This window comes from Nocardia sp. 149-1B (assembly GCF_057747975.1).
In genome coordinates this window covers 4,456,777-4,907,577 of sequence record NZ_CM173233.1, presented here as the reverse complement: position 1 = coordinate 4,907,577, position 450,801 = coordinate 4,456,777, and the positions used below count along the sequence as shown (strand labels likewise).

Sequence of the window (450,801 nt, the reverse complement as noted above, 5' to 3'; positions counted from 1 at the left end):
GCGGAGCTGGTGTTCCGCGCCGACGCGACGACGCCGAGCACGTTCGGGTTCCTGCGCACCGACTACTACGACGAGGACGACTCCGAGGCGCCGATGGTGACCAGCCCCGACGTCCAGGTGCGGCTGCAGAGCAACGAGGGCGATGACTCCGACCCGGCGACGTACGTCTGCCGGCTCGACGACCGCGCGGTCCCCTGCAACGACGGCATCACGACCCTGCGCCGGCTCGACGCCGGCCGTCATCACTTCACCGCCGCGGCGGTCGACCCGGCGGGCAACGTGGACCCCACGCCGTTCGAGCAGCGGTTCGTCGTGCCCCGCAACCTCACCCTCACCGACGCCCCCCGCTCCTCGCGGGACGACTGGCGACGAGTGCGCACCCCGGGAGCCTTCGGTGGCGACTACCTCGAGACCACGACGTACGGCGCCACCGTGGGCTTCTCGGTCCGCAACATCCGCGCCGTCCGCCTGCTGGCGCCCACCGGGCCCGGCCTGGGGAAGGTCCAGCTGCGCGTGGGCCACGGGGCCTGGCTCACCGTCAACCTCGCCTCGGCGACCGCCCAGCAGATGAAGGTCTACCAGGTCCGCGACGAGCTCTCCGGGCTGACCGCGGGGGCGCTGCAGATCCGGGTCATCTCGCGCCACAAGCCGGTGCGCATCGACGCCGTGATGGTGCGCTGAGCACGACGGCTCCCCACGTGACAGGGCACGCGACAGGGCCCGCACCTCCCGGAGGAGGTGCGGGCCCTGTCGGTGGGACGTTGCCGCTGCGCTGGAACCAGCGCTGTGCCGGTCAGGCCGGGATGACGTTGAGGGCCACCACGGCGGACACCTCGTCGTGCAGCTTGACCGAGACCTGGTGCGAACCGAGCGACTTGATCGGGTTGGTGACCACGATCGTGCGCTTGTCGACCTGCTCGCCCGAGGCGTCGGCGAGGGCGCCGGCGATCTCGGAGACCGTGACGGCGCCGAACAGGCGGCCACCCGCACCCGAGCGCACCTTGACGGCGACCGGCTGGGCCTCGAGCTTGGTCTTGATCTGCTCCGCGTGGTCGTGGTCGCGCACCGCGCGCGAGGCGCGAGCGGACTTGATCGACTCGACGGTCTTCTCTGCACCTCGGCTCCACCGCATGGCGAGGCCACGGGGGACGAGGTAGTTGCGGCCGTAGCCGTCCTTCACCTCGACGATGTCGCCGGGGGCACCGAGACCGGTGACTTCCTGGGTCAGGATGAGCTTCATGTCCTCGGCTCCTCTCAGCGACCGGTGGAGGTGTAGGGCAGCAGGGCGACCTCGCGGGCGTTCTTGACCGCGATGGCCACGTCACGCTGGTGCTGGACGCAGTTGCCGGTCACCCGACGTGCGCGGATCTTGCCACGGTCGGAGATGAACTTGCGGAGGAGCGCGGTGTCCTTGTAGTCGACACCGGTCGCCTTCTCCTTGCAGAACTGGCAAACCTTCTTCTTGGGCTTGCGAATCACTGCCTTGGCCATTGTGGTGCTTCCTTTCTAGAAGCCCGGCCCCATGACTGGGTTGAGTGCCGGAATGGTTGAGGGTGTTCGGATGGTGTTGGTGCTGGATCAGAACGCTGAGCCACTGCTCTGGTCTCGATACGCCCGTCACGGCTTCGCTTCGCTCAACCGTGGGGCTACTCGACCTTGCCGCAGCTTCGTTGCCTTCCATCGCGCGCGATGGAAGGCAACGGCGGCTAGAACGGAGGCTCGTCGGAGCCCACGCCCGGGGCGCCCCAGGGGTCGCCCGCCGGAGCGGACTGGCCGCCACCGGCAGGAGCGCCGCCACCCTGCGGAGCAGGGGTGGCCCACGGGTCGCTGCCGCCACCCGACTGCGGACGGGACTGGCCGCCGCCACCGGAGTAGCCGCCACCGCCGCCCGAGCGGGAGGCCCGGGTGACCTTCGCGGTCGCAAAGGCCAGCGCGGGGCCGACCTCGTCGACCTCGAGCTCGATGACCGTGCGCTTCTCGCCCTCACGGGTCTCGTAGGAGCGCTGCTTGAGGCGACCCTGCACGATCACGCGCATGCCACGCTGCAGCGACTCGGCGACGTTCTCCGCGGCCTGCCGCCAGACCGAGCAGGAGAGGAACAGCGCCTCTCCGTCCTTCCACTCGTTGGACTGGCGGTCGAAGGTGCGCGGCGTCGACGCGATCCGGAAGTTGGCCACGGCCGCCCCCGAGGGGGTGAAGCGCAGCTCCGGGTCGTCGACGAGGTTGCCGACCACGGTGATGACGGTCTCGCCTGCCATGCGGGTCTCCCTAAGCGTTGGTTCTGATCAGAGTCAGTCCTGGCCGGTTGTGTCCGACCACGTGTGCCCATCGTCGCGGCATGCGCCGACAGGCGGAAGTGGCCGTCCACAGGACCGGCCGCAGGAGGTCAGTGAGCGTCGGGACGCATGACCTTCGTGCGGAGGACGGACTCGTTGAGGGTGAGCTGGCGGTCGAACTCCTTGACCGTGGCCGGCTCGGCGTTGAGCGAGATGACGGCGTAGATGCCCTCGGCGTTCTTCTTGACCTCGTAGGCCAGGCGACGCCGGCCCCACACCTCGACGGACTCGACGGTGCCGCCATCGTTTCGGATGACGTTCAGGTACTTGTCGAGCGACGGCTCGATGGTTCGCTCTTCGAGGCTGGGCTCGAGGATGACCATTACTTCGTAGGCACGCACAGCGGTCTCCACCTCCTCTGGACTAGGCGGCCACGGACTTTCCGTGGCAGGAGGGCTTGCGTTGGTGTTGCATCGTCTCGGCGCCGGTCCCGTCGGTGGGCGTGCGCAGAGAACGCCCCAGGCTAGCAGCGCTCGCGCCCGGCCTCCCAAATGACGGTCGGCACCCGGGCCTCGCGCTCGGACCGCCGGGGGAATGCCTGCACTTCTCTGCCGAAGCTTCACCCGAGGAGTGCAGGTTTCCCCGGGTACTCGGGGAACCTGCACCTGGGGACGGCCGGGTCTGAGGAGGGGCGGGGAGGGGTAGGAGGAGGGCGATGTCCCGAACGCCGACCCCCGCGTCCGCCGGCCCCCTCGCCGGCCGCTACGTGCTGCTCGACCAGGTCGGCGTGGGCGGCATGGGGTCGGTGTGGCGCGCCCGCGACCTGCGCACCGACGAGGTGGTGGCGGTCAAGGTGCTCCGGGCCCACGACAGCACCACGCTGCTGCGCTTCGTGCGCGAGCAGTCGGTGCGCATCTCCCACCCGCACGTGGTCGCGCCGACCGGGTGGGCGGCCGAGGACCACCGGGTGGTGTTCGCGATGGACGTCGTCCGCGGCGGCTCGCTCGAGCAGCTGCTGGCCGAGCACGGCCCGCTGCCCGCGTCGTACGTCGCGCTGCTGCTCGACCAGGTCCTGCAGGCCCTGGTCGCGGTGCACGCCGCGGGTGTGGTGCACCGCGACGTCAAGCCGGCCAACCTGCTGCTGGAGCCGACCGGAGCGGGGCGGCCGTTCGTGCGACTCGGCGACTTCGGGGTGGCCGTGCCGGTCGAAGACGTGCGGCTGACCCGGGCACCGGGTGGGGTCGGCACCGACGGCTACATGGCACCCGAGCAGTCCGCCGGCGCCGCGCCCGACCCGCGCCAGGACGTGTACGCCGCCGGGGTGGTGGCCGCCGAGCTGCTCACCGGCCGGCTGGGTGCGGTGCCCGACGGACCCCTGGGTCCCCTGGTCTCGGCGATGGCCAGCGCCGACCAGGACCTGCGACCGCCGACGGCCGCGGCGGCGCTGGAGCGGCTGCGGCGCCTCGAGGTCCCGCACGACCCGGCCCGGGAGCGGCCGTGGCCGTTCGTGCCCGACCGGCTGCCCGCGGTCCCGACGTCCCAGCCGAGCAGGGCCCTGGACCTGGCGATCGCCTGCTTCCTGGGTTCGCTCGCGCTGTGCGCGGTGGCGCTCTACCTTCTGCTGTCCTGACGCGCCCGCCACAGCGACACCAGGCCGACGGCCAGCAGCAGCGCGGCGACGGCGAGCAGCACCAGCGGCGCGGTGGTCACGAGCTCACCCGTACGTCGACGCCGGCCGCTCGGAGGTCTGCGACGCCGCGCTCGGGGGCGCCGGCGTCGGTGAGCACCGCGGTGACTGCCGCGAGCGGCACCACCTCGAAGGCCGAGGCCGCCCCGATCTTCTCGCCGCTGCCGAGCACGTAGGTCTCGGCCGCGCGCTCGGTCCACGCACGCTTGATCGCGGCCTCCTCGGCGTCGCCGGTGGTGAGGCCAGCCACCGGGTGGATGCCGGTCACGCCGAGGAAGAACAGGTCGGCGCTGATCCGGCCGATGGCCTCGTGGGCGATCGCGCCGTACGCGACCACCGAGTGCTTGAAGAGCCGCCCCCCGATGATCACCACCTCCACCCCCGAGTGGGTCGCGAGCTCGACCGCGACGGTCGGGCTGTGGGTGACGACCGTGGCCCGCAGGTCCCCGGGAAGCCGTCGCGCGAGCTCGCGGGCCGTCGTACCCCCGTCGATCGCGATCGTCTGGCCCGGGCGGACCAGCGCGGCCGCCGCCGCGGCCACCTGGGCCTTGGCGCCGGCGCCGATCGTGGCGCGCACCGCGAAGTCGGCGACGGCCGGCGAGGACGGCAGCGCACCACCGTGCACCCGGTGCAGCAGACCGTCGGCGGCGAGCTCGCGCAGGTCGCGACGGATGGTGTCCTCGGACAGCTCCAGCTCGGCCGCGAGGTCCTTGGCGACGACCCGGCCCTCGGAGCGGAGGGTCGCGAGGATCAGGTCCTTGCGTTGGGCGGCGAGCACGGCGAACACCCTAGCCCCATGCACGTTTCTTCTTGTTTTTGCACGATTCTGCACGATACTGTCGGGTCATGACCAAGCCTCTGCTGATCCTGATCGCCGGCCCCTACCGCTCCGGCACCGGCGACGACCCCGACAAGATGGCCGCCAACCTCACCGCCCTCGAGACCGCCGCCTGGCCGATCTTCCGGGCCGGCCACGTGCCGATGATCGGCGAGTGGGTCGCCCTGCCCGTGCTCGGCAGCGCCGGGGCCACCGGTCCGCTGGACCCCCTGGCCGAGCAGGTGATGTACCCGACCGCCGACCGGCTGCTGCAGCACTGCGACGGGGTGCTGCGCCTGCCGGGCGCATCCACCGGCGCGGACCAGGACGTCGCGATCGCCCGCGAGCGGGGCCTGCACGTCTGGTACCGGGTGGAGGACGTTCCGGGGTACGCCGAGAGCGTCGGCGCCCCGGCATAGGCTCGCCCGCATGAGCAGCACGAGCCCCTCGAGCCCTGTCATCGGTGCCCACGTCGACCAGGCCGACCCCGTCACGGAGGCCCAGGCCCGCGAGATGCCGCACGTGCAGTTCTTCCTCGGCGACCCGCAGGGCTACAAAGGCCCCGAGTTCCGCTACCCCGGCGGGGCCGAGGCGCTCAAGGCCGACGCCGAGGCCGCGGGGGTCGGGCTCTACGTGCACGCGCCGTACATCGTCAACGTCGCGACGACCAACAACCGCATCCGCATCCCCAGCCGCAAGCTGCTCCAGCAGCACGTCGACGCGGCCGCGGCGATCGGCGCACGCGGGCTGATCGTGCACGGCGGGCACGTGAACAAGGACGACGACCCGGCCAAGGGCTTCGACAACTGGCGCAAGGCGGTCGAGGCCGTCGACCTCAAGCTGCCGCTGCTCATCGAGAACACCGCCGGCGGCGACAACGCGATGACCCGCTACCTCGAGCGCATCGAGCGGGTCTGGGACGCGCTGTCGTCGACCGAGCAGTTCGACCAGGTGGGCTTCTGCCTCGACACCTGCCACGCCCACGCGGGCGGCAACGCGCTCGAGACGGTCGTCGACGACGTACGCCGCATCACCGGCCGCATCGACCTCGTGCACTGCAACGACTCCCGCGACGAGTTCGACTCCGGCGCCGACCGCCACGCCAGCCTGGGCGCGGGCAAGGTCGACCCCGACCTGCTCGCGGCGGTCGCCCGCGACGCCGGTGCCCCGGTGATCCTGGAGACCCCCGGCGGGGCCGCCGAGCACCGTGCCGACGCCGACTGGCTCCGCGAGCGCATCTCATGACCTCCCGGGTGACCGAGCTCAGCTTCGACTGCGCGGACCCGCCCGTGCTGGCGCGGTTCTGGGCCGCGGCGCTCGACTACGTGGTGCTCGACGAGGAGCCCGACCTGGTCGAGATCGGGCCCGCCGGGCGGGAGGACGCCCAGCTGCTCGACGGCGTCCGCTCCGGGCCGGTCGCCCCGACGATCTTCTTCGCGCGCGTGCCTGAGCAGAAGGCGGTCAAGAACCGGGTCCACCTCGACCTCTCGCCGATCGATGCCGACCGCGACACCGAGGTCGCACGCCTCGAGGCACTCGGCGCGCAGCGCACCGACCTCGCGCCGCCGGGCAAGAACTGGATCGTGATGCTCGACCCCGAGGGCAACGAGTTCTGTGTCCTCCGCAGCCTCGCCCCCGGCCACTTCTCGCTCTAGGGTGCGGTCGGCCCTCACAGGAGGCGCACAGACAAGGCACACGGTCCGGCCAACGACGGAGCCCACCGTGGGGCCATGAGCACCGCGACCCTCGCCGACCCGACCACGACCTCACCCGGACCCGAGCCGCCGCCGCGCGATCCCGAGCGGTGGTACCGCCCGGCCCTGGCCGGCCTGTTGGCTGCCACGGCCGTCCTGTACCTGTGGGGACTGGGCTCCTCCGGGTGGGCCAACAGCTTCTACTCCGCCGCCGCCCAGGCCGGCTCGGAGTCGTGGAAGGCGTTCTTCTTCGGCTCCTCCGACGCGGCCAGCTCGATCACGGTCGACAAGACCCCGCTCGCGCTGTGGCCGATGGGGCTCTCGGTGCGGGTCTTCGGCCTGTCGTCCTGGTCGATCCTGGTGCCTCAGGCGATCGAGGGCGTGCTCGCGGTCTGGCTGCTGGTCGCCACAGTCCGGCGTACGACGTCCTCGGCCGCGGCCGGACTGCTCGCCGGAGCAGCGCTCGCGCTGACCCCCGTCGCGGTGCTGATGTTCCGGTTCAACAACCCCGACGCGATGCTGGTGCTGCTGCTGGTCGCCGCGGCGTACGCCACGCTCCGCGCGGTCGAGTCAGGTGTCCGGCACCCGGTGCGCTGGCTGGCCCTGGCCGGGGCGCTGGTCGGATTCGCGTTCCTGGCCAAGATGCTGCAGGCGTTCCTCGTGCTCCCCGCGCTGGGGCTGGTCTACCTGCTCGCCGCCAACACCGGCGTGCTCAAGCGCCTGGGTCACCTGCTGGTCGCGTTCGGCTCGATGATCGCGGCCGCCGGCTGGTGGGTCGCGATCGTGTCGCTCTGGCCGGCGGCCAGCCGCCCCTACATCGGCGGGTCGCAGAACAACTCCATCCTCGAGCTGACGCTCGGCTACAACGGCTTCGGGCGGCTCACCGGCGACGAGACCGGCTCGGTGGGCGGGGGCGGAGGGGCCGGCGGGGCCGGCGGCTCCATGTGGGGCCAGACCGGGCTGACCCGGCTCTTCGACGGCGAGATCGGCGGCCAGATCGCCTGGCTGCTCCCGAGCGCGCTGCTGCTGCTCGCTGCGAGCCTGTGGCTGACGCGACGCCGGCCGCGCACCGACCTGACCCGGGCCGCGCTCGTGCTCTGGGGTGGCTGGCTGCTGGTCACCGGCCTGACGTTCAGCCTGATGGCGGGCATCTTCCACGCCTACTACACCGTGGCCCTCGCCCCGGCGATCGCGGCGCTGGTCGGGATCGGAGCGGCCCTGGTCTGGCAGCACCGCAGCTCGCAGGTCGCCTGCGGGGCGGGCGCGGCCGCGGTGGCGCTCGCCGCCGGCACCGGGTTCGTGCTGCTGGGCCGCAGCTCCGACTTCGTCCCGTGGCTGCGGGTGCCACTGCTGGTGGCCGGTCTGTTCGCGGCGGTCGTGATCCTGGGCCTGCACCGGCTGCCGCGCCGGGTGGCGCTCGGCGCCGCCGCACTCGCGGTCGTCGCCTCGCTGGCCGGCCCGGCGTCGTACGCCGTGCAGACCGCCTCGACCGCGCACACCGGCTCGATCCCCACCGCCGGCCCGACCGTCGCCAGCACCGGCGGCCCCGGGGGCGGACCGGGCGGGGGTGGCCCGGGCGGAGGTGGCGGCTTCGGCGGACCTCCGGGTGGCACGACCGGCCAGCTGCCCCAGGGCGCCCCGCCCACCGGACAGACGGGCGGGACCATGGGCGGGACCGCGGGCGGGACCATGGGCGGCGGTGGCGCCGGCGGGCTGCTCCAGGGCAGCGACCCGAGCACCGAGCTCACCGACCTGCTCCTCGAGGACGCCGACTCCTACACCTGGGTCGCGGCCGCGGTCGGCTCCAACTCCGCGGCGGGCTACCAGCTCGCCACCGAGGAGCCGGTGATGGCGATCGGCGGCTTCAACGGATCCGACCCGAGCCCGACGCTGGCGCAGTTCGAGGAGTACGTCGCGAACGGTGAGATCCACTGGTTCATCGGCGGGTCCGGCTTCGGGCAGTCGATGGGCGGCAGCCAGTCCAGCAGCGACATCGCCGCCTGGGTCGCGGACAACTTCACCTCCACGACGGTCGACGGCGTGACGCTCTACGACCTGTCCGCCGGTGTCGACTCCGGGGCGACGTCATGACCGCGGCGCAGCCGTGGGAGCGCCCGGTGGTCGGGGTCGGCACGGAGGTCACGACGCTGGAGGTGGTGATCCCCGTCTACAACGAGGAGCGCGACCTCGAGGCGTCGGTCGAGCGGGTGCTCGAGCACCTCGCGACGCTGCCGTGGACGTTCCGGATCACCATCGCCGACAACGCGAGCACCGACGGCACCGCCGTGGTGGCCCGGCGCCTGGCCCACACGCACGCCGACGTACGCGTCGTCCACCTGGCCGAGAAGGGCCGCGGCCGGGCGCTCAAGAAGACCTGGCTGGCCTCGGACGCGGCGGTGCTGGTCTACATGGACGTCGACCTCTCGACCGACCTCAACGCCCTGCTGCCGCTGGTCGCGCCGTTGATCAGCGGGCACTCCGACCTCGCCATCGGCAGCCGGCTCGGCCACGGGTCGCGGGTGGACCGCGGCCCCAAGCGGGAGCTGATCTCGCGGTGCTACAACCTGCTGCTGCGCGGCACGCTGCGGGCCCGGTTCTCCGACGCGCAGTGCGGGTTCAAGGCGATCCGCGCCGACGTCGCGCGCGAGGTGCTGCCGCTGGTCGAGGACAACGCGTGGTTCTTCGACACCGAGCTGCTGGTCCTCGCCGAGCGAGCCGGCCTGCGCATCCACGAGGTGCCGGTCGACTGGGTCGACGACCCCGACAGCACCGTCGACATCGTCCGCACCGCCGTCGACGACCTGCGCGGCATCGCCCGCCTGGGCCGCGGCCTGGTGTCGGGGCGCCTGCCCGTCGCCGACGTCGCCGAGCGCCTGGGGCGGGTCTCGGCCGACGCCGGCGGCGGGCGGCTCGGGCTGCAGCTGGGGATGTTCGCGCTGGTCGGTGTCGCCTCCACGGTCGCGTACGCCGTCCTGTACCTGCTGCTGCGCGGACCGCTGTCGGCGTTCGGGGCCAACCTCGTCGCGCTGGTCGTGACCACGCTGGCCAACACCGCCGCCAACCGACGGCTGACGTTCGGGGTGCGCGGCCGCCACCACGCCGTACGCCACCACGTGCGCGGTCTGGTGGTGTTCGGCGTGGGGCTGGGGGTGACCAGTGGCGCGCTCTGGCTGCTGCACGCCTCCGGTCACACCCATCACGGCGCGGAGGTCGTGGTGCTGACGGTCGCGAACCTGGTCGTCACCGTGATGCGGTTCGTCGCGATGCGGACGTGGGTCTTCGTCCACCGCGCTCCTCAGCGCGAGCGCTGATAGGCCCCGAACGCGCGGGTCGCCAGCGCCGCCATCACCACCGCCAGTGCGGTGAGCGCACCGAGCCGGGGCCAGACCGCGGCCCAGTCGGGGGACGAGAGGAGCGGCTCGCGCGCCGCCACGACCGCCCAGTCCAGCGGGTTGAAGCGCGCGGCCGCCCGGATCCACCCCGGGGCGAGCTGCGGGTCCATGACCGCCGAGGAGAGGAACGTGAGTGGCAGGGCGGTGAACTGGCTGATCCCGATCAGCGCCTCCTGCTGGCGCACCAGCAACGCCACGGCGTTGGACATCGCGGCGAACACCACGGTCAGCAGCACGGCCGCGAGGAGCGTGACCGGTACGCCCACCCACGCGAACCGGGCGCCCATCAGCCAGGCGACGCCGAGCACGATCACGGTCTGGATCACCGAGGTCGCCGCCTGGTAGGCCAGGGTGCCGTTCATCATCGCGCCGCGAGAGACGGGTGCGGCGAGCATCCGGTCCATGACCCCACGGTCCATGTCCTCGATGTAGACGGTGCCGGCCCAGGCCGCGGAGAACAGCGCGGTCATGGCGACCACCCCGGGGGTGAGGAACTCCAGGTAGGTGCTCCCGGACTCGAACCCCGGGATCGCCGTGACCGACTCGAAGAGCCGGCCGAACAGGATCAACCACACCATGGGCTGGATCAGGGTGACCACCAAGAAGATCGGCTGGCGGGCGAAGCTGCGCAGCGAGCGGTGGGTGAGCAGCACGGAGTGGCTGACAAGCGTGCTCATGCCGCCACCTCCTCGTCCCGGCGGGCCTGCTCCTGGGTGCGGCCGACGTGCTGGAGGTAGACGTCGTCGAGCGAGGGCCGGGCCACCGAGGCACTCACCGGCGCGAGGCCCGCGGCGTCGAGCTCGGCCATCAGGGCCGGGATCGTCCGCGCGCCCTCCGCGGCGCGAGCCCGCACCGAGGTGCCGTCGACGACCACTCCGCTGACTCCGGGGAGCGCGGCGACCACCGGTCGGGCCCGGCGGGCCTGGTCGGCGTCGGCCAGCTCGACCTGGAGGGTGTCGCCGCGCAGCTCGCTCTTGAGCTGGTCAGGCGAGCCCTCCACGCGGATGCGACCGGCATCGACGATCGCCAGCCGCGAGGCCAGCCGGTCGGCCTCGTCGAGGTAGTGGGTGGTCAGCAGCACGGTCATCTCCTCGGCCGCGGACAGCCGGGCGATCTCCGCCCACATCTCGGCCCGGGCCTCGGGGTCGAGGCCGGTGGTCGGCTCGTCGAGGAACAGCACCTCGGGCCGGTGCACCAGCCCGATCGCGACGTCGAGCTTGCGGCTCATGCCGCCCGACCAGGTGCGGACGAGCCTGTCGGCAGCCTCAACCAGACCGAACCGGTCGAGCAGCGCGGCGGCCCGGTCCCGGGCGTCGCTGCGCGAGAGCCCCTGGAGCCGCCCCGCGAGGGCGAGGTTCTCGCGGCCGGTGGCCATCGGGTCGCTGGAGGGGCGCTGGGCGACCAGACCGATGCGACGCCGTACGCCGGCGGGGTCGGCGGCCACGTCGAGCCCGGCGACCCGGGCCGAGCCGGAGTCGGCGCGCGAGAGCGTGGTGAGGATGCGGACCGTCGTGGACTTGCCGGCGCCGTTGGGGCCGAGCAGGCCGAAGACGGTGCCGCGCTCCACGGCGAAGCCGAGGCCGTCGAGCGCGCGGACCGGCTCGTGGCCGCGGCCGGTGGGGTAGGTCTTGTGCAGGTCGTGGACCTGCACGGCGAGATCTGCTGCGGGCATGGGGACTCCTTGGTGGAGGAGCCGGCCGTAGACTCGCGGGTGCGCTGTGAGCGGTCCATCGGTCGGCTCGCGGTGACCCCGGCCGGTGTTGCCGCACCGGCTGGGGTTTCTTGATCTGTCCCGGCTCTTTTAGTCGGGGGCTCGGTTGAGGTTCGCCAGGACCTCGCCCTCCTTCCCGAGGTGGGCCACGGGATCGGCCATGATCTCCTCGAAGCTGACGCCGCGATCCTGGGCGTCGTGCAGCCGCTGCCAGGCCTCGACGCCGCCGAGGCGGCGTTCGCGGATGGCGGCGGCCAGGGCGGTGACGTGGTCGTGCTCCGCGCGGAGCATCGTCAGGCGGAACTCCCCCTCGATCAAGAAGACGTCGGGCAGCCCGAGCTCGCGGCCGGCAGCCAGGGTGTGCTCGGTGGCGCCGATCTCGCCGCGCAGGTGGACGGCGCGCTCCCCCAGCAGGCGCGCGACGTCGTCGGGGCGCAGTCCGGCGGCGAGCGAGAGCCCGGCCTCGAGCGAGTGGTACTCCCGCAGCGGGCGGCCGATCAGCTCGCTGAGCCACTCCTCGTGCTCCTCGACCCCGCGGTCGGTGATCGCGTAGACGGTGCGCTCGGGGCGCCGGCCCTGCCGCACGGTCTCGCGGGCCTCGATCAGGCCGGCCTTCGCGAGGGACTCGACGACGCCGTAGAGCGCGCCGTAGTTGAGCTTGATGCTCTGGTCCTTGCCCCGCTCGCGCAGGGTCTGGGAGATCTCGTAGGGGTGCATCGGGCGCTCGGAGAGGCAGGACAGCACCGCGAGGGCCAGCAGGTTGCTGAAGCGTCGCCGCGCCATCGGATCTCCTTCGGATCGAATACTCTGGTCAGAGTATTCGCCTCGGAGGAGAGTCCGTCAAGAGGGCCGGAGGCGTCAGCTGGTGACCAGGACCGTCACGTCCCGGACCTCGCCGGGGCCGCTCCGGTCGGCCCGCAGCCGGACCAGCCGCAGCGGGCGGGCCGACGCGTCCGGCGTACCGAACACGAGGAACTCGAAGCCGTGGTCGCCCTCCTCGAGCGAAACCAGGTGGCCGGGGCGGTCCTCGACACGCCAGCTGCTCAGCGTGCGGCGGAACCGGACCTGCAGGCGAGTGCCGGCCGGCACCCGGAGGACGTCCCCGGGGCGGGGGTCCTCGACGACCCTGCGATCGATCCTGGGAGCAGTGCGGTGCGCCATGGTGGTCTCCTCGTCGGGCTGGTGCCGATGAGGAGCGACCGGGCCCCGCGCTGATACGCGCGCACCTGACCTATCTGCTGCCGATCTGGCCGGGGGACGACCGTTGTGTCAGGTGCGTGCGTCAGCCGAAGCAGACCAGCGGAACCGGGGCGGTGTCGGCCGTGACAGCCGGCACCGCCGCGGCCAGGGCAGCCGCGGGGTCGGCGCCGGCGGCGAGCTGCTGGTGGACGGCGACCAGGACGTCGTACGCCGCGCGATCGTTGACCGCGGCCGCGGACGCGATGACGCAGCGGGCGCCGGCGTGCAGCCACGCGGTGGCCATGCCGATCAGCTCGTCGCCCCAGCGGACCGTCGAGCGGCCGACCTCGCACGCGGAGAGCAGCACCACGTCGGGCACCTGCCGGAGCTGGTCGATGTCGTAGCCGAACCACGGCCCGTCGGCGAGCTGGAGGCCGGAGAACATCGCGTTCTCCGCTGCGTGCCGGCCGTGGGCCGCGACGTGCAGCGCGTCGACGCCAGCGGCGAGCTCGGAGACCGCGGCAGCGCTGGCATCCGCGCCGGTGAGCACCCGCGCGTCCTTCCACTCCTTGGCCGCCGCGATCACCTCGTCCTCGGCCCGGGCCACGCGCGGGCCGGCCACGAACCCGGCGGAGCCGAGCCGCAGCGGGCCCGTACGCCGGGCCAGCCAGCTGGTCGCGGACTGCGCGACCGTGACCGGGCGCCCGACGAAGCCGGGCAGCAGCGTCCACGGCACACCGGCGAGCACCCCGGACGGCGTCAGCACGACAGCCCGATCGTCCACGGCCTCGAGCACCGGCGTCACGAGCACGTCCGCGATCGAGGCCAGCCGGTGTGCGAGCTCGGTGCGGACGAACCCCGCCATCGCGCCCGGCAGCTCGGAGGCGGCCACGTCGAGGTCCGGCAGCAACCCGCCGAGCAGCGCATCGATGCGCGCGCGCTCGCCGAGGTCGACCCAGGTCGCAGCGTCGGTCGTCACGACCAGCGCGACCACGCGGTCGGCCGCGACGACGTAGGCCACCAACGCGGTGTCGGCCGCCAACGCAACCTGCAGCGCGGGGAGCGTCACCGGGTCGGACACCGCGCCCGAACCGCGGTGCTGCCAGGCCCGCTCGCGGATCCGCTGTCGCAGCTCGGCCTCGCGCTCAGGATCGCGCCGGCCGCCCTCGGCGGCCATCTCGCGCAGCTCGGTCAGGTCCGCGACGATCTGCTCGTCCTCGGGCGCGCGCACCGGCTGCACCCGGCTCGCCAGCATCCGCGCCCGCTCCGACCACTCGAACAGCACCTCGGGCTTCCCGGACTCCACCGCGAGCGCGAGCCCGCGCGCGGCGAGGCGTACGCCGTGCCCCGCGACACCGGTCTGCAGGTCGAGCGACCCGAACGAGCTCTGCCAGGCGTGCAGGTCGTTCAGTCCGGCTCGCAGGTGCTGGAGTGCAGCCGCACGTCGGCCTTCGGCCGCCACCAGCTCGGCCCGGACGTCGCGGTCGAGCAGGCGCAGGCCCAGGGGTGCGTTGTCCCGCGGCCTCGAGCCGAGGAGGGCGCGCGCGGCTGGGACATCACCGCGCCGCCCGTAGAGGCGCGCCATCATCAGGCGCACGCTCTCGGCCTGCCAGAGGGATCCCTCCGATCGGAGAGTCTCGAGGAGAGGGACGCCCCTGCCCAGGACGGCTGCGCTGGTCCGGCCGAGGTCGACCTCTGCCGCGAATCGGACCGCTTCCGCCCGGTCACGCCACGACGTGGCTCCGCGTCGGGTGAAGCGCGCGGCGGCGCGTCTCGCGAAGACCGCCGCGTCCCCGGGTGCGGTCGAGGCGAGCGCGCGAGCGATCGCCAGCTCGGCCTCGCCCTGACTCTGAGTCATCCGCCTTCGGCCGTAGACGCGCGCGGCCTCCTGCAGATCGGCGACGCTACTCGTCTCCAACCCAGCCGCGGCGAGCACCTCGGCTCGATCCTGGTTCGCGATGGCGTCGCCGACGGGACTCTGTCCATAGAGGACTCCGCGCGCTCGGTCCATCTCCACCAGGGCTTGGGCCAGGTCGCCCGCCAGGAAGAGCGCGTATCCCAGGTTGTGCCGAGCGATCGCTGCCTCCTCAGGCACGCCCGCCGTGTCGAGGATGGTGACCGCGTCACGGAAGTCAGCCACGGCAAGTGAGGCCGAGCGCTGGTCGAGATGGACGGTTCCGCGGTTGATGAGGGCCCGTCCCCTCTCGATCGGGTCGGTGACCAGAGGGATCGCCTCGCCGAACGACGCCAGCGCGTCGATGGGCCTCCCCTGCTTCAGCTGGAGGAGTGCCAGCTGACACTGGATGACGCCGCGCGTGTCAGGCTCGAGGCCGACGGTCGCCAGGGCCTCGCGGCAGATCGAGACCGAGTCGTCCGTCGATCCCGTCTCGAAGGTCAGGAACGCGACGCTCGCCATGACCCGCGCCCGGAGAGCCGGCTCCGCCGCGAGCTCACTCGCGCGACCCAGGAGCCGTCTTGCCGTGTCGTACCGACGAGCATTCACAGCACGAACACCGCGCTGGTGCAGCTCTTCGGCTGTGGTCACACGGACATCATGCTCGGATCGACGTCGTTCGCTCCACGACTGTCCAACCCCGACGCACCGCATCCTTCGCGCTCTCGTCGCCCGGCCCTTCCGGCAGAACGCCGACGAGCTCCCGGGCGAGGAGGCCGGCGAACAGTGGGGCCGCGAACGACGTGCCGCTCCACACGGCGAAGCCACCGCGGAAGTCGTCAGGGTCGATGCTCGCCCGCCGGCGACCGTAGGCCTGCGTTCGGGCCACCGGCTCGTAGCCGCCCTGGAAGGGCGGATGGGTGCTCATCACCGACGCTCCCGGCACGTAGGTGCGCACCCACGGGCCCGTGTTGGTGAACAGCGCATCGGTCTCGAGGTTCGGGTTCAGCGCGCCCACGGACACGACCGGCAGACCCGTGGCCGACACGCTCACCGGGCCATCTCCATCGCTCCACGGAGCAAAAGCAGCCGGGAAGGACGGCCTGCTGGTGGCGTCGTTGCCAGCCGAGCAGACCACCAACGTGCCCAGCTCCCCCAGCTCCGCCAGAATGGCGTAGAGCGTGGGATCGAACAGCTCATCTGCCGGGGTCTCGTGGTAGTAGCCCATCGACAGGCTCAAGACGTCGATGGCGTGACCACCGGACTCGCCCGCACGGTGCCGTCGGACAAGCTCGGCGATCTGCGCCAGCGCGGCGATCCAGTCCGACTCCACCAGCGGACCGGCCGAGGGCACCACGCGCCAGGAGAGGATGTCGGCATCTGGGCACCCCTGGTGCACCAGGCCGGCGATGAAGGTCCCGTGGCCCGCAAGAGGGTCGATCTCGCCGTCCAGGGGCCCCACCTGGTCCCCGTCGAGCTCCGGGTCGGTCGCAGGGTCGCCGTAGCCGATCCGGACGCCGTCGAGCGTGACGTCCTCGCGCACCACCCCGTCCAGCCACGGGTGCGGAGCACACCCCGTGTCGAGAATGGCCACGACGGGACGCCGGCCCGCGATCTGGTCGCTGTCTCGTCGGGCCGGTCGCGGGCCGACGTACGCAATCGGTTGACGGCCACCCGAGCCGGGGACGCCGTACGTGCCCAGCGCCTGCGAGCTCGAAGCACCCTCTTCGGGGTGCGACACGTTCCACGGGTGCGACACGTTCCACGGGTGCGACACGTTCCACGGGTGCGAGACGTTCCACGGGTTCGACTCGACCCCGCGACTCGTGAGCACGTGGTCCAACCCGACACCCTTGACGGCCTCGACCCCGAACTGCGCCCGCGTCTGCTGGAGCAGGGTCCACCCATCGGGAGCGATGGTCGCCTGGTTGGAGCCGATCTCGATGCGCACCGGACGAACGCCGAACTGCAGGTTCGCGGTGCGCGGGTCCTCGCGCTCCGGCACGACGTCCCAGCCCAGCGGCTCTGCGACGGCGCGCAGCACCGCGAGGGCGCCCTCGAAGTCGACGGACTTGGAGACGACGAGCCGCGGCCCGACATACACGGTGGGCCGGGGGGTGACGCCCTTGACCGTGATCGCCGTGGCCGGGTCGAGCACCCGGCCCGCGACCGCCGCGATGAACGACGGGCGCGGAGGGGCCGGGTCGCGGTCCATCGGCTTGCGGACCGGGCGCTTCTTCTCGGGCTGCTGCACCATGTCGGGCGGGCCTCCTAGATCTCGAACGTCGGCGTCGCGAACGCCGGGCGGGTGGCGTCGTGGGGCTCGAGGCGCAGCCGGAGCAGCCCGAGCGGCAGGCCGGTGAGCTCGAAGCGACCCGAGTCGCTGACGACCGCAGCGTAGGGCGCGGGCACCTCGCCCGGCAGCGCGCGCACGGTCATCGGCTCCGGCGGCACCACCCAGCCGTCGACGCGGGAGCGATCGCCGTCGACCGCGACCCGCAGCAGCAGGTCGGTGTCGCCGTGCACGAAGCGCAGCGTGTACGCCGAGGAGCCGCGCGCGCCCGCCAGCTCGCTCGACCGCTCGACGAGCTCCATCAGCTCGGTGTCCAGGTCGCTGGCGGCCATCGCCGCCGCGGCTTGCATCGTCGCGACCAGGTGCTCGGGCACCGGGTCGTGGCGTTCCCACACGTCGCGGACCACGCCCAGCAGGTCCTCGCGGCTCAGCTCGCTCATCGGTACTCCCCCGTTTCCATGGCACCCGTCTGCATCAGCGCAACGCGCAACTTCGCCAGGCAGCGGCCCCGGGTCGGGCCGATGCTCCCCACCGGCATGTCCAGGTCGGCCGCCAGCTCGCGGTAGTCCGGCCGGTTCTCGAACGCGACGATGCGCAGCAGTCGGCGGCAGCGCTCCGGAAGCCCGTCGACGGCCGACCACAGTCGGTCACCCTCGTCGCGCTGCACGACCGCGTCCTCGGCCGAGCGCTGCCGCGGCAGCATCGGGGCCAGGTCCTCGTCGTCGGCCGGGGTCGCGGCGGCCGTTGCCTTCGCGACCCGCCAGGCCTCTCGCCGCGCGGTCGTGGTCAGCCAACCGCCGACCGCGGTCGCGTCCAGGATCGCCGCGCGCCGGCGCACGAGTGCCAGCCACGTCGTCTGGATGACGTCCTCGGCTGCCGACTCCGAGAGCCGGTAGGAGCGCACCACGTGCCACAGCACCGGCGTCATCACCGCGACGAGGTCGTCGAGACCGCTGGACTCCCCGGTGACCCAGCGGTTGAACCCGTCCGTCGCGCGCTGCCACACCAGATCGGCCTGGCCCGCCGGACCCGCCGGCCGCACGGCCCCGATGCCGCTCATGGATCGTGATGCTCCTCTGCGTCTCTCGGTCAGTCGCCCAGCCACCCGCTCGGTCATGATCACGGCTCCCAGGAGGCGGGGAGACGCGCGCAGATACCTGGTCTGTACCAGTTCTGCACCCGCTCCCGACATCGTGGCGGTCGAGGGGCGTCGAGCGCCATGGCCTGGATGGGTGCCTGGCGAGACGGCGTGCGTCGTTCGGTAGCGTGGCCAAGGTGCTGAGCGTCCGCGAGATCTCCGAGAGCGACCATCTGGCGCTCCTCCGCAGCCGACGCTCTGCGAGCTTCCTGCAGACCCCGGCCTGGGGCCGGGTCAAGGCGGAGTGGCGGCGCGAGTCGATCGGCTGGTTCCGCGGTGACGAGCTCGTCGGCGCGGCGCTGGTGCTCTACCGCCAGCTGCCCAAGGTCAAGCGGTTCCTCGCCTACCTGCCCGAGGGTCCGGTCATCGACTGGGAGGCCGACGACCTCGGTGGCTGGCTCGCGCCGATGGCCGCGCACCTGGCCGACCGCGGCGCGTTCGGGGTGCGGATGGGCCCGCCGGTCGTCACCCGGCGCTGGGACGCCTCGACGATCAAGGACGGCATCGCCGACGACGGCGTACGCCGCCTCGGGGACCTGGCGCCCACCGAGCGCAGCCGGACCGGCGCCCGGGTCACCTCCCAGCTGATCGAGCTCGGGTGGAAGCCGCAGGCGGTCGAGGGCGGCTTCGCGGCCGGGCAGCCGCAGTACGTCTTCCAGATCCCCCTGGCCGCCCGCACCGAGGACGAGGTCCTCGCCGGGATGAACCAGCTGTGGCGGCGCAACATCAAGAAGGCCGCCAAGGAGGGCGTCGAGGTCACCTCGACGAGCTCCGCCGGCCAGGAGCTCGACGCGTTCCACAAGCTCTACGTGCACACCGCGGAGCGCGACCACTTCACGCCGCGGCCACTGGCCTACTTCCGCACGATGGTGGACGCCCTCAGCGCCGAGGACCCCGACCGGATCCGGCTCTACAGCGCCCACCACGACGGCACGCTGGTCGCCGCCACGATCGGCATCCGGGTCGGCGCCCATGCGTGGTACTCCTACGGCGCCTCCTCCACCGAGAAGCGCGAGGTCCGCGGCTCCAACGCGATCCAGTGGCAGATGATCCGCGACGCGATCGCGGCCGGCGCCGACGTCTACGACCTGCGCGGCATCACCGACACCCTCGCCTCGGACGACCCGCACCTGGGCCTGATCCAGTTCAAGGTCGGCACCGGAGGCGAGGCCGTCGAGTACGTCGGGGAGTGGGACCTGCCGCTCAACCGGGCGCTCTACGCGGCGTTCGCGCTCTACATGAAGAGGCGGGGATGAGTCTCAACCTGACCGTCGACGGTGAGCGTTGGCGCGCCCACCTGCGGGCCGTCGCCGAGGCGACGCCCGGCCTGGTCCCGGTCGCCAAGGGCAACGGCTACGGCTTCACGCTCGGCCGGCTCGCCCGCAAGGCCCAGTGGCTGGCCGACCAAGGGCTCGGCGGTGACGTCCTGGCGGTCGGCACCTACGACGAGCTGCCCGAGGTCGCGAGCCGCTACGACGGCGACCTGCTCGTGCTGACCCCGTGGCGGCCGTTCGGGGCGGCGGTCGAGCTGGACGCGAGGCTCGCCGACCGGGTCGTCCACACCGTCAGCCGGCCCGAGGACCTCGACGGTCTGCTGACCCGCCAGCCGGACGCCCGGATCGTGCTCGAGCGGACCACCAGCATGCTTCGGCACGGGATGACGGCCCGCGAGCTGTGGAGCACGCCGCGGATCCTGGCCGACCATCCTCGCGCCCGGGTGCAGGGCGTCGCGATGCACCTGCCGCTGGCGCACGGCGCCCACCTCTCCGAGGTGCAGCGGCTGATGAACGACGTGGTCGCGACCGACCTGGCCCTGGACACCGTCTGGGTCAGCCACCTGGCCGAGGACGAGCTGGCCGTGCTGCGCGCGGCGTACCCCGACTTCACGTTCCGCCCCCGCGTCGGCACCGATCTGTGGCTCGGCGACCGCGGCGCGCTGCGGGTGACCGCGACCGTGCTGGACGTGCACGCGGTCGAGCGCGGCGACGCGTTCGGCTACCGGCACCGCACCGCGCCCAAGGCCGGCCACATCCTGGTGGTCAGTGGTGGCACCGCCCACGGCATCGGGCTCGAGGCGCCCACCGGCGACGCGAGCCTGCGCTCGCGGGCGGCCACGTTGGCCCGTGGCGGCCTGGACGCGGCCGGGTTCGTGCGCTCGCCGTTCTCGATCGACGGCAAGCAGCGGCTGTTCGCGGAGCCCCCGCACATGCAGGCCTCGATGCTGTTCCTGCCCCATGGCGCCCGGGTGCCGGCGGTGGGCGACGAGGTCGACGTCCGGGTGCGCTACACCGCGACGACGTTCGACCGCGTCGTCGTGAGCTGATCCGCGAGCTGCGCTTCCCGCACCGGGTCGTTGCGCGGGCTCCAGATGTCGCGGACCACCATCGCCACCAGGTAGAGCTCGGTCGCGAGCCGCAGCAAGATCGCGGCCCAGTAGAAGCCGGCGTCGCCACCGGACGCGGGCGCCAGGTAGCCCCCGAGGTACCACCACACGGACGCGAAGTAGAGCACCTCGCCCGCCTGCCAGATCAGCAGGTCCCGCCAGCGCGGCCGAGCGAGCACGGCCAGGGGCAGCAGCCAGAGGACGTACTGCGGTGAGTACACCTTGTTGACCAGCAGGAACCCCGCGACCACCAGGAACCCGAGCTGGGCCAGCCGCGGCGTCGCCGGCGACCTCAATCCGAGCAGCAGGACACCCACGCACCACAGCCCGAAGAACAGCCAGGACCCGACGTTGATCGTGTGCGGGTCGAAGGTGAACGGGTGCCCGGTGCGGTCGAGCGCCTGCTGCACGACCAGCCAGATCGAGCCCAGGTCGGCACCGCGCTCGGAGTTGAACGTCCAGAAGACCTTCCACTCCGCCGGCCCCGAGACGTACGCCGGCGCGTTGGCCACCACCCAGGCCGCGACCGCCCCGGCCGTGGCCAGCGCGAGGTCGCGGAGGCGGCGCTGTCGCAGGCAGATCACCAGGACCCCGCCCAGCAGGAACAGCGGGAACAACTTGACCGCCGTACCGAGCCCGATCAGGACGCCGGTGAGCACCGGCCGGTCCCGGGCCCACGCCCACAGCGCACCGGCCACCAGCACCACGGCGAGCAGGTCCCAGTTGACCAGGCCGGTGAGCAGCAGCGCGGGTGAGAGCGCGAACGCCGCCGCGTCCCACGGCCGCCGCGGGTGCACCCCGGCGAGCAGCCAGGCCGCGAGCAGGGTCACCACCGCGAAGCCGAGCGCGTTGACGATCACGAAGATCCGCATCTCACGGTGCACCTCGGGCAGCGCGGACATGTCTCCCACCGACCGGCCGTAGCGCGTCGACAGGTCCGGGGAGCCGTTGAGCCAGTGGGTCACGTGGGCCGCGCCCCACGCCCAGTAGGAGATGCCGACCGGATACTCCATGACCTCCGGGTAGCGCGCCCGCACCTGGGCGTCGTCGCTGTAGGGCCAGTTGAGCTCCGCGAACCCGCGACCGGTGTAGAGGTAGGGCAGGTCGGAGTAGCACATGTGGGTGTAGCGGGCCTGGCCGTCCTGCCAGGTGTCCTGGTAGCAGTTGTTCTTCTGCACCATGCCGAGCGCGAGCACGACGGCGGTCAGCGCGAGCACCACGCGCACCGGCGTCCACCACCGGTGCCGGCTCGCGCGAGTGCCGACGGGTCCGCCCACGCGCTCGCTGAGCGCGCCGACGACAGGGTCGTCATCGGTGGGGTGGACCCACCCGCGCCCCGCCGCCGGCATCAGCCGATCCGCACCCGGCGTCGGCCGCGGTGGCCGCGTCCACCCTGCGAGGCGCCACCGGCCGGCGGCGTGCTCGGGTCACCGGAGGGCGTCGGCGAGCCGGGCGGCGGGCAGCCGAGCAGCCCGCAGCTGTCGGTGGGCGACTCGGTCGGCGTCGGCGAGCTGGTCGGCGTCGGCGAGCTCGTCGGGGTCGAGGACGCGGTCGGGGTGTTGCTCGGCTTGGGGGTCTTCGTCGGCTTCGGCGGCGGGGTGTAGGGGTCGTGGCCCTGCGTGGGCGCCTCCCCGTCCAGGTTGGCCGGGTCCGGGAAGTCCTCCGGGTCGACGCCCTCCATGTCCTTGGCCATCACCGCGGTCCAGGTGCGCGTCGGGTAGTTGGCGCCGAAGTAGCCGGACTGGCCGCCGTAGTCCGGCAGCCAGCCGTCGAGCTGTCCTTGACCGGTGCCGCGCACGTACATCACGGCGGTGGACAGCTGGGGGGTGTAGCCGACGAACCACGACGACGAGACCACGTCGCTGTCGCCCTTGACGGCCGTTGCGGTGCCGGTCTTGCCCGCGGCGGGCCGGTTGAGAGCCAGCGCCGCAGAACCGGTGCCGGACTTAACGACCTGCTGCAACGCGTACGACGTGTCGGCAGCGACGTCCTCGTCGATGGCCTTGTGGGTCGACTGCTTGAACCGGTACTTCACGTTGCCGGCGCGGTCGACGACCTTGTCGATGACGTGGACCTTGGCCGCCTCGCCACCGTTCGCGATGGTGGCGTAGCCGTTGGCCATGTTGATCGGCGAGATCGTCGCGGACCCCAGCGCGATCCCAGCGATCGGCTCCAGCCCGGGGCTGTTGTGCAGGTTGTCGTAGCCCGTCTTGCCCTTGTCCCAACCCGGGATGCCCATGTCCTCGGCGGTCTTCATGATCTTCTCGGGCCCGTCCGGGATCGCCATCGTGAGGTCGGCGAAGGCGGTGTTGATCGAGTCCTCGGTGGCCTGCAGGAGGCTGACCTTGTCGCCGTAGTCCGTACCGAGACCGTCGGGTCCGTAGCCCTCGTTGCGCACCCGGTCCCCCGTGCCCTCCCCGTTGTAGTAGTAGGGCGAGTTCCCCGCGAACGCGTCCTTCAGGGAGAAGCCCTCCTTGAGAGCGGTCGCCACGGCGAAGGCCTTGAAGGTCGAGCCCGGCGACCCGCCGGTGACGGCCCAGTTGATCTGGGACTGGAGGTAGTCCTGGCCGGCGTAGAAGCCCCGGAGAGCGCCGGTGCCCGGCTCGACGCTGGCGACCGCGACGTGCAGGTCCTTGTTGCCCTTCGGTCCCATGTCGGGCCGGACCTCCGCCTGCCCCTGCTCGGCGGCGGCCATCGCCTTCTTCGTGAACGTCGTCGTGACCCGCAGGCCCTCACCGTCGATCTGCTCGTCGCTGAATCCCAGCCGGTGCAGCTCGTCGCGCACCAGCGCCAGCATGTGGCCGCGCTGGCCGCCGAGCTTGCTCTCGGCCTTGATCGTGGGGAACTTCGGCAGGGACTTCTCTGCCTTCGCCGCCTCGTCGGCGGTGATGTTCCCCGCCTCGGCCATCCCGTCGAGCACGTAGTCGTAGCGCTCCTTGAGGGCGTGCTTGTTCTCCTTGCCGTTGGCCGGGTCGAAGTGCGTGGGGTTGTTGAGCACGCTGGCCAGGACCGCGGACTCGCGCAGCGAGAGGTCCTTGGCGTCCTTGTCGAAGAACGCCTGGGAGGCCGCCTGGACGCCGTAGGCGCCGCGCCCGAAGTAGATGGTGTTGAGGTAGTCGCGCAGGATCTCGGACTTGCTCATGCTGCGCTGGACCTTCAGCGAGAGGATCGCTTCCTTGATCTTGCGCTTGTAGGAGCGCTCCTGGCTCAGGTAGAGGATCTTCACGTACTGCTGGGTGATCGTGGACGCACCCTGGGTGGAGTTGCCCGACGCGTTGCTGAACGCGGCGCGCAGGATGCCCTTGGGGTCGATGCCCTTGTCGGTCCAGAAGGACCGGTTCTCGGCCGCGACCACGGCGTCCTGGAGGTTCTGCGGCATGTCACCGAGCGGGATCGACACGCGGTTCTGCGTCGCGAAGCTACCGACCTCCGACTTGCCGTCGGCGTAGTAGACGAACGAGGTCTGGGCCTTGAAGTCCTTGTTCGGGTCCGGGATGTCGATGGCCCGGTAGAGCACCACGAAGGCACCGACGGCCAGCAGCACGCACACCAGCCCGACGGCCGAGAGCCACTTGCCGACCCGCAGCACCTTCTGCTTGCGGGTACGGGGCGGCTTGGACTTGTTCGCGCTCGTCTTGCTGACGGCGGGGCCAGCGGCCCTGCGCTTACCACTCACAGTCGTTGGCTCCGCGGGTCGGGGTCGAGATCCTCGTCAGCGTACGGGGGCCGGGCGGGACCACCCAAGATGCGGCAGGCTCGGCGTGACCCGGGTCTCATGTGCGCGCCGTACCGGTACCCGATTCGCAACGCGCGGATATATCGCTACGATAGGTCGCATGGCACGTCGTGCGGAGACCATCGAGCTGGCAGTCCTCGGACTGCTGCACGAGGGACCCATGCACGGCTACGAGCTCCGCAAGAGGCTCAACCTCATGCTCGGATGGGGTCGGGTGCTCTCCTACGGATCGCTCTATCCCACCCTGAAGAAGATGCTGCGCGGCGACCTGATCGAGGAGGCCGCGACCACGGTCGCCCCGGTCACCCGGCGCCCGCGCATCGTCTACCAGCTCACGCAGTCCGGGCAACGTGAGTTCGAGCGCCTGATGACGGAGGTCGGTCCCACCGCGTGGGAGGACGACAACTTCGACATCAGGTTCGCGTTCTTCAGCCGCACCGACATGGAGATCCGGCTGCGCGTCCTCGAGGGACGCCGTACCCGCCTCCAGGAGCGGCTCGAGCGCGTGCAAGGCCAGCTGTCGATGACCCAGAAGGAGGTCGACAGGTACGCCGTGGAGCTCCAGCGACACGGGGTCGAGTCGGTCGAGCGCGAGGTCCGGTGGCTCTCGGACCTGATCAACGCCGAGCGCAGCGGCAGCCCCGGCGCCAGCAGAACCACCAGCACCACCCCGAGCAGCATCCCTAGCAGCACCAGCGGCGGAGCTGTCGAGCCCGCCAACTCAGCCGCGGCAGAACCTGCCGCGGTGCAGCCCCCCGAGGTCAGCGGCCAGAAGTAGCGCCTCGCCTCAGACGAGCAGTCCGACCCACTGTGGCGGACAACGGAAAGGAACAACCCGATGGGTTCGGTTCGTGTAGCAATCGTGGGAGTGGGCAACTGCGCCTCCTCCCTGGTCCAGGGTGTGCACTACTACCGGGACGCCGACCCGACGGGAACGGTGCCCGGACTGATGCACGTCGCCTTCGGTGACTACCACGTCTCCGACGTGGAGTTCGTCGCGGCGTTCGACGTCGACGACAAGAAGGTCGGCAAGGACCTCTCCGAGGCGATCAACGCCTCCGAGAACAACACCATCAAGATCGCCGAGGTCCCCACGCTCGGGATCGACGTCCAGCGCGGTCACACCCTCGACGGCCTCGGCAAGTACTACCGCGAGACCATCGAGGAGTCGGCGGCCGAGCCGGTCGACGTCGTCCAGGTCCTCAAGGACACCCAGGCCGACGTGCTCGTGTCCTACCTCCCGGTGGGCTCCGAGGAGGCCGACAAGTTCTACGCCCAGTGCTGCATCGACGCCGGCGTGGCGTTCGTCAACGCGCTGCCCGTCTTCATCGCCTCCGACCCGGTCTGGGCCAAGAAGTTCGAGGACGCCGGCGTCCCGATCATCGGCGACGACATCAAGTCGCAGGTCGGCGCGACCATCACCCACCGCGTGATCGCGAAGCTCTTCGAAGACCGCGGCGTGGCGCTGGACCGCACCTACCAGCTCAACGTCGGCGGCAACATGGACTTCAAGAACATGCTCGAGCGCGAGCGCCTGGAGTCCAAGAAGGTCTCCAAGACCCAGTCCGTGACCTCCAACCTCAAGGGCGAGCTGGCGAGCGCCGGCGCGCACGACCGCAACGTGCACATCGGCCCCTCGGACTACGTCCAGTGGCTCGACGACCGCAAGTGGGCCTACGTCCGCCTCGAGGGTCGCGCGTTCGGCGACGCCCCGCTGAACATGGAGTACAAGCTCGAGGTCTGGGACTCCCCCAACTCGGCCGGCATCATCATCGACGCCATCCGCGCGGCGAAGATCGCCAAGGACCGCGGTCTCGGCGGCCCGATCATCTCCGCGTCGTCGTACCTGATGAAGTCCCCGCCGGTGCAGCTCCCCGACGACGAGGGCCGCGCCCGCGTCGAGGCGTTCATCAAGGGCGAAGAGTGAGCGTGAGGAACGAACGCGCACTCGTCTCGCCCGCAGGTTGAGCAAGCCCCGCGGCTGAGGAACGAAGCCGCGACGGGCGCGTCGAAACCAGGCGAAGAGTGAGCGTGAGGAACCAACGCTGACTCGTCTCGCCCGCAGGTTGAGCAAGACCCGCGGCTGAGGAACGAAGCAGCACCACACCGACCCGCCAGGACCAGTCCTGGCGGGTCGGTGTCATTGTGGCGGGGTCGCTCCCCGCGCTCAGCGCAGGTGGCCGCGCCCGCGGACCACGGTCTTGTTGCCGGCCAGGTCCAGGCGGTCGCCCGGTACACAACCACCCCGTGGGCACGGACCGACTGCCGGACCTCGCCTGCCGAACGTTGCGCGAGGGCGGCGCGTACGCCGGCTCCGGCTCTAGACCGGGCCTTCGCCGACGAGCCCGCACTGGTAGGCGAGCACGACCAGCTGGGCGCGGTCGCGCACGCCGAGCTTGGTCATCGCCCGGTTCACGTGCGTCTTCACGGTGGCCGGGCTGAGCACCAGACGGCGGGCGATCTCGTCGTTGGTGAGCCCGTCGGCGACGTCGCGGACGATCTCGCGCTCGCGGTGCGTCAGCGGGGCGAGGAGCGCGGGGCTGCGGACGGGTCCCGGATCGGGATGGGCGAGGAACCGCGCGACGACACTCGTCGTCGCGACCGGCGAGAGGAGCGCCTCCCCCCGGTGGACCACCCGGATGCCAGCCAGGAGCTCGCCGGGCTCCACCGTCTTGCCGAGGAACCCGCTCGCCCCGCTCCGCAGGGCCTCGAAGACGTGCTCCTCGATCTCGAACGTGGTGAGCACCAGCACCCGAGTGTGGGCGAGCCCCGGATCGGTGACGATCCGGCGAGTGGCCTCGAGGCCGTCGATCCCCGGCATCCGGATGTCCATCAAGACCACGTCCGGGCGGGTGGCGCTCGCCAGCTCGACGGCAGCGAGCCCGTCGCCGGCCTCACCGACCACCTCGAGATCGGGCTCGGCGTCGATCACCACGCGGAGCCCGCTGCGGATCAGGGGCTGGTCGTCGGCCAGCAGGATCCGGATCATGCGGCGACTCCCCGGTTCGTCAGTGGGATGACGGCGGCCAGCCGGAACGATCCGGTCCGGTCCGGTCCGGCCTCCAGCGTGCCACCAAGGGCCGTGACGCGCTCTCGCATCCCGGTGATCCCGTGCCCGTCGGTGCTCCGGGCCGCGGCACCGGACCGCAGCGGGTTCTCGACCCGGATCACGACGGACCCGGGCAGGTAGCCCAGGTGCAGCAGCACCCGTGAGCCCGACCCGTGGCGGCGGGCGTTCGTCAGCGCCTCCTGCACGACGCGGTACGCCGTGAGGTCGACGGCCGGCGGCAGCGGTCGGACGTCGCCGTCGTGGTGCTCGTCGATCTCGAGCCCGGACCGCGCGAAGCCGGCGATGAGCGCGGGCAGGCCCGCGAGCCCCACCGTCGGGGCGAGTGAGGAGGCCGGCTCGTCGCCGCGCAACAGGCCGACCGTCGCATGCAGCTCGGCGAGCGCCTCCCGCGCGGCCACCCGCACGTGTCCGAGCGCCTCGCGCGCGGCCGTGGGGCTGCTCTCCAGCACGTGGTCCGCGACACCCGCCTGCACGGCGACCAGGGCGAGCTGGTGACCGACCACGTCGTGCAGCTCTCGCGCCAGGCGCAACCGCTCCTCGGTGACGCGGGCCCGCGCCTCGGCCTCCCGGTCCCGCTCGGCTCGCTGCGCTCGGTCCTCGACCTCGGCCAGGTAGGCACGCCGAGTACGGGACGCCTCGCCCAGTGCCACCGCCAGGGCGCCGAGCGCGGTCAGCGCCAGGTTCTCCGGGCCGATCCACGAGTTCGGCTTGATCAGCACGTGGACCGCCCCGAGGACGAACACCACGACGCCACTGACCACGAGGGTGGGGCGGCGGCCGCTGCGTTCGACGAGCGTGTAGAGCGCGATGAGGGGCGCGGCCAGGATCAGGTCGCCGCTCTCACCCTGGAGCAGGGCGAGGTAGACCTCGGCCGCGACCGTCGAGACCACCAACGCCGAGACGGCGCGGCGACGACGGAGCAGGAGCGCTCCGCAGGCGACGGCGGCGGCCACCACCTCCGCCGCGCCGAGGCCCGGCCCCGAGGGAGTGACGTCGGTGGCGGTCGTGACCAGCACGACCGCGAGCAGGAGTAACGCCACGGCGGGATCGGTGTGCCGGTGGCTGTGACGCAGCGTGTGCAGCCAGGCGGCGCGCACGACACGGGGCATGACCCCCACGGTAGGGCTCCGCGCGCCGACGTACGTCAACCGTGGGGATCAGCCGCGAACTACCACGGTCGTGGCAGTTCCTGGCTGCCATCAGCGACGGACGCGCCGGGCGCCGAGCCGCGACAGGCTCGAGATCGCGCCGGAGCGGCGCGTCGAACAGAGGAGTGGACGATGGCAGAGGTCGCGCTGCACGCGCTGAGCAAACGATTCAAGGACACGGTGGCCGTGGACGGGCTGACGACGCAGTTCGCGGCTGGGGCAGTGACCGGGTTCCTCGGCCCGAACGGAGCCGGCAAGTCCACGACACTGCGGATGGCGCTGGGGCTCATCCGGCCCACCAGCGGCACCGCGCTGATCGGCGGGCATCCGTACGGCGACCTGCGCGACCCGCTGCGCACCGTCGGGGCGGTCCTGGAGTCCGGTGCCTTCCACCCCGGCCGCAGCGGCCGCAACCACCTCCGGGTGGTGGCCCGTCTCGCCGACCTGACGCCGTCGCGGGTCGACGAGGTGCTCGACGCGGTCGACCTGACGGCCGCCGCGGAGCGCCGGGTGGGTGGCTACTCGCTCGGCATGCGCCAGCGGCTGAGCCTCGCGACGGCGCTGCTCGGAGACCCGGAAGTCCTGGTGCTCGACGAGCCGGCGAACGGGCTGGACCCGGCCGGGATGGCGTGGCTTCGGGGACTGCTCCGCGGGTTGGCCGACGAGGGGCGCACGGTGGTCGTCTCGAGCCACATCCTGGCGGAGGTCGCCCAGACCGTGGACCGTCTGGTGATCCTCGGCGAGGGCCGGCTGCGGTTCGACGGGACGGCCACCGACCTCACGGCGTACGGCGAGACCCTCGAGTCCGCGTTCCTGCGGCTGACGGCCGCTCCTGCGGAAGGTGCGGTCGCATGAAGGCCCTGGTGCGCGCCGAGGTGCTCGGCCTGCGATCGATCCGGACGCCGTGGCTCGTCCTGCTCGCGGCGCAGCTGGCCCTCGTGGTCGGGGTGGCCGGCCTCGTGCTGAACACCGACACCTCGGATCCCGGCCTGCCCGCCAAGGCGGTCGCCCACGTCGGGCTGATCTCGCTGTTCTCGCTGGTGCTCGGCATCACCGCGGTGGCCGGGGAGTACCGGCACCGGACGATCACGGTCGCCTTCCTCGCGACCCCACGACGTGGTCCGGTCGTGGCGGCCAAGCTGGTCGTCTACTCCGCTCTGGGCCTGGCGTGCGGGCTGGTCGCCGCCGTGATCGCGTTCGCAGCCACCGCGGCTGCGCTCGCCGCGGACGGGGTGTCGATGCCGATGTCCGACTCCGACGTCTGGTGGACCCTGGCCGGCGGGGTCGCGTGGAACGTCGCCTTCGCCGCGATCGGGGTCGGCATCGGCGCCCTGGTCCGCAACCCGTCCACGGCGGTGGGAGCGGCGCTGGCCTGGCTGGCCCTGGTCGAGGGACTGGTCGCCCAGCTCGCGGACGGGCTGGGCCGCTGGCTGCCGTTCGCCGCCGGAAGCGCGTTGGGGCGACTCCCGGGCAGTGACGGGCTCACGCCGGGCGCCGCCGGAGCGGTCCTCGCCGGTTACGCCGTGGCGTTCGCGGTCGCGGGCGCCTGGGTCGTGCAGCGCAGCGACGTCACCTGAGACGGGAGACGGGCCCGGCGTGCCCGCCCTGGCAGCGTGCGGGGGCTACTCCTGCTCGGCGGCCCAGGCCAGCAGTGCCGCTCGGGCGTCGTCCTCGCTCATCGGACCGTTATTGATGCGGAGCTCGAGCAGGTACTTGTACGCCGCACCGACCTGGCGGCCGGGTCCGACCCCGAGGATCTCCATGATCTGGTTGCCGTCCAGGTCGGGGCGCAGGGCGTCGAGCTCCTCCTCCTCCGACAGCCGGGCGATCCGGGCCTCGAGGTCGTCGTAGGTGCGGCGCAGGCGGTCGGCCTTGCGCTGGTTGCGGGTCGTGCAGTCGGCGCGGGTCACCACGTGGAGTCGCTCGAGCTGGTCGCCGGCGTCGCGGACGTAGCGGCGTACGGCGGAGTCGGTCCACTCACCGGTGCCGTAGCCGTGGAACCGCAGGTGCAGCTCGACGAGCTTGGTGACCGCGTCGATCTCGTCGTTGGAGAAGCGCAGCGCCTTCATCCGCTTGCGGGTCATCTTGGCGCCGACGACGTCGTGGTGGTGGAACGTGACGGTCCCGTCCTCCACGAAGCGGCGGGTGCGCGGCTTGCCGACGTCGTGCATGAGCGCGGCGAAGCGCGCCACGAAGTCGGGGCCGCCGCCCGGGAGCCGCGGCTCGAGGTCGATGGCCTGCTCGAGCACGGTCAGCGTGTGCTCGTAGACGTCCTTGTGCCGGTGGTGCTCGTCGCGCTCGAGCGCGAGCGCGGGCAGCTCCGGCAGCACGAGCTCGGCCAGTCCGGTGTCGACGAGCAGCCGCAGTCCCAGGCGGGGGTACGGCGCGCACACGAGCTTGACCAGCTCGTCTCGGACCCGCTCGGCGGAGATGATCTCGATCCGGCCGGCCATCGCGGTCATCGCCTCGACCACGGCCGGGTCGACGGTGAACCCCAGCTGCGCGGCGAACCGGGCGGCGCGCATCATCCGCAGCGGGTCGTCGGAGAAGGAGTCCTCGGGTCGCCCGGGGGTGCGCAGCACCCGGTGAGCGAGATCGACGACCCCGCCGTACGGATCCTCGACGACCCGTCCCGGGACCAGGACGGCCATCGCGTTGACGGTGAAGTCGCGGCGACCCAGGTCGCCGGCCAGCGTGTCGCCGAAGTCGACGGTCGGCTTGCGCGAGCTCGGGTCGTAGGCCTCGGAGCGGTAGGTCGTGATCTCGACCTGCCAGTCGCCCTTGCGGCAGCCGATCGTGCCGAAGGCGCGGCCCATGTCCCAGATCGCGTCCGCCCACCCCTTGAGCACCGCCTCGGTCTGCTCGGGGCGGGCCGAGGTCGCGAAGTCGAGGTCGTTGTGCTGCCTCCCGAGCATCGCGTCGCGCACCGGTCCGCCCACCAGCGCCAGCTCGTGCCCGGCGGCCGCGAACCGCTCGCCGAGCGCGTCGATGACCGGAGCGATCCGGTCCAGCTCCGCCGTGACCGCGCGCTGGGCGTCGACCATGGAGAGGGACGGAGGCAGGGCTTCGGGCACGAGGGACGAGTCTAGTGGCCCCCAGGGTCCGAGCCCGCGGGCCCGGGCCCGGCCACCCGGGAAGGCACAGGTGGGAGGGCTAGAGTCGCTGCGTGCTTCGCCCGGTGTCGCTGCTTCCTGCCCTTGCGGTGGTGGCGTCGGCGCTGACCTGGCAGCTGGCCCCGTCGGCCGTTCCTGCGGCTGCGGCGGCCACACCCGCGGCGACGCGGGCGTACGTGAAGGCCCCGCTCACGCTCACGATCGACGGTCTGTCGTCCTCGACCGTCCCGGAGCACGGCCCCATCCGGGTGAGTGGCACGGTGACCAACCGCGACACCAGCGAGTGGACCACGGTCAAGATCTACGCGTTCATGTCGGCCGCCCCGATCACCACTCAGACGGAGCTCGCGGAGGCGGTGACCGCCCCCGCCGACGTCGAGGTCGGCACGCGCATCATCGACCCGGCCGACCCGCGGACCGCCGACACCATCGACGTGCTCGCGCCGGGCGAGACGGCGCGGTTCTCGATCACGGTCCCGCACTCCGACATCGACGTCACCGAGCAGGGCGTCTACTGGTTCGGCGTGCACGCGTTGGGACAGGGTCCCGACGGACGCATCGACGGCGCCGACGGCCGAGCCCGGACGTTCTTGCCCTACATCGCCGAGCCGCGCCACCAGGCCGTCGCCCGGACCGTGCAGGCGGCGCTGGTCGTGCCGGTCCGCCGCCAGATCGTCCACGACTCCGACGGCTCGATCGGCGACGTGGCGTCGTGGGTCGACTCCTTGAGCCCGGGCGGTGCGCTGCGCTCGCTGGTCGACCTCGGGGTCGCCGCGGGCTCCCGGCCGATCACCTGGCTGGTGGACCCCGCCGTACCCGACGCGGTGCGACAACTCGTCGCCGGCAACCCGCCGCGCTCCCTGGGCGCCACCGTCGACGGCTCCGACGACAACGCGGGCGACAGCGGCGACGGATCCGGTGACGGCGGGTCGGAGTCCGCCGATCCCAGCGCCACACCGAGCGAGGGGTCGGATCAGGGCGACGGTACGTCGGCCGACCTCGGCCCCGAGCTGAAGGAGGCCGCGGCCCGGGGCTCGACCTGGCTCGAGTCGCTGCACCACGGCCTGGACGGCAAGGAGATCCTGGCGCTGCCGTACGGCGACGTCGACGTGGCAGCGGCCGCGAAGTACGACCCCGCGACCTATCGCGCCGCGCGCAAGCGCGCCGGCAGCGATCTCCAGCCCTGGGGCCTGCCGACCACGCCGGCGGTCTCCTCCCCGAGCGGCTACCTCGACGCGGCGGGCATCCGGCTCGCCGAGCCGAGCGCCACCGTGCTCGTCACCGACCAGCTGCTCGGACCCCGCGCGCCGGCGGTCGTCCACACGGCGGGTCGCACGCTGGTGGTCTCCTCGTCCGGAGCGGCCTCGGGCGGGCCCGGCCCCAACCAGCGGATGGCGCCGCTGGCGCTGCGCCAGCGCATCCTCAGCGAGGCGGCGGTGCGGCTGCTGGCACCGGGCCGCAAGCCGCTGGTCGTGACCCTCCCCGCCACGTGGGCACCCGGCTCCGTCGACGGGTTCTTCGAGGGCCTGGACGTCGACTGGCTCGACCTCACCAGTCTCTCCGACATCCAGCAGCGTGCGGGCGGGACGCTCCCGATCGACCGGCTCCACTACCCCGACACCCAGAGCCGGCTCGAGCTGGACGCCAACGCCTTCGCGGCCGCGGGTGATCTCGTCCAGGCCGGCGAGACGTTGCAGAACCTGCTGACCCGCAACGACCAGATCGCCACGACCGTGCGCGACGAGGCGTTCACGGACACCTCCTACTCCAGCCGGCGCCGGCCCGCGATCTCCCAGGCGTCCGCCAACGCCTCCCGGGCCTGGATCGAGACCCGGCTGCAGGGCGTGCACATCGACGCCCCCAAGGCCGTGATCCTCTCCAGCGGCAGCGGGCGCTTCTCCGCCACCGTCACCAACTCCCTCGACCAAGCCGTCAGCGTCAAGGTCCGCGCCGACTCGGACTCCCCGCTCAAGGTCACGGTCCCCTCCGGCGCGATCGAGATCCCCGCCGGTCAACGGACGACCGTGCTGCTTGACGCCGCGTCCTCGGGGGTCGGCATCCGCAACGTCACGCTGCTGCTGACCGACGTCGACGACGTACCCCTCGGCTCGTACGACGACCTGCCGATCCGGTCCAACCAGGTCAGCAACGTGATCTGGCTGATCATGGGCACCGGCGTCGCACTGCTGTTCGGGGCGATCCTGGTCCGGCTCGTACGCCGAGTGCGCACGGCGGCCCGCCCATGACCGACACCCCTGATGGCGCCACCGAGCGGGCGTCGGAGCAGGAGCGCGTGCTCGCCAACAGCGCGGTGATGGCGGCCGGCACGGTCGTGTCCCGGCTCAGCGGGTTCGTGCGGTCCGCGCTGCTGGCGGCAACGCTCGGCGCGTCGCTGCATGCCGACTCGTTCAACATCGCCAACACGATCCCGAACATGCTCTACATCCTGCTGGCGGGCGGGATCGTCAACGCCGTGCTCGTCCCGCAGCTGGTGCGCGCGATGCGCCACGACCCCGACGGGGGCGAGGCCTACACCAACCGGATCATCACGCTGGCCGGGCTGTTCCTGGGCGGCGTCACCGTCCTGCTCGTCGTGGCCGCCCCCTGGGTGATGTCCGTCTTCCTCTCCTCGTGCTGGGATGGCGCCGGCCTCGCCGCCCAGCGGGAGTCCGTGGTGGCCTTCGCCCGCTACTGCCTCCCGCAGGTCTTCTTCTACGGCATGTTCGTGCTGGTCGGGCAGATCCTCAACGCCCGCGGCCGGTTCGGCCCGATGATGTGGGCCCCGATCGCCAACAACGTGATCTCGGTCCTGGTACTGGTCGTCTACCTGCTGGTGTTCGGCCCCGCCCGCGGAGCCGAGATCATGGGGCCGTTCACCTCGGGTCAGGAGCTGCTGCTCGGCCTCGGTTCGACCATCGGGATCGCCGCGCAGTTCCTGATCTTGGTGCCCTACCTGCGCTCGGCAGGCTTCCGCTTCCGCCCCCGCACCGACTTCCGCGGCACCGGCCTGAGCCACACGCTGCGGCTGGGCCTGTGGACCGTGCTGTTCGTGATCGTCAACCAGGTCGCCTACACCGTCGTCGTGCGGCTGGCCTCGAGCGGGACGGCCACCTGCTCGGGTGGCAGCAGTGACGGCACCGGCTACACCGTCTACTCCCAGACCTTCCTGATCATGATGGTGCCGCACTCGGTCGTGACCGTCTCGTTGGCCACGGCGATCCTCCCGCGGCTCGCGGCGCGGGCGGCCGCCGAGGACCTCGGCGGGCTGTCGCGGTCGCTGGCGGAGACCCTGCGCAGCGCTCTCTCGGTCGTGGTCCCGTTCGCGCTGCTGGTGCCACTGGTCTCGGTCGACGTCGCGCACGTCATCTGGGGGTACGGCGCTGCCGCCGACGCCTTCGAGGCCTACGCGCCCTCGCTGTCGCTGTTCGGCACCGGGCTGGTGTTCTTCACCGTCCACTACCTGATGTTGCGCGGCTTCTACGCCCTCGAGCGCAACCGCACCGTGTTCTGGATCCAGTGCGTGGTGGCCGCGACCAACGTCGTCGTCGCGGTCGTGCTCGTGCGCGCGACGGACGCCGAGCACACGTCACCGGCGCTGGTGCTCGCCTACACGGCGTCGTACGCCGTGGGCGCGGTCGCGTCGTACGCCGTGCTCCGCCGACTGCTCGGCGGCCTGCGGACCCCGACCCTGGTGCGGTTCCTCGTGCGGTTGCTGATCGCGGCGGGTCTGGCCACCGGCGTGGCCGGTGTCCTCACGCTCGGGCTCCACCAGCTCAGTGACGAGCCCGGGCGAGCTCTCGCCGCGGCCTCGCTCGTCCTGATCGGGGCCGTGGACCTGGTGGTCTTCGTCCTCGTCGCGCGGGCGCTGCACCTGCGGGAGGTCACGGCCGTCGTCGACACGATCACCCGCCGGCTGCCCATGCCCCGCCGGCCCTGACCTCGCCCTACGATGGCCCGAGGGGGCCCAGACCGAGTACAGACCGAGTCCTGACCGTGGCAGACGAGGGGAGCGCAGTGCCGAGCTCGATCCGGCCCGGCGACGTTCTCGCCGACCGCTACCGACTGGTCGACCTGCTCGCCGAGAGTGGGGGCGGCCGGTTCTGGCGTGCTCATGACCGGGTCCTGGAGCGTCACGTCGCGCTGCACGTGATCGCCGAGGACGACGAGCGCGCGGCCGCGCTGCTCGACGCCGCACGCCGCTCCGCGATGGTGCACGACCGCCGGCTGCTGCGGGTGCTGGACGCCGACCGGGTCGCCGGGCTCTGCTACGTCGTCAACGAGTGGGGCTCGGGCGACTCCCTCGACATCATGCTGGCGAACGAGGGTCCGCTGGGCCCCCGTCGGGCCGCGTGGCTGGTCTCCGAGGTCGCCGCCTCGATCGCCGAGGGTCACGCAGCCGGGGTCGCGCACGGACGGCTCGTCCCCGAGAACGTGCTGGTCGACCACGGCGGCGCGGTCCGCCTGATCGGCTTCGCCGTCGACGCGGCGATGCACGGCCTCCCACCGGGTCGCGTCTCCACCGACGTCGCCGACCTCGGCGGTCTGCTCTACAGCGCACTGACCGGCAAGTGGGCCGGGACGTCGCCCTCCGACGTGCCTCGCGCCCCGGTCGAGGCGGGCCGGGTGCTGCGGCCCCGGCAGCTGCGCGCCGGCATCCCGCGCCCGCTCGACGTGTTGTGCGACGAGGTCGTCAACCCGTACGCCGGCACGTGGGGCGCCCGCCTGCGCGAGACCCACGACCTGGCGACCGCCCGGGGGATCGGGGAGTTCCTCGCCGAGTTCGTCGGTGACCCGACCGGGCTCGCCGAGGCGGAGGCCGCGGCGGGACACCGCGACACCGAGACGATCTCGCTGCCCTCCCTCGCCGACCCGCCGGTCCGGACCCACCGCCCCTCACCCGAGCCCCAGCCGGACCCGGAGCCCGAACCCGAACCGGAGCCCCTCCCCGAGCCCGATCCCCTCCCCGAGCCCGACCCCCCGTCCGAGCCCGACCCCCCGTCCGAGCCACCCCGCTCGACCGAGCTGCCCACCCAGGCCGGACTGCCGATCTTCGACGACGACAACGACGACGTGTCGTGGATCGCCGCCCGGGCCGACCCGGCGCCGCCGCCCCCGCCGTTCGAGGAGCCGCCCGCGCGGCCGCTGTTCGCCCCGGAGCCCGCCGACGGCCCGGCGCGGCGCCCGCGGCACCCCGGCCGGCACCCGGGCCACGACTCCCTCACCCAGACCGGCACCGGAGGTCGCGCCTCGTTCTGGCCCTGGGACGACGGCCCCTCGACCGGCACCGGCACCGGTCCTCTGGTCGGTCTGCCGGACGAACCCGACCAGGAGGTGCCCGGGCGCAGCTGGCTGCGGCTCGCCGCGGTGATCGCGGCCGGCCTCCTGCTCCTCGTCGCGATCGTCGTGGCCTTCAATCTCGGCCGCGGACGCACCCCCCTCGGCGCCGTACCGGACGACGGCGAGAGCTCCACCCCGACCAGCCCGTCGACCAGCGCCGCGGCCACCCTGCTGACCGGCATCACGGCGACCGACCTCGATCCGCAGGGAAACCCGCCCGAGGAGAACCCCGAGCTCACGGGGCTGGCCGTCGACGGCGACCCGAGCACGTCGTGGCGCACGATGACCTACCTCCAGAACTTCGGGCCGGGAGGACTGAAGACCGGAGCGGGCCTGGTCCTCGACCTGGGCGCGGAGCACAGCGTCGAGTCGGTGGACCTGACGTTCGTGGGCGCCCCGACGGGCTACTCGCTCTACCTCACCGACCAGGCACCGGACGCGGTCACCGGCCTGAACCCGGTGGCGACCGGCAAGGCTGCGGAGGCCCACAGCCGGGTGACCCTCGACGGGTCGCCGTCCGGGCGTTACCTCACGGTCTGGCTCACCTCGCTCCCCACGATCTCCGACGGCTACCGCGGCGCGATCGCCGAGGTCTCGGTCCGCGGATGAGGTATCGATGATCCGCGACCTCGACGGCGCCAGTGACCGTGAGCTGCTGGCGGCCCACGTCGAGGGCCATCCGGACGCCTTCGGTGCGCTGTTCGCGCGCCACCGAGACCGGCTCTGGGCGGTGGCGGTCCGCACGATGGGCAACCGCGAGGACGCCGCCGACGGACTGCAGGACGGGCTGGTCGCGGCGTACCGCCGGGCGGGGACGTTCCGCGGCGATGCCGCCGTGACCACCTGGCTGCACCGGGTGGTCGTCAACGCCTGCCTGGACCGGATCCGGGCCGCCAAGGTCCGCAGGACAGAGGCGCTCCCGGACGACCTCGACGAGTACCGCGATCGCGGGTCGGCCGCCTCCGCGGCCCCCGCGACCGAGGACCCCGCCGACCTGGCGGTCCGCAGCGAGCACCACCGACTGGTCCTCGACGCACTGGCCGGCCTCCCCCCCGAGCAGCGGGTGGCGCTGGTGCTCGTCGACATGGAGGGCTACCCGGTCGCCGAGGCCGCCCGCATGCTCGACTGCCCCGTCGGCACCGTGAAGTCCCGCTGCTCTCGCGGCCGGGCGCGCCTGGCGGAGGTCCTCGCGCCCCTGCTCACCGACGCGGCGGGTGACCCGGACCACCCCGCTCCACGGAACCCCCCGCGGCTGCGAGCCGTCGAATCCACTGACGCACCTCGGGGGCCACCGGTCGACACCTGACCCGGCCCTCGGGCCCCACCACCCCATCCCCCACGCCACCGAGCCCCTCGAGGAGGTGAACCCCCCGTGCCGCACGACCCCGACCTGACCCCCACCGAGGAGCAGGTGCGCCGCCTGCTCGCCGACGCCCGTCACACCGAGCCGATGCCCGAGGACGTCGCGGCCCGTCTCGACGGGGTGCTCGCCGGGCTGGCCTCGGAGGATCCCTCGGCCGCACGTCTCGCGGCCGGCCAGGTCGACGATCTCGACAACTCCGCCGTCCGGGCCGCCGAGCTCGCCGTCGTACGCCGTCGGCGCACCGCCCGCAACCTGCTCGTGGCCGCGGCCGCCGTCGTCGCGGTCGGCGTCGGCCTCAACGCCGCCCACCTGACCGTGTCGGACAACGACGCCGGTGGCGCCTCGTCCGGGTCCGCCGACTCCGCCGCCGAGTCGGCACCGGACCCCACCCCGGAGCGCGGCGGCGCCGCGCTCGGGAGCACCCAGGACGACGCCCCGTCGGCCACGGCGGGCTCGATGTCCCCCGACTTCGGAGCGTACGCACCACGCGACGGCCGGCCGGTCCACCTCACCGCGACCGGCTTCGGCGCCGAGGTGCGCCGGCTGCGGGCACAGGCCAAGAACCTCGCTCTGAACGACGGGAACGACCGGAACGACCTGAGCTCGGCCTCGATCCCGACCGACGGGTTGATGATGCTGGGGCGGGTCCCGCAGCCGGGCTGCCCGACCACGGGCTGGGGAGCCGGCCTGCTGGTGCCGGTTCGCTATGCCGGCGACCTCGGCGCTCTCGTCTTCCGTGCCGCGAGCGGCGAGACCCAGGTGGTCGACCTGTTCCTGTGCGGGAGCGACGAGCCGGCCCGCTCGATCACGTTGCCCGTCCGGTAGGACGGAGTCGGCCCCGGGCGGGGAAGAATCCTCACCTACGATCGGTTCTACGCTGCGCAGGTCCACTGCGCCGAACCCACCTCCGAGGAGAGTCGTACTCCATGTCCGACGCCCGCACCGTCCGCAACGTGATCGTCATCGGCTCCGGCCCGTCCGGCTACACCGCCGCGCTGTACACGGCCCGGGCCAACCTGGCGCCCCTGGTCTTCGAGGGGTCGGTCACCGCTGGGGGTGCGTTGATGAACACCACCGAGGTCGAGAACTTCCCGGGTTTCCGCGACGGGATCATGGGCCCGGCGCTGATGGACGAGATGCGCGCCCAGGCCGAGCGCTTCGGCGCCGAGCTGGTCGCCGACGACGTGGTCGAGGTCGACCTGACCGGTGACATCAAGGTGGTCAAGACCGCCACCGACACCTACGAGGCGCGCGCGGTGATCCTCGCGATGGGCTCCGGCTACCGCAAGCTCGGGCTCCCCCGCGAGGAGGAGCTCTCCGGTCGGGGCGTGTCGTGGTGTGCGACGTGCGACGGCTTCTTCTTCCGCGACCAGCACATCGCGGTGGTGGGTGGCGGCGACTCCGCGATCGAGGAGGCGACGTTCCTGACCCGCTTCGGCTCGAAGGTCTCGCTGATCGTGCGCCGCGACGAGCTGCGTGCGTCGAAGATCATGCAGGAGCGAGCGTTCGCCGACCCGAAGCTCGAGATCGAGTGGAACTCCGTGGTCGAGGAGATCAACGGGTCCGACCGCCTCGAGTCGGTCACGCTGCGCGACACGGTCACGGGCGAGACCCGGAACCTGCCGGCCACCGGCCTGTTCATCGCGATCGGGCACGACCCGCGCTCCGAGCTGCTCCCCGGGCAGGTCGACCTCGACGAGAACGGCTACGTCATCGCCAGCCACCCCTCGACCGGCACCAACCTGCCCGGCGTGTTCGCGGCCGGAGACCTCGTCGACCACCACTACCGCCAGGCGATCACCGCCGCCGGCACCGGCTGCGCCGCCGCGCTGGACGCCGAGCGCTACCTCGCCGAGCTCGACCACGCGGCCTCCGGCCCTCGTGACGCCCAGCTGCGCGCGGACGCGGAGATGGCCGGCGCCTGAGCCGACGGTGCGCCGGGGAACATCCGTCCCCGGCCTGGTGTTCGATACCTGTAGACCTCAGTGTTCAACCAGAAGGGAAACCCCGTGGGCAACATCTCTGCCGTGACCGACGCCGAGTTCGAGGCGCAGGTGCTCAAGTCCGACAAGCCGGTCCTCGTGGACTTCTGGGCCGAGTGGTGCGGCCCGTGCCGCCAGGTCGCCCCGATCCTCGACGAGATCGCCTCGACGCACGGGGACAAGATCACGTTCCTGAAGATGAACGTCGACGAGAACCCCGTGACCCCGTCGTCCTACCGGGTCACCGGCATCCCGACGATCAACGTCTACCAGGGCGGCGAGGTCGTGAAGAGCATCGTCGGCGCGCGCCCCAAGGCCGCGATCCTCAACGAGCTGGCCGACCTCATCTGATCACTCTCCACGTCGACCCGCCCGAAACTTTCGGGCGGGTCGACGTCATTTCAGGCCCCGCGCGTGGCCTTCGGTGCCGGGCTGATCGGCTTCGGCTTGGGTGCCGGTCGCATCACGCCGACCAGCTTCTCCAGCGCGGCCTCGACCTCGTCCTTCCAGCTCAGCGCCATCCGCAGGTCCATGCGCATCCGCGGAGTGGTGACGTGCGCCCGGTGGGTCTTGAACCCCACGCCGCCCAGGAAGTCCACCGGCAGCAGGCACCGACCGGGCCGGCCGGCGGTGTCGCCGAACGCCTCCACGGCCCCCACGCCACCGCGCTGGACCAGGTCGCGAGCCATCCCCTGCACGAGCATCCGGCCCAGCCCGCCGCCGCGCAGCTCGGGCACGACGTACGCCATCGTCAGGACCACCGCGTCCGGTGACACCGGTGCGGTCGGGAACCCGGCCGCGCCGGGCACGAACGCCGCGGGCGCGTACACCAGGTAGCCGACCGGCACGTCGTCGACGAGCGCGACCCGCCCGCACGAACCCCACTCGCGGAGCACCTCCGAGACCCAGGCGTCCTTGGCCGCACTGGGGTCCTCGGCGCGTTCACGGCGGACGGGATCGAGCTCCCAGAACAGGCACGACCGGCAGGGCGTGTCGAACGTGTCGAGATGGTCCAGCGTGAGCCGGACGATCTTGCGAGACACGGGTCACCTCCCACTCCGCGGTCCCGGTGCTGCGTGCCGACGCGGCATCCTTCATGCTAGACGGGTCATGGAGACCCAGCCTGTCCGCGCGACCACCCGTCTCGACTCCTACGTCGACCGATATGCCGCGCGCACAGCCGGCATGACCGCCTCGGAGATCCGAGCGCTCTTCTCGGTCGCCTCCCGGCCCGAGGTCGTGTCGCTCGCCGGCGGGATGCCGAACATCTCCGGCCTCCCGCTCGACGTGGTCGGCGGGGTGATCTCCGAGCTGGTCGCCTCCCAGGGACCGGTCGCCATGCAGTACGGCTCCGGTCAGGGCGTCCCCGAGCTGCGCGAGCAGATCTGCGAGGTGATGCGGCTCGAGGGCATCGACGCCCACCCCGACGACGTCGTCGTCACGGTCGGCTCCCAGCAGGCCGTCGACCTGGTCACCCGGATCTTCTGCGACCCCGGTGACGTGGTGATCTGCGAGGCGCCGTCGTACGTCGGTGCGCTCGGGGTGTTCAAGGCCTACCAGTGCGACGTGGTGCATGCGGAGATGGACGCCGACGGTCTGGTGCCCGAGGCCCTGCAGCAGGCGATCACCGCCACCAAGGCCGCGGGCAAGACGATCAAGTTCCTGTACACGATCCCGAACTTCCACAACCCCGCGGGCGTGACGCTCTCGGCCGCGCGCCGCCAGGAGGTCCTCGAGATCTGCCGGCGCGAGGACATCTTGATCCTCGAGGACAACCCCTACGGCCTGCTCGGCTTCGGTCGCGACCCGATGCGCGCCCTGCGCGCGGACGAGGCGGAGGGCGTGATCTACCTCGGGTCGTTCTCCAAGACGTTCGCCCCCGGGTTCCGGGTGGGCTGGGCGCTCGCGCCGCACGCCGTGCGCGAGAAGCTGGTGCTGGCGCAGGAGTCCGCGACGCTCTGCCCGCCGCAGTTCTCGCAGATGGCGGTGTCGGCCTACCTCGCCGGTCACGACTGGCAGGGCCAGATCAAGCAGTTCCGCGAGATGTACCGAGAGCGCCGCGACGCGATGATCGAGGCGCTCGACGACCTGATGCCCGCCAGCTGCCGCTGGAACGTCCCCGACGGGGGCTTCTACGTGTGGCTCACGCTCCCGCCGGGCATCGACGCCAAGGCGATGCTGCCGCGGGCGGTCACCGCGCGGGTGGCCTACGTGCCCGGCACCGCCTTCTTCGCCGACGGGTTCGGCTCCAGCTCGATGCGGCTCTCCTTCTGCTACCCGACCCCCGAGCGCATCCGCGAGGGCGTACGCCGGCTGGCCGGGGTCCTCGAGGCGGAGATGGAGCTGCGCCAGACGTTCGGTGCTACCGCGTCCGCACCGCCCCGAGAGATCCGCAGCGGCTACGACGCGCCCAGCTCGGACCTGACCTGACCGCCCGTGACCGCCCCGTGAGTGGAGTAGAAGTGGCCCCCACAGACAGCACCCACCACCAGGTCCTCGTCCTGGCCGGTGGTCTCTCGCACGAGCGGGACGTCTCGCTGCGCTCGGGCCGACGGGTCGCCGAGGCGCTGCGCAGCACCGGCCTGGAGGTCGCCGAGCGCGATGTCGACGCGGGCCTGCTCGCGACCCTGCGCGAGGACCGGCCCGACTGCGTCGTCCCGATGCTGCACGGTGAGACCGGCGAGGACGGCGCGATCCGGGAGGTCCTCGAGCTGCTCGGCGTCCCCTACGTGGGCGCCCCGCCGGCGGCCTGCCGCGTGGCGTTCGACAAGCCGGTCGCGAAGGCCGTCGTCGCCCGGGCAGGTGTGTCGACCCCTGAGTCGGTGTGCCTCCCGCACGAGACGTTCCGCGAGCTCGGCGCGGCGGCGGTGATGGCCGCTCTGGTCGAGCGGCTCGGGCTGCCGCTGATGGTCAAGCCGACCAAGAGCGGCTCGGCCCTGGGCTGCACGGTCGTCCGCGCCGCGGAGCAGCTGCCGGCGGCGATGGTCAACGCGTTCGCGTACGGCGACGTGGCGCTGCTCGAGCGGTTCGTGCCCGGCCTGGAGATCGCCGTACCGGTCATCGACGACGGGTCGGGTGCACGGGCCCTGCCGGCGGTCGCCATCCAGCCCGACGGCGGCGTCTACGACTACACCGCCCGCTACACCGCCGGCTCGACCGAGTTCGTCACGCCGGCGCCGCTGCCCGACGACGTCGCCGCCGAGGCGGCTCGGGTTGCGCTGCTCGCCCACGAGGTGCTCGGCCTGCGCGACGTCTCCCGCTCGGACCTGATCGTCGACGACGAGGGCCGGGTGTGGTTCCTGGAGGTCAACGTGGCCCCCGGCTTCACCGAGACCTCCACCGTCCCGTTGGCCATCTCGGCGGCCGGCCTCGACCTGGGCAAGGTCTGCGCCTCGATGGTGCAGGCAGCCGTCGCGCGCGGGGGACGGTCCTGACGTGCGCGACCTGACCTATCCCTCGGTGATCCTCGCCGCCAAGACGGGCTTCCGGCTGCTCGGACAGCGCTTCGTGATGACCGGCACCGAGCACGTCCCGCGCTCGGGTGGGGTGCTGCTGGCCTGCAACCACGTCAGCTACGTCGACTTCATCTACGGCGGGTTCGCCGCCCACCCCTCGCGCCGGCTGGTCCGCTTCATGGCCAAGAAGGAGATCTTCGACCACGCGGTCGGCGGTCCGGTGATGCGCTCGATGCACCACATCGAGGTCGATCGTGGTGAGGGCATCGCGTCGTTCCACACCGCCGTGGACAACCTGCGAGCCGGTGAGGCCGTGGGGATCTTCCCGGAGGCCACGATCTCGCGGTCGATGGAGCTCAAGGAGTTCAAGACCGGAGCGGTACGGATCGCGGCCGCGGCCGGCGTCCCGGTGCTGCCGGTGATCCTCTGGGGCACCCAGCGGATGCTGACCAAGGACCACCCGCGCGACCTCTCCCGCGGCAAGACGATCGCGATCCGGGTCGGTGAGCCACTGCGACCGACCGGGGCCGATCCGGTGGCAGAGACCGCGGAGCTCAAGGCCGTGATGGCCGGACTCCTCGACGAGACGATCCGGTCCTACCCCGCCGAGGAGCAACCTCCCGGCTCGTGGTGGCTGCCGGCGTCGTACGGCGGCAGCGCGCCCACGCCCGAGGAGGCGGTTCGGATGGACGCTGAGGAGAAGCGCCGCCGAGCCGAGCGCCGGGCATTGAAGCGACAAGGCAATTAGTCGACAAACCGACTTGTCGCTAAAGCGTTAGATCGGCCTGTCGTTGCGGTTGCGCGGGTCCATGATGTCCACGATCCGGCGCAGGTCGTCCAGTGAGGCGAACTCGACGGTGATCTTGCCCTTCGCCCGGCCCAGGTCCACCTTGACCCGGGTCTCGAAACGGTCGGAGAGGCGCTCCGCGAGATCCGCCAGCCCGGGTGCGACCGGCTTGGCGCGGGCGGCGCGGGCCGGGGCCCGGTCCGCGTCACGGAGAGCGACGATCTCCTCCAGGCCGCGGACGCTGATGCCCTCGGCGACCACGCGCTGGGCGAGCCGGTCCTGCAGGTCGGCGTCGTCGACGGCGAGCAGCGATCGAGCGTGACCAGCGGAGAGCACACCGGCGGCCACCCGCCGCTGCACCGCGGGGCTCAGCTTCAGCAGCCGGATCGTGTTGCTGATCTGGGGCCGGGACCGGCCGATCCTGCTCGCGAGCTCCTCGTGCGTGCACCCGAAGTCGTCGAGCATCTGGGCGTAGGCCGCGGCCTCCTCCAGTGGGTTCAGCTGGGAACGGTGCAGGTTCTCCAGCAGGGCGTCGCGCAGCATCGCGTCGTCATCGGTCTCCCGGACGATCGCCGGCACGGTGTCGAGCCCGGCGAGCTGCGTGGCGCGCCACCGGCGCTCGCCCATCACCAGCTCGTAGTCCTCGGGCCCGTGGCGCCGCACGACGATCGGCTGCAGGACCCCGATCTCGCGGATCGAGTGGACGAGTTCGGCCATCGCCTCCTCGTCGAACACCTGGCGCGGCTGGACCCGGTTCGGGCGGATCTGCCCGACCGGGACCTCGGCGAAGTGGGCACCGGCCACCGGAGCCAGCTGGACGCCCGACCCGGGGGCGAGCCCGCCGTCGATCGACGCCGCACCCTCGGACCGGGAGTCGCCGGCGTCTCCGGAGGCCTCGTCGTGCTGAGGCGCCGTGGGGATCAGGGATCCGAGCCCGCGGCCCAGTCCGCGGCGCTGCTGGGGACGGTGCGTGCTCATGAGGCTGCTCCCTTGATCGCGATCTCGCGCGCGGCCTCGAGGTAGGACAGCGCTCCCGGCGACCCCGGGTCGTAGGTCATCACGGTCTGGCCGTACGACGGCGCCTCGGAGACCCGCACCGAGCGCGGGATCGCGGTCTTGAGGACCTGGTCGCCGAAGTGGTCACGGACCTCCTCGGCGACCCCTGCAGCGAGCCGGGTGCGCGCGTCGTACATGGTGACCAGGATCGTGGACACGTCCAGGGTGGGGTTGAGGTGGGCCTTGACCATCTCGACCGTCTCGAGGAGCTGGCCCAGGCCCTCCAGGGCGTAGTACTCCGCCTGGATCGGGATCATCATCTCGTTGCCGGCCACCAGCGCGTTGAGCGTCAGCAGGCCCAGGGACGGCGGGCAGTCGATGAGGACGTAGTCGAGCCGGTCGTCGCCGAGGTCGGCGGCCGATCCGACGAGCGGGTGGCCCAGGATCGCCTTGCGCAGTCGGCCCTCACGCGCCACGACCGAGACCAGCTCGATCTCGGCACCGGCGAGGTCGATCGTCGCGGGCACGACGGTGAGATTCTCGACCTCGGGGCTCGCGGTGGCCACCTCGGCGAGCGGCACGCCGTCGACCAGTGCGTCGTAGGTCGATGCCACGCCTCGATGGTGGTCGACCCCGAGCGCGGTGGACGCGTTGCCCTGCGGGTCGAGGTCGATGACCAGGACGCGCTGGCCGAGCTGCGCGAGGGCCGCCGCGACGTTCACTGTGGACGTGGTCTTGCCGACCCCGCCCTTCTGGTTGGCGACCACGAACACGCGGGTCGCACTCGGCCGGCCCAGCGCGGGCCGCAGGCGGGCCCCGTGGCGGGCCAGCACGACGTGCTCCGCGGCCCGGGCGAGCGGGGTGGCATGGTCGTGGTCGAAGTCGGGCGCTCCCACCGCGATGTCGGCCGCGGTGCGCACCGGGTATCCGACGACCAGCGGGGAGGACTCGGTTTCACGTGAAACATCGGCCACGGGCTCGATCACGTCTTCCTGTGGATAGTCGGCCGGCACCTGTGGAAAACCACGCTCAGCCGACGGTTCAGCACCGGTGGAAAACTCACTCACGCCCCATGCCTCCGGTTCGATCGGCCGCGCTTGCGTGCCGCGCGCTGCTGGCGTCCCGGACTGGAAGCCGGTGACGCAACTGGCCAAGATACCCGCCCCGGATCGGCCCAGGCCACCCGGACCACCAAGGTGGTCGAGGAGCCCGCGTCCTCACCGAGCACGCGGACCTCCGGCTCCGTGCAGCCCCACCGAGCCAGGTCGTCGCGGGCGCTCTCGATCTCCGCCGTCACCGACGACCCCTTCATGGCCAGGAGAGCGCCGGTCGGCTCGACCAGCGGCATCGACCAGCCGAGAAGTCGCACCAGAGGCGCCAGCGCCCGCGAGGTGACCACGTCGAATCGACGAGCGCCGTGCAGCGACTCCGCGCGCCCCCGGACCACCTCGACAGCCGGGCCGAGTCCGAGCTCGGCGACGACCTCCTCGAGGAACGTGGTGCGTCGCAACAGCGGCTCGACGAGCGTCACACGAAGGTCCGGCCTGGCGATCGCCAGCACGACACCGGGGAGGCCGGCGCCGGAGCCCAGGTCAGCGACGGAAGCCCCGTCCGGGATCTGGTCGGCGAGCAGGGCGCAGTTCACCAGGTGCCGCTCCCAGAGCCGGGGAGCCTCCCGGGGTCCGATCAAGCCGCGCACGACGCCGTCGGTGGCCAGGAGCTCGGCGTACCGCTCGGCCAAGGGCAACCGCTCAGACGCAAACACCCTCCGGGCCACGTCGGGCACGGAGGGCGTTTCACGTGAAACATCGTCGGCGGACATCAGCCCGGGAGCACCACCACGCGTCGCCGGGGCTCCACGCCCTCCGACTCCGAGGTCAGTCCGGCGGCCGCGACGGCGTCGTGGACCACCTTGCGCTCGAACGGCGACATGGGGTCCAGGCGCACGCTCTCGCCGGTCTCACGGACCTGGGCGACCGAAGCCTCGGCGAGCTTCACGAGCTCCTCACGCTTCTGCGCGCGGTAGCCGGAGATGTCCAGCATCAGCCGGGACCGCTCACCGGTCTCGCGGTAGACGGCCAGGCGGGTCAGCTCCTGCAGTGCCTCGAGGACCTCGCCACGCGCGCCCACCAGCTGGGAGAGCTCGGCACCAACAATGGACACCGCGGCCCGATCACCCTCGACGTCCATGTCCAGGTCGCCATCGAGGTCGGCGATGTCGAGGAGCTCCTCGAGGTAGTCGGCCGCGATGTCCCCCTCTTGCTCGAGCTGCTCCAGACGCGACACCTTCGGGGTGCTCTCGCCGTCGGAGTCATCGTCCTGCGCGTCCTGCTCGGCCGACTCATCGACGATCGAGTCGACCTGTTCGGCCGTCAGCTCCTCGGTGGTCTCGTCCGCGGCACCGTCGGCCGCCTGCCCGAGGGTCTCGGGGTCCTGGTCGCTCATCACGTCGTCACTCACTGCTGCTCCCCCTCGGGATTGGGCTTGGTCTTCGGCTTGGCCGTCGGCGGACGCTTCCCCTGAGTCTTCGCAGGCGGCTTGCCCGCGCCGTCGGCCGGACCCTGGTCCTCGGCGGACGGCGCACTCGCCGACGGCGCACTCGGCTTCGGGGCCGGGCGGGGCGCAGCGCCCTTCTTCCGCTGCTCGCGGGTCTGCTTCTTCGGCTGCTGCCGGGCCTGCGGCCGCGGGGCCTCCGGCTCGGCGACAGCGATCTCCGCCGCGTCGCCGCTCGTGCCGTGACCATGGCCGTGGCGCAGCGCCTTGACGCGGTCGCGCTCGGCCTTCGCCTTGGCCGCTGCGGTGCCCGGGGCGGGGTTGTTGCGGATCACGTAGAACTGCTGGCCCATGGTCCACAGGTTCGAGGTGGTCCAGTAGAAGAGCACGCCCACAGGGAACGCGATACCACCGACGGCGAACACCACGGGGAGGACGTAGAGCAGCAGCTTCTGCTGCTGGGCGTAGGGACCCGTGAGTGCGTCGGGCGGCATGTTCTTGCTCATCAGCTGACGCTGGGTGGTGAACGTGGTGGCGGTCATCGCGACCACCAGGAACGCGGCCACGATCTGCACCGCCATCGAGTCCTCGGGCTTGAGGAACGTCGCCTTGAGCGGGATCTCGCCGAACAGCTTGGCGTTGCCGAAGCTCGACGCGAGCTTGTCGCTGAGGAACGCGATGCCGGAGCCGTTCGCAGCGTGGTGATCAAGGAGCCGGAACAGTGCCAGGAAGATCGGCATCTGGATGATGATCGGCAGACACGAGGCGAACGGGTTGGTCCCGCTCTCCTTGTACAGCTTCATCGTCTCCTGGGCCAGCCGCTCCCGGTCGTGCCCGTACTTCTTCTGCAGCTCCTTGACCTTGGGCTGGATGAGCTGCATGTTCCGGCTCGACTTGATCTGCTTCACGAACAGCGGGATCAGGGCCGCGCGGACGGTCAACGTGAGACCGATGATCGAGAGCACCCACGTCCCGCCACCGTGGGGGTCCATCTGCAGGACCGAGCTGAAGAGCCAGTGCCAGGCCACGAGGACCGCTGAGATGGCGTAGTACAGCGGCGTCATGATGAAGTGGCCGATGTCGCCGAGGAATCCCACGGATCAGGCTCCTTGCTGGGGTGAGGGAGTTGAGCCCGCGCGGACGCGGGACGGGCGGAGCGGCACCGGGTCGTACCCGCCGGCCGCCCAGGGGTGGCACCGGGCCAGGCGCCGCACACTGAGCCAGGTGCCGATCACGCTGCCGCGTTCGGTCACCGCCTCCAGTGCGTACGCCGAGCACGAGGGGTGGTAACGGCAGACCTGGCCGTACAGCGGGCTGATCAGCAGCCGGTACACGCGCAGGAACCCGATGAGCAGGAGCCGAAGCGGGTCGTACCTCACCTGGTCACCTCCGCGCGGGTCCGTTGGAGGCAACGCTCGAGATCGGCGCCGAGTTCCGCGGAGGAGGCACCCGCCGCCGGCGGCAACGCCCGCACCACGAGCACAGCAGAGCCCGGGAGCGTCGAGACGTGCTCCCGGGCGAGGTGTCGAAGGCGTCGCTTCACCTGGTTGCGAACGACGGCGTTGCCCACCGCCTTGCTCACCACGAACCCGACGCGGGCCGGCGAATCCCCGCCGGCGTCGTCCGCCAGCAGGTGCACGACCAGCGTCCGGCGTCCGGCGCGGCGGCCGGACCGGATCGCGTCGCGGAACGTGGCGCCGTCACGCAATCGGTGCGGCGCGGGAAGCACGAGGTCGACCCGGGAGCGGGCGAAGAGCCCTGCCGTCAGACGGCGAGGCTCTTGCGGCCCTTGCGACGGCGCGAGGACAGGATCGAGCGGCCCGCGCGGGTCCGCATGCGCAGACGGAATCCGTGCACCTTGTGACGGCGGCGGTTGTTCGGCTGGTACGTACGCTTGCTCACGAGCTTCTCTCCATCGTGGGTCAGGGCAGTCACTCCGGGCCGGAGCGGCAGTGCGGTGCCGTTGGTCGGACACGTGATGCGCCTTTCGGCTGGCACCGCCCACCCACGAACCAGCCCCTGTGGGCAACTGCTCTTTCGTGGACATGCGGCACCGGTCGACACCGGGTGACCGAGCAACGGTACGCGCTGGCGAACCACAGGGTCAAACCAGCGCCGAGGCACCGTCACAGGGTCCGCGTCCCGGTGCCCTCCCGCCTGTGGATGACGGCTTGCCGCCACGCCGTACCGCTTGTTACGTTCACTTGGACCGAGGTTCCCCGTCATCCTCGTCGCCCCCCGGACCACCAGGTCGTGTGACGCCCGCCACATCAGCGAGATTCCGCCCCTGACCTGCACAGATGTCGATCCGAGACGGCCGCGGGATGGTCTCGGACCGAGTCTCTCCACAAGGAGGGGGTCGGGTTCACAACCTGTGGACAAAGTTGTGGACACACGGCGGTGCCCCCCGGGGTCACCGGTTCTCCTGCGGGACCGGCGAGCGTCCCCGACGATGGGGGCCCCGGCCACGGCAGGACGGCCGGGAGACGACTGTAGAAAGCGGGAGCGGTGGACCAGAGCACCTCGGACCTCGGCGTCGCCTGGCGCGGCGTGGTCGACGACCTGCAGCCGAACCAGCGGGCCTGGCTGCGCGCCAGCGAGCCGGTGACGCTGCACGAGAGCACGGCGATCGTGGCCGTGCCCAACGACTTCACGCGCAACCAGTTGGAGGGGCGCCTGCGCGCCCAGCTCGAGGACGCGCTCACCGTCCGGTTCGGGCGCGAGATCCGCATCGCGGTCACGGTCAATCCCCAGCTCGAGGAGTCCGACGCACCGGCTCCCCCAGAACACCACGAACAGCCGACAAGTCAACAGGTCGACATGTCGACAAACCTGCGGGTCGAACACCAGCCCCCGGCGGTCGCGCCGGCCCCTCCCGAGACCGCCGACCTGGGAGCACGGCCGACCTCGCTGGAGACGCGGCTCAACCCCAAGTACACCTTCGAGACGTTCGTCATCGGCTCGTCCAACCGCTTCCCGCACGCCGCAGCCGTCGCTGTCGCCGAGGCGCCCGGCAAGGCCTACAACCCGCTGCTGGTCTACGGCGACTCCGGGCTCGGCAAGACCCACCTGCTCCACGCGATCGGCCACTACGTGCGCTCCCTCTACACCGGCGCCAAGGTGCGCTACGTGTCGAGCGAGGAGTTCACCAACGAGTTCATCAACGCGATCCGCGACGACCGACAGGACCGGTTCAAGCGCCGCTACCGCGACGTGGACGTCCTGCTGATCGACGACATCCAGTTCCTGGAGGGCAAGACCCAGACCCAGGAGGAGTTCTTCCACACGTTCAACACCCTCCACAACGCCAACAAGCAGATCGTGCTGACCTCCGATCGCGCGCCCAAGCGCCTGGAGGCGCTCGAGGACCGGCTCCGCAACCGGTTCGAGTGGGGCCTGATCACCGACGTCCAGCCGCCCGACCTCGAGACCCGCATCGCCATCCTGCGCAAGAAGGCGGCGATGGACCGGCTGACCGCGCCCCCGGACGTCCTCGAGTTCATCGCCTCCAAGATCCAGACCAACATCCGCGAGCTCGAAGGCGCTCTGATCCGGGTCACCGCCTTCGCGAACCTCAACCGCCAGGAGGTCGACATGACCCTGGCCGAGATCGTGCTCAAGGACCTGATCCCCGAGGGCGGCGAGCCCGAGATCACCGCCGCCTTGATCATCGCCCAGACAGCGGCGTACTTCGGGCTCTCGATCGAGGAGCTCACCGGCCCGAGCCGCGGCCGGCACCTGGTGATGGCGCGCCAGATCGCGATGTACCTGTGCCGGGAGCTCACCGACCTGTCGCTGCCCAAGATCGGCGCTCAGTTCGGCAACCGCGACCACACGACCGTCATGTACGCCGACCGCAAGATCAACCAGCTCCTCGCCGAGCGGCGCGCGGTCTTCAACCAGGTCAGCGAGCTCACCAACCGGGTCAAGCTGCAGGCCAGGCAGGGCTGAGCCGCCCATGTCACTCACCCCCAGCCTGTGGAAAGAGTGTGGGTTCGCGTGACGTCTCGCCGCACACCCTGTGGACGAACGACGACCGGGCCGCGACGGACCGCTCCCGATCCACACGGCCCGCGAGTCATGCATTTGTCGTTCCACAGCCCCTGTGCACGACGAATCGCCGTTCTGACCTGGGACGACGCGGGTTCTCCACAGATTCCACCGACGCTATGACTCCTCCGTACCTCCAGAGTGATCAATCCTCAGTGAACATCCAACTGGGCACCTTCCTGGGGACAACTCCCACGCGTCGGCCCTGCATGGCAGGATGCGGATCCCGACAAGTTCATGTCGTCCCTCGACGACCTGTCGTTCCACACCCGCTCCACCGAGCCGACCCGAAGGAACCATCGTGAAGTTCCGCGTCGAGCGCGACGTGCTCGCCGATGCCGTCGCCTGGGCTGCTCGCAGCCTCCCCGTCCGTCCCAGCGTCCCTGTCCTCGCCGGCCTCCTCATCGAGGCGAGCGACGACGGCCTGGTGCTCTCCACGTTCGACTACGAGACCTCCGCTCGTGCGACCCTCGCGGCCGAGGTCAACGACGAGGGCAAGGCCCTGGTCAGCGGCCGCCTGCTCGCCGACATCTGCCGGAGCCTGCCGGCCAAGCCCGTGGAGATGGTGCTCGACGGAGCCCGGGTCTCGCTCACCTGTGGTTCGGCCCGGTTCAGCCTCCAGACCATGCCGGTCGAGGACTACCCCTCGCTGCCCGACATGCCCGCGGCGACCGGCACGGTCCAGAGCGAGGCCTTCGCCCACGCGGTCGCCCAGGCGGTCACCGCCGCGGGTCGCGACGACATGCTGCCGGTGCTGACCGGCGTGCGCATCGAGATCGACGGGTCGACGATCTCCCTGCTCGCCACCGACCGGTTCCGCCTCTCGCTGCGCGAGCTCGAGTGGAGCCCACGCACGCCCGACGAGTCCGCGGCCGCGTTGGTCCCCGCCCGCGTGCTCGGCGACACCGCGAAGTCGCTCACCGGCGGCGGCGAGGTCACCATCGCCCTCGCCACGACGGGCTCGGGCGAAGGCATCATCGGCTTCGAGGGCCACGGGCCCGGCGGGCTGCGTCGTACGACCACCCGCCTCCTGGACGGGGAGTTCCCGAAGGTCCGCAGCCTGTTCCCGGGTGAGCACCAGACCACCGCGCTGGTCGAGAAGGCCGCGCTGGTCGAGTCGGTCAAGCGCGTGGCGCTGGTCGCCGAGCGCAACACGGCGGTGCAGCTGGCGTTCAGCGACGGAGTGCTCACCCTCGATGCCGGATCGGGTGACGAGGCCCAGGCCTCGGAGTCCATCGAGGCGACGATCACCGGTGAGGACATCACCACGGGATTCAACCCGCAGTTCCTGCTCGACGGCCTCACCGCCATCGACCAGACCGTGGTCGAGCTCGCCTTCACCCAGGCCTCCAAGCCCGTGGTGATCAGCGGCTCCGTGGACGAGGGCGACACCGACTCGTCGTTCCGCTACCTGCTGATGCCGCGCCGCCTGCTGTCCTGACGCGGCCTCGCGGGCCGGCTCGACCTCCGGCCACACGCCGTGCACTCCTTCGTCGCGCCCGGCTAGTGTCGTGACATGGACATTGGACTCGTCGGCCTCGGCAAGATGGGTGGCAACATGCGCACCCGGCTCCGCGATGCAGGGCACACCGTGGTCGGCTTCGACCGCAACCCGGATCTCGCAGACGCCGACAGCCTCGAGGCGATGGTGGAGCGACTGCCCTCCCCCAAGGTCGTCTGGGTCATGGTTCCCTCCGGTGACCCGACCCGCGACACGATCCGTCAGCTCGCCGGCCTCCTCGCCGAGGGCGACCTCGTCGTCGACGGCGGCAACAGCAGGTGGACCGACGACCAGGTCAACGCGGAGCTCCTCGCCGAGCGTGGCATCGGCTTCGTCGACTGCGGTGTGTCCGGCGGCGTCTGGGGTCTGAAGAACGGTTACGCCCTGATGTGCGGCGGCACCGACGAGGACGTGGCGAAGGTCCAGCCCGCTCTCGACGCGCTCAAGCCCGAGGAGGGCGGCTTCGTCCACGCCGGCAAGAAGCCCGGCGCCGGGCACTTCGCGAAGATGGTCCACAACGGCATCGAGTACGCGATGATGCAGAGCTACGCCGAGGGCTGGGAGCTGCTCGAGAAGGTCGACCTGGTCGACAACGTCACCGAGGTCTTCGACTCCTGGCGCTCCGGCACCGTCATCCGCTCCTGGCTGCTCGACCTCCTCGTCGCCGCGCTCGAGGAGGACGGCCACCTCGACAAGATCGCCGGCTACGCCGACGACTCCGGCGAGGGCCGGTGGACCGTCGAGGCCGCGATCGACAACGCCGTACCCATGCACGTGATCGCCGCGTCGCTGTTTGCCCGGTTCACCTCCCGGCAGGACGACAGCCCGGCGATGAAGGCGGTCGCCGCCATGCGCAACCAGTTCGGCGGGCACGCCGTGCACACCGAGCCTCCAGCCGGAGGAGACGTGGGTGAGTGAGGCGCGCGAGCCGAGGAGCTGCGCGCGAGCGCAGCGAGCAAGCGCAGCCGTAGCCGAGTCGGCGGAAACGGAGCGCAGCGAAGCGAGCACCGTACTGCGCCGACTCGGCGGGAGCGGGCCTGTCGCACCTGCGCCGCACCGACCTCGCGAGCGGCCATGTACGTATCGCACCTGAGCCTCCACGACTTCCGGTCCTACGCCACGGCCGAGGTCGAGCTGTCCCCCGGGGTCACCGCGTTCGTCGGCCGCAACGGTCAGGGCAAGACCAACCTGATCGAGGCGATCGACTACCTCTCCCGGCTGAGCTCGCACCGGGTCGCGAGCGACGCGCCGCTCGTGCGCGCCGGGGCAGAGCAGGCGGTGGTGCGAGCCGCGGTCGTGCGCGACGGGCGTACGGCGGTCCTGGAGATCGAGCTCAACCCCGGACGGTCCAACCGGGCGCGGGTCAACCGCTCGCCGCTCCCCCGCGCCCGGGACCTGGTCGGCCTGGTGCGCACGGTGGTCTTCTCGCCCGAGGACCTCACGCTGGTCAAGGGCGACCCCGCCGACCGGCGTCGGTTCCTCGACGACCTCCTGGTGCTGCGCGCACCCCGGCTGGCCGGTGTCCGCGCGGACTACGAGCGGATCCTGCGCCAGCGCAACTCCCTGCTGAAGACCGTGCGCCAGGCCGGCCGTCGGTCGTCGCCACCAGAGACCCTCGCGGTCTGGGACGAGCACCTCGCCGAGGTCGGTGCGGAGCTGCTCGCCGAGCGGCTGGCGCTGGTGGAGGCGTTACGGCCCTACGTCGGCAAGGCCTACGAGACCGTGGCACGCGGGGCCAGCCGCGACGACGCGGACATCGACTACAAGCCGTCCTTCGACCTCGAGGGCCGGACCGGTCGCGCCGACCTGGTCGAGGCGCTGCTCGCCGAGATCGAGAGGCGCCGTGGCGACGAGCTGGACCGCGGGGTCTCACTCGTCGGCCCGCACCGTGACGAGCTGGTGCTCAGCCTCGGGCACGGTCCGGGCGAGGGCCGGCTGCCCGTGAAGGGCTACGCCTCGCACGGGGAGTCCTGGTCCTTCGCGCTGGCGCTGCGGCTGGCGTCGTACGACCTGCTGCGCGCGGACGGCGACGACCCGATCCTGATCCTCGACGACGTCTTCGCCGAGCTCGACACCGAGCGGCGCGCCCAGCTCGCGGACCTGGTCGTCGGCGCCGAGCAGGTGCTGGTCACGGCCGCGGTCGCCGCGGACGTGCCGGACGGGCTGGCCGGCACCCGTTTCAGCGTCGGCAACGGTGAGGTGGTCCGGGTCGATGACGACTGAGGGCGATGTCCCCGGCACGGAGGGTGAGCCCGAACGACGCGACGACGGACTCGACCTGGCCAAGGCGCTGACGCGCGCGACCGCGAAGTCGACCCCGGCCGCACGCCGCAAGGTCCGCCGCAAGGACGCCCCCACCCGGGGCCGGGTGAGCGGCGCCCACCCCGACGACCGCGACCCGCAGCTCCTCGACACGACGCTCTCGCGGCTCGTCGACGACCACGGGTGGGAGCTCGACCTGCGGGTGCACGGGGTGTTCGGGCGGTGGGCCGAGCTGGTCGGCGCCGAGATCGGGCTGCACTGCACGCCGGAGTCCTTCGCCGAGGGGCGGCTGGTGGTGCGCACCGACTCCACCGCCTGGGCGACCCAGCTCCGGCTGCTCGCGCCGACCGTCGTACGCCGGCTCAACGAGGAGCTCGGTCACGGCACCGTCACGCTGATCGAGGTCCTCGGACCGCACGGCCCGACCTGGAAGAAGGGCCCGCGCTCGGTCCGCGACGGCCGCGGGCCCCGCGACACCTACGGCTGAGGATCTCCGGTCGGCTGACCGGCGATATGGCGATCTGAGGCGGTCGCGCAGGTATGGGGACCCATCTCCACCCCTGCTGGGCGCTCCCGGAGGCCCTCACGAGCCGCTCAGAGGTGCATTTTCCGGCGGTTGTCCCCAGGCTCCGGGTCGCGCGCGTGGGATAGGGGCCTCAGAGCGCTATCATGGGGATCGGGTCGTCAGCCTGTCGTGCGGCGGCCCTGTGCATGTCTATCTGCCATGTCACAGGTGCGTGTGTTCAACGCCCCGGCCCCGTGCCGGCGGCCCGTCGCGAAGAGGTGTGTGTGTCGGACGAGACCCCGATCGAGAAGCCGGCCGAGACGCCGATCGACGAAGGCGCCACACCCGAGACCACCGACCGCCGGCCCAACGGAGTCGAGTACGACGCCTCCGCGATCCAGGTCCTCGAGGGTCTCGAGGCGGTCCGCAAGCGGCCCGGCATGTACATCGGCTCGACCGGTGAGCGCGGTCTCCACCACCTGATCTGGGAGATCGTCGACAACGCTGTCGACGAGGCCCTGGCCGGCTACTGCGACCGGATCGTGGTCACGCTGATGGCCGACGGCGCCGTGCGTGTCGAGGACAACGGCCGCGGCATCCCCACCGACACGGCGCCCGGGCAGGAGCTGCCCGCGCTGACGCTCGCGCTGACCGTGCTGCACGCGGGCGGCAAGTTCGGCGGCGGCGGCTACAAGGTCTCCGGCGGTCTGCACGGCGTGGGCGTCTCCGTCGTCAACGCGCTGTCCTCCCGCGTGGTCGCCGAGGTCCGCAACCGTGGCCACCTGTGGCGCCAGAGCTTCGCGATCGGCGTCCCCGAGGGGCCGCTCGAGGAGGTTCGCGCGATGCAGCCCGGCGAGCGCACCGGCACCACGATCACGTACTGGGCCTCGCCCGACATCTTCGAGACCACGACGTACTCCCTCGAGACGATCACGGCGCGGATCCGCGAGTACGCCTTCCTCAACAAGGGTCTCGAGATCGTCGTGCGCGACGAGCGGCCCGCGGCCGCCGAGATTCTCGACGCCGTCGAGGACGACACGGTCGACAACGCCATCGACGACGCCGGCCACGACGCGATCAAGCGCGGTGACGCCGGCGCGCTCGAGCAGGTCTTCAAGTACGAGCGCGGCCTGGTCGACTACGTCGAGCACCTCAACCGCCGCAAGACGCCGTCGAACCCGACGGTCATCGCCTTCGAGGCGCACACCCCCGAGTCGGTCGAGAACCACATGAGCCTCGAGGTGGCGATGCAGTGGAACACCTCGTTCTCCGAGTCGGTCCACACCTTCGCCAACACGATCAACACCCACGAGGGCGGCACCCACGAGGAGGGCTTCCGTGCGGCGCTCACCTCGCTGGTCAACAACTGGGGCTTCGAGTGGGGGCTGATGAAGAAGCCCGAGGACCGGGTCTCGGGAGACGACATCCGCGAGGGCCTGACGGCGATCATCTCGATCAAGATGGGCGAGCCGCAGTTCGAGGGCCAGACCAAGACCAAGCTCGGCAACACCGAGGCCAAGGGGTTCGTGCAGCGCGTGGTCAACGACCAGCTCGGTGCCTGGCTCGAGCAGAACCCCGCCGAGGGTCGCGACATCATCCGCAAGTCGCAGGCCGCAGCCGTGGCCCGCATCGCCGCGCGCAAGGCGCGTGACCTGGCTCGCGACCGCAAGGGCCTGCTCGGCCGAACCGGCCTGCCCGGCAAGCTGTCGGACTGCCAGTCGACCAACCCCGCCGAGTGCGAGGTCTTCATCGTCGAGGGTGACTCCGCCGGTGGCTCGGCCCGGCAGGGTCGCGACCCGCGGATCCAGGCGATCCTCCCGATCCGCGGCAAGATCCTCAACGTCGAGAAGGCCCGCATCGACAAGGTCCTGGGCAACCAGGAGGTGCAGTCGATCATCTCCGCACTGGGCACCGGCATCCAGGATGAGTTCGCGATCGACAAGCTGCGCTACCACAAGGTCGTGCTGATGGCCGACGCCGACGTCGACGGCCACCACATCAACACGCTCCTGCTGACCCTGCTGTTCCGGTTCATGAAGCCCTTGATCGAGGGTGGCTACGTCTACATGGCTCAGCCGCCGCTCTACCGGCTGCGGTGGAACAAGCCCCACGAGCACGAGTTCGTCTACTCCGACTCCGAGCGCGACGCCCTGCTGCGCGACGGGCAGGCGGCCGGCAAGAAGCTGCCCAAGGAGAACCCCGTCCAGCGCTACAAGGGTCTGGGCGAGATGAACGCCAAGGAGCTGTGGGAGACCACGATGGACCCCGAGCAGCGGCTGATGCTGCAGGTGACCCTCGACGACGCCGCCCACGCCGACGAGATCTTCTCGATCCTCATGGGTGAGGACGTCGAGCAGCGCCGATCCTTCATCCAGCGCAACGCCAAGGACGTCCGATTCCTGGATATCTAGCCGTCTAGCAATAGACCTAGATTCCGGTAGAGCCGACCAGAGAGAACAAGACCAGTGACTGAGACCCCCACTGACGGCAGCGGACCCGGCGGCCGTATCGAGCCCGTCGAGCTGCAGACCTCGATGCAGCGCGCCTACATCGACTACGCGATGGCGGTCATCGTCGGCCGGGCGCTCCCCGACGTGCGAGACGGGCTCAAGCCCGTGCACCGCCGGGTGCTCTACGCGATGTACGACGGCGGCTACCGCCCCGACCGCGGGTTCTCCAAGTGCTCGCGCGTCGTCGGCGACGTCATGGGTCAGTACCACCCCCACGGCGACACCGCGATCTACGACACCCTGGTCCGGCTCGCGCAGCCCTGGGTGATGCGCGCGCCGCTGGTCCAGGGACAGGGCAACTTCGGCTCGCCGGGCAACGACTCGGCGGCCGCGATGCGTTACACCGAGTGCCGGATGGCGCCGCTGGCCATGGAGATGGTCCGCGACATCAACGAGGACACCGTCGACTTCCAGCCCAACTACGACGGTCGCTCCGAGGAGCCGGTGGTCCTGCCCGCCCGGTTCCCCAACCTGCTGGTCAACGGTTCGGCCGGCATCGCGGTCGGCATGGCCACCAACATCCCGCCGCACAACCTGCGTGAGGTCGCCGAGGGTGCCCGGTGGGCCCTCGAGCACCCCGACGCCAGCCGGGAGGAGCTGCAGGACGCGCTGATCGAGCGCATCAAGGGCCCCGACTTCCCCAACGGCGCCTTGATCGTCGGGCGGCAGGGCATCGAGCAGGCCTACCGCACCGGCCGCGGGTCGGTCACCCAGCGTGCGGTGATCGAGGTCGACGAGGACGCCAAGGGCCGCACCTGCCTGGTGATCACCGAGCTGCCCTACATGGTCAACCCGGACAACCTCGCGCTGAAGATCGCCGAGCTCGCCGACTCCGGCAAGGTGCAGGGCATCTCCGACGTCCGCGACGACACCTCGGACCGCACCGGCCAGCGTCTGGTGATCGTGCTCAAGCGCGACGCCGTCGCGCGCGTGGTGCTCAACAACCTGCTCAAGCACACCGAGCTGCAGACCAACTTCAGCGCCAACATGCTCGCGCTGGTCGACGGCGTGCCGCGCACCCTGACGATCGACCAGTTCATCAGCAACTGGGTCACCCACCAGATCGAGGTGATCCGGCGCCGGACCGAGTTCCGCCTCGCCGAGGCCGAGAAGCGGGCCCACGTGCTGCGCGGCCTGGTCAAGGCGCTCGACATGCTCGACGAGGTGATCGCGCTCATCCGGCGCTCGCCCGAGGTCGACGACGCACGCCAGGGCCTGATCGAGCTGCTCGACATCGACGAGATCCAGGCCAACGCGATCCTGGACATGCAGCTGCGCCGTCTGGCGGCGCTCGAGCGGCAGCGGATCGTCGACCAGCTCGCCGAGATCGAGCTCGAGATCGCCGACCTGCAGGACATCCTCGCGAATGTCGCGCGGCAGCGGCAGATCGTCGCCGACGAGCTCGGCGAGATCGTCGAGCGGTACGGCAACGACCGGCGTACCCAGATCATCGCGGCCGTCGGCGACCTCTCGATGGAGGACCTGATCCCCGACGAGGAGCTCGTCGTCTCCATCACCCGGGGTGGCTACGCCAAGCGCACCCGTGCCGACCAGTACCGCACCCAGAAGCGCGGCGGCAAGGGCGTGCGCGGCGCGACCCTGCGCGGCGACGACGTCGTTGAGCACTTCATCTCGACGACCAACCACCACTGGCTGCTGTTCTTCACCACCGCCGGCCGGGTCTACCGCACCAAGGCCTACAACCTGCCCGAGGCGTCACGCGATGCCAAGGGCGGCCACGTGGCCGGGCTGCTGAGCTTCCAGCCCGACGAGAACATCGCCCAGGTGCTGGCGATCCGTGACTACGAGCAGGCGCCGTACCTCGTGCTGGCCACGCGCAGCGGCCTGGTGAAGAAGACGCGACTGGGCGACTACAACAGCCCCCGCCAGGCCGGCGTCATCGCGATCAACTTCCGCGAGGACGACGACGAGCTGATCGGCGCCGAGCTGGTCAACGCCGCGGACCACATCCTGCTGGTGTCGCGCAAGGGTCAGGCGATCCGCTTCCCTGCCGACGACAGCCAGCTGCGGCCGATGGGCCGGGCCACCTCCGGTGTCGCGGGCATGAAGTTCCGCGCGGGCGACTCGCTGCTGTCGATGTCGGTCATCCGGGCCGAGCAGGTCGCGGCCGAGGAGGCCGCCCAGGCGAAGGCCGAGGCGGCCGGCGAGTCCACCGCGGCCGGTGACCTGCCCGACGTCAAGGAGCAGTACGTCTTCACGATCACCGACGGTGGCTTCGCCAAGCGCTCGCGCATCTCGGAGTACCGCCTCCAGTCGCGCGGCGGCCTCGGCATCAAGGCGATGTCGCTCCAGAACGAGGAGCGCGGCCACCTGGTCGGTGCGTTCATCGTGGTCGAGGGCGACGAGATCCTCTCGATCACGCAGAACGGCCAGGTCGTCCGCAGCCCGATCAACGCCGACTTCCGGCCCACCGGACGCTCGACCATGGGCGTGAAGTTCGTGACGCCGAAGTCGGGTGACGCGGTCGCGGTGGTGGCCAGGTCGGTGGAGGCCCGTGACGAGGAGACCGAGGACGACCAGGTCGCCGACGGCGAGGGCACCGAGGTTGACGAGTCGTCGGATCAGGGTACGGATGCAACAATCGAGGAGTCTGGCGCGTCTGAGGTGACGAGCCAGGCCGACAGCGAGGGTGACACCGAGCCTGATACCGACGCAGGAGAGTGACGGCTGATGACCGACCGCCAGGACACCGCCGTCCGCGCACCCCTCGGCGAGCGGATCTCGGCCAAGCTGAGCAACGCCGCCGATGAGCACCGTGCCAACGCGCGACCCGAGTCCGGCAAGGCGTCCGCCAAGGCCGCTGCCGGGCGACGACCCCCACGCCGCGCCCGCCTCCGGCTGACCCGGGTCGACCCGTGGTCGGTGATGAAGACGGCGTTCCTGCTCGCGGTCGCGTTCGCGGTCGTGACCGTGGTGTCGGTCTTCATCATCTGGTCGGTGCTCTCGGCAGCTGGGGTCTGGGACTCCATCAACAGCACGGTGCGCGACGTCGTGGGCGGTCAGGACGCGGCCGACTGGGACGTGGAGAAGTACGTCGGGCTGTCCCGGGTCATGGGCTTCACGATCCTGGTCTCGGTCGTCGACGTCGTGCTGATCACCGCGATCGCCACCCTGGGGGCGTTCCTCTACAACATGTCGGCGGCCCTGGTCGGCGGCGTCGAGCTCACCCTCGCCGAGGACGACCGCTGATCGCAGGTCGCCGTACGGTAGGGCCCGTTTTGTCGCGGGGTTCCGCCGTCCGGTAGTGTCTCCCCTCGGTCCCGGGCCTATAGCTCAGACGGTTAGAGCGCTTCCCTGATAAGGAAGAGGTCACAGGTTCAAGTCCTGTTAGGCCCACCATCCGCACCACCACCCCGATCCCGTGGGAGCACCGATGAAGAAGATCCTCCTCGTCCTGCTGGCGGTCGGCGGCGCCGTCTTCGCCAAGCGCAAGATGGACGAGAGCAAGCAGGAGCAGGCCCTGTGGGCCGAGGCGACCGACCCGGTCGACCGGCCCTGAGCTCTCCCCGATCCCTGGTCGTCGAGACCGTCACGGGGCCTTGGCGCAATTGGTAGCGCACCTGCTTTGCAAGCAGGGGGTTAGGGGTTCGAGTCCCCTAGGCTCCACCACTCTGCTCGTTCCCGCCGTCGGCGCGTGTCCAGACCATGTCCGTACGGCGGCGCGACCCCGGCTAGCCTGACGCGGTCGTCTCGGGACCGCCTCCGGAAGGGTCTCCCGTGCGATCCCTGCGCTTGTGCGCCGCTGTCGTCGCCACCGCTCTCGCCCTCAGCGCCGCTGGGACACTCGGCGCCACGGCAGCGGACGCGGCTCCCGCCCCGGGCACGCTCACGGTGAACCTCGTCGACGAGCACGGCGGTCCGATGCCGGGGATGACCTACGTGGTCTCCGGCCAGGGCGTCGCCGGCGACAGCCAGCAGGGAACGGCCTCGCACGCGTTCACGCTGCCGGCCGGGGCGTACGCCGTCGTGGCGATCACGCCGTGGGGCGGGCTCCAGTGCGCCGGCATCGACGTCTGCGACTTCGCGGCCGTGAGCGGGGGGACGGCTCTGCCGAACGGCGAGCTCGCCGTCCAGGCCGGTCAGGACACGCCGGTCACGATCACCGGGGCGCAACCGGCGAGCCTCACCGGCCCTGGGCGGATCGGCGCTCCGCTGACCATGACGTTCTCACCCGGTATGTCCAGCCTGCTGGACTACCTGGGCCGGGTGGGAGCGGCCCTCGCGCCGACCGTGACCTGGCTGCGCAACGGCGTGCCGATCGGCGGGGGAACGAACCTGACGGCGTACACGCCGGTTGCTGCCGACGCCGGCAAGTCGGTCTCCGCCCGGCTGGAGTACATCGGTCTCTCCCTCACCCAGTTCCAGATGATCGCTGGCGGCACGCTCACACCGCGGACGACCAACGCGATCCGGGTCGGGAAGGTCGCCACCAGGACGTTCACGATCCTCTCCAAGCCACAGGTCGGGGCGGGCGAGCGTGGTCGGGCTCGGGTCGAGGTGACCGGCCAGAACGTCATCGTCACCGGCAAGGTCCTGATGAGCCTGGGCGACTGGTCGCAGACGCGGACCCTGCGCAACGGCACGGCGCGCTTCGTGCTGCCGCAGCTGAAGCCGGGCACATACTCCGTTGTCGCGCGATACGTCGGCAACACGACCTACCAGCCGTCGACAGGCCAGCAGCGCACGCTGATCGTCACGAGGTAGCGCCCGCGCGTGCAGTGAGTGCGCCGTCGGTCGTGATGGTCGGCCTCCAGGTGATGGGGGTGAGGGGTTCGAGGCTCCACCCACGTGTCCGGACCGCGACGAGCCGCGGCCCCGATCGAGGAGGTCAGCCCTCCCAGCGGCCGCGGTGCAGCACCCGGCGTACGGCGAGATCCTCCAGCACCACCGCGTCGGCGCGGCGTCCCGGCACCAGCGCCCCGACGTCGTCGAGGCCGAGCATCGCGGCCGGCGCGAGCGTGGCGGCGTGGAGTGCGGCCTCGAGTGGCAGCCCGATCTGGTGGACGGCGTACCGCACCGCGTCCGCCATCGTCAGTGTCGACCCGGCGATCGTGTCGCTGCCGGCCAGCCGGGCCACCCCGCCGCGCACCTCGACGACCAGGCGCCCGAGCCGGTAGTCGCCGTCCTCGGCCGCTGCGGCCGCCATGGCGTCGGTGACCAGCACCGTCCGGTGCGGCTTGGCCCGGGCCGCCACCCGCAGCGCCGCGGGGTGGACGTGGACGCCGTCGGCGACCAGCTCCACGTACGCCTCGTCGCGCTCGAGCAGCGCCGCCACCGGCCCGGGGGCTCGATGCTGCAAGCCGGGCATCGCGTTGAAGAGGTGGGTGCCCACGGTGGCGCCGGCGTCCAGCGCCGCGCACGCCTGGTCGTACGTCGCGTCCGTGTGGCCGATGGCGCTCACGACGCCCGCCCGGCCCAGCCGGCGGATCGCGTCGAGACCACCAGCGCGTTCGGGGGCAAGCGTCACCATCCGCAGGTGGCCCCGGGCGGCCTCGACCAGCGCGTCGACGTCGGCCGGTGCCGGGTCGCAGAGCAGCCGTGGGTCGTGTGCGCCGGACCGGCGGGCACTCAGCCACGGACCCTCGAGGTGGATGCCGGCGACCACACCGTCGTCGGCGAGCTCCGCGAGGCGCGACACCGAGCCGAGCAGCGTCTCCTGCGGAGCGGTGACCAGGCTGGCGACCATCGTCGTGGTGCCGTGCGCCAGATGGGTGCGGACGGCGATCCCCACCGCCTGCGGGTCGCCACCGTCAAACGACGCTCCTCCGCCACCGTGGGTGTGCACGTCCACGAACCCCGGCACCAGGGTGGCTCCGGCCAGCGTGACGTCCGCGGGCCGCGGCGGCTCGCCCTCCCCGACGTCCGAGATCCGGTCGCCGTCGACCAGCAGCCACCCCGGCGCGAGAGTCCGCGCCGGGGTGACGACCTGATCCGCAGTGATGAGCACGAGGCGATCTCAGGCGCTCGTGTCCGCCAGCACGATCGACTCCTCGCCCTCCTCCTCGCGACCGGGGGTCCGCAGGTTCCACCTGCGGATCACGAACCGGAAGCTGAAGTAGTAGATCGCGGCGTACCCGAGGCCGATCGGGACCAACCACAAGGGACGGCTGGCGATGTTGAAGTTCAGCAGGTAGTCGAACAGCCCGGCCGAGAACCCGAACCCGTCCTTGATGTCGAGCGCGTTCACCAAGGCGAGCGAGGTGCCGGTGAGCACTGCATGCATGAGGTAGAGCGGCCACGCGACGAACATGAACGCGAACTCGAGCGGCTCGGTCACGCCGGTGAGGAACGAGGTGAGCGCGGCGGAGAGCATGATGCCGCCGACCACCTTCTTCTGCTCCGGACGCGCCTCGTGCCAGATGGCGAGGGCGGCGGCAGGTAGGGCGAACATCATGATCGGGAAGAAGCCGGTCATGAAGGCACCGGCAGTCGGGTCCCCGTTCAGGAACCGGGCGATGTCGCCGTGGTAGACCTCGCCGCCGGTCTGGTAGCTGCCGAAGACGAACCACGGGGGGTTGTTGAGGATGTGGTGCAGCCCGAGCGGGATCAGCAGCCGGTTCATCGTGCCGTAGACGAACCCCCCGATGACGTCGTTCTCGGTGACCCACTCGCCGAGGTTGGTGAGGCCGGAGTTGAACGCCGAGTAGGCGTAGGCGGTCACCACCGCGATCACGATCGCCACCGCAGCGGTGATGATCGGGACGAACCGGCGCCCGCCGAAGAACGCGAGGTAGGGCGGCAGGGAGATGCGGTGGTAGCGCTGCCAGAGGAACGCCGAGACCAGCCCCATGACGATGCCGCCGAGGACGCCGTAGTTGATCAGCGGTTGCGTCCCGTCGTCCGCGAGGTCCAGCACGTACGGCGACATCGCGTCGCCGACGGCCTTGAAGACCAGGTAGCCGACCACGGCGGCGAGCGCCGTCGAGCCGTCGGCCTTCTTGGCCATGCCGATCGCCACCCCGACCGCGAAGAGCAGCGGGAGGTTGGCGAACAACGCGTTGCCTGCGGCACCCATCACCGTTGCTACGTGGTCCCAGCCCAGACCGTCGACACCCAGCATGTCCTTCTGCCCGAGCCGGAGCAGCAGCGCTGCTGCCGGCAGGGAGGCGATCGGCAGCATCAGGCTGCGGCCGAACTTCTGCAACGGGGCGAGGTTGAGTCTGGGGCGTCGGGACTCAGTGCCCGAGACCGCATCTGCTGTGCTCACTGCTACTTCCCTTCGGTGGTGGAGCTCGGGTCGCTGTCACGACCCAGAGACATGTGGACCTGGTAGCGGTCGCCGCGGTAGCGGGACACGACGTACTCGATGGGGATCGAGCCGGCGCGCGAGACGCGGCGGAACACCAGGAGGGGGGTGTGCACGGGTGCGTCGAGCCGGGCGGCGACCGACTCGCCCGCGGACTCGCCCCACAGGGTCTGCTCGGCGGTGTCGATGACCAGCCCGTACTCGTGCGCGAGCAGCTCGTAGAGCGAGCCGCCGAGGTCGTGCCGGTCCAGCCCGGGCAGCAGGGCCGCCGGGTGCCAGCCGTTCTCCAGCGCGATGGGCTCGTCGTCGGCGAGCCGGACCCGGTCCAGCCGCCAGGCCTTCACTCCCGCATCGAGCCCGAGCGCCGCGGCGACCTCCGCCGGCGGCTCCGCAAGCCTGATCCCGAGCAACCGGGTGGTCGGCGTGAAGCCACGCCGCCGCATGTCCTGGCTGAACGACGCGAGGTGCAGCTGCGTCTCCAGCCGGGGCCGGGCCACGAAGGTCCCGCGGCCGTGGACCCTGACCAGGAGCCCGTCCGTGACGAGCGCGCTGATCGCCTTGCGGACGGTGTCGCGGGAGACGGCGTACGTCGCCATCAGCTCCCGCTCGGACGGGATCGCCGCGTCCGGACCGAGCTCGGTGGTCGCCAGCTCGGCCAGCGCATCGCGCAGCTGCACGTGCTTGGGGCGTGGCCCGGCCGCGACCAGTCCCGAGTGCCTTGTCGCCACAGAGCCCCCTCGACGGCCTGTCCGATGATTGGTACGTTCTGGTACGTACCAGTGAGGATGATCACACCCGGCATCCTTGTCAAGGACGTGGCAGGCGCTCAAGCAGTCGAGGAGCACACATGAGCAGCAAGGCGGAACAGATCCTGGCCGGACTCGGGGGGGCCGCGAACATCGTCGAGATCGAGGCGTGCATCACCCGGCTGCGCACCGAGGTGCACGACGGCTCGAAGGTGGACGAGAAGGCGCTGCGCGCCGCGGGCGCGCACGGCGTCATCGCGAGCGGCAACGCCGTGCAGGTCGTGGTCGGTCCCGAGGCCGACAACCTGGCCGAGGACATCGAGGACCTGATGTGACGCTCGCCGTCCTCGCGCCGTGCCCGGGCCGCGTGCTCCCGTTGTCGGAGACGCCGGACCCGGTGTTCTCGACCGAGATGATGGGGCCCGGGGTCACCATCGATCCCGGCTCCGACTCCGGTGTGGTCACCGTGGTCGCGCCGATCGCGGGGAAGGTCATGGTCGTGCACCCGCACGCGTTCGTCGTGATGGGCGCCGAGGGTGTCGCCGTCCTGGTCCACCTCGGGATCGACACCGTCCGGCTCAAGGGCGAGGGCTTCGAGGTGCTCACCGAGAAGGGTGCGACCGTGCAGGTGGGGGACCCGATGGTGCGCTGGGACCCTGCCGCGATCGCCGCCCAGCACGGGATGTCCACGATGGTGCCCGTGATCGCGATGGAGCGCCCGAAGGGCACGGTGCCCCCGCCCGAGCCCGGCGCGAGAGCGGTCGTCGGCGACGTGCTCTTCACCGTCACCTCGTGATCCCTGCCGCCCTGCTGCTCGACCTGGACGGCACCCTGGTCGACACCGAGCCGGTGCACCGCGCGGCGTACCGCCGGTTCTTCGCGCATCGAGGGTGGGAGCTTCCGGACCTGTCGATCTTCACGGGCCGGCGCGCGGAGGACGTGTTCGCGACCGAGTCGGGGCCCTGGGCCGGCGAGGACCTACCTGCCCTCGTGCGCGAGGTCCTCGCGCACCTCGACCCCGCGGCCGTGCCCGAGCCGGTGCCCGGTGCCGACGCGATCCTCGCCGCCGCCGCCAAGCTCGGCGTGCCGGTCGCGATCGTGACGTCCGCCGGCCCCGCGTGGGTACGCCGGGTGGCGGCCGGATCGCTCTCACGCCTGGCCGACGTCGAGGTCCTGGTCACCTCCGAGGACGTCATCGACGGCAAGCCCCATCCGGCGGGCTACGAGCAGGCCTGCCGCCGGCTGGACGTCTCGCCGGGCGATGCCTGGGCGGTGGAGGACTCGCCTGCCGGCGTACGTGCCGCCGTGTCCGCCGGGGTCGGCGACGTCATCGGTGTCACCACCACCCACGACGCGGAGCTGCTCACGGCAGCGGGCGCGCGGCGCGCCGTCGGCGACCTGCGCCCGCTGGCTCGGGAGCTCGGCTAGCGGGGCGGGGTCAGAGACCCTCGCGCGCGTGCAGCGAGCGCACGGTCGGGGACGTCGGCACCGTGGCCGGGTCGGGGTTGGTGCCGAAGAGCCGGTCCGCCGTGCCGGCGGTCGTGACCGTGAACCAGTAGTGCTCGCTCTTGTAGTGGTGCAGCCGGTGGTTGCGCCAGACCGCGCGGTACCACCGCGACCGCGGCCGGTAGTCGCTGTGCAGCAGGTAGTGGGTCCACTCGTAGCCCGACATGATCGCGTAGACCGCCACCAGCAACGTGAGCATGCTCGCGGTCGTCGGCATCGCCAGCCAGGCGACCACGACGTACGCCGGGAGCAGCCACAGCTCGACCTGCCACGGGACGAAGACCAGCGGGATCGCGCGCGGGTCGGCGTGGTGCGCGCGGTGCTTGCGCGCCAGCAGGGGATCGACGGTCACCGGACCGAGCGAGCGCGGTCGCCAGTGCAGGATGCCGACGTGCACCACCCACTCGACCACGGGCAGGATCGCCACCAGCCCGACCGGTACCGCCAGCTCCCACCAGGCCCCGCCGCCCACGGCCGCACGGGCCACGACGGAGGCGAGCAGGCAGCCGCCGAGCATCCAGGGCGAGGGGTGCCGCCAGAACGATCGCCACGCCTGGCCGAGCGAGACGTTGGTGCGTCGCGGGCCGGTGATCCGATCCTCGTCGGCCGCCACCTGCTGCGCGGCCAACCGCTCGACGTCGGGGGTGGTTGCCTCGGTCATGAGTCCTCCTGGTGCTGGTCCGAGTCCAGTGCTGCCGAGTCCAGTGCTGCCAGCGCGGTGAGCAGGCTGGTGGTGGCCGGCCGGAGCACCCGGTCTGCCGCGGCCCGGGCCGTCTCCGGGTCGCCGGCGGCGATCGCGGCCGTGAGCAGCCGGTAGGCGCCGACCTGGCCGACCTCCTCGGCCATCAGTGGTGCCAGGGCCACGAGCGCGGGCTCGTAGGCCGCGCGCAGGCTGTTGAACATCAGCCGGAACACCATCGAGTCGGCGGCGTCGACCACGAGGTCCCAGAACGCCAGGGCGTGCAGCTGGCGCTCGACGCCGTCGTCCGTGCCGCCCAGGGCGTCCACGGCCTCGCCGAGCGGCGCCTCGAGCGCGGGTCCGCCCCGCTCGGCGGCCAGTGCCGCCACGCCCGGGCCGACGACGAGGCGGGCCTCGAGGATGCTGCGGGCGATGGCCGGGTCGAGCTCACCGCGGCGCACGAGCAGGCGCGGGAGCAGGTCGAGCCCGGCGTACCGGCGGAAGTCGCGCACGGTCGTCGCCCCACCGTGACGTACGTCGAGCAGCCGGGTCTGGGTCATCCGCTGGAGCGCCTCGCGGACCGCTGGGCGGGACACACCCAGCACCTCGGCCAGACGGCGCTCGCTCGGCAGCGCCTCCCCGGCCTCGAGGCCGCCCTCCACCACCTCGGAGAGGACCTGGTCGAAGACCTCGTCGGGGACCGAACGTCGGCTCACGGGCTGCAGTGGCATGCGCCGACCGTAAGCAGCGGGATGGTCGGTGGTCAAGTGGTCTGACCAGATCGGCCGAAGCGCCGCTCCGCGCACCGGCTGCGTACGCTGGCACCGTGCCCCGATCGCTCGCCCCGAGGTACTGGGGAGCGCACCTGCTCGCCCTGGTCCTCGTCGCGGCCGCCGTCGGGCTGGGTCTCTGGCAGCTCGACGCCTGGCAGCAGCACCGCGAGGCCCAGGCCTCCGACCTCACCCACGCCGACCCGATCGCGTTGGACGACGCGATCGGACCCGACGACCCCTTCCCGGGCAACCGGGTCGGCCAGCCGGTCACCGCCGCGGGCACCTGGGTCCCGGGCGGGACCGTGTACATCTCGGGGCGCGAGCGCGCGGGTCACGACGGCTACTGGGTCGTCACCCCGCTGGCGGTCGGGGGCGAAGGCGGCGCGGCGTTGCCGGTGGTCCGCGGCTGGATCCCCGACCCGGCGGACGCACCCCCACCACCCACCGGACCGGCCCAGGTCACGGCCTGGCTGCAGCCACCCCAGGGGACCGGGCAGGTCGACGACGACCCGACGGACGACGTACTGCCCCAGCTGCGCATCGCCGACCTGATCCAGCACGTCGACCAGGACCTGTACGGCGCCTACGGGGTCGCGGAGTCGCCCGCGCCGGGCCTCGAGCCCGCGTCCCTGGACCAGCTCCCCGCGGTCGACGCGCTGACCGGGCTGCGCAACCTGCTCTATGCGATCGAGTGGTGGTTCTTCGGCGGGTTCGCGGTGTTCATCTGGTGGCGCTGGACGCGCGACCTCGAGGCCGAGGGCGACCCCACCGAGGAGGCCGACGCGGGCACCGGCGCCGGCACCGGGTCCACCCCGGAGGCCACGTCCGTAGGCTGAGGGCGTGAAGCTCTTCCAGTCCTACCGGGTGCTCGCGTTCATCGTGGGCGTGCTGCTCGCCTTCTGCTCGTTCGTGGCGCTCCCGCTGCGCTACCTCCCCGCGGAGGGCAGCGACCTCCAGCGGTTCGGTGAGAACGTCAGCATCTTGTGGGTCGCCCACGGGTGGGCGTTCATGATCTACGTCGTGGTGGCGTTCCTCCTGGCGCGCCGGGCCCGCTGGACCATCGCCTTCACCGTGCTGATGCTGGTGGCCGGGCTGATCCCGCTGCTGATCTTCTGGGTCGAGCACCGAGTCAACCAAAAGGTCCGCGCCGAGACCCCCGAGCTGGTGGAGCACTCCGCCGCGTGAGCAACCCATGATCCGCGGATGACCACGGCGTTCGTGCTCGGGGGCGGCGGCGTGCTCGGCGCCGTCGAGGTCGGCATGCTGCGGGCACTCCTCGAGCGAGGGATCACTCCCGACCTGGTCCTGGGCACCAGCGTGGGGGCGCTCAACGGCGCCCTGGTAGCGCGCGAGCCCCGGCCGAGCGTGGTCGCCAAGCTCACCGAGCTGTGGCAGAGCGCGTCGCAGCCGCAGAGCCAGCAGGTGTACGGCGACAGCCCCCTGCGCACCGTACGGCGGGCCGTGTCGACAGGCACCCACCTGTGGTCGGCCAAGCCGCTCACGCAGGCGCTCCGAGACGAGTTCGGCGACCTGACCTTCGAGGACCTGCCCGTCCGGTTCCAGGTGTGCGCGGCCAGCATCGAGCGGGCCGCCGAGCACTGGTTCGACTCCGGGCCGCTGGTGGACGCGGTCGTCGCCAGTGCCGCCGTACCAGGTCTGCTGCCGCCGGCGAAGGTCGGCGACGAGCACTACCTCGACGGCGGGATCGTGAACTCCATCCCGCTGGGCCGGGCCGTGCGCCTGGGCGCCGACCGGGTCTTCGTGCTGCAGGTCGGTCGCATCGACCGGCCGCTCGCGGTGCCCCGGAGGCCCTGGGAGGTCGCCCGGGTGTCGTTCGAGATCGCCCGCCGGCACCGCTTCATCCGTGAGCTCGAGGAGCTCCCCGAGAACGTGACGGCCTATGTGCTGCCCGCGCGCGGTACGTCGGGCCGCGACGACTCGGTGCTCGGCAGCCGCGACTTCGCCGGGGTCCAGGCCCGCATCGACGCGACCTACGAGGCGTCGGTGACCTACCTCGACGAACAGCTCGGGCCGGTGTCAGCGGGCGACGCGTGATCCGCTTGCTGCGGCGGCTGGTGATCGCGCCGGCGGTCGTGGTGCTGACGGGGTTCTTGTGGGTGACCCTGCCGCTGTGGGTGATCGGGGCCGCCGCGCTGTCGCCGGTGCTGCCCGGGCGGCTCCGGCCGCTGCGCATCATGTGGGTGGCGATCGTCTACCTGACCTGCGAGGCGCTGCTGCTGGTGGTGCTGCTCGGGCTCTGGCTCGCGTCGGGCTTCGGGTGGAAGCTGCGCTCGGCGTACTTCGAGGGCATCCACTACGACCTCGTCCAGGGCACCATGTGGGTGTTCTTCCGCGAGGCCCGGCGGGTGCTGCGGCTGCGGATCGAGACCGAGGGCCCGGCGCCCTACGCGCACCCGGGTCGCCCGATCCTCGTGTGCTGCCGGCACGCCGGCCCGGGCGACTCGTTCGTGCTGATCCACACGCTGATGGCGTGGTACTCCCGCGAGCCCCGGGTGGTGCTCAAGGACACCCTCGCCTGGGACCCGGCGATCGACGTGATCCTCAACCGGATCCCGGCGCGCTTCATCACCCCCAACCCGGCGGAGGGCGAGCGCCTGGAGGAGCAGATCGCCGCGCTGGCCTCGGGCCTGGACGAGAACGACGCGTTCGTCATCTTCCCCGAGGGCGGAAACTTCACCCCCCAGCGGCGCCAGCGCGGCATCGACCGGCTCCGCAAGATCGGGATGGAGCGGATGGCCGCCCGAGCCGAGCGGATGGTCCACGTGGTGGCGCCGCGGCCCGGCGGGTTCCTCGCCGCCCTGGACGCGGCACCGGACGCCGATGTCGTGCTGGTCGCGCACACCGGTCTCGACCACCTGGTCACCGTCGGCGACATCTGGCGCGAGCTGCCGATGGACAAGCGGATCGTGATGCGCTGGTGGCAGGTGCCGCGCCCGGACATCCCCGCGGGCCGAGACGACCGCATCGACTGGCTGTTCGGCTGGTGGGAGCAGATCGACGCCTGGATACAGCAGAACCGGCCGGAGGAGCTCTCCGGCCGGCTCTGAGGTGAGACCTACTTGGTGTCGTCCACGTCGACGACCGTCGCCGGCTCGTCGGGCGTCGTCACCGGGTGCGGCGCCTCGGCCTGGTCGGCGATCGCCTCGTCCGGGGACGAGCCGCCCTCGTCGTCCGTGGTGTCCGTCGGGGCCGGCGCCGGCGTCGGTGTCGGCGCGGGGGTCGGCGTGTAGGAGGACTGCCAGTTGTCGCTCTGGCCACCACCCTGGAGCTTCTTGGCGACGAACGCCGCGACCGCGGCGAGACCGGTGAGCAGCAGCAGCTTCTTGGCCTTGCCGCCCTTCTTCTTCTTGGGCGTGGTGACCTCGGAAACCTTGTCGGCGGCGGCTTCCGCCGCCTCGGCGGCCTTCTCCGCGGCGAGGCTGGCACCGGCGGCGACCTTCTCGGCGGCCAGTGCGGCGCCGGAGACGATCGCGGGGCCGGCCTTGGTGCGGGCGTCGGCGATCACAGGTGCGGCCTTGGCACGGGCGTCGGCGATGACCGGTGCCGCCTTGGCACGGGCGTCGGCGATGACGGGGGCGGCCTTGGTGCGAGCGTCGGCGATCGCGGGGCCGGCCTTCTCACGCGCCGTGGCGACCGCGGACTCGATCTGGGGCCGCACTTGGTCGACGTACTGGTTGACGGTCTCGCTTGCCTGGTCGATCAGGGACTTCTTCTTGCGCAGACCCATCTCTGGCACTTCCTCTCGTCGTGTCCTGCCTCATTCGATCATGTCACCCGGGGCGAACCAGCGGCTGACGTGGCATGGCTGCGGGGCGGGCTGCTTGCGGGTCGTGCGAGGATCGGACGGCACGACTACACCTGTGCGGTGTACCCATCCGATGTGAGAGGCACTCATGGCTGACCTGCAGGCCGTTCTCAAGACCAACCGGGGCGACATCACGCTCAACCTGTTCCCCGACCACGCCCCCGAGACGGTCGCCAACTTCACCGGCCTCGCCGAGGGGACCAAGGCCTACGACTCGGGCAACGGCCGGACCGGCCCGTTCTACGACGGTCTCGGGTTCCACCGGGTGATCGAGGGCTTCATGATCCAGGGCGGCTGCCCCCTGGGCACCGGCACCGGCGGCCCCGGCTACACGTTCAAGGACGAGCCGCACCCTGAGCTCACCTTCGACAAGCCCTACCTGCTCGCGATGGCCAACGCCGGACCCGGCACCAACGGCTCGCAGTTCTTCATCACCACCGGGGCGACCACGTGGCTGAACTTCAAGCACACGATCTTCGGCGAGGTGGCCGACCAGACCTCCCGCGACGTCGTCGACGCGATCGGCACCACGGCCACCGGTCCCGGTGACCGCCCGGTCGAGCCGGTGGTCATCGAGACCGTCGAGATCGTCCGCGGCTGACCAGCCTTCGATCCTGAGGACGACCGCACGTGTCCGACCAGTCGACGCCTCCGGCCGGGGTGCCCAACTGCTACCGGCACCCCGGCCGTGAGACGCACATCCGCTGCCAGCGCTGTGACCGGCCCATCTGCCCGGACTGCATGCGCGACGCCGCCGTGGGCTTCCAGTGCCCCGACTGCGTGGCCGAGGGCCGCAAGGCCACCCGCAGCGCGCGTACGGCGTTCGGCGGCCTGCGCCCGGGCAACGCGGCGACCGCGTCGTTCGTCCTGATCGGGATCAACCTCGTCGTCTGGGTGGCGATCCTGGCCAGCGGTGGCAACTCCAGCCGGCTGCTCGCCTGGCTCGAGCTGCGCCCCAACGGCCTCTGCGACCTGCAGAACGGGTTCGTGAACCTCCAGGTCGGCAGCTCCGCGTGCACGGCGGGTGGGGGCGACTGGCTGCCCGGTGTCTACGACGGCGCGTACTGGCAGCTGCTCACCAGCATGTTCACCCACGTGCAGCCGCTGCACATCGCGTTCAACATGTTCGCGCTCTACGTGCTGGGGCCGCAGCTGGAGCTGGCCATCGGCCGGGTTCGCTTCCTCGCGCTCTACCTGCTCTCCGGGTTGGCCGGCTCGGCGCTGGTCTACTGGGCCGCGCCGGAGTTCCAGGCCACCGTGGGCGCCTCCGGGGCAATCTTCGGCCTGATGGGCGCGCTGCTCGTGGTTGCCCTCAAGCTGCGCGCCAACGTGCAGCAGCTCCTGATGTGGGTCGGCATCAACTTCGTGCTGACCCTGACCGTCAGCAACATCTCCTGGCAGGGCCACCTCGGCGGCTTCGTCGGTGGCCTCGTGATCGCCGGCATCCTGGTCTATGCCCCCCGCGGTCCGCGGCGCCCGCTGTTCCAGGTCTCCGGCCTGGTCGTCGTGGCGGCCCTCACCGCGCTCGCGGTCATCCTCCGCACCGCAGCCCTCGGCTGACCGGGCCCGCACGCGGGGTAGGCCGAGTCGGCGCGTCTGCACGCGTGTGAGGGGCGAGTCGGCGCGTCTGCACGCGAGTCGCCCCTGGGTGATGCCCTGAGGTCGGAGCCTTCGGCGACGTCTGCCAGCGGTCCGTGCACAGGTGTGGAATCACCTGTGGATAACTACACCGATGTAGTTCTTCCACATGGTTGTCCCCAGGTGTGGAAACAGCACTGCCGGCCCCAGGGGGACCGGCAGTGCGTGCAGATGCGCCGACTCGGCGGTGGTTGGCGTGCAGATGCGCCGACTCGGCGGTGGGTGGCGTGCAGATGCGCCGACTCGGCGGTGGTTGGCGTGCAGATGCGCCGACTCGGCGGTGGGTGGCGTGCAGATGCGCCGACTCGGCGGTGGGTGGCGTGCAGATGCGCCGACTCGGCCTACTCCCAGCGCGTGGCGTAGGTGAAACCGACGGCCATGAACGCGATGCCGACGAAGAGGTTCTTCTGACCCAGGTCGTTGAACACCCAGATGCTGGAGAGGTCGTTGCTGAACACGTAGTACGTGCAGATCCACAGCAGGCCGATCAGGAAGCAGCCGAGCATGCCGACCACGACGCCGCGCCCACGACCGAGTGGGGTGTCGGGGTGCGCGGCGATGACCAGGCCGAGCATCAGCAGCCCGAAGCCGATGAGGTAGTTCCAGCCGTTCAGGTCACCCATGAAGCCCGGGGACCCGGAGTCCTTCGCCGGGAAGGCGGCGGGATCGAACACGGCGTAGTAGTACGCGATCCAGGCGATGCCGAGCGCGATCAGCACGAGCGCGACCACGAAGCGCACGGACAGCAGCGGGCCCCGAGCGGGGGCGAGAGGGTCGAGCTTGGCCTTGGCCACGGGTGCTCCTGGGTCGATCGCGGTGCGGGACGGTCGTGGCCCGTGAAGTCACCACGGGCTGCGGGTTACCTTAGTCGGCGTGACCCCTCCGACACATGCGCGGCCCCCCGAGCCGTCCGGACCCGGGCGGCTGCGCTCCCTGCTGGTCCGCCGCTCGCCCGAGCGCCGGCGCACCGCCTGGCGGGTGGGCACGCCGGCGGTGGGCCTGCTCTGCGGGGCCCTGTTCGTGGTCAGCGCCGCCAACAGCGAGGGCACGGACCTGCGACCGGGTCGCTACACCGACCTCGCGTCACTGGTGAAGGACCAGGCCGACCAGTACGACAAGCTGCACCAGGAGTCGCTCGCACTCGACAGGCAGGTCAAGGCGCTGTCGGCCGCGCTGAGCGACCGTGAGGTCAACCGCTACCACCGCAAGGTCGAGAAGCTGCAGGACCCCGCCGGGCTGGTCCCGCGCAGCGGTCCGGGCCTGTCGATCACGCTCTCTGACGCCCCCGAGGACGTCATCAACTCCACGACCGGTGACGTCAACGAGCTCCTGGTGCACCAGCAGGACATCCAGGCGGTGGTCAACGCCCTGTGGAAGGGCGGAGCGACGGCGGTGACGATCGCCGGCCAGCGGGTGGTGTCGACCACGGGCATCAAGTGCGAGGGCAACGCCGTCCAGCTCCAGGGCGTGCCCTACCCCCAGCCGTACGTGATCCAGGCCGTCGGCGACCAGGGCGCGCTATTGACCGCGATCGAGGAAGACCCCTACCTCGCGGGCTACCGCGAGGACGCCGCCGACCCCGACATCTCCGTCGGCTGGGACCTCCAGCTCGAGGACGACGTCACCGCTCCGGCGTACGACGGCCTCCTCGACCTGAGCTACGCCGTCCCGCTCGTCCCGCCGTCCGGGAGCTGAACGAGCCCGGCAGCACCGCCTGGTCGCGCAACAGCGGCGACGGTGAGTCGGACGGGCTGCCGGTCGGCGTGTCGGTCGGCGTGTCCGTGGGTTCGGTCGGCTCGTACGTCGACACCACGATCGTCACCGTCGCGCCCTGGTTGGCCGTCGTGCCGGCCGGGGGCGACTGGCTGATCACGGTGCCGGCCGGCTCGGTGGTGTTGGGGTTCTCGACGACGTCGGGGACGAAGCCGGCTGCGCGGATCTTGCTCTTGGCGGCGCCCTGCTTGTCGTTGACGACGTCGGGCACCTCCTCCGGGCCGTCGGAGAAGTACACCGTGACCTGGCTGCCCGGATCGAGTGCGGTGTTGGGGTCGGGGTCCTGGCGCACCACCTGCCCGACCGGTTCGTCGGAGTCCTCCTCCTCCAGGCGCACGTCGAACCCGTAGGGGTCGGCCTCGAGCTCGGCTCGCGCCTGCTCCTTGTCGCTGCCGATGACCGAGGGCATCGCCACCTGGGCCTGCCCCAGGGACAGCACGATCCCGACGGCGGAGTCCGGGTCGACGTAGGTGTCGGGCTCGGGGTCCTGGCGGATCACCCGACCCTCCGGGACGGTGTCGCTGTTCTCGCGGTCGATCGGGCCGACCGTCAGGCCGGCGTCGCCGATCAGCGCGCGAGCCTGCGCCTGCGTCTTGTTGATGACCAGCGGCACCGGCACCTGCTCGGGCGGCTGGTCGAACAGCCGCGGCCAGACGAAGAACGCCAGCGCGATCAGCAGCGCGGCGAGCAGCGCACCGATCAGCACCAGGAGTCCCGTGCGGCTGCGGGGCGGCTCCTCACCGCCCGGCGGCACCGCGCCCACCACGGCGGTGGGTGCGGTGGGGTACGACGGGGGCGGCGCGACCGGCACCGGCGCGGGGATCGGAGCCTGGACGGGGCGGCCGCCGAGGTAGCGCTCGATGTCGCTGCGCATCGCGGCGGCCGACTGGTACCGGTCCTCGACCCGCTTGGCGAGCGCCTTCATCACGATCGCGTCGATCTCGCCGGGCAGCTCGGTGTCGTGGTCGGAGGGAGGTACGGCGGGCTCGCGCACGTGCTGGTAGGCCACCGCGACCGGGCTGTCGCCCACGAACGGCGGCCGCCCGGTGAGCAGCTCGTAGAGCAGGCAGCCGGCGGAGTAGACGTCCGAGCGGGAGTCGACGGTCTCGCCGCGGGCCTGCTCGGGGGAGAGGTACTGCGCGGTCCCGACCACCGCGGCGGTCTGGGTCATGGTCGAGGAGGCGTCGCTGATCGCGCGGGCGATGCCGAAGTCCATCACCTTCACGTCGCCGCTCGGGGTGAGCATGACGTTGCCGGGCTTGATGTCGCGGTGGATGATGCCGGCGCGGTGGCTGTAGTCGAGGGCCGCGAGCACGCCGCTGGTGATCTCCAGCGCGCGTTCGGGGAGGATCTTGCGGCCCTCACGCAGGATGTCGCGCAGGGTCCGGCCCGCGACGTACTCCATGACGATGTAGGGCTGCGAGATGCCGGACCCGTCGGCAGCCGGCTCCTCGCCGGTGTCGTAGACCGCGGCGATCGCGGGGTGGTTCAGCGAGGCGGCAGACTGCGCCTCGCGGCGGAAGCGCGCCTGGAACGTCGCGTCGCTGGCCAGGTCGGTGCGCAGCCGCTTGACCGCGACCACCCGGCCCAGGCGGGTGTCCATGCCCTTGCGGACCTCGGCCATGCCGCCACGGCCGAGCAGCTCGCCGAGCTCGTAGCGGCCCCCGACAGTGGGCTGGTGGTTGGTCATCGACGGTCGACCTCGCCTTGGGTGGAAGAGCTGTTGCTGGACCTGCTGGCGGTCGCGCTGGAGGACGCGACGGGCTGGGAGGCCACCCCGGACGGGCTCGCCGAGGTGGGGGGAGCCGTGGTGGGCGGCTCGGAGGTGGGGGGTGTGGTCGGCGGCTCCGAGGACGGCGGCTCGGAGGTGGGCTCCGAGGACGGCGGCTCCGAGGTGGGCTCCGAGGACGGCGGCTCCGAGGTCGGCTCCGAGGAGGGTGGCTCGGAGGTCGGCTGCGTGTGCCGCGTGTGACCCGGGGAACGGGTCGGCTGGTCCTGCGGGTCGTCGGATCCCAGGCCGTGGGCGATGAGGATGAAGGCCAGCACGGCGACCACGACCAGGGCGATCACCGCGAGGACCGGCCACAGCGCGTTGCGGCGGCTCACCCGGGGCGGGTCGGACACGTGGCCGGCCATCGGGCCCGGCACGGGCGTCGGCGCGGCCGGCACCACCCCGGGCAGCACCTGGGTGACGTCGTGCACCACCGGGGGGACGGCTCGCGTCATGGCCGTCGCCGGGTCGCGCAGGGCTGCGGCGAGCGCCGCGCCGTCGGCGAACCGGTCCTGGGGCAGCTTGGCGAGCGCACGGCGTACGACGCCGGCCAGGTCCTCGGGGACGGAGTCGGGCAGCGCGGGCACGGGCTCGCGCAGGTGGGCCAGCGCGGTGGCGACCGCCGTGTCGGCGACGAACGGGCGGCGGCCGGCCAGGCACTCGAAGGCGACGACGCCGAGGGAGTAGACGTCGGAGGCCGGCGTGGCGGTCTCGCCGCGGGCCTGCTCGGGCGAGAGGTACTGCGGGGTGCCCATCACCTCGCCGGTCTGGGTCATCCCCACGCCCTCGGCCGCCCGGGCGATGCCGAAGTCGGTGACCTTGATCCGGCGGTCGGGGGTCACCAGCAGGTTGGCGGGCTTGACGTCGCGGTGCACGATGCCGCCCGCGTGCGCCGCGGCGAGGCCGTCGGCCGCCTGGGCCAGCAGGCCGCGGACGGCCACCGGGTCCATCGGCTCCCCGGGTCGCAGCAGTGCCGAGAGCGGCTGGCCGTCGACCAGCTCCATCACCAGGTAGGGCCGCTGCACGCCCGACCCGTCCGCGGCCGGCGCCTCGCCGAAGTCGTAGACCGCGGCGATGTTGGGGTGGTGCAGCGAGGCGGCGTGCTGGGCCTCGGTCTGGAAGCGGGCACGGAACGACGCGTCGTCGGCGTACTCGTTCTTGAGCAGCTTGATCGCGACCTCGCGCCCGAGGGTCGTGTCGGTGCCGCGCCACACCTCACCCATGCCGCCGGTGGCGATCCGGGCGTCGAGCCGGTAACGGTGCTCGGCGTCGGCGAAGCCGAAGCCCTGGTCCTGCTGGTCGCTGCCGGGGCTCACTTGATCACCGCCTCCATCACGGCCTTGGCGATCGGTCCGCCGAGCATGCCACCGGCGATCTCGTCGCGCGGGATGTCGGCGTTCTGGATCATCACGGCCACCGCGACCTGCGGGTTCTCCGCAGGTGCGAACGAGATGAACCAGGCGTACGGCGAGCGGTCGGTCTGACCGGTCTGCGCGGTGCCGGTCTTGCCCGCCACGGCGATCCCGGGGATCGCGGCCGGCGACGCCGTGCCGTTCTCGACCGTGGACACCATCAGCTTGGTGACCTCGCTCGCGGTCGCCGCCGAGACCGCGCGGGAGAGCTCCTGCGGGTCGGTCTTGTCGAGCACGTCGAGGTCCGCGGACTGCTCCTCGTCGACGAGGTAGGGGCGCATCACGGTGCCGCCGTTGGCCAGGCCGGCTGCGACCATCGCCATCTGGAGCGGGGTGGCCGACACGTCGAACTGGCCGAAGCCGGTCTGACCGAGCTGTGCCTCGTCGATCTTCGTCGGGAACACCGACTCCGCCTGGGGGGACAGGTCGTCGAAGTAGTGGCTGTTGAAGCCGAATCCCTCGGCCGTCTTGGCCATGTCCTCGGCGCCCACCTGGCCGGCGAGCTGGGCGAAGGAGGTGTTGCAGGACTGCTCCATCGCCTGTGCGAACGGGATCTTGGACCCGTTGGCGCCACACGAGCGGCCCTCGTTGTCGATCTGCCCGGTCGGGCCGTGGGTCAGCGGCAGCTGGTAGGTCGACCCGCCGGGCACGTTGTCCTCGGCGGTGTAGAGGCCCTTCTCGATTGCGGCCGCCGCGGTGACGACCTTGAACGTCGAGCCGGGAGGGAGCCGGGTCTGGATGGCGCGGTTGAGCAGCGGCTGCGTGGGGTCGTCGTTGAGGGTGTTGAAGTCCTTGGTGACCTCGGACAGGTCGTGCGAGGCGAGCTTGTTGGGGTCGTACGTCGGCAGCGACACCATCGCCAGGATCTTGCCGGTGTTGGGCTGGATCGCGACCACGGACCCCTGCACGTTCGGGCCCAGGGCCTTGAGCCCCTCGAACGCCGCGTCCTGGGCCGCCGGGTCGATCGTCAGCCGGACGTTGCCGCCCTTGGTCGGGTCGTTGCTCAGCAGGTCGACGAGCTTGGTGACGAACAGCCGGGAGTCGTCACCGGACAGCACGTCGTTGCGGGTCTGCTCGATGCCGGTGGAGCTGTAGTAGCTGAACCACCCGGTGAGCGGGGCGTACTCCAGCGGCTTGGGGTAGGTGCGCTGGAACTTGTACTCGTCGTCGGACTCCACGCTCTCCGCGACCGCCTTGGCGCCGACGGTGATCGCGCCACGCTCGCGGGAGTACGACGCCACCAGCACCCGGCGGTTCTGCGGGTCGTCGTTGAGCTTGTCGGCCTTCCAGTACTGCAGGTAGGTCGCGTTGATCATCAGCGCGAGGAACAGCAGCAGGCAGAACGTCGAGATCGTGCGGATCGGCTTGTTCACGGGCGCACCGCCTTGACCACCTGGGTGGCGTCGTCACTGATCGCCGTGGTGTCGTCGGACAGCTGGGGCGTGGGCCGGCGGGCCTGGTCGGAGATCCGCAGCAGGATCGCCACGATCACCCAGTTCGCGATCAGCGAGGACCCGCCGTACGACAGGAACGGGGTGGTGAGACCGGTCAGCGGGATCAGGCTGGTGACGCCGCCGACCACCACGAACACCTGCAGCGCGAAGACGCTGCCGAGGCCGGTGGCCACCAGCTTGCCGAACCCGTCGCGGCAGATCAGGGCAGTCCGCAGGGCGCGCTCGACGATCAGGCCGTAGAGCAGGATCACAGCGATGACCGCGGTGAGACCGAGCTCCTCGCCGATCGCGGCCATGATGAAGTCTGACTCCGCGAACGGCACCCGGTTGGGGTCGCCGTCACCGAACCCGCGGCCGATCAGGCCGCCCCAGCCCATCCCGAACTGCGCCTCGACGGGTTGGAAGGCCGAGTCGCCGTTCTTGTCGTAGTAGTCGAACGGGTGCAGCCAGATGTCGAAGCGGACCTGGACGTGGCTGAAGAGGTAGTAGGCCAGGGTCGCGCCGGCGGCGAACAGCAGGCCACCGACGACGAGCCAGCCGGGTCGCTCGGTGGCGACGTACAGCATCACGAGGAAGAGCCCGAAGAACAGCAGGCTCGAGCCGAGGTCCTGCTGGCGCACCAGGATGCCGAGGCTGACGGCCCACATCGCGAGGATCGGACCGAGGTCGCGTCCGCGGGGCAGGTCGACGAAGAGCACCCGGCGGCCGGCGAGCGCCAGCGCGTCACGGTGCAGCACGAGGTAGCCGGCGAACGTGACCACCAGCAGGACCTTGGCGACCTCGCCGGGCTGGAAGCTGAACGGGCCGAGGTGGATCCAGATGCGCGCGCCGTTGATGGTGCGGCCGATCCCGGGGAGCATCGGCAGCAGCAGCAGCACGATCGCCGCCAGCCCGCTGGTGTAGGTGAACCGCTGCAGCACCCGGTGGTCGCGCAGTGCGAGCAGCGTGATCACGAACAGCACGACCCCGAGCGTCATCCAGGTGAGCTGCTGCTCGGCGAACGCGTGCGGCTTGTCGGCCGCCTCCTTGGCCAGGTCGAGCCGGTGGATGACGGCCAGCCCGAGCCCGTTGAGCGCGGCGACCACCGGCAGGAGCACCGGATCGGCGTACGGCGCGACGAAGCGGATCACCACGTGGGCGGCGATGACCAGGGCGGCCAGCCAGCCGCCGTACCCCAGCAGGTCGGCGGGGACCTTGCCCTGCACTCCGATGCCGACGGCGGCGTAGGCGCCGATGCCGACGGCCAGGGCGAGCACGAGCAGGAACAGCTCGGCGCCGCGGCGTCGCCGATGGACGAACCCCATCAGGCTGGAGGATCCGGGAGAGGCAGTGGTCTGGGACATCAGCCCGCGCTCTCGGTCACGGGTGTCTGGCGGGCGGCGAGGTCCTGGACCTTCTTCTCGGCGTCGCCGAGGTTGTCGTAGGCGATGCCCTCGCGGACCCGGTCGGCCTCGATCTCGCCGAGGCGGTCGAGCTGCACGTCGGTGGTCTCGTAGGGGTCGGAGAGCGAGAACCCGGCCAGCTCGGTGTTGATGCCGCGGAAGATGACGACCGTGCCGTCGTCCTCGCCGACGTAGTACTGGTCCTGGGTCCACGACCACGCGGCCGCGAGGCCGACCCAGGCCAGCCCGACCAGCGCGACGAGCGCGAGCAGCCGCTTGAGCCACACGAAGCGGCGCGGCGGGCGCGGTGCGTAGCGCGCCTCCTCAGGATCGATCGGGTCGGCGGTGATCGCGAACGGCAGGTCCCCGGGGATCTCGGCCTGGACGGGCTCGAGCTCGCCGGTGTCACCGGAGCGGTGTCCGCGGAACAGCCCGCCCATCCCACCGCCACGCTGTCGCGGCAGCCGGCGCTCGGCAGCGGCGCCGACCAGCACCGGCTCGCCGGCCTCGCCGGGCGCGAGCGGGGATGACGCGTCGACGGCGTCGGCGACCAGGCAGGTGACGTTGTCGGAGCTGCCGGCCTCGAGGCTGGCGCGGACCAGCTCGACCGAGGCGAACTCGGGGCTGCCGGTGGCCAGGATGTCGGCGAGGCGGTGGTCGTCGAGCACGCCACTGGCGCCGTCGCTGCACAGCAGCAGCCGGTCGCCGGGCGCGAGCTCGATCACGAAGAGGTCGGGCTCGACGTCGCCGGGCCCGCCCAGGGCATTGAGGATCAGGTTGCGGTGCGGGTGGACCCGCGCCTCCGCCTCGGTGATGCGGCCCTCGTCGATGAGGGTCTGCACGAACGTGTGGTCGGAGGTGAGGCGGGTGATCTCGCGGTCGCGGAAGAGGTAGGCCCGGCTGTCGCCGACGTGGCCGATGCCGACCCGGGCGCCGTCGAAGAGCGCCACGGTGGCGGTGGTGCTGGTGCCGTCCAGGCTCGGGTCCTCGTCGGCGAGCTCGTTGATGCGGTCGTGCGCGCGGTGGAGCGCTCCGGCGACCTTCGTGAGCAGGTCGTCGGGGGACCGGTCATCGCCGGAGGGGCCGGCCGGGGGCTCGTCGAGCCGCCGGAGCTGGGCGATCGCGGTGCTGGAGGCGATGTCGCCACGGGCCGCGCCGCCCACGCCGTCGCAGACCGCGACGAGCCAGGGGCCGACGTACCCGGAGTCCTGGTTGTCCTTGCGGACCCGGCCGACGTCGGAGATCGCGGCGAATCGCAGGCGCAGGCTCGTCGGGGGCACCGCTGCTGGCGTCTGGGTCACGGTGGCTACTTCCTGAGCTCCAGGATCGTCTTGCCGATGCGCACCTGGGTGCCGAGGGTGATCGTGGTCGGCTGGGTGATGCGGACCGTGCCGACGTAGGTGCCGTTGGTGGAGCCGAGGTCCTCGACGAACCACTGGTCGCCGGAGGCGGCGATGCGCGCGTGCCGGGTGGAGACGTAGTCGTCGTCGAGCCGGATGGCGGCGTCGGCACCGCGGCCGATCAGGATCGGCGCGCGCTCGAGGTCGACGCGCTCGCCGGCGTTCGAGCCCTCGGTGACGTACAGGTGGGTGGGGGTGCCACGCCGCTTGCCCGACGTCTTGGCCGGCTTGGGTGCCCGGCCCGCGCCCCGCCCGCCGGCGCGCGCGGCCTCGGGCACCCGCGCACCGAACATGTCGGAGCGGATCACCGAGATCGCCGAGAGCACGAAGATCCAGAGGATCGCCAGGTAGGCGATCCGGATGAGGAACAGCGTGAGCTCGGACATCCTCAGCCCTCCTCGAGGATGCGGACGGTCATCGTGGTGTTGCCGACCTTGACCTGCGACCCGTCGCGCAGGGAGGTGTGGGTGATCCGGTGCCCGTCGACGAGCATGCCGTTGGTCGAGCCCAGGTCCTGGACCTCGATCGCGAGCCCCGAGCCGCTGGGCGATCCGGTGACGGTGAACTCGACGTGGCGCCGGCTCACGCCGGGGTCGTTGATGCGTACGTCGGCCTCCGTGCCGCGACCCACGACGAGTCCGGGTGCCTGGAGCGGGTGCCGGGTGCCGTTGACCTCGAGGACCGCGCGTGCCCGTCCCACCTGGGTGTTGGTGGCACCACTGGTGACCTTGGCCTGGGCGCTGCTGCGGATGCGGAACCGGCCGGTCGTGAGGTCCTCGGCCTGCTCGAACGCGATCGACACCGCGCCGGGGAACACGTAGCCCTGCTGGTCGGCGTGGTCGCGCAGCTGCGTCGCGAGGTCGGCGGCGAGCGCGGAGTCGTAGGGCGAGAGCCGGTCGAGGTCGGTCTGCGAGAGCTCGACGTGGAAGTCGTTGGGGACCAGCCGGCGGTCGCGGGAGAGGATCTGGGCGTTGTTGTCGCACTCGCGCTGGAGAGCGGCGGCGATCTCGACCGGCTGGACCGCTGAGCGGAACGCGCGCGCGAACGCGCCGGAGATCATCTGCTCGAGCCGGTGCTCCAGCTTCTGGAGTCCGCCCACGCCGCCTCCTTCCGTCCAGGTCCCGGTGGTCGTGCCCGCCTGCGCGTCCGCCAAACCTGCGGCGGAGCCCACGGCCAGACACCCCGACCGGCGGCCGGGTTCCGACCGATCGTAACGGGGTCGTCCGAGCCGGCGTCGTACGCGTGCCGGAGTGCCCGGCGGCTGATCGTCGCCGCCCGCGGTGCCGGTTTGGGACAAACCCGAGGCCTGGGATAGCCTTGGCCCGCTTCACGCGCGAGTGGCGGAATAGGCAGACGCGCACGGTTCAGGTCCGTGTGCCCGAAAGGGCGTGGGGGTTCAACTCCCCCCTCGCGCACGTGAGTAGCCCCAGGTGACTGGGGCTTTACTCATTTCCGGCCGCCGTCCGCGCGGCTGCGTTCGCGGAGGCCGACGAGATGGTCCCGGTCGAGCCGCACACGGCGGATCGGCTCACGGGAGGCTCATCTGCCGCAGGCCCTCCTGCACCGTCACGACAGGGGAGTAGCCCAGCTCGGTCCGGGCAGCAGTGATGTCGTAGGACCGGTCACGGCCGGTCCAGCTGACGAGCCAGTTCGTCAGCGGCGGCGCTGTCGTGCGGCGAAGCAGGCGAGCCGCGCCGTCCATCGTGGCGGCCATCGGCGCGGCCACCGCTCGCGGGACGCTGCGGCTCTCCGACACGTCGACACCGCGGGTCGCCAACAGTGGGGTGAGGAACTCCCGGAGCGACATGGGCGTGCCGTCGGAGATGTAGTAGACGCCTCGGGGGCGCCCGCGGGTGAGCGCGAGGAGGAGCGCGCCGGCGAGATTCTCGACGTGGATGAAGTCGACGACGTGCTTGCCGTGGTCGATCCACGCGAACCGACCCGCCTCGGCGACCTGGGCGATCTCATCGATCGTCGTCATCCCCCGGCCCCAGATGAACGGCGGCCGGATCACCACCAGCTCGGTGTCCCCGCTCTCGGCGGCCAGCAACGCGCGTTCGGTGGCGAGCTTGACGCGGCTGTAGGCGATGTTGGGCCGACCCTCCGGTGTCGACTCGTCGAGCACGGGGAGTCGTTGTGAGCCGGTGGAGACCGACGCGGCGCTGACGAGAACGAAACGACGTACGCCGGCGGCGACGCACGCTGCGTGCAGGGCGGTGGTCGGCGCCAGGTTGGTCCGCTCGAACAGCGCGTCGGGACCCCAGAAGTCCATGTGGGCTGCGACGTGCACCACCGCGTCGACGTCCTCCAACGCGGACAGCCAGGCCGGTGCCGTCGACTCCCGGCCCGTCCGCCCGAGATCGGCGAGGTCGCCGGCGACCGGCTCCGCGCCGGCTGCCCTCACGCGCTGGATGCTCGAGCCGGACCTGGCGAGACCGACCACCGTGTGCCCCTCGGTCGCCAGCCGACGGACGAGAGTGCTGCCGACGAACCCGCTGCCGCCGGTGACGAAGATCTTCATGTTGTTCTACCTCGAATAGTTTGACGTCAATGTATTGACGTCTATGTAACCTGAGTCCTGATCGGTGGTCAAGGAGGAGGTCGGGTGGTGCCGAAGCCCAAGAGGCCCAGTGCGAAGAGGCCCAGTGCGGCGGAGGTCGCCGACGAGTTCAGTCGTACGGCGAAGGTCCTGGTGCGCCGGTTCGACGAGCGGTTGGGCGAGCATGGCGTCTCGACGCCGCGGTCGCGGCTGGTGACGGAGGTGGCCCGGTCGCAGCCGGTGCGGCTGACCGAGCTCGCCCTCGCGGTCGGCATCGCCCAGGGCACGGCCTCCACGCTGGTCGATGCTCTCGTCCGTGACGGCCTGCTCGAGCGCCACGCCAGTGCGGACGACCGCCGTTCGGTCCTCTTGCGAGTCACCGAGGAGGGAGGGGTTCTCGCCGAACAGTGGGCCGCCGGCTACGAACGGGCGGCCGAGGAGCTCTTCCGGCCGCTCACCGCCGAGCAGCTCTGGATGTTGCGCGAGATCCTGCAAGCGCTGGGCAACTCAGCGGCCGGAGGCGAGCGATCCGTCGAGTCCTGACGGGCCGGCGTGGGTCCGCGGGGGAAGGTCGGCGCGTTCAGTCCTGTCGCGCGTCGTACCGATGCTGCGCGTCCTCGATCTCGTTGCTGTGTGCGAGCGACCACTCGTAGAGCCGGATGAACGGTTCGCGGAACGACTCGCCGAGGGGGGTGAGGGAGTACTCGACGCCGACCGGGGACGTGGGCAGGATCCGGCGCTCGACGAGCCCGTTGCGCTCGAGTCGTCGCAGCGTCTGGGTGAGCACGCGCTGGGTGACGCCCTCGAGCTGGCGCTTGATCTCGTTGAACCGGGTCGGCTGCTCGAGCACGGTCAGGATCATCATCGACCACTTGTCCGCGACCTGGTCGAGGATCGGCCGGGTCGGGCAGGTGGCGACGAAACGGGGCTGGATGGGGGGTGACGAAGGGGTCGGCATGGTGTCCTCGGGGATCCCTAGTACGGGGAAAGTGCGTTCTTGACGGTGCGGGTCGGCGGGCCAAGGGTAGGTATGCATCGCAAACCTACAGTCATTACGACAACCTAGAAAGCCGACCCATGAACCTCCCTGACTACACCTCGCTCCACGTGACCGTCGCCGACGGTGTCGCGACCGTGGTGCTGGACCACCCACCCGTGAACACCCTCGACGGACGGATGATGCTCGAGCTGCACGACCTGCTCGGACGGCACCTGCGAGACGACGACTCGGTCCGTGTCGTCGTCTTCGAGAGCGCTCACGAGGAGTTCTTCCTCGCCCACGTCGACTTCGGGATCTTCGACAGCTACCCCGACCTGCAAGCGGTCGCGGGGGACTACCCCCACGTCAACGTCCACCAGGGCATCGGCGAGCTGCTGCGCAGTCAGCCCCAGGTCACCATCGTCAAGCTCGCGGGCATCGCCCGTGCCGGGGGCGCCGAGTTCGTGGCCGCCGCCGACATGGCCTTCGCGGGGACCGAGCGAGGCAAGATCGCGCAGAGCGAGGTGCTGCTCGGCATCATCCCCGGGGGCGGCGGCACCCAGTTCCTGCTCGAGCGGTCCGGGCGCAACCGCGCGCTCGAGGTGGTTCTCGGCGCCGAGCTCCTCGATGCCGAGACGGCCGCTCTCTACGGCTGGATCAATCGCGCGGTCCCCGACGCCGACCTCGACAGGTTCGTCACGACCTTGGCCCGCAACATCGCCGCACTCGATCCTGGTGTGATCGAGGGAGCCAAGCGAGCCCTGCCCGCGGCGGACCTCACCCGGGGGATGAACGCCGAGCACGACGCCTGGAACGAGCTCGTCGGCCGGGACGCACCGGCCGCCAAGATGAAGCTCGCCATGGATCGTGACCTGCAGACCGACGGTCCCGAGCGCGACTTGGAGGGCTTCCTGCGGCAGGTCGCCGCGGATGCCTGACCTCCGTCGAGCCGCCACCGATCCAGAGAGCGTGAGAGTCATGCCGAACAAGTCGTTCCTCCAGGCCGCATGGGTCGTCGACGACCTCGACGCCGCTGTGCAGCGCTGGCTGGACACCGCCTCCGTCGGACCGTTCTTCGTCATCCGCCATGTCGAGTCCACCGTCCTCCATCGCGGCCGACCCAGCACCATCGACTTCAGCTTCGCGCTCGGACAGGTCGGTGGGATGCAGATCGAGCTCATCGAGCAGCACAACGACGCCGGGTCCGCCTATCGCGACAGCGCGCCGGGAGGCTCGCCCGCCATGCATCACGTCTGTGCCCTTGTCGACGACGTCGCCGTGGAGCGCGAGCGGTTCCGCCGACTCGGGATCGAGGTGGCCCACGAGGGGACGTTCGGTCCCCACCAGATGGAGTTCATCTACTACGACACCCGCGAGCAGATCGGGTGCATGACCGAGCTCCTCGGGCCCGATGACGCGAACCTGAGGATGATGGAGCGCATCGCCGCCGCCGGCGCGGCGTGGGACGGGTCCGACCCCGTGCGCAGCCTCGAGTCGCTCATGTGACCGTGCGCGGGAGCTCACTGCCCGGTGGCGACCCCTCCGCTCCGGAGAAAGGTCGCCACCGGCGCCGTCGCGGTCGCCCAGCTCGCCGTCCGGGGCCTGATCGGCCGGGGCCGCACCTGACCTGACCTCGGCCCGTCAGGCGACGGGGAACCGGGCGATCATCGCGTGCAGCTCCGCGCTGTCCACGTCGGCGCCGAACGGCTCGGTGCCCGGCTGGAGGCGTACGCGGTCGGCGAGCGATCCGGCGACCACGGCGTCGAACCCGAGGCGGTCGACGATGTCGGCGACCACGTCGAGATCGGCCGGGTCGTCGCCGGCGATCGCGATCGCCTTCCGACCGGCCGTGTCGGCTGGCCGGGCCTCGTCCTCGAGGTCGTGGTAGCCCATGTGGTTGAACGCCTTGACCACGCGCGCGTCGGTGAGGAACGCCTGGACGATCTCGCTGGTCGAGGTGGCGGGGTCGGTGAAGTCCTCGCGGATGCCGTCGACCTCCCACCAGTAGTTCATCGCGTCGATGACCAGCTTGCCGGCGAGGGCGTCGACCGGGATGCCCCGATGCTTGCCGAGGGGCAGCGCGAGCACGACGACGTCGGCGCGCCGCGCGGCGTCCTCGGCGGTGGTCGCCCTGGCGCCGGGCGCGAGCACCTCGACGGTCAGCGCGATCTTCTCGGGATCGCCCGACGCGGCGACGAGGACGTCGTACCCGCCGGCGACCGCGAGCTGGGCGAGCACGGTGCCGACCTTGCCGGCGCCGAGGATGCCGAGCACACGCACCGGTGCCGTCATGAGGGGGCGCCCGGGGCTGCGTCCTGGCCCGCGTCCCGGGTCGCCAGCAGCTCGCGGACCCGCGGGATCACCTCGGTGCCGTAGAGGTCGACGGCGCGCAGCCGGGCCGCCGCGGGGAAGCCGCCGGTCGTGTAGATGAGGTCGAAGCGACCGACGTCGAGCGTGCGGACGGCCGATGCGATCTTCTGCGCGACGGTCTCCGGGGACCCGATGTAGAGCGAGCCGTGGGCGATCTCGGCGTCGAACTCGGCGCGTGTGACCGGAGCCCAGCCCCGGTCGGCGCCGATCCGGTCGCGGACCACCTTGTAGCCGGGCCACACGATCTCGGCGGCCTCCTGGTCGGTCTCGGCGATGAACCCCGGCGAGTGCATGCCCACCGGGTGCGCGACGGTGCCGAACTGCTCGGCTGCCCGGCGGTAGAGGTCGACGTACGGCGCGAAGCGGTCCGGGGGGCCACCGATGATCGCGATCATCAGGGGCAGGCCGTAGCGGGCCGTGCGGACGACCGACTGCGGGGACCCGCCCACGCCGACCCAGGTGTCGAGGTGGCCCGACTCGGTCTTGGGGAAGACGTCCGCGTCGACCAGCGGGGCGCGCTTGGTGCCCTGCCAGGTGACGGGCTTCTCCTCGAGCAGCTTCGCGAACAGCTCGATCTTCTCCTCGAAGAGCACGTCGTAGTCGCGCAGGTCGTAGCCGAACAGCGGGAAGGACTCGGTGAACGAGCCGCGGCCGAGGATCACCTGCGCGCGACCGTTCGAGAGGGCGTCGATGGTCGCGAACCGCTGGAAGACCCGCACGGGGTCGTCGGAGGACAAGACCGTGACCCCGGAGGCGAGCTTGATCCGCTCGGTGCGGGTGGCGATGCCGGCCAGCACCGTGTCGGGCGAGGAGATCGCGAACTCGGGTCGGTGGTGCTCGCCGACAGCGATCACGTCGACGCCGAGCCGATCGGCGAGGACGGCCTCGTCGACGACCTGACGGATGGCGGCGGCGTAGGAGAGCTGGGTGCCGTCGGCGTCCTCGGGAAGGTCACCGAAGGTGTCGAGCCCGAACTCCAGGGACTCGTAGGGCGTGGACATGGAGGCACTGCCTTTCGTGGGGGCACTCATCGGGTGCGTCGGGGGTGGGGTGCGGCGGCGGTCAGCTCGAGGGCCAGGTCGCGCAGCGTCTGCAGCTGTCGCTCGGTGAGGGCGCGGGTCATCGCGGTCGCGACGTGCCGGGCGTGGGCGGCGCCGACCCGGCGCTGGACGCTGCGGCCCTCAGGCGTGAGGACGATCCGGCAGGCGCGCGCGTCGTCGGGGTCGGCACGCCGCTCGACCAGCCCGCGCTTCTCCAGGCGCGCGACCATCCGCGAGACGCCGGCCTGGGTGAGCAGGGCGTCGGCCACGAGGTCGCTGATCCGCAGCCCGTCGGGGCGGCCGGCGAGCGCGTACAGCACGCCGTACTCGCGCGGCGGGAGGTCGCCCCAGCCGTCCTCTCGCTCGAGCTCGAGAGCGAGGGTGGCCTGCGCGCGGAACATGGCTTCCCAGGCCTCGTTGGCGAGACGGGTCGTGTGGTCCATGCGCGGCCTCCTCTCGGATCGGGCCAGGTGACGGCTCGCACGGGGTCTAACAACATGACTGCGCATGTATTCCGCCGACGGCGGGGCAGGACCGACGGACGCACGCCCGGCACCTGGTGCGGACCGAGCCGAGACCCCGGGACCACGACCGGGTACTCGAGGTGGAGGTGGGCCCCGGACCGGTTCCATAGCGTCGAAAGCGTGCTGACGAACCTCTTCACCCACCCCGATCGCCGAGCGGCCGGCCTCGTCACACTCATCGTGCTCGCCCTCGGCCTGGTGGCCTGTGGAGACCAGGAGCCCGGGACCGGCACGCCGCACGCACGTCCGGGCTCGGCGCTCGGCAAGCCCGCCGACCGGCTCCGGCCGCCACCCGAGCGAGGGGTGATCGACACCTCGCAGGTGACGGTCGCCCGGCTCGACCCCGACCTGCTCTCCGCGCTCCAGGACGCGGCGCGCGACGCGCTGCACGACCGGGTGCGCCTCGAGGTGACCAGCGGGTGGCGCAGCTGGGAGCACCAGCAGCGACTGTTCGACGAGGCCGTGTCGAAGTACGGCTCGGAGCAGGAGGCGCGGCGGTACGTCGCGCTGCCGGCCGAGTCCGCGCACGTCACCGGCGACGCGGTCGACATCGGCCCGACCGATGCGGCCGTCTGGCTGGGGCAGCACGGGTCGGCGTACGGCCTGTGCCAGATCTTCGCCAACGAGATCTGGCACTTCGAGCTGGCCACGTCGCCAGGCGGGCAGTGCCCGGCGATGTACGCCGACGGTGCCAGCCGGTAGGGAACGCTCGCCATGCCCCTGGTAGGAACGAGGCATGAGGATTCGCAGCATCGGCAACGACACCGTCGGCCGCACCGAGGTCGGTGCCATCGGCCTCGGCCTGATGACGTTCGACCAGACCGGCACCCAGCCCCGTGAGCAGCTGCTCGCCACCGTGCGGGCGGCGCTCGACGCGGGGGTGACGCTGTTCGACACCGCCGACGCCTACGGGCCCGGTGACGAGAAGGGCGCGGGTGCGCAGGGCGAGAACGAGCTGTTGATCGCCTCGCTGCTCGACGAGCTCGGCGTACGCGACCGGGTGCTGCTCGCCACGAAGGGCGGCCACGTTCGCACCGAGGGCGGCGGCTGGGGCACCGACAGCTCCGCGGCCCACCTCAAGCAGGCGGTCGACGACAGCCTGCGGCGCCTCGGAGTCGAGCAGATCGCGCTGTGGCAGCACCACCGCCCGAGCAGCAAGACGCCGTACGACGAGGTCCTCGCGACCATGCAGGAGATCGCCGCGACCGGCAAGGTCCGGATGTTCGGCATCTCCAACGCCAACCCCGAGCAGATCCGCGCCGCGCACGCCGCGCTGGGGGACCAGCTCGTCAGCGTGCAGAACCAGTTCTCACCGGCGTTCCGCAGCAGCCGGCCCGAGATCGACGTGTGCGAGGAGCTGGGTGTGGCGTTCCTGCCGTGGAGCCCCCTGGGCGGCCTCGGCGACGCCAAGGAGCTGGCCGACAAGCACCCGGCGTTCGCGGAGGTGGCGCAGGCGCACGGGGTGAGCGCCCAGCAGGTCGCGCTCGCCTGGGAGCTGGCTCAGTCGCCGGTCGTGATCCCGATCCCGGGCGCCAAGCGGCCCCAGTCGATCCAGGACTCCGCCGCCGCCGCCGAGCTCGAGCTCACCGACGAGGAGCTGCGCGCGCTCGACGCCGACTGAGGCTGGTCGCAGGACGTCATACGGAAAGTGCGCTCCAGGCCAGTGCGCTCCAGGCCAGTGCGCTCCAGGCCACAGAACGTATGACGTCCGGGAGCGGCGTCCCTGACTCAGCGGGGAAGGGTGATGACGGTCTTGTCTCCGGTGCGGGCCACGGCGTGGGAGAACGCCGCCGCGGCGTCGGCGAGCGGGAACCGGTGGCTGACCAGGGCGTCGAGGTCCAGGCCGGTCGTGGCCAGCTCGATGGCGCGGGGATAGGTGTCGTGCATCCGGCGGACCATCGCGAACGTCAGGCCCTTGCGGCGCGCGGGGGCGGCCTGGAACGCCGAGAGCGCCACCGACGGGATGCCCCCGAGGGCGATCCGGGCGCCGGGTCGGGTGCAGGACACGGCCGCGGCGATCGCGTCGTCGACACCGGCCATCTCGATCGCCACGTCGACCCCGCGCCCGGAGGTCGCGGCCGCCACGGCCGCGACGACGTCCTCGGGGGCGAAGGCCGCGTCGGCACCGAAGCGCTGCGCGGTCTCGCGCCGGTGGGCGAGCGGCTCGCTGACGAACACCCGCCGGGCACCGGTACGCCGGGCGACGGCTGCGGCGAGGATGCCGATCGGGCCACCGCCGGCGACCAGCACGTCGTCGCCGGCGCGCACGTGCGCGACCCCGGCGGCGTGGATCGCGACACCGAGCGGCTCGAGCAGGGCACCCGCGTCGTCGCTGAGCGAGTCGGGCAGCGGGAACAGCAGGTGGTCCGGCCAGACCAGCGACTCCTGGAGGCCGCCGTCGAGGCCGGCGTGCCCGGCGAACCGGACCTCCGGGCACAGGTTGCCGTGGCCGGCGCGGCACTGCTCGCAGACGCCGCACGGGATCGCCGGGTCGACCGCGACCCGGCGGCCGGCGTACGGGCCGTCGAGGGCGACGCCGGCGAACTCGTGTCCCGGGACCACCGGACGGTCGAGGGTGACCTCGCCGGTGCCGCCGTCGGTGTACCAGTGCAGGTCGGAGCCGCACAGGCCGACCGAGGTGACCGCGACCGTCGACCAGCCCTCGGGAGCGGCGGGAGGTGGGTCGACCTGCTCGACACGGAGGTCACCGATGCCGTGGAGACGGGCCGCTGCTGCCACGCCGCCAACCTACTCCCGGCGCGCTCCGTCGCCGGCGGCGGGCAGCAGCACGGTGACGACCATCGCGGGACCGTGCTCGCAGGCGACCGGCGCCGACACGCCGCGCCGTTCGTGCCGTCCGCCGGCGCACAGCCGGACCTCGCCGCCGGCGGCCAGCACGGACTGCTCGACGATCGACAGCCCGAGCCCGGCCCCCGGCCGGGCGCGCGCCTCCGGGGATCGGGTGAACCGGCCGGTCGCCTCGGCGAGCAGGCCGGCGGGCATCCCGGGCCCGGCGTCCTCGACGAGCAGCCGCACCCACCCGGCCCCGGTGGTGCCGGCCCGGTCGACGACGACCCGCACCGGGGCCGCGCCGTGGATCAGAGCGTTGTCGAGGAGGTTGCGCACGATGCCCTCCAGCACGCCGACATCGACCGCGGCGACCAGCTCACCGTCCATGTCGCGGGCGGACACCTCGAGGTCGATGCCGCCCGCGTGCGAGGGGTCACCCAGCCGCCGTCGCTCGACGACCGCCGCAGCCACGTGGCCGACATCGGCGGCACCCACGGCGGTCGCGGGCGATCCCAGCCGCAGCAGCTGCTCGGCCAGGTCCGCGAGCCGGCCGACGTCGACCGCGAGCTCGGCCAGGACCCGCTCGTGCTCCTCCGGGGTCCGGTCACGGCGCAGGGCGAGGTCGATGCGGCTCTTGAGCAGGGTCAGCGGGGTGCGCAGCTCGTGGCTGGCGTCGTCGACGAACCTGCGCTCGTGCGCCAGCGACCGCTCCAACGCGGTGAGCATCTCGTTGAGCGTGTGGCCCAGCCGGGTGACCTCGTCGTCGCGGCCGGCCGGTACGTCGAGCCGCAGCCCGCTCGCCCCGCGCGCGATCTCGTCGGCCCGGCGGCGGTAGCGCTCCACCGGCCGCAGCGCGGCACGGGCCAGCACGTCGCCGACCAGCGCGGTCACGACCAGCGCGCCGAGACCCGCGAGCGAGAGCTGGAGCAGCAGCTCGCGCAGCGCCTCGTCGCGGTGGTCGCGGCGTACGCCGACCACGAGGTAGCTGCTGCCACGGCCGAGGCGGGTCACCTGCAGCCGATAGGGCCGGTCGGCCGCCGGCAGGAAGGCGCCCACGTCGCGGATCAGCCCGCCGGTCCCCACCCGGGCCAGGTCACGCGCACTCAGCAGCGCGGCGCCCTCCGCCGGACCCCCCGAGTCGACCACCGTGCCGCTCGGGTCGAGCACCTGCCAGCTCACGCCGGTCGCGGCCGCCTCGGTGGGGGAGCGGACCTGTCCGGCCTGATCGACCAGGGGCGCGATCGTGCCGGTGGCCTGGGCCAGCTCGCCGTCGAGGTCGCGGTCCAGTGCGTACTGGACCCTCCAGTAGACGAACGCCCCGGCCGCGGTGAGCACTACGAGCATCGCGGCGGCGAAGCCGGCCACCAGCCGGGTGCGCAACGGCAGCCGCGCCACCCGAGACGGCAGCGTCCGAGCCGTCATGGGACGTCGATCCGGTAGCCGGCGCCGCGCAGCGTGGTGATCGTGCTCGTGCCGAACGGCCGGTCGATCTTCGCCCGGATCGAGGCCAGGTGGACGTCGATCACGTTGCTGCGCAGATCGGTCTCGCCGTCCCACACCTCGTCGAGGATCGTGAACCGCGACACGGCCTGGCCGGCCCGCGCGACCAGCAGGTGCAAGATGTCGAACTCACGGGCCGACAGCTCGATCTCGGTGCCGGCACGGGTCACCCGCCGGGCGCCGGGGTCGACCACGAGATCACCCACCTCGACCACCGTCTCCTCCCCGATCGTGGCTCGGCGGCGCAGCGCCCGCAGGCGCGCGAGCAGCTCGTCGAGGTCGAACGGCTTGGGCAGGTAGTCGTCGGCACCGGCGTCCAGCCCCTCGACGCGGTCGCGCACCTGGCCGCGGGCGGTGAGCATCATGATCGGGGTCGTGACCCCGGCGCGGCGCAGCCGCCGGCACACGGTCATCCCGTCGGTCCCGGGCAGCATCCAGTCCAGCAGCAGGACGTCGTACGGCAGGCCGCCGGGCAGCGCGCGACCGTAGGCCGAGGTGCCGTCGTGAACGGTCTCGGTCTCCCAGCCGGCCTCGGTCAGCGACTGGTCGAGCAGCGCCGCCAGGCGCTCGTCGTCCTCCGCGATCAGGATCCGCACGACTCCACCCTGCACCCCGGGGACGCGTTTCACCGTCCCTTCATGCGCGCGGTCCCCCGGCCGGGTGGTCCGCGACGGCCGCCGCACTCCGCCTCCGGTCCCGCTCGGGCGGTGACCACGCCGGAGCGACGGTTCGGCGGGTGGCGGGGCTCGGGACCCGCCAGACTGTGACGGTGGACCGACCGACGCTTCGCCGGCTCTTCCCGCGCCGGGTCGCGATCGTGTGCGCGGTGGTGCTGGTCGTGCAGGCCGTCGGCCTCGCCCTGCTGGTCCGCGACGTCCGCGAGCCCCGCCCGCACCACGCGCCGGTCGCGGTGGTCGCGCCGGCGATCGTGGCGCAGGGGTTGGCCGAGCAGGTCAACGCCTTGCCGGGTCATCCGCTGGACGTCACCGCCAGCGACGACCGGGAGGCCGCGGTCGACGACGTCCGCCACGGCGTCACCGTCGGCGCCGCGCTCGTCGACCTGAGCGGCACCCAGGACCAGCTCGTGCTCAACGGCGCGACGGACGAACGGCTCTCGCGTGCCGTCCTCGAGCAGGTCAGCGCCATCGAGCGTTCGCACGGGCGGACGCTGACGGTCCGGCACGTGTCCGCATCCGCCGTGCACGACCACGTCGTCCGCCGGCTCTCCGTCGGGTTCGGTGCGCTGGGCTTCCTGCTGGCCCTGGTGCTCTCGTTGCGGTTCGGCCCGGTGGCGCGGACGCTGCGGCTCGGCACCCGGCGGATCCTCGTGGTCAGCGCCGTCTCGCTGATCGCGGGGTACGTCGTGGTGAGCGTGCTGCCCGGCGTCAGCGGGCTCGAGACCCGGGCCCAGCTGCAGCTCGCCGGCGTGCTCGCGCTCTCGGCGGTCGTGGCCGGCACGCTGACGCTCGCGCTGGAGGGAGTCGCCGGCTTCGGCGGGCTCGGGCTGTGCGGCGCGTTCTACCTGGTCGTGGCGACCCCGCAGCTGCTGGGCACCGATCCGCGCCTGCTGCCCGAGCCGTGGCCGCTGCTGTCGGGGTGGACCCCGCCCGGGGCCAGCGTCGAGGCGCTCAGCGCGATCGCGCTCTACGCCGGCACCGGCACCCGGCTGCCCCTGCTGGTGCTCGCGGTCTGGTTGCTGGCCGCCGTCCTGGCGCTGCTGGTGTCGCGGCGCGAGCGCGCCCGCGAGCAGACGGCCCCGGACGCGGGACTCGACGAGCCGCTGCTGCTCCACCCCCCGCTGACCCCCGCCGTACGCCACGGCCGCCTGGTGCGCTGGCGGTGGCGGGTCGGCGTCGTCGTGCTCCCGGCGGCCGTCGCGGCGTTCGCCCTGGTGTCGTTCGTCCCGCGGGACGCGGTCGCCCACGCGGCCGCGGTCGCCAGCCGCGCCAGCCAGACCCAGTGCGTGTCGACCGGCCAGGTGCGCACCGTTGCCGACCTGAACCGGATCGCCCGGACGGTGCGCGGTGGCCCGGAGTTCGAGGGCGGCGACGTGGGCGCCGACACCGAGCTGCAGGACGGCCGGCGGCTGATGGTGTTCGGGGACACGCTGCGCAGCCCGTCGTTCGACGGTCAGCGGTTCGTGCGCAACTCGATGCTGGTCTTCGGTGGGGAGTGCATCCAGGCGATCGTCCCTGAGGACCACGGCGCGCTGATCCCCGACCGGCCCAGTGCGCTGTCGACCGGCCGGGTGGGCTACTGGCCGATGTCGGCGGTGACCGTCACCCATCCCGGCTACGACCTGGTGGTGGTGACCTGCCAGCGGGTCCGGAGCACCGACGCGGCCGACGCCTTCGGGTTCGAGACCCTCGGCCCCGCGGTGGCGGTGTTCGTGGTGCCGCGCGGTGAGACCCCGCAGCTGGTGGGTGTCCGCGACGTCGGCCCCGACGCGGCCGACATCACCCGCCCCGAGTGGGGCGCCGCCACGGCGCTCGACGGAGGCTGGCTCTACCTCTACGGCACCGCGAACCCCGACCAGCCCTACGTCTTCGGCTTCTCCCTGCAGGTCGCGCGGGTGCGTCCGGACGACGTGCTGCGCCCCTCGGCGTGGCAGTACTGGTCGGGCGAGGACTGGGTGGGCGACCCGAGCCGGAGCCAGCAGCTGATCGGCGCGGACGGAGGGACGTCGCAGACGCTGTCGGTGTTCCGCGAGGGCGACCACTGGTACGCACTGAGCAAGCGCAACGAGTTCCTCGGCAGCGACGTCGTGGTGTGGACCGCCGCGCACCCCTGGGGACCCTTCGACCACGGCAGCACCGTGGCCGCCCTGCCGTCCAACGCCGCGGAGGGTCGGCTGCGGTACATGCCGCTGGCCCACCCCGGGCTGCTCCCGGAGCCCGGCACCGTGGTGGTCTCCTACAGCCAGAACCGCACCGACGTCGGCGAGGTCGTGGACGACCCGACGCGCTACCGGCCACGGTTCCTGCGGGTCGACCTGCCGTAGGCGTCGACGTCGGGGCGCGTGCGGGCGCCGGCCCGGACAGGGATACTGGCCCGCATGGCGCAGGCGAGGGGCAGCGGTCGGCGGCGTACGACGTTCCTGCTCCTGCTGCTGGCCGTGGTGGTGAACCTGCCGCTCGTGCACAGCACCTGGACCGACTCGCGGGTCCAGCGCTCGGGTGTCGAGGTCACCGCGACCGTCGTCGACCACACGGGGTCCGGGCTGCTCTCGTTCCGGTTCCCCACGAGCATCGACCCCGACCAGCGCACCTGGTCGGCCGACCTGGGCGACGCGGCGTACGACGACGCGGTCGCCAGCGGCCGGATCCGGGTGCGCGTCCTCGAGGACGACCCGTCCGCGTACCGGGCTGCCGGCGCCGTCGAGAGCCGGGTGCCGTGGGTGGCCACCGGCATCGCCGACATCGTGCTGCTCCTGCTGGGCCTGCTGATGTGGCGCTTCGCCGGACGGATGCGGGCCAACCTGCGCGCGGTCGCGCTCGGCGACGTGGAGCGCTGTGCGCCGGAGACCCTGCTCGAGCGGCAGCAGGCGGAGGACTACCTCGTGCGCGGGGAGGTGCTCGAGGTGGGTCCGGACCGGGTCGTGATCGACCTCGGCAACCGGACGATCGAGATCCTCCTCGACGGGCACCTCAACCCCGTCGGCCACCAGCAGGCGGCCCAGGTGCGTGCTCGGATGATCGCCTGAGGCGCTCGTTCGCGCGCGGTCAGACCCACGCCCCGGAACGGCTGTCCTAGGCGGCTACGGGCCGGCCGGGCGCGGCCGGGCGAGCCTCGATGGCCTCGACGGTCTCGAGAGTCTCGGTCTCGACGAGAGCCGGGCGGCGGGCGAGGCCGGACACGAGCACGGCCACCATCAGGGTCGGCACGAGCAGCACGAAGGCCAGCAGGCCGGCCATCAGCAGTGCGGTGATCGTCATCGGTTCCTCCGGGGGTGCGGTCTGCTGAGAACGGTTTCCCGCGCGGCGCACCTCGAAACCCACGGACCGGTGTGCGCTGCGTGACACCGACACATCCGAGCCGCCCTGGGTGGGTAGTGGCCACCCATGACCACCTTCTCCGCCGACACCCGAGCCGAGGCCGTCGTGGACGCACCGCGCGAGCGCATCTGGGCCGCTCTCACAGATCCCGGCCTGGTGGCCGACCTGACGCCGTTCGTGCGCACGATCCGCGAGGACGGGGACCACTGGCGCTGGGAGCTGTCGGGGCTCAAGGTGCTCGGAGTCGGGGTGGCGCCGTCGTTCACCGAGAAGATGACGTACGACGAGCCGGAGCGGATCGAGTTCCGGCACGACCCGCCCGCCGGTGCGACCGAGCGATCCTCCGTGGAGGGGTGGTACTCCCTCGAGCCGCACCCGGCCGGCACCCGGCTGGTCACCGCGCTCGAGATCACCATCGACCTGCCGCTGCCCCGCGCCGCCGGTGGCGCCGTGCGGGCGACGATGAACCGCGTCATCGACCAGATGGGCGAGCGGTTCTCGAAGAACCTGCTCGCCCACCTGGACGCGTCTCGCGCGTCGACTTCGTCGCCGCGCGGGGCGCGAGATCGATCCTGAGTCGGTCAACCGACCGTGCGGTTGCGCTCGCCGGTCCGCTGCGGGCCGCGGCGCGTCTCAGCCTGTCCTACGACCTTGAACTCTCCTCCAGGTCGTCGAACGCGTCGTCGAAGTTGCCGTCGCGCATGTAGGGGCGCTCGAGCTTCTCGCCCTCGACGTCGACGTCGGGCAGCAGCCGGTCGAGCCAGCGCGGCAGCCACCAGGCCCGGTCACCGAGCAGGTAGAGCACCGCCGGGATCAGGGCCATGCGGACCACGAACGCGTCGAAGACGACCGCGATCGCGAGCGCGAAGCCCATCGACTTGATGATCGGCTCGTCTTGCAGCATGAACGCCGCGAACACCGCCGTCATGATCGCCGCAGCGGCGGTGACCACCCGGGCGCTGTTGCGGAAGCCGTCGACGATCGCCTCGCGCATGGGGTAGCCGTGCACGTGGGCCTCGCGGATCCGGGTCACCAGGAAGACCTGGTAGTCCATCGCCAGCCCGAACACCACGCCGATCAGGAAGATCGGCATGAAGCTCACGATCGGCTGGCCCTCCATGATGCCGAACGCGCCCTTCTGGAACACCGCGACGGTCGCCCCGAGGGTGGCCAGCACCGACAGCAGGAAGCCGAGGGTCGCGGTCAACGGGACCAGGACCGAGCGGAACACGATCATCAGCAGCAGGAACGCGAGCCCGATGACCACCGTGAGGTAGATCGGCAGCGCGCTGCTGAGCCGCTCGGAGACGTCGGTGGTGATCGCGGTCAAGCCGGTCACGCCGGTGTCGGTGCCGGTCTGCTGCTCGATCGAGTCCTGACCGTCGCGGAGCGCGGAGAGCAGGTTCTCGGTCGCGGTGTCGTCGGGTCCGGAGCTCGGCGTGACCATGATCTGGGCGCCGGTGCCCTCCTTGTTCATCGCCACGATCTGGGCGTTCGTGACGTCGTCGAGCCCGGCGGCCCACGAGGCGACCTCGCCGATGGCGTCGCCCCGGTCGGCCTCGGCCACGTCGGTGGCGTCGACGACCACGAGCAGCGGACCCTCGCGGCCGGGGCCGAACGCCTCGGACATCAGGTCGGAGGCCTTGCGCTGCGTGGTGTCGGAGGAGGCGGTGCTGTCGGTCGGGAAGGCCAGGTGCAGGTCCTTGAGCGGTACGGCGAGCGCGCCGAGCGCGACGACCACCAGGAGCGCGACGGCCACGGGCTTGCGGCCGACCAGGCGGGCCCAGCGCACCCCGTTGTTCAGCACGTGCCCGTCGGGCTCGCGGTGGGGCGCGTAGCGGCGGACCCGGCCACCGAAGGCCTTGGACTTCAGCAGGCCGAGGATCGCGGGCAGCAGGGTGAGGGCGACCAGCACCGCGATCAGCACGGTGCCGGCGGCCGCGAGACCCATCGCGGTGAGGAACGGGATCCGGACGACCGCGAGCGCGGTCAGCGCGATGAACACCGTGAGGCCCGCGAAGACGACCGCCGAGCCCGCCGTACCGACCGCGATGCCGATGGCCTCCTCGCGGTCCTCGGTGTGGTGCAGCTCGGTGCGGTAGCGCGCGAGGATGAACAGCGTGTAGTCGATGCCGACCGCGAGGCCGATCATCGTGGCGAGCATCGGCGTGCTGGACCCGATGTCCATGAACGCCGTCATGCCGGTGACACCGGTGATGCCCAGTCCGACCCCGAACAGCGCGGTGACGATCGGCAGGCCGGCCGCGACCAGCGAGCCGAAGGTGAGCACGAGGACCATCAGTGCGACCGCGATGCCGATCAGCTCCGAGGACCCCCCGGGCTCGGTCATCGCGCTGGTGCCGGAGCCGTTGGCCTCGACGGTGAGTCCGCTCGCGCGGGCATCGTCCATGACCTGGAGCAGCGCGTCCTGGGTGGCCGGCTCGACGTCGGCGACGGTGTCGACGTCGTAGTCGAACGTGATGGTGCCGACCCGGCCGTCCTCGGACAGCGGGCTGAGCGCGTCGGCGTTGGCTCCTGCCTGGTCGATGGGCGTGCCGTTCTGCTTCGCGGCGTCCAGCAACTGCTGGCGCTGGGAGTCGGCGGCCTCGACCGGGTTGGCGATCGGGGCGTCCTTGGCCACCTGCGGGAGCGTGCGCAGCTCCCCGACCAGGTCATCGACGGCGCCGGCGTACGCCGGCTCCGCGAGCGTGTGGCCCTCCGGGGCGGCGACGACGACGTTCACCGTCGCCTGGTCCAGGGCGTCGACCGAGCTGGGGAACAGCTCGGACTGCATGTCGGCGGCCTTCTCCGAGGGGATGCCCGGGATCGAGAAGGCGTCTGTCATCGGCTTGGACATCGTCGCGGCGAACGTGCCGACGGCGAGCATCGCGATGATCCAGCCGGCGATGAAGATCGGCCACCGCCGGTAGGCGGTCTTGCCGAGGCGGTGCAACAGGGTGGCCATGGGTGGCGGGTCTCCTGGGGAAGTGGTTCGGGGTGGGCGATCAGGCGAGCAGGTCGCGCGCCAGACGGACGTTCTCGTCGAAGATCTCGGCGACCGGTCGGCCGGCGGGATCGTCGTTCAGCTGGTTGATCGCGACGTCGAAGACGGCGACGAGCAGGCGGACGAGCAGCCGGGCCCGGGCCTCGCCGAACTCCTCGCCCTCGCGCCGCAGGATGTGGTCGACGAGGTCGGCGGTGACCTGCTCGAAGCGCTCGTGGGCGACCACGATCAGCCGCGGGGTGTGATGCAGGATGCGGTGGCCGAGCGCCATGACCTCGGGGTCGAACCCCTTCTCGGTGAGGATCACCTCGGCGAGCGCGGAGAGGTCGTCGACCAGGCGACCGGTGGGGCCGCCACGGTGGAAGGCCTCGAGGGCGTCGGCCGGCAGCTCGGGGGTGCTCCCGAGGACGGCGTCGACCTTGCCGGGGAAGTAGTTGAACAGGGTGCGCCGCGACACGTCGGCCACGGCGGCCAGCTCGTCCATGGTCCAGCCGTCGAGCCCGCGCTGGTCGGTCAGCTCGAGGGCGCAGCGGTGGATCCGGAGCTCGGTCTCCCGCTTCTGGGTCTCGCGGCGACCGCAAGATGTTGCACTCAACTTCACGAAGTGCAGTTTTGCACTTACGACCAAGAAGTGCAACTTTGTGGCGGTCGTCACAGGAACGCCGGGCGGAGCCGCCCCGACTTGCTCGCGAGCCACCCGCAGCGGAAAGGTGCGGGGCATGGCCGCCACCGCGTCGTCGTACTCGATCACCATGCGTCTGCACACCGCGCCCGACAACGGGGTGGTCGGTGCGGTGGCCACGGCGATCTCACAGGCGGGCGGCGTGGTGACGGCGATCGACGTGGCGGAGTCGAACGCCGAGCGGCTCATCGTCGACGTCACGTGCTCGGCGAGCGATGCCGATCACGCCGAGGAGCTCGAGGCCGCCGCGGCCGCGGTCGAGGGCGTCGCGGTCTATCGCGTCAGTGACCGGACGTTCCTGCTGCACATCGGCGGCAAGATCGAGGTCGCCTCCAAGGTGCCGCTGCGCAACCGCGACGACCTGTCGATGGCCTACACGCCCGGCGTCGGCCGGGTCAGCATGGCGCTGGCCGAGAACCCGGGCGACGTGTCCCGCCTGACGATCAAGGGCAACTCGGTCGCGGTCGTCACCGACGGCTCGGCAGTGCTCGGCCTCGGCAACGTCGGACCGGGTGCCGCGCTGCCGGTGATGGAGGGCAAGGCGGCGCTGTTCAAGCGGTTCGCCGACATCGACGCCTGGCCGATCTGCCTGGCCTCCCAGGACACCGACGAGATCGTGCGGGCCGTGGAGATGATCGCTCCGGGGTTCGGCGGGATCAACCTCGAGGACATCGCCGCGCCGCGCTGCTTCGAGATCGAGCGGCGACTCCGCGAGAGCCTGGACATCCCGGTGTTCCACGACGACCAGCACGGCACCGCGATCGTCGTCCTGGCCGCCCTCACCAATGCCCTGCGCGTGGTGAAGAAGGAGATCCACGACGTGCGCATCGCGGTCTCCGGCGGCGGCGCGGCCGGCACCGCGATCGTGACGCTGCTGATCGCGGCGGGCGCGCCCGACATCGTGGTGTGGGACCGCGAGGGCTGCCTCTCGCGCGACGACGACACGCTCTCGCCGGCGAAGAAGCAGCTCGCCGAGGTCACCAACCCCCGGGGGGTCCGCGGCGACCTGCGAGCGGCCCTGGCCGGTGCCGACGTGTTCATCGGGGTCAGCGGACCCGGGCTGCTGCGGCCGGAGTGGATCCAGGACATGGCGCCGGATCCCGTGGTCTTCGCCCTGGCCAACCCCGACCCCGAGGTCGACCCCGCGGAGGCTGCCAAGTACGCCGCCGTGGTGGCCAGCGGCCGCTCCGACTACCCCAACCAGATCAACAACGTGCTCGCGTTCCCCGGGGTGTTCCGGGGCCTGCTGGACGCCCGGGCCAGCGAGATCACCATCGACATGCTGCTGCGCGCCGCCGAGGCCATCGCGCTGGTCGTCAAGGACGACGAGCTCAACCCGGCGTTCATCATCCCGACGGTCTTCCACCCCGACGTGCAGCGCAAGGTGGCCGCCGCCGTCCGCGGCGTCTGACCGCCAACGGTGGTTGAGGTGCGAGCGAAGCAAGCCTCGAAACCACCCCGCAGGTGACGGTCACCCCACCCGGCGCGGCCACCAGAACCGGTCGCCGAGCCGCATCGCGATCGCCGGCACCAGCAGCGTGCGCACGAGCAGGGTGTCGAGCAGCACGCCGAGGCAGATGATCGTGCCGAGCTGGGCGAGCACGACCAGCGGAAGCACGCCCAGCACGGCGAACACCGCCGCGAGCAGGATGCCCGCGCTGGTGATCACACCGCCGGTCGCCGAGAGCGCGCGCAGCATGCCGTCGCGCGACCCGTGCCCGACGGACTCCTCGCGGGCCCGCGTCACCAGGAAGATGTTGTAGTCGACGCCGAGCGCGACCAGGAACAAGAACGCGAACAGCGGCACCCCGCTGTCCATCGCGCCGAAGCCGAGCGGCCCGGTGAACAGCCACCACGAGGCGCCCATGGCGGCGGCGTACGTCGCGACCACGGTGAGCACCAGCAGCACCGGAGCGACCGCGGAGCGCAGCAGCAGCACGAGGCCGCCGAGCACCAGCACGAGGATCAGCGGCACGATCAGCCGCAGGTCGCGGTCGGATCCCTCGCGCTCGTCGATCGCCTCCGCCTCCGAGCCCGTGACGTGCGCGTCGTACGGCGCGACCGCGTCGCGCAGCGCCTCGACGGTGTCGGTGTTCTGGCCCGAGCGGCCGGAGAGCACGGTGTCGACGACGCTCACGCCGTTGCCGGTCTCGGAGACCCGAGCCGAGGTCACGCCCTCCACCGAGCGGACGGCGTCGAGCACCTCGTCGGCCGACCCCGTGGTGACCACCTGGGTCGGGTCGGCGGTGCCGGCGGGGAACGACTCGGCGAGGCGGCTCGCGGCGCTGATCGCCTCCGGCTCGTCGAGGAACTGCTCGGCCTGGTCGAGGCCGAGGTCGATGCGGAAGAGGCCGACGGCCATCACGGCCAGCAGCAGCAGCGACCCGGCGATGACCGTGCCGGGACGTCGGTCGACCCGCTCGCCGATCCGGTGCCACACGGTGCCGGACTCCACCGTCACGGTCTCGCCGACGTGCGGCACCCGCGGCCAGAACACCCAGCGGCCGAAGAGCACCAGCGCCGCGGGGAGCACGGCGAGGGCGAAGGTCGCGGCGACCACGACGCCGACCGCGCACGCCAGCCCCAGGCCCCGGGTGGTCGGCGTGAGCGAGAGCAGCAGCGTCAGCAGGCCGAGGACGACCGTGGTGGCGCTGGCGATGACCGCCTCCGCCGTACGCCGCAGCGCGTGCGCCATCGCGCGGTACCGCGACTCCTCGGTGCGCAGCTCGTCGCGGTAGCGCGAGATCAGCAGCAGCGCGTAGTCGGTGCCCGCGCCGAACACGAGCACCGAGAGGATGCCGACCGTCGACTCGTCCCACGCGACGTTCACCGCGGCCATCACCTGGGTGGCCAGCACGGCGGCGAGCCGGTCGGCCACGCCGACCACGGCCAGCGGGACCAGCCACAGGACGGGGCTGCGGTAGGTGATGACCAGGAGCACCGCGACCACGAGCGCGGTGACCAGCAGCAGTCGGGTGTTGGCGCCCTCGAACACGGCCGCGAGGTCGGCCTGGACCGCGGCCGGCCCGGTCACCTGCGCCTCGACCCCGTCGGGCGCCGCCTCGTCCGCCGCGGTCCGCAGCTCCTCGACGGTGTCCGCCACCTTGCTGGCCGCCCCGGAGGGCACCGGGATGGCGAGCAGCGCGGCGGTGCCGTCCTCGGACGGGACCAGCGGGCTGGCCTGCTCCCCGGACGGGCCGCCGCCGCGGGAGGCAAGGTCGCCGGCGGCGTCGCGCAGCGCGGCCAGCTGGTCGCCGGAGAGCTTGCCCTCGGCCGCGGTGAACAGCACGATCGCAGCCGTCGACACGTCCTCGGGCAGCCGGTCGAGCAGCGCCGCGCCCTGGGTGCTGTCCAGGCCCTTCGGCAGGGAGTCGGTGCTGCGGTCCGCGCGGTCGGCCTCGCCCACTCCACCGATGAGCGCCAGCGCCAGCAAGAATGGGACGAGCGCGACGAGCAAGGCCGAGCGACGGCCGGTGACCAGCGCGGCGATGCGGTGCGACATGAGAGCCTCCGGGGCGAGCAGTCGGTATGATCGCTAACTAGGTTAGACATCAAGTAGGTGAAACAAAAATGGCGGAAGCCGAGTCGTCCGGTCCGGCGACCGAGTTCGCCGACGCCTGGCGCCAGACCGGGAGCCTGGTCGCGCTGCGCGAGGCGATCGAGGCCGGCGCGCGGGTGCGGCACGTCGTCGCTCGGCGGGCTGGGCTCGGCGACTCCGAGCTGGTCGCGCTCCAGCACCTCGTGCGTTCACCGCTCGGTCCGGCCGAGCTGGCCCGACTGCTCGACGTCAGCACCGCGGCCTCGACCGGCATCGTCGACCGTCTCGCGGAGCGCGGGCACGTCGAGCGCCACCCGCACGCGGCCGACCGCCGGCGCACGGAGGTGCGGGTGACCCCCTCCGGACGCGAGGAGGTGCTCGCGCACCTCCTGCCGATGTTCACCGCCCTCGACGCGTGGGACCGATCGTTCACCGACGCCGAGCGGAGCGTGGTCGAGCGCTACCTGCGCGGTGCGCAGGCGGCGTTCGAGCAGGTCGCGGGTCCGGCGAGGAGCCCTCAGCCGCCGCCTTCGGAGGCGTAGAGCGCGGCGCCCACGACGCCCGCCTTGTTCAGCAGCGCCGCCGGGATGATCTCGGTGTCGAGGTCCAGCAGCGGGAGGAACTCCGCGGAGTTCTTGCTGACGCCGCCGCCGACGACGAACAGCTCGGGGGAGAAGAGCTTCTCGAGCGTGCGGTAGTACGTCGTGAGCCGCTTGGCCCACCGCTCCCACGAGAGGTCGTCGCGCTCGCGGGCACTGTTGGCCGCCCGCGACTCGGCGTCGTGGCCGTCGATCTCGAGGTGGCCGAGCTCGGAGTTCGGCACCAGCACGCCGTCGTGGACCATCGCCGAGCCGATGCCGGTGCCCAGGGTCGTGACGATCACCAGCCCCGACCGGCCCTTGGCCGCGCCGTACCGGACCTCGGCGAAGCCGGCGGCGTCCGCGTCGTTGACGACGTGCACCTCTCGGCCGGTCGCCTGGGTGAACAGGCGGTCGGCGTCGGTGCCGAGCCAGGACTTGTGGATGTTCGCGGCCGAGCGGACCACTCCGTGGCGTACGACGCCCGGGACCGTCACGCCGACGGCCCCGGTGCAGTCGGGGAACTGGGAGAGGAGCTCGACGAAGACGTCGGCGACCCGCTCGGGGGTCGAGGGGTCCGGCGTCTTGATCCGCACCCGCTCAGCGGCGAACTCACCGGCGTCCAGATCGACCGGGGCGCCCTTGATGCCGGTGCCGCCGAAGTCGATGCCGAAGGGCTGCTGTGCCGTCTGCGCCATCTCGCAACCCTAAACTGCACGGCATGTCGGCGCACGAGACCCGGATGCTCATCCTGGGTGCGGTCGCGCTCTTCGAGCCGGTCAACGGCTACCAGATCCGCCGCGAGCTGCTGTCGTGGCAGGTGGACCGGTGGGCCAACACCAACCCGGGCTCGATCTACCACGGGCTGACCTCGCTGACGAACCTCGGCCACCTGGTCCGCCACGACCTGGTCGACGCCGGCCGCGAGGTCGCGGTCTACGAGCTCACCCCGGGCGGGCGCGAGGAGCTGCGCCGGCTGATGGTGACCTCGTTGGAGACCGTCGACGCGTTCGAGCGAACGGCGTTCCACGTCGCGTTCTCGATGCTGCCGCTGCTGGACAGCGCGCAGGTGGTGCGGTCGCTGACGACGCGCCGGGTCGCACTGGAGGCGACCGTCAAGGAGCTCGCCGATCACAAGCCCGGCGTCGCGCCGCCGCACGCCACCCGGAGCATGCTGCTCTGGCTGGACATCGCGGTCGCCGAGCTCGCCTGGCTGCGCGAGACGATCGAGGAGGTGCGCAGCGGCACCCTCGCGTTCGAGATGGGCGACGAGGGGGGCTGGGTGCCGCCGCCCGAGGACCCCGGGTGGCAGATGAACGCCGAGCGGGACAAGTACCGCGCGCTACTGGGCCGTTGAGCGCTTCCTCGTCCGGGTCGTCAGGGTCGTCCTGGTCCGGCTGACCTCGGGAGCGTCCGAGCCGCTGTCCGGACCGCTGTCCGGGGTGGCAGCCGGCTCCTTCTGCTCGACCTGCTCGGGCACCGCGTTCTTCGTCGCCTTCCTGGCGGTCGTCTTGGCGGCGGACTTGGCGGTCGTCTTGGCGGCCGGCTTGGCCGTCTTCTTGGCGGCCGCGCGCTTGCGCGGCGGGCGCTGCGAGCGCAGCCGCACCCGCGGCTGTCCGCCGTCGGGGTGGTCGAGGTCGAGGTAGTCCTGGGCTCCGGCGAGCGCGCTGAGCCGAGGGAAGCCGTAGTGGCGCGGGTCGAAGGCCGCGTGCGTCTTGCCCAGGTAGGTGCCGACCGAGCCGAGCGCCGACCACCCGTCGTCCTGGGCGGTGCTGCGCACCGCAGCCTCGAGGATCTTGCGCAGGTCCGGCAGCGAGTCGGCCTCGGACTCCGCGTCGCTCTCGGTGCCGCCGTCGCCGGAGGTGTCGCGGGCGTCGTGGCCGTCGTCGCCCTCCCGCAGCACCTCGAGGAAGATGAACTTGTCGCACGCGGCTTGCAGGGACGCCGGCGTGCGGCGCCGGCCCAGGCCGTAGACGGTCTTGCCGGACTCACGCAGCCGGGTCGCGAGGCGAGTGAAGTCGCTGTCGCTCGAGACGATCGCGAACGCGTCGAGGTTGCCGGAGTAGAGCAGGTCCATCGCGTCGATGATGAGCGCCGAGTCCGTGGAGTTCTTGCCGACCGTGTTGGCGAACTGCTGGATCGGCTGGATGGCGTGCCGGGCCAGCTCGGACTTCCAGCCGGTCAGCTGCTGGGTCGTCCAGTCGCCGTACGCCCGTTTGACGGTGGGGCTGCCGTAGCGCGCCAGCTCGGCGAGCAGAGCGGCCGAGTGGGAGGCGGAGACGTTGTCGGCGTCGATGAGGACGGCGAGGCGCACGTCGGCGGGTTCGGTCACGTCCCACTCCTACCACCGTCGTAAACGGGGTGCCGCGCGCCGCGCCAACTGTCAGGCTCCAGACGTGCCCACCGAGCTCACTGCGGCGCGTCACCTCGACGCGATCCGCTCCGCGATGGTCGCCTTCGTCCGGTACGCCGACCGCGCCGGCCTGACGGCGCCGGTGCCGACCTGCCCCGACTGGACGGTCCGCGACCTGGTCGCCCACCAGGGCATGGTGCACCGCTGGGCCGCGGCGCTGGTGCGCGGTGAGCGCGACGTCGATGCGGACGCCTTCGAGGCGGCCGGCCGCGCCGAGAGCGATCCGCTGGGCTGGCTGCGAGCCGGCGCCGTCGACCTGGTCGAGGCCCTGACCCGCGCACCCGCGGACCTCCGGGCGACCGTGTTCCTCCACGACGCGCCGCCGCCCCGGGAGTTCTGGGCCCGCCGGCAGTGCCACGAGACGACCGTGCACGCGGTCGACGCGCTCGCGGCCGCGCTCGGCCGGCCGCCGACGGCGGAGGAGACGTGGATCGAGGCCGACCTCGCCGCGGACGGGATCGACGAGCTGCTCGGAGGGTTCCTCACCCGGCCGCGCTCGCGGCTGCGCTGCGAGGAGGAGGCGGTGCTCGTCGTCGACCCCGTCGATGTCGCCGACTGGTGGGAGGTGGAGCTGGGGCCCCGGCCCGCGGTCACCACCCGGCACCGCGGGTCCGCCGCGGAGGGCGACTGGGAGCTGGACGGCACCGCCGCGCACCTCTACCTGGCGCTGTGGAACCGCACCCCCCGCGACGGGCTCGAGCCCGGCTGGCGCGAGCGCGCCGCGATCACCTGGAGCTGACCCGGGGCGATGAGCCGGAGAGCGATGAGTCGGTGCGGTGCTGCGGGTCTGCTCCCGGGAAAGCGACTTGACGCACACTCTTCAACGTTGAACACTGATGTTCAAACTTGAACACGAGGGAGATCCCATGATCCAGGCACGAGGGCTCGTGCAGACGTTCCACACGGGGCGCGGCAAGAACGCCAAGGAGGTCCGGGCCGTCGACGGCGTCGACCTGGACGTCCACGAGGGCGAGGTGGTCGGCTTCCTCGGCCCCAACGGGGCGGGCAAGACCACCACGCTCCGGATGCTCACCACCCTGCTCAAGCCCACGGCCGGGACCGCCACGGTCGCCGGCCACGACGTGGTCACCGAGTCGGTGCAGGTGCGGCGCAGCATCGGCTACGTCTCCCAGGTCGGTGCGACGTTCTCGGGTGCCTTCGCCGGCGACGAGGTCGTCGACCACGGCATGCTCTACGGGATGTCGCGCGCCGACGCCGTACGTCGTGGGCAGGAGCTCTTCGCCCAGCTGCAGCTCGAGGGCCTCTGGAGGCGGATGCCGAAGAACATGTCCGGCGGGCAGAAGCGCCGTCTCGACGTGGTCATGGGCCTGATCCACGACCCGCGGCTGGTCTTCCTCGACGAGCCCACCACGGGCCTGGACCCCCAGGCGCGGGCGAACCTCTGGGAGCACATCCAGGGGCTGCGCACCCGGCTCGGCGCGACCGTGTTCCTCACCACCCACTACCTCGACGAGGCCGACGCACTCGCCGACCGGATCGTGATCATCGACCAGGGCCGCATCGTCGCCTCGGACACCTCCGACAACCTCAAGGCGCAGGTCGCCGGCGACCTGGTCGACCTCGAGGTCGCGGCCGACGACCAGGTCGCGGTCGCGGCGGCCCGGCTGGGCTCGATCGCCGACGGCGTCGAGACCGAGGGGCACCACGTGCGCGGCCGGGTCCAGCGGGCCGGCCGCGTCGTACCCGGCCTCTTGCGCGACCTGGACTCCTCCGGCGTCGCGCTGGACTCCATCGAGGTGCTCCGCCCGACCCTCGACGACGTCTTCTTGTCCCTCACCGGCCGGTCGCTGCGCGACGCGGACTCGGCCGACTCCCCGACCCAGGCCGAGGAGGTCTTGGCATGAGCTTCGCCCGTGAGAGCTCGATCGTGTTCCGCCGTCAGATCCGGATGAACCTGCGCAACCCCGCCTGGGTGCTGATCGGGATCATGCAGCCGGTGCTCTACCTGCTGCTGTTCGGCCCGCTGCTCAAGCCGCTGGTGGCCTCGTTCGACACCGGCACCACCAACGCCTACACGTTCCTGGTGCCCGGCCTGCTGGTGCAGCTGGGCATGTTCGGGGCGTTCTTCGCCGGGTTCGCGCTGATCGGTGAGTGGCGCGAGGGCGTCATCGAGGCCGAGCGGGTCACTCCGGCGAACCGGTCGGCGCTGCTCGTCGGCCGGCTGGCGCGCGACGTGCTGCAGCTGTTCGTGCAGGCGCTGATCCTGGTCGGCCTCGGTCTGGTCATGGGCATGCGCGGCTCGGTCTCCGGCATCACGCTCGGGGTGGTGATCACGCTGCTGGTCGGCGGCGCCTGCGCCGCGGCGTCCAACGCGCTGGCGCTGACCACGAAGAGCGAGGACGTGATGGCCCCGGTGATCAACATCGTGATGATGCCGGTGCTGCTGCTCAGCGGGATCCTGCTCCCGATGACGCTCGGCCCGGGCTGGCTGCGGACGGCCAGCGACTTCATGCCGTTCCGCTACATCGTCGACGCGGTCCGCAACGGGTTCGCCGGCGACCTCGCCACCTCGGCCGTGCTCTGGGGATCGGTCTGGGCGCTGGTGCTGGCCGCGCTCGGCACCTGGTGGGGCACCGCGACGTTCCGCCGCGAGAACGCCTAACACGTTGACCCGCCCGAAAGTTTCGGGCGGGTCAACGTGGTGGGTGGACATCTGTGCACTCGCAGGTCTAGACGGTTGACATTAACTGTGGTTTTGTAAACCTCCGATGTGACCACCGTCATCACAGGAGGCCGATTCCCATGACCGCGATCCCGCACAGCACCGTCCCCGACGGGTCGACCGCGGCCTGGAAGGACAAGAAGCGCTACCTGTGGCTCATCGGCCTCGTGGTGCCGTCGCTGGCGTTCATCGGCTTCGGGCTCTGGTCCCTCACCGGGTGGGGGGTGTGGTTCTGGATCGGGCCGTTCGTGATCCTGGTCGTGGTCCCCGCGATCGACCTGATCGCCGGGCTCGACCGCTCCAACCCGCCCGACGACGTGATCGAGGCGCTGGAGCAGGATCGCTACTACCGGTGGATCACGTACCTGTTCCTCCCGATCCAGTACGCCGGGTTCGTCGGCGCACTTTGCCTGATTTCTGGGGACTTGATCGGCGGCGCCGACCTCGCGACGATCGACAAGATCGGGCTGGCGGTCTCCATCGGCTGCATCGGGGGCATCGGCATCAACACCGCCCACGAGCTCGGGCACAAGCGCGAGGCCAACGAGCGCTGGCTCTCCAAGATCGCGCTCGCCCAGAGCTTCTACGGCCACTTCTACATCGAGCACAACCGTGGCCACCACGTCCGGGTGGCGACGCCGGAGGACCCGGCCTCCTCCCGCGTGGGCGAGAACTTCTACCAGTTCTGGCCCCGCACGGTCGTGGGCTCCCTGAAGTCCGCGTGGCGCATCGAGAAGCGCCGCTACGCCCGCAAGGGCCAGCACCCGTTCCGGATCGGCAACGACGTCCTCAACGCCTGGGTGATGTCCGCGGTGCTGTGGGGCGCCCTGGTCGCGTGGCTGGGCGTCGGCGTGCTGCCCTACCTGGTGATCCAGGCCGTCGTCGGGTTCTCGCTCCTCGAGGTCGTCAACTACATGGAGCACTACGGGATGCTCCGGCAGAAGGTCGGCGTCGGGGAGCGGCAGCGCTACGAGCGGGTCGACCCCACCCACTCGTGGAACTCCAACAACATCGCGACCAACGTGCTGCTCTACCACCTGCAGCGCCACAGCGACCACCACGCGAACCCGACCCGGCGCTACCAGTCCCTGCGCGACTTCGAGGAGTCGCCGGTGCTGCCGACCGGGTACGCCGGCATGATCGTGCTCGCCATCGTGCCCGCCATCTGGCGGCGGGTGATGGACCCCCGGGTGCTCGCCCACTTCGACGGTGACCTCTCGCGGGCCAACCTCAGCCCGCGCAAGCGCGACAAGATCCTGGCGAAGTACCCGCCCCCGTCCGCCCCGGTCTCGACCGGGTCGGCCAGCGAGCTGGGCGCTCAGCAGCCCGTCGATGAGGTGCTCGCCGCTCGGTGCCCCGGGTGTGGGTACACCTACGAGGTCGCGGCCGGCGACGAGCACGAAGGGTTCGCCGCCGGAACCGCCTGGGCCGACATCCCCGACTCGTGGTGCTGCCCCGACTGCGGCGTTCGCGAGAAGGTCGACTTCGTGCCGCTCCACGAGGCTCCCGCCTGAGGCAAGCCTGACCTTCCCGAGCCGCTGACCTGCGGAAACTTTGTCGAGGACATCCTCAGGTCGCGGTTCGGGCAGCCGTTCGGTAGCCCATGAACATTCGCGCACGCTCCTGGCAGCTGCGCCACCGTCTGATCGCTCTCGGGACGGGCAGCGTGGTGCTGACGGCCGCCGTGCTCGTCGGTGTCGGTGCCTGGCAGACCACCCGGTTCACGGGGGATGCCGACCACCGCATCAACGACCTCACGGCCTCCGACCTCACCCATGTGACCACCGGCATCGGCACCCTGGTCGCCGCCGTGGGCGAGTCCGTCCAGCAGGCCCAGGACCGTGGCATGACCGTCGCGACCTCGATGGTCCGTGGTGACGGCGGCCTGCGCCTCGACCCAGGCCGCACCGTGACCTGGAAGGCCGTCGACCAGGTGAGCGGTGACGTCACCACCGTGCGCCTGCCCGCCGCCACCGTCGGCGGCACCTGGCTGGGCCAGAACCTCGACGTGAAGGTCGCCACCCCCGTCGTCGACGACATCACCAAGGTCGTCGGCGGGTCGGTGACGGTCTTCCAGCGGATGAACGCCCGCGGCGACCTGCTGCGGGTCGCGACCACGGTCGAGACCGCGGACGGCACCCGCGCCATCGGCACCTACATCCCGGCTGTCGACGCCGAGGGCAACCCGAACCCGGTCGCCGCGGCGATCCGCGCGGGCAAGCCCTACCGCGGGATCGCGAAGGTCGTCGACACCTGGAACGTCACGGCGTACGACCCGATCCGCGACGGGAGTGGCCGCGTGGTCGGCGCCCTGTTCGTCGGGGTGCCGCAGGCCCAGGCCATCGCGGCGCTGAGCAGCGCGATCGCCGACACCAAGATCGGCGAGCACGGCACGGTCTCGATCGTCAGCACCGCCGACGCCGACCGCGGCCGCGTCGTCGCGTCCAGCGACGAGAAGGCCGTCGGCTCCACGCTCGAGGGCGAGGACGTGGACGGCAAGCCCTGGGTCGAGAAGACCCTGACCCGGGCCACCGAGCTGGCGGACGGCGCGCTGGCCTCCGCCCACTACCGGCTGCCCGGCACCGGAGGCGCACCCGCCGCCGACAGCACGGTGGTGGTCGGGTCCTACGCGCCGTACGGCTGGGCGATCGTCGTCGACGCCTACGGTCCTGACTTCGCCGCCGCGACCCAGGCGCTCGCCGACGGGCGGTCCACGATGCTCAAGGTCTTCATCCTGGTGGCGCTGGCCCTCGCGATCGCCGGGGCGGGCGTCGCCTGGGTGGTCGCCACCCGGATGTCGCGTCGGATGGGACGGCTGACCGCCGCGATGAGCGGGCTGGCCGAGCGCGACCTGACCGTGTCGGTGCCCGAGGACGGCGGCGACGAGATCGGGACGATGAGCCGGGCGCTCAACCTCGCCGTACGCCGGCTGCACGACCTGCTGAGTGAGATCAGCGCCGAGGCCGGCCGGGTCGACGACGCCAGCCGCCGGCTCAGCGGCGTGCGCCAGGACCTGACCGCCAGCGCCGACGCCGCGACCCGGCTCACGGGTGCCGCGGCGGCATCCGCCGGCGTGGTCACCGAGCACGTGCAGACGCTCTCGGTCGGGTCGGAGGAGATGTCCGCCTCGATCCGGGAGATCTCGGGCAGCGCCCAGGAAGCGGCGACGGTCGCCCGCGAGAGCGTGGGGCTGGCCGGCGACATGGAGGGCGTGATGCGCACCCTGAGCGACTCGTCCGCGCGGATCGCCGAGGTCGTCGACGTGATCACCTCGATCGCCGGGCAGACCAACCTGCTGGCGCTCAACGCCACCATCGAGGCCGCCCGCGCGGGCGAGGCCGGCAAGGGCTTCGCCGTCGTGGCCAACGAGGTCAAGGAGCTCGCGAGCCAGACCGCACGCGCCACGGAGGAGGTGGCCTCGCGGGTCGCCGCGATCAAGGGCGACACCGACAGCGCGGTCCAGGCGATCAACGCGATCACCGAGACCATCGGCCGCGTCGACGGCTACCAGACCGCGATCGCCGCGGCGGTGGAGGAGCAGACCGCGACCACCAACGAGATGGCGCAGAACGTCGCCTCCGCGGCGGCGGGCAGCGGGCAGATCTTCGACAGCCTCGGCGAGGTCGAGGTCACGATGGAGCGCACCCGCGAGGCCGTCGACGAGTCGTCGCGGGCCACCGACGACCTCGGCCGGACCGTGTCACGCCTCGCGGAGCTGGTGGGCGCCTTCCAGGTCTGAGCCGCACGAGCCGGGCCGCAAGGGCCGGCCGAGCCGGCCGGGCACGGTCCCTACACTCGGGGGGTGCCACCGACCACGCGCTCGCGGATCGTCGACGCGGCGGTCGCGATGACGGCCGACGCAGGCTGGTCCACGGTCACGATGGCGGCACTCGCCGAGCGGGTCGGGGTCAGCCGGCAGACGGTCTACAACGAGGTCGGCACGAAGACGGGGCTCGCCGAGGCGATGATCGGCCACGAGCTGGAGCGGTTCCTGGGCGTGGTGTCCGAGGCGTTCGACCGGCATCCCGCCGACCTGGTCGGGGCGATCCGGGCCGCGTCCGCCGGCGTGCTCGAGCTGGCCCAGGACAACCTGTTGCTGCACGCCGTCGTGTCCGCGACGCACGGAGCGGACACGGAGCTGCTGCCGCTGCTGACCACCCACGCAGAATCGCTGCTCGCTGCGGCGAAGCTGGTCGTGGCCGAGCGGCTCGCGCCGTACGCGCTCGACATCGAGGGCCGGCGCCTGGAGGCGGCGATCGACGTCGTGGTGCGGGTGGTGCTCAGCCACGTGATGCAGCCCTCCGGCAGCCCCGCGGACACCGCCGACGACATCGCGTGGATCGCCGCGCGGGTGCTCCAGGACCCCGGAGCCGGCTGAGGACCTGCTCGGTCAGCCGGCCGGGTGGGAGAAGCCGAGCACCAGGGCCGAGACCGTCTCCATGCTGATCCCGTCGGCACCGAGCACGGCGGATCCGACCAAGCCCTGGCCCAGGGCGTGCAGGTGGAGGGCGGCCACCATCTCGGCGAGCTCCTCGGTCGGCCGGTCCGCAACCCGGCCGAGGCGGCGCAGCACGTCCTCGATGACCCCCACCACGCGGACCCGGAACCTCTCGGAGAAGTCGGCGAGCACCTCCCGGGCGCGCTCGTCGCGCAGCGCCAGCAACGTGAACTCGGCGTGCAGGATGTACCACTCCCGGCCCTGTGCCCGGACCGCGTCGAGCACCGTGCCGATGGACTCGATCGTGAAGTCCTCCTCGGGCACCGCGTCGACGGCGGCGGACGCCGCGGCCAGCATGCTCTCGCCGCGGTCGCGGAACACCTCGAAGAAGACCTCCTCGATGCTGGAGAAGTTCGAGTAGAACGCACCCCGGGTGTAGCCCGCCGCTCCCACGAGGTCGTCGACCGTCACCCCCTTGAGGCCCTGGTCGACGAACACGCCGAAGCTCGCCTCGACGAGCCTCGCGCGGGTGTTCTCCCGGCGCCGGGGGGCGGGGCTGGGCGGGGGTGTGGCGGTGGTCATGTGCACCCTCGATTCATTCGTGTATTCAATACGCTACCGTATTGAACGTGTCCTCGTACCTCTACCGGCTCGGCCGGTTCGCCGTCGGATCCGCTCGCTGGGTCGTGATGGCCTGGCTGGCGCTCCTCATCCTCGCCGGAGCATCGGCAGGCCTGCTCGGTGGTCATCTCCAGCAGGACCTCTCGATTCCCGGCACCGAGTCCCAGCGCGGCCTCGACACCCTCGACCACCGGTTCCCCCTGCTGGCCGGCACCAGTGCCCAGGTGCTGTTCGTGGCCCCCGAGGGCGAGCAGGTCGCGGACCATCGCGCGGAGGTACGCCGGGTCCTGGCCAAGGTCGCCGGCGTCGACCACGTCGCGCAGGTGATCGACCCGTTCGCCCCGGGCTCGGAGTACCTGCTCTCCGACGGGGGCCACGAGGCGCTCGCCCAGGTCCTGCTCGACGAGGGACTCAGCGACCTCGACGGTGACACGCTCAGCCACCTCGAGGACGCCGTCGAGGTGCCCGGGTCGAGTCCGTTGGCGGTGCATCTCGGGGGGTCGGTCTTCACCACGACCAAGGTCAGCCTCAGCGCGACCGAGGGTCTGGGCGTGGTGATCGCGATGGCGGTGCTCGCGATGACGTTCGCGTCGCTGCTGGCCGCGGGCCTGCCGATCCTCACCGCCCTGGTCGGGGTCGGCACCACGATGGCCGGCCTGCTCGCCGTCGCCTCCTTCACCACCGTGAACAGCACCACCCCGACGCTCGCGCTGATGATCGGGTTGGCGGTCGGCATCGACTACGCCCTCTTCATCGTGTTCCGCCACCGGACCCAGCTCGCGACCGGCATGGCCGTGGAGGTGTCGGTCGCGCGGTCGGTGGCGACCGCCGGCAGTGCGGTCATCTTCGCCGGCACGACCGTGATGATCGCCCTGTGCGGCCTCATCGTCGTCGGCATCCCGGGGATCACCGTGATGGGGTTCGCGGCCGCGGCGGGCGTCGCGGTCGCCGTCGCCGTCGCGCTCACCCTCGTGCCCGCGATCCTGGCCCTCGCCGGGGAACGACTCCGCCCGCGACCTGGATCCCGGGCGGCGCGGCACGGAGTCGTCGACGCGGCGTCGGGTGCCGGCCACAGCATGGGCGCCCGGTGGGTGCACTGGGTGACCCGCGCTCCCGTGCTCACCGTCGTCCTCACCACCGCCGTGCTGGTCGTGCTGGCGTTGCCCGCACGAGACCTCGACCTGGGGCTCCCCGACCGCGGCTCCGACCCGCCGGGCAGCACCTCACGGGTGACCTACGACCTGATCAGCGACGCCTACGGTCCCGGGTGGAACAGTCCGTTGCTCGTCACCGTGGACATCATCCGCACCACCGACCCGGTCGGGGTCGTCGACGACCTGGCCGCCGACCTGGCACGCCTCGACGGAGTGGCCGCCGTGCCGGTGGCGACGCCCAACCCGACCGGCGACCTCGGGGTGATCCAGGTGGTGCCGGAGGCCGGCCAGACGGACCCGGCCACCGCCGATCTGGTCCGCGAGATCCGGGACCGGCACACCGCGCTCGAGGAGAAGTACGACGTCACCGACCTCGAGGTCACCGGGCAGACCGCCGTCACCATCGACGTGTCCGACCGGCTCTCCGGCGCGCTGCTGCCGTTCGGTCTGGTCGTGGTCGGGCTCTCCCTGCTGCTGCTGACGATCGTGTTCCGGTCGGTGGCGGTGCCGGTCAAGGCGACGCTGGGCTACGTCCTCTCGGTCGCGGCGTCCTTCGGCGCGGTCGCCGCGGTCTTCGAGTGGGGCTGGTTCGCCGACACCCTGGGTGTCTCCCGGCTGGGACCGGTGATCTCGTTCCTGCCGATCATCCTGATGGGCGTCCTGTTCGGGCTGGCCATGGACTACGAGGTCTTCCTCGTGTCCCGCATGCACGAGGACTACATGCATGGCGGGGCGCACGGCGGTGACGCCCGCCGCGCGGTCGTCACCGGCTTCACCGCGAGCGCCCGGGTGGTCGCGGCCGCCGCGATCATCATGTTCAGCGTCTTCGCCGCGTTCGTCCCCCACGGCGATGCGATCGTCAAGCCGATCGCCCTCGGCCTCGCGGTCGGCGTGCTCGTCGACGCCTTCCTGGTCCGGATGACGCTGGTACCCGCCGTGCTCACCCTGCTCGGCCGGGGCGCCTGGTGGCTGCCCCGGTGGCTCGAGGCGCGGGTGCCGCAGCTCGACGTCGAGGGAGCGGGTCTCGTGGCGCACCTCGAGCACGAGGCGTGGGTGCGCGAGCACGGGCCGGTCGCGGTGCGTGCCGAGGGGGCCGCGGTGGTCGACCGTCACGGTCGGACCGTGCTGCCGCCGCTCACGCTCGTGGTCCCCACCGGTGAGCTCAGCGTGGTGGCCCTGGCCGACACGCAGACCCGCGCCGCGCTGCTCGCGACGCTGGCCGGGCGGCTCCCCCTGAGCGACGGCGTGCTCGTCGTGCAGGACCGGGTGCTGCCGGCGGAGACCCTCGCCGTCCGGGCCCGGGTCTGGTACCTGCCCCGGTTCCCCGGCATCGCCACCGTCGACCGGCTCACGAGCCTGGCCGCCGGCGGCTCGGACCTGCTCGTGGTCGTCGACGGGGTCGACGAGGCGGCCGGAGGTGTCCAGGAGGAGCACTGGCGCCGGCTGGCCGCGCTGGCCGAGGCCGGGGCGACGGTCGTCGCCGGGGCGAGCGGCGAGCCCGGCGTACCCCACCACACGCTGCGGCCGTTCGCGGTCGCCGAGAAGGAGACAGTCTCGTGATCCGCCGTCGCAACCTCCGGGCGCTGGTCGCGCTCGTCCTGCTCCCGGCGCTGCTGGCCGCGATGGCCCTGTGGTCGCTGGGCGACCGAGTCGCCGACACGGACCGGATCTCGGCCGCCGTGGTCAACCTCGACGAGCCGGTGACCACCGGCACCGGCGACCAGGCGCAGACCATCGCGGCCGGGCGGCTGCTCGCGGCCGGCCTGACCTCCCCGGAAGGCACCGGGACCGGCTCCGACTCCGGCTTCGACGCCGCCGGCTCCGGGCAGCGGCTCGACTGGCAGCTCACCGATGCCGCCGACGCCCGGTCGGGTCTCGACGACGGGACGTACGACGCGGTCGTGACCATCCCGAAGACCTTCTCGGCCACGGTCGCCGCCCTCTCGCGCAACGAGCCCAGCCAGGCCGCCTTCACCGTCCGCAGCGCGGACGGCTCGGGCGCGCTCCTCGGGCTGGTCAGCGACGACGTCAGCCGGACCGCCGCGGCTTCCCTGGGCCGCCGCATCACCGGCACCTACCTCCAGGGTCTCTACGCCCAGACCGCCCAGCTCGGGGTCAGCCTCGGCAGCGCGGTCGACGCCGCCGGCCGGATCGAGGACGGCTCGGCCACGCTGAGCTCGGGTGCGGGCACGCTGGCCGACGGGGCGCGCGAGCTCGGCACGGGCGTGGGCACCCTCGCCTCCGGGGCCCGCCGCCTCGACGAGGGCAGCACGACCGCGAGCTCGGGCGCTCAGGAGCTGACCCAGGGGCTGGGTCGCCTCTCCGGTGGCGCCGCCGAGCTGGCGGGTGCGGCTGGTCGCCTGGCCGATGGGGTGACGCGGCTCGGGGCCGGCGTCGACCGGCTGGGCCGCGGCGCCGGCCAGCTGGCGACCGGCTCTCGCACGCTGGCGAACGGGCTGGGCGACCTGGCGAGCGGCGTCCGATCACTGCCGACGCAGACCGGCCAGCTCGCCGACGGCGCAGCTGCCGTGAGCCAGGGCGTCTCGGGCTGGGCGCAGGTGCTGCGCGGCTGGCAGCAGGCCTGCGCGGTCGACCCGACGCTCGCCCGCTACGCCGCCTTGTGCGCCGGGACCACCCAGGCGGTGGGTGCCGACGGCACCACGGCCGACCAGCTGGTGGGCGGGGCTGCTGCCGTTGCCTCGGGCTCGCGACGGCTGGCGGACGCGGCGCCCGCCCTGGCTCAGGGTGTGAGCGATGCCGCGGACGGCGCCGGACGGCTCCGTGACGGTGCCGGACGCCTGGCGAGCGGAGCCGATCGGCTGAGCAGCGGGGCCGACCGGCTCGCAGCCGGGGCCACCGAGATCGGGGCCGGCGCGGACCGGCTCGCCACCGGTGCCGGGTCGGCGTCCAGCGGCGCCGACCGGCTGGCCGCCGGCACCGGCGAGCTGGCCGACGGAGCCGGGAGCCTGGCGACCGGAGCGACTCGGGCGGCGGACGGGGCCGGCGACCTCGCCTCGGGCGCCGGCCGGCTGGCCGGGGGAGCGGACCGGCTGCACGCCGGGGCCGGCAAGCTGGCCGAGGGCCTGCGCTCCGGCGCGGCGGCCCTGCCGTCCATGTCCGAGACCGAGCAGCAGCGTCTCGCGCAAGCGGTCGCGGCTCCGATCGTCGGCGAGAGCGACGTCGCGGGGCCCACCGAGGCGACCCGGCTGGGCATCACCCCCGCCGTGGTGGCACTGGCGCTCTGGCTGGGTGCCGCGCTGGTCTACCTGCTGCGCCCGGCCCTGCCGCCCTCGCGGCTCCAGGAGCCCGGCCTCCCCTGGCGCGTCGCGCTCGCAGGCTGGCGACCCGGCCTGCTGTGTGGCGTGGCGCAGGCGCTGCTCGTGGTACCCGCGCTGATGCTGTTCGACGTCTCCCTCACCCGCCTGGGTGTCCTGCTGCCCGGGCTCGTGCTCGCCGGGGCGGCGTTCGCCGCGCTCGTGCAGGGGATCGTCGCGCTGCTCGGCTCGAGTCGCGGCCGGGCCACCGTGCTCGTGCTCCTCGCGGTGCAGGTGCTCCTCCTCAACGGGCTGCTTCCCATCGACACCGCGCCGGGAGCCGTGCGCATGCTGCACGGGCTCCTGCCGGTGCCGGCGGCCGCCGACCTGGTGCACGCCGGCGTGACCGGCCACGGCACCGCCCTGTCCGCCGTGCTCGTGCTCGTGGCGTGGGGGGTCGTCGGCCTCGTGCTGGCGACCCGGGCCGCGCGCCGGGCCGCCACGGTCACGCCGGCCGACCTGCGGGCGCCGGCCGGCACGGACACCGAGGTCGGGGTGCTCGTCTCGCACTAGGGTGGCCCGATGGGTGACGCCGGCGGTCCGGGCACCGGCGTCCGGCTCGGCACGCCGACGGGCCGGGCCGTCGTCGCGGCCGCGGTGCTCGGCTCGGGGATGACGATGCTCGACGGCACGGTCGTCAACGTCGCGCTGCACACGATCGGCGAGGACCTGGACGCCTCGCTGGCCGAGCTGCAGTGGATCACCAACGGGTACCTGCTCTCGCTGGCCAGCCTGATCCTCCTGGGTGGCTCGCTCGGTGACCGGTTCGGCCGGCGCCGGGTGTTCGTGGTCGGCACGGTGTGGTTCGCGGCTGCATCGCTGGCCTGCGGTCTCGCGCCGACCCCGGTGACGCTGATCGCGGCGCGGATCCTCCAGGGCGTCGGCGCCGCCCTGCTCACCCCCGGCAGCCTGGCGATGATCCAAGGTGCGTTCGCCCGCGAGGACCGGGCCCGCGCGATCGGCTCCTGGTCGGGGCTGACCAGCATCGCCGCCGCGATCGGCCCCCTGGTCGGCGGCGTGCTCGTGCAGTACGCCAGCTGGCGCTGGATCTTCCTGATCAACCTCCCCGTCGCCGCGCTCACCGTGCTGATCGCCCAGCGGACCGTCCCGGAGACCCGCGACCCGCACGCGCCCCGCCGCTTCGACGTCCCGGGCGCGGTCCTCGCCGCACTGGCCCTCGGCGCCCTGACCTACGGGCTCACCGAGTGGGGTGGCCCGCTCGCGCCGTGGGCCGGAGCGGTCGCGGTCGCCGCGGCTGCGGCGTACGTCCTCGACGAGCGGCGCAGCGACCACCCGATGCTGCCGCTGGGCATCTTCGCCGACCGCACGTTCACCGCGGCCAACGCGATGACGCTCGTCGTGTACGCCGCGCTCGGCGCCGTGCTGTTCTTCCTGGTCCTGCAGCTGCAGACCGTGAGCGGGTACGGCGCACTGCGCGCCGGCCTGGCCACGCTGCCGATCACGATCTGCATGCTGCTGCTCGCGTCGCGGGGCGGCGCGCTCGGTGCCCGGATCGGGCCGCGGGTGCCGATGACGGTCGGTCCGCTGGTGATGGCGGCCGGCACGCTGCTGCTCGGCCGGGTCGACGCCCACGTCAGCTACTGGACCGACGTGCTTCCGGCGTTGGTGGTCTTCGGGCTCGGCCTGGCGCTGATGGTCGCACCGCTGACGGCGACCGTCCTGGCCGCGGCGTCCGACGAGCACGCCGGCATCGCCAGCGGCGTCAACAACGCGGTCGCCCGCGCCGGCTCGCTGCTCGCGGTCGCCGCCCTGCCGGCCGCGGTGGGGCTCGGGGGCGCGGAGTACGCCGACCCGGTGAAGTTCGACGCGGCGTACGGGAACGCGACGGTCGTGTGCGCCGCGCTGCTCGCGGCCGGCGGGGTGTTGTCGTGGCTGACGATCCGCACGCCCGCCCCGCAGGAGATCAGCGGGTGAGTCGGCGTACGGACTCCGGCACGGGCAGGCCGTCCGCACCGGGCGCGGGCACCGGCGGCTCGAGCACCTGGCGCACCGGCACCAGTCCGCTCCACACGCCCGAGTCGGCGCCGGCCTCCTCGGGCGTGGCCGGCCAGTCGTCGGCGACCTTCAGCACCCAGGCGCCTGGGTGGATCGGGAGCGCGAGCGCCATGGTCGCGGCCAGCTCCTTGCGGGTGGAGCGGCGCACCTCGGCGGTCCGGCCCGGGAGGATCGCCTCGCTGAACCGGTCGAGCGCGGCCTCGCGGTCCTCGTCGGAGAGCCGCTCCAGCGGGCCGCACAGCGTCGCCGAGCGGTAGTTGACCGAGGACTCGAACGTCGTAGGAGCGACCACCAGCGCGTCGACGACGAACACGGTGAGCACCGCGGGTGCACCGGCCGCCACCCGCCGCAGCGCGCCGGCGCCGGTGGACCCGTGCAACAGCACCCGGTCGCCGTCGCGGGCGTAGAGCATCGGCACGGCGAGCGGCTCGCCGTCGGCGACGCAGGAGAGGACGCCCGCCCACTGGGAGTCGAGGAGCGCGTCGAGCGCGGCGCGCTCGCTCAGGGGGTCGTTCACTGGTGGTCACCCAGCTCGAGGGTCATGAAGGTGCTGTAGGCGCTCGGGGCGTAGTCGCCGAACGGCCCGCACTCGACGAACCCGTGGCCGTCGTACAGCGAGCGTGCCGGGCGGAACGCCTCGGGCGTGCCGGTCTCCAGGCTCACCCGGGTGAGACCGCGGTCGCGGGCCAGGCTCAGGAGGTGGGTGAGGATCGCCCCGGCGACGCCACGACCACGCGCCTCGGCCGCGGTGTGCATCGACTTCAGCTCGCCGTGGCCGTCCCCGAGGTCCTTGAGCGCGCCGACGCCGAGCAGCTCACCGTCCGCCCGGTAGGACACGAACGTGATCGCCGGGTCCAGGAGACCCTCGACGTCCAGGGCGTGCACGTCCTCGGGTGGGCTGTGCTCGTCGGCGAACGCCAGGTGCCGCACGAGCAGTGCATGGACGTCCGCCGCCCGCGGATCGTCGGTGCTGATCTGGCCTGCCACGCGCGCAGGCTATCGGCGCGGGCTACCCGGACACGAAGATGCAGAACGGGTGTCCGGCCGGGTCGGTGAAGACGTAGAGCGGCTCCTCCTCGTCGTCGCTGCGGTCGTACGCCTCGGTGCCGCCGAGCTCGAGGACCCGTGCCCGCTGCGCCTCGAGGCTCTCGAGGTCGGGCACGGTCATGTCCAGGTGGAGCATCATCTGCTGGTCACCGGGGCGGTCCGGGCCGGGCGTCCACACCGGCGCGACGTACTCGGCGTTGGCCTGGAATGCCAGGCCGCGCCCGTCGGACCGGTCGTGCGGTGCGGGGCCGATGACCAGCCAGTCCTCGCCCCGCGGGTCGGGCGCGCCGGGCGCCGGGGGCTCGTCGCCGGGCCGGTAGGTGTAGCCGAGCAGCTCGCGGTAGAACTCGGCGAGCACCCGCGGGCGGCGGCAGTCGAGGACGGTCTGGGCGACGAAGGGATGGCTCGCGCTCACCTCGGCCACGGTACGCCGCGGCCGCGGGATCGCTGAGGCGGCAAACCTCATGACGCGTGGAGTGCCGCCGATCGGGAGGGGTACGGGCCCCCCGAGGGGGACACGAACCAGGAGGGACGACGATGACCACGATGACCGGAACGACCCTGAAGGCGCTGGAGACACTCGCGACGCCCGAGCGCCACCGCCCTCGACCGGCGGCTGAGACGTCCGTGCCTCCGGCCCGCAAGCCACGGGTGGCCGTGCGACCGCAGGACCTCGTCGACCTGATGGCGCGTCGTCCCGACCTGGCCGGGGTCTACAAGCCCGCCGACGTCGCCGCGGAGGCGATCCGCTGGTCTGCCTGATCGTCGACCCGCTGCTGTACTTGACAAAGTAGGTCCCTAGACTTAGGGCATGTGGGGCCAGCGGTCGAACGACCCGGCCCGTGACGTACTCGTCGCCACGGCCGCGCTGGTCCTGGGCGCCCTCGCGCTCGCCGAGCGGTTCGAGGATCTCCCGACTGCCGTTGCGGCGTACGCCGGAGCGTGGTGGGTCCTCGGGCTCGAGGGGCACGCACCCCACCGACGGGAAGGGACTCACCACCGATGACGACCGCGACACGGGTACGCCGGCAACGCACCGGCCAGCCACCGACCACGACGGTCAAGGAGCTCCGGGCGGCCGCCCGGGCCCGTGACCTGGTCGAGCTCATGGAGCGCCGGCCCGACCTGGCCGGGGTCTACCAGGCCGCCGACCTGGCCGTCGAGGCCATCCGGTGGTCGGCCTGACTCAGGGCCGACTCGGCGCGTCTGCTCGGCCTCGGTGAGCGTGCAGACGCGCCGACTCGGCAGTGGGGCGAGTCAGCGGAAGACGACCGTGCGGTGCCCGTTGAGGAGCACCCGCGACTCCGCGTGCCAGCGCACCGCGCGCGCGAGCACCTGGGTCTCCACGTCGCGCCCCGCCGAGACCAGCTGCGCCTGGGAGAACCCGTGGTCGACGCGCATCACGTCCTGCTCGATGATCGGGCCCTCGTCGAGGTCGCCGGTCACGTAGTGCGCGGTCGCGCCGACCAGCTTCACCCCGCGGTCGAACGCCTGGTGGTAGGGCTTCGCGCCCTTGAAGCTCGGCAGGAACGAGTGGTGGATGTTGATCGCGCGGCCGTCCAGCTCCCGGCACAGGTGGTCGGAGAGGATCTGCATGTAGCGCGCCAGGACCACCAGGTGCACGTCGAGCTCCGCGACGAGCTCCAGCACCCGCGCCTCCGCCTGCTCCTTGGTGTCCGCGGTGACCGGCACGTGGTGGAACGCGACGCCGTACGACGCCGCCATCGTCGCTGCGTCGGGGTGGTTGGACACCACGGCCGCGACCTCGATGCCGAGCGCCCCGGTGCTCGCCCGGAACAGCAGGTCGTTGAGGCAGTGCAGGTCCTTGGAGACCATGATGATCGTGCGGTACGGCGCGGCCGCGTCGCGGATCTCGAAGCGCATCTCGAACGTCTCGGCGACGGGCGCGAACTCCTCGCGCAGCGCCGCCTCGTCGACCTCGCCGGGGACGTCGACCGCGATCCGCATGAAGAAGCGGCCGCTGAGCGGGTCGCCGAACTGCTGGCTCTCGGTGATGTTCGCGCCGCGCTCGGCCAGGAATCCGGTGACGGCGTGCACGATGCCGGGGCGGTCGGGGCAGGAGAGGATCAGCACGAACTCGGACACGAGGGACAGTCTCCCATCGGGCCGCCGGGGAACCCCATTCCGGTCGGAGGCGTCGGATCCCCATGCGCAGGATGCTGGCGGTGCTCGCGGTGGCGCCGCTGCTCGTCGTCGCGGGCTGTGACGGGTCGGTCCCGGAGCCGGCGAGCGGCCCGGCCTCGACGGATGCCACGTACCCGGGCTCCGGTCCCGCCACCCCGCGAACACCGCCCCTGGCCTACTCCTTCGTCCTGACGTCGAGCTGCGGCGAGCGGAGCCTGATCGGGACCTACCGGGTCCGGGTCGAGGGCGGCGAGGCGATCCGGGCCGAGCCGGTGGGCCGGACGCCGAAGCCGACGCTCGCGGACGTGCCGACGCTCGCTGACCTCGAGGCGAAGATCGAGAACGCCGGACCCGAGGCGGTCGTGAAGGTCGAGCGCAACGACGCCGGGCTGATCACCTCGGTGAGCATCGACCCTCGGCAGGACACCATCGACGACGAGGAGTGCTACGAGGTGTCCGGTCTGCGCGGGCGGGTCGGCTGGGCGGACTGACGGTGCCGGATCAGGACGTACCCTGAGCGCGGGGAGGGATGTGATGGCACTCGGGCGCGCGCGCACGACGACCGCGGGGGTTCTCGTGGTGCTGCTCGCCGCGCTCGCGACCGGATGCACCGGCTCGTCAGGCGCCGAGGGCACCGGTGACCCCTCGCCCAGCGGGTCCGCGTCGGCGAGCGCGGCCGCGGGTGGCCAGACGGCCGAGCCCGCGCTCGACCCCGCGCACGCGGTCGACCCGCCCGGACGGCGTACCGGCCTGATCTCCCCGCCCGACATCGTCGCCAACGGGGCGAAGACGATCCCGAAGGCCACGGTCGACCGGATCCGGCACCTCGACGGCGTGCTCGACGTCGAGCAGGTCTCGCTCGTGTCGATTCCGATCGAGAACCGGGCGCTCAGCGTGGCGGCGGTCGACCCCGCGACGTACCGCAACTGGGTGACCGCCTCCGCGAGCGCCCAGACCGACCAGGTGTGGGACCGGGTCGCGGGCGGTGAGCTGGCGATCCGGCCGGCGCTGCGCAAGCGGGTGCCGCTCGACGACAGCGGGTTCCTCGCGCTCGGCAGCACCGAGGACGCGACGAAGGTCCATGTCGGCGCCTACGCGCAGCAGTCCTGGCTGGTCGATGCGGTCGTCAACGAGACCTGGATCCCGACGCTGCACATGACCCCCGGCAACGCGCTGCTGATCCGCACCGGTGGCACCGCCCCCGACGCGCTGCGCAAGCCGATCCAGCAGATCCTGCACGGCACCGAGGCGTCGGTGCAGATGACCGACGTCGTCGCGCGCGAGGGTCTCGACCCCGGCGCCGTCCAGACCGCGGTGGTCGTCGGGACGATCGCGGATGCCGTCGGCACCTTCCGCTACTCCGTGCTCTCGGGTGGTCACATCGCACCCGACCCCGCCTGGGTGGCCGCGCACATCGCGACCGAGCCGGTCCCGATCCTCGGCAACGTCACCTGCAACCGGCTGATGTTCCCCCAGCTGCGCGCCGCCCTCGAGGACGTCAGGGCGCAGGGACTGGCCGACAAGATCCACCCCGGCGAGTACGCCGGTTGCTACTACCCCCGCTTCATCGCGGGCAGCACCACGCTGTCCAACCACGCGTTCGGACTCGCCCTCGACCTCAACGTGCCCGGCAACCAGCGCGGCACCGCAGGCGAGATGGACCGGGGCGTCGTCGCGATCTTCAAGCACTGGGGCTTCACGTGGGGCGGCGACTGGCACTACACCGACCCGATGCACTTCGAGATGAACCGCCTGGTCGAGCCGCGCTGAGCCGCACGGTCTGCCGGGTGCCCGCTACGGTCTGGCCATGCGAGCCGCCCGAGTGCACCAGACCACCGGACCCGCCGACGTCGTCGTGGACGACGTACCCGAGCCGACGCCCGGCCCCGACGACGTCCTGGTCGAGGTGCACGCGGTCGGGATCTCCTTCCCCGACCTGCTGTTGAGCAAGGGGGAGTACCAGCTCAAGCCCGAGCTGCCGTTCACGCTCGGCGTCGACTTCGCCGGCACCGTCGTCAGCGGCGGGCCGTTCGAGCCCGGCCAGCGGGTGGCCGGCGTCAACGGGTACGGCGGCGCCGCCGAGCTGGTCGCCAACCCGGCGATGTTCACGTTCGCGCTGCCGGACGGGATGTCGTTCGAGGAGGGCGCGGCCCTGCCGATGAACTACCTCACCGCGCAGTTCGCGCTCGCCGAGCGCGGTGGCCTCCAGGCCGGCGAGACCGTGCTGGTCCACGGGGCCGCCGGCGGGGTCGGCACCGCCTCCCTCCAGGTCGCGAAGGGGTACGGCGCGCGCACCATCGCCGTGGTCAGCACCGAGGAGAAGGCCGAGGTCGCCCGGGCCGCCGGCGCGGACGAGGCCGTGCTGCTCGACGGCTTCAAGGACACGGTCATGGGACTCACCGACGGACGCGGCGTCGACGTGGTGGTCGATGTGGTCGGCGGCTCGGTGTTCACCGACTCGCTGCGCTGCCTGGCGGCCCAGGGCCGGCTGCTCGTGGTCGGGTTCGCCGCCGGCCAGGGCATCCCCGAGGTCAAGGTCAACCGGCTGCTGCTCAACAACGTCGACGTCCGCGGTGTCGGCTGGGGTGCCTACGCGATGATGCGCCCCGGCTACATGCAGCAGCAGTGGGCCGAGCTCGTGCCGATGATCGAGTCCGGCGTCATCAGGCCGCCGATCGGGGCGACGTACGACCTCGACGACCTCGGGCGGGCCCTGGTCGACATGGAGGAGCGCCGCACGCTCGGCAAGTCGGTCGTGCGGGTGCGGTAGTCAGCGGACGGTGAGCCGCACCGTCCCGGCGCCGTAGCCCGCGTGCCGGGCCGTGGCCCGGAAGCTGTGCTTGCCCGACGGGGAGAAGACGATCGTGCAGCCGCCGTTGCCGGCGGTCGAGCAGGACTGCCCGCCGGCGGACACGTTCGCCTGCGGCACCGGCACGCCGGCGTCGGTCACCGTGAACCGCACCTCCTGGCGCTGGCCGTGGCGCCACCGCTGGGGGGCCGCCTTCAGGGACAGGCCCGGCAGCACCTGCTGGTGGAACAGTGCGGTGCCGCTGTTGATCAGCACGTCGGCGGACCCGTCCGAGCCGGCGAGGAACACGCCGTACAGGCTGTCGACGGACGCCGGCGGCGTGATCGTCCGGACCGCTCCGAAGTGCGTGCCGGTGGTGCTGGTGTGCACCACCCGCACGTCGTCGTACGTCGTCCAGGCGATCCAGAGCCGGCCGCCGGGTCCGGTGGACAGGGCGATGTCGCGGGCGTCCTTCGATCCGGGCACGATCACCGGCTTGGCCCACCCGATGCGCCACAGGCCCACCGCGTCGCAGGTGGGGTAGCCCAGGCAGTACGCCGCGTACAGGCCACCGCCGGGTCGTGCCACGAACGCCGTCGACTGGCTGGGCGAGACGAGGTCGGTGCCCTCGCTGGACTGAGGAGCCTTGGCCGTGGCGCCCTCGGCCGGCAGGAGCTGGCGGACGAAGATGCCGGCCGTGGCCTGGCTGTTCCCGTTGCCGGACCAGGCCACCCAGACGTCGCCGCCGTCGCGGGCGAGCGCGGAGTTGTACGTGCAGCAGGAGTCGACCGTGAACGTCTGGTCCGCCGCGCCGGTGCTCCAGGTGATCGTGGAGTTGAGCGGGAAGGAGACGACCGGCGTGCCGTCCGCGAGGGTCGTGGCGCCGGTGCCGTAGCTGGCGTACGCGGAGTGGCTCTCCGTGAGCGCTCCGGACGCAAGGGTCCAGGTCGTGCCGGCGGCGTCGGAGGTGGCGCTGAACATCTGACCGGTGTCGTAGGGGCCGCCCGTCGACACGTCCCGGATGCCGCCGAAGACCAGCCGCATGCCGCCGTCCGGCGTACCGACGATCTTGGGGTCCTCCGGAAGCCCGGCCCACCCGTCCACCGCGACGCCGGTGGCCGTGGTCGTGCCGGACGGGCCGATGTTGGTGAACGCGAGCGTGTCCGACGTCCCGCCCCGCTGGTAGACGACGTGCAGCACGCCGTCGGCGGTGCGGTAGAGCCCCGGCTCCGCGATGTTGATGACGTTGCCGGTGGTGACCTTCGACCAGGTGCCCGGAGCGCCGCGGCCCTCGGGGACGGCAGGTGCCGCGGGGCTGGGTCCGGCGACCAGGGCGCCGGGGACGGCGAGCGCGAGGGTGGCGAGCAGGGAGACGAGGTGACGTGGTGAGCGCATGGCGATACCTCCGGATCGAACCGACTCTGGCACCCCGGGCCACCGCCCGCCATGGTCCTAGGTCCCGCGACCTCGTTCGCTCTGCGCGAAGGCGGGGCATGCGCGTCGGCAACCACGGCTACTGTCGTCGCCGTGAGCATCCTCGACGACGCCCGTCCGGGCATGAATCCCGAGATCCGGCCCCAGGACGACCTCTTCGGCCACGTCAACGGGCGCTGGCTCGACGAGACCGAGATCCCCTCCGACCGGTCGAGCTGGGGGCCGTTCGTCCAGCTCGCCGACGTCGCGGAGGAGCAGGTCCACGCGATCATCGAGGACCTGGCGCGCAAGGTCGAGGCCGGCGAGCCCGTCGACGAGGACGCCCACAAGATCGGCGATCTGTTCGCCTCGTTCATGGACACCGCCACGATCGAGCGTCACGGTCTCGCGCCCGTGCGGCCGCTGATCGACGCGGTCGGCGCGCTGCGCGACATCCGTGACCTCGCGGCGTTCCTGGGCGAGTTCGAGCGGATCGGCGGGCACGGCCTGTTCGGGTCCTACGTCGACACCGACAGCAAGGACTCCGACCGCTACCTGTTCAACCTGGTCCAGGGCGGCCTCGGACTGCCCGACGAGTCCTACTACCGCGACGACAAGTTCGCGGAGATCCGGGACAAGTACGTCGCCTATCTCACGACCCTGCTCGGTCTCGGCGAGCACCCCGACCCGGCCGCCGCCGCCGCGACCGTGCTGGCGATCGACACCCGGCTGGCCGCCGGCCACTGGGAGCGCGCCGAGACCCGCGACGTCCAGAAGACCTACAACCTGCTGACGAAGGCCGAGCTCGTCGAGCTCTGCCCGGCGTTCGACTGGGACGCCTACGTCACCAACCTGGGCGGCAACGCGGGGACGCTCGCCGAGGTGTGCGTGCGGCAGCCGTCGTACTTCGAGCACCTCTCCGGCGTGCTCGAGGAGGTGTCGCTCGACGACTGGCGCCAGTGGCTGCTCTCCCACGTGCTGCGCACCGCCGCCGCCTACCTCACCGACGACTTCGTCGAGACCAACTTCGACTTCTACGGCCGCACCCTCAACGGCACCCCCGAGCTGCGGGCCCGCTGGAAGCGTGGCGTCGCGCTGGTCGAGGGCGCGATCGGCGAGGCGGTCGGCAAGCAGTACGTCGACCGGCACTTCCCGCCGCGCGCGAAGGCGATGATGGACGATCTGGTCGCCAACCTGCTCGCGGCGTACCGCGTGTCCATCGAGAAGCTCGACTGGATGACCGAGGAGACCAAGCAGCGGGCCTACGACAAGCTCGACACGTTCCGGCCCAAGATCGGCTACCCCGAGAAGTTCCGCGACTACTCCGCGCTGCGGGTCGTCCGTGACGACCTGCTCGGCAACGTCGCCGCGGCCTCGGCGTTCGAGACCGACCGTCAGCTCGGCAAGATCGGGTCGCCGGTCGACCGCGACGAGTGGTTCATGCTGCCGCAGACCGTCAACGCCTACTACAACCCCGGCACCAACGAGATCTGCTTCCCCGCGGGCATCCTGCAGAAGCCGTTCTTCTCCCCCGACGCCGACGACGCCGAGAACTACGGCGGGATCGGTGCGGTCATCGGCCACGAGATCGGCCACGGCTTCGACGACCAGGGTGCGCAGTACGACGGCGCCGGCAACCTCAACGACTGGTGGACGCCCGACGACAAGGCCGCGTTCGAGGTGAAGTCGAAGGCGCTCATCGAGCAGTACGACGCCTTCGAGCCGCGCGCGCTGCCCGGCGAGCACGTCAACGGCGCCCTCACCGTCGGGGAGAACATCGGCGACCTCGGCGGCCTGACGATCGGCCACACCGCCTTCCTCATCGCCCGTGGGGGCTCGGCGTCCGCCGAGGACCGTCAGCGGCTGTTCATGAACTGGGCCTACTGCTGGCGCACCAAGCGCCGCAAGGAGCAGGAGCAGCAGTACCTCACGATCGACCCGCACAGCCCGCCGGAGTTCCGCGCCAACATCGTGCGCAACCTCGACGAGTTCCACGAGGTCTTCGGCACCGTCGAGGGCGACGAGCTCTGGCTCGACCCCACCGAGCGGGTCCGGATCTGGTAACCGGGTCTCGCGTGTCCTTGTCCGCAAGCCGGCTGCGCCGGCTTGCGGACAAGGACACGCGGGGCCCCGGATGCGGCTTCGGGTTGATCGTCCGACGGTGTGGCACAGGTAGGCGAGGAGCGAGATGACCGACACCGGGGCTCATGCTCAGTCTTCGTACCGGCTGCGGTTCGAGTGGGGGCCGACCGGGGCGGCGGCGATCGCGGCGGGGGCGGACGTGGCGGTGGTGGTCGACGTGCTGTCGTTCACGACCACGCTGAGCGTCGCGATCGAGCGCGGGATGACGGTGTTCCCGTTCCGGTGGCGCGATGAGCGGGCGGCGGCGTACGCCGCGGAGCGCGACGCGGTGCTCGCGACCGGGCGGTCCGAGCGCACCGGGGTGAGCCTGTCGCCGGCGTCGGTCCGCGCGGCGGCCGGGGTGGAGCGGCTGGTGCTGCCGTCGCCGAACGGTTCCTCGATCTCGTTCGGTCTCGCCGACACGGGCGTGCCGGTGGTCGGCGCCGCGCTGCGCAACGCCTCCGCGGTCGCGCGCTGGCTGCCCGCAGGCGCGACGGTGGCGCTGGTGGCCGCAGGGGAGCGCTGGCCCGACGGCTCGCTGCGTCCGGCGGTCGAGGACCTGTGGGGTGCGGGCGCAGTGGTGGCGGCACTTGCCGACCTCGGTGTGACCGACCTGAGCCCGGAGGCCCGGCTGGCCGAGCAGGCGTTCCGGGCCGCCCGGTTCCCCGAGGACCTGGTGGCCTGCGCGAGTGGCCGCGAGCTGGTCGACGCCGGCTTCCCCGAAGACGTGGCGATCGCCGGCGAGGTGAACCGGTGCGCCGCCGTACCGTTGCTCGTGGACCACGCTTTCGTGGAGGCATGATGACCGGACCCCGTGATCTCGCGACCCGCAAGGCCGACACCCTGGCGTTGTGGGCGACACCCGCGATCGACGTGTGGGTCGCGACCGCGTCGGCGGCCGGTGAGGCGCACCTCGTCCCGCTCTCGCTCGCCTGGACCGAGGAGAGTCTGGTCGTGGCGGTGCAGGAGACCTCCCGCACCGCCCGCGACGTGGCTGCCTCGGGTCGCGCCCGGCTGGCCGTCGGGCTCACCCGCGACGTGACGATGGTCGACGCGGTGCTCGAACGGACGGTCCCCACCGCAGCCGCGGGAGAGCTGGGCGAGGCCTACGCCGCCCAGGCCGATTGGGATCCTCGGGACAGCAGCGGGTACGTCTACCTGGTGCTGCGTCCCGAGCGGGTGCAGGCCTGGCGCGAGGCCGACGAGATCGCCGGCCGCACGCTCATGCGCGACGGCGCCTGGCTGGTCTGAGTCGGCGAGTCCCGCCGGCGCTCACTCGAAGCGCTCGACGGTCATCGTCCAGTCGTCGAGCCAGCCGGAGTCCGTGGTGGAGTCGCCGGTGGTGCTCGCCTGGAGGGCCAGGGTGTGGACGCCGTGGCCGATCTTGGTGCAGAACTGGGCGGAGTCGCCGTGGTAGGCCGACTCGGACGTGAACGCGAAGGGGCTGCCGTTGTCGGCGTACGGCGCGACCGGCACCCCGTCCCTGTGCAGCTGCAGGCTCATCCACCCGGTCCCGGAGTAGTAGCTCTCGGCGGTGAACGTCACCAGGACCGTGTCCGTTCCCTTCCGCGGGCCGGTCAACGACAGCTGGGCGCCCGGCACGGCCACGTTGGCTCCGTTGGTCCCGGGGAACGAGAACGGCTCGGCGGACAGCCTGCTGCTCATGCTCTTCAGCGGTCCGCCGTTGCAGCTGACCGGTGCGGTGGCCCTCGCCGGGACCCGCTGACCCTGGTGAGGGGCCGACCGGTCGGCGTTCGCCGAGCTGGACGTGGTGGCGGCGCCGACCAACCCGAGGGTGGCGAGGCCCGCGACGGCGGCGAAGGCGAGAGTGCGGTGGTTGCTCATCGGTGCTCCTGCTGGTGTGGGGGCCCGCCCGTACGAGCCGCATCGGTGGTCAGGAGTGACCTGGCTCACGCCAGATACGTCCGGGCGTACGGCGGCGTGGGAGCGCGCTGGTAGACAGGGCGCCATGACCACCTCGACCACCGCCGACGTACGCCAGCGTGCTGAGGCCCACCTGCGGGCGCTCGTCGGCAGCGAGGACGCCGCGCTCCGCGACGACCAGTGGTCGGCGATCGAGGCGCTCGCGGTCGATCGGCGCCGCGCGCTGGTGGTGCAGCGCACCGGTTGGGGCAAGTCCGCGGTCTACTTCGTCGCGACCCTGCTGCTGCGCGAGCGGGGTGCCGGGCCCACGGTGATCGTCTCGCCGCTGCTCGCCCTGATGCGCAACCAGATCGCGGCCGCCGAGCGCGCCGGCATCCGCGCGGTGACGATCAACTCCACCAACATCGAGGACTGGGAGCCGATCCACGCCTCGATCGCCGCGGGCGAGGTCGACGTGCTGCTGGTGAGCCCCGAGCGGCTCAACAACCCCGGGTTCCGCGACGAGGTGCTGCCGCGACTGGCCGCCACCTGTGGGCTGCTGGTCGTCGACGAGGCGCACTGCATCTCCGACTGGGGCCACGACTTCCGGCCCGACTACCGGCGCATCCGCACGTTGCTGGGCGATCTGCCCGACGGCATCCCGGTCCTCGCCACCACGGCGACCGCCAACTCCCGGGTCACCGCCGACGTCGCCGAGCAGCTCGGCGCCGGTCACGGCTCGATGGGCGACGTGCTGGTGCTGCGCGGCTCGCTCGACCGCGCGTCGCTGCGGCTCGGTGTGGTGCGGCTGAAGACCGCCGAGCAGCGGCTCGCCTGGCTCGCCGATCACCTCGCGGAGCAGCCCGGCTCGGGCATCATCTACTGCCTGACGGTCGCGGCCACCCAGGAGATCGCCGACTACCTGCGCTCGCGCGGCCACGAGGTCGCGGCGTACTCCGGGCAGACCGACACCACCGAGCGGCACGCGCTCGAGCAGGACCTCGTCCACGGGCGGGTCAAGGCGTTGGTCGCGACCAGCGCGCTCGGCATGGGCTTCGACGCCACCCTCGGCTTCGTGGTCAACATGGGTGCCCCGCCCTCACCGGTCGCCTACTACCAGCAGGTCGGCCGTGCGGGGCGCGGGACAGATGACGCGACCGTGGTGCTGCTGCCCGCGACCGAGGATCGCGACATCTGGGCCTACTTCGCCTCCCTGGCGTTCCCCCGTGAGGAGCAGGTCCGCCAGACGCTCGAGGTGCTCGCCGCCGAGGGGCGGACCCTCAGCACGGGTGCCCTCGAGACCTACGTCGACCTCAACCGCACCCGCCTCGAGACCATGCTCAAGGTGCTCGACGTCGACGGCGCCGTACGCCGGGTCCGCGGCGGCTGGGAGTCCACCGGCCGGCCGTGGGTCTACGACGAGGAGCGCTACCTGCGGGTCACCGAGGCCCGGCAGCGCGAGCAGCAGGCGATGCTCGACTACATCGCGACCGACGCGTGCCGGATGCGGTTCCTGCGCGACCAGCTCGACGACCCCGAGGCCGAGGACTGCGGGCGGTGCGACAACTGCGGCGGGCTGACCCTCTCGGCGGAGGTCTCGGCCGCCTCGCTCGAGGAGGCCGGCGCTCGGCTGGCCCGGCCGGGCGTGGTCGTCGAGCCCCGCAAGATGTGGCCCACCGCGCTCGCCAACCTCGGCATCGACCTCAAGGGCAAGATCGCCGACGCCGCCGAGGAGGGCCGTGCGGTCGCCCGGCTCACCGACCTCGGTCACGGTCAGGCCCTGCGCGAGCTGTTCGCGCCCGCCACGCCGGACGGCGCGGTGCCGGTGCCGCTGGTCCGCGCGGTGGTCGAGGTGCTCGGCGACTGGCGACCGCCGGTGGACGGCATCGTGGTCGTGGAGTCGCAGACGCACGCGTCGCTCACCGCTGACCTGGCCGCCGGCCTCTCGCGCTACCTGCGGGTGCCGGTCGTCGGCCGCTGGGCGATCGTCAACCCCGAGGTCGTGCCCGGGCAGGGTGCGGCCAACTCCGCCCAGCGGGTCGCCGCGGTGGGGCGCCGGTTCGCGCTGCAGGCCGACCAGCCGCTCGACGGCCTGCGGGTGCTCCTCGTCGACGACCGCACCGACACCGGCTGGACCCTCACGCTCGCGGCCCGCGCCGTACGCCGCGCCGGAGCCGCCGCGGTCCGGCCGCTGGTGCTGGCCACCACCACCTGACCGCATCTCGCGGATCGGTCTCGGGGTCAGTCTTCCGAGGAGTTCGTCGTGGTCGGCGTGAGGGCATGACCTACTGCCCTGGTGCCTGGCCGAGCTGCGTCCGTAGCGTCGATGCCGTGCCTGAGCAGCAGTCTCGGTGGCGCAACGTCCTTGCGGGGTCGGCGTTCGCCGGCTCCGCCGTGGTCGCCTCGGCCGGGCTCGGTCTCGCGGTGCCACACCTGAGCAAGGAGGGCGCCGGTGTCGTGGGGCTCCTCGGCACGCTCCTTCTCGCCGTCGGTGCGGTCGCGGCGGTTCGCTCCTCCCGGCGCCTGCTGTCGCGGGCGCGGCGGCGATGGTGGGTGCTGACGATCCCGGCGCTGCTGGTCACCGCATACCTGGCGGCGTGGACGGTGGGCCAGGGCGTCGCCGCCAGCTTCCCGGCACATCCCGGTCTGGGGTCGCGCACGCCGGCAGACCTCGGGCTGGCCTACGACGACGTCACCGTGCGGACCACTGACGGGGTCGAGCTCGCCGGATGGTGGGTGGAGCCGAGCAACGGCGCGGCCGTGGTCGTGCTGCACGGCGCCGGCTCCACCCGCACGGGCGCGCTCGACCAGGCGGCGGTGCTGGCCCGGGCCGGCTACGGCGTCCTGCTCCTCGACGCCCGCGGCCACGGCGAGAGCGGCGGGCGCGGCATGGACTTCGGGTGGTGGGGCGAGCGGGATGCGACGGCTGCGGTGGACTTCGTCCTCGACCGACCCGGAGTGGTCCCCGGCCGGGTCGGTCTCCTCGGGCTGTCGATGGGCGGTGAGGCGGCGATCGGCGCCGCCGGGGTCGACGCCCGCGTCCACGCCGTCGTGGCCGAGGGAGCGACCAACCGGGTCGCCTCCGACAAGGGATACCTGGACGCGTACGGCGTCCGCGGCCACCTGCAGAAGGCCGTCGACGAGCTGACCTATGCCGTCGCCGGGCTGCTGACCCCGGCCCCGGCGCCGGAACCGCTGCGTGACTCCGTGACCGCCGCCGCGGAGCGGGGGACGCCGTTCCTGCTCGTCACGGCAGGGGACGTCGAGACCGAGCGCCTCGCCGCGATGCGGTTGGAGCAGGCCGCGCCGGACGCGGTCGAGGTCTGGACGGTGCCCGGTTGCGGTCACACCCAGGGCCTGCGGACCGTTCCCGCCGAGTGGGGCCGGCGCGTGGTGGAGTTCCTCGACACGGCGCTCTCCGTCGACCGGTGACAGTCCGCCGTCCCGGGTGCGGCACTCTGGGGGTATGACTTCGCAGGACGGCACGCCCGACGAGAACGCCCGCGCCGCGGAGCTGGGTGAGCGCCTCGCCACCTGGCTCGAGGGCCTCGGGCTCGGCTCCCACCTCGGCGCGGCCGGGCTGCCGACGTACGAGCGCGACGAGCACGGCCGGGCGGCCTGGACCGACCCGAACACCGGGCTGCCGATGGCGAGCGTGCAGCTGGAGGACCTGGAGCGGCTGCTGCGCAGTGAGGGCACCGACCCCCAGCACGCGGTGCCGGTGCAGCTGGTCCAGGTGGCGCGCCAGGCGCGGGTGCGTGAGGAGCTGCTCGCCGGCCTGTGGTTCACCTACGAGACGCTGGGTGAGCTGCGCGGGACCTCGGTGGACGCCACCCGGTTCGCGGTGCACAAGGCCGGCGGCGAGCACCGCCTGCTGGTGGTCCACGCCGACGAGCGCACGATCGTGCCGGGGTTCCAGCTCACCACCCGTGGCGAGCTGCGGCCCGAGCTCGCGCCGGTCCTCGAGCCGCTGCTCGCCGCCCGGATGGACCCGTGGAAGGTCTGGGCGTGGCTGACCCAGCCCGCCGGGCTGCTCGGCGGCCAGGTGCCGGAGCAGGCGGCCGCCGATCCCGACTCCGCCGACCTGGTCCGTCACGCCGCCGTGCGCCTCGCCGAACGGGTCAGCGCTCAGCCGTGATCCGGTCCGCGTCGGGCGTGTCCGTCACGTGGTCGTAGTAGTCGCGCGGCCGGCCCGACCGGTCCAGCGTGGCGTGGAGGCGCAGACCAGCCGGCTCCAAGGTCCGTGAGCTGAGCCAGGCCAGCGCCAGGCTGGGCACCGCGACCAGCACCGCGGTGACGAGGAAGAACGACCCCGGGCGCGCGTCGGGCAGCAGGCCGTGGGATCCGAGCACTCGCATCACCGGTTCGTGGATGAGGTAGACGCCGTACCCGAGGGTCCCGACGAAGGCCAGCGGCTTCCAGTCGAACGCGCGGGACCACGGGCCCTCGTGCAGCACGACGCCGGCCAGCAGCGCCGTGACGGCCGCGGCGTACAACGGGTGCCACCACTCGCTGGCGGTGGGTACGTCGATCGGGCGGGTCATCACGAGCGCCGAGAGTCCCACCAGGCCGCCGAGGCCGAGCGCGAGGCGCGCCCCTCTGCCCAGGCGCACCCCGGCGGCGACCAGCACCGCGAGGGCCATCCCGAGGGCGAAGTCGACGCCGCGGGAGGGTGCGGAGTACCACACCGACCAGTTCTCGGCGTCCTGCGTGGTGAGCACGGTGGCCCAGAGCAGGTAGCCCACGCCGATCGCCGCGCAGAGCGCGGGCAGCGCGGACGCGACGGCCAGCCGGGCGCGGCGGCTCTCCTGGCGGCGGACGGCTCGGTTGACCACGGGGACGGCCAGGGCCATCAGCACGTAGAAGTGGAACTCCACGGCCAGGGACCAGGCGGGCCCGTCGGTCCAGAAGATGTACTCGTCGCTGTAGATCTGGGTGAACGTCAGGTGCATGACCAGGTCCTGCCAGTGCCCCGGCAGGGAGGGGTTGGTCAGCGCCCACACGACGAGCACGATCGCGGCGTACAGCGGGTAGAGCCGCGCCATCCGGCGCAGCAACAGCATCCGACCGGGCCGGCTGCCACTGCGGTCGGCACACGCACGGGCGACCGGCAGCCACAGCACCAGGCCGGAGAGCACGAAGAACATGTCGACGAACAGGTCGGTCCCGAGCATCGCCTGGTGGGCGGCTCCGGACCACGGCCAGGTCGCGTCCGGCCCGGTGCGGTTGTGCTGGTAGGAGTGGAAGGTCACCACGCACAGCGCGGCCAGACCGCGCAGCCACCCCAGCGGGTACTGCGGGCTGCGGGTGCCGCCGGGTGCCGACGGTGCGGTGACCGAGTCGGTCTGCTCACGAACGAGGGTCGGGGCCTGGGTCATGCCGCCACCTCCAGGTCGCCGGTGGCACCGGAGCCGACGGCCCCGGAGCTGTTGCCGGCGCTGCGCGGCGTGACGACCCACCGTCGCTCACCGCGCAGCTGCTTGAGCTGGGCGACGCGGTTCACGACGTTCTTGAGCTCGGTGTAGAACAGCACGTTCGCGATCGCGGCGGCGACGAACCAGCGACGGTGCCGGCGCACCTCGGGCACCGCGAGGCGCCAGGCGGCGACCGTCTGCAACGGTCCGGAGACCGTGGTGAACAGCGTCAGCAGCAGGAAGATCGGCGACGTCAGGTCGAGGCCGCCGTCGCGCCAGGCGTAGAACCCCAGCAGCGGCCACGCGGTCAGCGCGATCCAGGGGTAGAGCTCGCGCCAGCCCAGCAGGTAGACCACGCCGAGCCGCTGGCGCAGGGTGAGTGCCGGTGAGCGCAGCACCGTCCAGAAGTGCCGGCACGAGACCTGGAACCAGCCCTGCGCCCACCGCATCCGCTGGTTCCACAGCGACCGGGGCGTCTCCGGGGCGAGCTCACGGCTGACCAGACCCGGGTCGTTGACGATCCGGCCGCCGGCCTCGAGCACCCGCACCGAGGCCTCGATGTCCTCGGTGAGGAACGAGCCGCGCAGCCGGATCCGCTCGAGTGCGGAGGCGCGCCAGTAGCCGTTGGAGCCGCCGAAGATGCCGAACCCGAACAGCTGGGCGCGTCCGGGGTGGGCGACGGCGTAGATCTGCTCGAACTCGACGGCGACCAGCTTGGCCAGCGCCGACTCGTCGCCGTTGCGGATCACGCAGTGGCCCTGCACGACGTCCGCCCCGTCGGCGATCCAGCTCCAGGCCCGGTCGAAGGCACCCTGCATCGGGTGGTGGTCGGCGTCGAAGATGCCGATGATCTCACCGTTGGCGACCCGGAGCGCCGCGTTGACGTTCTGGGCCTTCGAGGTGCTGTCGGGCACCTTGAGGACCACCAGGCCCGGGCTCGCGTCCGCGAGCGCGGCGAGGTCGGCCTCGACGTCGAGCGGCACGGGGGTGTTGTAGGCGAGCACGACCTGCAGCCCGCCGGCGTACTCCTGGGCGAGGAAGTGCCGCACGGTCTGGAGGATCGTGTCGGCCTCGTTGGGCAGGTACGCCGCGATCACGGCCGTCGCCGGGGGTGCGGGGGTGCTCGGGCTGGCGGGCGGGCGCTCGGGGTCGAGCGCGTGGGCGCACTCGAACCAGATCAGGCCGGCCGTCCCGGCGAGCGCGGTGACCAGCGTCCAGTAGACGACGCTGGAGACGTCGAGGCCGACCGTGTAGAGGCCGACCAGTGCCAGGAACGGCACCAGGGCGACGCCCACCGTGGCCAGCAGCACCTGGCGCCCGGCGCTCCACAGGTTGACCCGCGGCCGGCGCTGGCGCAGGTGGGCGCCCTGGAGGCGGGGCTGGAGGTCGCGCTCGCGCACGGACTCGGCCGCGGCGTCGGCGGCGTGCCGCTCGGCCTGGGCCGGCTCCTGCTTGCGGGAGATGTGTGCCCAGCCGACGCCGAGGTCGACCACGCCCTGCGACCGGTCGCGGTCGCCGAGCGCGTCCAGGGTCTCGACGGCGTGGTAGGCCATCTCCTGAAGACGAGCCGGCCGGGCGGCCCGGTCCTCGCGGCGCAGCCGCAGGCTGAGCCGACCGTCGTCGGTGGCGGCAACGACCTCGCCGGGCTGGAGGAAGCGGGTCAGCCGTTCGGCCGCGGCCCGGACGACGTCCGCGGGCGGGCGCACCCGGGTGGTGACGTCGGTGCCGGGCAGGGCCCAGACCGGGTCGATGACCGCGACGATCTCGCGGCGGCGTGGGCGGGGAACGACGAGGCGGCTGCGGACCTGGGGCGAGACGACCTCGTCGGGCGAGCCGACCCGGCCCGCGGCCGGTCGGCTGGAGGGCGCGGGCGGGCGGCGGTCGAGGGTGAGGGACACGGCGGGACCTTTCGGTTCGGCGGACGCGCGGGGTGGGTGGGCGCGCGGGCGGACGGTGCCGGCGGTGGTGGCTGCCGGGGCTGCGCCTGGGGGCTGCGGCCGGGCTGCGGCGGGCTGGAGACGGTCTGGCGGGGGGCACAGGTCGGTCGGCGCGGCTGGGGCCGGCGGAAAGGCGCGCTGCGTGAGTCGCGCTCGACCTCCACCGTGTCGAGTCGGGCGCCGCACATGCAAGCTGAGCGGCCGTGGTTCCGGTCACGAGACGGCCGTCACGGTCGTTCTCACGCTCAGCGGCCGGCTCGTTCACCCAGGTTTTACAGGTCTCTCAGGTGGACCGGAGCTAGAACACGTTCTAGTGTGCGCGCATGACCGACGTGCAGGCCGCCGCGCGGCTGCGGGTGATCCAGTGGACGACGGGCAACATCGGCCGGCGGTCGCTGCACGCGATCCTCGCCCGGCCGGACCTGGAGCTGGTGGGGGTCTATGCCCACGGTGCGGACAAGGTCGGCCGCGACGCGGCCGAGCTCTGCGGGTGGCCGTCGCCGACCGGCGTCCTGGCCACGAACGACGTCGGCGCGCTCCTGGGGCTGGGGGCCGACGCGTGCTGCTACAACCCGCTGTGGCCGAGCATCGACGAGCTGTGTGCACTGCTCGGAGCCGGTGTCAACGTGTGCACGAGTGCCGCCTGGATCACCGGCGGCAAGCAGACTCCCGAGGACCGGGCCCGGATCCTGGACGCCTGCGAGCGCGGCGGCGCGTCGATCTTCGGCAGCGGCGCCCACCCTGGCATGACCAACCTGGTCGGCATGGTGCTCAGCGGGTCGTGCGAGCGCGTCGACGAGATCCGGATCACCGAGTCCGTGGACTGCTCGACGTACGAGAGCGCGGAGACCCAACGGGCGATGGGCTTCGCGCAGGCGCCCGACACCCCGGGGCTCGCGGAGTCGGTGCGCCGCGAGTCGGAGGTGTTCGCCGAGTCAGCCGCGATGATGGCCGACGCCCTCGGGGTGACGCTGGACCGGATGACGTTCGACGTCACGTTCACGCCGGCCACCGGCGACTCCGACCTGGGGTTCATGGAGATCCCCGCCGGCACCGTGGGCGGCGTGATGGGCTACCACCGCGGGTGGGTCGGGGAGCGCAACGTCGTCAGCGTGGGCTTCAACTGGACGATGGGGTCGCACGTCGAGCCGCCTAAGCCGCTCGCGCACGGCCACGTGGTCCAGGTCTTCGGACTGCCCAACATGCGCACGGTCATCCACTGCCTGCCGCCTCACGCCTGGGACGAGCCCGGGTTCATGGGTCTCGGCATGATCTACACCGCGATGCCCGTCACCAACGCCGTCCCGTACGTCGTCGCCGCCCCGCCCGGCATCGTCACGCTCGCCGACCTGCCGCCGATCACCGGGCGGGTGCTGGCCTAGCCTCCGGGTCGCGAGTTTCGTCGGTCGGCCGACGAAACTCGTGCCTGGACGATGAAGTTGCGTCGTCCAAGGTCGGGATCTGTCGGTCAGCCGACGAAACTCGCGGGCGCGCTAGTGACCGACCACCAGCGCCGGGTCGACCGGCGCGACCTTGCGACGGGGCAGGAACGCGGCCGGGATCAGCACGCAGGCCACCAGGATCGTGGCGACGACGAACACGGTCGCGAACGCGTCGGCCATGCCGGGGATGAACGTGGCCGGGTCGGTGGGGTCGAGGTCGATGGTGCCGTTGGTGAGCAGCACCGAGAACAACGCCGTACCCATCGATGCGGCGACCTGCTGGACGATGTTCATCAGGGTGGAGCCGCGGGCGATCGTGTGTGCCTGCAGGGTCGCGAGCGCGGCCGACATGATCGGCATCATCGTGCCGCCCATGCCCAGGCCCATCACGAACAGCGCCGAGCACAGGTAGAGGTACGACGTGTCCGCGTCGATCTGGGTGAACATCGCCATGCCGACGGTGATCACCGAGATGCCGGTCAGCACGATCTTGCCGGGGCCGATCCGGTCGGCCAGGATGCCCGCGGCCGGCATCGTGAGCATCGCGCCGATGCCCTGGGGCGCCAGGAGCAGCCCGGCGTGCAGGGCGTCCTCGCCGCGGACGGACTGGAAGTAGAGCGGGAACAGCAGGCTGGCGCCGAAGAACGCGATCGCGAACAGCGACATCGCCAGCACCGCGACCGTCATGGTCCGGTGCCCGAACAGGCGCAGGTCGACCAGCGGGTGGATGTTGTTGCGGTTGAGCGCCCAGGGCACGAAGCCCGCGATCAGCAGCAGGCCCACGACCGCGGGGCCGACCACCTGGGCGGTCCACAGGGTGCCGTCGTTCTGGCGGGCCTCGGGGATCGAGGAGACGCCGTACAGGAACGCCGCCAGGCCCGGCGAGAGCAGCACCATGCCGACCCAGTCGAACGTCTCCGAGGGCTCGACGTGGTCGCGGGGCAGCACGATCGCGGCGTAGGCGAGCGCCAGGATGCCGATCGGCAGGTTGATCAGGAAGATCCAGTGCCAGCTCGCGGAGTCGATCAGGGCGCCACCGAGGATGGGGCCGAAGATGGGGCCGAGCAGCATCGGGATGCCGAGCACGGCCATCACCCGGCCGACCCGCTCGGGTCCGGCAGCGCGGGTCAGGATCGTCATGCCCAGCGGCATCAGCATGCCGCCGCCGATGCCCTGCAGCACCCGGAAGGTCACCAGCATCTCCAGCGACGTGGCGGCCGCGCAGAGCACGGACCCGGCGGTGAAGAGGAGCACGGCGAGCAGGTAGAGCCGCTTGGTGCCGAACCGGTCGGCGGCCCAACCGGTCAGCGGGATCACGCTGGCCAGGGCGAGCGTGTAGCCGGTCATCGTCCAGGCGACCTGGGCGGCCGTCGCGTCGAACTCCGAGCGGAACGTCTGCAGTGCGACCGAGACGACGGTGATGTCGAGGATCGACATGATCGCGCCGAGGACGACCACGCCGGCGACCATCAGCACGCGTGCGTCGAGGCCCTCGGGGGGCGCTGCGGCACCGGCGGGCGTCGTGGCTGGGGCCGGGGCGGCGCCCTTGTCGTCCTGGGTCTCGTCCTGGGTCTCGGTCACCGGGTGAGGCTATGCGGCGGCGCCGACGGCCAGCACCCTACTTTCGGCTCGCCCGGCTGTGGGTTGGGTCACCAGGGGAGTGCACGCTTCTCAGGAGAACTGGGCCTCCACCGCGGAGACCAGCCGCGGGTCGCCGGGCTCGACACCGGGGCTGAACCGGGCCACGACCGCCCCGGAGCCGTCGACGAGGAACTTCTCGAAGTTCCACGTGACGTCGCCGGCCTCGCCGCTCTCGTTGGGCGTCTCGACCAGCGTGCGGTAGATCTCGTGCCGGTCCTCGCCGTTGACGTCGATCTTCTCGGTCATCGGGAAGGTGACGCCGTACGTCGCGGAGCAGAACTCGGCGATCTCCTCCGCCGACCCCGGCTCCTGGCCGCGGAACTGGTTGCAGGGCAGGCCGACCACGGTGAAGCCGCGCTCGGCGTGCTGCTCGTGGAGCTCCTCGAGCCCGGCGTACTGCGGGGTGAGGCCGCACTTGCTGGCGACGTTGACCAGGAGGGCGGGCCGGCCGCCGATGATCTCGCCGAGCGTGGACGGGGTGCCGTCCAGACGGGCGATGGGGGCGTCGAGGATGCTCATGCGGTCAGGCTACGTGCCCTCCGGAAGCCGCCCTGTCGGCGTCTCCGACTACGGTCACGTAGGTGAGCTTCGTCCCGGTCACCGGCCCGGCGACGTTCCGTGCCGCCGAGCCGCCGCGCGAGGGCGTGGTGGAGTTCACCGACCAACGCCGTACGGTGAGCCTGCCGATCCGGGCGGCGTTGCCGGTGCTGACCAAGGCACGCTCCCGCGACGACCTGCATCCCAGCGTCGGCGTCCTGTCCGGCGCCGCGCTGCTCGCGCTGCGGCTGGTGGCGGCCGGCAAGTTCGCTCCCGCTGGCAGCCCGCCGAGCTGGCGGGTCGCCGGTCTGGATGCCGAGGACGAGCACCGGATCGCGATGCTCGCCGGAGCGGGCTCCGACGCCGGGCCCGAGCAGGAGCAGGTGGTGCGCGACCTGCTCGACGCCGTCGCCGACGCGATGCCGCGCTCGCAGCCGACCCGCGGGTCCGTCGTGACCCCGCCGCGGGAGCGCCGGCCGACCTTCGAGGAGCGGCTGCAGGCGCGACTGGCCCGCCATCAGCACCACGACCCCCGCGACCTGCCGCAGCTGGTCACGATCTCGCTGCGCGTCGAGGCCGACGAGGAGGAGCTGGTGGCCGGCGCCGTACGCCTCGTGCCGCAGGCCCACGACGAGCAGAACCCCCTCCACCTATGCGACCTGGCACTGCTGTGGACCGGGACGCCGGAGGAGCACGGGTTCGGCGAGCGCGCCCGCACCCACGCGACGATCGCGCTGCGGGCGGCCGCGGACGGCTGGCCGGTGCTCGACCGGCTGCTGGAGCTGCGGGTGCCCGACCAGCTGGTGCTGGACACCGACGAGCTGGTGAGCCTGTTGGACGAGGGTGTCGGCGCGCTGCGCGCGCACGGGGTCGACGTGCTGTGGCCGCGGAGCCTGGGACGCGACCTGACAGCCACGACGGTGCTGGACCGCGCGCCGGCCGGCCCGCGCGAGGAGCCGCTCAACGAGCCGGTGCTGAGCCGCGACGCACTGTTCTCTTTCAACTGGCAGATCGCCGTGCACGGCGACCCGCTGACCGCCGAGGAGATGGACCGGCTGGCCAGCTCGGCGACGCCGCTGCTGCGGCTGCGGGGCAGCTGGACCGTCGTCGACCCGGCGATCGCCCGCAAGGCGCGCAAGCGGCTGATCCGCACGGTCAAGCCGGTCGAGGCGGTCGCCGCCGCTCTCACCGGCACCGTGCAGGTCGCGGAGACCGACCAGCAGGTGGTGGTCGGCGCGAGCCTGCTGAAGGTCCGGGAGCGGCTGCTGGGCGCGGCGACCCGTGATCACGTCGAGCCCCCGGCGGCGCTGCAGGCGACGCTGCGCGACTACCAGCGCCAGGGCCTGACCTGGCTCGCGGAGCTGACCTCGCTGGGGCTCGGCGCCTGCCTGGCCGACGACATGGGATTGGGCAAGACCGTCACCCTGATCGCGCTGCACCTCCACCGCCGGGCCTCGACGAGCTCGACCAACGCCGGCCCGACCCTGGTCGTGTGCCCCGCGAGCCTGCTCGGCAACTGGGAGGACGAGATCCACCGGTTCGCCCCCGGCGTGCCGGTGGTGCGGTTCCACGGCAGTGCCCGGGACCTCTCGGCTGCCGGCGACGGGTTCGTGCTCACGACGTACGGCACCATGCGCAGGGACGCCGAGGCGCTCGGCGCTGTCGCCTGGGACCTCGTGGTCGCCGACGAGGCGCAGCACGTCAAGAACCCGCGTACGTCGACCGCGCGGGCGCTGCGCTCGATCGAGAGCGCCGCGCGCGTGGCCCTCACCGGCACCCCGGTCGAGAACAACCTCACCGAGCTGTGGGCGATCCTCGACTGGACGACACCGGGGCTGCTCGGCAGCCGCAACGCGTTCCGCAAGGCCTGGGCCGCGCCGATCGAGTCCGGCAACGAGCCCGCGAAGGCGCGGCAGTTCGCGGACCTGATCGCGCCGTTCCTGCTGCGCCGCCGCAAGTCCGACCCGGGCATCGCGCCCGAGCTGCCGGCCAAGACCGAGACCGACCACCGGCTCAGCCTCACCCGTGAGCAGGTCGTGCTCTACGAGTCGTTCGTCCGAGACACGATGGCGCGCATCGAGCGTGCCGACGAGGATGCGCGACGCGGTCTGGTGCTGATGCTGCTCACCGGGCTGAAGCAGATCTGCAACCACCCGGCGCAGTTCCTCAAGCAGTCCGCGGTCCGGCTCTCCGGGCGCTCGGAGAAGGTCGACCTGCTCGACGAGCTCCTCGGCACGGTGCTCGCCGAGGACGGTGCGGTGCTGGTGTTCACCCAGTACGTCGCGATGGCGCGGCTCCTCGAGGGACACCTCGCGCGCACCGGCGTGCCCCACCAGCTCCTGCACGGCGGCACCCCCGTGCGCGAGCGCGAGGCGATGGTGCGCCGGTTCCAGGGCGGCGACGTGCCGGTCTTCCTGCTCTCGCTCAAGGCCGGTGGGACCGGGCTCAACCTCACCCGGGCCGACCACGTCGTCCACGTCGACCGGTGGTGGAACCCGGCCGTCGAGGAGCAGGCCACCGACCGCGCCTACCGGATCGGGCAGACCAAGCCGGTGCAGGTGCACCGGATGATCACTCGCGGCACGGTGGAGGACAAGATCGCCGAGCTGCTGACTCGCAAGCGGGCGCTCGCCGATGCGGTGCTCGGCCGTGGCGAGTCGGCGCTGACCGAGCTCAGCAACGACGAGCTGCGCGACTTCGTCGCTCTGCGTTCCGACCTGGGGCCCGACCCGAGACCGGACGACTGATGCCCAGCCCGGTGCTGCACCCGCGGGTGGCGCCCCGGCGCTCCGCCGTACGCGCCACGACCTGGTGGGGCAAGGCATGGGTGCGCGCGGTGGAGGAGGCGGCGTACGCCGAGTCCGAGCTGGTCGCGGCCCGGGCACTGGCGCGGGCCGGGCAGGTCGGGCAGATCGCCACCGAACCGGGCCGGTTCGTGGCGTCGGTCGAGGACCGTCGGGGGCTGTGGACGGTCGAGGGCAGCGTGCCGGTGCTCGACGCCGGCGACCTCGCGGTGCTCGTCGAGGCGGTGGCGGCCGAGTCCGGGCGGGTCGCCGCGCTGCTCGGCGGCGAGCTGCCGTTCGGGCTGGTCGAGCACGCCGACGAGGCCGGCGTCGAGCTCCTCCCGTACGGCGGTGAGCTGGGCTCGTCGTGCACGTGCGACCACTGGACGGACCCCTGCGTGCACGCGCTCGCGGTGCTCCAGCAGCTCACCTGGCTGGTCGAGGCCGACCCGTTCGTGCTGCTCCAGCTGCGCGGACTCCCGCGCGAGGAGCTGCTGGGCCGGCTGCATGCGCGCACGGCCGACCCCGACCCCGACGACGAGCCCGACCTGGAGGCCGCTGTCGAGGCCGCGCTGTACGCCGCCCGGCTGCTCCAGGAGGATCCGCCGCTCAGCTGACCCCGAGCGAGCCCAACGCCATCCGGCTCAGGAGGTCGCGCATCCGGCTGTCGGGCAGCAGGCCGCTGTGCGGGGTGGAGTTGATCAGGCCGAACGCCGCATGCGCCATCGACCGGGCGGTCGGCAGGTCGAGGGCGGCGTCGTCGAGCCGCAGCTGGGCGGCCCACAGGTCGACGTACTGGCGCTGCAGCACGCGCACCCGGTCGCGGGCCCCGACGGGCAGCGCCTCCCAGTCGCGGTCCTGGACCACGATCAGCGCACGGTGCCGCAGCGCGAAGTCGACGTGCCACTCCACGAGCGCCGCGAGCGCCGCCCGCGGGGCCTCGGCCGCCTCGGCCCGCTCGGTGCCGACCGCCAGCAGCTCCTCGCTGATCGCCACCAGCATCTCGGCCAGCATCGCCTGCTTGGAGGGGAAGTGCTTGTAGAGCGCCGGCCCGGAGATGCCGCACGCCGCGCCCAGGTCGGCCACCGACACCCCGTGGAACCCGTGGGAGGCGAACAGCTCCGCCGCGGTGGCGAGGATCTGGTCGCGCCGGCTCATGCCCTCAGGTTAGTGCCCGTTAACCGTGGGTGGACGCCGAGTCGGCGCGTCTGCACGCTGTGGGGTGTCGAGTCGGCGTGTCTGCACGCTGTGGGGTGTCGAGTCGGCGCGTCTGCACGCGCGTCTAGGTGCCGGCTTCGCCGCGACGCCAGCCATGGATCGCTCTTGGCTCGATACTCCGACGTCGTGGTTGCGGTGGGCGTGAGGAACCGCCGTGCAGTTGCGCCGAGTCGGCCTGGGTGGGCGTGCAGTTGCGCCGAGTCGGCCTGGGTGGGCGTGCAGTTGCGCCGAGTCGGCCTGGGTGGGCGTGCAGTTGCGCCGAGTCGGCCTGGGTGGGCGTGCAGTTGCGCCGACTCGGCCTGGGTGGGCGTGCAGTTGCGCCGAGTCGGCCTGGGTGGGCGTGCAGTTGCGCCGAGTCGGCCTGGGTGGGCGTGCAGTTGCGCCGAGTCGGCCTGGGTGGGCGTGCAGTTGCGCCGACTCGGCGTCAGGCGAGGGAGAGGAAGAGCTTCTCCATCTTCTTGGCGTCCAGGCCGTCGAGGCCCTCACCGTTCGCGAGGCACTGCTGGAGGCCGGTGGCGACGATCGCGAAGCCGGCGCGGTCCAGGGCGCGGGAAACGGCGGCGAGCTGGGTGACGACGTCCTCGCACTCCCGGCCCTCCTCCAGCATCCGCAGCACGCCAGCCAGCTGGCCCTGCGCGCGCTTGATCCGGTTGATGACCGGGGTCATGTCCTTGGGGTCCAGCTCCATGTCAGCTCTCCTCGTTCAGGGTGGCCAGCGCCGCGGTGAGGCGCTCCCGCGCCTCGACAGCGACCTCGGCGAGGCCGTCACCCGCGAGCGCCATCATGGCGTCGGGGTCGAAGGCCTCGACCAGGGTGGTGTGCTCATCGATCGAGCGCACCACGACGTTGCACGGCAGTACGGCGGCCACGGACGGGTCGATCTGGAGCGCCCGGTGGGCGAGCTGGGGGCGGCAGGCCCCCAGGATCACCTGTGGGGCGACCTCGACGCCGAGCTTCGCGGCCAGGGTCGCCCGCAGGTCGATCTCGGTGAGGACGCCGAAGCCCTGGTCGGCCAGGGCCTCGCGGACGGCGGCGACGGTCTCGTCGTACGGCCGCTCGACGGTGGCGTTCAGCGTGAAGCTCACTGCTCGCCTCCCTGGCTCTGCTGGGCGGCGAGCTGCTCGCGGACGTCGTCCATGTCGAGCTCGCGGACCGCGGTGATGACCTGCTCCAGGCCGGCGGGCGGGAGGGCGCCGGGCTGTGCGAAGACGAGGATGCCGTCGCGGAAGGCCATCAGCGTCGGGATCGAGGTGATCTGCGCGGCCGCGGCGAGCTCGCGCTCGGCCTCGGTGTCGACCTTGCCGAATACCACGTCCGGGTGATTCTCCGACGCGGCCTCGTAGACCGGTGCGAACTGGCGACAGGGTCCGCACCAGGAGGCCCAGAAGTCGACCAGGACGATGTCGTTCCCGGTCACGGTCTCTTCGAACTCGGCGGATGTCAGGGCGGTGGTGGTCATGGCTCTCCTCGTGTCTTCCCGGGAATACGATACCCCTGGGGGTGTTATGGTTCCGAACGACGGATACCCCCAGGGGTATTCCACCAGCCGAGAACCCGAGAGTGAGAGCCCTGTTCCCCATGTCGACCATCACGACGCCCCCGCACGACGCTGACGTCGATCCCGAGATCGGCTACCGCCCCGGCCCGCTGGGCCGCCTCGGCGTGTGGGTCACCCACCACACCCGCATGACCGCCATCGTCTGGCTGCTCGTCGTCGTCGGACTCGGTGCCTTCGCGCCGAAGGTCGAGGCCAACCTGTCCGGTGCCGGCTGGCAGGCCGACGGCTCGGAGTCCGTCGCCGTCCGCGAGCTCGCCCAGGAGCACTTCGGTGGCAACGCGAGCTCCGCGATCCAGGTCGTCGTGCACAGCACCGACGGCCCGGTGACCAGCGGCGAGGGTCAGAAGATCCTCGCCCGGGCCACCGCCCTCCTCGAGGACGACTCCCGCATCGCGGAGGTCGTCCAGCCGCAGCCCGGCGCCACGCTGAGCAAGGACGGCACGACCGCCGTGCTCCTCGCCGGCGCCGGAGCGGACCCCAACGACATGGTGCGCGCCGCCGACGACCTCAAGGGCCCCCTGCAGGACCTGTCGACCGACGGCGTGCAGGTGAACCCGACCGGGGCCTCGCTGCTGTGGTCGGACTTCAACGAGGCCAACCTCAACGCAATGATGAAGTCCGAGCTGTACTCGTGGCCGGTGACCCTGGCGATCCTCGTGCTCGCGTTCGGCGCGCTCGTCGCCGCGGGCCTGCCGCTCATCCTCACCCTCGCCGGGCTCGTGGCCTCCGCCGGCTCCCTGGTGCTGATCAACCAGTTCGTGCCGGTCTCCATCTGGGCGATGAACTTCGCGATGATGTTCGCGCTCGCCCTGGGCATCGACTACGCGCTCTTCCTGGTCGTCCGGTTCCGGGCCGCCCGGATGGGACACCACGAGAGTCCCCGCCAGGCGATCGCCGAGACCATGGACACCGCAGGCAAGGCCGTGCTGCTCTCCGGGGCGACCGTGCTGATCTCGCTGTCCGCCGTGATGCTCGTGCCGTCGCCGTCCTTCCGCTCGATGGCGGGCGGCATCATGCTCTCGGTGATCTTCGTGCTGGCCGCGACGCTCACCCTGCTGCCGCTGGTGCTCCACAAGCTCGACCAGCGCATCAACAAGCTCTCGCTGCCTTGGGTGCACACCGGTGAGCACCGCTCCCCGAAGTTCGCGGCCTGGGGCGAGCGGCTCTGGAAGCGCCCGGTCGTGTTCGGCCTCGCGGCGCTGGTGATCCTGCTCGCGCTGGCCGCGCCCATCGTGGGCCTCAAGACCGCGATGCCCTCGATCAAGGTGCTGCCCGAGGACGCCAGCGCGCGGGTCGGCTACGGCCTCGTGCAGCAGAGCTTCGGCGAGGGGGCGCCCGGCGCGCTCCAGGTCGTGGCGGACTCCGCCGACGCGAAGGCGACGTACGACGGCCTCGTCGCCGACCCGGGCATCGCCGCGGCCATGCCCGCGATGCCTGCCCCGGACGGCACGGACAGCGTGCTGATCCAGGCCGTGCCCACCGTCGACCCCTCCGATCCCGAGCTCGGCAAGACCGTCGACCGCCTGCGGGCCGACCTGCCCGCCTCCGCGATCGTCGGTGGTGCAGCGGTGGAGAACCTCGACCTGAAGTCCCAGCTCGACGAGTCCACGCCACTGGTGATCGGGGTGATCCTCGGGCTCGGCTTCCTGCTGCTGCTGGTCGCCCTGCGCGCACCGCTGATCGCGCTGCTGGGCACGCTGGCGAGCCTGCTCTCGACCGCCGCGGCCTTCGGGGTCGCCCGCCTGGTGTTCCAGGAGGGCTGGGGGTCGGGTCTCCTCGGGTTCGAGCACCAGGGCTTCCTGGACGCCTGGGCGCCGGTGTTCTTCTTCGCGATGATCTTCGCGATCGCCATGGACTACACGGTGTTCCTCCTGGCCTCGGCCAAGGAGCACTACGAGCACTCCGGTGACCCGAAGGACGCGATGGTCGGCTCGCTGGCCCACTCCGGCCGGGTGATCTTCGCCGCCGGCGCGGTGATGGTCGCGGTGTTCTTCACCTTCGCGCTGTCCGGGCCCCTCCCGCCCAAGGAGATGGGTGTGGTGCTCGGCGTCGCGGTGCTGCTCGACGCGTTCCTGGTGCGCCTGGTGCTGCTCCCGGTCCTGCTGCGGCTCACCGGCCGCGCCGCATGGTGGGTGCCACGCTGGCTCACCCGGGTGCTGCCCGACATCCGCTTCTCCCACGGCTGACCCACCCACCGATCCCAACTACCGATCTGACGAGAGGATCTCTTTCACATGTGCCGACGAGTCACCTGCCGCCGATGCGGCAAGGCCAGCTGGTCCGGATGCGGGGCGCACGTCGCCCAGGTGATGGCCGGCGTCCCGCAGCGCGACCGCTGCGCGGGCCACGAGAACGAGCCGCGCCCCAGCCTGATGGAGCGACTGCGCGGCAAGGCCTGACGGGACGGCCCGTCGTGGGCCCCGACCGGCGCTTCGGCACCGGCCGGGGCCTCGCCGTAGGCTGACCCCCCGGACCCGACGGGTCTGACCCCGGACCCGTCGAAGGAGCATCGCTGTGGACCTGCACCGCAAGGCTGTCCGATCGGCTGTCGGCGTCGTCGCGCTGAGCGCTGCGCTGGTCCTGCCCCTGTGCACGCCCGACGCGGAGCCCGTCGCGGTGTCGGCCCCGGCGCCGGCAGAGGTCACGGCCGAGGAGCCGCTCTACACGTTCGTGGCCGCGCCCGACTTCCTCAACCAGGACGTCGGAGACGTACGCCGCCTGCCCGGTTGGCGCCCCGGTGATCCGAACTCCTGGACCCCGCAGCTGCAGAGCAGCGTGGACACCTTCCTCGACGAGATCGCCGGGACCCATCCGGACTCCGTGCTGGTCACCGGGGACCTCGTCGAGGGCCACTGGCTCCGGGACGTCGACTCCACCCGCGTCTTCGGCCCGAGCCGGACCGTCGGCCAGCGCCGCACGATGCTCCGGCGGGCGGCCGACTTCTACGAGTCGACGTACCTCGAGCGGTTCACCGACCGCGGTCTCACGCTGCACGCGGCCGTGGGCGACCACGACATCGGCGACGACCCGTGGCGAGGCAGCTCTCTGTTGCGGCGCAAGCACCGCATGGTGCCGCTGTTCAAGAGCCTGTTCGCGAAGCACTTCACGCGCGACGGCAACGGCACTCCCCGCTACCGGGACCGCCCCCACGGCACGCCCTGGGCCGACACGGCGTACGCCACCCAGCTCAGCAAGGACCTGCTCCTGGTCAGCCTCGACGTCTTCGACGTCACCGAGAACGACGTGCGGCCCGAGGTGGTCGGCGGCCAGCTGAGGTGGCTGCGCCACGTCCTGCAGCGGGCCAAGGCGCACCACACGAAGTGGATCGTCGTCCAGGGCCACACCCCGATCGACACCCCGGTCCGGGCGCGCAGCTCCTCGCGGCTCTCGCTGGAGAAGGGCACCGACTCGCCGCTGTGGAAGACGATGGCCAGGTACGGCGTCGACGTCTACCTCACCGGAGAGGTGCACGACACCAGCATGGTCAGGGCCGACGGCATCACGCAGATCTCCACGGGCGGCCTGCTCTACCTCGGTGAGGCGACGTACATGACCGCGTCGGTGTACGCCGACCGCATCGACTTCGACGTCCACGAGTTCGACTGGGAGCGGGCCGGCCAGCGCGGCAAGCTGTGGCAGCTCGGTGCCTACCGCACGTCCGGCGGTCGCGAGCTGGTCCCCGGCAGCAGCCACTCGGTCGCGACCATGACGCTGACCGACCGCGGGCAGGTCGAGGACGCCACCGGCAAGCTCATCGCCTACCACCCCGGCTGACCTCGACGGTCAGAACCCCCGACTCGACGTCCGGGGGTCAGGAGTCGAGGAAGGTGCGGATCCGGTCGTGGTAGCCGGGTGGCTCGAGCAGGAACGAGTCGTGACCGTACGGCGAGGACAGCTCGGTGAAGTCGACCGGGAGGCCGAGGCGCTCCAGCTCGGCGGCCAGCCGCTGTGACTGGGGTGTGGCGAAGCGCCAGTCGCTGTCGAACGACGTGATCTGGAAGCGCGTGATCGCCGAGCGCAGGGCGACGGCCGTGTCCGGCTCGCCGAACGGGTCGAAGTAGTCCAGGAGCCGGGTCAGGTAGAGGTAGGAGAGCGCGTCGAAGCGGTCGAGGAACGTCAGCCCCTGGTGCTGGAGGTAGTGCTCGACCTCGTAGTCCGCCTCCATGGTCCAGGCGTCGCCGACCGAGGTGCGGGCCCGGCCGAACTTCTCCTCCAGCGACTGGGCGGAGACGTAGGTGATGTGCGCCATCATCCGGGCGACCTTCTGCCCCCGCCACGGGAAGACCCCGTGCTCGGCGTACCGGCCGCCGACGAAGTCGGGGTCGTTCATGATCGCCTCGCGGGCCACCGCGGAGAACGCGATGTTCTCCGCGGTCAGCCGCGAGGACGCGGCGACGAGCACGGCCCGTTCGATCGCGGCGGGGTCGTCGATCGTCCACTGCAGCACCTGCATGCCGCCGAGCGACCCGCCCACGCCGGCGTACAGCCGCTCGATGCCGAGGTGGCGCAGGAGCCGCCGGTGCACGGCGACCAGATCGGTCATGTGCAGCAGGGGGAAGTCCAACCCGTAGATCCGCCCGGTCGCCGGGTCGGTCGACAGCGGTCCGGTCGTGCCCGAGCACCCGCCCAGGATGTTCGGCGAGATCACGAAGAACCGGTCGGTGTCGACCGGCTTGCCCGGGCCGATCAGGTTGTCCCACCAGCCGCGCTTCTTCGACCCCAGGTGCAGGCCCGCGGCGTTCGCCGTACCGGTCAGCGCGTGGCAGACGAACACGGCGTTGTCGCGCGCGGGCGACAGCTCCCCGTAGGTCTCGAACGCGACCCGGACGTGGTCCAGGCGGCCGCCGCCGCGCAGCACCAGCGGGTCGTCCTCGTCGGCGAGGACGACCCGCTGGGTCTCGACGTAGCCGAGGGTTCCGCTCACGTGGCTCCGCTCACTTGGCTCCGCTCATTTGCTGGAGGCCAGTGCCTGCTCCAGGTCGGCGATGATGTCCTCGACGTTCTCGATGCCGATCGAGAGGCGCACCATGTCCTCCGGCACCCCTGCCGCCTCGAGCTCCTCGGGCGTGAGCTGACTGTGGGTGGTCGTGGCGTTGTGGATCGCGAGCGACTTCGCGTCGCCGATGTTCGCCAGGTGGCTGAACAGCTCGAGCGACTCGATGAAGCGCTTGCCGCCCTCGCGCCCGGACTTCACCCCGAAGCTGACCAGGCCGCCGTACCCCTTGCCGGTGAACGTGCGGTCCGCGATCTCCTTGTAGGGGCTGTCGGGCAGGCCGGGGTAGCTCACCCACGACACGGCCTCGTGACCCTGCAGGAACTGCGCCACCGCGAGGGCGTTGGCGCTGTGCCGCTCCATGCGCAGGTGCAGCGTCTCGAGGCCCTGCAGGAACAGCCAGGAGTTCATCGGGGCGATCGCCGCACCGGTGTTGCGCAGCAGCACCGTGCGGGCGCGGATGATGTACGCCGCGGGGCCGGCGGCCTCGGTCCACACGGCGCCGTGGTACGCCGGGTCCGGCTTGGTCAGCCCCGGGAACCGGTCGGAGTGCGCGGCCCAGTCGAACTTGCCGGAGTCGACGATCACGCCGCCGATCGAGGTGCCGTGCCCGCCGATGTACTTGGTCGCGGCGTGCACCACGACGTCGGCGCCCTGGTCGAAGGCCCGGACGAGGTACGGCGTGGGCGCCGTGTTGTCGATGACCAGCGGCAGTCCCAGGGCGTGCGCGGCCTCGGACCACGCGGGGAGGTCGACCACGTTGATCTTCGGGTTGCCGACCGTCTCACCGAAGACCAGCTTGGTCTTCTCGTCGACGTGCTTGGCCAGGTCCTCGGGCTTCTCCGGGTCGACGAAGCGGACCTCGATGCCGAACTGCGGGAGCGTGTGGGCGAACAGCGCGTAGGTGCCGCCGTACAGCGTCGAGAGCGCGACGATGTTGTCTCCGGCGTAGGTCAGGTTGAGCACGGCGTACGTCGTCGCGGCCGATCCGCTGGCCGTGGCCAGCGCGCCGACGCCGCCCTCGAGCCGGGTGATCCGCTCCTCGAAGACCGACTGCGTCGGGTTCATGATGCGCGTGTAGATGTTGCCCGGCTCGGCCAGTGCGAACAGGTTCGCGGCGTGCTCGGTGTCGTTGAAGACGTACGACGTGGTCTGGTAGATCGGCACCGCCCGCGCGTTGGTGGCGGGGTCGGCCTCTTCCTGGCCGGCGTGCACGGCCAGGGTCTCGGGGCGGTAGGTCATGGTCTCTCCTCGGGTCGCGGTGCCCCTCAGCCTAAAGTGCAGTAAAAACGTCGACAATCGATGTCCGCGATGTGGTCCACTGTCTCAGATGTCGGACCCTGGACCCGTTGGTTAATGATCGCTAACCTTGCCCGGGTGAGTCACATGAAGGAGCTGGTCGACGAGCTGCGCGAGCGGCTCGCGGCGGCTCGTCTCGGAGGCAGTGAGTCGGCCCGCCGCAAGCACACCGACCGCGGCAAGCTGCTGGTGCGCGACCGCGTCGACCGGCTGCTGGACCCGGGCAGCCCGTTCCTCGAGCTGAGCCCGCTGGCGGCGTACGAGATGTACGGCGACCCAGGGACCAGCCCCGTGCCGAGCGCGGGCGTCGTCACCGGCATCGGCCGGGTGAGCGGCCGCGAGGTCGTGGTCGTCGCGAACGACGCGACGGTCAAGGGCGGCACCTACTACCCGTTGACGGTCAAGAAGCACCTGCGCGCGCAGACGGTCGCGGCCGACAACCACCTGCCGTGCGTCTACCTCGTCGACTCCGGCGGCGCGTTCCTGCCGATGCAGGACGAGGTCTTCCCCGACCGCGAGCACTTCGGCCGGATCTTCTTCAACCAGGCCAACCTGTCCGCGCGCGGCATCCCTCAGATCGCCAGCGTCATGGGGTCCTGCACCGCCGGCGGCGCCTACGTGCCCGCGATGTCGGACGAGACCGTGATCGTGCGCAACCAGGGCACGATCTTCCTCGGCGGCCCGCCGCTGGTGAAGGCCGCGACCGGCGAGGTCGTCACCGCCGAGGAGCTCGGCGGCGGCGACGTGCACGCCCGCACCTCCGGCGTCGTGGACCACCTCGCCGAGGACGACGCCCACGCCCTCGCGATCGTGCGCTCGATCGTCGCGACCCTGCCCCGAGGTGGTTTCGAGGCTCGCTCCGCTCGCACCTCAACCACCGGGCCGTGGGAGGTGCGGCCGGTCGAGGAGCCCCACGAGGACCCGTCGACGCTCTACGACGTCGTGCCTGCGGACACGCGGACGCCGTACGACGTGCGCGAGGTGATCCGCCGCGTCGTCGACGGCAGCCGGTTCCACGAGTTCAAGAAGCTCTACGGCGAGACGCTGGTGACCGGCTTCGCCCACATCTGGGGCCACCCGGTGGGCATCGTCGCCAACAACGGCATCCTGTTCAGCGAGTCGGCGCTCAAGGGCGCGCACTTCATCGAGCTCTGCAACCAGCGCGGCATCCCGCTGGTGTTCCTGCAGAACATCAGCGGCTTCATGGTCGGGCGGGAGTACGAGAACGGCGGCATCGCCAAGGACGGCGCCAAGCTCGTCACGGCCGTCGCCTGCTCGGTGGTCCCGAAGTTCACCGTGGTCATCGGCGGCAGCTTCGGCGCCGGCAACTACGGCATGTGCGGACGGGCCTACGACCCGCGGTTCCTCTGGATGTGGCCCAACGCCCGCATCTCGGTGATGGGCGGCGAGCAGGCCGCCTCCGTGCTCGCCACCGTCGCCGGGAAGCCCGACGACGAGGAGTTCAAGGCGCCGATCCGCGAGCAGTACGAGACGCAGGGCTCGCCGTACTACTCCACCGCACGGTTGTGGGACGACGGGATCATCGACCCCGCCGACACCCGCCGCGTGCTCGGCATGGGCCTGGCGGCTGCTGCCAACGCCCCCGTCCCCGCGCCGTCCTACGGCGTCTTCAGGATGTGATCTCACCCCACGGCGTTCTTCGCTCCCCCGCTCCGCTCCTCCGCGAACAACGCCGCGGGGACCCCGACACCTCGGAGTAACCAGTCCTATGACGAATTCCTTGGCTCCCATCCTGGAGTCCGTGCTCATCGCCAACCGCGGCGAGATCGCGCTGCGGGTCATGCGCACCTGCCACGAGCACGGCGTGCGCACGATCGCGATCTACACCGACCTCGACATCGACGCGCCGCACGTCCGCGCCGCCGACGACGCCGTGCGCGTCACGAGCTACCTCGACATCGAGTCGGTCGTGGCAGCCGCGGTCGCGACCGGAGCCGCCGCCGTCCACCCCGGCTACGGCTTCCTCTCGGAGCGTTCGGAGCTCGTCCGCGCCGTGGAGGCGGCCGGCATCGTCTTCGTCGGACCGCCTGCCGACGTCATGGACGCGATGGGCCGCAAGGATGCCGCTCGCGAGATCGCGGTCGCGGCCGGCGTGCCCGTCGTACCGCGTGGTGAGGATGCCGGATTCCCGGTCCTGGTCAAGGCTGCCGCCGGCGGCGGTGGCAAGGGCATGCGCGTCGTCCGCGACGAGGCCGACCTCGAGGAGGCCAAGGCCGCGGCGGCCCGCGAGGCGTTGAGCGCCTTCGGTGACGACACCCTCCTGATCGAGAAGTACGTCGAGCGCGGCCGGCACATCGAGGTGCAGATCATGGCCGACGCCCACGGCAACGTCGTGCACCTCGCCGAACGCGACTGCTCCACCCAGCGCCGCCACCAGAAGGTGATCGAGGAAGCGCCGGCGCCGACGATCACCCCCGAGGTGCGCGAGCTCGTCACGTCCAGCGCCGTCGCGCTCGCCCGCCAGGTCGGCTACCGCAACGCCGGGACCGTCGAGTTCCTCGTCGACGACGAGACCGGCGAGGCGTACTTCCTGGAGATGAACACCCGGCTCCAGGTCGAGCACCCGGTCACCGAGCTGATCCACCACGGCATCGACCTCGTGTTCCACCAGCTGCTGGTCGCCCTGGGGCACCCGTTGGAGATGGACCAGCGCAGCATCCATCCGTACGGCCACGCCATCGAGGCTCGCGTGTACGCCGAGGACTCGTTCGACGGGTTCCTGCCCCAGGCGGGCCGGACGTCGATCGTGCGGTGGCCGGCCGGAGTCCGCGTGGACCATGCGCTGGAGCCGGACCAGGTCGTCAGCACGTCGTACGACCCGATGCTCGGCAAGGTCATCGTCCACGGTCCCGACCGCGAGTCGGCCCGGCGGGCGCTGGTCGACGCCCTCGACCGCACGGCGATCCTCGGCCTCACCACCAACGTCGGGTTCCTCCGGGCGCTGGCGGCGAGCGACGAGTTCCGCGACGCAGGAATCGACACCGCCTGGCTCGACCGGCACGCCCTGGCGGCGCCCGACGACGAGCTGCCGCGGGTGTTCGTGGCGTGGGTCAGCGCGATGATCGCGGCCGGCACCGATGCCGGCCAGCCCTTCCGGTCCGACGGTTGGCGCTCGGGCGCCGACCCGGCCCCGACGATCGTCGAGCTCGACCGGCCGGTCGTCGTCGACCGGCACGCCGGCCGCGTCGACGACCTGCCCCTGCGGCAGGTGTCGGCGGAGAACCACGTGCTCACCCTCGAGATCGACGGCCGCCTCCACTCCGCGGTCGTCAACGTGCAGCCCCACACGGCCGAGGTGGCCTACCGCGGTCAGCGGTTCGTCTTCGACCGCCCCGACGTGTTCGGCGACCACGCGGTGGACGTCGGCGACGGCGCGATCACGGCCCCGATGCCCGGCACCGTCCTCGACGTCCGCGTCGAGCCCGGCGCTCGGGTGGCCGCGGGCGACGTGCTCGGGGTGCTGGAGGCGATGAAGATGGAGCTGAGCCTCAAGGCGCCGTTCGACGGCGTCGTGACCCAGGTCCATGCGACCACCGGCGACCAGGTGGCACTCGGAGCCCGGCTGTTCCTGGTCGAGACGGCTGAGACTCCCACGACGGAGGACGACTGATGCGCACCCCCACGGTGATCCCCGCTCCCGGGCTGCCCGACCGGGTCACGATCTACGAGGTCGGGCCGCGCGACGGCCTGCAGAACGAGAAGACCCTGGTCCCGACCGAGGTCAAGGCGGAGTTCGTACGCCGCCTCCTCGCCGCCGGCCTGCCGGTCGTCGAGGCGACCAGCTTCGTGCACCCGAAGTGGGTGCCCCAGCTCGCCGACGCCGCGGAGCTGATGGGCCTGCTCGGCCCGGCCGGGCGGGACTGCCCGGTGCTGGTGCCCAACGAGCGCGGGCTCGACCGGGCGCTGGAGCTCGGTGCGCGGCACATCGCGATCTTCGGTTCGGCGACCGAGACGTTCGCGCAGAAGAACCTCAACCGCAGCCTCGACGAGCAGTTCGCGATGTTCGAGCCGACCGTGCGGCGCGCTCGCGACGCGGGCCTGGACGTCCGCGCCTACGTCAGCATGTGCTTCGGTGACCCCTGGGAGGGCTCGGTGCCGCTCGACCAGGTCGTCGGCGTCGGCAAGCGGCTCTTCGACCTCGGCGCCAGCCAGCTCAGCATCGGCGACACCATCGGGGTCGGCACCGCCGGTCACGTGACCGCGCTCGTCCGCGCGTTCGACGAGGCGGGCCTGGGTGCCGACCGGCTCGCGATGCACTTCCACGACACCTACGGCCAGGCGCTCGCGAACACCTATGCCGCCCTGCACGCCGGCATCACGACGTACGACGCCAGCGCCGGCGGGCTGGGCGGTTGCCCGTACGCCAAGAGCGCCACCGGCAACCTGGCCACCGAGGACCTGGTCTGGATGCTGCACGGCCTCGGCATCGAGACCGGGGTCGACCTCGAGGAGGTGGCCGCCACCAGCGTGTGGATGGCCGCGCACCTCGGCCGCCCCAGCCCGTCGGCCGTCGTACGCGCCCTCGCCCCCTCCGCCTCCTAGCCGCCCCCCGCTTGTAACGCTCCTTTATTGCCCGGGCCCACGCCTGGACGAGGCCCCGGAACGGGCAATAAACCCGCGTTACAAGCGATCGCGGGCACTACGGCAGAATCGCCCCATGAGCCGGAGGGTCTACCTGCACATCGGTGCGCCGAAGACGGGGACGACCTACGTGCAGGACCGGCTCGCGGTGAACGCCAAGTCGTTGGCCGCGAACGGGGTGCACTTCCCGAGCGGGTCGCCGCTGGTCAGCCCCGGACTGTCCCAGTTCCGGGCCGCGCTCGACCTGCTCGGCCAGGACTGGGGTGGGCCGCCCGGACACGCCGAGGGCAGCTGGGACGCGCTGGTGCGCAAGACCAAGCGCAGGTCCGGGACCGTGGTGATCAGCCACGAGATCCTCGCGCCCGCCGCCCCCGCCGAGGTGGCCCGCGCGATGCGCGACCTGGCCGGCAGCGAGGTCCACGTCGTCTACACGGTGCGCGACCTCGCCCGGCAGCTCCCGGCCGCGTGGCAGGAGAGCGTCAAGCAGGGGCGCGGCTGGAGCTACCAACGCTTCCTCGACCGGTTCGAGCGAGGCCGCAGCTGGTTCTACCGCGCGTTCGACGTGCCCCGGGTGCTGGGCACCTGGGGTGCGGGGCTGCCTCCCGAGAACGTGCACGTCGTGACCGTCCCGCAGACCCGCGTCCAGACGCAGCACGGCGACCAGCTGTGGCTGCGCATGTGTGAGGTCCTCGGCGTCGACCCGGCCTGGACCCCGCTGGACAGCGACCGCTCCAACCCCTCGCTCGGCATCGCGGAGACCCAGGTCATCCGCAAGCTCAACCGGCGCATGGACCGGGCGGCGCGCCGTGAGTCGACGTACGACGCCCTGATCCGCGAGATGCTCGCCCAGGGAGAGCTGGTCAAGCGCGAGTCGGCAGCGGTGCGCCTGCCGCCCGACCGGTTCGCCTGGGCCGAGGAGCGCGCCGAGCGCTGGATCGAGTGGATCGAGGGCAGCGGGGTGCACGTCGTCGGCGACGTCGCGGATCTCCGCCCGGTGCGCCCCGCCGCGGGTGACGAGGCGTGGAACGACCCCGACCGGGTCCGTCCCAAGCGCCAGCTCAACACCGCGCTCGACGCGCTCGCGGCGATGACCCGCGAGGCGGCGCGCCGCCCCGACCCCGAGCGACAGCTCACCACCCGCGTCCGGTCGCACGCGCAGCGGCTGCGGGACCGGTGAGCCATCCGATGAGCGCCCGGTGACCCAGCGGTGACCCAGCGGTGACCCTGCGGGCCGGCGAGGACACCCCGGGCGTACGCCGAGCCTGGGGCTGGGTCGCCCACCTCGAGGGTGGGGGCACCTCGCCCTGGAGCGCGTGGACCCTGGAAGGCCGTCCGGGGGGCCGGTTCCTGCCCGGAGCGCAGCAGCTGGAGCTGCTCCGCCGGCTGAACCTCGCCGGCGCTCCCTCACCTCGGCTCGCCACCCGCGTGCTCGAGGCCAGCGCCCCGGGGCGCGGGCGCCCCGACCTCGAGCTCGAGGGTGCCGTCGACCCTCTGGCCTTCGGCCCGCCGCCGGTCGACCCCGCCGGGCTGCCCGACGACGAGCTGCTCCGGGTGGCCGCCGGCCTGCTCGCCGAGGACGTCGTCGCGGCGGGACTGCCGGCCCCCCGCCGTACGCCGCCTCCACGCTTCTGGCGCACCCGCTACCGGGTGGTCGGCGACCCCGTGCTCGCCGAGCCGGTGCGCGCTGAGCTGGTCGCGCGCGGGCGCCCGCCGGGTGGGCGTGGTGCGGTGGTGCTCGTGCTCGGCACGGACCTCGCGACGATGCTCACCCACGCGTGGACCGAGCGCAGCTTCGCCGAGGGCGGGGTCGGCTGGCGCGACTGGCTCGACCCGCTGACCCGCACCCGGGCACTGCCGCCCCGTGCCGACCTCGTCGGCGCCGCCCGCACCTGGGCGGCCCAGGTCGGCCCCGAGCGGGTCCGGATCGTGCTCGACCCCACCGAGCTGCCCCGCCTGGTCGGGGTACGCCGGCCCCTGCCCGCGCCGCGCCCGCTGTCGGCCGACGCCGTCGACCTGGCGCGCCGGGTCGGCCAGGTGCTCGGCCTGCTCGCCGTACCCCCGCGTCGCGAGGCGCTGCTGCGCGAGACGCTCCGTCCCCGCCTGCTCGCGGTCCCCGGGCCGCCGCTCGTGGTGCCACCCGAGCACGCGGACTGGGTCCACGCGCGTGCCACGAGGGTGCGCGATGTGCTCCTCCGCGCTGGCTACGCTGTCCACGGCGACCCGGACAGCCTGCTGCCCGCCGATCGCACCGGTGTCCCCGAACCCTCGGACGCCGGAGTCCTGGCGCTGGCGCTGCGCCTCCTTCTAGAGAGAGCCTCATGAGCAAGCGGGTCCTGCTGCACGTCGGCACGCCGAAGACCGGCACGTCGTACCTGCAGGACGTGCTGTTCCGCAACCGGCAGGCGCTGGCGGCGGCGGACATCCTCTATCCCGCGGACCGGTTCGACGCCCACTTCCTCGCCGCCCTCGACCTGATGCGGCTGCCCTGGGGCGGCCTGGAGGCCGAGGCCGTCGGCGCCTGGGACCGGCTCGCCGCCCGGGTCCGCGCCCACCACGGCACCGCGATCATCAGCCACGAGATCCTCGCGACGGCCTCCCGCTCCCAGGCCGGGCGCGCGCTGGAGTCCCTCGGCCACGGCACCGGCACCGAGGTGCACGTGGTGCTGTCGGTGCGCGACCTGGTGCGCCAGATCCCCGCGGAGTGGCAGGAGAACGTCAAGCACCGCCACTCCCTGACGTACGGCGCCTTCCTCGACCAGGTCCAGGACCCGCGCCGCGAGAGCCGCATCGCGACGTGGTTCTGGGGGGTCCAGGAGATCCCCGACATCCTCAACCGCTGGGGGCACGACCTGCCCCCCGAGCGCATCCACCTGGTGACGGTGCCGCCGCCAGGGGGCCCCCACCAGCTGCTCTGGAAGCGGTTCAGCATCGCGTTCGGGCTCGACGGCCTCGACCTCGACCTGGAGGCCGAGCGGGCCAACCCGTCCCTCGGGGCCCCGGAGACCGCGCTGCTGCGCCGGGTCAACCGGGTCGTCAACCGTGAGCTCGAGCCGGCCGACTACCGGCCGCTGGTCCGCGAGCTCCTGGCCCACCAGACCCTCTCCCGCCGCACCCGCTCCCCGCGGCTCGCGCTGCCGCCGGACGTGCACCCGTGGGCGCTGGAGATCACCCGGTCCTGGATCGCCGAGGTCGAGCAGCGCGGCTACGACGTGGTCGGCGACCTCCACGACCTGGTCGGCGCGCCCGCGGTGACGACGTACGCCGACCCCGACCACCCGGCCGAGAAGCAGGTCGCCTCGGCTGCGGTCGACGCGATCAAGGCGCTGCTGCTCGAGAGCGCGCGGCTGCGCCGGTCCGAGGAGGACCTGCGCGCCGAGCTGCGAGACACCCAGGTCGCGCTGGAGCGGTCCTACCTGCGCCCGACGTACCGCTGGCGGGAGAGGACCGTGCGCCGGCTGCAGTCCGGCTCGGTCGGCCGGCGGCTGCTCGCGGGCTACCGGCGGGCGCGGGGGCGCAGCTCGCGGTCGGCGTAGCGGCCGATCCGCCAGGTCGCCAGCCCGTCGGCGCCCATCCCGAACGCACCGCCGACCACGGGCGTGCGCCGCGCGATCGTGATCGCCAGCCGCTTGCCGGCCACCCGGGTGACCAGGTCGGAGGTGACCTCCGCGGACAGCACCCGGTCGAGCTGCGGGTCGTGGACCGGTGCCGTCGCGATCGCCATCGGCGGGGCGGGCAGCTTGCGCTCCTTGACCAGCTTGTCGACGGTGTCGCCGCCGAGCATGCAGGCCAGCACCGCGTTGCGCACGCGCGCGTCGTCGAGGTCGTAGTCGCGCAGGTGCGCGATGCCGGCCACCATCCGGGCCTGGATCAGGGCGAGGCCGGTGATGTTCGCGGGGATCGCGACCGCGGCGGTGACCACGCCACCGACGCCGGTGAGCAGCCCCTGCGCGCCGGCGTACCGGACATGGTTCTCGATCACCTCGTGCACGGCGCGCTTGACGTTGCCGTGCTGCTCGCGCAGCTGCTTGTCGGCGGCGTCGGCCGCGGCGGGGAGCGGCCCCACGCCGTGGATGGCCCGGTCCAGGGCCTCACGCACGAACGACGCGGTGAGGTCGGGGGCCAGGTGCGGCAGCCGTGGCGCGACGTGTTGCTCGACCAGGCGGCCACCGATCCCCTTCGCGCTCATGGGCCGATCGTACGGACCGGTCGGCTGCGGTGCGGCTACGGTCGTCGGGTGCCCGTGGAACCCCCGCCCTCGCGCTGGGCCTTCGGCGACCCCGGGCGCTACGACCCCACCGACGACCTGGTGGCGATGGGCGCCGACCTGGAGCCCGGCACCCTGCTGGCGGCCTACCGGCGCGGCCTGTTCCCGATGCCCTCCGGCGGCCCGGGCGCGCCGATGTCGTGGTTCTGCCCGGTCCGCCGCGGCATCGTGCCGCTCAGCGGACTGCGGGTGTCGCGGTCGCTGCGCCGGGCCCGGCGGGACTTCGAGGTCCGGGTCGACACCGCCTTCGAGGAGGTCCTGGACGCCTGCGCGGACCCGGGGCGGACCGGCGGCTGGATCGACACCGACGTACGCCGCGCCTACCTCCGGCTCCACCACCTGGGCTGGGCGCACTCCGTCGAGGCGTGGCGCGAGGGCCGGCTCGCCGGGGGCCTGTACGGCGTGGCGATCGGCGGCCTGTTCGCGGGCGAGTCGATGTTCCACCGCGAGCGCGACGCGTCGAAGGTCGCGCTGATGGGGCTCGTCGAGGCACTCGGCGCGGATGGGCTCGCCGACCGGCTGCTGGACGTGCAGTGGGTGACCCCGCACCTGGCCACGCTCGGGGCGGTCGAGGTCTCGAGGACGGCGTACCTCCGCGCGCTGGGGCGGGCGCTGCCGTTGCCCATCCCACAGGCGTTCACCCTGTCCGAACCTCGTGTCCCGGGTGGAGCATGAAAGGACCGTCGGTGGGAAGGGTGACGCCGACGGATACACGAAGACGGGAGACGAACCCCCATGCGACGACCCACGAGAGCAGCACTGAACGTCCTGGCCGGGATGGCGCTGGCCGCGTCGATGACGGCCTGCGGAGGAAGCGACGGTGGCAGTGACGGCAAGGGAGGCGGCAACGACGCCGGCTCGGCGCCGAGCGATGCGTCGACCAGCGACTTCTGCGACGGGTTCAACGGCCTGTTCGAGAAGGTCCTCGCCCAGGCGACGTCCGGGGACTCCGCGGCGATGGTCTCCGCGCTCAAGGACTGGGCCGGTGACATGGAGGACGTCGGCACGCCCAGCGACATGCCCGACGACGCGCGGCACGGGTTCGAGGTGTTCCTCGAGCAGGCCAAGGCCCTCGACGAGAACGCGACGCTCGACGACCTGGACAACCTCGGCAACGACCTCAGCGAGGGCGACCAGGCCGACGGCGAGGCGTTCGCGAGCTGGACGCAGGAGAACTGCCCGCTCGACCTGCCGAGCATCGACCCCTCGGGCCTGCCGAGCATCGATCCGTCGGACCTCGCGTCCGTCGCGCCCGAGGACATGGAGTCGATGATGTCCGAGCTCGAGCAGCAGATGGGCAGCCTGACCCAGAGCCCGTAGGTCCGCTCGCTCGGTACGCCGGGTCAGACGACCAGGGGAGGCCGCCCGGTCTCGCTCACCATCGGGCGGCCGGCGGCCTCCCAGTCGAGCATCCCGCCGGCCAGGTTCACCGCGTCGCGGCCCTGCTGCTGCAGCCATGCCACCGCCTGCGCGGACCGGCCACCCACCTTGCAGACGACTAGCGTCTGGGCGTCGGGGAGCTCGTCGTGGCGCAGCGGCAGCAGGGACAGCGGGATGTGCAGCGCGCCCTCGATGTGCCCGTACTCCCACTCCTGGGGCTCGCGGACGTCGAGCACCACCAGCCCCTCGGGCAGGGGCTGGGGGACGCCGTCGATCGGGACGGTGGGGACCTGGGTCATCGCTTCGGTGCCTTCCGGGCGGTGGGTGGACGATCTGGGCCAGTCTGGCTCACGGTGGCAACCTGGGTCGGGCGGTGGCGTCGGACCGGTTTCCCCGGCCGGCCGGCCCCGCCTCGGGGTCGACCCGGGGTCGACCCGGGACGTCATACGGACGGAGCCGGGGGGACCGGGGGACACACTGTCCGTATGACGTCCCGCGGCCTCGACCGCGAGACGAGGGACAGGCTCGCCCGGCGGGCTACTTCAGCAGCTTGCTGAGCCGCCGGTCGGCGAGCGGCTTGCCGCCGGTCTGGCAGGTGGGGCAGTACTGCAGGCTGGAGTCGGCGAACGAGACCTCGCGGACCGTGTCGCCGCAGACCGGGCAGGGCTGGCCGGTGCGGCCGTGCACGGCGAGGTTGGACTTCTTCTCGCCCTTCAGCTCGCTCGCGGCCAGTCCGCGGGAGCGGTCGACGGCGTCGCCGAGCGTGGTGCGCAGGGCGTCGTACAGGACGTGGAGCTCGTCGTCGGTCAGGGTGGCCGCGGGCTTGAACGGCGACATGCGTGCCGCGTGCAGGATCTCGTCGGAGTAGGCGTTGCCGATGCCGGCGATCGTGCCCTGGTGGCGCAGCACACCCTTGAGCTGCTTGCGTCCCTCGCGCTCGAGGATCTCGCGGAAGCGATCGATCGTGAACTCGTCGGTCAGCGGGTCGGGGCCCAGGCTGGCGATGCCGGGCACGTCGAGCGGGTCGCGCACGACGTACATCGCCAGGCTCTTGCGGGTGCCGGCCTCGGTGATGTCGAGACCCGACTGGTCGTCGAGGACCACGCGGACCGCGAGGGTGGACTTGGTGCTGGGCTTGGGCGGGACGGCGGGGACCTCGTCACGCCAGCGCACCCAGCCCGCGCGCGCAAGGTGGAGCACGAGGTGCAGACCCGAGGCGGTGATGTCGAGGAACTTGCCGTGCCGGGTCACGTCGTCGACCAGTGTGCCCTCGAGCGCGGAGACCGGCGGGTCGAAGGTCTTCAGGGCGCTGAACGCCGCGACGTGGATCTTCGCGATGGCGTGGCCGTCCAGCCGGCCCTTGAGGTCGAGGGCCAGGGCTTCCACCTCGGGCAGCTCGGGCACGGCGTCAGTGTAGGCGGGGGCACCGACCGCGTGGAGGGCTTGTGAACCCGTGACAGGCCGTGGCCACCGGAGGCATCATGGAGAGATGGTGGCCGTGCGTCCGTTCCCCGAGACGGGGTCGATCTTCCTCGACGCCCGCGGGGGCGACCGCGCGCTGCGGGTCTCCTGGCACCAGGAGTCCGGCCTGGTGGTGCTGTCGCTGTGGCGCGACAACGTCTGCGCCGGCTCGTTCCGCCTCGACATCGACGAGGTGCCCGAGCTGATCGAGATGCTCCGCACGGGCCTGGTCCGCTCCTACGAGCACGCCCGCGACCGCCTCGGCACCGTCGAGTCCGCCTAACCCCGCGTTACATGCGGCGGCGGCGCGTTGTCTAGCGAATCGGCTAGACAGGCGGATACGGTCCTGGCATGGACCCGATCCGCAACCCGTACGCGCCCGGGGCGGGGCAGCGGCCACCCGAGCTGGCCGGCCGCGACCGCGAGCTCGAGCAGTTCGAGGTGACGCTGGAGCGGGTCGGTGCCGGACGTCCCGAGCGGAGCATGGTGCTCTCGGGACTGCGGGGCGTCGGCAAGACCGTGCTGCTCAACGCGCTGCGCGGGCAGGCCGTACGCCGGGCCTGGGGTACCGGCAAGATCGAGGCCCGACCCGACCAGAGCATCCGGCTCCCGGTCGCGCAGGCCGTGCACGCGGCGGTGCGCGAGGTCGCGCACCGGCACCGCGACCCCGACCGGGTCGACGCGGTCGCCGGCGTGCTGAAGAGCTTCGCCCTGCGCACCGGCGCGGACGACCGCCGAGCCGCCGCCGCCAAGGCCGGGCCGCGGTGGACGCCGCCCCTCGACGTACCCGCCACCAAGGGACGTGCCGACTCCGGCGACCTCGAGCTCGACCTGGTCGAGCTCTTCGGCGACGTCGCCACGCTGGCGGGTGACCTCGGTGTCGGCGTCGCGGTGTTCGTCGACGAGATGCAGGACATCGCGCTCCCCGAGCTCGCCGCCCTGTGCGGCGCCTGCCACGAGATCAGCCAGCAGGGCGCTCCGTTCATCGTCGTCGGCGCCGGCCTGCCGCACCTGCCGGTGGCGCTCGCCGCGTCCAAGTCGTACGCCGAGCGCCTGTTCCGCTACGTCTCGGTCGACCGGCTGCCGCGGCCGATGGCCGACCGGGCGTGGCGGGTGCCCGCCGGCGAGGAGGGCGTGAGCTTCGAGGACGAGGCCCTCGACGAGCTGTACCGGCTCACCGACGGCTACCCCTACTTCGTGCAGGCCTACGGCAAGGTCACCTGGGACGCGGCGGTCGGCTCGCCGATCCGGCTTGCGGACGTCCGTGCGGCCGCGCCCGAGGCGGAGGCGGAGCTCGCGGTCGGGTTCTTCGGGGCCCGCTACGACCGCGCCACCCCGGCGGAGCGCGACTACATGACCGCGATGGCCGACCTCGGCGCCGAGCACGGCGACGCGGCCGTGGCCACTGCCGACATCGCGCGTCATCTCGACCGCAAGCCCCAGTCGCTCTCCCCGGCCCGCGACGGGCTGATCAAGAAGGGTCTGGTCTTCTCGTCCGAGCGAGGGAGCGTCGGCTTCACCGTGCCCCACTTCGGCAGGTTCCTGCGCTCCCGCTGACCCGGTCTGAGACGATCGGGATGTGGACCTCCCCCGGGACCGCACGTCGTGCGGTGCAACTGGCGCGGTGAGGCCGTCGTGAGGCCACAGGTCGTCGCGCACCGGGGCGCGAGCTACGAGAACGCCGAGCACACCCTCGGCGCCTATGTCGCCGCCCTGGACGCGGGCGCCGACGCGGTCGAGTGCGACGTGCGGCTCACCGCCGACGGCCACCTGGTCTGCGTGCACGACCGTGACCTGCGGCGTACGGCGCGCACCCGCGGCCTGGTCTCGACGATGGAGCTCGCGGACCTCGACGAGCTCGACTTCGCCTCCTGGAAGAACCCCTGGGCCGATCTCGACGACGAGGCGCCGCCCCGCGACGACCGGCTCGACCGGGTGCTGACCCTGCGCACCCTGCTCGAGACCGTCTGCGACTACGAGCGCCCGGTCGAGATCGCGATCGAGACCAAGCACCCCACCAGGTACGGCGGGCTCGTGGAGCGCCGCCTCGTCGAGGAGCTGCGCCGCGTCGGCTGGGACCGGCCGGGGTCACCGGTGCGGGCGATGAGCTTCTCGTGGACCGCCCTGCAGCGCCTCGAGCGCCTGGCGCCGGGGATCCGTCTGGTGCTGCTCGTCGAGCACGCCCGCCACTGGCCGTTCCTGAGCCGTCTGATCGGGGAGGACTGGCTGGTCGGGCCGGGCATCGGTGAGCTGATGGAGCACCCGCGACTCGGACGCCGGATCACCAACAGCGGCCACGACATGCACGTGTGGACCGTGAACACTCCGGCCGAGCTGGAGCGTTGTCTCGAGCTCGGGGTGAAGGCGGTCATCACCGACCGCCCGGCGTACGTCCACGAGCTGCTCGACCAGCGCGAGGAGACCGGCCGCTAGGAGGCCGGCCGTCAGGCCGCCAGCGGTCACCGCCGGCGGCAACCACTAGTCTCGCCGGCATGGCGAAGAAGTCCCGCACCAAGGCCCGCGACCACCAGCCCGCTCCGGGGGAGGTCGGTCCGCGGCAGCCCTGCCCGTGCGGTTCCGGCAGGCGCTACAAGGCGTGCCACGGCTCGTCCGACACGGCGCCGGCGCCGTTCGTGAACCGGCCGTTCGAGGGTCTCCCCTCGGAGTGCGACATCGTCGCGATGCGTGAGCTGGTGCCGGCTGCCACCGCGCCCCTGACGCTCGCCGACGACCCCGACCGGGTCGTGCAGCTGTGCACGCTGCTGCCGATGGCGGCACCCGCGATGGTGCGCGACAGCGGTGAGATCTGGCTCGGGCTGCAGGTCCAGCACAACTTCGGCGACCCGGCCCGCGACCTCGGCGCCGTGCTCGCCAAGGCGCTCACCGCCGACGCCGGGATCGTCGGTCTCACCGACCCGCCCGGTGAGGGGCCGCGGCTGCAGGACCTGGTCACCGGCGAGCGCCTCACGGTCACCGTGCACGACGGGTTCGACTTCTGGATCGGTGACGTCGACGTCGAGGACCGGGCCGCGATGACGGCGGCGCTCGAGCAGGCGAACTCCTCGGCGATGCCGACCGCCCGGCTCACGTGCGTCGAGGCGGCGTACTGGACGGACGTCGGCTCCAAGGAGCACCTGCGCTGGGTGATGCCCGAGCCCGAGGACCGGCTGCTCGACGCGCTCGCGCGGCTGCACGCGCAGGGCAAGGACGTGCTGGTGGAGGGCTCGCGGTTCGTCGGCATGTTCCGCGCCCACGGCCTGCTGACGCCGGTGTGGGACCTCCCTCTCGGCACCGGTCCCGAGCCGCTCGAGGAGCCGGTCGAGCGGTTCTCCGCCGACCTCGCCGCCGCGCTCGCGGACACCTCCGACCTCAGCGCCGAGGAGCGGTCGGCCCGCTCCGGCCTGGCCAACCGGCAGGTCACCATCAGGTAAAAACTTCGCGCGATCCGGGTCCTGGCGGGCCCGAGGCGGCGTGTGGGAGTTGTGCGCGCCACCCGGGAGCCGTAGATTCGCAGCGCCCGGTCGTTGTCGCATCCCCCGTCGACAACGGCCGGGCTTCTTCATGCCAGCAGAGCCTCGGCGAGGGCCTCGGCGTTCTGGGGCAGCAGGTCCAGGTAGAGGCCTGGCTCGATCAGCTCGAGCTCGCTGACCACGAGACCTCCCTCCCACCGCAGCAGGTCGACGCGGGCGTACGCCGGGCGCCGGCCGAGCCGGTCGGCAGCGGCCGCCACCGCCCGCTCCGCGAGTGCCGCCGCGTCGTCGTCGAGCGGCACGGCCGTGGTGGCGCCGCCGTACTCCTCCTGCACCCGGATGTCGGCGGCCGGCGGGGTCTTGCGCAGCTGGGAGGTGGCCACGCCGCCGAAGACGTAGACCGACGTCTCGCCCTCGGTGCCGACCGAGTCGACCAGCGGCTGCACGATCCACGGCCCGGCGGTCAGCGTGGCGAGCCGCAGGTCGTCGGTGGCGGCGGCGATCACGAGACCGATGCCCGAGGCACCCACGCGCGGCTTGATCACCACGGTCCCGTGCTCGGCGAGGCCGGCGCGCAACCCGGCGAGGAGGCCGTCGGCCTCTACCGACCGGGTCGGCACGACCGGGACGTGCTCGGCGAGGTCGAGGAGGTAGCGCTTGTCGGCGTTCCAGCCCAGGACGTCGGTGCCGGGGACGAGCCGCGTCACCGCCTCCACCCTGCGCGCCCACGAGAGGAACTCGGCGTACCGCCGGTGGTAGTCCCAGGTCGAGCGCACCACCACGGCATCGGCAGCAGCCCAGTCGACGTCCGGGTCGCTCCACACCGCCCAGGAGGCCTCGACGCCGCGACGCGCCAGCGCCTCGAGGAGGACGTCGCCGCCCTCGCCGCCCGGGACCAGCTCGAAGGTGGCGAGGAGGAACGTCGGCATCGCCCCATCCTTGCCGCTCAGGGTCCGTCAGGTCGTGGCGCCGCGCAGCACCCAGGGCTGGAGCCTGGCGTAGCCCTTGACCGAGATCCGGCGCGTGCGCCGCAGGGAGTACGCCGCAGCGGCGTCGCCCGGTTCGTCCTCGGGGTCGTCCCCGCTCCGGCCGGACAGCGCCTCGAAGCAGCCGCGGTCGACCAGCACGCTACCGGGCCGGGCCACCGACGTCAGCCGGGCCGCGACGTTCACCGTGGAGCCGAACACGTCACCGAGCCGACTCACGACCTCGCCGTACGCGATGCCGGCACGGACGTCGGGGAACGGGTCGTCCGCGTCCGCGCCCCGCGCGGTCATCTCCAGGGCAGCGTCGGCGGCGTCGGCGGCGCTGTCGGCGACGAACAGCACCTCGTCGCCGATGGTCTTGATGATCCGGCCGCCACGGTCGACCACGAGCCCGGTCGCGGCGTCCTCGAAGTGCTCGAGCCACGCGACCAGCTCCGCCTCGTCGAGGCCCTTGCTACGCGAGGTGTAGCCCACGATGTCGACGAAGCAGACCGCCATCGTGCTCGTCGGCGTGCTGGCCGACTCGACCGCCAGCGCCCGGCTGGTGGCGCTGGCGAGGTGGCGTCGCCAGACGTAGCTCTGCAGCGACTCCACGCGCGGGAGCACCGACTGGGCGAGCTCGGTGAGCCGCTGTGCCGGGTCGGGGTCCTCGACGGCGATGTCGGCCAGCAACGTGGTCTGCCACTCCGCGAGCCGGGCATAGCTGCGGCCCCAGGTGCGCACCAGCGCCGCCTGGGAGTCCGGGCCGAGCACCCCGAGCTCCGTCAGCTCGCGAGCCAGCCGCAGCGCCTCGACGTCGGACTCGGTGAACGCCAGGTCCTCGGCCTCGGTGCGGGGGAACCCGAGGAGCCGCCACAGCTGCTCGGCGAGCTCGATCGGTACGCCCGCCTGCGCGGCGACCTGGTCACGGGTCAGGTGCGGGAGCGTCCCGAGGAGCAGCGCCTCGACCGTCTCCTGGGCGCCGGCCAGGTCGCTCGGGTCTCGGGGCGGGTGCTGCTCGCTCAGCGCGGACCGAACCGTTCCAGCGCCACGGCCTCGAGCGCCGCCTTGAACGACGGCATCTCCTCGCAGAGCCGGCGTACCGCGTCGTCGGTGAAGTGGATCAGCTCCAGCGGCGTGAGCGCCACGATCGACGCCGTGCGCAGCGAGTGGTTGACGATCGCGGCCTCGCCCACGATGTCACCCGCGCCGAGCTGGGCGATCTCCTGCCCGTGGTGACGCACCGAGACCGTGCCGTCGAGGATGAGGTACGCCTTGTCCGCCGGGGTCTGCTCCCAGATCGGGGACCACCCCTGGGGCACGTGCACGCGCGTGCCTGCCGCAGCGATGCGCGCGATCTCCTCTGGTGCGAACGCGTCGTAGAACGACTGAGCCATGGATCCGCCTCTCGCGGTTCGTCCTCCCCGACGTGGATCCTTCCCGAGCCGGCGTCCGGTGTAAACGGCCCGCTGGTCGTCGCGGCGCGTGCGCCCCACCGGTGGGAGCGCTCCCCACCGACGCCGGTCAGGCGGGGAGCGGGGCCCGGGAGATCGGGCAGGACATGCAACGCGGGCCGCCGCGGCCGGAGCCGAGCTCGGAGCCGGCGATCCGGACGACCTCGATGCCGGACTCCTCCAGCCGCGCGTTGGTCTCGTCGTTGCGCTCGTAGGCGACCGCGACCCGGGGCGCGAGCGCGAGGGTGTTGTTGCCGTCGTCCCACTGCTCACGCTCGGCGGTGACCGGGTCGAGCCCGGTGTCGATCTGGTGCAGGGTGTCGATGCCCATCGCCTTGGCGGCGGCGACCAGGAACGGCTCCGCGGCGGCCACGTCGAGCACCAGGTCGCGATCGTCGTCGGCGCGGTCGGCCAGCGTCACGGCGTAGGCCTGCAAGGAGTCCGCGACGTTCGGGTACATCACGATCTTGTCGACGTCGACCATCGTGCACACCGTGTCGAGGTGCATGGTCGCGCGCTCCTGCGTGATGGGTACGGCGAGCACGGTGTGCGCGAGGTCCGCGTGGAACGCCTGGCGGGCGAACCGCTCCACGCCGGCGGGCGTGGTCCGCTCCCCGACGCCGACCGCGATCACACCCGGGGACATCAGCAGCACGTCGCCGCCCTCCACGTGCTCGTGGTGCCACCCGTGGATCTTGCGGGTGCCCCGGAACCGCGGGTGCTCGGTGTAGATGAGCTCGGTGAGCTGGGTCTCCCGTGCCCGGGCGGGCATCGCCAGCGACGTCACGGCCACCCGGTCACGCACCCACACCGACGAGTCGCGGGTGAACAGCAGGTTGGGCAGTGGGTCGATGAGGAAGTCGTCGCTGGCGAGCAGCGAGGTGACCAGGCCGAAGCCACCGCGCACCTCGTCGTTGCGGATCCCGGCGGTGAGGTAGCCGGTGAGCTCCTCGGGCGAGGCGTCGTGCAGGAAGCGCGCGAGGTAGCCGCGCATCGTGTCGCCCAGGTGCAGGCCGGCCAGCGCGGTGGTGATCGCGTGGTTGCGGGCGCTCTCGCTGGCGAGGGTCTCGGTGAGCAGCCCGGTGAGGTAGAGCACCTCCACCCCGCGCGAGCGCAGCGCCTCGGCGAACGCGTCGTGCTCGTCCTGCGCCCGGCTCACCCAGGGGATGCCGTCGAACAGCAGCCGGTCGTTGTTGCGCGGGGTCAGCCGCTTGAGCTCGTTGCCGGGCCGGTGGAGCAGGACGGTCTGCAGCCGGCCGACCTCGCTGTCGGCGCCGTGCGGAGAAGACATGCGGAGACTCTAGGCGGTGGCAGGTGGGGCGGCGTCAGCTCAGCAGCTCGTACGCCGTGAGGCCCGCCAGCGCCAGGCAAACCGCGGCACCGACGTAGTGCAGCACGTGCAGCTTGACGAACCGCTGCAGCTGCCGGCCGGCGAGCACCGCGAGACCACTCACGACCAGCAGCGCGCCGAGGGCGCCGATGAACACCGAGACAGGGTGCTCGTACTTGGCGACCAGCGAGATCGTGAGCAGCTGCGAGAGGTCGCCCCACTCGGCCGCGAACAGCACCAGGAAGCTCGCGATCACGGCCTTCACGCCGTGGACGTCCCGGGTCACCGGGGCGTCCTCGGCGGCCGCCTGCTGGTGTCCGCGCCCCTCACGCACCAAGACGATGGCGCCCGCCAGGAACAGCAGGCCGGCTCCCGCGTGGACGGCGTCCTGCGGCAGGAACGACACCGCGTGACCGAGCAGCACCGCGACCGTGGTCTGCACGGCGAAGGCCAGGCCGACACCGATCCACACCAGGATCGGCCGGTAGCGGGTGGCGAGCACCAGCGTCGCGAGGAAGGTCTTGTCGGGCAGCTCGACGACGAAGATCGCGAGGAAGGTCAGGCCGATGACGACGGGATCCACTTACAGGAACTCTCTGGCGAGGGCGGTGGCCGCGGCGAGCACGTCCGCCACGGGCCGGTCGAGGTCCGCGGCGGCGCGGGCGACGTCGTCGTACTCCGGTTGCGCGTTGACCACGACACCGTCGTGACGGGCGAGCTTGACGGCCACCTGACGGCCGTCGACCTCCACCGTCACCATCTCACGCTCGAGCGCGTGCTTGGTCAACGACTGCTCGCGCAGCCCGATCGTCGAGGTCTGCCGGAAGATCGCGGAGCGTACGGCGTCCGCGCGGTCGGCGTCGACGAGGGCGCTGAGCGTGTGGGCAGGCCGGCCCTTCTTCATCAGGATCGGGGTCAGCCATGCGTCCGACGCACCCGCCGCCAGCAGCGCAGCGATCACCGCCGGCCACACCCGCGGGTCGAGGTCGTCGACGTTGCACTCCAGCAGCAGCGGGTCCCCGGTCATCGAGGAAGGAGGACGTCCGGACTCGAGACCACCACCGACGAACAGCCGCAGCGCGTTGGAGTGTCCCTCGGGGTCCCGGCCCCCGGCCCCGACGCCGATCGTGTCGACCACCATCGGCGGCTGCGGGCCCCAGCCGGTGGCGAGCGTGGTCAGCAGCGCGGCACCGGTGGGCGTGCACAGCTCCATCGCGACAGGGCCGGCGTACGTCGGGACACCGCGCAGCAGCTCCGCCACCGCGGGCGGTGGCACGGGGAGCGTGCCGTGCGCGGTCCGCACGGTGCCGGAGCCGACCGCGACCGGCGAGACGACCACGGACCCGACGCCGAGGTGGGCGAACCCGGCGCACACCCCCACCACGTCGGCGATGGCGTCCAGGGCGCCCACCTCGTGGAAGTGGACGTCGTCGGCCGGCACCCCGTGGACCGCGCCCTCGGCCGCCGCGAGCCGCTCGAAGACCCGCGTCGCCAGCTCGGCGCCCCCGACCAGCGCCCGGACGTCGCGCCAGGTGCGGTGGTGGTGGGACTCCGCCGCCTCGACGTGCACGCGGGTGGCGGCCAGCCCGCCCCGGCGTACCTCCTCCACCCTCAGCACGACGGGCTCCGGCGTGACCGCGTCGATCGCCGACTGCAGCACGGGCAGGGCGACGCCCGCGCCGACCAGCGCGCCGAGCAGCATGTCGCCGCTCGCCCCGGCCGAGGCGTCGACCCAGGCGGTGCGGCTCATCGCGGCCGGCTCTGCCGGGCGACCCGGGCGGCATGCACGCCGGCGCCGTACCCGTTGTCGATGTTCACCACGGTGATGCCGGGCGCACAGGAGTTCAGCATCGCCAGCAGCGCGGCGACCCCGCCGAGGGAGGCGCCGTAGCCGACGCTCGTCGGCACGGCGACGATCGGTACGCCGGTCAGCCCGCCGACCACGGACGGCAGTGCGCCCTCCATGCCGGCGACGACCACCAGGCAGTCGGCCGCGGCGAGCCGGTCCCGCACCCCGAGGAGGCGGTGCAGCCCGGCGACGCCGACGTCGGAGATCCGGTCCACCTCGGCGCCGTGGACCCGGACGGTCAGCGCTGCCTCGGCGGCGACCGGAGCGTCCGAGGTGCCGGCGCTGACGACCGCCACCGTTCCGTGGGCGGTCGGCAGCGGGCCGAGGGTGGCCGCACGGGCAACCTCGTCGACGATCGCGCCGGGGAGCTCGACCGACACGGCGTCGATCGCCTCCGGGGCGAGGCGGGTGGCGAGCACGGCTCGCTCGGGGTGCTTCGCGTGCAGGGCGCCCAGGATCGCCACGACCTCGGCCGGTGTCTTGCCCGCGCCGTACACGACCTCGGGGTCGCCGGTGCGCGCGGCGCGCTCGAGGTCCACGCGCGCGAAGCCGAGGTCGGCGGTGCGGGGGTCGGGCTGGTCCACGGGCTGGTCCACGCGCCGAACCTACTCGTTCACCTGGAGGGCACGGCCCGGGCGTTGCCAGGTGTCGGTGGGTGGGTGTTCGCTGTCGGGTGGGGTCGATCCACCGCACCAAGGGAGCTGGAGATGTCGAAGATCGAGTCCTACGTGCAGGGCACGCCGAGCTACGTCGAGCTGACCACCCCCGACCAGGCCGCCGCCAAGGAGTTCTACGGCGCGCTGTTCGGGTGGGAGCTCGACGACGTCGACATGGGGGAGATGGGCTACTACGTCACGGTCCGCAAGGACGGCGACTCCGTCGCCGGCATCAGCGGCCCGATGCCGGGGGCCGAGGAGCACGGCGCCTACTGGGGCGTCTACCTCGCGGTCGACGACGTGGACGCCGTCACCGCTGCGGTCGCCGCCGCAGGGGGCACCGTCGAGGCCGGTCCGTTCGACGTGACGGACCTGGGCCGCATGTCCGTCGTCAAGGACCCGACCGGCGCCTTCGTCAGCTTCTGGCAGGCCGGCACCACGATCGGCACGCAGCGCGCCAACGAGCCGGGCACCCCGATCTGGAACGAGCTCGTCAGCCCCGACGTCGCGACCGCGACCCGCTTCTACAGCGAGGTCCTCGGCGTCGACTGGGAGGAGCAGGCCATGGGCGAGGGTCCGGCGTACACCTGCCTGGTCGTCGACGGCCGGCAGGTGGGTGGTGCCATGCCACCGCCGATGGACGGCGTGCCGCCCCACTGGAACGTCTACTTCAACGTCGAGTCCGTCGACGACACCATCGCCCGGGCCACCGAGCTGGGCGGCAGCGTGGTCGCGCCCGCGTTCGACGTGCCGGATGTAGGACGGATGGCGGTGCTGGCCGACCCGCAGGGCGCCATGTTCAACCTCATGGCGGTGCCTTCCGCGTCGGCCTGAGCCGCACCTCGCCCGGGCGACTCCACCACGGGGCGCGGGCTGGCCCCTCAGGAGGCCTGGTCGGTCAGCGCGACGGCGACCTGGTCGGCCAGCAGCACGGCCACCCGCCGTTGCTCCGCGGTGGGGTATGCCCGGTGCGAGGCCACGGTGACGAGGAAGTGGCCGATCACGCGCGGTCCACGGCAGACCGGGACGGCGACGTACTCGTCGGTCGGCAGCCCGACGCGGTCGACGTCGACCCTGTGGCCGCCCCGGGTGAGCACGCCGTCGTGGTCGAGGACCGCGATCCGGGCGTCGTGCACGGGCCCGTCGACGTACCGGACCTCGTCGGCCCCGAGGACGTCGGTGACCTGGCGGCCGACGACCCCGACCACGGCGGCCACCGAGGTGTCCGCCTCGGCGACGGTGCGGGCCACGACGAGGACCCCGTCGAGGTATCCCGAGCGGCGCGCGGCCTCGGCGTGCTGCCGGTAGCCCCACAAGGCCACCTCGGTCACCGCGAGGCTGATCAGCACCAGCAGCACGGCCGCCTCGAGGTCGTCGGAGTCCGCGATCGTGAACCGGAGGTAGGGCTCGGTGAGGAAGAAGTCGAACCAGGCGCCGCCCGAGATCGCGGCAAGCACACCGGCGACGCGGTCACCGCTCGCGGAGCCCGCGACCACCCAGAGGACGAGCACGAGCGCACCCGTGGCGGCCGAGACGTCGTCTCGGAACGCCGAGAGCACCGCACACGTCACGAGCGGGCCGAGGACCGCCGTCGACCGGACGGCAGGGCGCCACCAGCTGGCCGTCGTCCACTCCGAGAGTCCACCGGGCATCGGTCGCACCTCGTCCCACGCTGCCGGCCCACCGCCGGCCTCGCGCTCCTGCGTCCATTCTCGTCGTTCCGCGACCCGGTGTCGTGCTCCTTGACGGAATCCTGACGCCCCGGGCTCCGGGGGCCTCTACCGCGAGACCTGAGCCCGGAACGGGTCGGCGGGGTAGACGCCGAGGATCTTGACGTCGGTGGTGAAGAACGTCAGCTCCTCGAGCGCGCGCTTCAGGCCGGGGTCGTCGGGGTGGCCGTCGACCTCGGCGAGGAACTGGGTGGCGGTGAACTCCCCGCCCACCATGTAGCTCTCGAGCTTGGTCATGTTGACCCCGTTGGTCGCGAACCCGCCCAGCGCCTTGTAGAGCGCGGCCGGCAGGTTGCGGACGTTGAAGATGAAGCTGGTGACCACCGGCCCGTTGCCGGCGGGCGCCTGCACCAGGTCGCGGGAGAGCACCACGAAGCGGGTGGTGTTGTGGTCCTCGTCCTCGACGTCCTCGGCCAGCACGTCGAGGCCGTAGATCTCCGCGGCCAGCGGCGGCGAGATCGCGGCCTGGGTCGGGTCGCCGAGCTCGGCGACCTCGCGAGCCGCGCCCGCGGTGTCACCGGAGATGACCGGCTTGAGCCCGTGCTGGCGGATCACCTTGCGGCACTGGCCGAGCGCGTGCACATGGCTGTGCACGGTGGTGATCGACTCCAGCGAGGAGCCGGGGACGCCCAGCAGGTGGAACCGGATCCGCAGGAAGTGCTCGCCGATGATGTGCAGCCCTGACCCGGGCAGGAAGTGGTGGATGTCCGAGACCCGGCCCGCGATCGAGTTGTCGATCGGGATCATCGCCAGCTCCGCGCTGGGCTCGACCCCGGGGCCGGACTCGACGGCCGCGAAGACGTCCTCGAACGACGCGCAGGGCACGGTCTCCCAGTCCGGGTAGTGCTGCTTGCACACCTGGTGCGAGTTGGCGCCGGGTTCCCCCTGGTAGGCGATGCGTCGGGTCACGGCGCTCATCGTCCCACGGGTCGACCGGCGATCCGGGCGGGGAGTCCGCCGCCGGACGACCTACGCTCGGCGGCGTGGAGATCCTCGCGGTGCTCGCCCTGGTCGTCGCCCTCGCTGCCCTGCTGGTCGCCCTGGTCGCCGTACGCCGATCCGGGGGGCACCCGGCCGGGACCGGCGACGACGCGCTGCCCGAGGACGTGCACGGCCTGCGCCAGGAGGTGGCCGCGCTGCGGGCCGAGGCCGGTGACGCGCTGCGGCACCTCGCGGTCGTGAGGTACGACGCGTTCGGGGACATGGGCGGCCACCTGTCGTGGTCGCTGGCGCTGGTCGACGACGGCGGTCACGGCGTCGTGCTCACCTCGATCCACGGGCGCAGCGAGGCGCGGACCTACGCCAAGAGCGTCCACGACTGGCGCTCGGAGCAGCAGCTCTCCCCCGAGGAGCTCGAGGCCATCGAGCACGCACGCCCGTGAGCGCCTCGAAGAGCGAGCCGCCGCTGCTCCGGGTCCGCGGCCTGACCAAGCGCTTCGGTGACGCCGAGGTGCTCTCCGGTGTGGATCTCGACGTCGAGGCCGGCCGTGCGGTGGCGCTGCGCGGGCGCAACGGCTCCGGGAAGTCCACGCTGCTGCGCTGCGTCACCGGTGTCGACGAGCCCACGTCGGGGACCGTCGAGCTCGACGGCCACCCGGTCGACGAGCGCACGATCCGGGTGCGCCGCGACCTGGCGATGGTGCTCGACGACATGGACTTCTTCCCCGACCTCAGCGTCGCCGAGCACCTCGACCTGTTCGCCCGAGCACACGGGGTCGAGGACGTCGAGCGCGTCGTCGACGACGTGCTCGAGGAGGTGCGGCTGACCGCGCAGTGGGCGCAGCTGCCCGGCACGCTCTCCTCGGGCCAGAAGCGCCGCCTGGCGCTGGCGAGCGCGTTCGTGCGCCCCCGGCGGCTGCTGGTCCTCGACGAGCCGGAGGCACGGCTGGACCAGCCCGGGCTGGCCTGGCTGACCGAGCGGCTGCTGCGCGAGAAGGCTGCCGGTCTCGGCATCTTGATGGCCAGCCACGACCCCGACCTGGTCGCGGCCGTCGCCGACCACGTCCACGACCTCGACGACCCGTCGTGAGCGGCGCCGCCGACGTACGCCGCCTGCGCGCCCAGATCCGGGTCTGGCGCCGCGGCCGCGTGGACACCAGCCTGGCCGAGGCGATCGGGGACGCGTACGTCGCGGTCTTCTCGGCGCTCGTCCTCGGCGCGATGGCGATCAGCGTGATCGTCAACCTGCGCGTGGTCAGCGCCGGCGCGTGCCGGTCGGTGTCCTGCCTCGACGCGCGCGACGCGCTCGGCTGGCTCTTCGGGCTCGCCGGGGTCACCGCGGTGCTCGCCACGGCACGGCTGCTCGGTCCGATGCTCGCACCCCCGGCGGTCGGGAGCTGGCTGCTGGCCACGCCGCTGGACCGGGCCGCGCTGCTGCGCTTCCGGCTGCTGGGCACCCTCGTGCTCGCGGCGGTCGTGGCCGCGGGCCTCGCGGCCACCGGGGCCGCGCTGAGCGGGTACCCGGTCGTCATCGTCGTCCGGCTCACCGTCCTCGCCGCGGAGGCGGGGGTGCTCCTGGTCGCGCTCAGCGTCTACGCACAGGCCCACCGCGACGCGCCGGTGCGGGTGCTGAGCGTGCTGCTGGGGGCCGTGCTCTGGGCCGGGCTGGTGCTGGTGGCCGCCGACTCGGTGCCGGATGCCGTGGGTGTGCCCGCCGCCGGGCCGCTCGGCGTCGTCACCGTCGCGGTCGCCTGCCTCGCGCTGGCGGCCGTCGTCGTCGCGGCCCGGTCGCTGGCGGGGATCCGACGGGAGCGTCTGGTCGCGGGCGGGGCGCTCCTCCCGGGTCTGTCCGGTGCCCTCTCGAGCCTCGACCTCACGCTGCTCCACGACATCCTGGTCGCGCGTCGCTGGCGCGCGCGCAGCACGGTTCGCACCGTCCGCGGCCGTGGCCAGGGCACCGGAGCGCTGGTCTGGCGCGAGGTGGTCCGGCTGCGCCGCAACGGCCGGGTGCTCGTGGTCCTGGGCGCCGCCCTGGTGCTGCCCTACCTGGCGACCGCCCTCGGCCTGGGGCACACGATGGTGGTGGCGGTGACCCTCACCGGCTTCGTCGCCGGGGTCGGGCTCTTCACCTCGCTGCGGGTGCTGTCGCGGACCACCAGCCTGCTGCGCTGCTTCCCCCTCCCGGCATCCTCGGTGCGCACCGCTTGCCTCGGCGTACCCGGCTCGGTCCTCCTCGTCTGGGGTCTCGCCGCGGCGCCCGCGGTGCACGCCGCCGTCGGTGGTCCATGGGGGCGCAGCCTCGTCGTGGGCCTCGCGTGCGGGGCCACCTCGGCGGTGGCCGCGGTCCGGTGGATGACCAGCCACCCGCCGGACTACCGACTGCCGCTGATCGCCTCGCCGATGGGTGCGGTGCCGACCTCGCTCTACGGAAGTGTCCTTCGCGGCTTCGACGTCCTGCTGCTCGGTACGGCGCCGCTGCTGATCTCGCCGACCGTGACCGGGGCCGTGTGGTCGGTGGGGTTGATGGCGCTGGTGCTCTCCTTCCTGGTCGGGCGGCCCTGAGGCACAACCACGTCCAGGTCTGGCGCGTCCCACGGCCATGACCAGGTCTCGGCTGTTCGTCGTCCTCGCCGTGCTCGTCGCGCTCCTCCTCGCCCCCGGCTGCTCGGTTGACCCGTCCGTGCGGTCGAGCCCGTCGCAGGCTCCGGTCTCGACTCGCTCGGCGGCCGTACCGGCGCGAGCCGGGGTCATCGCGGCGCTGTCGCCGGCGCCCCTGGGTCCGCCGGTCCGTGTCGGAGGCGTCTTCCATCCCGACCGCGCCGGCAGTCCCTCGCCGAGGATCACGTTGCGCGGCCGGGTGCACGACGACGGGGTCGAGCGTGGCGAGGTCCAGCTGGTCGTGAGGGTCGGCCGGCGGGTCGCGCGGGTGCCGGTCCCCGCGGGGTGGTCGCCCGAGCTGATCCCCGGGCTGGCCGATGCCGGGTCGACGGACCGCTTCGGGCTGGTGGTCAGCCAGGAGGGTGGCGACTCCGACACGTGGAGCGTCTACGTGTGGTCAGCCGGCCGTCTCGTCCGGGTGCATCGACGCTCGGCGGTGCCGTTGGGGGGAGGCTTCGCTCGCGACGGGATGCACGCCTATCGCAGCTGGCTCACCACCGACGGGGTGCTCTACACCCGGCTGGGCATCCAGGGCCGACGCACCCGGGTGTGGCGCTGGCGGGTGGAGGGGACCGCTCTGCGGGCGACGTCGCTGGGTGTGGTCTGCGTCGACTCGAGCCAGGAGACCTATCGCCGGTGCTGACACGTCCGCCGGCCCCGCCCGAGCCCCGGAGTCACGCTGCCTCGACGAACCGGATGAGGTGCTGGCGCAGTCGCGACCGCTCGGCCGCGGAGAGCGGCGCGAGCCGTTCGTCCATGATCGCGTGGCTGATCTCGCGCGCCCGGCGCGCGACGTCGGCGGCCGCGGGCAGCAGGTGGAGCACCTGGGTGCGCCGGTCCGTCTCGAGCCGACGGCGTTCGACCAGGCCCCGGCGTTCGAGCTCGTCGACCATCTCGACGACGCTCGCACCGCTGACGCCGAGCGTCCGGCTCAGCTCGGCCTGGGGGACCGGGCCGAGCGCCCCCAGGGAGGTCAGGCAGCCCATGTGCCGCGGGTCGATGTCGAGCGGCTCGAGAGCGGCCGCGAACTCGCGGTGCAACCGGAAGTGCACCCGCGTCAGCAGGAACCCGATGCTGTCGAGCAGGGGAGCGGGCGTGTCGGGGGCCAGGTCGGGCGTCGCCACCCGCACCAGGAGCCGGCACAGGTCCTCGCGCTCGTCGAGGGTGAACTCCGCGGTGATCTGGTCCTCGAGGTCCTCGACGTGCCGGCGCCAGCGCCGCGCCGCGGCTGCCCCCTCCGGGGTGCGGGCCAGCGCGTAGGAGCGCCGGTCGGCGGGGTTGCGGACCCGGGTCACCAGGCCCTGCTCCGAGAGCCCCGCGGCGACCTTGGTCATGGTCGTGCGGCTCACGCTCACGGTCTCGGCCAGTGACTGCTGGGAGCGCTCGACCCCACCGGACAGAGCGAGGAGCACCGCGTAGGCGTGCACGTCGACGCCGGGAGGGAGCGTGTCGGCCAGCGCGGCGTGGACCCGGGCCGCCGCCCGCCAGAAGAGGTGTCCGAGGTGCTCGGCCAACGCCGGGATCAGCACGTGGCCCCCGCGGGTCACGTTCCCGATGTCACCCATGCACTCCCGCCTTCGTCGAGGTGATGAGGGCTTGACTCCGCGCCCTCGCCGCGTATCGTACTCCAGGTAATCATTAGGCAGTTGATGATTCGGCAGTTGACGAAAAGGATCCGACCATGCCCGACCAGACCTCCCGGCCCGCGGCCGGCGACCTCAGCAGCCCGACCGCGTCCGACGGCAAGTGGTGGACGCTGATCGCGGTGTGCACGGGCGTCTTTATGCTCCTGCTCGACATCACGATCGTGAACGTCGCGCTCCCCGACATCCAGAGCGAGCTCGACGCGAGCCTCTCGGACCTCCAGTGGGTGATCGACGCCTACGCGTTGAGCCTGGCGGCGCTGCTGCTCACCGCCGGCTCGCTCGCCGACCTGTTCGGCCGGCGCCGGGTGTTCGTGATCGGTACGGCGCTCTTCACCATCGGCTCGGTGCTCTGCGGCGCGGCCCAGGACATCGGGTTCCTGACGTTCGCCCGCGCCGGTCAGGGCATCGGGGGCGCAGCGATGTTCGCGACCGCGCTGGCGTTGCTCGGCACGGCGTACACCGGCCGCGACCGCGGCGTGGCGTTCGGTGCGTTCGGCGCCACCACGGGCGTCGCCGTCGCGATCGGTCCGGTGCTGGGTGGCCTGCTGACCAGCGGACTGTCGTGGCGGTGGATCTTCTTCGTGAACCTGCCGATCTGCCTGCTGGCGATGGGGATCGCGATCACCAAGGTCCGCGAGTCGCACGACCCGCGCGCCGGCCGCCCGGACTGGATCGGATTCGTCACGTTCAGCACCGCGCTCGCGGCGCTCGTCTACGGCCTGATCGAGGCCGGCCAGGACGGCTGGAGCGACCGCACGGTCGTCGCGAGCTTCGTGGCCTCGGCAGTGCTGCTGGTCGTGTTCACGGTGACCCAGGCCGTCCAGGACCACCCGATGTTCGATCTCGGCCTGCTGCGCAAGCCGACCTTCACCGGCGGGCTGATCGCGGCGTTCGGCGTCTCGGCATCGATCTTCTCGCTGCTCACCTACCTGGTGATCTACGTCCAGAACGTCCTGGGCTACTCACCCGTGGGCACCGGCGTGCGGCTGCTGTTCCTCTCCGGCGCGTCCTTCGTCGCGGCGGCCGCGGCGGGACGGCTGACCGAGCACGTCCCGACCCGGTGGCTGATCGGACCCGGTTTCATCGTCCTCGGTGTCGGCCTGCTGCTGATCGTCGGGATCGAGCCCGGGTCCTCGTGGACGCACCTGATCCCCGGCCTGCTGGTCTGCGGGGTCGCCACCGGCATGATCAACCCGCCCCTGGCCTCGACCGCCGTCGGCGTGGTCACCCCCGACCGTGCGGGGATGGCGTCGGGCGTGAACTCGACGTTCCGCCAGGTCGGCATCGCCACCGGCATCGCCGCGCTCGGCTCGATCTTCAGCCACCAGGTCGCCGACGGGATCACCTCCAAGCTCGCGGGGACCCCGGTCGCCGGGGAGTCCGACCGGATCGCCGGGGCCGTGACGGGCGGTCAGGTCGACGCGGTCGTGGCCGCGGCCCCGCCCGGGGCCCGGCAGGCCATCGCCGACGCGGCGACGTCGAGCTTCGTCGACGCCCTCAACCACATCGGCACGATCGCCGCGGTGACGGCGTTCGTCGCGGGCGCCCTGTGCCTGCTGCTGATCCGGCAGCGCGACTTCGTCGGGCACGGGGTGCCGGTCGCGGCTCCGGCCGGTGCGGCGGCGACCGATGAGGACGAAGCCCTCCGCACGCGCTGAACGGCGCCTATGCTCCGCCCATGAACCCGATGCGCTGGGTCGCGTTGCGGCTGGGGGCGCAGCCCTGGCTGCCCCGGTTCGCACCGGTGATCGTCGGCCTCGACAAGGTGATGCAGCGGCTGACCCGTGGGCGCATCGACCTGCTCACGTTCGCGGGGCTGCCGGAGCTGCTGCTGCAGGTTCCGGGGCGGCGTACGGGCGTGCTGCGGTCCACGCCGCTCCTGTGCGTCCCGTACGGCGAGGGCTGGCTGGTTGCAGGCTCCAACTGGGGCGCCCCCGCGCCGCCCGCGTGGGTCGGCAACCTGATCGCCGCCGCGGAGCCGCTGGTCACCTTCCGCGGCCGGACGGTCGCGGCCGACGCCCGCCTCCTCACCGGCCCGGACCGCGACGAGGCCTGGTCGGTGATGGTCGCGATGTGGCCCAACTACGCGAAGTACGCCGAGCGGACCGGACGCGAGCTCCCGGTCTTCTGGCTCACCCCCCGTTAGGGGTCGAGTCGGCGCGTCTGCACGCCAGGGACGGTCGAGTCGGCGCGTCTCCACGCCAGGGACGGTCGAGTCGGCGCGTCTCCACGCGTGTGAGGGCCGAGTCGGCGTGTCTGCACCGAAACCTCAGGGCTCGAGGGTGTAACCCAGCCCTGGTGAGGTGACGAGGTGACGGGGGCGGGCGGGGTCGTCCTCGAGCTTGCGGCGCAGCTGGGCGGCGTACACCCGGAGGTAGTGCGACTCGTGCTCGTAGGCCGGCCCCCAGACCTCCCGGAGGATCTGGGCCCGCGGCACCAGCCGGCCGAGGTTGCGGGCGAGGAGCTCGAGGAACGCCCACTCCGTGGGGGTCAGCCGGACGTCGGTGCCGGCGCGGGAGACCCGCTTCCTGGCCAGGTCGATGACCAGGTCGCCGACCTCGACCGCCGACGGCGCGGGCGACGCCTCCTGGCTGCGGCGTACGGCGGAGCGCAACCGTGCCATCAGCTCGTTCATCGCGAACGGCTTGGTGACGTAGTCGTCGGCCCCGAGGTCGAGCGCCTCGACCTTGTCCTCGCCGTGCTGGCGGGCCGACAGCACGACGATGGGCACGCTCGTCCACCCGCGCAGCCCGGCGATCACCTCGGTGCCGTCCATGTCCGGCAGGCCGAGGTCCAGCACGACGACGTCCGGGTGCTCGGTGGCGGCGGCGTCGAGGGCGGAGCGGCCGTCCGCGGCGGTCACCACCTCCCAGCCGTGGGCGCGCAGGTTGATGGCGAGGGCCCGAGCGAGGGCCGGCTCGTCGTCGACGACCAGGACCTTGTACGACGCGGCGCTCACGGCTGGGCCCTCGGGATCGAGACGACCATCGTCAGGCCGCCACCGGGCGTGTCCTCCGCGGCGAGCTCCCCGCCGAGCGCCTCGGTGAGGCCGCGGGCCACGGCGAGCCCCAGCCCCAGGCCTCCGGGGCTGGTGTCGTCGAGCCGCTGGAACGGGTCGAACATCCGCTCGCGCTGCGCGGGCGCCACGCCGGGCCCGCGGTCGACGACGAGGATCTCGACGGACTCCGGGAGCACGTTGGCCAGCACCCGCACCGGCGTCCCGTGCGAGACGCGGACCGCGTTGCCGACCAGGTTGGCGACCACGCGCTCGAGCAGACCGGCGTCGGTGAGCACGAGCGGCGCCGACTCGTCGACCTCCAGCGAGACCGCCGACGGGGGATGACCGGCGACCGCGAGCGGCAGGATCTCCTCGAGGCTGCGGTCGGCCAGGACCGGGTGCAGCAGCCCGGACTGGATGCGGGAGAGATCGAGCAGGTTGTCGATGAGTCGCTCGAGCTGCTCGGTCGAGGAGTCCACGGCCGCCACCAGCTCGGTCCGGTCCGCGGAGTCGAGCGAGCCGGACACGAGCCCGTCGACCGCCGTGCGCATGGTGGCGAGCGGCGTGCGCAGGTCGTGCGACACGGCGCGCAGGATCGCCGTGGTGGTCGCCTCGGCCCGCTCGAGGGCCGCCGCCCGCTCCTCGCGCTCGCGGAGCCGGCGGTACTCCAGCACCAGGCTGGTCTGCACGGCGAACCCCTCGAGCACCCGCTGGTCGGTCGCCCGCAGCGGTGACCCGCACAGGACGATCACGTGGTGGTCGTCGACCTGCACCCGGGTGTCGCCCTCGTCGGGGGCGCAGGCGGGCCCGTCGCCGCTCGACGCGACCACCGACCACCCGGCGGGGCCGCGGGCCAGCAGCGAGGCGGAGGACTGGCCGAAGGTCTCCCGCAGCCGGGCCACGATGGCCTCCGCCGTGTCCTGCCCGGTCAGCACCGACCGGGACAGCGAGCTCATCGTGGCCGCCTCGGCCCGGGCCCGGACGGCGTCCGCCGCGCGGCGCGAGGCCCGGTCGACGACCGTGGCGACGCCGACGGCCACCGCCAGGAAGACGACCAGGGCCACCACGTTCGCCGGCTCCGAGATCGTCAGCCGGCGGACCGGCGGGGTGAAGAACCAGTTCATCAGCAAGAACCCGACGAGTGCGGCCACCAGGGCCGGCACCAGGCCGCCGACGAGGGCGACGAGCACGGTCAGGGCCAGGAAGAGCAGGACGTCGAGCGGCAGCTGGTCGGGGTCGTTGCCGGTGTCGAGGAGGAGCGTCAGCAGGACCGGCAGCAGCACGGCGGACAGCAGGCCGGCGACCTGGCGCTGCCGGCTCAGCGGCGAGAGGTACGGGCGCGCCCGCGCGGCGCGGGCGACCTCCCCGTGGGTGACCAGGTGCACGTCGATCGCGCCGGCCAGGGAGGCGATCCGGTCGCCGGTCGTGCCGAGGAAGAGCCGCCGGAGCCGCCCGTGCCGGGACACGCCCACGATGATCATCGTCGCGTTCGCCCCGCTCGCGAAGTCGACGACGGCCTCGGAGACGTCGGCGCCGACCACCGAGTGGAAGGTCCCGCCCAGGGAGGCGACCAGCTGCTGGGCGTGCGCGAGGCGATTGTCGTCGGGGTTGGCGAGGCCGTCGTTGGCGATCACGTGGAGCGCCAGCAGCTCGGCGCCGGCGGCCCGCTGGGCCAGCCGGGCACCGCGCCGCAGCAGCGTCTCGGTCTCGGGACCGCCCGTGACGGCGACGACGATCCGCTCCTTGGCCGGCCACGACGCCTCGATCCGGTGCGCCCGGCGGTAGTCGTCGAGCGCGTCGTCGACCCGGTCGGCCAGCCACAGCAGCGCGAGCTCGCGCAGCGCGGTCAGGTTGCCGACCCGGAAGTACGACGTGAGCGAGGCGTCGATCTGCTCGGCCCGGTAGATGTTGCCGTGCGCCATCCGGCGCCGCAGCGCGTCGGGCGACATGTCGACGAGCTGGATCTGGTCGGCGGTGCGCACGACGTCGTCGGGCACGGTCTCGCGCTGGCGCACCCCAGTGATCCGCTCGACCGCGTCGTTGAGCGACTCCAGGTGCTGGATGTTGACGGTGGTGATGACGTCGATGCCGGCCACCAGGATCTGCTCGACGTCCTCGGCGCGCTTCTCGCGCCTGCTGCCGGGCACGTTGGTGTGGGCGAGCTCGTCGACGCAGACGACCGCCGGGCTGCGGGCGATCACCGCGTCGGTGTCCATCTCGGTGAAGGTGGTGCCGCGGTAGGAGATCTCGCGCCGCGGTACGACCTCGAGGCCGTCGACCATCGCCGCGGTCTGGGCCCGGCCGTGGGTCTCGACGTACCCGACGACGACGTCGGTGCCGCGCTCGCAGCGCCGGCGCGCCTCGCTGAGCATGGCGTAGGTCTTGCCCACGCCGGGCGCGGCACCGAGGTAGACGGTGAGCCGACCCCGCTTGACCTCCTCCGCCATGGTTCGATCCTGCCAGTCAGCCGTGGGCGGCGGCCTGGAGCACGGCGATGTTGAGCTCCAGCACGTTGACGTGCGGCTCGCCGAGGATGCCCCAGGTGCGCCCGCTGGTGTGCTCCGCGACGAGGTCGCGGACCCGATCCTCGGTGAGGCCGTTGGCCTGGGCCACCCGCGGTACCTGGATCGCGGCGTATGCCGGCGAGATGTCCGGGTCGAGCCCGGACGCCGAGGCGGTGACGGCGTCAGCGGGCACCTGGTCGGGGTTCACGCCCTCGCGCGCCGCGATCTCGGCCTTGCGGTCCTTGATCGCCGCGATCAGGTCCGGGCTCTCGGGGCCCAGGTTGGAGCCGTAGGAGTTGAGCGGGTCGTAGCCGGTTCCGGCCGCGGACGGGCGCGGCTGGAAGAGGCCGGCGCCCACGCTCCCCTGGACCAGCTGGCCAAGGATGGCCGACCCGACTGCCTGGTGGGGATCGGTCGTGTGGTCACCGGAGGCGGTGACGAGGGAGCCGTGCGCCGTCCAGGGCGAAGCGACCGCGGCCGCGCCGTACACGGCGAGCGGGTAGGCGACGCCCACGAGCAGCGTGGCCGCGACCAGCACCCGCAGCCCGGCGAGGCTGAAGCGGAACAGGCTGTAGATGTCTTTCATGTCAGACCCCTGGGATCAGCGAGATGACGAGGTCGAGCAGCTTGATGCCCAGGAAGGGAGCGACCAGGCCGCCGACGCCGTAGATGAGGATGTTGCGCCGCAGCAGGTCCGCGGCAGAGGACGGCGTGTAGCGCACGCCGCGCAGGGACAGCGGGATCAGCGCGACGATGATCAACGCGTTGAACACCACCGCCGAGAGGATCGCCGACTCCGGTGAGGACAGGCGCATCACGTTGAGCACGTCGAGGTCCGGGAAGGCGACGACGAACATCGCCGGCAGGATCGCGAAGTACTTCGCGATGTCGTTGGCCACCGAGAACGTCGTGAGCGCCCCCCGGGTGATCAGCAGCTGCTTGCCGATCTCGACGACGTCGATGAGCTTGGTGGGGTCGGAGTCGAGGTCGACCATGTTGCCGGCCTCCTTGGCCGCGGTCGTCCCGGTGTTCATCGCGACCCCGACGTCGGCCTGGGCGAGGGCGGGGGCGTCGTTCGTGCCGTCGCCGCACATGGCGACCATCCGGCCGCCGCGCTGCTCCTGGCGGATCAGCGCCATCTTGTCCTCGGGGGTCGCCTCGGCCAGGAAGTCGTCGACCCCGGCCTCCTCGGCGATCGCGCGCGCGGTGATGGCGTTGTCCCCGGTGATCATGACCGTGCGGATGCCCATCGCGCGCAGCTCGTCGAAGCGCTGCCGGATGCCCTCCTTGACCACGTCCTTGAGGTGGATGACGCCCAAAACCCGAGCCGGCTGGTCGCCGATCTGCTCGGCGACGACCAGGGGGGTCCCTCCGGACGCGCTGACCCCGTCGACCAGGACGGTGAGCCCACCGGACGGCCCTGCGGCCGGGGCGCCGGTGGCCCGAGCCCACTGGGCGATCGCAGACGCTGCTCCCTTGCGGACCACCCGGTCGCCGACGTCGATGCCGCTCATCCGGGTGGTGGCGGAGAACTCGACGAGCGTGGCGCCGTCCGGTACGCCGCGGCCGCCGCCGATCAGAGTGACGATGCTGCGTCCCTCGGGCGTCTCGTCGGCGAGCGAGGACAGCAGCGCGGCCTCGGCCAGCTCGTCGTGCGTCACGCCCTCCAGGGGCAGCAGCTCGGTGGCCTGGCGGTTGCCGTAGGTGATGGTGCCGGTCTTGTCGAGGAGGAGCACGTCGACGTCGCCGGCCGCCTCGACCGCGCGTCCCGACATGGCGAGCACGTTGCGGCGCACCAGCCGGTCCATGCCGGCGATCCCGATCGCCGAGAGCAGCGCGCCGATCGTGGTGGGGATCAGGCAGACCAGGAGCGCGACCAGGACGATCCAGGACTGATGAGCGCCGCTGTAGTCGGCGACGTAGTGGAGCGAGCCCACGACGACGAGGAAGATGACCGTGAGCACCGCGAGCAGGATGTTGAGGGCGATCTCGTTGGGGGTGCGCTGCCGCTCGGATCCCTCGACGAGGGCGATCATCCGGTCGACGAACGAGTGCCCCGGCTCCGAGGTGATCCGCACCACGATCTCGTCGGAGAGCACCACAGTGCCCCCCGTAACGGCCGACCGGTCCCCGCCGGACTCGCGGATGACCGGAGCGGACTCACCGGTCACCGCGGACTCGTCGACCGAGGCGACCCCCTCGATGACGTCACCGTCACCCGGGATCCGCTCGCCCGCGCTGACGACCACGACGTCCCCGGCGCGCAGCGCCGTGCTCGGGACCTCCTCGGTGCCGCCGTCGGGGCGCCGCCGGCGGGCGGTGCTCTCCTGCTGGAGGGCACGCAGGCTCGCGGCCTGGGCCTTGCCGCGTCCCTCGGCCACGGACTCGGCGAGGTTGCCGAACAGGACCGTCAGCCATAGCCAGATGGACACGCCGATGCCGAGGGTGCCGGGGTCGAGCACCGACATCACGGTGGTGACGACGGCTCCGACCTCGACGACCAGCATCACGGGGCTGTGGACGAGCTCTCGAGGGTCGAGCTTGCGCAGGGCGCCGGGCAGCGCCTCGCGGAGCTGGGTGGCGAGCGGGCGCCGGGCCGGCGCCGGGTGGTGAGTGTTCACGACAGGGACTCCGCGATCGGACCGAGGACGAGCACCGGGACGTAGGTCAGACCGACCACGACCAGGGCGACGCCCGTGAGGAGGGCAACGAACAGTGGCTTGTGCGTGGGCAGGGTGCCGGAGCTCGGTGGCAGCCGTTTCGCGGCGGCGAAGCGCCCGGCGAGGGCCAGGACGAACACCATCGGGAGGAACCGGCCGAGCAGCATCAACAACCCGAGCAGGGTGTTCCAGAACGGCGTACCGGAGGTCAGGCCACCGAAGGCGCTGCCGTTGTTGTTGGCGGCCGAGGTGACGGCGTACAGCGCCTCGGACAGGCCGTGGGGGCCGGACTCCTGGAGGCCGGCCAGGCCGTCCTTCGCGGTGATCGCGACCGCGATCCCGACGAGCACCAGGACCGGGGTCGCGAGGATGTAGAGCGCGACGAGCCAGATCTCGCGCTCGCCGATCTTCTTGCCGAGGTACTCCGGTGTCCGGCCGACCATGAGGCCCGCGAGGAACACGGTGACGATGGCCAGCATCAGCATGCCGTAGAGGCCGGAGCCGACGCCGCCGGGAGCGACCTCGCCGAGCATCATGTTGAACATCGCGATCCCGCCGCCGGGAGCCGTCAGCGAGTCGTGCATCGCGTTGACCGCCCCGGTCGACGTGCCGGTGGTCGAGGAGGCGAACAGCGCGGACGCCGCCTCACCGAACCGGGTCTCCTTGCCCTCCATCGCCGCGCCTGCCAGGTGGGGGGCGGTCCCGGGCGCGGCCATCTCGGCCCAGGTGAGCAGGAGCACCGAGGCGCCCCACAGGGCGCCCATCACCGCGAGGATCGCGCCGCCCTGGCGGCGGTCGCCCACGATGATGCCGAAGGCCCACGCCATCGAGAACGGGATGGCCAGCAACAGGAAGACCTGGAAGATGTCGGTGAACGGCGTCGGGTTCTCGAACGGGTGCGAGGAGTTCGCGTTGTAGAAGCCGCCGCCGTTGGTGCCGAGCTCCTTGATCGCTTCCTGGCTCGCGACCGGACCGCCCGTGATCGCCTGGGTGCCCCCGGTGAGCGTGTGCACGGTCTGCGGCTCCAGGAAGTTCTGGACCACCCCGAAGAGCACGAACAGGATCGCCGCGACGACCGAGATCGGCAGCAGGACGCGGACGACCGTGCGCACCAGGTCGGACCAGAAGTTGCCGACCCGGCCTCCCCGGAGGCTGCGGGCGAGCCCTCGCGCGAACGCAGCAGCGACGGCCATGCCGACGCCGGCCGACGCGAAGTTCTGCACGGTGAGACCGGACATCTGGAAGAGGTGGCCGGTGGCCGCCTCTCCCGAGTACCACTGCCAGTTGGTGTTGGTGACGAACGAGACCGCGGTGTTCCAGGCGCCGTCGGCCGGCAGCCCGGAGAACCCGAGTGACAGGGGGAGGTGCTCCTGGAGACGGCCGAAGCCGTAGAGCACGAGCACACCGACCAGGGAGAAGCCGAGGACCGACATCGCGTAGGACCGCCAGTGCTGGTCGGCGTCCGCGTCGACGCGCATCGCCCGGTACGACACGCGCTCGACGGTCAGGTGCTTCTCGGAGGTGTAGATGCCGGCGAGGTAGCGCCCGAGCAGCGGGACGGCGGCGGCGAGCGCGACGACGAGGACCGCGACCTGGGCGATCGCGGGACCGACGGCGCTCATTCGCTGTCGCCCCCGTTGCCGAGGCGGCGGTCGAGCGCGCCGACGAGGACCGCGAGAAGGCCGAAGACGACCACGGTCAGGAGAAGGTACAGGAGATCAGCCACGTGCCATTCGTAGGCCCCGCCGGTGGCCCTCGCGCCGGGTCTTGATGCTTCCTTGACGCTCGGGCGCCCTGCCTTGACCCGACCCTAACGGGGGACGCGAACCAGCAGCCGGCCGTGGATGCAGGTCATCCGGAGCTCGCGGCCGGGGCCGATGGAGTCACCGTCGAGCTGACGGGGGGTGTCGGTGGCGGCGCGGACGACGACCGTGTGACCGGTCATCCGGTTGACCAGCTCGTCGGTGCGGGACCGGCGGGCCAGCACCCGGTAGGCCAGCGGGATCCACGAGAGGAACTTGCGCGGGTGCAGCATCACGACGTCCAGCACGCCGTCGTCGATCGCGGCGTCCGGGAGCAGCGGCATCCCCGCCTGCAGGAACCCGACGTTGCCGACCACGATCGTGCGGGCCCGGTGCTTGGTGAACTCCCCGCCGTCGACCGAGACCTCGACCCGCACGGCGGGGAACATCAGGGACTTCAGCGCGGAGAGCACGTAGGCGAGCCAGCCGACGCGCTTCTTGATGTCCTCGTTGACGCCCTCCATGATCGCGGCGTCGAAGCCCATCCCGGCCATCACCATGAAGTGGGTGTCCTCGAACCCGTCGCCGGAGACCTCCACCAGGTCGATGGCGCGGTCCTGGCCGGTGAGCGCGACGTCGATCGCGGCGCGGATGTAGAGCGGGATGTCGAGGTTGCGGGCGAGCAGGTTGCCGGTCCCGGCGGGCACGATCCCGACCGGGATGCCGGTACCGGCCAGCTCGGCGCAGACCTCGCGCACGGTGCCGTCGCCGCCGCACACCAGCACCAGGTCCGCCCCGGCGACGGCGGCGGCCTCGGCCATCCCGGTGCCGGGGTCCTCGACCGTCGTGTAGTACCAGCGCGGTGCCGACCAGCCGGCCTCCGCGGCCATCGCGGACACGATGGACTCGAACTGACCGACGTCCTCGACCTTGATCGGGTTCAGGATCACCGCGAGCCGGTGCCGGGACGCGTAGACCTCGGGCAAGGGCGCGATGCTCGCCGCGTGGCTGCGGGGGAGCGGGTTGTAGATGGCGAGGGCGAGCATCACCATGCCCACCCCGAGCAGCGCGCCGGCCGTGACGTCTGTGGGGTAGTGCCGCCCCAGGAGCACCCGGTCCGACATCACGACCAGGGCCAGGAGCACCAGGCCGGTGTAGAGGAGCCGGCGCGTGCTGCCGCGGCGTACGAGCATCGCGATCAGCACGGCACACAACGAGCAGTACGCCGCGATCGAGGACGCGTGGCCGCTGGGGAAGGAGTGCGTGGTCAGCAGGTGGTGAGTGTCCTGCCATGGCGGCCGGCCCCGGCCGATCTGCGTCTTCAGCAGCGTGGTCATCAGCGAGGTCGCGATCATGACCACGACCGTCAGCAGTGCGGCCCGACGGTGGCCCTTCAGCAGGAGTGCGCCGGCCAGGATCGTCGTCCACACCGTCATGCCGAACGTGGCGAAGCCGATCTCGATGAGCCGCAGGGGCTCACGCATCCAGTGCTCGTCGACCGACCAGCCCTCCAGCCCGTTGCCCCGGTCGTCGATGCTCGTCAACGGACTCCACGAGTGGGTCACGAGCACCGCGATGACGGCGAAGGCAGCGAAGCAGAGCAGCGCCCAGGTCACGAAGAAGGAGCGAGGGCGGTCGAGCACGCCCGCCAGTATGCCGAAGGGTCCACCAGGCACCCGTATCTCGGGTGAGGTCCCCCGCGCGCGACGGATAGCCTGGGCACATGACCTCACCCCACGAAGTCGCTCGCTGCGCTCCCAACTCCGCGGGGACCCCGAGATGATCGATCCACGAGTCCTCCGCGACGACCCCGACCGCGTCCGTGCCGCCCAGGCCAAGCGCGGGCTGTCCGACGAGGTCGTGGACCGGGCGCTCTCCGCCGACACCGAGCGTCGCCGTGCGATCGCCGACTTCGAGGCCAAGCGCGCCGAGCAGAAGCAGCTCGGCAAGCTGATCCCGCAGGCCCAGGGGGAGGAGAAGGCGGCGCTGCTCGCGCAGACCAAGACCCTGGCCGCCGAGGTCAAGGAGGCCGAGGCCGCGCAGGCCACCGCCGAGGAGGCCTGGCAGTCGGCCCTGATGAGCATCCCCAACCTCGCCGCCGAGGAGGCCCCGGCCGGGGGTGAGGACGACTACGTCGTGCTCGAGGAGATCGGCACCCCCCGCGACTTCGCCGCCGAGGGCTTCGAGCCGCGCGACCACATCGAGCTCGGTCGGATGCTCGGCGCGATCGACCTCGACCGGGGCGCCAAGGTGTCCGGGTCGCGCTTCTACTTCCTCACCGGCGCCGGCGCCGAGCTCGAGCTCGCCCTGGTCAACCTCGCGATGCAGCAGGCGCGCGAGGCCGGCTTCACGCCCGTGATCGCCCCCTCGATGGTCAAGCCGCGCGCGATGGACGGCACGGGGTTCCTCGGCCAGGCGGCCGACGACGTCTACCGGATCGAGGGCCAGGACATGTACCTCGTCGGGACCTCCGAGGTCCCGATGGCGGCGTACCACTCCGACGAGATCCTCGACGGTGCCGCGCTGCCGATGCGCTACGCCGCGTTCAGCCCGTGCTTCCGCAAGGAGGCCGGCTCGCACGGCAAGGACACCAAGGGCATCATCCGGGTGCACTGGTTCGACAAGGTCGAGATGTTCGTCTACACCACGACGGAGGACTCGTACGCCGAGCACCAGCGACTGCTCGCGTGGGAGAAGGAGTTCCTCGAGAAGCTCGAGCTGGCCTACCGCGTGATCGACGTGGCCGCCGGTGACCTCGGGCTCTCCGCCCAGCGCAAGTTCGACTGCGAGGCCTGGATCCCCACTCAGGGCCGCTACCGCGAGCTCACCTCCACCTCGAACTGCACGGAGTTCCAGACCCGGCGCCTCGACACCCGCGGTCGTTTCGACGGGGAGATCAAGCCGATCTCGACGCTCAACGGCACCCTGTGCGCGATCACCCGCACGATCGTCGCGGTGCTGGAGACCCACCAGCAGGCCGACGGTTCGGTGCGGGTGCCGAAGGCGCTCCAGCCGTGGCTGGGCCGCGACGTCCTGGAGCCGGTCGCCACGTGAGCGTTCCTGCTGGCTGGCGGCCCGAGCTGGTCGCCCTCGACATCGACGGCACGATCCTGAAGTGGGTCGAGGGCTCCGGCACCACCCGTGAGGAGATCTCGCCGGCGGTCAAGGAGTCGGTGCACCGGGCGCTGGCGGCCGGTGCGCACGTGGTGCTGGCCAGCGGACGGTCCCCGCACGGCATGACCAACGTCGCGGACCTGCTCGAGCTGCACGCCGCCGACCGCGACCGGCTCTGGGTCGTCGCGTCCAACGGGGCGGTGGTGTTCCGCTACCCGCCGCTGGAGGTCGTGCACGAGGAGACGTTCGACGCGCGCTCCGCGGTGCAGGCGATCCTCGACCGGCACCCGACCGCGCTGGTCGCGGTCGAGGAGCGCGGGGTCGGCTACCGGGTCAACTCGCAGTTCCCCGACGGGGAGCTGTCCGGCGACATGATCATCACCGAGCTCGACGAGCTGCTCGCCGCTGAGGTGAGCCGCGTGATCATCCGCGACCCCGAGTCGACCGCCGACGAGTTCGTCGCCCTCGCCGAGGGCCTCGGTCTGCAGGGCACCAACTACGTGGTCGGGTGGACCGCCTGGCTCGACCTGGCGCCGGTAGGCGTCTCCAAGGCCTCCGGGCTCGAGTACGTCGCGAAGGAGCTCGGCGTCTCCGCGGACCAGACCCTCGCGATCGGCGACGGCCGCAACGACGTCGAGATGTTCGAGTGGGCCTACCGCGGGGTCGCGATGGGCCAGGCCATCGAGGACGTCCTCGCGGCCGCCGACGCCGTGACCGGCAGCGTCTACGACGACGGCGTCGCCGCCGAGCTCGACCGGTGGTTCCACTGATGTCCTCCGACGCCCCTCCCGAGCTCGTCACCAGCGAGCGCCTGCGGCTGCCCGTGTGGACGCCCGAGGAGGCGGCCGACATCCTCGCCGGTCGCCGCCGCGAGGGCTGGCACCGCGACTACCCGCGGCAGGACGACCGCGACGCTGCCACGCTCTACCACGCCGGCGACCCGTGGTCGCCTCGTCACATCGTGCGGGGATCGACGACGCTGGGCGGCATCGGCTTCTTCGGTCCGCCCGAGCCGGCCGCCGACGGCGTGCCCGAGGTGGAGGTCGGCTACGGCCTCGTGGCCGAGGCCCGCGGCTGGGGGTTCGCCACGGAGGCGCTGCGCGCGCTGCTCGTCGAGACCGACCGCCTCGGCGTCCGCGTCCGGGCCAGCGTGGAGCCCGCGAACACCGCCAGCATCCGGGTCCTGGCGAAGTGCGGGTTCACCGAGCTGCGCGGCAGCAACGAGGACGGCGAGCTCGTGATGGCGCGGCCGCTCCCGGCGTCGTGACCCGCCCCCGCCTGGTCGCCACCGACCTCGACGGCACCCTGGTCCGGTCCGACGGCACGGTGTCGGCGTACACCGCCGAGGTCCTGTCGGCGGTGGAGGCGGCCGGTGCGGTCGTCGTGTTCGTGACCGGACGGCCGCTGCGCTGGGCCGAGGAGGTCTTCGAGTACGTCGGGGAGCACGGCTTGGCCGTCGTGGCCAACGGCGCCCTCGTGTGGGACGTCGGCCGCCACGACGTGCACCTGCTGCGACCCATCGACCCGGCGCTGGGGATCGAGGCCTGCGGACTGCTGCGGGCGGCGCTCCCGGAGACGGCCTTCGCGGTCGAGACGCTCGGCGGGATCGTGCTGGAGCCGGACTTCCACGACCAGCACCGGGTGCCCGAGGGGGCCCGCCGTGCCCCGATCGCGAACATGTTCGACGAACCGGTCGTCAAGCTGCTGGCCCGGCACGAGGAGCTCGCGCCCCAGGAGTTCTGGGACCTCGCCGAAGAGGCACTCGGCGGCCGACTGGTCATCACCTGGTCGTCGAGCTCCGCGCTCCTCGAGATCAGCGCACCCGGCGTCACCAAGGCCTCGACGCTGGCGCTGCTGTGCGACGACCTGGGCGTCGAGGCGGACGAGGTGATCGCGTTCGGCGACATGCCCAACGACCTGCCGATGCTGGCGTGGGCGGGCACGTCGTACGCCATGGCGGACGCCCACCCCACCGTGACCGAGGCGGCCGACCACGTCGCCCCCGGCCACGACGAGGACGGCGTCGCCCGGGTGCTGGCTGGTGTGTTCGACCTGTGATCTGTTGAGATGGTCGGTGTGTCCGTGACCCGTGCGCTCCTCTCCGCCCTGCTGCTCGCCGGCGGCGCGGCGGTCACGACCGTCGCCACGGCCGCCCCCGCGTCCGCGTGCCCGGACGTCCGGCACAGCCTCGAGAAGCGGACGATGGACGCCGACGACGTCTTCACCGCCACGGTCGAGAACAGCAGCAGCCAGGGCGGCACGGTCGTGTACGCCGTCACTGTCGACCGCGTCTACAAGGGTGACGTCGCCGCCGCGGAGACGACGGTGTCGACCTCCATGGCCCCGCGGGCCTGCGGGTTGCCCGACCTGCGCACCGGTGCCGACTACGTCTTCTTCACGACCGGGCCCGACCAGGAGACCACCAGCTACGCCGGGACCGCCCGGGCGACCGACACCCTTGTCTCGCGGGTCGAGCGGCTGCTGGGCCAGGGCCGCAGCGCCGCGCCGCCCGCGCCGGTCGAGGCGACCTTCACCCGGGTGGCCGGCGAGCGCACCAGCTTCGAGCGGGTGGCCGCGCCCGGCGCCGCGCTGGTCATCGTCGGGCTGCTCGGGCTGCTGCTCGTAGCAGGCCTGGGGCGCCGACGCTCCTGACGTTGACGGGTCAACGGTCAGAGGTACATGCCGCCCGAGTCGCCCGGACGCGGTGTCGCGCCGTCGGCCTGCGGCTGGCCGGGGGCGGGGGTCATCCCCTGCGGCAGCGCCCGGCGGATCTGCTCGAACTGCGCGCGAGCCGCCATCTGCTGGGCGTAGATCGCGGTCTGGATGCCGTGGAAGAGGCCCTCGAGCCAACCCACGAGCTGGGCCTGGGCGATCCGCAGCTCGCCGTCGGAGGGGACGGTGTCCTCGGTGAACGGCAGCGTCAGCCGGTCGAGCTCCTCGACCAGCTCGGGGGCCAGCCCGGCCTCGAGCTCCTTGATGGAGGCCTGGTGGATCTCCTTGAGGCGGTTGCGGCTGGCCTCGTCGAGCGGCGCGGCCTTCACCTCCTCGAGCAGCTGGCGGATCATGCTCCCGATCCGCATCACCTTGGCCGGCTGCTCGACCAGGTCGGTGATCGCGCGCTCGTCCTCACCCTCGCCGTCGCCCTCGGCGACCGCACCCTGCAGCGCGGACGCCGGCACCGAGCCGATGGGTTGACCGTCGGGCCCGATGATCACGACCTGCTGCTCCTGCTCGTCCTGTCCGGGCTGCTCGCTCATGCCACCACCGTATCCGGGGGCGCCCCGCGTCGTCCCTGCCGTCACACGGTGAGCAGGATCTTCCCGCTGTGCTCTCCCGAGCCCATCAGCTCGTGCGCGGCCGCGACCTCGGCCATCGGCATCGTGCCGTGCACCACCGGCCGCACCTCGCCGGAGGCCACGAGCGGCCACACGTGCTCGACGACGGACGCGCAGATCGCCGACTTCTCCTCGGTGGGACGGGCCCGCAGCGTGGTGGCGATGATCGCTCCGCGCTTGCGCAGCAGCTTGTTGATGTCGAGCTCGGCCTTGGTGCCGCCCTGCATCCCGATGATCACCAGGCGGCCCTCGGTCGCGAGCGCGTCGAGGTTGCGGTCGAGGTACTTCGCGCCCATGTTGTCGAGGATCACGTCGACGCCGCGGCCGTCGGTGGCGGCCCGGCTCTCCTCGACGAAGTCCTGCTCCCGGTAGTCGATCGTGACGTCCGCCCCGAGCGCCGCGCACGCGGCGCGCTTCTCGGCGGTCCCGGCCGTGGTCAGCACTCGCGCGCCGAACCGGTGGGCGAGCTGGATCGCGAACGTCCCGATGCCGCCGGCACCCCCGTGCACGAGGAACGCCTCCTCGGGCTTGAGTCCCGCCACCATGAACACGTTCGACCACACCGTGCACGCCACCTCCGGCAGCGCCGCGGCGGTGACCAGGTCGACGCCGTCGGGGATCGGCATCAGCTGTCCGGCCGGTACGGCGACCTGCTCGGCGTACCCGCCCCCGGCGAGCAGCGCGCACGCCTGGTCGCCGACGGACCACCCGGTCACGCCCTCGCCGAGTGCGGCGACGGTGCCGCTGCACTCCATGCCGATCACGTCCGATGCCCCCGGCGGCGGCGGGTAGAAGCCCTGCCGCTGCAGCAGGTCGGCCCGGTTGAGGCCGGTCGCCGCGACGGTGAGCACCACCTCGCCGGGCCCCGGCTCCGGATCGGGCAGCTCGCCCAGGGACAGGACCTCGGGCCCACCGACACCGTCGGCGATCACAGCGCGCATGGCACCCACCCTAGGGACCGTCCGAAGACCACTCCCAGGGAGACGCCGAGGTCACTCCTCGGCGTCGTCCTCGTCCTCGTCGTCCGAACCCTCGAACGCGTCGCCGGTGTGGTCCACGGTGCTGTCGTCGGGGACCGGGTCGTTGATGTCGTCGGGGTCGGGCGCGTTCGCGGGACGGTCCCAGCCGTCGGCGAGGGCCTGCGCCCGGGCCGCGAGTGCCTCCACTGCCTCCGGGTCGGCGCCCTGGGAGCCGGCCGCGAAACCGAGCAGGTACGTCGTGATCGGCGCCGCCGGCCGGGCCACGTTGTGGGCTGCGGCGCGGGCGAGGTCGAGGACCAGCGCCTCGTCGAGCTCGGTGTCCACATCGAGGACGTCGCTCAGCTCGTCGATCCAGTCGTGGAGGTTCACGTGGGACAGATTTCCCGTTACGTGCCCACCTCGCAACCCCTCGTCGTCAGCGTCACAGGTCGCGCAGGTCCTCCCAGGTGTCCACGTCGCGTCCTTCGCCGCCCTCCGGAGGCACGTCGACGAGGTCGAGCTCGCCGAGCAGCCGGCGCAAGGACATGCCGTGCTGGGCCTCGTGGTCGGGACGGACGGCGTCCAGACGGGCGGCGTCGAGGACCCCCGCCAGCTGGCGGTGGCCCTCGTGGTCGGTGAGGAACGCCCCGTCCTGGCCCACGGCCGCCTCGTGCAGCCGGCGGAACGTCCATGGCGTCACCAGCGGCATGTCCACCGCGAGCACGCCGAGGGTCCGCGGCTCCCGCACCAACGCGTCGCGGCCGGTGAGCAGGGCCGCGACGGGCCCGCCGTACCTCGGGTTCTCGCGGACGAACGTCACCGGTCGCGTCGTCGGGACGGGGTCACCGACGACGACGACCTCGGAGGCGTCCATCAGCGCCTCGATCGCGTGCTCGAGCAGGGTCCGGCCGAGGTACTCCACCGAGGCCTTGTCGGCCCCGTCCAACCGGGCGGCGCGGCCGCCGGCCAGGACGACGGCGCAGAAGCCGGTGGTGCCCGGGGGGAGGACCATGGGCGTCAGTCTCGCACCGGTGGCACCCTGGGGTCCGTGCCCCCCGCCACCTCCCCCGCCCCCGAGCCCGAGCTCCGGGTCGCGCTCGTCCAGCACGCGTCCGGCCTCGAGCCGGTGGCCAACCGCGACCTCCTGGCCGCCCTGACCCCCAGCGACGCCGACCTGGTGGTGTTCCCCGAGGCCTTCGCCCGTGACTTCGGCGAGGCGGGGTCCGACGTGGGTCCGTACGCCGAGCCGGTGGACGGTCCCTTCGCCTCCGAGGTGGGCCGGGTGGCGACCGAGCGGGGCACGACCGTCGTGGCGGGGATGTTCGAGACGAGCGACGACCCGGACCGGCCGTTCAACACCCTGGTCGTCCGGGGTGCCGCGGACGCGTCGTACCGCAAGGTCCACCTCTACGACTCCTTCGGCTACCGCGAGTCCGACCGGCTCAGCGCCGGCCCGACCGGGCCTGCGGTGGTGGTAGAGGTCGGCGGGTTCCGGGTGGGCCTGATGACCTGCTACGACCTGCGGTTCCCCGAGATGGCGCGCGCGCTGGTCGACCGGGGCGCGGACCTGCTGGTCGTGCCGTCGGCGTGGGTGGCCGGCCCGCGCAAGGTCGACCACTGGCGCACGCTGGTGCGGGCGCGGGCGATCGAGAACACGGTCTTCGTCGCGGCCGCCGGCCAGCCCGGACCGCGCTACACCGGTCACTCGATGGTCGTCGACCCGATGGGCGACGTGCTGGCCGAGGCGGGCGAGGGCCCCGGCCTCGTGACCGCCACACTGCGTCTCGCGGACCTCGCGGCTGCCCGGACGACCAACCCGTCGCTGGCCAACCGGCGTCTGTAACCTGACCTGTCGTGTCCAGATCCGCCCCCCGTCGCCGTGCCGAGCGCCCGCCGACGCGCCGAGAGCGGGCGGCAGGCGGTGTGCGCACCCGCGTCGAGCGGGTCGCGAGCTCGTGGGTGCCGGTCGTGGCTTGGGCGGTGATCGTGCTGGCGGGGCTCGGCGCGCTGGTGTCGTGCGTGGCCGAGCGCGGGCCGAGCTGGCTCTGCGGTGCCGGGTCGATCGCGGTGGTGACGGCGTACTCCTGGGCGCTCGCGGCGCGCACCGGCGGCCGCCCGGTGGTGGTCGGACTGCTCGCGCTGGTGCTGGGGGTGGTCGTGGTCGTTAGCGACGACGACTCGCTGCGCACCGGCGCATCGGTGCTGACCTGCGTGGTGTCGGCGGTGCTGGCGGTGATGGCCACGGTGCCGGCGGTCCGGTTCGTGCACGCGGTGCGCGAGGTGCTGCTGGCGGTCGCGGTCGCGGCGGTGGGCGCGCTGGCCACCGTCGGGTTCGAGCCCGTGGTCACCGTGGCCCGCTTCGAGTACGCCACCTTGAGCCTGTCGTTCGCGGGCGCGCTGATGCTCGTCTACCGCCTCGGCGCGGGCCTGCACGGCCTCGGCCGCCGCGGGGTGGTCACGGTGCTCAGCGGCAGCGTCGTGCTCGCCCTCACGCTGGCGTACGCCGAGCTCCTGCGCCGCTACGGCACCCCGGGCCTGGTCCACTCGCTGCTGGACGTCGTCGACTGGAGCCGCGACCACCTCGGCGCGTTCCCGCGGCCGCTGGAGGCGCTGCTCGGGGTCCCCGCCCTCGCGTGGGGCACCCACATGCGCGCCCGGCGGCGTCAGGGCTGGTGGGTGTGCGCGTTCGGCGTCGCCGCGACCATCCCCGTCGCGGTCGCGCTCGTGAACCCCGCCATCACGCTCGTGGAGGGCGGGCTCTCGGTGGTGTACGGCGTGGCCGTCGGACTGGTGCTCGGCTTCCTGGTCATCCGCCTGGACCTGGCGCTGACCGCGCCGCGAGGTCGCCGGGGACGCCGGGGGCGCCGCGACGAGGAGGCGGGCGCGCTGCGCCCAGAGCCCAGCCGCACCCACGCCCTGCTCTGAGCGATCCGCCCGGTTCTCGCCTACGCGCTGGTAACGGCTACGTTCGGATCATGGCGCGTGAGCAGGTCACCGAGATCGTGGCTGAGATGGTGGCCAACGTGTTGAGCGTGGCCGTCGCACCCGGGGACCGGGTCGAGGCCGGCGACACCGTGGTGCTGCTGGAGTCGATGAAGATGGAGATCCCCGTCCTCCTCGAGCACCCCGGCACCGTCCGCGCCGTCAAGGTCGCTCCCGGCGACGTCGTCCAGGAGGGCGACGTGCTCGTGGAGATCGTGCTCGACTGAGGCGTTTCCGCTGCGCGGCAGTCTCGATGCGCCCGTCGCGACCTCGTGCCTCGGTCGCGGGCTACTCGACCTGGCTGCTGGGTCCGAGCCTTCGCAGGCTCAGGCTCGGGCAGCTCAGAGCAGAGGGGGCGGGATTCGAACCCGCGGTAGGTCTCCCTACGACCGCTTTCAAGGCGGTTCCGATCGGCCACTCCGGCACCCCTCCATGGCCGGGCCGGGCCCGGTCACCGAGGAGTCTAGGCCGACGACCGGTGGGCTACTCCGAGCCGCCCAGCTCGAGCTCGACCTCGTCGTACGCCAGGTCGTGGATGCGTTGGGCGTGCCGTCCGATGTCGACCACGAGCCGGTGCAGCTCGGCGCGGAGACCGTCGACGTCGTCGCTCTCGAGGACCTGCGGACCGAGGGCGCTGAGCCGGGCGAGCAGCATGGTGCGCTCGCGCAGCACGGTGCCGGCGCGGGCGGCGAGCCAGCCCTCGCCGTCGTGCTGGGCCTCGGCGAGGAGGACGTCTCGTACGCCGGCCATCTGCTGGCGCACCGTCCACCGCCAGCTGCCCAGGGAGACATCTGGCTCGTGCGCGGTGTCGAGAGCCAGGCGCAGGCCCAGCAGTGCCGGCATCATCCCGGTGGCGGTCACGGTCATCGGTACCTCCCGGCCTTGCGCGGTGGGGGAGATTCGAGTGTCACCCCGTCGAGCGTGGGCCACAACCCGCTGTCGGCCCTCAATCCGATGTCTTGTTCAATCAACCCATGGCCGGTGACCGCCCCGAACCGCAGACGTCCGACTATCGGCTCGCGCCGGCGTTCGCTGCCCGATTCGTGGGAGTCCTGCTGGTCGGCCTCGCGCTGGTCCTGGTGGTGATCACCGTGCTGGTCGCGCTGCTGAGCCTGCCCAGCCTCACCCTCCTCGTCGCCGTGGTCCTGGGCGTGGTGGGCGTGCTCACCGCCGCGACGGTCGTGTCCCAGCGGATCGCCGTCGTCCACCTCGGCCCGGAGGGCTACCGGGTGCGCCTCGTGCGCGGCGTCGGTGTGGCGGCCGCGGGCTGGAAGGAGGTCGAGGAGGCCGTGACGGCGTCGCCGGGCGGCGTCCCGGTCCTGCAGCTCCGGCTGACGGGCGGCCGCACGACCACGATCCCGGTGCAGGCGCTCGCCGCGGATCGGGAGGAGTTCGCGCGCGATCTGCGCGAGCACCTCCAGCGCGGCCAGGGTCTGCGACCCCTGAACGACCCGCCTGCTCCCTGACGTACGACGCCCAGATTGGTCGTCCGCGCCAGGGCCTTGTAGCCTGTGCGGGCTGTCGGGGAGGCGTCGCCTAGCCCGGTTTATGGCGCCCGCCTGCTAAGCGGGTTGAGGGTAATCCCCTCTCGCGGGTTCAAATCCCGCCGCCTCCGCCAGCGAAGCCGCCCCGGCCACGTGGACCCGGGGCGGTTTCTCATGTTCGGACGCGGACCGCGCGATGCCGTCGCTATCCTGAGAGGCGGTATCAGTTCGGGGGTCCTGAGGTCGATGGTGGACGAGGTCGGGCCGGTTCACGGTTCCCGCTGGCGCATCACCGCCGAGAGTCGGCAGATCGTGCTCGACGCTGCGGCCGCCCTCCAGGTGCGGCGCAGCGAGCTCGCGGCCAGGGTCGCGCGCGGTGAGGCCTGCGGCGCCCGGGTGGTCGCCCGGTCCGTGGCGGGCACGGAGGTCACCGCGCCCGAACGCCTCGATGCCGGGAGCCGCCACCGGCACGCAGCAGTGGCCTCGTCGTGGCCCGCGAACCAGGACGAGGCTGACGAGCTCGACAGCCCGACCCCCCGGCAGCGGCAGATCGGGGTGAGCCCGCGCACCGTCCGCGGCGACATCGCCCAGCTGATCGAGGCCCTCGGGGTCCGGTCCCGCTTCGCCGCGGGGGTCGGGTTGCGCGACATGATGGTCGAGCCATGACCCTCCCAGCTCCTGACCCCCGACCGCGGCGTACGGGGAACGTCGCAGCTCCGGCCGGCACGCGCGCAGCGTCGGCCGCGGCCTGGTTGCCGCGGCGATGACGGGGCACGGAGGCTCCGGGCCGCGGTATCGCGTCCCGCCAGAGATTCAGCACGCTGTGCTCGATGCGGCGGCCGTGCTGCAGGTGCGCCGCGGCGAGATCGCTACGGCACTCTTGCGCGGCCAGGTCAGTCACGCGCGGGTGGTGGCTCGGGGGCGATCGGGCATCAGTGACTGGATGCGCGAAGACATCAAGACCTGGAGTGACTTGCTCTCGGTCCGCCCTGTGGCGACAGTGGCCGAGCTCCGGGTGTCCGTCCCCTACAACCGTTGGCTGGTCGAGCGTGGTCTCCGGATGGTCAGCCTGTTCGACTGGAACGGCCTCGACCCCGCATCGCGACAACTGATCGCCGGTGAACAGCTCGGGGACTACCGGCTCGGTGTCGGGTCCGTCCAGATGAAGATCGTGGACCGTCGCTACGTGCTGCTGCAAGGCCCGTTTGTCGGTGGCGAGATGACCCTGATGGCAGTCACTGCCGACGACTGCCTCGAGGCTGCGTGGCGATACTGGCACGCTGCCATGGCCGCTTCCTACCCGGCGTCTGACGAGCTGCACGACCTCAGGCAGCTCACCCACCGCCAATACCAAGTCGCAGCGCTCCTCATAGAGGACGCGCGCGACGAGGTGATCGCGGAGACGCTCGGCGTGTCTGTCCGCACCGTGCGCGCGGAGGTGGCGCGGCTCATGGACGTGCTGGGCGTCCGCTCCCGCTTCGCTGCCGGGGCTCGGTTCCGTGAGCTCGCCGACGACGACTGAGCCGCCGCGTGAGGTGCCCTCGGCGTGACGACCGTATGAGGTGATCACCGCGGACCACCCGGGATGGTCCGCGGCAGGTGCGTTGCAGGTTGTTGCAACCGGCGCGACGTCCAGCTCAGTCGTTCGTAGGCTTCCTACGGTCGTCCGGTGCGTCGGGCGGCCGGCCGGGTTGCCACGGGGGACATCCCGGCCTCGGGCGGCTCCCGCACCCGCTCAGCTGGGTACGGGAGCCGGACCCGGGCGCGTGTCTACGGCGTTCATGCATCGGCGCGCTTGCAGAAAGATGCAATGCACAATTTTGAGGCACTGGTTTCTTCGCGCCGGCACGTCGCGCGCGCCCAGACTGGGGGCACCGGGTCTTCCGTGGGACCCGCGTAGAAGGTGGAGAGGGAACATGAACATTGTGCGCAAGATCGCCGTCGCGGTGGTCACCGCAACGCTGAGCTTCGGCCTGCTGGGTATCTCGGCCCCGGCGAACGCCGATACCGGCTGGGGCCGCCCGGGCATTGGCGGCGGCCGCTAACGAGCTCGGTCGAGTCGGGGACCCAACTCACCCCCCACTTGTTCGGTCCCAGCGCCACCCCCCGGCCCGGCTCGACCACCACGACGAAGGGCAGCGACCTCAGGTCGCTGCCCTTCGTCGCGTCTCGAGTTGGGCCGATCAATCCCCCGAGTCCTCGTCGCGTCCGGTGATGCCGAGCCGACCGATCTTGTAACCGAGCTGGAACCGGGTCTCGGCCTCGAACTCCTCTTTGAGGTCGGAGATGTACCCGGCGTAGGTCCTCGGGCTCACGCCGAGGCGCTTCGCCGAGACCGGGTCGGAATGCCCCTCGATGAGCATCCGCAAGGTCATGGAGCGCTGCTCGGAGGCGATGTCGCGCATCACCGACGCCTCGCTGCTGGTGAACGGCCGGCCTCGCTCCCAGGAGCGCTCGAACACGTCGACCAGGTAGGCCACCACCGACGGTTCTCGGACGACGAGCGCCACCCGGTGGGTCTCCTTGCTCGGGATGATCGCCACTCTCCGGTCGATCACGATCATCCGGTTGAAGAACTCGTCGAGGGTCCGCACCTCGCTGCCGCGCGCGGTGACCTGGGCGACGTACTCGCGGGTGACGGTGTTGCGCCGGGCGCTGTGCTGGTAGAGCGTGCGGATGCGAGCGCCGCGCTCGAGGAGCGCGGCGTCGCGCAGCACGACGTGGGGCAGCACCTTGGTGCTATGGATGGCCTGCGGCTGCGCGGTGAGGACCTCCTCCTCGCAGTCGGCGACCGTCGCGGCGATGAAGGGGTCGATCTCGTCGTACTCGAGGTACGTGAACGGACCGCCGACGACCTCGTGCGGCGCCCTCCGCCAGGTCTGGCTCAGCGTTCCGAAGGCCGTTGCCCACTCCGAGGACTCCTTGAGCAGCCGCGCCCCTTCTTTCCCGAGCGGTGAGACGACCCGGGCCTGCGCGGTCGTGGGGTCCTGTGCCTCCCAGCGGGTTCCGTCGGCGTTCGGCCTGGCCAGCCCCATTCTCCGCAGCAGCTCGAGGGCGTCGTGCAGCTCGCCGCCCGGGACGAGCCGCCGGTCCTCCGCCGGGATGCCGCTGGCCGTGACGAGCTCCTCGAAGAGCGCCGTACCCGCACCCTCGAACAGAACGCGATCGTCCGGACCCAAGGACTCCACGGCTCGCCTCCCCTTCCGACCCTCGCCCCCCTGCGTGCCGAACCTGTGAGCAGATGATCCCACAGCCCACCAGCACGAAGGGCCCCATCCGTCACGGATGGGGCCCTGCGGGTGATCTTGGTGACGCCAGCTCTCAGCCGCCGAGGCGCGCCCGCAGGCCGTCGAGCTCGGTCCAGAGCACGGCGGGCAGGTCGTCGCCGAACTTCTCGAACCACTCCTGGATCTGGGGGAGCTCGGCGCGCCACTCGTCGGGGTCGACGGCCAGCGCGGCCTCCAGGTCCTCGCGAGTCATGTCGAGACCGTCGGTGTCGAGGGACTCGGGGGTGGGCACGTGGCCGATCGGGGTCTCGACCGCGGCGGCCTGGCCCTCGATGCGCTCGACGACCCACTTCAGGACCCGGCTGTTCTCACCGAAGCCCGGCCACAGGAAGCCACCGTCCGCGTCGCGGCGGAACCAGTTGACGTAGAAGATCCGCGGCAGCTTCGCGGCGTCGTTGTCCTTGCCGACCGTGATCCAGTGGTTGAAGTAGTCCCCGGCGTTGTAGCCGATGAACGGCAGCATCGCCATCGGGTCACGGCGTACGACGCCGACCTGGCCGACCGCGGCAGCGGTCGTCTCGGAGGAGAGCGTGGCGCCGAGGAACGTGCCGTGCGTCCAGTCCCGGGCCTCGAAGACCAGCGGGACGGTGGTCTTGCGGCGGCCGCCGAACAGGATCGCGTTGATCGGTACGCCGCGCGGGTCGTCGTACTCGGGCGCGAGGATGTCGCACTGCTTGATGGGGGTGCAGTAGCGGCTGTTGGGGTGGCTGGAGAGGAAGTCGCTCTCCGGCGTCCACTCCTCGCCCTTCCAGGACGTGGCCTTGGCGGGGGTGTTCTCCAGGCCCTCCCACCAGATGTCGCCGTCGGGGGTGAGGGCGACGTTGGTGAAGACCGAGTTGCCCTTGTTGATGGTGCTCATCGCGTTGGGGTTGGTGTGCTCGTTGGTGCCCGGCGCGACCCCGAAGAAGCCGTACTCGGGGTTGACCGCCCACAGGCGGCCGTCCTCGCCGACGCGCATCCAGGCGATGTCGTCGCCGAGAGTCTCGACCTTCCAGCCCGGGATCGTGGGCTTGAGCATCGCGAGGTTGGTCTTGCCGCAGGCGCTCGGGAACGCGGCCGCGACGTACTTCACCGTGCCCTCGGGCGAGGTGAGCTTGAGGATCAGCATGTGCTCGGCCAGCCAGCCCTCGTCGCGGGCCATCACGCTCGCGATGCGCAGGGCGTAGCACTTCTTGCCAAGCAGCGCGTTGCCGCCGTAGCCGGAGCCGTAGGACCAGATCGCGCGCTCCTCGGGGAACTGCACGATGTACTTGGTGTCGTTGCAGGGCCAGACGACGTCGGCCTGACCGGGCTCCAGCGGGTGGCCGACGGAGTGCACGGCCGGGACGAACTCGGCGTCCAGCTCCTCCATCCGGGCGAGGACGTTGCTGCCCATGCGGGCCATCACGCGCATCGAGGCGGTGACGTACGCCGAGTCGGTGATCTCCACGCCGAACATCGGGTGCTCGGCCTCGATGTGGCCCATCACGAACGGGATGACGTACATCGTGCGCCCGCGCATGCAACCGGCGTAGAGGTCGCGCATGAGCGCCTTCATCTCGTTCGGGTCCATCCAGTTGTTGGTGGGCCCCGCGTCGCGCTTGTCGACCGAGCAGATGTAGGTGCGGTCCTCGACGCGCGCCACGTCGATGGGGTCCGAGGCCGCATAGAAGGAGTTCGGCTTGATCGCCGGGTTGAGCCGGGTGAACGTGCCGGTCGACACCAGCGCGTCGGTCAGCTCGGTCCACTCCTCGTCGGAGCCGGTGCACCAGTGGATGCGGTCCGGCTGGGTCATCGCGGCGACCTCGTTGACGAAGTCGAGAATGCCTTGGTGGGTCGTCGGCGGGCGGCCGTTGGTCGCCTCGGTGGTCGGTGCCTGCTGCGTCTCGGCGGTCATTTCCTGCTTCCCTCTCGCGGATTCGCGGTGGCCACCCGACTGTCGGGGCCTCCGGCCGTCGACGCGTCGACGGTGTGTCGTGGAGTCGGTCTGGATCGGCCGGCGTCGTTGGCGGCGACTGGTGGGGGCCCGGAGGCGGCCGGCGAACCGGCCTCGGGCCCCTGGGGTGGGGCGACAGTACCCCCGCATTTCAGCGGCAACACATTGGATCGTTCAACGGTCCGTGGGCCAGGTCACAGACGGAGAATCCCTGTCTACATAAGGCTTTCTTCGGCATTTTGGCGACAAAAGATTCCGGCCGTGACTCGTGGCCGAAAGCCCGCCCGGAGCCCGGCTGGGGTGCCGATTTCAGACGCGAGCCGGCGCTCGGCTATCCTCGACGGGTCGATCACCTCGGTGCGCGACGGGCGCCCGTAGCTCAACGGATAGAGCATCTGACTACGGATCAGAAGGTTGGGGGTTCGAATCCCTCCGGGCGCGCAGAGTCGAGGCCCTCCTCACCGGTTCTGATGGGGCGGGCCTCGCTGCATTTCTACACTCTTCACGTGGCGCAGACGCGGGTCCCGGTGTTCAACGATCCGTGCGTCGCCGGCCTCGCGGAGCTGCCGGTGCCGGAGCCTCTGCGCACCCAGGCCGCACGGGTCGAGATGTCGGGGCGGCTGCTCCCCCTGATGGTCGAGATCCGCGCGAACCACGACGCGGACGCGGCCGTGGAGGTCGTCCGGTTCGAGCTCGCATGCCGCTGAGCAGTGGCACCCACCGGTCCAGACCCCCTCAGATCGCGGCCCTACCGGCCGATCGGGGCGCCGTGGAGTCGGAAGGACCGGCCATGGTCTGAGCGGCAGGGGGAGCGATGGACGGCAACGCCACGTTCCAGCGCGCCCTCCGTCTCCTGCTCTGGATCGACGGCGAGCCCGACCCTCGGGTGCTGCAGGCGGGGTTCACCGCGCTCGTCGTGCTCGACCGGCTGCTCCGCCGGGCCGGAGGCGTGCCATTGGGCCCGGGCAACTGGCCGCTGCGGGGCGCCGCACTGGCCGCCATGCTGCTGCTGATCGTGCTGGCCCTCCCCCGCGCGTGGCGAACCACCACGGCGATCTCCATCCTCGCGGTCGCCGACATCGCGGTCGCCGGGGTCAGCTCCATGAGCCCCGAGGACGGGGGGGCCGGACTGCTGGTCGTCCTGCCCGCCCTGTGGCTGGGCAGCCAGCACCGGATCCGAGGGGTCGTGGTCGGCGTCGGCGCGACGCTCGTGCTGGTCACGATCCCGGGGCTCGTGGCTCACGGCGCGCAGGGCGAGGCGCTCTCGCGTCTGGTCCCGCTGCCGCTGGTCGCCGGTTTCGGGGCGCTGGCCGTCTCGGCCAGCCTCGATGCCGCCCGAGCGGCCCTGACGCGTGCCGAGAACGGGGAGCGACAGCTGAGGGGCGCACTCGCGATGCTCGAGACCGAGCGCCTGACCTCGCAGGAGGTCTTCGACGCCGTCGACGTCGGCCTGATGCTGCTCGACCGCAACGGCGAGCTCGTCGGGATGAACCGCAAGTACGAGGAGTACGTGAAGCTCTCCGTGCCCGACGAGGCCACGACGTGGCCGGGCGACACGTACGCCGCCGACGGCAAGACCCTGCTCCGCCCGGACCAGATCCCCAGCGCCCGCGCGGCGCGGGGGGAGGAGTTCGACGACTACCGGATCTGGTCCGGTGCCGACCCGTGGACCCGCCGCGCGATCTCGGTGTCGGCGCGACAGGCGCGAGACGAGTCAGGCGCGGTCGTGGGATGCGCGCTCGCGTGCGCCGACATCACCGACCTGATGCGTGCCCTCGACGTGAAGGACCAGTTCGTCGCGAACGTCTCGCACGAGCTGCGCACCCCGCTGACCTCGATCGCCGGCTACGTGAGCATCCTGCTCGAGGAGGACGACCTCGACCCGGCGGTCGAGGCGAAGCTGCGCATCGTCGACCGCAACACCAAGCGGCTCACCGCACTGGTCGAGGCGCTCCTGCAGGAGGCGCACCACGTCGACGGTTTCCTCCCGCTCGCGCCCGCCCAGGTCGACCTGGCCCGCGTGGTCGAGGCCTGCGTCCGGGCGTCGGGGCCCATGGCCCGGGCAGGAGGGGTCGCGCTGGAGTACGACGGTCCGAGCACGGCCCTCGTCGTGGCGGACCCGAGGCGGATCGGCCAGCTCGTCGACAACCTGGTGTCCAACGCGATCAAGTTCACCCCCCGGGGCGGGCGGGTGCGAGCGTCCGTCGATCGGATCGCGAACGGGGTCGGACTGTGCGTCGCGGACACCGGCATCGGCATCTCCGAGGCGGACCTGGAGCGACTCTTCACCCGCTTCTACCGCACCCGCGCGGCCACCGAGGCAGCGATCCAGGGAGTCGGGCTCGGGCTGAGCATCACCAAGGCGATCGTCGAGAGCCACGGCGGCCGCATCGAGGTCGCGAGCCAGCTCGGACAGGGAACCGAGTTCCGTGTGTGGCTCCCCGAGGTGCCGCGGTCCAGGGCTGCCTAGGCGGCAGGGTGGCGGCGGGTGCGGCGTACGCGCCGTCGCAGCTGGAAGATCCGCAGGCTCCCGGCGACGCCGGTCAGGACGATGCCGGAGACCGCCGCGACCAGGAGGGTGACCGCGAGCGGTGCCTCGCCGTCCCAGGCGAGGAACGAGACGTGCACGGACTGGGTGTTCTGAGCGATGAACACCACCAGCAGGACCAGCAGCACGGACAGCGCGACCACGCCCATCCACAGCCCGCTGGTGCGGGAGCCGCGCAACGGGTCGGGACCCGGATCGGGTGCCGGCGCGGCTGGTGAGGGCTCGGGGTGCGTGTCGGTCATGCCAGCGAGGTACCCGGCCGGGGCGCACCTAACTACCCTGGCGCCATGAAGACCCGGCTGACCTGCCCGTGCGGCACCGTGATCAAGGGCGCTGACGAGGACGAGCTCGTTGAGCTGACCCGACAACACCTGGCCGCGGAGCACCCCGGCATGGAGTACGGCCGCGACGAGATCCTCTTCATCGCGACCTGAGGTCAGGCCGACGGGGGTGCGGTGCTCTCGCGGACCACGAGCGAGGTCGGCAGCAGGACGTCCGGGGCAGGGGTTCCGGCGATCGACGCCAGGACCGCGTCGACCGCGGAGCTGCCCTTGCTCGCGACGTCCTGGCGCACGGTGGTGAGGGGTGGCCGGCTGAAGTGGGCCAGCGGGCTGTCGTCGTAGCCCACGACCGAGAGGTCGCCCGGCACGTCGAGGCCCAGCTCGTCCGCGGCGCGCAGGACGCCGGCGGCGAAGGCGTCCGAGAAGCACACCACCGCAGTCGGGCGATCGGGCCGCGAGAGCAGGTCGTGCGCGACGTCGTGAGCCGCGGTGGCGGGGAGGTAGGGCACCCCGACGACGACCGGGTCGATGCCGGCTGCGTCCAGGGCGTCGCGCCAGCCGAGCATCCGCTCGCGTGCGGGGTAGTTGTTCGACAGGCCGCCCGAGAGCTCCAGGGTCAGGATGCCGACCTGCCGGTGCCCGAGGTCGACGAGGTGCTGGGCGGCCGCTCGCGCACCGCCGCGGTCGTCGACGTTGACGCTCGTCACGCCGGTGCGCTTGTTCTGGTCGACCGATACCTGAGGCAGACCGCGGCGGTCCAGCCAGCCGAGGTCGGTGGAGTCGGGCTCGCAGATGTAGACCAGGGCACCGTCCATGGCGACGTCACGCGAGGGCACGAAGCCGGGTCGGGAGCTCGGGGTGAGGAGCGTGAGCGCCAGGCCGTTGTCGGCGAGTGCGTCGGCGACGGAGGCGAGGAACTCCGAGGCGATCGCGTCCTCGAAGGCCTCGCTGAGCCGGTCGTTGAGCAGCAGTCCCACCGAGCCGGTGCGGCCGCGGGCCAGGGCCCGGGCCGCGGGGTCGGGACCGACGTACCCGAGCTCGTCCGCGGCCGCGAGGATGCGCTCTCGCAGCTCGGCGGAGAGCTGGTCGGGGCGCGAGAACGCGTTCGAGACCGTCATCCGGCTGACGCCGACACGGTCGGCGATCGATTGGAGCGTCACCCTGGCCATGGCAGACCCAGTATCGCGGGTCCGCCCAGGCGTCCGGGTCGACACCTCGAGATCAGCTCGGCTGGCAGGCCTTGGTGGGCCGCGGCTCGACCCACCGGGCGACGGTGCGCAGCTCGTCGGCGAGCCGGACCCGCAGGCCCGCCGTGCGTGCCGTCCGGGGCGCGGGGTCGGGGACGATCGGGGCGTCGGGACGGGCGCTGAGCACGTGGGCGGCGGTGAGCTGGGTGGCCAGCTGGGCGGACATCAGGTCGTTCATGGCTGCTCCTGAGAGGCTGTACCGGTAAAGGTCTGTACCGATACAGTAGCGCGGTGGCCTTTACCGGTCAAGTGGCGCGACGACCGCAGCGATCAGCCCGCGGGCGCGACCGAGGGCTCGTGGGTGACCTGGTCCCAGGTGAAGACGTAGGCAGCGCCGCCGGTAGGAACGGTGAGTGTCAGGTTGCTGCCGCCCGCCGCTCCGCCCGCGCCGTAGTTGACGTCCCAGGAGTCGTCGATGGCGACCTTCCACTCGTAAGCGCCCGCGGGCAGCGTGAACGTGCCGTGCCAGCGACCGTCGGTGGGGTCGAACGTCAGGTGGCTGGCGGCGCAGTCGGGCTGCCAGTCGCCCGGGCAGCCGAGCTCGGACTGCAGGCTGCCCGCCACCGTGACCGAGTCGACCGCCGGCTTCGGTTGCGCGGTGGTCACCGTCACGGGGGCGCTCGTGGCCTGGACGACCCCTCTCTCGCTCAGCGTGGCCCGGTAGCGGACCTGGGTGCCGAGCGGCAGGGCGGAGACGTCGTCGGTCACCGTGTACGCCGGAGCCGAGCTGTCCGTGCCGAGGCTGGTCCACGGGCCGCCGGCCACGCTCCGCTCGAACGCCACCGACTGCCGCGGTCGCTCCGGGTCGACCGTGGCGGTCACCGTGACCGGGTCGACGTTGCTGACCGTGCCGCCACCGGTGGGGGCGCTCATCGTGATCGCGGTCCGCGGCACCCGGGTGGTGCGCACCTGCGAGCCGCGCGTGTGGCCGGCGTTGTCCAGCACCGCCGCGCGGTAGCTCACCGGGGCGCCCGGAGTCAGGTCCGAGACGTCCGGGAAGACGCGGTAGGGCGCGTTGTCGTCGACGCCGATGGTCTTCCACGGCCCGCTGCCGACCCGCTGCTGGAAGGTCACCTCGTAGAACGAGCTGCCCCGGACGCCCGCCCGCACCTCCATCCGGCCGTGGGACACCGCGGACGGTGCCGGACGGGCCAGCTCGATCGCGGGGGCGCGCCGCGCCAGCGGGATCTGGTCGGTGGAGCGGTAGACGACCGTGGACAGCGCCGGCACGCTCACGTCGAGGCGGCGGGAGGCATCGCTCCGCAGCTCCGCCGGCCCGTCGCCGTACACCTTGGCGAAGGCGCCCCGCTTCAGGTACGTCGGGACCGCGGCGGCCTGCGACTCCTCGCTGTTGTTCAGCGCGACGACGTACTCGGTCCGGTGCCTGCGGTCGATGCGGGAGAACGCGAAGACGCCGGGTCCGGACGAGGCGTAGCGCACCTGCTCGGCGCCGGAGCGCAGGGCAGGGTGCCGGTCGGTGATGGCCGCCAGGCGGCGGATGGCCTGGTAGAGCGGGCCGTCGGTGACGAAGTTGTCATCGGCGCCGGTGCGGTCGGTGCCGATCTGGTGGTCGGCCTGGTACTCGGGAACCTGACTGGCGAACATCGTCTGCCGGGCGAGCTGGTCGCCGCCTGCCCCGGTGAAGCCCTGCTCGTCGCCGTAATAGACGACCGGGTTGCCGCGCGAGAAGTACATGAGCTCGTGGGCGAGCAGGTCGCGGGACAGCAGCTCGGTGTCGTCAGCGCCGGGGTTGTCGGCCTGGAGGAAGTGCCCGATCCGGCCCATGTCGTGGTTGCCGAGGAACGTCGGGAGCGAGTAGGCGTTGGAGTCCCGGTCGGTGTACCAGTCGTCGTTGCGGAAGAACGACGCGAGGTTGCCGGCGTCGAGACCCCGGGAGGCGAACCCGCGGGCAGCGTCCTGGAACGGGAAGTCGAGGACGGCCTGCATCCGGTCGTGGGTCGTGTAGTGCGACGTGAACGCCTTGGTGCCCGCGTCGCTGCCGTCGAGCGCGACCTCGCCGAACATGAAGAAGTCGGGGTTGCCGTCCGCGGCCGCGATCCGCTGCATGGCCGGCCCGAACCGCTGCCAGAACTCGTCGTTGACGTGCTTCATGGTGTCGATGCGGAAGCCGTCGATGCCGAAGTCGTCGACCCAGCTGCGGTAGATGTCGATCATCCCGTTCACCACGGCCGGCTTCTCGGTGAACAGGTCGTCGAGGCCGAAGAAGTCGCCGTACTGGCTGTCCTCGCCGGTGAAGGTGGTGTTGCCCCGGTTGTGGTAGTTCGAGACGTCGTTGAGCCAGGCCGGGACCTTGAGGTCCTCCTCGCCGGGGTCGAGCTTCGGGGTGTAGGGGAACGACGTGGCCGGGTCGAGCGCGGGGAACGTCGAGCTGCCGGCGTAGTCGCGGTCGTCGAACGGCTTGCCGCTCGCGTCGCGGTAGGGCACCGCGTCCTTGGAGACGTACGCCGTCCGGTCGCCCTGGTCGTAGCCGATCACGTCGGCGGTGTGGTTGGTGATGATGTCGAAGAAGACCTTCATCCCGCGGTCGTGGGCAGCCTTGACCAGCGCGGTGAGGTCGGCGTTGGTGCCGAGGTGGGGGTCGACCCGGGTGAAGTCGGTGATCCAGTAGCCGTGGTAGCCCGCCGAGGGGCCGTCCTCGAGCTGCACGGCCTTGTTCTTGAAGATCGGGGTCAGCCAGATGGCGTCGGTGCCGAGGCCCTGGATGTAGTCGAGCCGCGAGCGGAGACCCTTCAGGTCCCCGCCGTTGTAGAACGCCTTGCTGGTGGGGTCGAAGCCGGTGACGTCACGACCGCCGCTCAGGCCACCCTGGTCGTTGGTGGGGTCGCCGTTCTCGAACCGATCGCCCATCACGAAGTAGAAGTCCTGCCCGGTGAGCCCGGGCCGGGGGGCGTGCTGGGCGTACGCCGAGGGGTGGCCGCCCGGGCTGCGGCCGTGCTCCGGCGCGGCGGCGTCCGCGTGCGGCGCGGCGATCCCCACGCTGAGGACGGAGCCGACGACGGTCCCGAGGACGGTGGCCAGGGGTGTGGCGTGCAGCAGGCGCATGAGTCCCTCCCGAGGACGTGATCTCGATCACAGGCTGCGTGCAACCTAGATCGCGGCGCCGTCGGGCGGCAAGCCGGGTCACCTCACGGCGTACCGGACGTGGGTGGCGTACGGCGAGCTCCAGGTGCCGAGGACCTCGAAGTCGAGGTCGTGGTCGAAGCCGTCGAACAGCCGCTTCCCGGCGCCCAGCACCACGGGCGCCGTGGAGATCGCGAGCTCGTCGACCACGCCGGCGGCGAGCCCCTGGCGGATCAGGTCGCCACCACCGCCCAGCGAGACCGCCGCGCCGCCCGCGAGCTCGCGCGCCCGGGCGAGCGCGGCATCGAAGCCGTCGACGAACACGAACCCCGCGCTCGGGTCCGGCTGGTCCGCGGTGCGGTGGGTGAGCACGACCAGTGGCCCCGGGAAGGGGTTGGTGCCGCCCCACCCGCCGGCGGCGTCGTACATCCCCCGACCGACGATGCCGCAACCCAGGCCGGCGGTCAGCGTGTCGAAGAAGTCCCGGTCGGGTCCGTGCATCCCGTCGGTGTCGTGGCCGCCGGCGTAGGTCCAGGGACCGCCCATCACCCAATAGTGCAGGCGCTCGCCACCGGCACCCAGCCCGCGCTCGGGACCGTCGTCGGGACCCGTGACGTAGCCGTCCACCGAGGTGGTGATGGCGGCGATGACCTTGCTCATGAGCGCCTCCCGGGTTGAAGCGTGATCGTCAGTCAGGCAGACCGGCCGGCGCTGTGGAAGTCATCGCGCCGGTGCGGCGCGGTCCGCCGTGGTCGGCTCGCCGACGACCTCGCCGACGACCTCGCCGACGACCTCGCCGACGACCTCGCCGACGACATGGTGGAGCACCGTGGTGATCTGCCAGTCGACGGTGGCGTGGTCGATCGCGTCGTGGACCGGAGAGGACGCCATCTCACCGGTGATGCCGGCCGCGCCCGAGCGAGCGTGCGCGGGAGTGTCGTAGGCGACGATGTCGATGACCCGCCCGTCGCCGGTCTCGGCGATCCGGCGCCACAAAAACCCCGGTTGCCGCCGGAGGTAGTCGTCGATGTCGTCGTTGGCGGCGACGAAGTCGGTTGCGGTGAGCCCCTGCGCGGGGCGCAGGACGGTCACTTCGAGCGTCTCGGTCATGGGTGTCTCCTCGGGTCGGCCGGTGCTGGTCGGGTCCGACCTTCGCGTCCCGCCGGCCGGGCAGCATCAGTCGATCGACCGCACTGCGAACCGTCGCCTGGTGGACTAGACCGGTCGGTGCGCGATGTCGGCCGGCTCGCGGCCGGCGCTAGCGTCCGTTCGACCGACTGACACGCCTCGGGGGTGCTGAGGAGCCGCGCCATGTTGCCTGATCGTGCCGATCCGGTGCTGGTCGGCCGGGACCGCGAGCTCGCCGAGCTGACCGGCTTCCTGGAGACGGCGGCCGTGTCCGGCGGCGTCCGCCTCGTCACGGGCGATGCGGGCATGGGCAAGTCGGCCCTGCTCCGGTCGGTCGGGCGAGCCGCCGCGGCACGGCCGGGTGCCCGGGTGCTGCGGGCGTCGGGCGTCGAGTTCGAGGCGGACGTGGCGTACGCCGGGCTGCACCAGCTGCTGCTGCCGGTCGCCGGGTGCTTCGAGGAGCTGCCCGGACACGATGCCGCCGTGCTGCGGGCCGTCCTCGGGCTCGATCCGGGGCGACGTCCCGAGCTCCTGCAGCTGACGACGGCGACGCTGGACCTCGTGCGCCGGATCCGCCGGGACGGGCCGCTGCTGATGGTGGTGGACGACGTGCAGTGGGTCGACCGCGACTCCGCGCTCCTGCTCAGCGTGCTGGCCCGCCGCCTCGATGGTTCCGGTGTCGCGCTGCTCCTCGCCCAGCGGCCCGGCGACGAGCCGGGCTTCGACCCCGGCTCGGTGCCGGTCCTCGAGCTCCCGAGGCTCTCGGACGAGGACGCGGACGGTCTCCTGCGGACCTACTATCCGCGCCTGCATCCCGTCGTCCGCCGGCGCCTCGTGGCGGACGCGGACGGGAACCCCCTCGCGCTCATCGAGCTGCCGCGCGGGTTGACCGCCGACCAGGAGTCGGCCGCCGACACGCTCCCCAGCACCCTGCCGCTCAACGACCGGTTGCGCCGACTGTTCGCCGACCGGGTCGCCGCGCTGTCGGCCCCCAGCCGTCGGCTGCTCCTCCTCGCGGCGCTCCACCACGGCAACGATGCCGAGCTGATGCGGGTCGTCGCCGGCTCCGCGGCCGACCTCGGCCCGGCGGAGGAGGCCGGACTCGTGTCGGTCGATGCCCGTGCCGGCAGGCTGAGCTTCGCGCACCCCCTCATCAGGGCGGCCGTGGTCGACCTGGCCTCCGCTCCCGAGCGCCGGGCGGCCCACCGGCGCCTCGCGCAGCTGGCGACCGATCCCGGCGTACGCGCTCTCCACCTCGCCGACGCGGCGCTGGGACTCGACGACGACGTCGCCGGCCTCCTCGACGGGGTGGCGGAGTCGGCAAGCGCCCGCGGCGAGGTGAGGCGTGCGGTGGCGGTGCTGCTGCGGGCCGCCGACCTGACCTCGGTGCCGGCCGACCGTGGCCGGCGCCTCGCCGCCGCGGCGTACCTCGGCGCCAACGTCAACGGCACGCTGGCCTGCGCGAGGGCCTTGCTGGACGAGGCGAGCGGCGTCGACCCCGACGTCGCGAACACGCTCCAGGTCGCGGTCGCGGCGGCCGCCCACCTGCTCAACAGCGACGACGGTGACGTCGACACCGCGCACCGGATGCTGGTCCGGGCGCTTGCCGCGGTGCGCCCCGAACGCGCGGATCCGGCCGTGGTGGGCGAAGCGGTCCGCACGTTGATGCTGGTCTGCGCCTTCGGTGGCCGGGCGGACCTCTGGGCGGCGTTCGAGGACGCCGTCGAACGGTGGGCCGACCTCCTCCGCCCCGAGCAGCGGCTCGCGGCCGTGACGTTCGCCGACCCCGCCCGCACGACCAGCCGGCACCTCGTCGAGCTCGAGGAGCTGGTGTCCGCCGTCGAGGGCAGCGACAACCCCGTGCAGGTGCTGGACGTCGCGATCGCCGGTCACTACCTAGACCGGGTGCCGGCTGCCGCCCTGGACCGGGTGGCACGCGCCGGGCGCGCCGGCGGACCGGTCCCCCTCGCGGCGCAGGCGCTCGTGATGCAGGCGATGACGGCCTTCCACGAAGGCAGGTGGGAGGAGGCCGGATCGCTCGCCGACGACGGCATCGCGCTGTGTGTCGACCACGGTTACCGGCTCCTCGAGTGGGGCATGCTCAACCCCAAGATGCTGATCGCGGCGGCGCGTGGTGACGCGGCCTACCTGGCAGACGTGCGCGAGCGACTGCTGCCCTGGCCGGTCCCGCGGCAGATGCTGGTGGCCCGCGGGTTCGCCGCCAACACCGACGGCCTTGCCGCGCTCAGCCGGGGTCGGTACGCCGAGGCGCACGCGGCGTACGCCACGATCGCGCAGCCCGGCGACCTCCCGCCGTACGTGCAGGCCGTGCTCTGGAACGTCCTCGACGTCGTGGAGGCCGCGGTCCGCAGCGCGAACTCCGACCACGCGCACCGGCACGCGGCGGCCGCGACGACGCTCGCCCACCTCTCGCCCCGGCTGGCGTTCGACGCCGCCGCCGCGGCCGCGCTGGTGGCGCCCGCGGGCGCGCACGAGGCCTTCGACCGCATCGTCGACGACCCCGATTCCCTGCGCTGGCCCTTCCACCTGGCGCGGGTCGAGCTGGCGTACGGCGAGCGGCTGCGGCTCGACCGCGCGATGCGGCGTGCACGCCCGCACCTGGAGCGGGCCGGTGAGCTCTTCGACCGGCTCGACGCCGTGCCGTGGCGGGAGCGGACCGAGGTCGCGCTCAGGGCCACGGGTCGGCACCGGGTCGCCGGCGCCGAGCCCGGCCTGACGCCCCAGGAGCTACAGGTCGCCCAGCTGGCCGCGGCGGGCCTGAGCAACCGCGAGATCGGGGAGCGACTGTTCCTCTCGCCGCGGACGGTCGGCGCGCACCTCTACCGGGCGTTCCCCAAGCTCGGCGTCACCTCGCGGGCGGCACTGCGCGACGCGCTGACCGAGCAGTCGGTGCGTCAGCCGGGTGGAGTCGGATAGGTCATCCGACTGATGCTCGGGGCCCGGGCACCGTCGAAGACTGGCCGCTCCAACCCCGCAGCCAGGAGGCACCGCGATGACCAAGCTCACCGTCGGCCAGGAGAACGGCCACGACATCGAGATCCACTTCGAGGACCACGGCTCCGGACAGCCCGTGGTGCTCATCCACGGCTTCCCGCTGGACGGGCGGTCCTGGGACAAGCAGGAGCGCGCGCTGCTCGAGGCCGGCTACCGCGTCATCTCCTACGACCGCCGCGGCTTCGGGGAGTCCAGCCACACCACGATCGGGTTCGACTACGACACGTTCGCCGACGACCTGCACGCACTGCTCGAGCACCTCGACCTGCGCGACGTCGCGCTCGTCGGATTCTCGATGGGCACCGGCGAGGTGGTCCGCTACCTCGGGCGGCACGGCTCCGACCGGATCAGCAGGGCCGCACTGATGGCCACGGTCCCGCCGTACCTGCTCAAGGCCGAGGACAACCCCGAGGGCGTGGACCGCGAGGTGTTCGAGGGCATCAAGGCCGCGATCGCGGCCGACCGCCCGGCGTACTTCAAGGACTTCCTCGACAACTTCTTCAACGTCGACGTGCTCGGCGGGACCCGGATCAGTGAGGCGGCCTGGCAGGCGGCCTTCGCGATGGCGCTGCAGGCCGGCCCGCACGCGGTGTACGCGTGCGTCGACACGTGGCTCACCGACTTCCGCGAGGACGTCGCCCGCATCGACGTGCCGGTGCTGCTGGTGCACGGCGACTCCGACCGGATCCTGCCCTACGAGTCCACCGCGGCCCGGATGCCGGCGCTCATCCCCGGTCTCACGTTCGTGACGGTCGAGGATGGTCCGCACAACATCGCCTGGACGCACCCGGAGATCGTCAACCCGGCGCTGCTCGACTTCCTGAAGGCCTGAGGGCGTGCGCGCCCAGGTGCTCCCGGCCTTCGGTGAGCCGCTCCGGCTGACCGAGCTGCCCACCCCGGAGCCGGCCGCCGGTGAGGTCCTGGTGCGGATCGCCGCGGCCGGGCTCAACCCGCTCGACACCAAGATCGCGGCCGGCGAGGCAGCCCACGCGCAGGTGCAGCCGCCCGCGGTCCTGGGTCTCGACGCCGCCGGGACGGTGGAGGCTGTCGGCCCGGACGTGCGTGGGTTCGCGGCCGGCGACGAGGTGTTCGGGATGATCGGCGGTGTCGGAGGCGTGCAGGGCGGGCTCGCGGAGTACGCCGCCGTCGACGCCGACCTGCTGGCGCACAAGCCGGCCACGTGGTCGATGGAGGAGGCGGCCGTCGTACCCCTCGCGATCATCACCGCGTGGGAGGGCCTGGTCGACCGGGCCGGGGTGGGCGAGGGTGACGACGTCCTCGTGCACGGGGGCGCGGGTGGGGTCGGGCACCTGGCCATCCAGCTCGCGGCGGCCCGCGGGGCGCGGGTGTGGGCGACCGCCCGGCTCACCCAGGGCGAGACGATCCAGCGGCTCGGGGCGGTGCCGATCGACTACGAGCACGTGGGCGTCGAGGAGTACGTGCGCGAGCACACCGGCGGGCACGGCTTCGACGTCGTCCTCGACACGCTCGGAGGAGCCAACCTCGACCGGTCGTTCGTGGCCGTCAAGCGCTACACCGGCCGGGTCGTGAGCAGCCTGGGATGGGGGACCCACGCGCTGGCGCCGCTGTCCTTCCGTGGCGCGAGCTACTCCGGCGTCTTCACGCTGCTGCCGCTGCTGACCGGGGAGGGCCGAGCGGCCCACGGACGGATCCTCGCCCAGGTGGCCGCGCTCGCCGACGCGGGCCGCCTGCGGCCGATCATCCACAGCAGCTACGACCTGGCCGATGCCGGCCTCGGGCTCGACGAGGTCGCCCGGGGCGTGCCCGCCGGCAAGGTGGTGGTCAGGGTGTGACGGTGAGGGCGCCCCCGGTGCCGCGGTCGAGCGAGCGCGAGATCACCATCCGCTGGATCTGGTTGGTGCCCTCGAAGATCTGCATGACCTTCGCCTCGCGCATGTAGCGCTCGACGGGGAAGTCACGGGTGTAGCCGTAGCCTCCGAGCACCTGGACCGCGTCGGTGGTCACCTTCATCGCGTTGTCGGTGGCCACGAGCTTGGCGACCGAGGCCTCGCGTCCGTAGGGGAGGCCGGAGTCCTTGAGGCGGGCGGCGTGGAGGGTGGTGGCCCGGGCGGACTGCACCGCCGCCTCCATGTCGGCCAGCACGAAGGCCAGGCCCTGGTGGTCGATGATCCGCTGACCGAACGTCTCGCGGTCCTGGGCGTAGGCGACCGCACGGTCCAGCGCCCCCTGGGCGAGACCGGTGGCGACCGCCGCGATGCCGAGGCGGCCCGCGTCGAGCCCGGCGAGCGCGATCTTCAGGCCGTCGCCCTCGGCGCCGAGGAGCCGGTCGGCGGGCACCCGGACGTCGTCGAAGCGCATCGTCGCCGTGGCCGAGCCGGTGAGCCCCATCTTGTGCTCGGGCGGGTCCGCCTCGAGACCGGGAGCGTCGGCCGGGACCAGGAAGCAGGAGATGTCCCCGCGCCCGTCGCCGGTGCGCGCCATCACCTTGTAGAAGTCGGCGTGCCCGCCGTGGGTGGTCCAGGCCTTGGCGCCGCTGATCACGTAGTCGTCGCCGTCGCGGCGCGCGCGGGTGCGCATCGCGGCGGGGTCGGAGCCCGCGTGCGGCTCGGAGAGGCAGTAGGCGCCGAGCAGGTCGCCCCCGAGCATGTCGGGCAGCCACCGGGCCCGCTGCTCGTCGGTGCCCGCGGTCGCGAGGCCGAAGCAGCTCAGCGCGTGCACCGAGATGCCCACGCCGACGCTCGCCCAGACCGCTCCCACCTCCTCGAGCACCTGGAGGTAGACCTCGTAGGGCTGCCCGCCGCCGCCGTGCTCCTCGGGGTAGGGGAGCCCCAGGAGCCCGGTGCGGCCGAGCATCCGGAACACGTCGCGGGGGAACGTCTCGGTCGCCTCGGCCTCGGCCGAGCGGGGCGCGAGCTCCTCGGCGGCGATCTGGCGGACCAGGGCGATCAGGTCGACGGCCTCGTCGGTGGGCAGCATTCGAGATGCGGGCATGAGTACCAGACTACGCCGACTGGTACTGATAGCGTCAGCGTCGTGCCGCCCCCTCGCCACCAGCTCCTCGACGAGCTGATCGAGCTGTTCCTCGCCGAGGGCTTTCTGGAGTTCGGGATCGGCGACCTGGCCGCCCGGCTGCGCTGCTCGCGGAGCACGATCTACCGGGTCGCCGAGACCAAGGAGCAGGTGGTGCTCGCAGCGGTGCGTGGCTTCTTCCGGCGCGCGACGGAGCGGATCGAGGCGCAGGTCGCCGCGGAGCCAGACCCGGGCGCCCGGCTCGCGGTCTACCTCACGGCCGTCGCGGAGGAGCTGGCGCCCGCCGGCGAACGGTTCTACGCCGACCTCCAGGCCTACGCGCCCGCGGCCGCGATCTACGAGGCGAACACCCGGCTCGCCGCGGAGCGGGTGCAGGACCTCGTGGGCGCCGGGGTGGCGGCCGGATCGTTGCGCCCCGTGGACGCCGGGTTCGTCGGCGTCGCGGTCGCCCAGGTGATGACCGCGATCCAGGGTGGCCGGATCGCCGCGGGGTCCGGGCTCGCCGACGCGGCGGCGTACCGCGCGCTCGCCGACCTCGTCGTGCACGGTGTGGGCGGGTCCACTCCCTGAGCATCTCGCGGGGGCCGACGTCGTCCTGAGAGAGTGCACGCCATGAGCAACCTCCCCGAGTCCCTCGTTGACCTGACCGTCGCCGTGCTCGGCGGCACCGGACCCCAGGGGCGCGGCCTGGCACGGCGGTTCGCCGCCGCGGGGCTGCCGGTGGTGATCGGCAGCCGGAGCGCCGAGCGGGCCGAGGCCACCGCGGCCGAGCTCGCCTCGGCCACCGGCGGGGCGGTGACCGGCGCCGACAACGCGAGCGCTGCGGCGGCCGGTGACATCGTCGTGATCGCCGTACCGTGGGAGGGCCACGGGGACCTGGTCGCCGGCCTGGCCGGCGAGCTGACGGGCAAGGTCGTCGTCGACTGCGTGAACCCGCTCGGCTTCGACAAGCAGGGCGCGTTCGCGCTGGTGGTCGAGGAGGGCTCGGCCGCGCAGCAGGCCCAGGCGTTGCTGCCCGAGAGCACGGTGGTCGGGGCGTTCCACAACGTCAGCGCGGTCAAGCTCGAGGACCCCGAGGTCACCTCGGTCGACACCGACGTGCTCGTGCTCGGCGACGTGCGGGAGGCGACCGACCTGGTCCAGGACCTGTGCGACACGATCCCGGGCGTGCGAGGCGTCTTCGGTGGCCGGCTGCGCAACGCCCACCAGGTCGAGGCGCTCACCGCGAACCTGATCAGCGTCAACCGCCGGTACAAGGCGCACGCGGGTGTGCGGGTCACCGACATCTGACTTGCGCCCCTCGTGTGCCGAAGATCACCCGGCCATCGAGGGGTCCGGGCTGGAATATCGGCCGAAACAGGTTCGTTGAACAGGTAATCTTCCTGTAGCAGCACCTACAGATCCACCATCACGACGCGGCCGGCGCACTGGGTGCCCTCGGTCGCGTCGTACGTTCGCGCGCCAGCGCTAGAAGCACGGACAGCAGTGACCCTCTCTCTTGCCACCCTCGTCGGCCTCGCCGGCACCCTCCTCGCGGCCGGCTACACCGTCCCGCAGTTCCGCAAGCTCCGCCGGATGAGCACCGCCACCGGCGTGAGCATCGCGGCGCTCGCGAACTCGACGATCAGCGGCGTCGCGTGGACGGTGTTCGGCGTGCACGAGCGCGAGATCTGGGTCGCCCTGCCGGCCGCGGTCGCCGTCCCCGCCACCGCGGGCGCCGCCGTGCTCGCCTGGCTGCGCGGTGGCTCCCGTGAACGGCTCTGGCTGCCCGTCGTCTGGCTGGTCACCCTCAGCCTGGCCGCGCTGTCGACGTCGTGGATCGGCTCGGGGCCGGCGACCGTCATCCTCGGCTGCTCCGTGGCGCTCCTGGTGACGCCGGCCGCGCTGACGGCGTGGCGCAGCCATGACGTGTCCGCGATCGCCGCGTCCGCGTGGGCGATGATGATCGTCGACGCGCTGCTCGCCGGCGCATACGGCCTGCTCGCCGACATCGACGCGAACCTGATCTACGCGGCGGTCGCCACGATCGGCTCGCTGGCCATCCTGCTGCGCATCACGATCCCCGACCACGTGCACGCCCGGCTGGTCCCGCTGCCCGCGCCGCTCGACCCCGACGTCAGTCGCGAGGACCTCAGCCTCGTCGCCTGACCTCTCAGGCGGTGCCGTCGAGGCCGCCGAACAGGCCCTCGAGGACGGGACGGACGCCACCTCGGGAGTCGACCCAGCCGACGTCCGGCTCCAGTCGGCGTACGACGCGCGCCGGGTTGCCGGCGACGATCGCGAAGTCCTCGACCTCGCCGCGGACGATGGAGCCGGCGGCGACCACGACGTTCTGACCGATCCGGGCGCCGGGCAGGATCACCGCACCGTGCCCGATCCAGGACCCGGAGCCGATCGAGACCGGCTGGTGCAGGCCGAACTGCTCCCCGATCGGGCGGGCCGGGTCCTGGTAGCCGTGGCTGGCGTCGGTGACGAACACGTTCTGCCCGAAGAAGACGGCCTCGCCGATGGTGATCGACGCGTGCGCGGTGATGCTGACCCGGGCGCCGAGCATCGAGCGGTCACCGACCACCAGCGCCCGTTCGGGGAGGTGCGGGTCGTCCGCGCCGTACCCCACCGAGAGCGTCGCGTGGCGGCCGATGAGCACGCCGGACCCGATGTGGATCGAGCGGCAGTTGAGCAGTGTCGCCGGCGGGAAGTCGATGCAGCTGCCCGTCCCGAACGAGCCGAACTCCGCTGCCGCCCGGGTCCCGGGCACGATCTCGCCCGCCCGGTCCAACCACCGCCAGGCGGCGTGCACGCCCCGGTTGAGGACGCGGTCGACGGCGCGGGTGAGCGGCTTCACGGGCGTGACGCTAGCCCGTCGGGCACGCGTTGGCTCGGTCTGTCAGAGTTCTGGGCATGAAGGCGGTCGTGCGCCGGGTCGCGCTGGAGGTCCTCGGGTGGGTCCTGGTGGTTGCCGGGATCGCCGCCCTCGTCCTCCCGGGACCGGGTCTGCTGATGATCTTCGCCGGCCTGGTGATCCTCTCGCAGGAGTACGAGTGGGCCGAGCGGCGCCTCGAGCCGGTCAAGGTCCGTGCGCTGCGCGGCGCCGCGGAGAGCGTCGAGAACTGGATGCGGATCACGTTCTCGACCGCCGTGGCGATCGGTCTGATCGCCTGCGGGGTCCTCTGGGTCTGGGGCCCCGAGGCGCCGGGGTGGTGGCCGCTGTCCGAGCGCTGGTGGTTGCCGGGCGGCGCCGCGACCGGCGTGACCCAGGTCGCCTCGGGTCTGATCGCGATCGGTCTGATCGTCTACAGCTACCGCAGGTTCAGGGTGCGCGGTGAGCCGGTGCCCGAGCTGCCCGACGACCGCGACGGCGAGGGCGACGGCGACGGCGACGGCTGAGCGTCAGCCGCGAACACCGGCCCGAGCGTACGGCGCAGGGCGAGCAGCGCGTCGGTGCGCAGGTGCGCGACCTGCTGCTCGTCGACCTCGAGGTCGGCAGCCAGGTCCGGCAGCGAGCGCTGGTCGAGGAAGTACCCCTCGATCACCGCGCGCCGGTCGCCCGAGAGCATCGTGACCGCCTGCTGCACCTGGCTGAGGCGGGCGGAGGAGACGGGCTCGCGCCGGTGCTGTCCCCGCGCCTGCCAGTCGATCGCCTGGAGCGTGTCGACCACGGCCGCGCGGATCCGCGCTGACGCGAACCGGGTGAAGTTCCCGTCGGCGTCCTCGTGCGCGCGGCTCGCCGCGGCGAGTGCGGCCAGCCCCGAGGACATGAGCTCCTCGCGCGTCACCGACGCCGGCACCCGGCGCATGGTCTCGGCGACGACGTGCTCCACCAGCTGTGCGTGCTGTGCTGCTCGGTCTGCGACGTGCGCATCCGAGGATCCCCCCACGGTCTCCTCCATGCCGTCTATTGGAGGCCACGACTCGGCGTCGGGTCAGGGCTTCGGTCGGATTCGTCCGGAAATGATCGGGGCGGGTGCCAGCGACTGGCGATCACGACCGTGAGTCGGTGCATCGACGCTCGGATCGGTGCGCCCCGCCCGGCTTCTGGCGAGGCACCCACCCTCAGAACGCCGACCGGTCGACAACCTCCGAGACGCGGCACTAGGCAACGTCGACCCGGCGGGCCTGGCGTCCGGCTGTTGCAGGCGAGGGACCCGCGGAGACCCGGTGCCGCCGACCCGTGGCGGGTGGGTCGTGCTGAGCGATCGACTCGAGTGCCGGGGCGAGCGAGTGCCGCAGGGTCCGCAGCGCGTCGGTGCGCAGGCGGGCGAGCTCCTGCTCGTCGAGCTCCAGCTCGGCCGCCAGGTCGGGCACCGCTCGCTGGTCCAGGAAGTAGCCCTCGACCACCGCGCGTTGCTTGCCGGGCAGTGCGGCGAGCGCGGCGTGCACCGCACCCAACCGGCTGCGATCGGGTGCCGGCCTCGACCACCGGGCGCGCGCCTGCCAATCGATCGAACGCAGCGCGTCGACGACCGCGGCCCGGATCCGGTCCCCGGCGTACCGGTGGACGTCACCGTGGACCGCCGGCTCGTACTCGCGGCTCGCCGCCGTCAGGGCGGCCAGCCCGGCGGCGGTGAGCTCGTCTCGTGTGACCGACTCCGGAACTCGCCGGAGCATCTCGGTGACCACGTGGTGCACCAGGGCCAGGTGTCGTGCTGTCCACTCCTCGGCTGCAACGGCCGAGGAGCCCCCCATAGCGCTCTCCATGGCACCAGTAGAAGGCACCACCCCCTATTTGTCACGGAAATTCTCGTGTTTAATAAGAGGTCTGGACCGCGGGCCCCTCGTCGTCCTCAGGCGATCGGCGACGCGCCGAGGGTGACCGCGGCGCGGTGCCCCGAACGGTCGCGCCCGGTCCACCGGAGCACCACCCGGTCGCCCGGCTGGTAGGTCGCCAGCGCCGCCCGCAGGCTGTCGAGGGAGGTCACCGGCGAGCCACCCACCGCGGTGAGCAGGTCCCCGCTCTCCAGGCCCGCGGCCGCCGCCGCGGTCCCGGACTCGACCTGCACCACGCCCAGACCGCTCGCGTCCTCCACGACGCCGACGCCGAGGTACGCCGTCGCGCCGATCTGCACGCCGGCGGTCTCGTCACCGGACTCGATCTGCTCGGCCACGGCCAGGGCATCCTCGATCGGCACGGCGTAGCTCTCGGTCGGCCCCGCCTGGGAGGCGGCCGTCGTGATGCCCACGACCTCGCCCTCGTCGTCGAGCAGGGCGCCACCGGAGTAGCCGCCGACGACGTAGGCGTCCATCTCGATGAGCCCGGTGAGGTCCTCGCCCTCGGTGACCGACGTGGCCGCCGTGGTGATCGACTGGTCGAGGGCGGTCACGGTGCCGGTCGAGGCGGAGAGCGATCCCTGGCCCTCGGCGTTGCCGACGGCGGTGACGCTGTCGGAGACCGCCGGGTCGCCGTCGTCGTCGACGTCGACCACGTCGAGTCCCGAGGCGCCGTCGAGCTGGAGCAGGGCGACGTCGGCGGTCGCGTCGAACCCGAGGACCCGGGCGTCGTACGTCGCGCCGGTGGTCGCGACCGTCACGGTGACGGACGTGGATCCCTCGACCACGTGGTAGTTGGTGAGGACCAGGCCGTCGGCGCCGATCACCAGGCCGGTGCCGGCCGCCTCGCCGTCGGTGAGGGTGGTCTCGATGAGCACCACCCCGTGCGACTGGTCGGTCGTCGCCGCGGTGCCGGTGGCCGTGTCGGTGCCCGTCCCCGCGCCGGAGCCGGGGGAGCCCTGGCTCCACGAGGGCGGCTGGGGGGCGAGAGCCAGGCCGTTGCCCGACGTACCGGCGCTCGACTGCGCGGCCGAGGCGGAGTCGTCGGTGCGCAGCGCCACCCAGGTGGCGGGGACAGCCACGGAGGCGGCGAGGACGCTGCCGGCGACGGCGCCGGCGAGCGTGCTGCTCCAGACCCGGCGACGCCCAGGAGGCGAGGGCGGGTCGGAGGGGACGGGAGCCGGTGCGGAGGTCTGGGTGTCCATGACCTCAGTGGACTCGGGCGACCTGCAAGCCCGGTCGGAGCGGGCTGTGCGCCTCCTGTGCGTCCGGCGATCAGATGGCCGGCAACGTCACCGTGAAGGTCGTGCCCGCGCCCGGCCGCGACTGCACGGTGACCTCGCCGCCGTGGCGATCCACGATCGTGGCGACGATCGCGAGGCCCAGGCCGGTGCCGGGCTCGCGGAGGGCGTCGGGGTTGGTGGTCCGGAAGAACGGGCGGAACAGCCCGACCTGGTCCTCCTCGGAGATGCCGAGGCCGTCGTCGGCGACGCGTACGACGACCTTGTCGACAGGGTCGACAGGGTCGCGGCCGACGCTGATCGTGACCGTGCCCCCGCTCGGGGTGTACTTGACCGCGTTGCTGACCAGGTTGCTCAGCAGGCGGTCGAGCTCCGTGGGGTCGCCCGGGACGACGAGGTCGGCGTCGTCCACCTCCAGCTCCAGGGACAGCCCCTTCGCCTCGGCGGTCGACCGCACCAGGGCGACGACCGCCGAGCCCACCGTCCGCAGGTCGACGGGCACCCGCTCCAGCGGGTGCTGGGGGTCGCTGACCCGCGCGAGCAGCAGCAGGTCGTCGACGACCTTCTGCATCCGGACGGTGCCCCGCGTCATCGCGGCCTGGTAGGGCTGTGCGGCCGGGCCGAGGTCCAGGTCGCTGAGGAGCTCGAGGTTGCCGGAGATCACGGTGAGCGGGGTGCGCAGCTCGTGAGAGAGGGTGGCGATCAGCTGGCTGCGGTAGTCGTCGAGCTGCTTGAGCTCGTGGACCAGGCTGCGCTCGCGCTCCAGGGCCCGCACGGTCATCAGGGCGGCGCCGAGGTCATAGCCGATCTGCAGAGCCGAGCCGATCTCGACCGGCGACCAGGCCGGGTCCTGCGCCCGGCGGGACAGCACCAGGAACCCGAGGCACTCGGCGCCCGCCCCCAGCGGGACCGCCAGCGCGGAGCTCAGGCCGAGCTCGGACAGCTGCCGCCGCGCCTCTCGCAGCAGCGGCCCGGCATCCGCGGCCGCCGGGAGCGAGGAGTCGACCCCGTCGGCGATGACCAGCACCTGCTGGGCCTCCCACAGGCGTGGCGCCAACCGGTGCGCCAGGCTGACCATCCGGTCCGACAGCGTCACCACCTGGCCCTCCCTCGTGCGGGCGTAGCCGGGGCCGCCCCCGTGCGCGTCGAGGACCTGGATCCACGAGCCGGCGGCGCCGAACCCCTCCACCAGCGGTCGGTGGGTGTGGTCGAGCACGGCCTGCACCGAGGCCTGGTCGGGCATGGAGGCCGACCGGATCAGCCGGCGGGCCGACTCGGCGTGGGCGATCTGCTGGACCAGGGCCTCGCGCTCGAACGCCGTGACGACGGCGCGTTCGGCCTGCGCGGCGTACCGCTCCAGCAGCCGACGCTGCGCCGCGTCGGGACGTCGGCCCGACACCGGGCGATCGACGGACATCACCCCGATCAGGCGGCCTTCGTCGTCGCGGAGCAGGCCGACCAGCACGTCCATGGGGTGCCACGCGTCCGGGCCGCCGGCCTGCTCCTCGGACACGACCATCCAGTGCCCCTCGAGCTCGGAGGCGTCGTAGTCCTCGGCGGCCAGGAACCGGAACCGGCCCCAGCTCTCGGCCTGGGCGAGCACGGGATCGAGCACGGACACGGGGTCGGTCGAGGTGAGGTAGTCGCTGAACTCCTCGGGGCCGGTGTAGGCCATCGTGACCATGTCGCCGTCCAGGACGACCGAGAGCGTCGCGACCTCGAAGCCGATCATCTCGGCCACCGACTCGACCATCAGCTGCAGCACCGCGCGGGCAGCGGAGTCGGACCAGCCGGTCCGCGGGTCGTCCGCGTGCTCCGTCGCGTCCTTCGCCGTCACCGCGCCGTCCCCTCCCGTCGGACCGCTCCCGTTTGCGGTCGAGTATGGCGGGTCGCGCGCCCCTGCCTCAGTCGGGGATCGCCGCCGGCTCGCCGGTGCGCAGCAGCGTGGCGATGTAGATGACGATCGGCGTGGTGCCGGCGTTGCGGGCGTGGTGGACCTCGTCCTGCTGCTCGATCAGCCAGCGGCCGGGCCGCACCTTCACGGTCTCGCCCGGGTCGATCGTGCGGACCAGGGTCGGGTCGTCACCAGGACCCTTCATGAGCTTGGCCTGACCGGACTCGACGCTGTAGGTCAGCGTGCCCTCAGCGACGTACCCGAGCTGGGCGCCGGGGTGGTGGTGGGACGCGAGCTCGGCGCCCGGCATCACCACGACCTTGCTGAGTCCCAGGGTCCGATGCGGCGCTCCGGGCGGCGCGGCCACCTCGGCCAGCGGCTCACGGGTGACCACCACCGGGGCGGGGTCGTCGGCGGCGGTGGCGGAGACGGCGATCCCGGCGCTGAAGCCGGCGCCGACGAGGGCGAGTCCGCCGAGGGGGAGAAGGAGTCGCTTCATGGACGGAGCGTAGGGAGGCTCGTCGTACGCCGCAGCCGATCCGCCGAACCGGGGTGGGTCGGCTGCCGGAGCCGCCCGACCTCGCCCCGGCCTGTCCCCGCCGCCGAATAGGGTCGCTGCGTGACCCTGCAGATCCACCGAGCCCCGCGCACCGACGTGCTCGCGGACGCGCTCGGTGACCTGCTGAGCACGCCGCTGGCCGACCCGTTCGCCGAGGAGGTCGTGGTCGTGCCTGCGAAGGGGGTGGAGCGCTGGCTCACGCAGCGGCTCAGCCACCGGCTCGGGGTGGGGCCGGAGGGTGGTGGCGGGGTCTGCGCCGGGGTGCGCTTCCTCAACCCGCGCTCGCTGGTCTCACTGCTGCTCGACCGCGAGCGCGACGACGTGTGGGACCCCGACCGGCTGGTCTGGCCGCTGCTCGAGGTCATCGACGCGAGCCTCGACGAGCCGTGGTGCGCGACGCTTGCCGCCCACCTCGGCCACGGTCTCGACGGTGAGGAGGGGTTGCTGCGGCGCAACCGCCGCTACTCCGTGGCGCGCCGGCTCGCGGGGCTCTACGCGTCGTACGCCGTGCAACGGCCCGCGCTCGTCGCCGACTGGCGCGAGGGGCGCGACACCGACGGCGCGGGCGGCGCGCTCGACCCCGACCTCTCGTGGCAGCCCGAGGTGTGGCGCCGGCTGCTCGTCCGGGCCGGTGAGCCGGCGCCGGACCTGCGCCACGCGGCCACCCTCGCCGCGCTGAGGGCCGGTGGCGACGGGTTGGACCTGCCGCCGCGGCTGTCGTTGTTCGGCCACACCCGGCTGCCGGTGACCGAGGTCGAGCTGCTGGCCGCGCTCGGCGAGCACCGCGACGTGCACCTGTGGCTGCCGCAACCCTCGCTCGCGCTCTGGGACGAGCTGGCCGGGCTGGGCGGGCCGGTTCCGCGCGACACCGACGGCTCGGCCGGTGCGGTGCACCACCCGCTCCTGGCGAGCCTCGGACGCGACAGCCGTGAGCTGCGCCGGGCGCTGTCCAGTGTCGGGGTCGACGGGGTCGCGCCGTCCCTCCCGGCCGCGCACGACCGCCCCACGCTGCTCGGCTGGCTCCAGGCCGACCTGCGCGCCAACCGCGCGCCCGGTGCGCAGGAGCGGGCGGCGCGGGTGCACGAGCCGCACGACCGCAGTGTGCAGGTGCACGCCTGCCACGGGCAGGCCCGCCAGGTCGACGTGCTGCGCGAGGTGCTCGTCGGGCTGCTCGACGACGACCCGACCCTCGAGCCGCGCGACATCTTGGTGATGTGCCCCGACATCGAGTCGTTCGCACCGCTGATCTCCGCCGGCTTCGGGCTCGCCGACGTGGTGGACCGCGGGGTCGCCCCCGGCAGCGAGACCGCCGGTCACCCGGCCCACCGGCTACGCGTCCGGCTCGCCGACCGCGCCCCGAGCAGCACCAACCCGCTGCTCGGCGTCGCCGCGCGCCTCGTGGAGCTCGCGGGTGGCCGGGTCACCGCGACCGAGGTCCTCGACCTGGCCTCGCTGGAGGTCGTCCGCCACCGGTTCCGCCTCACCGACGACGACCTCGCCCGCATCACCGCGTGGGTCACCGAGGCCGGCATCCGCTGGGGGCTGGACGCCGACCAGCGGGCGGGCTTCGCGATGCAGGGCTTCGCCCACAACACCTGGCGGTCGGGTCTCGACCGGATCCTGCTCGGCGTCGCGATGAGTGGCGACGAGCACCGCTACGTCGGGCGCGGCCTGCCCCTCGACGACGTCGGCAGCGGCGACCTCGACCTCGCCGGGAGGCTCGCGGAGCTGGTGAGCAGGGTCGGTGACACGGTCGCCGCGCTCGCGGCCGCCGGACCGGTGCAGGAGTGGATGACCGCACTGCGCGAGGGCGTCCGCGGCCTGGCCGACGTGCCGGCCGACGATGCCTGGCAGGTGCCGCAGTTCGAGCGCGAGCTAGCCCACGCCGCCGACTCGGCCGCCGACCGCGACGTCCCTCTCCGGCTCGCCGACGTGCGCGCCCTCCTCGACGCCCGGCTGGGGGGTCGGCCCACCCGCGCCAACTTCCGGACCGGCAGCCTCACCGTCGCGACCCTGGTCCCCATGCGCTCGGTGCCCCATCGGGTCGTGTGCCTGGTCGGTCTCGACGACGGGGTCTTCCCGCGGACGACCTCCGTCGACGGCGACGACGTGCTCGCCCGCCGGCCGCTGACCGGGGAGCGGGACCTGCGCAGCGAGGACCGGCAGCTGCTGCTCGACGCGGTCCTCGCGGCCGGCGAGACCCTGGTGGTGACCTACACCGGGGCCAACGAGCACTCCGGCCTGACGCGCCCGCCCGCCGTACCTCTGGGCGAGATCCTCGACGCGCTCGACCGCACGGCCAGCGCCCCGGTCCGCGACGCGGTGCTGGTGCGGCACCCGCTGCAGCCCCACGACCCGCGCAACTTCGAGGGCCGTCCGTTCAGCTTCGACACGGCAGCGCTCGCGGGTGCCCGGGCGGCCTCCCGGCCGCGCACGCCGGTGCCGGCGTTCCTGCCCGAGCCGCTCCCGCCGGCTCCCGCCGAGGACGTGAGCCTGGCCGACCTCAAGGCGTTCCTGGCCCACCCGGTGCGGTCCTTCCTGCGTGACCGGCTCGACCTCGCGGTGCCGCTCGAGGCTGAGGAGGTGGCCGACGCGATCCCGGTCGACCTCGACGCCCTCGAGCTGTGGGGCGTGGGTGACCGGATCCTGCGCGAGGTGCTCGCCGGCCGCGACCCGGTCGCGGTGATGACCGCCGAGCAGCTGCGCGGCACGCTGCCGCCCGGGGTGCTCGGCACCAGGTCGCTCACCGCGGTCGTCGAGGAGTCGCAGAAGCTGCTCACCCGCACGGCCGACCTGCGGGCGGGCACCCCGCGCAGCATCGACGTCGACGTCGACCTCGGCGGCGGTCGCCGGCTCACCGGCACGGTGTCCGGTGTCTACGGCAACAAGGTGGTCTCCCTCGGCTACTCCCGGCTCAAGGCCCGCCAGCGGCTGATGTCGTGGGTCGACCTGCTCGCGCTCAGCGCCGGCCGGCTCGACGACTCCTGGACCGCCCACGCGGTCGGGCGCGACCGGGCCGGACCCCTCCGGGCACTCGCCGGCCCCCTCGACCACCGCGCGCTCGACTGGCTGCGCGACCTGGTCGAGCTGCGCGACCTCGGCCTCACCCGGCCGCTCCCGGTGCCGCTGCTCACCGCCCAGACCTGGGCCGAGACCCGCGCGCGCGAGCTCCGCGGCGACGACCGTTCGCCCGAGCACGCCGCCGCGCGGGAGTGGGTGACCGACCCCAACAACCGGTTCGGGATCACCGGGGAGGACGCCGACGCCCACCACGTGCGGGTCTACGGTCCGCGCGCGCCCCTCGAGGTGCTGCTCGAGGCCGGCCTCGCGACGTACGCCTGGCGGATCTGGGAGCCCCTGGTCACCGGGGCCGAGAGGGTAGGTCCACTGTGAGCGCCCCCGGTCAGTTCGACATCCGCGACCCGCTGCCCACCGGCACCACGCTCCTGGAGGCCAGCGCCGGGACCGGCAAGACCTGGACGATCGGCGCGCTCGTCACCCGCTATGTCGCCGAGCAGGGCGTCCCGCTCGCGCAGCTGCTGGTGGTGACGTTCGGCCGCGCGGCGAGCCAGGAGCTGCGCGAGCGCGTGCGTGCCCAGCTGGTCGCGGCCGAGCGCGCCCTCATGGGCGACCCGATCGACGAGCCGTCCGAGCTCCTCGACCTGCTCCTCGACTGCGACGCCACCGAGCGGGCGCTGCGACTCGCCCGGATCACCGCGGCCCTGACCGAGTTCGACGCGGCGATGATCGCCACCACCCACCAGTTCTGCTCGATGGTGCTCGGCTCGCTGGGCGTCGCCGGTGACACCGACGCCCGTGCCCGGCTGGTCGAGGATCTCGACGACCTCGTCGTCGAGGTGGTCGACGACCTCTACCTGCGGGCGTTCGCCTACGCCGAGGGCGACCCGGTGTTCACCCACGCCGAGGCGCTCGCGATCGCGCGCACCGCGGTCAACGACCCCCGGGCGCGGCTCGAGCCCGGGTCCGCCGACCCGGCGACGACCGCCGGTCGCCGGGTGGCGTTCGCCCGGGCGGTGCGGACGGAGATGGAGCGTCGCAAGCGGCGCCTCGGGATCCTGTCCTACGACGACCTCCTCGGCCAGCTCGCCGACGCGCTCGAGCGCGACGACGCCCCGGCACGCGACCGGATGCGGCAGCGCTGGCGGATCGTGCTCGTCGACGAGTTCCAGGACACCGACCCGGTCCAGTGGCAGGTGCTCGACCGGGCGTTCAGCGGCCACGCGACGATGGTGCTCATCGGTGATCCCAAGCAGGCGATCTACGCCTTCCGCGGTGGCGACGTCGCGACCTACCTCCAGGCCGCCGAGACCGCCACCCGGCGGCAGACGCTCGCGGTCAACTGGCGTTGCGACGGCACGCTGCTGCGCCCGCTGCAGGCGATGCTGCGGGGCGCCGCGCTCGGCGACGAGCGGATCGTCGTCCACGACGTCGAGGCCCACCACCAGCAGAGCCGGCTGGCCGGGGCGCCCCACCCGGAGCCGTTCCGGCTCCGGGTCGTGCGCCGCGACCAGTTCGGCCGACGGGGCAGCAACCCGCTGACGGTCGGCCAGGTGCGCCCGCACATCGCCCGCGACCTGGCCCTCGACGTACGCGCTCTCCTCGCCTCGGGGGCGACCCACTGCGGACGCCCGCTCGAGCCCCGCGACGTGGCGGTGATCAGCTACCGCCACGCCGACCTGGCCGAGGCCCGCGAGGCGCTGCTCCAGGTCGGGATCCCGGCGGTGATCGCCGGTGGCGGCAGCGTGTTCGCCACACCGGCCGCCGTCGAGTGGCTCCAGCTGCTCGAGGCGCTCGAGCAGCCGCACCGCAGCCCGCGGGTGCGGGCCGCCGCGCTGACCTGCTTCTTCGGTCACCGGGCCGCCGACCTCACCGACGAGCTGACCGACGCGGTCGCCGAGACGCTGCGGTCCTGGGCCGAGGTGCTGGCACTGCGCGGGGTGGCCGCGGTGCTCGAGGCGGCCAACGCCGACGGGCTGCCGGCCCGGGTGCTGGCCGAGGTGGGTGGCGAGCGGCGGCTCACCGACCTGCGCCACCTCGGCGAGGCCCTCCACGAGGTGGCCCTCAGCGAGCGGCTCGGCGTGGTCGCGCTGCTGACCTGGCTGCGCGGCCAGGTCGCCGAGGGCCGAGCCGGGCGCGGCGCCGAGCGCACCCGGCGGCTCGACTCCGACGCGGCCGCCGTCCAGCTCGTGACGATCCACGCCAGCAAGGGCCTGGAGTACCCCGTCGTCTATCTCCCCGCGCTCGCCGACCGCAACGTGCCCAAGCCCTCGATGCCGCTGTTCCACGACGCCGAGGGCCGTCGCTGCGTCGACGTCGGCGGCGGCGGTGGCCCCGGGTGGTACGACCACGTCGCGCGCTGGCAGGACGAGGAGGCGGGCGAGTGGCTCCGGCTCCTGTACGTCGCCGCCACGCGTGCCCAGTCCCAGGTGGTCGCCTGGTGGGCTCCGACCCGCAACACCCCGGCCTCGCCGCTCCACCGGATGCTCCAGGGCCGGCGACCCGGCACGTCGGTCGTCCCGGTCGAGTTCGCCAACCGCACCGACGACGAGGCCGCCGAGATCTTCGCGGCGTGGGAGCGCGAGCACGGACCGGTGCCCGAGCCCGCAGTCCCCGCCGACCCCGGTCCCGACCCGGTGCTCCCCGCCCCGGGTGCGCTGACGGCGCGGGCGTTCACCCGCACCGTCGACACCGGATGGCGACGCACGTCGTACTCCTCGCTCACGTCGGTCATCGACGCCGCCGCCGTCGCGACCCCGGGTGGGGTCGGCAGCGAGCCCGAGGTCGTCGCGAAGGAGGACGAGGAGGTGACGGCTGCACCCGCTCCCGGCCAGGAGGCCGAGGGTGCGCCGGCGTCCCCGATGGGGGGACTGCCGGTGGGCGCGACGTTCGGGTCCCTGGTCCACGCCGTGCTCGAGCACGCCGACCCGCAGGCGCCCGACCTGCGCGCCGAGCTGCTCGCCCACATCGAGGAGCAGCTCGTGCGCTGGCCGGTGGCACTCGACCGTGACGAGCTGGCCGACGCACTCGTCCAGGTGATCGACTCCCCGCTCGGACCGCTCGCCGACGGCGCGACCCTGCGGTCGGTCGCTCTGGGCGACCGGATGCGGGAGATGGAGTTCGAGCTGCCGCTCGCCGGCGGGGACCTCGCCGGTGCGGCCGGCCGCGTGGTCGACGTACGCCTGGGAGACCTGGCGCCGATCCTGCGCCGGCACCTGCCGGCCGGTGACCCCGTCCGGCCCTACGCCGAGGCGCTGGAGCACCCGGTGCTCGGTGGCCAGAGCCTGCGCGGCTACCTCACGGGCTCCGTCGACGTGGTCCTGCGGCTGCCCGGCCCGCGCTACCTCGTCGTGGACTACAAGACGAACTGGCTCGGTGGCCACGACCTGCCGCTGACCGCACTCGACTACCGGCCCGAGGTCCTGGCGGGGGCGATTGGCCACTCCGACTACCCCCTGCAGGCGCTGCTGTACGCCGTGGTGCTGCACCGGTTCCTGCGGTGGCGCCAGCCCGGCTACGACCCGGCGACCCACCTCGGCGGCGTGCTCTACCTCTACCTGCGCGGCATGTGCGGGCCCGGCACCCCGGTCGTGGACGGCGAGCCGTGCGGGGTCTTCTCCTGGCGACCCCCGGTGGCGTTGGTCGAGGAGATCTCCGACCTGCTGGACGGGGTGCGGCGATGACCGAGCTGTTCGAGCCCGTCGACGAGCGCGACTGGCGGCTGGCGGCGGGCGCGGAGGGTCTGCTGGCGGCGTTCAACGCCGCGGGGCTCCTGGAGTCCACCGACGTGCACGTGGCGACCCGGCTCGGCGACCTCGCCGGTGAGCCCGACGAGTCCGTGCTGCTCGCCGTGGCGCTCGCGGTGCGGGCCGTCCGGCACGGGTCGGTGTGCGTCGACCTCGCGACGGTGCCGGAGCTGGCGCCCGAGCTGCCCTGGCCCGGAGCGGACCCGTGGCTCGCGGCGGTGACGGCGTCCCCGGTGGTCGCTGCGGGCGCCGTACGCCTCGAGGGTGGCCTGCTCTACCTCGATCGCTACCACCGGCTCGAGACCCAGGTGATCGACGACCTGCACGCCCGCGCGGACCAGCCGGCCCCGGAGGTCGACGAGGCGTCGCTCGCCGCGGCCCTCGAGCGGGTGCGTGGGTCCCACCTGAGCCCGGAGCAGGAGGCGGCCGCGGTGCGCGCGGTGCGGCAGTGGACCACCGTGCTCACCGGTGGCCCGGGCACCGGCAAGACCACGACGGTCGCCCGCCTGCTGGCGCTGGTCGCCGACCAGGACGGGTCGAGACGGCGTACGTCGATCGCGCTCACCGCCCCCACCGGCAAGGCCGCCGCCCGCCTGCAGGAGGCCGTGGTCGCCGAGCTGCAGCACCTCGACCCGGCCGACCGGGAGCGGCTGCTGCCGCTGGAGTCGATGACCCTGCACCGACTGCTCGGCTGGCTGCCCGGCAACACGACGCGGTTCCGCCACGACCGGGGCAACCGGCTGAAGTACGACCTGATCGTGGTCGACGAGTCCTCGATGGTCGAGCTCACGATGATGGCGCGACTGCTGGAGGCGGTCCGGCCGCAGGCGCGGCTGGTGCTGGTCGGCGACCCGCGGCAGCTGACCTCGGTCGGAGCCGGTGCGGTGCTCTCCGACCTGGTCGCCGGCTACGACGGCGACCCGCGCTCGCCCGTGGTGTCGTTGACCGAGAACTTCCGCTCGACCGAGGACATCAAGTCCCTCGCCGAGGCGCTGCGGGTCGGGGACGCGGACGCCGTGCTCGCGGCCCTGCGGTCGCCCTCGGCCGAGGTGGAGTTCGTCGAGACCGACGACGCCGAGGCCGCGCTGCGGCCCGATGCCGTGGCTGCGGCGCTGCGGGTGCGACGAGCCGCCGAGACCGGCGACCCCGCCGCTGCGGTGGCCGCGCTCGACGAGCACCGGCTGCTGTGCGCCCACCGCGAGGGGCCGCACGGGGTCCGGCACTGGAACCAGCGGGTCGAGCAGTGGCTCGGTGAGGAGACCGGCCAGGAGATCTGGCCGGAGTGGTACGTCGGTCGCCCGTTGCTGGTCAGCGCCAACGACTACACGCTCCAGGTCTACAACGGCGAGACCGGCGTGGCGGTGCTGGGTGAGGACGGCCGGTTGCGCGCGTGGATCGCCGGATCGGGCGGGCTGCTCGACTTCACCCCGGGTCGGCTCGACGCGGTCGAGACCGTGCACGCGATGACGATCCACAAGAGCCAGGGCAGCCAGGCCGACCGAGTGACCGTGCTGCTTCCCGACGAGGGGTCGCGGCTGCTGACCCGCGAGCTCTTCTACACCGCGGTCACCCGGGCCCGCCGGCACGTCCGTGTGGTCGGCTCGGAGGCCGCCGTACGCGCCGCGGTCGGGACCCGTGCCCAGCGGGCGACGGGGCTGCGCAGCCGTCTCGCCGGCGGCTGAGGAAACGCCCCCGCAACGTGGGGCGGCTAGGGTCGAGGGCGGATTGGAGTTGTGATGCCTTACCTGTTGCGCGTGGAGCTGCCCGATGTCCCGGGTTCCCTGGGCCGACTCGCGAGTGCGATCGGTGAGGCCGGTGGTGACATCGAGGCGATCGAGATCGTCGAGAAGCACCACGGCGGCACGGCGGTCGACGACGTGTTCCTGGAGGTCGCTCCGGGGTCCATGCCCGACTCGGTCGTGTCGGCCGTCAACGCCCTGGACGGCGTACGCGTGCTGTGGATCAGCCGCTACACCGCCGGCGGCAACCTCTTCCTCGACCTCGAGGCCGTCGAGGAGCTCAGCGAGGACCCCGAGGGCGCGCTCGACCGGCTGGTCGACCGGCTCCCCGTGGTGTTCCGGGCCGACTGGGGCGCGCGGGTGAGCAAGGCCGACGGGGTCGTCTACGCCACCGGTGCCGCCCCCCACGACCTGGTCTGGCAGCCGATCGAGCGCGCGGAGCTGATCGAGGCGGCCGACGAGAACAACATCCACTGCGGTGCCCGGCTGAACAAGTCCGAGATCGTGATCATCGGTCGCCGGGGCGGCCCGGCGTTCCTCGACTCCGAGATCGCCCGGCTCGGTCACCTGGCCGGCCTGGCCATGTCGATCTCCCGCGCCGCTCGCTCCGACCGCTGACCCCGCGTTACATGCGTGGCGGGCGACTCCCTACGGCACCGAGCGGATCCGGTTCACGAACACCGACCCGAGGATCGCGACCAGGAACGCCACGGCGTACAGCACGCAGTAGCCGACCGAGAACCGCTCGCCGTTCGTCTCGGTGACGCCGCCCGCGGCCTCGACGACGAGCAGGATCAGGGCGGCGATGAACGGCGCGAACACCTGGGGCAGGGCGTTGGCGATGTTGATCACGCCCAGGTCCTTGGCGCGGTCCTCGGCACCGGGCAGCACCTGGGTGATCAGCGCGAAGTCGACCGAGGTGTAGATGCCGTAGCCGATGCCCATCAGCACGGCCGCGACGGCCGCGGCCGGCCAGCTCTGGCCGACGGCGAGCAGCAGCGACGCGAGCGCGCCCACCACGCCGGACCAGGTCACGAACACCTTGCGCTTGCCGGTGCGGTCGCTCCAGATCCCGAACACGACGGTGGTCGCCATGATCACCGCCGCATAGATCGCGGTCAGCAGGAACACCCGGTCGTCGGCCTCGTCCTTGTCGACGCCGATCACGTCCTGCAGGTAGTAGAGGAGGTAGAGCAGGCCGAGCGCGTTGCCGAGGTTGACCAGGAACCGGGTGAGCCACGCCCACGCGAAGTCCGGGTGCTGGCGCGGCGAGATCCAGAACCCCCGGACGAACGCGCCCCAGTCGAACGCCACCGGCCGCTCGGCCGGAGCCAGCGCGAGGTCACGCGGGTCGAAGCAGTACGGCAGCGCCAGCACCACGAGCACACCCGCGGTGACGGCGTACCCCGCCGCGATGCTGCCCGTGACCGACGCGATGCCGGTGCCGGCCACGACGCCCACGGTCTGGGCGACCGCGAGGATGCCGCCCACCCGGCCGCGCTCGCCGACCGGCACCTGGTCGGGGACGGTGGCGGTCACGGCCGCGAGCATGGCGTTGAGGGTGGCCTGCACCCCGCACCAGCCGATCGCCATCACAACGACGTTGTGGGCGACCGCGAGCAGCAGCAGCGACAGGGCGCCGCCGACCGCTCCGCCCGCCACCCAGGGCAGTCGGCGCCCGATCCGCAGCGTGGTGCGGTCGGAGAACGCGCCGAACACCGGGTTGCACACCACCGAGACGAAGGCACCCAGGCCGAGCACGACCGCGAGGACGACCTTCTTGTCGTCGGGGGCGATCTCTTCGGCCTGCTGGGCGAGCAGCACCTGGATCGGCCCGAAGAACCCCGCCCACAAGCCGACGCTCGCCAAGGTGATGGCGGTGATCCACCGGGCCGGCGGGTTGGTCGTCGGCTCGGCCAGTGCCGATCGCGGGGCCGACTCAGGGGCCGGTGTGGTCGCGGTCACACGCGCATCGTGGCGCACCCGTGCCGTCGAGTGACGTGAATTGGCTGGGAAGACGGTCGCGTCTGCCAGCTCGCGTCACTCGGCGGGAGGCGACGAGGTCAGTCCTTGCGCTCGAGGATGAACACCGGGATCTGGCGGTCGGTGTTCTGCTGGTACTCGGCGTACGGCGAGTAGACCGCGACCGCGCGCTCCCACCACTCCTCGCGCTCGGCCCCCTCGGCGATGCGCACGGAGTAGGTGTGCTTCTCCGCGCGGTCCTGGAGGTCGACCTCCGGGTGGGCCACGAAGTTGTGGTACCAGGTCGGGTGCTCGGGAGCGCCGCCCTTGGACGCGACCGCGGCGTACACACCGTCCTTCTCCACGCGCATCACGGGGTTCTTGCGCAGCTTGCCGGACTTGGCGCCCTTCGAGGTGATGACCACGACGGGCCATTCGGGGTGGTCAGGCAGCGTGTTCATGCGGGCGCCGTCGGACGCCTCGTACTCCGCGACCTGGTCGCGGACCCACTGCTCCGGGCTGGGCTCGTACTCGCCTTCGAGAGTCATGTCCTCAGAAGACCATGCGCGGCCGCCGTATTCCAGGCCTAGGATGGCGCCATGCAACGCCTCCGTGACTGACGGTCGACCGCGTTCCGGTCCCGTCCCTCTCGATCCTCACGGAGTCCCTCCATGTCCGGCATCACGGGCACGTCTCGTGCCGGGAGCGGCCTGCTCTCCCGTCCCGTGGTCCTGCGCACCTTCGCGCTGGGCCTCGTCGGCCGGTTGGGGTACGGCGTGCTCCCGCTCTCGTTCATCTTCACCGTCCGCCAGGCCACCGGCTCGTTCGCGGCGGCCAGCGGCGCCGTCGCGGTCTTCGGGCTCGGCGCGCTCGCGATGCCGCTCCAGGCGCGTGCCCTGGACCGCTGGGGTCAGCGGCGCGTGCTGCCGCTGGTCGCCGGCACGTGGGTCGGCCTGCTCGGCGTCGCCCTCGCGCTCTCGCTCGGCGGGGTGTCCGAACCCGTGGCGTGGGTCGCGATCGCGGTGCCGCTCGGGGTCTGCGCGCCCGCGCTGGGGCCGTCGATGCGGGCCCAGTGGCGGTGGTTCACCGACGGCACCGGCCTGCGGGCCCGGGCCTACTCCATCGACACGGTGGCCGAGGAGACGCTCTACCTGGTCGGTCCGGCGATCGCGGGCGCACTCCTGGCGGTGGGACCGGCGCGGAACGGTCTCGTGGTCGTCGCCGTCCTCGCCTCCGTCGGCACCACCGGGCTGGTCCTCTCGCCCGCGGCGACCGTGCGCGCCGAGCCCGGCGTCGCGCGGGGCAGCCTCGCTGGTCCGGCGCGCCGAGCCGGGGTGCCCCGGCTCATGGTGACGATGGGGTGCTTCGGCATCGGCGCCTCCCTCACGCTGACCGGGGTCGCCGCGGCCGCCGACGCCGTCGACCACCCGAGCTGGGCAGGCGTGGTCGAGGCCTGTCTCTCGGCCGGCTCGGTGACCGGTGGCGTGCTGTGGGCGGCCTCGCGGCGGGTGCTGCCGCCGGTGCCCGTGCTGCTGGCCGGGAGCGCCGGCCTGCTGCTCGGTGCGGCGTTCGCGCCGTTCTGGGTAGCGGCGGTGCTGATCTCGGCGGGCGGCCTCGCCTGGGCGCCGACGTTCGTCGAGGCGTTCGAGGCCGCGGACCGGCTGGCGCCCGAGGGGCAGCGCACCGAGGCGTCCACGCTGGTGAACACCTCCACCAACCTGGCGTACGCGCTCGGGACGGCGCTCACCGGCGCGCTCGTCGCGGCCGGTGCGACGCCGTACCTCCCGGCCGCGGTGGCATTCGGCGCGGCCGCCCTGCTCGCCGGGGCGTGGGCGCGGGCCCGTTAGCCTCAGCCGCATGAGCGCGATCGACGGGGTGTCGGAGATCTTCGACACCGACGCCTGGGACACCGTCCCCGGCTTCGAGGACCTGACCGACCTGACCTACCACCGCGCCAAGGCGCACGGCACCGTCCGGGTGGCCTTCGACCGGCCCGACATCCTCAACGCGTTCCGTCCGCACACGGTCGACGAGCTGCTGCGGGTACTCGAGCACGCGCGCACCTCCAGCGACGTCGGCTGCGTGCTGCTCACCGGCAACGGCCCGAGCGCCAAGAACGGCAAGTGGGCGTTCTGCACCGGCGGCGACCAGCGCATCCGGGGCCGGGCAGGGTATCAGTACGCGGAGGGCGAGACCGCGGACACGGTCGACAAGGCGAAGCTGGGCCGGCTGCACATCCTCGAGGTGCAGCGGCTGATCCGCTTCATGCCCAAGATCGTCATCTGCGTGGTCCCGGGCTGGACCGCCGGCGGCGGCCACAGCCTGCACGTGGTCTGCGACCTGACGCTGGCGAGCCTCGAGGAGGCGCGGTTCAAGCAGACCGACGCCGACGTCGGGTCGTTCGACGGGGGCTTCGGCTCGGCGTACCTCGCCCGCCAGGTGGGGCAGAAGTTCGCTCGCGAGATCTTCTTCCTCGGCCAGGAGTACTCCGCCGAGGACGGCGTCCGGATGGGCACCGTCAACCGCGCCGTCCCGCACGCCGAGCTCGAGGCGACCGCGCTGGAGTGGGGCCGGATCATCAACGGCAAGTCGCCCACGGCCCAGCGGATGCTGAAGTACTCCTTCAACGCCATCGACGACGGCCTGGTCGGCCAGCAGCTCTTCGCGGGTGAGACCACCCGCCTGGCGTACATGACCGACGAGGCCCAGGAGGGCCGCGACCAGTTCCTCGAGAAGCGCGAGCCCGACTGGTCGCCCTTCCCCTGGTACTACTGAGCCCCTGGCACCACGGAGCCGGCCGTCGCTGGCGCCCGCCCAGGGGCCGCGGTATGCGGACGACCTTCGGCCCTTCATGGGGGGACCTTCGCCGGGGTAGCGTGCGACGCGCTCGGCCGCGTCCATGCTGTGGGACGCACGGGCCGGACGTGACTGCGGTCACTGACAGGTTCGAGTCCGGCTGGTGAGGTGTCACCGGCCGTCAGCGTCCCCCAGGAGGTCCTGTGCGTATCGGTGTTCCGCGCGAGTCGCGAGCGGGTGAGACCCTCGTGGCCGCGACCGCCCAGACGGCGTCGCGCCTGGTCAAGCTCGGATACGACGTCGTCGTCGAGTCCGGCGCCGGTGGCGCCGCCAGCCAGCCCGACGAGGCGTACGCCGACGCCGGGGTGACGGTGGGCAGCACCGAGGACGTGTGGTCCAGCGACATCGTCGTCAAGATCAACGCCCCCACCGACGACGAGGTCGGCCGCCTCCGTCGCGGCGCCACGGTGGTCTCGCTGATGGCGCCGGCGCGCACACCCGAGCTCGTCGAGCGGCTCGCCGCCGCCGGCGTGACCGGCCTGGCGATGGACGCGGTGCCGCGGATCTCGCGGGCGCAGTCGATGGACGTGCTCTCCTCGATGGCCAACGTCGCCGGCTACCGCGCCGTCGTCGAGGCCGCGCACGCCTTCGGCCGCCAGTTCACCGGCCAGGTCACCGCGGCCGGCAAGATCTCGCCCGCACGCGTGTTCGTCGTCGGGGCCGGCGTGGCCGGGCTCGCGGCGATCGGCGCGGCCGGGTCGATGGGCGCGATCGTCCGCGCCTTCGACGTACGCCCCGAGGTCGCCGAGCAGGTCGAGTCGATGGGCGCGCAGTTCGTCACCGTCGACATGCAGTCCGAGGTCAGCTCCGACGGCTACGCCAAGGAGATGACCGAGGAGCAGGAGAAGGCGACAGCCGCCATGTACGACGAGGAGGCGCGTGCGGCCGACATCGTCATCACCACCGCCCTCATCCCGGGGCGCCCGGCGCCGCGCCTGATCACCGAGGAGACGGTGGCCGGCATGCGACCCGGCAGCGTCATCGTCGACATGGCCGCCGCCAACGGCGGCAACGTCGCGCTGACGGTGGCCGACGAGGACGTCGTCAGCGACAACGGGGTGCGGATCCTCGGCTACACCGACCTCGCGGGCCGCCTGGCGGCGCAGACCTCCCAGCTCTTCGGCACCAACGTCGTCAACCTGCTGACGCTGATGACGCCCGAGAAGGACGGCGCCCTCACCCTCGACCTCGACGACCCGGTCCAGCGGGGGCTGACGGTCGTGCGCGAGGGCGAGGTGCTCTGGCCCCCGCCCCCGGTGCAGGTGTCCGCGGCGCCGAAGGCGCCGGCCCCGGCCGCACCGGCCGAGCCGCCGCCGCCGAAGAAGAAGCGGCCGATGTGGCTGGTGTTCGCCGCGGTGTCCGTCCTGCTGTTCGTCGTGGCGGCGACCGCCCCGGCCCCGCTGCCCGAGCACTTCTTCGTGCTCACGCTCGCGATCGTGATCGGCTACTACGTGATCGGGAACGTGCACCACGCGCTGCACACGCCGTTGATGAGCGTCACGAACGCGATCTCCGGGATCATCGTCGTCGGAGCCATGCTCCAGCTCGGGGTCGACGACGCCGCCGTACGCACCCTGTCCTTCGTCGCAGTGCTCCTGGCCAGCATCAACGTGTTCGGCGGCTTCGCCGTGACGCGCCGGATGCTCGGCATGTTCCGGAAGGCGGACCAGTGATGAGTGCCGTGAGCATCGCCGTCGGCGCCTACCTGGTCGCCTCGCTCCTCTTCATCCTCAGTCTCGCGGGCCTGTCGCGCCACGAGAGCGCCCGCAACGGCGTCAGCTACGGCATCGCCGGGATGGCGCTGGCGCTGGCCGCCACCGTGGGTCTCCTCGTCCACGACACCGACGAGACACTCCCGCTGGTCCTCCTCGTCGTGGCCGTGTCGGTGGGGGCCGCCATCGGCCTGTGGCGGGCCCGGGTGGTCGCGATGACCGGCATGCCCGAGCTGATCGCGCTGCTGCACTCCTTCGTCGGTCTGGCCGCGGTCCTCGTGGGCTGGAACGGCTACCTGTACGACGAGGGGCTCACCGGCTCGCTGTACCGGATCCACAGCGCCGAGGTGGGCGTGGGCGTCTTCATCGGCGCCGTGACGTTCACCGGCTCGATCGTCGCCAACCTCAAGCTCTCGGCCCGCATCAAGTCGGCGCCGCTGGTGCTGCCCGGCAAGAACATGATCAACCTCGGCGCCTTGGCGGTCTTCGCGGTGCTGACCGTGTGGTTCGTCGTCTCGCCGAACCTGGGCGTGCTGATCGCCGTGACCGCCGTGGCGCTCGCCCTGGGGTGGCACCTGGTCGCGTCCATCGGCGGTGGCGACATGCCGGTCGTGGTGTCGATGCTGAACAGCTACTCCGGCTGGGCCGCGGCCGCGTCCGGGTTCCTGCTCGACAACAACCTGCTCATCGTGACCGGGGCGCTCGTCGGCTCCTCGGGTGCCTACCTGTCCTACATCATGTGCGAGGCGATGAACCGCTCGTTCATCTCGGTGATCGCCGGCGGCTTCGGGATCGAGGTCGCCTCGTCGGGGGACACCGACTACGGCGAGCACCACGAGATCTCGGCCGAGGAGGTCGCGGAGCTCCTGGCCGACGCATCCCGCGTGATCATCACTCCCGGCTACGGCATGGCGGTCGCGCAGGCGCAGTACCCGGTCGCCGAGCTCACCAGCAAGCTGCGGGCCCGCGGCGTCGAGGTCCGCTTCGGCATCCACCCGGTCGCGGGCCGGCTGCCTGGTCACATGAACGTGCTGCTCGCCGAGGCGAAGGTGCCCTACGACATCGTCCTGGAGATGGACGAGATCAACGACGACTTCCCACGCACCGACGTCGTCCTGGTCATCGGCGCCAACGACACCGTCAACCCCGCCGCCCTGGAGGAGCCGGGCAGCCCGATCGCCGGCATGCCGGTGCTGCACGTGTGGGAGGCCAAGGACGTCATCGTCTTCAAGCGGTCGATGGCCGTGGGCTACGCCGGCGTGCAGAACCCGCTGTTCTTCCGCGACAACACCAGCATGCTGTTCGGCGACGCCAAGGACCGGGTCGAGGACATCGTGCGGGCGCTCTCCGACCTTCCCCAGCAGGCCGTTCGCTGACGCGGTCGGTACGTCGGTCCCGCGACGCCCTGGGGGTTGCCGGCGTCGGCATCTCTCCGACCCCCACGGCGCCCGGCGCGAGGCGCTCGCTGGCTGCTGCCGGTCCGCGGGCGGTCCGGCCTGTCGACTAGCCTGGACATCGTCGTCCTGTGGTGTTGACGGGTGTTGCCGCCCTCGGTGATCCGTGGGCACCGAGGGCGGAGCGGGGAGCCATGGTGTGCGGGACTCGAGCGGTGAGGGAGACGGAGTGGGCGGCTTGCGGCGGCGCCCATCGCTGAAGGATGTCGCACGCGAGGTCGGCGTGTCCTACCAGACGGTCTCTCGCGTGATCAACGGTGGCGGCAGGGTCTCCGAGGCGACGCGTGAGCGGGTCCTCGAGGTCATCGAGGACCTCGGCTACCGGAGGAACGAGTCGGCGCGGGCTCTGGTCACGAGTCGCACACGCGCCATCGGCGTCATCGCCGACGGCTCGCCCAAGTACGGACCGGTCAGCACTCTCGCGGCCGTCGAGCGCGCAGCCCGTGACGCCGGCTACAACGCCATCGTGACGACGACCGTCTATCCCTCGCCGCAGGAGGTCGCCAAGGCCTTCCACGACTTCCTCGAGCGAGGCGTCGAGGGCATCGTCGTCATCGCGCCGCGGGTATCGCTGGCGCACGTGACGCAGGAGCTGAAGATGGGCATCCCGGTGGTGATGCTGTCGCCGGGAGAGGCGAGCCAGCCGGGCATCACCGTCTTCTACGAGGACCAGGAGCTGGGCGCTCGACTGGCGACCCGCCACCTCATCGACCTGGGGCACCGCCAGGTGGCCCACCTGGCGGGTAGTCAGGACTGGCTCGACGGGCAGGTCCGACTGCGGGGCTGGCAGGCCGAGCTGCGCGCGCACGAGCTGCCGGCGGTGGCGGTGCGCTACGGCGACTGGACGGGCGACAGTGGCTACCGGATCGGTCGGCAGATGATCGCGGAGGGGCTGCCGAGCTCGATCTTCATCGCCTCGGACCTCATGGCCCTGGGCTTCGTCCGCGCCTTGTACGAGCGAGGCGTCCGGGTGCCCGACGACATCTCGATCGTCGGCTTCGACGACAACGAGTTCGCGTCGCAGATGTACCCCCCACTGACGACGGTGCGTCAGTCGTTCTCCATCGTCGGTGCGCGGTGCATGGACATCGTCCTGGCACTGATCGAAGGCACCGAGCCGGTCACCACCCCTGCCGTCCCGCAGCTGGTGGTGCGCTCCTCCGCAGCCGCAGCCGCGCCTCGGACCTGAGGCCCGCGGGACCAAAGTCCCGGACGTCTCCCGGGCCGAGAGTCACGACTTGAGGCGAACGTTCGCCCAAACCCTTGCGCATCGGCGGGGCGAACGTTCACACTCGGTCCCGTCACGCGTTCCGCCGGGGGTGCGCACGGCGATCGAGACGGCCCGTAGCGCCGAGCTCGAAGACAGGAACCACCAACCGCACACCGATCGAAGGAGACAGTTGATGTTGCGCAGGTTGCGTTGGGTGACCCCCTTGGCCCTCGTGGCCATCGGGCTTGCGGCGTGCTCGTCGGATCCCGAAGAGATCGCCACCGAGAAGACGAAGGTCTCGACCCAGGCCGACGAGGCGCTGGCAGCCCTCGAGGGCCAGGTCCTGGCGAAGGGACCCCACGGCGAGGACCCGGAGCCGGCCTCCGTGGCCGATCTCACCGACGACGAGGTCGCCCAGGTCAAGGAGATGGGCGCGAAGGCCGCGATCGTCATGCACTACGGGGGCAACGACTGGGCGAACGCCCAGATCGCCGGCCTGAAGGCCCGCTTCGCCGAGCTGGGCATCGAGGTCGTGGCCGTGACCGATGCGGACTTCGACCCGGGGCAGCAGGTCTCCGACATCGAGACTGTGATGGCGAGGAAGCCCGACATCATCGTGTCGATCCCGACCGACCCGGTCGCGACGGCGTCGGCCTACCAGGCCGCGGCCGACGCCGGCATCGAGCTGGTCTTCATGGACAACGTCCCGGACGGTCTGGAGGCCGGCAAGGACTACGTCTCGGTGGTGTCAGCCGACAACTACGGCAACGGTGTCGTGTCGGCCCACCTCATGGCCAAGGCCCTGAACGGGTCCGGCAAGATCGGCCTGATCTCGCACGAGGCCGACTTCTTCGTCACCAAGCAGCGGTACGAGGGCTTCAAGACGACGATCGAGGAGGACTACCCCGACATCGAGATCGTCGACGAGCAGGGCATCGCGGGCCCGGACTTCGCCGGCGACGCCCAGGCGGTCGCGGACGCATGGCTGACCCAGTACCCCGATCTCGACGGGATCTGGGGCGTCTGGGACGTGCCTGCCGAGGGCATCATGGCCGCGGCGCGTGCCGCCGGCCGCTCGGACCTGAAGATCGCGACGGAGGACCTCGGCACCAACGTCGCCATCGCCCTCGCCAAGGACGAGCTGGTGGTGGGTCTCGGCGCCCAGGTCCCCTACGACCAGGGCGTGACAGAGGCGAACCTCGCCGCGGGCGGTCTGCTCGGCAAGAGCGCCCCGCCGTACGTCGCCCTCTCGGCGCTCGCTGTCTCGCACGACAACGTGCTCGAAGCCTGGGAGCAGGTCTACCACTCTGACCCGCCGGCCGAGGTCGTCGACTCGTACTCCGACTGACCCGCTCCGCGGTCGACCCGGTTACTCCATGGCCGGGGAGCCTGCTGCGGCTGACGACGCCGCTGGACCGGGGGGCGCCTCGATCCCCCCGGTCCACCCTCTCTCCCTACCACCCAGGAGGACATGCGCATGCCTGTCGAGACCCAGCTCGCGGTCCGCATGCACGGCATCCGAAAGGCCTTCAACGGCGTCACCGTGCTCGAGGACGTCCACTTCGACGTGCGGCCAGGTGAGGTCCACGCGCTCGCCGGCGGTAACGGTGCCGGCAAGTCGACCCTCGTGAAGATCCTGCAAGGCGTCTACCAGCGCGACGCAGGTGACGTCGAGGTGTTCGGCACCCCGCTCAAGGCGACGACCATCCAGGCCGCGCGTGCCGCCGGGGTGGGCATGGTGTTCCAGGAGTTCTCGCTCATCAGCACGCTGACCGTCGCGCAGAACATCTTCCTCGTGACCGAGCCGACTCGCGGCGGTCTCGTCGACGACCGCGCCATGCGTGCTCGTGCGGCCGAGCTCCTGGCGCGCATCGGCGTGGCGATCGACCCCGCGGCAGAGGTGGGGTCGCTGTCCACGGCCCAGTGGCAGCTCACCGAGATCGCCAAGGCGCTCGGGCAGGACGCCAAGGTCCTCATCATGGACGAGCCGACGGCCTCGCTCGCCAAGCACGAGGTCGACGCCCTGTTCGAGCTCGTGAGGCGACTGAAGTCCCAGGGGATCGCCATCATCTACATCTCGCACCGTATGGACGAGGTGTACCGGATCGCCGATCGCATCACGATCCTCCGCAACGGGAAGAACCTCCTCACCTCGGCGCTCAGCGACGTCACGCCGCAGGAGATCGTCGCCGGGATCGCCGGGAAGGAGGTCGCCGCGGCCCAGGGTCCCACCCGGAGGGCCGTCACCGGGAACGTCCTGCTCGACGTGCGCGACCTCCACGCCGACGGCGTCGAGGGCGCCACGTTCCAGGTACACGCCGGCGAGGTCGTCGGCGTCGCCGGGCTCATGGGCGCCGGTCGCAGCGAGCTGGCCCGCGCGCTCTTCGGCATCAGCCGCATCACCCGGGGCACGATCGTCAAGGACGGACAGTCCGTACGGATCGGCTCTCCCGGCGACGCCATCGGAGCCGGCATCGCGCTCGTCCCCGAGGACCGCCGCCTCCAGGGCCTGGTGCTCGACCACTCGGTCCGCGAGAACCTCACGCTGCCGCTGCTCCGGGGCCTGCGCCGGCACGGCCTGGTCGCCACCGACAGGGTCCGCGAAGTCTCGGACCAGCTGATCGAGCAGTTCTCCATCGCCGTGGCACGGCCCGATGCGCCGGCCCGGCTGCTGTCCGGCGGCAACCAGCAGAAGATCGTCCTCGCCAAGTGGCTCGGGACCGACCCCGACGTCCTGGTGATGGACGAGCCCACGGCCGGCGTCGACGTCGGCACGAAGTCAGCGATCGTCCACATCGTGCGAGAGCTCTCGCAGACCGGAAAGGGGATCCTCGTGATCTCGTCGGAGTTCCCCGAGCTGATCGCCATGTGCGACCGGTTCCTCATCATGCGCAAGGGGCGCATCGTCGACAGCATCGACGCCGAGCACATCGCCTCCGAGGAAGACCTCGAGCTCGCCGTGCAAGGGCTCGTGGCATGAGCACCACGACGCCGGCACGGCCGGGAGGCGGAGTGGCCACCTGGTGGGGGCGCGCCGCAGAGCGCTTCGACTGGAGGCGGGACATCATCTACGTCGGCTTCGTCGTCGTGTTCGTGGTGTTCGCCGTGCTCCTGGGAGACCGGGGCTTCCTCAGCTCGACCAACCTCCTGAACATCCTGCGTCAGACGGCGATCATCACGATCATCGCGGTGGGGATGACGTTCGTCATCGCCTGCGCCGAGATCGACCTGTCGGTCGGCTCCATCGCGGGGCTCGCGTCCATCACCGCGGCCATGACCATCTCCGACCACGGCCTGATCGCCGGCGTCCTCGCCGGTCTGGCCGTCGGCGCCGTCGTGGGAGCGATCAACGGATCGCTCGTCGCCTTCCTCCGCATCCCGTCCTTCCTCGTGACGCTCGCGATGCTCGGGATAGCGGCCGGTGTGGCGCAGTGGGTCACGGACTCGGCGCCGCAGCCCATCCTCGACGGCACCTTCAACACCGTCTTCGGCGGTGGCAACATCGGTCGCCTTCCCGGCCTGGTCATCTGGAGCGGCGCCGCCGTCGCCGTCGGTGCCGTCGTCCTCCGGAAGGCACGCTTCGGACGCCAGGTCCTGGCCACCGGCGCGAACCGCACCGCAGCCGAGTACTCCGGCATCAACACGAGGGCGATCAAGTTCCGCGTGATGATGATCTCGGCGCTGGCCGCCTCGCTGGCCGGTCTCCTGTACGCCGGCCGCCTGCAGTCCGGGCGGTTCCAGTGGGGCGAGGGAGACGAGCTGTCCGCGATCGCGGCGGTGATCCTCGGTGGCACGGCGATGGCCGGTGGACGCGGGTCCGTCGTCGGCACGCTCCTCGGCGCCCTCCTCATGGGCCTGATCAACAACGGCCTGATCCTCGCCGGCCTCGACTCGAGCCAGCAGCAGGTCATCAGGGGCGTGATCATCATCCTCGCGGTGGCACTCGCCCGGAACAAGTAGGACCCCCACCAACCCGACAAGGAAGGGAACATCCGTGCCTCAGCACTCCGGCACCCACCGCCCCGTGACGATCCAGAACAGCTCCATGGCGATCGATGGAGCGGAGGTGAGCCTCTACGGCGGTGCCGTCCACTACTGGCGTCTCGACCGGGACAACTGGGAAGGCATCCTCGACTCGGTCAAGCGCATGGGCTTCACCATGATCTCCATCTACATCCCGTGGGAGGTCCACGAGATCGAGAAGGGTCGCTTCGACTTCGGCGACATCAACCCGTCCAACGACATCGACGCCTTCTTGACGCTGTGCGAGCAGAAGGGGTTCAAGATCGTCGTCCGGCCCGGCCCCCAGATCAACTCCGAGCTGACCTGGTTCGGCTACCCGAAGCGGATCCTCGCCGACGAGCGCCTCCACGCGCTCAGTGCGCAGGGGTCCAAGGTCGTTCTCACCCAGGTTCCCAAGCCGATCCCGGCGCTGAACTACGCCTCCGACGCCTTCTACGACGAGACCGCTCTCTGGTACGACGCGATCTGCTCGATCCTGGCCAAGCACGCCTATCCCGCCGGCGGCGTCGTCGCCGCCCAGGTCGACAACGAGATGGCCTACTTCTTCGGAGTCAACGCCTACATCGCGGACTACTCGCCGGAGTCGGTCGAGGCCTACCGCGACTTCGTCGTCGACAAGTACGGCGACCTCGACGCCGTCAACGCGGCATACTCCCAGAGCTACCCGGACCGGGCCGGCATCGAGCCCCCGCGACGCTTCGCCGCCACCGACAAGGTGGACATCCCGTGGTACGCGGACTGGGCGGAGTACCGCGAGATGTACCTGGTCAACGCGATGGACCGCCTCGGCGGGATGATGCGCGAACGCGGGCTCGGTGGCATCGCGCTGTTCCACAACTACCCTCACCCGCTCGGCCCCGGTGGCGCTGCGTCGGGGTTCACGACGCCGTTCAACCTCATGCGACTCGAGGACAAGCTCGACTTCGTCGGGTTCGACATCTACTCCCGCAAGGAGCTGTTCACCCACGTCAAGACCGTCGCGTCGTACGTCGTCGGCACCAGCCGCTACCCGTACATCCCGGAGTTCATCGCCGGTGTCTGGCCGTGGTACCTCAACCCGGGCGACTGGCACGACGAGGAGTTCGTCACCAAGGCCGCCCTGATGCAGGGGATCAAGGGCTTCTCCCGTTACATGCTGGTCGAGCGGGACCGCTGGCTCGACTCGCCGGTGCGCCGCGACGGCAGCGAGCGACCCGAGAAGGTCGCGATGTTCGGCAACGTCAACGCGATGCTGGAGCGGGGAGAGTTCCACCGGTTCCGGCGCGACGCGGACGTGCTGCTGCTCGCCAACCGGGAGTACGACCGTCTGGAGGCCACGAGCGTCCTGGTCTCCTTCCCGGGCGACTTCCTCGAGACGCCGTCGGGCTTCTCGGAGTACGCCGGTCCGGTGACGGTGAGCGAGTCGACGCTCGGCTTCAGCGAGCCGGTGCAGATCGCGAAGGGCACCTGGTTCGGAGCGTTCAACGACGCTCTCGCCGCCACCGGCGCGAGCACCGTGCTCTCCGACACCGATCTGCGGCCGGGGCGCTGGGCCGGCCGCAAGGTCGTCGTCCTGGCGACGCTCGACTACCTCGACGCAGGCGTGCAACAGAGCCTGGTCGACTTCGCCCGACGCGGTGGCAGCGTCGTCATCGGACCGAAGGTCCCCGAGCTGGACAGCCTGATGCGACCCTGCTCGGTGCTCTCCGACGCCCTCGGCGCCGGGGTCAGCGAGGGGCAGGTGCCGGTGGGAGCCGGTTCCATCACCGTGGTGAGGGACCTGGCGAGCGTGCCGGGGACCGTGTCCCAGGTGGTGCGCACCGCCGGCGTCCAGGAGGCGACGACGAACGATCCGCGCCTGGACGTCACCGTGCACTCCGACCCGGATGACGCGAGCGCCAAGCTCGTCTTCGTCGCGAACCCGTCGGCCGAGCCGATCGAGGCCCAGGTCGATCTCGGGGTGGACCTCAAGGAGGTCGCCGAGGTCTGGGCCGGCCGGGAGGTCACGGCCATCGGCTCGACCATCCACGAGCCGATGGAGCCCTACTCGATCCACGTCTACCGGTGCACCGTCACCGCCTGAAGGGAGTACGCAGATGCTGCACCAAGACGTCCTCATGAGTGACATCGACGTGGACCAGTGGCGCAACGCCCAGGCGTTGCTCCTCAGGTCCGCCAAGGCCGCTCGCCGCCTCGTGGTCATCCACGAGGACGGCGAGGTGGTCAAGTTCCGCCACACCGCCGGCGTGGAGTGCGTCGGACGGGTCGACACGGTCGGCGACGCCCACGCGCTGGCCCGCGACCTGTACGAGAAGAACCAGGGCGAGGTCGACTTCGTCGTCGTCATGGAGCGCCATGCGGTCGACTCGTACTTCGCCGCGGTCCAGGACTCCTGGGCGATCGACGACGACCTCGACGTGTTCGTCCAGCGGACCTACCGTCTGCTCGACGACTTCGCGGACGGCATCGTCACCCACCCGGGCCCGGCCCGGGAGGTGCTCGGTCTCCAGTGGAGGACCGGCGCCTCTCTCCAGGAGGCCGAGGCGGCGGCGGAGGCCCTCGTCGCCGCGGGTGGCACGGTCATCCTCGGCGTCCACGACGGCGCCTCCCTGTGGGCGTCGCTGATCCTGGACTTCGACGCCGACCACAAGATCACCTCGATCACCACGGCTGACCCCGCCGTCGTCGACATCCAGGGAAGCGTCGACGACGTCCTCGACCGGCTGACAGCGTGGCAGCAGGCGGTGGGGAAGACGGTGTCTCTCGGACTCGTGCTCGACCAAGCAGCCGCGGAGAGGTACCTGGCCGCACCCGCCGCGGACAAGGGCGCGGTGCTGGCCTCGATGGTCTCGTCCGGCTCGGCTCTCTACCGGGCATAGCGACTCCACGGCCGGTCGACGCGCCGCACGGCGCGTCGACCGGCCGTCTGGTCGCTAGACGGCGCCGGCAGCTCTCAGGGAGTCGACGTTGAGAGTGGTACCGCCCGGCAGGCGGGCCAAGGCGTCTCGCTGGACTCCGATGGACGAGTACTCGGCGTGGAGGCTGGCGACTGCTGCGCCGGTCGCGCCGGAGTAGTCGCCGAGCGCCGCCCCCGTCAACGTCGGGGAGTAGCGCAAGGCGATCCGCAAGGAGTCCTCGTACTGGCTGAGGTCGGGAAGGAGCGACTTGGAGATGCCGCCGCCCAGAACGATGGTGTTCGGTTCGCAGGAGACCACGATGGCCATCAGGACGAGGAGAAGCGCCTGGTCGAACTGCGCCCGCAGCGCTCGGACGTGAGGGGGAGCATCCGCAGCGAAGAGCGCAGACGGATCATCCAGGTGGATGTTGGCATCGTGCGCCCGGCGCAGGATGCCGGGACCGGTCACCAGCTGTTCGAGGCGGCTGCCCATGGGCCCGGCGGGCAGCTGGCCGAACTCGCCGACGAGCCCTCGGCTGCCCTGGAGGAGCCGCCCCTCGACGGCAAGGCCAGCACCCAGGCCGGCGCCGAGAGTGAGGATGGCCGCATTCGGAGACGTCCTCGCGGCGCCGAACCTCATCTCACCCAACAGGGCGTAGTTGGCGTCGTTGTCGATCTGCAGTGGTTTGCCCAGTTCCCGCCGCACCGTGGCGAGGAACCCGGGGTCCTCGACCTGGGAGAGGTTCGGGGCGTTGGAGACCGAGCCGTCCTCTTGACTCACGGCCCCGGGAAGTCCGAGAGCGACCCGGCTGATGCGATCCCACCGCCCCGCGGCGACAGCACGGAGCTCTCGGACGAGCCACCGCGCCAGGTCCTGGGGCGAGAGTGCGGAAGGCGTGGACAAGGCCACGACCGTGATCGGTGCCGCCAGGAGATCCGCCAGCAGGACACGCGTGTTGGACGCGCCGAGATCGACGCCGAGGACCAGTGCACGGTCTGCGACGACGTCGATGGTGCGTGCGCGCCTGCCTCGGCTCTCCACGATGATCTCGTGTCCTTCGAGGAGCAGGCCGTCCGCGATCAGCTCGTCGACCGCCCGCGTCACCGTCGGCTGTGAAACCCCCGTGCTTGCGGCGAGCTGCTTGCGAGAGCTCGGCCGGCTCCGGAGGAGCTCGGTCAAGATCGCGCTGCGGTTCAGCTCTCTGGTGCCCTGGACCACCGGGTCTCCTTTCGGCTCAGGGCCATCCTAAATCCAGTCGCACGGCCCTCGGCAAACCCGGTGGAGTCGAGTTTCGTGTCTCGATCTCGCAAATTGTCGGCGGCTGCTCTTGACTTTAATTCCATCCTGAAAGCAAACTATCGCTGCTGGCTCCCGGGCTCGTGGTCGGACCGGCAGCTACCACTCCAGGCGGTGACCTGTCAGGCGCCGCCCCATCCACATCGGAAGGGTCAGGATGATCCGCACCACTAAGCCCATTCGGACACGGTTCGCCCGTGCCGGTGTGGTGCTGGCGCTCTCCGCGCTGGTACTCGCCGGATGCGCCGACTCCGACGCGTCATCAGAGAAGGGGTCCGACACGGGGGCCTCTGGCACGTCCACGACGACGGCAGAGGAGCCGAGTCTCGACTTCGTGGGGCCGAACGGCGAGAAGCCCGGGGCGCTCGATGAGCTCACCCTCACCGACGACGAGATCGCGAAGGTCAAGGAGGGCGACTACACGGCGGCATTCGTGTGGCACACGACCTCGGAGTTCGTCAACGCAGTCGAAGACGGCGCCCGCGCCGAGTTCGAGGAGCTCGGCATCGAGGTCGTCGCGAGCACGCAGGCGAACTTCGACGCCGCAACCCAGGCGAACAACCTCGAGACCGTGCTGGCGCTCCACCCGGACATCATCGTGGCGATCGCCGTCGACCCGACCTCGGCTGCGAAGACCTTCCAGCCGGCCGTCGACCAGGGCGTCAAGATCGCGATCATGACCACACCGCCGGCAGGTTGGACCGCCGGCAACGAGTTCGTCTCGATCGTTACCGAGGACCTGGCTCAGGCCGGCAAGGAGAACGCAGAGCTGCTCGGCGAGGCGCTCGGCGGTACCGGAGAGATCGCGTACATGTACCACGACGCCGACTTCTGGTTCACGAACCAGCGGGACCAAGCATTCAAGGCGTGGGCCGGCTACCTCTATCCGGACATGAAGATCGCCGTCGAGCAGGGCTTCACCGACGAGGCGAAGACCCAGGAGATCGCGGCGGCTCTGATCGTCAAGCATCCAGATCTCAAGGGCATCTACGTGCCCTGGGCGACCGCCGCACAGGGGGTTGTGGCAGCTCTGCGGGATGCCGGGCGATCGGACGTCAAGGTCGTCACCAACGACCTCGACGCGACTCTGGCCGCCGACCTGGTCAACGGCGGGAACATGGTCGGACTGGTCGGAAACGGTGCGACCGGGATCGGGCAGGGACTGGCCATCTCAGGCGCCTATGGGTTGCTCGACAAGTCCGCGCCCGCGCTCGTCGCGTCCACCCCGATCGGTGTCACCGCCGAGAACCTGGCGGAGGCGTGGGAGCAGGACTACGGAACGCAGCCGCCCGACAGCATCGGGTAGCGACCGAGTCACTGGCGAGCAACGAGCGGGTGTGTCGGTCCGTGACCCGGGCCGGCACACCCGCCACGAGAAGGGAGTAGTCCCGGTGGATGACGTTCCGGGTGGTTACGTGCAGACGGTGCGCGGTCCGGTGGAACCCGGGCAGCTGGGTCGGGTCCTCCCCCACGAGCACTTGGTCTCGCTGGTCCCGGGGCCCTGGCTGTCCGGTGGACGCAGCACGGTCGACGGGGCCGACGGGCGGTTCCACCACGACACCGACGACCCCGGGTTCGTCGAGGACCAGGTCAGCCATGGCGTCGCAGCATTGCGCGGTCTGAAGCGCCTGGGGTTCGACACGATCGTGGACCTCAGCCCCTACGGGGTCGTGGGCAGATCGGCGCACGGCGAGAACGTCGACATCCTCGAGCGGATCTCAGCGCAGACCGGGCTCCACATCGTGCTCGGCACAGCCACGTACCTCGGGAGCTTCAGTCCTCGCTGGGTGGCGGAGTCGACGATCGACCAGCTCGAAGCGAGATTCATCGAGGACGTCACGGTCGGCATCGGGGGCACCGGCCTGAAGGCCGGGATCCTAGGTGAGCAGGCGACCGGGCTCGGCGAGATCCTGCCTCATGAGGAGCTCAGCCTCCGTGCTGCGGCGCGCGCGCAGGTGGCCACCGGCGTCAGCCTGGTCACCCACACCACGCACGCGACCATGGCGTTGGAGCAGGTCGCGATCCTCCGCCAGGAGGGCGCCGACCTGAGCCGCGTGGTGATCGGGCACATGGACATCCGCCCGGACCTGGACTACCTGCTCGAGGTGCTCGATCTCGGTGTCAACATCGCCTTCGACACGATCGGCAAGCAGTTCTGGGACTTCTTCTTGGAGCCCCCGCCGTCGGACCCGGAGGAGGGCGAGTACGTCAAGCGCGCCTACCACCGATCCGACGTCCAGCGGGCCATCCGCCTGGTCGAGTTGGTGAACCGTGGCTACGGCAGACAGCTGATCCTGTCGCAGGACCTCACCGGTGCCGAGGTCTACCTGAACCCGAAGACCCACGGCCAGTGGGGTCTGGGGTACCTCGGAGCGGTCTTCCTGCCGATGTGTCTCGAGCACGGACTGGATGAGCAGTGGATCGACGTGCTCAGCCGTGAGAACCCCGTGCGGCTGCTCAGCCTCACGGGAACGTGAGCCAGCCTTCTGGGTGGTTCCGTCCACCCCCCGCTGATCGGCGGGTCGCAGATCCCACCGCTCGTCCGCCTCGGACATCGTCAATCACTGGACATGGAGCAGAACACGCATGAGCGATCTGGCACCGCGCCGGCGCAGCGACCAGGCCACCTACGTGGTGGGGGTCGACCTCGGTGGCACCAAGATCCGGGCCGGCCTCGCCGGCATGGACGGGTCGATCCTCGCCGACCTCACCGTCCGGACGAACCGCTCAGGCGCGGAGGTCAACAAGCAGCTCATCGAGATCACGCACCAGCTGAGTCATGATGCCGGGATCGCGCCCCGGTCGATCGTGGCGACCGGCATCGGCGGAGCCGGCGTGCCCGACCTCGACGAGGACGGGTTCAGTCGAGCTCCCAATCTCGCACTGATGGATCGCCATGGGTTCAAAGCCTCGTTGGTCGACGCCCTGGGCCACCCGGTGGTCCTCGAGAACGACGTCAACGTCGCCGCCGTCGGGGAGCTGCACTGCGGCGTCGGTCGCCGTCATCGGAACTTCGTCTGTATCTCCGTCGGGACCGGGGTCGGGATGGGGATCGTCGTCGATGGGCGGCTGATGCGCGGCGCTCACAGTGCCGCCGGTGAGATCGGCTACCTCCCGATCGGTGAAGATCCGCTCGATCCGGCCAACCGGCGGCGCGGACCCTTGGAGGAGGTGCTGGCCGGGGACCGGCTGGTCCAGCGGTTCACCGACGCCACCGGGAGGGTTGCCGACGCCGAAGCGGTGTTCGAACGAGCCTTGGCCGGCGACGAGGAGGCCACCAGGGCCATCGACGTGGAGGCCAAGTGGCTCGCGCACGCGATCCTCGCCGTGAACGCCGTCCTCGACACGGAGGTCGTCGTTCTCACGGGTGGCATCGGAGGGCGTCCGGAGCTCGTGCGTGCCACTACAGACTGGTTGACCACCCTGGGATGGAGGAGGCCGCCAGTGATCCAGAGCAGCCTGGGCGCGGATGCCCCGATCATCGGCGCCGTGCGCCTTGCGCTCGACGCCATCCACGACGAGACGAGAGGTGATGCGGGATGACCGGCTTGGCCATGCTGGCCGACACGAGGCTGCGGGAGCGGTTGATGACGGTGCGGTGGAGCCAGTACGTGGTCTACGTCGGCTTCGTCGTCGTGTTCGTCTACTTCGCGATCACCCAGACCCAGTACTTCCTCACCTCGACGAACCTGACGAACATCGTCATCCAGGCGGCCCCCATCACGGTCATGGCCGTCGGAGCCGTGTTCGTCCTGGGAGCCGCCGAGATCGACCTCTCCATCGGGTCCACGGTTGCGCTCTCGGCGCTGACCGCGGCGATGGTCCTCGAACACCTCGACCAGTGGTGGATCGCGGCGCTCGCGGGCATAGCCGTCGGCGCGGCGGTCGGCTTGGTGAACGGCCTGTTCGTCACCTGGGTGAGGCTTCCCTCGTTTCTGGTCACCCTCGCGACCATGGGTCTGATCGCCGGCCTCGCCAGGCAGATGAGCGACCTGCAGTCCGTGCCGGTCACCGACAGGACCTTCGTCCGCCTGTTCGGCGGGGGCGACCTTCTCGGGATGTCGATCTCCATCTGGTGGACGGCTGGGGCAGTGCTGCTGGGCTGGCACATCCTGCGCCAGCGCCGCTTTGGGGCGCATGTCGTCGCCGTGGGCGACGACCCCGGCGCGGCGCGGGTCAGCGGCATCAAGGTCGCACGGGTCCGGCTGATGGTCTTCGTGCTCTCGTCTGTCACGGCCGCCGTCGCGGGACTCCTCTACGCCGGCAGACTCCAGGGCGCGAAGTACTCGCTCGGAGAGACCGACCTCATGACGGTGATCGCCGCTGCCATCGTCGGCGGGACCAGCATGAACGGCGGCCGGGCGACCGTGGTGGGCGCGCTCGTGGGCAGCCTGCTCATGAGCATGATCAACAACGGCCTGATCCTGGCCGGTCTCAACTCGTCTCAGCAGATGATCGTCCGCGGCATCATCATCCTCGTCGCCGTCTCGCTGTCGCTGCGAACCAAGAAGAACAACTGAAGGAAGCAGGAGACCGACGTGTTCCTCGACGTACTGCGCAGGCGCAATCCTCAGTTCCTCGACGCCATCTCGACGCTACATGCGGACGGCCGGCTGCCCGCGAACTGCTTCGTCATCGACCTCGACGCCGTTCGCCGCAACGCCGCGGCCTTCGCCGCCGCTGCTGAGCCTCTCGGGCTCACCGTGTTCGCGATGACCAAGCAGATCGGCCGCAACCCCGATGTCTCCCGGGCCTTGGTCGGGGCCGGCGTCACCCACGCGGTCGGCGTCGACCTGCAGTGCGCCGTCGCGGCCCGGGCCGGCGGCCTGGAGGTCGGGCACATCGGACACCTCGTCCAGGTCCCACGGCACGATGCCGGTGCCGCCGCCGCGCTCAAGCCGCTCTACTGGACGGTGTTCAACGAGGACAAGGCTCGTGAGGCCGGCGCGGCAGCGCAGGATCTCGGCCGTACCCAGGACGTCCTGCTGCGCATCTTCGCGCCCGGCGATCGGTTCTACGCCGGCCATGAAGGCGGCTTCCCCGCTGAGACGGTGCTCGAGGTCGCCGACCTGATCGACACCATCCCAGGGGTGCGGTTCGCGGGAGTCACGTCCTTCCCGGCCACTCTCTTCGACCAGAGCACGAAGGCTGCTGTCGCCACGCCCAACCGCGCCACCCTCACGCGCGCCGCCCGGGCACTCCGCGCCAGCCGGGGCGACGTCGAGGTGAACGCTCCGGGCACCACCTCCGTCTCCGTCTTGCCGGACCTCGCTGAAGCGGGCGCCACCCAGGTCGAGCCCGGGCACGGCCTGACAGGAACGACACCTCTCCATGCCGTGGCCGACCTGGTCGAGGAACCCGCCATCGCGTACCTCAGCGAGGTCTCACACCTGCACCACGAGCGCGCCTACGTGTTCGGCGGCGGCCTCTACGTCGATCCGGTCCTCGGCGAGTCGCACAGCTCGGCCCTCATCGTGGAGCCGGGATCTCAGGACGTAGCCCGCGCGCGCCCGCATCCGGTCGAGATGCCGGCGCCGGCAGCGATCGACTACTACGCGACGGTCCCGCTGGCAGGGAGCGCCACCGTCCGCGTCGGCGACACCGTCATCTTCGGGTTCCGGCCGCAGGTCTTCGTGACCCGAGCGCTCACCGCAGCGGTCTCGGGCATCTCGACCGGCGACCTCCGAGTGGAGGGTCTGTGGTCCGCCGACGGGTCAGCTCCGATCACCGCCGACACGAACACAGGAGTCACGCCATGATCCCCGTCGCAGCGACCACCCCCGCCGACGCGGTTGCCAGCCCCCCGCTCCGACTGGTGGGGATCCACAAGAGCTTCGGTGGCGTGATCGCCGTGCAGCGGTTCGACCTCGAGGTGGCCGCCGGCGAGATCGTGGCGCTGGTCGGCGACAACGGTGCCGGAAAGTCGACCCTCGTCAAGATGATCTCCGGGGTCTACCAACCCACCTCGGGGGAGATCTTCATCAACGGCGACCGAGTCAAGTTCCGCGACGCGTCCGATGCCAGGTCTCAGGGGGTGGAGGTCGTCTACCAGGACCTCGCCCTGGCACAGAACCAGCCGGTGTACATGAACACCTTTCTCGGGCGGGAGCTCACCAAGGGACCGCTCAGGATCCTCGACCGCAAGGCGATGGCTCGCCAGACCCAGGAGCTCGTCGACACCCTCGACGTCCGAATTCCGTCGGCGAAGGCGATCCTCAGTGATCTGTCCGGGGGCCAGCGACAGGGGGTGGCCATCAGTCGAGCCACTCACTGGGCGACCGGCCTCGTGCTCATGGACGAGCCCACTGCGGCCCTCGGCGTGGCGGAGACCGCCAAGGTCGAGGAGCTCATCAACCGGCTCAAGCAGAGGGGCGCCGCGATCCTGATCGTCAGCCACAACATGGAGCAGGTGTTCCGCCTCGCCGACCGCGTCGCCGTGCTCCGGCGCGGCACCCACGTGGCCACGAAGAAGCTGTCCGAGACGAGTCACAACGAGCTCGTCGCGATGATCACCGGCCTCGTCGAATGAGCGGCACCCCCGGCGCACATCTGCGCGCGGAGATCATCGAACAGCCCGACCGCTGGATGGACCTGGCCGGTGCAGGCGACGACGCCCTGGGCGAAGCCGCAGAGCTCCTCCGATCCGTTCGACCTGAGCTCATCGTGCTGATCGCCAGGGGTTCGAGCGACCATGCCGCCCAGTACGCCCAGTACCTCGCGCACAACCTGCTCGGTGTTCCGTGCGTCCTGGCCACACCCGCCACCTTCACCGCGTACCACCGCGAGCTCCGGTGGCCGCGCTCCGTGGGCATGGCGATCTCCCAGTCAGGAGAGTCGCCCGACCTCCTCGCGACCGTGGAGGCGACGCAGGCAGCCGGAGTCCGGGTGATCGGGCTGACCAACGACACCCGCAGCAGCCTTGCGGCGATGGCAGACCTCCACGTTCCGCTGCGGGCCGGCCGGGAGCGCTCGGTGGCAGCCACCAAGACCTATACCTGCGAGCTGATCGCGCTTCACGTCATCATCACGCTCGCGGCCGGTGTCGCTCGCGGGACGGTCGGCGAGCGCATCGCGGTGGTCAGCGAGCAGGCAGCACGGGTTATCGTCGACGAGGTCGATGGTCCGGGCCTGCTCGCCTCCTTCGACACCTGTGACCAGGCGATGATCGTCGGCAGGGGCTATGGCATGGCGACGGCCAGGGAGGGCGCGCTCAAGCTGATGGAGACCTGCTCCATCGCTGCGTCCGGCTGGTCAGCGAGCGACGCCACCCACGGACCCCTGGGCCAGGTCCGGCCGGGCATGCCGGTCGTCGGGCTCCTGTCCGATCCGGCCACGGCGCCGAGTGTCGCAGCGTTCCTGACATCCGCCGAGGCCCTCGGAGCCCGGGTGCGACGCGTCGAGCTCCCGACCGAGGACCACGCGCTGACGCCACTGCTCGACATCCTGCCCCTCCAAGCCGCCGCACTGCGCACCTCGCTGGCGAAGGGCCTCGATCCGGACGCGCCGTCCGGGTTGGCGAAGGTGACCCGAACCTTCTGATCTCCGCACCGGCGGCACTCGCCCGGTGGCGCGGGGACCACTGGTCTCGTGTGCGCCGGCCAACCAACGCGGCGGCCCTCCTGGCCGTCGCCGTCTCACTGGGCTCCCTGAGCTCGCTGACCGCCTGCGGTGACGAAGACGCCAGCGTCGGGAAGCCGGCGACGTCCGAGTACGACGGGCCGCTCTACCTCGCCGAGGGCGAGGGCCGGCACCCGCGGGCCGGCGCCGCCGGCGATGTCGTCGACTGCGACACCTGGGGCACCGGCCAGGCGTTCCATGGCGAGGAGTACTCCGAGGGGGCCACGGCCGACGACCCCGCGAAGGCCGTCCGGTACGCCTTCAGCGAGGGGCTCTTCTTCTCGATGCCCCGGGACCTGCTGGTCGCGGCCGAGACCGACGACCGGGTCCTGTACGTCGCCGAGGTGGACGGGCTGCCCAAGGCCGCGTTGATCGTGCACGACGGCGAGGGGTCCGAGGGCGCCGGCGGCGACGGGTGGTACGCCGAGTCCTGGGCGGTCTGCGACGCGGTCGAGCTGCCCGGGGAGTTCCGCGAGGAGTACGGCTACGAGGTGTGGACCGACGCCGACGGCCGGCCCGTGCCCACCACCGAGCTCACGGTCGTGAGCGGCCCCGAGCACTGCAGCTGGGAGGACATGACGTTCCTCAGCCTGGGACGGACGGACAGGCAACCGACGTTCGTCCGCGACCCCGACCCCGAGCTCGGCGACTACTTCGCCGAGCCCTACCAGGAGCACACGCAGCTCCCCGACGATGCGGTCGACACGCGCTTCCGGCACGGGGACGACCGGTTGTGGCTGGCGCCCGATCGCTCCCGCGCCTACGTGGGTGCGACCCCCGACGACGTCGAGGTGTGGCCGCGGACCGTCCAGCAGCTGGGGTGCGCCTGAGCCGGCGCGGGACCGAACCGCTCCTTGACCGAACCTGAGACGCTGGGAGACATGGCGACCCCCGCGGACGACTGGTTCGGCCAGGCCTTCTCGAAGGCCTGGCGGGACAAGGCCGAGGAGATCGGGCGGTTCAACCTCGCGATCTTCGGCAAGACCGGGGTCGGCAAGAGCACGCTGGTCAACGCGATCTTCGGCCAGGAGATCGCGGCCACCGGGATCGGTGAGCCGGTCACCCGGGCCGAGCACCTCTACCTCCACCGGAGCGGAACGCTCGGGGTGCTCGACACCCGCGGGCTGGAGGTCGGCCGTGACAACGACGTACTGATCGGCGAGCTCCAGGACTACCTCCACGGCATGCGCCGCAAGCCGCTGGCCGAGCAGCTGCACGTCGCGTGGTACTGCGTGCGTGCCGGCGACCGGCGCTTCGAGGCGACCGAGGCCGCGTTCGTCCGCGCGCTCCACGAGCTCGGGCTGCCGGTGATCCTCGTGCTCGCGCAGGTGCCCAGGGCGGGCGACCGGGTCCACCCCGACGCCGAGGCGCTGGCCGCGAGCATCGCCGAGCTGCGGCTGCCCATCGTGGACGGCCTGATCCACTACACGATGGCCCTCGAGGACGACTTCACCGGCCAGGCGGCGTACGGCCTGCAGGAGCTCCTCGATGCCACCTTTCGAGGCGCGCCGGACGGCGTTGCTCACGCGATCACCGCGGCCCAGCGCATCGACTACGCCCGCAAGCGAGAGCGGGCCGAGAAGGCGATCAAGACGGCGACGGGAGCCGCCACCACCGCCGGAGCCTCCCCGATCCCCTTCTCGGACGCGGCCATCCTGGTCCCGCTTCAGATCGGGATGATGGCCTCGATCGCCGTGACGTACGGCGTGCCGCTCGAGCGCTCGACCGCGGCGTCGCTGGCAGCCACCGCGGCCGCGACCACGGCCGGCCGGTCGCTGGTCACCAACATGATCAAGTTCGTCCCCGGTGCCGGCACGATGGTGGCCGCCCCGATCAGCGCGACCGTGGCCGGCACGTTCACCTACGCCATGGGCCAGGCCTGGTTGCGGGTGTGCGAGCGACTGTCCCGGGGCGAGCTCGGCACGGTCGGGGGAGCCCTGGACGGTGATTCGGTGCGCAAGATCTTCCTCGAGGAGTTCAAGACCCAGGCCGCGCGGCGCAGACTGGGCTCGTGAAGAGACGGCTCGCGAACGGGTGGAGCTCATGACCCGTTGGGAGCGGATCGCCCGGACGACCGTGGGCGAGGACTACGCCTCGGCGTACGCCCAGCGGTTCGCGGCCATGGCCGAGCGCGGCGAGGACGTGCACGGCGAGGCCGGGTTGTTCACGCGGCTGGTCCCGGCTCCGGCGCGGGTGCTCGACGCCGGCTGCGGCACCGGACGGATCGCGGTCCGTCTCGACGAGCTCGGGTACGACGTCGTTGGTGTCGACGTCGACGCCTCGATGCTGGAGCACGCGCGGGCCGCCGCGCCCGGGCTGGACTGGCGGCTGGCCGACCTCGCGTCGATGGACCTCGGCGACCGCTTCGACGGCCTGCTGGTCGCGGGCAACACGATCCCGCTGCTCGAGGAGGGCACGCTGGACGCCGCGTGCGGGCGGCTCGCCGCGCACACCGTGCCGGGAGGTGCGGTGGTCTGCGGGTTCGGCCTCGACGCGGCGCACCTGCCGGGGGACTGCCCGCCGACCCCGGTGGAGCAGGTCGATGCGGCCATGTCGTCGGTCGGGCTGAAGCCCTCACGCCGCTTCGGCTCCTGGGCGGGTGACCCGTTCGACCCGGCAGGTGGTTACGTGGTGACCGTGCACCGGAGGGTCTCGTGAAGGTCGTCGTGCTGACCGGGGCCGGGATCTCCGCCGAGAGCGGCGTCCCGACCTTCCGCGACGCCGAGGGACTGTGGCACGGGCACCGCGTCGAGGAGGTCGCGACCCCGGAGGCGTTCGAGCGTCAGCCGGAGCTCGTGCACCGGTTCTACGACCAGCGGCGCGCCGCCCTGGCCGCGGTCGAGCCCAACGACGCCCACCGCGCGCTCGCCCGCCTCGAGGACAGCCTCGGGGACGACCTCCTCGTGGTCACCCAGAACATCGACGACCTCCACGAGCGCGGTGGCTCGCGCCGCGTCCTGCACATGCACGGTCGGCTCCGGTCGGCGCTGTGCCGGGCGTGCACTCGCCGGTTCGACTGGGCGGACACCCTCGGTGACCGGCCGCCGTGCCCGTACTGCGGCCTGCGCGAGCTGCGCCCCGACGTGGTGTGGTTCGGCGAGATCCCCTACGACATGGACCGGATCCTCGGGTCTCTGGGTCGGGCCGACCTGTTCGTGTCGATCGGCACCTCGGGCGCGGTGCACCCGGCCGCCGGGCTCGTGCTGTACGCCGCCCGCCAGGGCGCCCGGACGCTCGAGCTCAACCTCGTGCCGAGCGAGAGCAGCCACCTCTTCGACGAGGCCCGCCACGGTCTCGCGTCGCGTCTCGTCCCGGCCTGGGTCAAGGAGCTGCTCGGCTAGCCCGCGAAGTGTGACTCCGGGCCTTCTTCTGGCACGGTGAGCGCACCAACCTCAGGAGGAATCGCGTGGCGCGTATCGCAATGGCAGTGACCGGGCTCGGGACGGCGGTGCTGCTGACCGCTTGTGGCGGCGGCAACGGGTTCGCCGACAAGTCGGCGGACGACATCGTCAAGACCGCGAAGTCGGACATGGGTGACCTCAAGGCTGTGAAGGTCAGCGGTTCGGTGACCAGCGACGGTCAGCAGGTCGACATCGACCTGCAGGCAGGTTCGGGGGGCGACTGCACCGGCACGATCGGCATCGGTGGTGGCACGACCGAGCTGCTCGGGGTCGACGGGACGACGTGGATGAAGCCCGACGAGGCGTTCTGGCGCTCGACCGCGGGTGACGCCGCCGACCAGGTCATCGCGACGGTCGGTGACAAGTGGGTCGTCGTGCCGACCGAGGAGGAGTCGTTCGACACGTTCTGCGACGTCCAGAAGCTCCTCGACCAGCTGCTCAAGGACGACAGCACGGACAAGTCGACGTACTCCAAGAAGGGCACCGAGGACGTCGACGGCGAGAAGACCGTGAAGATCGACAACAAGGATCCGAAGGACGGGACCTCGACCGGCTACGTGCTCGTCGACTCCCCGCACTACCTGGTCAAGATCGAGAAGACCGACGGCGCGGACACCGGGAGCGTGACGTTCTCGGAGTTCGACAAGACGTTCGACGTCGAGGCTCCGGCCGACGACGAGGTCATCGACTTCAACAGCATCACGGGCTGACGAGGCCCCGGGGACGGCCCGATCCGGGTCGTCCCCGGGACTCCGCACCACGCGGGGCAGGACTACGGGCCGACGAGCGCTCCGGCGTGGGGCGGCAGCACCAACCGACCCTGATCGAGCGAGGCGCCGGCGCCGGTCTCGAACAGCAGCGCTTCCGCGTCGACCTCGACCGTCGCTTCGGCGTCGCCGAAGTTCACCACGACCAGCAGCTCGTCGCGGCGCATCGTGAACACCCGGTTCTCCTCGTCGGCCGTGCACGCCACGGAGGCGAAGGATGGGTCCGTGAGCGACTCGTGCTCACGCCTCAGCGCGGCCAGCCGGCGGTAGACCTCGAGGATCCGCGCGTGCCGCCCCGTGGTGGCCTCGGTCCAGTCGAGCTTGGAGCGCAGGAACGTCTCCGGGTCCTGCGGATCCGGTACGACGGCCGGGTCCCAGCCCATCTGCTCGAACTCCGCGATCCGGCCCTCGGCGGTCGCGGTGCCGAGCTCGGGCTCCGGGTGGGAGGTGAAGAACTGGAACGGCGTGGACGCCGCCCACTCCTCGCCCATGAACAGCATCGGCGTGAACGGGCCGCACAGTGTCAGCAGCGCCGCGCAGGCGAGCTGGTCGTCGTCGAGCACCTCGGTGATCCGGTCGCCGCGGGCGCGGTTGCCGATCTGGTCGTGGTTCTGGTTGCAGACCACCAGCCGCCAGGCCGCGGTCGTGCGCAGGTCGACCGGGAAGCCGTGGTTGCGGCCGCGGAACGACGACCAGGTGCCGTCGTGGAAGAACCCGCGCTCGCACACCTTCGCCAGCGCCGAGAGCGGCGCGAAGTCGGCGTAGTAGCCCGACGTCTCACGGGTGAGCGCGACGTGGACCGCGTGGTGGAAGTCGTCGCTCCACTGGGCGTCGAGCCCGTAGCCACCGGCCTCCCGCGGGCGCACGAGCCGGGTGTCGTTGAGGTCGGACTCCGCGATCAGCGTCAGCGGCCGGCGCTGGTGGGCCGAGAGCGCGTCGACCTCGACCGCCATCTCCTCCAGCAGGTGCTGGTGGCCGGCGTCGTTGAGCGCGTGCACGGCGTCGAGCCGCAGCCCGTCGACGTGGTAGTCGGCAAGCCACATCCGCACGTTGTCGAGGATGTAGCGGCGCACCTCGTCGGACCCAGGACCGTCGAGGTTGAGGAAGTCGCCCCACGTGTTGGCACCGGTCTTGAGGTACGGCGCGAACAGCGGCAGGTAGTTGCCCGACGGTCCGAGGTGGTTGTAGACGACGTCCTGGATGACGCCGAGCCCGGAGGCGTGGCAACCGTCCACGAAGCGCTGGTAGGCCTCGGGGCCGCCGTACCCCTCGTGGACCGCGAACCAGCCGACTCCGTCGTAGCCCCAGTTGTGGGTGCCGTTGAACGCGTTGACCGGCATCACCTCGACCAGGTCGACGCCAACCTCGCGCAGGTGGCCGAGCTTCTCGAGCGCCGCGTCGAACGTGCCCTCGGGGGTGAACGTCCCGATGTGCAGCTCGTAGATCACCGACCCCGCGAGCTGGCGCCCCGTCCAGGTGGCGTCGTTCCAGACGTAACCGGAGGGGTCGTAGGTCTGCGAGCGCTGGTGGACGCCCGCCGGCTGACGTCGGGACCGGGGGTCGGGTCGCGGCGTGTCCGAGTCGTCGATCAGGTAGCCGTAGTCGATCCCTCCTTGCGCGACGTCGGGGACGGGCTCGGCCGGCGACCACCAGTCGCCGGTGCCTCGCACCATCTCGACGGTCTCATCGGCCACCGACAGGCGGAGCCGCTGGGCCGACGGTGCCCAGACGTCGAAGGGTCCGCGGGTCATCGGATCAGTCCTCTCGTACGAGCAGTGCCACGGGCAGCGTGGCGAGCAGCTCGGCGAGCCGCGGCGACGCGGGGGTACCCGTGAGGGCGTCGTGCCACGCACCCGGCGGCAGCTCGAGCTCGGTGTCGCCCCATCCGCCGCGCGCAGCGAGCCCCACGGGCAGCCGGGTGGCGACCGCGATCGCCCCGCCCCGGTCGAAGGCCAGGACGTGCTCGGCGGCCGGTCCGGTCGCCCGGACGCCGGCGTACGTCGAGAACAGCTCCGGCCGGTCACGCCGCAGCGTCAGCGCGGTGCAGGTGACGTGCAGCTTGTCGACCGCGTCGTCGCTGTCGTCGCCGGCCAGCACGGCCGCGCGGTGGTCGAAGTCGACCGGGCGCCGGTTGTCGGGGTCGACGAGGGAGGTCTCCCACAGCTCGCTGCCCTGGTAGACGTCGGGCACGCCGGGCATCGTGATCGCGACCAGCTTGGCCGCGAGCGCGTTGGAGCGGCCGGGCGGGTCGATCCGCTCGGCGAGGTCGCCGAGCACCTCGCGCACCTCGGCGGAGTCGAAGACCGCGTCCACCATGGCGTGCACGGCGGCCTCGTAGGCCTCGTCGGGTGCGGTCCACGTGGTGCGGTCGCCCGCCTCGCGCATGGCCTTCTCGGCGTAGCCGTGCAGCCGCATCCGCAGGTCGGGAAGGTGATCAGGCGTCCAGGCACCGAGGATCGCCTGCCAGAGCAGCGACCCGAAGCCCGGGTCGGGCACCGGCACGAGCTCGAGCAGGCGGTCGAGTGCCCGCTCCCACACGTCCGGCATCTCGGCGAGCGTGGTGATGCGCGCCCGCACGTCCTCGCCGCGCTTGGTGTCGTGGGTCGAGAGCGTGGTCATCGCGTGCGGCCAGTCCCGTTGACGCGTCGCCATCGCCTCGTGGAACGCACTCGTGTCGATCGCGAACACCGACGGGTCGCCGCCGACCTCGTTGAGCGAGGTCAGCCGGGAGTAGCGGTAGAACGCGCAGTCCTCGACGCCCTTGGCCATCACCATCCCGCTGGTCTGCTGGAACCGCAGCGCGGGCGGGCTCGTGGGGTCGGACAGCACGGGCTCGAGCACGTCGTACGTCGAGGCGAGGTCGGGCCGGGTGCGCCGGGCGTGCGCGAACGCCTCGTCGAGGTGCTCGCGCCCGAGCGGCAGGTAGGAGCGGTAGACCGGGAAGCAGGCCAGCAGCTCGGCGACCGCGTCGACGACCTCCTCGAACGGCGCTGCCTCGGTGACACCCCGGACCTCGCGGCTGATCCGGCGGGCCTCCGACCCGAGGATGCCGTCGGCCACGGCGCGCTTGGTGCCGTGGATCATCTCGGCCCAGTCGACGGGCTCGCCGCGCAGCCTGGCCTCGAGCCGGTCGAGGGGACCCTGGGCGGCCGGGTCGGTGAGGACCCGGTCGATGAACGCGAGCGCGTCGTACCCCGTCGTGCCCTGCGTCGGCCAGTCGGAGGAGAGCGTCTCTCCGGGCTCGAGGATCTTCTCCACCAGGACGTAGGCCCCACCGGTGAGCCCGGCGAGGTCGTCGAGGTAGCCCTGCGGGTCGCGCAGACCGTCGGGGTGGTCAACGCGCAGGCCGTCGACAAGGCCGTCGTCGAACCAGCGCTTGATCTCCACGTGGGAGCGAGCGAAGACCTGGGGGTCCTCCACGCGCACCCCGGCGAGCGTGTTGACCGCGAAGAACCGCCGGTAGTTGAGGCTGTGGTCGGCCTCGCGCCAGTTCACCAGGCGGTAGTGCTGCTCGTCGTGGGTCGAGGTGCCGGGCGCCAGCGGGAACCGCATCTCGTGGTAGCGGACCTCACCTCCCTCGACGTGGATCGAGCCCTCGTCGCCGTCGCCCACCACGGGGATCAGCACCTTGCCGCCGCCGGCGTTCCAGTCGACGTCGAAAGCGTCGGCGTACGCCGAGTCGCGGCCGTGCTCCAGCAGGTCCCACCACCAGGAGTTCTCTGCCGGGGTCGCGACACCCACGTGGTTGGGGACGATGTCGACCAGCACTCCCATGCCGAGCCGGTGCGCCTCGGCGGACACCGCGGCGAGCCCCTCGGGCCCGCCGCGCTCCGGGTCGATCCGGTCGAAGGCCACGACGTCGTAGCCGTGGTCGCTCCCGGGCTCCGCCGCGAGCAGCGGCGACAGGTAGACCCAGTCGACGCCGAGCGCGTGCAGGTAGGGCAGGCGGCGCGCGGCCTCGAACAGGTCGAAGCGGGACGTGATCTGCAGCCGGTAGGTGCTGACCGGGGTTCGCATCGGCTCAGGCACGGCGGGCTTGGGCGACCGACGCGGCGACCGAGTGGTCCGGCTCCGCTTCGGGCTCCTGGTGCTCGCGGAGCACGATCACGCTGCGCGAGGTCATGGAGTACGTCGAGCCCGCGGGGTACGCCGGCTGCTCGTCGGCCGAGCCACCGGTGTCGACCACCACGTCCCAGGCATCGGCGTACTCGTCGGGCGGCAGGGTCACCTCGGCCGGCCCGTCGGCGTTGAAGTAGAGCAGGAAGTGGTCGTCGATGATCGCGTTGCCGCGGTCGTCGACGCCGGCGATGCCGTGACCGTTGAGGTACATCCCGATGGCCTGCGTGCCGCTCGTCCAGTCGCCGTCCTCCATCGGCCGGCCGTCGAGGTGCAGCCAGACGATGTCGTTGAGCCGGTCACCGTCGCCCCCGTCCGGGACGCGCACGGCGTCACCGGTGAAGAAGCGCTTGCGGTGAAACGTCGGATGCTCGCGACGCAGCCGGGCGAGCGCCGCCGTGAACTCGACGAGCGGCTTGTCGGCGTCGTCCCAGTGCACCCAGCTGATCTCGGAGTCCTGGGCGTAGGTGTTGTTGTTGCCCTGCTGGGTGCGGCCCATCTCGTCGCCGTGCAGCAGCATCGGCACGCCCTGGCTCAGCAGCAGCGTCGCGATGAAGTTGCGCTGCTCGCGGGCTCGGAACGCGAGGATCTCGGGATCGTCGGTCGGGCCCTCGACGCCGTGGTTCCACGAGCGGTTGTGGCTCTCGCCGTCGTTGTTGTCCTCGCCGTTGGCCTCGTTGTGCTTGTCGTTGTAGGACACGAGGTCCTTGAGCGTGAACCCGTCGTGGGCGGTCACGAAGTTGATGCTCGCGACCGGCCGCCGACCGGAGTGCTCGTAGAGGTCGGCCGAGCCCGCGAGCCGGGAGGCGAACTCGCCGAGCGACGGCTCGCCGCGCCAGAAGTCACGCACGGTGTCGCGGTACTTGCCGTTCCACTCCGTCCACTGCGGCGGGAAGCCGCCGACCTGGTAGCCGCCGGGGCCGATGTCCCAGGGCTCCGCGATCAGCTTGACCTGGCTGACCACCGGGTCCTGCTGCACGAGCTCGAAGAACGTCGAGAGGCGGTCGACGTCGTAGAACTCGCGCGCCAGCGTCGAGGCCAGGTCGAAGCGGAAGCCGTCGACGTGCATCTCGGTGACCCAGTAGCGCAGCGAGTCCATGATCAGCTGCAGCGAGTGCGGGTGCCGGACGTTGAGGCTGTTGCCGGTGCCGGTGTAGTCCATGTAGTAGCGCTGGTCGTCCTCGACCACGCGGTAGTACGCCGCGTTGTCGATGCCCTTGAAGCTCAGCGTGGGGCCGAGGTGGTTGCCCTCGGCGGTGTGGTTGTAGACCACGTCGAGGATGACCTCGATGCCCGCGGAGTGCATCGCCTTGACCATCGACTTGAACTCCTGCACCTGCTGGCCTGGCAGCCCGGTGGCGGCGTAGTCGGCGTGCGGCGCGAAGAACCCGAGGGTGTTGTAGCCCCAGTAGTTGCGCAGGCCCTTCTCGAGCAGGGTGCTGTCCTGGATGAACTGGTGCACGGGCATCAGCTCGATCGCGGTGACGCCCAGCTTCGTCAGGTGGTCGGTGATCGCGGGGTGTGCCAGGGCGGCGTAGGTGCCGCGCAGCTCCTCGGGTACGTCGGGGTGCAGCTGGGTCAGGCCCTTGACGTGCGCCTCGTAGATGACGCTCTCGTTGTAGGGGTAGTCCAGCCGGCGGTCGCCCTCCCAGTCGAAGAACGGGTTGATCACCACGCCGTGGGTCATGTGGGCCGCGGAGTCGTCGTCGTTGCGAGAGTCCTCGTCCCCGAAGTTGTAGGAGAACAGGCTCTGGTCCCAGTCGATCTCGCCGCTGGTCGCCTTGGCGTAGGGGTCGAGCAGCAGCTTGTTGGGGTTGCAGCGCTGGCCGTTCTCGGGGTCCCAGGGGCCGTGCACCCGGTAGCCGTACCGCTGGCCCGGCTGGACGGCGGGCAGGTAGCAGTGCCACACGTAGGCGTCGACCTCGGTGACCGGCACGCGCGTCTCGGTGCCGTCCGCGTCGAACAGGCACAGCTCCACGCCCTCGGCGACCTCGCTGAACAGGGTGAAGTTGGTGCCACTCCCGTCGAACGTCGCGCCCAGCGGGTAGGGGCGCCCCGGCCAGACCTCCATGGCACCCTCTCCCTGAGCGTCAGGTCGCTCGTCCACGTGCTCCACACCATCAGTGGTTGGAACGATCAAAGCACACCCCTCTGTCTGGCCAGCAACTGATCGGCGCAGTACCCACCTCGGGTGGGTCCGAACCGGATCCCGCCCGCTCAGTGGCCAACGTCTCCTCCTCAGCCCTAGGCCGGCAGCCCTCCGTCGATCCGCTCGAAGTCGGGCAGCACGTGACGCACCCAGTCGACGCTGAGGTGGTCGGCGTTCGCGTGGACCATCCGGCCGCCCGCGAAGGCGGGACAGCGGCCGTCGAGGCAGGCGAGCGTCAGCAGGTCGAGGAAGCGGGCGCCGGACTGCTCGGCAGCGCGCTCGGTGCGCTGGTTGGCCTGCCGGACCACGGCGGTCTCGGGGCTGGTGCAGCTGGCCATCGTGGCCCGCGCGTCGGTGAGGCAGTCGATCGGGTCGAAGCGGAGCGTGCTGGTGTCGCCGAGCACGCGGATGTCGTCCGATGTCGTGCTCACCCGGTCGAGGAACCGGCGTACTCCCTGGCTCCAGGTGGCCAGGGGGTCCTCGACGTGCGCCATGGTGGGCGGCAGGCTGCGTGAGCCGACGTACACCACGTCCGGGTGCAGCTCGGAGAGCTCGCCCATGACCCAGACGCGGAAGTCCTCGCACGCCTGGTACGGCTGGGAGCCCTGGTCGCTCAGCTGCGGGATGTCGTAGACCGAGCAGCCGTACTTGATGAGCGGGAGCACGCGGAAGCCCTGCTCGCGCCCCATCGCGTCGATCGCGGGCAGCCACTGCCCGGCATGGGAGTCGCCGACGACCACCACCGTGCGGTCGGAGTCGACGTCACCGACCGGGCAGCTCCGCGCCTTGCTCCGGTCGTGACCGACCCAGCACGTGTAGACGTAGTTCCACAGGTCGTTCTTGAGCTCGTCGACCTGGCCGAGGTCTCGCAGGGGGAAGGCGACCGGGTCGCGTTGATCGGCCATCCGCAGCGACTCCGCCAGCTCCTCTCCGGCCGGCCGGTGCTCGGCACGGAGGGCGACGTACTGGTGGCTCGCCTCGATCTGCCGCTCGAGGCGCCCGCCGGCGAGCTCGCGGCCACCGAGGACGGCGACGGCGACCACGGCGATGGCGACCGGCCAGAGCACGAGACCGCGCAGCTGGGAGCCGCGCCACCACCGGCCCCGACGCACGGGGTTCTCGACGAGGTAGAAGCTCGCGGCCGAGAGTGCCAGGGCCACCAGGAGCAGCGCCAGGGTCTCGACCCGGGTGCGGTGCGGGCCGGTGCGCTCGGCCCAGAGGACCAGCACCGGCCAGTGCCACAGGTAGATGGAGTACGACAGGTCGCCCACCCAGGTGACCGGGCGCAGCGACAGCAGCCGGCCCACCACGGTGGGCCCGGGGCCGGCGGCGACCATCGCCACCGTGCCCAGCACCGGCAGCAGGGCGTGGTAGCCGGGGAAGGCAGTGGTGGCGTCGAAGCGCACGGCCGCCACGGCGACGGCGGCCAGGCCCGCGAGCGCGAGCGCCTCACGCGCCGCGCGACTCAGACCCTGCAGGCGCTTCCAGCCCAGGGCGAGCAGGACGCCGGCGCCGAGCTCCCAGGCACGGGCCAGGGAGGAGAAGTACGCCGCCGTGGCGTCGTCGCGGGTGAGGAGCACCGACCAGACGAGTGAGCAGGTGAGCAGCACGCTGACGACGACGGTGACGGTGCGCCACGGCGCCCGCCCGGCGCGGCGGGACAGCAGGAGCAGTCCGCCGAGGAGCGGCGGCCAGACCAGGTAGAACTGCTCCTCGACCGCCAGCGACCAGTAGTGCTGGACCGGCGAGGGTGGCAGCCCCTGGGAGAAGTAGTCGGTGCCGAGGGAGGAGAAGTGCACGTTGGCCAGGAAGGCCGCCGCCCAGCCTGCGTCGGTGGTGACCCGCTGGGTGGCCTCGTAGGACAGCTCGAGCGCGACGAAGCCGACGACGGCGACGAGCACGAGCGTGGCCGCCGGCAGGATCCGGCGGGCCCGGCGGGAGTAGAACGTGCCGAGCGAGATCCGCCCGTCGCGTTCGCCCTCCCGGAGCAGCAGCCCGGTGATGAGGAAGCCGGACAGCACGAAGAACACGTCCACGCCGACGTAGCCCCCACGCAGCCAGGACACACCTGCGTGGTCGAGCACCACGATGCCGACCGCCAGGGCGCGCAGGCCCTGCACGTCGGGTCGCCGGTCACCGCCCCCGCCGGACGACTTCTCGGCGACGGCGGTGTCGTCGCGCGACCGACCCCCGGACATCCCTGGGACCGTACCAAGAACTCACCCGTGGGGGCCCGATCGCGGCGCGGGGGAATGCGCGGCGGACCGCGTGGGTTGCGCGCATACATGGCGGTCTCTGAGGTGTCTCGGTCCAGTGTCGGCCTGCGCAGCGAGCGTGGGCCGGTGCTGCTCGCGGTGATGCTGAGCATCGGACTGGTCGCGATCGACTCGACGATCCTCGCCACGGCCGTGCCGGCGGTGGTGGAGGACTTGGGCGGGTTCACCCAGTTCCCCTGGCTGTTCTCGGTCTACCTCCTCGCCCAGGCCGTCTCGGTCCCGGTCTACGCCAAGCTCGCCGACCAGTTCGGTCGCAAGCCGGTGATGCTGGTCGGCATCGGCCTGTTCCTCCTCGGGTCACTGCTGTGCGGACTCGCCTGGGGGATGGGCGCCCTGATCGCGTTCCGGGCCGTGCAGGGGCTGGGTGCCGGTGCGGTCCAGCCGGTCGGCATGACGATCGTCGGCGACATCTACTCCGTCGCCGAGCGCGCCAAGGTCCAGGGCTACCTCGCCAGCGTCTGGGCGATCTCCGCGGTCGTGGGCCCGACGCTCGGCGGCGTCTTCGCCGACTACCTGTCCTGGCGCTGGATCTTCTTCGTGAACCTCCCGCTCGGCATCGCGGCCGCCTGGATGCTCGGTCGCCACTTCTCCGAGGACGTGGCCCGCGAGCGGCACCGCATCGACGTCGCCGGATCGGCGTTGCTCGCCGGCGGCGGCATCCTGCTCCTGCTGGGCCTGCTCGAGGGCGGGATCCGTTGGTCCTGGTCGTCCGGCACCAGCGTCGCCCTGTTCGTCGTCGCCGGCGCCCTGCTGGTGGGCTTCGTGCTGGTCGAACGCCGGGCCGCGGAGCCCGTGCTGCCGCTGTGGGTCTTCCGCCGGCGGGTGCTCGTCTCGGCGATGCTCGCCTCGCTGGTCGTCGGGGTGCTGATGATGGGGCTCTCGACGTACGTCCCGCTCTATGCACAGACGGTCCTCGGTCATGGCGCGGTCATGGCGGGCTTCGCCCTCGCGGCGATGACGCTCGGCTGGCCGATCGCGGCGTCGAACGCGGGCCGCCTGTACCTCACGATCGGGTTCCGCCGCACGATGCTGATCGGCGGAGCCATCGGCCTGGGTGGCGCGTCCTTGCTGCTCACCATCGACCAGCACAGCTCGATCCTGCACCTGGCGGCGCCCTGCTTCGTGATGGGCATCGGCTTCGGACTGGTCGCCAGTCCGTCGGTGATCGCCGCTCAGTCCTCGGTCACCTGGCAGCACCGGGGCGTCGCCACCGGCACCACGATGTTCGCCCGCTCCGTCGGCAGCGCCGTGGGCGTGGCGGTCTTCGGCGCGATCGCCAACGGTGTGGTCGCCTCCCGGCTCGGCCGTGGGGTCCCCGACCTCGAGCACCTGACCCCGAGCGTGCTCCACCCCGCGGTCCACGCGGTGTTCCTCGCCTCGGCGATCACCGCGGTCTTCCTGATCGCGGTCTCGGCGGTGATGACGCACCGCGTCGTGGAGCCGGTTACCGACTAGTAGCCGTCGACGTAGGATGCCCGCCATGAAGCGGAGCATCTACGACGAGGACCACGAGGCGTTCCGCGCCTCCGTGCGCGAGTTCCTCGAGCGGTCGGTCATCCCCCACGTCGAGCAGCACGCCGCCGACAAGGCGATCCCACGGGACTTCTGGCTCGAGGCGGGCCGGCAGGGGTTCCTCGGCCTCGAGATCCCCGAGGAGCACGGCGGCGCCGAGGCTGGTGACTACCGCTTCAACGCGGTGCTGCTGGAGGAGCTGAACAAGGTCAACGCGGCGCTCGGCTCGTGCGTGGGCATCCACGCCGACATCACCGCGCCGTACCTCGTCGAGCTCGGCACCGAGGAGCAGAAGAAGCGCTGGCTGCCCGGTGTCGCCGCGGGCGAGATCCTGCTGGCGATCGGCATGACCGAGCCGTCGGGCGGCTCGGACCTCGCAGCGTTGAGGACCACGGCCGTCAAGGACGGCGACACGTGGGTCCTCAACGGGTCGAAGACGTTCATCACCAACGGCTACTCCGCCGACCTGGTGATCATCGCCGCACGTACGTCGCCGGAGAAGAAGGCCCGCGGCATCACGCTGTTCGCTGTGGACACCACCGCCGAGGGATTCAGCCGCGGCCGCAAGCTCGACAAGGTCGGCCAGGACGAGTCCGACACCGCCGAGCTGAACCTCTCGAACGTCCGCGTCACGGACGCCGAGATCGTCGGCGAGCTCGACGGCGGCTTCATCCACATGATGCAGAAGCTGCCCCAGGAGCGCCTCGGCTGCGCGATCTCCAACGTCGCCCACGCCAAGCAGATCCTGGTCGAGACGCTGCAGTACACCAAGGACCGCAAGGCGTTCGGCCAGGGCATCGGGTCCTTCCAGCACAACAAGTTCCTGCTCGCCGAGCTGTTCACCCAGATCGAGGTCACCGAGGCGTTCATCGACCAGTGCGTGGTCGCCCACGCCGCGGGCGAGCTGACCTCCATCGACGCGGCCAAGGCCAAGTGGTGGAGCTCGCAGGTGCAGAACGAGGTCCTCGACCACTGCGTCCAGCTCCACGGTGGCTACGGCTACATGAACGAGTACCGCGTCGCGCGGGCTTGGCGGGACGCTCGGGTGTCGAAGATCTGGGCCGGCTCCAACGAGATCATGAAGGAGCTGATCGGCCGCGACCTCGGTCTCTGATCGAGGTTCTCGTGGTCGTCGAGAGGAGCGCTGAATCCCAGTGAGCACAGGCAATCCTTGGTTGCGAGGCCCCGACGGGCGGCGTTGGATTCGTCCTGTGACGGTCAGCGAGATGCAGGTGCCCGTCGGGTCTCATCCCGACGAGCCGCACCCCCGCGGGTTCAACAACCGGCTCAACTGGCTGCGCGCGGCGGTCCTGGGGGCCAACGACGGCATCGTATCGACGGCCGGCATCGTGATCGGTGCCGCGGGCGCCACCGGTGACCGCAACGCGATCGTGATCGCCGGCGTCGCGGGTCTCGCCGCCGGGGCGATGAGCATGGGTGCAGGGGAGTACGTCTCCGTCAGCACCCAGCGCGACTCCGAGCTCGCCCTGCTGGACAAGGAGCGCCGCGAGCTGCGCGACGAGCCCGAGGCGGAGCTCGCCGAGCTCGCCGGGCTGTACGCCGCCAAGGGCCTCACCGAGGAGCTCGCCCTCGAGGTCGCGACCGCGCTCACCGAGCAGGACGCGCTCGCCGCCCATGCCGAGGTCGAGCTCGGCATCGACCCCGACGACATCACCAGCCCGGTGCACGCGGCCTGGGCGTCGATGTTGTCGTTCACCCTCGGCGCGATGCTCCCGCTGCTGACGATCCTCCTGGGCTCCGACCAGCTCCGGGTGTGGCTGACCGTCGGCGTCGTCGTGGTGGCTCTCGCGCTCACCGGCTGGGTCAGCGCGCGCCTGGGCTACAGCAGCCCCCGCCGGGCGCTGGTCCGCAACGTGACCGGTGGGCTGTTCGCCATGGCCGTCACCTACGGCATCGGCGCCGCGCTGGGCACCCAGATCGGCTGACCATGTTGACCCGCCCGAAACTTTCGGGCGGGTCAACGTAGTTTGGGCGGGTGCGGATGTTCGCGGCGTTGGTGCCACCCATGGAGGCCATCGAGCACCTCGACGCGTTCCTCGAGCCGCGGCGGCCGGCGGGGGAGTTCCGGTGGGCAGGGGTCGAGCAGCTCCATGTGACGCTGGCGTTCCTGGCGGAGGTGGAGGAGCGTCGCCTCGACGACCTGGTCGAGCGTCTCGAGCGGGCCGCGGCCAAGCCCACGCCGTTCGAGACAGCCATCGTCGGGGGTGGTGCCTTCCCCAACCCCGCGCGGGCGCGGGTGCTTTGGGCCGGGCTCGACCTCGACGAGGCCGGCCGCACCGAGCTCGACCGGCTCGCGACCGGCTGCCGGGCGGCGGCCAACCGCGCGGGGGTCACCGTCGACGGGCAGCGCTTCCGCCCGCACCTCACGCTGGCCAGGACCGGACACCCCGCGGAGGTGACCAGCTGGGTGCGGCTGCTGGACGGGTACGCCGGGCCTGCTTGGCGGGCCGCGCACGTCGAGCTGGTGGCGTCGTACCTCGGCGAGGGGCCCCGGGGGCGACCACGCTACGAGACGGTCGCCGAGGTACCGCTCGGCCGCTAACGACCGTCCGGGGCGGCGCCGAGCCGGCGCAGGGCGTCGAGCAGCGCGGCGTCGGGTCCCTCGCCGCCGGTGCGGAGCTCCTCGACCACGGCCGCGGGCAGCTCGTCGAGGCCGCGCACCTCCTCGTGCAGCCGCTCCATCGTGGCATCGAGCGCGTACGCCGTCTCCGCGGCGTCGTGGAGGCCCTCGAGCAGCTCGGCCGGCACGTCGCGGCGGTACTTGTAGTAGATCTTGTGCTCGAGGCTCGCCCAGAAGTCCATCGCGATCGTGCGGAACTGCACCTCGACGAGCACCGGGACCGGCCCCTCGGAGAGGAAGACCGGCACCTCGACGAGCGCGTGGAGGCTGCGGTAGCCGTTGGGCTTCGGGTGGGCGATGTAGTCGCGCACCTCGACGGTGGAGATGTCCTGCTGCTCGACGAGCATGTCGAAGACCCGGTACACGTCGGACACGAAGCTGCACACCACCCGGACCCCGGCGATGTCGGTGATCGTCGCGCGGATCTGGTCGAAGGAGAGCTGCTCGTCGAGCTCGAGTCCCTTGCGCCGGAGCTTCTCGACGAGGCTCTCGGGCGACTTCAGCCGGCACGACACGGACTCGATGGGGTTGTAGTCGTGCAAGTGGGTGAACTCGTCGCGCAGGATGTTGAGCTTCGTGACGATCTCGTCCATCCCGAAGCGGTGCTCGAGCATGAACCGGCGGAAGTCCTCGCCGGGCTGGCTCCTCGCCACCTCACTCACCCGTCCAGCGTACGGACGCGAGTTCGACGACGGCCTGTGACCCTGGTCGAGGGGGACCGGAGGTGGTCCAGGCGGCCGCGGTGTGACGAGGACGTCATCAGGATCGTGGCCTGGGAGCCTCGGTCCTGATGACGTCCCGGCCGGTCAGTCGTTGGAGTGGCATGACTGACGATGACGAGCGGTTCGGCCTGCCCGACGGGCACCGGTACGACGCCCCCGAGTCCGACGAGACCCGGGCCGGCAAGGAGTGGGCCTACGCCATCCTCGGCATCCTCGTGCTCGTGCTGCTGGTGCTGATCGCCACCGGCACGGTGCAGATCTTCCCGAGCTGAGCGGTGCGACCTGCAGGCGCGGAGGATGCCCGGTGAACCCGGGAGAATTCCGCGACGCCTCCGGGCAGCTCAGCCCACGATGCCGTAGAGCCGGTCTCCTGCGTCGCCGAGACCGGGAACGATGTAGCCCTTCTCGTTGAGCCGCTCGTCCATGGCGGCGGTCACGATCGTGACCGGGACGTCGAGGCCCTCGAGGCCGCGCTCCAAGCGGGCGCAGCCCTCGGGAGCGGCGAGCAGGCAGATCGCGGTGATGTGGTCGGCGCCGCGGTCGGTGAGGAAGCGGATCGCCGCCGCAAGCGTCCCACCGGTCGCGAGCATCGGGTCCAGGACGTAGCACTGGCGGCCGCGGAGGTCCTCCGGGAGGCGCTCGGCGTACGTCGAGGCTTCGAGCGTGTCCTCGTTGCGCACCATGCCGAGGAAGCCGACCTCGGCGGTCGGCAGCAGCCGCATCATCCCGTCGAGCATGCCCAGCCCGGCGCGCAGGATCGGCACGACCAACGGCTTGGGCGTCGCGAGCGAGACGCCGGTGGTCGGCGCGACCGGCGTCACGATGTCGTGCGGCGTCACGCGCACGTCGCGGGTGGCCTCGTAGGCCAGCAGCGTCACCAGCTCGTCGGCGAGCCGGCGGAACGTCGGCGAGTCGGTCTTCTCGTCGCGCAGGTGGGTGAGCTTGTGAGCGACGAGCGGGTGGTCGACGACATGCGTGCGCATGTGCCGAACCCTAGTGGACATGGGACGAAAGGGGGTTGGCCGCACCCCCGCCGTCTGACACTCTGGAAGACGACTGCTGGGCGCGACGGTGCGACCGGGACGGAGGTGGGGCATGGCCGACCAGACCGACGGGGTGGACTTCGCCCTCGCCGCCTACCGTGAGGAGGGCACCTGGACCGTGGCGGAGCTCGCGCACGACGTGATCGAGGAGATCGACACGCTGTCCGCCGCCCTGCGCCGCTTCCCCGGCGACGGTGGCGCTGTCGGGATGGTCGCGGTCGACGAGGACTTCTTCGTGATCGTCCGCGTCGCGGGCCCCACCACCCGGGTCCTGCTCTCCGACATCACCGCCGCCGACGAGTGGGAGCTCGCGAGCTCGGCCGTGGAGTTCCTCGGCCTGCCGATGCCCGAGGACGAGGACGACCAGGTCCCGGCCGGCGACCTCGACCTGCTCGGCGACCTCGGCATGCACGCGATGGACATGGGCGTGCTGCTCGACGACTTCGACCTCTACCCCGACGAGATGCTCTCCGACGTCGCGCGCCGCCTCGGGTTCGGCGATCTCTTCGACGACGCGGTCGGTCTCACCTCCGCGTGACCCCCGGGCGGTGGGAGGGCCCGATGCGGGCCGCTCTCGACGAGGCGCGCGCTGCTCTCGCGACGGGTGACGTCCCGATCGGTGCGGTCGTGCTCGACCCGGACGGTACGCCGGTCGCGCGTGGCCGCAACGTCCGCGAGGCCGAGCACGACCCGACCGGCCACGCCGAGGTCGTCGCCCTGCGCGCGGCTGCTCGGGCCGCGGGCGAGTGGCGGCTCGAGGGGCACACCCTGGTGGTGACGCTCGAGCCGTGCACGATGTGCGCCGGGGCCGCGGTGCTCAGTCGCGTCGAACGCGTGGTGTTCGGGGCCTTCGATCCCAAGGCCGGCGCGGTCGGCAGCCTGTGGGACGTGGTCCGCGACCGCCGGCTCAACCACCGGCCCGAGGTGATCAGCGGCGTGCTGTCCGAGGAGTCGGCGGAGCTGCTCGCGGACTTCTTCGCCGCCCAGCGCTGACCCGGGCAGCGACCGTCACCACACCGTCGGAGCATCTCCCCAAGCCGCAGCCACGCCAGACGCGGAGGTCTACGGCACGTCGCTCGGGTGGAGCGTCGACCACGACCAGACCGTGTCGCCGGAGCTGCGCTTCGTGCAGGTGACCCCACCGGGGTCGGCCTGCTCCATCTGCTTCGGCACCGGCCTGGAGATGATGCCGGAGGGCTCGTCGCAGTTCGTCCAGGTCGTGGTCGCCGACGCCGACGCGGCCCTTGCTGAGCTGCGTGGGCGTGGCGTCGACTGCGAGGGCGTCGACGAGCAGCCCTGGGGCAGGTTCGTCTACTTCCAGGACCCCGACGGCAACCGCTGGGCGTTGCAGCAGATCGTCCGGCCGGCCTGATCGCGCTCAGCGCCGGGACTCGTACCGGGCGAGGGTCACCCCGTCCGGGAAGGTCCTGGTCTCCACCAGGCGGAGGCTCACCCAGGAGTCCAGTGCGGTGAAGAACGGGGTGCCGCCGCCGACCAGCACCGGGTGGGTGACCACGGCGTACTCGTCGATCAGGCCCGCTCGTATCGCGGCGCCGGCCAGGGCAGCGCCGCCGATCTCCATCGGGGCGCCGTCCTCGGCCTTCAGGCGGGCGATCTCGGCGACGGCGTCACCGCCGACGAGGCGGGCGTTCCCGCTGACCTCGCTGAGGGTCGAGGAGAAGACGACCTTGGGGGTCCGCTGCCAGATCTGGGCGAACTCGACCTCGACCGGCGTGCTGTCCGGCTGCTGGTCGGCCGTCGGCCAATGTGCACTCATCAGCTCCCAGAGCTTGCGTCCGTACAGCGACATACCGAGCTCGCGCGCGCGGTCGTTGAACCACTGGTGCAGCTCGACGCTGGGCACACCCCAGCCGATGTCGTCGCCGGCCGCAGCGATGTAGCCGTCGAGGGTCACGCTCATCGCGTAGGTCAGCTTCCGCATCGCGTCAGCCTCTCAGTCAGGTCGCACTCTGCGTGCAGACCGCGCCGACGCCGCCAGCTCATCGGTCGTGACCTGAGCCCGTCGTCGGGATCCTGCCGCCGACTCCGCGACGCGTGCGGCGACGTCCGTGTCGGAGTGGGAGCGTGACCATGACCCTGGTCACAGGGCCTCAGGTCGGTCGTTGCGGGGTCGACGTAACCCACGAGAAGTAAAGAGATGGTGTTTCGGGCACCGGCCGATCGGACTATGGGAAGTGAGTACGACGTGGCGCTCGGAACGACGTGGCGGGACCTCGGCCTGCGCGTGAAGGTGATCGTCGGCGTCCTGGCGGTCGCCCTGGCCGGCATGCTCGCCGTCGCGGGCGTGGCGCTCGCTGGCATGGGCACGATGAACTCGGCCGCGGTGCGGGTCGACACCCAGGGAGCACAGGTCCTGGCCACGGTCGGGGACGCGCGGGCCGATGTCGTCTCCACGGAGATGGTGGTCCACGAGCTGATGGTCGCCATCGCCACCGACGACGACACGACCGGCATGGAGCAGGAGATCATCGGACACCTCGACGCCGCGCGGGAGGGGATCGAGCAGGTGCACGCTCCTCGGCTCGCCGCCGGTGCGCAGCGCTTCCTGGACGCGTGGGCGGCGTACGACGCCGCGATCCGCGGCACGGTCCTCCCGCTCCTGGAGAAGGGTGACGTGCCGGGTGCCGGGCAGGCGATGTTCGACGGCTCGGACGCCCACTTCGACGATGCGACCGCCGCCGTGCAGGACCTGACGGCCACCTCGGCCGCCATCGCGTCGAGCGAGCGGCAGAACGCCGACGACCAGTACCGGAGCACGAGGACGCGGCTCGTCCTGACTGCGCTCGCGTTCGCTGTCGTGGCCATCGGTGCGGCGCTCCTCATCGCCCGCGAGATCAGCCGGCCGATCAAGGAGTCGGTGCGGACGCTGAGCCTCGTGGCCCAGGGCGACCTGACGCAGCGAGTCGCGGTGACCTCGCGTGACGAGCTGGGGCGCCTCGGAGAGGCGCTCAACGGGACGGTCGAGGCCACAGCCGACAGCGTCCGCCAGGTGCGGCGGTCCTCCGATCTGCTGGCGGACGTCTCCCAGCGGCTCTCGGACCTCTCCGGCCGACTGAGTGAGTCGGCCGAGCGAACCCGCAGCGAGGCGGTCACCGTCGGTGCCGCGGCCCACCAGGTCTCAGCCAGTGCCGCCGAGGCGGCCCACGGTGCCGAGGAGGCGCGAGCCGCGGTCTCCGAGATCGCGGCCAGCGGTGGCGCCGCAGCGGCGTCCGCGTCCGACGCGGTGCACCGGGTCCGCGAGACCGCCGAGACCATGAGCTCCCTCGAGGACAGGTCGTCGGCCATCACCGCGATCGTCCAGGTCATCAACGCCGTCGCCGACCAGACCCACCTGCTCGCGCTGAACGCGACCATCGAGGCGGCCCGCGCCGGTCAGGCCGGCGCCGGCTTCGCGGTGGTCGCCGCGGAGGTCAAGGCCCTGGCGCAGCAGACCGGCGAGGCCACCCAGGACATCGCGACGAAGATCCAGGACATCCAGAGCGATGTCGGCAAGGCCGCCGAGGCGATCACGAGCATCGCCGAGGTCGTCGAGCAGGTGGATCAGATGTCCTCGACGATGAGCTCGGCGGTCGAGGAGCACTCGGCGACCTCCCTGCAGATGACGAGGTCGATGAGCGAGGCAGCGTCTGGATCCGAGCAGATCACCCGGACGGCCGGCCTGGTGGTCGACGAGGCGAGCGGCACGGCGGCAGCCGCCGGCACCGTACGCGAGGCGTCCGTGGAGCTGGACGGTGTGGCGAGCCGGCTGGCCGGCAGCATCAGCCACTTCCGCGTGGATGACCTGAAGGCCCCGGCCCCCGCCTGCGGTTGACCGCACGGGGTCCTCAGCGTTCAGACGGAGTCGGTGCCGCCCTCGCCGGCGTGCTCGGTGCCGGGCTCGCCCTCCTCGGCGGTCTCCGGCGGCCCCTCGGTCTGGGTCTCGTCCTCCTCGATCGTCTCCATGATCGCGGCGATCCGCTGCTGGTCAGCGGCCGAGGGGAACCCCCAGCCGGGCTCGTAGCCGTAGACCTCACCGAGCATCGTCCCGCTGCTGAGGTTGTCGATGATCTCGACGTCGTGCGGCCCGATCAGCCCCGGGTGCTCGACCCCGCAGGTCTCGGAGACCTTGAGCAGGTCGCGGCGCAGGGTCTTGACGTAGTTGGCGACGCGCTCGGCCTTCTCGACCGGGTCGAGGCCGTGGGCGAGCCACGGATGCTGGGTCGCGACGCCGGTGGGGCACTCGCCGGTGTGGCACTTCTGCGCCTGCACGCACCCGACGGCCAGCATCGCCTCGCGGCCGACGTTGACCATGTCCGCGCCGAGGGCGAAGGCGACCACGGCGTTGTCGGGCAGGCCGAGCTTGCCCGAGCCGATGAACACCACGTCCTCGTGCAGGCCTCGGCGGGCGAACTCGGCGTACACCCGTGAGAAGCCCAGCCGGAACGGCAGCGACACCGCGTCGGTGAAGATCAGCGGCGATGCCCCGGTGCCGCCCTCGCCGCCGTCGATCGTCACGAAGTCGACGCCGCGCTCGCCCGAGGCCATCGCCTCGGTGAGCTCGACCCAGAAGCTCAGGTCGCCGACCGCCGACTTGATGCCGACGGGCAGGCCGGTCTCGGCCGCGAGCATCTCGACGAAGTCCAGCAGCGAGTCGACGTCGCCGAACTCCGCGTGGCGTGACGGGCTGAGGCAGTCGACCCCGGCCTGGACGCCGCGGGTCTCGGCGATCTCCTCGGACACCTTCGGCCCGGGCAGTACGCCGCCGAGCCCGGGCTTGGCGCCCTGGCTGAGCTTGATCTCGAGCGCCCGGATCGGGGCCTGCGCGATGAGGTCCTTGAGCCGCGGCAGGCTGAACCGGCCGTCGTCGTCGCGGCAGCCGAAGTACGCCGTACCGATCTGGAAGATCAGGTCGGCCCCGTGGTGGTGGTACTTCGAGACCGCACCCTCGCCGGTGTTGTGGAGGCAGCCCGCCTCGGCGGCGCCGCGGTTCATCGCCTCGACCGCGTTGCCGGACAGGGCGCCGAAGCTCATCCCGGAGATGTTCACCACCGATCCCGGGCGGAACGCGTGGCGGCGTCCGCGTGCGCCGCCGAGCACCTTGGCCGCCGGCAGCTGCGCCTCCTGCCCGACGGAGCCGTGGGTCGGGTAGGACCGCCCGAACGTGCGGTGGTGGACGATCATGTTGCCCGAGGTGTGCTCGAGGTCGTTGTCGGTGCCGAAGCCGAAGTAGTTGTTCTGCAGCTTGGCCGAGGCGTAGACCCAGCGCCGCTGGTCGCGACTGAACGGTCGCTCCTCGTCGTTGCTGGCGACGATGTACTGGCGCAGCTCCGGGCCGATCGCCTCGAGCCAGTAGCGCGCGTGCCCGATCACCGGGAAGTTGCGCAGGATCGCGTGCCGCTTCTGCAGCAGGTCGTGGGCCGCGACCGCCCCGAGCGCGGCCGCGGGGAGCGCGGCGAGCGTTGCTTTCCTCATCGCGAGGACGTACCCACCTGGGGCGAGTCGAAGCAGGACGGACCGGTCCGTGGTGGACTGGGGTGCGTGAAGCGTCAGCTCCCGCGACGGCACGACCTGGCTCCGTTGCTGCGGTTCCGTACGCCGGTGGTCTCGCCCAAGCAGCGGCGGCTCAGGGACGCGCTGACGATCGAGGACCTGCGGCGGGCGGCGAGGCGGCGGACGCCGCGAGCCGCCTTCGACTACACCGACGGGGGCGCCGACGCCGAGATCTCGCTGGCCCGCGCGCGGCAGGCGTTCGGCGACGTGCAGTTCAACCCCGGGGTGCTGCGCGACGTCTCGACGGTCGACACCTCTCGCGAGGTGCTGGGCCACCGGGCGGCGCTGCCGTTCGGGATCGCCCCCACCGGCTTCACTCGGATGATGCACGCCGAGGGTGAGCTGGCTGGGGCGACCGCCGCCGCGGCGGCCGAGATCCCGTTCGCCCTGTCGACCATGGGCACCACCTCGATCGAGGACGTCGCCGCAGCCGCTCCCGCCGGCCGGAACTGGTTCCAGCTCTACATGTGGAAGGACCGCGACCGGTCGATGGCGCTGGTCGAGCGGGCCGCCCGAGCGGGGTTCGACACGCTGCTCGTCACGGTCGACGTGCCGGTCGCCGGCGCCCGGCTGCGCGACGTACGCAACGGGATGACGATCCCACCCACGTTGAGTCCGCGCACGGTCCTGAACGCGATCCCCAGGCCTGGCTGGTGGTTCGACTTCCTCACCACCGAACCTCTGGCATTCGCCTCGCTGGACTCGTGGTCGGGCACGGTGGCCGACCTGCTCGACACGATGTTCGACCCGACCGTGACTTTCGCCGACCTTGCCTGGATCAAGGAGCAGTGGCCGGGCAAGGTGGTCGTCAAGGGCATCCAGTCCGTCGAGGACGCGCGCCGGGTCGCCGGTCTCGGGGTCGATGCCGTCCTGCTGTCCAACCACGGCGGGCGCCAGCTCGACCGGGCCCCGGTCCCGTTCCACCTGCTCCCCGAGGTGGTGGCTGCGGTCGGACGGGACGTCGAGGTCCATCTCGACACCGGGATCATGTCGGGCCAGGACGTCGTCGCGGCGATCGCCCACGGTGCCCGGTTCACCATGGTGGGCCGCGCCTACCTCTACGGCCTGATGGCGGGTGGGCGCGACGGGGTCGATCGCACCATCGAGATCCTGCGCGGACAGGTCGAACGGACCATGCGGCTGCTCGGCGTCAGCTCGCTCGACGAGCTCGAGCCCGGCCACGTGACGCAGCTGGAACGCCTGGTCCCGCGACGCCGCTGAGCCCGGCCCTGTGATGCCCGTCACGCGCAGTGACCGGGCCGCCACGAGGTCGTTGGTCTCGTATGACTCGGACCCGCCGCCTCGCCTGCCGACTCGCCGCCACCCTCGTCGCCGGCGCCCTGCTGGGACCGGTGCCCGTCCTCACCTCGCTGGCACCCCAGGCGCACGGCGCGCCGGTGCTCGGCGCCGAGCGATCCGGATGGACGCCGCGCCCCGTGATCTACCCCTCGACCGTGACGCAGAAAGACCTGGCGATCCCGATGTCGGACGGCACCGTCCTGCGCGGCGACCTGGTGCTGCCGGCCCGCGCCGACGGCACCCCGGTTCACCGTCGGCTGCCGGTGATCGTGACGATCACCGCCTACAACAAGGCGTCCGGCGCACTCAGCGGCGGCCTGACGGGTGGCAGCCCGAACTACCTCGTGCAGCGCGGCTACGCGCAGCTCACCGTCGACGCGCGCGGCACCGGCAGTTCCGAGGGGCAGTGGGCGGCGTTCAGCCGCCGCGAGGACAAGGACGCCGGCGAGATCGTCGAGTGGGCCCACTCGCGGCAGCGGCCCTGGAGCGACGGCCGGGTGGGCATGAGCGGCCCGTCGTACCTCGGTATGAGCCAGATCTTCGCCGCGGGCGCGCGCCCGGCCGGGCTCAAGGCGATCTTCCCGCAGGTCCCGGCCGCGGACGTCTACCGCGACGTCGTGGCCTCCGGCGGCCAGATCGACGTCGGGTTCATCCCGCTGTGGCTGGGTCTCGTGACCGGTGCCGGCGTGATCCCGCCGGCGGTCACCGCGACCGACCCACAGTCCGGGTTCGGTGCGTTCGTCGACCACCTGACCGCGGCAGCGACGTTCACGATCCCGCTGATGCTGAAGGCGCTCGCGGGAGGCGACGAGGCGTACGACGGGACCTTCTACCGCGACCGCTCACCCGAGCGCGTGATCGACCGGGTCCAGGTGCCGACGTTCCTCGTCGGCGGCGAGTTCGACATCTTCCAGCGCGGCACGCCGCTGCTCTTCGAGAACCTCGAGCGGCGGGGTGTCCCGGTCAAGATGATCATCGGCCCGTGGAACCACCTCCAGGGCTCCTCGGCCGCCGACATCGACCAGGCCGGCTACGGGACGCTCAGCGAGCTGCAGCTGCGCTGGTTCGACCGGTACGTGCGCGGCATCCCCGACCCGACACTGGACGCCGACATCCCGCCGATCACCTACTACGAGCAGGGCAGCGGCGACTGGACGCACGCGCAGCGGTGGATGGGCGACCAGCACGCCGAGACCTTCCGGCTCTCGGGCTCCGCGGCCGCGGGCGGCGGCATCGGCGTGCTGACGCAGGACGCCGCCGTCGACGGCCGGGCGATCGTGCCGCCGGTGCCGGTCTCCGGGTTGTGCACCCGGTCGACCGCGCAGTGGATGGCCGGGCTGCCTTCGACCGTGCTCGACGGCCTGCCCTGCTGGGAGGACAACGGACTCAACGACAAGTCGGGCGTGGTGTTCCAGACCGAGCCGCTCACCGCCCCGTTGCGGTTGCGCGGCCCGATCGATGCCCGGCTCTACACGTCCAGCCCGTCGGGTGACGGCATGCTCTCGGTGTCCGTCTCCGATGTCGCGCCGGACGGCAGCGTCACCAGGCTGACCGGCGGCTGGCAGGTGATCTCCCAGCGCGCGCTGGACCCCGCTCGCACCCGCTACCTCGACGGGTCGGTCATCCAGCCGTTCCACCCGTTCACGCGCGCGTCGCAGGAGCCGCTCGCGCCGGGTGAGGTGGCGCCGGTGGACGTCGAGGTCTTCCCGACCGCGGCGCAGCTCGCGCCCGGGCATCGGTTGCGGATCGCGATCCAGGCCTTCGACGTGCCGCACCTGCTGCCGACGGTTCCGGACCTGCCCACGACGCTGGTGCCGCTCACCGTCCGTACCGGTCCGCAGTGGCCCTCGGTGCTCACGATCCCCGCGGTGGGCTGAGCGTCACATCGGTGCGCCTGCGATGAGTACGTCGCCCGGCGCGGGTCCGATCGGGTATGGACACCATCGACTTCGGACCCGCGACCGCGGCGGTGACCGCCCTCGTCCAGGGGGTGCGGGACGACCAGCTGAGCGACCCGACCCCCTGCCCGGCGTACACGGTCGCCGACCTCCTCGACCACCTCGACGGCCTCGCGCTGGCCTTCACGCTGTCCGCGCGCAAGGAGCGACTGCCCGGTGACGGCCCTCCGGACGTCGACGGCTCCCGGCTGTCCGACCGGTGGCGCGAGGAGATCGTCGACCGGCTGGCCGCACTGGCCGACGCCTGGGGCGACCCTGCGGCGTACGACGGCGTGACCCAGGCGGGGCCGTTCGAGATGCCTGCCGGCGTCGCTGCCCTGGTCGCCCTCAACGAGGTCGTGGTCCACGGCTGGGACCTCGCTCGCGCCACGGGCCAGCGCTACGAGCCCGGCGAGCAGGTGGTGGCCGCCAGCCTCGCGTTCGTGGAGGGCTTCGAGGTCCCGCCCGACTCCCCCGGTGGCGGCCCCTTCGGGCGCCCGGTGCCGGTCCGCCCTGACGCGGCCGTGCTCGACCGGCTCGCCGGCGCCGCCGGGCGCGACCCCGCCTGGACCCCCTGACGGATTTCGCCGGCACCGATCCGCTCCGGTACTCTCTGCGGCGGTGGCGTGTCCGAGCGGCCTAAGGAGAACGCCTCGAAAGCGTTTGTGGGTGCAAGCCCACCGAGGGTTCAAATCCCTCCGCCACCGCCATGTGATGTCTCAGGACATCGCGGACACCCGGACCTGCGCCAGCCGCGGGTCCGGGTGTCTTCGTCTTGCCGCTTCGAGGCTGAGCCGTCGACGGCCTCGATCAGCGCACTGACGTTCGGATCCCTGCCGATCCGGTTGGACAGGGTCAGGGAGCCACGGCAGCTGGAGGTCACCGCTTCATTAGGGTGGGTGCGTGGGTTCTCCTGGTTGGCTCGGCATCGGCGCACAGCGCAGTGGTACGACGTGGCTGACGGACCTGTTGATCCAGCACCCCGGGGTCGGGCTCGGCACGAACGGCAAGAAGGAGCAGCAGCTGCTCCACAAGGTCGCCGACGGGCGCGTGCCGGCGGAGGAGTACCTGGACCTGTTCCCTGCTGACGGCGTCCGCCGCGGTGACTGGTCGCCGCAGTACCTGCGGCACCCGTCCGCGGGACGCGCGGCCGCGGAGCTGCTCGACCACGATGTGCCGATCCTCGTGCTCCTGCGCGACCCGGTGGAGCGGTACCGGTCCGCGATGCGTCTGGCCGCTACCCGCGGGCGCTCCCAGCCGTACCCGATCCCGATCAACCTGCAGACCTGGGCGGGGTGCTACGCCGACCAGCTGGACATGTGGGCATCGTTCGTCCCGAGGGAGCGGCTCACCGTGATGGTCTTCGAGGAGGTGCGGGCAGCACCCCAGCCCGCGGTCGATGCCCTCTGGAGGTCCATGGGACTCGAGCCGGTGCGGCTCGAGCACGTCGACCAGCCCTCGTCGTCGAGCTCGAAAGCCGAGTGGGAGTGGCCGCCCGGCACCCGCGAGGCGCTGCAGGTCCTCTATCGCAGACAGGCCGTTCGGTTGTCCGAGGAATGGGGCGTCGACACCAGCAGATGGCTGTCGCTGCGCGACTGAGACGGTGAACGGCCCCCGAACCGCGATGGGGTTCGAGGGCCGCTCCGCTCTCAGTAGGTGAACCTGCCGACCTGCTGACGCAGGCTGGCCGCCATCCGCGCCAGCTCCTCGGCCGCCTGGCTCGTGGAGTCGGCGGCGTCCGTCGTCTCGTTGGCCGCGGTGGCCACGCTGCTGATGCTCGCGGCGATGTGCGTCGACCCGGTGGCCGCGTCGGCGACGTTGCGCGACATCTCGTTGGTGGTGGCGGTCTGCTCCTCGACCGCCGAGGCGATCGTGGCCTGGGAGTCGTTGATCTGGGCGATGATCTCCGAGATCCCGCCGATGGCGGTGACCGCGGCCGCGGAGTTGGACTGGATCGCCTCGATCCGGCGGCTGATGTCCTCGGTGGCGCGGGCGGTCTCCTGGGCGAGCTCCTTGACCTCGTTGGCGACCACGGCGAAGCCCTTGCCGGCCTCGCCCGCCCGAGCGGCCTCGATGGTCGCGTTGAGGGCGAGCAGGTTGGTCTGCTCGGCGATCGAGGTGATGACCTTGACCACGCTGCCGACCTCGCTCGAGGCCGCGCCGAGCTCGGTCACGGTAGCCGTGGTCGCCTCCGTGACCCGGACGGCCTCCGCCGCGATGCCGGCCGCCGAGGCCGCGTTGTGGGCGATCTCGCGGATCGAGGCCGACATCTCCTCGGTCCCCGCCGCCACCGTCTGGACGCTCTGGGACACCTGCTCCGCAGCCGACGAGACCGTCCCGGCCTCGACGGCCGAGCTCGTCGCGGAGGCCGACATCTGCGCCGAGACGCTCGACAGCTCCTCAGAGGCCGAGGACAGCGTGACTGCATTCTGGTCGATGTCGCGCATGGCGTCCTGCATGGTCGTCAGGGCTTCGTTGAGGGCAGTGGCCATCTGGCCGACCTCGTCGTGGCTGTCCACGTCGAGACGCTCCTCGAGGTGGCCCGCGGCGACCTCCTTCAGCAGCTCCACGGCCTTGCGCAGCGGGTTAGCGACGAGAGCGCCGAGCACCAGGGTCAGCACGACACCGAGGGCGACCGCTACGCCGATCATGGCGAAGATGAGCACGCGCGAGGAGTCGTACGCCGACTGCGCATCGTCGACGGCCTTCTGCGCGGCCTTGTTCTCGATGTCTGTGATCGCGGTGATCTCATCGGTCAAGGTCGCGGCAGGAGCAGCGACATCGGCCGCCCGGATGCGGTTGAACGCATCGACATCGTTGGCCTCGGCAGCCGGCAACAGCTTCTCGTCACGGGCCGTGCGGTAGTCGGCGAGGGCTGTCTCCAACCGCTTCACGTGGTCGAGCCGCCCGGTCATGTCGGTGGTCTTGTATGCGGCGATGGCGGCGTCGATCTCCTTGTCCAGGTCGGCCACCCCGGTCTCCAGCTTCTCCTGCGCTGCGTCCTCGGTCTGAACCAACACGTCCAGGGTCTTGAACCGCATGTCCACGACCGACGAGTTGACGTCCGACATCAGCTGGATGCTCTTGAGGTTCTCGTTGTAGACGCCGTCGAGGCGGTCCTGGGTCGCGCCGAGGCGGGTCACGCCCAGCAAGCCGACGGCGAGGACGACGAGGGTCATCACGGTGAAGCCCGCGGTCAGCTTCTGCCGGGTGCTGAGGTCACGGACGCGGGGCAGACCGCGGGCTCCTCGACGTACGGCGGGGTTCGACGGGGTGGGGGTGCTCACGTGTATCTCCTCCAAGACAGGCAGCGCACTGCCGACATAGCCTTCCCGAGAGCGGGGGTCTCACAGGGGCGCCGGCTCCAAGCCGCCGCGGCCTCTCATCGCTTCTCGGCGCTCTGGGGCGTCCACCTGAGGGGGCGCAGTGAGTTCGGGTCCAATGGCCCACCGGGAGTGAGGTTGGTCCTCCCGGATGCCGGAAAGTCCCGACCCGTGGGGACCTTCTCCTCCGCCCAGGAGGGTGAGCCGGTGCGTCACTGGAAGGAGAACGACGACACCGAGGAGGGACCATGCACACCACGACCTGGTCGGTGGAGATCTTCATCGGGGAGCACGACGGCAAGACGCGCGCCGAGGCGCGCCTCTCCACCGAGCCCTCTGCCACCGTCATCACCGGATGGGGCATCGCGCGGGTGAACCCGGCCGACCCCGAGGTTCCCGAGATCGGCAGCGAGCTCGCAGCAGCGCGGGCGCTCGCCGACCTCGCGCACCAGCTGCTCGAGACCGCAGCCGTCGACATCGGCGCGGTCACCCGCAAGCCGGTACACCTCAGCCACTGAGAGAGCCACTGAGAGAGCCACTGAGGGCGGCCGCCCGGTGCCACGCGAGGGCACTGTCCCGACCGCTACGGCGACCGGGACGGGGCCTGCGCGCCTTCAGTCGGTGCCCGCTCCGTGCGAGAAGTGGTGCACCTCCGCGTCCGGTCCGGGGTAGGTGAGCGACTCGTGGCCGCTGTCGGCCCACCGCACGACGTACGGCGGTGCCCCGTCGGGGCCGCGGACGTCGATGATCTCGCCGTCGCGCGTCGCCTCGCCGATGTGGTTGCCGTGGATGACGAGGCGGTCTCCCTTGGTGGCGTACATGGTGGCTCCTTCCCTAGCGCTGGGCGGCCGGTGCCTGATCCGACGCTAGGAGCCGGTCACGGGGTCGGCCAGGGTCCGGCGGCCCCGGGACCCGAGACCTTCGCCCCGGCCGGTGGCGTGGGAGCCCAGGGGAGTCAGTCGTCGCTGGGTGCGTGCACGAAGTGCTGGATCCAGGTCTCCGGCCCGGGGTACGTCAGTGAGACGTGGCCGTCGTCGGTCCAGCGGACGAGGTACGGCGGGGCGCCTTCGTCACCGCGGACGGCGATGATCTCGCCGTCGCGCAACGGCTCGCCGGCGCGGTTGCCCTGGACGAGCAACCGGTCGCCCTTGATCGCGTACATGCAGGTCCCTCTCGTGGTCAGTCCTGCCCCGACGCTAAGAGGCGGGTGGTGCCAGCTGGCAGGGCCGGGCGCCCCCGACATTCGAGACCTTTGCCCCTGCACCGCAGGGCCTCCAGCGAGGTCTCATGGGACCACGGCGAGAGGAGCCGTCACAGGAATCGGACCGCGGGAACCGGGCGCAAGCCCGGGCACCGGTCCCGACCACCGCCGTGTCATACGGCTTGGCTCCTCTCGCCGTTACTCGTTCTCGCACTCCCGTTCCACGGCGACGTGACGGATGATCGACCGGTGCGCAGCCAGCAGGAGCGAGACGAGCAGACCCTCGACATCGTGTCGGCGCTCTTCGGGGCCGCGCTGCTCCTCGGGTTGCCGTTCGTGGTGATCGTCGGGGTCGTGGCCGCGACGGATGCCGCGGTCTCGGCGCGAGCCGGCGCCGCGGCCGGCGTCCTGGTCGGCGCCCTGTACGTCGCCGCTGTCGTCGTCGTGCTCCGGCGACCTCGACGCTGAGCAGCGCCGCCCGCCCGGCCTCGGGCATCGCATGAGGTGGAATGGGCCCATGGTCTGCTTCGAGTTCGAGGGCAAGCGCCCCACCGTCCACCCGGAGGCGTTCGTGGCGCCGACCGCGACCCTGATCGGCGACGTCACGATCGAGCGGGGAGCGAGCGTCTGGTACGGCGCGGTCCTGCGCGCCGACATCTGCACGATCGTCGTGCGCGAGGGCGCCAACGTGCAGGACAACTCCGTGCTCCATGCCGCACCCGGCGAGACCCTGGTCATCGGCCGCGACGCCACCGTCGGCCACGGGTGCGTCGTCCACTGCCGCGAGGTCGGCGAGCAGGCGTTGATCGGCAACGGCTCGACGCTGCTCGACCACGCGGTCGTCGGCCCGCGCACGCTCGTCGCGGCAGGCTCGGTGGTCACGCCGGGCACCGAGCTGCCCGGGGGCATGGTGGCCGCCGGCGTACCCGCGCGCCCGACCAAGCCCATCGAGGGGACGTCCTCGGAGTTCTGGGTCGAGCAGAACCCGCCGTACTACCGCGAGCTCGCCCAGCGGCACGCGGCCGGCGTCGTGGCGGTGGAGCCGTGAGCGTCCACGTGGAGGTCGACGGTGCGGTGACCACCGTCGTGCTCGACCGTCCCGAGGTGCGCAACGCCGTCGACGGCCCGACCGCGACAGCGCTCGCCGAGGCGTTCGGGGCGTTCGAGGCCGACGAGACCCAGAGCGCCGCCGTGCTCTACGGGGCGGGCGGGAACTTCTGTGCGGGCGCCGACCTGAAGGCGATCGGCACCGACCGGGGCAACCGGGTGGGCCAGGACGGCGACGGCCCGATGGGACCGACCCGGATGCGACTCTCCAAGCCGGTGATCGCCGCCATCGAGGGGTACGCCGTCGCGGGCGGCCTCGAGCTGGCGTTGTGGTGCGACCTGCGGGTCGCCGCGGGTGATGCGGTGCTCGGCGTGTTCTGCCGGCGCTGGGGGGTGCCGCTGATCGACGGGGGCACGGTGCGGCTGCCGCGGTTGATCGGCGCCAGCCGGGCGATGGACCTCGTGCTCACGGGTCGCCCGGTCGACGCCTGGGAGGCCGAGCGGATGGGCCTGGTCAACCGGTTGGTGCCGGTCGGTCAGGCCCGGGTGGAGGCGGAGGCGCTCGCCCGCTCGCTCGCGGACCTCCCACAGGTGTGCCTGCGTCAGGACCGGCTCGCGCTGCTGGAGCAGGACGGCCTGACGGAGGACGAGGCGATCGCCGGTGAGCTGCGGCACGGCCTGGTGTCGCTCGCGGCGGGGGCGCTCGACGGTGCGGCCCGGTTCGCGGCGGGCGAGGGTCGGCACGGGGCCTCGTCCTAGAGGCCGGCCTCCTCCTGCGCGAGTGCCTCATCAGCACCACCCGCGACACCTGGCAGCCGGAACCCCGCAGGCCGCCTAGGCCGCCGGCGGGGCGTCGAGGCAGACCGCGACGAGGGTGGCGGCTCCGTGGCGGGTGTAGACCCGCCAACCGGTCTCGAAGTCCACGAACCGCAGGCTGCCCCTGGCCGACCGGACGACGGCCGAGGTGGGTTGCCGGTCGGGGCCGAACCCGGTCGTGGAGCAGTGGTGCCGGGCGAGCTTGCGCTCGACGGAGCCGGGCTGGGCGGCCAGCCGGTGCTCGGCGTCCATGGTGGCCGAGCCCGGCCCGCCGCCGGCCACGCCGGTGCCGACGCCGGGCCCGGCGCCGAGCGCGAGCGCGGCCAAGGCGGCGTAGACGCCGAGCTTGGTGGCGCCGCACGCCAGGCGCGCGCGAGCAGGGAGTCGGTGGGGCATGAGTGCGCTCCTCCTGTGCAGGTCCTCCGCGCGAGTCCCCCCAGGACTCGCGCGTCCCTCTCCCAGTTCGACAACGAGGAGGCCTGGTTGAGGTGACGGGCCGTCGACCCGGGGTCGCGTCCGTCACACCGTGCCCGGGGGCCTTGCGTAGGTAGGCGAGGATGTCGCCCATGCCGCAGCCAAACCCGTGGTTCGCCACGCCCGCCGACGCCGCATCCCGCCTCGCCGCGTCCGGCTACCTCGCCGACGAGGCCACCGCGATCACGGCCTACCTGGCGGGCGCGCTGGAGAAGCCGCTGCTGGTCGAGGGCCCGGCCGGGGTCGGCAAGACCGAGCTCGCCAAGGCCGTGGCGCGGGTGACCGGCGCGGACCTGGTGCGGCTGCAGTGCTACGAGGGTCTCGACGAGGCCCGGGCCCTGTATGAGTGGAACTACAAGAAGCAGCTGCTGCGGATCCAGTCCTCGCAGGGCACCGACCAGAGCTGGTCGGAGACCCACGACGACATCTTCACCGACGAGTTCCTGCTCACCCGCCCGCTGCTGACCGCGATCCGGCGCGAGGAACCGACCGTCCTGCTGATCGACGAGGTCGACAAGACCGACGTCGAGGTCGAGGGGTTGCTGCTCGAGGTGCTCTCCGACTTCCAGGTGACGATCCCCGAGCTGGGCACGGTCAGCGCCGTACGCCGTCCGTTCGTGGTGCTCACCTCCAACGCCAGCCGGGAGCTGTCGGAGGCGGTCAAGCGGCGCTGCTTGTACCTGCACCTGGACTACCCCGACGCCGAGCGAGAGCGCGAGATCGTCACCTCCCAGGTCCCGGACCTGGAGGAGCGGGTCGCGGCCCAACTGGTCGCCACGATCACCCGGCTGCGCGACCTCGACCTCAAGAAGGCCCCGTCGATCGCGGAGTCCGTCGACTGGGCGCGCACGCTGGTCGCCCTCGAGATCGGCGACCTCGACGACCGCGTGATCGCCGAGACCCTCGGCGTCGTCCTCAAGCACGCGTCCGACCAGACGCGCGCCGTCAAGGAGCTGCGGCTCCGGGCATGAGCCTCGTCAACCGTCACATCGCGTTCCTGGAGGCCCTGCGGGGCGCCGGGATGTCGGTCTCGCTCGCGGAGGACCTCGATGCGATCCGGGCGCTGCGCGCGCTGGAGTGGGACGACCGCGCGACGGTGCGAGCGGGGTACGCCGCCACGCTGGTGAAGAAGCAGTCGCAGCGGCCGACGTTCGAGGCGCTGTTCGACGTCTACTTCCCGCGGATGGTCGGCGACGGGGCGGCTGCGCTCGCCGCGGCCGACACGGACGACGGGGGTCAGGACCCCGCGGTCCGCGACAACGCCGGGGCGCTGGCCGGCTTCCGTGACCAGGTGGTCGACGCCCTGGCCGAAGGTGAGCAGCAGACGCTGGCCGAGCTGGCCGCCGAGATGGTCGCGCGGTTCGGGGCGATGCCCGGTCGTGGACCGGGGCTCTCGTCGTGGTCGGCCTACACCGCCCTGCAGCGCGTCGCGCCCGCCGAGCTCACCGACCGGATCGTGCAGGCCCTGCTGGCCCGGGGACGCTCCGAGGACGACGGGCACCGCGAGGCTGCCCGCCGGATCGGGTCCTTCACCACGCTGGTCGAGGCCGACGCGCGGCGCCGGATCGCCGAGGAGAAGGGACCCGAGCACGTCGCGAACGTCGCGGTCCGCCCGACGATCGACCGGCTCGACTTCACCGCGGCACGCAAGGCCGACCTGGAGGAGATGCGACGGGAGATCTATCCGCTGGCACGCCGGCTCGCCACCCGGCTCACCCAGGAGCACCACGCGCGCAGACGCGGTCCGCTGGACTTCAGGCGTACGGTCCGGGCCTCGATGTCCACCGGCGGGGTGCCCCTGGTGACCCACCACAAGCCCAAGCGGCCGCATCGCACCGAGCTCGTCGTGCTCTGCGACGTGAGCGGTTCGGTCGCGAACTTCGCGCAGTTCACGTTGCTGCTCGTCTACGCGTTGCGCGACCAGTTCGAGAAGGTGCGCGCGTTCACGTTCATCGACCACGTCCACGAGGTCACGCAGTACTTCACGCCGGGTGCCGACCCCGCCGATGTCATGGCGGACCTCGCCGCGAGCACCGCCCACGCGGCGCTGTGGGGCCGCACCAACTACGGCCGGGCGCTGGCGAAGTTCGAGGAGCACCATGCCGACGCGCTGGGGCCGAAGTCCTCGCTGCTGATCCTCGGCGACGCCCGCTCCAACTACAGCGACCTCAACCTCGACGTGCTGAAGCGGCTGGCGGGCTCGGCGCGGCACGCGTGGTGGCTCAACCCCGAGCACCGCCGGCACTGGGACACCGGAGACTCGGCGGCGACGAGGTACGGCGAGGTCGTGCCGATGGTCGAGTGCCGCAACCTCACCCAGCTCGCCGAGCTGGTGCACGACCTGGCCTAGCGGCCTGACCCACTAGGAGCCCAGGAACCCGAGCTCCCGGATCCGCTCGATCTCCGCCCGGAGCTCGGGGTGGGGGGCCGCATCGGCCGCCCGACCACCGGCCACATAGCCGGCGGGTCCGGTCGCGCCGTCGCCGTCGAACACCACCGTCAGACGGTTGCCGGCGTCGGCAGCGACCAGCGATCCCAGCAGCGAGACCGGGTCGCGGCGGTCCTCCAGCGACAGCACGCGGGTGCCATCGGGCACCCGCGGCACCAGCGCCCCGGGTGCACCCGCGGTGACGACCTGGTCGACGACGAACCCGGACGGCAGGACCCCGACGGCGATGTCGACGGCGGTCACCCCGCCCTGGGCACAACCCACCAGCATCACGTGCGCGGGCTCGGTGGCAGGTGCCAGCGCTGCCTCGATGGCGCCGACGGCACGCTGGGCGTAGGTCAGGTGGTCGCCCCCGGCCAGGCGACGGCGCTCGCCCCCACCGATGTGGGGTCCCGGCAGGAACGCCACGTAGCGTCCGGGGCCGACCTCGTGGACGCAGACCGCGTCTGGGGCCGAGGTGAGGGCGGTCATCAGGTCCTCGATGCCGTCGAGGCGTTCGACTCCGATCGGGGCAGCAGGAGCCGAGGCAGCTGCCGGCTCGTCGGGCATGCTGAGCAGGCCGCCCGCGACGTCACGGAGCGCCGAGCCGAGGTCCGTGGCGAACGGCTCGGCGCCCGTGGATCGCAGACCGCCGCGAGCGGCGGCCGAGCCCGAGTCGCCGGCGAGGATGCCGGCCGTCAACAGCGAGCGCATCTGCAGGCCGTCGAGGAGTCCACCACCGCTGGCGACGTGCTCGAGGAGCTCGGGGTGGGCCAGCGCGAGCTCCTCGAGGTACGCCGCGACCCCGTCGCGGTCGAGCGCGTCGGTCTCGATCAGCCCGGCCGAGACGATCTGCCCGCCCAGGGCGACCTGCGGGGCGAGATAGCCGATCGCTCGTCCAGCGACCGACCCGATCGTGCGGTACGCCGCCTCCTGAAGCTCATCGATCCAGCGGAAGGTCAGCACGGTGGCGCGCAGGACCAGGGCGTCGGCGTCCAGCTCGACCGAGCGCGCCACGAGCCCCTGCCGCCCGGTGGCCGTGTCGGCCACGACCTCGGCGAAGCGGTCGAACGTCGTGGGCGAGAGCGGTGCCGACTCGGCGACGGCAGGGTCGTGGACGATCTGCTCGCCCAGGGACGCGAACGAGCGCATCTCGGCGCCGGCCCGGTCGAACTGGTCGGCCAGCGCGAGCAGGCGGTCGTAGCGCTCGCTGTGTGGGCCGGTCAACGGACAGCCCCCGCGATCTCCGCGAGCACCGGCGCGAGCTCGACCGCGAGGTCGCCGGGGTCGACCCGCTCGACGACGACCCGGTCGACACCCCCCGTGCGGCGTGGCCGCAGGGCCCGCCACCCGTCGGCGACCAGGCCCCACGAGGCAACGCCGACCAGCGTGCTCCGGTCGCCGGACGCCTCGGCCACCAGGGCGCGGAGCCGGCCGTGGGACTCGCCCGCCAGCGCACGGAGGAGTGCGACGACCTCGAGGTCGGGCAGGGTGCGGCCGTCGGCGTGCCAGGTCCGGCCGGTGTGCTCGGCGGCCAGCACGGACAGCAGGTCGGTGCGGTGGGACCGCCATGCCTCGGCGGCCGCGTCGGCGAGGGCATAGGGGAGGTCGACGTGATCGGGCACGCCGGACGGTTGGGTGCTGACGTCCTCGGGGAGTACGGCGACCCGCGCCAGCTCGCCGGGCCAGCTGCCGACCGAGAACCACGCTAGCTCGAACACGAGACCGTCGGCGGTCGCCAGGCTGGCGACGGCGCCGGCGCGCTGCCGGTGCCACGCCCGGGCGCGGACCCCGTCGACGGCTACCTCGAGGTCGACCGCGACCGTGGGTGTGGCCAGCAGGCCGACGGCCCCCAGGAGCCCCTCGTCGAGCGCCGCATCGACCAGCAGACCACGCCGCGCCAACGAGGATCGTGGCTCGTGCAGCGCGGCGAGCGCGGCCGCGAAGGCCGCGGCGTCCCCGCTGTCCCCGGCGTCCCCGGTGTCCCGGGGGACGGCCAGGTCGCCCAGCCGTTCGCCGAGGACGGAGCCGCCCGTCGGTCCGTCGGCCTCGAACGGCAGGGGTGCGCCGCCGGCCAGCTCGGCCACGAGCCGCAGCTCGGGGAGGGTGAGCGAGAGCCGGCGGGGCAGGTCGGCCAGGGAGCCGGCGGCCGGCGCGGGTGGGGTGCTGAGGTCGATCGTCGCCATCTCAGAGCCCGGGGAGGTCGACGGCGAGCCAGTCGCGGTGGCCGGGCGGCGGTGCGACGAAGTCGCGCGCGTGCGCCCCGTCGGCGGCGAGCCGATCGGCCCGCCGCTCGGCGAACGCGATCGCGTCCTTGAGCCGGTCGACCGCCAGGACGTGGGCGTCCAGCTGCTCGGCCGCATCCTCGTGACGGTCCGCGAGCTCGCGCAGCTGTGCGGCGCGGTCACGGATCCGGGTGGCCAACGCGTCCGCTGCCCGCCCGGTCCATCCGACGTCCTCGGTCTGGCCGACGAGCCGGTCGGCCATCGCCCGCAGGTCGACCCCCTGCTCGCGCAGCTGGTCGGCTCGCCTGCGCATCACGTCGCTGTCGCCGTACACGAGCCACCCTCCCTCGAAGCGTCGCGTGGTGGACGTGGCCCGCCTTCCCCGAATCAGCGCACGCGAAACGCCGTCGACGCTCATGGCAGGCGCACGATCTGGTAGACGTGCGCCTCGACGGCGGGTTCTCCGGATCCGAGGAACCCGTGGGCGTGCAGGCTCGCGAGCTGCTCCTGCACCGAAGGGTCGGTGGACGCGTCGGTCGCGGCCGCACCCGCGACGTAGTGGTGGTAGTCGTGGGCGTCGAGGATGCCCGTGGGGTCGTCGTCGAAGGTGACCGTCGCCTGCTGGACGGAGTCGGGGTTGTCGGCACCGTCGAGCAACGGAACGACGTCGCCGTGGTGCTCGAGCGAGAGCACGTGGCTGCCGGCGGGGAAGTGGTCGACCTGGGCGGTGGGGGAGCCGGCGGTGACGACGTTGGTGACGTTGAACCCGTCGCCCCCGTCGCCCAGGATCGCGGCCGCCTCCATCCCGCCGAGGGAGTGGCCGACGAGCAGCACCGGGTCGTGCGGTCCGATGCCGGCCTGGGCCATCGCCTGCAGGATGCCCTGCTGGTAGACGCTCGGGTGCCCGGACGCGGAGACGAGGTCGGTCGGAAAGTCGCGGACGTCGCCGTCCTGGGTCCAGGGCAGCGTGGTCATGTCGTCGGTGCCAGGCAGGTAGACGATGTGTCGTACGTCGTCGGTGCCGGCGCCGAGGGTCTGGATCTCGATGGTCCCGTTGAGCGGCGAGTCCGGATCGGGGGAGAGGTCCGCGACGTCCTGGAGGTGGGAGACGAGCCCCGTGAGGTCGGCGGGCTGCTCGCAGGGTCCGGCGGTGACCCCGGGGAGGTCGGTGACACCCGGATGGCCCTGGGGGCCGTAGAGCAGGGCGAGGAGACCAGCGCCCGACTCGGTGTCAGGGACGTCGAGCGGCAACCCCAGCGGACCGCCCGGGGCCAACGGCGTGGTGCCGTCCCAGAGGCCCTCGAGCAGCCCACCGCCACCGTTGACGGCGTGCTGGACCACCCCGGGGTGGTCCAGCACCCAGGTCTCCAGCTCGTGCCACGCCTCCGGCGGCACCAGCGGCAGGGTGGCGATCAGCGCCGGCACGAGCACGGGCGCGCTCGCACCGAGCGTGAAGCCCACGCTCAACCCGACCGCCTGGTCGAGCTCGTCGACCGCGGCCCGCACCGTCGCGTCGGCCGCCTCGAAGGCCGCGACGACGGCTCGTACGGCGATGGCGTCGGCCTCCCACCCGCAGGACTCCACGAGCACGCCGTCGGGTCCGGTCGTCGCGGCGAGCACAGCCGCCTCGGCCTCGGCGAAGGTCAGCGGCGCCAGCGCGGCGGACTCGGCGAGGTCGGGGTTCGCCATCGTGGTGGCGCCCAGTGCGGCCCAGCCACGCAGCCGGCTGCCGGCGTCGTCGAAGGCGTCGGCCAGCGCGCGCACCGCGGCGTACGTCGCCGCCAGGCCCGCCGAGCCACCGGTGACCGAGACGACGTCGGCGCTCATGACAGGGCTCCGGCGACCAGGCGGCCCACGCGGTCGGCCAGGGCCGCGGGCGGGAGGCTCCCGGCGACCCATCCGACCCGGTTGCGGCCGCGGACCCGGGCGCTGACCACCGCCCGCACGTCGGGCAGCTGCCGGCCGGGCAGGGTGACGGTGCGGACGAGGTGGTCGTGCCAGTCGCCGGATCCGAGCCACGCGAGCTCGACCAGGTCGGTGCCGGCGGCCGACAACGCCGTCACCCCCTGGCCGGCCAGTCGCTGCCACGAGCGCAGCCGCCCGCCTGCGTGCACGACGTCGAGGGTGACCAGCACCTGGGGGTGGGCGAACGCCGCGAGCGCGTCGACCAGCAGCCGGGGCACCGGCTGGTGGAGTGCGAGCGGGTGGGGGTCACGCCACGGCAACGGGGTGCGGGTCGCGTCGGCGATCGCCTCGAGGGTCGCGGTCGGCATCGTCAGCACCGCCCCGGCGCTCATCGGCCCAGCCCGGGCACGTCGACGTCCAGCCACTCACGGCTGCCGGGCAGCGGTGGGTCGAAGTGGCGCAGCCAGCCCGCGAGTGCGCCGGGCAGGTGGTGGCGTACGGCGCCGACGACCCCGGCGACCCCGTCCGCCGCGCTGTCCAGCAGGCGCCGGACCCGGTGCTCGATGGTGGCGATCAGGTCCTCGAGCCGGTCGACCTCCCGCGCGTGCCGGTCGAGTGCGTCGGCGGCGGCGTCGTGGAGCGCGGCGGTGTGCCGCAGCCCGCCGGCTCGGTCCCGCGCGTGGTGCCGCATCGCGTCGGCCGCGAGGCCCTGCCAGGGGACCTGCTCGGACCGGGCCGCCAGCCGGTCGGCCTCCTCGCGGATCTCGTCGGCGCGCTCGCGCATCCGAGCGGCGAGCGCCCTGATGGTGCTGGTGTTCCCGTACATCCCGTCCCCCTCTCTGCGGCCCCTGTCGGGGTTGCAGGAAGGGTCGCCGCGGAGCGGCTGTGGAGAAACCTCAGTGGTCGATGGCTGTGGAGAGACGGTCCAGCGCGCGCTCGATGTCGGCCCCGGGACCGGCGAAGCTCATCCGGATGTAGCGCGGCCCGTCGACGGTGTCGAAGTCGACCCCGGGGGCCACCGCCACGCCGGTGCGGTCGAGCAGGTCGTGGGCGAACCGCATGGTGTCGTCGGTGAGGTGGCCGACGTCGGCGTACACGTAGAACGCGCCGTCGGCGGGTGCGAGGCCGGTGATGCCCAGCCGCGGCAGCCCGTCGAGGAGGAGTCGGCGGTTCTCGGCGTAGCGCATGACGTGGCCGTCGAGCTCGGCGTACGACGCGTCGTCGAACGCCGCGATGCAGGCACGCTGGGCGATCACCGGCGGGCAGATCGTGAAGTTGCCGGTCAGCACGTCGACCGGCCGGCGCAGCCGGTCGGGGGCGAGCATCCAGCCGATCCGCCAGCCGGTCATCGAGAAGTACTTGGAGAAGCTGGAGAACACCACGGCCTCGCGGCTGGTCTCCCAGGCGCTGCGGGCCAGGTGCGGGTCGGCGTACTCGATGCCGTGGTAGATCTCGTCGCTGATCAGCTGGATCTGGCGCTCCTCGCAGTACGCCGCCAGCGCGGCCAGCTCGCTCGGGAGCAGCATCGTGCCGGTCGGGTTGGCAGGGCTCGCGACGACCAGGCCCGTGATGTCGGGGAGCGCCTCGAGTTGCTCGACGGTCGGCTGGAACCGGGTCTCCGGGCCGGTCGGGATCTCCACGACCTCGCACCCGAGGGCCGTCAGCACGTTGCGGTAGCAGGGGTAGCCCGGGCGGGCCATCGCCACCCGGTCGCCGACCTCGAACGCCGCGAGGAACGCCAGCAGGAACCCGCCGCTGCTGCCGGTCGTCACCACCACCTGGTCGGGGTCCACCTCGATGCCGTGCATGCGCCGGTGGTGGCCGGCGATCGCCTCGCGCAGCTCGAGGATCCCGGATGCCGGGGTGTAGCCCAGCGGATCACCGGAGTCCAGCAGCCGCTTGGCCTCCTCGCGCACCGGCGCCGGCGCGCCGGTCATCGGCTGGCCGGCCAGCAGGTTCAGCAGGTCACCGTGGCTGCGCTGCCGCTCGGTCGCCGCCGCCAGCAGGTCCATCACGTGGAACGGCGGCACGTGGGCCCTCGACGCGACTGCGAACCTGCTCACGGGCTCGACCTTACGGCGAGCGCCGTTGGTCGAGCTTGTCGAGACCCCCGCAGCCGACTCGCCCACGGCGAGCGCCGGAGGTCGAGCTCGTCGAGACCCCCCGCAGCCGACTCGCCCACGGCGAGCGCCGGAGGTCGAGCTCGTCGAGACCCCCGCAGCCGACTCGCCCACGGCGAGCGCCGGAGGTCGAGCTCGTCGAGACCCCCGCAGCCGACTCGCCCACGGCGAGCGCCGGAGGTCGAGCTCGTCGAGACCCCCGCAGCCGACTCGCCCACGGCGAGCGCCGGAGGTCGAGCTCGTCGAGACCCCCGCAGCCGACTCGCCCACGGCGAGCGCCGGAGGTCGAGCTCGTCGAGACCCCCGCAGCCGACTCGCCCACGGCGAGCTGTGCGCTCGGCGCCGACTCCCGTCTCACCGGGTTTCGAGACGCGTCGCTCGGTCCGTCGCTGCGCTCCGACCCGAGCCGACGCTCCTCAACCTTCGCCGCTACTCGCTGCCCGTGCTCGCTGCGCTCGCACGGGCAGCGGCGGCTCGCCCCGCCCGGCGGCCGAAGAAGGACCCCTCGCCGAGCTGGGTGCCGGAGCAGTAGCCCTTGCCGTCCTGGGCGAGGTTGGAGGCGCACGCGCCGGCGGCGTACAGCCCGGGGATCACCGAGCCGTCGGGGCGCTGGGCCTGGCCGTCGACGGTGACGCGGACGCCGCCGAGGGTGAAGCCGGCGTACATCGCCTTGCCGAGCCGCAGGTCGAACACCGCCCACGGACCGGTGCCCTGCGGCGCCAGCCACTCGGGGGCCTTGTGGAAGTCGAGGTCCTCGCCGGCCTCGGCCAGCTCGTTGTAGCGCTCGAGCGTCTTGGCCACCGAGCCCGCGGGCAGCTCGAGGGCGTCCTCGAGCTCGGCGATCGTCTCGAAGCCGTCGATCAGCGGCACCAGCGGGAACTTGGGGTACTCCACATGCTCGCTGTCCACGATGAGGTACGCCGTGGAGTCCGGCTGCTCCATCACGAACTGCGAGGTGCGCGAGTGGTAGCCGTCCTCGTTGCAGAACCGCTCGCCGAGCTTGTTGACCAAGAAGCCCGTGATCAGCGCAGAGGGCGGGTAGAACGGCGCGGTGATGAACGGCTCGTCCATGTGCTTGAGCTCCGCGCCGACCGACGCGCCCAGCCGGATGCCCAGGCCGTCGTCGTACGTCGAACCCAGCGTGAACGGCTTCTCGGCCAGCCGGGGGGTGTGCTCGGCCACCATGTCCGGGTTCATCACGAAGCCGCCGGCGGCGATCACCACGGCCGCGGCGGCGACGTACCCGGTCTCCTCGAACGACTTCCACGCCAGGCCGAGGACCCGGCCGTCCACGCCGGTCACCAGGTTGGTGGCGCCGGTCTCGTAGCGGACCTCGACCCCGGCCTCCTCGATGCGGTCGCGCAGCAGGTCCATCACCATCTTGGTGCCCTCGGTGTCGCCGGGGACCGGGACCTTGTGGCCTCGCGGGGCGGGGACGGCCTGCTCCTTGTAGGGCCAGACCTTCTCGTTGCCGGTGTACATCAGGCCCTGGGTGCCGGGCTGGATCACGGCCTTCTCGGGGTAGTAGGAGCGCTCGAACTCGAATCCGAGCGCCTCCAGCCACTCGAAGTGCCCGACGGAGCCCTCACAGTAGGCGCGGATCTTGTCGTGCTCGGGCTCCTTGGAGACCGCGACGAGGTACTTGTACATCTCCTCGGGGGAGTCCTCGTGGCCGGTGGCGCGCTGCACGGCCGTGCCGCCGCCGAGGTAGAAGTGGCCGCCGGACATGCTGGAGGTGCCGCCGTGCACCGCGGCCCGCTCCATCAGCAGCACCCGGGCCCCGGCCCGCGCGGCCTCGAGCGCCGCGCAGCCGCCGGCGATGCCGAACCCGACGACCACGACGTCGTACGCCGGCGCGCCGGCCAGGACCTCGGCGGACAGGGCCGGGGGGATCGCGGTGCCGTTGCTCATGCCGCAAATCTAGAACAAGTTCCACTTCCGTGCGATCCTGTCCGTCGTGGTGACCCTGATCGACACCGCCGGCGGGGAGCACGATCTCCCGGGTGGGCTCGCCGACGAGGCGGACCTGGCCCGGGTGCTCGGGTGGACGCTCAAGCCCGAGGGCCTGTGCCGGGGAGAGACGTGCGTGCCCCTGCTGGGCCGCTCGGTGCTCGACGCGCTCGGGCTGCTGGCCGCCCGCGACGGCGACGGTGCCGACGAGGTGGTCGCGCTCGCGCCCTCGGCCGAGTCCCACCACCGCGAGCTCGCCGAGGGCCGGGCGCCCTCGCTGGTGCTGCGTGACGTCGACGGCTCGGAGGTCTCCTTCGACGACCTCTCCGGGCACAAGCGGGTGCTGGTCACCTGGGCCTCGTGGTGCGGGTGCCGCCACGAGCTCGGTGGGTGGCAGCGGCTCCAGGACGAGCTGGCCGACGCCGGGCTCCGGCTGTTCTCGGTCGCCCTCGATGCCGACCCCGAGGACGCCCGCCCGTGGATCGAGCAGGCGTCGCCGACGTACCCCGTCGCCGTGGACACCGCGCACGTCACCGCGGAGCGCTACGGCATCACCAACGTGCCGTCGGTGGTGTGGGTCGACGAGCACGACCGGATCGTGAAGCCGCCGACGATCGCGCCGGGCGACGACCAGTTCGTGGAGTTCACCCGGATCGAGAGCGCCCGCCACCACGACCTGCTGCGCGCCTGGGTGCGTGAGGGCCGGGTCCCCGAGACGATCGAGCCGCCGGAGCGCACGGACGCCGAGCAGCTGGCGCTGGCCCATCGGCGCATCGCCGCCCACCACCAGCGTGCCGGCCGCGGCGACGCCGCCCGCGAGCAGCTCGCGCTCGCGCAGCGGCTCTCGCCCTGGGACTGGACCGTACGCCGCGGCGGGATCGCGATGACCGGTGGCGACCCGTTCCTGGGTGAGGAGTTCACGTCGTTCTGGGAGGAGTGGGACGCCTCCGGTCGTCCCGGCTACACCCCGACCGGCTGACCGGGCGACCGGGGCCGGGCAGGCGCACCGATAGACTGCGCACCCGCGCCCCGACGACCGCCGAGGTGATCAGTGTCGTTCGACGTGCACGAGCTCGACACGTTCATCCTGGTTGGATCTGTCGTCACCTTCCTCGCGATCCTGGCGGTCCGGGTCTCCACGCGCGCCGGCCTGCCGAGCCTGCTGATCTACCTGCTGATGGGCGTCGCGCTCGGCGAGGCGGGCGTCGGCATCCAGTTCGAGGACTACGAGGTCGCCCACGCGGTCGGGTTCGCCGCGCTCGCGGTGATCCTCGCCGAGGGTGGTCTGACGACCAGCTGGCGCGAGATGCGGCCCTCGATCCGGCTCGGTGTCTCGCTGGCCACGCTGGGCGTCGCGGTCTCGGTCACGATCGTCGCCCTGACCGGCCACTACCTCCTGGGCATGCCGTGGGAGCTCGCGGTCCTCCTCGGTGCCGTGACGTCGCCGACCGACGCGGCCGCCGTCTTCTCGGTGCTGCGTGTGGTGCCGCTGCCGAAGCGCCTCACCGGCTCGCTCGAGGCGGAGTCGGGGCTGAACGACGCCCCCACCGTCGTGCTCGTGACGCTGATCTCGAGCGGAGCCGCCGGCGAGCACGGCGTACCGGCCATGGTCGGGATCATCGTCTACGAGCTCGCGATCGGCGTCGGGCTGGGGCTGTTGGTGGGGTACGGCGGCGCCTGGGTGATGCGCCGGGCCGCGTTGCCGTCGTCCGGTCTGTACCCGCTCGCGGTGATGACGCTGACGTTCCTGGCCTACGGGGCCGGCACGTTCGTGCACGGCTCCGGGTTCGCCGCGGTGTACGTCGCCGCGCTGGTGCTCGGCAACTCCGAGCTGCCGCACCGGGCCGCGACGCGCTCGTTCGCCGAGGGGCTCGCCTGGCTGTCGCAGATCGGGCTCTTCGTCACCCTGGGCCTGCTGCTCTCGCCCGGGCGGATCTCGCTGTCGACCGTTGGACTGGCCGTCGTCGCCGGGCTCGTCCTCACGTTCGTCGCCCGGCCGGTGTCCGTGCTCGTCAGCTCGGTGGTCCAGCCGATGCCGTGGCGTGAGCTGTCGTTCGTGTCCTGGGCGGGGCTGCGCGGCGCGGTACCGATCGTGCTCACGACGATCCCGCTGGCCGAGGGCGTCGACGATGCCACCCGGCTCTTCGACCTGGTCTTCGTGATGGTCGTGATCTACACGCTGCTCACCGGGCCGACCCTGCCGGCGGTGGCGCGGCTGCTCAAGGTGACCCGCCGCTCGGAGCCCCGGGGCCTGGAGGTCGAGGCCGCGCCGCTGGAGCGGATCGCCGCGGACCTGCTCCAGGTGTTCATCGCGCCCAGCTCGCGGATGCACGGGGTCGAGGTGGGGGAGCTTCGACTGCCGCGCGGTGCCTCGGTGTCGATGGTGATCCGTGAGGGTCAGACGCTGGTGCCGGAGCGCCGTACCGTCCTGCGGCACGGCGACGACCTCTTGGTGGTCACGCCCCGCAAGCTGCGCTGGCAGACCGAGGAGCGGTTGCGTCAGGTCAGTGAGCGCGGGCGCCTGGCCCAGTGGCTGGTCGAGAAGCCGGCCCGTCGATCCGCCGACTGACCGGTGGGTACCTGCGGCGGGGCCTGATCACTCGACCGGCGGGCTGCAGATCGTCGCATCGTCCTGCGCGACCACCGAACGCCGGCCGTGGACGAGCTTCTTGAAGTCGTCGCCGACCACGACGGCGACACCCACGCCGGGGGCCTCGCGCCGCTGGATCTCCACGTCGGGGCCGAGGCGGCTGGCGACCAGCTGCACGGCCGGGCTCTGCGGGTCGAGGGTCCAGATCTCGACGACGCCCACGTGGGCGCTGACGTTGCCCTTGGTGCCCTCGGCGAACCCGTCGTCGGTGAGCAGCTGCATGGTGCGCCCGGCGAGGCCCTCGCGGGTGCTGGCGTTGAAGACGCTGACGGTGACGTCCTGGGCGTAGACCTTCGTGCCGGCCCGGACGGTGCGCTCCTCGCAGATCGGGGTGTCGACCTTCGCCGGCAGCGGGTCGGTCAGCGCCGACCACCCCCACAGGGCGCCGAGGACGAGCAGCAGACCGAGCACCGAGATCGTGATCGCCGACCGCGCCCCCTCGACCATCAGCCCTCCAGCGTGTGGACCCTGGCGTGCAGCACGTTGCGCTGCTGGAGGGCCGCGCGCAGCGCCCGGTGAAGGCCGTCCTCGAGGTAGAGCTCGCCGTGCCACTCGACCACGTGGGCGAACAGGTCGCCGTAGAACGTGGAGTCCTCGTCGAGCAGCGCTGCCAGCTGGAGGGTGTCCTTGGTCGTCACGAGCTGGTCGAGGCGGACCTGGCGGGGCGGAACCGCCGCCCACGCGCGAGACGAGAGCCCGTGGTCGGGGTAGGGCTTCCCGTCGCCGACGCGCTTGAAGATCACGTCGTGACTATAACGAGGCCCGTCTCGATCCCGGCCACCCTCGGCTCCGGGTCAGGCGGACCAGCGCACGGCGTCGTCGAAGTAGTCGGCCAGGGCGTGCACGCCGCGCAGGTCGGCGCGCTCCTCCATCAGGCTCGTGAGGCGCTGGGCGTGCCGGAGGCGGAGCTGGTCACGCTGCTCCCGGACCCGGTCGAGCTCGCTGTCCGGTGCGGGGGTGTGCTGGTCCATCTCGTCCTCCGTCGGTCGTTCGGGTCGCTTCGGTGTGAGCGACTTCGGCCTCTAGAGTGCCAAAGGTAGATCGCCGGGAGGTTGAATGCGTGTTACATCCAGGTCAACTCCGGCCTTACGTGGCGTCGAAAACTAGAATACGTTCTCGTTTTGTGGACGACATCGAGCAGATCCAGCGACTCAAGTACCGCTACCTGCGCACCCTGGACACCAAGCGCTGGGACGAGTTCGCCGAGTGCTTCCTGCCGGAGGCCACGGGCGACTACAACGGCCTCGTCTTCGACGACCGCGCCTCGCTGGTCGCCTACATGCGGGAGAACCTCGGCGAGGGGCGGCTCACCCTCCACCAGGCGCACCACCCCGAGATCGACGTGGACGGCGACACGGCCACCGGGCGCTGGTACCTCCAGGACAAGGTGATCGTGCCGGAGTTCAGCTTCATGCTCGAGGGCGCCGCGTTCTACGAGGACCGCTACGCCCGCACCCCCGAGGGCTGGCGGGTCGCCCACACGGGCTACCGGCGTACGTTCGAGATGACCTACAACCTCGCCGACCTGCCCGGGGTCAACGTCAAGGGACCCGGCGAGCACACCCACGTCTGACGGCTCACGCGCACGGCTCGCGCCACGCCGTCTGGACGACCTCGGCCCCGCGGTCGCGGGTGACGAGCCGGCCACGACCCGGCGGCGCGGGCTGCGGCTTGTGGCTGCCGAGCAGCGGACCCTCCTCGGGGCTGCCCGAGAGCAGCAGGCCCGGCACGGCCAGGTCGCGCAGCGACTGGATGACCGGCTCGTAGAGCGCGCGGGAGGCGCCGCCGGAGCGGCGGGCCACCACCAGGTGCAGGCCGACGTCGCGGGCCTGGGGGAGCAGCGCGTGCAGCGCGTGGACCGGCGAGCCCTGCTGGGTGGCGACCAGGTCGTAGTCGTCGACGAGCACGAAGACCTCGGCGCCGGTCCACCAGGACCGGTGGCGCAGCTGCTCGGCGGTGACGCCGGCGCCGGGCAGGCGCGCCTCCAGGTGCGTCGCCAGCTCCCGGAGCGCGGGCTGCGCCTGCACGGGGGAGGTGAGGTAGTGGAGCAGGTGGTCCTCGGGGACCTCGCCGAGCAGCGAGCGCCGGTAGTCGACGACGACCAGCTGGGCCTCCCGCGGCGACCGGGTGCGCATCACCTCATGGGCGTAGGCGCGCAGGATCGCGCTCTTGCCTGAGCGGCCGTCGCCGAAGACCAGCAGGTGCGGGTCGGCGGCGACGTCGAGGGCGACCGGGGCCAGGTCCTGCTCGTTCACCCCGAGCAGCAGCCGCGGGTCGTCCGCCCGCGGGTCCGCGAGGGCACGTACGTCGTCGAGATCGATCAGCTCGGGCAGCAGGCGGAGCTTGGGGCCGGCCGGCCCGGACCAGGCCGCGGCGACGCGGGCCACCAGGTGCTCGACGCCGTCGCCGAGGGTGGTCGCGTCGGCGGACCCGTCGACGCGGGGCAGGGCGGCGAGGAAGTGGAGGGTGCTGGTGGCCAGGCCCCGCCCGGGGCGTCCCGCCGGGACGAGCGCCGCGGCCCTGCGGTCGACCTCGGAGTCCACCGGGTCGCCCAGCCGCAGTTCCAGGCGGGTCCCGAACACGTCGCGGGTGGCGGCCCGGAAGTCCGCCCACCGCGTCGCGCCGACCAGCAGGTGGAGGCCGAAGGTGAGGCCGCGCCCGGCCAGCTCCTGCAGCTCGATCTCGAGGTCCCCGAAGTCGGCCCGGAGCGTGCTCCAGCCGTCGACCACGAGGAAGAGGTCGCCGTAGCCGTCGTCGACCCGGCCGGCCGCGCGCCGGGCGCGGTAGGTCTCGACGGTGTCGACGCCATGGCCGCGGAAGTAGGTCTCGCGCCGGTCGACCACGCCGCGCACCTCCGCGACGATGCGCCGGACCACGTCGGGCTCGGACCGGGTGGCGACACCGGAGACGTGCGGCAGCCCCGCGAACGGAGCGAACGTGCCGCCGCCGAAGTCGAGCACGAAGACCTGCGTCTCCAGGGGTGTCGTGGTCAGCGCCAGGCTCGTGACCATCGTGCGGAGCAGCGTGCTCTTGCCGCTGCGCGGACCGCCGACGACGGCCGCGTGACCACCGGAGCCGCCGAGGCTGACGGTGAGGGTGTCGCGCCGCTGCTCGTGCGGTCGGTCCACGACGCCGACTGGCACGGTCAGCCCGCCGCGGCCGCGCCAGGAGGGCGAGTGCAGACCGAGCTCGGGGTCCACGGTGAGGTCGCCGAGCAGCGCGTCGAGCGGGTCCGGGACATCGAGCGGCGGCAGCCACACCTGGTGGGCGGCCGGGCCGTGGCCGGCGATGCGGCGTACGGCGGCCTCGAGCAGCGACCGCTGCGCGTGGGCTGGAGCGGCGGACGGTTCGCGGTCGGGCTCGCGGCCCGTGACGTCCAGCGGGGGGACCTCGGTGAGCGTGAACGGCCAGATCCCCTCGGCCCGGTCGCCCGCCTCGCGGCGGGCTCGGCGCGGCCCCGCCTGCGGGCCGGAGACGTAGGCGCTCTTGAACCGCACCATCGTGGACGGATCCGGCTTGAGGTAGCCGAGCCCGGGGTCGGCCGGCAGCTCGTAGGCGTCGGGGGCGCCGAGGACGGTGCGCGACTCCGCGGCGCTGAACGTGCGCAGTCCGACGCGGTAGGACAGGTGCGACTCCAGCCCGCGCAGCCGGCCCTCCTCGAGTCGCTGCGAGGCGAGCAGCAGGTGCAGCCCGAGGGAGCGGCCGAGCCGCCCGATCGCCACGAAGAGGTCGAGGAACTCGGGCTTGGCCGCGAGCATCTCTGAGAACTCGTCCACGACGATGAACAGCGACGGCATCGGGGCCAGGTCGGCGCCGGAGGCCCGAGCGGTCTCGTAGTCGCAGATCGAGGCCAGGTTGCCGGCCGCGCGCAGCAGCTCCTGGCGGCGGACCATCTCGCCCGAGAGCGCGTCCTTCATGCGGTCCACCAGTGCGAGCTCCTGGGCCAGGTTGGTGATGACCGCGGCCACGTGCGGCAGCGGTGACATGCCGGCGAAGGTCGCGCCGCCCTTGAAGTCGACCAGCACCATGTTCAGCTCCTCGGGGGAGTGCGTGAGTGCGAGGCCGAGGACCAGGGTCCGCAGCAGCTCCGACTTGCCCGAGCCGGTCGCGCCGATCACCAGACCGTGCGGCCCCATGCCCTGCTGCGCCGACTCCTTGAGGTCCAGGTGCACCACTCCGCCGGCCTCGTCCAGGCCGATCGGGACCCGCAGGCGCTCACGTGCCGGACGTGGTCGCCACGCGGTCATGGGGTCGAGGGTGTGGACGTCCCCGAGCCCGAGCAGCCCCAGGAGGTCCGGCGGACCGGCAGCCTCGCCGGTGAGGGGGCGGGGGCCGTCGGTGCCGGCCGCGCCCAGCGGGGCCAGGCGGCGGGCGAGTGCCTCGGCGGTGGCGATGTCGCACTGGTCGGCGCGTTCCCCCGGCACCAGCAGGTCGTGCTGGAGTCCGCCCCCTGGCCGCTCGGCGAGGTGCAGGCGCAGACAGGTGCCTCCGGGCTCGTGGAGCGACGCCCCCGGACCGCCGAGGTCGACGACGGTCACGCCGCCGAGGCCGGCGGGTGCGATGGGGAGGTCCGGTGGCAGGTCGCCCCCGTCGTTGACGAGCAGCAGGTGCGGCAGCGGACGCTCGCCGAGTTCTGCGGGCAGCAGCGCGACCAGGTCCGGGAGCGAGGTGGCCGCCATCCGCATCGGCCCGGCCGCGTCGGACCGACGACAGCTCCGGGCGTGGGGAAGCCACTTGACCCAGTCCCAGTGCGCGAGGTGCTGCCTCGAAGCCAGCACCGCGACCGCCAGCTGGCCCGGGGAGTGGAACGTCGCGGCCGAGCAGACCAGTGCCCGGGAGAGGGCGCGGGCCGGCTCCTCGGGTCCGCGGACCTCGATGCGGTCCAGCGTCCGCAGGTCGGCCGCGGCCGGGAGGCTGGGCTGGAGCCGGTGGGCCGCGAGCAGACGATCGAGTGCCGACGCCGAGACCGGGTCGGGTTCACCCTGGCCGGCCGCGTCGTCCTCGGCCGGCACCAGCTCCAGGGCGAGAGGCCGGAGGCCCACGCCGTACCGGACCTGGAGGAAGGTGTCGTCGGACGGGACTCGCTCCCAGACGCGGGACCGCTCTCGGGCCAGGGCCGGCAGTGCGGCGGGGGCGGGGTGACGCCAGGTCAGCGCGTGGCGCTGCTGCTCGGCGGCGGCCCGGACCGACGTGCGGACGCCGGCGAGGTAGCGAAGGTACGCCGTCCGTGAGCCACCGACCTCGTGGGCGTGCTGGCGGCGCTGGCGGTCGACCTGGACGATGACGAAGCCGAGGGTCGTGAGCAGGAACATCCCGGCGGCGACGAAGCCTCGGCCACCCGCGGCGCGACCCATGGTCGCGACGAGTGCGACCGAGCCGAGGCTGCCGAGCATCGGGATGATGTTCATCAGCACCCCGCTCGCCCCATCGCGGGGCTCGAGGCGGGGTGGTGCCTTCAGCGCGAGCCGGCCGGCCGGCAGCTCCGGCTCGGCGCGGATGGCGCTGCGCTGCGTCGTGCTCACGGTGGTCCGATCTGCTCCTCGGTGGCCCGATGGTCGGGCTTCTCGGGGAAGACCTACCCCGGGCGGAAGCGCTCGACGCTCCCCTCGATCGGGCCTGTGGACAGCACGCCTGCGGGCTTTCCACAGGCCGGCGGGGCGCCGGTTTCGCGCGCATTTCGCGAGGGCAATCGACCGGTGTCCGGCTCGGGACGGCCGAGCGGACGCGACACAGGACGAGCCCCGCGCGGCCGTGGCTGTCACGGGGGAAGGAGCTGACGACATGTCGTACGCACCGGAGATGGGACAGGGCCAGGGGACGCTGAGCCGGGCCGCCGGCCTCGTGGCCGACGCCAGGGCGGACTTCGACGCGCTGAGCAGGAGCCTGGAGCAACAGATCCTCGCCCAGCAAGGCGCGTGGGTCGGGGCCGGTGGCTCGGCGTTCTTCGCGCTGCACCAGGCCTGGACCGAGAAGCAGCACGCGATCACCAACGCCCTCAACGGGTTCGAGGCCTCCTTGACCTCGACCGAGCGGGACAACACCAACACCGACGAGACCCAGTCGTCGACCTTCCAGCGCGTCGCCGGACGGCTCGGCTGACGCGGCGCCACGAGACACCAGGAGTGAATGAGATGACCCTCGACGGACTTCGCGTCAACCACGCCGGCCTCGACGCCGTCGCCGACGACCTCGGCCAGGCGGTCAAGCGGATCGACGACCGCCTCGACCGGCTCGAGTCCGAGCTCGCGCCGTTGCGCAGCGACTGGACCGGTGAGGCCCAGCAGGCCTACGCCACGGCCAAGGCGACCTGGGACCGCGCCATGCAGGAGATGAAGGGGCTCCTGCACCAGACCAGCGGCACGGTCATGCAGTCCAACGCCGACTACCGGGCCGCCGACCGCCGCGGTGCGGCGTCGTTCGGTCTCTGAGCGGCCGGGTCTCGGGGCCGGGGGTGGCGACGATGCCGCACGCAGCGCCGGAGACGGTGCCGGAGATGGCCTCGGGCACGGCGTCGGGAACGGCATCGGGCACGTCGTGGCTGGTGCGGGTGACGGTCGCGTCGGCGTCGCGGCGTGTCGACCTCGCGCTGCCGGGGGCTGTTCCGGTCGCGGAGCTCCTGCCCGAGCTCGCCCGCAGCGTCGGGCTCCTCGACCCGGCCACCGTCCACGACACCTTCCGGTTGGTGACCGCCGACGGCCGGCGGCTCGTCGGCGAGGCGGGGTTGAGCGTCCAAGGCGTCGAGGACGGAGCGTTGCTGACGGTCGCCGTCGCGACCGACGACGCCCCGGTCCGGGTCTACGACGACGTCGTCGAGGCGATGACCGACGCGGTCGAGCGCGAGCTGCCGCCGTGGGACCCCACCACCGGTCGGCGCCTCGCCCAGGGCGCCGCCGGGCTGTTGCTGGCCATCGGGGCCGTCGGGTTGCTGACGCAGCGCGGGTCCGCAACGGCGGGAGCGGCCGCTGGTGTGGTCGCCGCCGTCCTGACGACCGGCGCCGTCGCGCTCTCGCGGACGAGGCGCCAGGCCGTGCCGGCGCTCTCCGTGGCGTGGGCGGCGACGGCGTACGCCGCGGTCGCGGGCTGGCAGCTGGCCGGCGGCGCGCACCACGCCCCGGGCCAGCCGGTCGCCGCGGCCGGCGGTGCCGCGTTGCTCGCCGGCACCGGTTGCCTCACGGGTCTGGGCCGGGACCGGACGCTGATGGTCCCCCCGGTCGTCGTCGGCGCGGTCTTCCTCGCCGGCGGCATGGCCGTGCGGATCGCCGGGATGGACCTCGCCGTGGTCACGACGGTCGCGCTCGTGGCGGTCGTCGTCGGCGGCGCCGCCGTACCCTGGCTGGCTCTCGCCGCGGCCGGGGTGTCGGCCGACCCGGTCCCCGAGGTCCCCGAGGTCACCGAGCACGCCGCGTCGCCGCGCCTCGTCGACGCCGCCCGACTCAGCGAGGACGCCCGGACGGCTCACGAGATCCTCGTGGCGCTGACCTCCACCGTGGGGCTGCTGGTCGTCGTGGCCGCGCCGATCGCCGTGTCGCTCGGTGTTGCCGGGGCGGTCCTCGCGGCGCTGTGCTGCCTGGTGGTGATGCTGCGAGCCCGCCGGTACCGCACCACACCCCAGGTGCTCGTGGGCCTGGCTTCCGGGGTCACCGGGGTCGTCACGGTGGGTCTCGGGGCGCTCTGGCTGCATCCTGGCTGGCGGCCGGTCGTCGCGCCGGTCCTCGCAGCCGGCGGGGCGGTGGTGCTGGCGCTGAGCGTGGGTTCGGCGGGGGCGTCCGTGCGCCGCAGCCGGCTCGGTGACCTGGTGGAGTCCGCAGCAGTCCTCACCCTCCCACCTCTGCTCGTGGTCGCGGCCGGCTGGTTCTCTGTGATCCGGTCCTGAGGATGCCGCGTTGACCACCAAGAAGGAGCTGCTCGAGGCGTCGTCGTTCAACCGGCGCCGGCTCGTGACCGCCTTCGTCTCCGGAGCGCCTGGTGGGCGCGAGGCCGAGCCGGCCCGTCCGGTCCGCGTTGTCGTCGGAGGCCTGGTGCTCGCGCTGCTGCTCGTCGCTGGTGCGGCCGCCGCCGACCTGCTCTCTGCGGACGAGCCGGTTGACTGGGCGCACGGCCTGATCGTCTCGAAGCAGACGGGGCAGGCCTACGTCGTGCTCCCGGACCGGGAGGGCTCGGTGCCTGACAGCCGAGGGAAGGCCGAGCTCCACCCGGTCACCGACATCACCTCCGCTCGGCTGATCCTGGGGTCCGACGTCGACCCGGAGCTGGTCTCCCAGGACGACATCGACCGTCAGGCGGCCGGCGGGGTGGTCGGCATCGCCGGTGCTCCGGCCGGGCTCCCGGCGCCCGAGCGCCTGGTCGAGACCGGGTGGACCTCGTGCACCGCCGGAGGACACGGGATGCGGACCCGTGTTGGCGCGGACTCCGACGTCCGCACCGATCCGGGCACGGGTCTGGTCGTCGCCGTCGGCGGGGCGTTCTACGTCATCGCCTCGGAACAGCTCGGCGATGCCCCTCCGGCTGCCCACGCCTTCCGGCTCCCCGCCGGGGACGCGGTCGACAACCTGCTCGGAGACCTGCACCTGCCCGCGCGCGTGCTCGCGCCAGCCGTCCCCCGGGCGTGGCTCGACCTGTTCCCCGCCGGCGCCGCCCTCGACTGGCAGAGCTTCGGTCTCAGCGGTGCCGGCAGCCGGCCCGCGTCGTGGGACGCCGCCGCGGTACCCGGCCCGGTCCGGGTGGGCGACGTGGTCCAAGACCCTTCCGGGGCCGCGGTGCTGATGACGCTCGACGGCCCTGCCGACCTCGACCCGTTCGCCCTGGCGGTCTACACGCACACGGCCGTCCCCGGCGGAGGTACGCCGCCGGTCTTCCACGTCGACCGGCTCGCGGACCTCGCCAAGACCAGCCTGCCGGTGGAGGGCACCCACTGGCCCACCCAGCTGCCGGAGCCCGCCGCCGGCGACCCGTGTGCGGTGCTGGTCGCCACCCCCGGCGCGCCGGCGGTCGTCCAGCTGGCCCAGACCCCGGGCGATGGGTACGCCGCCGCCGACGTCCGTCCCGGCCGTTCCGACGTCGTCGTCGACCCGGGTCGCGGCGCGCTCGTGCTCGCGCCCCGAGCCGGCGTCGGCCACGATCGCCGTCTGGTGCTCGTCGACGGCACCGGCCGCGCGAGCACGCTCGACGGCGACGACACCGCCGCGCAGCTCGGCTACGCCGACGTGCGTCCGCCGCTGGTGCCGGCCGCGTGGTTGAGGCTCTTCGGAAAGGGCGTCGTGCTGTCGCGCGAGCTCGCGTTGTGCGGATCGACCTGCGGGTGATCGAGGGCTCGGATGGGTCCGCTGAGCGCGGGTCCTCGACCCGGCCGTCAGATCCGGGCGTCCATGTCCTGGTAGCCGGAGTCCTCGCGGGTGCCGCCCATGCCGTCGCCGGCCTCGCGGTAGTCGTGGATCCACGACACCGAGCGGATCCACTTGACCATCTTGTAGCCGTGCATCGACTCGGTGCGCAGCCGCAGCGGGGCGCCGTACATCTCCGGCAGCGACTCACCGTTCATGCCCCAGGCCAGGATCGTCTCGTCCTCCATCGCCATGGCCCGGGTGAGCACGGTGTAGTACGGCTCGACCGGACGGCCGTCGTGCATGTGCTGGGCGGTGCCGAACGACTCGATCATCACGTAGTGGGCGTCGTCGAGCGGCTCGACCCGGGCCAGCACCTCGCGCAGCGGCACACCGGACCACTTGGCGATGGCCGCAGTCGTTGCGCCAGTACAGCCGTGGGTGCGAAGCCAGGATCTCCCAGCCCGAGCGGACCAGCAGGCCGAGGAACAAGAAGTTGACCAGGTGGGTGACCTGGAGCCACCACGGGAAGCCGAGTGCCGTCGTTGCGAGAAGGCGCGTCGACCCTAGCGAGGGCAGCCGATCGAGATCGACAGGGCGGGACCCACGGGCCGCTCCGCCGACGGCACCCGGGTCAGCTGTACTGAGCCGGCGTCGGGTGTGGGTTCCCGAGGTACGGGAACACCCCGAGTGTGTCCTCGTGCGGCGGCAGCCCGGGCGGCGGGACGTCACCCCGGGAGAGGAACAACAAGCGGTGGTTGATCACGTCGTCGGTGAAGACCCGGCCGTTCGGGTACGTCGCCGGCTTGGAGGGGTCGAAGGTCAATACGTCGGGGAGCAGGCCCTCGGCGTCCATCGCTGCGATCGCCTCCTCGCGGGTGTAGCCGCCGGTGTGCCCCAACAGGTGGACGAAGAGATCCGTCCATCGCTCGCGGTCGTGGGCCGGCTCGCTCGCGTTGTACTCCTCCTTGGTCTCGTCGGTGTTGAAGAAGCTGCTCACCGACGGGTGCCCGGCCCGGTCGACGTGGAGAAGCCGGCCGTCGCGCCGGAGACTGCAGCGGCCCCAGATGTGGAGGTCCGGGTCGGCGCCCAGGTCCGCGGTCGGCAGCTCCAGGGCCATGGAGAACACGTTGGCGGTCGCGTTGGAGTCGACCCCCGTCCACGGGGAGTCTCCCCCGAAATGGGGCGCGGTGAAGTTGCGGTTCCCCCGGATGTCGAAGAGGTTCTTGATCCCGTCGAAGTCGAAGAAGAACGCGTCGCTGCGACTGCCGGCGAAGAACGCGTAGTCGCCAGAGGTGATCACCTGGGCCTGAGGGCCGAAGGAGACCACGCCGTCGGCGACGACCCTGTCACCGAGCGGCTCGGGCGAGCGCGCGTCCTGCCCCCGCGCGACGAAGACGTCGAACGTCTGGCCGGCCTCGGTCGGCGGAGCGAAGACGAAGCTGATCGCGATGTCGTCCAGGTAGTCGCCGTCGTTGTCGATGGCCAGGCGGTAGACGGCGTCCGGGTGCAGGGCGTCGGCGTTCGGGTTCGCATTCAGGATCAGGACGGTTCGAGCGGAGTCGACAGGCGACTGGAACGCATAGAGGTCGCAGAGGTCGAGGCGCTGGTCCTCCAGGGGCGGTCCCAGGCTGAGGCCGGTGAAGTGGTTCGACATGTGGGGCGCCTCCCTCATGGCTCGCCCGCCCCGCGACGGACTGGAGGCCACAGTAGGGCGAGACGACGGTCGGTGTCGCCGGTCAAGCGAGTACGACTGCACAACCCGCTCTCGGTACGGCGAACGGCGCCGCACCTGGGGTGCGACGCCGTTCGGGTGGCGGGGGATAGGGGATTCGGACCCCCTGGGGTGGGGAGTGCTGGTGACCCAACCCGCTCCCGGTACGGCGAACGGCGCCGCACCTGGGGTGCGACGCCGTTCGGGTGGCGGAGGATAGGGGATTCGAACCCCTGAGGGCTGTTAACCCAACCCGCTTTCCAAGCGAGCGCCATAGGCCACTAGGCGAATCCTCCGCCGAGGAGAGTACCGGTCCGGCGTCCTCGGCACGAATCCGCCGCGGGGTCGGTCGTCGAGGACCGGGGCCCGTCTTGGTGCGCTCGCGCGGGCTCACCTAGACTCGAGGCAACCCCCCGTGTGGCGGCACCTCACCCAATCCCCCAGGGCCGGAAGGCAGCAAGGGCAAGTGAGCTCTGTCGGGTGCGCGGGGGGCCTCTGCATTTGCGGCGGTCGTCGCTGTGACGCGGGGTTAGCGGATCTGGGTGACCCCTTTGGGAGGGGGTGAGTAGATCCCACAACCCCGCGTTACAGCGGAACGGGCGGCCGCGACCCGGCACCGCTACCGGGTGTCGGGGCCGGTGGTTAGGGTTCAGGCGTGGAGTCACCCCTGGCGCTGTACCGCCGCTACCGGCCCGAGACCTTTGCCGAGGTCATCGGGCAGGACCACGTGACGGAGCCGCTGCGGGTGGCGTTGGCCAACAACCGGGTCAACCACGCCTACCTGTTCTCCGGCCCGCGAGGTTGTGGCAAGACCACATCGGCGCGGATCCTCGCCCGCGCGCTCAACTGCGAGCAGGCGCCGGTCGCCGACCCGTGCGGTGAGTGCGACAGCTGCCGCGACCTGGCCCGGGGCGGGCCGGGGTCGATCGACGTGATCGAGATCGACGCGGCCTCCCACGGGGGCGTCGACGACGCGCGCGACCTGCGCGAGAAGGCGTTCTTCGCGCCGGTGCGCAGCAAGTACAAGGTCTACATCATCGACGAGGCCCACATGGTGACCACGCAGGGCTTCAACGCCCTGCTGAAGCTCGTCGAGGAGCCACCGCCCCACCTGCGGTTCATCTTCGCGACCACCGAGCCCGACAAGGTGCTGCCGACGATCAGGTCGCGCACCCACCACTACCCCTTCCGACTGATCCCGCCGAGGCTGCTCTCGTCGTACCTCTCCGAACTGTGCACCAAGGAGGGCGTCGCCATCGACACGGCGGCGCTGCCGCTGGTGGTGCGTGCCGGTGGCGGCTCGGCTCGTGACACGCTCTCGGTCCTCGACCAGCTGCTCGGCGGCGCGGGACCCGCGGGCGTCACCCACGAGCTCGCGGCGGGGCTGCTCGGCTACACCCCGGACACGCTGCTCGACGAGGTCGTCGACGCGTTCGCGGCCGGCGACGGCGCTGCGGTGTTCGCGGTGGTCGACAAGGTCGTCGAGACCGGTCAGGACCCGCGCCGCTTCACCGAGGACCTCCTGCGCCGGCTGCGTGACCTGGTGATCGTCGCGGCCGTCCCCGACGCTCCGGCGACCGGGCTGATCGATGTCTCCGAGGACCAGGGCGAGCGGCTCGTCGCCCAGGCTGCCCGCTTCGGCGCCGCCGAGCTCAGCCGCGCCGCCGACATCGCCGCCACCGGCCTGACCGAGATGCGCGGGGCGACCGCGCCCCGGCTGCTGCTCGAGCTGCTGTGCGCCCGGATCCTGCTCCCGGGCGCCGACCACGCGACGGGCGGGGTGATGGCGCGCCTCGACCGCCTCGAGAAGCGGCTCACGATCACCGGTACGCCGACTCCGGCCGCCCCCGCGCCCGCCGCGCCGCCCGCCCAGGACCGCCCCGCGCCGGTGCCGGCGCGGCCCGCGGCACCCGAGCCGGCCGCGCACCGACCCGAGCCGGAGTCCGCCCCCCCACCGGCCCCCATCGAGCAACCGGCGGCGGTCGCCCCGACACCGACACCGACACCGACACCGACACCTGCGCCCGAGCCGATGGCGGTCCCCGCACCGCCTGTTGTCGAGCCCGAGCCGACGCCCGAGCCGGCGCCCGAGCCGGTGACGGTCTCCGCACCGCCCGTGGTCGAGCCCGATCCGGCGCCTGCGCCAGCGGCCGCCGCGCCAGCGGGCGGGTTGAGCCTGGTCGACGTACGCCGGCTGTGGCCCGACATCGTCGACGCGACCAAGCTGCGCCGCCGGGTGGCCTGGATGCACCTGACCCAGAACTGCCAGGTGGTGGCCGTCGACGGCAAGACGCTGACGCTCGGGTTCACCAACGCCGGCGCGCGCGACTCCTTCGTCAACGGAGGCTGTGACGACGTGCTCCGCCAGGCGGCGATCGACGTCGTCGGCACCGACTGGCGGATCGAGACGATCATCGACCCCGGCGCCCGTGCCGACGCCCCCGTCGTCACCAGCCCCGCCGTCCAGGCCCCGGCCCCCGAGCCTGCCCCGGCTCCGGAGCCAGAACCGGACCCGCGCCGCGGCAGCGATCCCGAGTCGATCGCGGCTGCGCGTGAGGCGATCCAGCAGACCCGCTCCGCCGACGAGGCTCGAGCCGATGGCCCGGACTGGGCCGCGGCGGATGCCGACGCCGACCCCGACGACCTCGATGCCGACCAGCAGGGCATGACGACCGCCGAGCTGCTGAAGCGCGAGCTCGGGGCGCAGATGATCGAGGAGATCCGGCACCAGTGACCGCTCGACCCAGCCAGCCCGACCGACGACCAGAGGTGACCCCATGAGCCAGAACCCCTTCGAGGCACTCGGTGGTGGTGGGTTCGACATGAACGCGCTGCTCCAGCAGGCCCAGCAGATGCAGGAGCAGCTGCAGAGCGCCCAGGAGCGTCTCGCCGAGACGGTCGTCGACGGCACCGTGGCCGGCGGCGCGGTGACCGTGAAGGTCAACGGCGTCGGCGAGCTGGTCGGTGTCGAGATCAAGGCCGGTGGCTTCGACGGCACCGATCCCGATGATCTCTCCGACCTCGGCGACATGATCGTCGCCGCCTACCGCGACGCCAAGGCCCAGGCCGACGCGCTCGCCGGAGAGGCCCTCGGCCCCCTCGCGGGCGGCGCCGAGGGGCTGCCGGGCATGCCCGGGCAGCTGGGCTTCTAGTTGTACGAGGGTGTCGTCCAAGACCTGATCGACGAGCTCGGGCGGTTGCCCGGCGTCGGTCCCAAGGGCGCGCAGCGGATCGCGTTCCACCTCTTGCAGGCCGACCCGACCGACGTACGCCGCCTCGCCGACGTGCTCATCGAGGTCAAGGCCAAGGTGAAGTTCTGCAGCATCTGCTTCAACGTCTCCCAGGACGACCAGTGCCGCATCTGCCGCGACCCGCGGCGCGACCCGTCGGTGCTCTGCGTCGTGGAGGAGTACAAGGACGTTGTCGCGATCGAGCGGACCCGTGAGTTCCGTGGCCGCTACCACGTGCTGGGCGGGGCGATCTCGCCGATCGACGGCATCGGTCCCGAGCAGCTGCGCATCCGCGAGCTGATGGTCCGGCTCGCCGACGGCACCATCACCGAGGTCATCCTCGCGACCGATCCCAACCTCGAGGGCGAGGCGACGGCGACGTACCTCACCCGCATGCTCAAGCCGATGGAGTTGCGCGTGACGCGCTTGGCGAGTGGACTGCCCGTAGGCGGTGACTTGGAGTACGCCGACGAGGTGACCCTGGGCCGCGCATTCGCAGGAAGGCGATCAGCAGATGACTGAGACCACGCTCGACCCGCACACCGAGGAGTTCGCGCAGCAGATCGCCGACCAGGTCGAGAGCTTCCTGATCGCGCTGCAGGCCATCGCTCGTGAGGCCGACGGCGGGCGGGCGATCTCGCTGCTGCTCCTGGAGATCAGTCAGGTGCTGCTCGCCGGAGCCCGGCTGGGCGCGCAGCGCGACTTCAACCCCGCGGGGGAGTACCAACCCGACGTCGGCCCCGAGCCCGACCTCGACGAGATGCGCCTGCGGCTGGCCTCGATGCTCGACAGCGTCGACACCTACAGCTTCGTGTTCGACCCCTACGTCCCCGACGTGGTGGAGAGCCAGCTCTCCGACGACCTGACCAGCATCGCGACCGACCTCGAGAACGGCCTGCGCCACTACCGGCTCGGCAACGTCGAGGAGGCGCTGTGGTGGTGGCAGTTCTCCTACGTCGCCTCGTGGGGCAACCTCGCGGGTGCCGCGCTCAACGCGCTGCTCTCGGTGGTCGCCCACGATCGGCTGGACGCGGAGTTCGTCGTCGAGGAGGAGCAGATCGCGCTCGCCGATGAGATGCTCGAGGGCGGCGACGTCGCCGCTCGGTAGACTCGACGGCTGGTAGCACCAGTCGAGCCAGCAGTCGAGCAGAGGGACCAACCGTGGGCATTGTCGTCCAGAAGTACGGCGGATCGTCGGTCGCGAACGCCGACGGCATCAAGCGGGTGGCCCAGCGGATCGTCAACACGCGCAAGGCCGGCCACGACGTCGTCGTGGTGGTCTCCGCGATGGGCGACACGACCGACGATCTGCGCGATCTCGCTCAGCAGGTGACGCCGTTGCCGCCGCCGCGCGAGCTCGACATGCTGCTGACGGCCGGCGAGCGGATCTCGATGGCGCTGGTCGCCATGGCGATCGCACAGCTCGGCCACCAGGCGCAGTCCTTCACCGGATCGCAGGCGGGGGTGATCACCGACTCCGCCCACGGCAAGGCGAAGATCATCGACATCACGCCCGGGCGGATCGAGAAGGCCATCCAGAACGGCGCGATCGCGATCGTCGCCGGCTTCCAGGGCGTCTCCCAGGACACCAAGGACGTCACGACGCTCGGCCGGGGCGCCTCCGACACCACCGCGGTCGCGCTGGCCGCGGCCCTGGGCGCCGACGTCTGCGAGATCTACAGCGACGTCGACGGCGTGTTCACCGCCGACCCGCGCATCGTGCGCGCGGCCCGCAAGCTCGACCGCGTCTCCACGGAGGAGATGCTCGAGATGGCGGCCTCGGGCGCCAAGATCCTGCACCTGCGGTGCGTCGAGTACGCCCGCCGCTACGACATGCCGATCCACGTGCGCTCCTCCTTCAGCCAGAAGGAAGGCACCTGGGTCATCCCGGACAGCAAGGCAGGAGAGGAACCGATGGAGCAGGCGATCATCGCGGGCGTCGCGCACGACCGGAGCGAGGCCAAGATCACCGTGGTGGGGGTGCCCGACAAGGTGGGCGAGGCCGCCCGCATCTTCGAGGCGCTCGCGGCGACCGAGGTCAACCTCGACATGGTCGTGCAGAACGTGTCCGCGGCCGCCACCGGCCTCACCGACATCTCGTTCACGCTGCCCCGCGCCGACGGGCAGAGCGCCATGGGCGCGCTGGCGCGGATCCAGGACGAGGTCGGCTACGACAAGCTCCTCTACGACGACCAGATCGGCAAGGTCTCGCTGATCGGCGCCGGCATGCGCTCCCACCCGGGCATCACCGCGCGGTTCTTCGCCGCCCTGGCCTCGGCCGGGGTGAACATCGAGATGATCTCCACCTCCGAGATCCGGATCTCCGTGATCGTCGCCGAGGCCCAGGTCGACGAGGCCGTCCGGGCCACGCACACGGCGTTCGACCTCGACGCCGAAGAGGTCGAGGCGGTCGTGTACGGCGGGACCGGCCGATGAGCGGGCAGACCCTGAACGTCGGCGTCGTCGGCGCCACCGGCCAGGTCGGCGTCGCCATGCGCCAGATCCTCGAGGAGCGGGCGTTCCCGGTGGGCGATGTGCGGTTCTTCGCCTCCGCCCGGTCGGCCGGCACCGTGCTGCCGTTCGCCGGCCGCGAGATCGTCGTTGAGGACGCCTCCACCGCGGACCCGAGCGGCCTCGACGTCGCGCTGTTCTCCGCCGGCGCCACCACCTCGAAGGCCCTCGCCCAGAAGTTCGTCGACGCCGGCGTCATCGTCGTCGACAACTCCAGCGCCTTCCGCAAGGACCCCGCCATCCCGCTCGTGGTGGCGGAGGTGAACCCGGCGGACGCCGCCGCCGTGCTCGAGGCCGGTCGCGGCATCATCGCCAACCCGAACTGCACCACGATGGCCTTCATGCCGGTCCTCAAGCCGCTCCACGACGAGGCCGGGCTGGTCCGGCTGATCGTGTCGTCGTACCAGGCCGTCTCCGGCTCGGGCGTCGCCGGCGTCGAGGAGCTCGCCACCCAGGTCGCCGCGGCCGGCGACAAGGCCCGCGAGCTGGCCTACGACGGCGAGGCCGTCGCGTTCCCCGAGCCGGTGAAGTACGCCCGGACCATCGCCTACAACGTGCTGCCGATGGCCGGCTCGATCGTCGACGACGGGCTGAACGAGACCGACGAGGAGCAGAAGCTGCGCCACGAGTCGCGCAAGATCCTCGGCATCCCGGACCTGCGGGTCTCCGGGATCTGCGTGCGGGTGCCGGTGTTCACCGGCCACTCGCTGGCGATCAACGCCGAGTTCGAGCGGCCGATGACGCCGCAGCGCGCCGCCGAGCTGCTCGCCGACGCCCCCGGCGTGGAGCTCTCCGACATCCCGACCCCGCTCCAGGCGGCCGGCAAGGACCCGTCGTACGTCGGCCGGCTCCGCACCGACCCCGGCGTCGACGGCGACCGCGGGCTGGCGCTGTTCGTCTCCAACGACAACCTGCGCAAGGGCGCCGCTCTCAACACCGTGCAGATCGCCGAGCTGCTCGCCGCCCGCTGATCCAGCGTCGACCCGCCCGAAAGTCTCGGGCGGGTCAACGGTCGGCAGGTCCCGCGAAGGTGCGGGTCACCCAGTGGGCGAGGGCGAACGTGCCCGCGGAGATCAGCGGGATGACCACCACCATCGGGCGGTCCATCAGCGAGTCCACGAGGAACACCAGCGCGAGCACCGCGGTCAGCCCGACCGCGAGGAAGCTCGTGCTCGCCGCCTCCGGCACCCGGGCCAGTCGCAGCAGCAGCGCGCCGACGACGATCATCACCGCGAGGATGGCGATCAACAGCCCGTAGCCCGCCTTCCCGCACGACGACGTGCCCTGGACGCTCTCGCACAGACGCAGCGAGGCCCAGGTGAGCCCGACGATCCCGAGACCGACGACCAGGCCGGTCAGCACCGCCGCCGGCATCCCGCCGGGGCCGCGCGGCGTGCGCTCGCGGCGCGGGTTCGGCTCCGGGGCCGGCGCGGTCACCGGCACGGGATCGTGCTCGTCGACGAGGTCGGGCTCGATCGTGAGCTCGGCGGTGGCCGGCTCCGGCTGAACCGGCGCGGGTGACTCCACGGGCTCGATCGGGCCGGTGGGCTCGGCGTGCGAGAGAGGCTCGAGTGGCGCGGTCGTCTCGGTGCTCACCGGATCGGCGGCCGGCGCCTCAACGGCGCGCCGTCGCTTGCGCCGCCACCCCAGCGACGGCAGCTCGAGCGAGGGCTCGTCGCCGCCGGCGCTGCCGGTGCTCTCTGCGGGCTCCCCGCTCACCTCGTCCGGCATGACCGGCAGTGTGCCACGGCGAGCACGCCGGGAAACGCCAGCAGGCCCGGATCCGCACTGCGGATCCGGGCCTGCACATGGTCGGGCTGACAGTGTGCTGGCTCAAGACATCCCGGACACATGTCTCAAGACATCCCGGACAGCATGTCTCACGACATAGGAGACACCGGGCCGCGAGCGTGCGGCCATGTCGAAGGCACGCCTGGTCATCACCGCCGTCACCGTGGAGAACCGACCCGTCGCCGAGGTCGTCGCGGCCTACGGGGTGTCCCGTTCCTGGCTCTACGAACTCCTGGCCCGCTACCGAGACGAAGGTGAAGAGGCCTTCGAGCCCCGCTCCAAGGCACCGAAGACCTCACCGGCCGCGACACCGCCCGCGATCGTCGACCTGGTGCTCCGAGTGCGCAAACAGCTCGCCGAGGACGGCCACGACGCCGGCGCCGAGACCCTGCTGTGGCACTTGGCGCAGCACCACGCGATCACGCTGTCGCGGGCCACCATCCACCGGATCCTGACCCGCCACGGCGCCATCACCCCGGAGCCGAAGAAGCGACCCAAGTCCTCCTACATCCGGTTCCAGGCAGCGATGCCGAACGAGACCTGGCAGTCCGACTTCACTCACTACCCGCTCACCGACACCGCGACGTTTCCCAAGGGCGTCGAGATCATCACCTGGCTCGATGACTGCACCCGCTACGCCCTGCACGTGTCCGCGCACCGGGCGATCACCACCCCGATCGTCAAAGCCACCTTCCGTGAAGCCGCAGGTCAGCACGGTATTCCCGCATCCACGTTGACCGACAACGGAATGGTCTACACCGTCCGCCTGGCCGGCATCGGGCGACGCGGTGGCCGCAACGGGTTCGAGCAGCAGCTCCACGACTGGCAGGTGGCCCAGAAGAACAGCAGGCCCAACCACCCCACCACCTGCGGCAAGGTGGAGAGGTTCCAACAGACGATGAAGAACTGGCTCCGAGCTCAACGCGACCAGCCCGAGACCCTGGCCGAGCTGCAAGCTCTCCTCGACCGGTTCGTCACCGAGTACAACCAACACCGGCCGCACCGCTCGCTGCCGCACCGCGCCACGCCAGCAGCGCTCTACGACACCATGCCCAAGGCCATGCCCGGCTCCAGCCGCGACGCAGACACCCACGACCGGGTCCGGCACGACCGCATCGACAAATCCGGCACCGTCACCCTGCGCGTGGCCGGCCAACTGCGTCACATCGGCATCGGTCGAACCCACGCCGGAACCCACGTCCTCCTGCTCGTCCAAGACCTCGAGGTCCGCGTCGTCAACGCCATCACCGGCGAACTGCTCCGCGAACTCACCATCGACCTGACCAGGGACTACCAGCCACGAACCCCGAAATGAAGAACACCCGAACCCACGTTTCCGTGGGTCCGGGTGTCCGCGATGTCCTGAGACATCACACGGTCGGGCTGACAGTGTGCTGGCTCAAGACATCCCGGACACATGTCTCAAGACATCCCGGACAGCATGTCTCACGACATAGGAGACACCGGGCCGCGAGCGTGCGGCCATGTCGAAGGCACGCCTGGTCATCACCGCCGTCACCGTGGAGAACCGACCCGTCGCCGAGGTCGTCGCGGCCTACGGGGTGTCCCGTTCCTGGCTCTACGAACTCCTGGCCCGCTACCGAGACGAAGGTGAAGAGGCCTTCGAGCCCCGCTCCAAGGCACCGAAGACCTCACCGGCCGCGACACCGCCCGCGATCGTCGACCTGGTGCTCCGAGTGCGCAAACAGCTCGCCGAGGACGGCCACGACGCCGGCGCCGAGACCCTGCTGTGGCACTTGGCGCAGCACCACGCGATCACGCTGTCGCGGGCCACCATCCACCGGATCCTGACCCGCCACGGCGCCATCACCCCGGAGCCGAAGAAGCGACCCAAGTCCTCCTACATCCGGTTCCAGGCAGCGATGCCGAACGAGACCTGGCAGTCCGACTTCACTCACTACCCGCTCACCGACACCGCGACGTTTCCCAAGGGCGTCGAGATCATCACCTGGCTCGATGACTGCACCCGCTACGCCCTGCACGTGTCCGCGCACCGGGCGATCACCACCCCGATCGTCAAAGCCACCTTCCGTGAAGCCGCAGGTCAGCACGGTATTCCCGCATCCACGTTGACCGACAACGGAATGGTCTACACCGTCCGCCTGGCCGGCATCGGGCGACGCGGTGGCCGCAACGGGTTCGAGCAGCAGCTCCACGACTGGCAGGTGGCCCAGAAGAACAGCAGGCCCAACCACCCCACCACCTGCGGCAAGGTGGAGAGGTTCCAACAGACGATGAAGAACTGGCTCCGAGCTCAACGCGACCAGCCCGAGACCCTGGCCGAGCTGCAAGCTCTCCTCGACCGGTTCGTCACCGAGTACAACCAACACCGGCCGCACCGCTCGCTGCCGCACCGCGCCACGCCAGCAGCGCTCTACGACACCATGCCCAAGGCCATGCCCGGCTCCAGCCGCGACGCAGACACCCACGACCGGGTCCGGCACGACCGCATCGACAAATCCGGCACCGTCACCCTGCGCGTGGCCGGCCAACTGCGTCACATCGGCATCGGTCGAACCCACGCCGGAACCCACGTCCTCCTGCTCGTCCAAGACCTCGAGGTCCGCGTCGTCAACGCCATCACCGGCGAACTGCTCCGCGAACTCACCATCGACCTGACCAGGGACTACCAGCCACGAACCCCGAAATGAAGAACACCCGAACCCACGTTTCCGTGGGTCCGGGTGTCCGCGATGTCCTGAGACATCACACGGTCGGGCTGACAGGATTTGAACCTGCGGCCTCCTCGTCCCGAACGAGGCGCGCTACCAAGCTGCGCCACAGCCCGATCGCTGGTCCGGACACGTCCGGTCCCCAAGCAGGGGCAACCATACCCGAGCCGAGCGGGGCGCTCGAAATCGGCCTCGCCGGTGGACTGCACCCCTCCCTCAGGAGCGGGCTGCCAGGGTGAGGAGGGTCGCTTCGGGTCGGCAGGCGACCCGGATCCGGGCGTACGGGCTGGTGCCCAGCCCGGCCGAGACGTGCAGCCACGCCGAGCCCGGGTCACCGGGCGTGGACGATGCGGGATGCCGGTGCAGCCCACGCGCCCGCTCGGGCTCCAGGTCGCAGTTGGTGGTGAGCGCACCGACGCCTGGGAGGCACACCTGTCCGCCGTGGGTGTGCCCGGCGAGGATCGCGTCGTACCCGTCGGCCGCGAAGCGGTCCAGCACCCGCAGGTACGGCGCGTGGGCCACTCCCAGTCGCAGGTCGGCGTCCGGGTCGGCCGGCCCGGAGATCTCGTCGAGCCGGTCGTAGCCCAGGTGCGGGTCATCGACCCCGGCGAAGGCGATCCGCAGCCCGCGCACCTCGAGTGTCGCGCGGGTGTTGGTGAGGTCGACCCACCCGCGCGACGTGAACTCCTGGCGCAGGTCGCGCCACGGCAGCTCGGCGCTGTGGGTGTGGCGAGTGCCGTCGTCGGGCAGCAGGTAGCGCAGCGGGTTGCGCAGGGTCGGGGAGAAGTAGTCGTTGGACCCGAAGACGAACACGCCCGGCTTGTCCGCGAGCGGGCCGAGGGCATCCACGACCACCGGGACCGCCGCGTGGTGGGACAGGTGGTCGCCGGTGTCGACCACGAGGTCGGGGTCGAGCCCGGCCAGTCGGCGCAGCCACTCCTGCTTGCGGGTCTGCCCCGGCGTCATGTGGATGTCGCTGAGGTGCAGCACCCGGACGTCCGGGCTGCCCGGTGGCAGCACCGGCACCGTGACTCGGCGCAACGTGTACGCACGGGCCTCGGCGAGTGCGTACGCCGTGAGCGCCGCGCCGGCGAGGGCCCCGGTGGCGACCGTGCGCAGCGCCGCGCGGCGAGCGGGGGCCAGGGAGGTCACGCCGCAAGGCTGCCACAATGGCCTTCATGAGCGCTCTCAAGGATCGTCTGCGTGCCGACCTCACCACGGCGATGAAGGCGCGCGACGAGGTGCGGTCCTCCACCCTGCGGATGGTGCTGACCGCGATCACCAACGCCGAGGTCGCCGGCAAGGAGCACCGCGAGCTCACCGACGACGACATCGTCGGCGTGCTCTCCACCGAGGCGAAGAAGCGCCGCGAGGCCGCGACCGCGTTCGGCGAGGGCGGCCGCGCCGAGATGGCCGCCAAGGAGACCGCCGAGGCGGCGGTGATCGCCGACTACCTGCCCGCCCAGCTGAGCGAGCAGGAGATCGCCGACCTGGTGACCTCGGCGATCGCGCAGGCCGGCGTCGCCGGTGAGGGCATGAAGGCGATGGGCAAGGTCATGGGCATGATCTCGCCCCAGGTCAAGGGTCGTGCCGACGGTGGAGCCGTCGCCGCGGAGGTACGCCGGCAGCTGGGCTGACCGGCACGCGGCCGAGCAGGGGGGTCAACGACCCCCGCCGTGGCCGTGCCCACCGCCGTGGCCGTGGCCACCTCCGTGGCCGCCGTGACCGGGCGGGGGCGCGGGAGGCACGCCGTTGGACACGTAGATGGTCACCGACGACCCGCTCGTCGTGCTCGTCCCGCCGCCCGGGCTGGTGTACGCCACGGTTCCGGCAGCCTCACTGGAGTTGACCTCGCCACCGTCGGTCGGGAAGAAGCCCGCCTGCTCGAGCACGCTGCGTGCCTGGTCGGGGGACATGCCGGTGGTCGACGGCACGGCCGTCATCACGCCGTTGACGATCTCGGCATCCGGCGCGACGAAGTCCTCGTCGGGCAGCCAGGCGGAGATGGCCTTCATGGCGTCGCCCCACATCGGCCCTGCCGTCGTCGACCCGTGAGCGGAGTCGATGTACTGCCCGGCGAGACTCTGGCCGTTGAGCGTGATCGGGTGCCCTTCCCGGTTGGCCCCGGCGATCATGGACGCGGTCGCCAGGTTGGGCGTGTAGCCGCAGTACCAGACCGCCATGTTGTCGTTGATGGTGCCGGTCTTGGCGGCCGAGGGCTGGTCGAGGGTGAGTCCCGCGCCGGCGCCGAACCCGGTCTCCTGGACGCCGCGGAGGATGTCGTTGATGGCATCGGCCGTCGTCTGCGGCATGACCTGCTGGCAGCGCGAGGGGTACTTGCGGATCTCGGTGCCGGTGGCGTCCTCGATGGCCGTGACCGGGTGGGAGTCGCAGTGCAGGCCCCGGGCGGCGACCGTGGCGTACGCCTCGGCCATCTCGAGCGGGCTCACGCTCGGCACGCCCAGGGTGAACGACGGCACCCGCTCGTGTGCAGGGTCGGTCAGCTGGAGGCCCATCTCCTTGGCCAGCTTGAAGGGCTCGCAGATGCCGGTGCGCTGCTCGAGCTGAGCGTAGAAGGTGTTCACGGACTCCTGGGTGCCCGTGTAGAGGTTGAACGCCGGGGTCCCGAACCCCGTGGAGTTGTGGACCGACCAGACGTCGCTGCTCGCGTAGGGCTGGTCGCCGCAGTCCTGGTAGCTGTTCATCGGGATCTGCATCTCCGCTGGAGACGCGATGCTGGTGTTGAGCGACGTCCCGTCGTTGATGGCGGCGGCGAGGACGAAGAGCTTGAACGTCGAGCCCGCCTGGAAGCCCGCCGAGTCGCCGTACTTCTGGGGCACGAGGTAGTTGAGGAACGTCTGGCCCTTGGCCTCGTCGCGTCCCATCGGTCGCGACTGCGACAGGCCCTTCACCTCGCCCGTTCCCGGCTCGACCATGGCGAGCCCGCCGATCGCCTGGTCCGTGGGGTGCACGTGCGCCGCCACCGACTTGTCCGCGGCCTCCTGGTCGCGCAGGTCGATGGTGGTCCGGATCGTCAGCCCGCCGGTCTTGAGGAGCTGCTTGCGCTCGGTGACCGTCTTGCCGAGCTGACGGTCGTGCAGCAGCCAGTTGACCGCGTAGTCGCAGAAGAACGGCGCGCGGGAGTAGAGGCAGCCGTTCTTGGCCGGGACCACGTCGAGCCCCAGGCTCTTCTTCTTGACCCGCTCGGCCTTCTCGCGGGGGATCACGTTCAGCTCGGCCATCCGGTCGAGCACGACGTTGCGGCGCTCGAGCGCGCGGTCGGGCGAGTTGGTCGGGTCGTAGCCGGTGGGGTTCTTGACCAGGCCGGCCAGCATCGCCGACTGGCGCAGGTCGAGGTTCTTGGCGTTGACGTTGAAGTAGTGGCGAGCGGCGGACTGGATGCCGTAGGTGCCGTCACCGAAGTAGGCGATGTTGAGGTAGCGCTCGAGGATCCAGTCCTTGGAGTACTTCTGCTCGAACGCGATCGCGTAACGCAGCTCGCGCAGCTTGCGGGCGTAGGTGTCGGCCGTGGCGTCGCGGCGCTCGGCCTTCGTCTTGGCCTGGGTCAGCAGCGTCATCTTGACCATCTGCTGGGTGATCGAGGAGCCGCCCTGGACGACGCCGTTGCTGGCCTGGTTGGTGATCAGGGCGCGAAGTGTGCCCTTGAGGTCGAGGGCGCCGTGCTCGTAGAACCGGTAGTCCTCGATGGCGACGATCGCCTGCACCATGGTGCGCGAGATCTGGTCGAGGGAGACGTTGACGCGGTTCTCGTCGTAGAGCGTCGCGATGACGTTGCCCTCGGAGTCGACCAGGCGCGTCTTCTGCGGCAGCGGGTCGGTCTGGAGCTCGGCGGGCAGGTTGTCCATCGCGTCGGAGGCCTGGCGCGCACCGATGCCGAGGACGCCGGCGAACGGGATCGCGAGGCCGGCGACGACCACGCCCATGACGGCCGCGACGGCCAGCATCACGAGCAGGTGCGAGGCGACGCGGGAGGCGGGCAGGCGCTCGTCGCGCGGCACGGACATACACCCAGAGTACGTGAGCGACCGAACCCGAACCCAGTCGTAGTCCGAGATGACTAGTTAGTTTGGACTATGCGGATTGGGTCGGATGTGTCTGCCCCCTACCTGATTTCTTCCTTAACTTCTTTACCGAGGGGAGAACATCCCGGGTAGACGTCATGGGGACGCCGCCTATCTCGGACTGATGTGGGGACATCATCATGTGGGTTGAGGATTGGGCGCCGGCGGCGGCATGTCGCGAAGCGCAACCGGATCAGCTGTTCGTGCGCGGGGCAGAGCAGAACAAGGCGAAGCAGCTGTGCGCCGGCTGCCCTGTGCGCACCGAGTGCCTTGCCGAGGCCCTCGACAACCAGATCGAGTGGGGTGTCTGGGGCGGCATGACCGAGCGGGAGCGCCGCGCGCTCCTTCGGCGGCGTCCGACCGCCTCGTGGCGGAGCGTGCTCGAGACCGCTCGTGAGCAGGGTGCCCCGGTGCCCGTCGCCAAGCCGGTCGCCGTCTAGCAGCACGTCGGGCCGAGGCCGCGCCCCACAGGGGAGGGCGCGACCGGGCGCGCCTGGCTCCAGCCGGTCGCTCAGCCGGCCGCGGCGTCGCCCGCCAGCAGCTCGCCCACGCGCCGCAGACCGTCGAGGTCGTGGACATCTCCGGCGAGCGCCGGCACCACGGTCGTCGGCACCTGGGGGTGCGCGGCCGCGAAGCGCTCGCGCAGCAGCGCCTCGCGCTCCACGATCCGGGTCTGGTCGGCGTGCAGCCGCAGCAGTCCCGCGGTCAGTGAGTCCGGGTCCTGCTTGCGCAGTCGCTCGGAGGCGGCCATCGCCTCGTCGGCCGACACCGAGCCCTCCGGCACCGGGCTGGCGCGGTTGACGATCAGGCCCGCGAGCGGCATGGCGTCCTCGCTGAGCCGCTCGACGAAGTACGCCGCCTCGCGCAGCGCGTCGGGCTCGGGCGCGGCGACCACGAGGAACGCCGTACCGTCGGCCTGGAGCAGCTGGAACGTCTTCTGGGCCCGCACCCGGAAGCCGCCGAAGAGCGTGTCGAACGCCGCGACGAACGTCTGCATGTCGCGCAGCACCTGGGTGCCCAGGATCCGGTTCAGCGCGCCGGTGATCAGCCCGAGCCCGGCGGTCATCATCCGGGCCGGCCCGCGCGCCGGGGTGAGCAGCAGCCGGATGAAACGGCCGTCGAGGAAGCTGGAGAGCCGCTCCGGAGCGTCGAGGAAGTCCAGCGCCGACCGCGAGGGCGGGGTGTCGACCACGATCAGGTCGTAGGTGCCCTCGCGCTTGGCGTCGGCGTGGATCTGCCCGAGCTTCTCCATCGCCATGTACTCCTGGGTGCCGGCGAACGAGCTCGAGAGCGCGATGTAGAAGGGGTTCTCCAGGATCTGGCGCGCCTTCTCGGGGTTGGCCTGGCTCTCGACCACCTCGTCGAAGGTGCGCTTCATGTCGAGCATCATCGCGTCCAGGCGCGGACCATCGCCGCCGTCCGAGTCACCCTCGGCGTCGCCGTCGGACCGCAAGCCCCGGACGGGCCGCGGGGTGTTGTCGAGCGCCTCGATGCCCATGGACTGAGCCAGGCGCCGGGCCGGGTCGATCGTGAGCACGACGACCCGGCGCCCGCGCTCGGCGGCCCGCAGCGCGAGCGCCGCGGAGGCCGTGGTCTTGCCGACACCGCCCGACCCGCAGCACACGATGATGCCGGTGCCCCGGTCGTCGAGGAGGGCGTCGATGTCGAGCCGGGGTGCGTGCTGGGGACCGGTCGCCAGCGGGCCGACCCGGGTGCGGGTGCGCGACTTGGTCTTGCGGGGGGCGCTCATGCGGGGTCCCCGCGGAAGTGCGGGCTGGAGGAGCGGAGCAGGGGAAGCCCGCAGTTTCGTGGGGTGTTCATGCCAGCCCCTGCGACTTCAGGTCGGCGGCCAGCTCGTAGAGACCCCCGAGGTCGACCCCGCTCGCCAGGCGCGGCAGCTCGACGATCGGCAGCCCGAGCTCGTCGACCACGGCGCGCTGTGCGTCTTCCAGGGCCCGGCGCTCGGCATGGTCGCGTGCCTCGGCGACCAGGCCGGTCGCGAGCGCGCGGCCGCCGCCGACGCCGGCTGATGCGAGGTCGGCCTCGATCTGCGCCGTGTCGAGTCGCCCGGCCAGCGCCGCGTCCAGGTCGTCGCGGCCGATGTCGCGGGGGCGGACCTGGTTGACGACGACGGCGCCGACCGGCAGCCGGGCTGCCCGCAGCTCGGCGATCCCGTCGGCGGTCTCCTGGACGGGCATCTCCTCCAGCACGGTGACCAGGTGGACCAGGGTGCGCGGGGAGCGGAACAGCGTCATGACGGTGTCGGCCTGGCCCTTGATCGGGCCGACCTTCGCGAGACCGGCGAGCTCCTCGTTGACGTTGAGGAACTGCGTGATGCGCCCGGTCGGTGGCGCGTCGAGCACCACGGCGTCGTAGCGGGTCGCGTTGCGGTTGCGGCTGTTGCGCTGCACGGCCTCGAACACCTTGCCGGTCAGGAGCACGTCCCGGACCCCCGGTGCGATGGTCGTCGCGAACTCGATCACCCCGAAGCGGTCGAGCGCCCGGCCGGCGCGCCCGAGCTTGTAGTACATCGCGAGGTACTCGAGCAGCGCCGATTCCGCGTCGATGTGCAACGCGTGCACCACGCCCGGTGCCCGGCCGTCGTGGCGCAGGCCGGTGGCGATCCGGCGCTCCTCGTAGGGCAGCGGGTCGACGTCGAACATCCGGGCGATCCCCTGGCGGCCCTCGACCTCACAGAGGAGCACCTGGCGGCCCTGCGAAGCCAGCCCGAGGGCGAGTGCGGCGGCGACCGTGGACTTGCCGGTGCCGCCCTTGCCGGTCACCACGTGCAGGCGCACGCGCGACCAGTCCTGGGTGTTCGTCGACGGCGACATGGGGCGAGCCTAGGCGAACGGTCGAGGGCCCTAGGATCGACGAGACCCGGGTCACAGCGTCGTGACGGGGCGAGGAGGAGATGGCGTGGACAAGGTGGTGGGGTCCGCCGCGGAGGCCGTGGCGGACATCGCGAGCGGCTCGACGATCGCGGTCGGCGGCTTCGGTCTGTGCGGGATCCCGTCGGTGCTGATCCAGGCAGTGCTGGACGCCGGCACCGCCGATCTCGAGGTGGTGTCCAACAACGCGGGAGTCGACGGCTGGGGGCTCGGGCTGCTGCTCGGCGCCGGACGGCTGCGGCGCGTGGTGGCGTCGTACGTCGGGGAGAACAAGGAGTTCGCGCGCCAGTACCTCGCCGGTGAGCTCGAGGTCGAGCTCACCCCGCAGGGGACCCTGGCCGAGCGGATGCGGGCCGGCGGGTCAGGCATCCCGGCGTTCTTCACTGCCACCGGTGTCGGCACCCAGGTGGCCGACGGCGGGCTCCCGTGGCGCTACGACGCCGACGGCAACGTCGTCGTGTCGTCCCCGCCCAAGCAGACCCAGGTCTTCGAGACCGCCGAGGGGCCGAAGGAGTTCGTGCTCGAGCACGCGATCGTGGCCGACTTCGGGCTCGTGCGGGCCTGGAAGGGCGACCGCCACGGCAACCTCGTGTTCCGCGACTCCGCACGCAACTTCAACCCGCTCGCCGCGATGTGCGGCCGGGTCACGATCGCCGAGGTCGAGCACCTCGTCGAGCCGGGCGAGATCGACCCCAACCAGGTCCACACGCCGGGCGTGTTCGTGCAGCGGGTGGTCGAGCTGACGCCCGAACAGGCCGCCGACAAGCGCATCGAGAAGCGAACCGTCCGCCAGCGTGAGGGGAGCCCGGCATGAGCTGGAGTCGTGAGGAGATGGCGGCACGGGCCGCCTCGGAGCTGTCCGACGGCTCCTACGTCAACCTCGGCATCGGGCTGCCCACGCTGGTGCCCAACTACGTCAGCGATGACGTGGAGCTGGTGCTGCAGTCCGAGAACGGCATCCTCGGCGTCGGCGCGTACCCGGTCGACGGCGAGGAGGATCCCGACCTGATCAATGCGGGCAAGGAGACGGTCACGCTGCGGCGGGGCGCGTCGTTCTTCGACTCCGCAACGTCCTTCGGGATGATCCGCGGCGGCAAGGTCGACGCGGCGATCCTCGGGGCGATGCAGGTATCGCGCGCCGGCGACATCGCGAACTGGATGATCCCCGGCAAGATGGTCAAGGGCATGGGTGGCGCGATGGACCTGGTCCACGGCGCCAAGCGGGTCATCGTGCTGATGGAGCACGTGGCCAAGGACGGCACCTACAAGATCGTCGAGGAGTGCTCACTGCCCTACACCGGTCTCGGTGTCGTGCAGCGGATCATCACCGACCTCGCGGTCATCGACGTCGTCCCGGCCCGCGAGGGCGGTGGGCTGCGCCTCGTCGAGCTGGCTCCGGACGTGACCCTCGACGAGGTGCGCGAGAAGACCGAGCCGGAGCTGCTCGCCTGATGATGGCCGATGCTCCGGTGCCCGCAACGTTCAAGGACCTCTGCATCGATGCGGTCGATCCGATGCTGCTCGGCCGCTTCTGGGCCGGCGTGCTCGGCCTCGAGCTCACGCAGCGTGAGGACGGCATGGTCCTGCTGACCGGGCCGGGCAGCCGGTCGGCCGTGTGGCTCAACCCGGTGCCGGAGCCGGTGACCGTCAAGCAGCGGGTGCACCTCGACGTGCACGCGGCCGCGGTCGAGGACGTGCTCGGCCTCGGCGCTCGGCCGCTGGACCTGGAGAGCTTTCGATGGAAGGTGCTCCGCGATCCCGAGGGCGGTGAGCTGTGCGTGTTCGAGCGCGAGCACGTGCCGGACCGGCGGCTGTACGAGGTCGTGGTGGACGCCGCCGACCCTGGCCCCCTCGCGCAGTGGTGGGCCGAGCTGATCGGCGGCCGGTTGTCGGTGGACGAGGAGCACGGCTGGGCCGGTGTGGAGGAGATCCCGGGGGCGCCGTTCGACTACCTGGTGTTCGTGCCGGTGCCCGAGCCCAAGACCGTGAAGAACCGCATCCACTGGGACGTCGACGTCCCCGACGTACGCCTGCTCACCGACCGAGGGGCGCGCGTGGTGCGCTCGCCCGACGGCGAGATCACCTGGACGGTGCTGACCGACCCCGAGGGCAACGAGTTCTGCGCCTTCACGAGCTGATGCGGGGCGAGAGCTACGCGGTCGACTCGAGCGCTTGCCGGGACCGCGAGACCGAGAGCGTACGGCGAGCGGCGTAGCGGGACGCGACGGCGCTGGTGTAGGCGAGCCGGCGTCGGGCGGCCACGCCCTGCGGGTTGGGGTGGGGCTGGGCCAGGTGGGGGTCGAACGCCTCGGCGAGGGCGTCGCGCAGCAGCACGAGGGCCTCGGCGCGGAGCTGGGAGATGCGGGACTCGGTGACGCCGAGCTCGGCGGCGAGGTCGGCCATCGGCAGCTCCTCGAGGAAGTAGCCGCGGACCACGCGCTGGAGTCGCTCGGGCAGCTCCGCGACCGCGTCGGCGAGGTACTCGGCACGCTCGGCGCGCAAGGCGGCGTCCTCCGGGCCGATCCCGCGCCCGGCCAGCTGCTCGACGAACCCGGCGTTCGGTCCCGCGTCGAGCGGGAGCACCGTGGCTCGGGCGACCTCGGAGTCGGCACGACAGACGTCCTCGGGACGCAGGTCGAGCGCCCGGGCGACCGCGGCATCGTCGGGGAACTCGCCGAGAGTCGCGGCCAGACGGGCCCGTGCCGCCTCGATCTCGCGGGCGCGCCGGCGCACGGAGCGCGACGCCCAGTCGACCGAGCGCAGCTCGTCGACCAGCGCTCCGCGGATCCGGGTCGAGGCGTAGCCGGGGAACGGCACCCCGCGCTCGGGGTCGAAGGCGCGGGCGGCGTGCACCAGGGCCAGCAGCCCGGCCGACTGCAGGTCGTTGCGGTCGACGTACGACGGGACGCGCGCCATCGTCTCTCGCACCAGGTGCGCCACCAAGGGCAGATGCTGGACCGCGAGCTGGTCGCGGGCCTCAATCGACATCGTGTTGTCCGAGTTCACGAGAACAGTGACTCATGCCCCATCGGTTCGTGACGCAGAATCCGACGGATCTGGGCAGATATAGGTCGTTCGGTGTTCAATGAGGTCGATAACGTTTTCCCGCGGATCAGAGACCCTGGCCTCCAGGGGCTACTCGCCTTCTGGTTCGGGTGGCCCGATATGACTATGTGCCATTAGTCCACTCGCGCTACCGGGAGATTTTTACCTTCGAACGGGCCCATTTCGACCCTGTTCCTTTGTGGGAATAGGCCCGTTCGTGCGTCACTAATGTTGTGAACTCGCACAACACGATGTCGTTTGAGGCCCGCGACCAGCTCGCCGTCCAGCACCTGCCGCTGGTCGCGCACCTGGTGCGGGAGACGATGGCCCGCGTGCCGTCCTCGACGGACCCCGACGACCTCCGGTCCGCGGCGCTGCTCGCCCTGCGCGCGGCCGCCCGGGACTTCGATCCCACGCGAAGGGTCCCGTTCGCCGACCACGCCTCGCTCCGGATCCGCGGCGCACTGGTCGACGAGCTGCGGTCGGTGGACTGGGAGCTGCGCGCCGCCTGCCCGCGGGACCCCGCGGCGGCGCGAGCCCGCCTCGACCAGGTGCTCGACCGCTTCTCCGACGCTGGTGCGACCGCCGCGGCGCTCGGTCTCGACCGCCCCGGCGCCCAGCGCGTCGCGCCCGTCGTCCACACGTTCCGCGGCGACGCGGACCCGCACGAGACGGCCGAGCGGAGGCAGTACGTCGAGGTCGCTCTCGAGGAGCTCCCGCAGCGGCTGCGGCACGTGGTGCGCGGGTACTTCATCGAGCAGCGTCCGATGACCGAGCTCGCCCTCGAGATCGGTACCAGCGAGGCGCGAGCAGTCGAGCTGCGCACCGAGGGTCTGGCCCTGCTCCGCGACGCCCTGGCGGTGGAGCACCGAAACGATCCAGAACTCGAGGACCAGGGCGTTGGCGACGACGACGCGCGCCGTCGACTTGCCTACACCCGCGCCGTCGCCGTGCAGTACGCCGCCCGACGCGCCGTCGGCCCGCGAGAGCGGCTCGAGACCAGCGCCTGACGCGCCCCACCCCCACCCCGCTGTCTGGTCCTGTGGTGCCTCCCGTGCGGATGACGTCGCCACTCCACGGCTGTGCTCCCACTGGATCGACAACCCGGCGCGGCGCCGGTCGGCGCTCGGGGCTGCACGATCCCTGGTCGCGGTCCGCCGGACCGTGTGTGCGACACAACAGGTCTAGCCGACCTCAAGTAGTGCCCCCGGCCTGCCGAACTCCGAGGTGACAAGAGCGCCACGACGCCCGCACCCCCGTCTCGGAACCGCGGGCCACCCGGCACGACGCACATCTCTTGAGGAGAACAGCGCCCCATGACCGACCCGGAGGTCTACGAGCCCAGCACGTTCGCCGAGCCCGCGGAACAACAACCCGTCCCCCCTGCGTCCCCCGACGCGGACAGCCTCGCCGTACAGCACCTGCCCCTGGTCGCGCACCTGGTGCGCGAGACCATGGCGCGGGTGCCCTCCCACGTCGACCGCAACGACCTGCGCTCGGCCGGCCTGGTGGCCCTGGTCACCGCCGCCCGCTCCTACGACCCCGAGCGGGGGGTGCCGTTCGTGCGGTACGCCGCGCCGCGGATCCGCGGCGCCATGGTCGACGAGCTGCGCTCGATCGACTGGGCGTCGCGCTCGGTCCGGCGCCGCAGCCGCCAGATCGAGGAGGCTCGCTCACGGCTCGCGGCCACCATGGGCGAGTTCCCCGACGACGAGGCCGTGGCGAACGCGCTCGGCCTCAGCAACGACGACGTGATCCGCGCCGACTCGGAGGTCTCGCGCGCCGTCGTGCTGCCTCTGGAGGCCGGGGCGCAGCAGGGCCTGGCCGACATCCTCCCCGGACGCGACCCGGGCCCCGCCGAGCGGGTCGAGCAGCTCGAGCGCGTCCGGTACGTCGCCGACGCGGTCGAGGAGCTGCCCGAGCGACTCCAGCGCGTGGTCCGCGGCTACTTCCTCGAGGAGCTGCCGATGGCCGACCTCGCCGCCGAGCTCGGCGTCACCGAGTCCCGCATCTCCCAGCTCCGCGCCGAGGCCCTCGTGCTGCTGCGCGACGCCCTCGCCGAGGCGTTCGACCCCCACCTGGCCCAGCCCCACCCCAACCCGCAGGGCGTGGCCGCCCGACGCCGCCTCGCCTACACCAGCGCCGTCGCGTCCCGCTACGCCGCCCGCCGTACGCTGCCCCGGCGTCCGCGACTGGACCTGGAGTCCACCGCCTGACCTCCCTTCTTCGGCCGGCCCCGCCACGGACGGGGCCGGTCGAGACCGTTCGAGACAGGGTCGGTCCAGGTCAGTCCAGGTTGAGCCCGGCGGCCGGAGCAGTCGCCGCCGCACGCCGTCCCGGCAGCAGGGACGACGCCAGACCGGCGACCGCCGCGACCAGCACGACGACGGCCAGCTGTCCCCACGGCAACACCATCGGCGCCTCGTCGACGGCCGCCTTCACCAGGGCCTGCAGGCTCACCCAGGCGAACGTGACGCCGATCGCGGCGCCCAGCACGGTGGCCACCACCGACAGCAGCAACGCCTCGGCCGCGAGCGTCGCCCTGAGCTGACGGCGGGTCAGGCCGAGCGCGCGCAGCAGCGCGTTCTCGCGTCCCCGTTCGAGGACCGACAGGCCCAGCGTGTTGCCGATGCCGACGAGCGCGATCACCACCGCGATGCCGAGCAGGGCGACGACGGTGCCGGTGAGGATGTCGAGCTGACGCCCGACCCAGGCGCGGCTGCTGAGGTTGTCGGTGAGGTCGGCGCCCGCGGGCTGGGCGAGTGCGTCGAGGTCTCCGGCCAGGTCCTGCGCGTCCGCGGCCGCGTCGGCGCGCACCCAGACGGCCGAGCTCGTGGGTGCGGTCGCCAACCGGTGCAGGGTCGCCGGCGCCACGACCGCGCTGTCGCCCCACCCTGATCCGCTGCGCACCCGCAAGGTCACGCTCCCGGACGGGCCGGTGACGCTCACGCGGTCCCCCTCGGTGAGGTGGCCGTGCGGCGGCAACCAGATCTCCCCGGGGCGGGGATCGGCGAAGCCGGGCGTTCCGTGAGCGACACCGTCGCCGCCGGCCGTGGCCACCACCGGGAGCGTCCCGGCTCCCGGCACCCGTGCCCGGACGCCCTCGAGGGCGGTCGCGGCGGCCACGCCCGGCACCCTGCGGACGTCATCGAGCAGGCCGCTCGGCAGGCCGGCGCCGGTCGCGGTGATCGCGAGGTCGACCGGGTAGTTGCGGTCGAGGTCGGCGTCGACCGCGTGGCGTGAGCTGGCCAGCCCGGTCAGGACGGCGGTCGTGAGCGTCACGCCGACCAGCAGCGCGGCGGTCGTGGCGGCCGTGCGGCGCGGGTTGCGTACGGCGTTCTCGGTGGCCAGGCGCGCCGGCAGGCCGACCGCCCGTCCGGAGAGGCCGCCGACGACCCGGATCAGGGCCGGCACCAGCGCCGGGCCCAGGAGCAGCACGCCGGTGAACGACGTCGCGCCACCCGTGACCATGGCCAGGACGCTGTTCTGGGCGATCGAGAGCCACAGCAGGGCCGCTCCGAGAGCGAGCACCACGACGCCCGCGGCGACGCGGAGCCGTCCCGCGCGGGTCCGCACGTCGGTGTCGTCGTCGGGGCGCAGCGCGGCGAGCGGGTCGAGCGAGGTGACACGGCGCGTCGGCAGCCAGGCGGCGACCACGGTCACGAGCACGCCGGTGATCAGTGCCGCGGCGTACCACCTGGCCGAGGGCGTGGGTGTCCCCATCGAGCCGGTCGGCAGCGCCGCCCGGGCGATGGCGACCAGGGCGTACCCGACCGCCGTGCCGGCCACGAGCCCGAGGACCGCCGAGGCGACCCCGATCGCGAGCGCCTCCACGCGCACCGAGCGCAGCACCTGTCGCCGGGTGGCGCCGACGCAGCGCAGGAGCGCGAAGTCGCGGGCCCGCTGGGCGAACAGGATCGAGAACGTGTTGGCGACGACCAGCACCGACACGAACAGTGCGATGGAGGCGAACACGAGCAGCAGGATCGACAGCACGTTCACCTGGTTGGTCAGGTCGGCCTGACGGTCCTCGACGAAGTCGTCGCGGCTCTGCACCGTCGCGTCCCCTGGCAGCCGGTCGGCCAGCGAGGACGAGCCGCTGCCGGCGTACGCGACCGAGTCGACCCACAGGTCGTCGGAGAACCGGCGCAGGTCGGCCCAGGGCAGGTAGAAGTCCGCCCCCACGCTCGCCGCCGGGGTGTCGACGAGCCCGACGACCGTGGCCGTGACCTCGTGGCTCCCGCTGCCGACCTGGATCGTGTCGCCGACGGAGACGCCGTCGCCCTTGACCGCGTTGAGGTCGGCGACCAGCTCCCCCGACCGCTCGGGGAACCGGCCGGCGCGCAGCTCCTGCCACCGCAGGTCCGGGCTCTGTGCCACCGCGCCCACGTCGATGTCCTCGCCGACGAGCCGGTCGTCGACGCGGACCTGCTGGCTCGTCCAACCCAGGAACGACGCCTGGTCACCCCGGTCGGCCGCGGCATCGATCAGCCTCGCGGCCCGGTCGCCGTCGACGCCGGTGACGACGACGTCGGCGTTCCGGTAGGGCAGCTCGACGCCGGCCACGAGTCCGTTACGTGCGGCCGACGACAACAGGCTCGTGACCACGATGAACGTCACCCCGATCACCACGGCGATCGCGGCTGCGACGTACCGCCTGGTGTGGACCCGCAGCGACGCCGCCAGCACCGTCCTCATCGGGTCGGCTCGCCGCGCAGCGCCGCGACCAGCTGGTCGGCAGCGGGCTCGACCAGGTGCGCGCGGATCCGGCCGTCGGCGATCACGAGCACGTCGTCGGCGTACGCCGCGGCGGCCAGCTCGTGGGTGACCATCACGACGGTCTGGCCGAGCTCGCGCACCGAGCGGCGCAGGAAGCCGAGGACCTCGGCCGAGGCCTCGCTGTCGAGGTTGCCGGTGGGCTCGTCGGCGAACACGATGTCGGGCTGGGCGACCAGGGCCCGGGCGATCGCGACCCGCTGCTGCTGGCCGCCGGAGAGCTCGGAGGGTCGGTGCCCCAGCCGGTCGCGGAGCCCGAGCACCTCCACGACTAGGTCGTAGCGCTCGCGGGCCTCGGCGTCGACGCGGCGCCCGGCCAGCTCGAGCGGCAGCAGGATGTTCTGGCCGGCGGTGAGCATCGGCAGCAGGTTGAACGACTGGAAGACGAAGCCCACGTGCTCGCGGCGGAACACCGTCAGTGCGGTGTCGTCCATGCTCTCCAACGCGCGGCCGGCCACCGACACCGTGCCCGAGGTCGGGGTGTCCAGCCCGGCGAGGCAGTGCATGAGCGTCGACTTGCCCGACCCCGAGGGACCCATGATCGCGGTGAAGCGGCCGCCGGGCAGGTCGAGGTCGACCCCGCGCAGCGCGTGAACAGCGGCGTCGCTGCGCCCGTAGACGCGGGTGAGGCCCCGCGCGCTGGCCGCGAGGCCGGTCGAGAGTGAGGGTGTGGGCTGGGTGATCGTCATGCCTCGACGATCCCGTCCGGTGGGGTCCCCGGTCGTCAGCCCGGGGAACCCAACCGGCGTACGACTCAGGGACGACCGACCAGGCCGGTCTCGTACGCGAGGACGACCAGCTGGACGCGGTCGCGGACGCCGGTCTTGGCCAGCAGCCGGCCGATGTGGGTCTTCACCGTGGTCTCCGCGACCACCAGGTCGGCGGCGATCTCGGAGTTGGAGCGGCCCCGGCCGACCTCGACGAGCACCTCGCGCTCACGGTCCGTGAGCGCTGCCAGACGGTCGTCGTCCGGCGTCGATGCGGCGGCGTCGGGCAGTGCTGCGGCGAAGTGCTCGAGCAGGCGACGGGTGGTGCTGGGGGCGACGACCGAGTCACCGGCGTGCACGGTGCGGATCGCCGTCAGCAGGTCCTCGGGTGGGGCGTCCTTGAGCAGGAACGCAGCGGCACCGGCCTTGATCGCGGCGAACGCGTACTCGTCGAGGTCGAACGTCGTCAGCACGATCACCCGCGGCACCTCACCGCGGCCGGTGATCGCCCGGGTCGCCTCGACGCCGTCGAGCCGGGGCATCCGGACGTCCATCAGCACCACGTCGGCGCGGGTGACCGCCAGCTGCTGGACGGCCTCGGCGCCGTCGCCGGCCTCGCCGACCACCGTCAGGTCGGGCTGGCTCTCCACGAGCATCCGGAACCCGCCGCGCACCATCTGCTGGTCGTCGACGAGGAAGACCCGGATGGGCTCTGGCTCCTGGCTCGACGCGCTCACAGAGGCAGCCTCGCAGCCACCCGGAAGCCGCCGCCCGGCCGGGGCCCCGCCTCGAGGGTGCCGCCGTGGACCTGCACCCGCTCCCGCATGCCGATCAGGCCGAGCCCGTGGCCGTCGGCAGGCGTGGCCGCACCGCGCCCGTCGTCCTCGACCAGCAGCGTCAGCCCGGCCTCGACGACACGGACGTCCACCCGCACCGCCACGTCCGGACCGGCGTGCCGGCGGATGTTCGTGAGCCCCTCCTGGACGACGCGGTACGCCGTGAGCGCGACGCCGTCCGGGACGCCGCTGCCCGGCTCGGGCAGGGTCGCCTCGACGTGGGCACCCGCAGTGCGGGCCTCCGCGACGAGAGCGTCGAGATCGTCGAGCCCCGGCTGGGGATGCAACGCGGCTCCGTCGTCGGCCCGCAGCAGCCCCAGCATCCGGCGCATCTCCGCGAGGGCGTCGCGACCGGTCGCCGAGATCGCCTCGAGAGCCGTCGCCGCGACGCCGGGGTCTCGCCCGGCGGCGTAACGCGCGCCGTCGGCCTGCACCACGATCACCGACAGCCCGTGGGCGACCACGTCGTGCATCTCGCGGGCGATCCGCGCCCGTTCGTCGGAGGCGGCGAGCGCGACCTGCTGCGCGGCCTCGCGCTCGATCCGCTGACCGCGCTCGACCAGGGCGTCGACGTACGCGCGCCGGACGCGCCCGAGCGTGCCCAGCGCCCAGGCGGCGACGACGATCATCGCGACGGTGAGGAAGTAGGACCCGACGGTGCCGACGGTCAGGTCTGCCTTCAGCCCGCGCAACCAGTCCACGGCGGCGACCGCGGCACCGCACAGGCCGACCGCCAGGGCGAGGAGTCCGCGGATCGCCGGGGCGTAGCGCGCGACCGAGTACGTCGCGACCGGGAACGCGACCTGGCTCCAGAGCGGGTTGTCGATCGCGAGCGCCTGGGCGGCGCTGGCGACCGCGACCGCGGCGAACACGGCCTGCGGGTGGCGGCGGCGCCAGAACAGTGGCACCAGCTGGGCCACGGCCAGCGCGGTCGATGTCGCGCCTTGGTGCAGGAGCGGGAAGAACGCGACGGGGAGCAGCAGGCCGGCTGCCAGCGTGATGTCGAACCACACCTGGCCGCGCGGTCCGAGGCGCCAGGGCTGGCGCTCGGCGCCGGGCCCGGACGACACGGTGCTCACGGCTGCGACCCTAGTCCGGTGCGCGGTCGGTCGCGTCCGTCCACGGGTGGACCCGGCGTACTCCCCGAGTAGGGTGCCGGGCATGACCAAGTGGGAGTACCTGACCGCGCCGATCCTCACGCACGCGGCCAAGCAGATCCTGGACAACTTCGGGGCCGACGGGTGGGAGCTGGTGCAGGTCGCGCCGGGCATGAGCCCCGAGAACCTCGTCGGCTACTTCAAGCGGCCCCTGGCATGACGAGCCCCGAGGAGCGCCTCGCCGAGCTCGGCCTCGCCGTACCCGCCGTCGCGAAGCCGGTGGCGGCGTACGTTCCCGCGGTCGTCTCGGGCGACCTCGTGTTCACCTCCGGCCAGCTGCCGATGCGCGACGGCGAGCTGATGGTGACCGGCAAGGTCGGCGGCGAGGTGAGCGCCGAGGAGGCGACGCTGTGCGCACAGCAGTGCGCGCTCAACGCGATCGCCGCGGTCAAGTCCGTGGTCGGCGACCTGTCGCGGGTCGCGCAGGTCGTCAAGGTCGTCGCGTTCATCGCGTCCACGCCCGACTTCACCGGGCAGCCGCAGGTCGCCAACGGCGCCTCCGAGCTGCTCGGCAAGGTCTTCGGCGACGCGGGTGTCCACGCGCGGTCGGCGGTCGGGGTGCCGGTGCTGCCGCTGGACTCGCCGGTCGAGGTGGAGATCGTGGTGCGGGTGGCCCAGTGAGTGCGGCGTGATCCCGATCCCGCCGATCCCGCTGCCTGAGAAGATCGTCGAGCTCGCCCGTGCGTACGCCGACGGCAGCCGCGAACCCGCAGAGCCGCGGGACGCGGCGACCGTGATCCTGTTGCGCGGCTCCGATCACGGCCCGTCGGTCTACTACCTGCGTCGGCACACCACGATGGAGTTCGCCGGTGGGATGTGCGTCTACCCGGGCGGCGGGGTGGACCCCCGCGACTTCGACGCGACGGTGGCGTGGGCCGGGCCGTCGCCGCAGGAGTGGGCCGAGCGGCTCGGCTGCGACGAGCACCTGGCGCGGGCGCTGGTCTGCGCTGCCGTGCGCGAGACCTTCGAGGAGTCGGGGGTGCTGCTCGCCGGCGCCTCGGCCGACGAGGTCGTCGCCGACACCACGGGCGAGGACTGGGAGGCCGACCGGCACGCGCTGGAGTCGCGTGAGCTGGCGATGACGTCCTTCCTCGCCGACCGGGGGCTGGTGCTGCGCACCGACCTGCTCGGCGTGTGGGGCGGGTGGCTGACGCCAGTGTTCGAGCCGAAGCGCTACCGCACCTGGTTCTTCGTCGCCCTGCTGCCCGAGGGGCAGCGGACCCGCGACGTCTCGACCGAGTCGTCCTCCGTCACCTGGCTGCCGGCCGCGGACGCGGTCGCCCAGGCCGAGCGCGGCGAGATGATGATGATGCCCCCGACGTACCTCACCTCGCTGGAGGTCGCGCAGTTCGGCACTCCGGCCGAGGTCATCGACGCGGCGCACGGTCGCGTGGTCGAGATGCACACGCCGGACATCGAGGCCCTCGGCGACGCGTGGACGTTGTCGATCCCCGCCCACCACCGGCCGATCCTGGCGGCGCACCGGTCGTGAGCTGGTCCGGAGGCACCTTCGGATCGCGGGCGCAGTGCGTGCTCGCGCCCAACCCCGACATCATGACGCTCGACGGCACCAACACCTGGGTGCTGCGCGAGCCGGGCGCACGGCGCTCGGTCGTGGTCGACCCCGGGCCGGCGATCGCGTCGCACCTCGACGCGGTGGCCTCGGTCGCCGGCGAGGTCGGCGTGGTGCTGCTGACGCACCACCACGCGGACCACTCCGAGGCCGCGCGGGAGTTCGCCGAGCGGATGGGCTGTGGCGTCCGAGCCCTGGATCCGGCGTACCGACTGGGTTCCGAGGGGCTCGGCGACGGCGACGTGGTGTCGGTGGACGGGCTCGAGGTGCGGGTGGTCGCGACGCCGGGCCACACGGCCGACTCGCTGTCGTTCCTGCTGCCCGCCGAGAACGCCGTGCTCACCGGCGACACCGTGCTGGGGCGCGGGACGACGGTCGTGGCCCACCCCGACGGGCAGCTCGGCGCCTACCTCGACTCGCTCGATCGCCTGCACGCGCTGGCCGCTGCCCACGAGGTCGCCTCGATCTGGCCCGGGCACGGTCCGGTGATCGCCGACGCCCTCGGTGCGCTGGACTTCTACATCGGCCACCGCCGGGAGCGGCTCGAGCAGGTCGCCTCCGCGGTCTCGGCGCTGCGCGACGCCCCGCACCCCGAGGGGATCGCCGTCGACGAGCTGCCCCGCCGGGTCGTCGAGATCGTCTACTCCGACGTCGACCCGGTGCTCTGGGGTGCCGCCGAGCTGTCGGTCCGGGCCCAGCTGGCCTACCTGGCCGAGCGGCGCTGAAGAAGCCAGCGCCCGAGCCGCTGCAGGCCCAGGAGCACCGCGGTCGCCGCGGCGACGCCGAGACCGATGAGCAGTGAGCGCTCCCCGTCGGACATCGGCCAGTCGGGGGCGGGACGGTCGGCACTGGGGTGGTCCGGGTCGAGCAGGCCGACGGCGATGCTGAGGGAGCGCATGGTGTCGTCCTCGACCACCGCGACACCGTGCTGGGTCACCCCCTCGCCGTCGAGCTCGATCGACCGCTTGCTGGGGTCGCCCATCGGGTCCGGTGCGAGGACCAGGTGTCGCCCACCGGGGAGGGTGGCGATGTCGTGCGGCTGGTCGGGATCGGCGAGGCGGTGTGCCTGCAGCCTGCCGTCGGCTGTGACGCGCAGGGTGCTCCGACGCCAGCTGGCGGCGCGCTCGACGAGGTCCCGGTCGTCGACCTCGTCGACGGTGCCGCTCTCCGGGTCGATCGTGCCGGCGACCGGGAAGGAGTCCTGGTACCCGTTCACCGTCCAGGATCCGGTCCGATTGCCCGCCCAGCCGAGGGTCCGCCCGTCGGCCGACCAGGACAGGGCGCTCACGACGGTGCCGTGCCCCCCGTGCAGCGGCACCTCGGAGATGTCGCCGGAGACGAGGTCGAGCATCCGCACGCCGCTGGGGACGGGGTCGGTGAGAGCATCTGGGCCGACTTCGGCGTACGAGAACGCCAGCGTCTCACCGTCGGGCGACAGCGCCAGCGCCGGCTGAGAGGAGCCGCCGCCGTACGAGACGACCTGCAGCTTGCCGGTCCACCCCGGCAGGTCGAGCAGGTGGTAACGGCCGTCGGCGGAGCCGACAACCACGGGCAGCGTCTTGTGTGACACCCAGGCGGCGACTCCGGTCCCGATGGCCAGGTCGTCGCTCACGACATCATCGGGCCATCGGCGGTCCTGCTCGTCGTACGTGGCGAACCGCTCCGGCACCGCGTGCAGCACGGTCGGCAGCGCGGCCGCGGCCCCGGAGTCGGCGATCGGCGGGTCGTCCGTGTCGGGCAGCCAGGTCGCGAGTCCCGCGACGAGGGCGACGACGGCGACGGCCGCGCCGAGCACCATCGCCCGGTCCCGCAGCCGTGCGCGGCCCGCCCGCTGCCACGTGTCGGGCCGTACGGCGGCGATCGGTGCCCGCTCGGCGATGCGCTGCAGCTCGTCGTGGAGGCTCATGAGGGTTCTCCCACTAGGTCGGCCAGCTCAGGAGCCAGGGTGCGTAGCCGAGCGAGCGCCTGCCGGCCGATCGACTTCACCGTGCCGGTACCGATGCCGAGGACGGAGGCCGTCTGCACCTCGGTCAGGTCCTCGAAGTAGCGCAGCACCAGCACGGTGCGCTGGCGGGTGGTGAGGCGGCCCAGGGCCTGCTCGAGGGTCAGCCGCAGGTCGGGGTCGCTCTCGCGGGCGGGTGCGTCGTACGCGCCCAGGGTCTGCTCGCGCACGTGCTTGCGCTGGCGCCACCAGGAGACGTTCTGGGTGTAGAGGATGCGGCGGACGTAGGGCTCCGGGTCACCGTCGATGCGGTGCCAGCTCTTGGCCGCCTTGAAGAGCGCTGTCTGCACGAGGTCCTCCGCGAGGTGGGCGTCCCCGGTGAGGAGGTACGCCGTACGCGACAGGGCAGGGGTGCGTGCCACGACGAACGCGTGGAACTGGTCCTCGCTGTTGTCCTTGCTGGTGTGGTGCGGCACAGGCCCCGAGCCCCCTTTCACCCGCTCCTACGCCATACGGGTGCCATCCGGGGGTCACCGGGACGAGATCTCGCCAGAATCTCCCGACTCGAGCGTCAGAAGTCCCGAATCAACGGGCGCGGCGGCCCAGGCGCTCGACGTCCATGATCACGACCGAGCGGGGCTCGAGGCGCAGCCAGCCGCGGGAGGCGAAGTCGGCGAGCGCCTTGTTGACGGTCTCGCGGGAGGCGCCGACCAGCTGGGCGAGCTCCTCCTGGGTGAGGTCGTGGTGGACGTGCACGCCGTCGTCGGCGGTGCGGCCGAAGCGGTCGGCGAGGTCGAGCAGTGCCTTGGCGACGCGACCGGGGACGTCGGAGAACACCAGGTCGGCGACGACGTCGTTGGCCTTGCGCAGGCGGCCTGCCAGCTGGGTGAGCAGGCCGCGGGCCACGACCGGGCGGCCCTCGAGCCAGCGCAGCAGGTCCTCGTGGGACAGCGAGGCGAACGTGACGTCGGTGACCGCGGTGACGGTGGCCGAGCGCGGGCCCGGGTCGAACAGCGAGAGCTCGCCGAACATCTGACCGGGGCCGAGGATCGCGAGCAGGTTCTCGCGGCCGTCGGAGGAGGTGCGGCCGAGCTTCACCTTGCCGTCGAGCACGATGTAGAGCTTGTCGCCGGAGTCACCCTCGTGGAACAGCACGTCGCCTCGGCGCAGCTTGCTCTCCGTCATCGAGGCGCGCAACGCCGTCGCGGCCTCGTCGTCGAGCGCGCTGAAAAGCGGTGCCTGACGGAGCACGTCGTTGTCCACGGGTTCCTCCTCATGAGATGGCCCCGCAGCACACGGGTTCCGCGCTGATCCTATCCAGTGGGAAAGGTCACAAGCACCACCGCCCGTCGTATGTCGGGCAACAGATGTTCGCCGGACAGCTCGAAGTCCGGCGCCGTCGGTGGGTCGCCGTACCCTTGGCCCGTGCCCGCTGCCCCCGAGACCCGGACCGGTCTGGTCCGGCGCGCCCGCAAGATCGACCGGGTCCTCGCCGAGACCTATCCCGAGGCCCGCTCGGAGCTCGACTTCGACAACCCCTTCGAGCTGTTGGTGGTCACCGTGCTCTCCGCGCAGACCACCGACAAGCGGGTCAACGCGGTGCGGCCGACGCTGTTCGCCGCCTATCCGGACGCGAAGGCGATGGCCGCCGCCGACCGGGCCACGCTCGAAGGCATCGTCGGGCCGCTGGGGTTCTTCCGGGCCAAGACGGAGTCGCTGCTCAAGCTCAGCGCCGCGCTGGTCGAGGAGCACGGCGGCCAGGTTCCGCCCCGCCTCGAGGACCTGGTCAAGCTCCCGGGGGTGGGTCGCAAGACCGCCAACGTCGTGCTCGGCAACGCGTTCGGCGTCCCCGGCATCACCGTCGACACCCACTTCGGCCGGCTGGCCCGGCGGTTCGCCTGGACCGAGGAGACCGACCCGGTCAAGGTCGAGCACGCCGTCGGCGCGCTGTTCGACAAGCGCGACTGGACGATGCTCAGCCACCACCTGATCTGGCATGGCCGCCGCATCTGCCACTCCCGCAACCCCGCGTGCGGCGCCTGCCCGGTCGCCCAGTGGTGCCCGGCGTACGGCGAGGGGCCGACCGACCCGGTCGCAGCGGCGAAGCTGGTGAAGACCGAGGGCCGGGCATGATCCGCACCCTCGGCGCCGCCCTCCTCGCGGCGGCGCTGCTGCTCGGCGGCTGCGACTCCGCGGACGTGCCGAAGCCGCCCGGCGAGGCCAAGATCGACGTGGACACCCCGGCGCTGCGCGCGATCAAGAAGGACGCCGGCATCGAGGACTGCGCGCCCGGGTCCGCCACCGACAGCCGGCTGCCCGACCTCACGCTCCCGTGCCTGGGAGGCGGCCCCGACGTCGACCTGTCCTCGCTGCAGGGTCCGCTGATCGTCAACCTCTGGCAGTCGTTCTGCGACCCGTGCCGCAAGGAGATGCCGGCCCTCCAGGAGTTCTACCAGCGACACGGCGACGAGGTGCCGGTGCTGGGCATCGACTCCACCGACACCCAGCCGCAGGCGGCCCTGGAGTTCGCCGAGAAGCTGGGCGTCACCTACCCGCAGCTGGCCGACCCGGGCGGCGACCTCAGCGCGCGCGACCCGTTCCCCCTGGTTCGCGGCTACCCCTACCTCGCGATCATCGACTCCGACGGCGCGATCGCCTACCAGCAGTTCGGAGGCGTCGGGTCGTACGCCGAGCTCGTCGACCTCGTCAACCAGCACCTCGGGACCGACCTGTGATCCCCGACTGGCTGGTGCCGGTGCGGGACGGCGCTGCCGCGATCTCCGCCGAGCAGCTCACGAAGTTCACGCCGCCGCCCGGCGGTGACGCCCGGCTCGGGGCCGTGCTGATGCTGTTCGGTGAGGGCGAGCAGGGTGGTGAGCTGCTGCTCACCGAGCGGGCCCACGACATGCGCTCTCACCCCGGCCAGGTGTCGTTCCCGGGTGGCTCCCTCGACCCGGGCGAGACGCCCGTGCAGGCCGCCCTGCGCGAGGCCGAGGAGGAGGTCGGGCTGGACCCGACCTCCGTCGAGGTCTTCGGCCGGCTCCCCGAGCTGTGGCTGCCGCCGAGCAACTTCGCGGTCACCCCGATCCTCGGCTGGTGGCGCGACCCCGGCGAGGTGAGCGTGGTCAGCCGGGCCGAGGTACACGCGATCCACCACGTGCCGATCGAGGAGCTGCTCGACCCCGAGCACCGGATCACCGTGCGCCACCCGCGTGGCGGCTACCAGAGCCCCGGCTTCCTGATCGGGTCGGACCACGACGTGATCCTGTGGGGCTTCACCGGTGGCATCATCGCCCGGCTGTTCGACTTCCTGGGCTGGACCCGGCCCTGGGACGAGTCGCGCCTGCGGGACCTCCCGGCGTACATGCTGCAGGATCGCCCTCGACGGGCGCCGATGGACGACGACCTGCTGGACATCGAGGAGGGTCGCCGGTGAACCTCCTCGACTGGCTGCTCGTGGTGCTGGTGCTGGCCTACGCGCTCTCGGGCTACTGGCAGGGGTTCATCACCGGAGCGTTCGCCACGGGCGGCCTGCTGCTCGGCGGACTGTTCGGGGTCTGGCTCGCGCCGGTCGCCCTCGGCGACGCCAACCCGTCGCTGATGGTCTCGCTGGGTGCGCTGTTCATCGTGATCCTCTCCGCCTCGCTCGGTCAGGCCGTGCTGCAGTTCGCCGGCGCCCGGATCCGCGAGCGGATCACCTGGCAGCCGGTGCGCGCGATCGACGCGATCGGTGGCGCGCTGCTCAGCGCGTTCGCCGTACTGCTCGTCTCCTGGGCGCTCGGGGTCGCGATCTCGGGCTCGCGGATCGGGGGGATCACTCCGCTGGTGCGCAGCTCCACGGTCCTCTCCCACGTCGACGAGGTGATGCCGGGCGCGGCCGACGGGGCGCTCCAGGCGTTCAACGACGTGGTCGGCACCAGCTTCTTCCCGCGCTACCTCGAGCCGTTCGCCCCCGAGCGCATCATCGAGGTCGGCCCCGGACCCAAGCGGCTGCTCAACGACCCCGACGTGCAGCGTGCGGAGGCGAGCGTGCTGAAGGTCCGTGGCACCAACGAGTGCGGCCGGGGCGTCGAGGGCTCCGGCTTCCTGTACGCCGACAACCGGCTGATGACCAATGCCCACGTCGTGGCGGGCATCGACGACCCCGAGATCGTGATCGGTGACGACACGGTCGACGCCGAGGTCGTCTACTACAACCCCGACATCGACGTGGCCGTGCTGTCCTTCGACAGCAGCGACCTGACCGCGCTGAGCTTCGACCGCACCGCCGAGGCCCAGGACGGCGTCGCGATACTCGGCTACCCGCAGGACGGACCGTTCCACGTCGAGCCGGCCCGGATCCGCTCCGAGCAGCGGCTCCGCTCGCCGAACATCTACGGCGACGGCGCGGTGATCCGCGAGGTGTTCTCCCTGCGCGGCCGGATCCTGCCGGGCAACTCCGGCGGCCCGATCCTGTCCTCGGCCGGCGACGTCGTGGGCGTGGTGTTCGCCGCGTCGGTCACCGACCACGACACCGGGTACGCGCTCACGGCCGGTCAGGTGGCCGCGGCCGCCGCGGCGGGGCTCACCAGCTCCAGCCAGGTGTCGACGGGCGGTTGCGCCGGGTGAGCGGGGACGCGTCAGCGGACCCGCTGATGGTGGTCGAGCGAGCCGCGCGGCCGAGCCCGCGAGGTCGCGACCGGCGTGTCGAGACCCAGTGAACCGAGCGGCAGGGCCAACCGCTAGCTCTGGCCCTTGAGCGCCTTCGGGATCTCGCGGCCCTGGCCGATGGCCCGCTCGGGGGCGCGCACCTGCTTGACCTTGCGGATGCCCACGAACACCAGCAGGCCGGCGAGCAGCACGTAGAACCCGAACACGATGAGGAACGCCCAGTGCAGGGCGAGGCCGTCGCCGTTCCAGTTGATGAAGTACGCGATGGCGACCGACAGCATGATCACCGCGAGCACCAGGATGAAGCCGGCCGCGGCGAAGAGCCCGATGCCGATGCCGCCGGCCTGCACGCTGACCTTCAGCTCGGACTTGGCGAGCTGGATCTCCTTCTGGATCAGCGTGGAGATGTCCCGGCTGGCGTCGTGGACCAGTCGGCCGATGGTCGGGTCCTGGTCGTTCACCTGCTGGGTCATCCGCATCCCCTGGTCGATTCGGTCAGTGCTGGGACCGACCTTACCGACCGCCGGACCCGCTGGCAGCCTCAGAGGTACCGCAGCCACAGGTAGGGGACACAGATGGTGACGGTCACCGCGGTCACGACCAGGCCGTACTTCGTGAACTCCCAGAACCCGATGGGGTGCCCCTCCCGCGCCGCGATGCCCAGCGCGACGACGTTCGCGGACGCTCCGATGGCGGTCGCGTTGCCTCCGAGGTCTGCCCCGAGGGCGAGCGCCCACCACAGGACGTGCCCGCCGGACCCCTGGGCCGCGACGAGGTCGGACACCACCGGGCTCATCGTCGCGACGTACGGGATGTTGTCGACGACCGCTGACAACACGGTGGAACCGCCGAGCAGGACCATCGTGGCGACCCCCAGCCGCCCGTCCGTCGCGTCGGCTGTCGCCTGCGAGACGTCGGCGATGACGCCGGTCTCCACGAGCCCGCCGACCATGATGAAGAGGCCGGCGAAGAATGCCAGCGTGGGCCACTCGACCTCACGCATCGCGTCGGCCGGGTCGACGTCGGTGATGAGCAACAGCAGCCCGGCGCCCAGCAGTGCCACCACCGACGGTTCGTAGTGCAGGACCGGGTGCAGGACGAAGGCCAGCATGACCAGGACCAGTACGCCGAGCCCCTTGACCAGCATGGTCCGATCCGTGATGGCCTCACGCTCGTTGAGCCTCATCACCATGGCAGCTCGCTCCGCGTCGTAGACGAAGTCCTTGCGGAACAGCCACCGGCACAGCACGCAGAACGCCACCATCAGCACCACCACGATCGGGGTGAGGTGGACGAGGAAGTCGTTGAACGTCAACCCGCCACGCGCCGCGATGATGATGTTCGGAGGGTCGCCGACGAGCGTGGCCGTGCCGCCGATGTTGGAGGCGAAGACCTCCGCCATCAAGAACGGCACCGGTCGCAGGCCGAGCCGCTGGCAGACCAGGAACGTCACGGGCGCGATGAGCAGCACGGTCGTGACGTTGTCGAGCAGCGCGGAGGCCCCGGCGGTGAGCACGCACAGCATCACCATCAAGGCGTAGGGGCGGCCACGGGTTCGCTTGGCCGTCCAGATGGCGACGTACTCGAACACGCCGGTGCGCCGCAGCACCGCGACGATCACCATCATCCCGAGGAGCAGGAAGACGACGTTCCACTCGATGCCGGTGTGGTCGGAGAAGAACGCGTGGTCGGCATCGGTGATCCGGAGCAGCAGCATCAGGGCCGCTCCGGCGAGCGCGACCTTCGTTCGGTGGACCTTCTCGGAGGCCAACAGGGCGTACGCACAGACGAAGATCGCGATGGCGGCGACGGCCATGGGCGCTCCTCGGGGGTCGGGTCGACGACGCCGACCAGACTTCCCGGCACACCGGTACCGACCCTATCCCCGCGCGCACTCGCCGGCGAGGGGCGTGTGGGATAGCGTCACGAACGTGTTGGCCCGCGATCTTGCCGAGCCGTACCCCACCGTCGGCCTGGGCAGCAGCGCCGTCGAGGCTGCGCGGCTCCTGACCGAGCACCACCGCCCCGCCCTGGTCGTCGTCGACGAGCACGACCACCCGGTCGCGATCCTGGCCGGCTCGCAGGTCCTCCGGCTGGTGATCCCGGGCTACCTCCAAGACGACGTGAAGCTCGCCGCGGTCGTCGACGAGCAGTTCGTCGACCAGATGTGTGACGCGTTGTCGGAGAAGACCGTTGCGGAGCTGCTGCCCCGCGACCACGACCCCGTGCCCGTCGTACGTCCCGACGACACTGTGCTGGAGGTCGCGGTGCTGATGGTCGCCGAGCGCAGCCCGTTGGTGGCCGTCGTGGACGGGCCCGGCAAGTCGGCACCGATCACCGGAGCGGTGACGCTCACCTCGGTGCTGCGCGCGATCCTGCCCGAGCGCTTGGGCGAGCGCTGAGCTACCGGTCCTCGAAGAGATCGGGTACGCCGTCGCGGTCGTCGTCGACCTCCTCGGCCTCGCACAGCTGCCGGTAGGCGCGGTTGCGGAACCGCAGCACCACGGCCGCCAGCGTCGCCGCGAGCAGCGACCCCACGAGCACCGCGACCTTGACGTGGTCGTCGTGCTCGCTGCCGGGGCCGAAGGCCAGCTCACCGATCAGCAGGGACACCGTGAAGCCGATGCCGGCGAGCATCGACATGCCGATCACGTCGACCCAGCCCAGCTCGTCGTCGAGGTCGGCGCGGGTGAACGTGTGCAGCAACCAGGTCGACCCGGTGATGCCGACGGTCTTGCCCACCACGAGGCCGGTCACGATGCCCAGCGCGGCGGGGTCGGTGAACGAACCGCGCAGCCCGTCCAGGCCGCCGATCGTCACCCCGGCCGCGAAGAACGCGAAGACCGGTACGGCGACGCCCGCGGAGATCGGTCGGACCAGGTGCTCGAGGTGCTCGGCCAGGCCGGGCCCGTCGTGGCCGTCGGCGCGACGTACCGGCACGGTGAAGGCCAGCAGCACCCCGGCCACCGTGGCGTGCACGCCGGACTGGTGCACCAGAGCCCAGGCGAGCAGGGCGAGCGGGATCAACACCCAGGCCCGGTGCACGCGGCGCTGCACGAGGAGGCCGAAGAGCCCGATCGGGACCAGTGCGGCCGCGAGGTAAGCCAGGTCGAGGTCGCTGGTGTAGAAGATCGCGATGATCGTGATCGCGAGGAGGTCGTCGACGACCGCCAGTGTGAGCAGGAAGGTCCGCAGGCCGGACGGCAGGTGGGTGCTGATCACAGCCAGCACCGCGACCGCGAACGCGATGTCGGTCGCGGTCGGGATGGCCCACCCCTCGAGCGAGCCGTCACCGCCGAGGTTCCACAGCGCGTAGATCAGCGCGGGCGCCGCCATCCCGCCGACCGCGGCGGCGACCGGGAGAGCCGCGCGACGCGGGTCGCGCAGGTCCCCGGCCACGAACTCACGCTTGAGCTCGAGGCCCGCCACGAAGAAGAAGATCGCCAGCAGCCCGTCGCCCGCCCACGCACCGAGCGTGAGGTCGAGGTGGAGCGCAGCCGGGCCCACGCGCAGGTCGCGCAGGTCGGCGTACGACGCCGACCAGGGCGTGTTCGCCCAGATGATCGCCGCCGCGGCCGCCGCGATCAGCAGCAGACCGCCGGTGGTCTCCGCGCGCAGGATCTCAGCGGTGCGGGAGCTCTCGAGGAACGAGCCCCGCGAGAACAGGCGGGGGCGGGAAGGAAGGCGTTCGATCACGGTGCTCCTGGGGTCGTCGGTCGTCGTGCCGACCAGACTTCCCGGCTCACCACGCCCCACCCTACCGGCCGCAGGGATCAGCCCTCGGCGTCGCCGCCGTCCTGCTTGGCGGAGATCAGGTCCATGACCGAGGAGTCGGCGAGCGTGGTGACGTCGCCGACCTCGCGGTGCTCGGCCACGTCGCGCAGCAGGCGGCGCATGATCTTGCCGGAGCGGGTCTTGGGGAGCTCCGGGACGATCATGATCTGGCGCGGGGTCGCGATCGGGCCGATCTCCTTGCGCACGTGCTGGCGCAGCTCGGCGACGATGTCGGCTCCGCCGTCGCCCGCCTCCTCGCGCAGGATCACGAACGCGCAGACCGCCTGGCCGGTGTCCTCGTCCTTGGCGCCGACCACCGCGGCCTCGGCGACCTTCGGGTGGGAGACGAGTGCGGACTCGATCTCCGTGGTGGAGAGCCGGTGGCCGGAGACGTTCATGACGTCGTCGACCCGGCCGAGCACCCAGATGTCGCCGTCCTCGTCCTTCTTGGCACCGTCGCCGGCGAAGTAGTAGCCCTGGCGGGCGAAGCGGGACCAGTACGTGTCCTGGTAGCGCTGGTCGTCGCCCCAGATCGTGCGCAGCATCGAGGGCCACGGCGAGGTGAGCACCAGGTAGCCACCGGAGCCGTTCGGCACCGGAGTGCCCTCGTCGTTGACGACCTCGGCGGCGACGCCGGGGATCGCGGTCATCGCCGAACCGGGCTTGCCGTGGGTGACGCCCGGGAGCGGGCTGATCATGATCATGCCGGTCTCGGTCTGCCACCAGGTGTCCACGACCGGGGTGCGGTCGCCGCCGATCACGTGGCGGTACCAGACGTACGCCTCGGGGTTGATCGGCTCGCCGACCGAGCCGAGGATGCGCAGGCTCGACATGTCGTACTTGTCGGGGATCTCGCGACCCTGCTTCATGAACGAGCGGATCGCGGTCGGGGCGGTGTAGAAGATCGTGACCTTGTAGTCCTCGATGATCTGCCACCAGCGCCCGCGCTCCGGGCTGTCGGGTGTTCCTTCGTACATCACCTGCGTCGCGCCGTTGGCCAGCGGTCCGTAGACCATGTAGGAGTGCCCGGTGACCCAGCCGATGTCGGCCGAGCACCAGTAGACATCGGTCTCGGGCTTGAGGTCGAACACCGCCCAGTGCGTGTACGACGTCCCCACGAGGTAGCCGCCGGTCGTGTGCAGGATGCCCTTCGGCTTGCCGGTGGTGCCGGAGGTGTACATGACGTAGAGCGGGTGCTCGGAGTCGAAGAACTCGCAGTGGTGCTCGGGCGAGGCCGACCCGACCGCGTCGTGCCACCACACGTCGACTTCGTCGTCCCAGGCGACGTCCTGGCCGGTGCGGCGCACGACCAGCACCTTCTCGACGACGTCGGTCTTGGTGCGCGCCTCGTCGACCGCCGGCTTGAGCGCGGCGGCGGCCCCACGGCGGTAGCCACCGTCGGAGGTGATGACGACCTTCGCCTCGCAGTCGTCGAGCCGGGTCGCCAGCGCGTCGGCGGAGAAGCCGCCGAAGACCACGGTGTGCGGGGCGCCGATGCGGGCGCAGGCCAGCATCGCGACCACGGCCTCGGGGATCATCGGGAGGTAGATCGCGACCCGGTCGCCGGTGCGGACCCCCAGGTCCGTCAACGCGTTGGCGGCCCGGCAGACCTCGTCCTGGAGCTCGGCGTAGGTGATGTCGCGGGTGTCATCGACGGGCTCGCCCACCCAGTGCAGTGCGACCTTGTCGCCGCGGCCCGCGGCGACGTGGCGGTCGACGCAGTTGTACGCCGCGTTGATCCGCCCACCGACGAACCACTTCGCGAACGGCGGGTTGTCCCAGTCGAGCACCCGGTCCCAGCGCTGGTCCCAGTCGAGCCGGTCGGCCTGCTCGGCCCAGAACGCCTCACGGTCGGACGCCGCCCGCTCGTAGGCCTCGGCCCCGAGGTTGGCGTGCTCCGCGATCTCGGCCGGCGGCTCGAACCGGCGCTCCTCGTGCAGCAGGTTGGACAGCGTCTCTTCGGTCACGATCGATCACTCCCGGGTCCAGGTCGAAGTGGCACACGCCACACTAGGTCGCGGGACCCAGTGTGGCGATGCCGGGTTGTCAGGTGGTTGCTGGGGTCGGCGCCGAGTCGGCGCCGAGTCAGCGTGGGGATCAGCGTGGGGATCAGCGCGGGGATCAGCGCGGGCCGACCGGGAACACCGGCCGCTTGTGCGTGAACGCCGTGACGCCGGCCAGGGAGGCGTACCAGGCGGCGGCGGCCGTCGCGAGCCCGACCCAGCCGCCCACCTTGTGGATGCCCTCGGACGTCGCGAACTCGCCGATCGCGAGCAGCAGGAACGTGATCGTCAGCAGCACGAAGACGGCCAGGACCGCACCGCTGACCCGCGTCGCGGCGATCGTCATGTAGGCGGTGAAGATCCCCCAGGCCAGCAGGTAGAGGCCGATGCTGTTGGCGACGTCGCCCTCGCTGCCGGCCAGCGTCGTGTGCCCGGTCAGCCACCAGAACGACACCCAGAAGGCGCCGTACGACGAGAACGCGGTCGCCCCGAACGTGTTGCCCTTCGCGAACTCCCACATGCCCGCGGCGAACTGGGCGATGCCGCCGTAGGCGAGCGCGAGGCCGAACACGACGGGCTCGACCTTGAACAGCCCGGTGTTGACGAAGCTGAGGACGAACGTGGTCAGGGCGAAGGCGGCCAGGCCCAGCGGGGCCGGGTCGGCCAGGTGCTCGCCGGGGCGGAGGCGTACTTCGGGCAAAGATGAGGCGGTCGTCGACATGCCAGCTCCTCGGGGTTGGTGTGGTCCTCGTCGCAGGACGCTAGGAACCCCCTCGCCGGGCGGCCAGTCCGGAGACGCCTCCGGTCGGTGAGCGGTCCGGACCGGTCGATGTGTGCGACGTCACACTGCGACGGACGGTCGGTACGGCGCGACGAACGGCCGCCCGTCGACCGGCGATCCGCTCAGCGGCCGCGCTCGGCGACCGGCACGAAGCCGCCGCGGTCCAGGTCGAGTGCCTCGGGGGCGTGCAGCCGGACCATCGTGCTGGCCAGGTGCGCGGGGAGCCGGCTCCGCGTCGCCAGCGAGACCCCGATCATCGTGAGGAACGCCGCCGGCACGGTGCACATCGCGGGCTGGGCGAGCACGGCGGCGCCCCACCCGGCCGTGCTTGCCGACGGGGCGCCCAGCATGACCGCCAGCACCGCCGACGCGGAGAGCGCGCCCCCGACCAGCAGCCCCGCGACCGCCCCGGCCGCGGTCAGCCCCCGCCACCAGATCCCGAGCAGCAGGAGGGGGCAGAACGTCGAGGCGGCCACCGCGAACGCGAGCTCGACCGCGTGCGCGACCGCCAGCCCTGATGACAGCGCGGTCACCCCGAGCGTGGCCACGGCGCCCACCACGCCGGCGACCCGGAACGCCGTGACCGGAGGCAGCCACCGACCCAGGACGTCCTGGCCGACCACGCCGGCGATCGTGACCACCAGCCCCGAGGAGGTCGAGAGGAACGCCGCGAACGCACCGGCGCCGAGCACGGCGGTGAGCACGTCGGCGGTGGTGCCGCCGAACACGTGCGCGGGCAGCTCGAGCACCACCGAGTCCGCATCCGGCGAACCGGCGAGCCCCGGGACGTAGATGCGCCCGAGGACGCCGTACAGCGGCGGGAGCAGGTAGAACACGCCGAGCAGCGAGAGCACCGCGACCGTCGTACGACGGGCCGTCCGGCCGTCGGGGTTGGTGTAGAAGCGGACCACGACGTGCGGCAGGCCCATGGTGCCGAGGAACGTCGCCGCGATCAGCGAGTAGGTCAGGTAGAGGCTGTGCGGCCCGTGCATCGGCTCGAGCCAGTCGGTCTGGTGCAGCCGCGCGCTCGCGCCGGCACTGCCGCCGCGGGCGTGCACGAGCAGGAACGCGAGCGGGACCAGGAGCGCGCAGAGCTTGAGCCAGTACTGCATGGCCTGGACGAGGGTGATGCTCCGCATCCCGCCGGCGACGACGGTCACGACGACGACCCCGGCCACCAGGACACCGCCGACCCAGGCCGGCGCGCCGGTGAGCGCCCGGACCGTGAGGCCGGCGCCCTGGAACTGCGGGACGAGGTAGAGGACCGCGATGAGCACGACGAGGGCGCTGGCGACGCTGCGGGCGCGGTGCGACTCCACCCGCAGCTCGGCGAAGTCGGGCAGCGTGTAGGCCCGCGAGCGTCGTAGCGGTGCCGCGACGTACAGCAGCACGACCAGGTAGCCGGCGGTCCAGCCGATCGGGTACCACAGCATGTCGACCCCTCGGCTGAGCACGAGCCCGGCCACGCCGAGGAACGATGCCGCCGAGAGGTACTCGCCCCCGATCGCGCTGGCGTTGAGCGCCGGGCCGACGGACCGGGACGCGACGTAGAAGTCGCTGGTCGTGCGCGAGAAGCGCAGCCCGAACGTCCCGACGCCCAGCGTCAGCACCGTCACCAGCACCACACCGGTGAGCGCCGCGAACGTGCTCACGAGCGACCCTGCTGCTCGACGAGCTCGCGGAACGCCGCCTCGTTGTGCTCGGCCCGGCGCACGTAGGAGACCGCCAGCCCGACCAGCAGGGGGTAGACGAGCAGTCCGAGCAGCCACCAGGCCAGGGGTACGCCGGCGACCCGCCCGTGCTGCAGCGGCCCGATCGCCCAGAACGCCAGCGGCAGCACGCCGACGGTGACGGCGAGGACGACGGTCGTCCCGAGCGCGAGCCGCAGCTGCGAGCGCACCAGCGAGCGCATGTAGACCTCACCCAGCTCGGTGCGGGCATCGATCTCGGAGGCGACCGAGGTCCGCCGGGTGCGCCCCGACAGCGGACCGGTGACCCGCACCCGCGGCCCGGGCTCGGGCGGGCCGGAGGTCACCAGCGGCCCCGGTGTGCGCGGAGCAGCTCGCGCAGTGCCGGCGCCGAACGCCTGCTGACCGGCAGCTCGGTGCCGTCGACCACCACGGCGTACTGGCCGTTCTTCGCGCGCACCTCCTCGACGTGGGGCAGGGACACCAGCAGCGAACGGTGGATCCGCAGGAACCCGGCGTCGCGCCAGCGCTCCTCCAGCGTGCTCAGCGAGACCCGCACCAGGTGGGTGCCCGAGGGGGTGTTCAGCCGCGCGTAGTCGCCGTGCGCCTCGACGTACCGGACCTCGGAGCGGGCGACGAAGCGCGTCACGCCGCCGAGCTCCACCGCGATGGTGTCCTCGGGTGCCGGGGGCGCACCCTCGGCCTCGCAGATGCGGCGCACCGCCTCACGCAGACGCTCCTCGCGCACCGGCTTGAGCAGGTAGTCCACGGCGTTGACGTCGAACGCCTCGACCGCGTGGTCGGCGGACGCGGTCACGAACACGATCGGCGGCGGCTCGGCGAAGTTGGCGAGCACGCCGGCCAGCTCGAGCCCGGAGAGCCCCGGCATCGCGACGTCGAGCAGCACCGCGTCGACGGAGTCCTCCCGGAGCACCCGCAGCGCCTCCGCCGCCCCGAGGCAGGTGCGGACCTCGCCGACCCGTTCGTCGCGGCCGAGCAGGAACGCCATCTCTGCCAGCGCCGGCGGCTCGTCGTCGATCACGAGGACGCGGAGATCGCCCGTCATGGCCACACCCTAGGCCCCGGCGCGACGAGCACCCCCGCGTCGAGATCGGTGAGGTCGTGAGGCCTGTGAGGCCGTGAGCGGAAGTTGACGCTTCCGGTACGGCGTCCTGAGGTCGGTGAAACCTGCGCTGCCGAGGGTGGGACCACCCGAACCCCTCAGGAGCACTCCCATGACCCTCACCGGCAACCCGCTGACCACCGCGGCCGATCACGCCCCGCCCGTCCGCCGGACCGGACGCTGGATCGACGACTGGCGTCCGGAGGACCCGGACTTCTGGGAGGGCGGCGGCCGCCAGGTGGCTCGCCGCAACCTGATCTGGTCGATCTTCGCCGAGCACCTCGGCTTCTCGGTGTGGCTGATCTGGAGCGTCAGCTCGGCGCTCCTGCTCCAGATGGGCTTCACGTTCACCCCGCAGCAGCTGTTCTTCCTCGTCGCGCTGCCCAACCTGGTCGGCTCGCTGCTGCGGCTGCCGTACACGTTCGCGGTGCCGCGGTTCGGCGGGCGCAACTGGACGATGATCAGCGCGGGGCTGCTGCTGGTCCCGACCCTGCTGTTCGCGGTCGCGGTGCAGCACCCGGGCACGCCGTACTGGGCGTTCTGCCTGATCGCTGCGACCGCCGGCCTCGGCGGCGGCAACTTCGCCAGCTCGATGGCCAACATCAACTTCTTCTACCCCGCGGCCAAGAAGGGCGCGGCGCTCGGCCTGAACGCGGCCGGTGGCAACCTGGGGGTCTCGATCATCCAGCTGCTGCTGCCGGTGATCGTCGGCGGTGCGGGCATCTTCGGGCTGGTCAAGGCAGCCGACAGCGGCATCCGACTGCAGTACGCCGCCTACGTCTACGCCGCCCTGGCGGTGGTCGCGACGGTCGCGGCGTACCGCTGGATGGACAACCTCGGCACCGCCATGTCCAAGCCGCGCGAGCAGCTCGCCGTCGTGCGCAAGCCGCACACCTGGATCATGGCCTTCCTCTACATCGGCACGTTCGGCTCGTTCATCGGCTACTCCGCCGCGATGCCGCTGCTGATCAAGCTGAACTTCTGGGTGCCCGAGCCGGCCCCGCTCGGCACCGGCATCTTCTTCCCCTACTACGCCTTCCTCGGCGCGGGTGTCGGCTCGCTGACCCGGCCGTTCGGCGGATGGCTGGCCGACCGGTTCGGCGGTGCGCGGGTCACGCTGGCGTCCTTCGCCGCGATGATCGTCTTCACGCTCGGGGTGCTGTGGACCCTGACCCAGCTGACGCCGAACCCGACGGCGGACCCCGCGATCGCCAGCGACAACCAGTCGTGGTTCCCGTGGTTCCTGGGCTTCTTCCTCTGCGTGTTCGCCGCCACCGGCACCGGCAACGGGTCGGCCTACAAGATGATCCCGGCGATCTGGCGCCGCGAGGCCGAGGCAGCGACGCAGGCGGGTACGCCGGAGCGGACCGCGGCGATCGCGGTCGCGACCAAGCAGTCGTCGGCGGCGTTGGGCATCGTCGGGGCGGTCGGTGCGTTGGGCGGCTTCCTGATCCCGATCGCGTTCAGCTCGCCGTGGGTGCACGACCCGATGTCGGCCACCAAGGGCGCCTTCGTGGTGTTCACCGCCTACTACGCGCTCTGCGCGGTGGTCACCTACGCCGTCTACGTCCGCAGGTCCACCCGCTCCGCCGCCGTCGTGATCGTCGGGGTCTGACCTTGACCCGCACCCACTGTCCCTACTGCTCGCTCCAGTGCGGCATGGTCCTCGAGCGGACCGGGCGCGCGCTGGAGGTGCAGCCCTGGCCGGAGTTCCCTGTCAACGAGGGCGCGCTGTGCCGCAAGGGCTGGACGGCGGCCGCGCTGCGCGGTCACCGGGAGCGGCTGACGACCCCGCTGGTGCGTGACCGGGCCAGCGGCGAGCTCCGCGCGGCCGGCTGGGACGAGGCGCTCGACCTCGTCGCCGGCCGGCTGCGCGAGCTGCGCGCCTCGCACGGTCCGGATGCGGTCGCGGTGTTCGGGGGCGGTGGGCTCACCAACGAGAAGGCCTACCAGCTCGGCAAGCTCGCCCGGGTCGCGCTCGGCACCAGCCAGATCGACTACAACGGCCGCTGGTGCATGTCCTCGGCCGCCTCGGCCGGCAACCGGGCCTTCGGGATCGACCGCGGGCTGCCGTTCCCGCTGGCTGACATCGAGCACACCGACGTGCTCGTGCTCGTCGGCTCCAACCTCGCCGAGACGATGCCGCCCGCGGCGCGCCACCTCGACCGGCTGCGGGAGAACGGCGGCCGCGTGGTCGTCGTCGACCCACGGCGTACCGCCACCGCGGAGCGCGCCGACCTGTTCCTCCAGCCGGTGCCCGGCACCGATCTGCCGCTGGCGCTCGGGCTCCTGCACCTCCTCGACGCCGCCGGCGCCGTCGACGAGGAGTACGTCGCCGCGCGGACCACCGGATGGGAGGAGGTCCGCCGCTCGATCGCCGCGTGGTGGCCCGAGCGGGTCGAGCGGGTCACCGGTGTGGAGACCGCGCAGCTGCGGGAGTGCGCCGAGCTGCTGGCCGGGGCCGAGCGGGTCACCGTGCTCACCGCCCGCGGCGCCGAGCAGCACGCGCAGGGCACCGACACCGTGCTCGCGTGGATCGACCTGGCGCTGGCGCTCGGCATGCCGGGCAAGGAGCACGCCGGCTACGGCTGCCTCACCGGCCAGGGCAACGGGCAGGGCGGCCGCGAGCACGGTCAGAAGGCCGACCAGCTGCCTGGCTACCGGATGATCGACGACCCCGCCGCGCGCGACCACGTCGCCCGGGTGTGGGGCGTGCCGGCCGACTCCCTGCCGGGCGCCGGCCGCTCGGCGTACGAGCTGCTCGACGCGCTCGGCACCGACGGCGGACCCCGGGCGCTGCTGGTCTTCGGCAGCAACATCGTGGTCTCCGCGCCCAACGCCACCCACGTCGGGTCGCGTCTGGACTCGCTCGACCTGCTGGTCGTCGCCGACATCGTGATGAGCGAGACCGCCGCTCTCGCCGACGTCGTCCTGCCGGTCACGCAGTGGGCCGAGGAGACCGGCACCATGACCAACCTCGAGGGTCGCGTGATCCTCCGCGAGCGGGCTGTCGCCCCGCCCGAGGGCGTGCGCACCGACCTCGAGGTGATCGCGGGCCTCGCCTCGCGGCTCGGGTCGCCGGTGGAGTTCTCGGCCGATGCCGAGGAGGTCTTCGCCGAGCTCGGCCGGGCCTCGAGCGGTGGCCGGGCCGACTACGCCGGCATCAGCTACGACCGGATCCGCACCGAGCACGGGGTGTTCTGGCCCTGCCCGTCCGCCGAGCACCCCGGGACCCCGCGGCTGTTCGGCTCGTCCTTCGCGACGCCGGACGGTCGGGCGCGGTTCGTCGCGGTCGAGCACCGCGGCCCGGCCGAGCCCACCGACGCGGCGTACCCCCTCCACCTGACCACCGGGCGAGTGCTCGCGCAGTACCAGTCCGGCGCGCAGACCCGGCGGGTGCCGGGGCTGCCCGACGACGGCCCGTTCGTCGAGATGCACCCGATGCTCGCCACGCGGATCGGCGCGTACGACGGCGAGCCGGTCGTCGTCACCACCCGGCGGGGCGAGCTCAAGGCGCCCGCGCGCGTGGTCACCACGATCCGTCCGGACACGGTGTTCGTGCCGTTCCACTGGGTCGGCGCCAACCGGCTCACCAACGACGCGCTCGACCCCGCAAGCCGGATGCCGGAGTTCAAGGTCTGCGCCGCGGCGGTGAGCGCATGAGCGCGCCGACCATGCGGATGCCGCGGGCCGGCGGTGCGTGGTCCACCTCCCGGACCGCGGGTCGGGTGGACAGCCCACCGCCCGCCCGCGTCGGCCCCGCCCGGCGGTGCGTGGTCCACCTCCAGGGTCGGGGCTGCGGTGGACAGCTCACCGCCCACCGGTGGGAGGCGTGATGCGCGAGCAGATCGTCATCGTCGGTGCGGGGATGGCGGCCACCCGGCTGGCCGAGGGGCTGGTCGGCTCCCATGACGTGACGATGCTCGGCGACGAGCAGCACTCGCCGTACAACCGGATCCTGCTGTCGGCCGTGCTGGAGGGCACCCACGACCCGTCCGCGATCGCGATGTCGGTGCCGGACGGTGTTGAGCTCCGGTTGGGCGCCCGCGCGGTCGAGATCCACCGCGAGGAGCGGGAGGTCGAGCTCGCCGACCGGAGCCGGGTGGCCTACGACCGCCTCGTGCTGGCCACCGGCAGCATCCCCACGCTGCCGCCGATCCGCGGGCTGGTGCGGGTCGACGGACGGCTGGACGGCCGGGTGCACGCGTTCCGCAGCCTCGACGACTGCCGGCGGCTGGAGGACGCCGTGCCGGGTGCGCGCAACGCCGTGATCGTCGGTGGCGGGCTGCTCGGGCTCCAGGTCGCGCGCGCGCTCGGGGTGCGCGGCCTGGCGACCGAGGTCGTGGAGGGCGGCGACCACCTCCTGCGCAGCCAGGTCGACGCCAAGGCCGGCGCGATCCTGGCCCGCGACCTCGGCAAGCTCGGCACCCGCGTCTACACCGGGGCCCGCGCGGTGCGGGTCACCGACGCCGGGCTCGTGCTCGACAACGGCTACACCCTCGAGACCGACCTGGTGGTGCTCACCGCGGGCGGCCGGCCGTCGACCGCGCTGGCGCGTCGTGTCGGGCTCGACGTACGCCGCGGTGTCGTGGTCGACCACCACCTCAGCACCAGCGACCCCCACATCCACGCGATCGGCGACTGCGCCCAGCACGGCATGCAGGTCACCGGGTTCGTCCCGCCTGCCTGGGAGCAGGCCGCGTTGCTGGCCCGGCACCTGGCCGGCGAGGACGTCGCGTACGCCGGCAGCCGCAACGTCGCCCGGCTGCGGGCCACCGGCCTCGACGTCGCCGTGCTCGGCGACCCCGAGCGGGCCGAGGGCCAGGTCGTCGAGGTGTCCAACCCGATCACCGGCACCCACCGCCGGCTGGTCGTGCGCGACGGCGTGATCGTCGCCGCGACGCTGGTCGGCGACCTGTCCCGCATCGGACTGATCACCCAGCACTACGACCGAGGCACGGTGCTCGGGCCCAGCGAGCCCGGCGACCTGCTCATGGGCGAGCGTCCCGCGGGTCCCGTGGTCCTGCCCGACGACGCCGAGGTCTGCGCCTGCGCCGGCGTAAGCGCCGGCGCCATCCGCGCGTGCACCTCGCTGGCGAACGCCCGCGACACCACCCGCGCCACCACCGGCTGCGGAGGTTGCGCCTCCGCGGTCCGTCAGCTCCTCGCTCAGCGCCCCACCCCAGGCCCGTCCCTGGGCACCACCCTGGAAGGAACCTCCCGATGAGCCCGAACCACCGCAAGACGCTCGTGGTCGCCGGCCACGGCATGGTCGGCCACCGCTTCGTGCAGGCCGCGATCGAGCGGGGTCTCACCGAGACCCACGACATCGTCGTCGTGGGCGAGGAGAGTCGCCCGGCCTACGACCGCGTCGCACTCACGTCGTTCTTCGAGGTCGGCGCCGACGAGCTGTCGTTGCTCCCCGGCGGCGAGTACGACGACCCGCGGGTCCGGCTGCTGCTGGCCACGTCCGTCGACGGGTTCGACCCCGAGACGCGCACCGTGCTGCTCTCTGATGGCCAGGTGCTGGCGTACGACGAGCTCGTGCTGGCCACCGGCGCGGCGCCGTTCGTGCCGCCGGTGCCGGGGCACGACCTCGACGGGTGCTTCGTCTACCGCGCGATCGACGACCTCGAGGCGATCCGCGACGCGGCCGCGACCGCCACGGTCGGTGCGGTGATCGGCGGCGGGCTGCTCGGGCTCGAGGCCGCCAACGCCCTGGCCCAGCTGGGTCTGGAGACCCACGTGGTCGAGATGGCGCCGCGGTTGATGGCCGTGCAGGTCGACGATGCCGGCGGGGCGACACTGGTGCGCCACATCGAGAAGCTCGGGCTCCATGTGCACGCCGGGGCCCGCACCGAGCGGGTGCTCGGTGCGGAACGGGTCGAGGGCCTGGCGCTGGCGGACGAGGAGCCGATCCCGGCGGAGGTCGTGGTGTTCTCGGCCGGCATCCGGCCGCGCGACCAGCTCGCGCGGGCCGCCGGCCTCGACGTCGCCGAGCGCGGCGGGGTGCTGGTCGACGAGCGCTGCCGCACCTCCGACGAGCACGTCTGGGCGATCGGTGAGTGTGCCGCCCCCGGCGGCCGCATGTACGGCCTGGTCGCTCCCGGCTACGCGATGGCCGAGGTCGTGGTCGACGCGCTGCTCGGCGGGCCGGGCGCCTTCACAGGCGCCGACATGTCCACCAAGCTCAAGCTGCTCGGGGTCGACGTGGCATCGTTCGGCGACGCGTTCGCGACCACCGAGGGTGCGCTCGAGCTCGTGTACGCCGACGCGGTCCAGGGCGTCTACAAGAAGCTGGTGATCTCCGCGGACGGCCGCCAGCTGCTCGGCGGGATCCTGGTCGGCGACGCGTCGGCGTACGGCGTGCTCCGCCCGATGGTCGCCTCGGGCATCGCGCTGCCCGACAACCCCGAGGAGCTGATCCTCCCCGTCGGTCGCGGCGGCGTCGAGATCGGGCTGCCCGACGAGGCGCAGGTCTGCTCGTGCAACGACGTGACGAAGGCCCAGATCCTCGAGGCGGTCGGCGAGGGTGGTGGCTGCGACAGCCCGTCCTGCGTCACGAAGTGCACCAAGGCCGGCAGCACCTGTGGCTCCTGCAAGCCGGTGGTGAAGAAGGTTGTGGAGGAGTTCTTCGCGGCGCAGGGCAAGGTCGTCGACAAGAGCCTGTGCGAGCACTTCCCGCTGACGAGGCAGGAGCTCTTCGACGTCGTGGCGGTCCACGGCTACACGCGCTTCGACGAGATCGTCGAGGCCCACGGCCGTGGCCGCGGCTGCGACATCTGCAAGCCGACGGTGGCCTCGATCCTCGCCTCGCAGCTCAACGGGCACGTGCTCGAGACGCCGAACCGCACCCTGCAGGACACCAACGACGCCTACCTCGCCAACATCCAGCGCAACGGCACCTACTCGGTCGTGCCACGCATCCCCGGTGGCGAGATCACCCCTGAGAAGCTGATCGTGATCGGCCAGGTGGCGCAGGAGTTCGGGCTCTACACCAAGATCACCGGCGGGCAGCGCATCGACCTGTTCGGAGCCCGGATGGAGCAGCTGCCGGTGATCTGGCGGCGCCTCGTGGATGCGGGCTTCGAGTCCGGGCATGCCTACGGCAAGTCGCTGCGCACCGTGAAGTCGTGTGTCGGGTCGACCTGGTGCCGGTACGGCGTGCAGGACTCCGTCCAGCTCGCGATCGACCTCGAGCTGCGCTACCGCGGGCTGCGCTCGCCGCACAAGCTCAAGGGCGGGGTGAGCGGCTGCGCCCGGGAGTGTGCCGAAGCGCGGGGCAAGGACTTCGGGGTGATCGCCACCGAGAAGGGCTGGAACCTCTACGTCGGGGGCAACGGCGGCGCCACGCCGGCCCACGCCCGTCTCCTGGCCGGCGACCTCGACCGGGAGACGCTGATCCGCTACCTCGACCGCTTCCTCATGTACTACGTGCGCACCGCCGACCGGCTCCAGCGCACCGCGCCCTGGATCGACTCCCTCGACGGCGGGCTCGACCGGGTCCGCGAGATCGTCGTCGACGACGCGCTCGGCCTGGGCTCGGAGCTCGAGGCGGCGATGGCGCGGCACGTCGACTCCTACTTCGACGAGTGGAAGGCGACGATCGACGACCCCGACAAGCTGGCGCGGTTCGTGTCCTTCGTCAACGCCCCGGACACCCCGGACCCGCACATCACCTTCCGCGCGGAGCGGGAGCAGGCGGTGCCCGGCGACTCGCCCGGACCGGTGACCCTGGGCTCGACGATCCCCGTGGGGGTGCCCCGATGAGCACGTCGACCGAGCCGGGTGTGGCCACGACGTACACGATCGTCTGCCGGGTCGACCAGATCGAGGTCGAGGGTGGGGTCGCGGCGCTGGTCGACGGCGCCGCGGTCGCAATCTTCCGGACACACGACGGAAACGTCTTTGCGATGTCCAACTACGACCCTTGTTCTGGTGCGTCGGTGCTGGCGCGCGGGATCGTCGGCACGCGCGGCGAGATCCCGTACGTCGCATCGCCGATGCACAAGCAGGCCTTCGACCTGCGCACCGGACAGTGCCTCGACGACGCGGCGGTCCGGGTCCCGACGTACGACGTCCGGGTCACCGACGGCATGGTGCTCGTCGGCGGACCCCGCGAGACCTAGGACTCCACCGTGACCGACAGCCTCCCGCTCGCGGGCTTCCGGATCGGCGTGACCGCCGCCCGGAAGGTCGACGAGCAGGTCGGCCTGCTCGAGCGGCGCGGCGCCACGGTGGAGTGGGCGCCGGCGCTGTCGCTGGATCCCAACCACGTCGACGACGACCTGCTGCGGGCGGCCACCGAGGAGGTGCTCGCCGCGCCGGTCGACATGTTCCTGGCGACCACCGGCATCGGGATGCGGGCCTGGTTCGACGCCGCCGAGCGGTGGGGGATGCTGCCACGGCTGCTGACGGCACTGGAGTCGGCGGAGATCCTCGCGCGCGGTCCGAAGAGCGTCGGGGCGCTGCGGCGCCGTGGCCTGCGGGAGCTGTGGGCGCCGGAGTCGGAGTGCTTCGAGGACGTGCTCGAGCACCTGCGCGGTCGATCGCTCGCGGGGCTGCGGATCGTGGTGCAGGAGCACGGCCAGTCGCTGTCGATGGTCGCGCACGCGCTGCGGCGGCAGGGCGCCGACGTCACGACGGTCACGGTCTACCGGGTCGCGTCCGCGGACGACCCGGGGCCGATGTTCGCGATGGTCGACCTGATCGCGGACCGGTCGCTCGACGCGGTCACGTTCACCTCGGCACCGGCGGTGGCGGCGCTGATGGAGGCCGCCGGGTCGACGGGCCGGCGAGACGAGCTCGTCTCGGCGTTCCAGGCCGACGTCGTAGCGGCGTGCGTGGGGCCGGTGACGGCCGCGGCCTTCGAGATGTGGGGCGTGCCGACGATCTACCCCGACCGCTCGCGGCTCGGCGCGATGGTCAAGCAGCTCGAGACCGAGCTGCCCTCGCGGCGCTCCGGGCTGGTGATCGAGCTGGTCGGCGGGAGCCAGCTGCTGCTGCACGGGGAGGAGGTGCTCCTCGACGGCGTGGAGGTCAAGCTGTCACCGGCGCCCGCGGCGGTGCTGAACGCCCTGGTCGCCAACCCCGGCAACGTCGTCGCCCGGCCGGCGCTGCTGGCCATGCTGCCGTCGGGCACGGCGGGCTCCGAGCACGCCGTCGAGATGGCCGTCGCCCGGCTGCGGGCGGCCCTCGGCACCCGCGCCGTGCAGACGGTCGTCAAGCGGGGCTACCGGTTGGCGGTGGCCGGTTGAGACTCGTGACTGTCGCGCACGGCACCCGGCACGAGCCCGGCAACGACGTCGCGCGCTCGCTGACGGTGCTTGCCGCCGCGCGACTGGGGATGCCCGGGGTGGCGGCGTTCGTCGAGCTCGCCTCGCCGCTGCTGTCCACCGTGCTGGAGTCGGGTGAGCCGTCGGTGGTGGTGCCGCTGCTGCTCTCGACCGGCTACCACGTCCGCCAGGACCTCGCGCCGGTCGCTGGCCGGGCGCTCGGGCCCGATCCGCTGCTGGCCGCGGCCCAGGTCTCTCGGCTCATCACCACCGGCGCGGCCCCCGGGTCGCCGGTGGTGATGGTCGCCGCCGGGTCGCGCGACCCGCTCGCCACCCGAGACCTCACGCTCGCCGCCGGCCTGCTCGCGGACGCCTGGGGCGGACCGGTGCGGCTCGCCACGCTCGGCGGGCTCGGGTCGCGGCCGGCGGAGGTGGTCCGGCCCGGCGACGCGGTCTCGCCGTACCTGCTCGCGGAGGGGTTCTTCGCCACCCGGTGCCGCTCGGAGTCGCTCGCCGCCGGTGCCTCGGTCGTCGCCGACGTGATCGGTCCGCACGAGCGGGTGGTCGACCTCGTCGTCTCGCGGACCACCGAGCAGCTCGCCGCCCGACGTACCGCCTGACCGCACCCTCAGCTGTAACGCGGGGTTATCGGATCTGGTGACCCCCTTGCAAGGGGGTGCCTAGATCCACTAACCCCGCGTTACAAGCGGTGGGCCGAGCTGGCTGTGAGGTCGTGAGGAAGAGTTGACGGCGGCTGTACGACGGGCGCGGGCGGGCGAAACCGTGGTGCCGTTGTCTCGGGGCATGGACAGGGAACTGCTCACCGAGAGCCTGGTCCTCGCCGACGGCGACGACCGGCTGACCCCACGCTTCTACGAGATCCTCTTCGCGCGATACCCGGCCGTGCGACCGATGTTCTCCGCCGACGTCCGACCCCAGGCCACGATGCTGCGGACCGCGGTCGTCGCTGTCCTCGACCACCTCGACGACCCCGCCTGGCTCGCGGCCACGCTCGGCGACCTGGGCGCCAAGCACGCGGCGTACGGCGCGACCGCCCCGATGTACGACGCGGTCGCCGAGTGCATGGTCGCCGCGATGGAGGAGCTCGGCGGAGAGGGCTGGACCCCGGAGATGACGACTGCCTGGTCCGAGGCGCTCGGCGCGGTCGCCGGGCTGATGCTCGCGGGCTACCCCGAGGAGCTGTCCGCCTAGCCCTGGGCCCTCACGCGTGCACGCCCGGCGCGAACTTCGGCACCCGAACGACCACCTTGGTGCCGGCGCCGGGGGCGGTCTCGACGACCAGCCCGAAGTCGTCGCCGAACGTCGTCCGCAGCCGACCGTCGACGTTGCCCAGACCCGTCGAGTCCAGGGACGCATCGCCGGCGAGGGCACGGCGAACGACGTCGGGGTCCTCGCCCACGCCGTCGTCCTCCACCTCGATCACGCACTCCTGGCCGTGGTCGCGGGCGACGATCCGGATGTGGCCGCCGCCCTCCGCCGACTCGAGGCCGTGCCGCACGGCGTTCTCGACGAGGGGCTGGATGCAGAGGAAGGGTACGGCGACCGGCAGCACCTCGGGCGCGATGCGCAACGTCACCCGGAGCCGGTCCCCGAACCGCGCCTGCTCGAGCAGCAGGTAGCGCTCGATCGAGCGGAGCTCCTCGGCGAGCGTCGTGTACTCCCCGTGGCGGCGGAAGGAGTAGCGGGTGAAGTCGGCGAACTCCAGCAGCAGCTCGCGGGCCCGGTCGGGGTCGGTGCGCACGAAGCTGGCGATCGCGCCGAGCGAGTTGTAGATGAAGTGCGGGCTGATCTGGGCCCGCAGCGCGCGCACCTCGGCCTCCATCAACCGAGTCCGCGAGGCGTCCAGCTCGGCCAGCTCGAGCTGGGAGCCGACCCACTGGGCGACCTCGTCGGCGGCGCGCGCCAGGCCGGCGGTCGGGTAGCCGGCGAACACCTGCAGGGTGCCGACGACGCGGTCCTCGACGACCAGCGGGCTCACGATCGCCGTACGGATCTCACAGCCGGCGACGTCGCACGGCAGCTCGCCGCGGTCGAACATCCGGGTGCTGCCCCGCTCGATCGTCGCCGCCGCCAGGTGCTGGCACTGGCCCTCGTGGTGCTGGCCGCCGCCGTGCCAGGCGAGTGCGGTCGCGGTGTCGGTGAGCGCGAGCGCCGGGCCGCCCAGCAGGTCGTGGAGGTGGCGGATGCTGCGCTCCGCGCTGTCCGGCGTGAGGCCCTCGCGCAGGGCCGGTGAGGCCAGCGAGGCGCTGTGCAGGGTCCGGAACGTCGCCCGGTCGGCCTCGGTCCCGAGATGCCGGCGGCGCCACGGGCGGGCCATGGTCAGCGGAAGTCGATGAGAAGCATGTCGGTGTCGCTGCCGTCGTTGGCCGACGTCCCGGTCTTCGCGGGCTGCTCGTCCGGCACCGGGTCGCTGCCCTCGCGCGGCCCCGTGGGCTCGGGGCGTACGGCGACCGTCGCCCGCAGGCAGCAGGCCTGGTAGGGCAGCTGCATCCCGTCCATGCCACGGCCGAAGTCGTCGTAGAACGCCAGCACCTCGGCGAGCTTCTCGGCGCGACCCGCCTCGTCGAGGGTGGCCACGTTGGAGCGCGACAGGGCCAGCTCCTGGATCGACTCGCGGTCGACGACCTGCCAGAAGCGGAACATGTCCTCCTCCAGGTCGGCGAAGTAGCGCGACCTGGCCAGCACGCTCTCCGAGCGGGTCTCGACGTGGTTGCCCAGCACGCGGCCGAAGCGCTTGACCCACGGGATCCGCTCGTCGCGCGCGTTCCACACGACGGCCAACCGGCCGCCGGGCTTGAGCACGCGCGCGATCTCGGGGAGCGCCCGGTCGTGGTCGAACCAGTGGAACGCCTGCGCGACCACCACGACGTCGTACGACGCATCGGGTGCCGGGATGTCCTCGGCCCCGGCCACCGAGGTGCGTACGTCGGGGAGCCGCTCGCGCAGCACCGCCAGCATCTGCTCGTCGGGGTCGGTCGCGTGCACGTCGTGGCCGAGCTCGACCAGCACCGAGGTGAGCTTGCCGGTGCCCGCACCGAGCTCCAGGACCGTGGTCGGCTGCTCGCCGACCAGCCAGGCCGCGGCCTCGCGAGGGTAGGACGGCCGGGCGCGGTCGTAGGCGGCCGCGACGCCACCGAACGAGAGGGCGGGGGAGAGCGCGGAAGAGGGGGCGGGCTGGTCGCTCATCGAGGCCACCGTACTCGCAGATACTGTGGGATCTCGTGAGCCCAGACCCCTTGTCGCGACTGGCGTCGCTCGAAGGCGTGCCCTCGGCGTACGCCGCCGCCCGGGACGGCATCGACGCGATGCTGCGCGACCGCGGGCTGCGGCGTACCTCCCCCGAGACGACCGGCGAGAGCCTGCTGCGCGGCGCGCACGCGAGCGCGGTGCTCGAGGGCTCGACCGCCACGCTCGCCGCGGTCCGCGCCGGCCAGGGCGACGAGGTTGCCGCCGACGCGGTGCGGGTCGCCACCGAGCTGCTCTCGTTGGTGCCGTCGCTCAACCGCACGCCGCTCCAGGCCCTCGCCCGCATCCACGCCCTCGCCTCAGCCACCCACCCCGCCGAGACACGCGGCCGGCCACGCGACGAGGCCGCGGCCGCCCGGCTGCGGGGTGTGGGCGACCTGCTGCTCGCACCCACCACCGCCCCGGCGCTCGTCGTCGCCGCGGTCGTGCACGCCGAGCTCGCCACCGCCGCGCCGTTCCCCTCGCACAACGGCATCGTCGCGCGCGCCGCCGAGCGGCTCGTGCTGGTCGCCCGCGGCGTCGACGAGAAGTCGCTGATGGTCCCCGAGGCCGGACACCTCGCGCTGCGGGCGGCGTACGAGTCGAACCTGCGCGCGTACGCCGAGGGCGGCACCGCCGGCGTGCACGCGTGGTTGCTCTACGCCGCCGAGGCCTACGCCGCCGGCGCCGAGGCGAGTCCGCTGCGGACGGCGGCCGAGTAGGCGCCCCGGTGGTTGAGGTGCGAGCGCAGCGAGCCGCTCCGGTGGTTGAGGTGCGAGCGCAGCGAGCCGCCCCGGTGGTTGAGGTGCGAGCGCAGCGAGCCTCGAAACCACCGCGCCGCTGCCTGGGCTGGTGAGATCGTTGCGCGACTGGGTTTCGAGACGCGCCGTCACGGCTTCGCAGGCTCAGCCGTGGGCGCCCTCAACCTTCGCTCGCCACGTGTCTCGCTCGTGCCTCGCGAGCCACTGCTCGCTCCGGACATGCGAACGGCACCCGGCGGTTCGAAGTGATTGGTCCGGGTGCCGTCGCTGACACGTGAATCCTTGGGTTACCAAGCGTGCAACATCTAACTGCTGCCGCGGGAAGGTCCCGGCCGGCTCGCGCCCTGTAGGAAGGGTAGATCGCCGCGTGGGTACCCGGATCACGTGCTGCCCTGTTGAGTTCTGACTCCGTGTCTACGCCTGATCTTGCCTACCTTCAAGGACCTACGAGGGTTGACTTCCGCGCGTCGTCGGGGGTCGCCCGGCTCATCGGTAGCGGCGCGCGAGATCGCGACCGGTGGGCCGCTCGGGCAGGTCGAGGTCGGCGGGCGCGGTGGTGGTGCCGTCCGGCATCCGCCCGCTGAGGTAGACCACGACCCGGTCGGCGTCGTCGCCGAGTCGCGCAGCCAGCGCAGCGTGCGCCGCTCGCAGCACCTCGTCGAACACCACGCGATCGGTGACCTCGACGACGCCGCTGAGCGCTCCGGAGGAGTACTGCAGGTGGTTGTAGGCGACGTCGTGCGCGACCGCCCCGGGCACCGCGGCGACGGCGGCCGCCACCGCCGCGGTGACGTCGGCCTCAGCCGGCCGGCCGCGGCCGAACATCCGCGAGAGCGCGGTCACTGGCGGTCACCTCGGCTGACGGGTACGTCGACGGCGGTCGCGCTGCCTCCGGGCCCGACGAGGAACGGAGCCAGCGTGGACTGGTACTCCCGGAGGATACGGCCGGCGTCCGTGTCGGCACCGAGCTCGTCACGCACGGACTGGGCGTACTCGACGTAGCTGTGGTTGACCGCGGGCTCCCACAGGTGGCCGGGGCTGTCCAGCGTCACGGTCGGCTGTCGGTCGGGGAACGGGTCGAGACCGGTGCTCAACCCGCCCAGGTCGAGGCGCGGCACCACGTCCATCCCATGCTGCACCTGCAGCACGTGGACCGACGGGTCGATCGCGACGTGGTCGATCGGGGCGCCGTAGGTGAGCACGAAGGTCTCGTCGTAGCGCTGCACGAACTCCGGGTCGGAGGCCAGCGTGGCGGCGATGATGCCGCCCTGGCTGTGGCCCACCAGCAGCACCGGTGACCCCGGCGGGATGCCGGCGCGCTGCATCGCGAGCTCGACGGACTGGGCCGCGGCGGTGGGGTTGCCGGCGACGAGCTGGAGGTTGGCGGTGAGGTCGCGCTCGGTGCCGCCGGCGGACGGCGTCCAGGTCTCGGTGCCCGGGATGGACACGACGTACGCCGGGGTCCCCGACCCGTTGTCGACGCGGGTGATGCGGACGTCGCCGTGGCTGCCCGGCTCGCTGCCGACCTGGTAGCTGTCGGTGACGCCCTGCATCAGCGAGGGCAGGTCGCGAGGCTGGGTGAGCACGGGGTGGTACTGGCTGGCCCGGCTCGGGTCCGTCGGGGTCGCCACCGGGTCGCCCGCGGCGCCCGTGCCCTCGTCGAACCAGTGCGCGTCCTCGCCGGTGACGCCGTTGACGACCGCGCCGGCTGCGGCTCCCACGGTGGAGAGCGCACTGGCGGCCAGCGCGGCGACGGACCAGTCCTTCTGGCCGGTGAGGACGTCGTCGAGCTTGCCCGCGAAGTCGGACGCGTTGGTGCCCGCGTGCACGAGCCCGGCGAAGAACGCGCCGACGTGGCGGGTCAGCCACCCCAGGAGCCCCCCGGCCGCGACGGTTGTCGCGGCGGTGGCCGCACCCGAGGCAGCCACACCACCACCACCACCGCCGGCGTTGTCGGAGGCGTGGTCCTGAGCGGCTGCCTCCGCCGCGAGCAGGACGGCGAGCGCGGACAGGTGCTGAGCCGTGCGGTCGAGCGCCGGGCGCTCCCGGTCCTGCCAGTCGGCGCGGACACGCTCGGCGTCGGCGCCGGTCCAGTCGAGCCCCATGATGATCGCGTCGAGCCGCTGGGCGATCTCGATGATCTGGTCGCTGCCCTCGCGGACCCGGTCGCCGGCCTGCCGGCCGGCGACGGTGTCCATGCCGTGGGTGACGGTCATGGCGCCGGCTCGCCGAGGGTGTGCACGAGCGTCTCGAGGGCGCCGGTGACGTCCCAGACCAGGAGCTCCGCGAGCTCGCCGGGCGCCGCCTGCCGGAGGTCGGTGGTGCCGTCGGGCAGCGGCGTGGCCGACCAGAGCTCGTCGTCGGTGGCGAACCAGGTGCGCACCACGACCGACGCTGGGTCGGCGTCGACCCCGGCCACGGTCGCGAGCGAGACCATCGCCCGGCACTCCTCGGCCCAGCCCGGTCCGGGCCGGCGCAGCTCGGCCGCGTGCCGCCGGCCCGACGGATCAGCCCGGAGCGGGCCGACCGGCGGCAGCAGCTCGCGGACGGTCGGCCACAGCTCGGCGCTCTCGAACGGAGTGATGCGCCCTGCCTCGACGGCCACGGCGCTGCTCCCGCTCACCTGGAGGTCGACGCGGCGCGTGGTGTCGGCGTACGTCGTGACGAGCCGGACGGCCAGCGTGGGCTGTGCTCTCGGCGTCGTCAGCGGGGTGGGGGAGGCCATGTCGCGACGCTAGGTCGCGGCGCCGACATCCGGCAGATGGAACGTTCCGGGTTGTGCTCAGGCACTGGGGCGGCGCTTGCGGGCGTTGGCCCACCACACCCCACCCGCCGCGACGACCCCGCCGACCGCGAGGGCGGCGAGGGTCGGCTTGGCGGGCGGCAGCGGCACCCGCGAGCGCAGCGTCACCGGCTTGGTGAACACCAGCACCGGCCAGCCGCGCTCACCGGCGACCTTGCGCAGCTCCTTGTCGGGATTGACCGCGTGCGCGTGCCCGACGGCCTCGAGCATGGGGACGTCGGTGACCGAGTCGCTGTAGCCGTAGCTGTTCGCCAGGTCGTAGCCCATGGCTGTGGCCAGCTCCTCGATCGCGCGGGCCTTCTCCTCGGCGAAGGCGTAGTACTCGATGCCGCCGGTGTAGCGGCCGTCCTCGATCTCCATCCGGGTGGCGATCACCCGGTCGGCGCCGAGCATCTCGGCGATCGGCTCGACCACCTCGGCGCCCGAGGCCGAGACCACGACCACGTCGCGACCCGCGAGGTGGTGCTCCTCGATCAGGCTGACGGCCTCGTCGTACACGAGCGGGTCGACGATGTTGTGGAGCGTGTCCGCCACGATCTCGCGGACGGTCGCGACATCCCAGCCGGCGCACAGCTGCGACATGAACTGCCGCATCTTTTCCATCTGGTCGTGGTCGGCGCCGCCGACGAGGTAGACGAACTGGGCGTACGCCGAGCGCAGCACCGCGCGCCGCGAGATCAGCCCGCCCGCCTGGAAGGGCTTGCTGAAGGCCAACGTGCTCGACTTGGCGATGATCGTCTTGTCGAGGTCGAAGAAGGCCGCGGTGGACCGGGTCGCCATGCCGCAATCGTAGGCGGGCGCGCGCCACCTGCCGTCCACAGCCGCCGTGTCGGGGAGCGTTGTCCACAGGGACTCCCGGGACGCGGTGGACGCCGCGTCCCCGCGGGAACGATCTCTCCATGACCGCACCGCTGCTGATCACCCGCGACCAGTCCCTCCTCGACGAGCTGCTCCGTCTTGCCGCCGCTGCCGGGGTCACCCCCGAGATCGCCACCGACGGAGGTGCGGCCCTGCGCGGCTGGGCTCGCGCGCCCGTGGTGCTCCTCGGCGCCGACATGGCCCCGGACCTCGCGCGGATCTCGCCGCCGCGGCGCGCCCGGGTGTACGTCGTGAGCTGGGCGGCCGTCCCCGACGAGATGTTCCGGGTGGCGGTCGCCGTGGGTGCCGAGAACGTCACCCAGGTGGCGCGCTCCGAAGGCTGGCTGACGGAGCTCCTCACCGACCTCGGCGACGCGGCGCCGACCGAGGGCCTGGTGGTCGGGGTGGTCGGCGGTAGCGGTGGCGCGGGCGCGACGACGTTCGCCTGTGCGCTCGGCCAGGTCGGTGCGCGCCGGGGGCGCGCGCTGGTGGTCGACGCCGACCCGCTCGGCCCGGGTGTCGACCGGGTGCTCGGGCTGGAGGACCGGCACGGTGTCCGCTGGGACGGGCTGTGCCAGACGACCGGGCGGCTCAGCGCTCGGGCGCTGCGCGAGGCGCTGCCGCGGCGCGAGGACCTCGGCGCGCTCACCTGGCACGCCGGTGAGCCGGCCAGCCTGCAGGCGTTCGCCGTGCGCGAGGTGCTCTCGGCCGCCCGGCGCGGGCACGACCTGGTCGTCGTCGACCTGCCACGCACCGTCGACCCCCTGGTCGATGAGGTCGTCGCCCGGTGCGACCGGTTGCTCGTCATGGTCGTGCCCTCGGTGGCCGGTGTCGCCTCGGCGGTGCGCACCTGCGCCCGCCACCCTGACCGCAGCGGGGTACGCCTGGTGCTGCGCGGCTCGGGGGTCGACCCACGGGCGGTCACCCGGGCCACCGGCATCCCGGTCCTGGCCACGATGCCCGACCAGCGCGGACTCGGCGAGGCCATCGACCTCGGGCTGGGCCCGGTGCGCTCACGCCGCGGAGCGCTCGGCCGGGCCGCGGACGAGGTCCTCGACCAGCTGATGCTGCTGCGGGGGGCGGCGGCAGCGTGAGCCTCCTCCCCGCCGCCGACCTGGAGGCGGTCCGCGACCGGCTGGCTCGCAGCCCCGGGGAGCTCACCCCCCACCGGGTGGCCCAGGCGCTGCGCGAGAGCGGCCGCCCGGTCGGTGACGCCGCGGTGCTGGCGACCTACGAGGCGCTGCGGCGCGACGTCGTCGGCGCCGGGCCGCTCGAGCCTCTGCTGCGGACGCCCCACGTGACCGACGTCCTGGTCAACGGGCCCGACCGGGTCTACCTCGACCGCGGGGCCGGGCTCGAGCTCACCGACGTCCGCTTCCCCGACGAGGAGGCGGTGCGCCGGCTCGCTCAGCGGCTCGCCGCGGTGGGCGGCCGCCGGCTGGACGACGCGACGCCGTACGTCGACCTCCGGCTGCCCGACGGGACCCGTCTCCACGCGGTCCTCGCGCCGCTGGCCCGGCCCGGGACGTTGGTGTCGCTGCGGGTGCCGCGGGCCCGCACGTTCACCCTCGACGAGCTCGTCGACCTCGGCACCTTGACCGCGGGCGTCGCTCGGGCGCTGCTCGCGATCGTGGAGGCGCGGGTCGCGTTCCTGATCAGCGGCGGCACGGGCTCGGGCAAGACCGCGTTGCTCGCGGCGTTGCTGTCCCGGGTCGACCCCGAGGAGCGGATCGTGCTGGTCGAGGACGCCAGCGAGCTCCGCCCCGACCACCCCCACGTGGTGGCGCTGGAGGGCCGGCCCGCCAACCTCGAGGGAGCCGGTGCCGTCGAGGTCCGCACCCTGGTCCGGCAGGCCCTGCGCATGCGTCCCGACCGGTTGGTCGTGGGCGAGGTGCGGGGCGGTGAGGTGGTCGACCTGCTCGCGGCCCTCAACACCGGCCACGAAGGCGGCTGCGGCACCCTCCATGCCAACTCCGCGGTCGACGTCCCGGCCCGGGTCGAGGCGCTCGCGCTGGCGGCCGGGCTCGGCCGGGACGCGGCGCACAGCCAGCTCGCCTCTGCGGTCCACGTGGTGCTCCACCTGGCTCGCGGACCCGACGGGAGGCGACGACTGCGGCAGGTCGCGATCCCCGAACGCGGTGCCGACGGCCTGGTGGTGATGGTGCCGGCGCTCGACGTCGACGACCGCGGCACGGTCCGCCCAGGCCCCGGTGCCGATGCCCTCTCGGCTCGGATCGACCGGTGACCGGGGTCGCGGTCGTCGCCGCGGTGGGAGCCGTGCTGCTGCTGGTGCGGCCACCGGCCCGGCTGCCCCGGCCCGCGGGACAGGCGCCGGCGGGACGGTGGGTGCCGATCGCCCTCGTCGCGGTCGGGGCCGTGGTGACCGTCGCGACGCCGCAGACCGCGGGTCTCGCGGCCGTGCTCGCCGGGGCCTCAGCAGGCGCTGCCGGGCTGTGGCGTCGGCGAAGGCGGAGCCGCGAGAGCGAGCGGGTGGCCGAGCAGGTGCTCGAGACCTGCGAGCTGCTGGCCGGCGAGCTCGCGGCCGGCCGGCCACCGGGCGAAGCGCTGGCCCGGGCCGCGGAGGCGTGGCCTCCGTTGGGCCCGGTCGCCGAGGCCTTCCGGGTCGGTGCCGACGTGCCCACGGCGTTGCGCACGCTGGCCCGGGAGCAGGCCGGCGCGGGCGACCTGCGCGTGGTCGCCGCGGCCTGGCAGGTCGCCCACCGCACCGGCCAGGGGCTCGCCTCGGCCATCGACCGGGTCGCGGAGTCGCTGCGCGCCCGCGCGGCGACCCGGCGGCTGGTCACCGGCGAGCTCGGCTCCGCCCGCGCGACCGCCCGGCTGGTGGCCGGCCTCCCGGTGCTCGCGCTCGCCATGGGGTCCGGTGCGGGCGGCGACCCCTGGGGCTTCCTGCTCGGACGGCCCGCCGGTCTGGCGTGCCTGGCGGTCGGCCTGACGTTCGGCATCGCCGGGCTGTGGTGGATCGAGGCGATCGCAGCCGCGGCCGAGGAGTCGTCGTGACCGGGTGGGCGACCGCGTCCGCGGCTGTGGCTGCTGCGATGGCCGTGGCACTCCTGCTGCCGGCCCGGCCGGTGCTGCCGGTCCGGCAGCCGGCGGCGGCCGACGAGCCCTCGGAGGGCTGGCTCAAGAGGCATCGACTCGTCTGGTGCCTGTTCGCCGGGGTCGGGGCGCTGGTGTTCTTCGGCGGCCGAGCCGCGGTGCCGGCAGCGGTTGTCGCGTCGGTCGTGACGTGGGTCGTGATCGGTCGCGCCGAGCTCCCCGACGTACGCCGGCGCCGGGAGGCCGTGCGCCGCGATCTGCCCCACGTCGTCGAGCTGTTCGCCGCGACGCTTCGGGCCGGGGCCGCGCCCGCTGACGGCGTCGCGCTGGTCTGCTCCGCGCTCCCCGGTCCGGCCGCCGACCGGCTCGGTGGCGTCGCGGCCCGGCTGGCCCTGGGGCTCGACCCGGTCCAGGTGTGGACGACGCTCGCCGACGACCCGCACCTCGGCCGGCTCGGCCGGACGCTGGCGCGGGCGCACTCCTCGGGTGCGCCGGTCGTGGCCGCGGTCGAGCGGCTGGCCGACGACCTGGCGCGCTCCGCCCGCGCCGACACCGAGGAGAGAGCCCGTGCCGTCGGGGTCAAGGCCGCCGTGCCGCTCGGTCTGTGCCTGCTCCCGGCATTCCTGCTGATCGGGATCGTCCCGCTCGTCGTCGCGCTGCTCGCCACGCTCGACCTCTGACCCGGCCCGGTCACCGTCCACCGCGAAGCCTGCCGCGACGAGGTCCACAGCAGCGGGCCGGGGCCCTGCCAAGGGTCCCCGCCAGCGCGCATCGTCGACCCCGAGACGGTCGCATCGGGCGACCGGGAACGGAGCTCATCATGACCTTGCAGCACCTCGCTCGTCGGCGTGACCAGCGCGGCATCACCACCGCCGAGTACGCCGTAGGTACATGTCGGGAGAGTACGCCGGAAACCCATGCTCACCTGCAGGAACGCCCATCGGTGCGTGTGTCGTTGTGTGTCGCTCAAGCGGAGGCGTGTGCCACCTTCGTGGGCACGGCCTGGGTACGGAGGCGTACGGCTCACCGGGTGTGCTTCGGCTTGTCCTGTGCGCCGGCGACACACGCGCTCCACCTTCGCGGTTCGGTGACGGCGGCCCGGTAGGTGCCTTCGTCCGTGTACGCGTCCTCTTGCGGGCACTCGGTGCGACCGGGCTCCGCGACGATCCCGCGCGGGTCAGGGACGCGGGGGTTGCCACACACTGAAGACGAGACGGGCCGCCCCTCTCTATGAGGTCGACGGCGGAGGACGAACCCGGTCCCACCTCCGGGTTTGCTGGTCACCCGGACCGGGCCTGTCCGGCCCCGGCAAGCGCCACTAGGCGGTCAGCTCCGCGTACCGCTCGAACAGCACCTGTTGCCGGTCGTACTCGGTCGGCTGCCGCTTCGTCGAACCGAATGCCTTGTCGACCAGCTTGTCGAGCGCGCGGTGGGCGGCGACCAGATCTGGGTCCATGGCGAGCGGGTTGTAGTGCTGCGCCAGCGACCGGTCGGGGTGCTTCTCGCGTGCCGCGAGCACTCCCTCACCAGCGTTGATCATCTGAATCCTCAGCTTCGGGTCCACCGTCGGCAGCGGCAGGTTGTTCCACACGAGCGTGTTCGTGAACCGCGGATCCGACTTCAACCGGCCGCCGACGGTCCGCTGCCACGCCATGAACATGCTGCTTGACACGATCGCGAAGGCGAACCCGTCCGGGTCCTCACACACGTTCCCCAGGTTGCTCGTGATCACCTCAGGTCCGAACCGGGCCACGGTCGCCCACGGACGGCTCTCAGAGAACGTCGACGGCATGCACAGGTATGGCACGTCGGGCTGGTTGATGAACCAGAACAGGTGCGGAGTGGCGGCGCGTTCCACCGTGTCCGGGTTCTTGCTCGCGAGCCGGGTCTCCTTGACAGCCTTGAGCCGGGCGGTGAGCACGGGCGACTTGGGAACGTCGGCTGGATCGAGGTTGACGAGCCAGAGGCACCACCGGTCGAGGCCGTTGATGAGTTCTTTCGCTCCGACGAATCTGCGGACGTACTTCGCCGCCACCGGGTCGGCGGTCACGGCGACGTACTCGTCGGTGTCGATGAGGAGGTTGCCGCCATCGTTCGGCATGGAGCCGTAGCCAACTACGGGTAGTTCCGGGGAGAGGACGCTGCTGCGCCTCTTGGCGTACACGTTCGGCGCGTCGATGAGGTAGCCGTTGATACCGGTCGTGACCTTGACCTCGGTGGGGGTTCGCAGGTCCTTGGCGTATGTGAACAGCCGTGGCTTCGAGGCCTGGTTGCGGGTGAACCCGATGATGACGCAGTGCACGGCTGCCTTGTCCTTCGACGCCGTCTCGGAGTTCCAGCGGAAGGTGCGGTGTCCGAACTTGATGCGCCAGCCGGCTGCGTGGATGGGTTCGAAGAGGTCCGCGACGGGCTCGCCTTGGGTGATGCTGTTGGTGGTGACGAAGGCGAACTCCCCGTCTTTGTCGGCCAGGTACTTGAGGACTGTCGCGTGCCAGGCGGTCACGAAGTCGAGGTGGCCGGCGGACTTCACTCCCCAGGCGTTCGCGAGTTCGGCGGCTTGGGTCTTGTCGCGTTCCTTCCGGCCGAGGAAGGGTGGGTTGCCGAACACGTACACAGTGGGGCCCTTGGCGGGGAGAACGGTGTCCCAGTCAGTCGTGAGCGCGTTCTTGTGGTGGATGTTGGCCTTGATGTCGATGGGGAGCCGCTTCGGGAAGAGCCCGAGGGTCTTCGCCATCCGCTGGTTGGCCTGGTGGTCGACGAGGAACATGGCGGTCTCGGCGATCTTGGCTGGCCACCAGTTCAGCTCGATCCCGTAGAACTGGTCGAGGGTGACGTTCAACAGCTCGGACGCGTCGAGGACGGGGTCGAGGTCGCGGCCCTGCTTGGTCCGCAGCTTGACCAGCAGGTCGAGCTCGAGGTCGCGCAGCTCTCGGTAGGCGACGATGAGGAAGTTGCCACACCCACATGCCGCGTCTACGTACCGGTAGGACTTCAACTCGTCGTGGAGCGCTTCGAGCGCCGGCTTCGTGTTGGCCGCGTCGAGGCGTGCGCGGAGCTCGTCGAGAAACAGTGGCCGCAGCGTCTTGAGGATGTTCTCCTCGGACGTGTAGTGCTCGCCGGCGGCGTGCCGCGCCCTCTTGCTCTTGACGGTCTGGAACAAGGAGCCGAACACGGCGGGGGAGATGCGGGACCAGTCGAAGTCGCAGCAGGCCAGGAGCGCGTCACGCATGGCGGCGTCGAAGTACTGCATCTTCGTCTGTCCGGCGTACAGGTCGCCGTTGACGTACGGGAAGGCGAGCATGGCTTCGTCGGCTCGCTGGTCGCGCTTCTTCTCCGGCGTGTTGAGGATGTCGAACAGCGCGGCGAGCATCGGGCCGAGGTCGGACCCGTCGACGGCGGTGCGAGTCTTGATGAACTGGTGGAACAGGCCGCGTTCCCACAGGTTGGCGTCGTCACCGAAGAGCAGGAAGAGCAACCGGGTGAGGACGATAGACGCTTCCATCGTCTCGGCGTCCTCGTCGTCGGCATCCTTGATGTCTTCGTCGACGTCGGCGTCTCCGGTCATAGCGGAGTAGAGCGTCCCCATGAGCTTGGCGGCTTGGATGGACGCTTCGGCCTGGTCTTCGGCGATGAGGTCGTGCGGGTCGTCGTCGGCGAGGAACAGGAAGGACTCGACGTGGTCGATGAGGTCACGAGTCGCGACGGTGAGGGTGCGGGTGGGGTCTTCCCGCTTCTTGCCCATGTCGGTGACCTGGATGGTGGCGAAGTCGGAGGTGATGACCCATCTGGGGGCCATCTCGCGGGTGATGTCGCCGCCGAGGAGGTAGTCGCGGGCCTGCATCTCGGCGTTGCTCATCCCGCCGGGGACGGGTCGGCTGATCTTGCCGTCGGACTTCTGCTCGATGAGGAACGACGCGGGCTTGAACACGTCGATGTACCCGATGCCGGCGGTGGAGGCGCGGCGGGCCTGGTACTCGAAGATGACGCCGTGGAGGTAGGAGTCCTCGACTCCGTAGCAGCGCATGAACGCCTTCCAGAAGTCGCCGGTGTGCTGTTTCTCGTTCTTGACGTCTTTGTAATCGACGACGAACTTGGCGACGCGGGCGCGGATCTCGTTGAGCGAGAGGCGCTTCCTGGTGGCGGTTGGCACCGGTGGTTCTCCCCGTGGTGTGGCGTGATTGCCCATTGTTCACCACGGGGCGGTGGCCGCGGCAGGTATGCGGTGGCCCCGGGCGTCATCGCGGTGACGAACTCGGGTCGCTCGCCTCCTACCACTCGGGTGACTCACGGCTTCGGGCAGGCACATCCGTTGCCCCACCTGATGAGCAGTCCCGCCCACGAGTCGGCGCCGGAAGGCTTCCGCTATCAAGTAGCCCGGCACGGTGAGCACATGGTGCAGCGCATCGCCGCTCTCGTCCTAGGGGTCACACTCCTCACCTTCGCCCCCGGCATGCCCTCACCTCAGATCGGTGGCGCCGGCCGCCTGGCCTCTGGCTGCGAGTTCGCAGTGCTGGGGGCGGACGGAGAGCCAGCGCGCTGGCCCCCCCGGCGACTGATCCGGTTGGTCATCAACCCGGCCAACGCCCCGACTGGAGCACGACGCGACCTGGCCGATGCAGTCGGTGTCATTCGACGTGCCAGCGGGCTGAGGATCCGCGTGATCGGCGAGGTCGCGACGATGCCGACCGCCAGCTACGGGTCGGAGCTGGTCGCTGGCCGCCGGCCGGCCGTACTGGTCGCCTTCGTGTCGCCCGAACAGCACCTGCTGGGCGATCCTGCGAGCTCGGCCGAAACAACCTCCATCCACCAGACCACGGCTCGTGGAAGCGAGCGGTACGTCGGAGGCTGGATTTTGGTCAACGCGGCCCAAAACAGCCTCTACGAGGCCGGCCACGGCCTGCTACGCGTGCGACTGTTCGAGCATGAGCTGGCGCACCTCCTCGGCCTGGCACACGTCTCCGATCCCCGTGCCTTGATGTTCCGCGAGATCCGCGGTCGGACTGGCCTTACGCCCGGCGACCGTCGCGGTCTGAGGGCTCTTGGCCCTTCCAGGGATCGCGGTGCACCTTGCCCAGAGGGTGGCGCCCGTGCCTCGTCGCAGCACGGCCTGCGGACAAGGTGGACGGCAGGTGATCCGGCCGCTGACCAGCGCATTCTCGGGGAACAGAAGATCCGAACTGCGGTCGCGATCCGGTCACCTACAACAAGAGTGAGGGCGAGGAAGTGGTGGCGAGGATCGCCCCGGTCTGTCGACGGACCACCGGCCTACCCCGCGACCGAGCAGCAGCGGGCCGCCAAACCGCGATCACGACACCAAGTAGCCCGGGACGCGGATGGCGAGCGGGCAGGCAGCCCAGCTCCCGAACCTGTCCCCGCGGGCTCCGCGTCTGGGGTGCGCTCCGCCCTGTGCGGTGCGTGGGCCACTTGACTCTCACGGGCGACACCGGACCGTCGTCCCGGTCCTGCCGTCACTCACACTTCGGAGCACCCCATGACCGTCGAGCGCCAACTGTCCGACCTGCCACCGATGAGCAAGCATCACGTCCTACACATCGCCTGCGTCGCAGCCGATCTGCCGTCCCATCTCTTCCGACCCCTCATGGTCCTCGCCATCCACGCAGATCACCGCACCGGGCTGTCCCGGCCCGGCAAGCACGCCATCGAAGGCAGATGGGGCATCCCCTACTCCTCGTGGCACCGCCAGATGCAGGATCTGGCCAAGCTCGGACTCATCCGCCAGGTCGTCAAGGGCAACAAGCACGCCGACCTCGCCGCCACCTACCGGCTGCTATACGCGCCGGCTCTCACCAACGAGAGTCCTTCCTCGACTCTGAGTGAAACTGATCCCTCCCCTTACCGGGGAGGGGCTACCACCGGTGAGAGGGGGAGGGAGGACCTTCCGCTCAACGACGCCGAACAGGTGCTCTGGGATGACATCGCGAGACAAGTCTGGGCCCGCCTGGAACCTGTCGACGCGCAACGTCTCACGGAGCAGCAGCACGGCCTCGAACGGATGACCCGGTTGCAGCGGACGGGCCTTCGGATCGCACGACGTGGTGGTGACCACGAGGTCGTCGAAGCACTCACGCGGCGAAACCAGCCTGTTCGTCCGGCCTACGAGGGCGCGCAGAGCATCCCGGCCGCGATGTGGTCACGCATCCGGAAGCTCGCTGACATCTATGGCTTCGACATGGCCGACCAGAGTCCCGTGGTCGAGGTGTCGCATGACGGCCAGGGGACGGCTGCGTCACTCGGTCACGAGAAGATCGACCCAGCCTTCCAGGCAGTCATCGACCATCTCGGCCAGCATCCGTGAACTTCAGCCTTGCGCACGGAGTTGGTGACGGTCATCCACTCACCCGCATGACCGGTCCGAGACCGATGCGCACCCGGTCGCCGGAGAAGTTCGGTGAAGGCCGGGCAGCCCGCCCTCCTGGGCATGGTCGGCGAGCCCTGAAACCCCGGGCGCTCGAACCCAAGGCGTACTCGATCAACCTAGGCAAGCCCACGAAAGCCCGCACCCGCGAGCAAGCTCAGCGAGGAACCGCCGCGCTCCGCCAGACCACGACCGCGCTGGGGAAGGGAGCGGACTGGTCACTGCCGCTGAACTTGAGACGACCCGGCAGGAAGCGCACCTCGGCTCCGGCCTGGATGACGTCGCGTTGGAAGGCTCGCGTATCGGTCCGCGCGGGGAGCAAGCCAACCACGCTGACGCCGTTCTTCGCCGTCGCGACCGCTCGGGTGGTCCACTCGTGCGCGTACAGGTATGGGGGGTTCATGTAGGCGAACGTCCCGATGGCACCGCGCTCGATCGCGGCTCGAGCGACGTCAGCCCAGTCGTCCCACAGGAGGGCGTCCCGCCGCACCGGGTCCCGGTGGTCCGGCCCGAGCCAGTGCCTGCAGAGCGCGCTGTCGGAGAGAGCAGCCACGTCCAGGACGAAGCCCCCGAACTCCTGCTCTAGTTCCTTGAAGAGCCACCCGGGCGTGCGCCAACTCTGGTCGGCGCTAGTGAACAGGGGCGACAGACGACCCTGTCGACCTGTCGGCATTCGCGACGTTCCTCGCTGCCGGGTCGCTCCGGCTGATTGCCACGGTCTCGGTCGCCAGGCGGCCCCCAGCGGAACCCAGGCGAGGAGGAGTTGGAAGTGGCGGGCAACCGCGTCTAGTTGCTCCAGAAGGGGGTAGGGCCGGGTCGGTCGTTCCATACGCCAGACTGTGCGAGGCGACAGTCCGAGGGCGTTTGCGACCTCATGCGCCGACGTTGCGGTCTGGTGTCGGCGCCACAGAAGCTCCGCGCCTGCGAGGTCAAGCAGATCCGCCCAGTCGAGCGCAACACCCCTGCGATGCTGACGACCCCCCGGAGCAGTGGGCGCTTCAGACGAGGTTCTCCAGGTGCCGGGCACCGTCGCAGGGTCCACCGCAAGCTCGAGGCGCAGGCCGGCTGCTAGCCCCAACGCCGCCAGCGTCGCTGTCCCGACCGCACCGCTGGTTCGACGCACCCGGTGCACGGTCGACAGGCTCACGCCGGCGCGCGCCGCCCAGACACGAGTGCTCAACTCGCGCTCCTCGGCCGCCCGATAGAGCTGGTCAATCAGGACGTAGCTCACGTGACTCGATTCCTGTCCGCATGATTGGCCGTGGGAGTGGCCCAATGACACGAATCGAGTCACTGGCTGCGGAGTGACGATAGGACCAAAGGGCTCCACCAGCCGGGAAGCCACGCCGCCGTCGACAGCAGCCGCCAGTGCGCCACTCCCCGGCTGCGGGTTCGCGAGCGCGCGCTGCCTGGCACCTGTCCTGAGCGGGCGCGGGCGCCCTCCCGGACCCAACAGGAGGCGAGGGGGCAAGGGGCAGTGGATGGTCAGTTGACCGCTCACAGACTCGCCCGGACAGCAGCTGCTCGGTTGCCCCACGCCGTTCTCGACACCGTTGCGCGCTAGCCGACGTTGAACCGCCGGCTGGCCGGGCGCCGTCATCGCAGACGCGCGGCGACTGGCGGGTCGAACGAGGCGGCCAAAGTTGCGTCGGTTTCGTCGTCGCGAAGGTCGTGGCACAGGACGGCGTAGGCGACGCCTCCGTTCAGGACCCGCGCGGCCTCTGCCACCGCCATCGCACCGGCGATGACCCCGACGAAGCTGGCGCCGACGGCAACGCCGTTGAGCTCGGCGATGCCACATGCATCGAGTGCCGGAGCGGCCATGTCCTCGGACTTGGAGGTGGCCACTACCGGCCGGTCTTGCCAGGCCGGGACGGTCGCGCTGGGCTGTCCAGGAAGGCGACGCATCGTCATGCCATCGAAGTCCCGTACGCCGGCTCCGAGGCCGACGTCGATTGCAGACTTCCACCCGAACCTGTCAATGAGTCGCCGAGTGGCGTTGTTGTCGACTCCCACCAGCGCCACGTGCATGTCCTCCTCGCTCACCGGGGTCTGGGCGCTCATGCGACGCTCGATGACCACGGTCTCGAGTCGGCACCGATCGAGCGCTGCCGCGGCGATGCGAGTCTTGCGCTGACCTCCGGGCTGCACAGGGGTGAGGACTCCTGTGCTGTGATTGGCCGGGACGGCGCGCTGGGTGTCTTGGAGGACTACCTGGACCGACCCCGGGTCGACGTAGTCGAGCCAAGAGATGGCGTGTGCGTACCCCTGACCCAGGTGGCCGAGACCAAGCAGCCACCACTGAGAGGGCGCATACGACATGACGGGGCCGCGATCGGTGGTCGAACCGGGGACCCACAGGTTCAGGTGGACCTGACGTGCGGTGCACAGCGAGCGTTCGTTGCGCATGAAGGCAAAGAACACCTCCGCGACCGCAAGCGCTCCGGCGGCGATGGCCGCCAGGCAGTTCTCGTCCTCACCTGGGTGGTCGGTACCGTCACCCCAACCGCGGGCGGCGGTGCGCTCGGCTCGTCCGGTTGTTGCGACTCTCGTCGACTGCATTGGTGCGGCGGGCCCGACGGTCGCGGTCCAACCCGACCAGGTGGCAGTGATCCAGTGACGCTCTGGCTCCACCCCGGCCGGCGTGCCTCCGATCACGATCACGCGGCCGGCGGGCGAGCTCATGCTTTGAACCAGCCGCGCACCGTGTGAGGCAACGCTGTCGCCGAGTTGCTCCCCCGCGTCTGGCCCACCGGCCACCACCTGCCGCGGAGACCCGAGTGAGACGGTGACCTCGCTGAAGGCTCGTACTGCAGTCGCGACGGCGGTCAGTAGAGCGGCTTGGCCGCTGCGAGACGTGCAGGTGGAGTCGCCCGCGATGATGTGCACTCGAAGGCTGCGGTGCCGCTCCTGCCCCTGTTCAGCGTCACCGGCCTGCCGGCCGAGAATCAACGCGGTGCGGCTGAAGTGGTCGGCGTCGTACTGGTTGGGGTGGCTGGACTCGGGGCTCATGGGCGTCCCTTCGCTCGGGTCAGCATCTGGAAACGCGCGCACACCCTCATGAGCAGCCCGCGCAGCGTACGTCGGACCTGGAAGACGTGCCCGACATCGCCGTTGAAGTACGAGATCCACCCCGTCGTGGTCATGACGTGTGCGCCGACCTCCTCGGGGCTCATGACGTCCGAGCCGAGACGGGGCGCGATCAGCGCGAGGTGGCCCGCGCGGGCGACCATCGGATGGTCGGCGTCGGTAGAGCTCTGACGCGTCCCGTTGCCCGGGTGCAAGTGGATGTCTGCGACGACCCTCAGGTGTCGGCTGCGGCACAGCTCGCTCAGCCGGGTGTAACCGATGGCGTGGAAGGTGATGCCGCCCGTCAGGCACGCAGGGTCGAGGTCCTTGTAGTAGGCGACGGAGGTGACCACCTGGGGGTGCGGATGGAGTTGGGAGCTGATGCGTGGAGTGAGCACGTGCCGGCACATGCTGGTCAGCACGCGGCGGACCTTCGACGTCTGGACGACGGGCGGGGCGGCGGCAAGCAGGAATGCACCGGCCTCGCGCCGGTGCTCGCCGTGTCGTTCGAGCTGGCGCATCATCGTCAGGAAGTCGTGTTGCTTCATCCGAACCAGCGGGCGATGGATGGCTGTGCGGACCCCTTCGGATCTGCCCCCGCTAGCGTCGGCGCTCAAGGTCGTCATGCCTCCTGCTCCCGGTACGGCAGGCGGGCGTCGGTGAGCTCTCCGTAGATCTCTTCGAGGTAGAACGCGATGGTCCGGGAGGGGTTCCAAGCTCGGCTCGGGTGCATCTCGGCCCAGTTGGTGTGGGTCGTGAGCCCAGTCCGGTCACACGGAAGGTACGGCGCATCTTGGTTCGAGGGCGACCAGTCAGCCCGGAAGACGCGCTCAGCAGAACCCCCTCGCGGCCACCGGCTCGCCGGAAGGGGAGCGTCGGTCTTCAGGTCCCACAGCCGGCCCCCAGGGGCTCTTGTGGGGTAGCCGTCGACCTGGAGGCGAAGCGCAACGTAGTCGTCGTCGCCCACCGCGAGCTCGACGGTCAGCGTCGGCCACATCAGGACCGGGTTGCGCCACTTGCCGGCCCGTTCGCCGGCGACGAAGCGCGCGCTGGCGAGGTCCATGCGCAGCCGTTCCTCGTCGGGCGAGCGGCCGCTACCCTCCGCGGCTTCGGCTGCGATCTCGATAGTCGTGCTCTCGGCGGTCACCGGCGTTCACCTAGCCTTCGATCCTGGTCGTCTGGGCGCAGTTGGAGCTCAACCCTGCGGGCGGTCCTTGTGCACCAGGTCGAGGTCGATCTGGTGCTGACCCTTGCCGAGGTAGGCGCCGATCGGGCTCTTGGGCGTCAGGTCCGTGTCCGAACCCTGCAGCCGCAGCGAGGTGTCGGTAGCCCTCTCGGGGTCGATACCCAGAGCGGCGATCGCCAGCTTGCGGATGCGACGGATTCGGGTGGTTGAGCGCACCTGGAGCGTCTTGGCCACGCCCGCGTAGTGGACGTGCACGGCAACCTTCGCCGCCGGGTTCCGCAGCAGCGTGAGCCGAGGGTGACCCTGCGCGGCCTCCCCGACCGTGCTGCGGCGGTCGAGCTCCACCAGGTCAACGTCACCGTCGACCTCGTTGCCCTCGTCGACCACGACGAGGACCTCGGCGGCCTTCAGCTTCACCGCCTCGGCGATGTTGCAGTCCTCCTCAGCCTCGAAGGTGAGCGGGTCCGTGGAGCCCATGTCGTAGAGCTCGATGGTGATGGTCATGTCAGCCTCCGTGGCTTCTCAGGGATGCGTGCTCTTGCACGCTTTGCTTGATCTACTGAGCAGCGTAGCACAGGTGCTTGGTCGCCTCTACCTTGCTTTGTGTACAAAGCGTATGGTGGGCACATGACTCCGCCCCCTCGCGACGAATCTCAAGCCACCTCCGCCGATGGGCGTGCGCTGGGTGAGCACCTGAAGAACGCACGCCGGGCAATGCACATGACGCTGCGCGACGTCGAATCCAAGACCAACAGGGCCGTGACAAATGGCTACCTCAGCCAGATCGAGAACAACGCGATCAAGTCCCCATCGCCCAACGTGCTCTACCACTTGGCCGAGATCTACGGACTCGACTACCGAGACCTCCTGGAACGCGCCGGTCACCGCACACCTGCCCCGGTCCAGCGCACGGACGCCGCCCATGAGCCCCTGCTGGCCGGGCTGCCACTGAGGGCGTTGGAGGAGTTGAACGAGGAAGAGCGCCGAGAGCTCACTGAGTACGTCGCCTTCATGCGGCAGCGCCGAGAGAGACGCGAGAACGACTCATGACCGGTCTGCAGATCGCTAGCATCGAGGACGTGCGCCGTTACGCCCGAGGCGCCCTGGCCGCCGCGGGCGCACTCGACGTCGCACCGGTTCCGGTGGAGGACGTCGTCGCCGCAGTAGGACTGCACAAGGAAAGCCTGTTCGCACTGGGCGAGCAGGACCTTCCGCCCCGTATACGGATGTTGGCCAAGAAGTTCAGTGGTCGCATCCTTGGCGCGATGGCGATCAAGGAGAAGGTCCTCTTCGTCGACGATTCCCTGAACCCGACTCGTCGCCGGTTCACCCAAGCGCATGAGATCGGTCATCACGCCCTGCCCTGGCATGAGGATGCCTACTTCGTCGACGACCGCACGACGTTGAGCCCGCGCACCCGTCGACTGCTCGAGCAGGAGGCAAACGCCTTCGCCGCCGAAGTGCTCTTCGGCCTCGACCGGTTCACCGACGAGGTCGACGCCTACGTGCCTGGCCTGGGTGGTCCGCTGGCCGTCGCCGGGCGCTACGGCGCCTCGAGCCATGCTGCATTGCGCCGGTACGCCGAGACCAGCCGCCACCCGGTGGCCTTGGTGGCCTTTGGGCGGTATACGACCCAGGGCGGCCGCGCACTCAAGGTCTTCCCTGACCAGTGCTCGACCTCGACTTCCTTCGCCGAGCGCTACGGCAACGTGACCACCTTCTTCGGCGACCACGTCCTGACCGCCGGCAGCACCGCTCTGACAACGATGGCTGCGCTGACGGACCAGGTGCATGAGGAGACCCTCGAGATGCCACTAGAGACGCGCCGCGGCCCGGTGACGTTTCGGGCCGGGCTGTTCTACAACCAGCACCTTCGGTTCATGCTTCTGACGCGCCGCGCGGTCCTAGGACGCAGGGTGCGTGCCGTCAATCAGCTGACGAGCGCCTAGTGGACCGATTGCCGGCCGGCTCCGACGCCCTTACGGGGGTGACGCCAGCCGATCGCCGGGCTGCTTCGGGCGGCGTCAGATGGCGCGAGGGTCGACCCGCAGGCCCGATTCGTAGGCTGCCGGGTCGAGGTTGAGCTCTTGGCGAGACCCGTGGTCAGGACCGTGGGAGATGAACCGGCCCGGGCGGTGTACCGCGAGGATGCCGTGGTCGTCCACGGACCGCGGGTCCAGGTGGCTCGAGGTCGGGTCCAGGATGACCTCTCCCAGCACGCACGGACGACCAGCGTCTCGAAGGCGCCGGTCCTGGGCCTCAACCACCCAAAGGCTCTTGGGCCAGAGCGCGAGACGGTAGGCGCGGGCCAAGGTGGGATCCATGCTCGGCCGCCGCACCAGCGCGTGCTTGAAGTCCCTGGCCCGGAGCCCGTACGTGACGAAGGAGAGTTCGTCGGCTTCGTGCGCCTCTCGGACCGGGTCGTCCGCCGGCGCTCCTGCGATCCATTGGTTGAACCACCAGCGTCCGCTTGCCTCCGCTCGCTCGCCGGAGAGGTAGATCTTCGGCGGCAGCGGGAGGACCAACTGGGTCCAGGTGTGCTCCGTTCGGGGCTCGTTGAAGGGGTCCTCGACGCGCACGTAGGGCCCGAGCACGTCATCGTGCCGGTACAAGGTGAGCCTCGTGTGCCCATCCGAGGGCTCGCGGTTGTACCCGACGGCCACCCAGACGTGGCCCTCTCCTACGACGATCGGTGGGATGTTGCTGTTGATGTAGCGGCACACGATCGCGTACAGCGACCTCCACTCCGCCTTGAAGCTCGTGACGGGGTCGGCGGGCAGTGCGGTGGCCGCGGGCGAGAACCCCAGTGTGGTGAGAGCACCCAGCATCTGCTGCAGAGTGAGTCCTTCGGAGGGCATCTGCCGACCTCCGATCACGCCGCCGAGCGAGGCCTTGTGTACGTCGGCGGGCAACCAACGAGGGGCGCCCATCCGTAGATGCGCCTGGAGCGAGACCATCCAGATGTCAGCGTGGGCGCAGCGCATGAACTGCGCATCCTGGCTGATGAACGGCATCGCGGTGATCGACATCGGCCAGCCGAGGACGTCAACAGTCTCGGTCGCCAGGCACACGGTCGCTTCGGCTCCCATGCTGAGCGGCGGCGCGATCATGGTCCGACCAACCGGTGATGACGCCAGTGGCCGCAGCACCGTGTAACCGCGGTAGGCGCTAGCCACGCTGCTCAGGTCGGTGAGGTCAGGTGGGACTTCGGCCGCGAAGAAGTGCAGCCTGTGGCACACCGAGGGGTAGCGCTCGAACTTGGTCGTGTAGAAGTGCGAGTGCTCGCTACGCCAGTCCGCGTCGATGTACCTGCGCTCGATCAGGACGTGGATGACACCGTGCTCCTTGGCGATGTCGAAGACGCGACCGAGGGCTATGGCTCCGGTGCCGCTGGAGTAGGTCTTTACCAAGCCTTCCCAGATGCCTGGCGTTCGGACGTCGACGATGACTGCGGGCTGGTCGTCAGGCGTCCAGTCGAGGAGTGACGGCACGGTCTTGCCGGGTCAGATGATGTGCGCTGAGAGCATCAGAAGATGCGCAGCGTAGACGCGTTGCGTTCCGCGGCCAGCTCCGCCTGCCGGATCTCCCTGATGTCGGCGCTGAACTGGTCATCGACCGCGTCGTTCCGGACGATGCCCCAATCGCGCGCGTCATCGCTCGCCTCGGCGACCGATGCCGTGATGTTCTCGACGGTGGTCATGCGCGTAGACCTCTCTGACGGCTGCTGTTGAATCGGGATGCTAGAGGTCGGCACCGACGATTCCCCCCGAACGCGCTCGGACGCGCGTTCGGGTTAGTTGAGCATACAGAACTACAAGTTGGTCTAGACCTTCTTTCAGAGAGGTCTGACGACGTCGCCTCGTTCCGCTCACGGCGGCCTTGTGAGCCTTCGCAGCCGGCGGACGCGGCGGCCGCCCGCACCGCCCGCACCGCCCGCACCGCCCGCACCGCCCGCACCGCCCGCACCGCCCGCACCGCCCGCACCGCCCGCACCGCCCGCACCGCCCGCACCGCCCGCACCGCCCGCACCGCCCAAACGTCGTACCCCAAGCCCTCCAGCGGCACCCAGCTGGCAGCAGCACACCATCGACCAGCTCATCTACGTCTCGAGCGTCGCATAGACCGAGGTCAGTCGCCGACAGGTCCACCGCCTCGACACGACCGCGTCAAGCGGCACCTCGACGGAGCCCGGTACGCGCTGGCCCAAGCAGCGCCCCTCGTGCTCTCCCGCGACTCCGTACTGGCCTCGCCGGAGCCCAGCTCGTCATCTACAGGAACCGTGGCGCCGGCTGCCGTCATTGCGCCGAGCAGGAGTTCATCTCGGACACGGCGCTCCGAACCACCAAGTCATCCCCCTGCCGGTCTGTCGCCGGCAGGGGGCATCCATCTCCCCCGGGCTGGCATGGATCAGGACGACCGCGTCCCGGGCTCGTTGCGGGGTCATCCCGTCGTGCACGAGCCGGCGCCACTCCTCCACCAGGTCGGCCGGCCACGTGAACCGGACTTGACGGCACACCGTTAGGAGATCGTCGATGCTGTCGTACACCGGTCCGACGAGCGTGCCGGCCCCGGGCCTCACACGCCGGCGGCGGTTGTCGAACCACAGCGTCTCCAACGCAGTAGGGGACCCGTCGACGCCGATGCGGGTGAAGAAGTCGGTCACCCGGCCGCCCAGAGCCAGTCCGAGCGCAGGTCCCACACCTGGTCGACAAGTTGTTCGGCAGTTCCCTCGAGCCCGATGAGCCAGAACCCGCCCGCCGCGTCCTCGAGGTACTTGAACGCTCGAGCCGGCAGCGGGCGGCGCGCGCGTTCGGTGAGGCGTCTGACCGCGATCATCGCGCGCACCGTCATGAGTGGCCCGAACTCGGGGCACTCCTCGTCGCCGCACATGACGCACACGCTCACCGGGATCGCGACCAGCACCCCGCACCACGCGCAGTGCGCGTGGCAGGTGTTCAAGTTCCGCGGGTCGGTCTTCAGAAGCTGGTCGGACGTCCCGGTCGCCGTGATGTACCTCTCGGCGCAGTCAGGGTCGCACAGCATGCGCGCGGACCCGTCGGGCAGCTCGACACGGTAGGTGACCCTGCTGGACACGGGCGCTCGTTTCACGGGGTAGGAAGCATGGAGGCAGGACTCTGCCGGCGAGACGGTCACGGTCATTCGGTTTGGAGCCGGGCAGAAGAGCCCGTCCGCTCGCGACGTTCGGGCCGGTGGTGTCCATGACCTGGTGGACGTTCGGCAGGGTGGCGGGCAGCTGGTGGCGGAGCCGCAGGGGCTCGGGCTGGTGGCCGAGGACCTCCCGGATGAGCGCGTCGACCTGGCCGGGCCCTACTCGTCGTCCATGAGGAGTGAGGCTCGGGTGTCGAAACCGGCCGGCGGTGTCGCGCGGATCCGGGGCTGCCGGATCGGACGGTCGGGCTCGACCTGCGCGGCTTCCATGGCGTCGCGGACGCGAGACTGGCAGCAACCGCGACCGCAGTAGTGGTCCCATGCGGCCTGGCAGTGTGCCCTCATGAGATTCGCGCGGACCTTCTCGCGTTCGAGCCGGACCTCCGCGGCCACTGCCCGGGCCTCCATCGCCTCGAGGTGGTCGAGGAGCCACTCGAGGTCGGCCGGCAAGTGCGCGAGGAGGTCAACAGTGACGCGGACGGGTCCGTAGACCTCCCGCATCACCTTCCAGTGCTCCTCCGCGGAGCCATCGGGCTTGACGACGTAGCCGGCCTCGCCGTTGCCCCGCGGGGCTGGCCCGGCTGCGTTGAGGCGGGTGCGGATCTCGGTGACGCGGTCGGTGATGTTCATGGGGTCTCCTAGTTGAGACCGGCGGTAGGTGGGGGTTCCGGCCTCCCCACGTACCGTGTGCGGCCGCTGAACGACCACTGTCCCCCGATCGGGTGAATCTCAGCGCGGCCACCAGTCCTGCGCGGGCGGCTTCACCGACGACCGCAGCCACTCAGGCAGATCCTCCTCGTCACCGTCGTACGTACACCCGGCGACCCGGAACCACCAGCGCTCAGCCCAACGGTGATGGTCGAACCAGGCAAGAGCACGAGCTTCCGCCCGCTCCAACTCCAGTCGCCGCACCTCTTCGAGCAGCGACAGGCACGCGTACGCGACCTCCTCGACCGCCTCGGCCGGGGCCGGCTCGTCGTCAGTCAGGCCGAGCTGTGTCAGCCACTGGGCCCGCAGCCGCCAGTGCTGCCGCTGCTCGCGCGTGCTCACCGCTCCCCCTCCATCACAGCGTCCACGGTCGGCCAGAAGTCCTGGTCGAACGGTGGATGCACCGAGACCGCGAAGAACACACGCGACCTGGCGCACCCCTCGACGCCGGCCCGCCACGGGGCCATCAAGGTGTCGAGGTCCGACCGGGTGAACGGGCCCTGGCCGACGGAGGGGACCAGCAGCTGGACGCAGACGGCGTCACACACGGGACCGGGTGGATGTCCACCATCGAGGGCGGCCAGGTCGGCCCACAGGTCGTCAAACTCCACCTTCCGGCCGTGCGCACGCAACCCTGCCTGGAACTGGGTCCACGCGAAGTCGCGGGGTTGCTTCAGCAGCCGGTACTCCTCCGGCTGCAGCATCCGGTTGCCCCACTCCCTGACCTTCGCGGCAACACCGGCCGCGTCATGCAGGTACACATCCAGCAAGGCCTGCACCGCGGCAGGTCCGCGTGCGACGCCGCTCCTCAGACGTTCCACGGCGACTTCACCGTCACCAGAACGGTCGTACGGCCCGTCGGCGTCTCGAACAGCTCCGTCCGCAGCACTGTCACCGGGCCGAACCCGTCACCGATGCCGGCACGCACGACCGCTCCCGGGTACAACCAAGGCGGGTCGAAGTCGTCGACCTCGACGAAGGCCCACAGGTTCCCCTCGGCGTCCCCCCGGTGCGGTTCGAGCGGCAACCGGCGCTCGTCGCTCACCGCACCTTCACCAGCTCCTTCATCTTCGAGAATCTCCACGATCTCCTCACGTGTCAGGTTGTAGGTGTGGCGCACGAGGCCCAACAGGGACTCGTCGTCCAGGGCACGGCGCAGGAGGTCGACGTACGTCGCGTGTTCGTCGCTCGGCACCGCCTCCAGCCGTACCGCGGCCGGTGTCCACAGGTACTCGTCCGGGTCCACGCCCGCGCGCTGCTCGGCCGGCAACAGCTCCCACAACACGGTCGCAAGCCGACGCGCGTCATTCCGCTGCGACTCGAGTGCCCGTGCGGCGGTGAGTCCGTGGGCGAGGCTCTCCGCCCGGTCGTCGAGCTTCGCTGAGAGCTGGTGAAGCACGGCGTGGAGACAGTCGGCGGGTGTGTCCGCTGCGTTGTGCCGGTGGACCGGGTAAGGCGGGACTTCCCCGTCGCCGTCGAGCCGGCGGAGCACGTGCTCATACCGGCGTTGCAACGTCGCGACAGCGAACACCGCGGCACGCTGATTCTCCGGTGTCGGGTCCTCCAGCGCGTCGTCGACCGCCATCTCGGCGTCGTGATCGTGGTCGCGGAACGTCGCCGGGGTGAGCCGCCACGCGTCCGCGAGAAGCGCCTTCGTCGCAGGGTTCACCGTCTCGATCAGCCCATGCCCGCCCTCCGACCACGCGACCCACGTCGAGTCCTCCGCAACGAGTGCCTCACCGCCCATGTCACTGGACGCGTCAGGGTGAACTCGCCGCCACACCCAGGGGCCCGGTGGCACGTCCTCCGTAGGGCTGATATGCCACGTCGCGTTCAGCATCGCCCACACCTCGGGCTCGAGGTCGCAGATGCGGGTGTCAAGGTCGAGCCCGGTCACGTTCTGGGCAATCGCACTATCGAGTCCTGCTTCACGGAGCGTTCGTTCGTCTCTCTCGGTCACGACCAAGACCGTGCCGGGAACACGGACGGGCACATTCGAGAAACGAGCATGGGCGGTGTCCGGTCCGGTCGCGCACTGCTCGACGTGACCGCACGTGCTGGCGGTCGACCGGTCACGCTGACGGGACTCGCGGCCGCGGGGGAGTGGCGAGCCTGCGGCGGGGTAGGTACTGGGGCATGCCCTACCCGTCGAGGCCGTCGAAGGAGCCGCTTCCGCAGTTCGTTGGCACCGGCGGCACCCGTCAATCACCGGAGCAGAGGGCGGAGCTTCTCGAGTTCGTCGCGAAGGGCTACGTCGAGGACGGCCTGTCGTTGCGCGAGCTCGCAGAGCTGACCGACCGGACGCAGACTGCGGTGCGGCGCGCGCTGGACCAGGCCGGTGTGCGGCGGCGGGCTTCGGGGGCCCCACCCGCCGCACCTCCGCTGGTCCACCCTGACTCGTCGTGACGGCGGCTAGTTCTGAGTCTGGTGGCAAACGCGCCGCTGGCGACCATCAAGCATGGGCGTTCGCTCGACGGGCGGCGGCGGCGCGCGAGAGAGGCGCCACGACGCAGACCGCCGAGTGGGTGCACTTGGCCTGCGCAGCCCTCATTGGTCACCGTCCTCCCCCAGGGCGACATCCATTGCGTCCATGAACTGCTGATCGTCGGTGCTCATCACCCGCGCGTAGACGCGCATCACCGTTGCGGGAGAGTTTCCGAGCTGCTGAGACACCCTCGTGACTGGGATTCCAGCCCGAAGCATGACGCTCGCAGCGGAGTGCCGGAGTTCGTAGGGTCGAAGCGTTGCGAACCGGCCGTCCTCGAACGCGCGGACCCGCGCCTTGCGCCACACCTTCGACATCGACGACGGGTCGATGGGCTTGCCGTTGCTGTTCGTGAACAGCCGGTCGCCGGGCTTCACGTCGTTGACCTCGACGTGTTCCCGAAGAGCCCGCACCGCCTCCGGCGGCAACAGGACTACGCGGATGGCCTTCGGTTTGCGTGCTTTGAGCCTGTCGCGCAGTTCGTGGTGCGTCTCGCCGGTTGTCGTCCACCGGGCTCCAGGGTGAATCAGGGGTTTGCGGAGAGTGACCCGACCCCACCCGGTCTCGGGGAGGACGACGTCGGAGTTGTAGTACATGCCGGATGCCTCGGAGGGACGCATCCCGGTCGTCCGTAGCACCGTCAGGTAGCCCCGGTACTGCTTCCTGGCGTTCTCGGACACCTGGCAGACGGCCTCGACGAGCGCCCGGGACTCCCGCGCGTCCGGAACGAGCGACGGGTCGACCTCGTCGGACTCGTCGTCGACGTGCCGCTTGGTGTCTCGGACGGGGTTGGTGGCCAGGAGCTTCTTGGCGACCGCGAGTTGGCACAGCTTCGAGAGCGACGAACGGGACCGCTGGACGCTGTCCGGGCCGAACGGGACCCCGCTCGGTGACGTGGCGGCTGTCGTGAGTGCCCGTTCGACCAGGAGTGTGTCTGCGAGCGCGGAGACGGGCAGGGAGTGAGCGACCAGCCAGTCGGCGGCCTTCTCCTGCTCCGCGACCGTGTACGACTTCTTGCCGATGGTCTTGCCCTCGACCACGGCCATGCGGCGTCCCTCGGGCGGCAACTCGTGATCTCGCGCCCACCGACGCATCACCTCGCGCGAGGGCCGGCCCCGAGAGTCGTCGACGAGGATGGCGCACAGGTCCGCCAGAGCCTCTGTGCGGGAGCGGCGGTTGCCTCCGGACCAACGGGGCCACTCGTTCGTCACGAGCTCGCAGGCGAGGTCCAGGATGGTCTCGGTGGCCTCTGTGAGGAGCATCGACTCGGGCAGGCCGGACTTCGGGTCGAACCGCTCACGCCTGTCGGCAGCCGCTTCGAGGGCGGTCTGGAACTTCCGGGCCGCGCCGGCGGTGTCGTGCGAGCGAGTCTTGTCGGCCTTGGCCACCATCCACTTGACCAGGTGCTTGGTTGCGCCGGCTGGAGTCTTGCGCTTCACGATGGAGGGGCGGACTCGGACGTGCACGGCGTCAACGAGGTTCAGGTGGCTCGTGGTGTTCACGCGGCCACGTCCAGACTGGCGATGAACGCGGCGACGTCGGTGCGCCGGAACATGAGGTGGCCGTTCGGCTTGCGCAGGGCGGGCGGGAAGTTCACGTCCGGACGCCTGCGCCACTTGTTGAGTGTGTGGCGCGTCTCTCCGAGAAGTTCCCCGACCTGGTCGTAGGACATCCACGCGCCGAGCTCGGTGACAGACGGGTCGGTGACGTCGACCGTCGCCTTGATCTTGCTTCGTGCGCCTTCCCGGCGGCTGGGGTTGTTGGTCATGCCCGTGACATGTGCCGGGATTGAAGTCGGCCACAGTAGCCTCCGTACTGACACACTGTGGCGCGCGGCGCTGCCGCAGTGGCACCCTCTGGCGGGTGTTGAGCGCCCGGATCTGGCGGTTCTGGGTCCAGGGTGGGTACGTGGAACTGCTTGGAGGCCCGGGCAGGGCCTCTGACCTGCGGTAATGGCTGAAAGGCACTGTGGCCGAGTACGCCGTCGGCACCGCTGCCGGCGCCGGCTTCGCCGGCCTGCTCTTCAAGCTGCTGACCGGCGGGTTCGGCGACCAGCTGCTCAAGACCCTCTTCGACCACGTCCTCGGACTGCTGGGCCTCGGATGATCCGGATCCGGCGCCGGACCCAGCGCGGCGCCGCGACCGCGGAGCTCGCGATGGTCCTCCCGCTGCTGGTCGCCGTCACGATCGGCCTCGTCTGGCTGCTCGCCGTGGGTGCCGCGCAGGTGCGCGCGGTCGACGCGGCGCGCGAGACCGCCCGGGCCGTCGCGCGGGGAGACAGCGTCGGGGAGGCCGTCGCGCGGGGGTCGCGGGTCGCGCCGGCCGGCAGCCGGGTCAGCGTCCACGACGACGGCGGCGAGGTGACCGCCGTCGTCGTGGGCCGGGTGGACGCCCCCGGTGGGCTCTTCTCGAGGCTCCCCGGTGTCACGGTCTCCGCCCAGGCGGTCGCGGCCGGGGAGGAGACCGGCGATGGGCCGTGAGCGTGGTGCGCGGGGATCGGCCAGCCTGTTCGCGATCTCGTGCCTGGCGGTGCTGCTCCTGCTGGGCGCTGCACTCGGGGTCGTGACGGCGATGGTCCACGCCCATCGCCTGGCCCAGTCGGCAGCGGACCTGGCGGCACTGTCGGCGGCGACGGCGCTCGGTCAGGGGCGCGACCCGTGTGCCGCCGGCGCCGGGACCGCCGCGGCCAACGACGCCCGGCTGACCCGGTGCTCGTTCACCGGTCGAGAGGTGACCGTCGAGGTCGAGGTCACCGGGCCGCGGTGGCTCGGACAGGCGTCCGACCTGACGGCGCGGGCCCGGGCCGGCCCTGCTTGAGTCGCCGGTCCGCCAGCCCACCGGTCCACCGGTCCGCCGGTCCGCCGCGGTCAGCTCGACCGGTCGTCGCGGTCCCGCCCGTCACGGCGCTCGTCATCGCGTTGGGCATCGCGTTGGGCCTCGCGCTCGTCGAGCTTCTCGGACAGCTCGCCGAGCTTCTTGCTCTCCCGCCGCTGCCGCAGGGTGCGCTTGGTGCCCCACTTGGTGAGGCCGAAGCCCCAGAGGATCGCGACGCCGGCACCGAGGCCGATGAAGAACAGGGCGACCGCACTGACGTCGGTGCCGAGCAGCTCCACCCCGGTGCCGTCGGCCGTGCCGATCGCGGCGACGATCGCGACCGCGCCGAGCGCGATGAGCAGGAGGCCGATGATCACCATGCCCGGACCCTAGGCCCACCCGAGCAGCACGTCGAGGAGCGCCACGGCGCCGGCCTTGTCCAGGGGGTTGTTCTGGTTGCCGCACTTGGGCGACTGGATGCACGAGGGGCACCCTTCCTCGCAGGTGCACGACCGGATCGTGTCGCGGGTCGCGGTCAGCCACTCGCGCGCGGCCCGGAAGCCGCGCTCGGCGAAGCCGGCACCACCGGGGTGGCCGTCGTAGACGAACACGGTGAGCTGGCCGGTGTCGGCGTGGACGGCCGTGGACACCCCACCGATGTCCCAGCGGTCGCAGGTGGCGAACAGTGGGAGCAGCCCGATGGAGCAGTGCTCGGCCGCATGTGCGGCTCCGGGGAGGTCTCGGCCGCCGAGTCCGGCCTCGGTGAGGGCGTGCTCGGGGACGGTCCACCACACGGCGGCGGTGCGCAGCGACCGCTCGGGCAGGTCGAGCGGCTCCTCGCCGAGAACGTCGCCCCCGGGCTGGCGGCGCTTGAGGAAGGACACGACCTGGTGGGTGACGTCCACGTCACCGAAGGACAGGCGGCAGTCACCCCAGGCGGCGTGCTCACGCTCGCCGACGATGGAGATCTCGGTGACCTCCCGGGCGGTCGTCGAGTAGTCGGGCTCGGCACGCTCGATGACCGCGACGTGGTCCTCGAGGTCGAGCGAGTGCACCAACCAGGTCTCGCCGCGGTGCACGTAGACCGCGCCGGGGTGGGCGGTGGCGTGGGCGCTCGACGCGTCGACGGTGCCGATCACCCGGCCGGTGCCGGCCTCGACCAGCTGGACGGCGGAGCCGCCCGTCGAGCGGATGTCGGCGAGGTCGCTCGCACGCCGCCGGTCGGTCCAGAACCAGCCTCGCGGCCGTCGGCGGAGCAGCCCACCCTCGGTGAGGGCATCGAGGACCTCGCGTGCGGTCGGGCCGAACAGCGGCAGGTCGGCCTCGGTCAGCGGCGCCTCGTGGGCTGCCGCGCACAGGTGCGGCCCGAGGACGTAGGGGTTGGACGGATCGAACACGGTCGCCTCGACGGGCCGGCCGAGCAAGGCGTCGGGGTGGGTGACGAGGTAGGTGTCGAGCGGGTCGTCCCGGGCGACCAGGATGCCCAGGGCGTCCTGCGCCCCTCGTCCGGCTCGACCGACCTGCTGCCAGAGCGCGGCACGGGTGCCGGGGAAGCCGGCCATCACGACCGCGTCCAGCCCGCTGATGTCGATGCCGAGCTCGAGCGCGTTGGTCGCGGCGAGCCCGATCAGCTCGCCGCTGCGCAGTGACTCCTCGATCGCCCGCCGCTCCTCGGGAAGGTAGCCACCGCGGTACGACGCAACCCGGCCGGGCAGGTCGGGGTCGACCTCGGCCAGCAGCTCCGCGGCGGTCATCGCGACCTGTTCGGCCCCGCGCCTGGAGCGGATGAACGCGAGCGTGCGGATGTCCTCGGCCACCAGGTCGGCGAGGAGGTCGGCGGCCTCCGAGGAGGCCGCGCGGCGCACCGGCGCGGCGTTCTCGCCCGTGTAAGAGGTGAACGGCGGCTCCCAGAGCACCAGGGACACCTCGCCCCGGGGCGAGGTGTCGCCGGTCACCGCGAGGACGTCGAGGCCGGTGAGGCGGGCCGCGGCTGCCTCGGGCTCGGCCACCGTGGCCGAGGCGAGCACGAACGTCGGCGTGGCGCCGTACATCGCGCACACCCGGCGCAGGCGCCGCAGGACGTGGGCGACGTGTGCCCCGAAGACCCCGCGGTAGTGGTGGCACTCGTCGACGACGACGTACTGCAGGGAGCCCAGGAACGCCGCCCAGCGGCTGTGCCCGGGCAGCAGCGACCGGTGCAGCATGTCGGGGTTGGTCAAGACGTACTCGGCGTGGTCGCGCGCCCAGTCGCGCTGCTCGCGGCCACTGTCGCCGTCGTGGGTGGTGACCCGCAGGTCGAGCCCGAGGGCGGACAGCCCGGCGAGCTGGTCCTGAGCGAGCGCCTTGGTCGGGGCCAGGTAGAGGACGGTGGCGCCCCGCTGGCCCCGGGACCCCCGGGAGGTGCGGACCGCGGAGAGCGCCGGTAGCTGGTAGGCGAGGCTCTTGCCGGAGGCCGTGCCGGTGGCGAGCACCACGTGCTGGCCGTGGTGGGCGGCGTCGGCGGCCACGATCTGGTGCTCCCACGGCCGGGTGACACCGCGCGACTGGAAGGCCGCGACCACGTCGGGTGCCGCCCAAGCGGGCCAGTCGGCGTGCCGGGCCGCGCGCGCGGGGAGCACCTCGAGGTGGCGCAGCCGGTCCTCGCGCCCGGGTCCGGACGCGAGTCGGTCCACCACGTCGCCCACGCTGCGGGCGTGGGTGCCGAGCACCGCTCTCACGTCGTCATCCTCCCCGACGGCACCGACAGTCGTCCCCGGCCGAACCCGCGAGCCGGGAAGGAGGTGAGACCGGCGTACCCTGTGCTGGCCCGCCCCGCGGGTGAACTGTGGCCAGTTTGTGCGCGGGGAGCCGCGGGCGTGGTTTCATTGTGCAGGCCGGATGTCGGGGTTCCTTGCCGCGACCTGGTCCGGCAACCGAACAACCGCACCGGGGAGACATTAGGTGGACCTGACTCTGACGACGCGCGACGCCGGTGGGAAGACCATCGTTGCCGTCGGGGGCGAGATCGACGTCTACACCGCCCCCAAGCTCCGCGACAAGATCACCGAGCTGGTGGCTGCGGGCGTCTACGACATCGTGATCGACATGGAAGAGGTCGAGTTCCTGGACTCGACCGGGCTCGGCGTGCTCGTCGGCGGCCTGAAGAAGGTCCGCGCCCACGACGGCTCCCTCCAGCTCGTGTGCAACCAGGACCGCCTGCTCAAGATCTTCCGCATCACCGGCCTCGCGAAGGTCTTCGTGATCCACGAGACCGCCGACGCCGCCCTCGCCGGCAGCTGACCTCAGCCGACTTCCCGGTCGTCCCCGACGTCCCAAACCTTTCAGGTCCTTTGACCCGTCGCCCCCTCGGCGCGGCGGGTCTAGCGTCAGCGCCGAACCATCCCGTACGGCGTGCATCACGCTCCCGCTGTGTGTCCCGAGTCACATCCGTGTGCCCTCCGGCAGCCCGTGCGTAGACTCCGCGTCGTCCGTGAGACCTGAATCACTCTCCCAGGAGGAAGCACATGACGGGGATCGCTCCCGCTGTCGTGGAAGTCTCCGGAGGCAACCTCGTCCTGGTCATCGTCGTCGCATTGATCGCGCTTGGCGCGCTCGCGATGGCGGCGATGTTCCGCCAGGAGGTACTTGCCGCCGGTGAGGGCACCGACAACATGAAGAACATCGCGCAGGCGGTGCAGGAAGGCGCGAACGCGTACCTGACTCGGCAGTTCCGCACGTTGGCGATCTTCGCCGCCATCGCGTTCTTCGCGCTGATGGCCCTGCCCGCCGACGACACGACGGTCCGGATCTTCCGGTCGGTGTTCTTCCTGGTCGGAGCAGGATTCTCGGCCAGTGTCGGTTACCTCGGCATGTCCCTGGCAGTGAAGGCGAACCTCCGGGTGGCCGCCGCGGCGCAGACCCAGGGTCGTGACCCGGCGATGAACATCGGCTTCCGCACCGGTGCCATGGTCGGCATGCTCACCGTCGGCCTGGGCCTGCTCGGCGCCAGCGTCGTGGTGATGCTGTTCCAGGAGGACGCTCCGCACGTCCTGGAGGGCTTCGGCTTCGGCGCCGCGCTGCTCGCGATGTTCATGCGAGTCGGCGGCGGCATCTTCACCAAGGCTGCTGACGTCGGCGCCGACCTGGTCGGCAAGGTCGAGAACAACATCCCCGAGGACGACCCGCGCAACGCCGCGACGATCGCGGACAACGTCGGCGACAACGTCGGCGACTGCGCGGGCATGGCCGCGGACCTCTTCGAGTCGTACGCCGTGACGCTGGTCGCCGCGCTGATCCTGGGCTCCCAGGCCTTCGGCGACAAGGGCCTGGTATTCCCGCTGCTGGTCCCCGCGATCGGTGCCCTCACGGCCGTGGTCGGCGTCTACCTGTGCAAGCCGCGTCCCGGTGAGAACGGTCTGAAGACCATCAACCGGGCGTTCTACATCTCCGCTGCCATCGGCGCGGTCGCGAGCGTCGTGCTCGCCATGGTCTACCTGCCCGGCAACTTCAGTGACCTGACCAACTCCACGGTCGACGCCGATGTCAGCCCGCGGCTGGTGGCCGCCGGCGCGGTGCTCATCGGCATCGTGCTCGCCGCCGCGATCCTGGGACTGACGGGGTACTTCACCGGCACCGACCACCGTCCGGTCAAGGACGTCGGCAAGACCTCGCTCACCGGCGCCGCCACCGTGATCCTGTCCGGCCTCTCGGTCGGCTTCGAGTCCGCGGTCTACACGACGCTGGTGATCGGTGCTGCGGTGTTCGGCGCGTTCCTGCTCGGCTCGGGCTCGATCGAGGTCGCGCTGTTCGCGGTCTCCCTGGCCGGCTGCGGTCTGCTCACCACCGTCGGCGTGATCGTCGCGATGGACACCTTCGGCCCCGTCTCGGACAACGCGCAGGGCATCGCGGAGATGTCCGGTGACGTCGACGAGCACGGCGCGCAGATCCTCACCGAGCTCGACGCGGTCGGCAACACGACCAAGGCGATCACCAAGGGCATCGCGATCGCGACCGCCGTGCTCGCGGCGAGCGCGCTGTTCGGCTCGTACACGAACGCGCTGAGCGACGCGGTGAAGGAGGTCGGTGACCCCGGCAAGGTGGGCGACCTCACCCTCCAGTCCTTCTCGTTCAACGCCTCCTACCCGAACATCCTGGTCGGCATGCTGCTCGGCGCGGCCGTGGTGTTCCTGTTCGCCGGACTCGCCATCAACGCGGTCGGCCGTGCCGCCGGCGCGGTCGTCTACGAGGTGCGCCGCCAGTTCCGGGAGATCCCCGGGATCATGGAGGGCACCGGTCGTCCGGAGTACGGCAAGGTCGTCGACATCGTCACCAAGGACTCGCTGCGCGAGCTCGCGACGCCGGGCCTCCTGGCGATCCTGGCCCCGATCGCCGTCGGCTTCGGCCTCGGTGTCGGCCCGTTGGCCGGCTTCCTCGCCGGTGCGATCGCGACCGGCACCCTGATGGCGGTGTTCCTGGCCAACTCCGGTGGCGCCTGGGACAACGCGAAGAAGCTGGTCGAGGACGGCAGCCACGGCGGCAAGGGCTCGCCCGCCCACGCGGCGACCGTCATCGGCGACACGGTCGGCGATCCCTTCAAGGACACCGCCGGTCCGGCGATCAACCCGCTGCTCAAGGTGATGAACCTGGTGTCGCTGCTGATCGTGTCCGCGGTCGTGAAGCTGTCCATCGGTGAGGACGCCAACACCCCGCTCCGCCTGGTGATCGCCCTGGCCGCCCTCGCGGGCATCGTCACGGCGGTGTACATCTCCAAGCGGCGCCCGGTCCACATCGAGAGTGGTGACGACTCCGGCACGCCGGCACCGCCGCCCCCGCCGCCGCCGATCCCGGCGGCCCCGCCGGCCGAGCCCGCCCCGACCCAGCAGTTCGAGGCGCCCGGCCACCACTAGGCACCTGAGATGACGACGCCCCGCCCGAAGCACTTCGGGCGGGGCGACGTCGTTGTCGGGGCTACCTCGTGACTCTCAGCGTCACGATCCTCGAGGTGGCGCCGGCGAGCGACGCGCTGCCGGCGTAGGTCGCCCGGAGCTTGTGCACGCCGGGCTTGAGCTTCTTGATCCTGGCGATCGCACGGCCGTGCTTGCCCGGCGCGATCTTCACCGTCGCGATCACCCGCTTGCCGTCCAGAATCTTCACCGGACCGCTCGGGGACGAGACGCCCGCCGCCCTGAGCAGCAGGGTGAGCACGGCCTTCTGGCCTGCCCGGATCGTCTTCTTCGCCAGCGTTGCCCTGAGCGAGCTCGCCAACCTGCCGACCGCGACCGGTGCGGTCGTGAAGGTGCCGGGCTGGTAGGCCGGGCGGGTCGCCGTGACCGTCACCGTGATGGTGTGCCCGAGGTCGCCGGACTGGACCCGGTACGTCTGCGTGGCAGCCCCGGCGATGGGTGCCCCGTCTCGCCTCCACTGGTAGGCGTAGGCCGGGAGCGCGCCGTCCGCGCCGCCGCCCGACCAGGTGCCGGGGTTCGCGCTCAGCTGCTGACCGACCTTGCCGGTGCCGGAGATGCGGGGCTTGTCGACGAACCGGAGCGGATCGCCGAGGACCGGGTCGATCGAGTCGCTGGTGATCGTGTTGTCGACGTACCCCTCCTTGTGCCCGGTCACCTTCACCGAGATCGCGTGGCCGAAGTCGAGCGGCGTGAGCTGGTAGGTCTTGGTGTTCGCGTTGGCGATCGGGTTCGCGTCGCGCAGCCACTGGTAGCTGTTGGTCGCATCGGCCGGGTCCCAGGTGGGGCCCGTCAACGTGAGCGCCGTGCCGATCTTCTTGGTCCCGCTGATGGCGACGTCGGCGACCGGGTTCACACGGGAGCCGCCGGCCAGGGGGATGTTCAAGGCGTTGGTGAGAACCGTGACTCCGGGAATGCCCAGCAGCGCACCGGTCACCTGCGCCGACACCGCGTGCCCGGCGTCCTCCAGGCCCGGCACGTAGAACTGCCCGGTGGCGCCCGGGATCGGTGTCCCGTCGCGCAGCCACTGATAGGTGGTGGTCACGCCCGGCAGGCTCCAGACCGGGTCGGTGAGCGCGATCAGCTGCCCGACCTCGGCGCTCGCGGGCAGACCGAGCCCGCTGAGCAGCGTCAGCAGGCCGGAGCCCGGGTCTCCCGAGCCGCCCGAGCCGCCGGAGCCGCCGAGCGGGATCGTGATGATGTTGCTGTACGCCGGGACCGGCAGCAGGCCCAGGACGGTGCCGGTGACCAGTGCTTGGATGCCGGCACCCGCGTCGGAGGCAGTCGGGGTGTAGCTCGTGCCGGTCGCCCCGGGGATCGGCGTCCCGTTGCTCAGCCAGGTGGTCGTGGTCGTCACGCCGGGCAGGCTCCAGGTCGGCATCGTCAGCGAGAGCGGTGAGCCGACGGCGCCGACGCCGCTCAGCAGGGGAGCCGTGATCGCCGCGAGGGCGTCTCCCAGGAGGCCGCGCTGCGAGGCCACGCGCGGATGGGCCTGGGCCGGCGTGGACAGCCCGACCGCCAGCCCGGCGGTGATGAGTGCGGTGACGACGAGTGCGCCGAGGGCGCGGGCGATTCTCTGCATTGCTGGCCAGTCCTCCCCATGCGGCCCCTCCCCTCCCGGAGGGGCCCGTGGTCGGAATGTAAAGGGACCTAGGTCCCGAACACCATGGTTCTTGGTCGATGATGGCCGAACGGTGGCGCGGTCTAGTCCATCCGGGTCACTGGCACCTGGGGTGCCCTCGGGCTCGGGGGGCATAGGCTCTGGTCGTGAACGCTCCCTCGATCTCGGAGCTCCCGCAGCGGCTGCGCGCCGCACTCGTGATGGCCGGATTCACCTATGACGCCGTCGCCGAGATCCTCGGGCCCGAGGCGCATGCCGCCCTCGGGCGCAACGAGACCACCCCGGGCCTGCGGCGCACCGGGGGAGGCTGGCCCCTCGAGACCCTGATCCGGCTGTTCCTGCTGCAGGCACCGGTCGAGCTCGCCGCCGCGCAGCGGGCACTCCCGGGACTGGTCGACCGGCTCGCGGCCGAGGGCTTCGTGGAGCAGACGGTCGGCGAGGTGGCTGCCCGGCTCGACGTGCGTCCCTACGCGACCGACGAGCAGCACCTCTGGGTCGCCAGCGACCTGACGCCGGGGCTGGACGGTGGCCATGCCCGCGTCGGCGCCCAGCACGTGCTGGGCATCAGCTCCGCGTCGACCTCGCTGGCCCAGCTCACCCTGCGCGAGCGGGTGGGCCGGTCGCTCGACCTCGGCACCGGGTGCGGCGTGCAGGCCCTGCACCTGGCCCGGCACAGCGGCGCGGTCGTCGCCACCGACGTCAACGAACGGGCGCTGAGGATCGCTCGCTTCAACGTCGCGCTCAACGACCTGAGCACGCCGGTCGACGTCCGGTCGGGCTCCTTCTTCGAGCCGGTGGCGGGCGAGACGTTCGACCTGATCGTGACCAACCCGCCGTTCGTGATCTCCCCGGCGACGGGCGAGCAGCTGGTCTACCGCGACTCCGGCCTCCCGGGCGACCGCGTCGTCGAGCACATCGTCCGGCACGCCCCGGACCACCTCGCCGAGGGCGGCTGGTGCCAGGTGCTGGCGAACTGGGTGGTGCCGAGCGGCGGGTCCTGGGAGGACCGGATCGCGGGCTGGGTCCCCGACGGCTGTGACGCCTTCGTGGTGCAGCGCGAGCTGGTCGACCCCGCGGCGTACGTCGAGCTGTGGCTCAAGGACGCGGGGCTGCACGGGTCGAGCGACTACCTGGTGAGGTACGACACCTGGCTCTCGTGGTTCGAGGACCAGGGCATCGAGGCCATCGGCTTCGGGTGGATCAACCTGCGCCGCAGCGGCGGCAACGCCCGCGAGCTGCTCACCTGGCCGTACGACGTGGAGCAGCCGATCGCGCCCGCGATCGGCGACTGGGCCGCCGCTGTCGACACCGCGGTCGACCTGGACTCCCACCTGGTGGTGCGCGCGGACGTGATCCAGGAGACCAGTGGCCAGCCGGGTGCGGCGGACCCTGAGACCGTCGTGCTGCGCCAGCAGCGCGGGCTGCGCCGGGCCCGCCAGGTCGACACCGTCGAGGCGGCCCTGGTGGGTGCCTGCGACGGCGACCTGAGCGTGCGACAGATCCTGGTCGCCCTGGCCCAGCTGCTCGACCTCGACGCGGAGCAGACCTGTGCGGACTACCTGCCAGCCGTGCGCTCGCTGGTCGCCGAGGGCTTCCTCGGCACCTGACCGCGCCGGTCGCTCCGGTCGTCACGCCGGTCACGGCGGTCACGCCGCCGCGGCGGTCCGTGCGCGTTCGCGGATCCGCACCAGCCGGGACCGGGTCGCGCCGAGCAGCAGCTCCGGCCGACCGAGCGGCAGCAGGTCGGGGACGCCTGCGGGCGCCCCCACGCGCCGCGAGCGCCGCCGCGGAAGCCCCAGAGGCCCGTGCGCACGGTGCCGCCGTAGCTGGAGATCGGCGACCGGAGCGCGAGGTCCTGCTGGACGACGCCGACGCGCAGCGGCCCGGCAGGGTGGAACAGGCCGTTGGCCTTGCCGACCGCCCAGCAGATGCCGCCGGCCAGGTGCCCGGCGGTGGCGGCGCGGGTGACGGTCTCGGGCACCTCGGACCACAGCGCGAGCAGCGCGTGGCGGAACGCGAAGGAGGTCTCGGTGTCGAACCAGCGCTCCGCGACCGCGTCGAGCAGCTCCGCGGTGGCGACCATCCGGTCGCCACCGGACCGGTCGGCGTACTCCGTCGGCAGGTCGGTCGCGTCGTCGTCGAGCGGCTCGTCGGTGAGGGCGTCGACGGCCACGCGGCTGCCGCAGACGTCGACCAGCCACTCCAACACCTGCTCGTGGGGCGGTTTCGGTGGCGGCGGGGGAGGCTGTGCCTCGCGGTCGTGGCGCCGGGCGACCGCCTCCCACTGGGTGCCGACCGCCGGCTCTCGCCAGGTGTCGACGAGGCGGCCGTCGACGAAGACGAGGTGGGTCACCCGGTCGAGCCGGGGCGCCTCGTCGTCGATCTCGAAGCGGGAGAAGGTTGAGTCGTAGGGGTACATCGGACCTCCGATCGGGGTGGGGCGCCCACGCTGGCACGCCCCACCCCCGATCCGGGCCCGTCGTCCACAGGCCCCCGCGGGGTCCCTCAGCTGAGGGCGCCCGCCAGGTCGAGGGACTGCTTGCTCTCCTCGCTCCCGAGCGTGGCGTCGACCTCCAGCCGCAGCACCGGCGTCGGGTCGCAGGACGCCTCGAGGACCCGGACCCTTCCTGTCTCGCCACCCGCGTCGCTCGAGACCTCGTTGCCGTCCTTCGCGCCCTCGGTGTCGGCCATGAACAGCAGGATCGGCAGGTCGGCGGTCGCCTTCGACGGCTCGATCGGGAACGTGAAGGTCGGGGCGTCCTGGAGCTCCGCCACGATGCCCTCGACGTACACGAACGGGTGCTTCAAGGTCACGTCGTTGTTCTCGAGCGACCCGTTGGGCTCGATCGCGCTGTAGGCCCAGATCCGGCCCTTCGCCGGGTCGCCCATCTTCTGGCCGTCGACGGAGACCGGCGGGTCGCAGCTGATGGTGACGTCGGGGAAGGCGTACGTCGAGCCGTCGGGCCGGGTCATCACGAGCGTGCTGGACGGCCCCGGCGGCTGGTCGACCGCGGTCGTCTGGCCCGGGCCGTCGTCGCCCGACGTGGCGGCGACCACTCCGCCACCGACCGCGACGGCCGCGACCAGTGTCCCGGCGACCATCGTGACGCGGCGGCGCCGGCGGCGTACGGACAACCGGCGCCCCACGCGCTCGGCGACGTCCAGGGGCGGCGCGAGGGCCGTGCCCAGCCGCGCGTAGCCGTCCTTGATCTGCTCCTCGGTCATGGGTCAGTCCTCTCGTGCCGTGGTGGTGCGCAGCGGGCCGTGCTCGCGCGCGTGTTCTCGGAGCCGCTCGGTCCCGCGGGACAGCTGGCTCTTCACGGTTCCTTCCGAGCAGCCCATCCGCTCGGCGATGCCACGAACGTCGAGGTCCTCGACGTACCGCAACGCCAGCGCGGTGCGCTGCCGGGGCGAGAGGGTCGCGAGCGCCTCGACGAGCCAGGCGTCCAGCTCGCCGACGAGCTCGACCGGTGGGTCCTCGGACGGCGCTCCCAGCAGTGGCAGCTCCCGGCGCAGCCGGCGGATCCGGTCGATGTTGAGCCGCACCATCACGGTGCGGGCGTACGCCGCCGGCTCGTCGAACCGCGAGCGGCCCCAACGCTCCCCCATCCGAGCCAGCGTCTCCTGGGTCAGGTCCCAGGCGTCGTGCTGGTTGGCGGTCAGGGCGTGGGCGAAGCCCAGCAACGATCGGGTCTGCACGGCTGCGAACTCCGCGAAGTCCGGGTCCAGGTCCTGGGTCACTCTCGCCTCCGAGTCGGGTGGTCGTCCCTCTCACCTACTCTCCCTTGACGGCCGGGGAGGCCGGAACGTTGAGGGGTGGGCCAGACGGCCTCGGCGAGACGCGGGCGGATGCCGCGGCGGTGGCACGCGCTACCGTGTTCGGCCGTGAGCCCTCTCGATAGGGCGCACCTCGTCCGCAGGAAGCAGGAGAAACACCTCGTGGCACACAAGTTGGTGATCGTCGAGTCCCCGGCGAAGGCCCGCACGATCGGCGGGTACCTCGGCCAGGGGTACGTCGTCGAGTCCTCCATCGGCCACATCCGCGACCTTCCGCAGAGCGCCGCGGACACCCCGGCGAAGATCAAGGACAAGCCGTGGGGTCGGCTCGCCGTCGACGTCGATCACGGCTTCGAGCCCTACTACGTGGTGCCGCGCGACAAGAAGTCCCACATCTCCAAGCTCAAGTCCCTGCTCAAGGACGCCGACGAGCTCTACCTCGCCACCGATGAGGACCGCGAGGGCGAGGCGATCGCCTGGCACCTGCTCGACGAGCTCAAGCCGAAGAAGGACATCCCGGTCAAGCGGATGGTGTTCCACGAGATCACCAAGCAGGCGATCCTCGACGCCGCCGAGCATCCCCGCGAGCTCGACATGGACCTCGTCGAGGCCCAGGAGGCGCGCCGCATCCTCGACCGGCTCTACGGCTACGAGGTCAGCCCGGTGCTGTGGAAGAAGGTCATGTCCGGCCTGTCCGCCGGGCGCGTCCAGTCGGTCGCGACCCGGCTGGTCGTCGACCGCGAGCGCGAGCGGATGGCGTTCCGGGTCGCGTCGTACTGGGACCTCGAGGGCACGTTCGACGCCGGGGCGAGCAAGGAGCCTCGGATGTTCCCGGGCAAGCTCCACTCGATCGACGGCGGCCGGGTCGCCGGCGGCGCCGACTTCGGCGCGGACGGCCTGCTCAAGAGCAAGAAGGGCGAGCGGGTCCACCTCGACCGCGCGACCGCCGAGGGCCTCGTCGCGGCGCTGAGCGACACGACGTTCGACGTCCGCTCCGTGGAGGCCAAGCCCTACCGGCGCTCGCCGTACGCGCCGTTCCGCACGACCACGCTCCAGCAGGAGGCCAGCCGCAAGCTCGGCATGAGCGCCTCGGTGACGATGTCGGTCGCCCAGCGGCTCTACGAGAACGGCTTCATCACCTACATGCGTACCGACTCCACCACGCTGTCCGGCGGGGCGGTGGAGGCGGCGCGGGCGCAGGTGCGCGAGCTGTACGGCGCGGAGTACCTCCCCGACGCGCCGCGGACCTACGCCAGCAAGGTCAAGAACGCCCAGGAGGCGCACGAGGCGATCCGCCCGGCGGGCGAGTCGTTCCGCACCCCGGCCCAGACCGGCCTGACCGGCGAGCAGTTCCGGCTCTATGAGCTGATCTGGATGCGCACGGTGGCCTCGCAGATGAAGGACGCCGTCGGGCAGTCGGTGTCGGTGCGGATCGGTGGCTCCGCCGCCGACGGCCGCGACGTCGTCTTCGCCTCCTCCGGTCGCGTGATCACCTTCCACGGCTTCCTCAAGGCGTACGTCGAGGGCACCGAGGGCGGCAAGCGCAGCGACGACGACCAGGTGCCGCTTCCCGACCTGCACGAGGGCGACCCGGTGGCCGCGGCCTCGCTGGCGGCCAGCGGTCACGAGACCAAGCCGCCGGCCCGCTACACCGAGGCCACGTTGATCAAGGAGCTCGAGGACCGCGAGATCGGCCGGCCCTCGACGTACGCCTCGATCATCGGCACGATCCTCAACCGCGGCTACGTCTACAAGAAGGGCACCGCGCTGGTGCCGGCGTGGCTGGCGTTCTCGGTGACCCGGCTGCTGGAGGAGCACTTCCCGCGGCAGGTGTCCTACGAGTTCACCGCCGGCATGGAGGACGTCCTCGACGAGATCGCGGGGGGTCGCAAGGACCTGCAGTCGGAGCTGAGCGAGTTCTACTTCGGCTCCGAGTCCGTCGTGGGCCTCAAGCCGCTGGTGGACGGTCTCGGTGACATCGACGCCCGCGAGCTCGCGACGTTCCCGGTCGGCGGACCCGACTCGGGGATCAACCTCCGGGTCGGCCGCTACGGCCCCTACCTGGAGGGCCCCGACGACGACGGCACGGCGTACGCCCGCCGCGCGAACGTGCCCGACGACCTCCCGCCCGACGAGCTCACCCTCGAGCGCGCCAAGGAGCTGCTGGCCAATCCTGCCGGCGAGGAGATCCAGCTCGGTGTGCACCCGGAGTCGGGTCTGGAGGTGGTGGCGAAGAACGGCCGCTACGGCCCGTACGTCACCGAGGTGCTGCCCGAGGACGCGCCCAAGTCGGCGAAGCCGCGCACCGGCTCGCTGTTCAAGTCGATGTCGCTCGACACGGTGACGCTCGACGACGCGGTGAAGCTGCTGTCGCTGCCGCGCGTGGTCGGCGTCGCCGAGGACGGCGAGGAGATCACCGCCCAGAACGGCCGCTACGGCCCGTACCTGAAGAAGGGCACCGATTCACGGTCCCTGACCTCCGAGGACCAGCTGCTCTCGATCGGGCTCGACGAGGCCCTGCGGATCTACGCCCAGCCCAAGCAGCGCGGGCGGGCCGCCGCCGCGCCGCCGCTCAAGGAGCTCGGCAACGACCCGGTGTCCGGACAGCCCGTGGTGGTCAAGGCGGGCCGGTTCGGCGAGTACGTCACCGACGGCGAGTACAACGCCACCCTCCGCAAGGAGGACTCGGTGGAGTCGATCACGATCGAGCGGGCGGCCGAGCTGCTCGCCGAGCGCCGGGCCAAGGGACCCGCCAAGAAGGCGGCGAAGGGCGCGAAGAAGGCTCCGGCCAAGAAGGCGGCCGCCACGAAGACCGCCACGAAGAAGGCGGCCACGAAGAAGGCGGCAGCCAAGAAGTCCACCTCCAAGCGATCCTGAGCCATCCGGCGGAGTCGGGAACAGTAGCCTTCGACCATGCCCGCGAGGAGATACGACCGCCCTCCCACGATGGCGGATGTTGCTGCTCGTGCCGGGGTCTCCCACCAGACGGTCTCGCGGGTCATCAACCACTCGCCGAGCGTCAAGCCCGAGACCGCGACCCGCGTTCTCGCGGCGATCGCCGACCTCGGCTACCGGCCGAACCGCTCCGCCCGGATGCTGGCCTCCAAGCGCTCGCGCCTCATCGGGGTGGCCACCTGGGGGACCAGTCACCACGGTCCGCAGCAGGTGCTGCTCGCGCTCGACTCGGCCGCTCGGCGCACCGACTACCGCATCACGGTGTGCACCCTGCACGCGCTCACCGAGGAGGACACCCGTGAGGGCGTCGAGGAGCTGCTGCAGCTCGGCGTCGAGGCGGTGGTGCTGATCATCCCGCACGAGGCGATGCTGCGGTTCGCGAGCGAGGCCAACCTGGACGTGCCCACGGTGGTCGTCGAGGGCGACCTGTCGCGCACCCCGCTGACCGTCGGGATCGACAACCTCCAAGGCGGCCGGCTGGCGACTCGGCACCTCCTCGAGCTCGGTCACGAGACGGTGGTGCACGTCGCGGGGCCGCCCGGTTGGGCGGAGGCCGCGGCCCGCGTCGAGGGCTGGCGTCTGGAGCTGGAAGCGTGGGGCCGCGTCGTGCCGCCGCTGCGGTGGGGCGGCGACTGGAGCGCGCAGAGCGGGTACGACGCCGGCGTATCGCTGGCGCGCGACCCCGAGGTGACCGCGATCTTCGCCGCCAACGACCAGATGGCGCTCGGGGTCATCGCTGCGCTCCGCGAGGCCGGCCGTCACGTCCCGGGGGACGTCTCGGTCGTCGGCTTCGACGACCTGCCGGAGTCGGCGTACATCGATCCGCCGTTGACCTCGGTGCGCCAGGACTTCGGGGAGCTCGGCGCGCGGACGATGGAGCTCCTCGAGCGGGTGCTCTCCGGGGAGAAGGAGCCGATCGCCGACCTGGTGCCGACGTCGCTGGTCGTGCGGTCGTCGACCTCCTCGCCCCGGGTGCTCGCCACCTGAGCGGAGCGAGCGGGCCCGTCTCGAGGGTCTCGCGGCGTCGCCGCTCACGGGAGCGCTCCCACTTCTGCGAGTCGTGTCGGGCACCCCTTCCAGGCGTGATCGGTGGCCTCGCGAAAGCGCCGGCGGAGGGCCCGTGACCTGGGCGTGATCTGACCTACGTCCCGGCGTCCAGACCTTTTGTCCCGTTCTCGAGCGCGCCTCTTGACGAGCCAGATGTGAACGCTCACACTCTTGTGAACGCTCACAATTATGACGGCCGTCACAGGAGGATCACCGTGGTCGCAGACAGCTCCAGAGCCACGTTCGTGGTCGGTGTCGACTACGGAACGCTCTCCGGACGGGCCGTGGTCGTCCGCGTCCAGGACGGCGCAGAGCTGGGGTCCGCGACGCACGAGTACACCCACGGCGTGCTCGACCGGGCGCTGCCCGACGGCACCCCGCTGGGGCCGGACTGGGCGCTGCAGGTGCCCGCCGACTACGTCGAAGTGCTGCGCACCGCGGTCCCCGCTGCGCTCGCGGCGGCCGGCGTCGACCCCGCCCAGGTGATCGGCATCGGTACGGACTTCACCGCCTGCACGATGGTCCCGACCACGGCTGACGGCACCCCGCTCAACGAGGTGGAGGGGTTCGCCTCCGAGCCGCACGCCTACGTCAAGCTCTGGAAGCACCACGCCGCCCAGCCGCAGGCCGACCGCATCAACGCGCTGGCCGAGAAGCGGGGCGAGGCCTGGCTGCCGCGCTACGGCGGCCTGATCTCCTCGGAGTGGGAGTTCGCGAAGGGACTCCAGCTCCTCGAGGAGAGCCCGGAGACCTACCGGGCCACCGAACACTGGGTCGAGGCGGCCGACTGGATCGTGTGGCAGCTGTGCGGCAGCTACGTCCGCAACGCCTGCACCGCCGGCTACAAGGGCATCTTCCAGGACGGCACCTACCCGACCCGCGACTTCCTCACCGAGCTGCACCCCGACTTCGCCGGGTTCGTCGACGATCTGCTCCAGCCGGTGTCCGGCCACCTGGGCGAGGCCGCCGGGCGGCTCACCGAGGAGGCCGCCGCGTGGACCGGGCTGCCCGCCGGCATCGTGGTCGCCGTCGGCAACGTCGACGCCCACGTCACCGCCCCCGCGGCCCAGTCGACCGAGTCCGGTCAGATGCTCGCGATCATGGGCACCTCGACGTGCCACATCATGAACGGCGAGGTGCTGCGCGAGGTCCCCGGCATGTGCGGCGTCGTCGACGGCGGCATCACCCCGGGCCTGTGGGGCTACGAGGCCGGCCAGTCCGGGGTGGGCGACATCTTCAACTGGTTCGTGACCAACGCGGTGCCCGCGGCGTACGCCGAGGAGGCGGCCGCCCGGGGCATCGGCGTGCACGAGCTGCTCACCGAGAAGGCCGCGACGCAGGCGGTCGGCGAGCACGGCCTGGTCGCCCTCGACTGGCACAGCGGCAACCGCTCGGTGCTCGTCGACCACGAGCTCAGCGGCCTGGTGCTGGGCCTGACCCTGACGACCCGGCCCGAGGACATCTACCGCGCGCTGATCGAGGCCACGGCGTTCGGCACCCGCACGATCGTCGAGACGTTCAACGCCTCCGGCGTCCCGGTCCGCGAGTTCGTCGCTGCCGGTGGGTTGCTCAAGAACGCGCTACTCATGCAGATCTACGCCGATGTGCTCAACATGCCGATCTCGGTGATCACCTCCACCCAGGGTCCGGCCCTCGGTTCGGCGATCCATGCGGCGGTGGCGGCCGGCGCCTACGCCGACATCCATGCCGCGTCCGCGGCCATGGGCGGGGTGCAGCGCGAGGCGCACCTGCCCGACCCGGCCCGGGCCGCGGCGTACGACGCGGTCTACGCGGAGTACCGCACGCTCCACGACTACTTCGGCCGTGGCACCAACGAGGTGATGCGCCGGCTCCGCTCGATCCGTCGCCACGCCCACACGGGGAGCCCGGCATGAGTGACAGCATGAGCGCCGTCCCGGAGCAGCACCGCGCCGCGGTGCAGCGTCTCCGCGAGGAGGTCGCGGCCCTGCACGCCGAGCTGACCCGCTACCAGCTGGTGATCTGGACGGCCGGCAACGTGTCGGGCCGGGTGCCGGGAGCGGACCTCTTCGTGATCAAGCCGTCGGGTGTCGACTACGACGAGCTGGACGCCGACGCGATGGTGGTCTGCGACCTCGACGGCAACCTCGTCGAGGGCACCCGCCAGCCGAGCTCCGACACGGCCGCCCACGCCTACGTCTACCGCCACATGCCCGAGATCGGCGGCGTGGTGCACACCCACTCCACGTACGCCACCGCCTGGGCGGCCCGCGGTGAGGCCGTCCCGTGCGTCCTCACGATGGGGGCAGACGAGTTCGGCGGGGAGATCCCGATCGGGCCGTTCGCGCTGATCGGCGACGACTCCATCGGCCGCGGGGTCGTCGAGACGCTGCGCGGCAGCCGCTCGCCCGCCGTGCTCATGCAGAACCACGGCCCGTTCACCGTCGGGCGCGACGCCAGGGGGGCGGTCAAGGCCGCCGTGATGGTCGAGGACGTCGCGCGGACCGTGCACATCGCCCGCCAGCTCGGCGAGCCCATCCCGATCGCGCAGGAGCACGTCGACGCGCTCTTCGACCGCTACCAGAACGTGTACGGACAGACCCAGCACCAGACCGGAGGAGTGGCGTGACCCAGCAGACGCAGGAGCTCGAGATCTGGTTCCTCACCGGGAGCCAGCACCTCTACGGACCGGAGGTCATCGACCAGGTCACCGAGCACTCCGCACAGATCGTCGCGGCGCTCGACTCCTCGCCGCACCTCCCGGTCCGGGTGGTGGCCAAGCCCGTGCTCACCGAGGCGGGTTCGATCCGCCGGGCACTCCTCGACGCCACCGCGACCGACAGCTGCGTCGGTGTCATCGCCTGGATGCACACGTTCAGCCCGGCGAAGATGTGGATCTCCGGGCTCGACGCCCTGCGCAAGCCGCTGCTGCACCTGCACACGCAGGCCAACCAGTCGCTGCCGTGGGCCGAGATCGACATGGACTTCATGAACCTCAACCAGGCCGCCCATGGCGACCGGGAGTTCGCGGCCGTGCAGACCCGAATGGGTGTGGCCCGCAAGACCGTCACCGGACACGTGGATGATCCCGAGGTCACTCGCCGGGTGGGCGTCTGGGCGCGTGCGGCGCTCGGCCGTCACGCGCTCGCCGGGATGCGGCTGGCCCGCTTCGGCGACAACATGCGCAACGTCGCGGTCACCGAGGGCGACAAGGTCGAGGCCGAGCGACGCTTCGGCGTCTCGGTCAACACCTGGGGTGTCAACGACCTCGTCGCCGTGGTCGACGAGATGACCGACCTCGACGTGGACAAGCTCTGCCAGGAGTACGCCGACACCTACGACGTCGCACCCGAGCTGCTGCCGTCCGGCGAGCGGCACGAGTCGCTGCGCTACGGCGCCCGCATCGAGCTGGGCCTGCGCACCTTCCTCGACGACGGCGGCTTCACCGCGTTCACCACGAACTTCGAGGACCTCGGCGGTCTGCGCCAGCTCCCCGGTCTGGCCGTGCAGCGGCTGATGGCCGATGGCTACGGGTTCGGTGGCGAGGGCGACTGGAAGACCTCGACCCTGCTGCGCACCCTCAAGGTCGTCGCCGACGGGCTCCCGGGCGGGACTTCGTTCATGGAGGACTACACCTACCACTTGGTGCCCGGCGAGGAGCTGATCCTCGGTGCGCACATGCTCGAGGTCTGCCCGAGCATCGCGGCGGCGAAGCCGTCCCTCGAGATCCACCCCCTCGGGATCGGTGGACGCGAGGACCCGGTCCGGCTCGTCTTCGACGCCGCCCCTGGGCCCGGTGTCGTGCTCGGCACCGCCGACCTCGGCGACCGGTTCCGCTTCGTCGCCAACGAGATCGAGGTCGTGGCTCCCGTCGAGCCGCTGCCCAACCTCCCGGTCGCGCGCGCCGTGTGGCGCCCGGCCCCCGACCTCCGCACGTCCACCGAGGCCTGGCTGGTCGCCGGCGGACCGCACCACACGGTGCTGTCCACCGCGCTGACCTCCGAGCATCTCGACGACTTCGCGGAGATGACCGGCACGGAACTCGTGCTGGTCGACGCCGACACCACCGTCCGAGCCCTGACCAAGGAGCTCCGGTGGAACGCGGCGTACCACCGACTGGCGCAGGGCCTGTGATGGCACCGGCGACCGGAGCAGGGTGTGGGACGGACTCGCGCCCCCAGGTAGTGATATGGAGAAGGTGCATGCGCAAGCTACTCACCACGATCGTCGCAGGCAGCCTTGCGCTGACCCTCGCCGCGTGCGGCGGGGACGACGACTCGAAGGGCGACGGCGGCTCCGGCGGCGGTGGCGGCACGATCGGTGTCGCGATGCCCACGAAGTCGTCCGAGCGCTGGATCGCTGACGGCAACAACATCAAGAAGCAGCTGGAGGACGCGGGCTACTCCGTCGACCTGCAGTACGCCGAGGACGACATCCCGACCCAGGTCTCGCAGGTCGAGAACATGGTCACCAAGGGTGTCGACATGCTGGTCATCGCGGCCATCGACGGCACCGCTCTCGGTGACGTGCTCGACACCGCGAAGAGCCAGGACATCGACATCATCTCGTACGACCGCCTGATCCGGGACTCGGACGCGGTCAGCTACTACACGACCTTCGACAACTTCAAGGTCGGCGTGATCCAGGCGCAGTCGCTGGTCGACGGCCTCAAGGCCAAGGGTGACGGCCCCTACAACGTCGAGTTGTTCGCGGGTTCGCCCGACGACAACAACGCGACGTTCTTCTGGGACGGCGCCATGTCGATCCTGCAGCCGATGATCGACTCGGGCGACATCGTCGTGCCCTCCGGCCAGACCGACTTCGACCAGGCCGCGATCCTGCGTTGGGACCCGGCCACGGCGCAGAAGCGCATGGAGGACATCCTCACCAAGACCTACGCCTCCAAGACGGTCGACGGCGTGCTCTCGCCGTACGACGGCCTCTCGCTCGGCATCATCGCCGCCCTGCAGGGCAACGGCTACAGCGCCGGTGGCAAGGACCTGCCGGTCGTCACCGGCCAGGACGCCGAGGTGCAGTCGGTCAAGTCGATCATGGCCGGCGAGCAGTACTCCACGGTGTTCAAGGACACCCGTGACCTCGCCAAGGTGACGGTCGACATGATCAAGGCCATCCAGGCGGGCGACGAGCCCGAGGTCAACGACACCAAGACGTACGACAACGGAGTCAAGGTCGTGCCGTCCTACCTGCTCGACCCGGTGCTGGTCACCAAGGACAACGTGCAGAGCGCACTCGTCGACACGGGCTACTACACCGCCGACGAGCTGAAGTGATCCTCCCGCGGGCGGGCCTGGTGATCCCGGGCCCGCCCGCGGGCTACCAACCCTGATCCACCGAGGAGGTGGCCCCATGGCCCAGCCGATCCTGGAGATGCGCTCCATCACGAAGCGCTTCCCCGGCGTGCTGGCGCTGTCGGACGTCAACCTCGCCGTCGCGCGTGGCGAGATCCACGCGATCTGCGGTGAGAACGGCGCCGGCAAGTCGACGCTGATGAAGGTGCTGAGCGGTGTCCACCCGCACGGGACCTACGAAGGCGAGATCGTCTACGAAGGACAGCCCGTCGAGTTCTCCAACATCCGGCAGAGCGAGGCGGCCGGCATCGTCATCATCCACCAGGAGCTGGCGCTGATCCCGGACCTCTCGATCGCCGAGAACATCTTCCTCGGCAACGAGACCGCCACCCGGGGCGTCATCAACTGGGACGAGGCCAACAGCAGGGCGATCGAGCTGATGGCTCGGGTGGGCCTGCGCGAGAACCCGCTCACCGCGGTCAAGAACCTCGGCATCGGCAAGCAGCAGCTCGTCGAGATCGCCAAGGCCCTGAGCAAGGAGGTCAAGCTCCTCATCCTCGACGAGCCGACCGCCGCGCTGAACGACGAGGACTCCAACCACCTGCTCGACCTGCTCAAGGGCCTGCAGGGCAAGGGCATCACCTCGATCATGATCAGCCACAAGCTGAACGAGATCGCCCGCATCTCCGACTCGATCACGATCCTCCGTGACGGCAAGACGATCGAGACGCTGGACGTCACGGCCGGTGACGTCGACGAGGACCGGATCATCCGCGGGATGGTGGGCCGGAGCCTGGAGCACCGGTTCCCCGACCACACTCCCCAGATCGGCGGCGTGCTCCTCGAGGTCCGCGACTGGACCGTCATGCACCCGATGGACCACACCCGGGTCGTGATCGAGAGCGCGAGCTTCTCGGTGCACCGCGGCGAGATCGTCGGCATCGCGGGCCTCATGGGCGCCGGCCGGACCGAGCTGGCGCGCAGCATCTTCGGCCGCTCCTACGGCAGCAAGCACCACGGCACGGTGCGCCTCGACGGAAAGGAGCTGCGGCTCAAGTCGGTGCACGACGCGATCAAGGCCGGCATCGCCTACGTCAGCGAGGACCGCAAGGGCCTCGGGCTCAACCTCCTCGACGACGTGAAGACCTCGATCTCATCGGCAGGGCTCGACCGGCTCCGCAAGGGCCTCACGATCGACGAGCGCGAGGAGGTGCTGGTCGCCGAGCGCTATCGGCGCAGCTTCGGCATCAAGGCGCCGACCGTGACCACCGGTGTGCGCCAGCTCTCGGGTGGCAACCAGCAGAAGGTCGTCTTGGGCAAGTGGCTCTACACCGAGCCCCAGCTGCTGATCCTCGACGAGCCCACGCGCGGCATCGACGTGGGCGCCAAGTTCGAGATCTACGGGATCATCCAGACCCTCGCCAGCGAGGGGAAGGGGGTCCTGGTGATCTCCTCCGAGCTGCCCGAGCTGCTCGGGCTGTGCGACCGGATCTACACGCTCGCCGAGGGCGTGATCACCCACGAGTTCGCCAAGAGGGACGCCACCCAGGAGTCCCTCATGCGGTACATGACAGCGGATGCGAGATAACTGATGACCTCCTTCACCACCATCCTGCGCGGGAACATCCGCCAGTACGGGATGATCATCGCCCTGGCGGCGCTGCTCATCTTCTTCCAGCTCACGACCGACGGCGTGATGCTCAAGCCGATCAACGTGTCCAACCTGATCGTGCAGAACGCCCAGATCCTGATCCTCGCCATCGGCATGGTGATCGTGATCGTGGCCCGCCACATCGACCTCTCGGTCGGGTCGGTCGCCGCGTTCGTCGGCGCCGTCGGCGCCATCTTGATGACCAAGCACGACGTGCCGTGGCTGCTCGCCGTGGTCCTGTGTCTCGCGCTCGGCGCCCTGATCGGCGCCTGGCACGGCTTCTGGGTCGCGTACGTCGGCATCCCGGCGTTCATCGTGACCCTCTCGAGCATGCTGCTCTTCCGCGGCCTGACGCTGGTGGTGCTCAAGGGCGCGACCGTCGGTGGTCTGCCGGACGGGTTCAAGGAGATGGGCAACGGCTTCCTGCCCGAGGTCGGCCCGGACACCAACCTGCACAACCTCACCATGGTGCTGGGTGTGCTCCTCGTCGCGGTGCTCGTCTTCCTCGACTTCCGCAAGCGCCAGGCCTCCAAGCGCTACAACTTCGAGGTCCTCCCGTTCACGCTGTTCGCGCTGAAGCAGGTCCTCCTCGGTGCGGTCATCATGGAGTTCGCCTACCTGCTGGCGGACGCCCGCGGCCTGCCGCGAGTCGGCCTGGTCCTCTTCGTGCTGATCGCGGTCTACACGTTCATCATGTCGCGCACGGTCTTCGGCCGGCACGTCTACGCCATCGGCGGCAACGTCGACGCCGCGACGATGTCGGGCGTCAACACCAAGCGCGTGGACTTCCTCGTGATGACGAACATGGGCTTCCTCGCCGGCCTCGCCGGTCTGGTCACCACGGCCCGCCTCACGGCCGCCAACCCCAAGGCCGGCGTGAACTTCGAGCTCGACGCCATTGCGGCGTCGTTCATCGGCGGCGCTGCCGTCACCGGCGGTGTCGGCACCGTGATCGGCGCCATCATCGGTGGTCTCGTCATGGGTGTGCTCAACAACGGCATGTCGCTGAACGGCGTCTCGATCGACTGGCAGCAGGCCATCAAGGGCCTGGTGCTGCTGGGCGCGGTCGCCTTCGACGTCTGGAACAAGAAGCGCACCGCCGGCAGCGGTGGCGCCGGAGCCGAGGCCGAGGCGACACCGCCACCACCTGACGAGCTCGTCGCGGAGATCGCTCATCTCGAAGCGGAGCCACCCGGCGTTCGCTGAGCCGCATCGCCCGGCGGTGCGTGGGTACCGCCAGCACATGGCTGACCCCACTCCCGCCCGCCGCCGGGCCCTGATGCTGGTGGTCCTCGGCATCGCCGCCGTCGGACTGCTCTCGATGCTGCTGATCGGCCTGTTGTCGGGTGACGACACCGACCAGGTCGATCCGCAGAACGGCGAGCTCGTCACACTGTTCCGAAGCTAGGCGCGAGACCACCGAGTCCGAGCCCCGAGACCCCCACCCTGACCAGGGGATCTCGGGGCTCGGCATCATTTCGGGGCCGTTCTGGGGACCCGTGGTGGCAACCGTCGGTGCAGCCCCGTAGGTTCCTCGCGTGAGCACTGGACCCGCCGCCGCTCCGCTCGGGGTGTACGCCGAGACCGGGGTCTTCGTCTGCTTCGAGGGCGGCGACGGGTCGGGCAAGTCCACACAGTCCCAGCTTCTCGGCCGGTGGCTGGAGCAGCAGGGCTACGGCGTCGTGCTCACCTTCGAGCCCGGGGCGACCGAGGTCGGCCGCCAGATGCGCTCGATCGTGCTCAGCCCCGAGACCGGCCGGATCTCCGATCGCACCGAGGCGCTGCTCTACGCCGCCGACAAGGCCGAGCACGTCCATGCGGTCGTCCAGCCTGCGCTCGACCGGGGCGAGGTCGTGATCACCGACCGCTACGTCGACTCGATGCTCGCCTACCAGGGCGCCGGTCGCGACCTCGACGTCGCCGAGGTCGAGGAGGTGGCGCGCTGGGCGACCCATGACCTGCGCCCGCACCTCACGGTCGTGCTCGACCTCGAGCCGGCCCACGGGCTGGGCCGGTTCGAGGAGCGCGACCGCATCGAGGGGGAGTCGTTGGAGTTCCACCTGCGGGTGCGCGAGCGCTACCTCGCGATGGCGGCCGAGGACCCTGCCCACTACCTGGTGATCGACGCCCGTGCCGACCGCGACGACATCGCCTCCCAGGTGCAAGCGCGGCTGGTGCCGTTGCTGGCGCAGGCGGTGCGGCGATGATCCCCGGCACAGTGTGGGACAACCTCGTCGGCCAGCACCGCGCGGTCGAGGCACTGCGGGCGGCGGCCGACGGGCAGGGGATGAGCCACGCGTTCCTGTTCACCGGGCCCCCGGGATCGGGCCGGTCCAACGCCGCGGTCGCCTTCGCGGCGGCACTGCAGTGCGAGCGGACCGGTGACGAGCGCGGGTGCGGCACCTGCCACGAGTGCCACACGGTGCTGGCCGGCAGCCATGCCGACGTCGCGGTGATCCGCACCGAGAAGCTCTCGATCGGCGTCGACGAGATGCGCGACCTGGTCCGCCGCTCGGCGCTGGCACCGGTCGGGCGCCGCTGGCAGATCATGATCGTCGAGGACGCCGACCGGCTCACCGAGCGCGCCTGGAACGCCCTGCTCAAGGCCATCGAGGAGCCCGCACCGCGCACGGTCTGGATGCTCTGCGCGCCGACCGTCGAGGACGTGCTCCCGACCATCCGGTCTCGCTGCCGGCTGGTCACGCTCACCACGCCGACAGTCGAGGACGTCGCCCGGTTCCTCGCCCGTTCCGACGGCGTTGACGCCGCGGTGGCGTCGTACGCCGCCCGCGCCAGCCAGGGCCACATCGGTCGCGCCCGCGCCCTGGCCCGCGACGAGGCGACCCGCAACCGGCGCCGCGAGGTGGTCGCGCTGCCCGCGCGGCTGGTGTCGCTGCGGGCCTGCATGGATGCCGCCACCAGCCTGAGCGACGTCGCCAAGCAGGAGGCGGAGCTGATGACCGGCGAGCTGGACGCGCGCGAGAAGGCCGACCTCGACAGCGCCTACGGCGTGGTCGAGCGCGGCCGCCGACCGCGCGAGTACGCTCCGGCGCTGCGCGACATGGAGAAGGACCAGAAGGCCCGGGCCAAGCGGCGCCACCTCGACGTCGTCGACCGTGGGCTCATGGACCTGGTCTCGGTCTACCGCGACGCGATCGCGGTCGCACTCGGGGTGCCCGGGCAGCTGGTCAACGAGGAGATCCGCGGTGACGTCCAGCTGCTGGCCCGGGTCTCGACCCCTGAGGCCAACCTGCGCCGCATCGCGGCGATCTTCGAGGCCCGCGAGCAGATGCTGGAGTTCAACGTGCAGCCGATGCTGGCGCTCGAGTCGATGATGGTCGCCCTGGTGGCGCCGGAGGTGCGCGCCGGATGAAGCGCCTCCTGGTCGCCCTCGTCGTGATCGCGCTGCTGCTCGGCGTCGGGGGTGTCGCCACGATCGCCGTGCTCGGCGTGGGCGACGACGGCTCCAGCTCGACGCCGCGCACGGCCGCCCCCACGACCTCGCCCGAGGCGGGCGCGACCGAGCCGCCGAGCCCCGGGCTGGCCGCGTTCTACTCCCAGAAGCTGACGTGGTCGGCCTGCCCCGACGACGACGCGCTCTGCACGAAGCTCACCGTCCCGCTCGACTACCACCACCCCGACGGCGACACGATCGACCTCGCGGTGCTCAAGGTCCCCGCGGCCGATCCGGACCACCGGCTCGGCTCTATGGTCGTCAACCCGGGCGGCCCCGGGGCGCCCGGCACCGACTACGCCGCCAGCGCGGCGACGGTGTTCCGCAAGCCCCTGCTCGACGCCTACGACGTGGTCGGCTTCGACCCCCGTGGCACCGGCGACAGCGACCCGGTCGACTGCCTCTCCGACGCCCAGCTCGACGACTACGTCGCGACCGACCCCGACCCGGACACCCCCGAGGAGGTCGCGACCTACGAGGGCTGGGTCGACGCGCTCGGCCGCGGCTGCACCGAGCGGTCGGGTGCGCTCGCCTCGCACATCACCACCATCGAGGCCGCCCGCGACATGGACGTCCTGCGCGCGGCGCTCGGCGAGTCGACGTTGACCTACTTCGGCGCCTCCTACGGCACCAAGCTCGGCGCGACGTACGCCGACCTCTTCCCCGACAAGGTCGGCCGGATGGTGCTCGACGGCGCCGTGGACCTCTCGATCGACGCACGCGAGCTCAGCCTCGAGCAGGCCGCGGGCTTCGAGACCGCGCTGCGCGCCTACGTCGCCAACTGCGTGGACGAAGGCAGCTGCTTCCTCGGCGACTCGGTCGACGCCGGGCTGGATCGGATCCGCTCGTTCATCGACCAGGTCGACGCTCATCCGCTGCCGGGCAGCGACGGCCGAGAGCTCGACGTCGGCAACGCGTTCTACGGGATCGTGCTCCCGCTCTACAGCCGCGACTACTGGGTGATCCTCAGCCAGGCGCTGAAGGCCGGATTCGCAGGCGACGGCTCGGTGCTGCTCCAGCTCTCCGACCTCTACACCTCCCGCGGGGCCGACGGCTACACCGACAACAGCGCCGAGGCGATCTACGCGATCAGCTGTCTCGACGACCCCTACGCGATCTCGCCCGACCAGGTGCCCGACAACCTGCCGGACTTCGAGGCGGCGTCGCCGACGTTCGGCAGCGTCTTCGCCTGGGGGCTGACCAACTGCGGTGGCATCCAGGCGAAGTCGACCGAGTCGCCGCGGACGATCCGCGCCGCCGGCGCCGCCCCGATCGTCGTGGTCGGCACGACCCGCGACCCGGCCACGCCGTACGACTGGGCGGTCCACCTGGCCCACCAGCTCGAGTCCGGCGTCCTCGTCAGTCGCGACGGCGACGGCCACACCGGCTACAACTCCGGCAACGAGTGCGTCGACGGAGCGGTCGAGTCCTACCTCGTCGACGGCACCGTGCCGAAGGACGGCCTCAGCTGTTGAGCGTGCTGCCACGCTCGGATGCGCGGTCCCGCGGGCCGGTCCGCAGCTGCACGCCGGGCTGAGGCTGCCTCACCGGTGGCTCACTGGTGGACGTCAGGGGCGGAGCAGAGCCGTGACCTCGTCGGCCGTGGCCTCGCCGGATCGCACGGCCCCTTCCATGTAGCCGTTCCAGACCGGTGAGCACTCGGCGCCGGCCCAGTGGAGGCGGCCGACCGGTTCGCGCAGCGCGTGCCCGAAGCCGGTCCACACCCCGGGCGCGAAGTGGGCGCCGTAGCATCCGCGGGTGAACTCCTCGGCCATCCAGTCGCGCTCGACGTACTCGAGGGGAGCGGCGGCCTGCGGGCCGAAGTAGCGCACGAAGCAGTCGACCACCGCCGCCTGGCGGTCCTCGGCCGAGCGCCGGGCCCACTCCCGGCCGTCCGCCGCCTCGATGAAGCCCATCAGGATGCCGCGGTCGTAGCCGGGCGGGGTGTTGTCGAAGGTGACCTTGACCGGTCCGACGTCCGAACCGGCCTGACCGTTGAGGCCCTGCTCGCGCCAGAACGGCGTGGGGTAGACCGCATAGACCTTGAACACGCTGCCCGCTGGGACCTTCTGGGTCAGCTGGTCCCGCCAGCTCGGCAGCGGTGGGTCGTACTCCAGCCGCCCGGCGAGCGCCGGGGGCACCGTGATGATCGCGTGCTCTGCGTCGTACGTCGCGCCGTCGCGGGTGGTGACGCGGACACCGCCGTCGTCCTGGCGCACCGACCGGACCGGCTGCCCGAGTCGGACGTCGAGCCCGGCCGCGAGCCGCTCGCTGATCTGCCAGGAGCCGCCCGCGATCCGGTCCTGCTGGGCACCGCGGTCGACCGCCATCAGCGTGTCCATGTCGGTGCCGGAGCGGGTGTAGAAGAGCGCGTGGAGCAGGGAGAGGTCCGAGAGGTCGGCCGAGAACACCGCCTCGCAGTAGAGCTCGAAGTACGCGCGCCCCTGGGGTGTGCGCAGGTTGCGCTGCACCCACGTGCGGAACGTCTGGCCGTCCAGCGCGGCCGCCCGGTCGCTCGACCACGGCTGGTCGAGGTCGACCTGACGCGCCAGCCGGGCGAAGCGCAGCGTTCCCTGCGCCAGGTCGGCGATCGCGAAGGGGTTCAGCCGCGGGATGGCGCCCTTCTTTCCGGCGAGCCGGCCGGTCCGACCGCACAACGAGAACACGATGTCGCCGTCGTTGTACGTCGGGATCGTCTCCAGGCCGAGCTCCCCGATCAGCTCGTACATCCGGTCCTGGGTCGGCCCCACCCACTGGCCGCCCAGCTCGATCCACTGCCCGTCGCTCAGGGCACCGGCCTCGGTGCGCCCGCCCACGCGGTCGCGCGCCTCGACGACGACCACCGAACGTCCGGCCGAGTGCAGCCGCCTGGCCGCGGCCAGGCCGGACAGGCCGGCCCCGACCACGATGACCTCGGACCTGAACCCGGAGCTGGTCTCACTCATGCGCCCACTGCCTTTCGTTCGAAGCCTGCCCAGCGCCGGCGCGCCCAGCTCGGCCTGGTGTCGCCCGTGGTCCCGGCTGCCAGCGCCGACCACCGTTCCCGGAGCGCCTCTGCCTCCGTGAGCGCGGCCGCGGCCGGCGGCGGATCTGCCACCCAGCGCTGCTGGGCCTCGTCGCGTTCGGGCGCGACCCGCGCCTCGACACCGGCCCAGTCGCGCAGCGCGTCGCGGTGCAGCCGCTCGTGGCGCCACCACAGCGACCGGTCGTCGCGGCGGTTGCTCACGCCCTCGGTGGGGTAGGCCCCCTCCGCGAGTGGCTCACCCACCCGCAGGGGAACGAACAGCGACAGCGCCGGGTCGGCTGTTCCGGTCGCCCAGTGGGTGCCCGACCCGAGGTCGCTCACCCACGACGACACGGTCTGGCTGGAGGCGAGCAGGCCGCCCGCGTGCATGTTCGGGCCGGACATGGAGCCGTTGAGCGGCGACCACCGGGGCCCGCCGTCGGTGCCGTTGTCGCGCAGGATCGAGATCGCGTCGAGCACGCCGTCCGCCCCGCCGGCCCGGCCCTGGGTGAGCGCCTGCCGCACGGCGCAGCCGGCGACCCGGCCGCGCAGCCGGTCGGCGTACCGCTCCGCGAAGCCCGGGATCGTCAGGCCGTTGCTGATGCTCCGTGCGGTGCCGGTGACCTCCTCGCTCGCCCAGTGCCGACCGGCGGTCTCGAGCACGATCGCGCCGCCGCGGTCGGCCACGAGGAAGCTGTTGTGGTAGCCGAAGCGTCGGTGCTCCGCGCTGCACGGCCCGCTCTGCCCGTGCTCCTCGAGCAGGACGACGATCACCTCGACTGCCTCACGGGCCGAGGTGGACCGCTCCAGCGCGAGGCGCAGCAGGTCCATGCCGAGCAGGCCCGGGGTGAGGCTCGTGCGCTCCTTGGTGAACACGGCCTCGTTGCCGATCGCGACGCCGTGCTCGTTGGCGCCCATCTCGGCGCCCCACATCCACCACGGCCGGGAGACCACCGTCGCGTGGGTGTGCGCCACCTGGGGCAGGTCGACGTACGTCGCGGTGGCGCGCTCACCGTCCGTGTGGTCGGCCGCGGACGTCCACGCCCACAGCTGCGCCTCGTTGGGGTCGCGGTCGGAGTTCTTCGCGAGCACCGTCCCGGTCTCGGTGCGGAAGACGAAGGTGTCGCACACGAGTCGCAGCGTAGGGGTGCGCGGCCCCGGTGCGCGCCGCTATCGCGAGGTCAGCACCCGTCCCAGGCCGACGACCCCCGAGCCCAACAGCTCCAGCCAGCTGAACGCGTCGTCCCAGAGGGTGATCCTGCCGTCGAGCACCGTGAAGGTGCCGCGCACCCCGAAGGAGGTCTCCCAGCCGGAGTAGGTGATCACGTCGGTGCGGTCGGTCAGCACGGTCTCGCCGTCGGCGGCGACGTGGCGCCAACGGACCTCGAAGCCGACGCCGCGCCTGGCCATGTCGCGCAGCATCTGGTGGACACGCTCTCCTCGGAACGCCGGCATCCCGGTGTTGCGCCACTCGACGTCGGGGGCGAGCAGGGCCAGTGCCTCCTCGGTCTCGGCCCTGGCGAGGTGCTCGAGGAAGTCGCGGACGGTCTGCTCGGCGCTCATGTCTCGACGGTAGCCCGCGGTGGTCGATGCGTCACCGGCTCGGCGATCGCCTGGATGCGAGCGGTCGCCAGCTCGATCATGAGCCGGGCGGCGGGCGACAGGATCGCCCCGGTGCGGTGGACCACCGCGAACGTGTCGTACTGCCGGGGCCGCAGCGCCACCCACCCGGCCTCGGGGGCCAGTCGCGGCAGCAGCTGGCGGGCCGCGCCCCGGGGGATCACCGAGTCGGCGTACCCCATGCCGACCAGCTCGACGGCGGTCTCGATGTCCTCGACCTCGATCCGCGTCGGCGGGTTGCGGCCGGTCTCGAGGAGCAGCTGCCGCAAGGTCGCCCGGGTCGAGTCGACGGCGCGGTACGTCGTCTCCGACATGACGAGCGATGCCTGGGCGAGCCGGTGGGCGGTGACCGGCGTGGCCAGGCGGGTGTGGTCGGCGCTGATGTAGACGAGCTCCTCGCGCGCGACCGGGGTCACGGTCAGCCCTTCGCTGTCGACGCGGGGGACGGCGAGCATCGCGGCCTCGAGCCGGCCCCGGCGCAGGTCCTCGGCGACCTCGGTGGAGTTCTGGCCGACCAGCTCGACGCGCAGCCCGGGGTAGCGCGAGAGCACGTCGGCGATGAGCCCCGCGCCGGCGTACAAGCGGGCGATGCCGAGCATCCCGAACCGGATCGTGCCGGTCTCGAAGGACTTCACGCTCTGCACCGCCTGGCGCGCCTCGTCGACCGACGCGAGCACGCGCTCGGCGTGCGGGCGCAGCGTGTCCGCGACCGTGGTGGGCACCACGCCACGGCCGACCCGGCGGAACAGCTGCACTCCCAGCGACTTCTCCAGTGCACGGATCTGCTCCGAGACCGACGGCTGCGCATAGCCGAGCTCCTCAGCCGCGGCCGTCAGCGACCCGTGCTCGTAGGTGGCCAGGAAGCAGGTGAGCTGGTGCAGGGACAACATAGGAGAGTCCTTGGGTTGCTGAAGGAAACCAAGGCTATCCCTATGACTTGCTCCCGGTCAGGATGGAGGGGCACGATCCGCCGCCGACCTCCAGGAGCGTCCTTCGATGTTCGACCACCACTGCACCGCCTGCGACCGGCGCGAGCTGATCTTCCCGACCCAGATCACCGGCGTCACCAACACCGACCAGGGCATCGTGGTGACCTTCGAGTGCTGGTGCGGCGCCGAGCAGTCCATGCTCACCGGCCGTGGCGCCACGCGGCCTGTTGCCGCGACCCTCGCCGCCTGACGGCTCGCCCACGAGCGGCGCGACCGACCTGGGTCCCCGTTTTCGTCCCCGGCCCCCGGCGTCCGTATACTTCTCCGGGTTGCCCGGACCCTGGACCTCCAGATCTCCCGGGCGGCACGCCGCCTTAGCTCAGTCGGTAGAGCGTCTCACTCGTAATGAGAAGGTCGTCGGTTCGATTCCGACAGGCGGCTCCAGGTGATGTCGCAGCACATCGGCGAAGCCCGGACCCAGTGACTTGGGTCCGGGCTCACTTGTTTCTGGGTGCTGGGCCTGGACGTCACGCGGGTTCGATGTGGGTGTCCGACCAACGGGTCGATCACGACACACGCATCGCCTGGGTCGATGCGGCCGGGTCGTAGTTCGGGGCGCCGCGGCGCGCGGGCCACGGCCTGGGCGATCAGGAGCCCAGGAGCTCCTGCATGTGGTCGATCTCGGCCTGCTGGTCGGTGATGATCTTCGCGGCGAGGGCGGTCGCGTCGGGGTTCTCGCCGTCCTTGACCTCGGCCTTGGCCATCTCGATGGCGCCCTGGTGGTGCTCGATCATCATCTGCAGGAACATCCGGTCCCACGCGGGGCCGGTCGCGGCCTTCAGGCCGTTCATCTGATCGGCGTCCATCATGCCGGGCATCTCCGAGCCCGTGCCGTGGCCCATGTCGCCGTGGCTCATGTCCATCGGGACGTCTGCGCCCCAGGACCTCAGCCAGCCGGTCATCGTCTCGATCTCGGGGCCCTGGGCGGCCTTGATCTTCTGGGCGAGGTCCTTCACGTCGGCGCTGGACGCCCGGCCGTCGGCCATCTCCGCCATCTCCACCGCCTGCTGGTGGTGGGGGATCATCTGCTGGGCGAACGTGACGTCCGCGTCGTTGAACGCCGCATCCGACGCGTCGGCCCCGGGGGCTCCGGTGGCACCGGTGCTCTGACTCGTGGTCGCCGGGCTGTCGCTGGTGTCGCTGCCGCAGGCCGCGAGGGTGAGCCCGGCGAGAGCCAGGACGGTGAGGGTGGCCAGGGTCTTCTTGATCAACGTCATCTCCGATGGGTGGGGGTGAGGGAAGCGTCGTGCGTCGTCCACGGTCCCCGACTCTCGTGGAGAGACAAGGCGGGTGAGGTCAAGATTCGTTGAAGATCGCCGGATCTCGGGCTGGGCCGCGCGACCCGAGCCGGTCCTCGCGCCTGCGGCCCGCCGCGTGCTTCACGGAAGCTTCACGATCGCCGCCGGGTCTTCCTCACATTCGACGAGCACCGTTGAGGTGAGAAGGCGGAGACCGACCACCAGGAGCTGAGAACGATGACGATCAACCGCAGGACGATGACGGTGGGCCTGGCGGCCCTCGCGTTGGTGGGTGTGACCAGCGGAGGGGTCGCGTGGGCCACGAGCGATGGCAACGGATCGACGCCGTGGAGCTCGAACGGTCGGCACTGTCTGTACGGACAGGGCGTGGGCGACCAGGAGTACTCGCCGATGACGGCGGCGGCGGACTACCTGGGGATCACGCGCACGGAGCTCGTCACCCGCATGCACGACGGCCAGTCCCTGGCCGATGTCGCCGGCGAGGAGGGGAAGTCGGTGGCCGGCCTCAAGGAGGCGATCGTCTCCGCGATGAGGAGCGGGCTGGCCGCCGACGAGGACCTGACCCCCGCGCAGCGGACCGCCATGCTCGCCCTGCTGGAGAGCCACCTGGACGCGATGATCACAGGCACCCACCTGGGCGGCATGGACTGGGACGACATGGGCGGCATGATGGGCGGCTCGCCGAGGGTGGGCGGACCCGGTGGCGGCATGATGGGTGGGTTCGGTGGCGGTGGGATGGGCTTCGGCGGCTCGATGATGGGCTGAGCAGTCTCCGCTACCGCCCATCCGGAGGTGCACATGCCCACAGTCCTCGTCGTCGATGACGAGCCGCACATCCGGACGGTGCTGCGCGGCTACCTGGAGGCGAGCGGGTTCGACGTGGCAGAGGTGCCGGACGGACAGGCTGCGCTCGACGCCGTACGCCGGCCCTCGTCCGGGCCGGTCGACCTCGTGCTCCTCGACGTGATGATGCCCGGGATCGACGGGCTCGAGGTGCTGCGTCAGCTGCGCACCTTCTCGGAGGTGTGCGTCATCGTCGTCACGGCCCGCAGCGAGGAGGTCGACAAGCTGGTCGGGCTGGGCGTCGGGGCGGACGACTACATCACGAAGCCCTTCAGCCCCCGCGAGGTCGTCGCCCGCGTGCAGACCGTGCTCCGCCGTGGTCGCGGCGCTCCGGTGGGTGACGATGCGCGGCTCCGGTTCACCGGACTGACGATCGATCCCGTCGCCCGTGAGGTCGAGACGAACCAGGGTCAGGTCGGCCTGTCGTCGCTGGAGTTCGACCTGCTGGTCGCCTTGGCCCGGGCGCCCGGCCGGGTGTTCTCGCGGCGCCAGCTGCTGGAGCAGGTCTGGGGCCATGACTTCTTCGGGGACGAACGGGTCGTGGACGTCCACATCCGCAGTGTCCGCGCCCACCTCGGCGACGACGCCGGCGCTCCTCACCTGATCGCTACCGTGCGCGGCGTCGGCTACAAGTTCATCGGCGGCTCGCGATGAGGATGCGCCTGCCCGCTCGCTTGTTCCTGTCGTACGTCGTGGTCCTCCTCCTCGGCGCTGTCGTGTCCTACGCGACGGTCCGGCTGCTCGCTCCCCAGCTGTTCGACCAGCGGATGGGCATGATGAACGGCAGCCCCCGGATGATCGGCGGCGACCACACCTCCTCGAACGTGCACGCGGCGTTCACCTCCGCGCTGGACACGGCCCTCGTGGTCGGCGTGCTCGCGAGTGTGGGTGCAGCCGCCGTGGTCGCCGTGCTCGTCACTCGCCAGCTGCTGCGTCCGCTCGACGGGGTGCGAGCCGCGACCCGCCAGATCGCGGCCGGGCACTACGAGGCGAGCGTGCCGCTGCCCTCGACGCCCGAGCTGGCCGAGCTGGCGTCCGACGTCAACGCACTCGGCGCCGCGGTCGCAGCGACGGAGACCCGGCGTACGCGCCTGCTGGGCGAGGTGGCGCACGAGATGCGCACCCCGTTGACGTCTCTGGACGGGTACGTCGAGGGGATGATCGACGGGGTGTTCCCGGCGGACCACGACACCCTGGGGGCGGTGAGCGAGGAGCTGCGTCGGCTCCACCGGCTCGCCGACGACCTCTCCAGCCTGTCGCGCGCGG

At 71.9% G+C, this 450,801-nt stretch carries 430 protein-coding genes, 10 tRNA genes, 1 other RNA gene and 1 pseudogene (2 of these 442 cut by a window edge); 245 read left to right on the top strand and 197 right to left on the bottom strand.

All coding sequences use genetic code 11. From position 1 onward, the window contains the following. A protein-coding gene (locus tag AC3ANS_RS23545) for a hypothetical protein (RefSeq protein WP_488293992.1) crosses the window boundary here: on the top strand, nt 1–681 show its 3' portion. It extends 510 nt beyond the left edge of the window; 681 of the gene's 1,191 nt are visible here — the last part of the coding sequence; its start codon lies beyond the left edge, outside the window; the stop codon is at nt 679–681. A gap of 112 nt (nt 682–793) precedes the next feature. Here the strand turns inward: AC3ANS_RS23545 and rplI are convergent, their stop codons facing one another. The 4 genes from rplI to rpsF form a co-directional block, all read right to left on the bottom strand. Continuing rightward, nucleotides 794–1,240, bottom strand: a complete 447-nt coding sequence (gene rplI / locus AC3ANS_RS23540; protein WP_488293991.1) for a 50S ribosomal protein L9 — start codon at nt 1,238–1,240, stop codon at nt 794–796. A gap of 14 nt (nt 1,241–1,254) precedes the next feature. Continuing rightward, a complete protein-coding gene (gene rpsR, locus AC3ANS_RS23535) occupies nt 1,255–1,491 on the bottom strand; it encodes a 30S ribosomal protein S18 (protein WP_011758085.1) in 237 nt (78 codons plus the stop codon). 215 nt (nt 1,492–1,706) lie between these two features. Then, nucleotides 1,707–2,258, bottom strand: coding sequence for a single-stranded DNA-binding protein (locus tag AC3ANS_RS23530; protein ID WP_488293990.1), 552 nt, complete (start codon nt 2,256–2,258; stop codon nt 1,707–1,709). 128 nt (nt 2,259–2,386) lie between these two features. Further along, entirely contained in the window at nt 2,387–2,677 is a 291-nt protein-coding gene (rpsF, locus tag AC3ANS_RS23525) for a 30S ribosomal protein S6 (RefSeq protein ID WP_488296556.1), read from the bottom strand. 314 nt (nt 2,678–2,991) lie between these two features. Here rpsF and AC3ANS_RS23520 point away from each other — a divergent pair, with 314 nt between their 5' ends. Further along, entirely contained in the window at nt 2,992–3,906 is a 915-nt protein-coding gene (locus AC3ANS_RS23520) for a serine/threonine-protein kinase (RefSeq protein ID WP_488293989.1), read from the top strand. 76 nt (nt 3,907–3,982) lie between these two features. On the opposite strand, the gene AC3ANS_RS23515 is transcribed toward AC3ANS_RS23520, so the two are convergent. Beyond that, nucleotides 3,983–4,741 (bottom strand): DeoR/GlpR family DNA-binding transcription regulator, encoded by a 759-nt coding sequence (locus AC3ANS_RS23515; RefSeq protein WP_488293988.1) that lies wholly within the window; start codon nt 4,739–4,741, stop codon nt 3,983–3,985. Nucleotides 4,742–4,809: 68 nt separating this feature from the next. On the opposite strand from AC3ANS_RS23515, the gene AC3ANS_RS23510 reads away from it, so the two are divergent. The 5 genes from AC3ANS_RS23510 (at nt 4,810) to AC3ANS_RS23490 (ending at nt 9,785) form a co-directional block, all read left to right on the top strand. Further along, the gene (locus AC3ANS_RS23510) at nt 4,810–5,199 is read left to right on the top strand and encodes a hypothetical protein (RefSeq protein WP_488293987.1); all 390 of its coding nucleotides are present in this window, start codon (nt 4,810–4,812) and stop codon (nt 5,197–5,199) included. 10 nt (nt 5,200–5,209) lie between these two features. After that, on the top strand, nt 5,210–6,025 hold the full coding sequence (locus AC3ANS_RS23505; protein WP_488293986.1) for a deoxyribonuclease IV: 816 nt from the start codon (nt 5,210–5,212) through the stop codon (nt 6,023–6,025). Continuing rightward, nucleotides 6,022–6,435: a VOC family protein gene (locus AC3ANS_RS23500; RefSeq protein ID WP_488293985.1), complete on the top strand. Its 414-nt coding sequence runs from the start codon at nt 6,022–6,024 to the stop codon at nt 6,433–6,435. The genes AC3ANS_RS23505 and AC3ANS_RS23500 overlap by 4 nt, the downstream gene beginning before the upstream one ends. A gap of 75 nt (nt 6,436–6,510) precedes the next feature. Beyond that, nucleotides 6,511–8,565 carry a glycosyltransferase family 39 protein gene (locus tag AC3ANS_RS23495; protein ID WP_488293984.1) on the top strand — a complete coding sequence of 685 codons (2,055 nt, stop codon included), beginning with the start codon at nt 6,511–6,513 and terminating at the stop codon, nt 8,563–8,565. Next, nucleotides 8,562–9,785 (top strand): bifunctional glycosyltransferase family 2/GtrA family protein, encoded by a 1,224-nt coding sequence (locus AC3ANS_RS23490; RefSeq protein WP_488293983.1) that lies wholly within the window; start codon nt 8,562–8,564, stop codon nt 9,783–9,785. Before AC3ANS_RS23495 ends, AC3ANS_RS23490 begins: the two co-directional genes overlap by 4 nt. Here AC3ANS_RS23490 and AC3ANS_RS23485 read toward each other — a convergent pair. The 8 genes from AC3ANS_RS23485 to AC3ANS_RS23450 form a co-directional block, all read right to left on the bottom strand. Further along, entirely contained in the window at nt 9,770–10,543 is a 774-nt protein-coding gene (locus AC3ANS_RS23485; protein ID WP_488293982.1) for an ABC transporter permease, read from the bottom strand. The two genes, AC3ANS_RS23490 and AC3ANS_RS23485, sit on opposite strands and share 16 nt — an antisense overlap. After that, nucleotides 10,540–11,538 (bottom strand): ATP-binding cassette domain-containing protein, encoded by a 999-nt coding sequence (locus tag AC3ANS_RS23480; RefSeq protein ID WP_488293981.1) that lies wholly within the window; start codon nt 11,536–11,538, stop codon nt 10,540–10,542. Before AC3ANS_RS23480 ends, AC3ANS_RS23485 begins: the two co-directional genes overlap by 4 nt. A 129-nt stretch (nt 11,539–11,667) precedes the next feature. Beyond that, nucleotides 11,668–12,360, bottom strand: coding sequence for a PadR family transcriptional regulator (locus AC3ANS_RS23475; protein ID WP_488293980.1), 693 nt, complete (start codon nt 12,358–12,360; stop codon nt 11,668–11,670). A 75-nt stretch (nt 12,361–12,435) separates the two neighbouring features. Beyond that, on the bottom strand, nt 12,436–12,738 hold the full coding sequence (locus AC3ANS_RS23470) for a hypothetical protein (RefSeq protein WP_488293979.1): 303 nt from the start codon (nt 12,736–12,738) through the stop codon (nt 12,436–12,438). Between the two features lie 121 nt (nt 12,739–12,859). Beyond that, entirely contained in the window at nt 12,860–15,172 is a 2,313-nt protein-coding gene (locus tag AC3ANS_RS23465; protein ID WP_488293978.1) for a CHAT domain-containing protein, read from the bottom strand. A gap of 136 nt (nt 15,173–15,308) precedes the next feature. Continuing rightward, nucleotides 15,309–16,907, bottom strand: a complete 1,599-nt coding sequence (locus AC3ANS_RS23460) for a S8/S53 family peptidase (RefSeq protein WP_488293977.1) — start codon at nt 16,905–16,907, stop codon at nt 15,309–15,311. Nucleotides 16,908–16,921: 14 nt separating this feature from the next. Next, on the bottom strand, nt 16,922–17,383 hold the full coding sequence (locus tag AC3ANS_RS23455; protein WP_488293976.1) for a hypothetical protein: 462 nt from the start codon (nt 17,381–17,383) through the stop codon (nt 16,922–16,924). Continuing rightward, the gene (locus AC3ANS_RS23450; protein ID WP_488293975.1) at nt 17,380–18,003 is read right to left on the bottom strand and encodes an RNA polymerase sigma factor; all 624 of its coding nucleotides are present in this window, start codon (nt 18,001–18,003) and stop codon (nt 17,380–17,382) included. The genes AC3ANS_RS23455 and AC3ANS_RS23450 overlap by 4 nt, the downstream gene beginning before the upstream one ends. A gap of 215 nt (nt 18,004–18,218) precedes the next feature. Here AC3ANS_RS23450 and AC3ANS_RS23445 point away from each other — a divergent pair, with 215 nt between their 5' ends. Next, on the top strand, nt 18,219–19,337 hold the full coding sequence (locus AC3ANS_RS23445; RefSeq protein ID WP_488293974.1) for a lipid II:glycine glycyltransferase FemX: 1,119 nt from the start codon (nt 18,219–18,221) through the stop codon (nt 19,335–19,337). Beyond that, the gene (locus AC3ANS_RS23440; RefSeq protein WP_488293973.1) at nt 19,334–20,404 is read left to right on the top strand and encodes an alanine racemase; all 1,071 of its coding nucleotides are present in this window, start codon (nt 19,334–19,336) and stop codon (nt 20,402–20,404) included. Before AC3ANS_RS23445 ends, AC3ANS_RS23440 begins: the two co-directional genes overlap by 4 nt. Here the strand turns inward: AC3ANS_RS23440 and AC3ANS_RS23435 are convergent. Then, the gene (locus AC3ANS_RS23435; RefSeq protein ID WP_488293972.1) at nt 20,365–21,813 is read right to left on the bottom strand and encodes a glycosyltransferase family 87 protein; all 1,449 of its coding nucleotides are present in this window, start codon (nt 21,811–21,813) and stop codon (nt 20,365–20,367) included. The two genes, AC3ANS_RS23440 and AC3ANS_RS23435, sit on opposite strands and share 40 nt — an antisense overlap. Then, nucleotides 21,813–24,140 (bottom strand): transglycosylase domain-containing protein, encoded by a 2,328-nt coding sequence (locus AC3ANS_RS23430; RefSeq protein WP_488293971.1) that lies wholly within the window; start codon nt 24,138–24,140, stop codon nt 21,813–21,815. Before AC3ANS_RS23430 ends, AC3ANS_RS23435 begins: the two co-directional genes overlap by 1 nt. A 160-nt stretch (nt 24,141–24,300) precedes the next feature. On the opposite strand from AC3ANS_RS23430, the gene AC3ANS_RS23425 reads away from it, so the two are divergent. Together AC3ANS_RS23425 and AC3ANS_RS23420 are read left to right on the top strand one after the other, a co-directional pair. Beyond that, nucleotides 24,301–24,978 carry a PadR family transcriptional regulator gene (locus AC3ANS_RS23425; protein ID WP_488293970.1) on the top strand — a complete coding sequence of 226 codons (678 nt, stop codon included), beginning with the start codon at nt 24,301–24,303 and terminating at the stop codon, nt 24,976–24,978. 60 nt (nt 24,979–25,038) lie between these two features. Continuing rightward, the gene (locus AC3ANS_RS23420; protein WP_488293969.1) at nt 25,039–26,127 is read left to right on the top strand and encodes an inositol-3-phosphate synthase; all 1,089 of its coding nucleotides are present in this window, start codon (nt 25,039–25,041) and stop codon (nt 26,125–26,127) included. A 393-nt stretch (nt 26,128–26,520) separates the two neighbouring features. Here the strand turns inward: AC3ANS_RS23420 and AC3ANS_RS23415 are convergent, their stop codons facing one another. Together AC3ANS_RS23415 and AC3ANS_RS23410 are read right to left on the bottom strand one after the other, a co-directional pair. Further along, nucleotides 26,521–27,189, bottom strand: coding sequence for a response regulator (locus tag AC3ANS_RS23415; protein ID WP_488293968.1), 669 nt, complete (start codon nt 27,187–27,189; stop codon nt 26,521–26,523). Beyond that, nucleotides 27,186–28,379 (bottom strand): sensor histidine kinase, encoded by a 1,194-nt coding sequence (locus AC3ANS_RS23410; RefSeq protein ID WP_488293967.1) that lies wholly within the window; start codon nt 28,377–28,379, stop codon nt 27,186–27,188. The genes AC3ANS_RS23415 and AC3ANS_RS23410 overlap by 4 nt, the downstream gene beginning before the upstream one ends. Nucleotides 28,380–28,550: 171 nt before the next feature. Between AC3ANS_RS23410 and AC3ANS_RS23405 the strand changes: the two genes are divergently transcribed. Beyond that, nucleotides 28,551–29,273: an ABC transporter ATP-binding protein gene (locus AC3ANS_RS23405; RefSeq protein WP_488293966.1), complete on the top strand. Its 723-nt coding sequence runs from the start codon at nt 28,551–28,553 to the stop codon at nt 29,271–29,273. Further along, nucleotides 29,270–29,995 carry an ABC transporter permease subunit gene (locus tag AC3ANS_RS23400; protein ID WP_488293965.1) on the top strand — a complete coding sequence of 242 codons (726 nt, stop codon included), beginning with the start codon at nt 29,270–29,272 and terminating at the stop codon, nt 29,993–29,995. Before AC3ANS_RS23405 ends, AC3ANS_RS23400 begins: the two co-directional genes overlap by 4 nt. 45 nt (nt 29,996–30,040) lie before the next feature. On the opposite strand, the gene AC3ANS_RS23395 is transcribed toward AC3ANS_RS23400, so the two are convergent. Next, nucleotides 30,041–31,480 (bottom strand): CCA tRNA nucleotidyltransferase, encoded by a 1,440-nt coding sequence (locus AC3ANS_RS23395; protein ID WP_488296555.1) that lies wholly within the window; start codon nt 31,478–31,480, stop codon nt 30,041–30,043. Between the two features lie 104 nt (nt 31,481–31,584). Here AC3ANS_RS23395 and AC3ANS_RS23390 point away from each other — a divergent pair, with 104 nt between their 5' ends. The 7 genes from AC3ANS_RS23390 to trxA (AC3ANS_RS23360) all read left to right on the top strand — a co-directional run bounded on the left by AC3ANS_RS23390 (nt 31,585) and on the right by trxA (AC3ANS_RS23360) (nt 40,564). Beyond that, nucleotides 31,585–33,777: a DUF6049 family protein gene (locus tag AC3ANS_RS23390; RefSeq protein WP_488293964.1), complete on the top strand. Its 2,193-nt coding sequence runs from the start codon at nt 31,585–31,587 to the stop codon at nt 33,775–33,777. Further along, nucleotides 33,774–35,468 (top strand): murein biosynthesis integral membrane protein MurJ, encoded by a 1,695-nt coding sequence (gene murJ, locus AC3ANS_RS23385; RefSeq protein WP_488293963.1) that lies wholly within the window; start codon nt 33,774–33,776, stop codon nt 35,466–35,468. The genes AC3ANS_RS23390 and murJ overlap by 4 nt, the downstream gene beginning before the upstream one ends. Before the next feature lie 77 nt (nt 35,469–35,545). Next, nucleotides 35,546–37,477 carry a hypothetical protein gene (locus AC3ANS_RS23380; RefSeq protein ID WP_488293962.1) on the top strand — a complete coding sequence of 644 codons (1,932 nt, stop codon included), beginning with the start codon at nt 35,546–35,548 and terminating at the stop codon, nt 37,475–37,477. 7 nt (nt 37,478–37,484) lie between these two features. Then, on the top strand, nt 37,485–38,174 hold the full coding sequence (sigM, locus tag AC3ANS_RS23375; RefSeq protein WP_488293961.1) for an RNA polymerase sigma factor SigM: 690 nt from the start codon (nt 37,485–37,487) through the stop codon (nt 38,172–38,174). A 66-nt stretch (nt 38,175–38,240) separates the two neighbouring features. Next, nucleotides 38,241–39,056, top strand: coding sequence for a hypothetical protein (locus AC3ANS_RS23370; RefSeq protein WP_488293960.1), 816 nt, complete (start codon nt 38,241–38,243; stop codon nt 39,054–39,056). A gap of 101 nt (nt 39,057–39,157) precedes the next feature. Continuing rightward, nucleotides 39,158–40,156 carry a thioredoxin-disulfide reductase gene (trxB, locus tag AC3ANS_RS23365; protein ID WP_488293959.1) on the top strand — a complete coding sequence of 333 codons (999 nt, stop codon included), beginning with the start codon at nt 39,158–39,160 and terminating at the stop codon, nt 40,154–40,156. An 84-nt stretch (nt 40,157–40,240) separates the two neighbouring features. Further along, complete coding sequence (trxA, locus tag AC3ANS_RS23360; RefSeq protein WP_488293958.1) at nt 40,241–40,564, top strand: thioredoxin; 324 nt, start codon at nt 40,241–40,243, stop codon at nt 40,562–40,564. Between the two features lie 50 nt (nt 40,565–40,614). Here trxA (AC3ANS_RS23360) and AC3ANS_RS23355 read toward each other — a convergent pair whose 3' ends face one another. Then, nucleotides 40,615–41,256, bottom strand: coding sequence for a GNAT family N-acetyltransferase (locus AC3ANS_RS23355; protein WP_488293957.1), 642 nt, complete (start codon nt 41,254–41,256; stop codon nt 40,615–40,617). Nucleotides 41,257–41,323: 67 nt separating this feature from the next. Here AC3ANS_RS23355 and AC3ANS_RS23350 point away from each other — a divergent pair, with 67 nt between their 5' ends. The 3 genes from AC3ANS_RS23350 to AC3ANS_RS23340 are packed head-to-tail and all read left to right on the top strand — an operon-like array spanning nt 41,324 to nt 44,416. Further along, nucleotides 41,324–42,643, top strand: coding sequence for an aminotransferase-like domain-containing protein (locus AC3ANS_RS23350; protein WP_488293956.1), 1,320 nt, complete (start codon nt 41,324–41,326; stop codon nt 42,641–42,643). Between the two features lie 32 nt (nt 42,644–42,675). Beyond that, nucleotides 42,676–43,647, top strand: a complete 972-nt coding sequence (locus AC3ANS_RS23345; protein WP_488293955.1) for a D-alanine--D-alanine ligase family protein — start codon at nt 42,676–42,678, stop codon at nt 43,645–43,647. Between the two features lies 1 nt (nt 43,648). Next, entirely contained in the window at nt 43,649–44,416 is a 768-nt protein-coding gene (locus tag AC3ANS_RS23340; RefSeq protein WP_488293954.1) for a lysophospholipid acyltransferase family protein, read from the top strand. Between the two features lie 27 nt (nt 44,417–44,443). Here AC3ANS_RS23340 and AC3ANS_RS23335 read toward each other — a convergent pair whose 3' ends face one another. The 8 genes from AC3ANS_RS23335 to rpmH all read right to left on the bottom strand — a co-directional run bounded on the left by AC3ANS_RS23335 (nt 44,444) and on the right by rpmH (nt 49,846). After that, a complete protein-coding gene (locus tag AC3ANS_RS23335) occupies nt 44,444–45,433 on the bottom strand; it encodes a ParB/RepB/Spo0J family partition protein (RefSeq protein WP_488293953.1) in 990 nt (329 codons plus the stop codon). Further along, nucleotides 45,430–46,437, bottom strand: a complete 1,008-nt coding sequence (locus AC3ANS_RS23330; protein ID WP_488293952.1) for a ParA family protein — start codon at nt 46,435–46,437, stop codon at nt 45,430–45,432. Before AC3ANS_RS23330 ends, AC3ANS_RS23335 begins: the two co-directional genes overlap by 4 nt. Before the next feature lie 77 nt (nt 46,438–46,514). Beyond that, entirely contained in the window at nt 46,515–47,192 is a 678-nt protein-coding gene (gene rsmG / locus AC3ANS_RS23325) for a 16S rRNA (guanine(527)-N(7))-methyltransferase RsmG (protein WP_488293951.1), read from the bottom strand. A gap of 80 nt (nt 47,193–47,272) precedes the next feature. Continuing rightward, the gene (locus tag AC3ANS_RS23320) at nt 47,273–47,911 is read right to left on the bottom strand and encodes a Jag family protein (protein WP_488293950.1); all 639 of its coding nucleotides are present in this window, start codon (nt 47,909–47,911) and stop codon (nt 47,273–47,275) included. Then, entirely contained in the window at nt 47,908–49,041 is a 1,134-nt protein-coding gene (yidC, locus tag AC3ANS_RS23315; protein ID WP_488293949.1) for a membrane protein insertase YidC, read from the bottom strand. Before yidC ends, AC3ANS_RS23320 begins: the two co-directional genes overlap by 4 nt. 3 nt (nt 49,042–49,044) lie before the next feature. Further along, on the bottom strand, nt 49,045–49,323 hold the full coding sequence (yidD, locus tag AC3ANS_RS23310) for a membrane protein insertion efficiency factor YidD (RefSeq protein WP_488293948.1): 279 nt from the start codon (nt 49,321–49,323) through the stop codon (nt 49,045–49,047). Beyond that, a complete protein-coding gene (gene rnpA / locus AC3ANS_RS23305; RefSeq protein ID WP_488293947.1) occupies nt 49,320–49,673 on the bottom strand; it encodes a ribonuclease P protein component in 354 nt (117 codons plus the stop codon). Before rnpA ends, yidD begins: the two co-directional genes overlap by 4 nt. 35 nt (nt 49,674–49,708) lie before the next feature. Continuing rightward, nucleotides 49,709–49,846, bottom strand: coding sequence for a 50S ribosomal protein L34 (gene rpmH, locus AC3ANS_RS23300; protein ID WP_056156542.1), 138 nt, complete (start codon nt 49,844–49,846; stop codon nt 49,709–49,711). 606 nt (nt 49,847–50,452) lie between these two features. On the opposite strand from rpmH, the gene dnaA reads away from it, so the two are divergent. The 12 genes from dnaA (at nt 50,453) to AC3ANS_RS23240 (ending at nt 63,497) form a co-directional block, all read left to right on the top strand. Beyond that, nucleotides 50,453–51,895: a chromosomal replication initiator protein DnaA gene (gene dnaA / locus AC3ANS_RS23295; protein ID WP_488293946.1), complete on the top strand. Its 1,443-nt coding sequence runs from the start codon at nt 50,453–50,455 to the stop codon at nt 51,893–51,895. A 400-nt stretch (nt 51,896–52,295) separates the two neighbouring features. Beyond that, the gene (dnaN, locus tag AC3ANS_RS23290; RefSeq protein WP_488293945.1) at nt 52,296–53,435 is read left to right on the top strand and encodes a DNA polymerase III subunit beta; all 1,140 of its coding nucleotides are present in this window, start codon (nt 52,296–52,298) and stop codon (nt 53,433–53,435) included. A gap of 75 nt (nt 53,436–53,510) precedes the next feature. Further along, the gene (gnd, locus tag AC3ANS_RS23285) at nt 53,511–54,413 is read left to right on the top strand and encodes a phosphogluconate dehydrogenase (NAD(+)-dependent, decarboxylating) (protein ID WP_488293944.1); all 903 of its coding nucleotides are present in this window, start codon (nt 53,511–53,513) and stop codon (nt 54,411–54,413) included. A 156-nt stretch (nt 54,414–54,569) separates the two neighbouring features. Continuing rightward, the gene (gene recF, locus AC3ANS_RS23280; protein WP_488293943.1) at nt 54,570–55,718 is read left to right on the top strand and encodes a DNA replication/repair protein RecF; all 1,149 of its coding nucleotides are present in this window, start codon (nt 54,570–54,572) and stop codon (nt 55,716–55,718) included. Further along, on the top strand, nt 55,708–56,244 hold the full coding sequence (locus AC3ANS_RS23275) for a DciA family protein (RefSeq protein ID WP_488293942.1): 537 nt from the start codon (nt 55,708–55,710) through the stop codon (nt 56,242–56,244). Before recF ends, AC3ANS_RS23275 begins: the two co-directional genes overlap by 11 nt. A gap of 344 nt (nt 56,245–56,588) precedes the next feature. Then, nucleotides 56,589–58,673: a DNA topoisomerase (ATP-hydrolyzing) subunit B gene (gene gyrB, locus AC3ANS_RS23270; protein WP_488296554.1), complete on the top strand. Its 2,085-nt coding sequence runs from the start codon at nt 56,589–56,591 to the stop codon at nt 58,671–58,673. 54 nt (nt 58,674–58,727) lie between these two features. Beyond that, a complete protein-coding gene (gene gyrA / locus AC3ANS_RS23265) occupies nt 58,728–61,457 on the top strand; it encodes a DNA gyrase subunit A (protein WP_488293941.1) in 2,730 nt (909 codons plus the stop codon). Between the two features lie 6 nt (nt 61,458–61,463). Then, nucleotides 61,464–61,982 (top strand): DUF3566 domain-containing protein, encoded by a 519-nt coding sequence (locus AC3ANS_RS23260; RefSeq protein WP_488293940.1) that lies wholly within the window; start codon nt 61,464–61,466, stop codon nt 61,980–61,982. A gap of 73 nt (nt 61,983–62,055) precedes the next feature. Next, nucleotides 62,056–62,132 (top strand) — tRNA-Ile (locus AC3ANS_RS23255). Between the two features lie 34 nt (nt 62,133–62,166). Further along, nucleotides 62,167–62,292, top strand: coding sequence for a DLW-39 family protein (locus AC3ANS_RS23250; RefSeq protein WP_488293939.1), 126 nt, complete (start codon nt 62,167–62,169; stop codon nt 62,290–62,292). 34 nt (nt 62,293–62,326) lie between these two features. Further along, nucleotides 62,327–62,402: transfer RNA gene (locus AC3ANS_RS23245), tRNA-Ala, on the top strand. Between the two features lie 108 nt (nt 62,403–62,510). Beyond that, entirely contained in the window at nt 62,511–63,497 is a 987-nt protein-coding gene (locus AC3ANS_RS23240) for an Ig-like domain-containing protein (protein WP_488293938.1), read from the top strand. Nucleotides 63,498–63,621: 124 nt separating this feature from the next. Here AC3ANS_RS23240 and nagA read toward each other — a convergent pair whose 3' ends face one another. The 3 genes from nagA to AC3ANS_RS23225 form a co-directional block, all read right to left on the bottom strand. Beyond that, nucleotides 63,622–64,740: an N-acetylglucosamine-6-phosphate deacetylase gene (gene nagA / locus AC3ANS_RS23235; RefSeq protein ID WP_488293937.1), complete on the bottom strand. Its 1,119-nt coding sequence runs from the start codon at nt 64,738–64,740 to the stop codon at nt 63,622–63,624. A gap of 9 nt (nt 64,741–64,749) precedes the next feature. Then, entirely contained in the window at nt 64,750–65,913 is a 1,164-nt protein-coding gene (locus AC3ANS_RS23230; RefSeq protein ID WP_488296553.1) for a PTS transporter subunit EIIC, read from the bottom strand. 89 nt (nt 65,914–66,002) lie between these two features. Further along, complete coding sequence (locus AC3ANS_RS23225) at nt 66,003–66,767, bottom strand: GntR family transcriptional regulator (protein ID WP_488293936.1); 765 nt, start codon at nt 66,765–66,767, stop codon at nt 66,003–66,005. 119 nt (nt 66,768–66,886) lie between these two features. On the opposite strand from AC3ANS_RS23225, the gene AC3ANS_RS23220 reads away from it, so the two are divergent. Genes AC3ANS_RS23220 through AC3ANS_RS23210 form a run of 3 tightly spaced genes read left to right on the top strand, consistent with a single transcriptional unit; the run spans nt 66,887 to nt 68,213 of the window. After that, nucleotides 66,887–67,120 (top strand): PTS sugar transporter subunit IIB, encoded by a 234-nt coding sequence (locus AC3ANS_RS23220; RefSeq protein WP_488293935.1) that lies wholly within the window; start codon nt 66,887–66,889, stop codon nt 67,118–67,120. Further along, nucleotides 67,117–67,581 (top strand): PTS sugar transporter subunit IIA, encoded by a 465-nt coding sequence (locus AC3ANS_RS23215; protein ID WP_488293934.1) that lies wholly within the window; start codon nt 67,117–67,119, stop codon nt 67,579–67,581. The genes AC3ANS_RS23220 and AC3ANS_RS23215 overlap by 4 nt, the downstream gene beginning before the upstream one ends. Further along, nucleotides 67,578–68,213: an HAD family hydrolase gene (locus AC3ANS_RS23210; RefSeq protein ID WP_488293933.1), complete on the top strand. Its 636-nt coding sequence runs from the start codon at nt 67,578–67,580 to the stop codon at nt 68,211–68,213. The genes AC3ANS_RS23215 and AC3ANS_RS23210 overlap by 4 nt, the downstream gene beginning before the upstream one ends. Before the next feature lie 10 nt (nt 68,214–68,223). Here AC3ANS_RS23210 and AC3ANS_RS23205 read toward each other — a convergent pair whose 3' ends face one another. Both AC3ANS_RS23205 and AC3ANS_RS23200 read right to left on the bottom strand, forming a co-directional pair. After that, entirely contained in the window at nt 68,224–68,952 is a 729-nt protein-coding gene (locus AC3ANS_RS23205; protein ID WP_488293932.1) for a sterol desaturase family protein, read from the bottom strand. Beyond that, complete coding sequence (locus AC3ANS_RS23200; RefSeq protein WP_488293931.1) at nt 68,949–69,701, bottom strand: FadR/GntR family transcriptional regulator; 753 nt, start codon at nt 69,699–69,701, stop codon at nt 68,949–68,951. The genes AC3ANS_RS23205 and AC3ANS_RS23200 overlap by 4 nt, the downstream gene beginning before the upstream one ends. Before the next feature lie 95 nt (nt 69,702–69,796). Between AC3ANS_RS23200 and AC3ANS_RS23195 the strand changes: the two genes are divergently transcribed. Genes AC3ANS_RS23195 through AC3ANS_RS23180 form a run of 4 tightly spaced genes read left to right on the top strand, consistent with a single transcriptional unit; the run spans nt 69,797 to nt 72,811 of the window. Then, on the top strand, nt 69,797–70,579 hold the full coding sequence (locus AC3ANS_RS23195; RefSeq protein ID WP_488293930.1) for an SURF1 family protein: 783 nt from the start codon (nt 69,797–69,799) through the stop codon (nt 70,577–70,579). Between the two features lie 4 nt (nt 70,580–70,583). Beyond that, the gene (locus AC3ANS_RS23190; RefSeq protein WP_488293929.1) at nt 70,584–70,928 is read left to right on the top strand and encodes a DUF3817 domain-containing protein; all 345 of its coding nucleotides are present in this window, start codon (nt 70,584–70,586) and stop codon (nt 70,926–70,928) included. Nucleotides 70,929–70,946: 18 nt separating this feature from the next. Next, complete coding sequence (locus AC3ANS_RS23185; RefSeq protein ID WP_488293928.1) at nt 70,947–71,798, top strand: patatin-like phospholipase family protein; 852 nt, start codon at nt 70,947–70,949, stop codon at nt 71,796–71,798. Then, complete coding sequence (locus AC3ANS_RS23180) at nt 71,795–72,811, top strand: 1-acyl-sn-glycerol-3-phosphate acyltransferase (RefSeq protein ID WP_488293927.1); 1,017 nt, start codon at nt 71,795–71,797, stop codon at nt 72,809–72,811. The genes AC3ANS_RS23185 and AC3ANS_RS23180 overlap by 4 nt, the downstream gene beginning before the upstream one ends. 8 nt (nt 72,812–72,819) lie before the next feature. Here AC3ANS_RS23180 and AC3ANS_RS23175 read toward each other — a convergent pair whose 3' ends face one another. Beyond that, a complete protein-coding gene (locus AC3ANS_RS23175) occupies nt 72,820–73,491 on the bottom strand; it encodes a hypothetical protein (protein WP_488293926.1) in 672 nt (223 codons plus the stop codon). A gap of 166 nt (nt 73,492–73,657) precedes the next feature. On the opposite strand from AC3ANS_RS23175, the gene AC3ANS_RS23170 reads away from it, so the two are divergent. Both AC3ANS_RS23170 and AC3ANS_RS23165 read left to right on the top strand, forming a co-directional pair. Beyond that, a complete protein-coding gene (locus tag AC3ANS_RS23170; RefSeq protein WP_488293925.1) occupies nt 73,658–74,170 on the top strand; it encodes a peptidylprolyl isomerase in 513 nt (170 codons plus the stop codon). A 29-nt stretch (nt 74,171–74,199) separates the two neighbouring features. Beyond that, entirely contained in the window at nt 74,200–75,129 is a 930-nt protein-coding gene (locus AC3ANS_RS23165) for a rhomboid family intramembrane serine protease (protein ID WP_488293924.1), read from the top strand. Nucleotides 75,130–75,548: 419 nt separating this feature from the next. On the opposite strand, the gene AC3ANS_RS23160 is transcribed toward AC3ANS_RS23165, so the two are convergent. Next, the gene (locus tag AC3ANS_RS23160; RefSeq protein WP_488293923.1) at nt 75,549–76,001 is read right to left on the bottom strand and encodes a cell division protein CrgA; all 453 of its coding nucleotides are present in this window, start codon (nt 75,999–76,001) and stop codon (nt 75,549–75,551) included. Between the two features lie 79 nt (nt 76,002–76,080). On the opposite strand from AC3ANS_RS23160, the gene AC3ANS_RS23155 reads away from it, so the two are divergent. After that, nucleotides 76,081–76,902 carry a DUF881 domain-containing protein gene (locus tag AC3ANS_RS23155; protein WP_488293922.1) on the top strand — a complete coding sequence of 274 codons (822 nt, stop codon included), beginning with the start codon at nt 76,081–76,083 and terminating at the stop codon, nt 76,900–76,902. Here AC3ANS_RS23155 and pknB read toward each other — a convergent pair. From pknB to AC3ANS_RS23120, 7 genes are read right to left on the bottom strand one after another with little or no spacing between them, the layout of a single operon-like run. Then, complete coding sequence (gene pknB, locus AC3ANS_RS23150; protein ID WP_488293921.1) at nt 76,829–78,670, bottom strand: Stk1 family PASTA domain-containing Ser/Thr kinase; 1,842 nt, start codon at nt 78,668–78,670, stop codon at nt 76,829–76,831. The genes AC3ANS_RS23155 and pknB overlap by 74 nt on opposite strands. Next, entirely contained in the window at nt 78,667–80,067 is a 1,401-nt protein-coding gene (locus AC3ANS_RS23145) for a protein kinase domain-containing protein (protein WP_488293920.1), read from the bottom strand. Before AC3ANS_RS23145 ends, pknB begins: the two co-directional genes overlap by 4 nt. After that, nucleotides 80,064–81,536 (bottom strand): peptidoglycan D,D-transpeptidase FtsI family protein, encoded by a 1,473-nt coding sequence (locus tag AC3ANS_RS23140; protein ID WP_488293919.1) that lies wholly within the window; start codon nt 81,534–81,536, stop codon nt 80,064–80,066. The genes AC3ANS_RS23145 and AC3ANS_RS23140 overlap by 4 nt, the downstream gene beginning before the upstream one ends. Continuing rightward, entirely contained in the window at nt 81,533–82,960 is a 1,428-nt protein-coding gene (locus AC3ANS_RS23135) for an FtsW/RodA/SpoVE family cell cycle protein (protein WP_488293918.1), read from the bottom strand. The genes AC3ANS_RS23140 and AC3ANS_RS23135 overlap by 4 nt, the downstream gene beginning before the upstream one ends. Then, nucleotides 82,960–84,300 (bottom strand): PP2C family protein-serine/threonine phosphatase, encoded by a 1,341-nt coding sequence (locus tag AC3ANS_RS23130; protein WP_488293917.1) that lies wholly within the window; start codon nt 84,298–84,300, stop codon nt 82,960–82,962. The genes AC3ANS_RS23135 and AC3ANS_RS23130 overlap by 1 nt, the downstream gene beginning before the upstream one ends. Nucleotides 84,301–84,305: 5 nt before the next feature. Beyond that, nucleotides 84,306–84,785, bottom strand: a complete 480-nt coding sequence (locus AC3ANS_RS23125; RefSeq protein WP_488293916.1) for an FHA domain-containing protein FhaB/FipA — start codon at nt 84,783–84,785, stop codon at nt 84,306–84,308. 2 nt (nt 84,786–84,787) lie between these two features. Beyond that, nucleotides 84,788–85,498: an FHA domain-containing protein gene (locus AC3ANS_RS23120; protein WP_488293915.1), complete on the bottom strand. Its 711-nt coding sequence runs from the start codon at nt 85,496–85,498 to the stop codon at nt 84,788–84,790. 232 nt (nt 85,499–85,730) lie between these two features. Here AC3ANS_RS23120 and AC3ANS_RS23115 point away from each other — a divergent pair. Then, a tRNA-Leu gene (locus AC3ANS_RS23115) sits at nt 85,731–85,814 on the top strand. A gap of 113 nt (nt 85,815–85,927) precedes the next feature. On the opposite strand, the gene AC3ANS_RS23110 is transcribed toward AC3ANS_RS23115, so the two are convergent. Further along, nucleotides 85,928–86,920 (bottom strand): NAD-dependent epimerase/dehydratase family protein, encoded by a 993-nt coding sequence (locus AC3ANS_RS23110; RefSeq protein ID WP_488293914.1) that lies wholly within the window; start codon nt 86,918–86,920, stop codon nt 85,928–85,930. Nucleotides 86,921–87,007: 87 nt separating this feature from the next. On the opposite strand from AC3ANS_RS23110, the gene AC3ANS_RS23105 reads away from it, so the two are divergent. After that, nucleotides 87,008–87,481 (top strand): MarR family winged helix-turn-helix transcriptional regulator, encoded by a 474-nt coding sequence (locus tag AC3ANS_RS23105; protein WP_488293913.1) that lies wholly within the window; start codon nt 87,008–87,010, stop codon nt 87,479–87,481. Between the two features lie 37 nt (nt 87,482–87,518). Here AC3ANS_RS23105 and AC3ANS_RS23100 read toward each other — a convergent pair whose 3' ends face one another. Beyond that, nucleotides 87,519–87,896 carry a winged helix-turn-helix transcriptional regulator gene (locus tag AC3ANS_RS23100; protein ID WP_488293912.1) on the bottom strand — a complete coding sequence of 126 codons (378 nt, stop codon included), beginning with the start codon at nt 87,894–87,896 and terminating at the stop codon, nt 87,519–87,521. 119 nt (nt 87,897–88,015) lie between these two features. On the opposite strand from AC3ANS_RS23100, the gene AC3ANS_RS23095 reads away from it, so the two are divergent. Beyond that, a complete protein-coding gene (locus AC3ANS_RS23095; RefSeq protein ID WP_488293911.1) occupies nt 88,016–88,855 on the top strand; it encodes an enoyl-CoA hydratase/isomerase family protein in 840 nt (279 codons plus the stop codon). 40 nt (nt 88,856–88,895) lie between these two features. Further along, complete coding sequence (locus AC3ANS_RS23090; RefSeq protein ID WP_488293910.1) at nt 88,896–89,423, top strand: VOC family protein; 528 nt, start codon at nt 88,896–88,898, stop codon at nt 89,421–89,423. A 135-nt stretch (nt 89,424–89,558) separates the two neighbouring features. Here the strand turns inward: AC3ANS_RS23090 and AC3ANS_RS23085 are convergent, their stop codons facing one another. Genes AC3ANS_RS23085 through AC3ANS_RS23075 form a run of 3 tightly spaced genes read right to left on the bottom strand, consistent with a single transcriptional unit; the run spans nt 89,559 to nt 91,770 of the window. Continuing rightward, nucleotides 89,559–90,209, bottom strand: a complete 651-nt coding sequence (locus AC3ANS_RS23085) for an NADPH-dependent F420 reductase (RefSeq protein ID WP_488293909.1) — start codon at nt 90,207–90,209, stop codon at nt 89,559–89,561. After that, complete coding sequence (locus tag AC3ANS_RS23080; protein WP_488293908.1) at nt 90,206–91,288, bottom strand: LLM class flavin-dependent oxidoreductase; 1,083 nt, start codon at nt 91,286–91,288, stop codon at nt 90,206–90,208. Before AC3ANS_RS23080 ends, AC3ANS_RS23085 begins: the two co-directional genes overlap by 4 nt. Nucleotides 91,289–91,314: 26 nt before the next feature. Then, nucleotides 91,315–91,770: a MarR family winged helix-turn-helix transcriptional regulator gene (locus tag AC3ANS_RS23075; RefSeq protein ID WP_488293907.1), complete on the bottom strand. Its 456-nt coding sequence runs from the start codon at nt 91,768–91,770 to the stop codon at nt 91,315–91,317. A gap of 201 nt (nt 91,771–91,971) precedes the next feature. On the opposite strand from AC3ANS_RS23075, the gene AC3ANS_RS23070 reads away from it, so the two are divergent. Both AC3ANS_RS23070 and AC3ANS_RS23065 read left to right on the top strand, forming a co-directional pair. Next, the gene (locus tag AC3ANS_RS23070; protein ID WP_488293906.1) at nt 91,972–92,553 is read left to right on the top strand and encodes a M15 family metallopeptidase; all 582 of its coding nucleotides are present in this window, start codon (nt 91,972–91,974) and stop codon (nt 92,551–92,553) included. A 34-nt stretch (nt 92,554–92,587) separates the two neighbouring features. Beyond that, entirely contained in the window at nt 92,588–93,472 is an 885-nt protein-coding gene (locus AC3ANS_RS23065) for an aldo/keto reductase (RefSeq protein ID WP_488293905.1), read from the top strand. A 107-nt stretch (nt 93,473–93,579) separates the two neighbouring features. Here the strand turns inward: AC3ANS_RS23065 and AC3ANS_RS23060 are convergent, their stop codons facing one another. From AC3ANS_RS23060 to AC3ANS_RS23050, 3 genes are read right to left on the bottom strand one after another with little or no spacing between them, the layout of a single operon-like run. Further along, nucleotides 93,580–94,590, bottom strand: coding sequence for a zinc-dependent alcohol dehydrogenase (locus tag AC3ANS_RS23060; RefSeq protein ID WP_488293904.1), 1,011 nt, complete (start codon nt 94,588–94,590; stop codon nt 93,580–93,582). A 9-nt stretch (nt 94,591–94,599) separates the two neighbouring features. Beyond that, complete coding sequence (locus AC3ANS_RS23055; protein ID WP_488293903.1) at nt 94,600–96,063, bottom strand: ATP-binding protein; 1,464 nt, start codon at nt 96,061–96,063, stop codon at nt 94,600–94,602. Continuing rightward, nucleotides 96,060–96,737 carry a response regulator transcription factor gene (locus tag AC3ANS_RS23050; protein WP_488293902.1) on the bottom strand — a complete coding sequence of 226 codons (678 nt, stop codon included), beginning with the start codon at nt 96,735–96,737 and terminating at the stop codon, nt 96,060–96,062. The genes AC3ANS_RS23055 and AC3ANS_RS23050 overlap by 4 nt, the downstream gene beginning before the upstream one ends. A gap of 173 nt (nt 96,738–96,910) precedes the next feature. Between AC3ANS_RS23050 and AC3ANS_RS23045 the strand changes: the two genes are divergently transcribed. Both AC3ANS_RS23045 and AC3ANS_RS23040 read left to right on the top strand, forming a co-directional pair. Next, nucleotides 96,911–99,142, top strand: a complete 2,232-nt coding sequence (locus tag AC3ANS_RS23045) for a DUF5005 domain-containing protein (RefSeq protein WP_488293901.1) — start codon at nt 96,911–96,913, stop codon at nt 99,140–99,142. Between the two features lie 54 nt (nt 99,143–99,196). Then, on the top strand, nt 99,197–99,844 hold the full coding sequence (locus AC3ANS_RS23040; RefSeq protein ID WP_488293900.1) for a hypothetical protein: 648 nt from the start codon (nt 99,197–99,199) through the stop codon (nt 99,842–99,844). 46 nt (nt 99,845–99,890) lie between these two features. Here the strand turns inward: AC3ANS_RS23040 and AC3ANS_RS23035 are convergent, their stop codons facing one another. Then, nucleotides 99,891–100,076 carry a hypothetical protein gene (locus AC3ANS_RS23035; protein ID WP_488293899.1) on the bottom strand — a complete coding sequence of 62 codons (186 nt, stop codon included), beginning with the start codon at nt 100,074–100,076 and terminating at the stop codon, nt 99,891–99,893. Between the two features lie 126 nt (nt 100,077–100,202). On the opposite strand from AC3ANS_RS23035, the gene AC3ANS_RS23030 reads away from it, so the two are divergent. Beyond that, complete coding sequence (locus tag AC3ANS_RS23030) at nt 100,203–100,712, top strand: SRPBCC family protein (RefSeq protein WP_488293898.1); 510 nt, start codon at nt 100,203–100,205, stop codon at nt 100,710–100,712. 67 nt (nt 100,713–100,779) lie between these two features. On the opposite strand, the gene AC3ANS_RS23025 is transcribed toward AC3ANS_RS23030, so the two are convergent. Together AC3ANS_RS23025 and AC3ANS_RS23020 are read right to left on the bottom strand one after the other, a co-directional pair. Beyond that, nucleotides 100,780–103,101: an MMPL family transporter gene (locus AC3ANS_RS23025; RefSeq protein WP_488293897.1), complete on the bottom strand. Its 2,322-nt coding sequence runs from the start codon at nt 103,099–103,101 to the stop codon at nt 100,780–100,782. A 40-nt stretch (nt 103,102–103,141) separates the two neighbouring features. Further along, on the bottom strand, nt 103,142–103,741 hold the full coding sequence (locus AC3ANS_RS23020; RefSeq protein WP_488293896.1) for a TetR/AcrR family transcriptional regulator: 600 nt from the start codon (nt 103,739–103,741) through the stop codon (nt 103,142–103,144). Between the two features lie 118 nt (nt 103,742–103,859). Here AC3ANS_RS23020 and AC3ANS_RS23015 point away from each other — a divergent pair, with 118 nt between their 5' ends. Beyond that, complete coding sequence (locus AC3ANS_RS23015) at nt 103,860–105,233, top strand: NAD-dependent malic enzyme (RefSeq protein ID WP_488293895.1); 1,374 nt, start codon at nt 103,860–103,862, stop codon at nt 105,231–105,233. A gap of 60 nt (nt 105,234–105,293) precedes the next feature. Here the strand turns inward: AC3ANS_RS23015 and AC3ANS_RS23010 are convergent, their stop codons facing one another. Next, nucleotides 105,294–107,324 (bottom strand): MMPL family transporter, encoded by a 2,031-nt coding sequence (locus AC3ANS_RS23010; protein WP_488293894.1) that lies wholly within the window; start codon nt 107,322–107,324, stop codon nt 105,294–105,296. Nucleotides 107,325–107,392: 68 nt separating this feature from the next. Between AC3ANS_RS23010 and AC3ANS_RS23005 the strand changes: the two genes are divergently transcribed. After that, entirely contained in the window at nt 107,393–107,902 is a 510-nt protein-coding gene (locus AC3ANS_RS23005; protein ID WP_488293893.1) for a MarR family winged helix-turn-helix transcriptional regulator, read from the top strand. Here AC3ANS_RS23005 and ppgK read toward each other — a convergent pair. Then, nucleotides 107,878–108,636: a polyphosphate--glucose phosphotransferase gene (gene ppgK, locus AC3ANS_RS23000; RefSeq protein WP_488293892.1), complete on the bottom strand. Its 759-nt coding sequence runs from the start codon at nt 108,634–108,636 to the stop codon at nt 107,878–107,880. The genes AC3ANS_RS23005 and ppgK overlap by 25 nt on opposite strands. Nucleotides 108,637–108,659: 23 nt before the next feature. On the opposite strand from ppgK, the gene AC3ANS_RS22995 reads away from it, so the two are divergent. After that, on the top strand, nt 108,660–109,295 hold the full coding sequence (locus AC3ANS_RS22995) for a PadR family transcriptional regulator (protein ID WP_488293891.1): 636 nt from the start codon (nt 108,660–108,662) through the stop codon (nt 109,293–109,295). On the opposite strand, the gene AC3ANS_RS22990 is transcribed toward AC3ANS_RS22995, so the two are convergent. Continuing rightward, the gene (locus AC3ANS_RS22990) at nt 109,281–110,270 is read right to left on the bottom strand and encodes an NYN domain-containing protein (protein ID WP_488293890.1); all 990 of its coding nucleotides are present in this window, start codon (nt 110,268–110,270) and stop codon (nt 109,281–109,283) included. The two genes, AC3ANS_RS22995 and AC3ANS_RS22990, sit on opposite strands and share 15 nt — an antisense overlap. A 64-nt stretch (nt 110,271–110,334) precedes the next feature. On the opposite strand from AC3ANS_RS22990, the gene AC3ANS_RS22985 reads away from it, so the two are divergent. The 6 genes from AC3ANS_RS22985 to AC3ANS_RS22960 all read left to right on the top strand — a co-directional run bounded on the left by AC3ANS_RS22985 (nt 110,335) and on the right by AC3ANS_RS22960 (nt 117,412). Beyond that, nucleotides 110,335–111,090, top strand: a complete 756-nt coding sequence (locus AC3ANS_RS22985) for a maleylpyruvate isomerase family mycothiol-dependent enzyme (protein ID WP_488293889.1) — start codon at nt 110,335–110,337, stop codon at nt 111,088–111,090. Nucleotides 111,091–111,217: 127 nt separating this feature from the next. Beyond that, nucleotides 111,218–112,216: an ATP-binding cassette domain-containing protein gene (locus AC3ANS_RS22980; RefSeq protein WP_488293888.1), complete on the top strand. Its 999-nt coding sequence runs from the start codon at nt 111,218–111,220 to the stop codon at nt 112,214–112,216. Further along, nucleotides 112,213–112,974, top strand: a complete 762-nt coding sequence (locus AC3ANS_RS22975) for an ABC transporter permease (RefSeq protein ID WP_488293887.1) — start codon at nt 112,213–112,215, stop codon at nt 112,972–112,974. The genes AC3ANS_RS22980 and AC3ANS_RS22975 overlap by 4 nt, the downstream gene beginning before the upstream one ends. A 140-nt stretch (nt 112,975–113,114) precedes the next feature. Then, entirely contained in the window at nt 113,115–114,548 is a 1,434-nt protein-coding gene (locus AC3ANS_RS22970) for a fatty acid desaturase (RefSeq protein ID WP_488293886.1), read from the top strand. A gap of 89 nt (nt 114,549–114,637) precedes the next feature. After that, nucleotides 114,638–116,773: a methyl-accepting chemotaxis protein gene (locus tag AC3ANS_RS22965; protein WP_488293885.1), complete on the top strand. Its 2,136-nt coding sequence runs from the start codon at nt 114,638–114,640 to the stop codon at nt 116,771–116,773. A 63-nt stretch (nt 116,774–116,836) separates the two neighbouring features. Continuing rightward, complete coding sequence (locus AC3ANS_RS22960; protein ID WP_488293884.1) at nt 116,837–117,412, top strand: TetR/AcrR family transcriptional regulator; 576 nt, start codon at nt 116,837–116,839, stop codon at nt 117,410–117,412. Nucleotides 117,413–117,424: 12 nt separating this feature from the next. Here the strand turns inward: AC3ANS_RS22960 and AC3ANS_RS22955 are convergent, their stop codons facing one another. Next, a complete protein-coding gene (locus AC3ANS_RS22955) occupies nt 117,425–118,054 on the bottom strand; it encodes a TetR/AcrR family transcriptional regulator (RefSeq protein WP_488293883.1) in 630 nt (209 codons plus the stop codon). A gap of 47 nt (nt 118,055–118,101) precedes the next feature. On the opposite strand from AC3ANS_RS22955, the gene AC3ANS_RS22950 reads away from it, so the two are divergent. The 3 genes from AC3ANS_RS22950 to AC3ANS_RS22940 are packed head-to-tail and all read left to right on the top strand — an operon-like array spanning nt 118,102 to nt 124,496. Beyond that, nucleotides 118,102–120,807 (top strand): MMPL family transporter, encoded by a 2,706-nt coding sequence (locus AC3ANS_RS22950; protein WP_488293882.1) that lies wholly within the window; start codon nt 118,102–118,104, stop codon nt 120,805–120,807. Then, on the top strand, nt 120,804–123,074 hold the full coding sequence (locus AC3ANS_RS22945) for a YhgE/Pip domain-containing protein (RefSeq protein ID WP_488293881.1): 2,271 nt from the start codon (nt 120,804–120,806) through the stop codon (nt 123,072–123,074). The genes AC3ANS_RS22950 and AC3ANS_RS22945 overlap by 4 nt, the downstream gene beginning before the upstream one ends. Nucleotides 123,075–123,083: 9 nt before the next feature. Continuing rightward, nucleotides 123,084–124,496, top strand: coding sequence for an MFS transporter (locus AC3ANS_RS22940; RefSeq protein ID WP_488293880.1), 1,413 nt, complete (start codon nt 123,084–123,086; stop codon nt 124,494–124,496). Here AC3ANS_RS22940 and AC3ANS_RS22935 read toward each other — a convergent pair. From AC3ANS_RS22935 to AC3ANS_RS22925, 3 genes are read right to left on the bottom strand one after another with little or no spacing between them, the layout of a single operon-like run. After that, on the bottom strand, nt 124,486–125,094 hold the full coding sequence (locus AC3ANS_RS22935; protein WP_488293879.1) for a pyridoxamine 5'-phosphate oxidase family protein: 609 nt from the start codon (nt 125,092–125,094) through the stop codon (nt 124,486–124,488). The genes AC3ANS_RS22940 and AC3ANS_RS22935 overlap by 11 nt on opposite strands. Further along, a complete protein-coding gene (locus AC3ANS_RS22930) occupies nt 125,091–125,564 on the bottom strand; it encodes a GNAT family N-acetyltransferase (RefSeq protein ID WP_488293878.1) in 474 nt (157 codons plus the stop codon). Before AC3ANS_RS22930 ends, AC3ANS_RS22935 begins: the two co-directional genes overlap by 4 nt. 22 nt (nt 125,565–125,586) lie before the next feature. Continuing rightward, nucleotides 125,587–126,039, bottom strand: coding sequence for a VOC family protein (locus tag AC3ANS_RS22925; protein WP_488293877.1), 453 nt, complete (start codon nt 126,037–126,039; stop codon nt 125,587–125,589). Between the two features lie 131 nt (nt 126,040–126,170). Between AC3ANS_RS22925 and AC3ANS_RS22920 the strand changes: the two genes are divergently transcribed. The 3 genes from AC3ANS_RS22920 to AC3ANS_RS22910 are packed head-to-tail and all read left to right on the top strand — an operon-like array spanning nt 126,171 to nt 126,809. After that, nucleotides 126,171–126,386: a hypothetical protein gene (locus AC3ANS_RS22920; protein WP_488293876.1), complete on the top strand. Its 216-nt coding sequence runs from the start codon at nt 126,171–126,173 to the stop codon at nt 126,384–126,386. A 49-nt stretch (nt 126,387–126,435) separates the two neighbouring features. Further along, nucleotides 126,436–126,630 carry a hypothetical protein gene (locus tag AC3ANS_RS22915; RefSeq protein WP_488293875.1) on the top strand — a complete coding sequence of 65 codons (195 nt, stop codon included), beginning with the start codon at nt 126,436–126,438 and terminating at the stop codon, nt 126,628–126,630. After that, complete coding sequence (locus AC3ANS_RS22910) at nt 126,627–126,809, top strand: hypothetical protein (RefSeq protein WP_488293874.1); 183 nt, start codon at nt 126,627–126,629, stop codon at nt 126,807–126,809. The genes AC3ANS_RS22915 and AC3ANS_RS22910 overlap by 4 nt, the downstream gene beginning before the upstream one ends. 72 nt (nt 126,810–126,881) lie before the next feature. On the opposite strand, the gene purU is transcribed toward AC3ANS_RS22910, so the two are convergent. Continuing rightward, nucleotides 126,882–127,739, bottom strand: coding sequence for a formyltetrahydrofolate deformylase (gene purU, locus AC3ANS_RS22905; RefSeq protein WP_488296552.1), 858 nt, complete (start codon nt 127,737–127,739; stop codon nt 126,882–126,884). A 53-nt stretch (nt 127,740–127,792) separates the two neighbouring features. Between purU and AC3ANS_RS22900 the strand changes: the two genes are divergently transcribed. The 3 genes from AC3ANS_RS22900 to AC3ANS_RS22890 are packed head-to-tail and all read left to right on the top strand — an operon-like array spanning nt 127,793 to nt 130,539. Continuing rightward, the gene (locus tag AC3ANS_RS22900) at nt 127,793–128,260 is read left to right on the top strand and encodes a DUF6174 domain-containing protein (RefSeq protein ID WP_488293873.1); all 468 of its coding nucleotides are present in this window, start codon (nt 127,793–127,795) and stop codon (nt 128,258–128,260) included. A 43-nt stretch (nt 128,261–128,303) separates the two neighbouring features. Beyond that, a complete protein-coding gene (locus tag AC3ANS_RS22895; RefSeq protein ID WP_488293872.1) occupies nt 128,304–129,539 on the top strand; it encodes a M15 family metallopeptidase in 1,236 nt (411 codons plus the stop codon). A 37-nt stretch (nt 129,540–129,576) separates the two neighbouring features. Further along, complete coding sequence (locus AC3ANS_RS22890) at nt 129,577–130,539, top strand: NADPH:quinone oxidoreductase family protein (protein ID WP_488293871.1); 963 nt, start codon at nt 129,577–129,579, stop codon at nt 130,537–130,539. Here AC3ANS_RS22890 and AC3ANS_RS22885 read toward each other — a convergent pair whose 3' ends face one another. Then, on the bottom strand, nt 130,540–131,952 hold the full coding sequence (locus tag AC3ANS_RS22885) for a hypothetical protein (RefSeq protein WP_488293870.1): 1,413 nt from the start codon (nt 131,950–131,952) through the stop codon (nt 130,540–130,542). A 162-nt stretch (nt 131,953–132,114) separates the two neighbouring features. On the opposite strand from AC3ANS_RS22885, the gene AC3ANS_RS22880 reads away from it, so the two are divergent. The 3 genes from AC3ANS_RS22880 (at nt 132,115) to AC3ANS_RS22870 (ending at nt 135,342) form a co-directional block, all read left to right on the top strand. Beyond that, nucleotides 132,115–134,034: a M13 family metallopeptidase gene (locus AC3ANS_RS22880; protein WP_488296551.1), complete on the top strand. Its 1,920-nt coding sequence runs from the start codon at nt 132,115–132,117 to the stop codon at nt 134,032–134,034. A gap of 124 nt (nt 134,035–134,158) precedes the next feature. Beyond that, the gene (locus AC3ANS_RS22875) at nt 134,159–134,893 is read left to right on the top strand and encodes a 2-phosphosulfolactate phosphatase (RefSeq protein WP_488293869.1); all 735 of its coding nucleotides are present in this window, start codon (nt 134,159–134,161) and stop codon (nt 134,891–134,893) included. Further along, complete coding sequence (locus tag AC3ANS_RS22870; RefSeq protein ID WP_488293868.1) at nt 134,890–135,342, top strand: hypothetical protein; 453 nt, start codon at nt 134,890–134,892, stop codon at nt 135,340–135,342. The genes AC3ANS_RS22875 and AC3ANS_RS22870 overlap by 4 nt, the downstream gene beginning before the upstream one ends. A 21-nt stretch (nt 135,343–135,363) precedes the next feature. Here the strand turns inward: AC3ANS_RS22870 and AC3ANS_RS22865 are convergent, their stop codons facing one another. Continuing rightward, the gene (locus AC3ANS_RS22865; RefSeq protein ID WP_488293867.1) at nt 135,364–135,936 is read right to left on the bottom strand and encodes a hypothetical protein; all 573 of its coding nucleotides are present in this window, start codon (nt 135,934–135,936) and stop codon (nt 135,364–135,366) included. A 124-nt stretch (nt 135,937–136,060) separates the two neighbouring features. Between AC3ANS_RS22865 and AC3ANS_RS22860 the strand changes: the two genes are divergently transcribed. The 3 genes from AC3ANS_RS22860 (at nt 136,061) to AC3ANS_RS22850 (ending at nt 140,092) form a co-directional block, all read left to right on the top strand. Next, the gene (locus AC3ANS_RS22860; RefSeq protein WP_488293866.1) at nt 136,061–138,169 is read left to right on the top strand and encodes a RecQ family ATP-dependent DNA helicase; all 2,109 of its coding nucleotides are present in this window, start codon (nt 136,061–136,063) and stop codon (nt 138,167–138,169) included. 116 nt (nt 138,170–138,285) lie between these two features. Beyond that, nucleotides 138,286–139,386 carry an alpha/beta hydrolase gene (locus AC3ANS_RS22855; RefSeq protein ID WP_488293865.1) on the top strand — a complete coding sequence of 367 codons (1,101 nt, stop codon included), beginning with the start codon at nt 138,286–138,288 and terminating at the stop codon, nt 139,384–139,386. Between the two features lie 34 nt (nt 139,387–139,420). Beyond that, nucleotides 139,421–140,092 (top strand): hypothetical protein, encoded by a 672-nt coding sequence (locus tag AC3ANS_RS22850; protein ID WP_488293864.1) that lies wholly within the window; start codon nt 139,421–139,423, stop codon nt 140,090–140,092. On the opposite strand, the gene AC3ANS_RS22845 is transcribed toward AC3ANS_RS22850, so the two are convergent. Both AC3ANS_RS22845 and AC3ANS_RS22840 read right to left on the bottom strand, forming a co-directional pair. After that, nucleotides 140,076–141,332: an acyltransferase family protein gene (locus AC3ANS_RS22845; protein WP_488293863.1), complete on the bottom strand. Its 1,257-nt coding sequence runs from the start codon at nt 141,330–141,332 to the stop codon at nt 140,076–140,078. The genes AC3ANS_RS22850 and AC3ANS_RS22845 overlap by 17 nt on opposite strands. Further along, a complete protein-coding gene (locus tag AC3ANS_RS22840) occupies nt 141,329–143,266 on the bottom strand; it encodes a glycosyltransferase family 2 protein (protein ID WP_488293862.1) in 1,938 nt (645 codons plus the stop codon). The genes AC3ANS_RS22845 and AC3ANS_RS22840 overlap by 4 nt, the downstream gene beginning before the upstream one ends. Before the next feature lie 362 nt (nt 143,267–143,628). Between AC3ANS_RS22840 and AC3ANS_RS22835 the strand changes: the two genes are divergently transcribed. Next, entirely contained in the window at nt 143,629–144,687 is a 1,059-nt protein-coding gene (locus AC3ANS_RS22835; RefSeq protein WP_488293861.1) for an NAD(P)H-dependent amine dehydrogenase family protein, read from the top strand. Between the two features lie 111 nt (nt 144,688–144,798). Here AC3ANS_RS22835 and AC3ANS_RS22830 read toward each other — a convergent pair whose 3' ends face one another. Both AC3ANS_RS22830 and AC3ANS_RS22825 read right to left on the bottom strand, forming a co-directional pair. Then, complete coding sequence (locus AC3ANS_RS22830; RefSeq protein ID WP_488296550.1) at nt 144,799–146,217, bottom strand: DHA2 family efflux MFS transporter permease subunit; 1,419 nt, start codon at nt 146,215–146,217, stop codon at nt 144,799–144,801. A 201-nt stretch (nt 146,218–146,418) separates the two neighbouring features. Beyond that, the gene (locus AC3ANS_RS22825; protein ID WP_488293860.1) at nt 146,419–146,907 is read right to left on the bottom strand and encodes a glutathione peroxidase; all 489 of its coding nucleotides are present in this window, start codon (nt 146,905–146,907) and stop codon (nt 146,419–146,421) included. A gap of 62 nt (nt 146,908–146,969) precedes the next feature. On the opposite strand from AC3ANS_RS22825, the gene AC3ANS_RS22820 reads away from it, so the two are divergent. Both AC3ANS_RS22820 and AC3ANS_RS22815 read left to right on the top strand, forming a co-directional pair. Continuing rightward, complete coding sequence (locus AC3ANS_RS22820) at nt 146,970–149,672, top strand: DEAD/DEAH box helicase (RefSeq protein ID WP_488293859.1); 2,703 nt, start codon at nt 146,970–146,972, stop codon at nt 149,670–149,672. Further along, the gene (locus AC3ANS_RS22815) at nt 149,672–150,325 is read left to right on the top strand and encodes an SWIM zinc finger family protein (protein WP_488293858.1); all 654 of its coding nucleotides are present in this window, start codon (nt 149,672–149,674) and stop codon (nt 150,323–150,325) included. Before AC3ANS_RS22820 ends, AC3ANS_RS22815 begins: the two co-directional genes overlap by 1 nt. On the opposite strand, the gene AC3ANS_RS22810 is transcribed toward AC3ANS_RS22815, so the two are convergent. The 4 genes from AC3ANS_RS22810 to trxA (AC3ANS_RS22795) all read right to left on the bottom strand — a co-directional run bounded on the left by AC3ANS_RS22810 (nt 150,318) and on the right by trxA (AC3ANS_RS22795) (nt 152,385). Then, nucleotides 150,318–150,866 carry an SACE_7040 family transcriptional regulator gene (locus AC3ANS_RS22810; RefSeq protein WP_488293857.1) on the bottom strand — a complete coding sequence of 183 codons (549 nt, stop codon included), beginning with the start codon at nt 150,864–150,866 and terminating at the stop codon, nt 150,318–150,320. The genes AC3ANS_RS22815 and AC3ANS_RS22810 overlap by 8 nt on opposite strands. 484 nt (nt 150,867–151,350) lie before the next feature. Beyond that, nucleotides 151,351–151,614 carry a metal-sensitive transcriptional regulator gene (locus AC3ANS_RS22805; protein WP_488293856.1) on the bottom strand — a complete coding sequence of 88 codons (264 nt, stop codon included), beginning with the start codon at nt 151,612–151,614 and terminating at the stop codon, nt 151,351–151,353. Nucleotide 151,615: 1 nt separating this feature from the next. After that, the gene (locus AC3ANS_RS22800; RefSeq protein ID WP_488293855.1) at nt 151,616–152,011 is read right to left on the bottom strand and encodes a DUF302 domain-containing protein; all 396 of its coding nucleotides are present in this window, start codon (nt 152,009–152,011) and stop codon (nt 151,616–151,618) included. After that, a complete protein-coding gene (gene trxA / locus AC3ANS_RS22795; protein ID WP_488293854.1) occupies nt 152,008–152,385 on the bottom strand; it encodes a thioredoxin in 378 nt (125 codons plus the stop codon). The genes AC3ANS_RS22800 and trxA (AC3ANS_RS22795) overlap by 4 nt, the downstream gene beginning before the upstream one ends. 119 nt (nt 152,386–152,504) lie before the next feature. Between trxA (AC3ANS_RS22795) and AC3ANS_RS22790 the strand changes: the two genes are divergently transcribed. The 3 genes from AC3ANS_RS22790 to AC3ANS_RS22780 all read left to right on the top strand — a co-directional run bounded on the left by AC3ANS_RS22790 (nt 152,505) and on the right by AC3ANS_RS22780 (nt 156,258). After that, nucleotides 152,505–154,670 carry an MMPL family transporter gene (locus tag AC3ANS_RS22790; RefSeq protein WP_488296549.1) on the top strand — a complete coding sequence of 722 codons (2,166 nt, stop codon included), beginning with the start codon at nt 152,505–152,507 and terminating at the stop codon, nt 154,668–154,670. 48 nt (nt 154,671–154,718) lie between these two features. Beyond that, nucleotides 154,719–154,883 carry a hypothetical protein gene (locus tag AC3ANS_RS22785; RefSeq protein ID WP_488293853.1) on the top strand — a complete coding sequence of 55 codons (165 nt, stop codon included), beginning with the start codon at nt 154,719–154,721 and terminating at the stop codon, nt 154,881–154,883. 115 nt (nt 154,884–154,998) lie between these two features. Then, on the top strand, nt 154,999–156,258 hold the full coding sequence (locus AC3ANS_RS22780; RefSeq protein WP_488293852.1) for a metallophosphoesterase family protein: 1,260 nt from the start codon (nt 154,999–155,001) through the stop codon (nt 156,256–156,258). A gap of 37 nt (nt 156,259–156,295) precedes the next feature. Here the strand turns inward: AC3ANS_RS22780 and metX are convergent, their stop codons facing one another. Further along, complete coding sequence (gene metX / locus AC3ANS_RS22775; protein ID WP_488293851.1) at nt 156,296–157,408, bottom strand: homoserine O-acetyltransferase MetX; 1,113 nt, start codon at nt 157,406–157,408, stop codon at nt 156,296–156,298. Nucleotides 157,409–157,432: 24 nt separating this feature from the next. Beyond that, nucleotides 157,433–158,719, bottom strand: a complete 1,287-nt coding sequence (locus AC3ANS_RS22770) for an O-acetylhomoserine aminocarboxypropyltransferase/cysteine synthase family protein (protein WP_488293850.1) — start codon at nt 158,717–158,719, stop codon at nt 157,433–157,435. Nucleotides 158,720–158,833: 114 nt separating this feature from the next. Here AC3ANS_RS22770 and AC3ANS_RS22765 point away from each other — a divergent pair, with 114 nt between their 5' ends. From AC3ANS_RS22765 to AC3ANS_RS22740, 6 genes are all read left to right on the top strand, one after another. Then, complete coding sequence (locus AC3ANS_RS22765; protein ID WP_488293849.1) at nt 158,834–160,417, top strand: carboxyl transferase domain-containing protein; 1,584 nt, start codon at nt 158,834–158,836, stop codon at nt 160,415–160,417. Nucleotides 160,418–160,517: 100 nt separating this feature from the next. Further along, entirely contained in the window at nt 160,518–162,407 is a 1,890-nt protein-coding gene (locus tag AC3ANS_RS22760) for an acetyl/propionyl/methylcrotonyl-CoA carboxylase subunit alpha (protein ID WP_488293848.1), read from the top strand. Next, entirely contained in the window at nt 162,407–163,339 is a 933-nt protein-coding gene (locus tag AC3ANS_RS22755) for a hydroxymethylglutaryl-CoA lyase (RefSeq protein ID WP_488293847.1), read from the top strand. Before AC3ANS_RS22760 ends, AC3ANS_RS22755 begins: the two co-directional genes overlap by 1 nt. 115 nt (nt 163,340–163,454) lie before the next feature. Beyond that, nucleotides 163,455–164,555, top strand: coding sequence for a hypothetical protein (locus AC3ANS_RS22750; protein WP_488293846.1), 1,101 nt, complete (start codon nt 163,455–163,457; stop codon nt 164,553–164,555). A 41-nt stretch (nt 164,556–164,596) separates the two neighbouring features. Beyond that, nucleotides 164,597–165,700, top strand: coding sequence for a hypothetical protein (locus tag AC3ANS_RS22745; RefSeq protein WP_488293845.1), 1,104 nt, complete (start codon nt 164,597–164,599; stop codon nt 165,698–165,700). Continuing rightward, on the top strand, nt 165,697–166,911 hold the full coding sequence (locus AC3ANS_RS22740) for a hypothetical protein (RefSeq protein WP_488293844.1): 1,215 nt from the start codon (nt 165,697–165,699) through the stop codon (nt 166,909–166,911). The genes AC3ANS_RS22745 and AC3ANS_RS22740 overlap by 4 nt, the downstream gene beginning before the upstream one ends. Here AC3ANS_RS22740 and AC3ANS_RS22735 read toward each other — a convergent pair. Next, a complete protein-coding gene (locus tag AC3ANS_RS22735) occupies nt 166,872–167,564 on the bottom strand; it encodes an EcsC family protein (protein ID WP_488293843.1) in 693 nt (230 codons plus the stop codon). The two genes, AC3ANS_RS22740 and AC3ANS_RS22735, sit on opposite strands and share 40 nt — an antisense overlap. 48 nt (nt 167,565–167,612) lie before the next feature. Between AC3ANS_RS22735 and aat the strand changes: the two genes are divergently transcribed. Both aat and AC3ANS_RS22725 read left to right on the top strand, forming a co-directional pair. Then, nucleotides 167,613–168,317, top strand: coding sequence for a leucyl/phenylalanyl-tRNA--protein transferase (gene aat, locus AC3ANS_RS22730; RefSeq protein ID WP_488293842.1), 705 nt, complete (start codon nt 167,613–167,615; stop codon nt 168,315–168,317). Nucleotides 168,318–168,377: 60 nt separating this feature from the next. After that, nucleotides 168,378–168,962 carry a hypothetical protein gene (locus AC3ANS_RS22725; protein ID WP_488293841.1) on the top strand — a complete coding sequence of 195 codons (585 nt, stop codon included), beginning with the start codon at nt 168,378–168,380 and terminating at the stop codon, nt 168,960–168,962. A 23-nt stretch (nt 168,963–168,985) separates the two neighbouring features. On the opposite strand, the gene AC3ANS_RS22720 is transcribed toward AC3ANS_RS22725, so the two are convergent. Together AC3ANS_RS22720 and AC3ANS_RS22715 are read right to left on the bottom strand one after the other, a co-directional pair. Further along, entirely contained in the window at nt 168,986–169,321 is a 336-nt protein-coding gene (locus tag AC3ANS_RS22720; protein ID WP_488293840.1) for a rhodanese-like domain-containing protein, read from the bottom strand. Between the two features lie 238 nt (nt 169,322–169,559). Further along, the gene (locus tag AC3ANS_RS22715) at nt 169,560–170,426 is read right to left on the bottom strand and encodes an Fpg/Nei family DNA glycosylase (protein WP_488293839.1); all 867 of its coding nucleotides are present in this window, start codon (nt 170,424–170,426) and stop codon (nt 169,560–169,562) included. Nucleotides 170,427–170,511: 85 nt separating this feature from the next. Here AC3ANS_RS22715 and AC3ANS_RS22710 point away from each other — a divergent pair, with 85 nt between their 5' ends. The 4 genes from AC3ANS_RS22710 (at nt 170,512) to AC3ANS_RS22695 (ending at nt 173,914) form a co-directional block, all read left to right on the top strand. Continuing rightward, on the top strand, nt 170,512–170,766 hold the full coding sequence (locus AC3ANS_RS22710; protein ID WP_488293838.1) for a hypothetical protein: 255 nt from the start codon (nt 170,512–170,514) through the stop codon (nt 170,764–170,766). A 68-nt stretch (nt 170,767–170,834) separates the two neighbouring features. Beyond that, nucleotides 170,835–172,040, top strand: coding sequence for an ATP-binding protein (locus tag AC3ANS_RS22705; RefSeq protein WP_488293837.1), 1,206 nt, complete (start codon nt 170,835–170,837; stop codon nt 172,038–172,040). Between the two features lie 78 nt (nt 172,041–172,118). Further along, nucleotides 172,119–172,916 carry a glycerophosphodiester phosphodiesterase family protein gene (locus AC3ANS_RS22700; RefSeq protein ID WP_488293836.1) on the top strand — a complete coding sequence of 266 codons (798 nt, stop codon included), beginning with the start codon at nt 172,119–172,121 and terminating at the stop codon, nt 172,914–172,916. Between the two features lie 59 nt (nt 172,917–172,975). Then, nucleotides 172,976–173,914, top strand: coding sequence for a DUF5926 family protein (locus tag AC3ANS_RS22695; RefSeq protein WP_488293835.1), 939 nt, complete (start codon nt 172,976–172,978; stop codon nt 173,912–173,914). A gap of 128 nt (nt 173,915–174,042) precedes the next feature. Here AC3ANS_RS22695 and AC3ANS_RS22690 read toward each other — a convergent pair whose 3' ends face one another. From AC3ANS_RS22690 to larB, 7 genes are all read right to left on the bottom strand, one after another. Beyond that, nucleotides 174,043–174,882, bottom strand: a complete 840-nt coding sequence (locus AC3ANS_RS22690) for an ATP-grasp domain-containing protein (RefSeq protein WP_488293834.1) — start codon at nt 174,880–174,882, stop codon at nt 174,043–174,045. A 27-nt stretch (nt 174,883–174,909) separates the two neighbouring features. Further along, entirely contained in the window at nt 174,910–175,692 is a 783-nt protein-coding gene (locus tag AC3ANS_RS22685; protein WP_488293833.1) for an adenylate/guanylate cyclase domain-containing protein, read from the bottom strand. A gap of 248 nt (nt 175,693–175,940) precedes the next feature. Next, nucleotides 175,941–176,315, bottom strand: a complete 375-nt coding sequence (locus AC3ANS_RS22680) for a Crp/Fnr family transcriptional regulator (protein ID WP_488293832.1) — start codon at nt 176,313–176,315, stop codon at nt 175,941–175,943. 127 nt (nt 176,316–176,442) lie between these two features. After that, nucleotides 176,443–177,663, bottom strand: a complete 1,221-nt coding sequence (locus AC3ANS_RS22675; protein ID WP_488293831.1) for an arginine deiminase — start codon at nt 177,661–177,663, stop codon at nt 176,443–176,445. Between the two features lie 34 nt (nt 177,664–177,697). Then, nucleotides 177,698–178,285, bottom strand: a complete 588-nt coding sequence (locus AC3ANS_RS22670; protein WP_488293830.1) for a TMEM165/GDT1 family protein — start codon at nt 178,283–178,285, stop codon at nt 177,698–177,700. After that, entirely contained in the window at nt 178,286–179,452 is a 1,167-nt protein-coding gene (larC, locus tag AC3ANS_RS22665) for a nickel pincer cofactor biosynthesis protein LarC (protein ID WP_488293829.1), read from the bottom strand. After that, nucleotides 179,449–180,147: a nickel pincer cofactor biosynthesis protein LarB gene (gene larB / locus AC3ANS_RS22660; RefSeq protein ID WP_488293828.1), complete on the bottom strand. Its 699-nt coding sequence runs from the start codon at nt 180,145–180,147 to the stop codon at nt 179,449–179,451. The genes larC and larB overlap by 4 nt, the downstream gene beginning before the upstream one ends. 111 nt (nt 180,148–180,258) lie before the next feature. On the opposite strand from larB, the gene AC3ANS_RS22655 reads away from it, so the two are divergent. Further along, on the top strand, nt 180,259–181,041 hold the full coding sequence (locus AC3ANS_RS22655) for a VOC family protein (RefSeq protein ID WP_488293827.1): 783 nt from the start codon (nt 180,259–180,261) through the stop codon (nt 181,039–181,041). Between the two features lie 47 nt (nt 181,042–181,088). Here the strand turns inward: AC3ANS_RS22655 and AC3ANS_RS22650 are convergent, their stop codons facing one another. Together AC3ANS_RS22650 and AC3ANS_RS22645 are read right to left on the bottom strand one after the other, a co-directional pair. Then, nucleotides 181,089–181,859, bottom strand: coding sequence for a DUF4118 domain-containing protein (locus tag AC3ANS_RS22650; protein WP_488293826.1), 771 nt, complete (start codon nt 181,857–181,859; stop codon nt 181,089–181,091). A gap of 126 nt (nt 181,860–181,985) precedes the next feature. Beyond that, a complete protein-coding gene (locus AC3ANS_RS22645; protein WP_488293825.1) occupies nt 181,986–182,846 on the bottom strand; it encodes a prephenate dehydratase in 861 nt (286 codons plus the stop codon). 74 nt (nt 182,847–182,920) lie between these two features. On the opposite strand from AC3ANS_RS22645, the gene AC3ANS_RS22640 reads away from it, so the two are divergent. Genes AC3ANS_RS22640 through AC3ANS_RS22625 form a run of 4 tightly spaced genes read left to right on the top strand, consistent with a single transcriptional unit; the run spans nt 182,921 to nt 186,177 of the window. After that, on the top strand, nt 182,921–183,319 hold the full coding sequence (locus AC3ANS_RS22640) for a DUF4446 family protein (protein ID WP_488293824.1): 399 nt from the start codon (nt 182,921–182,923) through the stop codon (nt 183,317–183,319). Next, on the top strand, nt 183,316–183,966 hold the full coding sequence (locus AC3ANS_RS22635; protein ID WP_488293823.1) for an ABC transporter ATP-binding protein: 651 nt from the start codon (nt 183,316–183,318) through the stop codon (nt 183,964–183,966). Before AC3ANS_RS22640 ends, AC3ANS_RS22635 begins: the two co-directional genes overlap by 4 nt. Beyond that, nucleotides 183,963–185,438, top strand: a complete 1,476-nt coding sequence (locus AC3ANS_RS22630; RefSeq protein WP_488293822.1) for a DUF6297 family protein — start codon at nt 183,963–183,965, stop codon at nt 185,436–185,438. Before AC3ANS_RS22635 ends, AC3ANS_RS22630 begins: the two co-directional genes overlap by 4 nt. Before the next feature lie 37 nt (nt 185,439–185,475). Beyond that, nucleotides 185,476–186,177 (top strand): hypothetical protein, encoded by a 702-nt coding sequence (locus tag AC3ANS_RS22625; protein ID WP_488293821.1) that lies wholly within the window; start codon nt 185,476–185,478, stop codon nt 186,175–186,177. Nucleotides 186,178–186,208: 31 nt separating this feature from the next. Here the strand turns inward: AC3ANS_RS22625 and AC3ANS_RS22620 are convergent, their stop codons facing one another. Beyond that, the gene (locus AC3ANS_RS22620; RefSeq protein ID WP_488293820.1) at nt 186,209–187,099 is read right to left on the bottom strand and encodes a MarR family winged helix-turn-helix transcriptional regulator; all 891 of its coding nucleotides are present in this window, start codon (nt 187,097–187,099) and stop codon (nt 186,209–186,211) included. Nucleotides 187,100–187,215: 116 nt separating this feature from the next. On the opposite strand from AC3ANS_RS22620, the gene AC3ANS_RS22615 reads away from it, so the two are divergent. Continuing rightward, nucleotides 187,216–188,838 (top strand): MFS transporter, encoded by a 1,623-nt coding sequence (locus tag AC3ANS_RS22615; RefSeq protein ID WP_488293819.1) that lies wholly within the window; start codon nt 187,216–187,218, stop codon nt 188,836–188,838. 20 nt (nt 188,839–188,858) lie between these two features. After that, on the top strand, nt 188,859–189,326 hold the full coding sequence (locus AC3ANS_RS22610) for a nitroreductase family deazaflavin-dependent oxidoreductase (RefSeq protein WP_488293818.1): 468 nt from the start codon (nt 188,859–188,861) through the stop codon (nt 189,324–189,326). 123 nt (nt 189,327–189,449) lie between these two features. Here the strand turns inward: AC3ANS_RS22610 and AC3ANS_RS22605 are convergent, their stop codons facing one another. From AC3ANS_RS22605 to AC3ANS_RS22580, 6 genes are all read right to left on the bottom strand, one after another. Next, complete coding sequence (locus AC3ANS_RS22605; protein WP_488293817.1) at nt 189,450–190,139, bottom strand: response regulator; 690 nt, start codon at nt 190,137–190,139, stop codon at nt 189,450–189,452. Next, nucleotides 190,136–192,625 (bottom strand): sensor histidine kinase, encoded by a 2,490-nt coding sequence (locus AC3ANS_RS22600; RefSeq protein ID WP_488293816.1) that lies wholly within the window; start codon nt 192,623–192,625, stop codon nt 190,136–190,138. Before AC3ANS_RS22600 ends, AC3ANS_RS22605 begins: the two co-directional genes overlap by 4 nt. A 16-nt stretch (nt 192,626–192,641) precedes the next feature. Continuing rightward, the gene (gene kdpC, locus AC3ANS_RS22595) at nt 192,642–193,268 is read right to left on the bottom strand and encodes a K(+)-transporting ATPase subunit C (RefSeq protein WP_488293815.1); all 627 of its coding nucleotides are present in this window, start codon (nt 193,266–193,268) and stop codon (nt 192,642–192,644) included. A gap of 1 nt (nt 193,269) precedes the next feature. Then, nucleotides 193,270–195,303, bottom strand: a complete 2,034-nt coding sequence (gene kdpB / locus AC3ANS_RS22590; protein ID WP_488293814.1) for a potassium-transporting ATPase subunit KdpB — start codon at nt 195,301–195,303, stop codon at nt 193,270–193,272. Continuing rightward, nucleotides 195,300–196,964, bottom strand: a complete 1,665-nt coding sequence (gene kdpA, locus AC3ANS_RS22585; RefSeq protein ID WP_488293813.1) for a potassium-transporting ATPase subunit KdpA — start codon at nt 196,962–196,964, stop codon at nt 195,300–195,302. Before kdpA ends, kdpB begins: the two co-directional genes overlap by 4 nt. 188 nt (nt 196,965–197,152) lie before the next feature. Beyond that, nucleotides 197,153–198,727 carry a bifunctional phosphatase PAP2/diacylglycerol kinase family protein gene (locus AC3ANS_RS22580; RefSeq protein ID WP_488293812.1) on the bottom strand — a complete coding sequence of 525 codons (1,575 nt, stop codon included), beginning with the start codon at nt 198,725–198,727 and terminating at the stop codon, nt 197,153–197,155. Between the two features lie 136 nt (nt 198,728–198,863). Between AC3ANS_RS22580 and serS the strand changes: the two genes are divergently transcribed. From serS to AC3ANS_RS22555, 5 genes are read left to right on the top strand one after another with little or no spacing between them, the layout of a single operon-like run. Further along, a complete protein-coding gene (gene serS / locus AC3ANS_RS22575) occupies nt 198,864–200,138 on the top strand; it encodes a serine--tRNA ligase (protein WP_488293811.1) in 1,275 nt (424 codons plus the stop codon). Further along, nucleotides 200,135–200,968 carry an HAD family hydrolase gene (locus AC3ANS_RS22570; RefSeq protein WP_488293810.1) on the top strand — a complete coding sequence of 278 codons (834 nt, stop codon included), beginning with the start codon at nt 200,135–200,137 and terminating at the stop codon, nt 200,966–200,968. The genes serS and AC3ANS_RS22570 overlap by 4 nt, the downstream gene beginning before the upstream one ends. Further along, on the top strand, nt 200,968–201,465 hold the full coding sequence (locus tag AC3ANS_RS22565) for a GNAT family N-acetyltransferase (protein ID WP_488293809.1): 498 nt from the start codon (nt 200,968–200,970) through the stop codon (nt 201,463–201,465). Before AC3ANS_RS22570 ends, AC3ANS_RS22565 begins: the two co-directional genes overlap by 1 nt. After that, entirely contained in the window at nt 201,462–202,256 is a 795-nt protein-coding gene (locus AC3ANS_RS22560) for an HAD-IIB family hydrolase (RefSeq protein ID WP_488293808.1), read from the top strand. The genes AC3ANS_RS22565 and AC3ANS_RS22560 overlap by 4 nt, the downstream gene beginning before the upstream one ends. Nucleotides 202,257–202,274: 18 nt before the next feature. Continuing rightward, nucleotides 202,275–202,850, top strand: coding sequence for a hypothetical protein (locus tag AC3ANS_RS22555; protein WP_488293807.1), 576 nt, complete (start codon nt 202,275–202,277; stop codon nt 202,848–202,850). Between the two features lie 17 nt (nt 202,851–202,867). Here the strand turns inward: AC3ANS_RS22555 and AC3ANS_RS22550 are convergent, their stop codons facing one another. Genes AC3ANS_RS22550 through mobA form a run of 4 tightly spaced genes read right to left on the bottom strand, consistent with a single transcriptional unit; the run spans nt 202,868 to nt 205,504 of the window. Next, complete coding sequence (locus AC3ANS_RS22550) at nt 202,868–203,455, bottom strand: bacterial proteasome activator family protein (protein ID WP_488293806.1); 588 nt, start codon at nt 203,453–203,455, stop codon at nt 202,868–202,870. A gap of 41 nt (nt 203,456–203,496) precedes the next feature. Next, nucleotides 203,497–204,474 (bottom strand): NAD(P)H-quinone oxidoreductase, encoded by a 978-nt coding sequence (locus AC3ANS_RS22545; RefSeq protein ID WP_488293805.1) that lies wholly within the window; start codon nt 204,472–204,474, stop codon nt 203,497–203,499. Between the two features lie 51 nt (nt 204,475–204,525). Then, a complete protein-coding gene (locus AC3ANS_RS22540) occupies nt 204,526–204,882 on the bottom strand; it encodes a DUF6457 domain-containing protein (protein WP_488293804.1) in 357 nt (118 codons plus the stop codon). Nucleotides 204,883–204,934: 52 nt separating this feature from the next. Further along, complete coding sequence (gene mobA, locus AC3ANS_RS22535) at nt 204,935–205,504, bottom strand: molybdenum cofactor guanylyltransferase (protein ID WP_488293803.1); 570 nt, start codon at nt 205,502–205,504, stop codon at nt 204,935–204,937. Nucleotides 205,505–205,540: 36 nt separating this feature from the next. On the opposite strand from mobA, the gene AC3ANS_RS22530 reads away from it, so the two are divergent. The 3 genes from AC3ANS_RS22530 to AC3ANS_RS22520 are packed head-to-tail and all read left to right on the top strand — an operon-like array spanning nt 205,541 to nt 207,701. Then, complete coding sequence (locus tag AC3ANS_RS22530; RefSeq protein ID WP_488293802.1) at nt 205,541–206,335, top strand: carbon-nitrogen hydrolase family protein; 795 nt, start codon at nt 205,541–205,543, stop codon at nt 206,333–206,335. An 11-nt stretch (nt 206,336–206,346) separates the two neighbouring features. Then, nucleotides 206,347–207,417, top strand: a complete 1,071-nt coding sequence (locus AC3ANS_RS22525; protein ID WP_488293801.1) for a hypothetical protein — start codon at nt 206,347–206,349, stop codon at nt 207,415–207,417. A gap of 50 nt (nt 207,418–207,467) precedes the next feature. Next, on the top strand, nt 207,468–207,701 hold the full coding sequence (locus tag AC3ANS_RS22520; RefSeq protein WP_488293800.1) for a biotin/lipoyl-binding carrier protein: 234 nt from the start codon (nt 207,468–207,470) through the stop codon (nt 207,699–207,701). Between the two features lie 120 nt (nt 207,702–207,821). On the opposite strand, the gene AC3ANS_RS22515 is transcribed toward AC3ANS_RS22520, so the two are convergent. Then, nucleotides 207,822–207,906, bottom strand: a tRNA-Ser gene (locus tag AC3ANS_RS22515). A gap of 51 nt (nt 207,907–207,957) precedes the next feature. Next, a complete protein-coding gene (locus AC3ANS_RS22510; protein WP_488293799.1) occupies nt 207,958–208,341 on the bottom strand; it encodes a hypothetical protein in 384 nt (127 codons plus the stop codon). Between the two features lie 107 nt (nt 208,342–208,448). Between AC3ANS_RS22510 and AC3ANS_RS22505 the strand changes: the two genes are divergently transcribed. From AC3ANS_RS22505 to AC3ANS_RS22485, 5 genes are all read left to right on the top strand, one after another. Continuing rightward, complete coding sequence (locus AC3ANS_RS22505) at nt 208,449–208,940, top strand: hypothetical protein (protein ID WP_488293798.1); 492 nt, start codon at nt 208,449–208,451, stop codon at nt 208,938–208,940. A 59-nt stretch (nt 208,941–208,999) separates the two neighbouring features. Further along, a tRNA-Ser gene (locus AC3ANS_RS22500) sits at nt 209,000–209,092 on the top strand. A 178-nt stretch (nt 209,093–209,270) separates the two neighbouring features. Continuing rightward, the gene (locus AC3ANS_RS22495) at nt 209,271–209,624 is read left to right on the top strand and encodes a hypothetical protein (protein WP_488293797.1); all 354 of its coding nucleotides are present in this window, start codon (nt 209,271–209,273) and stop codon (nt 209,622–209,624) included. A 157-nt stretch (nt 209,625–209,781) separates the two neighbouring features. Next, the gene (locus AC3ANS_RS22490) at nt 209,782–210,480 is read left to right on the top strand and encodes a helix-turn-helix transcriptional regulator (protein ID WP_488293796.1); all 699 of its coding nucleotides are present in this window, start codon (nt 209,782–209,784) and stop codon (nt 210,478–210,480) included. A 394-nt stretch (nt 210,481–210,874) separates the two neighbouring features. After that, on the top strand, nt 210,875–211,003 hold the full coding sequence (locus AC3ANS_RS22485) for a hypothetical protein (RefSeq protein ID WP_488293795.1): 129 nt from the start codon (nt 210,875–210,877) through the stop codon (nt 211,001–211,003). A 138-nt stretch (nt 211,004–211,141) separates the two neighbouring features. On the opposite strand, the gene AC3ANS_RS22480 is transcribed toward AC3ANS_RS22485, so the two are convergent. Together AC3ANS_RS22480 and AC3ANS_RS22475 are read right to left on the bottom strand one after the other, a co-directional pair. Beyond that, a complete protein-coding gene (locus AC3ANS_RS22480) occupies nt 211,142–212,146 on the bottom strand; it encodes a hypothetical protein (RefSeq protein WP_488293794.1) in 1,005 nt (334 codons plus the stop codon). Between the two features lie 133 nt (nt 212,147–212,279). Further along, nucleotides 212,280–214,121, bottom strand: a complete 1,842-nt coding sequence (locus AC3ANS_RS22475; protein ID WP_488293793.1) for a phosphoenolpyruvate carboxykinase (GTP) — start codon at nt 214,119–214,121, stop codon at nt 212,280–212,282. A 407-nt stretch (nt 214,122–214,528) separates the two neighbouring features. Here AC3ANS_RS22475 and AC3ANS_RS22470 point away from each other — a divergent pair. From AC3ANS_RS22470 to AC3ANS_RS22460, 3 genes are all read left to right on the top strand, one after another. Continuing rightward, nucleotides 214,529–214,601 (top strand) — tRNA-Arg (locus tag AC3ANS_RS22470). A 65-nt stretch (nt 214,602–214,666) separates the two neighbouring features. Next, nucleotides 214,667–214,867, top strand: a complete 201-nt coding sequence (locus AC3ANS_RS22465; RefSeq protein WP_488293792.1) for a hypothetical protein — start codon at nt 214,667–214,669, stop codon at nt 214,865–214,867. Between the two features lie 107 nt (nt 214,868–214,974). After that, the gene (locus AC3ANS_RS22460) at nt 214,975–216,630 is read left to right on the top strand and encodes a sensor histidine kinase (RefSeq protein WP_488293791.1); all 1,656 of its coding nucleotides are present in this window, start codon (nt 214,975–214,977) and stop codon (nt 216,628–216,630) included. On the opposite strand, the gene AC3ANS_RS22455 is transcribed toward AC3ANS_RS22460, so the two are convergent. Continuing rightward, a complete protein-coding gene (locus tag AC3ANS_RS22455; protein WP_488293790.1) occupies nt 216,627–216,950 on the bottom strand; it encodes a LapA family protein in 324 nt (107 codons plus the stop codon). The genes AC3ANS_RS22460 and AC3ANS_RS22455 overlap by 4 nt on opposite strands. Before the next feature lie 45 nt (nt 216,951–216,995). Between AC3ANS_RS22455 and AC3ANS_RS22450 the strand changes: the two genes are divergently transcribed. Continuing rightward, a complete protein-coding gene (locus tag AC3ANS_RS22450) occupies nt 216,996–217,142 on the top strand; it encodes a DUF1059 domain-containing protein (protein ID WP_488293789.1) in 147 nt (48 codons plus the stop codon). Between the two features lie 2 nt (nt 217,143–217,144). On the opposite strand, the gene AC3ANS_RS22445 is transcribed toward AC3ANS_RS22450, so the two are convergent. The 5 genes from AC3ANS_RS22445 to AC3ANS_RS22425 form a co-directional block, all read right to left on the bottom strand. Next, nucleotides 217,145–218,149 carry a LacI family DNA-binding transcriptional regulator gene (locus AC3ANS_RS22445; protein ID WP_488293788.1) on the bottom strand — a complete coding sequence of 335 codons (1,005 nt, stop codon included), beginning with the start codon at nt 218,147–218,149 and terminating at the stop codon, nt 217,145–217,147. A 61-nt stretch (nt 218,150–218,210) separates the two neighbouring features. After that, nucleotides 218,211–218,414 (bottom strand): hypothetical protein, encoded by a 204-nt coding sequence (locus AC3ANS_RS22440; protein ID WP_488293787.1) that lies wholly within the window; start codon nt 218,412–218,414, stop codon nt 218,211–218,213. Between the two features lie 92 nt (nt 218,415–218,506). Continuing rightward, the gene (locus tag AC3ANS_RS22435; RefSeq protein ID WP_488293786.1) at nt 218,507–221,299 is read right to left on the bottom strand and encodes an alpha-amylase family glycosyl hydrolase; all 2,793 of its coding nucleotides are present in this window, start codon (nt 221,297–221,299) and stop codon (nt 218,507–218,509) included. 78 nt (nt 221,300–221,377) lie between these two features. After that, nucleotides 221,378–221,977 (bottom strand): dihydrofolate reductase family protein, encoded by a 600-nt coding sequence (locus tag AC3ANS_RS22430; RefSeq protein ID WP_488293785.1) that lies wholly within the window; start codon nt 221,975–221,977, stop codon nt 221,378–221,380. A 60-nt stretch (nt 221,978–222,037) separates the two neighbouring features. Continuing rightward, nucleotides 222,038–222,427, bottom strand: a complete 390-nt coding sequence (locus AC3ANS_RS22425; protein ID WP_488293784.1) for a hypothetical protein — start codon at nt 222,425–222,427, stop codon at nt 222,038–222,040. Nucleotides 222,428–222,628: 201 nt separating this feature from the next. Here AC3ANS_RS22425 and AC3ANS_RS22420 point away from each other — a divergent pair, with 201 nt between their 5' ends. The 3 genes from AC3ANS_RS22420 (at nt 222,629) to AC3ANS_RS22410 (ending at nt 227,274) form a co-directional block, all read left to right on the top strand. Next, nucleotides 222,629–225,382 (top strand): helix-turn-helix transcriptional regulator, encoded by a 2,754-nt coding sequence (locus AC3ANS_RS22420; protein WP_488293783.1) that lies wholly within the window; start codon nt 222,629–222,631, stop codon nt 225,380–225,382. 76 nt (nt 225,383–225,458) lie between these two features. After that, a complete protein-coding gene (locus tag AC3ANS_RS22415) occupies nt 225,459–226,292 on the top strand; it encodes an alpha/beta fold hydrolase (protein WP_488293782.1) in 834 nt (277 codons plus the stop codon). A 4-nt stretch (nt 226,293–226,296) separates the two neighbouring features. Beyond that, nucleotides 226,297–227,274 carry an alcohol dehydrogenase catalytic domain-containing protein gene (locus AC3ANS_RS22410; protein WP_488293781.1) on the top strand — a complete coding sequence of 326 codons (978 nt, stop codon included), beginning with the start codon at nt 226,297–226,299 and terminating at the stop codon, nt 227,272–227,274. Here the strand turns inward: AC3ANS_RS22410 and AC3ANS_RS22405 are convergent. Next, nucleotides 227,264–228,433, bottom strand: a complete 1,170-nt coding sequence (locus AC3ANS_RS22405) for an acyl-CoA dehydrogenase family protein (protein WP_488293780.1) — start codon at nt 228,431–228,433, stop codon at nt 227,264–227,266. The two genes, AC3ANS_RS22410 and AC3ANS_RS22405, sit on opposite strands and share 11 nt — an antisense overlap. A gap of 42 nt (nt 228,434–228,475) precedes the next feature. Here AC3ANS_RS22405 and AC3ANS_RS22400 point away from each other — a divergent pair, with 42 nt between their 5' ends. From AC3ANS_RS22400 to AC3ANS_RS22390, 3 genes are all read left to right on the top strand, one after another. Then, complete coding sequence (locus tag AC3ANS_RS22400) at nt 228,476–229,042, top strand: TetR/AcrR family transcriptional regulator (RefSeq protein ID WP_488293779.1); 567 nt, start codon at nt 228,476–228,478, stop codon at nt 229,040–229,042. A gap of 42 nt (nt 229,043–229,084) precedes the next feature. Further along, nucleotides 229,085–229,762, top strand: coding sequence for an NADPH-dependent F420 reductase (gene npdG, locus AC3ANS_RS22395; RefSeq protein WP_488293778.1), 678 nt, complete (start codon nt 229,085–229,087; stop codon nt 229,760–229,762). A 195-nt stretch (nt 229,763–229,957) separates the two neighbouring features. After that, a complete protein-coding gene (locus tag AC3ANS_RS22390; RefSeq protein ID WP_488293777.1) occupies nt 229,958–230,620 on the top strand; it encodes a hypothetical protein in 663 nt (220 codons plus the stop codon). A gap of 4 nt (nt 230,621–230,624) precedes the next feature. Here AC3ANS_RS22390 and AC3ANS_RS22385 read toward each other — a convergent pair whose 3' ends face one another. Next, complete coding sequence (locus AC3ANS_RS22385; protein WP_488293776.1) at nt 230,625–231,317, bottom strand: acyltransferase; 693 nt, start codon at nt 231,315–231,317, stop codon at nt 230,625–230,627. 56 nt (nt 231,318–231,373) lie between these two features. Here AC3ANS_RS22385 and AC3ANS_RS22380 point away from each other — a divergent pair, with 56 nt between their 5' ends. Further along, complete coding sequence (locus AC3ANS_RS22380) at nt 231,374–231,859, top strand: PGPGW domain-containing protein (RefSeq protein WP_488293775.1); 486 nt, start codon at nt 231,374–231,376, stop codon at nt 231,857–231,859. Here the strand turns inward: AC3ANS_RS22380 and AC3ANS_RS22375 are convergent. From AC3ANS_RS22375 to AC3ANS_RS22355, 5 genes are all read right to left on the bottom strand, one after another. Continuing rightward, a complete protein-coding gene (locus tag AC3ANS_RS22375) occupies nt 231,772–232,362 on the bottom strand; it encodes a hypothetical protein (protein WP_488293774.1) in 591 nt (196 codons plus the stop codon). The two genes, AC3ANS_RS22380 and AC3ANS_RS22375, sit on opposite strands and share 88 nt — an antisense overlap. A 202-nt stretch (nt 232,363–232,564) precedes the next feature. Beyond that, entirely contained in the window at nt 232,565–233,170 is a 606-nt protein-coding gene (locus tag AC3ANS_RS22370; protein ID WP_488293773.1) for a hypothetical protein, read from the bottom strand. A gap of 86 nt (nt 233,171–233,256) precedes the next feature. Continuing rightward, on the bottom strand, nt 233,257–234,444 hold the full coding sequence (locus AC3ANS_RS22365; RefSeq protein WP_488293772.1) for a S1C family serine protease: 1,188 nt from the start codon (nt 234,442–234,444) through the stop codon (nt 233,257–233,259). A gap of 70 nt (nt 234,445–234,514) precedes the next feature. Continuing rightward, the gene (locus tag AC3ANS_RS22360; protein ID WP_488293771.1) at nt 234,515–236,317 is read right to left on the bottom strand and encodes a sensor histidine kinase; all 1,803 of its coding nucleotides are present in this window, start codon (nt 236,315–236,317) and stop codon (nt 234,515–234,517) included. A gap of 67 nt (nt 236,318–236,384) precedes the next feature. Continuing rightward, nucleotides 236,385–236,873 (bottom strand): cupin domain-containing protein, encoded by a 489-nt coding sequence (locus AC3ANS_RS22355; protein WP_488293770.1) that lies wholly within the window; start codon nt 236,871–236,873, stop codon nt 236,385–236,387. 120 nt (nt 236,874–236,993) lie between these two features. On the opposite strand from AC3ANS_RS22355, the gene recC reads away from it, so the two are divergent. The 4 genes from recC to AC3ANS_RS22335 are packed head-to-tail and all read left to right on the top strand — an operon-like array spanning nt 236,994 to nt 246,054. Beyond that, entirely contained in the window at nt 236,994–240,326 is a 3,333-nt protein-coding gene (gene recC, locus AC3ANS_RS22350; RefSeq protein ID WP_488293769.1) for an exodeoxyribonuclease V subunit gamma, read from the top strand. After that, on the top strand, nt 240,323–243,634 hold the full coding sequence (locus AC3ANS_RS22345) for a UvrD-helicase domain-containing protein (RefSeq protein ID WP_488293768.1): 3,312 nt from the start codon (nt 240,323–240,325) through the stop codon (nt 243,632–243,634). The genes recC and AC3ANS_RS22345 overlap by 4 nt, the downstream gene beginning before the upstream one ends. Then, nucleotides 243,631–245,379 (top strand): exodeoxyribonuclease V subunit alpha, encoded by a 1,749-nt coding sequence (gene recD, locus AC3ANS_RS22340; RefSeq protein WP_488293767.1) that lies wholly within the window; start codon nt 243,631–243,633, stop codon nt 245,377–245,379. The genes AC3ANS_RS22345 and recD overlap by 4 nt, the downstream gene beginning before the upstream one ends. Nucleotides 245,380–245,433: 54 nt before the next feature. Further along, nucleotides 245,434–246,054, top strand: a complete 621-nt coding sequence (locus AC3ANS_RS22335) for an ACT domain-containing protein (protein WP_488293766.1) — start codon at nt 245,434–245,436, stop codon at nt 246,052–246,054. Nucleotides 246,055–246,084: 30 nt separating this feature from the next. Here AC3ANS_RS22335 and AC3ANS_RS22330 read toward each other — a convergent pair whose 3' ends face one another. Together AC3ANS_RS22330 and AC3ANS_RS22325 are read right to left on the bottom strand one after the other, a co-directional pair. Next, on the bottom strand, nt 246,085–247,401 hold the full coding sequence (locus tag AC3ANS_RS22330; protein ID WP_488293765.1) for an MFS transporter: 1,317 nt from the start codon (nt 247,399–247,401) through the stop codon (nt 246,085–246,087). A 98-nt stretch (nt 247,402–247,499) separates the two neighbouring features. Next, nucleotides 247,500–247,946 (bottom strand): nitroreductase family deazaflavin-dependent oxidoreductase, encoded by a 447-nt coding sequence (locus AC3ANS_RS22325; protein ID WP_488293764.1) that lies wholly within the window; start codon nt 247,944–247,946, stop codon nt 247,500–247,502. Nucleotides 247,947–248,069: 123 nt separating this feature from the next. Here AC3ANS_RS22325 and AC3ANS_RS22320 point away from each other — a divergent pair, with 123 nt between their 5' ends. The 10 genes from AC3ANS_RS22320 to AC3ANS_RS22275 all read left to right on the top strand — a co-directional run bounded on the left by AC3ANS_RS22320 (nt 248,070) and on the right by AC3ANS_RS22275 (nt 261,511). Beyond that, on the top strand, nt 248,070–249,245 hold the full coding sequence (locus tag AC3ANS_RS22320) for an MFS transporter (RefSeq protein WP_488293763.1): 1,176 nt from the start codon (nt 248,070–248,072) through the stop codon (nt 249,243–249,245). 10 nt (nt 249,246–249,255) lie between these two features. After that, the gene (locus AC3ANS_RS22315; RefSeq protein ID WP_488293762.1) at nt 249,256–250,173 is read left to right on the top strand and encodes a 1,4-dihydroxy-2-naphthoyl-CoA synthase; all 918 of its coding nucleotides are present in this window, start codon (nt 249,256–249,258) and stop codon (nt 250,171–250,173) included. Between the two features lie 224 nt (nt 250,174–250,397). Further along, nucleotides 250,398–251,927, top strand: coding sequence for a Re/Si-specific NAD(P)(+) transhydrogenase subunit alpha (locus AC3ANS_RS22310; RefSeq protein ID WP_488293761.1), 1,530 nt, complete (start codon nt 250,398–250,400; stop codon nt 251,925–251,927). Then, nucleotides 251,927–253,342 (top strand): Re/Si-specific NAD(P)(+) transhydrogenase subunit beta, encoded by a 1,416-nt coding sequence (pntB, locus tag AC3ANS_RS22305; protein WP_488293760.1) that lies wholly within the window; start codon nt 251,927–251,929, stop codon nt 253,340–253,342. Before AC3ANS_RS22310 ends, pntB begins: the two co-directional genes overlap by 1 nt. Nucleotides 253,343–253,526: 184 nt before the next feature. Further along, the gene (locus AC3ANS_RS22300; protein WP_488293759.1) at nt 253,527–254,609 is read left to right on the top strand and encodes a LacI family DNA-binding transcriptional regulator; all 1,083 of its coding nucleotides are present in this window, start codon (nt 253,527–253,529) and stop codon (nt 254,607–254,609) included. Between the two features lie 235 nt (nt 254,610–254,844). Next, nucleotides 254,845–255,978 (top strand): substrate-binding domain-containing protein, encoded by a 1,134-nt coding sequence (locus AC3ANS_RS22295; RefSeq protein WP_488293758.1) that lies wholly within the window; start codon nt 254,845–254,847, stop codon nt 255,976–255,978. 129 nt (nt 255,979–256,107) lie between these two features. After that, nucleotides 256,108–257,610, top strand: a complete 1,503-nt coding sequence (locus AC3ANS_RS22290) for a sugar ABC transporter ATP-binding protein (RefSeq protein WP_488293757.1) — start codon at nt 256,108–256,110, stop codon at nt 257,608–257,610. Further along, nucleotides 257,607–258,590 (top strand): ABC transporter permease, encoded by a 984-nt coding sequence (locus AC3ANS_RS22285; protein ID WP_488293756.1) that lies wholly within the window; start codon nt 257,607–257,609, stop codon nt 258,588–258,590. Before AC3ANS_RS22290 ends, AC3ANS_RS22285 begins: the two co-directional genes overlap by 4 nt. Nucleotides 258,591–258,624: 34 nt before the next feature. Next, the gene (locus AC3ANS_RS22280) at nt 258,625–260,715 is read left to right on the top strand and encodes a beta-galactosidase (RefSeq protein WP_488293755.1); all 2,091 of its coding nucleotides are present in this window, start codon (nt 258,625–258,627) and stop codon (nt 260,713–260,715) included. Nucleotides 260,716–260,749: 34 nt separating this feature from the next. Further along, nucleotides 260,750–261,511, top strand: a complete 762-nt coding sequence (locus AC3ANS_RS22275; protein ID WP_488293754.1) for a hypothetical protein — start codon at nt 260,750–260,752, stop codon at nt 261,509–261,511. Nucleotides 261,512–261,565: 54 nt separating this feature from the next. Here AC3ANS_RS22275 and AC3ANS_RS22270 read toward each other — a convergent pair whose 3' ends face one another. Next, nucleotides 261,566–262,747 (bottom strand): ROK family protein, encoded by a 1,182-nt coding sequence (locus AC3ANS_RS22270; protein ID WP_488293753.1) that lies wholly within the window; start codon nt 262,745–262,747, stop codon nt 261,566–261,568. Nucleotides 262,748–263,159: 412 nt separating this feature from the next. On the opposite strand from AC3ANS_RS22270, the gene AC3ANS_RS22265 reads away from it, so the two are divergent. From AC3ANS_RS22265 to AC3ANS_RS22210, 12 genes are all read left to right on the top strand, one after another. Continuing rightward, a complete protein-coding gene (locus AC3ANS_RS22265) occupies nt 263,160–264,131 on the top strand; it encodes a substrate-binding domain-containing protein (protein ID WP_488293752.1) in 972 nt (323 codons plus the stop codon). Between the two features lie 118 nt (nt 264,132–264,249). Beyond that, nucleotides 264,250–265,302: a phosphotriesterase family protein gene (locus AC3ANS_RS22260; RefSeq protein ID WP_488293751.1), complete on the top strand. Its 1,053-nt coding sequence runs from the start codon at nt 264,250–264,252 to the stop codon at nt 265,300–265,302. A 109-nt stretch (nt 265,303–265,411) separates the two neighbouring features. Beyond that, entirely contained in the window at nt 265,412–266,368 is a 957-nt protein-coding gene (locus AC3ANS_RS22255; RefSeq protein WP_488293750.1) for an ROK family protein, read from the top strand. Next, nucleotides 266,365–267,345, top strand: coding sequence for an ABC transporter permease (locus AC3ANS_RS22250; protein ID WP_488293749.1), 981 nt, complete (start codon nt 266,365–266,367; stop codon nt 267,343–267,345). Before AC3ANS_RS22255 ends, AC3ANS_RS22250 begins: the two co-directional genes overlap by 4 nt. Before the next feature lie 18 nt (nt 267,346–267,363). Beyond that, nucleotides 267,364–268,584: an alanine racemase gene (locus AC3ANS_RS22245; protein ID WP_488293748.1), complete on the top strand. Its 1,221-nt coding sequence runs from the start codon at nt 267,364–267,366 to the stop codon at nt 268,582–268,584. Continuing rightward, on the top strand, nt 268,581–269,354 hold the full coding sequence (locus AC3ANS_RS22240; protein WP_488293747.1) for an ATP-binding cassette domain-containing protein: 774 nt from the start codon (nt 268,581–268,583) through the stop codon (nt 269,352–269,354). Before AC3ANS_RS22245 ends, AC3ANS_RS22240 begins: the two co-directional genes overlap by 4 nt. Beyond that, the gene (locus AC3ANS_RS22235; protein ID WP_488293746.1) at nt 269,351–270,364 is read left to right on the top strand and encodes an SIS domain-containing protein; all 1,014 of its coding nucleotides are present in this window, start codon (nt 269,351–269,353) and stop codon (nt 270,362–270,364) included. Before AC3ANS_RS22240 ends, AC3ANS_RS22235 begins: the two co-directional genes overlap by 4 nt. 50 nt (nt 270,365–270,414) lie before the next feature. Continuing rightward, nucleotides 270,415–271,272 carry a hypothetical protein gene (locus AC3ANS_RS22230; RefSeq protein ID WP_488293745.1) on the top strand — a complete coding sequence of 286 codons (858 nt, stop codon included), beginning with the start codon at nt 270,415–270,417 and terminating at the stop codon, nt 271,270–271,272. 51 nt (nt 271,273–271,323) lie between these two features. Then, entirely contained in the window at nt 271,324–272,457 is a 1,134-nt protein-coding gene (locus AC3ANS_RS22225) for a GTPase family protein (protein WP_488293744.1), read from the top strand. A gap of 28 nt (nt 272,458–272,485) precedes the next feature. After that, nucleotides 272,486–273,100, top strand: a complete 615-nt coding sequence (locus tag AC3ANS_RS22220) for a class I SAM-dependent methyltransferase (protein WP_488293743.1) — start codon at nt 272,486–272,488, stop codon at nt 273,098–273,100. Then, nucleotides 273,097–273,783, top strand: coding sequence for an NAD-dependent deacylase (locus AC3ANS_RS22215; RefSeq protein ID WP_488293742.1), 687 nt, complete (start codon nt 273,097–273,099; stop codon nt 273,781–273,783). The genes AC3ANS_RS22220 and AC3ANS_RS22215 overlap by 4 nt, the downstream gene beginning before the upstream one ends. 65 nt (nt 273,784–273,848) lie before the next feature. Continuing rightward, nucleotides 273,849–274,553 (top strand): hypothetical protein, encoded by a 705-nt coding sequence (locus tag AC3ANS_RS22210; RefSeq protein ID WP_488293741.1) that lies wholly within the window; start codon nt 273,849–273,851, stop codon nt 274,551–274,553. Between the two features lie 62 nt (nt 274,554–274,615). Here AC3ANS_RS22210 and treZ read toward each other — a convergent pair whose 3' ends face one another. The 4 genes from treZ to AC3ANS_RS22190 form a co-directional block, all read right to left on the bottom strand. Then, nucleotides 274,616–276,361 carry a malto-oligosyltrehalose trehalohydrolase gene (gene treZ / locus AC3ANS_RS22205; RefSeq protein WP_488293740.1) on the bottom strand — a complete coding sequence of 582 codons (1,746 nt, stop codon included), beginning with the start codon at nt 276,359–276,361 and terminating at the stop codon, nt 274,616–274,618. Between the two features lie 4 nt (nt 276,362–276,365). Continuing rightward, a complete protein-coding gene (gene treY / locus AC3ANS_RS22200; RefSeq protein ID WP_488293739.1) occupies nt 276,366–278,627 on the bottom strand; it encodes a malto-oligosyltrehalose synthase in 2,262 nt (753 codons plus the stop codon). 4 nt (nt 278,628–278,631) lie between these two features. After that, the gene (glgX, locus tag AC3ANS_RS22195) at nt 278,632–280,797 is read right to left on the bottom strand and encodes a glycogen debranching protein GlgX (protein ID WP_488293738.1); all 2,166 of its coding nucleotides are present in this window, start codon (nt 280,795–280,797) and stop codon (nt 278,632–278,634) included. 173 nt (nt 280,798–280,970) lie between these two features. Beyond that, on the bottom strand, nt 280,971–283,073 hold the full coding sequence (locus tag AC3ANS_RS22190) for an acyltransferase family protein (RefSeq protein WP_488293737.1): 2,103 nt from the start codon (nt 283,071–283,073) through the stop codon (nt 280,971–280,973). An 87-nt stretch (nt 283,074–283,160) separates the two neighbouring features. Here AC3ANS_RS22190 and AC3ANS_RS22185 point away from each other — a divergent pair, with 87 nt between their 5' ends. The 4 genes from AC3ANS_RS22185 (at nt 283,161) to thpR (ending at nt 287,226) form a co-directional block, all read left to right on the top strand. Beyond that, nucleotides 283,161–284,606 carry an MDR family MFS transporter gene (locus AC3ANS_RS22185; RefSeq protein WP_488293736.1) on the top strand — a complete coding sequence of 482 codons (1,446 nt, stop codon included), beginning with the start codon at nt 283,161–283,163 and terminating at the stop codon, nt 284,604–284,606. 25 nt (nt 284,607–284,631) lie between these two features. After that, nucleotides 284,632–285,777 (top strand): acyl-CoA dehydrogenase family protein, encoded by a 1,146-nt coding sequence (locus tag AC3ANS_RS22180; RefSeq protein ID WP_488293735.1) that lies wholly within the window; start codon nt 284,632–284,634, stop codon nt 285,775–285,777. A 112-nt stretch (nt 285,778–285,889) separates the two neighbouring features. Beyond that, nucleotides 285,890–286,609 (top strand): VIT1/CCC1 transporter family protein, encoded by a 720-nt coding sequence (locus tag AC3ANS_RS22175; protein ID WP_488296548.1) that lies wholly within the window; start codon nt 285,890–285,892, stop codon nt 286,607–286,609. A 56-nt stretch (nt 286,610–286,665) separates the two neighbouring features. After that, nucleotides 286,666–287,226: an RNA 2',3'-cyclic phosphodiesterase gene (thpR, locus tag AC3ANS_RS22170; RefSeq protein WP_488296547.1), complete on the top strand. Its 561-nt coding sequence runs from the start codon at nt 286,666–286,668 to the stop codon at nt 287,224–287,226. On the opposite strand, the gene AC3ANS_RS22165 is transcribed toward thpR, so the two are convergent. Further along, a complete protein-coding gene (locus AC3ANS_RS22165) occupies nt 287,223–287,966 on the bottom strand; it encodes a GTP pyrophosphokinase (protein ID WP_488293734.1) in 744 nt (247 codons plus the stop codon). The genes thpR and AC3ANS_RS22165 overlap by 4 nt on opposite strands. A 161-nt stretch (nt 287,967–288,127) precedes the next feature. On the opposite strand from AC3ANS_RS22165, the gene AC3ANS_RS22160 reads away from it, so the two are divergent. After that, nucleotides 288,128–288,298: a hypothetical protein gene (locus AC3ANS_RS22160; RefSeq protein ID WP_488293733.1), complete on the top strand. Its 171-nt coding sequence runs from the start codon at nt 288,128–288,130 to the stop codon at nt 288,296–288,298. A gap of 69 nt (nt 288,299–288,367) precedes the next feature. Here AC3ANS_RS22160 and upp read toward each other — a convergent pair whose 3' ends face one another. After that, nucleotides 288,368–289,009, bottom strand: a complete 642-nt coding sequence (upp, locus tag AC3ANS_RS22155; RefSeq protein ID WP_488293732.1) for a uracil phosphoribosyltransferase — start codon at nt 289,007–289,009, stop codon at nt 288,368–288,370. 112 nt (nt 289,010–289,121) lie between these two features. Between upp and AC3ANS_RS22150 the strand changes: the two genes are divergently transcribed. The 3 genes from AC3ANS_RS22150 to AC3ANS_RS22140 all read left to right on the top strand — a co-directional run bounded on the left by AC3ANS_RS22150 (nt 289,122) and on the right by AC3ANS_RS22140 (nt 290,441). Further along, nucleotides 289,122–289,607, top strand: a complete 486-nt coding sequence (locus AC3ANS_RS22150; protein ID WP_488293731.1) for a tRNA adenosine deaminase-associated protein — start codon at nt 289,122–289,124, stop codon at nt 289,605–289,607. 23 nt (nt 289,608–289,630) lie between these two features. Then, entirely contained in the window at nt 289,631–290,062 is a 432-nt protein-coding gene (locus tag AC3ANS_RS22145) for a nucleoside deaminase (RefSeq protein WP_488293730.1), read from the top strand. 112 nt (nt 290,063–290,174) lie between these two features. Then, nucleotides 290,175–290,441 carry a VOC family protein gene (locus AC3ANS_RS22140; RefSeq protein ID WP_488293729.1) on the top strand — a complete coding sequence of 89 codons (267 nt, stop codon included), beginning with the start codon at nt 290,175–290,177 and terminating at the stop codon, nt 290,439–290,441. 6 nt (nt 290,442–290,447) lie between these two features. On the opposite strand, the gene AC3ANS_RS22135 is transcribed toward AC3ANS_RS22140, so the two are convergent. Beyond that, nucleotides 290,448–291,011 (bottom strand): dihydrofolate reductase family protein, encoded by a 564-nt coding sequence (locus AC3ANS_RS22135; RefSeq protein ID WP_488293728.1) that lies wholly within the window; start codon nt 291,009–291,011, stop codon nt 290,448–290,450. 246 nt (nt 291,012–291,257) lie between these two features. Here AC3ANS_RS22135 and AC3ANS_RS22130 point away from each other — a divergent pair, with 246 nt between their 5' ends. Beyond that, entirely contained in the window at nt 291,258–292,901 is a 1,644-nt protein-coding gene (locus tag AC3ANS_RS22130; protein WP_488293727.1) for a methyl-accepting chemotaxis protein, read from the top strand. Between the two features lie 20 nt (nt 292,902–292,921). On the opposite strand, the gene AC3ANS_RS22125 is transcribed toward AC3ANS_RS22130, so the two are convergent. Then, complete coding sequence (locus AC3ANS_RS22125) at nt 292,922–294,541, bottom strand: FMN-binding glutamate synthase family protein (RefSeq protein WP_488293726.1); 1,620 nt, start codon at nt 294,539–294,541, stop codon at nt 292,922–292,924. 66 nt (nt 294,542–294,607) lie between these two features. On the opposite strand from AC3ANS_RS22125, the gene AC3ANS_RS22120 reads away from it, so the two are divergent. The 5 genes from AC3ANS_RS22120 to AC3ANS_RS22100 all read left to right on the top strand — a co-directional run bounded on the left by AC3ANS_RS22120 (nt 294,608) and on the right by AC3ANS_RS22100 (nt 299,454). Next, nucleotides 294,608–295,840, top strand: a complete 1,233-nt coding sequence (locus AC3ANS_RS22120) for an alpha-hydroxy acid oxidase (RefSeq protein WP_488293725.1) — start codon at nt 294,608–294,610, stop codon at nt 295,838–295,840. A 62-nt stretch (nt 295,841–295,902) separates the two neighbouring features. Further along, nucleotides 295,903–297,795: a CocE/NonD family hydrolase gene (locus AC3ANS_RS22115; RefSeq protein ID WP_488293724.1), complete on the top strand. Its 1,893-nt coding sequence runs from the start codon at nt 295,903–295,905 to the stop codon at nt 297,793–297,795. 56 nt (nt 297,796–297,851) lie between these two features. Then, the gene (locus tag AC3ANS_RS22110; RefSeq protein ID WP_488293723.1) at nt 297,852–298,433 is read left to right on the top strand and encodes a TIGR03086 family metal-binding protein; all 582 of its coding nucleotides are present in this window, start codon (nt 297,852–297,854) and stop codon (nt 298,431–298,433) included. Between the two features lie 42 nt (nt 298,434–298,475). Continuing rightward, a tRNA-Ser gene (locus AC3ANS_RS22105) sits at nt 298,476–298,565 on the top strand. Between the two features lie 193 nt (nt 298,566–298,758). Continuing rightward, nucleotides 298,759–299,454, top strand: coding sequence for a sulfotransferase domain-containing protein (locus AC3ANS_RS22100; RefSeq protein WP_488293722.1), 696 nt, complete (start codon nt 298,759–298,761; stop codon nt 299,452–299,454). Between the two features lie 50 nt (nt 299,455–299,504). On the opposite strand, the gene AC3ANS_RS22095 is transcribed toward AC3ANS_RS22100, so the two are convergent. Continuing rightward, on the bottom strand, nt 299,505–301,142 hold the full coding sequence (locus AC3ANS_RS22095; RefSeq protein ID WP_488293721.1) for a methyl-accepting chemotaxis protein: 1,638 nt from the start codon (nt 301,140–301,142) through the stop codon (nt 299,505–299,507). Between the two features lie 284 nt (nt 301,143–301,426). Between AC3ANS_RS22095 and AC3ANS_RS22090 the strand changes: the two genes are divergently transcribed. Then, complete coding sequence (locus AC3ANS_RS22090) at nt 301,427–301,696, top strand: dsRBD fold-containing protein (protein WP_488293720.1); 270 nt, start codon at nt 301,427–301,429, stop codon at nt 301,694–301,696. 96 nt (nt 301,697–301,792) lie between these two features. On the opposite strand, the gene AC3ANS_RS22085 is transcribed toward AC3ANS_RS22090, so the two are convergent. Together AC3ANS_RS22085 and AC3ANS_RS22080 are read right to left on the bottom strand one after the other, a co-directional pair. Further along, nucleotides 301,793–301,999 (bottom strand): DUF1918 domain-containing protein, encoded by a 207-nt coding sequence (locus tag AC3ANS_RS22085; protein ID WP_488293719.1) that lies wholly within the window; start codon nt 301,997–301,999, stop codon nt 301,793–301,795. A gap of 134 nt (nt 302,000–302,133) precedes the next feature. Continuing rightward, nucleotides 302,134–302,340: a DUF1918 domain-containing protein gene (locus AC3ANS_RS22080; RefSeq protein ID WP_488293718.1), complete on the bottom strand. Its 207-nt coding sequence runs from the start codon at nt 302,338–302,340 to the stop codon at nt 302,134–302,136. A 288-nt stretch (nt 302,341–302,628) separates the two neighbouring features. Between AC3ANS_RS22080 and AC3ANS_RS22075 the strand changes: the two genes are divergently transcribed. The 3 genes from AC3ANS_RS22075 to AC3ANS_RS22065 are packed head-to-tail and all read left to right on the top strand — an operon-like array spanning nt 302,629 to nt 304,185. Then, nucleotides 302,629–302,847, top strand: coding sequence for a DUF6332 family protein (locus AC3ANS_RS22075; RefSeq protein ID WP_488293717.1), 219 nt, complete (start codon nt 302,629–302,631; stop codon nt 302,845–302,847). A 49-nt stretch (nt 302,848–302,896) separates the two neighbouring features. After that, nucleotides 302,897–303,427 carry a gamma carbonic anhydrase family protein gene (locus AC3ANS_RS22070; protein ID WP_488293716.1) on the top strand — a complete coding sequence of 177 codons (531 nt, stop codon included), beginning with the start codon at nt 302,897–302,899 and terminating at the stop codon, nt 303,425–303,427. Further along, nucleotides 303,424–304,185: a crotonase/enoyl-CoA hydratase family protein gene (locus AC3ANS_RS22065; protein ID WP_488293715.1), complete on the top strand. Its 762-nt coding sequence runs from the start codon at nt 303,424–303,426 to the stop codon at nt 304,183–304,185. The genes AC3ANS_RS22070 and AC3ANS_RS22065 overlap by 4 nt, the downstream gene beginning before the upstream one ends. A 75-nt stretch (nt 304,186–304,260) precedes the next feature. Here the strand turns inward: AC3ANS_RS22065 and AC3ANS_RS22060 are convergent, their stop codons facing one another. After that, on the bottom strand, nt 304,261–304,638 hold the full coding sequence (locus tag AC3ANS_RS22060) for a hypothetical protein (protein ID WP_488293714.1): 378 nt from the start codon (nt 304,636–304,638) through the stop codon (nt 304,261–304,263). A 161-nt stretch (nt 304,639–304,799) separates the two neighbouring features. Here AC3ANS_RS22060 and AC3ANS_RS22055 point away from each other — a divergent pair, with 161 nt between their 5' ends. Continuing rightward, complete coding sequence (locus AC3ANS_RS22055; protein ID WP_488293713.1) at nt 304,800–305,687, top strand: AAA family ATPase; 888 nt, start codon at nt 304,800–304,802, stop codon at nt 305,685–305,687. Further along, entirely contained in the window at nt 305,684–307,066 is a 1,383-nt protein-coding gene (locus AC3ANS_RS22050; RefSeq protein ID WP_488293712.1) for a vWA domain-containing protein, read from the top strand. The genes AC3ANS_RS22055 and AC3ANS_RS22050 overlap by 4 nt, the downstream gene beginning before the upstream one ends. Before the next feature lie 12 nt (nt 307,067–307,078). Here AC3ANS_RS22050 and AC3ANS_RS22045 read toward each other — a convergent pair whose 3' ends face one another. The 8 genes from AC3ANS_RS22045 to AC3ANS_RS22010 all read right to left on the bottom strand — a co-directional run bounded on the left by AC3ANS_RS22045 (nt 307,079) and on the right by AC3ANS_RS22010 (nt 315,305). Then, nucleotides 307,079–308,371: a hypothetical protein gene (locus AC3ANS_RS22045; protein ID WP_488293711.1), complete on the bottom strand. Its 1,293-nt coding sequence runs from the start codon at nt 308,369–308,371 to the stop codon at nt 307,079–307,081. Next, the gene (locus AC3ANS_RS22040) at nt 308,368–309,330 is read right to left on the bottom strand and encodes a hypothetical protein (RefSeq protein WP_488293710.1); all 963 of its coding nucleotides are present in this window, start codon (nt 309,328–309,330) and stop codon (nt 308,368–308,370) included. The genes AC3ANS_RS22045 and AC3ANS_RS22040 overlap by 4 nt, the downstream gene beginning before the upstream one ends. 1 nt (nt 309,331) lies before the next feature. Then, nucleotides 309,332–309,703 (bottom strand): hypothetical protein, encoded by a 372-nt coding sequence (locus tag AC3ANS_RS22035; RefSeq protein ID WP_488293709.1) that lies wholly within the window; start codon nt 309,701–309,703, stop codon nt 309,332–309,334. Nucleotides 309,704–309,783: 80 nt separating this feature from the next. Then, the gene (locus AC3ANS_RS22030; RefSeq protein ID WP_488293708.1) at nt 309,784–311,196 is read right to left on the bottom strand and encodes an alpha/beta hydrolase family protein; all 1,413 of its coding nucleotides are present in this window, start codon (nt 311,194–311,196) and stop codon (nt 309,784–309,786) included. Beyond that, a complete protein-coding gene (locus AC3ANS_RS22025; RefSeq protein ID WP_488293707.1) occupies nt 311,193–311,666 on the bottom strand; it encodes a hypothetical protein in 474 nt (157 codons plus the stop codon). Before AC3ANS_RS22025 ends, AC3ANS_RS22030 begins: the two co-directional genes overlap by 4 nt. Continuing rightward, a complete protein-coding gene (locus AC3ANS_RS22020) occupies nt 311,663–312,100 on the bottom strand; it encodes a WXG100 family type VII secretion target (protein WP_488293706.1) in 438 nt (145 codons plus the stop codon). Before AC3ANS_RS22020 ends, AC3ANS_RS22025 begins: the two co-directional genes overlap by 4 nt. 70 nt (nt 312,101–312,170) lie before the next feature. Beyond that, nucleotides 312,171–313,286, bottom strand: coding sequence for a pyridoxal phosphate-dependent aminotransferase (locus tag AC3ANS_RS22015; RefSeq protein ID WP_488296546.1), 1,116 nt, complete (start codon nt 313,284–313,286; stop codon nt 312,171–312,173). A 537-nt stretch (nt 313,287–313,823) separates the two neighbouring features. Then, nucleotides 313,824–315,305 carry an FAD-binding protein gene (locus AC3ANS_RS22010; RefSeq protein ID WP_488293705.1) on the bottom strand — a complete coding sequence of 494 codons (1,482 nt, stop codon included), beginning with the start codon at nt 315,303–315,305 and terminating at the stop codon, nt 313,824–313,826. A gap of 46 nt (nt 315,306–315,351) precedes the next feature. Here AC3ANS_RS22010 and AC3ANS_RS22005 point away from each other — a divergent pair, with 46 nt between their 5' ends. Then, the gene (locus tag AC3ANS_RS22005; protein ID WP_488293704.1) at nt 315,352–316,323 is read left to right on the top strand and encodes a redoxin domain-containing protein; all 972 of its coding nucleotides are present in this window, start codon (nt 315,352–315,354) and stop codon (nt 316,321–316,323) included. Between the two features lie 72 nt (nt 316,324–316,395). Beyond that, nucleotides 316,396–317,913: a potassium/proton antiporter gene (locus AC3ANS_RS22000; RefSeq protein ID WP_488293703.1), complete on the top strand. Its 1,518-nt coding sequence runs from the start codon at nt 316,396–316,398 to the stop codon at nt 317,911–317,913. A 27-nt stretch (nt 317,914–317,940) separates the two neighbouring features. Here the strand turns inward: AC3ANS_RS22000 and AC3ANS_RS21995 are convergent, their stop codons facing one another. Genes AC3ANS_RS21995 through AC3ANS_RS21985 form a run of 3 tightly spaced genes read right to left on the bottom strand, consistent with a single transcriptional unit; the run spans nt 317,941 to nt 318,965 of the window. Beyond that, nucleotides 317,941–318,441: a LytR C-terminal domain-containing protein gene (locus AC3ANS_RS21995; protein ID WP_488293702.1), complete on the bottom strand. Its 501-nt coding sequence runs from the start codon at nt 318,439–318,441 to the stop codon at nt 317,941–317,943. Continuing rightward, on the bottom strand, nt 318,441–318,737 hold the full coding sequence (locus AC3ANS_RS21990; protein ID WP_488293701.1) for a type II toxin-antitoxin system VapB family antitoxin: 297 nt from the start codon (nt 318,735–318,737) through the stop codon (nt 318,441–318,443). Before AC3ANS_RS21990 ends, AC3ANS_RS21995 begins: the two co-directional genes overlap by 1 nt. 51 nt (nt 318,738–318,788) lie before the next feature. Beyond that, nucleotides 318,789–318,965, bottom strand: coding sequence for a hypothetical protein (locus tag AC3ANS_RS21985; protein WP_488293700.1), 177 nt, complete (start codon nt 318,963–318,965; stop codon nt 318,789–318,791). 152 nt (nt 318,966–319,117) lie between these two features. Between AC3ANS_RS21985 and AC3ANS_RS21980 the strand changes: the two genes are divergently transcribed. Further along, entirely contained in the window at nt 319,118–319,567 is a 450-nt protein-coding gene (locus AC3ANS_RS21980) for a nuclear transport factor 2 family protein (protein WP_488293699.1), read from the top strand. Nucleotides 319,568–319,571: 4 nt separating this feature from the next. On the opposite strand, the gene eccCa is transcribed toward AC3ANS_RS21980, so the two are convergent. Then, entirely contained in the window at nt 319,572–323,516 is a 3,945-nt protein-coding gene (eccCa, locus tag AC3ANS_RS21975) for a type VII secretion protein EccCa (protein WP_488293698.1), read from the bottom strand. Nucleotides 323,517–323,775: 259 nt separating this feature from the next. Here eccCa and AC3ANS_RS21970 point away from each other — a divergent pair, with 259 nt between their 5' ends. From AC3ANS_RS21970 to AC3ANS_RS21955, 4 genes are read left to right on the top strand one after another with little or no spacing between them, the layout of a single operon-like run. Continuing rightward, on the top strand, nt 323,776–324,093 hold the full coding sequence (locus AC3ANS_RS21970; RefSeq protein WP_488293697.1) for a WXG100 family type VII secretion target: 318 nt from the start codon (nt 323,776–323,778) through the stop codon (nt 324,091–324,093). Between the two features lie 32 nt (nt 324,094–324,125). Beyond that, nucleotides 324,126–324,422 carry a WXG100 family type VII secretion target gene (locus AC3ANS_RS21965; protein WP_488293696.1) on the top strand — a complete coding sequence of 99 codons (297 nt, stop codon included), beginning with the start codon at nt 324,126–324,128 and terminating at the stop codon, nt 324,420–324,422. A 32-nt stretch (nt 324,423–324,454) separates the two neighbouring features. Next, nucleotides 324,455–325,867, top strand: a complete 1,413-nt coding sequence (gene eccD / locus AC3ANS_RS21960) for a type VII secretion integral membrane protein EccD (protein WP_488293695.1) — start codon at nt 324,455–324,457, stop codon at nt 325,865–325,867. Between the two features lie 10 nt (nt 325,868–325,877). Continuing rightward, nucleotides 325,878–327,296 (top strand): type VII secretion protein EccB, encoded by a 1,419-nt coding sequence (locus AC3ANS_RS21955; RefSeq protein ID WP_488293694.1) that lies wholly within the window; start codon nt 325,878–325,880, stop codon nt 327,294–327,296. 47 nt (nt 327,297–327,343) lie between these two features. Here AC3ANS_RS21955 and AC3ANS_RS21950 read toward each other — a convergent pair. The 3 genes and pseudogenes from AC3ANS_RS21950 to AC3ANS_RS21940 all read right to left on the bottom strand — a co-directional run. Continuing rightward, nucleotides 327,344–327,793 (bottom strand): annotated as a pseudogene (locus AC3ANS_RS21950) (molybdopterin-dependent oxidoreductase); the annotation flags it as partial. Between the two features lie 155 nt (nt 327,794–327,948). Continuing rightward, the gene (locus AC3ANS_RS21945; protein WP_488293693.1) at nt 327,949–328,971 is read right to left on the bottom strand and encodes a DUF4331 family protein; all 1,023 of its coding nucleotides are present in this window, start codon (nt 328,969–328,971) and stop codon (nt 327,949–327,951) included. A 264-nt stretch (nt 328,972–329,235) separates the two neighbouring features. Beyond that, a tRNA-Ser gene (locus tag AC3ANS_RS21940) sits at nt 329,236–329,324 on the bottom strand. Nucleotides 329,325–329,435: 111 nt separating this feature from the next. Between AC3ANS_RS21940 and ffs the strand changes: the two genes are divergently transcribed. The 7 genes from ffs to AC3ANS_RS21905 all read left to right on the top strand — a co-directional run bounded on the left by ffs (nt 329,436) and on the right by AC3ANS_RS21905 (nt 335,740). Further along, nucleotides 329,436–329,525, top strand: an RNA gene (ffs, locus tag AC3ANS_RS21935) — signal recognition particle sRNA small type. 158 nt (nt 329,526–329,683) lie between these two features. Continuing rightward, the gene (locus tag AC3ANS_RS21930; RefSeq protein ID WP_488293692.1) at nt 329,684–331,762 is read left to right on the top strand and encodes a DNA polymerase III subunit gamma and tau; all 2,079 of its coding nucleotides are present in this window, start codon (nt 329,684–329,686) and stop codon (nt 331,760–331,762) included. A 43-nt stretch (nt 331,763–331,805) separates the two neighbouring features. Then, nucleotides 331,806–332,180, top strand: a complete 375-nt coding sequence (locus tag AC3ANS_RS21925) for a YbaB/EbfC family nucleoid-associated protein (protein WP_488293691.1) — start codon at nt 331,806–331,808, stop codon at nt 332,178–332,180. Next, nucleotides 332,181–332,780 carry a recombination mediator RecR gene (gene recR, locus AC3ANS_RS21920; RefSeq protein WP_488293690.1) on the top strand — a complete coding sequence of 200 codons (600 nt, stop codon included), beginning with the start codon at nt 332,181–332,183 and terminating at the stop codon, nt 332,778–332,780. Beyond that, a complete protein-coding gene (locus AC3ANS_RS21915; protein WP_488293689.1) occupies nt 332,773–333,366 on the top strand; it encodes a DUF5063 domain-containing protein in 594 nt (197 codons plus the stop codon). Before recR ends, AC3ANS_RS21915 begins: the two co-directional genes overlap by 8 nt. Nucleotides 333,367–333,419: 53 nt before the next feature. Continuing rightward, nucleotides 333,420–334,694: an aspartate kinase gene (locus tag AC3ANS_RS21910; protein ID WP_488293688.1), complete on the top strand. Its 1,275-nt coding sequence runs from the start codon at nt 333,420–333,422 to the stop codon at nt 334,692–334,694. Continuing rightward, a complete protein-coding gene (locus AC3ANS_RS21905) occupies nt 334,691–335,740 on the top strand; it encodes an aspartate-semialdehyde dehydrogenase (RefSeq protein ID WP_488293687.1) in 1,050 nt (349 codons plus the stop codon). The genes AC3ANS_RS21910 and AC3ANS_RS21905 overlap by 4 nt, the downstream gene beginning before the upstream one ends. A gap of 34 nt (nt 335,741–335,774) precedes the next feature. Here the strand turns inward: AC3ANS_RS21905 and AC3ANS_RS21900 are convergent, their stop codons facing one another. Then, a complete protein-coding gene (locus AC3ANS_RS21900; RefSeq protein ID WP_488293686.1) occupies nt 335,775–336,500 on the bottom strand; it encodes a hypothetical protein in 726 nt (241 codons plus the stop codon). A gap of 187 nt (nt 336,501–336,687) precedes the next feature. Between AC3ANS_RS21900 and AC3ANS_RS21895 the strand changes: the two genes are divergently transcribed. Both AC3ANS_RS21895 and AC3ANS_RS21890 read left to right on the top strand, forming a co-directional pair. After that, entirely contained in the window at nt 336,688–337,875 is a 1,188-nt protein-coding gene (locus AC3ANS_RS21895) for an IS481 family transposase (protein WP_488293685.1), read from the top strand. A gap of 169 nt (nt 337,876–338,044) precedes the next feature. Next, the gene (locus AC3ANS_RS21890; protein WP_488293685.1) at nt 338,045–339,232 is read left to right on the top strand and encodes an IS481 family transposase; all 1,188 of its coding nucleotides are present in this window, start codon (nt 338,045–338,047) and stop codon (nt 339,230–339,232) included. Between the two features lie 63 nt (nt 339,233–339,295). Here AC3ANS_RS21890 and AC3ANS_RS21885 read toward each other — a convergent pair. Then, nucleotides 339,296–339,369: transfer RNA gene (locus tag AC3ANS_RS21885), tRNA-Pro, on the bottom strand. Nucleotides 339,370–339,469: 100 nt separating this feature from the next. Next, nucleotides 339,470–340,405 carry a metallophosphoesterase gene (locus tag AC3ANS_RS21880; RefSeq protein ID WP_488293684.1) on the bottom strand — a complete coding sequence of 312 codons (936 nt, stop codon included), beginning with the start codon at nt 340,403–340,405 and terminating at the stop codon, nt 339,470–339,472. A gap of 26 nt (nt 340,406–340,431) precedes the next feature. Between AC3ANS_RS21880 and AC3ANS_RS21875 the strand changes: the two genes are divergently transcribed. Then, complete coding sequence (locus tag AC3ANS_RS21875) at nt 340,432–340,890, top strand: GatB/YqeY domain-containing protein (RefSeq protein WP_488293683.1); 459 nt, start codon at nt 340,432–340,434, stop codon at nt 340,888–340,890. A gap of 24 nt (nt 340,891–340,914) precedes the next feature. On the opposite strand, the gene AC3ANS_RS21870 is transcribed toward AC3ANS_RS21875, so the two are convergent. Then, nucleotides 340,915–343,278, bottom strand: a complete 2,364-nt coding sequence (locus AC3ANS_RS21870; protein WP_488293682.1) for a transglycosylase domain-containing protein — start codon at nt 343,276–343,278, stop codon at nt 340,915–340,917. 197 nt (nt 343,279–343,475) lie between these two features. On the opposite strand from AC3ANS_RS21870, the gene AC3ANS_RS21865 reads away from it, so the two are divergent. Next, nucleotides 343,476–343,775: a WhiB family transcriptional regulator gene (locus AC3ANS_RS21865; RefSeq protein WP_488293681.1), complete on the top strand. Its 300-nt coding sequence runs from the start codon at nt 343,476–343,478 to the stop codon at nt 343,773–343,775. A 71-nt stretch (nt 343,776–343,846) separates the two neighbouring features. Here the strand turns inward: AC3ANS_RS21865 and bagB are convergent, their stop codons facing one another. Both bagB and bagA read right to left on the bottom strand, forming a co-directional pair. Continuing rightward, nucleotides 343,847–345,085, bottom strand: coding sequence for an ATPase BagB (gene bagB, locus AC3ANS_RS21860; protein WP_488293680.1), 1,239 nt, complete (start codon nt 345,083–345,085; stop codon nt 343,847–343,849). Between the two features lie 67 nt (nt 345,086–345,152). Continuing rightward, a complete protein-coding gene (gene bagA, locus AC3ANS_RS21855; protein WP_488293679.1) occupies nt 345,153–346,169 on the bottom strand; it encodes an ATPase BagA in 1,017 nt (338 codons plus the stop codon). 94 nt (nt 346,170–346,263) lie between these two features. On the opposite strand from bagA, the gene AC3ANS_RS21850 reads away from it, so the two are divergent. The 3 genes from AC3ANS_RS21850 to AC3ANS_RS21840 are packed head-to-tail and all read left to right on the top strand — an operon-like array spanning nt 346,264 to nt 348,364. Next, the gene (locus AC3ANS_RS21850; protein ID WP_488296545.1) at nt 346,264–347,040 is read left to right on the top strand and encodes a CoA transferase subunit A; all 777 of its coding nucleotides are present in this window, start codon (nt 346,264–346,266) and stop codon (nt 347,038–347,040) included. After that, entirely contained in the window at nt 347,037–347,678 is a 642-nt protein-coding gene (locus AC3ANS_RS21845) for a CoA transferase subunit B (protein WP_488293678.1), read from the top strand. Before AC3ANS_RS21850 ends, AC3ANS_RS21845 begins: the two co-directional genes overlap by 4 nt. A 17-nt stretch (nt 347,679–347,695) precedes the next feature. Then, on the top strand, nt 347,696–348,364 hold the full coding sequence (locus AC3ANS_RS21840; RefSeq protein ID WP_488293677.1) for a VOC family protein: 669 nt from the start codon (nt 347,696–347,698) through the stop codon (nt 348,362–348,364). Nucleotides 348,365–348,377: 13 nt separating this feature from the next. Here the strand turns inward: AC3ANS_RS21840 and AC3ANS_RS21835 are convergent, their stop codons facing one another. Beyond that, the gene (locus tag AC3ANS_RS21835) at nt 348,378–349,214 is read right to left on the bottom strand and encodes a sigma-70 family RNA polymerase sigma factor (RefSeq protein ID WP_488293676.1); all 837 of its coding nucleotides are present in this window, start codon (nt 349,212–349,214) and stop codon (nt 348,378–348,380) included. Between the two features lie 290 nt (nt 349,215–349,504). Between AC3ANS_RS21835 and AC3ANS_RS21830 the strand changes: the two genes are divergently transcribed. Then, nucleotides 349,505–350,281 carry a sigma-70 family RNA polymerase sigma factor gene (locus AC3ANS_RS21830; RefSeq protein WP_488293675.1) on the top strand — a complete coding sequence of 259 codons (777 nt, stop codon included), beginning with the start codon at nt 349,505–349,507 and terminating at the stop codon, nt 350,279–350,281. Between the two features lie 306 nt (nt 350,282–350,587). Beyond that, on the top strand, nt 350,588–351,487 hold the full coding sequence (locus AC3ANS_RS21825; RefSeq protein ID WP_488293674.1) for a sigma-70 family RNA polymerase sigma factor: 900 nt from the start codon (nt 350,588–350,590) through the stop codon (nt 351,485–351,487). A 70-nt stretch (nt 351,488–351,557) separates the two neighbouring features. Here the strand turns inward: AC3ANS_RS21825 and AC3ANS_RS21820 are convergent, their stop codons facing one another. From AC3ANS_RS21820 to AC3ANS_RS21805, 4 genes are all read right to left on the bottom strand, one after another. Further along, entirely contained in the window at nt 351,558–353,969 is a 2,412-nt protein-coding gene (locus AC3ANS_RS21820; RefSeq protein ID WP_488293673.1) for an ABC transporter permease, read from the bottom strand. Next, nucleotides 353,966–354,736 carry an ABC transporter ATP-binding protein gene (locus tag AC3ANS_RS21815; protein ID WP_488293672.1) on the bottom strand — a complete coding sequence of 257 codons (771 nt, stop codon included), beginning with the start codon at nt 354,734–354,736 and terminating at the stop codon, nt 353,966–353,968. The genes AC3ANS_RS21820 and AC3ANS_RS21815 overlap by 4 nt, the downstream gene beginning before the upstream one ends. A 65-nt stretch (nt 354,737–354,801) precedes the next feature. Next, entirely contained in the window at nt 354,802–355,491 is a 690-nt protein-coding gene (locus AC3ANS_RS21810; RefSeq protein WP_488293671.1) for a response regulator, read from the bottom strand. Continuing rightward, on the bottom strand, nt 355,488–356,669 hold the full coding sequence (locus AC3ANS_RS21805) for a sensor histidine kinase (protein WP_488293670.1): 1,182 nt from the start codon (nt 356,667–356,669) through the stop codon (nt 355,488–355,490). The genes AC3ANS_RS21810 and AC3ANS_RS21805 overlap by 4 nt, the downstream gene beginning before the upstream one ends. Nucleotides 356,670–356,751: 82 nt before the next feature. Between AC3ANS_RS21805 and sp36 the strand changes: the two genes are divergently transcribed. Genes sp36 through AC3ANS_RS21785 form a run of 4 tightly spaced genes read left to right on the top strand, consistent with a single transcriptional unit; the run spans nt 356,752 to nt 359,045 of the window. Next, nucleotides 356,752–356,907, top strand: a complete 156-nt coding sequence (sp36, locus tag AC3ANS_RS21800) for a Sp36 family protein (RefSeq protein WP_488293669.1) — start codon at nt 356,752–356,754, stop codon at nt 356,905–356,907. Then, a complete protein-coding gene (locus AC3ANS_RS21795) occupies nt 356,904–357,368 on the top strand; it encodes a RidA family protein (protein WP_488293668.1) in 465 nt (154 codons plus the stop codon). The genes sp36 and AC3ANS_RS21795 overlap by 4 nt, the downstream gene beginning before the upstream one ends. A gap of 7 nt (nt 357,369–357,375) precedes the next feature. Further along, nucleotides 357,376–358,239 carry an NUDIX hydrolase gene (locus AC3ANS_RS21790; RefSeq protein WP_488293667.1) on the top strand — a complete coding sequence of 288 codons (864 nt, stop codon included), beginning with the start codon at nt 357,376–357,378 and terminating at the stop codon, nt 358,237–358,239. After that, nucleotides 358,236–359,045: an MBL fold metallo-hydrolase gene (locus AC3ANS_RS21785; protein ID WP_488293666.1), complete on the top strand. Its 810-nt coding sequence runs from the start codon at nt 358,236–358,238 to the stop codon at nt 359,043–359,045. The genes AC3ANS_RS21790 and AC3ANS_RS21785 overlap by 4 nt, the downstream gene beginning before the upstream one ends. Here AC3ANS_RS21785 and AC3ANS_RS21780 read toward each other — a convergent pair. The 3 genes from AC3ANS_RS21780 to AC3ANS_RS21770 all read right to left on the bottom strand — a co-directional run bounded on the left by AC3ANS_RS21780 (nt 359,024) and on the right by AC3ANS_RS21770 (nt 361,525). Beyond that, nucleotides 359,024–360,226 (bottom strand): WD40 repeat domain-containing protein, encoded by a 1,203-nt coding sequence (locus AC3ANS_RS21780; protein ID WP_488293665.1) that lies wholly within the window; start codon nt 360,224–360,226, stop codon nt 359,024–359,026. The two genes, AC3ANS_RS21785 and AC3ANS_RS21780, sit on opposite strands and share 22 nt — an antisense overlap. After that, nucleotides 360,223–360,738: a SigE family RNA polymerase sigma factor gene (locus tag AC3ANS_RS21775; protein ID WP_488293664.1), complete on the bottom strand. Its 516-nt coding sequence runs from the start codon at nt 360,736–360,738 to the stop codon at nt 360,223–360,225. Before AC3ANS_RS21775 ends, AC3ANS_RS21780 begins: the two co-directional genes overlap by 4 nt. Before the next feature lie 109 nt (nt 360,739–360,847). Further along, nucleotides 360,848–361,525: a Crp/Fnr family transcriptional regulator gene (locus AC3ANS_RS21770; RefSeq protein ID WP_284532618.1), complete on the bottom strand. Its 678-nt coding sequence runs from the start codon at nt 361,523–361,525 to the stop codon at nt 360,848–360,850. A 90-nt stretch (nt 361,526–361,615) separates the two neighbouring features. Here AC3ANS_RS21770 and nth point away from each other — a divergent pair, with 90 nt between their 5' ends. From nth to AC3ANS_RS21750, 4 genes are read left to right on the top strand one after another with little or no spacing between them, the layout of a single operon-like run. Then, nucleotides 361,616–362,395 carry an endonuclease III gene (gene nth / locus AC3ANS_RS21765; RefSeq protein WP_488293663.1) on the top strand — a complete coding sequence of 260 codons (780 nt, stop codon included), beginning with the start codon at nt 361,616–361,618 and terminating at the stop codon, nt 362,393–362,395. Beyond that, on the top strand, nt 362,392–362,997 hold the full coding sequence (locus AC3ANS_RS21760) for a TlpA family protein disulfide reductase (RefSeq protein ID WP_488293662.1): 606 nt from the start codon (nt 362,392–362,394) through the stop codon (nt 362,995–362,997). The genes nth and AC3ANS_RS21760 overlap by 4 nt, the downstream gene beginning before the upstream one ends. Next, nucleotides 362,994–363,698 (top strand): NUDIX hydrolase, encoded by a 705-nt coding sequence (locus tag AC3ANS_RS21755; RefSeq protein WP_488293661.1) that lies wholly within the window; start codon nt 362,994–362,996, stop codon nt 363,696–363,698. The genes AC3ANS_RS21760 and AC3ANS_RS21755 overlap by 4 nt, the downstream gene beginning before the upstream one ends. Next, a complete protein-coding gene (locus AC3ANS_RS21750) occupies nt 363,695–364,870 on the top strand; it encodes a MarP family serine protease (RefSeq protein WP_488293660.1) in 1,176 nt (391 codons plus the stop codon). The genes AC3ANS_RS21755 and AC3ANS_RS21750 overlap by 4 nt, the downstream gene beginning before the upstream one ends. A gap of 113 nt (nt 364,871–364,983) precedes the next feature. Here the strand turns inward: AC3ANS_RS21750 and AC3ANS_RS21745 are convergent, their stop codons facing one another. Continuing rightward, nucleotides 364,984–365,385 carry a phage holin family protein gene (locus AC3ANS_RS21745; protein WP_488293659.1) on the bottom strand — a complete coding sequence of 134 codons (402 nt, stop codon included), beginning with the start codon at nt 365,383–365,385 and terminating at the stop codon, nt 364,984–364,986. A gap of 68 nt (nt 365,386–365,453) precedes the next feature. After that, entirely contained in the window at nt 365,454–366,728 is a 1,275-nt protein-coding gene (locus AC3ANS_RS21740; protein ID WP_488293658.1) for an ArsB/NhaD family transporter, read from the bottom strand. Between the two features lie 115 nt (nt 366,729–366,843). On the opposite strand from AC3ANS_RS21740, the gene AC3ANS_RS21735 reads away from it, so the two are divergent. Then, on the top strand, nt 366,844–367,314 hold the full coding sequence (locus AC3ANS_RS21735; protein ID WP_488293657.1) for a CBS domain-containing protein: 471 nt from the start codon (nt 366,844–366,846) through the stop codon (nt 367,312–367,314). A gap of 1 nt (nt 367,315) precedes the next feature. Here AC3ANS_RS21735 and nhaA read toward each other — a convergent pair whose 3' ends face one another. The 6 genes from nhaA to AC3ANS_RS21705 all read right to left on the bottom strand — a co-directional run bounded on the left by nhaA (nt 367,316) and on the right by AC3ANS_RS21705 (nt 374,224). After that, entirely contained in the window at nt 367,316–368,605 is a 1,290-nt protein-coding gene (gene nhaA, locus AC3ANS_RS21730) for a Na+/H+ antiporter NhaA (RefSeq protein ID WP_488296544.1), read from the bottom strand. Nucleotides 368,606–368,685: 80 nt separating this feature from the next. After that, the gene (acs, locus tag AC3ANS_RS21725) at nt 368,686–370,653 is read right to left on the bottom strand and encodes an acetate--CoA ligase (RefSeq protein WP_488293656.1); all 1,968 of its coding nucleotides are present in this window, start codon (nt 370,651–370,653) and stop codon (nt 368,686–368,688) included. Nucleotides 370,654–370,807: 154 nt separating this feature from the next. Beyond that, nucleotides 370,808–371,410, bottom strand: coding sequence for an acetate uptake transporter (locus AC3ANS_RS21720; protein WP_488293655.1), 603 nt, complete (start codon nt 371,408–371,410; stop codon nt 370,808–370,810). 182 nt (nt 371,411–371,592) lie between these two features. After that, nucleotides 371,593–373,122 (bottom strand): sodium/solute symporter, encoded by a 1,530-nt coding sequence (locus AC3ANS_RS21715; RefSeq protein ID WP_488293654.1) that lies wholly within the window; start codon nt 373,120–373,122, stop codon nt 371,593–371,595. Then, the gene (locus AC3ANS_RS21710) at nt 373,119–373,505 is read right to left on the bottom strand and encodes a hypothetical protein (RefSeq protein WP_488293653.1); all 387 of its coding nucleotides are present in this window, start codon (nt 373,503–373,505) and stop codon (nt 373,119–373,121) included. The genes AC3ANS_RS21715 and AC3ANS_RS21710 overlap by 4 nt, the downstream gene beginning before the upstream one ends. Continuing rightward, entirely contained in the window at nt 373,502–374,224 is a 723-nt protein-coding gene (locus AC3ANS_RS21705) for a LytR/AlgR family response regulator transcription factor (RefSeq protein ID WP_488293652.1), read from the bottom strand. The genes AC3ANS_RS21710 and AC3ANS_RS21705 overlap by 4 nt, the downstream gene beginning before the upstream one ends. A gap of 169 nt (nt 374,225–374,393) precedes the next feature. Between AC3ANS_RS21705 and AC3ANS_RS21700 the strand changes: the two genes are divergently transcribed. The 8 genes from AC3ANS_RS21700 (at nt 374,394) to AC3ANS_RS21665 (ending at nt 384,768) form a co-directional block, all read left to right on the top strand. Continuing rightward, a complete protein-coding gene (locus AC3ANS_RS21700) occupies nt 374,394–375,896 on the top strand; it encodes an MFS transporter (RefSeq protein ID WP_488293651.1) in 1,503 nt (500 codons plus the stop codon). A 2-nt stretch (nt 375,897–375,898) separates the two neighbouring features. Then, on the top strand, nt 375,899–377,944 hold the full coding sequence (locus AC3ANS_RS21695; protein ID WP_488293650.1) for a molybdopterin oxidoreductase family protein: 2,046 nt from the start codon (nt 375,899–375,901) through the stop codon (nt 377,942–377,944). Between the two features lie 172 nt (nt 377,945–378,116). Next, on the top strand, nt 378,117–379,508 hold the full coding sequence (locus AC3ANS_RS21690; protein ID WP_488293649.1) for an FAD-dependent oxidoreductase: 1,392 nt from the start codon (nt 378,117–378,119) through the stop codon (nt 379,506–379,508). Next, entirely contained in the window at nt 379,505–382,051 is a 2,547-nt protein-coding gene (gene nirB / locus AC3ANS_RS21685) for a nitrite reductase large subunit NirB (RefSeq protein WP_488293648.1), read from the top strand. The genes AC3ANS_RS21690 and nirB overlap by 4 nt, the downstream gene beginning before the upstream one ends. Continuing rightward, nucleotides 382,048–382,410, top strand: a complete 363-nt coding sequence (nirD, locus tag AC3ANS_RS21680) for a nitrite reductase small subunit NirD (protein WP_488293647.1) — start codon at nt 382,048–382,050, stop codon at nt 382,408–382,410. The genes nirB and nirD overlap by 4 nt, the downstream gene beginning before the upstream one ends. A gap of 9 nt (nt 382,411–382,419) precedes the next feature. Then, entirely contained in the window at nt 382,420–383,538 is a 1,119-nt protein-coding gene (locus AC3ANS_RS21675; RefSeq protein ID WP_488293646.1) for a uroporphyrinogen-III synthase, read from the top strand. 5 nt (nt 383,539–383,543) lie between these two features. Continuing rightward, entirely contained in the window at nt 383,544–384,176 is a 633-nt protein-coding gene (locus tag AC3ANS_RS21670) for a sirohydrochlorin chelatase (protein ID WP_488293645.1), read from the top strand. A gap of 184 nt (nt 384,177–384,360) precedes the next feature. Continuing rightward, the gene (locus AC3ANS_RS21665; RefSeq protein WP_488293644.1) at nt 384,361–384,768 is read left to right on the top strand and encodes a globin domain-containing protein; all 408 of its coding nucleotides are present in this window, start codon (nt 384,361–384,363) and stop codon (nt 384,766–384,768) included. A 10-nt stretch (nt 384,769–384,778) separates the two neighbouring features. Here AC3ANS_RS21665 and AC3ANS_RS21660 read toward each other — a convergent pair whose 3' ends face one another. Together AC3ANS_RS21660 and AC3ANS_RS21655 are read right to left on the bottom strand one after the other, a co-directional pair. Beyond that, nucleotides 384,779–385,894: a sensor histidine kinase gene (locus AC3ANS_RS21660; protein WP_488293643.1), complete on the bottom strand. Its 1,116-nt coding sequence runs from the start codon at nt 385,892–385,894 to the stop codon at nt 384,779–384,781. Between the two features lie 2 nt (nt 385,895–385,896). After that, nucleotides 385,897–386,763 carry a class I SAM-dependent methyltransferase gene (locus tag AC3ANS_RS21655; RefSeq protein WP_488293642.1) on the bottom strand — a complete coding sequence of 289 codons (867 nt, stop codon included), beginning with the start codon at nt 386,761–386,763 and terminating at the stop codon, nt 385,897–385,899. 35 nt (nt 386,764–386,798) lie between these two features. Here AC3ANS_RS21655 and AC3ANS_RS21650 point away from each other — a divergent pair, with 35 nt between their 5' ends. Beyond that, the gene (locus AC3ANS_RS21650) at nt 386,799–387,524 is read left to right on the top strand and encodes an oxidoreductase (RefSeq protein WP_488293641.1); all 726 of its coding nucleotides are present in this window, start codon (nt 386,799–386,801) and stop codon (nt 387,522–387,524) included. A gap of 525 nt (nt 387,525–388,049) precedes the next feature. Here the strand turns inward: AC3ANS_RS21650 and AC3ANS_RS21645 are convergent. From AC3ANS_RS21645 to AC3ANS_RS21630, 4 genes are read right to left on the bottom strand one after another with little or no spacing between them, the layout of a single operon-like run. Continuing rightward, a complete protein-coding gene (locus tag AC3ANS_RS21645; protein ID WP_488293640.1) occupies nt 388,050–388,406 on the bottom strand; it encodes a hypothetical protein in 357 nt (118 codons plus the stop codon). Continuing rightward, entirely contained in the window at nt 388,403–389,779 is a 1,377-nt protein-coding gene (locus tag AC3ANS_RS21640) for a hypothetical protein (RefSeq protein WP_488293639.1), read from the bottom strand. Before AC3ANS_RS21640 ends, AC3ANS_RS21645 begins: the two co-directional genes overlap by 4 nt. After that, a complete protein-coding gene (locus AC3ANS_RS21635; RefSeq protein WP_488293638.1) occupies nt 389,776–390,288 on the bottom strand; it encodes a hypothetical protein in 513 nt (170 codons plus the stop codon). The genes AC3ANS_RS21640 and AC3ANS_RS21635 overlap by 4 nt, the downstream gene beginning before the upstream one ends. Before the next feature lie 57 nt (nt 390,289–390,345). Next, nucleotides 390,346–391,146 carry an HAD family hydrolase gene (locus AC3ANS_RS21630; RefSeq protein ID WP_488293637.1) on the bottom strand — a complete coding sequence of 267 codons (801 nt, stop codon included), beginning with the start codon at nt 391,144–391,146 and terminating at the stop codon, nt 390,346–390,348. A 119-nt stretch (nt 391,147–391,265) separates the two neighbouring features. On the opposite strand from AC3ANS_RS21630, the gene ssd reads away from it, so the two are divergent. From ssd to AC3ANS_RS21610, 4 genes are read left to right on the top strand one after another with little or no spacing between them, the layout of a single operon-like run. Beyond that, nucleotides 391,266–392,318, top strand: coding sequence for a septum site-determining protein Ssd (gene ssd / locus AC3ANS_RS21625; RefSeq protein WP_488293636.1), 1,053 nt, complete (start codon nt 391,266–391,268; stop codon nt 392,316–392,318). After that, nucleotides 392,315–393,469: a TadA family conjugal transfer-associated ATPase gene (locus AC3ANS_RS21620; RefSeq protein ID WP_488293635.1), complete on the top strand. Its 1,155-nt coding sequence runs from the start codon at nt 392,315–392,317 to the stop codon at nt 393,467–393,469. Before ssd ends, AC3ANS_RS21620 begins: the two co-directional genes overlap by 4 nt. Next, complete coding sequence (locus AC3ANS_RS21615; protein ID WP_488293634.1) at nt 393,466–394,242, top strand: type II secretion system F family protein; 777 nt, start codon at nt 393,466–393,468, stop codon at nt 394,240–394,242. Before AC3ANS_RS21620 ends, AC3ANS_RS21615 begins: the two co-directional genes overlap by 4 nt. Next, nucleotides 394,239–394,961, top strand: coding sequence for a type II secretion system F family protein (locus tag AC3ANS_RS21610; RefSeq protein ID WP_488293633.1), 723 nt, complete (start codon nt 394,239–394,241; stop codon nt 394,959–394,961). Before AC3ANS_RS21615 ends, AC3ANS_RS21610 begins: the two co-directional genes overlap by 4 nt. Nucleotides 394,962–395,599: 638 nt before the next feature. On the opposite strand, the gene AC3ANS_RS21605 is transcribed toward AC3ANS_RS21610, so the two are convergent. Then, the gene (locus AC3ANS_RS21605; protein ID WP_488293632.1) at nt 395,600–398,431 is read right to left on the bottom strand and encodes a class I SAM-dependent DNA methyltransferase; all 2,832 of its coding nucleotides are present in this window, start codon (nt 398,429–398,431) and stop codon (nt 395,600–395,602) included. A gap of 1,341 nt (nt 398,432–399,772) precedes the next feature. Here AC3ANS_RS21605 and AC3ANS_RS21600 point away from each other — a divergent pair. Beyond that, nucleotides 399,773–400,597, top strand: a complete 825-nt coding sequence (locus tag AC3ANS_RS21600; protein ID WP_488293631.1) for a hypothetical protein — start codon at nt 399,773–399,775, stop codon at nt 400,595–400,597. 217 nt (nt 400,598–400,814) lie between these two features. On the opposite strand, the gene AC3ANS_RS21595 is transcribed toward AC3ANS_RS21600, so the two are convergent. The 5 genes from AC3ANS_RS21595 to AC3ANS_RS21575 all read right to left on the bottom strand — a co-directional run bounded on the left by AC3ANS_RS21595 (nt 400,815) and on the right by AC3ANS_RS21575 (nt 405,416). After that, nucleotides 400,815–401,888 (bottom strand): DNA N-6-adenine-methyltransferase, encoded by a 1,074-nt coding sequence (locus AC3ANS_RS21595; RefSeq protein WP_488293630.1) that lies wholly within the window; start codon nt 401,886–401,888, stop codon nt 400,815–400,817. 365 nt (nt 401,889–402,253) lie between these two features. Continuing rightward, on the bottom strand, nt 402,254–403,669 hold the full coding sequence (locus tag AC3ANS_RS21590) for a hypothetical protein (protein WP_488293629.1): 1,416 nt from the start codon (nt 403,667–403,669) through the stop codon (nt 402,254–402,256). Then, nucleotides 403,666–404,352: a hypothetical protein gene (locus AC3ANS_RS21585; RefSeq protein WP_488293628.1), complete on the bottom strand. Its 687-nt coding sequence runs from the start codon at nt 404,350–404,352 to the stop codon at nt 403,666–403,668. The genes AC3ANS_RS21590 and AC3ANS_RS21585 overlap by 4 nt, the downstream gene beginning before the upstream one ends. Further along, nucleotides 404,349–404,873 carry a DUF7665 family protein gene (locus AC3ANS_RS21580; protein ID WP_488293627.1) on the bottom strand — a complete coding sequence of 175 codons (525 nt, stop codon included), beginning with the start codon at nt 404,871–404,873 and terminating at the stop codon, nt 404,349–404,351. The genes AC3ANS_RS21585 and AC3ANS_RS21580 overlap by 4 nt, the downstream gene beginning before the upstream one ends. Nucleotides 404,874–404,921: 48 nt before the next feature. Then, nucleotides 404,922–405,416: a hypothetical protein gene (locus AC3ANS_RS21575; protein WP_488293626.1), complete on the bottom strand. Its 495-nt coding sequence runs from the start codon at nt 405,414–405,416 to the stop codon at nt 404,922–404,924. A 123-nt stretch (nt 405,417–405,539) separates the two neighbouring features. Between AC3ANS_RS21575 and AC3ANS_RS21570 the strand changes: the two genes are divergently transcribed. Further along, the gene (locus AC3ANS_RS21570) at nt 405,540–405,962 is read left to right on the top strand and encodes a helix-turn-helix domain-containing protein (protein WP_488293625.1); all 423 of its coding nucleotides are present in this window, start codon (nt 405,540–405,542) and stop codon (nt 405,960–405,962) included. Continuing rightward, nucleotides 405,959–406,861 carry an ImmA/IrrE family metallo-endopeptidase gene (locus AC3ANS_RS21565; RefSeq protein WP_488293624.1) on the top strand — a complete coding sequence of 301 codons (903 nt, stop codon included), beginning with the start codon at nt 405,959–405,961 and terminating at the stop codon, nt 406,859–406,861. Before AC3ANS_RS21570 ends, AC3ANS_RS21565 begins: the two co-directional genes overlap by 4 nt. A gap of 75 nt (nt 406,862–406,936) precedes the next feature. Here AC3ANS_RS21565 and AC3ANS_RS21560 read toward each other — a convergent pair whose 3' ends face one another. From AC3ANS_RS21560 to AC3ANS_RS21525, 8 genes are all read right to left on the bottom strand, one after another. Beyond that, on the bottom strand, nt 406,937–408,403 hold the full coding sequence (locus AC3ANS_RS21560; protein ID WP_488293623.1) for a hypothetical protein: 1,467 nt from the start codon (nt 408,401–408,403) through the stop codon (nt 406,937–406,939). A 35-nt stretch (nt 408,404–408,438) separates the two neighbouring features. After that, nucleotides 408,439–408,612, bottom strand: coding sequence for a hypothetical protein (locus AC3ANS_RS21555; RefSeq protein ID WP_488293622.1), 174 nt, complete (start codon nt 408,610–408,612; stop codon nt 408,439–408,441). Nucleotides 408,613–409,227: 615 nt separating this feature from the next. Beyond that, a complete protein-coding gene (locus tag AC3ANS_RS21550) occupies nt 409,228–409,575 on the bottom strand; it encodes a hypothetical protein (RefSeq protein WP_488293621.1) in 348 nt (115 codons plus the stop codon). Further along, on the bottom strand, nt 409,572–410,006 hold the full coding sequence (locus tag AC3ANS_RS21545; RefSeq protein WP_488293620.1) for a hypothetical protein: 435 nt from the start codon (nt 410,004–410,006) through the stop codon (nt 409,572–409,574). Before AC3ANS_RS21545 ends, AC3ANS_RS21550 begins: the two co-directional genes overlap by 4 nt. A gap of 234 nt (nt 410,007–410,240) precedes the next feature. Beyond that, entirely contained in the window at nt 410,241–410,711 is a 471-nt protein-coding gene (locus AC3ANS_RS21540) for a hypothetical protein (RefSeq protein WP_488293619.1), read from the bottom strand. Nucleotides 410,712–410,810: 99 nt separating this feature from the next. After that, a complete protein-coding gene (locus tag AC3ANS_RS21535) occupies nt 410,811–411,131 on the bottom strand; it encodes a hypothetical protein (protein WP_488293618.1) in 321 nt (106 codons plus the stop codon). Next, nucleotides 411,128–411,610 carry a hypothetical protein gene (locus AC3ANS_RS21530; protein WP_488293617.1) on the bottom strand — a complete coding sequence of 161 codons (483 nt, stop codon included), beginning with the start codon at nt 411,608–411,610 and terminating at the stop codon, nt 411,128–411,130. Before AC3ANS_RS21530 ends, AC3ANS_RS21535 begins: the two co-directional genes overlap by 4 nt. Then, the gene (locus AC3ANS_RS21525; protein WP_488293616.1) at nt 411,598–412,749 is read right to left on the bottom strand and encodes a hypothetical protein; all 1,152 of its coding nucleotides are present in this window, start codon (nt 412,747–412,749) and stop codon (nt 411,598–411,600) included. Before AC3ANS_RS21525 ends, AC3ANS_RS21530 begins: the two co-directional genes overlap by 13 nt. 176 nt (nt 412,750–412,925) lie before the next feature. Here AC3ANS_RS21525 and AC3ANS_RS21520 point away from each other — a divergent pair, with 176 nt between their 5' ends. Continuing rightward, nucleotides 412,926–413,195 (top strand): helix-turn-helix domain-containing protein, encoded by a 270-nt coding sequence (locus tag AC3ANS_RS21520; protein ID WP_488293615.1) that lies wholly within the window; start codon nt 412,926–412,928, stop codon nt 413,193–413,195. A gap of 141 nt (nt 413,196–413,336) precedes the next feature. Here AC3ANS_RS21520 and AC3ANS_RS21515 read toward each other — a convergent pair whose 3' ends face one another. Both AC3ANS_RS21515 and AC3ANS_RS21510 read right to left on the bottom strand, forming a co-directional pair. Beyond that, nucleotides 413,337–414,776: a tyrosine-type recombinase/integrase gene (locus AC3ANS_RS21515; RefSeq protein ID WP_488293614.1), complete on the bottom strand. Its 1,440-nt coding sequence runs from the start codon at nt 414,774–414,776 to the stop codon at nt 413,337–413,339. Beyond that, the gene (locus tag AC3ANS_RS21510) at nt 414,773–415,042 is read right to left on the bottom strand and encodes a helix-turn-helix domain-containing protein (RefSeq protein WP_488293613.1); all 270 of its coding nucleotides are present in this window, start codon (nt 415,040–415,042) and stop codon (nt 414,773–414,775) included. The genes AC3ANS_RS21515 and AC3ANS_RS21510 overlap by 4 nt, the downstream gene beginning before the upstream one ends. Nucleotides 415,043–415,242: 200 nt before the next feature. On the opposite strand from AC3ANS_RS21510, the gene AC3ANS_RS21505 reads away from it, so the two are divergent. Genes AC3ANS_RS21505 through AC3ANS_RS21495 form a run of 3 tightly spaced genes read left to right on the top strand, consistent with a single transcriptional unit; the run spans nt 415,243 to nt 416,091 of the window. Further along, nucleotides 415,243–415,380 carry a DUF4244 domain-containing protein gene (locus tag AC3ANS_RS21505; RefSeq protein ID WP_488293612.1) on the top strand — a complete coding sequence of 46 codons (138 nt, stop codon included), beginning with the start codon at nt 415,243–415,245 and terminating at the stop codon, nt 415,378–415,380. Next, the gene (locus tag AC3ANS_RS21500; protein ID WP_488293611.1) at nt 415,377–415,754 is read left to right on the top strand and encodes a TadE family type IV pilus minor pilin; all 378 of its coding nucleotides are present in this window, start codon (nt 415,377–415,379) and stop codon (nt 415,752–415,754) included. The genes AC3ANS_RS21505 and AC3ANS_RS21500 overlap by 4 nt, the downstream gene beginning before the upstream one ends. Continuing rightward, entirely contained in the window at nt 415,744–416,091 is a 348-nt protein-coding gene (locus AC3ANS_RS21495; RefSeq protein ID WP_488293610.1) for an Rv3654c family TadE-like protein, read from the top strand. Before AC3ANS_RS21500 ends, AC3ANS_RS21495 begins: the two co-directional genes overlap by 11 nt. A gap of 50 nt (nt 416,092–416,141) precedes the next feature. Here AC3ANS_RS21495 and AC3ANS_RS21490 read toward each other — a convergent pair whose 3' ends face one another. Both AC3ANS_RS21490 and AC3ANS_RS21485 read right to left on the bottom strand, forming a co-directional pair. After that, nucleotides 416,142–416,468 (bottom strand): hypothetical protein, encoded by a 327-nt coding sequence (locus tag AC3ANS_RS21490; protein ID WP_488293609.1) that lies wholly within the window; start codon nt 416,466–416,468, stop codon nt 416,142–416,144. Between the two features lie 9 nt (nt 416,469–416,477). Next, nucleotides 416,478–418,805 carry a DEAD/DEAH box helicase gene (locus AC3ANS_RS21485; protein ID WP_488293608.1) on the bottom strand — a complete coding sequence of 776 codons (2,328 nt, stop codon included), beginning with the start codon at nt 418,803–418,805 and terminating at the stop codon, nt 416,478–416,480. Nucleotides 418,806–419,028: 223 nt separating this feature from the next. Here AC3ANS_RS21485 and AC3ANS_RS21480 point away from each other — a divergent pair, with 223 nt between their 5' ends. Together AC3ANS_RS21480 and AC3ANS_RS21475 are read left to right on the top strand one after the other, a co-directional pair. Next, nucleotides 419,029–419,367, top strand: a complete 339-nt coding sequence (locus AC3ANS_RS21480; RefSeq protein WP_296606428.1) for an anti-sigma factor antagonist — start codon at nt 419,029–419,031, stop codon at nt 419,365–419,367. Nucleotides 419,368–419,591: 224 nt separating this feature from the next. After that, entirely contained in the window at nt 419,592–421,973 is a 2,382-nt protein-coding gene (locus tag AC3ANS_RS21475) for a sodium-translocating pyrophosphatase (protein ID WP_488293607.1), read from the top strand. Between the two features lie 61 nt (nt 421,974–422,034). Here AC3ANS_RS21475 and AC3ANS_RS21470 read toward each other — a convergent pair whose 3' ends face one another. Then, nucleotides 422,035–423,609 (bottom strand): Ig-like domain repeat protein, encoded by a 1,575-nt coding sequence (locus tag AC3ANS_RS21470; RefSeq protein WP_488293606.1) that lies wholly within the window; start codon nt 423,607–423,609, stop codon nt 422,035–422,037. A gap of 185 nt (nt 423,610–423,794) precedes the next feature. Between AC3ANS_RS21470 and AC3ANS_RS21465 the strand changes: the two genes are divergently transcribed. Beyond that, on the top strand, nt 423,795–425,255 hold the full coding sequence (locus AC3ANS_RS21465; protein WP_488293605.1) for a DUF7059 domain-containing protein: 1,461 nt from the start codon (nt 423,795–423,797) through the stop codon (nt 425,253–425,255). On the opposite strand, the gene AC3ANS_RS21460 is transcribed toward AC3ANS_RS21465, so the two are convergent. From AC3ANS_RS21460 to AC3ANS_RS21450, 3 genes are all read right to left on the bottom strand, one after another. Continuing rightward, nucleotides 425,204–426,067, bottom strand: a complete 864-nt coding sequence (locus AC3ANS_RS21460; RefSeq protein ID WP_488293604.1) for a hypothetical protein — start codon at nt 426,065–426,067, stop codon at nt 425,204–425,206. The two genes, AC3ANS_RS21465 and AC3ANS_RS21460, sit on opposite strands and share 52 nt — an antisense overlap. A gap of 86 nt (nt 426,068–426,153) precedes the next feature. Further along, nucleotides 426,154–426,873: a hypothetical protein gene (locus AC3ANS_RS21455; RefSeq protein WP_488293603.1), complete on the bottom strand. Its 720-nt coding sequence runs from the start codon at nt 426,871–426,873 to the stop codon at nt 426,154–426,156. A gap of 3 nt (nt 426,874–426,876) precedes the next feature. Next, nucleotides 426,877–427,389: a sigma-70 family RNA polymerase sigma factor gene (locus tag AC3ANS_RS21450; RefSeq protein WP_488293602.1), complete on the bottom strand. Its 513-nt coding sequence runs from the start codon at nt 427,387–427,389 to the stop codon at nt 426,877–426,879. Between the two features lie 198 nt (nt 427,390–427,587). On the opposite strand from AC3ANS_RS21450, the gene topA reads away from it, so the two are divergent. From topA to AC3ANS_RS21390, 12 genes are all read left to right on the top strand, one after another. After that, complete coding sequence (topA, locus tag AC3ANS_RS21445; protein WP_488293601.1) at nt 427,588–430,302, top strand: type I DNA topoisomerase; 2,715 nt, start codon at nt 427,588–427,590, stop codon at nt 430,300–430,302. 36 nt (nt 430,303–430,338) lie between these two features. Next, nucleotides 430,339–431,367: a LacI family DNA-binding transcriptional regulator gene (locus AC3ANS_RS21440; RefSeq protein WP_488293600.1), complete on the top strand. Its 1,029-nt coding sequence runs from the start codon at nt 430,339–430,341 to the stop codon at nt 431,365–431,367. A gap of 275 nt (nt 431,368–431,642) precedes the next feature. Then, complete coding sequence (gene araB / locus AC3ANS_RS21435) at nt 431,643–433,322, top strand: ribulokinase (RefSeq protein ID WP_488293599.1); 1,680 nt, start codon at nt 431,643–431,645, stop codon at nt 433,320–433,322. After that, nucleotides 433,319–434,035: an L-ribulose-5-phosphate 4-epimerase gene (locus AC3ANS_RS21430; protein WP_488293598.1), complete on the top strand. Its 717-nt coding sequence runs from the start codon at nt 433,319–433,321 to the stop codon at nt 434,033–434,035. Before araB ends, AC3ANS_RS21430 begins: the two co-directional genes overlap by 4 nt. Next, complete coding sequence (araA, locus tag AC3ANS_RS21425; RefSeq protein WP_488293597.1) at nt 434,032–435,540, top strand: L-arabinose isomerase; 1,509 nt, start codon at nt 434,032–434,034, stop codon at nt 435,538–435,540. The genes AC3ANS_RS21430 and araA overlap by 4 nt, the downstream gene beginning before the upstream one ends. 68 nt (nt 435,541–435,608) lie before the next feature. Continuing rightward, entirely contained in the window at nt 435,609–436,697 is a 1,089-nt protein-coding gene (chvE, locus tag AC3ANS_RS21420; RefSeq protein WP_488293596.1) for a multiple monosaccharide ABC transporter substrate-binding protein, read from the top strand. 76 nt (nt 436,698–436,773) lie between these two features. Next, nucleotides 436,774–438,303, top strand: a complete 1,530-nt coding sequence (mmsA, locus tag AC3ANS_RS21415) for a multiple monosaccharide ABC transporter ATP-binding protein (protein WP_488293595.1) — start codon at nt 436,774–436,776, stop codon at nt 438,301–438,303. 3 nt (nt 438,304–438,306) lie between these two features. Continuing rightward, nucleotides 438,307–439,572: a multiple monosaccharide ABC transporter permease gene (gene mmsB / locus AC3ANS_RS21410; protein ID WP_488293594.1), complete on the top strand. Its 1,266-nt coding sequence runs from the start codon at nt 438,307–438,309 to the stop codon at nt 439,570–439,572. Between the two features lie 37 nt (nt 439,573–439,609). Continuing rightward, nucleotides 439,610–439,774, top strand: a complete 165-nt coding sequence (locus AC3ANS_RS21405) for a hypothetical protein (protein WP_488293593.1) — start codon at nt 439,610–439,612, stop codon at nt 439,772–439,774. Nucleotides 439,775–439,904: 130 nt separating this feature from the next. Then, the gene (gene tmk / locus AC3ANS_RS21400) at nt 439,905–440,573 is read left to right on the top strand and encodes a dTMP kinase (RefSeq protein ID WP_488293592.1); all 669 of its coding nucleotides are present in this window, start codon (nt 439,905–439,907) and stop codon (nt 440,571–440,573) included. Then, nucleotides 440,570–441,739, top strand: coding sequence for a DNA polymerase III subunit delta' (locus tag AC3ANS_RS21395; protein WP_488293591.1), 1,170 nt, complete (start codon nt 440,570–440,572; stop codon nt 441,737–441,739). Before tmk ends, AC3ANS_RS21395 begins: the two co-directional genes overlap by 4 nt. Further along, nucleotides 441,736–443,295: an alpha/beta hydrolase gene (locus AC3ANS_RS21390; protein ID WP_488293590.1), complete on the top strand. Its 1,560-nt coding sequence runs from the start codon at nt 441,736–441,738 to the stop codon at nt 443,293–443,295. Before AC3ANS_RS21395 ends, AC3ANS_RS21390 begins: the two co-directional genes overlap by 4 nt. A gap of 93 nt (nt 443,296–443,388) precedes the next feature. Here AC3ANS_RS21390 and AC3ANS_RS21385 read toward each other — a convergent pair whose 3' ends face one another. Genes AC3ANS_RS21385 through AC3ANS_RS21370 form a run of 4 tightly spaced genes read right to left on the bottom strand, consistent with a single transcriptional unit; the run spans nt 443,389 to nt 447,334 of the window. Further along, the gene (locus AC3ANS_RS21385; RefSeq protein WP_488293589.1) at nt 443,389–444,765 is read right to left on the bottom strand and encodes a flavin monoamine oxidase family protein; all 1,377 of its coding nucleotides are present in this window, start codon (nt 444,763–444,765) and stop codon (nt 443,389–443,391) included. Then, nucleotides 444,762–445,955, bottom strand: coding sequence for a carcinine hydrolase/isopenicillin-N N-acyltransferase family protein (locus AC3ANS_RS21380; RefSeq protein WP_488293588.1), 1,194 nt, complete (start codon nt 445,953–445,955; stop codon nt 444,762–444,764). The genes AC3ANS_RS21385 and AC3ANS_RS21380 overlap by 4 nt, the downstream gene beginning before the upstream one ends. Before the next feature lie 39 nt (nt 445,956–445,994). Then, nucleotides 445,995–446,387 (bottom strand): limonene-1,2-epoxide hydrolase family protein, encoded by a 393-nt coding sequence (locus AC3ANS_RS21375; protein ID WP_488293587.1) that lies wholly within the window; start codon nt 446,385–446,387, stop codon nt 445,995–445,997. Then, the gene (locus AC3ANS_RS21370; protein ID WP_488293586.1) at nt 446,384–447,334 is read right to left on the bottom strand and encodes a LysR family transcriptional regulator; all 951 of its coding nucleotides are present in this window, start codon (nt 447,332–447,334) and stop codon (nt 446,384–446,386) included. The genes AC3ANS_RS21375 and AC3ANS_RS21370 overlap by 4 nt, the downstream gene beginning before the upstream one ends. A 106-nt stretch (nt 447,335–447,440) precedes the next feature. Between AC3ANS_RS21370 and AC3ANS_RS21365 the strand changes: the two genes are divergently transcribed. Both AC3ANS_RS21365 and AC3ANS_RS21360 read left to right on the top strand, forming a co-directional pair. Beyond that, nucleotides 447,441–447,623: a hypothetical protein gene (locus AC3ANS_RS21365; RefSeq protein ID WP_488293585.1), complete on the top strand. Its 183-nt coding sequence runs from the start codon at nt 447,441–447,443 to the stop codon at nt 447,621–447,623. 118 nt (nt 447,624–447,741) lie between these two features. After that, a tRNA-Thr gene (locus AC3ANS_RS21360) sits at nt 447,742–447,817 on the top strand. A gap of 203 nt (nt 447,818–448,020) precedes the next feature. On the opposite strand, the gene AC3ANS_RS21355 is transcribed toward AC3ANS_RS21360, so the two are convergent. Next, the gene (locus AC3ANS_RS21355) at nt 448,021–448,650 is read right to left on the bottom strand and encodes a DUF305 domain-containing protein (RefSeq protein WP_488293584.1); all 630 of its coding nucleotides are present in this window, start codon (nt 448,648–448,650) and stop codon (nt 448,021–448,023) included. A 258-nt stretch (nt 448,651–448,908) separates the two neighbouring features. Here AC3ANS_RS21355 and AC3ANS_RS21350 point away from each other — a divergent pair, with 258 nt between their 5' ends. The 3 genes in view from AC3ANS_RS21350 to AC3ANS_RS21340 are tightly spaced (at most 33 nt apart) and all read left to right on the top strand, a layout consistent with a single transcriptional unit that may run on beyond the window. Further along, a complete protein-coding gene (locus tag AC3ANS_RS21350) occupies nt 448,909–449,457 on the top strand; it encodes a hypothetical protein (protein WP_488293583.1) in 549 nt (182 codons plus the stop codon). 33 nt (nt 449,458–449,490) lie between these two features. Continuing rightward, complete coding sequence (locus tag AC3ANS_RS21345; RefSeq protein ID WP_488293582.1) at nt 449,491–450,189, top strand: response regulator; 699 nt, start codon at nt 449,491–449,493, stop codon at nt 450,187–450,189. Continuing rightward, nucleotides 450,186–450,801: the 5' portion of a sensor histidine kinase gene (locus AC3ANS_RS21340; protein WP_488293581.1), read on the top strand. 494 nt of this gene lie beyond the right edge of the window; 616 of the gene's 1,110 nt are visible here — the first part of the coding sequence; the start codon lies at nt 450,186–450,188; its stop codon lies off the right edge, out of view. The genes AC3ANS_RS21345 and AC3ANS_RS21340 overlap by 4 nt, the downstream gene beginning before the upstream one ends.

Coding starts and splice junctions, on each gene's coding strand:
- rplI (WP_488293991.1), bottom strand. CDS start 1,240: ATGAAGCTCATCCTGACCCAGGAAGTCACCGGTCTCGGTGCCCCCGGC.
- rpsR (WP_011758085.1), bottom strand. CDS start 1,491: ATGGCCAAGGCAGTGATTCGCAAGCCCAAGAAGAAGGTTTGCCAGTTC.
- AC3ANS_RS23530 (WP_488293990.1), bottom strand. CDS start 2,258: ATGGCAGGCGAGACCGTCATCACCGTGGTCGGCAACCTCGTCGACGAC.
- AC3ANS_RS23520 (WP_488293989.1), top strand. CDS start 2,992: ATGTCCCGAACGCCGACCCCCGCGTCCGCCGGCCCCCTCGCCGGCCGC.
- AC3ANS_RS23510 (WP_488293987.1), top strand. CDS start 4,810: ATGACCAAGCCTCTGCTGATCCTGATCGCCGGCCCCTACCGCTCCGGC.
- AC3ANS_RS23505 (WP_488293986.1), top strand. CDS start 5,210: ATGAGCAGCACGAGCCCCTCGAGCCCTGTCATCGGTGCCCACGTCGAC.
- AC3ANS_RS23500 (WP_488293985.1), top strand. CDS start 6,022: ATGACCTCCCGGGTGACCGAGCTCAGCTTCGACTGCGCGGACCCGCCC.
- AC3ANS_RS23495 (WP_488293984.1), top strand. CDS start 6,511: ATGAGCACCGCGACCCTCGCCGACCCGACCACGACCTCACCCGGACCC.
- AC3ANS_RS23490 (WP_488293983.1), top strand. CDS start 8,562: ATGACCGCGGCGCAGCCGTGGGAGCGCCCGGTGGTCGGGGTCGGCACG.
- AC3ANS_RS23485 (WP_488293982.1), bottom strand. CDS start 10,543: ATGAGCACGCTTGTCAGCCACTCCGTGCTGCTCACCCACCGCTCGCTG.
- AC3ANS_RS23480 (WP_488293981.1), bottom strand. CDS start 11,538: ATGCCCGCAGCAGATCTCGCCGTGCAGGTCCACGACCTGCACAAGACC.
- AC3ANS_RS23475 (WP_488293980.1), bottom strand. CDS start 12,360: ATGGCGCGGCGACGCTTCAGCAACCTGCTGGCCCTCGCGGTGCTGTCC.
- AC3ANS_RS23470 (WP_488293979.1), bottom strand. CDS start 12,738: ATGGCGCACCGCACTGCTCCCAGGATCGATCGCAGGGTCGTCGAGGAC.
- AC3ANS_RS23465 (WP_488293978.1), bottom strand. CDS start 15,172: ATGGCGAGCGTCGCGTTCCTGACCTTCGAGACGGGATCGACGGACGAC.
- AC3ANS_RS23460 (WP_488293977.1), bottom strand. CDS start 16,907: ATGGTGCAGCAGCCCGAGAAGAAGCGCCCGGTCCGCAAGCCGATGGAC.
- AC3ANS_RS23455 (WP_488293976.1), bottom strand. CDS start 17,383: ATGAGCGAGCTGAGCCGCGAGGACCTGCTGGGCGTGGTCCGCGACGTG.
- AC3ANS_RS23450 (WP_488293975.1), bottom strand. CDS start 18,003: ATGAGCGGCATCGGGGCCGTGCGGCCGGCGGGTCCGGCGGGCCAGGCC.
- AC3ANS_RS23440 (WP_488293973.1), top strand. CDS start 19,334: ATGAGTCTCAACCTGACCGTCGACGGTGAGCGTTGGCGCGCCCACCTG.
- AC3ANS_RS23435 (WP_488293972.1), bottom strand. CDS start 21,813: ATGCCGGCGGCGGGGCGCGGGTGGGTCCACCCCACCGATGACGACCCT.
- AC3ANS_RS23425 (WP_488293970.1), top strand. CDS start 24,301: ATGGCACGTCGTGCGGAGACCATCGAGCTGGCAGTCCTCGGACTGCTG.
- AC3ANS_RS23420 (WP_488293969.1), top strand. CDS start 25,039: ATGGGTTCGGTTCGTGTAGCAATCGTGGGAGTGGGCAACTGCGCCTCC.
- AC3ANS_RS23415 (WP_488293968.1), bottom strand. CDS start 27,189: ATGATCCGGATCCTGCTGGCCGACGACCAGCCCCTGATCCGCAGCGGG.
- AC3ANS_RS23410 (WP_488293967.1), bottom strand. CDS start 28,379: ATGCCCCGTGTCGTGCGCGCCGCCTGGCTGCACACGCTGCGTCACAGC.
- AC3ANS_RS23405 (WP_488293966.1), top strand. CDS start 28,551: ATGGCAGAGGTCGCGCTGCACGCGCTGAGCAAACGATTCAAGGACACG.
- AC3ANS_RS23400 (WP_488293965.1), top strand. CDS start 29,270: ATGAAGGCCCTGGTGCGCGCCGAGGTGCTCGGCCTGCGATCGATCCGG.
- murJ (WP_488293963.1), top strand. CDS start 33,774: ATGACCGACACCCCTGATGGCGCCACCGAGCGGGCGTCGGAGCAGGAG.
- sigM (WP_488293961.1), top strand. CDS start 37,485: ATGATCCGCGACCTCGACGGCGCCAGTGACCGTGAGCTGCTGGCGGCC.
- trxB (WP_488293959.1), top strand. CDS start 39,158: ATGTCCGACGCCCGCACCGTCCGCAACGTGATCGTCATCGGCTCCGGC.
- AC3ANS_RS23350 (WP_488293956.1), top strand. CDS start 41,324: ATGGAGACCCAGCCTGTCCGCGCGACCACCCGTCTCGACTCCTACGTC.
- AC3ANS_RS23335 (WP_488293953.1), bottom strand. CDS start 45,433: ATGAGCACGCACCGTCCCCAGCAGCGCCGCGGACTGGGCCGCGGGCTC.
- gnd (WP_488293944.1), top strand. CDS start 53,511: ATGGACATTGGACTCGTCGGCCTCGGCAAGATGGGTGGCAACATGCGC.
- recF (WP_488293943.1), top strand. CDS start 54,570: ATGTACGTATCGCACCTGAGCCTCCACGACTTCCGGTCCTACGCCACG.
- AC3ANS_RS23275 (WP_488293942.1), top strand. CDS start 55,708: ATGACGACTGAGGGCGATGTCCCCGGCACGGAGGGTGAGCCCGAACGA.
- AC3ANS_RS23260 (WP_488293940.1), top strand. CDS start 61,464: ATGACCGACCGCCAGGACACCGCCGTCCGCGCACCCCTCGGCGAGCGG.
- AC3ANS_RS23250 (WP_488293939.1), top strand. CDS start 62,167: ATGAAGAAGATCCTCCTCGTCCTGCTGGCGGTCGGCGGCGCCGTCTTC.
- AC3ANS_RS23230 (WP_488296553.1), bottom strand. CDS start 65,913: ATGCTGCCGATCGCCTCCCTGCCGGCAGCAGCGCTGCTGCTCCGGCTC.
- AC3ANS_RS23220 (WP_488293935.1), top strand. CDS start 66,887: ATGAGCAGCAAGGCGGAACAGATCCTGGCCGGACTCGGGGGGGCCGCG.
- AC3ANS_RS23205 (WP_488293932.1), bottom strand. CDS start 68,952: ATGACCGAGGCAACCACCCCCGACGTCGAGCGGTTGGCCGCGCAGCAG.
- AC3ANS_RS23200 (WP_488293931.1), bottom strand. CDS start 69,701: ATGCCACTGCAGCCCGTGAGCCGACGTTCGGTCCCCGACGAGGTCTTC.
- AC3ANS_RS23185 (WP_488293928.1), top strand. CDS start 70,947: ATGACCACGGCGTTCGTGCTCGGGGGCGGCGGCGTGCTCGGCGCCGTC.
- AC3ANS_RS23175 (WP_488293926.1), bottom strand. CDS start 73,491: ATGGGTCTGCGCAAGAAGAAGTCCCTGATCGACCAGGCAAGCGAGACC.
- AC3ANS_RS23170 (WP_488293925.1), top strand. CDS start 73,658: ATGGCTGACCTGCAGGCCGTTCTCAAGACCAACCGGGGCGACATCACG.
- pknB (WP_488293921.1), bottom strand. CDS start 78,670: ATGACCAACCACCAGCCCACTGTCGGGGGCCGCTACGAGCTCGGCGAG.
- AC3ANS_RS23135 (WP_488293918.1), bottom strand. CDS start 82,960: ATGTCCCAGACCACTGCCTCTCCCGGATCCTCCAGCCTGATGGGGTTC.
- AC3ANS_RS23125 (WP_488293916.1), bottom strand. CDS start 84,785: ATGTCCGAGCTCACGCTGTTCCTCATCCGGATCGCCTACCTGGCGATC.
- AC3ANS_RS23110 (WP_488293914.1), bottom strand. CDS start 86,920: ATGAAGATCTTCGTCACCGGCGGCAGCGGGTTCGTCGGCAGCACTCTC.
- AC3ANS_RS23100 (WP_488293912.1), bottom strand. CDS start 87,896: ATGCCGACCCCTTCGTCACCCCCCATCCAGCCCCGTTTCGTCGCCACC.
- AC3ANS_RS23095 (WP_488293911.1), top strand. CDS start 88,016: ATGAACCTCCCTGACTACACCTCGCTCCACGTGACCGTCGCCGACGGT.
- AC3ANS_RS23090 (WP_488293910.1), top strand. CDS start 88,896: ATGCCGAACAAGTCGTTCCTCCAGGCCGCATGGGTCGTCGACGACCTC.
- AC3ANS_RS23085 (WP_488293909.1), bottom strand. CDS start 90,209: ATGACGGCACCGGTGCGTGTGCTCGGCATCCTCGGCGCCGGCAAGGTC.
- AC3ANS_RS23080 (WP_488293908.1), bottom strand. CDS start 91,288: ATGTCCACGCCCTACGAGTCCCTGGAGTTCGGGCTCGACACCTTCGGT.
- AC3ANS_RS23075 (WP_488293907.1), bottom strand. CDS start 91,770: ATGGACCACACGACCCGTCTCGCCAACGAGGCCTGGGAAGCCATGTTC.
- AC3ANS_RS23065 (WP_488293905.1), top strand. CDS start 92,588: ATGAGGATTCGCAGCATCGGCAACGACACCGTCGGCCGCACCGAGGTC.
- AC3ANS_RS23055 (WP_488293903.1), bottom strand. CDS start 96,063: ATGACGGCTCGGACGCTGCCGTCTCGGGTGGCGCGGCTGCCGTTGCGC.
- AC3ANS_RS23040 (WP_488293900.1), top strand. CDS start 99,197: ATGGCGCAGGCGAGGGGCAGCGGTCGGCGGCGTACGACGTTCCTGCTC.
- AC3ANS_RS23035 (WP_488293899.1), bottom strand. CDS start 100,076: ATGACGATCACCGCACTGCTGATGGCCGGCCTGCTGGCCTTCGTGCTG.
- AC3ANS_RS23030 (WP_488293898.1), top strand. CDS start 100,203: ATGACCACCTTCTCCGCCGACACCCGAGCCGAGGCCGTCGTGGACGCA.
- AC3ANS_RS23025 (WP_488293897.1), bottom strand. CDS start 103,101: ATGGCCACCCTGTTGCACCGCCTCGGCAAGACCGCCTACCGGCGGTGG.
- AC3ANS_RS23015 (WP_488293895.1), top strand. CDS start 103,860: ATGGCCGCCACCGCGTCGTCGTACTCGATCACCATGCGTCTGCACACC.
- AC3ANS_RS23010 (WP_488293894.1), bottom strand. CDS start 107,324: ATGTCGCACCGCATCGCCGCGCTGGTCACCGGCCGTCGCTCGGCCTTG.
- AC3ANS_RS23005 (WP_488293893.1), top strand. CDS start 107,393: ATGGCGGAAGCCGAGTCGTCCGGTCCGGCGACCGAGTTCGCCGACGCC.
- ppgK (WP_488293892.1), bottom strand. CDS start 108,636: ATGGCGCAGACGGCACAGCAGCCCTTCGGCATCGACTTCGGCGGCACC.
- AC3ANS_RS22995 (WP_488293891.1), top strand. CDS start 108,660: ATGTCGGCGCACGAGACCCGGATGCTCATCCTGGGTGCGGTCGCGCTC.
- AC3ANS_RS22980 (WP_488293888.1), top strand. CDS start 111,218: ATGATCCAGGCACGAGGGCTCGTGCAGACGTTCCACACGGGGCGCGGC.
- AC3ANS_RS22975 (WP_488293887.1), top strand. CDS start 112,213: ATGAGCTTCGCCCGTGAGAGCTCGATCGTGTTCCGCCGTCAGATCCGG.
- AC3ANS_RS22970 (WP_488293886.1), top strand. CDS start 113,115: ATGACCGCGATCCCGCACAGCACCGTCCCCGACGGGTCGACCGCGGCC.
- AC3ANS_RS22965 (WP_488293885.1), top strand. CDS start 114,638: ATGAACATTCGCGCACGCTCCTGGCAGCTGCGCCACCGTCTGATCGCT.
- AC3ANS_RS22955 (WP_488293883.1), bottom strand. CDS start 118,054: ATGACCACCGCCACACCCCCGCCCAGCCCCGCCCCCCGGCGCCGGGAG.
- AC3ANS_RS22940 (WP_488293880.1), top strand. CDS start 123,084: ATGGGTGACGCCGGCGGTCCGGGCACCGGCGTCCGGCTCGGCACGCCG.
- AC3ANS_RS22920 (WP_488293876.1), top strand. CDS start 126,171: ATGACCGGAACGACCCTGAAGGCGCTGGAGACACTCGCGACGCCCGAG.
- AC3ANS_RS22915 (WP_488293875.1), top strand. CDS start 126,436: ATGTGGGGCCAGCGGTCGAACGACCCGGCCCGTGACGTACTCGTCGCC.
- AC3ANS_RS22910 (WP_488293874.1), top strand. CDS start 126,627: ATGACGACCGCGACACGGGTACGCCGGCAACGCACCGGCCAGCCACCG.
- AC3ANS_RS22900 (WP_488293873.1), top strand. CDS start 127,793: ATGCGCAGGATGCTGGCGGTGCTCGCGGTGGCGCCGCTGCTCGTCGTC.
- AC3ANS_RS22895 (WP_488293872.1), top strand. CDS start 128,304: ATGGCACTCGGGCGCGCGCGCACGACGACCGCGGGGGTTCTCGTGGTG.
- AC3ANS_RS22890 (WP_488293871.1), top strand. CDS start 129,577: ATGCGAGCCGCCCGAGTGCACCAGACCACCGGACCCGCCGACGTCGTC.
- AC3ANS_RS22885 (WP_488293870.1), bottom strand. CDS start 131,952: ATGCGCTCACCACGTCACCTCGTCTCCCTGCTCGCCACCCTCGCGCTC.
- AC3ANS_RS22880 (WP_488296551.1), top strand. CDS start 132,115: ATGAATCCCGAGATCCGGCCCCAGGACGACCTCTTCGGCCACGTCAAC.
- AC3ANS_RS22875 (WP_488293869.1), top strand. CDS start 134,159: ATGACCGACACCGGGGCTCATGCTCAGTCTTCGTACCGGCTGCGGTTC.
- AC3ANS_RS22870 (WP_488293868.1), top strand. CDS start 134,890: ATGATGACCGGACCCCGTGATCTCGCGACCCGCAAGGCCGACACCCTG.
- AC3ANS_RS22865 (WP_488293867.1), bottom strand. CDS start 135,936: ATGAGCAACCACCGCACTCTCGCCTTCGCCGCCGTCGCGGGCCTCGCC.
- AC3ANS_RS22860 (WP_488293866.1), top strand. CDS start 136,061: ATGACCACCTCGACCACCGCCGACGTACGCCAGCGTGCTGAGGCCCAC.
- AC3ANS_RS22850 (WP_488293864.1), top strand. CDS start 139,421: ATGACTTCGCAGGACGGCACGCCCGACGAGAACGCCCGCGCCGCGGAG.
- AC3ANS_RS22845 (WP_488293863.1), bottom strand. CDS start 141,332: ATGACCCAGGCCCCGACCCTCGTTCGTGAGCAGACCGACTCGGTCACC.
- AC3ANS_RS22835 (WP_488293861.1), top strand. CDS start 143,629: ATGACCGACGTGCAGGCCGCCGCGCGGCTGCGGGTGATCCAGTGGACG.
- AC3ANS_RS22830 (WP_488296550.1), bottom strand. CDS start 146,217: ATGGTCGCCGGCGTGGTCGTCCTCGGCGCGATCATGTCGATCCTCGAC.
- AC3ANS_RS22825 (WP_488293860.1), bottom strand. CDS start 146,907: ATGAGCATCCTCGACGCCCCCATCGCCCGTCTGGACGGCACCCCGTCC.
- AC3ANS_RS22815 (WP_488293858.1), top strand. CDS start 149,672: ATGCCCAGCCCGGTGCTGCACCCGCGGGTGGCGCCCCGGCGCTCCGCC.
- AC3ANS_RS22810 (WP_488293857.1), bottom strand. CDS start 150,866: ATGAGCCGGCGCGACCAGATCCTCGCCACCGCGGCGGAGCTGTTCGCC.
- AC3ANS_RS22805 (WP_488293856.1), bottom strand. CDS start 151,614: ATGGAGCTGGACCCCAAGGACATGACCCCGGTCATCAACCGGATCAAG.
- trxA (WP_488293854.1), bottom strand. CDS start 152,385: ATGACCACCACCGCCCTGACATCCGCCGAGTTCGAAGAGACCGTGACC.
- AC3ANS_RS22790 (WP_488296549.1), top strand. CDS start 152,505: ATGTCGACCATCACGACGCCCCCGCACGACGCTGACGTCGATCCCGAG.
- AC3ANS_RS22785 (WP_488293853.1), top strand. CDS start 154,719: ATGTGCCGACGAGTCACCTGCCGCCGATGCGGCAAGGCCAGCTGGTCC.
- AC3ANS_RS22770 (WP_488293850.1), bottom strand. CDS start 158,719: ATGACCTACCGCCCCGAGACCCTGGCCGTGCACGCCGGCCAGGAAGAG.
- AC3ANS_RS22765 (WP_488293849.1), top strand. CDS start 158,834: ATGATCGCTAACCTTGCCCGGGTGAGTCACATGAAGGAGCTGGTCGAC.
- AC3ANS_RS22755 (WP_488293847.1), top strand. CDS start 162,407: ATGCGCACCCCCACGGTGATCCCCGCTCCCGGGCTGCCCGACCGGGTC.
- AC3ANS_RS22750 (WP_488293846.1), top strand. CDS start 163,455: ATGAGCCGGAGGGTCTACCTGCACATCGGTGCGCCGAAGACGGGGACG.
- AC3ANS_RS22740 (WP_488293844.1), top strand. CDS start 165,697: ATGAGCAAGCGGGTCCTGCTGCACGTCGGCACGCCGAAGACCGGCACG.
- AC3ANS_RS22735 (WP_488293843.1), bottom strand. CDS start 167,564: ATGAGCGCGAAGGGGATCGGTGGCCGCCTGGTCGAGCAACACGTCGCG.
- AC3ANS_RS22725 (WP_488293841.1), top strand. CDS start 168,378: ATGCGACGACCCACGAGAGCAGCACTGAACGTCCTGGCCGGGATGGCG.
- AC3ANS_RS22720 (WP_488293840.1), bottom strand. CDS start 169,321: ATGACCCAGGTCCCCACCGTCCCGATCGACGGCGTCCCCCAGCCCCTG.
- AC3ANS_RS22710 (WP_488293838.1), top strand. CDS start 170,512: ATGGTGGCCGTGCGTCCGTTCCCCGAGACGGGGTCGATCTTCCTCGAC.
- AC3ANS_RS22705 (WP_488293837.1), top strand. CDS start 170,835: ATGGACCCGATCCGCAACCCGTACGCGCCCGGGGCGGGGCAGCGGCCA.
- AC3ANS_RS22695 (WP_488293835.1), top strand. CDS start 172,976: ATGGCGAAGAAGTCCCGCACCAAGGCCCGCGACCACCAGCCCGCTCCG.
- AC3ANS_RS22690 (WP_488293834.1), bottom strand. CDS start 174,882: ATGCCGACGTTCCTCCTCGCCACCTTCGAGCTGGTCCCGGGCGGCGAG.
- AC3ANS_RS22680 (WP_488293832.1), bottom strand. CDS start 176,315: ATGGCTCAGTCGTTCTACGACGCGTTCGCACCAGAGGAGATCGCGCGC.
- AC3ANS_RS22675 (WP_488293831.1), bottom strand. CDS start 177,663: ATGTCTTCTCCGCACGGCGCCGACAGCGAGGTCGGCCGGCTGCAGACC.
- larC (WP_488293829.1), bottom strand. CDS start 179,452: ATGAGCCGCACCGCCTGGGTCGACGCCTCGGCCGGGGCGAGCGGCGAC.
- AC3ANS_RS22655 (WP_488293827.1), top strand. CDS start 180,259: ATGTCGAAGATCGAGTCCTACGTGCAGGGCACGCCGAGCTACGTCGAG.
- AC3ANS_RS22650 (WP_488293826.1), bottom strand. CDS start 181,859: ATGCCCGGTGGACTCTCGGAGTGGACGACGGCCAGCTGGTGGCGCCCT.
- AC3ANS_RS22625 (WP_488293821.1), top strand. CDS start 185,476: ATGACCAGGTCTCGGCTGTTCGTCGTCCTCGCCGTGCTCGTCGCGCTC.
- AC3ANS_RS22620 (WP_488293820.1), bottom strand. CDS start 187,099: ATGGGTGACATCGGGAACGTGACCCGCGGGGGCCACGTGCTGATCCCG.
- AC3ANS_RS22615 (WP_488293819.1), top strand. CDS start 187,216: ATGCCCGACCAGACCTCCCGGCCCGCGGCCGGCGACCTCAGCAGCCCG.
- AC3ANS_RS22610 (WP_488293818.1), top strand. CDS start 188,859: ATGAACCCGATGCGCTGGGTCGCGTTGCGGCTGGGGGCGCAGCCCTGG.
- AC3ANS_RS22600 (WP_488293816.1), bottom strand. CDS start 192,625: ATGGCGGAGGAGGTCAAGCGGGGTCGGCTCACCGTCTACCTCGGTGCC.
- kdpC (WP_488293815.1), bottom strand. CDS start 193,268: ATGAAAGACATCTACAGCCTGTTCCGCTTCAGCCTCGCCGGGCTGCGG.
- kdpA (WP_488293813.1), bottom strand. CDS start 196,964: ATGAGCGCCGTCGGTCCCGCGATCGCCCAGGTCGCGGTCCTCGTCGTC.
- serS (WP_488293811.1), top strand. CDS start 198,864: ATGATCGATCCACGAGTCCTCCGCGACGACCCCGACCGCGTCCGTGCC.
- AC3ANS_RS22565 (WP_488293809.1), top strand. CDS start 200,968: ATGTCCTCCGACGCCCCTCCCGAGCTCGTCACCAGCGAGCGCCTGCGG.
- AC3ANS_RS22550 (WP_488293806.1), bottom strand. CDS start 203,455: ATGAGCGAGCAGCCCGGACAGGACGAGCAGGAGCAGCAGGTCGTGATC.
- AC3ANS_RS22545 (WP_488293805.1), bottom strand. CDS start 204,474: ATGCGCGCTGTGATCGCCGACGGTGTCGGTGGGCCCGAGGTCCTGTCC.
- mobA (WP_488293803.1), bottom strand. CDS start 205,504: ATGGTCCTCCCCCCGGGCACCACCGGCTTCTGCGCCGTCGTCCTGGCC.
- AC3ANS_RS22520 (WP_488293800.1), top strand. CDS start 207,468: ATGGCGCGTGAGCAGGTCACCGAGATCGTGGCTGAGATGGTGGCCAAC.
- AC3ANS_RS22510 (WP_488293799.1), bottom strand. CDS start 208,341: ATGACCGTGACCGCCACCGGGATGATGCCGGCACTGCTGGGCCTGCGC.
- AC3ANS_RS22505 (WP_488293798.1), top strand. CDS start 208,449: ATGGCCGGTGACCGCCCCGAACCGCAGACGTCCGACTATCGGCTCGCG.
- AC3ANS_RS22485 (WP_488293795.1), top strand. CDS start 210,875: ATGAACATTGTGCGCAAGATCGCCGTCGCGGTGGTCACCGCAACGCTG.
- AC3ANS_RS22475 (WP_488293793.1), bottom strand. CDS start 214,121: ATGACCGCCGAGACGCAGCAGGCACCGACCACCGAGGCGACCAACGGC.
- AC3ANS_RS22460 (WP_488293791.1), top strand. CDS start 214,975: ATGGACGGCAACGCCACGTTCCAGCGCGCCCTCCGTCTCCTGCTCTGG.
- AC3ANS_RS22455 (WP_488293790.1), bottom strand. CDS start 216,950: ATGACCGACACGCACCCCGAGCCCTCACCAGCCGCGCCGGCACCCGAT.
- AC3ANS_RS22450 (WP_488293789.1), top strand. CDS start 216,996: ATGAAGACCCGGCTGACCTGCCCGTGCGGCACCGTGATCAAGGGCGCT.
- AC3ANS_RS22440 (WP_488293787.1), bottom strand. CDS start 218,414: ATGAACGACCTGATGTCCGCCCAGCTGGCCACCCAGCTCACCGCCGCC.
- AC3ANS_RS22435 (WP_488293786.1), bottom strand. CDS start 221,299: ATGCGCCTGCTGCACGCCACACCCCTGGCCACCGTCCTCGGGACCGTC.
- AC3ANS_RS22430 (WP_488293785.1), bottom strand. CDS start 221,977: ATGAGCAAGGTCATCGCCGCCATCACCACCTCGGTGGACGGCTACGTC.
- AC3ANS_RS22425 (WP_488293784.1), bottom strand. CDS start 222,427: ATGACCGAGACGCTCGAAGTGACCGTCCTGCGCCCCGCGCAGGGGCTC.
- AC3ANS_RS22420 (WP_488293783.1), top strand. CDS start 222,629: ATGTTGCCTGATCGTGCCGATCCGGTGCTGGTCGGCCGGGACCGCGAG.
- AC3ANS_RS22415 (WP_488293782.1), top strand. CDS start 225,459: ATGACCAAGCTCACCGTCGGCCAGGAGAACGGCCACGACATCGAGATC.
- AC3ANS_RS22405 (WP_488293780.1), bottom strand. CDS start 228,433: ATGCCCGCATCTCGAATGCTGCCCACCGACGAGGCCGTCGACCTGATC.
- npdG (WP_488293778.1), top strand. CDS start 229,085: ATGAGCAACCTCCCCGAGTCCCTCGTTGACCTGACCGTCGCCGTGCTC.
- AC3ANS_RS22380 (WP_488293775.1), top strand. CDS start 231,374: ATGAAGGCGGTCGTGCGCCGGGTCGCGCTGGAGGTCCTCGGGTGGGTC.
- AC3ANS_RS22375 (WP_488293774.1), bottom strand. CDS start 232,362: ATGGAGGAGACCGTGGGGGGATCCTCGGATGCGCACGTCGCAGACCGA.
- AC3ANS_RS22370 (WP_488293773.1), bottom strand. CDS start 233,170: ATGGAGAGCGCTATGGGGGGCTCCTCGGCCGTTGCAGCCGAGGAGTGG.
- AC3ANS_RS22365 (WP_488293772.1), bottom strand. CDS start 234,444: ATGGACACCCAGACCTCCGCACCGGCTCCCGTCCCCTCCGACCCGCCC.
- AC3ANS_RS22355 (WP_488293770.1), bottom strand. CDS start 236,873: ATGAAGCGACTCCTTCTCCCCCTCGGCGGACTCGCCCTCGTCGGCGCC.
- recD (WP_488293767.1), top strand. CDS start 243,631: ATGACCGAGCTGTTCGAGCCCGTCGACGAGCGCGACTGGCGGCTGGCG.
- AC3ANS_RS22335 (WP_488293766.1), top strand. CDS start 245,434: ATGCCTTACCTGTTGCGCGTGGAGCTGCCCGATGTCCCGGGTTCCCTG.
- AC3ANS_RS22325 (WP_488293764.1), bottom strand. CDS start 247,946: ATGACTCTCGAAGGCGAGTACGAGCCCAGCCCGGAGCAGTGGGTCCGC.
- AC3ANS_RS22320 (WP_488293763.1), top strand. CDS start 248,070: ATGTCCGGCATCACGGGCACGTCTCGTGCCGGGAGCGGCCTGCTCTCC.
- AC3ANS_RS22315 (WP_488293762.1), top strand. CDS start 249,256: ATGAGCGCGATCGACGGGGTGTCGGAGATCTTCGACACCGACGCCTGG.
- pntB (WP_488293760.1), top strand. CDS start 251,927: ATGAGTGCCGTGAGCATCGCCGTCGGCGCCTACCTGGTCGCCTCGCTC.
- AC3ANS_RS22290 (WP_488293757.1), top strand. CDS start 256,108: ATGCCTGTCGAGACCCAGCTCGCGGTCCGCATGCACGGCATCCGAAAG.
- AC3ANS_RS22285 (WP_488293756.1), top strand. CDS start 257,607: ATGAGCACCACGACGCCGGCACGGCCGGGAGGCGGAGTGGCCACCTGG.
- AC3ANS_RS22275 (WP_488293754.1), top strand. CDS start 260,750: ATGAGTGACATCGACGTGGACCAGTGGCGCAACGCCCAGGCGTTGCTC.
- AC3ANS_RS22255 (WP_488293750.1), top strand. CDS start 265,412: ATGAGCGATCTGGCACCGCGCCGGCGCAGCGACCAGGCCACCTACGTG.
- AC3ANS_RS22250 (WP_488293749.1), top strand. CDS start 266,365: ATGACCGGCTTGGCCATGCTGGCCGACACGAGGCTGCGGGAGCGGTTG.
- AC3ANS_RS22240 (WP_488293747.1), top strand. CDS start 268,581: ATGATCCCCGTCGCAGCGACCACCCCCGCCGACGCGGTTGCCAGCCCC.
- AC3ANS_RS22235 (WP_488293746.1), top strand. CDS start 269,351: ATGAGCGGCACCCCCGGCGCACATCTGCGCGCGGAGATCATCGAACAG.
- AC3ANS_RS22225 (WP_488293744.1), top strand. CDS start 271,324: ATGGCGACCCCCGCGGACGACTGGTTCGGCCAGGCCTTCTCGAAGGCC.
- AC3ANS_RS22220 (WP_488293743.1), top strand. CDS start 272,486: ATGACCCGTTGGGAGCGGATCGCCCGGACGACCGTGGGCGAGGACTAC.
- treZ (WP_488293740.1), bottom strand. CDS start 276,361: ATGACCCGCGGACCCTTCGACGTCTGGGCACCGTCGGCCCAGCGGCTC.
- treY (WP_488293739.1), bottom strand. CDS start 278,627: ATGCGAACCCCGGTCAGCACCTACCGGCTGCAGATCACGTCCCGCTTC.
- glgX (WP_488293738.1), bottom strand. CDS start 280,797: ATGGAGGTCTGGCCGGGGCGCCCCTACCCGCTGGGCGCGACGTTCGAC.
- AC3ANS_RS22190 (WP_488293737.1), bottom strand. CDS start 283,073: ATGTCCGGGGGTCGGTCGCGCGACGACACCGCCGTCGCCGAGAAGTCG.
- AC3ANS_RS22185 (WP_488293736.1), top strand. CDS start 283,161: ATGGCGGTCTCTGAGGTGTCTCGGTCCAGTGTCGGCCTGCGCAGCGAG.
- AC3ANS_RS22180 (WP_488293735.1), top strand. CDS start 284,632: ATGAAGCGGAGCATCTACGACGAGGACCACGAGGCGTTCCGCGCCTCC.
- AC3ANS_RS22175 (WP_488296548.1), top strand. CDS start 285,890: ATGCAGGTGCCCGTCGGGTCTCATCCCGACGAGCCGCACCCCCGCGGG.
- thpR (WP_488296547.1), top strand. CDS start 286,666: ATGTTCGCGGCGTTGGTGCCACCCATGGAGGCCATCGAGCACCTCGAC.
- AC3ANS_RS22160 (WP_488293733.1), top strand. CDS start 288,128: ATGACTGACGATGACGAGCGGTTCGGCCTGCCCGACGGGCACCGGTAC.
- upp (WP_488293732.1), bottom strand. CDS start 289,009: ATGCGCACGCATGTCGTCGACCACCCGCTCGTCGCTCACAAGCTCACC.
- AC3ANS_RS22150 (WP_488293731.1), top strand. CDS start 289,122: ATGGCCGACCAGACCGACGGGGTGGACTTCGCCCTCGCCGCCTACCGT.
- AC3ANS_RS22145 (WP_488293730.1), top strand. CDS start 289,631: ATGCGGGCCGCTCTCGACGAGGCGCGCGCTGCTCTCGCGACGGGTGAC.
- AC3ANS_RS22135 (WP_488293728.1), bottom strand. CDS start 291,011: ATGCGGAAGCTGACCTACGCGATGAGCGTGACCCTCGACGGCTACATC.
- AC3ANS_RS22130 (WP_488293727.1), top strand. CDS start 291,258: ATGGGAAGTGAGTACGACGTGGCGCTCGGAACGACGTGGCGGGACCTC.
- AC3ANS_RS22125 (WP_488293726.1), bottom strand. CDS start 294,541: ATGAGGAAAGCAACGCTCGCCGCGCTCCCCGCGGCCGCGCTCGGGGCG.
- AC3ANS_RS22115 (WP_488293724.1), top strand. CDS start 295,903: ATGACTCGGACCCGCCGCCTCGCCTGCCGACTCGCCGCCACCCTCGTC.
- AC3ANS_RS22110 (WP_488293723.1), top strand. CDS start 297,852: ATGGACACCATCGACTTCGGACCCGCGACCGCGGCGGTGACCGCCCTC.
- AC3ANS_RS22090 (WP_488293720.1), top strand. CDS start 301,427: ATGCACACCACGACCTGGTCGGTGGAGATCTTCATCGGGGAGCACGAC.
- AC3ANS_RS22085 (WP_488293719.1), bottom strand. CDS start 301,999: ATGTACGCCACCAAGGGAGACCGCCTCGTCATCCACGGCAACCACATC.
- AC3ANS_RS22080 (WP_488293718.1), bottom strand. CDS start 302,340: ATGTACGCGATCAAGGGCGACCGGTTGCTCGTCCAGGGCAACCGCGCC.
- AC3ANS_RS22070 (WP_488293716.1), top strand. CDS start 302,897: ATGGTCTGCTTCGAGTTCGAGGGCAAGCGCCCCACCGTCCACCCGGAG.
- AC3ANS_RS22060 (WP_488293714.1), bottom strand. CDS start 304,638: ATGCCCCACCGACTCCCTGCTCGCGCGCGCCTGGCGTGCGGCGCCACC.
- AC3ANS_RS22055 (WP_488293713.1), top strand. CDS start 304,800: ATGTCGCCCATGCCGCAGCCAAACCCGTGGTTCGCCACGCCCGCCGAC.
- AC3ANS_RS22050 (WP_488293712.1), top strand. CDS start 305,684: ATGAGCCTCGTCAACCGTCACATCGCGTTCCTGGAGGCCCTGCGGGGC.
- AC3ANS_RS22040 (WP_488293710.1), bottom strand. CDS start 309,330: ATGGCGACGATCGACCTCAGCACCCCACCCGCGCCGGCCGCCGGCTCC.
- AC3ANS_RS22030 (WP_488293708.1), bottom strand. CDS start 311,196: ATGAGCGCCGACGTCGTCTCGGTCACCGGTGGCTCGGCGGGCCTGGCG.
- AC3ANS_RS22025 (WP_488293707.1), bottom strand. CDS start 311,666: ATGAGCGCCGGGGCGGTGCTGACGATGCCGACCGCGACCCTCGAGGCG.
- AC3ANS_RS22020 (WP_488293706.1), bottom strand. CDS start 312,100: ATGTACGGGAACACCAGCACCATCAGGGCGCTCGCCGCTCGGATGCGC.
- AC3ANS_RS22015 (WP_488296546.1), bottom strand. CDS start 313,286: ATGGACCTGCTGGCGGCGGCGACCGAGCGGCAGCGCAGCCACGGTGAC.
- AC3ANS_RS22010 (WP_488293705.1), bottom strand. CDS start 315,305: ATGAGCAACGGCACCGCGATCCCCCCGGCCCTGTCCGCCGAGGTCCTG.
- AC3ANS_RS21995 (WP_488293702.1), bottom strand. CDS start 318,441: ATGGTCGAGGGGGCGCGGTCGGCGATCACGATCTCGGTGCTCGGTCTG.
- AC3ANS_RS21985 (WP_488293700.1), bottom strand. CDS start 318,965: ATGGACCAGCACACCCCCGCACCGGACAGCGAGCTCGACCGGGTCCGG.
- AC3ANS_RS21970 (WP_488293697.1), top strand. CDS start 323,776: ATGTCGTACGCACCGGAGATGGGACAGGGCCAGGGGACGCTGAGCCGG.
- AC3ANS_RS21965 (WP_488293696.1), top strand. CDS start 324,126: ATGACCCTCGACGGACTTCGCGTCAACCACGCCGGCCTCGACGCCGTC.
- eccD (WP_488293695.1), top strand. CDS start 324,455: ATGCCGCACGCAGCGCCGGAGACGGTGCCGGAGATGGCCTCGGGCACG.
- AC3ANS_RS21945 (WP_488293693.1), bottom strand. CDS start 328,971: ATGTCGAACCACTTCACCGGCCTCAGCCTGGGACCGCCCCTGGAGGAC.
- AC3ANS_RS21925 (WP_488293691.1), top strand. CDS start 331,806: ATGAGCCAGAACCCCTTCGAGGCACTCGGTGGTGGTGGGTTCGACATG.
- AC3ANS_RS21915 (WP_488293689.1), top strand. CDS start 332,773: ATGACTGAGACCACGCTCGACCCGCACACCGAGGAGTTCGCGCAGCAG.
- AC3ANS_RS21905 (WP_488293687.1), top strand. CDS start 334,691: ATGAGCGGGCAGACCCTGAACGTCGGCGTCGTCGGCGCCACCGGCCAG.
- AC3ANS_RS21900 (WP_488293686.1), bottom strand. CDS start 336,500: ATGCCGGACGAGGTGAGCGGGGAGCCCGCAGAGAGCACCGGCAGCGCC.
- AC3ANS_RS21895 (WP_488293685.1), top strand. CDS start 336,688: ATGTCGAAGGCACGCCTGGTCATCACCGCCGTCACCGTGGAGAACCGA.
- AC3ANS_RS21890 (WP_488293685.1), top strand. CDS start 338,045: ATGTCGAAGGCACGCCTGGTCATCACCGCCGTCACCGTGGAGAACCGA.
- AC3ANS_RS21875 (WP_488293683.1), top strand. CDS start 340,432: ATGAGCGCTCTCAAGGATCGTCTGCGTGCCGACCTCACCACGGCGATG.
- AC3ANS_RS21870 (WP_488293682.1), bottom strand. CDS start 343,278: ATGTCCGTGCCGCGCGACGAGCGCCTGCCCGCCTCCCGCGTCGCCTCG.
- AC3ANS_RS21865 (WP_488293681.1), top strand. CDS start 343,476: ATGTGGGTTGAGGATTGGGCGCCGGCGGCGGCATGTCGCGAAGCGCAA.
- bagB (WP_488293680.1), bottom strand. CDS start 345,085: ATGAGCGCCCCCCGCAAGACCAAGTCGCGCACCCGCACCCGGGTCGGC.
- bagA (WP_488293679.1), bottom strand. CDS start 346,169: ATGTCGCCGTCGACGAACACCCAGGACTGGTCGCGCGTGCGCCTGCAC.
- AC3ANS_RS21845 (WP_488293678.1), top strand. CDS start 347,037: ATGAGCTGGAGTCGTGAGGAGATGGCGGCACGGGCCGCCTCGGAGCTG.
- AC3ANS_RS21835 (WP_488293676.1), bottom strand. CDS start 349,214: ATGTCGATTGAGGCCCGCGACCAGCTCGCGGTCCAGCATCTGCCCTTG.
- AC3ANS_RS21825 (WP_488293674.1), top strand. CDS start 350,588: ATGACCGACCCGGAGGTCTACGAGCCCAGCACGTTCGCCGAGCCCGCG.
- AC3ANS_RS21820 (WP_488293673.1), bottom strand. CDS start 353,969: ATGAGGACGGTGCTGGCGGCGTCGCTGCGGGTCCACACCAGGCGGTAC.
- AC3ANS_RS21815 (WP_488293672.1), bottom strand. CDS start 354,736: ATGACGATCACCCAGCCCACACCCTCACTCTCGACCGGCCTCGCGGCC.
- sp36 (WP_488293669.1), top strand. CDS start 356,752: ATGACCAAGTGGGAGTACCTGACCGCGCCGATCCTCACGCACGCGGCC.
- AC3ANS_RS21795 (WP_488293668.1), top strand. CDS start 356,904: ATGACGAGCCCCGAGGAGCGCCTCGCCGAGCTCGGCCTCGCCGTACCC.
- AC3ANS_RS21780 (WP_488293665.1), bottom strand. CDS start 360,226: ATGAGCCTCCACGACGAGCTGCAGCGCATCGCCGAGCGGGCACCGATC.
- nth (WP_488293663.1), top strand. CDS start 361,616: ATGTCGGGCAACAGATGTTCGCCGGACAGCTCGAAGTCCGGCGCCGTC.
- AC3ANS_RS21760 (WP_488293662.1), top strand. CDS start 362,392: ATGATCCGCACCCTCGGCGCCGCCCTCCTCGCGGCGGCGCTGCTGCTC.
- AC3ANS_RS21745 (WP_488293659.1), bottom strand. CDS start 365,385: ATGACCCAGCAGGTGAACGACCAGGACCCGACCATCGGCCGACTGGTC.
- AC3ANS_RS21740 (WP_488293658.1), bottom strand. CDS start 366,728: ATGGCCGTCGCCGCCATCGCGATCTTCGTCTGTGCGTACGCCCTGTTG.
- AC3ANS_RS21720 (WP_488293655.1), bottom strand. CDS start 371,410: ATGTCGACGACCGCCTCATCTTTGCCCGAAGTACGCCTCCGCCCCGGC.
- AC3ANS_RS21705 (WP_488293652.1), bottom strand. CDS start 374,224: ATGACGGGCGATCTCCGCGTCCTCGTGATCGACGACGAGCCGCCGGCG.
- AC3ANS_RS21700 (WP_488293651.1), top strand. CDS start 374,394: ATGACCCTCACCGGCAACCCGCTGACCACCGCGGCCGATCACGCCCCG.
- AC3ANS_RS21690 (WP_488293649.1), top strand. CDS start 378,117: ATGCGCGAGCAGATCGTCATCGTCGGTGCGGGGATGGCGGCCACCCGG.
- nirB (WP_488293648.1), top strand. CDS start 379,505: ATGAGCCCGAACCACCGCAAGACGCTCGTGGTCGCCGGCCACGGCATG.
- nirD (WP_488293647.1), top strand. CDS start 382,048: ATGAGCACGTCGACCGAGCCGGGTGTGGCCACGACGTACACGATCGTC.
- AC3ANS_RS21665 (WP_488293644.1), top strand. CDS start 384,361: ATGGACAGGGAACTGCTCACCGAGAGCCTGGTCCTCGCCGACGGCGAC.
- AC3ANS_RS21660 (WP_488293643.1), bottom strand. CDS start 385,894: ATGGCCCGCCCGTGGCGCCGCCGGCATCTCGGGACCGAGGCCGACCGG.
- AC3ANS_RS21655 (WP_488293642.1), bottom strand. CDS start 386,763: ATGAGCGACCAGCCCGCCCCCTCTTCCGCGCTCTCCCCCGCCCTCTCG.
- AC3ANS_RS21640 (WP_488293639.1), bottom strand. CDS start 389,779: ATGACCGTCACCCACGGCATGGACACCGTCGCCGGCCGGCAGGCCGGC.
- AC3ANS_RS21635 (WP_488293638.1), bottom strand. CDS start 390,288: ATGGCCTCCCCCACCCCGCTGACGACGCCGAGAGCACAGCCCACGCTG.
- AC3ANS_RS21630 (WP_488293637.1), bottom strand. CDS start 391,146: ATGGCGACCCGGTCCACCGCGGCCTTCTTCGACCTCGACAAGACGATC.
- ssd (WP_488293636.1), top strand. CDS start 391,266: ATGACCGCACCGCTGCTGATCACCCGCGACCAGTCCCTCCTCGACGAG.
- AC3ANS_RS21600 (WP_488293631.1), top strand. CDS start 399,773: ATGACCGTCGAGCGCCAACTGTCCGACCTGCCACCGATGAGCAAGCAT.
- AC3ANS_RS21590 (WP_488293629.1), bottom strand. CDS start 403,669: ATGAGCCCCGAGTCCAGCCACCCCAACCAGTACGACGCCGACCACTTC.
- AC3ANS_RS21585 (WP_488293628.1), bottom strand. CDS start 404,352: ATGACGACCTTGAGCGCCGACGCTAGCGGGGGCAGATCCGAAGGGGTC.
- AC3ANS_RS21575 (WP_488293626.1), bottom strand. CDS start 405,416: ATGACCATCACCATCGAGCTCTACGACATGGGCTCCACGGACCCGCTC.
- AC3ANS_RS21570 (WP_488293625.1), top strand. CDS start 405,540: ATGACTCCGCCCCCTCGCGACGAATCTCAAGCCACCTCCGCCGATGGG.
- AC3ANS_RS21565 (WP_488293624.1), top strand. CDS start 405,959: ATGACCGGTCTGCAGATCGCTAGCATCGAGGACGTGCGCCGTTACGCC.
- AC3ANS_RS21555 (WP_488293622.1), bottom strand. CDS start 408,612: ATGACCACCGTCGAGAACATCACGGCATCGGTCGCCGAGGCGAGCGAT.
- AC3ANS_RS21540 (WP_488293619.1), bottom strand. CDS start 410,711: ATGAACATCACCGACCGCGTCACCGAGATCCGCACCCGCCTCAACGCA.
- AC3ANS_RS21520 (WP_488293615.1), top strand. CDS start 412,926: ATGCCCTACCCGTCGAGGCCGTCGAAGGAGCCGCTTCCGCAGTTCGTT.
- AC3ANS_RS21510 (WP_488293613.1), bottom strand. CDS start 415,042: ATGACCAACAACCCCAGCCGCCGGGAAGGCGCACGAAGCAAGATCAAG.
- AC3ANS_RS21500 (WP_488293611.1), top strand. CDS start 415,377: ATGATCCGGATCCGGCGCCGGACCCAGCGCGGCGCCGCGACCGCGGAG.
- AC3ANS_RS21495 (WP_488293610.1), top strand. CDS start 415,744: ATGGGCCGTGAGCGTGGTGCGCGGGGATCGGCCAGCCTGTTCGCGATC.
- AC3ANS_RS21490 (WP_488293609.1), bottom strand. CDS start 416,468: ATGGTGATCATCGGCCTCCTGCTCATCGCGCTCGGCGCGGTCGCGATC.
- AC3ANS_RS21475 (WP_488293607.1), top strand. CDS start 419,592: ATGACGGGGATCGCTCCCGCTGTCGTGGAAGTCTCCGGAGGCAACCTC.
- AC3ANS_RS21470 (WP_488293606.1), bottom strand. CDS start 423,609: ATGCAGAGAATCGCCCGCGCCCTCGGCGCACTCGTCGTCACCGCACTC.
- AC3ANS_RS21460 (WP_488293604.1), bottom strand. CDS start 426,067: ATGTACCCCTACGACTCAACCTTCTCCCGCTTCGAGATCGACGACGAG.
- AC3ANS_RS21455 (WP_488293603.1), bottom strand. CDS start 426,873: ATGACCGAGGAGCAGATCAAGGACGGCTACGCGCGGCTGGGCACGGCC.
- AC3ANS_RS21440 (WP_488293600.1), top strand. CDS start 430,339: ATGCCCGCGAGGAGATACGACCGCCCTCCCACGATGGCGGATGTTGCT.
- AC3ANS_RS21430 (WP_488293598.1), top strand. CDS start 433,319: ATGAGTGACAGCATGAGCGCCGTCCCGGAGCAGCACCGCGCCGCGGTG.
- chvE (WP_488293596.1), top strand. CDS start 435,609: ATGCGCAAGCTACTCACCACGATCGTCGCAGGCAGCCTTGCGCTGACC.
- mmsA (WP_488293595.1), top strand. CDS start 436,774: ATGGCCCAGCCGATCCTGGAGATGCGCTCCATCACGAAGCGCTTCCCC.
- mmsB (WP_488293594.1), top strand. CDS start 438,307: ATGACCTCCTTCACCACCATCCTGCGCGGGAACATCCGCCAGTACGGG.
- AC3ANS_RS21405 (WP_488293593.1), top strand. CDS start 439,610: ATGGCTGACCCCACTCCCGCCCGCCGCCGGGCCCTGATGCTGGTGGTC.
- AC3ANS_RS21395 (WP_488293591.1), top strand. CDS start 440,570: ATGATCCCCGGCACAGTGTGGGACAACCTCGTCGGCCAGCACCGCGCG.
- AC3ANS_RS21390 (WP_488293590.1), top strand. CDS start 441,736: ATGAAGCGCCTCCTGGTCGCCCTCGTCGTGATCGCGCTGCTGCTCGGC.
- AC3ANS_RS21385 (WP_488293589.1), bottom strand. CDS start 444,765: ATGAGTGAGACCAGCTCCGGGTTCAGGTCCGAGGTCATCGTGGTCGGG.
- AC3ANS_RS21375 (WP_488293587.1), bottom strand. CDS start 446,387: ATGAGCGCCGAGCAGACCGTCCGCGACTTCCTCGAGCACCTCGCCAGG.
- AC3ANS_RS21370 (WP_488293586.1), bottom strand. CDS start 447,334: ATGTTGTCCCTGCACCAGCTCACCTGCTTCCTGGCCACCTACGAGCAC.
- AC3ANS_RS21365 (WP_488293585.1), top strand. CDS start 447,441: ATGTTCGACCACCACTGCACCGCCTGCGACCGGCGCGAGCTGATCTTC.
- AC3ANS_RS21355 (WP_488293584.1), bottom strand. CDS start 448,650: ATGACGTTGATCAAGAAGACCCTGGCCACCCTCACCGTCCTGGCTCTC.
- AC3ANS_RS21350 (WP_488293583.1), top strand. CDS start 448,909: ATGACGATCAACCGCAGGACGATGACGGTGGGCCTGGCGGCCCTCGCG.
- AC3ANS_RS21345 (WP_488293582.1), top strand. CDS start 449,491: ATGCCCACAGTCCTCGTCGTCGATGACGAGCCGCACATCCGGACGGTG.